The following is a 461,373-nucleotide window of genomic DNA, read 5'->3' on the forward strand; positions in this document are numbered from 1 at the left end:
CGGTCTTTCCACTGCCTGTTTTGGCTTTGGCAATGATGTCGCGTCCTGCTAATGTGTGCGGTAATGTTGCCTCTTGAACAGGCGTCATTGTGTTGTAACCTAGATGGGAAAGGTTGGCTAACATATCGGTATGGGTGATCATTTGATCAAAAGATTGGGGGTGTGTTGTTTTCATATCGCAAATATATCACATTTTTTGCTAAAAATCGTCCGTTGATTTGGTATAATCAAAACCTCAAAGAAATCTTATGAAAATAAATATCGAAAGAGTCCTATGCAACGTTACCCTAACTTTAAGAGTTCTATTGCGTCTCGCCTTTTTGGTGCCTTTGCGTCCAAAGAGTTCCCAAGTCCAATACAACGAACCATCAACAAAACCTACGCTTCTATGATGAAGGTTGATTTGATGGAATTTGAAGAAGCACACTTATACAAAAGCCTTAATGCGCTTTTTACCAGACGTTTTAAAATGCGTCGTCTTTTTAATATCAATGAAAAAACGCTTATTTCGCCGTGCGATAGCATTGTGAGTGCTTTTGGAAAGATCGAAAACAACCTTGCTTTACAGATTAAAGGCTTTAGCTACAATGTGCAGGGCTTGCTAGGCGACTACATCGCTAAACGTGAAAAAGAGCGTTTAGAGGGTGGCGAGTTTGTCAATTTTTACCTCTCTCCAAGCGATTACCATCGCTACCATGCGCCTATAGATATGCGCATCGCTAAAGCCGTACATATACCCGGTCATCTTTACCCCGTTAACTTCACTTGGTTAAAAAAAATTCAGGGACTTTTTGTCGAAAATGAACGTGTTGTGTTAGAATGCTATACCAAAGAGAACAAACTGTTTTATATGGTTTTTGTAGGCGCACTCAACGTCGGAAAAATGGCATTTACATTCGATAAAAACATCCAAACCAATGCAAAAGCCAGTATTCAACAGTGTTACATGTACGATGATCTTTTTGTTACAAAAGGAGACGAACTCGGACATTTTGAGATGGGTTCAACCATCGTTATGCTTTTTGAAAAAGAGTCCGTCAATCTCGAACTTGAAGGAATCTCTCGTGTCAAATTTGGACAACCTATAGGGGGAATACGCGATGGAGAGCACAAAGACAGCATCACTCAAACAAATGAGTCGGGGGATGACGCTTCTTTACATTGAAGATGACACCCAAGCGAGGGATGCTGCAACCAGCCTTTTTTCAGAATTGTTCAATGATGTTATCGTAGGGGTTGATGGGAAGGATGGTGCACGCTTGTATGCCGCCCATCACGCCAACATCGATCTGGTCATCACTGACATAACAATGCCACACATGAATGGCATAGAGCTGATCCATAGCATACGCCACATCAATCCCGATGTTGCCATTATTGTTTTATCTGCACATAACGAAGCAAACTATCTTGCACAGACCATTGAAGCGGGTGTCGATGGCTATTTGCTAAAGCCTCTTAGCATTGCACCTATGATCTCGACACTGGGTAAAGTCCTCGAAAAGATTCATCTAAAACGAGAAAATACCAAAAGTGCTCTTTTGCTCAAACAGTATGAAAATATTACCAACACCAGCTCTATTATCTCCAAAACTGACCCTAAGGGTGTTATCACTTTTGTCAACGACAAATTCTGCCAAATTTCAGGCTATAAAAGAGATGAGCTTATTGGTAAAGCTCACAACATTATCCGCCATCCCGATATGCCAAAAGCTGCTTTTAGAGATCTTTGGAGAACCATCAAAGATGAAAAAAAAACATGGCAAGGCATTGTCAAGAACCGCGCTAAAAACGGTGACACCTACTACGTTAAAACGACCGTTCAACCTATCTTAAATCCCAAAGGAGAAGTCGAAGAGTTCATCTCTTTACGCCATGACATCACGGCTATCATGAGCGATAAAAAACAGCTTTTTGACTTTTTGGAAGCCAACCGTCTTTCGGTACTTATCTTGGTGCAGATTGAAGACTATCCTATTTTAGAAAAATTTTACGATAAAGCCAGTGTCGAGAAAATCGAAGATGCTTTTGGTAAAAACATGCTCTATCTTATGCCTAATAGGTGGGGATTTCAGCGTGTTTACCATCTTGGAAACGGGCTTTATGCTTTTGCGATTGACAGGCGTAATTGCAAAGCGACAAAAGAGGAAATTTATGCCGTTTTAGAGCAGTTTTTAGCCAACGTCAAAGAATACATCGTCAAAATAGACTCTATAGAATATGATATTTCCGCCATTTGTAGCTTTACTTATGGCATATTTAGAATCTTTGAAGATGCCAAGATTGGTATCGAAAATGCTATTCAAAGCAAACAACCCATCGTTTATGCCGATGGACTCTCTGGCATTGAGTATGACAATGCACTCAAAAATATTGAGACCATTCACATGATCAAAACAGCGATTGATAACCGCAAAATCATCTCTTATTTTCAGCCTATCGTCAATAATACAACGCAAAAAATTGAAAAATACGAATCGCTCGTGCGTCTTGTGACGGAAGATGGACAGCTTTTAACGCCTTTTTATTTTCTTGAAACTGCCAAAAAAGGACGTTATTACTCTAAAATCACCCGAATCGTTTTAGAGAACTCTTTTGCAGCTCTTTATAAAATTCCTGAGGTTTCTATTTCCATCAATCTTTCGGTTCATGACATCGAACGTGACGAGATCACAAGCTATATCGAAGCCTTACTTACCCAACACAGTGATGAGGCGCATCGCATCATTTTTGAACTGTTGGAGAGTGAAGATATAAAAGATTTTTTTGTGATTAAGAAATTTATACAAACCGTTAAAGCCAAAGGTGTCAAAATTGCCATTGACGACTTTGGAACAGGATACTCAAACTTTGAGCGACTGCTCTCGTATGAACCTGACATTCTTAAGATCGATGGTAGCCTTATTAAAAATATTCACAACAATCAGGTAAATCAGCATATCGTAGAGACAATGATCCTTTTCGCTAAAAAACAACGCCTCACAACTGTCGCGGAATTTGTAGAGAATGAAGCAATCTATGAAATTGTACGTGATATGGGAATTGACTACTCGCAAGGATACCATTTCGGGAAACCCAAGTTGTTTTAGAACCCTCTTTTACATGTAAAGCACAAACTCCTCTTTTTCTTGAGGCTTTACATGTAAAACCTTTATTTAATTTTCTTCCAATACAAACTTTCTATAATGGTGCATAAAAATAAATAAAAGGAATGTGTTTGATAACAAAAATAGATATGAATTCCCCCGAATTTATAGCAGAATTTGAAAAAACGGAACTCTTTACCGACAAAGTATGTGCGCAATTTGGCTTTGCTTACACGCCATTAGAAGAAGTAAAAGAGTCCATTCAACAAGGTTTAACACGCAATAAGCTCATTTATGGCAAACGCTACTGCCCTTGTTTTATGGTTATAGGAAATACCCTTGAAGAGCAAGCGAAGGCTGACAACCGTTTGTGCCCTTGCACGCCAGCTCTTAGCGTAGAAATCCCCCAACATGGTAAATGTCACTGTACGATCTTTTGTACCCCCGAGCATGCGCATGAACTCGCCCAAGCCGAAAACATGGAAGAAGTCGCCCATACCCATTCAAGAGGTCTCAGCAAAGAAGAGTGCGAAGCCTTGATGAAAAAAGAGCAGGTTGATGGCAATGAGCTTGAAGCGTTACTCGAAGCGAGAGAGCAAGGCTGTGTGAAATTCAATCTTGTGGATACGAGAGAGTGGATGGAGTGGATGAGTGAGCGCATCAAGGGAACAGACTTTTTGATCCCAACAACGAGTTTTCACAACGCTCTCTCCCAACTCAATGGCAAAGAGAACACACCTGTCATCGTTTACTGTTACAGTGGAAGCCGAAGTGCGTATTGCCAACGTATCTTAAAACACATGGGCTATAAAACGGTGATAAATCTCGAATACGGCATTATGGCGTATGATGGGGAAACTGAAAGCGGAGAATAAAAAGAAAAGTCCTTTTACATGTAAGGCTTACATGTAAAAGGATTTAAAAGTTATACGTTAAATCTAAAGTGCATGACATCGCCATCTTGAACGATGTATTCTTTACCTTCTAGGCGCATTTTACCCGCCTCTTTTGAGCCAGCTTCACCTTTGTATGCGATAAAATCATTGTAGCCAATGACTTCTGCACGGATGAATCCTTTTTCAAAATCGTTATGGATAACCGCCGCAGCCTTAGGAGCTTTCCAGCCCTTTTCAATCGTCCAAGCGCGAACTTCTTTCACACCTGCGGTGAAGTAAGATGCAAGACCGAGTTTGTCAAACGCTAGGCGAATGATCTGTTTAAGACCTGATTCTTCGATGCCAAGCTCTTTTAAAAACTCTTCGGCTTCTTCCTCTTCAAGGGCGATCATCTCTTCTTCAACTTTGGCACATAAAACAACGACGTCCGCACCGACCTCTTTAGCGTGTGCTTTTACCGCTTTGACATGCTCGTTTTCTTCGAGTAAGCCTGCTTCATCGACATTGGCACCGTAAATGATGGTTTTGTTAGAGAGGAAACGTAGTTCTTTATCGAGTGCTTGGAAGTTTTCATCGTCTTTGCGAGCAAACGTACTGACAGGTTTGATGTCATCAAGATGTGCTCGAAGTTCTGTGGCAATCTCTGCCATCGCTTGCGCACCCTTTTCGAGTTTGGCTTGACGTTTGAGACGGTCTAGCTTTTTGTCGAGTTGTTGAACATCGGCAAAGATAAGCTCACTCTCGATGATCTCAATATCACGAAGGGGATTGATGCTGTTTTCAACATGCGTGATGTTCTCATCTTCAAAACAACGTACCATGTGTAAAATGACTTCGACTTCACGAATGTTTGATAAAAACTGATTGCCAAGTCCTTCGCCCGCACTTGCACCTTTAACCAAACCAGCGATGTCAACAAAATCCACCGTGGAGTGCTGAATGCGCTCAGGATTGACGATCTTTGCAAGCTCTTCAAGTCTTGGATCTGGAACAGGTACGACAGCTTTATTTGGCTCTATTGTACAAAAAGGATAGTTTGCAGATTCTGCATTTTGCGCTTTGGTAAGTGCATTAAAAGTGGTTGATTTTCCAACATTGGGGAGTCCTACGATACCGACACCTAAGCCCATATATTACCTCGTATTTAGTATATTTTAAGGATAGTATAGCGAGAAAGGGCTTAAGACTCCTCTAAAAGAGCGTGTCGCTTAATATCTCATTAATAATCTCATCGGCTGGACGATTTTTCTCGCGTGCTAATTTTTCGATTTTTTCCACCAAAGAGCTTTGCAAGTAAATCACTGCTCTACTCGTGTTTTCTTCGTCTTTTTTACATTCATCGTACTCGCGTTGCATCTTAATTTTTGTCTCTTCATCCATGGGTGCTCGAAGAGATTTGTACTCAACCAGTACGCCGTCTTTATAGACACCCGAAACTTCAGCATAGACCCAGTAGTAGCCTCCATCTTTGCGAAGATTTTTGACATACCCTTTCCACATTTCACCTCGTCCAAGCGTTTCCCAGAGTGTTTTAAAAACAGAGTGAGGCATATCGGGATGACGAACAATGTTATGAGGCTTTCCAATGAGCTCATCAATCGCATAACCAGAAATGCGAGCAAATGTTTCGTTGGCATACGTTATTTTTCCACTTAAATCCGTACGTGAGATAATGAGTTCATCACTTGGAACCGACGTTTCAACAAACATCTGATAGGTCGTTTGCATAAGATGCCTTTAGTGTATTTTTTTCTTCAAATCACCCTTATAGACAATGTCTTTTAGGGCAACATTTTCATCATTGAGTATGGGTGGAACACTGGGTGATTGCTCTAGCTTTTCTCTCTCCGCGTCTAGTTCATCTTCACTGTATGCCATCATCATATCGGCACAGATAACATGAGGGATTTTTTCAATCTTTTTCATTTTTGACATCTCTTCATCGAGATTTTCGCCCTCGATGGTCACAACAATTTTTCCTTTTTCAATATCGTGAAAATGGTAGTCGCAAAAATCATTCGCTTCGCATGTTGCAATAATTTCTTCAACATACTCAGGCTTTGTTTGTATCACAATACTTGAAATATTCATGGCAGTCTCCAAATCATAATAAATTGATCATCGCTTGCACTGACGAGTTCTTTGTCGCTGGCAAAAATGATGGTATTAAGCGTACTTTTTTGCCCTTTTAACGTATGGACTTTACGTTTAGAAATAAGATCAAACAACACAATATCGTTTTGTTCATTAAAGGCAAATGCACCTAAATTGAGGTTTGGGCTAAGGGCACCCGCATAAATGAGAAATGAGCCATCAAACCGCTCAAAGCCACCACTTCCAATATCGTAAACAATGCCTCGTCTGTCTTGCCCCGCACACAAAACTTTCTCTTTTTTAAAGTCAACTTTATAGACATTGTCCACATTACCGCCTTTAAGCACGGTGGATATCTTTCCATTGAGCGCATCAATAATAGTAATCTCACCTGACTCACAAGAGCTTGCAAACATTGTCTTATTTTCATTCAAGGCAAAATCACTAAAATGCGAAGGATTAGGCTGGATACGGTATATCTCTTTTTTATTTTTAATATCCCACAAAAAAAGCTCGTTGCTTAAAAGCGCTACTAAAATGCGGTTTTTATCGATAAATTTGGCTTTAGAAATGAAAAGGTTTGCGTGAGCATCAATAATCACTTTAGGCTTACCCTCTTCAACAAGATAAAGTTCCCTTGCACCACTGCTGGTTTGAACGACGGCAAGAAGCGTTTTATCTATCATGTCCACGGAAAAAACCTTAGGTGCTATCTCATCTGCTGTAAAGTCTTTGATTTTGGGAAATTCTATTTTAGAAAGTTTCGTTACGTCGCTTAGTTTATAGGTTTCAAGCGTTCCATTACTCGTCCCTGCAATGATTTTATCATTGACAAGTGCTATTTGCTGTACGGTACCGGATGCTTCTATGATGTGTTGTGGCGTTAATTCACCACTCCAAAGTAAGCTTGCACACACACTTAAAAAAAGAAGATATTTCATGCCTTCCCTTCCTCTTTGATCCGAATTGCATCGCTTGGACAAATGCCTATGCACATACCGCATCCAATGCACTGGTCTATCTCAATCGTAGGTTTCCAAAGTCCCAAAAAATGAATGGCTCTTGGTTCACACGTATCAAGGCAACTATTGCACAAACTTTGATGCCATGCCATACATGCCATTATATCAATCTCAGCTTTGACATGTAAGTTTTTTTCATCGTTACATGAAAGGCTTAAAACGTCGTTCGGACACGCTCTTGCACACGCCTCACAAAAGGTACATCCGCCTTTTGTAAAGTCTACGCAAGGTGTATGGGTGGTAGCATCCAAGAGGATGATATTTTCTTCACACGCTTCCATGCAAGGCGTATCTTTACATGTAACGCAATGATCCAAAAATTCATACCCCTCTTGATGGTAAGGAGGGCGCACACACAACTCATTTTGATTTTTTTGCGCCTTTTTTTTACCAAAAAGAGAGGCGAAAACCCCTCTTCTGCTACCATCTGTCATGGCTACTTCACACCTTCATTGAGCGTATCAATGAGGTTTGAACGATTTTTCTCACTCTCTTTACGATAGTCTGGTTTAAAATTATTTTGAACCAAAGGCTCGTTAGCCGATTGTGGCACATGGCATGCTGAACAGTTATAGCGAGCTTGACTCATCTCTGTAAGCACTTTTTGCGTTCTCATATCGAAAAAGTGAGACTTAGGAATTGGAGTCGCTTTCACTGCCTCAGCAACTTCAGGCAAGTGACAACCCGTACACGCATTGCTCTCTTTCGTCATATCTAGCATACCCTCAACATCATGAGGAATCAATGGAGGTGCATTTTCAAACGATCTTTGAATCACTTTTGATTCACCTGCGCTCACAGTAGAATACGACGTTGGTTCACCAACAACCGTTTTTTCGCTGTAAAGATCCACCTTTCTAAGCCCTAACTCTTCTTCATTGTATGATTGTGATACCGCACATCCAGTTGCCACAATAATACTTAACAAAGAACCCATTATTAACGTTTTTGTACTAATCATTCTTTTTCTCCTACATTTGTGTTAATGTAATTCCTCACACCAAAAGAGAGTGCATCACTCTCACACACCTCAACACATCGTCCGCAATTGGTACACTCTCCTGAATCTATGGCGCCACTGCTTTTAGAGATAATGCCAAGAACTTGTTTCTCAGGACAAATCTCTTTACACTTCATGCACAAAGTACACTTCGTGTGGTCGTGTTTAACACGTACCAGACTTAAACGCCCCACAAGAGAGTAAAACCCGCCCAAAGGGCAGATGTGTCCGCACCAGCCATTTTTTACGGCAAAAAGATCAAACAAATAAATGCAAAGTATAGGAGCAGCACTCATACCTATTCCAAATATGACGCCTCTGCTTAAAATCCCGATAGGACTGACCAGCTCAAATGCCGCAACACCTGTTATGAACGATAGTATAAGGCTAAGGGCTAAAACCCAGTACCTTACATTACGACTCATCCATACTTTTCTTTCGACTGCTTTATCCAAGAGGAGCACTCTTCGTGTCCAGTTTGCTGCGTCTGTTACCATATTGAGAGGACATACCCATGAACAAAATGCGCGACCACCGACAACCATGTAAAAAAGCAGGATCACAGCAGCACCCGTAAGAACATCTATCCCTGCAAGCGCTCCTGCCGCAAACATCTGCAACAAGGCAAATGGATCGGCTAAAGGAAGCTTTTTCATCACCAAAGAGGCACTTAGATTGCCGCTTAGAAGCATAAAGCCATACGCATTTGCTGCCACATACAACAAAAGTATGCCCAACTGAGTGAAACGTCGTGCCATCATAAAACGGTGGCTTCTTATCCATTCTCTCATTTGAACATCTCCTCATTCGTATTTAAGTAGTCCTGCGCAGACTTCTCACTACGTTTGGTATGTGTCGTAACATCGCCGCTCGCTTTTTCTAAGCGTTTCTCGTCCCCTTGCTCCCAGCCTTTAATGTAATGTGAGCCGATACTTCCTTTGGCAATTTCCAAAGGTAACACATGGATCGCCGCTTTTTCGGTGACACACGCTCTCTCGCACAAACCACATCCCGTACAGGTTAGGCTGTTTACTATCGGTGTTAAATAAGCATGTTTGCCTGTTCGCTCATTTCGTCTATACTCTAACTTAATCGCACTGTCCATAATAGGACACGCCCTGTAACACGCGTCACACTGAATCCCCCAAAACGCGATGCACGACTCAACGTCAACGACGGCAAGCCCCATGCGGGCTTTGGTGATGTCAAGTTCTTTGACACCCTCAGTGATCTTAGAAACGCTCTTTTCATCCAACGCTCCGCTAGGGCATACAGGCACACAGGGTATGTCTGTACACATATAACACGGAACCTCACGAGGCACAAAAAAAGGCGTTCCCATAGGTTTTGTGTCACCCGGTTTGGCAAGACTTAGCGTATGGTATGGACACGCAACAACGCACTGTCCACACTTAATACATAGGCGCATAAAGTCTTTTTCGGCAACTGCCCCAGGTGGGCGAAGAATCAATGGAGCCTTCTTTGCCTCTTCCAAATACCCTGTCCAAACCATGCCACCCAACGCTAAAAATCCACTACTTTGAGCGATCAAAGAGAGAAATTTACGACGTGGGCTGATTGCGATTTTATTTGTTTCGTGATTGCTCACTAACAATCCTTTTACATATTGCGTGCATTAAGCTTTATAAAGCTTAACCGCACATTTTTTATAGTCTGTCTGTTTAGAGATCGGACATGTTGCATCAAGGCACACTTTATTGATGAAAACTTTCTCATCAAACCAAGGAACATACACCAAACCACGAGGTGTTCTGTTTCTTCCTCTGGTTTCAACGCGAGCTTTACAAGAACCTCTACGACTCTCCAACCAGATAAGATCACCTTGTTTAAAGCCCTTAGCTTTGGCGTCTTCTGGGTGCATATAACAAAGTGCCTCAGGAACAGCACGGTAAAGCTCAGGTACACGCATGGTCATCGTACCACTATGCCAGTGCTCTAACACACGACCTGTACATAACCAGCTGTCATACTCAGCATCTGGCATCTCACATGGGTCCATATACGGTCTAAAGAAAATTTTCGCTTTGTTTTTAAGTGGAAATGTCTCTTCAGTGGTTGGTTTGAGTAAGTTACCTTTTTTGAGGGCTTTCGCAAAATCACCATAGAATGCAAACTCACCATTATTTGCTTTTGCAGCATAAGGATCATACTTAGCGTTAAATCTCCATTGTGTCTCTTTACCATCGACAACTGGCCATTTAAGTCCTCTTACTTTGTGGTAGGTGTCAAAGTCAGCCAAGTCATGTCCATGACCTGTACCAAATTGGCGATACTCTTCCCAGATTGCTTTTTGCAAGAAGAAGCCATACCCTTTCCACTCTTTACCATCACTGCCCATAACACCACGTTTGTCACCAAAGACTTCCGTGTTGTCAAAGCCATCCCCGATAGGATCTTTTGCTTTAAATGATTTGAAAAAGTCGTTTGCAAACAAAATGTCATAAAGCGTATCGGTCTCTTTGTAACCCATCGCTTTTGCCGCTTCGATAACGTTTGGTAATTTGCCACCTTTAATCGGTTGTTCACCCCAAACATCTGCAATCGTAAAGCGTTTTGAAAGCTCAACCCATTGCCAAGTATCACTCATCGCATCGCCTACTGGGAGGACTTGTTGTTTCCACTGTTGTGTACGACGCTCTGCGTTGCCGTATCCACCCCATTTCTCATAGATCATCGCAGAAGGTAAAATAAGATCAGAGACTTTGGCAGAAATTCCTGGATACGCGTCAGAACAGACGATGAAGTTGTCCAAGTTACGTGCCGCTTTAATCCAGTGCTCTGCATTTGCAGTGTCTTGGTATGGATTACAAACGTTAACCCATGCAAATTTAATTTTTCCACTCTCGATTTGTCTGTGGATATTCATAATATGTTGGTAACCCATAGGGTTAAGTGTACCAGCAGGCAACTTCCATACTTTTTCAGTTACTTCTCTATGCTTTGGAATCGAAACGTCCATATCTGCAGGCAAGCGGTGTGTAAATGTACCTACTTCACGCGCTGTTCCACAAGCACTCGGTTGTCCTGTCAAAGAGAAAGCGCCTTCCCCTGGTTTAGCTTGTTTGCCAAGAAGGAAGTGAACCATATAAGACTGTTCATTGACCCACGTGCCACGTTGATGTTGGTTCATACCCATTGTCCAGAAACTGACGACTTTACGCTCTTTTTCGATGTAAAGGTTTGCTAATGTTTGAAGTTTTGCTTTGAAGTCTTCGAGTTTTTCATCAGGATTGCCTTTAGCAATTTTCGCAACATAATCAAGCGTATAAGGCTCTAAACCTTTTTTGAAATCTTCAAAGCTAATTTCCCAGTGAACACCCGCTAAGTCAGCTTTATCCATGACCATAGTATCGCCGGCTTTAATGCCTAAATGCGCAAGACCTGGAGCCTCTTTTTCAGAGATAATTTTTTTGTCTTCTTTTCTATTGATTACAAGTTCTTTTTCAGAATAACCATTTTTCTTAGCATCAGCTTCATTTCGCAAACCATAACCGATGTTCGCAAAACCTGTTGCAAAAATAGTGTTTTTCTTAACAAAATCCCAATCAATCGCTTCTGGGTGATTGTAAACAATCTCACGAGCGATATAGTTCCAAATGGCAAGATCAGTACTTGGAGAGAAGATGATTTCGATATCCGCGAGATCAGAACAACGATGTGTATACGTTGAAAGGTTGATGACTTTAACTTTCTCTGCATGTGAAAGCTTGCGATCACTTACCCTTGACCATAAAATCGGATGCATCTCCGCCATATTTGCACCCCATGTCACGATAGTGTCAGTGAGTTCGATGTCATCGTAACAGCCTGCTGGCTCATCAATTCCAAACGTTTGCATAAAGCCAGCAACCGCTGAAGCCATACAGTGACGAGCATTTGGGTCGATGGCATTTGATCTAAAGCCCGCTTTCATAAGCTTGGCAGCGACATAGCCTTCGTGAATGGTGTATTGACCTGAACCAAACACACCGATGGCTTCTGGGCCACCTGCTTTCATCGCAGCTTTCATGTGTTTTTCCATCTCGTCAAACGCACGTTTCCATGAGACAGTTTTGAATTGACCATGTTTGTCAAATTCACCTTTGTCATTCATACGTAAAAGTGGTTCTTTGAGACGGTCAGCTCCATACATAATTTTGGCATTAAAATAGCCCTTGATACAGTTAAGTCCACGGTTTACCGGAGCTGCTGGATCACCTTTAACAGCGACAATTTTACCGTCTTTTGTTGCCACCATGATGCCACAACCGGTACCACAGAAACGACAAACGGATTTGTCCCAACGCCAACCGGCTTCTGCTTGTTCACCAGCAGCCTTTAGCTCGGCGGGTACGCTAATACCCACAGCAGCAGCAGCGCTCGCAGCGGCAGTTGTTTTTAGAAAGTCTCTTCTTGAAAGCGACATATTGATACCTCCTGATTTGAGTTACGGGGTCATTCTATCACTAAGCGGAAATCCAATCTATGACTTAAGTCAATACTTTAGTTTGCTAAATTTAATTTTTCCCATAAATTGGCTGTTGGAAGCAAAAACGCATTGTTAACTTTTTTGGTAGAGAATTCATCATTTTCGCACACTCTATCTTAAAGATTCTTTTAAAAAATTGGACAGTTTTTTACATGGAAGTATGTGTTGAACTTTTCTAGCCATCTTTGACTTCTTTCTGCAACAAAAGCATTACATGTAAAACGCTTTCAACAAGAGGAGAATTATTTTTATTCAGTTTGATTTGATCCAATTATTTCATCGGCGTTTCTAGGAAAAAGGTGGTAAGTGTAGCCTATTGCCTTTATTTGTCGTAGCCGAGGGAGTTTTAAATCTCTTTTCTTCAAAAAACAATAAAAAGAAAAGAAAAAAGTAATCTTTTGGAAAAATGTGAGCCTTAAGAAGATGAAAGAAGTAACAGTGGCATTACTGCCACTGTTTTAGAAAAGATCAAAGCGTATACAAATTAGAATTTGTAGTTCGCTCTAAATCTCATCTCATTAGAATTTACAGTAGCTGTATCTTCTTTTTTTGCATCTTCATACTCTAAAGAGAGTGTCAAACCTTTGAGTGAAGGAATGTCATAAGCAAGTTGTCCTTCCCAGTATTTAGTTTTCGTATCACTAGAGGCATTATTCAATATAGCGCCTACAGCGACAGATGAAGCATCTTGATTAATTTTTACATATTGACCTAAGACTTTAAGACCTGCAACACCCACTTTTGCAAAATCATAACCAACTTCAACTTTGTATGCATCTGTGTTAGCACCCGAAGTTACATCAGCACCTTTGATCAGTGGAGCGGTATACGTTGTTGGTCCATTTCCTGCACCTAAAAGAACAGATTGTCCACTTGATACGGTACTGTAGGCAAAAGATGCATTAAAGCCTGCTAGCTCTTTAAAACCAACACGTCCTTGGTACATATCACCTTCAACATGGAAACCATCAAATGTAGCATTTGATGTTCTAGAACCACGATATGTTGCATCAAAAAGTAGTTTCATATTGCTTAAAGGCACTACATAGTTACCCTCTGCGTAGAAAACGTTTGCATCACCACCATTTGTGAATTCAACATCATTAACAAATAAGTATTGACCTATTAATGTTAAGTTTGTAATAGACGTGTTAATCGCAGCGGCTGTGTACGCACCATCAAATCCAAAAACATTTGATGCACCGGTTCCATAAAATACAGCTTCTTTTTTAAAGCTAGGCGCCTTTGAATCCTCACCAGCTACACTTCCGTCATAATCGGATGTTTTACCTTGAAATTTGTCAGAGTAACCAGCAACCAATGTTGTGTTTGGGAGGTCTGTGTTGATAAGAACGGCCGCTTGGAATGCCTCTTTGAACATACTTGTTCCAGAGCTGTTAACCAGTGGGCTTGCAATAAATTGACGACCCACTTTTGCGGTCGTTTTACCAATCGTATATGTTATATAGGCTTCTGAAAGTACCGCACCTGAACCGTACATATCAGTTGCATAAAGATTTTTTGCATCTTTGTCAGCAAATGGAGCAGAGCTTGATTGGAATGTTGTACCAAGAGATAAACCATAGAATGAATCTGTTACATAACTAAGCATAACACCTGTTGAGAAAAGGTCAGCATTACCTTTTGTCAATGTACCGTCATTTTGATCACCTGTATCTCTATCAAAATACCAGGCTCTTAATTCACCCGTTACTTTTCCGTTCTTAAAGGCATCAGCAAGAGTATCACTTGCTGCGAATGAGCTAGATGCAAGTCCAGCAACGACCATGGCCACCAAGCTAAGTTTAGCTAATTTCATAAATCCTCCTTGTGAAAGTGTAAACTCCTTACATAATCTAAGGAAAGGCAATGAGCTAGGTTATGTAAAAAATCTGTCAAAATCTTACATAAAGTGTATAGCATGAAAATAGCATAAAAATTTTATTTTTTTTTAAAATTAAAATGAGAGAGTTAAATTTTCAATACTCAAAAATTTAATCTTTGAAGATAGAAAGCAAATAATAAATGATCTAAAAGAGGAAAGCTCCGCCTCAGACGAGGCGAAGTAGCCAAAAAAATTAAAAGAGTAAAAAGAAAATAAAAAGACTTAGAGCTTGGTTTTTCAATTAACCTTTTCTAACGCCCTTTTTTAAGCAAAAATTCTCGTCCGACTTTGACTTTTGGTGTGCCACCGTAAGCGATGATGTCAGCGGTAGCGCAGGTCTCACTCCATTTTTCGGGTAGAAAGGAACCTGTTCCAATGATGTCGATAGGCGCTTTTGCCCATGCCATACTTCGGCATTTTTGTGGCGTAAAGCCCGAAGAGGCGATAATGCGTACTTTGGTAAAGCCTGCATTATCGAGGTTTTCTCGCATACTCCATATCGCTGCCGCTGAAACGCCCGTACCAATAAGGTCGTGTAGTTCAGCTTCTGTACGGTAGTCACGCACAGCGTCAGGTGCATGACGGCCTAAAACATCATAACTTTTTTGAGTATCGAGTCCCTCTAAAAAACGTCCTCCGTGCGTATCAAGCCGTACCGCGATCTTTCCTGCATACGCCAAATCAGCAAAGGCGCTACATATCTCTAATGTATCAGTAATTTCCCGACCAAAATAATCCGCCAAGATGGGGATATTCTCATTAGGGAAGCATTCATGGAACATTTGAGCCGCTTTGAGTGTTGAGCCTGCGTATCCGATGAGCGCGTGCGGAACGGTGCCTAGTCCTTTTTCACGACCAAAAAAATGAGCTGTCGCATCGGTCGCATTACCGATGAATCCTACTGCTCCAAATTTGCGTTGTGCCACTTTTGAACCAACAGAGGCTCCATAAGCCATCATCTCTGCCATCTCTCCTCCTGCACAGTGACGCGCGTCCATCGCTAAAAAAGAGACGTGGGGAAGTATTTGGCACATTTCATAGGCGTTGTAAGCGGCGACGCATGCCGAGCCTAACTTCTGTAAAATGAGCGTTTCTAACTCCACCAAAAAAGCAAAAGATCCACCAAGATAAAACAGAGGCTCACCCGCACCCACCCATTCGCCCTCTTCGTGCATCATTTCGATGGTAACGTTCTTATGGCACTTTTTTGCTTCTGTTTCAACCCACTCAAGGGCTAAACGTGCTGCGCAAAGAACAGGGCGGCGTAAGAAAAAGGCGTAAGTGACTTCGGTATCGCCAAAATGCTCGATGATCGTTTTTGTATTGGAAAAATATTTATCCGTTTTTGCAGATACGCTAAGTTCATTACACCTTTGCATAAAACTTCCTTGTATTTTCATTGCCTCTTTATAGTCTCCTTTTGCTATACAATTGCTTAGAGTCAAAACGTGAGACTAATTTTTTTACATGTAAAGATAAAAAAAAATAACTACGTTAATTCATTTATCTATAAAGCTATTTTCATGCTACGATCTTATTGTAATATTTTCTGATAAAAATCCCAAAGTAAGGAAAAGTTATGGCAGTAAAAATTACTGATATCTGTATCGCGTGTGGAGCTTGTATTGATGAGTGTCCTGTGGAGGCTATTGTAGATGATAGCGATAACCCAACAGGTGCTGATATTTATTATGTTTACGCAGACAAATGCGTTGAGTGTGTAGGTCATCATTCTTCACCAGCATGTATGGAAGCCTGTCCAACAGAAGGCTGTATTGTTTTAGGTGCTTAATTCTTTAAGTTAATAAACGCTCATTCCAAAGGTGTTGGACTTAGTTTCAACACCTTTTCCTCTAATACTCCTTTAAAATATCGGACACTCTTTCCCATAGCAATACTGATTAAATTCCCTTTGGTCGCATTTGACGTCTATTTGTGCTAAAAGCTTTACATGTAAAAACGTTTCAGAGAGTGATGAAGCGATGTTAAGCGCTGTCCAGACCTCCCTGTGACAGCAACGAGCCGCTTCGTACTCTGCAATTTTACCCAGCACCGCATACATTACTTTTTGAGCAGCAGAGCGTGCTTCTTTTGCGACAGGTGAAGACTCTAACAAAATGGCAAAACCGATGCCAACACCGCTTGCAGCACCACACATCCCTAAGAAGCCACATGCACCACCCATCACACTAGTGCCCCTTGAAATGGCAGTTTTTAGTGCATTTTCGGGAAGTTTTCCGCCACTGTTTTTATACGCCGTTACGATGATGGCAGGAACCATCGCATGGTGTTCAGGCCCGTGTTTGGGGATACTTGGATGCTCACGGATATGCTCAAAGAGTTTAAGCATATCGCGCTCTTTCGAGGTAGCGCAGATGTGTTCAATCACCTCAAGTGCCTCTTTTGCATGACACGCATCGCAAACATAATGCCCCTCTTTACATGTAACGCTCTGAACGCTTACATTTCCGCAGTAGTAACACGTTGCTTCTTCGAGTGTTGCCTTATACACAAGCTCCGAGGAGCAGACCATGCAGTTATGGCGCTGCTTTGGAGGCGTTATTAACCCAAAGGAGAGTTTTGCCGTTGGTTTGGGACTGAGTAAAAGACTCGGTTTGCGCTCAGGCGGTGTCGCACAACAACAACTCTCCCCCTCTTGGTTGGAGACATGTCCTTTAGCGTCTAGTATAAATAGCTCGCTCTCCAAACGCCTTGCCAAAGCCTCATCAATGCGTGTTTTAATTCCTTTAAACAACACGATACCATTTTCCAAAGTAAGGCTCTCGCCCACACCTTTATAGATGACTTCAATCTGCTTTTGAACGTTTGGCTTGTGTGCCTCAAAAGTGAGCGAGTAAAAAGTATGCCCTTGCACTTCTCGGTAAAAAAAGCGTTTGAGAAGCTGTATGTGCTCAAAACCACTCTCACGAAGCAGTCCTAAAAGATGGGTTTGCGTCAATGCTCCACCGATGCACTCGCCACTGAGTTTCGCGTCATTGCGGATGAGCGCACTGGCTTCTTCATCACAGATGACATCGGAAACCACGAGCCTTCCGCCTTGTTTAAGCACCCGAAAGATCTCTGCAAAGAGTTTGCGCTTGTGGCTTGAGAGATTGAGCACGCAGTTGGAGGTAATGACATCAAAAGACGCATCGTCTTCTGGCAACGCTTCAAGGTAGCCTTTGGCAAACGTGAGGTTGTTATACCCCAAACGTTGCGCCACCTCTTCCGCACCACTTCGTGCGATTTTCAGCATGGAGTCGAGCATATCAACCCCGACAATACGCCCACTTTTTCCTACAAGTTTTGAGGCGATAAAACACTCAATGCCCCTGCCAGAACCCAAATCAAGCATTGATTCACCCTGCTTTAGTTTCGCATCTAAAATAGGACTTCCACAGCCATATCCACGAAAGCGCAAATGCGCAGGAATGTGCGAAAGATACTGCTCTTCGTAGCATGCAGGATTAAGAATGTTCTCCTTGTCCTCCAACGCCGCGTCATGGTAAAAGGCTTTAACAAGGCGTAACGACTCGCTCTCGCCTGTGGCAAGCAGACAGTTGGCATGGGTATGCACCACGCCCTCATTGGCACCACAACTCTGTAAAATGTCGCCCATTTCTAAGCACAAAGCGGGTTTTACATGTAAAGGCTCAAACCGCTTCGCCTCCTTCGTTATCAGCCACAACGCAAGTTTTTCCAAAAGTGGTTCATACGGGTCATCCCCCATCAAAGTTTTGGCATGGGCAAAGCTGTGGTCTAAGTCGCCACCACCCAGTAAAAAGCGAAGTGGTGAGGTAAGCGAGGTAATGGAATGTGACGCAATCGCTTTGGCAGTAGAACTTTCAAGCGCCCGAGCGATGCTCTCCCCCTCCATCAAAAGCGCACTCTCGCCCACCATCGCCGCACTCGGGTAAAAGTGTCCATCGTAGCCTAGCGCGATAGAACTGCGTCCTGAACTAGAGCCGTCATGCACTGTGCCTTTGGGGGCGAAGATTTGCGTTTTCAGCACTTCAAAGTTGTCGATGACTAAGCCTAATTGTTGCGCTTTTTCATAGGCATGTATCAGCACCTTAAAGAGTACATCTTGGTCTATCAAGCCCTCATTTTCACCACGTCCACGTGAGAAGTACCACAAGAAATGCAGATGCCCCGCTTTAAGCTCACTTGCCAATGCCACAATGGCTTCTAAACTCTGAACATTTAGAGGATGCAGACACACTGACAATGAGAACGAATAACCCACTTTTTGAAGCCAAACGATGTTTTGCTCTAACCTCTCAAAACTCCCATGCCCACGAATCGCGTCATGTTCTTTGGGCAGACCATCAAGGCTGATTTGAAAGTGCAGTCTAGACTTCGGGAATGTTTTACATGTAAAAACTTTTTCAAGCAATATGCCATTGGTCAAAATGACCACTTCGGTGTCGCTCAACGCTAAGATAAACTCCACCAAAGAAAGCAGTTCAGGGTGCACCAATGGCTCGCCACCAGAGATGATAAAAAGCCGACAGCCAAGGGCATACGCTTCTTTTACATGTAAAGCTATGGTCTCAAAATTCAACGTCTCTTTCTCGCTGGGCGAAGATCTAAAAAGGCAGTGCGTACAAGAGAGATTGCAACGGTTAGTCAAATGAATCCAAAACTCTTGGAGTGCTATTTTAGACATTGTTTTTGGCGAGTAAATCAAAGGATTTGGCGAAGAGATGCGACTTTGTAACTGCTGATACGCCAATGTATTTTCACCACTTTGCAACAACGCATCGGCACTCGCATTGGGCACAAACCAGTCCGCACTGTGACGATGCACATAAATGGGACATCCCTCAAAAACCATTCTTAACCAACTATTTTTCATACGTCTCTAACCTCTTTTTAACACGTTGTTTTAAAACCATTGAAACCACGACAAGCACGACCAATAAACCTACTGAAATGTAAAACTCACTACTTCCAAAACTCAGCGATTGCGCACCGATGTTGGCGTACACCAAAACACCCGGGCTCATGCCCAAAAGCGTTGCAAAGAAAAAATCACGATACCGAATCGTTGAAAATCCAGCGCTGTAGCTGATGATGTTAAAAGGAACTAACGGCACAAGTCGCAAAAGTAAGATCATCACAAATCCATGTTTTTGAACGCTTTTTTGAAAGTTAATCAATTTTTCATGCGCCAATTTTTCACGCATTTTATTGCCATAAAGCCGTGCGAGGTAAAACGACAATGTCCCGCCACAGAGTGCGCCTAAAACGATGTAAACACTCCCCAACGCAAAGCCAAAAATAAGTCCACCTGCGAGAGCTAAAATACCATCGGGAAAGAAGATGAGAGGTGCAAGTGTGAAAAGGAGAATGAAGATAAGCGGTGCGTACATACCAAAGCCCAGCACAAAGGTTCTGATCACCTCGACTTGCGCATAAGAGATCACGCCATTTTTATAAAAGACGAACATCAAAATGCCAAAGGCTAAAAAAAGAGTGACCTTTTTTATGTGTTATCCTTTAGAGCGCTGATTTTCTGACGTGAACTAAAACGGTTATACCACTTTTTCAACACGCTCTGCTCTTCTTGTTTCATTAAAAAGTGAGGGTTAAAGATGAGATCGAGCAGATGCACCCCGTTTTTGCCACCTCGGCTCATCGACTCCGCGCAACTTTGGCAGTAACTTACGATGCTTTCGCACTCGGTTTGCTTGGCACGCGTACGCATTTGCTCTTTGGCTAAAGCAGCATGAGTGAGTTCTAGCATGCCGCCACTGCCACAGCAAAGTGTTTGTTCGCGGTTTTGTTTAAACTCTTGATATGGCAAACCAATCTGCGCTAAAAGCGTACGGACACCCTCATGAATCTCTTTTTCATACCGTGTGGGGCACGGGTCGTGAAGTGCCATTTTAGGACTATGTATATGGCGCTCTTTTGCCTCTTCTGGAAGTCCAATTTGCGCTAAAAGCGAATAAAGTGAAATGATTTTGATATGCGGCGAGTATGTTTTAAGGCTCATAAAACAGTTCTCACATGCGGTTACAACGGTGGTTGCACCCATATATGCAAGATCACGTTCAAGCTGTGAGTGGTACATTTGAAATTGTGCCATATCGCCCATCATGCGAGTGGGTGTGCCACAGCACTGCTGAATGATACCCATACCTGAGCATTTGGACTGCAAGTAAGAAAACACTGTGTGAACAAGGCTGGGAGAGTACGAACTAAGCGCGCATCCCGGCATAAAGGCTGTATGGGTGTACTCTCCTGTTGTAAACTTTTTTGTAGTAGAAAAAAGTTTTGAAAAACTACTTTTTTGATGGAAGATCACCCCACCATAGCCATACTTTTTCAATACTTTTTTATCTTCCGCGTAACTCTTTTTAGACGCCGTAAAAATCGCTCCAAAGTCGATGTCACGAGGACACGAATGCGCACAAAGCCCACAATTTGCACACGCATAAGCCATCTCTGAACTTGGAAGCTCTGTGGTAAATTTTGTGAGCAATTTTTTGGGCGAAATCGTGAAACTATAGAGCATCGGACAGCCCTTCATACAGCTTCTACAGTCCACACACTCGCTTTCATACACCTTGATCTTAGCGTCCACGATACACCCGTTTGATAAGATAGACCAAAAGTGTGAGCGCAAAAAGTGTCATAAGTCCATAGACAATTGTAGCCGCTCCACCACTAAGCATTTCACCCACATAAGAGTACACAAGCGTTGCAGGCAATTGCCCTACCCCTGTAGCGATCAAGAAAGAGCGAAGCGTCATCGACGTTAGACCTGCCGCGTAACTGACCACATCAAACGAAATGAAAGGCAAAAGACGTGCAATTAAAATCGCGTACGTACCATGCTTTTCAAAAAAGGCATCCACACTCTCAAGCGCTATCTTACTCGTAAGCTTTTCGACCACATCGCGTCCTAAAAACTTAGCGATGTAAAAGCATAAAAGTGCGCCCACCATCGCACTTACCCATGAAAGAGCCGCACCCCAGAGCCAACCAAAAAGGGCAGCGTTGGCAAAGGTGATGAGAAAAGCAGGCAAAGGCGCTAAAATAGCTTGAAAAACCATGAGTAAAAAAGAGATAAGTGGGGCTAGCATACCAAAAGAGAGAATGTACTCTTTAATTTTCTCAATGTCCAAACTTTGAAACAACGCAATGAGCTCAAAAAAATAACTTCTACTTTGCGGGCAGACGAAAATAAGAGTAAGCGCGATACCACTGAGAAGCAGTATCACGATTTTAGAAGGTTTTAGCATTATTTGCTGACGGCTAGAACGTCTTTGACTTTATCGCGTGGCCAACCGTATTGTCCATCTTTGAGTGTCAAAAGTTGCTCTTTTTTAAGACCTTTGGAGAGATAAAAATCATAAGCACGATCCGCTCCTCCACCGCCTCTTGGGCAGACGATAATCACTTTTTGATTTGCTTTAATCTCTGGCAAAAGTGCTTCAAGTCTTGCTTTTTCATCCTCTGTTTTAACAGGGTACGCATAAGTAGCCAACGCTCCTTTTAAGTGCTCTTCGTTAAAATCAGGCTTCTCCTGAATGTCAACAATAACGATTTTAGAAGCATCTTCACGAATGAGCTTTGCTGTTTCATCTGCTGTAATGTAGTTGTACTTTGAATTTTCCTTCACCTTTCCACCACAACCAATGAGTAATAAAGCCGCCATCGGCAACGCCAAAAATAAAGAGAGTTTCATCTGTTCTCCTAAAAGGAATTTTTACATGTAAAGGAGTGGAAGTATCAAAAAGAGCAGTTTCATGTCACTTTTGATGTACGCTTAAACCTTAAGCCATTACATGAGTTATGCGACATAATAAGCTTTTATGACTTAGAAAAAGGTTAACGTTCATTGACTACTTTTGCTATAATAGCGCTTTTACAGGTAAGGATTTTGGGCATGAAAACGGAAAATGAGATTAGGCATTATATCGACAGGACAACTACTTTAAAAGCTTTTTTCAAAAGTTTGCCTTTACATGTAACCGAAATAGGTGATGGTAACTTAAATTTTATCTTTCGCATCAGCGATGAGAGTGGAAATTCGCTTATTCTCAAATATGCAGCTCCTTATCTACGGCTTTTAGGCGAAGATTTTCCGCTTCCACAGGAGCGTATATGTGTAGAGATGCACACGCTCTCTTACTTTAAAAACATTACACCTTCTCTTATCCCGAATATTTACCATTGCGATGAAGAGGCATTTTGCTTTGCGATGGAAGATCTTTCTGACTATAAACTCTTGCAAACCGCCCAGTTCGATCAGTTTATTTCACTCTCTATTTACACTAAATTGGGCTCTTTTTTAGCAAAACTCTACGCCAAAACACCTCCTAGACATGAGGAAAGTTACTACGAAAATGCCACGCTCAAACGCATCAGCGAAGAGTATATTTTCATCTTTCCTTACATCGAAAATCATCCTGCACTCATGCTGCCTGAATTTTTTACGCCGATGCCCAAGAGTGAGCTGTTTATGCAAAATATCCAAACCCTGCTCACACTCTTTCAAGATTCTAAAGAGTGTTTGATTCATGGCGATTTGCATACAGGCTCTATCATGGTAAAAAACGAAAGCCTTGCCATCATCGACGCTGAATTCTCCCTTGTCGCACCTTTGGGATTTGACGTGGGAGTCTTACTTGCGCACATTCTTTTTGGTGAAATTTACGCCTACTTTGAACGCAAACCTTTAAACTACTTTGCCATCATTCACGCATTATGGAAAGAATTTGAAAAAGAGATGGGTGGCGTGCCAGAGCATATTTTAAAACAAAGTGTCGGGTTTTGCGGAGCAGAACTTTCGCGTCGTTTGGTCGTCCCTGCCAAAGCCAAACCCCTTGAAGCAATCACCTCTTTAAAAGCCAAAACAAAAGCTTATGAACTCTGTGAAGCACTGAGTATTGCGTTGGTTGAAGACTTTTTACATGTAAAGAGTTTGGAAGATTTTATTGCTATCGTAGAGCGGCATTTATGCGTCAAAACGCACTGATTCTTTTTATGAAAGCACCCCGTTTTGGGCATGTGAAAACACGCCTTGCGAAGCATTTGGGTGATGAAAACGCTTGCACACTTTACCGCCTTATGTGTGAACAGCTACTCTCGCACATACCGCCACACGATGTCGATGTCGTTGTTGCATACAATGATGACCTATATACCCCTTTGCCTGCTTATTTGGAAGGTCAAGCTCTTTTTTATCAAAGCGGAAATGGCTTGGGTGAGCGCATGAAAAACGCGTTTGAAGCACTATTTGCACAAGGGTATAAAAGCGTTATTTTGGTAGGTTCAGACATCCCAGAAGTTGATGAAACTGTTTTAGAAGAAGCCTTTACGCTTCTTGCTAAAAGCGATGCACTCCTTAGCCCAACCGTTGATGGAGGCTATTATTGCATCGGTTTTCATCAGAACACTTTTTGCCAAGAGGCGTTTGAGGGCATCACTTACAGCACACATGATGTCTATGCCAACACGCTTTTAAAAATGCCTCATCTTCGTGTTGCCAAAGGCACGGTGCTGCAAGACATCGACACACTAGAGGATCTGCGTGCTTTTACATGTAAAGCGTTTACGACACCTCTTGCTCACTTTGCACAGAGCATTTTAAACACATTGCCTCGTATCAGCGTCATCATCCCCGTCTTTTATGAAGATGAAACTTTGCTTCACACCCTAGCGCATTTAAAAGCGATGGCACACGCACAAAACTACGAAATCATCGTGGTTGACACGTATGACAAAACAACCGTTGAGCGTTTAGCGCTAAAAGATGTTCATGTGGTTCTCTCGCCCAAAGGTAGAGCCTTGCAAATGAATGAAGGCGCACGCAAAGCACGAGGGGAAATGCTGCTTTTTTTACATGCTGACACGTTTGTACCGCACTACTGGGATAAGTGCATTGAAGAGGCTTTACATGTAAACCATGCGGGAGCTTTTTCTTTGGGAATTGATGATGCGCATATCGCTTTTTCTTTCCTTGAACGTATGGCAAACCTTCGCACCTCATTCACCCAAATTCCTTACGGCGACCAAGCGCATTTTTTTAAAACGTCTTTGTTTAAAGAGCTTGAAGGTTATGCCAAGATTCCTTTGATGGAAGATGTGGAGATGATGAACCGACTTAAAAAACGAGGCGAAAAGATCGCCCTTTTAGATGCCAAAGTTCTCACTTCTGCGCGTAGATGGCACAAAGAAGGTATTTTCTACACCACGTTACGCAACCGTGTTTTGAGCCTTTTATATGGGTTGGGAGTTTCAGCTGAGAAATTAAAAAAGTACTACCTTTAAAGAGATTTGTTTCGCCTCTCATTTTTATTTTGATACATTTGTATGTCTGCAATCGTGACTATTTTTTCAAACTCATTGCCCACGGTGAACATAGCTTCACCAAAAGAGAAACCTAAAGGCTCTTGTTGATCTTTCAATGAAATCATAAATGCTTTTTCTTGAAGATGCTGGAAAGTACTACGTACAAAATTGACACTCTCTTCTTCAATGACCACAACAAATTCATCACCACCAGCACGGCATAAAAATTTTTTCTCATCGCAAACAAACGTTAACTCTTTTGTCAATAAGTTAGCAAAAGCCTTTAAAGCGGCATCTCCATACTGATGCCCGTATGTGTCGTTAATATGCTTAAAATGGTCCAAATCAATAAAAAACAAAGAGCCATTTATTTGCAGTTGTCCAGATGACGTACAGACTTTTTTACGTAAGCCGTTGCGATTTAAAAAACCTGTAATATCATCAAAATAGGCTTTCTGCTCTAACTCTTTCATGTTATCTAAGAAAGCGGCAGTTTGAGCTTGAATAGACTTTAAGCCTGTTTTATCTTCATTTTCCATTGCACTCAATGCTTTATCAGAATACTCAAGCAGTATTGAAAAATTATCTTCATTCGCATGCGCTTTTTGATCCATCTCTTCGAGAAGTTTATTGAACTCCTCATCTATATCGCGCGCTGTTATTTTGAGATTCATCTCTGCCATTTTACGGTTAAAAATGGCAGTATAAACACGTGGAATAACAAAATTAAATTTAGCATGCAACTCTCCAAATGTCTGACGCGTCACCTCTTGAAGTGCTTTTTTAAGCTCAGTACCTGATTTATACATGTTTTTTATCCCTTAATCAAGTGCAAAATACGCAACAATCAGGCTGATGCTATGATAGAGTATACCGGATCTAAAAGTTTCCTCTCATTTCAGCCTGAGCGTTTCATAAAATCCTTATTTTCCACTAAAATAATATATTTTATTCACGCTAAATATACCCTAATTTAAGCTATAAAATCGTTACATAAAAACAATCATAAAATGACCAATATATGACCTTATCAATGTTAGAATATCAGCATGTTAAAAAAATGCAAACAGCCTTAAGTCTCCAAAAGGCAGTCATTTGAAGGATTTAGCGTGTCAGCAAAAGATGATGATTTTGAGCAATATCTAAACCTAAGTCCAACTGTTTTTTTTAAATGGCGCGCACAAGATGGCTGGCCAATCGAGTATGTTTCAAAAAATGTTTTAACCCTCTTAGGTTACAGCAAAGAAGAGTTTATGTCTCAAGCTATTTTGTATAGCGATCTGATCCATCCACTTGATCTTGCCAAAATTTCTAATGACTTAGCGCAATTCGTACGCGCCCAAAAATCCTTTAAACACTCACATTATCGTCTTATCAGCAAAAGTAAAAAGATTATCTGGGTAGAAGACTCTACGCAAATAGTCCGCGATGAAAACGGCGATATCTTGCACTATTTTGGTTATATCTGTGATATCACTTCGCTTAAAACATCCAATCAAAATTTAGAAATGTACAAGCACATCCTCAACGCCAATAACATTATCACCCTATCTGACAAGCAAGGAAATATCACCTATGCTAATGACCTTTTCCTCCAAAGCTCAGGCTACACACTCGAAGAGATCATAGGCAAACCACACAATATTTTACGCCATCCAGACACGTCCAGCGAAGTTTTTAAAACCATGTGGCATTGCATACAAAACAAGCAGTCATGGAAAGGCATTCTCAAAAACAAAAAAAAAGATGGAACTCCTTTTTACGCCGATGTTTTCATAGCACCCCTGCTTGATGAGCACCAAGAGATAGAGCAATACATCGGTGTTAGACACGATATTACGGAGCTTATCGAAACAAGCGAAGCACTGACCAAACAGTCACAAACAGACAACCTCACAGGACTTGGTAACCGTTTTAAACTTTTACAAAACATTCAAGAAGCACACCATCCCCTCCTTGCCCTTTTCGATATAGGACGCTTTAGCGAAATCAATGATTTTTACGGCTATGCACTTGGAGATGAACTTATTTGTGCGTTTGCTCGAAAACTACACGCCTTCACACGACCACAGTTTCAACTTTACCGTATCAACGCGGATGAGTTTGCCATTTTATACGACAGTGTTCAAAACGATGAATTTCTTACAACCATACAGACCATACACTCTATTCTTAACTCAGAGCCTTTACATGTAAAAAATAAAACTATCGTTATCTCCGTGACCACAAGTCTCTCTTTTGAATCAAAAAAGAGTTTGCTCACAACAGCTGACATCGCTAAAAACCATGCCAAGAACACAAAGATGCTCTTTTGCCTCTACAACAAAGAGATTGAACTGGCACGTGAATATGAACGAAATATTTACTGGGCATCCAAAATCAAGCAGGCATTGGATGAAGGCAAAGTGACCGCTTTTTTTCAACCCATTTTTAACAATAAAACCCAAAAAATTGAAAAATACGAAGCATTAGTGCGCATTGTTGATGGTGACAAGATTATCGCACCTGCACATTTTTTAGATATTGCCAAAAAGACACATCAGTACATCGATATTACCAAAAGAGTGATTGATGCCTCGTTTAAGCTTTTTGAGACCAACAATTTAGATTTTTCAATCAATCTCACCCATGAAGATATTCTGAGTGATGAACTGAAACACCATTTATGGCAAGGTATCCACACCTATAGCATGGAAGGAAGGCTTATCTTAGAAATCGTAGAATCAGAAGGACTTAAAGACTCCACTGCTATTAAGACCTTTTTATCCCATGCCAAAGCATCGGGATGTCGCTTGGCAATTGATGATTTTGGAACAGGTTATTCCAATTTTGAGTATCTTATCACACTAGGCGCCACCTATATCAAAATCGATGGCTCTATCATTCAAAAAATACATGCCAACAATGGTGCAATGGATGTTATTAAAGCCATTATCACCTTTGCTAAGGCTCGTGGTATGCAAACCGTTGCAGAATTCGTCTCTAGCAAAGAGATTTTTGACACGGTATGTGAGTTGGGAATTGATTATTCTCAAGGCTATTATATCGGTGAGCCTAAAGCTCACCTCCTTTATTAAGCATAAACTGGCTTTAAAAACTTACGCAAGCTTTGACACAGACTTGCCATCACGCCTTTATTTTTCTTTTTTAGCTCTTCTTTATACTCTGCTTCTGGAATAAACTTAACTTCATTGGTCGCAGGATCAACATAAAACCACATCCTCTCCCCAGTAAAGTTATCCGTTAAGATATCATCATCCCCGATGGTGTATTGTTCCCAAAACTCTTTTTTCACTTCTTTCTCCTCTTCATCTCAAATCGTTTTCATTTAATTTTTATGCGACATCAGGGTTGGCTTCAACAACCATACGTTCTAATGTCACAAAAAGCGTCTCACTGTTTCGTTCCATCATCTCAATATTAGACACAATGGCATTTTTATTCTGAACCATCATCTCCCACGTTTGAGTCATCTTAATCGTTTCTAAGATTTTGTCATGAATCATTTGGTGTGGCGCTTGCAACATTTTGAAGCTTGGTGTTCGAACAAAGTGTTCTTTTTCACTGCTGACATCGCCCTCATACCATCGACCAAACGCACACTGATGATGATCAGGAAAGACTTTTTGGTTTTCATTTTTATCCATAATTGCGGTATAGGCATTATGTTTTAAAATAATATGATCCACTTTAAAACGTGCACTCAAAAGTGAATCATTGATGAACCTAGAGACTTTTTCAGAATAAAGCGCATTGGTCGCAAAATCTTTTAGCGTCATCGTAAAATTGCTCATTTTTACTTGGGACTGTGTTGCAATCGTGCTAATGGTTTCTGAATTGTCACGAACTTCCATAGCACCTTGTTTAAGACTTTGAAGCGTCATAGAAATGTTTTGTGTTGCTTTGGAAGTTCGTTCTGCTAAATCACGTACCTCAGAAGCAACTACGGCAAAACCACGTCCATGCTCACCTGCGCGTGCCGCTTCAATAGCCGCATTAAGGGCTAAAAGGTTCGTTTGATCTGCAATATCATTGATAAGGCTAGCCACGCTATTAATATCATTAATACGCTCATGCAGTGAAACGATTGTCGCATTAGAATCCCCTAAGAGACGCATCAAATGATCTAAGCTAATAACCATCTGTGCGATACTTTCTTGGCTAGAGAGAGCATCTTTAGCTGTTTTGGTTGAAGCATTATTGATATTGTGAGCAAAATCACTGTTTTTAATAATATCGCTAAGGATCATCTCTAAAGACTCTGCAATTCCCCCACTAATGCGTTTGAATTCCATGTTCAGGTCATTGTGAAACTTCCCTTTGTACGACGCAGCAACATCATGAACGACCTGTGTCACCATCTGTGAAACGGTAACAAAATCACCTTTGTATCCCTCTTTAAAGGAGATACGGGAATTTTGACCAAGATTGGCACACTCCAAAGAGGCTCTCATATCACGAATCATCTGCTCCACTTGATCTAAAAGATCGTTAATATCCCATGCAACCCCTTGCAAAACATGATCTTCAGGAATATTGACAATGCGGTAAGAGAGGTTACCCTTACCTGCTTTCTCCAAAATATCGCGAATTTGACGAATCAGATCATCGTTAAAAATTTTCTGACATACAGACTCCTGAGGTAAAAAACATCCTCCTAAAAGCAACACGAAAATACTTAGCGCAACGGCGGTATAACCTAAATAAGCAAAAAAACCTGCGCACCCTACTATCAGAAGCACATATAAAAGTGTTTGTTTAGTGTTGTAAAGAGAGGACAAATTCATCGTATGTCATTCCTTGCTTATTTAATTGTTCGTCTAAAAATTTCTTAGAAGCTTCCAGCCCTTGGCTCTTTTCAATGCTTAAAAGTTCACGGTATAAAGAGGGGATTACCTCCATACTTTTGGCACTTGGCTTGCGTCTGACCGAGTGAAAATCACGAATCTGCCCTTGCGCATCCGTTGTGGCTGTCACATTGGCAAAAACCCAATAATAAGAACCATCTTTCGATAAATTTTTGACATAAGCAAAAATCTCTTCTTTCTTTAAGATGCGATTCCATAACATTTTAAAAACGATTTGTGGCATATCAGGATGTCTCAGAATGGAGTGAGGCGAACCTAAAAGTTCTTTGTCACTGTAGCCTGAGAGCTGAATAAAACTTTTATTTCCATAGGCAATCACCCCTTTGGTATCGGTTTTAGAGACAATAAAATCATCTTCAGATAAAAATTTTTCATTTTTGTTAGGAATGGGTTGTTCCATATATATTACTCCTATAAATTTCTAAACCTTATATATAAAGTTTATTCACGTTCTAAACTCAGAGAGTTTGAGGTTCAACGTTTCAGTCATACGACTTAGATGTTCAGCCGTACTAGCGATCTCTTCAACACTTCTAGCATTTTGAGATGAGATGCCATTGATCTTAGTAACATCATCTATCATAGACTCAATGTCCGTACCCGTTTTAAGATAATTTTGCGTTGTCTTATCGGAAATGTTTGTTGAAATTTCCATAACACGAGAAAGTTCGTTGATTTTTCCTTCAACATTGTTTGCTGTAACCGCCAATGTTTCGACTTTTTTCGAATTTTGCGTCATCTTTTCACTGCTATCGATGATAGCTTGGACAATAACATTGATCGTGGCATTGATCTCTTGAAGACTTTTTTGGGTACGTTCTGCAAGCTTTCTTACTTCATCAGCAACAACCGCAAAGCCTCGTCCATGTTCACCAGCCCTTGCTGCTTCAATAGCCGCATTAAGAGCAAGTAAATTGGTTTGGTCAGCAATATCTCCGATGACAACTAAAATATCCTTAACCTGCTCGGCATCGGTACTTAATTGTTGAATCTTCCCTGCAAGTTCAATTTCAGTTATAACGCTACTTTGAATATCTTGGGTTAACACTAAAAGAGCACTGTTTGCTTCACTTAAAAAAGTATTCGCTTTCAGTAACTCCTCTTTTCCCTCTTTTGCTTCGACGATTCCTGCAGCTAGTTCATCTTTCAAAACATTGGCTTTTGAAGTCGTACCGCTAACAATTTGCATTGAGGTTTCTACAGCTCGACCTACTTCTAAAGAGGTGGAAGAGAGTTCATGCGAAATAGAAGAGTTTTCATTAGAGAGATTTTTTGCCTCACTGATGAGAACACGTACTTTTTCAATAAAACGATTAATGCTCGTACTTGCAAGTGCAATCTCATCATTGCCAATCACTTCAAGTTGACGTGTAAGATCGCCCTCTCCGCTAGAGAGGTTATCAGCTCTTTGAATTAAATTACGAAGTGGCGTTGTCACTGTCTTGTTGACATAAAATAACGTAGCAAGAATACACACAAGAATAAATGCCAAGGAAACAAGCGTAAAATACTTAATTTGTTGTCCAATACTTTCATCCATCTCTTGCTTAATAAGCGCAATTTCTTCTTCAACATTATCAACATAAACCCCTGTTCCTAAAGCCCAATTATAAGGCTCAAAAGAAACTGCATACGTAAATTTGAGCAAAGGCTTTCCATCTTTAACTTTAGGGAAGTAGTATTTAATTAAACCACCTCCTTTTTTAGCAGCTGCAATAAGTTCTTTAACGATATAAAAGCCATTACTGTCTTGGATTTCTAACCGATTGACACCTACCATTGCTTTATTGACGGGGAACAAAACAGTAACCCCATTGGGGTCATAACCAAAGATATAACCACTCTTGTCATTGAAAAAACGTATTTCATTGAATTTTTCTAAAATGGCTTCCTTAATTTTTTCATCAGGAACTCCTCGCTCTTTTTCAGTTTTATAAATAGCATTTGCCATGTCTAAAACAACTTTCATAATCTCTTTGATGTCTTTTTCATACGCGGCATACTGACCTTGTCTATATTTTTCTATAAACAATGCCGTATTTTTTTTCGTATTGATATACGATAAACCTAAAAAACCAATACCTAAAAGCGTCATTGACACGATTAATGCAACAATAATCTTACTCGAAATCTTCATTCTATCTCCAACTTTTCAATATTCACACACAATTTTTGAACTCTTTTTTGTTTTACATGTAAGGTTTATTTAGGTTCTAAACTCAGAGAGTTTGAGGTTGAGCATCTCAGTCATTTTATTGAGATGCGCTGCTGCACTCGCTATCTCTTCAACACTTCGTGTATTTTGGCTTGAGATGTCATTGATTTGCGCTACGTCATCAATCATCTCAGTAATGTCATCTCCTGTTTGAAGATAATTTTCTACGGTTTTATCAGAAATACCCGTTGCAATATGCATCACATTTAAGAGCTCATTAATCTTTGCTTCAACATGGGTTGCAGTGGTTGAGAGCGCTTCAACTTTTTGAGAGTTAGCCGTCATCTGATCACTACTGTCCATAATGGCTTGAACAATGACATTGATCGTGGCATTGATCTCTTGTAAACTTTTTTGGGTACGTTCTGCAAGCTTTCTTACTTCATCAGCAACAACCGCAAATCCTCGTCCATGTTCTCCAGCGCGTGCTGCTTCAATGGCGGCATTAAGAGCAAGTAAATTGGTTTGATCGGCAATATCACCAATAACAACTAAAACCTCTTTAACCTGTTCCGCATCGGTACTTAATTGTTGAATTTTATGCGCCAGTTCGATCTCTGTTGCAGCACTGCTTTGAATCTCTTGTGATAGCACTAAAATAGCACTGTTTGCCTCACTTAAAAATGTATTGGCTTTGAGAAGTTCTTCTTTACCTTCTTTTGCTTCGATAATACCCTCATCCAACTCATCTTTTAAAAGAGTCGCTTTAGAAGTTGTTTTACCAACAATGTTCATAGAGGACTCTACGGCACGCCCCACTTGCAAAGAGGTAGAAGAGAGTTCATGGGAAATGGATGAGTTTTCATTGGAGAGGTTTTTCGCCTCACTGATGAGAACACGTACTTTTTCAATGAAACGGTTGATGCTACTGCTTGCAAGAGCTATTTCATCACTTCCAACGACTTCAAGCTTACGGGTTAGATCACCATCGCCACTAGAGAGGTTATCGGATCTTTGAATCAATTCATTGAGCGCACTCGTAATACTATAGCTAACACCAAAAGCAAGCAATAAACCCAACAGGGTCGCAGCTACAGAGAGTGCTATCATCATGGTACGCGTCTCATGATAATTTGATGAAGCATCATTCGCGGCATCATCAACAATTTTCGTAATCAAATCTACCATTGTTTGTATCGCATCAAGATAGTTTTTTTCTAACGGCGTAACATCCCGTTGCAAAATGACAAATGCTTCACTTTTCTTACCTGCAGCATCAAGCTCTAACACTTTGTTACGCATGTCAATATAAGCTTTTCGTGCAACAATAATCTGTCCAAATAACGCTTTGCCTTTTTCTGTATTAAGCTGTGCTTCAAAATTTTTATAAATCTCGCCCAGCCGTTTACTTCCTTCTTTCATCTCATCTTTAATCTGCTTATCTATTTGGGGATCATCATTGATCAATAAATTACGCACTAAAACTCTATTGCGATTGATCTCACTAAGAATTTGATTGACTAAAACAACTTTGGGAAAACGATCATGGGCGATGTCTTCTAAATCCTCATCTATCGTTGCAAGACTTCTAATTCCAACTATCGCAATCACTCCTAAAAAAACAAGCACGACTGCAAAACCTATGGCTAACTTGATTCCTATCTTCATATTCTTAAACACACAATTTCCTCAATATTTTCTAGAATCTTTTTGATCCTCAATATAAAAACTTAATAATATATTTTATCCGATAGGTGGAGAGGAAACGGTCTCTTTCGCAAGTGTTAGTATGTGACCAAAACATGACTTTCTATTTTCTTACAACCCTTAAACGAGAGTACTTGACTGCCCACAGCACTGTTACAGGGAGATTCATTACTCGAAAATTTTTAACATCCTTTTTATTCAAAAAATTCTAAAGACTCGTGATGTTTTGATTCTAAGGCATTGCCACTAAACGCTTCTTGTTTATCTTTAGCAACCTGAAGGGAGCGCATCAGCTTTGCAGAGAGTTTATCGATGTTTTCACCCAGCATCATCTCATCATGACTAAGGGCATGCAAATAGATATTGATACTCTGCTCAATAGTTCCTATCGCCTCGCTAACAGCACTGAGCTGTTGTTTCATGACGTCTTGATATTGAAAGGCTTGCAGTACTTTTTCATCAGGCTGTAAAGAATGCTGTTCCAAAAAATGGTGAAAAGAGATAGCAGAACGTTCTGATAGCTCCTTAACATCGCATTGAACTTCATCGATATGCTTTAAAATAGCAAGAATTGAAGAGAGTATGCTTTCGGTTTTACAAAATTCCATTATGTTCCTTTTAAGTGTTAAAAAAAGATAAGGTCATCATCGTTTGCAGTGCTAGCACTCTTCTGTGGAGGAATAATCATGCTTATAATCATCCCAGCATCATTAATAATCGAATCATTAAAGAATTTTGGATCTTCTGCCTCTTTGTCCCACACCTGTGCTATAAAAGCTTGCAATACGGAGCAAAATCCACTTAGTAAAGGTTCAAAATCACTGCTTTTCTCCGCAACAAGCGTGCATTTATCACTAATACTTTGTCCTAGTTCAATAATACTCATACCCGTATCACTAAAAAATTGATAGTGCATCAAGATATTGCCAAAGCGCGCTAGAGCATCCCCTAAAACAGAGATATAGTGTATATCTGCTACTTGACTTTCACCAAAAGCATTAAAGAGAAGCGTATCTATATCACTGAGTTGATCGTGCAACTCTTCTTTGTCATCAACCATTAAAAAACTAAAATAATCTTTATAAGCTGATTTATCCACTGTCGGCGTAAGGGCTGTAGCACTACAAGATGTCGGAGGTGTTGGGAAAAATTCAAAATCGTCCTCTATAACCTCAGGTGATGGAGCAATATGTTTACTTAAGATAGACGCTTTGGGGCACTCTGCACGACATGGCACATATAAAGCCGCCAGAATCTGTTCTTCCAAATCTTTGACGTAATGCACCAATAAAGAGCGATCGTGCACTTGTGCAAAGACCCGCAAGAAAAGTGGAAAAAATTCACTGACAGGCAAAGATTTATTGACAAAACCAACAACACCAAGATTCGTAAGCTTCATCACGATTTCAGGATCATTAAATTGACGTGCAGAGATAAGAATTCTCTGATCAATATCTTTTTTTAACATTTCACTTATAAGATGCAAAGCATCTCTGCCAAATCGATCTATGTTGATAACTACAAGGTCTATTGTTTCTTGGCTCTGTTTCGTTAACGCCTCTTCTATGGTAGGTGCAAACATTATTTTTTTGCAACGCGACACATACTCTTCACCTAAATAACAACGAACATCTTCTTCTTCATTGACAAACATAATCGTCAAAAAAGCTGTAAATTCATATAAAATATCAATGGACATTTTCACTCCTCTTGATGGTTTCTACAATTTCTTCTAAAGTCAGCACTTCCATCACAGCACCTAATTCAACTGCCACTTTCGGCATCCCATACACAATACAACTCTCTTTATTCTGTGCGTAGGTTTTAGCCCCTCGCTCTTTCATCTCTTTTAACCCTTTTGCGCCATCATCTCCCATGCCTGTGAGTATAAATCCCATGCCATTGACACCCGCTTCATTGGCACATGATCTAAAAAGAACATCAATGCTGGGCTTATGACGACTCACTTTTGGTCCATCTTTAATCTCAACAACGTATGTATTGGCTGAACGTTTGAGCGTCATGTGTTTGTTACCAGGAGCAATCAAAACGTGACCGTAACAGAGTTTATCGCCATCTTTTGCCTCTTTGACAAACATCGTACACATACGGTTTAATCGCTCCGACAAAGAACGGGTAAATCCTTCAGGCATGTGTTGGACGATTAAAATTGGCGGTGTTTTCTGCGTTAAAAAAGGGATAATCCTTTCCAGTGTTTGAACACCTCCGGTAGAAGAGCCAATGACAATCAGTGGATGCGTAAGGTTATGTGAAAGCTTGCTTTTAAGCGGCAAAATTGCATCGGCATCTATTTTTGGAGACAGCCCTTTATCACTTCGTGGCTTGGAAAAAATTGTTTTTTGTTTCATACTACTTTTAGATTCATACGCCGCTTTAATGGCATGAATCAAGGTATATTTTGACTCTTCTAAAAAAATCTTCAATCCCACTTCCGGCTTTGCAATCACTTCAACTGCCCCTAAAAAAAGTGCCTCAATGGCTTTGCTACTTCCTTTTTGCGCAACAGAAGAGCAGATAATAACAGGGGTAGGATGCTCCAACATGATTTTTCGTAAAAAGGTCAATCCATCCATGCGTGGCATCTCAATATCTAAGATAATAACATCGGGCCACCCAAAACGCTCAAATTTTGACTCAGCAATAATAGGATCAGAAGCAACACCATGCAGTGATATATCAGATTCTCCTTCGAGTAACGTCCCAATGGTTGTGCGAGCAATGGCAGAATCATCGACAATAAATACTTTTATAGCACGTTCTTGCATTTATGCTCCATTTCGATAAATTGTTGGTCTTACTTGGCGTATTTTCATACCAAGATGCGTGATAGACTCTGCATGACCGATAAAAAGATACCCATTAGGGTTCAGTGCTTTAAGCACATGGTTAACGATACGTTTGCGATTTTCTTGATCAAAATAAATGAGCATATTGCGTAAAAAAATCACATCAAATTTTCCCAATTCTGGATCTACTGGAACCATAAGATTAGCGCATGAAAAAGAGACTTTCTCTCTTAAATAATCACCTATTAAAAATTCCCCTTCATGTGATCCTACACCTTTTAAACAGTAACGCCTGAGATACTCAGAGGGAATTTGCTCGGCAAACCGCATAGCGTAAAGTCCTTTAGAAGCGTTTTCGATCACTTCAGTGTTAATGTCAGTGCCAGTGACTTCCCAATTAATGCCCGAAGGTGTTAAAATATCATCAAGCTCCATCGCGATGCTATAGCCCTCTGCCCCAATACTAGCAGCTGCACTCCAAACACGAAATGGTGCATGTTTAACATGAGAAAGAATATTGTTTCGCATAAAATCAAAATGATGCTGTTCTCTAAAAAAGCTGGTTTCATTGGTTGTTAGCATATTGATCATAATCTGAAGCTCATCAAAGGAGCTTAAACAGGCTTCATAGTAAGCGTCATAATCAGGCACATTAAGATGCCTTAACCTTTTAGAAAGCCTACCAACGACCAACTGCTTTTTGGAATCATTCAGATGAATACCCGAATGGACTTTCACTAATGTTGTAATATTATGAAACGCTTTAGAACTAATCATTCGATACTTTTAAACCCTTGCATACATTTGAATTTGATGCTGTAAATCTTCAACATCCAGTTTATGAATAACATGATCCACGCCATGCCTTTTTGCTTGTTCTATGATGGATGGATTCGCCATATTGGTATTCATAATAAACGGTATATCTCGAAGTCCTGCTTTGCTTTTGACCTCTCTTAGCAATGCCATGCCATCCATCACTGGCATCTCAATATCACTTAAAATCAAGGCAACATTTTCAAGTTCAAGGCTCAAAAGTCGCTCTAATAAATCTTTACCATTATCAAAGACTTCAAAATCTAGCTCCATCTGCGAAAGGGCTAAACTAACGGCATGCTGAACGATCTTACTATCATCAGCAAATAAAATTTTCTTCGTAAGATCTAATTTATTTAAGATATTAACTTTCCCCAGTTCTCGCTCGTGCGCTTCTGAGAATACTTCACTTAAAAGTGTATCGGAGTTAAAAATCACACACAGTTTCTTTTCACCAGCGATATAAAGCTCTGTTATCTGCGCCGTTTTTGGGTCACGAGATGAATTGTCGATGAGCTTATCGGCTTCAATGTTTTGAATCCCAATCACATTTTTAATGATGATGCCAACGCGTTGATGTCCAAAGTTACAGACAACGACAAGCTCATAAAAACATCCCTCTGCCTCGCCTTTGCCCAGCCATCTGTCAAAATGGATGATCGAGCACATCTCATCGCGAATCTTCGCGGTTCCAACAAGTGTGCTGGTAGCATCCGAATTTTTAGCGATATTAAGCTCTTTATTAACGATAAGTTCTTCCACTTTAGCCACATTGATCGCATAAAGCTCGTCATAGCCATTGCGAAAAATGACATACTGCGAAGTCACATCCGCATTGGATGTAACTAAACGGATAAGCTCATCACTACTATCAATCTGATTGGCTGAACTTTGTTTCTCTTTTACTTCAACTTCTTGCATTTAAGTTCCTTTATAATGTACGTTTTTGCGTAACACGGGAGAGTTCGCTCAAATCAAGAATGCCATTCATATCTAAAAGGGTGATAAACCGCTCTTCAATGCGTGCCATCATTTGCATAAAATCTTTACGAATTTTTGCACCAAATTCAGGGGCTTCCATCTTATGAGCAAGCGTGATTTCGTAGACTTGATCCACCATATCTACGATGAGTCCTATCTCGCACTCATCGCCGCCAATCATCGCTTCAATGGTAATAATGCAGCTCTTTTTACTAATATCACTCATCCCCAAACCAAGTCTTGCTGAAAGATCAAGTACGGGAATAACATTGCCACGAATGTTGGTCACACCTACGACAAAACGCTCCATCGTAGGTACATGGGTTATCTGCGTATATTCGATGATCTCTTTGACATAAGCAACATTGATAGCAAATCTCTCGTTTTTTAAAAAAAACGAGAGGAACTGATTGCCCTCAGGATTTTTATGGGTTATATCTGCCATCAGATCCTCATTACGCGAAATTTTTGAAATCTTTTTTGTTTACATGTAACGCTTTTGTCTCACTACTTTTCTTCACTTCACCCATTGGTTTTGTATTAGGTGCTAAGACTTTTTGATTGTTTTCTACGATAAAGAAAGACATCATACTTCTTAGTCCTTCAGCTTGTGCGGTCATCTCTTCAGAGGCACTTGCTAGCTCTTCACTGCCTGCGGCATTTTGTTGGGTTACGGAGTCTAATTGGTTCATGGAGCCATTGATCTGCTCTATCCCTGCATTTTGCTCTGAGCTTGCTGCTGCTATTTCTTGAACGAGTTCAGCGGTTTTTTTAATATTTGGGATGATCTCTTTAATGAGCTCTCCAGCACTTTCACTGACTTTAACACTATCACCTGTGATTTTACTAATCTCTTGGGCTGCGACTTGGCTTCGCTCTGCTAGTTTTCTAACTTCTACGGCTACAACGGCGAAACCTTTTCCATGTTCACCTGCACGTGCGGCTTCAATAGCAGCATTTAGGGCTAGAAGGTTGGTTTGGTAAGCAATATCTTCAATAATGCTAATTTTCCCTGCGATTTCTTTCATAGCGTCTACGGTTTGGTTAACCGCTTTACCACCCTCTTCTGCCATCTTGGCAGCATTACTTGCCATCTCATCGGTTCGTTTTGCATTTTCAGCATTAAGGTTAATACTTCCTGTCATCTCTTCGATAGCAGCAGCTGTCTCTTCGAGGTTACTCGCTTGTTCAGTGGCACCATTACTCAACGACTGAGCTGTTCCACTGACTTGTTCACTGGCACTTGTGATTTGAAGGGCTGCGTTTTGGACTTCGATAATAATATCTTGAAGTTTTTCACCCATTTCATTGGTTGAGCTTTTAACCAGTGCTAAATCACCGATCCAGATGTCTGAGGTGATACGTTTGGTCAAGTCACCGTTTGCCATCGCGGCATAAACAGCGCTCTCTTCCATAATCGCTTTATCAATCGCTTCTGCTACGCCATTGATAGACACTTTAAATGCGGCAAAGTCACCTGGTAAATCAGCGGTAATTCTTGCTTTAAAATCTCCATTAGACAATTTACCCATAACGGTTTGCACGTCAGATACTGTCGCTTGAAGTTTATCGCCCATATCGTTTGCTGAACTCTTAACAAGTGCTAAGTTTCCTATCCAGATGTCTGAGGTAATACGTTTTGAAAAATCTCCATTAGCCAATGCCATAAACACGGCACTCTCTTCTTTAATAGCTTTATCAATTGCTTCTGCTACGCCATTTACAGCACGTTTAAACACATCGTAGTCATTTTTATACTCTTTGGTGATACGAACGGAGAAGTCACCCTCATTGGATAGTTTGGCTAAGGTATTAACGCCATTATTTACCACAGCATCATAAATGGCTTCGAGCATATTATTGATACCATCAACGATTTTTCTAAAGTCACCTTGGTGTCTTGAAGCGTCAGCTCTGGTTGAAAGTTTGCCTTCACCTGCGGCAACGGCTAACATATTGGTATCGGCAACGAGGAGTTTAATAGTCTCGATCATTTGTGCCATCGCAGCTTTGACTTGTCCTGTCTCTTCAGTGCTATCGGCGACAACTCTGACACTCATATCTCCTTTGGAGATCGACTCTGCTGCGTTTAACACTTCACTAAGTGGCGTGGTGATGCTTCGTGTCACAAACAGGGCGAGTAGGACGCCAAAGATAAATGCAAAAACAGAAACAGCGATAACGATCATTTTTGTGGAAGCATAGTCTGTATCAGCTTGTTTACCTGCTTGATTAAGCGATTCTGTTTGGTGATCTATAATGGCATTAAGTGCATCAAAATACGCTTTACGCAAAGGTAACATCTCTCCACTCATCACTGCCCAAGCCTCTTCACTTTTATTGGCAGCTCCAAGCTCAATAACTTTATTGGTTACAGCCGCATACGGTGCTCTTGCATCCGTTGTAGCTTTAAAGAGTGCTTTACCTTTTTCGCTCTTCATCATCTTCTCTAATTTTGCGTATAACTCGCTAATTTTTTTTCTGCCTGCTTCTATTTCATCTTTGATCTGTCTGTTTTTCGCATCATCGGTGTTAATAACAAGATTTCCAAGCAAAATACGATCATTATTGACAAGATCTTGAATATCATTGGCAAGAACGACTTTCGGGAACATCTCATCCGTGATCTCGCCTATCGAATCATTCATATTACCTAACCTTGTAAGTCCCAAAATGGCAATGCCTGCAAGGAACACAAGAACAATTCCAAAACCAAAACCGAGTTTGGCACCTATTTTCATATTTTTAAACATTGGCTCTTCCTTAATGTATATTTTTTACTTTGTTTACGTTAATTAATTTATGCGCTTTTTGATTCATCTATTCCACCTTTAAGGGTGAGAATAAAATTAATCAACATTGGCACATCTAAAATGAGTGCCACCGTACCGCTACCTAAGATAGTTGCTCCACTAATACCTTTGAGTGCATGAAAGATTTTGCCTAAAGGCTTGATGACGGTTTGAAACTCTCCAAACAGCTCATCGACAATAAAGCCATAACGACGCCCCGCATAATGCACCACAACGATGTTCGCCCTCGCATCTTCATTTTTTTGCTCATCGAAAAAAGCGCCGATGTTGAGAAGTGGCAAAATGCTTCCTCGAAGGTTAATGTAGTTGTTGCCGTGCATCTCTGCTTTTTCTTTATCATTGATTTCGATGCACTCAACCACCATATCCAAAGGTACAACATAAAATGTCTCACCCACTTTGACCAAAAAGCCATCGATGATCGCTAAGGTTAAAGGAAGCCTGATGATCAGTGTTGTTCCCTCTCCTTTTTTACTTTTAATTTCGATGTCACCACGAAGTGCTTCGATGTTTCGCTTCACCACATCCATGCCTACTCCTCGTCCGGAGAGGTCAGTAACAGCAGGTGCGGTAGAGAAACCAGGGGCTAAGATAAGTTTATAAATCTCTTGTTGAGAGAGCACCACGCCTTCTTCAATCAGCCCTTTTTCCACCCCTTTTTTGTACAACATCTCTTCATCAAGCCCTTTACCATCATCGCTGATTTCGATGACAACGGTTCCAGCATCATGGTAAGCGTTAAGCGTTAAAGTTCCTTTATGAGATTTATCGCCTCTATCACTTGGAAGTTCGATACCATGGTCAATGGCATTGCGGACGATGTGAACGAGAGGATCGGTAATTTTTTCGACCACTGTTTTGTCCAGTTCTGTCTCCCCACCTTTAATGACAAGGTCAATCTCTTTGCCTAGCTTTTTAGAGAGATCCATTACGATGCGTTTAAACTTGTTAAAGGTTTCCCCAATTTGCACCATACGAATTTGCATCGCACCCTCTCTGATGTCCTCAAGCATTCGTGAAACGATAGAGACAGACTCAATCAGTTCAGAGTTTTTCATGTCGATGGATTGTTGCACCACATTGGCATTTGCGATGACCATTTCACCGATCAGATTGATGAGTTGGTCAATTTTTTCTGCATCCACACGAATACTATAAGCCGTTGGTTGTGCTTGCGTTGTCGTTTTTTTGACCTCTTCTTTTGGAGATTGTCTAGCGGTAACACTCTGTGTTGAAACAGCGGTAACCTGCTCATTTAAGACAATTTCGCAATCATCTTTAATAAAATCAAACACATCTAAAATCTCTTCTTTACTCATTGACGTTGTAAATTCAATCTCAAAAGAGAGATAGCATTGTGTCGGATTTAATGCTTCAATCACAGGAATGGAAGTGACATGAACCTTTGCATCAAAAGTAGCTGAGTTTTTACGAAGATACGCCAAAAAGCTGGCTGGTTCAAACCCTTGCTCCATAATGCTATGCCCTAGTTTCAACTGCATGGTCCATTCTTTTTCAACCAAAGGGGTAATAGGTGCAGAGGTGCTTACGTCTACGGCATGGTGCAAAGAAATAGGCATGATCTCATTTAAAGAGGCTCCCAATTTTTTAGTCATGTCGCACAGCTCTTGTGTTGGAGCTTCTTCGTTACATGTAAGCACTGCAAACTCGACAAGATGCTGTATATGGTCTTTACATTCTAAAAGTAGCTCGCTTAATTCATCACTCATAGCAATCGTTCCATTGCGGACTTGATCGAGCACATTTTCAGCGATATGGGTAAACTCTACAACAAAATCAATCTTGTACATACCTGCCGCACCCTTAATGGTGTGCGCTGCACGAAAGACTGCATTGATCGCTTCATCATCCATCCCATTTTCACGGATATACACCAAAGAGTTTTCCATAGCCTCAAGCAGTTCAATACTTTCAATATGAAACTCTTTAGCAATATCACTAAATTGCAATGTCGAATTCATTCGGCTCCTTTTCCTTGTGTATTCCAATCAAATCCAAACAGAAGCATGAAGTTGTGTACAGAATTGGTAATGCCATTGATTTCAAAAGATTTCTGTGATGATTCACAGCTTTTCTGAAGAGAGACCAATAGTTGAAATCCAGCCGAATCAATTTTGTCGAGTTGCGAAAGATCGACATACAACCTTTCAGCGGATGAGATTAATTTTTTCACTTTTTCACTAAACTCTTCAACTTGATAGATAGTCAGCTCTCCGGATGGATTTACATGTAAAGAACTTTCTTTGAGTGTTATCATTGCTTTTTCCCTAACCTAAAAGCTTTGAGACAGCACCCAAGAGTTTTGCTTTATCAAACGGTTTGACCATCCATGCTTTAACGCCTGCGGCTTTTCCTGCTTCGATCTCAGCTTGCCCCGTAACCGTTGTAAGCATAATGATCGGAACAAAACGGTACTGCGCGTTCTCTTTGATCTTGCGCGCGAAGGTTAGCCCATCCATAACAGGCATATTGACATCACAAATAATAAGATCAATAGGAGCTTGCATCGCTTTTTCTAAAGCCACTTGACCATTTTCAGCTTCAATGACCTCATAACCACTCTCTTTCAACACGGAACTGACTGTCATTCGCATAACAGTAGAATCATCAACTATCATCAAACGTTTCGACATTTCTTAAAACCTCATTAATATGTAATTTTTTGCTGGAGAATATTATCATCTCTTCAGCTCTGAAATGGTCTATTTTTAATGAATACAGTGTGACCTAAATGTGACTTTACTAATGTTAAAATGTTATAGTGATAGAATAGTTACAAGTTTATATTATGAGATAAATTTAAGGACACCCTAATGGTCAAAAACCTGTTAGTACTAAAAAACAAAACGGTTCTCTTTGCAGAAGATGATGCGATTATGAGAGAGCAAACAACTGAGATATTAAGTATGATTTTTAAAAAAGTCTATGTGGCAAAAGATGGTGAAGAGGCTTACGACTTGTACGAAGATGAAAAACCAGACCTTATCATCACCGATATTAAGATGCCTAAGAAAGATGGGTTAAAGCTGATTAAACAGATACGTCAGAAAGACTATACAACCCCTATTGTTTTACTGACAAGTTTTGCAGATTCCGATATGCTGATCAATGCGGCTAACCTCTCTATTGATGGGTATCTCATCAAGCCTATTGAATTTGACCAACTCATTCTTAGTGTTTGCAGTGCAATACAGCGCACCCAACAAGACCTTGGACTCATTAAACTCAAATCCGATCTTTTTTACAATGCAAGCACACAGGAAATATATTACAAAGGGGATGTCATCACGTTCGGTGCTAAAGAGCAAGAGTTACTTTTATTGCTTCTTCGCAATCGCCATAAAACCATTACAAAAGAAGAGATAGCAGCTGCATTATGGCCGCTTGATCCTATCTGTGATTCCGCTATCAAAAATCTTATTTTACGTATTCGTAAAAAATTAGGCGAAGACCTTATTGTTTCAGTCCGCGGAATTGGTTATCGACTCAACACCCGCATGATGTATTAAAGTTCTTGCAAAGCTCATTTTGCAAGAAAAAAAAGAACCAAAGGTGCGTGGGCGTTCTGCCGAGGAAAACCCAGTGTTAACGTAGTCTTTAGAGCTTTGCTTTAAAGACGTGTTTAGAGTTCTGCAAGAACTCTATTAAGAAACTCACTTATAAATCTTGAAGGATGAAACACACAATGTATTGGCGCATCATACTGTTTATCATGACATGTTTTTTACCACTGAGTGCTTTTGAATCCTTTCAAATTTTAGATGAACATCCTTCTATTTTGGTTTCAAAACCATTATCTTATACCACGGGGAACCTCTCCCCGTTAGAAGCGCACCATGCATTTGCGCAAAACCATTTTCAACCACTTCCTGCACAGGCAAAAAGTTTCGGCTTTTCCAATGAGCCTATTTGGTTAGGGATTGAAATACAAAATAGCTGTGTCCATAATCTTCTTATGGGGCTTCAAAATTTATCTCTAGCACATATTGAGTATTATATTTTTCAAAAAGACATATTGATACAACAAGGGAAAACAGGAGCAAGTGTACCTATAATTGAGCGTCCTATCAAAAGTTTGGACCTTCGTATTCCTTTGCTTGAGACAAGTGAACCCACACTTTATTTAATCAAAATAGAAACACATAGCCCATTATTTCTCCCTATTGTTATAGGTACGGATGGAGCGTTGCAACTTTTCATCTTACCAGAGATTATCACGATTGCTATTTTTACAGGCATTTTTTTAGCACTCTTTTTGTACAATAGTATTCTTTTTATTTCCACGAAAGAGAAAGATTATTTACTCTACTCGTTGTACATCTTTTTTCTCTTTGCCTTAATGCTTTCCACACGCGAATACTTTGCACCTTTTTTACAAACAAATCTTCATTTGCAAGACACTATTAAACTTTTAAGCCTTCAAGGAAGTACCCTCTTTATGGTGCTTTTTTCACTCTCATTTTTAAATATAAAAACACTTTATCCAAGTCTCTATAAACGTACTCTTCTCTTGAGTGCTCTTTATTTCATACTCTTTTTTACCATACCTTTTATTGAAGTTGAAACGGGACAAAATCTTAGGGTTATGACAATTATCTTTGTTGTCTTTACCTCTGTGTTTTTAGGTATTTTTTCACACCTGCGTGGCAATACGTTTGCTAAATACTATCTTATCGCATCAAGCGGCTTTTCAATAAGTGCCATTATCTCTATGGCTATGGCACAGGGATTTATTCCTTATACCTACATGACATACAATGCAACTATTTTTGGTGCTGTTTGGCAAATTATTCTTTTTTCCCTTGCACTTGGCTATAAAATAAAGCTTCTATACCGCGAACATACCAAAGCCATGACACACATTCAAACCCAAAACAAGATGCTTTTTTTACAATCTCGTTATACCTCGGTGGGAGAATTGATCCGAAATATTACCCACCAATGGAAAGAACCTTTAGGAGAAATAGGTTCTATTCAAACCAATCTTAAAAGTACTCTTGTTTTTCAAGGCAGTGTTAGCAATGAGAAACTCCTTAATGCCATTAATCTCAGTCACAAGATTATCGCGCATTTATCTGAAACCATTGATACGTTTTACCGTTTTTTTCGCGCAAAGACAACTGAAAATCAAGAATTTGACATTACCAAAGAGATAGATAATCTCCAAAGAATGGTTAAATACACATTTGATTGTGAACAAATTGAGCTTACATGTAAATACAGTGAACGTCCCATTCTTCTGTGTGGACATCCCAATGAATTTGCACATGCTATTTTGAACATTATTCTTAATGCCAAAGATATTCTTATACGACGCCACATTAAGAATCCTAGAGTCAGTATTGATGTATCAACCACGCCAACCAATATTATTATTCACATTGAAGATAATGGTGGAGGCATTTTACAAGAACCTATTAGTAAGATTTTTGATGCTGGGATAAGTTCCAATGAAGAGAATATCGGTATTGGTCTGTATATTGCTAAAACGATTGTAGAACAAAAAATACAAGGTCGTATTTCTGTCAAAAATAGCGATGTTGGGGCAATTTTCACCCTAGTGCTTCCACATGGTACATGCGAATCTACATACTCCAACCCTATGCCCTCTTTTATGAATATGGAAGAGTCTGCTATAGCGCGTATTTCGAGATTAGAAAAAGATATTGCGCGACGTATTGAAGTAGAAAAAAACCTTAAGCAGTGGGCACATATCTTTGAAAACGTTCATTGGGGAATTGCTATTTGTAATGTCACAACCAATACCTTTGACCTTATCAATCCAGAATTTGCACACATGCATGGTTTTAGTGTTGAAGAGTTATTAAATCAGCCTATTGAAACTATTTTTTCACCTAAACGCATAGCCCAAATACCTGAAGTTCTTAAAATTGTTCACGAAGAAGGACACTACGTATTTGAATCAGAACATCTTTGTAAAAATGGCTCAACGTTTCCTGTTGACATTGATATGATCGCTGTTCAATCAGAGCAAGGCGAAATCTTATACTACATTGTCAATGTTCGAGACATCACGCTTTATAAACAGATGCATGAGCAAATGCTCCTCAAAAAATTCGCACTTGATCACATTCAAGACGCTGTATTTATGATAGATGAAAACGCACATTTTTATTATGTCAACCAAGGTGCTTGTACGGCGCTAGGATACAGTGACGAAGAATTTGAGCAGATGAATGTAGGCGACATAGACCCTGATTGGCCACAAGAGAAGTGGAAAGAGCATTGGAACATGCTCAAAGACGCAGGTTCAATGACGATGGAGTTAAGGCATAAACGCAAAAACGGAACGATTTTCCCTGTTGAAGTAAGCGCTAACTATATTGCATTTGGTGGGAAAGCTTACAATATGGGAATTGCGCGAGATATTAGTGAACGCCTTCTTCTTGAAAAGCAAAAAGAAGACGAACGTATGCGCCTCTTTTTTGAAAAACAGCTGGTGGGTATGGCAATCACTTCGCCAGAAAAGGGGTGGTTACATACAAATGAAAAACTCCAGCAGATGCTTGGCTATACAAATGAAGAGCTAAAAAAGTTGACATGGGTAGAGTTAACGCATCCTGATGACCTCGCTTCTGACCTTGTGTACTTTAACAAACTACTCAAAGGCGAGATTGAAGATTATATACTTGAAAAACGGTTTATGAGTAAAGACGGCACCATCGTCTATACCACCCTTGCGGTAAGCTGTGTCCGTAACAATGATCACTCTGTCAACTATGTTCTAGCTCTCGTTGAAGACATTACTGAGCAAAAGCTTTCGCATGAAGCACTAGCTCAAAAAGAGCAAGAACTTCGCTTGTTAGCAGATTCATCCCCAGGTATGATGGGCAGTTTTTGTTTACGAAGCGATGGATCTATTTATATGCCTTACGTTTCACCCAATATTGTAGATCTTTTTGGATTACAACCTGAAGATGTGAACAAAGATGCGATGTCCCTTATGGCACTTACCCATCCAGATGATGCGCAAAGAATCAACGAGTCCATTGCAAAATCAGCCGAAGAAATGAGTGTATGGCATGAAGAGTACCGCATCATTCACCCACTCAAGGGTGAACGTTGGATGGAAAGTAACACCAAACCAGAGCGTAACGCCAATGGCGAAATAACGTGGTACGGTTATGTTCATGACATTACGGAGCGTAAACAGAGTGAACTGGCTTTAGATGAAGTACGTCAACGTCTTCAGTGTGTGCTTCAAGGTATTCCTGATCCCGTATGGATGAAAGATGCTAATGGTCATTTTCTCGCTTGTAATCACGGTGTTGAGCGTCTTTTCAATACAAAAGAAGAAGATATTATCGGCAAAGATGATTACGACTTTTTCGAGCCTGAACTTGCAGAATTTTACCGCAATAAAGATCGCTCTGCCGCTGAAGTTGATTATGGTCGTGTTAACGAAGAGCTATGGACGTTTCGTGATAATGGGGAGCAAGCACTCATGGAAACCCGCAAAGTTCCTGTCAAAAGCTCAGATGGCAAGCTGATCGGTGTCCTTGGGGTGGCACGTGACATTACTGAGCGCAAAAGAATTGAAGAGAAATTAAAACGAAGTGAAGCAAGTCTTAATAAAGCGCAGAATATTGCCAAAATAGGAAGCTGGGAGCTTGATATTGACAGTGATACACTCACATGGTCAGATGAAACCTATAGAATCTTTGAACTTAACCCAGAACAGACCACAGAACTACACAAAACATTTTATGAGATTGTCCATCCTGATGATAGAGAGATGGTCAGTAGTTTATACGTAGAGTCCGTAAAAACAAAACTCCCTTATGCTGTGGCACATAGAATTGTGATGCGTGATGGACGCATCAAGCATGTCTTGGAAACATGTGAAACACAGTACGACGAAGATGGAAATCCCAAATTATCGATAGGTACAGTACAAGACATTACAGAGCGCAATCAGATGGAAGTGTCGCTCAAAGAATCCAATGAACGCTATACACAAATTCTTGATAATAGCATTGATGTCATTTACCTAATCGAAGTAACCCCAGAGGGACATTTTATCTATGTGGACGTCAACACTGCCTTTGTTGAAGTTACAGGAATCCCACGTGAGGTGGTCATTGGTCTTCGCGTAGAGGAAATCGAAGACGAAACATTCCGTGCTATCCTCATCGATAAATTTACCACATGCCTCAATGCAGGAGAAACAACCAACTACGTCGCCGACTATCCGTTCCCTGCAGGCATCAGGACGTTTCATTCTGTCCTTGCTCCTATACGAGATGAAAATGGGAGAATTGTCCGTATCGTAGGTGCAGCTAGGGATATTACGGAACGTCAAAGAACAGAGGAGATGATCAAAGAACTTAATGCTACGCTTGAAGCAAAAGTTGAAAAGCGAACTCTGCAACTCCAACAAGCTTTAGAGTTTAGCAATGGGGTTATCAACGCTTTACCCGATTTACTATTTGAAATTGACTTAGGTGGCACATATCTCAATGTTTGGGCACGCGATGAAGAGCTTCTTGCCAGACATAAAAAGCTTTTATTAGGTCACAATGTTTACGATGTACTTTCTCCTGAAGCGGCTAATACGGTGATAGAAGCACTAAGCGAGGCAAATACTAAAGGAGTTTCTTTCGGTAAGACAATCAAAATAGAACTATCTCAAGGAGCAATGTATTTTGAAGAGTCCGTTTCCAAGAAAATGTCAAGTGGTACATTTCTTGTCCTCTCTCACGACATAACAGAACGAAAAAAAGCAGAGCTCGAACTGCAAGAGAGAGAAGAAAAGTTCTCAAAGCTTTTCAAACTAAGCCCAGCAGCTATTTCAATTACTTCGCTGGAGCGCAATATGTATTTAGATGTTAATGATAGCTTCCTCTATCATACCGGATACACATACGAAGAAGTTGTGGGTAAAAGCAGTGCGGAACTAGGTATATTTGTTAATCCCGAAGAGCGAGCAGAATTTTTCCGCAGAGTGATGGAAGATGGCTATGTCAAAGACTTTAATTATACGTTTAGAGCAAAAAATGGTACTATTGGATATGCCATGGCGTATGCTTCTCTTATAACATTTAAAGGAGAACGTTGCCTTATTGGACATAGCTACGATATGTCTGAGCGTAAAAAAATCGAGATACTTCAACATGAGAGACTTGTACTTGAAGAACGCCTCTCCAAAATAGCAACGGCCGCCCCTGGTGTTAATTATATCTTTGAAAAAACGGCTGAAGGCAACATGCATTTTACTTACGTTGCCTCTGGATTTACAGATTTATTTGGCATTTCATGTGATGATGCCCTCACTGATTTTGCTGCTGTCATGGAGCACATACACCCAAGCGATAGAGACATCATACGACAAAGTCTTGTCAAAACCGAACAAAATTTGAGTAAATGGCATGAAGAGTTCCGCGTCAATCACCCTGAAAAAGGAACTCTATGGATTGAAGGACAATCCAAACCTGAAGCCCAGATGGATGGTAGCATCCTTTGGTATGGCTTCTTTCATGATGCGACGGAACGTAAAGTTGCAGAAGGAGCACTGGCAAAAAGTGAAGAAGCATTTCGCGCCATTGTCGAAAACTCACCTGATGTCATTGCACGTTATGACTTGTCATACCGACGCATTTACGTCAATCCAATGATGCAACGTCTTTTAAATAGACCCATCGAAGAACTTCTTGGAGAAAGACCTAGTAAAAACACACCTCTGCCAAAAGCTATAGATTTTGAAAAGCTTTTAGCACGTGTTATTCAAGACAAGCAAGAAATAACCTTTGAAGCACCTTTCTCTACGCCTGATGGCGAGGAGCATTGGGGTAACATTCGCATTATTCCTGAAATGAATACACAAGGAGAAGTTATGAGTGTATTAATGCAAGGAAAAGACATTACGCAACAAACAGAAAAGGGCGCTATAACGCATGAATAGATTCAAGTATGTTCTTAACCATACAAAAGTTGGAATGGCTGTATGGAGTACCAAAGATAATCGCTTTAAGTTTATGAACACCGCTTTTGCACACATACATGGCTATGAGTCAGATGAACTTTTAGGCGCAGATGTCAGACACCTTTTTGCACCAGAAAGTATGCAACGCCTAATAGAATGTGAAAACAATCCCGCATGTTTTCATGCGGGAGATATGTTCTTTGAGGCCATTCACCTTAAAAAAACAGGGATAGAAGTTCCTCTTAACATACACATTACGATCGTAAAGGATGATAGCAATATTGTAAAACACTTCATTGCTCATATTATAGATATTAGCAATCACAAAAAAACAGATACAAAACTAGCAATCATGACCAATGTACAAGAGAGTGAACTCCTTCGTTCAATTGCACAAAATATACCTGGATTTGCTTTTATATACAAGCTCCATCCTGATGGCAAAGAGGAATTTGTGTACGCTAGCGATAAAATACTGGACACGTATGGCATAGATGCTCCAACCGTACTCTCCGATATTAGAACATTAAGAAACCTATTTTATTCTGACGATATGCCACACTTTAGAGCCGCCATCAATGAATCAGCCAAAACACTTCAGCCATTTCACGCTGAATTTAGAATCAATCATCCGCAAAAAGGCATAAGATGGTTGGAATCAAACTCTATACCAACAGCACAAACCGACGGCAGTATTCTATGGCATGGCATTACAATGGATATTACAAGCCGTAAAAATGCAGAACAAGCATTGAGTAAAACAGCAACCCATCTCTCATCCTTAGTCAATACCCTACCCGATCTTGTCTGGATGAAAAATACAGAAGGTACGTATCTTACATGTAACCATGCATTTGAGCGATTTTTTGGAGCATCCGAGTGTGAGATTGTTGGTAAAACTGATTATGATTTCATTGATTACAAACTAGCTGATTTTTTTAGGCAAAAAGACAAAGAAGCCATTGAAAAAGGTAACATTTGCACCAATGAAGAAGTCATCACTTATAAAGATACAGGTACTACAGGTATACTTGAAACACGAAAAGTCCCTATCTTCAACCCAGAAGGAGAGGTATACGGAGTACTCGGTATTGCCAAAGATATTACAGAACAGAAAAAAGCAAAATTAGAACTTCAACATCAAAGCAATTTACTAAACTCCATACTAAACAGCTCACCAAATGTCATTATATTTGCTTTGGATACAGAGTATAGGTATTTGACCTTCAATCAAAATCATAAAAAAACGATGAAAGCACTATGGAATGAAAATGTAAGTATTGGTATGAATATACTAGAAAGCATAACACGCCAAGATGATAGGCATAAAGCTAAAAAGCTTTTTGATAAAGCGCTTGCTGGAGAGTATTTTGTTGATGAAACCAGCTATGGTGAAGATCATTTTGTACGCAGTTACTGGCAAACCTTTTATTCTCCTATGTATAATCATAATGGCACAATTACAGGTCTAACTTGTTTTAATCTGGATATTACCGAACAAAAAAAGGCAAAAGAGAATCTTCTTCTTAAAGAGTTTGCTCTCGATAAAATCAATGAAGCCGTATATCTCATCGACAAAGACGCTATGTTTCACTATGTCAATGAGAGAGCCTGTCGTGATTTAGGCTATAGTAAAGAAGAGCTTCTGACAATGGGCGTTGTTCATATCGATCCCAATATATCAATAGAACTGTGGCATGAACTCTGGCAGGGTATAAAAGAATTTAGATCAATGACAAGCAAGCATAAACGAAAAGATGGGACGCTCTTTCCTATGGAAGTAAGTTCCAGCTATTTTGAATACAATGGCATACCCTATACTCTTGCGATTGTTCGTGACATCACTGAGCGCAAAGCACAAGAAGAAGCTATAGCACAAAGAGAGCGAGAATTTAGAACTCTCACCGAAAACTCTCCCGATACCATCGCTAGATTTGATCAGGAGTGTCGTCGCACTTACGTCAATCCTGCTTTTGAACGAGTCCTTGGTCTTTCATCGAAAGATGTCTTAGGGAAAAAACCATCTGAAACGACTCCTGTAGAAAATGCCTTTGCTTTTGAAAAACAGTTACAAGAAGTTTTACGAAGCGGAAAAGAGTTTACAACAGAAACACCTTATACTGATTGCACAGGTAAACACGGTACAGGACACATTCGTATGCTTCCAGAGTTTGGAAAAGATAATCAAATTGTTAGTGTTATATGTATAGGTAGGGATATAACAGAGCGCAAAAGAATGGAAGAAGAATTAGCAAAAAAAGAAGAAGCGTTCCGCACCATCACAGAGCATACCCCTGACACCGTTGTTCGTTTTAACCGCGAGTGCAAACGCACCTATGTCAACCCAAGTACCATTCGCATGACTGGGCTTTTGGAAGAAGAACTTTTAGGTGCAAAACCCTCGGATTTTTCGCCGCTTAAAGATAGCCTGTTGTTTGAAAAAACTTTGATAAAGGTCATTGAAACAGGAGAAGAAGCGACACTGGAGATGGAATTTGTAAGCCCTTTAGGGGAGAAAGGCTGGCGCCATTTGCATATCGTTCCCGAAATAGACATCAACGGTGAAATTAGCAGTGTTTTGGCAATTGGACGAGACATTAGCGAACATAAAAAAATAGAACTTCAATTAAGAGACAGCGAAATCATCTTTCAAGAAGCACAACGTATCGCTAAAATTGGCAGTTGGAAGCTTGATATTGCCACCCAAGCCATTACATGGTCTGAGGAAATGTACCGTATTTTTGAGATAGATCCACAAAGTACGAAGTCTCGTCGTAAACTCTTCATGGAGATTATTCATCCAGAAGATTTATCGTATGTAAAAGAGATCCATTATCAAGCACAAAAAAAATATATGCCGTATGAGACAACGCACCGAATTTTACTGAAAAATGGAACACTCAAATACATTCATGCCAAAGCCATTACCTACTACGATGACAATCAAAACGCCGTTTCGATTATGGGAACCGTGCAAGATGTGACAGAACAAAAGATGGTCGAGAAGCAAGTAGAGTTTTTAGCGCACCACGACGCACTCACCGAACTGCCCAATCGTATGCTAGCCCAAAGCAGATGCGAGCAGTCCATCGCGTATGCCAAACGCAATAGCTCTAAAGTCGCTCTTTTGTTTATAGATATTGATGGCTTTAAAACCATCAACGACTCTTTAGGTCACGCCTTTGGCGATATGATGCTCAAGATGGTTGCAAGCAGGCTTAAAAAGTACATTCGCCAAACCGATACCCTAAGCCGTCAAGGAGGCGATGAATTTTTAATGATGCTCACCGATGTGGAAGATGTAGATGATGTTTCTACTGTTGCGCAAAAGCTTTTAAGAGAGTTTGAAAAACCGTTTCAACTCGATACCCATAGCATCTCTTCTTCTATCTCGATAGGTATTGCGTTGTACCCTGATGATGGGAAACACTTTGATGCCCTCCTCCAACGTGCTGATACCGCAATGTATAAAGCCAAAGAAGCGGGACGCAATACTTACTGCTTTTTTACAGAAGCGATGAATAAGGAAATCTTTGAACATCTCCATATTCAAAACGATTTGAAACAAGCACTTGTTCAACAACAGTTTGTTTTGCATTATCAACCGCAAATTGATCTTGAAACCAATACCATCAGTGGAGTGGAAGCGCTTTTACGATGGAATCATCCCAAAAATGGGCTTGTTCCACCTATGAAATTTATCCCTATTGCTGAATCTTCTGGGCAAATTTTAGAGATTGGAGAGTGGGTCATATATGAAGCATGCCACCAAGCTTCTAAGTGGCATCAACAAGGCATAAACATCACCATGGCAGTCAATATCTCGGCGATACAATTTAAACGAGGAAATCTGGAGCAGGTCATTCAAAAAGCGCTTGAAAGTTCAGGTCTAAACCCGCAATATCTGGAATTAGAACTCACCGAATCCATTTTGATCCATGATACTGAAAATGTCCTTCATGCTATCAGAAGGCTTAAGATTTTAGGCATTAAACTTTCCATTGATGACTTTGGTACAGGGTATTCGAGTCTTTCATATCTCAAACGTTTTGCCGTCGATAAGCTTAAAATTGATCAATCTTTTGTAAAAGATATATCCAAAGACCAAGAGGACGCCATCATCGTCAAAACCATTATACAAATGGCAAAAAGCCTTAATCTCAAAACCATTGCAGAAGGCGTAGAAACGAAAGAAGTCTTGGAAATCATCAAAAGTCACGATTGCGATGAAGTACAAGGATTCTATTTTGCAAAGCCTATGTGCGCAGAAGATTTTATTCACTATTTTTCACAAAAAGAGTTTACTGCATGAGTCAATCATACAACAATACCCAAGAACTACTACCAACAAAGAATTCTGAAAAAAAGCACGAGTTTCACTCTTTAGCTGAAAATGTGCATGACCCCATTTATCGTTACGATAGCCATTGCCGACGCACCTATGTTAATCCAGCAGTCGAAAAACTTTGTGGAAAAGAAGCCTCAACGCTACTTGGCAAAACGCCTGTTGAATCTTTACTCGTAACGCCTGATGATAGCTTGATTGTCATGAAAAGCCTTCAATATGTCATTGAGACAGGTAAGGTTGATACGGTTGAAGTTACCTTTAAAAAAGATGATGGAAGTTACCGTTACTATCAACATTTACATGTACCAGAGTTTTCACATGATGGAACAGTAGGAAGTGTTTTAGCTATTGGTCGCGATATTTCAACGCACAAAAACCTACAACAAGAACTACTTTCTCGTGAGCAAATGTTTCGTACATTGGCAGAGAATTCTCCCAGTATCATTATACGTTACGATAGAGAATGCAAAAGGATGTATGTTAACCCTACCTACACTGAGCAATTAGGTATCCCCCTTGAGCAAGCTATCAATACAACACCCAGTTCTCAATGGAATTCTTATATTCACATGCACACAATCAGTGCAGAAGAGTACCAAAAAAGAATCTTGCATGTCATTCAGACAGGAATTCCTACACAGTTTATCGTCGAATGGGAGCGCCATTACGATCAACAATACTTCATACATGATGTACATATTGTCCCAGTAAAAGATGCTCATGGCAATATCACTGGAGCACTCGTACTAGGACACAATATTACCGCATTTAAACAGCAAGAAGCTATTTTATTGACCAAAGAGCTAGAGTTTCGCACCCTTGCTGAAAACTCACCTGACACCATAGTACGCTATGATCAAAATCTTAAACGCATCTATGTCAATGCTGCATGGGAGAAAGCTAACGCTCTTTCACGCAATGAGATTTTAGGGAAAAGTCCAAAAGATCAAGCAGGACGCATTACAGATAGTGTCGATGAATTTGAGGCAATGCTGCAACGTGTTTTAAACACAGGAAAAAGTGAAGAGTTTGTGTTAGAATGGAAAAATAAAGAAGGAAAAATATTTTTCTTTAGCTTTTACTCCGTTGCTGAATACGATGGATCATCAAGTAATATTATCTCTGTTTTAACTATTTCCCGAGACATTACATCGTATAAAGAGCTAGAATGTGCACTCTCTTCTAAAGAACAACTTTTCCGTGCACTTGCGGAAAATTCTCCCGATTCAATTATTCGCTACGATACATCGTGTCGTAAGATTTATGTCAATGCAATGGCAACTAAAACATTTGCTCGCTCCGCTACTGAACTGCTTGGAGAGACACCAACAGAAGCAGAGTTGCTTTTAAATTACAAAGAATTTGAATTAAAACTCAAAGAAGTGATTCAGACCAAACAAGAATCGATGATAGAAGTTTCAACAATCTCATCGGGCGAGCAGATTTGGGCTGAGGTGCGCCTTATTCCTGAATTTGATGACCATGGAGAACTTATAAGCGTTCTAGCCGTTGGAAGGCATATTACAAAACGCAAACAACTTGAGATGCACCTTAATGCGACTCTCTCTCAATTTGAGCAATTTGTTAACAACATAACCGAAATGGCATGGATTAAAGATAAAGAGAGCCATTATGTCATGGTTAATCAGGTTCTTGCCAATCGATTTGGCGTTATGGCTAAAGATATGATTGGAAAACATGATTCTGATTTTTTCGATGAAAAAACATCAGAAGAACATATTGAAGTCGATTCACAAGTCATGAAAGAAGGGATCACAATCAAAATTGAAGAGATGATTTCATCCAATCCAGATCATGAGATATGGATTGAGAGCATTAAAAATCCTTTTAGAAATAGTAATGGAGAAATCATTGGTACCATTGGAACAGCTCGCGATATAACGGAACGTAAACACGCTGAAAGACAAATGGCGTATATGGCACAACACGACACACTCACAGCGCTTCCAAATCGAGCCTTGGCAAAAGATAGAGCTGAACAAGCTATTGCTCATGCTAAACGCAATGAAAGTAAAGTTGCTTTTTTATTTATTGATCTTGACAAGTTTAAAGATATTAACGACTCGCTTGGGCATCTTGCAGGTGATACAATACTCAAACTAATCACATCACGATTAAACGCATGTATCCGTGAAACCGATACATTAAGCAGACAAGGCGGTGATGAGTTCTTGATTATTCTCCCAAATATTCAAAATTCAAGTGATGCCCTTCTCTCAATAGATAAAATTTTTCAAATGCTAGAAGAGCCTTTTACCCTTGGAAGCCATACCCTTTTTATGTCTGTTTCGATTGGTGTTTCACTCTACCCTGATGATGGCGTGACGTTTAACAGACTTTATCAAAGGGCAGATATTGCCATGTACCAAGCAAAAGCTCAGGGTCGCAACACATACACATTTCACTCTTCCACTATCAGTTCCACGATGATCGAACAGTTGAAACTACAAAATGATCTAAGAACCGCGGTTAAAAACAGCGAATTTATGCTTCACTATCAACCGCAAATTGATTTGAGGAATCAACACATTACAGGCGTTGAAGCGCTCATTCGCTGGATGCACCCAGAACGTGGTCTCATTTCTCCTCTGACGTTTATTCCTCTTGCAGAATCAAGTGGATTGATCGTAGAGATAGGTGAATGGGTGTTAATAGAAGCCTGCAAGCAAGCCGCACTTTGGCATCAAAAACAACTTTTTATCAACATTGCGGTTAACATCTCAGCCATTCAGTTCAAGCGGGGTAATCTTGAAGCCGTTGTTCAAAAAGCGCTTAAGATTTCAGGGTTAGATCCAAAATTCTTAGAACTTGAACTCACCGAATCTATCTTTATTCACAACACGCAAGAGACGCTTAAAACCATTCAGAATCTGAAAGAAATTGGTATCATGCTCTCGATTGATGATTTTGGGACAGGGTATTCAAGCCTAACGTACCTCAAACGATTTTCTGTCGATAAGCTTAAAATTGATCAATCATTCATTCGAAATCTTCTTCAAAATCAAGAAGATGCCGTTATTGTCAAAACGATTATTCAAATGGCAAAAAGCCTCAATCTTAAAACGATTGCGGAGGGTGTTGAAGATAAAACTGTTTTAAAAGCCATTAGTGATTATGGCTGCGATGAGGTTCAAGGATATTATTTCTCAAAACCTCTAGAAGCGCATTACATTGCTCCACGCATTGACAAAACGATGAAATGGGTAAGATAACCGCTTACCCCTCTTTTTGCTCTTTGGTTTGCTGACTGCTCTCGACCATTGCATTAAGACTTTTTTTCAATTTTTGCAACATTCTATTGACATGAATAAGATTTTCAGCCGACTGAATCGCAATGTCTTCGGTTGCATTGACATTTTTATCAAATGTTTTTTTATCATGCTCATCAATACCCATATCTTCAATCGCATCTTCAACTTCAAGGGCGAGTTGTTGCAGTTGAGAGACTGCATTTTCCGCTTTTTTAAGGGCATCCTCGGAATCTTTCATCGCAAAATTAACCTTTTGCACAAAAAGAGAAATATGCGATGTTGCCTCTTTCAGCTCATCTTCACTGTGATCCGAAAGCGTCACGGGTTTTGCAGAGAAACTGCTAAGGTCTCCATGTGCCAACTCTTTGGCTTTTTGTACAAAGCCTTCTAAATGCTCTATAATCTCTTTGGTCATCACAAAAGCATAGACAATAATAATAAGCCCTACAATAAGTGCGATATACTGAAATTTGAGGAACATATCATTCTTAGCTTCACTGTGATCCGTATAAAGCCAAACGGCTTCATCCATGGCATTAAGAAGCTGTACATTTTTCTCATAAACAAAGGCTAAATGCTTGTTAATTTCACTCTCCAACGCAATGATATGCTCTAAATAAAGAACATAATCTTCCCAATAATCATTGGTCTCTTTAACGATAGCATACACCTCAGGCGCATGTTTAACCGCAGGATCATCTAAAAAGCTCTTAATCGTTTTGTTATAAAGCGTCTTAGCATCAGCATAAATAAGCAAATCTTGTGCGTTTGCCGTACGCAAATAACGATTAACATAAAGCCCCATTCTCTGAGAAAGCATGCGCTGACGACCCGAGAGGTCAATGTGAATATTGCTGAGATTTGCACTGACCATGCGCTGGACAACCGTGTCTGAGAGCACCAATAATTTTTCAATACGCGGTGTCAAAACTTCCATATCAGGGCGCACCTCTTCGATGCCACTTTTGAGTGCTTCAACCTCTTCTTTAAAAGGGAGCCAAAGGCTCATCACTTCTTCAAGTTTTGTTTTAATTCTTTCATTTTGTGGCGCATAAATACCTTTGGAATCATTGCCATACAAAAGATCTTTCAGACTGTTTTCAAAAAGAGCCACAGCGGTGTTAAGCTCGCGAAAGTCATTGGTATGACGATGCACAATGAAAAAAGTCTCTTTGCTAATCTTCTGCGAAAGCATGCGCTCTTTTCCCGCAATATTGATAATATACGAGTCTTTTTTACTCATCTGATTCATCATAACGGTTAATGAAATAATGAAGATAATAACAAACGACAGCAATCCCCCAGCGAGACGCATTTTTGCACTAATTGCGGTTGGCTTCATTTTAAAATGTCCTAAAAATTATCATTTTTTTATTAGACTTCTTTCATAACCATTGAAAAAAGTCTATTCATAAATATCTTTAAGCTCTTGAATATTTAAGAGCACAACACTGTTTTTTTCAATTTCAATTGTACCATTTCTAGTCAGTTTATTTAAAATACGTGAAAGTGTTTCAGGCTGAATGTGAAGCATATAGGCAATTTCATGTTTTTTTAGGCGATTAAAAGTCTCTAGTTCATTGACCAACATGTGTGCTACTTTGGCAGTTCCATCAAAGACAACATCACGACTGATAATACACTGCATCTGCTGAATCATCTTAAACGACTCTTCCAATATTTTGGTCATCAAACGATGATTAGCGTAAATCATCTCACGAAACGGCTCACTTTGGATGGAAAGAACCGTGCTATCCTCTAAAAACTCAGCGTTTGCGTAGCAGCTAATGAAAAAGCTGTCAATCAATTTAGAAACATTAAAAATAAGGGAGTTGGAGTAAAGTTTGTAGAGAAAGATTTCATTATCGAAACGATCAACTTTATAAAACTTGACCGAGCCTTTAATGATGTAATAAATTGAATCTTTAGTGTCTTTTTCATAGAAAAGAACATCACCAGCTTTGTGGTGACGTATACTACAAAATGAAGCGATCTTTTCGATGTCTTCACTTTGCAGAGAATCGAACAGTGGTAATGATGAAACAAGTGCCAAAGGATCGTTGTTTGCCATCAAACCTCTTTATGATTTATTTGCTAAAAGTAGCGTTTTCGACAATGATTTTATAAGAATAGCCCGAACCAAAATCTTTGTCAACACGAACCACGCCAGAAGCCGTTACAACATCTCCCACTTTTGGTAATTCAGAAGAGGTAAAGACCACACGCCCTACTTCGCTTCCCTCACCCGTGCCATCTTGAATATGCACCCAATTACGCCCAAGAATATTAGGCGATGCTTTGACAACACGACCTCGAATGCTAATCGTTTTATCTTTTAAACTGGCACGTTTTTCCCATGCCTCTTTAACGCTCATCGTATCTTTTTGTTTATAAGGAGACTCTTTAACCTGCTCATTAATGAGTGCTAAATTACCTGCTTCTGGAGCTTTTGTTCGGTACTGAAGATTAGAGGCAAAAACGATCTCATCAAATGTTCTATTGAGTGATTTACTCTCAAAATTCTTTGCACGAAGCTCTTCTGTAAAACGAACTTCTGTCCCTTTTTCAATGTTAACCCCTTCAACAGCAACCCAATACTTTTTCTTTGTATCGTCAATCTGCATATACGTATAACCGCCCCCTTGAAGCGTATCAACAACAATACCTTCAAACACATCACCCGCATGAAGGTTTCCCATGAGGGCGAATGCAAGGGCTAATAATTTTATTTTATTCATTTTTTTTCCTTTAAAAGTCTGTTTTTATACGATATCAAAATGAGCAGTAGCACCACGCCACTGCACACATACACCCATGTAGGAATCGGCACAGGATCACCCGTCGCATACGAGTGCATGCCAGCAAGATAAAAGTTGACGCCAAAATACGTCATCAGTATGGATGCAAAGCCCAAAAGCGAGAGCACCGCAAACAGATAATGCGAATAAAACCGCGGCACAAGCCTTACATGTAAAATGATCGTGTAGATTAAAATGGAGATGTACGCCCATGTCTCTTTTGGATCCCATCCCCAGTAACGACCCCATGACTCGTTCGCCCAAACACCACCCAAGAAATTGCCGATAACCAGAAGTGTCAGTCCTAAAATCAGCGTGATTTCATTGATGGTGGTGAGGTGCTTGATGGTTACTAGTGTTTGGTTAGAACTTTTACATGTAAAGAGTATCAGCGTGAAAAATCCCAGCGCACACCCTAACGCTAAAAAGCCGTAACTTGCTGTAATGATGGAGACGTGTACACTCAGCCAAAACGATTTTAAAACAGGTACAAGGTTGGTGATCTCTGGGTCAATGTGCCCGAGGTGTGCCACAAACATAAAGATGCCTGCCATCATTACCGAACCAGAGAGTGCAAACAACGAACGGCGTAAAAAGAGCATGCAAAAAAGCAGACACGACCATGCGATATAGACAATGGACTCATACGTATCGCTCAAAGGTGCATGCCCGCTGACGTACCAACGCAGTGCCAACCCACATGTATGCAGTACAAAAAGCGATGCGACGATGAAAAAGAGTGCGCGATCTAGTTTACATGTAAACGTTTGAGGCGCAAAAACCCGTCCAAAAGCAACCACTAAAAGAATCAAACCCAAAAGCGTATACACTAAGGTTAAGCGCTCAAAGATCATCAGTTTATTAAACAAAATCTCGATGTTAATGTGTGTCGATGAAGGCATTATGTCCGAGCCATATTTGGTTTGAAAATCCGAAAAAATCTTTACATGTAAAAGAGCTTTGTCATAATTTCGCTCAAAAAGGGCTTCCATAAATGCGGTTGAACTCTCTTGCAATTTTTCGGCTTCTTCCCCTTGAAGCTGTGAGAACATCTGCTCGAAGGCTAACCACGTATGGTTGGCATCGTTTGGCAGTGGGAAGATTTTAAAAAGCACACCTTGATAGAGCATAAAAGCAATGCTAAGACGTTCATCAACTTTGATAAGATCGTTCTCAAACGTTCCTCGCTGACTCGGTTTCATCGCCAGTGCTTTTTGAAGTTCAACATCTAACTTGTAACGATGACCCTCAAAAAAATCTTCAAAAGAAGCTAGCTTTTGCTCTTTTGGAACACCTATAAATTCCCTGAGACGCGGTGTTTTTGTTTGAATCATTGGCAATTTTTTCCACACACTGGGGTGGGAGAGCATTCCAAGGGCGACTTGCATTGCATCCATGTCGTAGAGGCTATTTTTACCGCTGAGTTTATAAAGTACCTCTGTGGCAAGTGTATCAAACGGCTTCATCCGCCCCATACGCGATTGCACGACGAGTTTACCAAAAGCATCGCTAACCTCTTTGCTTTTAGCCTGATGCTCGCTCAAGTAAGTTTGTACATACTCACTCTGAGAAAAAAGCGGTGCATGCGAGAAAAGTAAAAGTGCCACCAGAAACGTACTGCTTTTCACCTCAGCGATGAGCTTTCTAAAACGTGATTTTGGATCGAACAGATTTAAAATAAGTCCTAAAAACAAGAGTGCATAGCCAATGTATGTCACTTCAACGCCAGGGTCTTTGGTGACAGAGAGAATCGTTCCTTTTTCATCAGGGTCATAAAATGTTTGGAAAAATTTGTACCCTTTGTAGGTGAGCGTGTGATTCATGTAAATATGCGCATCTACGCTTGTGTTGCCATCAAGCACGCGAACATCACTGTTGTACGCAGAGGGTGCACGACTACCGTAATAACGTTCTAACTCAAACTTACTCAAATGCAGGGCAAAGGGCAGTGTAATTTCACTGTTTTTATCGTTAGAAAATATAACATTGGAACTCATGCCTTCGCGGATTTTCATCACACCTTCAATACCAAAATAGCGTGTTAATCCAGACCCTATAAGAATGAGAATAAACGCGGCATGAAAGATAAATTTGCTTACATGTAAAATCATTTTAGAGCGGTAAAGCACAAGTGCAAGATTAAGCGCGCCTAGGGTTAAGAATGCTTCGTACCAAATGGCATTATAAACATAATGGCGCGCGAACTTTGTGCCAAAATCATTTTCAACAAAGGTTGCTACTGCGGCACCTACGGCTAAAATGAAGAGAAGTATGAGCGTCGTTTTGTAGGAGCCAAAAACTTTAAGCAACACGTTTGTCCTTGGAGAGGATATTGTGACACACTAAAAGTGCCTTTGGAAGTTTTAGTATATCACAAGGTGGGAGAGAGACAAGTCTCTCCCCTATTTGAAAACCTTACTTTTTATTTTTATCAAAGTAAGAAGATTTGCTATCGACTGCTGGATCAAGAGCTACAGAATTTGGAGCAAGTCTGCCTTTAGCAGCTGCCTCTTTTTTCCACTCTTTCTCTAGTGTCTCTTTAAATTTGAGTTTTTCAGCAATCAAAGCTGGCATATCGACTTTTGCGATTTTTTGAGCTTTTTCTTTTGTGTTAAACTCTGGAGCCATGAAGTCCATAACACCATGTTTAGCAAGAACACTGACAAGTTTAAGACGTGCTTGTTGTGCTTGCTCATTGGCTGAACCTAAGAGTCTTAAGACCTCTTCTGGAGCATGGAAGAACGCACCATGACCTGCAATTGCCATATCGCCTCTCCATTGTGCATGACGGATAAGTGTACGGATTTCTTTAAGTTCATCATCACTTGCACCTGCTTCCATCGCACGGCCTGTCTCGATGTGAGCTTTAGCAATATTATCAAATGCAATGTCCATCATAAAGTCTTTACGATCTACTTTTTGTTTGACAATGTCTTTAAGTTTTTGCTCGCTCTCTCTATGGCAGTTCATACAACTTTTATCCATGTTTTTAAGAGGATTTCCAATTTGGTGATCTGAATACTTCACAGAACCTTCTTGAGTGTAAGGCATGTGACAATCAGCACATGAAACACCTTTTTGTCCATGAATTCCCGTTCTCCAAAGCTCCCAGTCAGGATGTTGTGCTTTGATCATAGGTGTTTTAGAAATACCATGTACCCAGTCAGAGAAATTGATCTCATCATAATATTTCTCCATACCTTCTACGGTTAAACCATTTTTGTAAGGGAGTGTAACAACCATAGCTGTCTTATCAGCACCTTGTGCATCTTTCCAGTCTGTTTTTTTGAAGTAATACTCTACGTGACATTGGGCACATACAAGTGAGCGTTTCTCTTGGTGAGTAGACTCTTCAAATGTTTTAAGCCCTGCTGCTTGAAGACCACGGTTTAAGTGAGGAACACGAACGCTTAACTGCGCTGTTTTATCATCATGACATGTTGCACAACCAATAGAGTTAACCACCTGTGAGCCGTATTTTGCCCATTTGCCTGTAAAATACTCTAATTCACCATCTTCTTCAATCAAACGAGGAACATCAGGTGATTTACATGTCCAACATGCTGTTGGCAAAGGACCTGTTTTTGCGTCTGTTGGAGCACCCGTTCGAAGGGAATTAATATTATCTTGAACCGCATAGTAGTGACCACGTGGTGCATTATAATCTTTTGAGAATGGATAACCAGCCCATGCAACAGCAAGGTATGGTTTTTTATCGAGCATATCAATGAGCTCATCACTCTCTTTTGTTTTTTTCCAAGAATCAAACTGTCTTGGATAGTATTTTGCCCATTCTTCACTTTTCGCTTTACCTTCGATACCTGCTTCACTTGGAGCCTTAGCAAGTTCGACGCGTTGTTTCTCTTTTTCTGTTATATTGCCAGCCAATAGTGCCATTGCTCCGATAGCGACAAGTGAACCAGCAAGTAACAATTTGAACTTCATCATCATTTCTCCTTTTACTTAACTTCTTTGACACCTAAATTATTAGGTGTTGTTGTAAGACCTCTAACTTTACCATGCGGTACGCCCTTATGACATTCCCAGCAACGTCTACCCGTTGCCACACTTGGATCGTCATAATTATGATTTACATCGGCATTTTTAACCATTTGAGAGGTTAAACTCGCATGACAAGAAATACAATTCTCCTGTACTCTTTTCGCTCCATCGTCACTGATTTTAATGGCATTTTTGTACGTATTAAATGTAAACGCAACACTATGGTTGTAACCATCTCGCGCTTTTGCAATGTACTTATTAACCATATTATCACGTGGTAAGTGACAATCGATACAACCAGCCCTTTCAGCATGTGAACTGTGTTGCCATGTCGCATATTGCGTATTCATGACGTGACAGTTTATACAGGCCTTAGGATCATGGGAGAGATACGATAGCGCTTTAGATGCGTGTACTATATAAGCAAAAAAGCCTATAGCCACAACAAAAACACAAAGTGCCGCGTACTTTAGGAAATTACTATTTTTCACATTTCCTCCTTTGATGTTCTGTGTTGCTTTTCAACTAAAGCAACAACGCCTAACTCAAGCCAAAACTACAAGGAAAGTCTCCTCACCTTGTCAAAAGCCTACAAACCTCCTAATTATTAATTTTAATTTAATCTAATAATCTAATGAAAGCTATAGGGAATTGTATAAAGAAAGGCGAAAAAAAACCTTGACCTATGTCAAGCAGTCATGAAAAAAAGTTATAAAACCTCTTCTAGCTTTTGACGATCAATGACTTGAATATGGTGCTTATCATCGAGTTCGATAAACCCAGAAGATTTAAATTTTGAAAGGGTACGGGAGAGCGTTTCGGGAGTAAGGTTGAGAATGGAAGCTACTTGGGTATTTTTAAGCGTTTTAAAGAGCTCGCCATTTTCCAAAATAAACTTTGCAACTTTGGCATCTGCGGTTAAAATAACCTCTTTTTGAATGACATCAATAAGAATTTTGTGTTTTGCAATGAGAGACTTGATAATCTCAAAAGAGATTTCAGGATTTTTGAAAAAATCTTGCTCTAATGCTTTGTAGTCGATGCGAAGCACTTCGCTATCGCTCATAAATTCAGCTGTTGCAGGATAAGGAATATTCTCAAAATTGGCAAGTTCTGCAACCAATCCACCAGGATAGAACTGATGTAAAAAAATCTGTTGTCCTTTGTGGTTGGTTTTGTATACTTTAAGCGTTCCTTGGAGGAGTACATAAAGATAAATGGGTTCATCGCCTTCATAAAAAAGAATCTCTTTGGCTTTGTACTTTTTAATAACAGAAATTTTTTTGAGTTTTTCAAGTTGAGCATCATTAAGTTTTGAAAAACACGGAACATTTCTAATTCTATCCATAATACAGAGCCTTTACAATAAAAGTTAAGCTATCCTAACTTAAGCATGATTAGAACTTTCTTTAAATTATGAAATATTTTCTTTTTCATGTATAACATTTCTATCAAAATTGATTTAACTTCAAAGTTATATAACACTCAGAATACTTTTGACGGCCAAGATAGAAAGAAAGATTTTTAATATAAAAATTAATTTTTTACCATCTATTTTCTCTCTTACTTGTGTTCCAATATAAGAGCCTACAATGGATCCAATAATCATACTAATAACAATACTAAGATAGTCACGAAATACAAATCCAAAATAGATAAACACTATGATTTTTAATACATGTGTTAAGCACATGAGAATTGCTGATGTGGCAACGACTTTATTTTTGTCTTTAAACTCTTTAAGTAATTTTGTCATTGTAAGTTGCCCTGTTGTACCTACAATAACAGATACGCCAGTTTGAAAAAAACCAATGACATAATAACTTTCGTACTTCATTATTGCCTTATTAAAATTTTCAGACCATAATGACAATAAGATATATGCTCCTAAAAACAAAGGAATATAGGTAAGTGATACCACTTTTAAAAAAGCCATAAAGATACCAATACCAATCAGTGAGCCTATTAAAAACTTTGGTATGACTTGGAACTGTATATCTTTATGCCCAAAATAAGCTCTTGATATATTGCTTGTAATCTGGTTCAAACTATGTATAGGGATAAGAGCATTTGTAGGTAAGAAGATAGGGAGTATGGAAATAAGCAATAATCCACCTCCTATACCAACAACACTTGTTATAAGGGACGTACAGAAGCTAATAAATCCTAAAATAAATGCATCCATGACATCATCTTTCTAAAAAGTTTAAAACATGCAAGACACACACCCTGTCAATATCCTTATAGCCTCTACATCTTGAATTTAAGTGTTTATCTAAACTGCTGGAGCTTACTATTTAAAATTTCAGACAAACGAGAGAGATGATCTGCCGCTGCTGCGATTTCTTCAACACTTCTGGCATTTTGAGAGGTCAAAATATTAATGTTACTAACCATCTCAACAATCTTGTCAGTATCTTGTGAAATCTTACGTGAGTTTTGTGCACTGGTTGTCACCGCTGCAACACTCTCTTGCATGACTTGTGTTGTTCCTAAAATAGTTGTTTCTACGCCACTAGAAACATTGGAAAGTCTTTCAATATTTTTAGCATTTCTTCCCATTTGTTCTGAAGAGTCCACAATGGATTGAACAATGATATTAATCGTTGCATTAATCTCAGTGAGTGATGTCTGTGTACGTTCTGCTAGTTTTCTTACTTCATCTGCAACAACCGCAAACCCACGTCCATGTTCCCCCGCCCTTGCAGCTTCAATAGCCGCATTAAGTGCTAGTAAATTGGTTTGGTCAGCTATCTCAGAGATAACGATTAAGACTTGCTTAACTTGCTCTGCATCATGACTCATCTGTTCTAATTTTTGAGCAAGGGCAGATTCTGATTGGCTAGCTTGATCCATCTCACCACGTAGCGCTATCACTTCATGTTTAGCATTATCGAGTCTTGCACCTGCTGTGGCGATGTTTTGTTTCATGCTTTCAGAAAGAATGGCTGTCTCTTGAACAAATACCTTAATGGCTTCAATTTCATGGATCGTACTCTCAACAATAATGGAGCTTTGCTCGGCGTTTCTTCCTATTTGTATACTCGTAGTACTCAATTCATGTGAAACGGATGCATTTTCACTTGAAGAGTTTTTGGCATCAAGAATGGTGTATTCTAATGTATTCACTAAATCATTAAAACTATCCACAATCTCTTTAATCTCATTTTTTTTATTATAATTGATTCTAAATTTAAGCTCTTTGGTTCGTACAAAATTGGTGATGCTATCGTGTATAAGACTTACACCTTGCATGATATTGTTCTTAATAAGATAACTAAGAATAACCGTTAAAAGAATAACCAACGCTATAATAATCGTCATTTCAATGCTTGCAGTCTGTTTTGTACCTTGCGCAACAAGAGCATTGTCTTCCGAGAGTTTTTTATTGTATGTCATCTGTTCATCAATGGTGTCGGTTAAATTACGTGACATTTTCCGATTTTTAAGCATAAAATCTTTAGCTTCGACTTTTTTATCTTCTCGTGACATCTGCAAGACTTGATCTGCCATCGCGATGTAAATTGCGTAGAGCTGTTTCTCTTTCTCATAAATTTCTTTATCTTTGGCATCCATTGCAAACGTCTCATAATTTTTTAAATTATTTTCAAATTCTCCTCTATAAGTACGATATCTTTCATCTAGAATTTTGATTTCATTTTTATCATTGATATCTGTGCCAAGATGTTCCCACAATAAAAGTCTAATACGATAAAACCCTCTTTGCATATCGTCCAACAATAAAACACTCGGCAAGGTACTTTTTTGGCATGTTGTCGTGGTTGTATAGATTTGATCCATTTTAACAAGGCTAATGCCAAAAATAATAGATGTACCTAAAATAGCTGATATCAACATAACGAGGAGTTGTTTTGAAAGAGTCATGTAGATCCTTTACTGAAGTTTTTAACTCATAAAGGGAGTATCCCATGGGATACTCCCTTTTTTCTACCTTCAAAGAGACATGAGTTTTAGACTATAGAGAACACATTAAAATTTATAATTCGCTTTAAATCTAAGTTCATCCAAATCTGCTGTAAATTTGGTACTGTTTGAATAACGTGTTGTTTCAATTTCTTGTTTTTCATACTGAAGCTCTAAGCTCAACCCTTTTACAGCGGGAACAGCATAGGTTACACCCGCAGCATAAGAGGTATAATCTGCACTTGTTTGAGCATTTCCAACTCTGTCTTGATTGGCTAAGCCATATTGTAAAATGGTTGCAAGTCCTGTAACACCCACTTTAGAGAAATCATACGTAAAATCAACACGGTAAGAATCGGTATTTGCGCGTAATGATGGACTACTCGCTTTTACCAAAGTTGCGGTGTAACTTGATGTTCCATTACCGATACCTGAGATAACAGCGTCATTTTTACTTGTTGTTGCTGCAGTAAAGGCTAAACCAAAGCCTGCTAATTCGCTAATCGAAATACGTCCAGCAGTTTGTGTACCATCAAAATAGATAGCATTGACACCCGTTCCAGAGACTAAATCTGTTTTTGAACCACGGTAATTAAGATCAAATTTAAGTTTAAATCCATTCATAGGAAGCACATAATTTGCCTCTGTGTAGTACATATTGACATCTTGTGTGTTTGTTACAACAACGTCACCCGCCCACGCATATTGTGCTGTTAAGGTGAGGTTTGGGATCGATTTATTGATGATTGCAAGCGTATAAGCATCATCAAAGAGATAGGTTGTATTGGCATTAATACCTAAGAAAATAGCACGTTTTTCAAAATTTGGCGCATCACCAGCAGTTGAACCCATGCCATAGCTTGTTCTTCCTTGAAACTTGTCAATAAAACCTGCCATGACTGTTGTTGCAGGAATGTCCGTATTAACAATCGTTGCACCCTCAAATGACTCTTTTACGATACGTGAACCACTACCGTTAACAACTGGTGTTGAAATGTACTGGCGACCAATTTTAGCATTGGTTTTACCAATGGTGTAGCCTAAATAGGCTTCAGAAAGAACCGCTCCTGAACCCCACATATCATCTTGATATGCTGTTTTACCCTCAGCATCAACAAATGGTGCAGCACTCGCTACCATTGTTGTACCAAGATTGAAGCCATAAAATGTATCGGTTACATAATTTAAAATAGCTACGGTATTGAGAATATCTCCCGTTTTTGCAGTATCTTTTACAACACTTGTTGGAGCTGTTGAAGAGTTGAGCTTTTCTGTATCTTTATCAAAATACCATGCCCTAAGCTCACCACTCACTTTACCATTTTTAAATGCGTCAGCCAGATTGTCTGCTGCGAAAGAGCTCGATGCAAGACCTGCAACGACCATAGCCACCAAGCTAAATTTCACCAATTTCATATTCATCTCCTTAAAATTTTAAAAACCATTTTTCCACTCTATAAAAAAACAAAACGTTCTACAGTACTTGCTGCAGAACGTTTCAAAAAGCATTATCCTAGTTTACTCGCATCAATGACGTTATAATCAAGACCGAGTTTTTTAGCAGGTATACCTAACGCTAAACCTACAATTTGCGCTAAGTGAAGAACAGGGACACGCGCCTTTGATTTTGTCGTAGCTTGGGCATCATCTTGATAGATGTCTATTTGCATTTGACACAACGGGCATGGGGTGACAAGACAGTCTGCTTTTGATTCAGCTGCACTGTTGACAATGCCACTGGTCATTTTCATAACTGATTTTTCAGCTGGATAAACCGCATGGAAACCGCAACAATCCAGACGTTTTGTAAATGGCACAACCTGCGCACCTAAGGCTGCTATAACCGTTTCAAAGCTGGTTGGATTGACGGAGCTTTCAAAGCCAAGATCTTTCCCCGGTCTCACACTATGGCAACCGTAAAAAACAGCCACTTTAAGATTTGAAAGTGGTTTTTGCACTTTTGACTTGATAAGTTCTGCATTTTGAGCCAATACCCAAAGAAGGCTTGTCACTTCGCTGGTACCTTTATAGCTCATATTACCTTTTGCAAGAAACGTATTGATACGCTCTTTTTCGCCACTATCTAATTGCGCTTTGGCACGGCGCAACATCAGTAGACAGGTACTGCACGTTGTAAGCATTGGTAAATTCATTTTCTCTGCCAAAGCAAGATTTCTAGCATTGGCAACCAATGTGGCTAGCGGGTCAACATCTTGTGCTTGAGAAGCACCACAACAACTCCATCCATTGATCTCTTTAAGTTTAATGCCAAGGACTGGCGCAATCGCTTCAAGAGACATTTTAGCTTCAATAGCGGCTTGAGTAAGCACGCATCCAGGGAAAAAAGCAAATTCGTTTTGCATACGTTACTCCTTGTGTGCAGCGTGAGCCGCTTCAATCATTTTTACTAAATCTTTATGACCTTCAATTTCATGTCCGCCAAAAATCTCTAACGGATTCATTTTCCCAGCACTCATCAGCGTCACAGCTGTTCCAGCGCGAAGAACTGTGCTAACTCCTTCTGTTCTAAGCGCAAGGCGAATTTCATTGAGACGACCTGAATCTTCAACCAAGTCAGTGTAGAAAGATTTTGCATGTGCAGGACCAACACCTGAGTTCAAGCCTTTTTTCATAGCCAACGCACGTAAGCCTGCAATGTCATCGGCTGCACTAATATGTTTTGGACAGCGATTGGTACACTCATGGCAGTGGACACAGTTCCAAAGACCATTTGCAACGGAAGGTTTAACGTGAATCATTGGGTCTTTCGTACGCGAATCATTCGCTACTTTCCATGCGTGAGTATAAACAAACGGCTCCATATAATCACTGCGATCTGCTGAGAGTTTATTACACTCAGATGCACACACACCACATAAGATACAATCCCATTGCCCTACAATACGATCGTACTCTTCTTGATTTTGAACACAACCCTCTTTTTCTGAGAATTTATCCTTTGCAACCAAGCCTGGTTTTACTTTACGAAGATTTTCAATTGCAGGCTCCCAATCTACGGCAAGATCAGAGATAACAGTGTAATTTGAAAGCGGAGAGATACGAAACGTATCGGCATCTTTGTACTCTTCAAACAATTCAGTCATTTTGGTATCACATGCAAGATACGAGTGACCATTGACACGTACACCACAGGCACCACAAATCGCCATACGGCATGAAGCTGTAAAGTTGAGTGTAAGATCAAGATGTTGTTTAATAAAAAGCAAAGTCCCCAATAAGGTCAACGCTTCTATATCCTTTTTCTCTACCGTATAGGTTTGTTGATAATTTTTTTTGCCATCAAAGCGATCAATGATAAATTTCATTAGTATTTCCTCTCTTCAATTTTAAACTGACCGACAACAACATCTTTCCAGTCTAAATGCATTTTACCGCTCTCATCCATTGTGACCATGGAGTGTTTTAAGAAGTTCTCATCATCACGTTTTAAGTAATCTTCACGGAAATGAGAGCCACGAGATTCTTTACGTGCTGTAGCACCCATAAGCGCCGCACGTGATGCAAGGAGTAAGTTACCAAGTTCCACATACTCTGTATAAGCTGTGTTAAACACAGGGTTTGTATTGGGGATACGAATTGCATCGTAGCGTGCTTGAAATTCTGCATGTTTATCCGCAAGTGCGAGTAATTTGGACTCTGTTCTAAAAATACCCATGTTATACCAGTTAGCAGCACCAAGCTCTTCACGAAGAGCGTACATATCATTCACATTGCCTTTGCCTGAACCTGTAATTTCTTTAAAATGACTTGTCCATTTAAGGGTTAAATCATTCAGGCGTTTACCGGCACCAAAGTCCGCTTTTGCTGCATACTCTGCCGCATTAATACCTGCAATTTTTCCGGTAACCGTTGCATCACACAATGAATTACCACCAAGGCGGTTTGCACCGTGAATGGATACACAAGATGCTTCACCGGCTGCAAAAAGTCCAGGAGCAGGCGTTGCCATCGTATCAATACTTGTTACGTGAATACCCCCCATAGAGTAGTGAGCTGTTGGGCGAATCGCAATTGGTTTTTCAACCAAGTCCATATTTTCAAATAAAAGACCAATGTGGCGAATTTGAGGTAAATTTCTCATAATTTTTTCTTTACCCAAATGCGTTACATCAAGAAGAACATAGGCCTCCATATCATGACCAAAAGCACGACCTTCACGAATTTCGGTTTCAATCGAACGTGCAACAATATCACGAGGTGCCAGTTCCATTTTATTGGGGACGTAGCGTTTCATAAAACGTTCACCCAGGTTGTTGAGCAAAATACCACCCTCTCCACGCGCTGCTTCTGTAATAAGCGTACCACCATGGCAAACACCGGTTGGGTGAAACTGAAGCATCTCTGGGTCTTTGAAGATCAGACCTGCACGAAGGGCTGCTGCTGCACCATCACCTGTTGCAATATAAGGCGTTGATGTTCTGTTCCAAAATACGCGCGTGTAACCACCCGTTGCTAAAACGACGGATTTTGCACGAACAGGCGCAATGTCACCGGTACGAATGTTTCTAAGCACTACACCCTCACAATGACCATTTTCAATGCTAAGGTCGAGCATATGATGATCCATCAAAAACTTAACACCGTGTTTTAGGGCATCATCTAAACAGGTATGGGTGAGAATATGTCCAGTTTTATCCGAAGCAAAATTACAACGGATTTTTGATGCACCTCCCGCATAACGTTTATCAACATTACCTTTACTATCGCGCGAAAACGGCATACCAATGTAATCAAGCTCATGAATTGCCGCACCTGCGTAGTTAGCAAATTTAAGTGCTGTATCTTGATCTACTAAGAAGTCGCCACCTTTAACAGTATCTTTAGCATGGAGTTCAAAAGAGTCTCCTTCACTAAAATCAATGACACCATTAATGCCGCCTTCAGCCATCGTTGTCGCACTTCTTGTTGGCATCACTTTACTGACAACGACAACGCTTAGATTTGGGTTCTTTTTACGTGCAGCAACAGCAGCTCTAAGACCTGCGGCACCTGAACCAATAATCAAAACATCGCAACTTGGCATTCCTGAAGTATTAGGTGTTGAAGTAGAAGTTGCAGCAAAAGCTTTTTCAACACCCGTTGTACTCACTGCCAATGCACCCATCGTAATACAGGCTGATTGCAGAAATTCTCTGCGGGTAAACTGTTCAGTCATAAAATTTCCTCTCAATAGTTTTATAAATTTAAAATTATATTTTCTAAATACATTTTAAATTTAATGACAGCAAAATATTAATACACTTTCATCCATAAGTCAAAGTACATTTTATGTATATTCTCATAGGTTTTTTGTTATGACTAGAAATGTTATTAAACAACTTAATTTTAGGAGTGTTAGATGAGTTTTAAACAAATAGAATGTGTTGTCATGGTTGCCAAATTAAAAAGCTTTACAAAGGCTGCACAAAAGCTTAAAATTGCACAACCATCCTTAAGTCAAAGCATTAATATTTTAGAAAAGCAGATTGGTGTACCTCTTTTTGATCGAAGTACAACACCTATTAGTCTGACGCATGCAGGAGAGATTTATCTCTCAAAAGCCAATGCTATCATCGAGCTGTACAATGACCTCAATGTGCAAATGCGTGATGTTACAGGATTTGAAAATGGAAAACTACGACTTGGTTTTTCGCAAACGGGATACCACTTTATTCCTGATGCATTGTCAATGTTTTACAAAAAATTTCCTAATGCTGACATCAAAGTATCGCAAGTGTTTTCAACATTAAAATTAGAGAAGATGCTTTTAGATGGAGATGTCGATATCGCAACACTGATATTACCTCTTCACTCAGAGGGACTAAGTTATAAAGTCATTAAAGAGGAGCAAGCCTTGCTTGCTTTGCCAATAACTCATCCTCTTGCTCAAAAAGTAAAAAAGAGAACAAAAGGATACCCTTTTGTCTCTTTGCGAGATCTCCAAAATGAAAAATTCATCTTGCCAAAGGACAGTCAAAGAAGTAGACCGATATACGACCAAATTTTTAAAAAAGCAGGTTTTGAGCCTAATATTTTTTGCGAAACAGAAACTTTTGATATAGCTAATGCTATTGTGGCATCGGGTATCGGTGCTTGTTTTACTGTCCCACAATTCATAAAAGAAGATAAGCAAGATAAAATCATGCTCTTTAGCATTGATGAACCACTCTTAACACGTACCGTTGTTCTTGCCTATCGAAAAGATAAACGTTTATCAAGAATTGCGGATGAGTTTTTATCTATAGCAAAAAGTTTATAAATCTTTTTGCTAAGAGTTTGTGATTTTAAAATCAATAAATATACACTGCTGTATAAAAGCAATTTGATACTTCTTCCATATTTGATTATCAAGACTTTTGGCTTAATTAATACAGAGCATGGTAAAATACAAGCATTATAAGAGTTCTACATCAAAAAGGTTTTAAGAAAATGAGTGAGAGTAAAGATTTTTTACGCTTAAAAGTTGAAGAGGATTTAAAGTCTGGAAAGTATAAAGAAGTCATTACCAGATTTCCTCCTGAGCCTAATGGTTTTCCACACATTGGACACGCTAAGTCTATCTGTATCAATTTTGGCATTGCCCGTGATTATAAGGGGCATTGTAACCTCAGAATGGATGATACTAACCCTACAACAGAAGACATGCGCTATGTTGAAGCTCTGAAAGATGCCGTAACATGGCTTGGATTTGAATGGGCTGATAAAGTGTACTTTGCCTCTGATTATTTTCCAAAAATCTACGATTATGCCGTACAACTTATCAAAATGGGTAAAGCTTATGTTGATAGCCTGAACGAAGAAGAGATACGCGAATACCGTGGAACCGTTACAGAACCAGGACGAAGAAGCAAATTTGCAGAACGCAGCATTGAAGAGAACCTAGACCTTTTAGAGCGAATGAAAAAGGGCGAATTTAAAGATGGCGAACACGTTTTAAGAGCGAAAATTGATATGAGTGCGGCGAATATGAAAATGCGCGATCCGCTTTTATACCGAATCCGTCACGCGCATCACTTTAGAACAAAAGATGAGTGGTGTATTTACCCAATGTACGACTTTGCTCACTGCTTGTCTGATTATATCGAAGGCGTTACACATTCTATCTGCACTCTGGAATTTGAAAACAACCGTGATATTTATGACTGGGTGCTTGATGAACTTGAACTTAAACTCCCTCGCCCGTACCAACATGAATTTGCGCGTTTAGGTATGAACTATACCGTCATGAGCAAACGAAAACTGCTAGAACTTGTCAATGGCAACTATGTGAGTGGCTGGGATGACCCTCGCCTTCCGACGATTGCTGGCTATAAACGAAGAGGTTATACGCCTGAGTCTATTATCAACTTTTGCGACCAAATCGGCATAGCTAAGGCCAATTCTATGGTCGATGTGGCACAGCTTGAATTTTGCATACGAGATGACTTAAACCCAAAAGTACCACGCGTCATGTGCGTGTTGGAGCCTCTTAAAGTAACCATTGAAAATTACGAGGGCGAAGAGGAGATTGACGCGTCATACTATCCGCACGATGTCCCAAAAGAGGGTTCACGAAAACTGCCTTTCTCTCGTGAGATTTATATTGAGCGTGATGATTTTATGGAAAATCCTCCAGCAGATTACTATCGCCTCACGCCAAGTCAATCGGTACGACTTAAACATGCGTATATTCTTACATGTAAAGAGGTTGTGAAGGATGCCAATGGCACTATTATCGAAATTAAAGCTGAGTATCACCCTGATTCTAAAAGTGGCTCAGACACCAGTGGCATCAAGACCAAAAGTGCGATTCACTGGGTAAGCGCCAAACACGCCAAACAAGCTGAAGTCAGACTTTATGAGCGTCTTTATAAAATCGATGCACCAGAGGGATTGGAAGATCTTAACCCTGACTCTTTACATGTCATCAAAAATGCGTTTGTCGAGCCTGCCGTCATTAGCGAAAAACCTGACGTTCGGTTCCAGTTTGAAAGACAAGGCTATTTTTATGCTGATCCCATTGATTATACCGATGAAAAACCTGTTTTTAATAAAATTGTAGGACTCAAAGAATCGTGGAGTAAAAAAGCAGAAGCAACTGAGAATGCGCCTAAATCTGTGGCTCATAAAGTAGCGCACGTTGAAGGTGAAGTCGTCCCTATGAGCGAAGCTGAAAAAGCACTGTTTGAGAAATACACAAAGGTGCTTGGGCTTAACAGTGAAATTGCCAACACCTTAGCGCGCGATGAACAATTAGCCCATTTTTACGAAGAAACACTCTTACATGTCAATAGCCCTGTAAGTGTTGCAAATATCGTTGCAAATGAAGTTGCAAGAGAATTCAAACAAGAAATGGAATTGAAATTTAGCGCCAAAGAGATCGCTGAACTTGTTGCTATGATGGATGAAGGAACGATTTCCAATAAAATCGCAAAACAAGTTTTTGAAGAGATGGCAAAAACGGGTGAAAATCCAAAAACAATCGTTGAAGCCAAAGGTCTGACACAGATCAGTGATCCTGAAAAACTGAAACCTCTCATTGATGAAGTGATTGCAAAAAATCCTGAGAATGTGGCTAAGTTTAAAGCAGGCAATACCAATCTTTTTAGCTTCTTTGTGGGACAAGTTCTCAAAAACAGCGGTGGCAAAGCCAACCCAAGCGTGGTCAATGCCCTCGTAGCGGAGAAGTTGAAGTAATGTACCGATTTGCCCTTGCACCCATAAATGATATGCGTATAAGCGACCTTAGAATCGCGCTTTTAAATTATATCTGCGCCAAACAAGCGGGCGAACCGTTTATCGTGCGGATTGAAGATGGTGATAAAAAGCGCAACATTGAGGGTAAAGACCAAGAGATTTTAGAGATGTTGGAGCTTTTTGGCATAACGTATTCTCATCTTTATTATCAAAGTGACAATTTTAAGTACCATCTCCAATTTGCCTCCACACTGTTGGATAGAAAAAAAGCCTTTATCTGTTTTTGCCCTAAAGATACAGTCCCTTATGAGGGAAAATGTGAGCATCTAAGCTCTGAAGAGGTGTTAAACAACCCAAATCCTTTTGTCATTCGTATGAAAAAAGAAAATAACGACTCTGATAGCTTTGTCATCATGCGCACAGACAAATATCCTACCCCTATTTTCGCCTCAGCGTGCGATGATATGCTTCAAGGTGTAAGTACCATTATTTGCGAAGAGTCGCACCTAAATGACGCGCCTAAAGAGGAGTGGATTCGCAAAAGTATCGGCTATGAGCAACCCATCCACTATGTGTATGTTCCAACCTTTCAATGCCAAAAGAACGAGCGCAGTGTTCAAACACTTTTAGATGAGGGGTTTATGCCTGAAGCGATTATAAATTACCTTCTTGTGCCAAGCCAAATTCTCACATTTGAAGAGATCATGTCAACCTTTGATCTTCAAACGCTGAACACATCTGCTTCTTTTGAGATAGAAAAACTGCGTTTGATTAACCGTGAGCATATTCAAAAACTAGGCGACATGGAACTTTCCAAACGTTTAGGCTATGCCTGTGAAAACATCGGAAAATTGGCAAAAATCTATACCGAAGAAGCCCATACAACATACGAAATCAAACAAAAAATTGATGCTTTATTTGCAAAAAAAGAACCATTTTCAGAATTTGAAGCTGAGAGTAAAATACTTCAAGGGCTCATTTTAAAGGCACCTTACTTTGAAGCATTTGATGACTTTAAAGCCTATCTTTCTGAAAAAAGCCGTTTAGAAGGAGACCCCTTCTTCAAACCTCTTCGTTTCTGGCTCAGTGGCGCTGATCACGGACCAGAACTTGACCTCGTGTATCCTCTTATCAAAAACTATCTAAAGGAGATTGTTAGATGATCGTTTTAGCGACACTTATTGAAGCTTTTGCCACTATTTTACATACATTGATCAACATCTATATTTGGGTTGTCATTATTGCTGCACTTATTACGTTTGTGCGCCCTGATCCGTACAATCCTATTGTTCAAATCTTGTTTCGTCTGACCAACCCGGTATACGCATTTATTCGTAAACTTGTTCCAACCTTAATTGGTGGTATTGATCTTGCTCCGCTGATTGTGATTTTGACACTTCAATTTATAGACCTTTTTGCCGTTAAACTCTTGTTTGCACTCGCCAATGTTTTATAAATTGTTAATTGGACTTTTCCTCTGCCTTTGCGTCTGTGTTGATCTTTTTGCCGATGAACCCGTGAACTTCGATTTTTTCGGAGACAAACCACGAAGCCTTGCTAAAGATTTTTATATCTATGAGTACCTTCAAAGCGATGCCGTAACACCCAAAGAAGCCAAAGCGCTCTTTGGGATGGTGCATACGATGAATATCCGTTTTTTCCATCTTTTTGCCAAAAAAATGGACAACCTCGAATATAAAAAAATCTCCAAATGTGTTGATCTTGATGTGAGTTCTTTGATGAAAGAAGATGATGAGTGCTTTAACATTGGCATAAACATCTCAAAAGTCACTTCGCTCTCAAAAAGCCAACTCAAACTTATCAAACCTCGCTTGAAACACAATAAAGAGCTCGTTAACCTCATCACCATTATGGAGAGCGAGAACGTTTATGAAGCCGCACTTAACAGCGATGGCAATACGTTTTTGAGCCTCTACAATGGCAGTATAACATCGTACAAAGCGGCTATTTTCAATCAGCAACTTATTCCTCAAGCGCAGATTGATATGCTTTCTAATTACCCTAAATTTAACTCATTGATCTACAGTACTGTACTGAATGATAAACTCGATAATGTCCAAAAGTCGCTTTTACATGTAACGCCCTCTGTACATGTAAGCGCCAAGTCACTTTTTTACCTTGGACTTAATGCGCTCAAATATAAAGAAAAAGCACAAGCCATTCACTTTTTTGAGCTATCAAATGAACGTGCCAGCAAGCGTGAAGAGAAAGACCGTGCTCTTTTTTGGCAATACTTGATCACTCAAGATACGCACTATTTAGAGCGTATGATGGAAAGCAGTGACATCAATATGTACTCGCTTTATGCTTATGAAAAATTGAATTTGCCTTACAAAAATATCGTCTCTCCTGTTTTAGAGGGAACGCATCCAAGCTTTAATATCAGCGACCCTTTTGCATGGCCACGCATTATGAATAAAGTCTATAAAATGAGCGCTGAAGAGGTTGAGTCACTGGCACAAAGCTTCAAATACGCCAATACCTTGCCACATTACAGTTATTTGATGGAGCGTGTGACGCACTACGCCAAAAACTACTACCCTATTCCTTACCCTGAAGAGATCTCTAGTTATTCGGTGCATCGCCAAGCGTTAATGCTCTCCATTGCGCGCCAAGAGAGTCGTTTTATTCCTTCCGTTGTCTCCACTTCGTACGCTCTTGGAATGATGCAATTTATGCCTTTTGTGGCACGCGATATTGCTAAAAAAGAGAAATTGGAAGATTTTTCGATCTCAGCCATGTTTGATCCTCGCATAGCCTATCTTTTTGGCAATATTCATCTCAACTTTTTAGAAAAAAGCTTATACCATCCCCTTTTTGTAGCGTATGCTTACAATGGAGGAATGGGTTTTACAAAAAGACATTTACAAGGCGGAGCATTTTCACAAGGTGCTTATGAGCCTTTTTGGAGTATGGAAACGATGATCAATGAAGAGAGTCGCGAATACGGTAAAAAAGTACTCGCGAACTATGTTGTCTATCGCCACTTATTGGGTGATGATGTCTTAATTAGTAATCTTTTCGAAATTTTACTGCAACCCGCTCTGAGCGATCGTTTTCGAAACTAATCTCCATTTTAATCTCTTCAGTTTTGGGCGCTTGTACTAACACATAGTGGGTCCAAGCGTTCGCAGAAGAGACGAGTTTAAGAAGTGGAGCATCTTGATTGAGGGGTGTAACACTTACATTTTCATCCGTTCCATTGACTTGAAAGTTCGATAGTGTTACTTTATCAAAAGTACTATCGCCTGTTGCAGTGTACGTTCCAACAATAAATTTTTCACTCTCTTGTGTCACCAATTCATGATTGATCGGGTTTAGATAGGTCACAGTCACAAATGTTTTAGAAGTTTCCGAGTTTTTTATCTCTATCTTTTTAGAGTTTGCCATGCCATAATCCATCAACTTTTCATGTTGATCCTCGGTTAATTTTGAGGCACATCCATTCATCATCAAGACGACTAAAACCATCAAAGCATATCGCATCATTGCTCCCGTTATTCAGCTCTTATTCTTGTTATCTCATCAAAAGCTAAATCTTTTTTTGCTATAATTTTTTGTATTACTATGATAATAACATAAAAAGCAGGAAAAAATGAAATCCTTAGCTGTTGCATTTACAGGACCATCCGATAGCGGAAAAACAACGCTTATCCTTAAAGTAGCGACTTTACTCAAAAAAGAGTATGCGCTTGCCATCATCAAAAACGATCCAAGCGATAAAGCAGTATTTGATGTTGAAGGTAAAGATAGCTGGAAGTTTGCACAAACCGGTGCTGAAGTAGTTGTTACTTCGCCTACGCGTACAACGCTCTTTTCCAAACAGCACAAAAGCTTAGATGAGATCATCGCGATGCTAGGTGAGTTTGACTTTTTACTGGTTGAAGGGCTTAAAACGCTACCGCTCCCTCGTATAGCCATATTTCGCAACAAGCTTAATGTTGACTATTTTGACTGTTCTGATGCCATTGCCATCGATGAGAGCATCAATCTTTCAGAGTACACCATTCCATCGCATATTGCGATTTTAGATTTAAATAATCCCGAGCAAATCGTTGCTTGGATAGAAAAAAATGCCAAGAAAGTGAAATAACATGCACGAAATTTACGAAGCTATTAAGCGTTCTGCCATCCGCATTAAAGAGGCAATCGAATTTGATGACACAGGATACTCCGAAAACATCAACTCCACTGGCGATACACAGCTCAAGCTCGACATCAAAAGTGACCTTATCATTGAAGAGGAGTTTACCAAAGTAGCCTCTATCAAAGAGATCGTCAGCGAAGAGAAAGAAGATAAAACACCTTTACATGTAAACGGAATTTACGGCATTGGGTACGACCCACTGGATGGTTCAAGCTTGATTGATGTTAACCTAAGCGTTGGCTCCATATTTGGGATCTACGAAGGTGGATACGATGGTAAACATCTTAAAGCTGCTGTGTATGTTGTCTATGGACCACGTGTTGAACTCGTCATCGCAGAAGATGATGTCAAGATGTATCGCTTAAACAAAAGTGGTGAATTTGTCTTTATCAAAGAGATTAAGCTCAAAGAAAAAGGTAAACTCAACGCCCCTGGTTCAACCCAAATGTGCTGGGAGCCTAAGCATAAAGCGTTAATCGATGCTATTTTTGCCGATGGGTATCGCTTGCGTTACTCAGGTGGCATGGTACCAGACTTGCACCAAATCCTACTCAAAGGTGGTGGACTTTTCTCCTACCCAGCAACAAGTGATGTACCTAAAGGCAAGCTTCGCATGATTTTTGAGGTCTTCCCTTTTGCGTATGTGTATGAAAAAGCAGGTGGCGAAGCTATTGATGGAAAACGAAGAGTGCTCGATCTCGCTCCATCTCATCCACACGACACCACGCCATGTTTCTTTGGCTCGCATGCAGAGATAGAACGTGTTCGGAAGTGTTATGAGTAGTGAAGTAACTGATATTTACGAACAAGAGTTGCAAGAGAAAAAAGCAGTCTTGCAAGCATGTCAACAAAGTAAAAACGTTCTGACATGCAGTGACTGTGAAAAGATATTTGAGTGTGATACCCGCAAAACCTATGTCAAGGCCGTTTACGAAAGTATGGCAAAAGGACAAGGTGGCGGATTTGAGTTTTAACAATATACAATTAGGAAAAACGATGTCCCAAAAAGCCTACATTACCACCCCAATTTACTATGTTAACGATGTTCCACATATTGGGCATGCGTACACGACCATCATTGCTGACACCATGGCACGCTACTACCGCTTGAAAGGCTATGAGACTTTTTTCCTAACAGGAACCGATGAACACGGTCAAAAGATCGAAGAAGCTGCCAAAGCACGCAATAAAACACCTCAAGCATACGCCGATGAGATTAGTGGAAAATTCCGCGCTCTTTGGGACGAGTTTGAAATCAGCTACGATAAATTTATTCGAACCACCGATGCAGAGCATAAAACGGGTGTGCAAAAAGCGTTTCAAGTGATGTTTGACAAAGGTGACATTTATAAAGGTGAATACGAAGGTCATTACTGTGTGAGTTGTGAGACTTTCTTTACTGACACCCAACTGGTGGATGAAGACAAATGCCCAGATTGTGGCAAGCTTACACGCCTTGTTAAAGAAGAGAGTTACTTCTTCAAGCTCTCTAAGTACCAAGAAGACCTCATCAGATGGTACAACAACGATGAGAAATGTGTCCTTCCAAAAGGCAAAAAAAACGAAGTGATTAGCTTTGTAAAACAAGGCTTACGTGACCTTTCCATCACACGTACAAGTTTTGACTGGGGTGTTAAACTCCCCGCATCCATGAACGATGACAAGCACGTGATGTACGTATGGCTTGATGCGTTGTTAAACTACACCACCGCTCTTGGGTACGGCACTGATGAGAAAAATATGGACTTTTGGCCAGCAACCATTCACCTGGTAGGAAAAGACATTCTTCGCTTTCATGCCATCTACTGGCCAGCGTTTTTGATGAGTCTTGGATTAGCACTTCCAAAACACGTAGCCGCACACGGCTGGTGGACGAGAAATGGTGAGAAGATGAGTAAAAGTAAAGGCAATGTCGTCAACCCAAAAGAGGTTGCAGATGCTTATGGCTTAGAGAACTTTAGATACTTTATGCTTCGTGAAGTGCCATTTGGTCAAGACGGTGACTTTAGCCAAAAAGCGTTGATGGACCGCATCAACTCCGATCTTGGCAATGAACTGGGCAATCTTCTTAACCGCATCATCGGAATGAGCGGAAAATACAGCAATGGCGTTGTCAATTCCAAAGATGTAACGACATATCATGCAAGTGAGCTCACTGCAGTCGATGATATTTTGAAAAATGTTGAAAACAACCTTCTTGAACTTCAAACCAATCGCTACCTTGAAGAGCTTTGGAAAGCCCTAAGTATTGCCAATCAAGCGATTACCGTACATGAGCCATGGGTGAAAATCAAAGAAGGCAAAATAGAACAAGCTCTTGCACTTGTAGCACTTGTTTCAAATATTTTGGCACGCGTCAGTGTCCTTTTGCACCCTGTTATGCCAAAAACGACTACCATCATCGCAAAAGCAATGGGCTTTGAGATCAACACGGCCCATTACGATAAATTGATTGTTCGCAAAGATTTTTTAGATGAATTTACCATTGAAAAAGTTCCACCGCTTTTCCCACGTATTGAAGAAGAGTTGATGGCACAACCTGCACCTGTGGTTGTTGAACCAACACCTGCAAAAAAAGACAAAAAAGAGGCACATAAAGCAGAATCGATTATTACGATTGACCAATTTTTTGAAACCTCTTTAAAAGTGGGAACCATTTTGGAAGCTGGCATTTTAGAGGGAAGCGATAGACTTTTAAAACTCAAAGTCGATCTTGGAGAGAGTGAGCCTAGACAAATTGTTGCGGGTATTCGTGAGTATTACACACCTGAAGAGCTTATAAACACCCAAGTCTGCGTTGTGGCAAACCTCAAACCTGCAACGATCAAAGGGTTACTCAGTCAAGGAATGCTTTTAGCGGCGAAAGATAAAGAAGGTCTTTGCCTAGTTCGTCCTGAGAAACCACGCCAAATTGGCGCTTCTATTGGATGAAAATAGACAACTTTGTACGCATCATTGATGGGAAGCTCATCACAACGCCTCCCATTGATGCGTTTGCTTCGATTTGCCTTGATGCTTCTCGGATCTTGCATGGTGATCTTTTTATCGACACAACTGCATCACGCGAACTGATCCATCAAGCTCTTCTAAAAGGCGCTTACGCCATCGTTACAACTCTTTCTTTTGAAAATGAAGACGAAGAGTGTGCATGGATCGAGGTCTCTTCCATAGAGCAGACACTCATTAAACTCTTACGCTATACCATCACTCAAAAATCGCTCACTATTGTGCTGCTTTCCCCTGTGCAAGAAGCGCTTTTGGAGATGATTCAAACACCTCGTACCATTAAGCGACTGCGCGGTGATCTTCTGTTGATGACAAAAACGTTACTTAACGCAAAGGAAGAAGAGCATTTTAGTCTCAGCGATAGCATTCTTGGAAAGAAAATTGCACCTGCATCCAATCCTATTGACAACGCTTTACATGTAAAGCCTGCAATTGTGTCCAAAGGACTTTTCCTCTCCTCTTTTTGGTATCAAGAACGCTACTTTTTTGATCAAAAAATTCCTTCGATTTTTGTGGAAGAACTGCTCTGTTTACTCCAGTTTTGCGATACTCATGCCATTGCTTATGCTTTAGAGTCTTTAAGTTTTTGTGAACATTTTTACCCGCAATTCATCACGCAAGCTCTGTGTAAAAAAGAGTTTGGAAACAGTTCTAAAGCGCTTATTTTTGAACCGCTTCCCTCGTTACTTCCTTCACTTCTGAGCTATATGCAAACACAGGTTGAAAGCTCCTATATCATTCTTGCCCTTCCCAAAGGTTTTCACAAAAGCTTCTCTTTTGAAGGGGAAACACTCTTTTTTGAAACGGTGGAAGAACTCGCTATCTTAGCGCATAAATCGTTTGCTTATACCCTTATTTTAGGTGATAAAGAAGCTTATGAGCCACTGTTTATCAAAACATTTACCACGCAACCAAGCTTATTTTAAAAGGAGCTTCTCATGCTACTCATCGAAAATGAATTGAATGTCGCTTTACATGTAAAGATTTTAGAGCAAATTTGCGCGGAGCATACGCCCAAAGAAGTAGAACTTGTCATCGTTGATAGTCAAAGCATGCACGAACTCAATCTGGAGCACCGAGGTATGGATAAAACCACCGATGTCCTAAGCTTCCCCATCGATGATTTTCCTCACGCTCCTCTGGGTGCTATCGTTATCAACCACGAATTAGCAGAGCAAAAAGCCAAAGAACTTGGGCATAGTGTTGAAGAAGAGATAACGCTTTTGTTTATTCACGGTATGCTGCATCTCTTAGGATTTGACCACGAAGTCGATAATGGCGAAATGCGCGCTCAAGAAGAGGCATGGATCAAGCAGTACAATCTACCTGCAAGCTTGATCGTAAGAACAGAGGAGTAACCTATGGTGACCATCGGCATTGTCATCTTTCCTGATGTTGAAGAACTTGATTTTGTCGCACCCTTTGAAGTACTAAGCTACATAAACAAAGTGCAAGCCAATAGCACCAAAGTGCTTTTAATTGCTCCCAGTTTAGAGCCTGTACACGCTTTTAATGGCTTGCGAATTTTGCCTGATGTCACGCTTGAGAGTTGCCCTACTTTAGATATTTTACTTTTTCCAGGGGGCAAAGGTCGAATGACATGGATGAAAGAAGCTTCCATGCAAAACTTTATCCAAAAACACTCCAAAGAAGTGACTTACCTAACCTCTGTCTGCACAGGTGCATTTTTTCTTGCAGAAGCAGGAGTGCTCAAAGGAAAAGAAGCTACCACCTATCACACCGCTTTTGATGAGCTCGCCGCGTATGGCATCAATGTCGTCTCTTCTAAAGTCGTTCAAGGCGGAAAGATTATTACCGCAGGAGGCGTGAGTTCGGGGTTGGAGCTTGGTTTTTACCTTTTACGTGAGCTTTTTGGGCTCAAATGTGCGCAAGAAGTCGCAGAAAAAATCGAATATAAAATCGATGTGAGCACACTTTAGTCTTTACATGTAAAGGCTATTTGATGTATCCCATCTGATACAGTTTGTCATAAATTTTAGAGGCAATTGGACCACCTTCTGATCCACCGTGTCCACCGTGTTCAACAAGGACAGTGACAACATACTGCGGATTTTCATAAGGTCCATAAGTCGTAAGCCATGCGTGAGAGCGTTGATAGTAGTCCATATCTTCTTCGCGCATACGTTTTTTATCGGTTTGCGAAAGCCCAACGACTTGAGCCGTTCCCGTTTTTGCGGCAACTTTAAAAGGTGCGGTGACTTTAAGGTGGTTTACAGCGGTACCACCTGGTACATTTGCCACTTCATACATTCCTTCTCTTGTCACTTTTAAAAAGCGTTTCTCACTCTCACTGACGATATTAGGATCAACAGGAAAATCAAGCGCAACATTATTGATTTTACTAACAAAATGCGGTGTTACACCATTGCCTGTCGCTAAAAATGCCGTGTATTTTGCAATTTGCACCGGTGTTACAAGAAAATACCCTTGACCAATGGAGGTAATGAGCGTTTCACCCTGTGACCAGCCTTTACCAAAGCGTGCTTTTTTCCACTCACGACTTGGAACCGTTCCCGTAAATTCGCGAGGTAAGTCAATGCCTGTTTTAGCTGCAAAGCCAATTTTGGAAAGAAAAGGTGCGATAAGATCAATACCTGTTTTTAGGCTTGCTTTATAAAAATAGTCATCACAGCTCTCTTTAATAGCACGAACATAGGAGATCATGCCATGTCCCTCTTTTTTCCAGTCACGAAAGACCCTACCACCAAGCTCCATCGTGCCAGTGGATTCAAAAGACATTGAAGGGGTGATAATGCCTGAGTTCATCATCGCCATGCCCACGCCCATCTTTACGATTGAACCTGGGGGATAAAGACCGTTTACAAGTTTGTTGGTAAACGGGTGATTAAGATCATTGGCTAAGACAACCCATTCATCTTGAGTAATGCCACTGACAAATTTATTAAGATCGTATTCGGGAAAGCTCGCTGATGCTAAGATTTCACCCGTTTTAGCATTCATAACCACGACAGCACCGCTATCGTTGCCAAAAAGTTCGGCAATGTAACGCTGCAATTCAAGATCAAGGCTTAAAATCAAATCATTACTTTTTGGAAGTGTTTTACTGACCTGCTCTATCTCTTGATTAAAAGCTGTTACTTTGGTTTTTTTTTCACCCTTAATCCCACGCAACACACCATCGTAATATTTCTCTATACCTGTTTTACCTGAGAAACCAACCAACTTTGCTGTGCCCGTATCATCTTCGGCAATATCTTGGGTATTGGACTTACCAACATAGCCAATCACATGCGATCCTAGCGAGCCATAAGGATAATGACGTTTTGAAGTAATCTCAATTTTCAAATTTTCATGTTGTGAAATCATGGCAAAATGGGGAATGAGCTTATCATAAGGAATAAACGCAATAACATCAACATAATCATGGTTATAAGGAGAATCCGCTTTGAGATACTCTTTGGTCATCTCTTTGATACTAAAATCAGGTAGTTGTGAGGCTAAAAATGCGATTTCTTGATCTAAAATGGCGCGATTGGCTTTATAACTTAAACGCGGTTTGATCCTAATCGAAAAACCAAGTCGATTCACTGAGAGGGGATTGAGATTTCGGTCTAAAATAACACCACGAAGAGGTGCTAATTCATCCACTTTCACAGCATTTTGTTTGGCAATCTCTTCATAATAAGCATTGGATTTGATACTAATATAATACACTCTGACCAACAGAGCGATCCACACCGAAATGAAGATACCAAGGACGATCTTAATTCTCACCGCGAAATCCTAAAAAGCATAAACGAGAGAATTGAATCTATCGCAATATAATAAAAATAGTAGTTTGAAAAATAAGGAAAAGGCGCATTGTCCAAGTACGCAAAAAAAGCATTGAGCAAGAAATGCCCAAGATACGCAATGACTACATAAGCAGCTAAAATACAGTTATTACATGTAATAACGTTTTGAATCTTATAGATTGCGAATTTATAAACAAACGCAAATAAAATCACATACGAAAAAAGATAAAATCCCTTGGTTAGATCGTACAAGCATATATACAAAAAACTTAACAAAAGAGGTATGGAATTGTCTTCATGTTGATGAAAATTGATAATCAGATAGCAAAAAACAACCCCCACAAAAGAAGGTATAAGGGGATAAAGTGAAGACATTACTAGCCCCAAAAGGAGCAATCCACTCATCCAAAAAAATTTTAAATAGTTTTGATGAGCGCTATTTCGTCGCATATTGGAAAATGTTTGCATTTAATACAATCTGCCCATATTTTATGAGCAGGTAGTGCTTCTTTTGAGATTTCAGTAAAACCAACGGACTCGAAAAATGCTTTTTGATAGGTCAAAGTAAAGACTTTTTTGACACCTAAACTTTCCCCTTCAATGAGAAGGTTTTGAACAATTCCTTTACCAACACCCTTACCTCTAAAGCCTTCTTTAACCACAAGACTTCGTATCTCTGCCAAATCGTCAGCATGAAAATGAAGTGCCCCAAAGCCAATAATATGATCATTTTCTTTTGCTAAAATGTAAGAGCGAATATTCGTTGCCATTTCATCGGAGCTTCGAAAAAGAATAATACCTTTTTCGACTTCGGGCTTGACAACTTCTTGCATTTGAACAATATCACTCAGTTTTGCTTTGGTATAGTTAATCATGATTCTGCTCCAAAAAGTGTTGTAAAAATCGCATTCAGTGCTTTATCTACCCCTTTTTTACTACTGCTTGAAACTAGAATAGCATCAGGATAGTTTTTCTTAATGAGGCTAATATCGGCTTGTTTCAATTTATCGAGTTTTGTAAAAATACGCAAAATGGTCTGATCAGGTCTTACGATACTTTCCAAATAGGTATGTACCGCTTGATCAATTTCCAAAAAAGGGTGACGTGAATCGATAAGGTGTACAAAAACGCGAATGGAAACGCGTTTTTGAATATAGTTTGTAAGATTTTTTTGCCACTCATCTTTCAGGCTATGAGAGACTTTTGCATAGCCAAACCCCGGAAGATCGACCAGTTGTGCATGAAAAATTTTGTCATCTTTCTCTAAAATAATTTGAAAAAAGTTGATAAGGCGCGTTTTACCTGGTGTTGAAGAGCTTTTTGCAAGCCCTTTTTTATTGGTGAGTGCATTAATAATGGAGCTTTTGCCGACGTTACTACGACCAATAAAAGCAACTTCACTCATTCCCTCTGGTGTTGTCTCCTCCATTTTGGAAGCAGACTTCACAAAGAAGGCATTTTTTACTTTAATCACTGTTTTTTATCCTCAACTTTGAAGATAAATTTAACGGGTGTATTGCCTTTTCCATCGACGTTATAATGCCCGCTGACTTGATCGACACGGATAAAATCACCGTAAACTTTTTTATCTGTTTCAATCTCGTGTAAAAAGGCCTTTTTCTCTAACGTATAGAGACTTTTATTTGGCTCATACGTCATCTTCTCAGCTTCGCCATAATACTTTTTTTGATTCATCGTTAAATTGCCCTTGGCATCACCGGTTGCAATGTAACGAATGGGTTGTTTTTTATCGTCAAACTCGATAACGACTTTTTGCGCTGTAAGTTTATCGCCTTCTTTTATGACGACAACATGCCCTTCAAAGGTACTTACTTTCTTCTGTTCATCAGCAAAAAATTTATCCGCAGTGACTTCCACTTCTGCCGCTACAAGCATACTTGAAGCGCATAAACATAGTGCTATCCATTTTTTCATCTATTTTTTTCCTACTTGTTGTATAAACGAGTGTATATTAGTGGCGCTTATTGTGCCCTCTTTCATCTGATAAACAAATGAAAGCCCATGACTACGGCTCTGCTTCTGCGTAAAGATAAAAGGTTTTTCACTACTTAGTGTTTCAGTGATAGTGTTGTAAAAAATATCTTCACCATCGAGTGCTACACCATCATCTCTATAATAATGCGAGTTGGTTTGAAAATGCATCACTTTATCTTGAAGCGTTCCCTCATCCGATGTCAAAACGCCGCGCAATCCCTCTTTGGTTTTATGCCCTGCATTGATCACATAAAGCTTATCAAAGTCTTGATAGCGAGCCACTCGTTCTGAATGAACAATGCTCTCAATAATGCCCTCTTTGATCTGATAATTTTGAGCATTAAAAAGCTCAATTTCAGGGATCAAATTACCATTTTGATCGACAATATTAATGGTATAAGGCTCTTTGATAATTAAAAAAAGCATCATTCCAAAAAAAAGAAGTGTTGCGTATGAAAGTAATCTTACAGCCAAAGGTTTACAAATGCCTCACTCAAGTTTTCTTTTTCGATAACTATGTCGATCATCTCTCTAACGGCTGCTTTGCCACCCTCTTTTTGTAAGACCACATCTACTGATTGTCTCACCAAAGGCAATGCGTCTGCTGGAGCAAAGGAGAGTCCAACTGCCTTTAACAAAGAGAGATCATTAAGATCATCTCCAATGGCAGCAACTTGCTCAAAAGAGAGCCCTTCTTTCGCTAATATTTCTTCCAAAACAGCTTTTTTATTTTTAACGTCTTGATACAAATAAGTAATACCAAGCTCTTTAGCACGTTTATCCACCACGCGAGAACTTCGTCCTGTGATAATTGCTGTTTTACGACCTAATTTCATCCATGAAACAATGCCAAAACCATCTTTGACATGAAATGTTTTAAACTCTTCCGCATCGCCATTGCCATACATAATGCCACCGTCTGTTAGGCAACCATCGACATCAAAAACCAATAATTCAATCATTACAACACGCCCTTTGTACTGGGAATTCCAACACGCTCATTCTTTACTAAACTTCGGCGAAGGGCTACGGCAAACGCTTTAAATGCTGCTTCTAAAAGGTGATGTCTGTTTTTTCCACGACGAGCTACAATGTGCGCACTAATGCCTGCATTACTCATCACAGCTCTAAAAAACTCTTCGGCTAGTTCAACATCAAACTCACCTACTTTTCCTTCCATCTCAACATCATAAACCAAATAAGCCCGATTACTAAGATCAAGAGCACATTCAACGGCAGCCTCATCCATCACAACAACCGCATTGCCATAACGCTCTACGCTCTCAATAGGGTATATGGAAGCACGCAAGGCTTGACCTAACACAATGCCGACATCTTCAACGCTGTGGTGAAAATCGATATGCGTATCACCTTTACATGTAAGCTTCAAATCCATCAATGAATGTTTAGCAAACGCTTCAAGCATGTGATCAAAAAAGCCTATACCTGTCTGTATGTTTGCTATTCCTGTACCATTAATCTCTAATTCAACACTGATTTGTGTCTCTTTGGTTACGCGTTGTAGTGTTTGCATTCTATTCCCTTACGATAAATGAGCCTTTGAAAGACCCTTTTGCAATAAAATCTGAGGCTTCAGCTTCACTGCCAAATCCTTTGAGCCATACACGGTATATCGGCTGATTTTCAAAAGTACCCTCTTTGACGACCGCATTGTAGCGATTATTGACATTCATATTGCTTTGAGCGAAACGTGCCGCGCCATCTTTATTTCTAAAGGCACCAATTTGGATAAAGTAATCCGTCTCAACAACACTCTCTTTAGGCGCACCCGCAGGAGCAACCACACCAGCGAAACCTAAAACTTCAAGACTAACAGGACCTGTGCCATTGGCAACAAGATCAATGCGTGTAGCCGCAGTATAGGAGAGATCAATAATACGTGTTCCCACAAAAGGACCACGGTCATTAACCCGAACGACAATGCTTTTATTGTTTTTGAGGTTGGTTACTTTAAGCATGGTATTCATAGGAAGTGTTTTATGCGCAGCCGTCATGTCATACATATTGTAAACTTCACCATTTGAAGTTTTTTTACCATGAAAATCTTTACCATACCAGCTTGAAACACCACTAAAAGAGTCACCAACACTTACCATCGTAGGCGTATAGGTTTTACCGTCAATGGTATAAGGACGCATCGTTGCTTTATGCATTGCAGGAGAATCATTAATGGCACTTCCATCAGGAGGAGGCATTGTTGCACTTCCTCGTGAGCGGTAAGCGTAAGAATCGTTTTTAGAAGCGCATCCATGAAATATCAAAAGCGTTACAACAAGAAAGCCCAATCCACTAATTTTTTGGAATAACAATACTCTCTCCCACTTTCACAAGTGCATTTTTCTTTTTATTCGCTTTGAGCAATTGTGCAACAGGAATATCGTATTTTTTGGACACGGTTTCGATTGTATCACCAGCTTTAATCACGTACATTTTTTCAACATTAGAAGAAGTTGCTACCGTCGTTGGCACAGAAACACCAAACGGAACAACAATCTCTGTTTTTGGTTTGAGGTTGGCACTCTTTAGATTATTAAGCTCCATCAAAGATTGATAACTCATGCCATATTTTTTGGCAATACTTTGCAAAGTATCACCCTTTTGAGTGCTGTACACTGCATACTTTTGCGGTTGTTTTGTTTGATCAAAATTTTGAGTAAAAGCAACTTGACGATCTTGCGGGATATAAAGATAACTTTTTTCACCCAATGGAGAGGTAAAAGCATGTTTGAGATGCGGGTTATACGCGCGAAGTTCATGTAAGGAAATGCCAATGCTCTCAGCAACATCTTTCAAATGCGTGCTACTTTGAACAGAGACTTTCACAAATGTCGCATTGTTGGCTCGATTAAGAAGATATTCCGAACCATTGTTAAGCATAATATCTGTACTACCCGAAATAAAGCTCATCATTAAAATTTTGCGAATATAAAGTCTGCTTTCCTTGGGAAGGTACTTTTGGCTCTCATCTAAGAGAACATTTATATCATCAGTTCCTGCTTTGGCTATCGCTTTGGTGACCGTACCTTCACCGCAATTGTAAGCGAGCGCTGCTAGATACCATTTACCAAAAAGATCGTGCAAATGTTGTAAATAAACAATTGCCGCTTCGGTTGATTTGATAGGATCACGTCTCTCATCAACATAAGCATTTTCAACTAATCCATAACGGCGTGCTGTTTCGGGAATAAACTGCCAAATACCTGAAGCCTTTGCAGAAGAAGAAGAAAAAGGATCAAAACTGGACTCTGTCATCGCAAGGTATAAAAACTCGGGAGGAACGCCTGCTTCTTTCATCTTTTTTTGCAAAATGGGAACAAAACGATCACCACTTTCCAACTCACGTAAAAAATGTTTTGTCTTATAAATTTCGACATCTTCATTCATGGAGATGAAAATAGAATCTTTCAAAAAGGTATTTGGAAGATCGAAATTTTTAAGGGCGGTAAGTTGTTTTTCGTAGTTGTTGTCGGTATTTAAAAAAGCATGGAGACTCTGAAACAGAAAAAAAAGGGTTAAAATAACCTTATACATGCCTCTCCTTTATCTCTTATATTTACTTAGATTGTATCTAACTTTATCTTTTCTAAAGCTTTAAAGAGTGTAAAAGCATTTTTTGAGGTTAAATTGTGAAGTTCGGTGACACTCATATTTAAAAGCTCTGCCATCTTATTTGCAACCAAAAGTGTATAAGCAGGCTCATTACGTTCTCCGCGATGAGGCATAGGCGTAAGATAGGGAGCATCGGTTTCAAGAAGGAGTTTCTCAGGAGGAATAAGCGGTAAAATCTCTACCAAGTTCTTGGCATTTTTAAACGTTAATACGCCACCAATGCCAAAATAAAAACCACTATTTGCCAAATTTAAAAGATGCTTTGAAGCATTATAACAGTGTAAAACACCGCCAACTTCATCTGCTTTTCCTTCCAGTAAAAGGCGTTTGCTGTCTTCATTCGCATCACGAATATGGACAATTAAAGGCTTTTTGAACTCTTTTGCAAGAGAAATTTGTTTGATAAAAATTTCGTGTTGTACCTGTTTCTCTGCATGTTTTTCTTCTGCATCTTCGGGCAATCTAAAATAATCTAATCCGCACTCGCCCACAGCAATACATTTTTCATCTTGCAAAAAAGATCGTAGCTTTTTTTCGTCATACTGCTCATGGTGATACGGATGAATACCCGCAGCAAAAAAGATATGTTCATAGCGATGAGAAAGCTCTTGGGCATAGCACAGATCATCACTATCTGCCCCTGGAATGATGATACCACGCACTCCTTGTTCATAAGCTCTGGTTATAACAGCATCAACATCTTCACGAAAACTAACATCATCCAAATGACAATGGGTATCAATGACCATTTAAGCTACCTCAACCCTATTTCTACCATTTTTCTTCGCAATGTAGAGTGCTTTATCGGCTTGATTGATCATCTCTTCCACGCTCTCCAAATCGCCAAAAGTCACTCCAATAGAAACACTCACGCTCAAATCTTTTTTCTCTTTTGTATGAATATGCAGTCCCGCAACAGCACTTTTCAGCTTTATAAAAAACTCCAAAGCTTTTTTTTGATCAATATTTTTAAGAACCACACAAAATTCATCACCACCCAAACGTGCAAGGAAATGCTCATGTGTCAAATGTTTTTGAAGTGTTTTGGCTAATTCGACGATAACGGTATCACCAACACGGTGCCCTAACGTATCATTGATCTGTTTAAATTTATCGACATCAATTAAGCCTATGGCAAATGACTCATTTTTCTTTTTCGCTTCTTTAAAATACTCTTGCATGGCATCAAAGAAATAACGTCTGTTTGCTAGTCCACTGAGAAAATCATTTTGCGCCATATCTTCAATTTTAGCGATGTACTCTAACGCATCCAGTGAGTTATTAATGCGACATGCTATCTCTTCTCTCGTAAACGGTTTGTTGATAAAATCATTGGCACCAATTTTGAGAAACTTCGCTGAGATAAGATCAGCATTGGTTCCTGTCATCGCAATGATGGAAATTTCATTTTTGCTGTAACGCTTACGCACCTCTTTGGTCAGCTCAACACCATCAATAACGGGCATTTGATAGTCCGTCAAAATAAGTTTAATATCGGGGTTGTCTTCTAAAAAAGCAAGCGCTTCTTCGCCATGCGCTGCTACAAGCACTTTAAACATTTGATGTTGCAAAAGAGATTTGATTTGTGCTCGTGTAGCCATGGAGTCATCAACAACCATGACTTTAATATCACGATTTTTATGAAGTCTTTCAATCAGTGTAAAGATATAATTGACATCATCAATATTGCCTTTATAGACATAATCAATCACATCTTTTTTCAAAATTTTTTCACGAATCTCTTGATCTATCGAACCTGTTAAGATGATAGAGGGGATTTTATGCTTTAAAATCATATCAACAACCTCGCCATCAGGCGCATCAGGAAGGTTAAGGTCGAGGAGTGCTACAAAGTAATTACTGCTTTTTTCAACAAGATTTTGAGCTTCTTCAAAACTGTATGCATGATCCACATCAAAATCAAGGTTTGCTTCCATCTTTTTAACGATTAATTTTGAAAGTGCTTTATTGTCTTCTACGATTAAAATCTTTTCTCGTGCCATCCATTATCCTAAACATTACATGTAAGTTAGTTTTAATTGTAACATAAAATTTTGGGGAGTTTTCTAAAGGAGCGGCGGTGGAGGATCAAACCACCGCCATAAAAGAGACTAAAAGTATTAGATTTAAGGGATCATCCATGTCAAGATATAGGCTTGTGCCATAGTCATTAAGCCGATGATAGTCACAAGAATAAGACTGTGTTTAACCGTAAATCTAAAGAGATCAGACTCTTTACCAACAATACTTGCTGATGCACATGCAATAGAGATAGATTGTGGAGAAATCATCTTACCACAGACACCACCGGTTGTGTTAGCCGCAACCATAAGGTTTTGGTTAAGACCAAGTTGTTGCGCTGTATTTTGTTGCAAGCCGCAGAAAAGTGCGTTGGATGAAGTATCTGAACCGGTTAAGAATACACCCAACCATCCAAGAACTGGTGAGAAGAATGGGAATAAGAATCCTGTATTTGCAAGAACAAGAGCCATAGTTGTTGACATGCCTGAATAGTTCATAACAAACGCAAAACCTAAAACCATACCAATCGATAAAATTGCCCATTTAAGCTCAAAGAGTGTTTCACCCATTGTCTTAATAGCTGTTGGGACATTTACTTTTAAAATAAACATCGAAATGATCGCAGCAAAGAAAATAGCTGTTCCTGTTGCTGAGAGTGGATTAAAGGTATAAACGACTTTAAACGCTGTTGGTTGAGCAACAATTGGAGCCATTTTGAAAATCGTATTGCTAATAGTTGTAAATTCAAAATTGAAAATAGTTCCTGCCATCGCAGCACCTTTAGCAAAATACGCTTTAAAGGCATCTGTTGTCCAAATGGTTACCATGATTGAAAGAATGATAAATGGTGACCATGCTTTTACAACTTCTCCACTTGTGTGTGCTTTTTGTGTCTCTTTTTCAAGTTCAGCCGATACATGACCTTTTAAGACATTTTTTGGTCTCCAGAATTTTAGGAAAACAGTTAAAGAGACGATGGAAATAATCGCAGAAGTTACGTCTGGTAACTCTGGTCCAATAAAGTTAGAGGTAAAGTATTGAGAGACAGCAAAACTACCGCCTGCAACGAGTGCTGCTGGCCAGACCTCTTTGACACCTCTGAAACCGTCCATCATCGCAACAATCCAAAGAGGAATAATGATAGAGAGGAATGGAAGCTGACGACCTGCAATCGCACCAACGATCATAGGATCAATTCCTGTCACTTTACCCGCAACTAAGATAGGAATACCCAATGCGCCAAACGCTACTGGCGCGGTATTAGCGATCAAACAAAGACCTGCAGCATAAATAGGTTGGAACCCAAGACCAACAAGAATAGCTGCTGTAATAGCAACAGGAGCCCCAAAGCCCGCAGCACCCTCTAAAAACGCACCAAAAGAGAAACCGATTAAGATAACCTGAATACGTTGGTCATCTGTAATGGTTAAAATAGAGTTTCTAATAATACCAAACTGCCCGCTCTTAACCGTTAGCTTGTAAAGGAAAACCGATGCTACGATAATCCAAGCGATTGGCCAAAGACCGTATAAAAAGCCATACCCAGCCGAAGCAAAAGCCATGTTAGCTGGCATACCAAATGCCACAACAGCTACGATCATAGAAAGTGCCAATGTAATCGTTGCCGCGAAATGACCTTTCATTCTAAATACGGCAAGTGCCATAAAGAAAAAGACGATAGGAATAAGCGCAACGAGCGCAGATAATCCTAGACTACCACCGATGGGGGCGTATACTTGTTGCCAAGTCTGCATACAGAACTCCTCTTGTAATAATGTAAATTCTACACTCAGAGTAAAGTAAAGGTATGATATTCGTATGATTTTTATAACAAGTAGAAATTGATAGCGAAAAAAATGTTACAAATTTGCACTTTCTAAAAGTGATTTTGCAAAAGTAATGGCTTCATCACTCACATTTTCACCACTGATCATACGCGCTAATTCGACAATGCGTTCTTCTTCTTTAAGAGGCTGAACACGACTTACATGTAAAGCATCCTTGATCACTAAAAAATGCTGATTCGCAACAGATGAGAGTTGCGGTTGGTGGGAAATCGCGAAGATTTGATACTTCGTTGAAAGTGTTTTTAAGACATTGGCAACACTCATGGACTCTTTTCCACTCAGATTGGCATCAATCTCATCTAAGATCAAAACGCCACCACGGGAAAGTAAAAACTCATTGTGTGTCGCTAAAAAGGCAAGGCGTACACGGTTGTATTCACCAGAACTTATCTTTTTGAGATCCACTTTACCTAGGTTTACATGTAAAGTATCAAACCCCAATTCAGTTAAGACACCCTCTTCCAAACGTAATTGTAAAGAAGGCATATAAAGCTGTGAAAGGTAGTCGTTAAGGCGTGCTTCTAAGAGCGGTAGATACTTTTTGCGTATTTCACTGATTTTGAGACTTTGAGTGTTTACTTCATTCTCAGATTTTGCGACCGCTTTTTGCAACTGGCTCTTTTCAAAAGCGATGTTTTCATAACGTGCAAGCTCTTCTTGGCGTTTTCGTTTATGCTCCAATGCCTCTTCAATGGAGCCATAACGCTTCTTGAGTTGAGCGATCTTTTCAATACGATCTAACAAGGATTCAACATCGATCTCTTCAAGCGCTTCAAGTGTTTCATTCTGTTTCTCAAAAACCAAACGAAGCTCATTCATGCAGGCATCAAAAAAGCTACTTTCCGTTTCAATAAGGTTTAAAACTTCGTGCACGCTGGACTCAAGCTCAAAAATGGCTCCCGCTTTTTGCATCGCAGCTTCAATCTTCTCTTTTTTAGAGAGCGATTTTTTAAAAGCAACCAGTTCTTCATCTTCGCCAATTTTAGGAGCAACTTCATCAATTTTGGCGATTTCAAAACGCGCAAACTCTTTGAGGTCTTCCACTTTTTTCTCTTCTGCCTCAATGTTTTCAAGTTCATCTTTAAGCTTTTTGTACGCTACAAAAAGGGCTTCAAACGCACTTACTGCCTCTTGATGAGCGGGCTCTTTACTGGCACATACACCATCCATGAGTCCTAGCAATCGACTGTTCTCAAATTCGCTATTATCTTTGACCGAGAGGTAGTTCACAAACGTACGCGAAAGCTCCACCATTCCTTTTTTCGAAACGGCTTGTGCGTTGATAAAATAACGGGCATTTTTAGCTTTGAGAAATTTAAAAATATTAGGTTCTTCCTCTTCAAAACCAAAAGCATCCAATCCAAGATTTGAAGCAAGCGTTGCTTCGATCACGTCGGCATGCACATCACCATAACCAAATAACGAAAGAAGTCCCTGCATCAGCACCGATTTACCAGCACCACTTGGTCCACTAAAAACAACAAGTCCTTTTGAAAACTCTATGTCACACTCCGCAAAAGAAAGATGATTTTTAATCAGCAATCGCTCGATCACACGTGCCCCCAATGCAATTTCTTTTTCAATATTTCAAAATAGTCTCGATCCAAACTATGAATAAGCTCTGCACCCTGCTTGGCGATGCGCACACTCACACGATCCACCTCATTCATGGTATAGGTGTCTTGTCCATCCACTACGATAACCGTATCGCCATCGCTCTCAAACGACACTTCAAAATCAACCGGTAAAACCAGCGGTCGTTGACTTAAAGAGTGCGGACAAATCGGTGTTAAAATCAATGCTTCTGTCAGCGGATAAACAACAGGACCTCCAGCTGAGAGATTGTACGCTGTTGAGCCTGTCGGTGTAGAGACTATAAGCCCATCACCGTAATAAGAGTTAAAAAGCGCTCCATCAACAAACGCTTTGATGTTACTCATGTGCGAGATTTTTGAACGCGATAAAACAATGTCGTTAAATGCAACCACTTTTTCAATTTTCCCGTTTACATGTAAAGAGACTTCAAGCATCATACGTGTGTCAATGCGATAGTTTCCCACAAATAGTTCTTCAATAAAATGGCTAATCTCATCGGTTTGAATATCGGTTAAGAAACCTAGTTGTCCGGCATGAATTCCAAGAACGGGTTTACGATAGTGCAAACTTTTACGACACAATGAAATAAGTGTGCCATCGCCTCCAAGGGAAATGAGAAAATCACTCTGTATGCACATTTGCTCAAAACTGACACCCGCGCCGCATCCTAAAAGCTGGGCACTTTTTTCTTCAATGAGCAATGTAACGCCATGTCGGCTCAGTGCTGCTTCAATCTCATGCACGTAGCCACAAAGGGTTCCATCATTGGGTTTGCTTACAAGCCCTACGGTTCTAATAGTGGTTAATTTTTTTGTATGATTGGTTATTTTCATGGTAACTCATTCTATCGTGTCTTTTATTAATCAGTGATTATGCTATAATTCAACGATATTATAGACTTCTTCAAGGGTCAAATACAGGGAGAAACATCATGAAACATCTACTTTTTGTAGCAATGGCACTGCTACTCTTTAGCGGTTGTGCTTACAAAAATGAAGCACTCACACTCGAATCTTATAAAGCGGAATACGCAGGTCCTCTTTCAAAAGATAAAAAGACGATTTACCTTAGAACCGTCAAAGATTTACGTGCGAACAAAAGCATTATCGGTTATATCGATCAAAAAAGTCCTACTACGATTAATTTCTACAGTAACGAAAACTTTGCAGAAAAATACAGTGAAGGTTTAGGCTATGCACTTAATTTAGCTGGATTTAACATCGATGCAACAGCGCAAGAGGCAAGTCTGGTAGTTGAAGTGTATATCAAAGATATTGAACTCATTTATAATGACAAGAATTTTGATACAAATCTCAAAGGTGAGATTGAAATCGAAGTTATTGTTCGTAAAGGAGATGAAGTTATTACCCAAAACTTCCGCCAAAAAGGAGGCAAATGGATTGCGCCTTCACACAGTTCTAAAGATTTAGAGCCTTTCTTATACACACTTTTTGCTGATAGTATTGATCAAATCGTTACTCGTTTAACTCGCTTTTAAAACCCGTAAAGAGGAGATTTTTTCTCCTCTTACCAGTTGCTCACAACAACCCTATTTCTTCCATACTTTTTAGCCAAATAAAGCGCTTGGTCTGTCTCTTCTAACAGTGCCTCTTTATCCGTAATCACATGGCTTAGTGAACAAAGACCAATACTGACCGTTACTTGCACCACTTCTTGCGTTGTACAAATAGTTGCAACCGTCGTTTTTTCAACAATGGATCGCAATCGTTCTGCTAAAAGTTCAGCTTCTTGTTTGCTTGTATTCGGGGTAATGATCGCAATCTCTTCTCCGCCATAACGCGCCACAATATCACTGTCTCGCACCACTTCCAAGATCAGTTTCGCAAGATTTGTTAGAACATCGTCTCCTACAGTATGCCCATACGTGTCATTAATTTTTTTAAAATAATCCACATCTAAAAGCATGAGCGTTAAAGGAAGTTTGTATCGTTTTGAAAGGGCAACTTCTTCACAGATGCGTTGATCAAAATAGCGTCTGTTACGAAGACTTGTCAGCGCATCGGTGATGCTTTCGTGCTGTAAAATGGCAATATCTTTAACATCGTTGGCCGTCTGAAGGGCGAGTTGTCCAACCAAATACGCAAAGACACCACCTAAAAGTAATGTGATAGAAGCTACGATTGAAAGAATACTTTGTTCATCTCGCAATACCCAAAAATTATACGCAAAAATAAAATAACCTGCAATGAAAAATAAAATAAGGATACTAAGTGCTTTCCATCGTTTTTTTAGACTCCCATCTGGAAGTTCAAGAATCAGCCTACTAATTGGCGTTAGAGAGCGAACGAGGAAGAGAGCACCAATGACCAATAACACCAATTCAAAGACAATCATAAAAGGATACATGTAACCTCAAAATAATACAAAAATTTTAAAATACAGATGAAAGATTGTACCACAAAAACTGAGAATCTCTTCTAAAATAAACTAAAGAAAAGCTACATTAGGATATACTGATAACTTTTAAAAAACGACATTAAAGGGTGAGCGCAAATACCCTTCATTTAGGAATAAACATTGAGAAGTCATTATTGTACGGATTTAGATGTCGCCAACATTGGCGAAATTGTAGAAGTGTGTGGTTGGGCAAATAGCCATAGAGATCATGGTGGTGTTATTTTTATTGACCTTCGTGACAAATCAGGACTTGTGCAGCTCGTCTGTGATCCAGCTGATAGCATAGAAGCTCATGAGATCGCAGCTCATGTTAGAGATGAATTTGTTCTCAAAGCCAAAGGAAGAGTTAGAGCAAGAGGTGAAGGATTAGAAAATCCACGCCTTAAAACAGGTAAAATTGAAATTGTCGTCGATGAATTGATCGTTGAAAACGCCAGTGAAACTGTTCCATTTGTGATCGGCGACAACAACGTCGGTGAAGATGTACGCCTCAAATACCGATACTTAGACCTCCGCAATCCAAAAGCCTACGAAATTTTCAAACTCAGAAGTAAAGCAACCGTTGCTGTTCGTAACTCACTTGACGCACAAGGCTTTTTGGAAGTTGAAACACCTATATTAACCAAATCGACACCAGAGGGTGCGCGTGATTATCTCGTCCCTAGTCGCGTTCACAATGGTGAATTTTATGCCCTTCCACAATCACCTCAGCTTTTCAAACAACTTTTAATGTGTGCTGGATTTGATCGTTATTTCCAAGTGGCAAAATGTTTCCGTGATGAAGACTTACGTGCGGATCGTCAACCTGAATTTACACAAATTGATATTGAGATGAGCTTCTGCGACCAAGAAGATGTGATGAAAGTCACTGAAAACCTTTTAAAAGACGTTTTTAAAGCGTGTGGCCATGAGATCACTATTCCTTTCAACCGTATGCGCTATAAAGACGCGATGGAAACATACGGTTCAGACAAACCTGACCTTCGCTATGATCTTTCTATGATTGACGTTATGGACATCTTTGCTAACTGTAAAAATGAAATCTTTAGTAACATTGCCAAAGACACCAAGAAAAATCGTATTAAAGCGCTTAAAGTGCCTAATGGCGATAACATCTTCTCAAAACGTCAAATGCAAGGCTTTGAAGAGTATGTCCGTAAATTTGGGGCATCGGGGCTTGGTTACTTCCAAATGAAAGAAGATGGCCTGAAAGGACCACTCACCAAGTTTTTTGAAGAAGCAGATTTGCAAGCGATTGTCGATGCAGCAGATTTACATGTAGGCGATGCGATCTTCTTTGGTGCGGGTGAGAAAAAACTCGTCCTTGATTATATGGGTCGTTTCCGTATTTTCCTAGCTGAAGCAATGAACATTATTCCAAAAGATAAATTTGAATTTGTTTGGGTTGTTGATTTTGAAATGTTTGAAGTTGAAAATGGTAAAGTCAAAGCGCTTCACCATCCATTCACTATGCCAAAAGACATTGACAACACACCAATTGATGAGATGGAATCTATTGCCTATGACATTGTTCTAAACGGAACAGAACTGGGTGGTGGTAGTATTAGGATTCACAAAAAAGAGATTCAACAAAAAGTCTTTAACCTTCTAGGCATTAGCGATGAAGAGGCACATGAGAAGTTTGAATTTTTACTGGATGCTCTCAAATTTGGTGCTCCGCCACACGGTGGTTTAGCCATTGGATTAGATCGTATGATGATGCTCATTACTAAAAGTGAAAGCATTCGTGATGTTATTGCCTTCCCTAAAACCCAAAAAGCACAATGTCTCCTTACACGCGCTCCAAGCGAAGTTGAAGGTGATCAATTGCGCGATCTTGGTATTAGACTTAGAGAAAAAACCAAATAAAAGGAATGTTGTTGATGAAGAAACTATTTTTGATTATTGGCGCCCCAGGCAGTGGTAAAACAACGGATGCGAGCTTAATCGCAGAAAAAAATAGCGATGTGATCGCACACTACTCAACCGGTGAGCTTTTGCGTGATGAAGTGGCAAGCGGCAGTGAACTGGGTAAAACGATTGATTCGTTTGTCAGTGCTGGCAATCTCGTCCCTCTTGACATTGTTATCAATACCATCGTAAGTGCTATTAAAAACAGCCCTAAAAATGTTGTTCTTATAGATGGCTTTCCACGCTCAGATGAGCAGATGAAAGCACTCGATGCAATTTTGGCAAAAGAAACAAGCGTTAAACTGGTTTCTGTCATTGAAGTTGAAGTCAGTGAGCAAGTTGCATGTGACCGCGTTTTAGGACGAGCACGTGGAGCAGACGATAACGTTCAAGTCTTTAAAAACCGTATGAAAGTTTACACTGAGCCATTAGCGGGTATTCAAGCATTTTACGGTGCTAAGAACCTTCTTCATAAAATCAATGGTGAGCGCACCATCGAAGAGATCGTAAGCGAGATGGAAAACTTCGTTAAAAGCAATATCTAATGCATCACTTCTACTCTGTCATCATTGGGACTGAGCTTCTCAATGGTCGCAGAGTAGACAAACACTTCGCCTTTATCAATCAGGAACTACGTGATCGCGGACTTTTACATGTAGGAAGTTTTGTGATTCAAGATTCCCCTGCCCTCATCCAAAACTGTTTCACTATGATTTTACAAGACCCAAAGAGCGTGATGTTTTGTTTTGGAGGCATTGGCGCAACACCTGATGATCTTACGCGTGCCATTGCCAGTGAAGTCTTTACAGGAGAGCCTTTATCTTTACATGTAAAGGCAAAAGAGCTCATTGTAAAACAGTTTGGAGACGAAGCGTACCCGCACCGCATTAACATGGCAATGCTTCCACCCTCATCTCATCTTTTGCACAATGTCGTCAATCAAGTGCCTGGCTTTTCACTTTTTAATCGTTTCTTTTTTACACCTGGATTTCCATCCATGTCATGGCCAATGGTCAAAGAAGCTCTCGATAAGCACTTTCCAACACAGCCCAAACTTTTTAGTAGCTCTTTTATCGTGGAAGCAACTGAAAATGACTTAATAGAGATTATGGAAGCTTTACCGAAAGAGCTAAATTTCTCTTCATTACCTCGTTTTGAAGAGCAAAAGCGAATTGTTGAAATTTATCTTGCGCACACTGACCAAGCTTTTGTCGAGCACTGGTCAGATTTCTTTAAAGAGGGTGTTATGAAAAAAGGGAAAGTGATTAGGGGTTGTTAACGTAATAACGATCAATTCCATCACTAATGCCATCAACAAGCTGTTTTTGGTATTGAGGATTGAACATATTGTCACACTCTTCTGGATTACTGATATAACCTAATTCAATTAAAACAGAAGGCATTGTCGCTCCCACTAAGACCCAAAAAGGCGCTTCTCTAACCCCGCCATCTTCGACACTGTATTTCTTTTTGACTGCTTTTAACATACTTGATTGTATATCAATTGCAATTTTATTGGAAAGGACTATTTTTTCACGATTGAAAACATTGAGAAATGTCTCTTTTGAGTAAAAGTCCATCTCTTCCATCGTCGATTGGTTTTCCAATGCAGCTACGTTTTTAGAACGCTCCGATCGATCTGGAGAGAGGAAAAAGGTCTCTAGCCCTTTCATTGAGAGTTTTTTAGCATCATTGGGAGCAGCATTTGCATGCAAGGAAACAAACAGATCAGCGTTTTTATCATTGGCAACTTTAGTACGATCTCGAAGATCAATAAATTCATCACTTTGGCGTGTATAAAAGACTTTATAACCACGTGATTTTAACTCTTTACCTAACTGCAATGCCATTTCAAGAACAAGATTTTTTTCAAGGCGTTGCTTATACCCTGTTGCACCCGCATCTTTTCCGCCATGTCCCGCATCAATGACTATCGTCTTATCGCGTTTCATCCCCTTTTTAGAGGCAGTTTGTTGGACAGGAGGATTGTTGTTGGCAACAACCTGAGCTGAACTGCTAGACATAGATACGGACTCGACCGTAGCAGGTGGTGGCGTGGTATTTTTCTTAGCCACAGGAGCCACATCATGCGCTGGTTGTGGAATCGGTCTTTGTGTGAGCATCGGTTGCTTATTTAACGAAAGAATTACCCGATTTTCAAAAACACTCACATACGTTTCAAACGCACTAGGCGCATCTAAAATAATGCGGATTGAATCATTATTGTATTGACTAATGCGTAAACTTTGTAATTTTTTAGGTGTTGCAATGCTAAGAGGTGCATTCATGATAATAGCTGGAATATCAATAATTTTTTTATAACTATCAGCACTTTTAAGAACAAAGACTTTGATTGTATTCTCAGCTACCTTAGAGCCAAATTCAAGCACGATCTCTTCATCATTGGTCGTAACGTGCTGAAGAACATTTTTGCCATTATAATTTTTAGGCAGAGATGTTGTTGTTTGTGTATTACTTGAAGCAGGTGTAACAACTTTTGTCTCTTTAGCTGTCACTGGTGCTGCAGATGGCGTTGTCGTAGGTGCAAACGATGATGAACTACTGCGGCTCGCATCAAAACTCTCTTCCGCAGCAGGAGGTGGAACAAGAGGTTTTGAAGGAGCTGCTTTTTTTGTCTCTTTGCTCATTGTAGCAAGTTCAGATTCATACTTAGAAGCATCAAATTTGAGTACTTTAGCTGTTTTTATCAGTCGCTCTAAAGTCTCTTTTTTGAGATTTTCATCACTACCAATAATAGCCTGAATATAGATCGCTTTGAGTCCATGAAAGACACGCAACATCTCATCATTACTCGCACCCTTCATTTGGGCATCATACTGCTCAAGCTGTTGCATGTAATTTGGAGCGCCAAAAAGCGCTATACACGTCAACAGCAAAACAAAAAATGCTCTAATTTGCTTCCCCATGTACCAACTTTGCAATGAGTTCTTTTACACTAATAATTTCATTGAGTTTATAGCCATTAGCCCCTGTAAAAAAGAGTCCTGTTTCCACTTTACCCATATAAGCATCACTGAGACGATCTGCAATACAATAACCTACTGCTTTTGCCTCTTGTCCTCTATGGCATGGACTGACACAGTTGCTGATACAGCGAATGGCGGGCCCTTCTCTTTTTTCAACCATCTGAATAAGATTGGTTCTAACTCCTCGTGCTGGATAACCTACAGGAGATTTGAAAAGTTGAATATCCTCTTTTTTGGCTTTTAGGAGAACTTCTTTAAAGTTTTGATCAGCGTCACATTCATGTGTACCAATAAAACGTGTCCCTATTTGAACACCATCGGCACCTAATGCCATCATTTTTAAAATATCAGCATGATCCCAAACGCCCCCTGCGGCAATAAGAGGGAAATCACCCCATAGTTTGATCTCTTCTTTGATCGGTCCAATAAGATTTTCAAGCTGATACTCTTCCATCGCACATTGCTCATACGTAAAGCCTTGATGTCCACCACTCAGAGGGCCTTCAACGACAATAGCATCAGGAAGTCGGTTGTAACGTTGTGTCCAACGTTTACAGATGATTTTCAGAGCTTTGGCTGAAGAGACGATAGGAACAAGTGCTACATCGGGATAGTCCGCTGTAAATTCTGGCATATTGGTCGGAAGTCCCGCACCTGTAATGATAATATCAACCCCTGCTTCGCAAGAATCTTTGATAACTCTTTCGTAATCATTAATGGCGTAGAGAATATTCATCGCCAATGGTTTTGATCCGCAAATCTTACGCGCATTTTCGACAATAGCATTCAACCCTTCTTTGGAATAGAAGTTTTCTGCTTCGAAAGGACGTGCATTGATATTTTTTTTACTAAAATGTGTATGATCATAATAGCCTGTTCCAACAGAACTAATGACACCCAATCCGCCTTCTAAACTCACCGTTCCAGCAAGTTTATCCCAGCTGATCCCAAGTCCCATACCGCCTTGAACAATAGGATATTCAATCGTGTATTTGCCAATCTTAAGAGAGTTAAGTGACATTATTGCACCTTTAATCGAGCAAATTTGCGCTTACCAACTTGGAGAATATACTCTCCGCATTCCAGTTGAAGCTGTTCATCATCGACTTTTTCTTGATCAAGCTTTACGGCACCTTGTTTGATGTCACGTCTTGCTTGTGAGGTCGAAATCTCTAAGCCACAATCCACCAAAGCTTTAGCAATCCAGATAGGAGACTCGTTACATGTAAAGGTTTCAATATCCGTTGGGATCTCATTTTGGGAATGGACACGGTCAAATTCAGCCTTCGCTTCAATGGCCTCTTCTTTGCTATGATAACGCTCAACCATCTCTGCTGCAATCATCTCTTTAGCATGTTTTGGATGTATCTTTCCTGCTGCAACATCATTTTTAAGCACTTCAATTTCTTCAAGACTTTTTGTACTTAAAAGTTCATAATAACGCCACATCAACTCATCTGAAATACTCAGTATCTTACCAAACATATCTGAAGGCGTATCGGTTACTCCAATATAATTGCCTAAAGATTTACTCATTTTATTAACGCCATCAAGTCCCTCAAGAAGAGGCATCATGATGACAGCTTGCTCTTTACCGATATTATAGGCACGTTGTAAATGTCGCCCCATCAAAAGATTAAATTTCTGATCCGTTCCACCCATTTCAATGTCACTTTTCATCGCAACACTATCATAACCCTGAAGAAGCGGGTATAAAAATTCACTGATAGAGATAGGCGTTTGCGATTTATAACGTTTTTCAAAATCTTCACGCTCAAGCATACGTGCCACGTTAAATGTTGTGGTAAGCTCTACAAGACCCGCCGCACCGAGTGCTTCTATCCACTCAGAGTTGAACATAACCACTGTTTTCTCTGGGTCTAAAATTTTAAAAACTTGCTCTTTATAACTTTGAGCGTTCGCTAAAACAACTTCACGTGTCAATTTTTTGCGTGTCTCATTTTTGCCTGTTGGATCGCCGATCATTCCTGTAAAATCACCGATTAAGAACTGAACGATCGCACCAAATTTTTGAAGCATTGCCATCTTTTGAAGAAGCACCGTATGTCCTAAATGAAGATCTGGTGCAGTAGGATCAAAACCCGCTTTGACTAAAAAAGTTTCGCCTTTTTCAAAATAATTTTTTAATAATGTAACAATACGCTCTTCATCAATTATCTCACTAATTCCTCTTTTAATCTCTTTGAGCGCATTTTGAATCCGCATATCCATATCTGTTATTTCCTTCTTCGATTATTTATAAGCATCATTGACCGAAACCAATTCGATCACGCGGTATTTTCCTTTAAGATTTTCACGTACCGCACTGATGTTTTTATCAGGCAATTCCAAGATCATCTCAAAATAGTCAGCATGTCCCTCATCTTCGGACTTTCCAAGCTCTATAGTCACCAGATTGATCTGCATTTTAGCCAAATAAGCTAAAAAGGCGGCTAAAGAGCCCTTTTTGTTCTCAAGGCTAACAATGAGTTTGTAACGATCTGGCGCTTCTTTTGTCCACTTGACAAAGACCATAGGTTCATTCTCTTCCATCAACGTAGCAGCTCGCTCGCAAAGCTTATGATGAACAAACACATCATTGCCCTTTTTAAAACCTACAATATCATCGCCCCTTTTAGGATGACAACAGTAGTCAAAATAGACATTTGAAATGTGGTGATTGGAGTAGATGACGATATTTTCAAATTTTTGTTTTTTAATATGATAACGATCTTTTTTAAGCAATGGAAAAAGCAACGTATCTTGCATAGCATAAAGCTTTAACGTATTAGCAGCTTCTTGAAGATAAATAGAATCCGTTGCCAATTTAAAAATTCTTTTACTCGCATGTTCTTGCTCAACCCACGCGTCTATTTTATTTTCAGCAACACCAAACACATGTGACAAAATTTTAATTGCAACTTTATGGTTGATCTCTTTTATCTTTTGGCGGCAATTGGATTGAATGGTGCTTTTTGCTTTTCCAGTTTTAACGCTATTGATCCAACTACAACGGTATTTTGGCTCTTTTGAAGTGACAATTTTAACGATATCACCGTTTTTCAACTCACTTAAAAGCGGTACTTTTTGCTTGTTCACATACGCCTCATCCGCATACGTTCCAACCTCAGTATGCACTTCATAAGCAAAATCTAAAACCGTTGCACCACGAGGCAATGTAAAAATATCGCCCTTTGGAGAAAATACTGCGATATCTTCGCTGTAAAGATTATCTTTAGCGATGGCATAAAAGTCTTCGATATTTTCAATCTCTTCATTTTGGTTATTAAGCTCATTGAGCCAATCAAGTTTAGGATTGAGCCCACCTGATTTATATTTCCAATGCGCGGCAACACCATACTCTGCCGTTTTGTTCATATCATAGGTTCTAATCTGTGACTCAACGATCGATTTATCGTCAAAGACGGTTGTATGAATGGTTTGGTAACCATTCTCTTTGGGAATGGCAATGTAATCTTTAAAACGTGAAATCAGAGGCTTAAAATGCTGGTGAACAATACCAAGAGCACGGTAACAATCAATAGGCGTTCTAACAATGATACGAATCGCTAAAAGATCAAGCACCTCTTCAATAGTAACGCCTTTACGTTGCATTTTAAGATAAATAGAATAGTAGTGCTTTACCCGTTTTTGAATCGTGAAATCACTCTCAATAAAACCTTCTTTGAGCATGTGATTTTTAATTTTGGAGATAAAATGGTTGAGGCGCAGTTGAAGCTGTTGACCATGTTCTGTAATATACCCATCGATTTTATTATACTCATTAGGCATCACATAGTAAAAACTAAAATCTTCTAAAAGATTTTTAATGGAAGAGATACCCAAACGATGGGCAATGGGGGCATAAACAACCAATGTCTCTTCCGCAATGCGTCGCTGTTTGATAGGATCAAGTGCGGCAAGAGTAAGCATATTATGCAAACGATCACACAACTTGACGACTAAAACACGTACATCACGAATAGAAGCAATAAGCATCTTACGAAAGGTAAGAGCGGAAGCGACTAATTTATCATTGGAAGAGGAAGGAATCAGTTCAACATCACGTATCTCTACAATCTTCGTCAAACCGTCGACCAAATGCCCTACTTCTTCACCAAACATAACTTTGATTTCTTCGGTGGAACACGAAGTATCTTCGACAACATCGTGTAATAATCCAGCGACGATCATCGATTCATCACCACCCAAGTATGCGACAAAAACGCACACCAAGATAGGATGAATGACATACTCTTCACCGCTTTTACGATACTGCCCTTGATGTTTGGCAATCGTAAAGGCAACAGCTTTTTCTATATTTGGTGTTGGCTTGATGTATTTGTATAAGAGTTCAACCGCTTTATCAGAGCGCTTACACTCTTTAACAATTTCGACTAACTCTTCCAAGTTTCAAACTACTTATAAATCAGTAATTGATTCTAATTTTACTTTGCCTTCTGCAATTTCAAGAAGTGCAATGTCTGTAAACTTTTGTTTGTTTTTATCCGCTTTTACCAATGGTTCTGCACCATTTGATAATTGATCTGCTCTTTTTGAAACAAGCATAACCAATTTATAACGATCTTGTCCAACAAGTGCGAGTGCTTTAGCTGTAATTTCTTCTGTTCTTTGCATTTTATTTTTCCTTATTTATTTCTAACGATAGAGCAACTCTCTAAGTTACCCTCAATAATTTTAAGTAAATTCCCTTTTTCAAACATATTGCATACAACGATGGGGAGATTGTTATCTTTAGCAAGGGCAATTGAAGTATCATCCATTACTTTAATATTGTCATCCATAGCTCTATCATACGTCAATTCTCTCAACTTTTGTGCGTCTAAGAATTTATTAGGATCTTTATCGTACACACCATCGACTTTGGTCGCTTTGATAATCATATCTGCGCCAATTTCAATCGCACGAAGCGTTGCAGCTGTATCAGTTGTAAAGAAAGGATTGCCAGTGCCTGCTGCAAAAATAACAATACGTCCTTTCTCAAAGTGACGTTGCGCTCGTCTTACAATAAACGTCTCACAAATGGCTTCCATCTTGATAGCACTTTGTACGCGCACTTCCATTCCCGTGTGTTCCAATGCTTCTTGCATGGCAATACTGTTAATCACGGTTGCCATCATTCCCATATAATCGCCACTGGTACGTTTGATAATACCGTCTTTTGCGGCACTTACTCCTCGAATGATATTGCCACCACCGATAACAATACCCACTTCAATGTCATGAATAACCAATGATTTAATCTCATCAGCAATAAATTTTAAGATAGATGTATCGATTCCAAAACCATTATTGCCTGAGAGTGCCTCACCAGAGAACTTAACTAAAACCCTTTTTCTCTTCTCCATATTGTATAAACCTTTCTTTCTAGGCATAGAAAACTTCTTTATTCTACACTAAAAGACCTAAAAAGTTACTTTGCAATCAGCTCTAAGGGGTCAATATGGAAATTCTTCTGCGTTACTTCAAAGGTTAGATCATTATCAACACGACCAATGACGTATCCTTTTTTGATTTTTTGACCGACTTGGATTGTCGGTGCAATCTTAGAGAGATGGGCATAAATGGTGTGGATTTCGTCGCCATTTTCGATAATCACCACTTTTTCCATAGACGCTGTATCTTTGGCAAAAATGACCTTGCCATTCAAAACACTTTTCACCGTAGCATCAGGGGATGAAGATGCTAAAACAACCGATTCATTGAAAATTTTAATTTTATAAATCGGATCAACATAATCACCAAATTTACGTTTAACACTATACCCATCCAGTGGAGCGATCGTTCTCTCTCCTACGTATTTTTTAACATTGCTGTTTTGATAGGAAGAGCCAATTTGTCTGATGCTATTATCGCCTGCCCCAACAGTGGTAGGACCTTTGTCTCTTTTGGCAGCATTTTTTTCCGCTAAGAGTTTACTCTCCTCTTGCACTTTAATAATTTTGAGTTGTTCAAGGGTTGTACGAATTTCATCGCGTTCTTTTTGAATGTCATCTAATTGCTTTTTATAGCCCTCTTTTTTTGTATTAAGCGCTAGAATAGAGCTTTCTCGCTTCTTTTCTAAGGCGATCAATTCATCTTTTTTGCTTTTAGCACTTTGAATTTCGCCATGAATATTTTTAATCTCTTGACTTTGAGAGTAGATTTGGTCATTGATTTGTTTGTAATCAGTCGCTAATTTTCCAAACTCTTTACGCATAATAGTATCCATTTTCTGGAGCACTTCATCGACCAATATACCATCTTCATTGTCCAAATAATCGCTATCGGAAACTAAATAAAAGGAGAAATCTTCCGCAATAATTTTAATGATTTTCTGTTCTAAATCTTTCTTTTGAGAAGAGAGCTGTTGCGTATCTTTGGTTAATTTATCAAGGTACTCATTTTTACGCGATACCGTTTCTTGAGATTCATTGATGTTTTTACTTAAATCTTCAATCTTATCTTTGATTTTTTCAATATCTTTCTCTTCATTAACAATTTCATTGGCTATATCTTGAAGTTTGCCATGAATCTGTTTTTCGGTTTGAAGTTTTTCTTGTAACGTCTTTGATTTTTCATCAATTTTTTGTGTTGTATTGTTAGGTGCGGCAACCACCATAAGTGGCATAAGCACTGCCACACTTAATAGCCATAGTCTCATACACGTCCAATCTTACGAGAAACAATCGTAACAGCAATCAACGCAAATAAAATAGAAGAGCCTATGAGCATGCCTCCTTCGATAAGAAGATTAAACTCAGGGAGCATAATATCCAGCTCTGCGGCAAACTCTTTAACAATAGTTATTTTTGGCGCTATGGTATAAATGGCGCATACGGCAATGGAGCTTATGAGTGAATCAACCAATGTCATGCGATATAGCATTGCACTTTTCATAAAAAATGAGGCACCAAAAAGTGTCATAATAGACATTCTTCTATTGTGCTCATACGTCCAAATACGAATCTGTTTGAAAATTAAAAGTACGGCTACAAATGCCACAAAGAAGGCAAAAATATAGACCATCGCTTGCAACAGTAAAAACATTTTAAACATCTTTTCATGCGTTTTAGCAAATGTTTCTATCCGTGTTATGGAACTTATGCCTAAAAGTTTCTGTTTAATCGCTTCCACTCTTTTTTTATTCGGAATAGATTCGAGCTTTAAAGAGTAGAATTTAGGGAGTGCTACTTGTAAAAGAGCTAAGTTTTTAGAAGACATATCGTTTTTTAGACGATCCAAAATCTTTTTACTGCTAATCTCAGACAAACTCTCAATCTCTGGAATCTGTTTTTTCAATTCTTCTTCTTTAAGTTCGGCCGAAGAGACAACGACAATGGCATAATCATTCACAATTTTAGTCGCATAATCATTGACAATACTCTTAATAACATTGGTAAACTGAAATGAAAAGAGTAGAACAAAGACCGAAATCATAATTGAAAAATGGCTACTAATTGACCTCATGCAAAACGCCACCTTCTAAAAAATAGTGTTTATAATCAATGCCTAATGTTGAGGGAATATTATGGGTTACGACTAAAACGGTTGTGCCCAAGTGTTCTTTTGCCCCTTTGAGTAGATTCCAAATAACTTCACTGGAATAACTATCAAGATTACCTGTAGGCTCATCTGCTAAAATTAAGACGGGATTATGAGCAAGAGCTCTTGCCATCGCTACACGTTGTTGTTCACCACCGCTGAGTTCATAAGGGTATTTATTGATTTTATGCAACAATTTGACATGTTTCAAAAGTTTGTGTGCTTGCTTAATACAGACACTTTTTGAAAATCCACCAATAATGAGAGGCAACATAACATTTTGTTCGACCGTCCACTCATCAATAAGTTTATAATCTTGAAATACCACGCCCAAATAGCGTCTTAGAAGATTGAGCTTGGAACTGCTAATATTTTTAAAATCTACACCGCACACATTAAGGTCCCCACGGTTTGGGAAAAGCTCGCCGTAGAGAGATTTGATAATCGTTGATTTTCCACTACCACTTTTACCCGTGATAAAAACAAATTCTTGCGATTTAATGAGCATACTTGCATCGGTGATGATCGGCTCATCTCTGCCATAGCTAATATTTAAGCCATTGGCTTTAATCACATATTCCATGAAACCACTCTTTAATTAATGTATGCGCCGCACTGTTGTTTTTCGTCGCTAAAATTGTCGCAGGAAGGTAAGAAACCTTGCCCTCTTGAATCTGTATATAACACTTTTCATTACGCTCATTGGCGCCAAAAGAGAGGCGAATGAGTCCGCTTTTATCGTCAATTTCAAACAGCTCTTCAAAATGCACAAAAAAGCCATCGCCTCGTAAAAGGTCATCTTTAAAGGCATCTCTAATTTTTGCAAAATCGACCTGTTCATCAAAACGTAATGTTCCTAGTTTTGGAATAGGCAAAGAAGCTATTTCATTGGTGAGCGTAACATCGTAAATGTCTTTTTCCATTTTGCGCCAACGATCTTCATACTTACTTGTAATCTCCAAATCAGCGTTTTTCTTTACCTGCACATTGGCATGAGAAAGCTGCATCATTTGAGAAAATGCGAACTCAAAGTAAAGGGGGCTGTCCGTTCTAAGCTCTAACGTACCCTTTACATGTAAAACCCGAAGAGCCTCTTCAATAAAAGCAGCCGAGAAGACACGGCGGTGCGGTTTTTTATCCCAAGGTACGGGGAAATGAACAAAGATTCGCCCAACAACGTTAGAGGGTAAAAACTCCATAAAAAGACGCGCATCATAATCAACAACAAGAATATTTTCGATATTTTGAAGCTCACACTGTTTCAAGACTTGCTCAATGGATGGCTTATGAATCTCAAGTCCAATAAACTGAATATGAGGATGTTTTTTAGCTTGATGCAAAAGATGTCTTCCACTGCCAAAGCCAATCTCTACCCAAATTTCACGATTCACGTCAAACTGATTTGCAAAAAATTCAATCTCTTTGAGATAAGGTGAATGCTTTACATGTAAAAATTTTTTAGGTTCAATATTGGAAAAAATCTCTTTGGCTTCGCTCGCATCTCTAAAGTCCATTAAGACTTTTTGTAAGAAAGAGGCTTGCGTTGGACGTGTGACTTTGTCGCCTTTGACAAGGAGTCCTCCATCTTCTTTTTGGTGAATGCGAATTAAAAGTTGCTCCCCTTGCATAGAAGCCATCACCAGCTTGTTGCCTCGCTTTGAGCGGGCTTCATAGCTAAATGTAGTCTCTTTATACGTGCAAGGGTAGCTTAAAGGTTTTAGCGTTTGCGTATGAAAATTTGGCATAAATGGCTTTTAATCCTTAGGAATCACGATAACTACGCTATCAGAAGGTTTTGAAGCAATACCGTATTTGTCAATTGCAATAATATTGTATTTGTATTCTACGCCGCGAACAACGTCTTGGTCACTGAAATTGCTCTCAAAGATGCCTGTAAAATTTTGTTTTTTAGTTTTACCGGAGACTTCAAATTCTTTAGTAATGCTGTACTTAATGGCATTATCATCCCCACCCCATGAAATAACAACAGAACTACCATCGTATTTGGCAGAACGTACAGAAGGGGCGTTAAGTGCTGGCAATGTCATACCTGCAATTGAGCCATCTTGTTTTGATTCAAGACCATCAACATCAACAGCAACCACACGGTAATAGTACGTTTTGCCATTATCACTGACAAGGTCTTCAAATTCAGTATTTTGCGTTTTGCCATAATAGCTATAAAACATACTTGATGTTGGAGAACGGTAAATTTTATAATAAGAAAAATCACTTGTCGTTGAAGCATTCCACGTTAAAATAATTTTTTTAGGTAGATCAGACGTTGCTTTTACACCTGAAATTCCCTTAGGTAGTGGCTTTGAAGATGCTTCAACCGTATCGCTTGGTTTGGAGAGAACACCATCAACAGTTTTGACTTTCACACGGTAACGATAAACAGCATTATCTCTAATGTCTTTATCAATGTACTCTGCATTTAATCTACCTTTGACTTTACCAACTTCTTCCCATGCACTTGATTTATATTCATTACGCTCAACAATATAATACTCTACGCTCTCCAGAGAATGTGGTCGCCAAATGATTTTGATACGAGCTGGAAGCCCTGAAACGGCGTTAATAAATGAAACAGAATCAATGGCACCTGTTGTTGGTGTATTGGCAACAAGCGCTGTTGTTGTCACACTTGCCATAGAACTTAGAGCAGATTCATGTTTCTCAGCTGAGTATGTACTCATCTGATAACTATACGTTGAATTGGGTCTTAATTTTGTATCAACATAGTGTGATACATACCTGTCTTTAATGGTGGCAATTTTTTTCATGCTATTGCCCTCCATACGATATAAGTAGTACCCTTCTATTTGCGCACTGTAAATAGGCGTCCACTCAAAACCAACTTCCGTGGCACCTGGGAGTGTACGAATTCCCTCTATATGAGGCAAAGATGTATCGACGACGGGTTCTTTAGGCGTTTCAACTGTCTTTGTGCATCCACCGATTACAAGACTCAAAGCCATTAACGATGTTATCAAAAGTAATTTTTTCATGTACCTCTTCCTTACTGAAATGGTGTATTAAACAAACATCAAAATCATCCCATGTTGGGGCAGTTATTTGCAATAATTGTCCTGTTTTAGGATGCTTTAAATACAAGATATAAGCATGTAACATAACTCTTGGTATTGTACCATTTTGGCTCTTAAAGCCGTATAAACTATCGCCCAAGATATGGCGAGAGAGGGAAGCTAGATGCACTCTAATCTGATGTGTTCGCCCCGTAAAAAGTTTTGCCGCAATCAACTCTTTTTTGCCATCACGTGATGTTAAGAGCTTTGCAAAAGCACTTTTTGCCATTCTTCCATCTCTCATAACATCCATTTTTAAACGGTTGTTAGCACTTCGACCAATCGGCAATTCCACAACGATATTGTCTTTGAGTGGCAAATCAATAATGGCAAGATAATACCTTCCCATACTTTTATCTTCCAATTGCGAAGAGAGGCTTAAGTGTGCCTCATTATTTTTAGCAATAACCAGTGCCCCACTCGTCTCTTTATCGATACGATGCACGATACCATGACGCTCTTCTCCGCTAATGGTTGAGAGATTGATACCTTTAAATTTCAGCCAATCCACCAGTGTTGCTTCTTTGACACTGGGTGCGCCATGAACCGTTAAAAAAGGAGGTTTATTAATCACCAAAAGATCGTCATCTTCGTATAATATTGGCACGTCAAAATTGATTTCATAACTACTAGGACTTTCATCCGCTTGTACAAATTCATAACTGACGACATTGCCTTCATTCAGCTTGAAACTACATTTATGGATGCGCTTTCCATCCACAAACACACCTACGTTTTTAATGAGTTTTTCGACTTGATTGCGCGGCAATTCTAGAGCTTCACTCATAGCGGCATCCAGCCTTTTTGACTCTTTACATGTAAACTCCATCCAGCCTACTTTCCTCTATTTTTTGATATACTTGCGAAAACTTTCCAAAGGGATATAGTGTTTCAAATTGATAGGCGCATCTTAACACATTTTGATTTTTTAATTCCTATGCTTGTACTGCCTATCATTGTTCTTTCTTATTTTCTGATCTCTGAAGCAAATGTCATGCTTGCCAATAAACAGATTGTCTATTATACCGTTGGCGTTATCACATTTCTTTTCTTTTTCATTATACCCATTAAAAAAATAGAGTGGGTCATCCCTTTTTTTTATTGGGTGACGATTATTTTGCTGGTGAGTGTCGATTTCTTTGGTATCGCAAAACTAGGTGCTAGGCGTTGGCTTGAAATCCCATTTGTACATTTCACGATTCAGCCCTCAGAGATTTTTAAACCTGCTTTTATTTTGATGCTTGCCTATCTCATCAAGCACAATCCTCCCGAAGAGAATGGTTATGGATGGAAATCTTTTTTTAAACTAAGCTTCTACATTGTATTGCCATTTATTTTAGTCGCTAAAGAGCCCGATCTTGGAACTGCTATGATTTTAGTTCTCTTAGGCTATGGCACACTTTTTGTCATCGGTGTTCACAAAAAAATATGGATTACGTTAGCAATCCTTGTGGGAATTTGCAGCCCTATTATGTACAATAATTTGCATGACTATCAAAAACAGCGTATTACGGATTTTATCTCTGAAAAACCAAGTTATCATGTTAAGCAGTCTATTATTGCTATTGGATCTGGCGGGCTTACGGGAAAAGAGCGTAGTGAAGCAACGCAAACACATTACAAATTTTTACCCATTGCTACGAGTGATTTTATCTTTGCTTATACCGTTGAACGCCTTGGCTTTTGGGGTGCATTAGGACTCATTGTCTGTTATGCCCTTTTGGTCATGCATCTGTTAAGCCTCAACTTTATCCTCAAAGAGGACTACTTTGCAAGAGTCATCACTAGCGGTATCTCTTTGCTTATTTTCTTTTATATGAGCATTAACATTGCCATGACGATTGGTCTTGCTCCTGTGGTAGGTGTCCCTTTGCCTTTTTATAGCTATGGAGGCAGTAGTTTTATCACTTTTTTTGCACTTTTTGGAATTTTAGAGAACTTGTTAGCCTTTCGATTTGATCCAACCTATCGTTCCATCAAATATTCGCTCTAAGCCCCTATGTAGCGTTATTTTTCGTTACTTTTTATCTTCTTTTAACAATTAAAAAGATACAATTTCACTCTTTAAAATGGGTCCTTAGCTCAGTTGGTTAGAGCACCCCGCTCATAACGGGGTGGTCGAGTGTTCGAGCCACTCAGGACCCACCACTTGCTTCTTGGTCTTGATTACTTTTAATTTGATACAAAAAGGTAAACGTTATGAAAAAAGCACTTCTTTTTTTAGCAATCGCTTCACAGATATCTCTCTTTGCAGGTTTTTTAGATGATCTTATTGGTAAAGATAAAACTTATCTGGAAGCCAATGGTTTTAAATGTACAGAGTTTTCCTGTGTTACGAAGGATCAAAACTACTTTAATATTAAGCTCCTAGACAATGCCATTGAATATGTTGAAGTTTACAGTACAGATAAAGATGAAGTTTACCGCGTAGCACTTTATCTCTACCAAAACGACAAACTTAAAAATAAAGAGATGGATGAGGCATTTTACAAAGCCCTTACAAAACTGAATGAAAAATCAAAACTGACTTATGAGCTCTCTAAAGTCAGTGACAAATTTGGCAATGAAGCGCTTATTACTATAACTGATACCAAAAAAGCCTCTGCCTATGTTAATTCACTTCGCGATACCTACTTTGAAAGTATGAAACAATACAGCGAAACTGGCAGCCGTAAATAACAAATTCTTATTAGGCACTATCCTCCTATGAGATAGTGCCTTAACGTTCTCTCTTTTTTACCTCTTATTTTACCCATTATTCCATCTCTCACTTTAAAACAAATTACGCTTTACTGCATACCTTCATGCATACAAAAAAGAAGAAACATAAGGTGTCATCTGATAAGAGAAATGGAGGGTGTTATCGTTGTCGTCATAAACGAAGGGTATTGATTACCTTAGGATGAAGTATAAACCTCATCCTAAGGTGAAAAGAGCTGGTTCTTTAGATCTCAATACGGCGAGAAACGCCAATCAGTTTTTCTTGAGGGAAATTATAGAAACTAACAAAGCTTGGAGACATGTCTTTAACAAGAGCATAGAGTTTCCATGAGAAATGCTTAGAAACGATCTCTTCATCTCCATAAAAAATTGTTCGCTCATTAATGCCTTGCTTTTTAAGAATCTCTTCCATATTGAAGACTTCCATATAGCCAACATGAATCACAAGAAGATCAAGTCCCTCAGCTAAAGATTTGAATTCTGTATTGATGCCTAAAGGCTCACTGGTAGGCTTTACTTTGACAATGACGTTTTTCTCATAAATAATGCCATTTTGAAACATAGTTTTAGGGATGTATGCTGGAATATTTTCTGCCTTACGAGCAAAGAAAAGAGCAGTACCTTCAATGTGGGACTCTTGTGCATAATGCGTTGTATAGGCTTTTAAGAAGTTTTCTTTATCGACTGAATGAAACGATGAATAAAGACGCTCTTGTCCTTGTGTATAAAGAACGATAAAACCAAGTGGAACTGCTGCAATTAAAAGCGACCAATAACCACCATGAGGAATTTTCAAGAGACACGATGCAAAGAAGATAAAACTAACGATTCCAGAAAATGAAGCAAACCCCATTTTAATCCACTCTTTGCGGTAAAAAAAGATCATCGTCATCAAAGCACCTGTAATGCTCATCGCTCCGGCAACGGCTAAACCATAAGCTGCCGCTAGCTTTGCAGACTCTTTAAAGACAAAAAGCATAATGATGACACACACAAATAAGAACCAGTTAATTGATCCTACGTAGATTTGTGAACGCAATTCATGGGAAGTGTACTCAACGCGAAAATGAGGGAAAATACGTGTTGTCATCGCTTGATAGAGCACTGAGAAAATACCACTAATCATCGCCTGAGAAGCGATAACCGTTGCTATAATTGTTAATATAAGAAAAGGAATATAAAAAATTGGGGCAAACTCTTGCATCATTTCAAACAGAGGGCTACCGACAGATTCAGGATGTGTCAATAAAAAAGTACCTTGCCCGTAATAGCTTAAAATCAATGCAACAAAAGCAAAAATCCATCCTTTAAGAATAGGCAAGCGTCCTAAATGTCCCATATCAGCATACAACGCCTCGCCACCCGTAGTTGCAAGAATAATGTCTGCTAGGATAATAAAGGTTATAGCAGGATGATCCAGTGCAAAATTAATGGCATACATAGGATTAATAGCTTTTAAAATGGAAACATCTTGACTGACATACCAAAGACCTACTCCGCCTAAACACAAAAACCAAATCACCATAATAGGACCAAAGGCGGCAGCGACTTTTTCAACACCTCGTTTTTGTACCACAAAAAGAGAAAACGCAATCAAGGCAGCAAAAACTAAAAGTGCTGTTTGGGGAAGTTCTGCATAAGAGGGTATTAAAAGTATACCTTCCACCGCGCTCAGAATACTAATGGCAGGAGTTATAACACCATCTCCAATCATTAATGAAAGACCTAAAAAGCCTAAAATAGAGACCATAGAAACCATTTTTGCACTTTTAAGATGTGGCGTAAGCATCTGAATCAGTACAACGGTACCACCCTCTCCTTTTTCGCTCAAACTTGTTGCCAGCCACGCATATTGAATGGTAACAAGAATCGTTAATGCCCAAAATACAAACGATAAAATGCCATAAATGCTAGCAACGGTAGGAGGAATAATAAGAAAAATAACGGCTAGGGTATAAATAGGGCTTGTTCCAATGTCACCATAAACAACACCCAGTGCTTTGACGACCATCATCTCATTTTTCATACGTTCTTTTAACGTCATATACAAGTATCCTTTTCTGTGTGAAAAAACATTTTTTACACTCACGTAAAAAAAGTGCAAGAGACTATTCTATTGCTAACAATATTAAATTTTCCTAAATGTCATAAAAGCAGAAAATAAAATCAAGAAGCATGGAAGATTTTTGGAAGAGATTTGATCTCTTAAAAAATCTTCCATGTAAAGATATTAACTTTGTGATTTTGACAGAGCTTTCACCGCTTTTTGAATCGCATTTAAAAGCCTGTCAATCTCTTTTTTCGTGTGCGTATAATGAATCGTGATACGAAGCCAGCCTGGCTTTTCATCAAATTTTTGTCCATCTTCAAGGTGAAGAAGATCATGACCATACGGTCCTGCACAGCTGCACCCTGCTCTGGTTTGAATACCAAAATGATCAGAGAGGTATTGCGAAATGGTATAGGGATTGATCCCTTCAAAATTGAGAGAAAAGATAGGAAGTTTATCTTGTGAATATTTACAATAGAGTTTAACGCCTTTAATGGCACGTATACGTGAGCCAAAATAGAACTTCAACTCCTCTTCAAGAGCATGAATTTTTTCTAGCCCTATTTCATTACGTAGTTTATAGGCAAGTGAAGCTTTAATAAATTGCAAAATGGCAGGTGTTCCCGCATCTTCAATCAGTTCAATGTCACTTAAAAAATTGTGCGAAGTACGTGAGACATATCCTACCGTTCCACCACCCGCAAACGTTGGCGTTTTTTCAGTACACAACGCTTTTTTCATAACCAAAATACCACATGATCCAACCCCGCCAAGAAGCTTATGCGGTGAGAGGAAAAGAGCATCGTAGTAATTACAATCAATGTTAATATAAGGTGAAGCCGCGGCGGCATCAAGGCATAAAATGCCATTATAACGTTTAATAATCTTATAGATACTCTTATAATCGCTCACAATACCCGTAACATTGGAAGCTACCGAAAAAGAGGCAATAATCTCACGCTCTTTATACGCTTCTAATTTAGTCTCTAAAAAGCTGATGTCAATTTTTTCTTCACTGTCTAAAGGGATGCGCACAACTTCGCATAGTCCTTCACGAAAACTGAGTTCATTGGAATGATGCTCATAAGGTCCTACAAAAACGACAGGAAGATTTTCTGGCTTATGCGCGTAGCGTTTAAGCGTGCGAGGAGGAATGTAAAGACCCATTAACTCTTGAAATTTTTTAATCGCACCTGTAGCACCCGTGCCACAAGGAAAAATGTAAAAGCTCTCATCAATTTCAAGTGCTGCGCGTAAGTCATTTCTCGCTTGTGCATAATAACGACTCGTTGTAACCGCACTAGAGGCTACCTCCGAGTGGGTATTGGCATAGGTTTTGAGTATCTGCTGCATCTGTTTTTCAATGGGCTTGTAAGCTTGCCCTGATGCAGTGTAGTCAAAATAGAGAATATTTTTATCTTTAATGATATTTTTACGAATCGCTTGCACTACTGTATCCAAAAATTTTTAGGTATTATACCCTTTATAAACTCCTTATGCGATGATTGGAATCAAAAATGATTGACGAAACCTTGCTTAACAGCCTAAGTGCCAAAGAAAAAGAGCTCTTTAAACAAGGTCTAAAAGACCTTATTAACCAAACGTATGTCATCGAAGATGAGTACAAAAAGCTGGGTGAATCGTATACCTCATTGCAAGATTTCATTCGTCAAATCATCGAAGTACAGCCTAACGCTTTGTGGGTTTTTGATGAAGATGGTGCCATCTTTTTACAAAACAGTGAAGCTAAAAAAATCGGCATGATCTTAGAAGGACTCTGCCTTGAAGAGGAGAGTGAGGTCGAATTTGAAGGCAAATCTTATCTCATTAAAAGCGTCACTAAAGGCGATAAAAAAATTATCACCGCCACGGACATTACTGAGGGAAAACGTCAAGAACGCCTTGTTTCCATGGGACAAGTTGCCGCACACCTCTCCCATGAAATTCGAAATCCCATAGGCTCCGTGTCCTTACTTGCCTCAACCCTTTTAAAGAAAGTTGACCCCAGTGTCAAACCTCTTGTGACGGAGATTAAAAAATCCATTTGGAGGGTGGAACGCATCATTAAAGCAACCCTTCTTTTTACGAAAAATGTCCAGATCAACCCAAGCTATTTTTACCTTGATCGCCTCATTAAAGAGTGTGAGCAAGCCATTTCGCACTACTCCTACACTAAAGAGGTGGCATTTCATTTTGATCTGCCTCATGTGGAGATCAAAGCGGATTTTGAGCTTTTAAATTTAGTGCTTCAAAACTTTATTTTTAACGCGATTGATGCCATTGAAGAGTGTGATAAAGAGAGTGGTAATGTCACGATTTCATTTGTGGAAGATAGCGATTGTGTTATTTTACATGTAAAGGATGATGGCAAAGCGATTGAGAATAAAAACATTCTGTTTGAGCCCTTTAAAACAACCAAAACCAAAGGGAATGGTTTAGGACTTGCCCTTTCATTGCAGATCATTCAAGCACACAATGGCAAGATCAACCTGCTTGAAGATCCAAAAGGCTTTGAAATCAAAATCGCAAAATAGAAGGCTTTGACAAGAAGCCTAAGCCTTACATGTAAAGACTAAACAACCTTTACAAAATCCCATTCTGCGATTTTTTCATCAATGCTATCATCGACACTAAAGCCAGTTTCGATGACAACATCTTGTAGTTTGGAGGTAATAATAAGGTGCAAAGGTCTGCGACCTGAACTCTCTCGCACGATCTGATACAACCGTTCAATTTGAGTGGTATCATCGCCAAGATCCAAAAGAAGCACCTTCGGATCAAGAGGAATTTCAATAACTTTGGTCTCAATTTTCTCTTTTTTAGCCTCGGCGAGTTCCATGATTTTCATTACACGAATCTTCGCATTCTGCCCATCATTGGTCACTTCAACTTTAAAACAGAGTGGTTTTTCAATATCCATACGAGAGAGTGCTTCAAGCTGTTTTTCAAAAACGGTAAGCTCCATAGAACCATGAAAATCCATTAAAGAGATGATGCCAAACTTGTTGCCTTTTTTGCTGATCTTCTCCGTAATACTCTCCACTTTGCCAATAAAAAGCGCTTTACTGCCATCTTCAATCTGATCGCGCTCACTGGAGAGCGTGTAGTTCATCTCATCAATTTCCGCTCTAAAAGCATCTAATGGATGCCCTGAGATGTAAAAGCCAATCGTCTCTTTTTCAAGCTCAAGCATGCGTTTGTTATCAAATTCAGGAATATTTTCAATGTTCACTTGAACCGTCGTCATCTCAACCATATCGCCAAAGAGTGAATACTCCGCCATTTTCTTAGCACGACTACACTCGGCACTTGCCTCAATAATGCTATCAATATTTTCAAGCAAAGCACGTCTTGTATAGCCAAAATCATCAAAACTACCTGATTTTATAAACGATTCAAGGACTTTTTTATTGACTTTGGAACTGTCAATACGCGAAATGAAATCACTCATATCGGCAAACAGACCTTCCGCTCGAGCTTCTAAGATTTTGCTGATTGCAGCATTGCCCACACCTTTGATCGCGCCCATACCAAAGAGAATCGCTTCTTCTCCTGAGTCATCCGTAATAGCGCTAAATTCGATTAAACTGCGCTGAATAGAAGGTGGTAAAAGTTTAAGACCAAGACGCTTGACCTCATCAATGTACTTAACAATTTTATCGGTGTTATCTTGCTCTGAAGTAAGAAGTGCAGCCATAAACTCTTGTGGATAGTAACATTTAAGATACGCTGTCTGGAACGTCACCATCGCGTAAGCAGCAGAGTGCGATTTGTTAAAACCATATCCTGCAAACTTTTCAATCAAGTCAAACAATTCGATCGCATGCGATCTATCCAACCCTTTATTGACCGCACCTTGCGCAAACTCTTCGGCTTTTTGTTTCATATAGTCGATTTTTTTCTTACCCATCGCACGACGAATAAGATCCGCTTCGCCAAGGCTAAAACCGCCAATGGACTGAACGATCTGCATAACTTGTTCTTGGTAAACAATAACCCCATAGGTTGGCTCTAAGATCGGTCGAAGAGGCTCGGTAAATTCATCAAAGAAGTAGCTGATCTCTTTTCTGCCGTTTTTACGGTCGATAAAGTCATCCAACATTCCCGATTCCATAGGACCTGGACGGTACAAGGCCAAAACCGCAATAAGATCTTCAAAGGTTGTCGGTTTAAGACGTTCATTCAACGATTGCATACCGCTGGATTCTATCTGGAAAAGCCCTACAGTAGCACCACTTTGAATCAGTTCATACACCTTAGGATCGTTCATATCAAGTGTGTTAAAGTTGATCTCTTTGTTGTAGCGAGATTTGATGAGTTTGAGCGCATTATCAATAACGGTGAGGGTCTTTAGACCCAAAAAGTCGAACTTGATTAAGTCGACATCTTCGAGGTAGTTCAGTGAATACTGCGTGACGAGATGATCTTCACCAGAGGGTTGATAAAGCGGTGTTTTATGCCACAACTCTTCATCGCTAATAACCACACCCGCGGCGTGCATACCTGAGTTTCTATTGAGTCCCTCAAGTGCTAACGCAAACTTCCACACGCGTTGCATCTTAGGACTGCTTTCAATGAGTTCACGAAGTTTTGGCTCTTTTTGAAAAGCGCCACCTTTATACCCCTCTTCGCCTTCTACTCCAATGCCATTAAGCGTAATGCCGAGTTCATCTGGAATAAGTTTTGCCATCGCATCGGCTTCGGCGTAAGGAATGGCAAGAACACGCGCCACGTCACGAATAACGCCCTTTGCCAAAAGCTTACCAAAGGTGATGACTTGCGCCACGTTGTAACGACCGTATTTCTCAACCACATAGTCGATAATCTCGCCACGTCTGCTTTGACAAAAGTCAATATCAATATCGGGCATACTAATACGTTCAGGATTCAAAAACCTCTCAAAGAGAAGGTTGTAAGGCATCGGGTCGATGTCGGTGATGAAAAGCGAATAGGCAACCAAGCTACCTGCCGCAGAACCCCGTCCAGGTCCTACTGGTACACCTCTGTCTTTGGCTTCACGGATGAAGTCCCAAACGATGAGCATGTAGCCAGGGAATTTCATATCGCAGATGATTTTAATCTCTCGCTCAAGTCTTGCTTTGTACTGCTCATGTTTGCTTTCATCAACGTATAAAAGACGTTTTTCAAGTCCTTTGCGACTTTGATAAGCAAAAAAGTCATCATCACTCTCAAAACTAAGCCCCTCTTTGGCGGCATACTCTTTCATAAACTTAAATTTTGGAGGTGTTGGATCGCCTAATTTGATCTCTAAATTACACTTTTCCACAATCTCTTGTGTGTTGGAAATGGCTTCTGGAATGTCGGCAAAAAGGTCGCTCATCGCGGTTGGAGATTTGACGTAAAATTCATGCACAGAGTGGCGCAAACGGTTAGGATCGTCAAACTCTTTGTTCATCGCAATACACATAAACGCTTCGTGCGCTTCGGCATTATCTTGTTCTAGGTAGTGGGTGTCATTGGTCGCAATGATTTTAATGTTCGTCTCTTTGGCAAGTCGCAAAATATCATCATCAATAAAGTGCTGATCAGGAATTCCATGACGCATAATCTCTAAGTAAAAATCTTCGCCAAAAATTTCCTTGTATTCAAGGGCGATCTCTTTGGCTCGCTCGTACCCACGCGCACCAAATTGAACGTTGCGTTTGTTGTTAAGATTGAGATGCCAGTTCACTTCGCCTTGCAGACACGCCCCTGAACAAATAAGACCTTCAGAATGCTCACGCAAAAGCTGTTTGTTAATACGAGGATAGTAGTAAAACCCTTGAATGTAGCTCATCGATGAGAGATACATCAAGTTTTTATAGCCTATCTCATTTTTGGCGTATAAGCAGAGGTGAAAACGCTGTTTGGTCGTCTTATCGCCGATGTCATCTTGGTTATGAATGTACGCTTCCATGCCAATGATGGGCTTGATGCCCTCTTTGCGCATCGTTTTGTAAAAATCAATCGCGCCAAACATATTGCCATGATCCGTTATGGCAACGGAAGTAACGCCTTGGGATTTGAGTTTTTTAGCTAGTTTGCCTATTTTATTGGCACCATCAAGCAGTGAGTATTCTGTGTGTAAATGTAAATGGGTGTAGGTTGTGTCGCTCATCATATCTCAATTAAATTATTTTGAGTGATTGTACCGCATACCCACTTAAAAAGCCTTACACCTCTCTTTACATGTAAGACTTTTAGACAACGCAAACAGGGATTTAAGCCAATAGCGAAGTTGCCTTGGCAATTTGCATTTCAAGCTTAAAAAGTTCTGCTTGGTATGAAGCTAACAGAGCCTCTTTTACTTGAAGATTTTTCATACTCAGTTCATCATTTTTAGCGGCTTTCTGTTCCGCCGCAATCTCTTTTTCAAGCTCGGCAATCTTTTTTTCTAATGCTTTAACTTGCGCATCGATAATGCTGCCGCTTGAGGAGGTGTCACTTGTTTCAGAAGATGCGCTCGTATTTACATTCTCTTTGCGACTACGGGCAGTATTTTGACCTGTTAGAAATGGATTAGTGTATGATGGGTTAATGGTGTTCATGTCCATCTCCTTTCTCTGTTTACACTACAGTTATATCGGAAAATTCGTGAAAAAATAGAGAAGAGAAAGGCTTACATGTAAAGAAGTTTATCTTTACATGTAAGGTCAAATTTTAGCCAAGTTTACTCATGATATTTAAGATGTCACCTGTTTTTTCTTGAATCTCTTCAACATCAGCGGTTAAGGTGTTCATCTCTTTGGCATTGGTGCTCATCTTTGCAGAGCTATCAACAATACCACCCACGATAACGCCAATGGTCGCTTGAATTTGGCTCAGAGAGTGGTTGGTTTTATCGGCGAGTTCTCGAATGTTATCGGCAACGACGGCAAAACCTCGCCCATGTTCACCCGCACGCGCGGCTTCGATAGCGGCATTAAGCGCTAAAAGATTGGTCTGATCGGCAATGTCACCAATCATATTTAAGATGTCATTAGCCTCTTTTGCATTTTGCGTAAGCGTACTTAGTGTTTCAGCAAGATGCTGTTGAATCGAGCCCATCTCTTGCATAGAAGCTGTGGTTTTTTTAACGATACGGTTAAGATCACTCAGTGGCTCATTTTTGATGGTTGCAACAGAGCTTGCGAGTTGTTGCGAACTTTCATTGATCTTCGCACTCTGTTCTGCATTTTCTTCAATCATTTTAGCTAATGCACTGCCAAGAGCATTGACACCCTCAACCAACTCTTTAAGCTCACCATTAGTGGAGATCATAATCGGATGACTAAAATCGCCATTTTGAAAATTTTTAAGCGATAAAAGCGTTGCTCGCATCACTTCATTCACTTTTTCAATCATCGCATCTATCTCATACGAGAGGCGATTGGTTAAGAAGTTGGATGAAACATACGATGTTTGATTGTTCATATAACCATTGGACATTTTAGAACAGATAATCAGCACTTCGCCGACAACGCGAATATCATCGAGTCGCAGTTTTTCAAAATCTTTAAATGTCTTATTGATAACATTGACAGTTGTGCCTATTTCATCATTTTCATGGTCACTTAATTGATAATCTATGAGATTCTTTTTATTGGTCACATAAAGTCCAAAATCTTCCACATATTGCTTCAAATTCGCCATACGTCGACCTATAAGTTTTTGACTTAAAAAGCGTGAAATGAAAGAGAACACCACAACAACCACCAATAAAATAACGCTATTGCGAATGACCAAGGAGACTAAGGCTTCATCAATTTTTTGTTTTTCTTTGGCAACAAGAACATCAATATCATCGGCATAAACACCTGTTCCAATAATCCATCCCCACGGTTTAAAACCCTCGACAAAAGAGATTTTGGCTTGCGGTGTGTTAAAGCCTGGCTTTTCCCATAGATAATTCACAACACCTTTACCATTTTTTGAGACCACATCGACAAATTCATTAAATAAAAATTTACCCGCAGGGTCTTTAGACTTGCTCAAATCTGCACCATCAAGAGCGGGTTTAATGGGGTGCATTATCATTTTAGGAGCAAAATCGTTAATCCAGAAGTAACCATCTTCACCAAAACGTAACTTTTTGATTGCTGTTTTTGCTTTTTCTTGATAGGCTTTTACTACCGCAGGATCGCTCTTGTCAGGATCATTTTGCAACGCTTCATAAAAAGAGTTCACAATTTGATAGGCAATCTTAACTTTATCCGTAAGTGCCTCAACTTTTTCATGGGTCATAACAGAACGAATGCCTTCTAATCTTCCTTGTGCCTCATTATTCATCAAAATAATCACAACCAAAGTTGACACAACCGCCGTTAGCACTAAAGAGACAATCAGGAGCATCGTAACTTTAAACTGAATCGTTAGCTCTTTCATTATCTTCCCTCACTTGCGCGCATTTGTCCATATAACTTTGTATATTTTTCAACCTCATCACGACTTGCCATTTTACGAACCGATAGATAATGATCTTTCCCAAAAGGGAAAATGGTCGCATAAACCCAATAATATTTTCCATTCTTAGTCCGATTCTTGACAAATCCTTGCCAAACATCTCCTTTTTTGATCGTCTCCCACATCTCTTTAAATGCCACTTTAGGCATATCGGGATGCCGAATCATATTATGAGGTTTGCCAATCAGCTCATCTAGGCTGTATCCTGAGAATTTAACAAAGGTTTCATCAGCATAGACAATGATTCCCTTACTATCTGTCTCCGAAACCAGTAAAGAGGTTTCATCCAGTAAAATCTCATCACCTGCAATTTGCATGCGTATATCCTTAAAGTCGTCTTTACGTCGATTATAAGTTTTGTTAGATTTGAACTTTATTAAAGCTTTAGGTCAAATATGATTATTTACATACCATTAACCCCAATATGTTACAATCTCAATAATTATAATTTACAAGGAATGCTGATGTTTTTACTCAACAAGAAGATTTTTCTCTTAGTCACATGTCTTGCTCTTGGCACGCAAAGCTATGCAGAAGAGGCAAAGAAACAACCAACGGCTGCTGCGACAAGCGCACCAGTTCCAGCTGTTGATGTCTATAAAATCAGTGCGGCGAAGGAAGAGGCTCTCAATTTTCAGTACCCAGGTAAGACGATTAGTTCTCAAAGTGTCACGATTAAAGCTCGTGCTAATGGTATTTTGATGAAAAAATTCTTTAATGAAGGCGATTTTGTCAAAGAGGGCGATGTACTTTATAAAATCGAACCCGATAGCTACGAAGCTGCATTCAACCTTGCCAAAGCCAATGCCAATGCGTTGGATGTTCAAATGCAAAAAGCAGGGAAAGATTGGGAGCGAATTAAAGCGCTTTTTGAATCAGGTGCTTCAAGTGAACAAGAAAAAGATGCCGCATACTGGGCGTATGAGGGGGCAAAGGCAAGTTTTGCGAGCGCAAAAGCTGCTTTACAAAGCGCAACGATTAATCTCGATCGCACAACCATTAAAGCAACCATGAGTGGTATGACAGGGATCAAACAAGTTGATGTGGGAGCACTCGTTACAGATGGCACTGCCCTTGTTGACATTACACAAGTCACTCCTTTACATGTAGAGTTTTCGATTCCTGATATTGACGTGATGAAGCAAAAATACAACATCAAAAATGGTAAATGGTCAAACCCAACTGAGGGTAAGCTCAAAGCTTCATTGCAAATTGGCGATGCAAAGTTTAAAGAGATCGGCGTAGTAGACTTTTTAGATAGCTCTCTCAATGCCAAAACAGGCTCACTCAAAGCGAGAGCTACCTTTAAAAATGAAGGTAAGGAGCTTCTTCCAAACCAATTTGTTAAAGTCAACCTTGTTGGGCTTACACGCAATAACGTCATTAAAGTTCCGCAAAAAGCCGTTCTTCAAAATCCTCTAGGCACCGTTGTCTTTGTTGTGGAAGATGGCAAAGCAGTGGTTAAACCTGTCAAAGTAGGCGAAGCAAGTGAAAATGACTATGTCATCGAAAATGGTCTTAAAGAGGGTGACCAAGTGGTCGTTAACAACTTCTTTAGAATTAAAGCTGGTGCTCCTGTCAAAGTTGATAAAGTGACCAACGAAGAGGCAAAATAATGTTTTCAAAGTTTTTTATCAACCGCCCTATCTTTGCAACCGTTGTTTCGATTGTCATTATTTTGGCGGGTATTATTGCAATCAAGTCTTTGCCGGTACAAGAGTACCCAAGCATTGCTCCTCCGCAAATCATTGTCTCGGCAACGTACCCAGGAGCAGATGCCCAGACTTTAGCCACTACCGTTGCGGCTCCCCTTGAAGAAGAGATTAACGGTGTGAGCAATATGCTTTACATGACCACCACAGCCGCACCCAGTGGAAACGTGAGCATCAATGTCTATTTTCAAATTGGAACCGATGTTGCCCAAGCCAAAGTGGATGTCAACAACCGTGTGCAAATCGCCACAAACAGACTTCCTGATGCGGTTAGAAAACAAGGTGTTTCCACCAGAGAGCGATCTCCTGATATTTTAAAAGTTATAGCACTCACCTCTAAAGGCAATGTCCATGACACAACCTTTATCTCCAACTACGCCCTTGTTAATATCGTCGATGATATAAAGCGCATCCCTGGTGTTGGCGATGTTATGATTTTTGGTAACAAAAACTATGCCATTCGCGTTTGGATCAAACCTGATAAATTAGCTTCTTATGAGCTTACAACTGCCGAAGTCATCAATGCGATTAAAAGCCAAAATGAGCAGTATGCCGCAGGTCAAATTGGTCAAGAGCCTATGGAAAAAGAGCCAACTTTCACCTACACGGTTAAAACCAATGGCAGACTTAAAAATGCAAGTGAATTTGACAATATTATCATCAAAGCCAATAGCGATGGCTCCTCTTTGAAGCTTAAAGATGTTGCAAGAGTCGAGCTTGGCGTTGAATCTTACATTTTCAATGGTGTTTTTAACGGTAAGCCAATGATCCCAATGGGTATTTATCTAGGCTCTGGGGCTAACGCTTTGGAAGTAGCCGCCCTTGTGGAAAAAAAGCTTGATGAAATTTCCGCTAATTTTCCAAGTGACTTAGAGATCAATACCGCGTATGATCCAACACAGTTCGTCAAAGAATCGATCCATGAAGTGGTCTTTACACTCCTCCTTTCTATTGCGCTTGTTGTAGGTATCATCTACCTCTTTTTGGGCAATCTTAGAGCGACGTTTATCCCTGTTCTTGCCATTCCTGTCTCTATCGTTGGAACGTTTGCAGGTTTCTATGCCGCAGGCTTTTCGATCAACCTTTTAACACTCTTTGGTCTTACCTTAGCCATTGGTCTGGTTGTTGATGATGCCATTGTTGTTATCGAAAACGTTGAACGGATTTTAAGAGAGGAAGATTTAAGCGTTAAAGATGCGACCATTAAAGCCATGAAAGAGATCACCAATCCTGTTATCGCCATCGTGATGGTTTTATGTGCTGTGTTCATTCCTGCGGCATTTTTGGGTGGTTTTAGCGGTATGATGTATAAACAATTTGCGATGACTGTTATCATCTCTGTTACGATCTCTGGTATTGTAGCATTGACCTTAACCCCAGCCCTTTGCGCTTTGCTTTTACGTAAGCATGAAAGTGAGCCATTTTGGTTTATTCAAAAATTCAACCAATTTTTCGATTTTAGTACAAGGCTCTTCTCAGAAGGTGTGCGTAAGACTATTCGTTTAGGATTTATCAGTGTTGCTGTTTTTGGCGTTATGATCTTTGCGATTCTTATGATTACGTCACGTATTCCAACCGGACTGGTACCCAATGAAGACAAAGGAACCATCCTTGTTATCAACAACCTTATGCCAGGAGCTTCACTGAACCGCACGCAAAAGGTAAGTCAAGAGCTAAGCGATTACGCGTTGAGTAATCCACTTGTCGAAAAAGTAGCCGCATTTTCGGGACTTGACTTTATTACAGGTGCTTATAAAACGGATTCTGGCATTAGCTTTATTCGTCTCAAACCTTGGGATGAGCGCCCTCTTCCGAATCAAACATCACAAGCCATTGCAGGTCAAATGATGGGTGGGCTTTCTCAAAATAAAGAGGCGATGCTTATTGCCGTCACCCCTCCTCCTATCATGGGTATGAGTACCACCGGTGGATTTGAGATGTACATTCAAGATAGAACGGGTTCTGATATTCAAATGCTTGATACTTACGTAAAAACGATTGTTGAAAAAGCAAGTGCGCGTAAAGAACTCGTGGCAATGCGCTCTACACTCAATACCAATGTACCGCAGTTTTTAATCAACGTAGATAACGAAAAAGCAAAATCACTGGGCGTTGATGTAGCCGATGTCTTTACAACCATTCAAGCCACCTTTGGCAATACCTATACCAATGACTTTAACCTCTTTGGTAGAACGTACCACGTTAACGTTCAATCAGACAGTACCTTTAGAGAGGGCACTGAAAACTACAGTGACGTTTTTGTCAAATCAAGCGAAGGACGCCTTGTGCCTATTAGCTCACTCGCTTCTATTAAACGTATTGTAGGTCCTGCTGTTGTTCAAAAATTCAATATGTTCCAAGCGGCTCAGATTTCAGGGCAACCCTCCGCTGGGTACAGCTCAGGTGAAGCATTACGTGTGATTGAAGAGGTAGCTAAAGAGGTCTTACCAACGGGTTATACAATCGCGTGGGCAGGAACATCGTACCAAGAAAAGCAAATGGAAAAAAGTGGAAATACCGCCTTTATTTATGCGATTATTTTCGTTTTCTTGATTTTGGCCGCTCTTTATGAGAGTTGGACGATTCCATTTGCGATCGTACTCGCCGTTCCATTTGCGCTTTTTGGTGCAGCTTTGGCGGTTTATTTTAGAGATTTACAAAACGACATCTACTTCCAAGTAGGTCTCGTAACACTCGTTGGGCTCTCTTCAAAAAATGCGATTTTGATGGTCGAATTTGCGATGCAAAAACTGCGTGAAGGGCATAGCCTTATTGATGCAACCATTGAAGGGGCAAAGATTCGTTTCCGTCCTATCGTTATGACCTCCTTTGCATTTATCGCGGGAACACTACCTCTTGCAATTAGTACGGGAGCAGGTGCCAATAGCCGTCATATCATTGGAACAACGGTTGTGGGTGGTATGATTACACTCACCGCCATCGGTACTTTCTTTGTACCGCTCTTTTTCTACCTTATTATGAAAACCAAAGAGAAATTGACTAAAAAAGGAGTCGTTCATGACTCGTAGCCTTACCCTTTTATCCTTTGTGACGATCCTCTTTTTGGGTGGATGTTCGCTCAAGCCCGATCTCAATGTTCCAATAGTAGAGACACCTCAAAGTAGCCAAGAGGCTTTACATGTAAACAAAGAGTGGTGGAAAGCATTTAACGATGCAAAGCTTAATGCGCTCGTTGATGAAGCACTCCTTAGCAGTGACGACCTTAAACTTTCTGCGCTTAAAGTGCTCAAAGCGCGTCAAACGTATGGTTTGAGTGTGGATAATGAGTTTCCAACACTCAGTGCCAATGCTGGAGGCACACGTCAAAAAACAAGTAATGAAGCCTTTTCAACTAAAAATAAAAGTGCTACATACTCTGATTATTCTTTAGGATTAGGGCTTGCTTACGAGATTGATTTTTGGGGAAGACTCTCAAGTCAAAGCGAATCAAACTGGTCACTCTATCTGTCCACCCAAGCATCGCGTGAGACACTGCGCAACAGCTTGATTCACGATGTGATCAGTGCCTATTTCAACCTAGCTTCCTTGCAAGCACGTATGGCAGTTTTGGAAAAAACCGCACAGGCGTATAAAGAGAGCTATGAATTTAGAGCTAAACAGCAAAAAGTCGGAACCATTAGCGATGTTTTAGCCAACCAAGCGCTCGCGCAGTACAACAACATCCAAGCCTCTAAAAATAGTTTGATGGAGAGCTATAAACTCCAACAAAGCGCTCTGGCTATTTTGTTAGGAAAAAGCCCGCAAGCACTTTTTGAAACTCAAAATGCAGAAGCAAGCTTACCAAGCACGCTCAATATTCCACAGGGAATCCCCTCTTCTATCATGGAAAATCGTCCTGACATCAAAGAGGCACTGGAAAATCTTAAAAGCAAAAATGCCCTTATTGGTGTTGAAAAAGCGGCTTATTTTCCAACTTTTAGTTTGACAGGAAGTTATGGTCAGCAAAGCGATGATCTTGGTAACATTCTTAAATCAACAGCAAATAGATGGAGTTTTGGACCAAGCCTCAGTGTGCCTATTTTTGATTTTGGGCGTATCAAGCAACGTGTTTCTATCTCGGAGACCGACTTGCAATCTTCACTGGTAAGTTACGAACAAAGTGTTAAAAAAGCCTACAAAGAAGTTCATGATGCTCTGGCAAAAGAGAACTTAGCCAAAAGCCGTCTTGCTTTCCAAGAAGAGGAGCTTAAAGCCTACCAAAAAGTGTTAGACCTCTCCGAAAAACGCTTTAACCAAGGCGTTGCCAATCAGCTCGAAGTCTTAGATGCCCAAAAAGGGGTACTTAGTAGCACGCTCAATGTGATTGCCACCAAACAAGTTCTCTTAACCGATCAAGCAGAACTTTTTAAAGCATTGGGTGGCGGATGGAATGAGAAAAAGCTTTTAACTGAAAAATAATAAGGAGTGAAGATGAGCCTACTTCTAAGCCCGTACGAACAAGGAAAAATTCACCTTAAAAACAAGGTGGTTATGCCTCCCATGTGCATGTATAAAGCCAAAGAGGATGGGGAAGTGACTCCTTTTCACCTCACCCATTATACGGCACGCGCGATTGGCGGAGTAGGTCTCATTATTGTCGAAGCAACAGCAGTTGAACCTCGTGGACGCATCAGCGACAATGACATTGGTCTTTGGGACGATGCGCACATCGAGGGTCATCAAAAGCTCGTAACATTGGCTCATTCTTATGGCACGAAAATGGCGGTGCAACTTGCCCATGCGGGGCGAAAAAGCATTTGCAAAGAGACAACACCCGTCGCTCCTAGTCCGCTTTTATTTAGTGAAACAGGAGGTTATAAACGCCCGCATGAACTGAGCCTTGAAGAGATAGCGGAGATTAAAACGCACTTTGTTGAAGCGGCAGGTCGTGCGCACCAAGCAGGATACGATATGCTTGAATTGCATGCGGCGCATGGTTATCTGCTCTGTGAATTTTTATCGCCACTAACCAATCAGCGATGTGACCGCTATGGTGGAAGTTTGGAAAACCGATGTGCCCTTGTTGTTGAAATTGCAGAAGCGATTGTCCATGCGACTCCTTTACCCCTCATTGTACGTATCAGTGCGGATGAATGGATGAGTGAGGGCTGGAATGTAACCGATTCTATTAAACTCTCCAAAGCACTTCAAAACGTAGGTGTTACCATAATCCACGTCTCAGCAGGTGGAAACCATGAAAAACAGACGCATATACCGTCTATTGTTCCTCTTTACCAAGCAGGTTATGCCAAAACTATTCGTGAAAATGTTGGCATCCCAACGATTGCTGTGGGACTTATTACAACAGCTAAAGAAGGCGAGAAACTTTTAAAAGAAGGATTTTGTGACCTTGTAGCGTATGGAAGAGAGCTTCTTCGAAATCCAAACTTTATCTACTATGCCGCCAAAGAACAAGGCTTAAAAGAGCTTATTGAAGTCTCATACAGTAGGGCTTTTTGAGTTTACATGTAAAGCTAAAAATGTAACATCTTTTGAAAAACTTTGGAGTATAATAAAAGCATCTTAGGCGTTTAAAGACGCTTTAAAAGGAGCTAACATGTCATCCAAACTAGTTGTTGTTGCCGATTTGCAACATTTTAAACTCTTTCGTATTAAAGCAGACCCTATGGGCAGAGAGTCGCTTGAATGTCTTTTAAGTAGTGATAGCCTTGATATTCACCTCAAACCAAGTGAAAAACTCTCCGATCGTTTAGGGCATTGTGAAACAGCATGGGGACGCCAAGGCTCAGGTGAAAATCATAACATGGCCGAAGAAGAAGAGCAAAAGCGTATTCGCGAACTGGTATTGCAAATTTCTGAAGCTCTTTTAAAATATGACCATGATGAATGGTACTTCGCAGCACCTAAGTCTATTAATCAGCCGATTGTTGGGCATTTGAATTCTGCAATTAAGACAAGTATGACGCAAAATCTAACGTTAGATTTGACCAAAACCCCAACAGATGCCATACTAGGGCATTTTGCCCAATAATCTTGTATACGCATGAATCACAATAGCAGAGGCTTCTTTGTTATTGTGATTATTAAAGATGGCTTTTTATAAAAGGAGTCACTATGTCAGCGCTCGCATGGCTTTCTCAAAAGCTAGATGATGGCAGAATTGCGTGTGAAGCATGTCATCACCATTGTAAACTTCACGAAAATGAGTATGGGCTCTGCGGTGTACGCAAAGTCGAAAATGGAGAACTTCGTCTACTTGTTTATGGCATTGCCTCAGCCATCAACATTGATCCCATTGAAAAAAAACCGATGTTTCATTTTTTGCCAGGATCAAGCATCTTTTCGTTTGGAACGGTTGGGTGTAATTTTTCCTGTAAGTTTTGTCAAAATTTTGATATTTCTCAGTACCCCCAAGAGCATCATCATGAAATTATAGGAAGTAACCTTGCCCCCAAAGATGCGGTCTATTTAGCGCAAGAACACTACTGTGGAAGCATCGCTTACACCTACAACGAACCCACCGTCTTTTTGGAGTACTCTTACGATACGGCAAAATTAGCCCATAAAGTAGGACTGAAAAATGTCTATGTTACCAATGGATATGAAACGCACAAAGCCATTGATACACTTGCCCCTTATGTAGAGGGTATGAATATCGACATCAAAGGCTATAGCCAGTCTTTTTACAAAGAGATTTGCGGGGCATCCGTAAAACCCGTGCTTGATACCATTGCCTATGCGCATAAAAAAGGAATATGGATAGAGACAACAACGCTTCTTATCCCTGGACACAACGATTCAGATAAAGAAATTCGTGCCATTGCCAAATTTCAAGCCGATCTTGATCCGTCGATGCCATGGCATATCAGCGCGTTTTATCCTATGTATAAAATGCAAGATGTCCTTCCAACACCGCCTTCAACACTTAAACGTGCTTATGAGATCGGTAAAGATGTAGGACTCAAATATGTCTATGTTGGAAATATGGATGATGAGAGCCGAGAATCGACCTATTGTCCAAAATGCAAAAAACTCGTGATAGAGAGGCATGGACACATCGGTCAATATATCACAAATCATCTGAATGATGAGGGCATCTGCCCCCATTGTCATTATAAGCTAGAAGGCATTTGGCACTAAGCTTTAAGCTTTTGAAACCAAGAGAGAGCGTCAAGCTGTTCCCATGGATATTCATCATAACCGACCTGCCCACGTGCTGCGACATCGGCGTACAAAAAGGTCTCTTTAGAGGGTTTATCAAGACCAAAATGGTTGGTTATCCATGCGGGGGTGAGTGGGAATTGTGCTTGAATTTTCTCTGAAAGAAGCTCATCGCTTAACGTAGTCGTTGCCGTTGCAAGTGTATCTATCGTAACACTAATGGGTTTGGCTCTGCCTATCACATAGGCAATTTCAACCAGTGCCTTATGCGCCAAACCTGCGGCAACAATGTGTTTAGCAATCCAGCGCGCAACGTACAGTCCTGAGCGATCGACTTTCGTGTAATCTTTCGAACTTTGAGATCCCCCTCCAATAGGAGCGTAGCCGCCATACGTATCGCATACTACTTTACGCCCACTCAGTCCAGAATCTGCGATAAAACTGTGCATCACAAATCGCCCCGTATGGTCGATAAAAAACTCTATGCTCTCAGGATGAAATAAAGGATCATCTTTAAGTGTTTCGCCAATCACGCGCTTGATGGTTTTACGCACCTCATCAATACTAAGATGACTAACATGAGGGATGGCAGCAACAATCGTCACGATCTTTTGAACTTTTCCCAGCATAAAATTCTCTTTACTTCCATAATCAAGCGTCACCTGCGTTTTAATATCAACCCCGAACTGTTCAGGATGGGCTTTGGCATAAGCATACAAGGCATCACGAATCTTTCTTGAGTAAACAATGGCTGCGGGCATAAGCTCTTTGGTCTCATTAGTGGCATAGCCAAACATCATGCCTTGATCCCCTGCACCCAATTCGCCACCTTTTTGGTCTACCCCAATACTAATGTCTGCTGATTGTTGCGAGACAATCACTTTAATCTCAGCCTCTTTAGGATCAATGGTTTCTCCATGAGAAAACCCTTTTTCAGGATAACCAATCAAACGAAGAGCATCCAAAGCGGCGTCTTGGTAAAATTTTTCTCCAACCAAAGCAGTCGTTTTGACCTCACCACCAATGATGATATGCTTTCCACTGAGAAAAACTTCTGTTGCAACTCTGGCATTGGAGTCTTGCTGAAGCAGTCTGTCAACAATGGTATCAGCGATAATGTCAGCGCATTTGTCAGGATGTCCTGCGGAAACAGATTCAGATGTAAAAAGATACATGATTGCCCCTCTTTGAACATTTTTTTGTTATTAGACTTTTTTCATAACCCATTGAAAAAAGAGTATTATTCATCATAGCAAAAATGCGTTAAAAAGGAGAAAAAATGCCTGAAAATCAACATTTAATTGACCATTTAATCACCACAGGCGCCTTGCATACAACCGCACTCATCCAAGCTTTCAAGCAGTGTGACCGAAGACTTTTTGTTCCTGATAAATTAGCGGAATTTGCTTATGCCGACCATGCTCTTCCCATCGGTGAAGGTCAAACGATCTCCCAACCCTACACCGTTGCTATCATGTTAGAACTTTTGCAGCCGCAAAAAGGAGAACACATCTTAGATATTGGCTCAGGCTCAGGCTGGACAACCGCTCTTTTAGCAACCATTGTAGGCAAAAAAGGATTTGTCGAAGGAGTTGAGCGCGTCCCCTTTCTCATCGACTACAGTCGCCAAAAATTACAAAAAGCCCATATTACCAACTGTTCTATTGAGCTTGCAGATGATTCATCTCTTGGAAAACCAGGCTGCTTATACGACCGTATTTTGGTCTCTGCAAGTGCTTCTAAAATGCCAACTGAGCTCTTGAGCCAACTTAGCCATGGAGGCATCTTAGTCATTCCTATTGAAAACAGCATCTGGCGCATTACAAAACAAGAAGATGGAACGATCGATACGTATGAACTTCCAGGCTTTGCATTTGTTCCGCTTATTGAACCCTCTTCATAAAAAATACCTTACACCAGAAGTAAAACCTTGTGTGACAAATTGCTTCTATTTTGCAAGAAGCTTTATGAGAGTATAATAGCGATCCAATTGATAGGATTATTTCAAAAAAATAAGGCTTAAGCATTTATGAGAAAAGAGCTTAAATACGAATTGCGTTATGGTAGAATTCACCCACTTACCAAACTGCCCGATCGTCAACGTTTTATGAACACGCTTGCGAATTCTACTGCCAACAAACTTGCCCTTTTAAATGTCAACGGATTTTGGAACTTCAACCACTCTTTTGGCTATACCGTAGGTGATCAAATTCTCAAAATCATCTCTCAAAGACTTATCCGACGCTTTGCACACGCCGTTGTTTTTCATTTAGGAGGCGATGATTTTGCCATTTTGGCAGGCAAAGAGGTAGCCCATGAACACTTTTTGCAAAACATAGAATCATGCCTTTGGTACTTTGGCTATTCTCCCATCGAAATTGCCAATGAAAAAATCTATACGCCGCTTCGTATCGGTGTTGCCATAGGCTATGATGACCTCTTTCTCAATGCCGAATTTGCCATTAAACAAGCCAAACGTATCGGAAAAGATCTCATGATTTACGATGCGCAAACTCCTTCTTTGTGCAATCCTCAGTCCAATGCTAAAGCCGATCTCACATGGGAAAACATCATTCGTGAAGCTTTGAAAAAAGATCGTTTTGAAGTTTTTGCGCAAAGTATTGAAGGTGGTAAAATCCAAAAATTTGAGTGCTTAGTCCGCCTTCGTCATGAGGGTCGTATGATCTCACCGTATCTTTTTTTAAACCATGCCAAGCGCGCTAACTTGTATGGAGCGATCACTAAAGTTGTCATTCAAAAATCGTTTGCTTTTTTTGCTGACAAAAACGCTGAGTTTTCCATCAACCTCTCACTCAGTGACATCCTAGATCAAAGCAGGGTCGATTTTTTGCTTGAAAAAATGTATGAGTATAATGTCAATGAACGCCTTACTATCGAAGTTACAGAGGGAGAAGGCATCGAAAATCACCCAGAAGTGCTCTCTTTTTTAAGCTTGCTAAAAAGTCAAGGGGTCAAAATCGCCATTGACGATTTTGGAACAGGATACTCCAACTTCGAGTACCTCGTCAAACTCCAAGCAGACTTTATCAAAATAGACGGAAGCCTCATTAAAAACATCCACAAAAATGCTATCCATCGAGCCGTTGTCGAAGCCATTGTGACATTTGCACAAAAAGTAGGAATGCAAACCGTGGCAGAATTTGTGGCAAATGAAGAAATTTATCTTACATGTAAAGCATTAGAGATCGACTATTTTCAAGGCTATTTATGGAGCGAACCAACGCCTTTTGAGAGCTTAGTGCTTCACTAAAATATTTACATGTAAAGAAATTGGAGAATAATTTAAAGTAGCCTCGTATCACCTTTATCTTTAAAGAAAAGGGTCAAAAAGCTTTGATTGAGCCTTCGTACGTAAGAGCCCTTTTAGTTTTACATATAAAGCATTTATAAGGAGTTTTCCATGCTTCAAAAAATCTTTTTAGTCCTTTTTTCACTTACACTGTTTCAAAGTTTGCAGGCAGGAATTTTGCGTGATCGCTTGGGGTTGGGAGACGAAGAAGAGGAAAAAGAGGCAACGTTTTCTAAAGAGGTGCAACTTATTGCTAATGTCAGTTATGGAAACAACGCTAAAGAACGTTTTGATGTCTACACCCCTTTACATGTAAACGCTCAAAGCCTCACATCTGTCATCTTTATGGTACATGGAGGTGCGTGGAGAACAGGCGATAAAAAGATGCAAAATGTGGTTGAAAATAAAGTCAACTACTGGGTCGCTAAAGGCTACATTGTCATTTCAACCAACTACAAACTCCTCCCAGATGCTTCCGTGAGTGAACAACTCAACGATGTTGCCAAAGCATTGGGTGTCGCGCAAGCCAAAAGCGCATCGTGGGGTGGCGATAAGGCTAAATTTATCGTGATGGGACACTCTGCGGGTGCTCATCTTATTGCACTTCTTGCTTCTTCGCAAACCTTGTATGCCTCAAACGCTATCACCCCTCCTATGGCTGCGGTTTTACTGGATAGTGCGGTTATGGATACACCAATGCTCATGAGTGCTAAACACATGCGTCTGTATGACCAAGCCTTTGGAAACGATCCTGCTTATTGGCAAAGCCTTTCACCGTACCACCAACTCACAACAAAGCGTATGCCACTTCTTGCTGTTTGTTCAACCAAGCGTGATGACTCATGCCCCCAAGCAGAAAAATTTTTAAACAAAGCCTCAACATTTGGAACAAAAACAGTGCTCCTTAAAGAGAATATGACCCACAAAGAGATCAACCAACTTTTAGGCAAAGATCCTGCCTACACAAAAGCGGTGGATGATTTCTTAACCCAATAGAGGCAAAGCAACTTTTTACATGTAAAGCGTGGAACACAACGTGCATACGCGTGCCAAAAAGGCTGTTTAAATGGAAGAAGTACGCGATCGTTATGTGAGTTTTCACAACATCGACTGCTATGAAAATGCAACACACGTTTTAGATGCTATGTATGAACTTTTTGTTCTGCACCCTGAAGCTAAAGATAGTTTATGGATTCGTTTTGAAACGCTTATTCCAAATGACTACAAAGCTGTTTTTGCAAAACACGACTCGAAGGACATTTTGTACCACATCTGCTCGCATGTTTTTTACCTTTCTGCGCTGTTTGAAGAGTACGAGTTTGAAAAAGGCATTGAATTGATGGAAAAAGCTGAAATGGAGTGTTGTTAAAAATCCCTTAAAAAACCTCTCACACTTGTTATAATGCGCACATATTTTTGCAGGAGCGAAAAATGGAGTATTATAGTTGGATTTTAACGTTTCACGTTATGGCGTTTATGTCATGGATGGCGATGCTTTTTTACCTACCGCGTCTTTTTGTTTATCATGTGGAACACGCTCACAAAAGTGAATTTGTCGAAGTCGTTAAAATACAAGAATACAAAGTCTACAAATACATCGGACTTCCTGCATTTTGGGGAACGCTTTTAAGCGGCTCAGCCATGCTCATTATCAACCCTATTTTATTTGAAACAGGCGAATGGCTCTATGCAAAATTAGTCGTGGTTGCCTTAATGACAGTCTATTCGTTTTCACTCGAATATTATAGAGTACAACTCGAAAATGATGAATGCACTCATAGTGGTAAATTCTTCCGTGCTTACAATGAAGTACCAACCCTACTTTCGATTTTAATCGTAGCCTATGTCGTAGTTAAGACCTTTTCACTGCTTTTCACAACCATTACCATCGCATTTTTTGCGTTTGTTATCTATATGATTTTTCAACAGCCTGAACATAAAGGGTAATTTTCCCTTTATTTACATGTAAAAAAGTAGGACTCTTAGCTTTGTGGTTGCGATGAAGATATAGCCATTTCATCTTCATTAACCCTGAGAGTTGTCTTATTTTTAATTTGATACATTTTAGTATCTGCCTCAAGCATCAACGCATCAATCGAACTCCCTTTCTGTCCCATGGCAATACCGATAGACACCCCTAATGTTTTGACATTGCCTTGCAGTATCAAGGGTTCTTTTAGAGCTTCAATGCACTTTGACGCAACCAAATGAGCTGCATTTGTCGCATGCGATAGATCCCAATCAAGATCACTGAGCAAAATCACAAACTCGTCTCCGCCAACCCTTGCTAAGGTATCGCTTGCGCGTATCAGTGTTGAAAAACGCTTCGCAACAACAATGAGTGCTTCATCACCTGCACTATGCCCAAGCGTGTCATTAATAGACTTAAATCCATCCAAGTCCATAAAAAGCAGTGCCAGTCGTGTGTTGTTGCGGGCACATCTTGCCAAAGCTTGATCCAATCGATCGACCATCAAAAAACGATTGGGAAGATTGGTCAGATAGTCATAGTGCGCTATCTCTTTAAGTTCTTTTTGAGTAGCAAGCAACATCGCCATCAGTCGGTTGAATGCCGCTGTTAAATGCCCCACTTCATCCATACGTTTAATCGGTAATGGTTTAAGCCCAGTCTTTCCCAAAGACATTTTATCCGCCAATGAAGCAGACGTTCGCAATGGTTTAAAAAGCAGAAATAAAAAAGTGAATAACAAGGCAGGGATGATCATTAAACTAATAACATGTGCCTTGATAAGAATTTTTTTAATATTATCTTCCATCACAAAAGCTTCTTTAGTGAGGATACGAGAAACAACGAACCAATCGGTATTGGGAACAGATGCCATGGCAGATAGCTCTTCTAGTCCATTCGCATTGACTGTAATTCCACTGCCTCTAAATCCCGCTAACGCTTTGTCGTGTAAAAGATTTACGCCCCTTTTGGGTGTGGGCTTTAGGATAAGTTCTTTTTTGGTGGCTGCAACAAAGATTTGTTTCTTTGCATCAATGAGTAAAAAATCACCCGTATCACCAATATGCCCATTAATGACCGCATCAAGAAAATCCGAGCTGTACAACTGTGTCACCCCTACGAGTATGGCATAGACAGACCCAGAATCGTCTTTGATAGGTACTGCAATAGGAAGAATAGGCTCTTGTAATATCTTGCCCAAAGTGGGTTCACCCATGACATATTCTTGTGTAAAAGCGCTTTTAAAAAAATCATCCTTGGCATACGCGTTTTCGCCTTCAACGATTTCAGCACCATTCCCCGCAATCACGGTACCATTTCTGTTCAATACCAACAATGCCCCCGAAAAAACTGGATTGAGTTCATGTCGTTCCGTAAGCCATTTTTTGAGTTTATTGGGATCTTCTAACAACTTTAAAGGCAAGGAAGAGGAAAGTTGAATCAAAAATTTTTTCCGAACGTCCAAATCATGACTAATGTCTTTAGCGACCTCATTGGCAAGTGCTTCTTGATGAACAGAAACTATTTTGAAAAGATTTGTATGAATGGTGTCGGCAGAAAGATAATAACGCATCGTGCCGCCTACAATCACAATGGCAAACGCAAATACAATAACGCGCGTCACAATACTATTTTGGATTGTTTCAAAACTAACTTTGGAAAGTTTAGATAGAAAACTATTGTGTTTTAATGGAAACAAAATACCTCTTTTTTGCATCATCTGCAAGCGTTAACTTTAATACTCACTAAAATATCATTTGAATAGATATTGTACTTTTTTGAGCCTTAATGTGTAAAGAAGTTTACAGATTTTGTCCCACTAAAAAACCTGATGCCCAAGCAAAATGAAGGTTAAAGCCGCCACAATCGCCATCAATATCTAAAACTTCCCCACAAAAATAGAGATTTTTTACTTTTGATGACATCATACTTTTAGCATCCAATTCTCTAACATCCACACCACCCGCGCACACTTCAGCACTTTCAAACCCTTTGGTCGCTTTTACATGTAAAGGTAGCGACTTTAAAGCAAAGACAAGTTTTTTCATCTCTTTAGCACCTAGAGTTGATGCCTCTTTGATAGGGGTTAATTTTGTATTTTCGACGATGAAATGTGCTAACTTTTTGGGGATGATCCCCTCAAGCCACAAAGAGAGAGATTTACCCTTCGCACAAGTGAGTCGTTTTTGAAGGAGTGAGGAGAGTGCTTCACGCGAAAGATTGGGCAAAAGATCAACGACAACGTGTACAGATTCACCCTCAACAAAGGCTTTGGAAGCGGTACGGCTGATGTCTAAAATGGCACTACCAGAGAGTCCGTATGCCGTAAACAGCAGATCGCCTTGCACGCTTTGGCGTTTTTGGTTGGCGATGTAAAGCTCCACACCCGCATCCACCTTCACGCCACTGACCTCTTTAAGGTGCGGCTCATCGCAGATAAACTGCACTAAAGAAGGATACGGTTCAATGACGCAATGCCCCAAAGCTTTCGCAAACGCATAACCGCTGCCAGAACTTCCAAGGGTGGGCATAGCAACACTTCCTGAGGCAATTACGCACGCATCAAAAGTCTGTTTTGCATCTTTTACATGTAAAACAAATTCGGTGCTATTTTTCTCGATTTTGAGTACTTCACTCTCCAGTAAAAAACTCACACCCAAACTTCGTGCTTCGTGTAAAAGCATATCGACAACACTGGAAGCTTGGTGGCTCATCGGGTAAAGTCTACCCTCTTCGCCCTCGCGCATTTCCAGCCCTAAAGAGCGAAAATACGCTTTACATGTAAAGGTATCAAACCGTCTGAGTGCCTCTTTGGCAAAGCTAGGCGCTTCGCCATGATAACGCGATATGTTGATCTTTTCATTGGAGATATTGCATCTGCCATTGCCTGTGGCGAGAATCTTTCGACCCACTTTACTGTTTTTTTCAAAAACACTCACCACATGCCCTTTACGAGAAGCTTCGATGGCACATACAAGCCCTGAGGCTCCCGCTCCGATAATGGCAATACGACTCATAAAAGCTTCATGCCTTCATCGTTTAGTTCAAGTTTTTTCGCATCAATGAGTTTGGTAAGTGCTCGCTTATACGCTTTGCGACTGAGCCCAAAACGCTGCATAATAAGCTCAGGTGTACTTTTGTAATTCATCTCACAAACCCCACCCGTCAAGCTTAAAATCTCTACGATTTTTGAAGCCGCCACTTCATCGCTCTTATCGCCGATGGGTTGTAAAATGATGTCGAGTTTGCCATCTTTGCGAAGGGTTTTGATGTACCCTACTTTTTCATCGCCCACTTCGATATTTTCAAAAATTTCATTGTGAAAAATCATGCCATCGTACAAGTTATTGACGATCACTTTAAAGCCAAGAGGCGTTTTCTCTCGCACCAAAAGTTTGACTTCTTGATTGACTTTGAGCTTTGTTAGGTCTTTGCTTAAAAGATCATTGTACTTTTGACTGCCAATAATGCGCCCCGTCTCATCGTCCAAACAGACACGCACGATGACTTTCATCCCCACATAAAAAGGGAATTTTTGAAGTGCTTTAGGGACAAGAAGGTCTTTAGGTAAACCCCAGTCTAAAAATGCTCCAAAGGGCGTTACATCAACCACTTCAAAACAACCAAATTCATCCAGCATCGCCTTCGGAAAAACCGTGGATGCTACGATGCGGTCTTCCGAATCAAAATAGACAAAAACATCGATTTCATCGCCCTCTTTCATCGCATAAGTGACGTATTGATTGGGCATGAGAACTTCGTCTTGATCTTCGCAGATCAGGTAAACACCATTATCGGTATAACGGTTGATTTTGAGACGATTTTTCTCGCCTACAAGGAGGTATTGATTCATTATTACTTCTTTATTTTATTTTACATTTATCGTGCATATCACTGAGTTCCATATTGAGAGCATGCGTCGAAATCATTACTTCCCACAAAGAGATACAAAGAGAGATACACATCGCGATGAGGCTTAGTCCAAATATTTGCTTACCGATGCCTAATACGCCTAAAAAAAGCTCAAACATAGAGAGGGTACAAAGCAAGATGGAGAGCACTCCAAAAAATTGCATCCATTTGGTGAGTTCGAGTCGGTGTTTGAGGTTATTGATCTGCTTGTACTCCTCACAGTTGTCACGCTCCGTTGATTGACGATGCAACATCCGAATCAGTTGTGCCACTGCCAAGAAACGGTTAGTATACGCAAGTAACAGTAATGAAACCGCTGGGAACAAAAGGGCTGGGGTTGAAATTTCAATCTCCATGATAATCCTTTAAGAATAGTCTCTTTATTGTACCAAACAACCCCTTTCTTTATGCTTCCTTTGTGTATAATTGAATCTATTTTTTAAAGGTGGTACTGGTTTTAATGCTTGAAAATATTGCGCAAATGCTCTGCTCAAAAGAGAGATTACTCACTGAAATCTATTTCGACCTTCAGCTCTTTTTTGAAGCAAAATATGGCAAAAATACGATTGTGTTTATGGAAATAGGCTCTTTTTTTGAAACCTACGAAGTGAACAATGAAACGCATCAAATCGGTAAAGCTAAAGAAGTTTCAGAGCTACTGAATATCCAACTCACCCGTAAAAACAAATCCATTTTAGAAAATTCACTCCAAAATCCTTTGCTTGCAGGCATTCCCTCTGTTTCGTTAGATCGCTATCTAGCACGTCTGGTTCAGAGTAAAAAATACACCATCGTTTTAGTGCGCCAAAAAGGTGAGCCACCGCATGTGAAGCGCTACATCTCAAACATTATAAGCCCTGGCACAAACTTTGACTACCTCATTGAATCGAGCGAAAACTACCTTGTTTCTTTGCTTGTGGACTGCAACCACCAGATCTATTCTGTTGGGTACAGTGCGATTGATGTAACGACAGGTAAAACCATTATCAACGAAGTGCATGGCACCAGAGAAGATAAAACGTATGCACTTGATGAGATTTTCAACCTTTTACAAACCTATAAAACCAGTGAAATCGTTCTGACGTTTAATACCGAAAGCATCGATAAAGAGTGGGTGCAAAACTACCTTGAGATTACACCAAGCGTCGCGCATAGCATCAACAAAGAGCGTCTTAAAGTGGCGTATCAAAATGAACTTTTTGGACGCATTTACGCGATTCGATCCCTGCTCTCGCCCATCGAATACCTTGACATCGAACGCTACCCTTACGCAAGTGAATCACTCGCCATTCTTTGCGATTTTATCATCGAGCATGATGCCAACATCATCGAAAAGATGAGCCGCCCTATTTTACTCGGCAACAGTCGCTATCTTTACATCGGCAACAATGCCCTTGAACAGCTTGACATCATCTCTAAAAATCCTTCCGAGATGACACTGTTAAATCTCATCGATCAAACGTCAACCGCGATTGGAAAGCGCCTTTTAAAAGAGCGGTTGCTCAATCCTATCTGCGATCTCAAAACACTCAATGAACGTTTTGATCTCAGCACCCAACTGATCAAAGACTATAAAAAATTTGAAATTGCTTTAAAACAAGTCTATGATTTGGAGCGTATTTTAAGGCGTATTGCCCTTAAAAAATTGCACCCTTTAGAGCTTGATTACCTCAGCACTTCGCTTGAAGCCATTTTAGGCATCTTGAGAGAGGCAGAACTTAAAAAAGTTCCAACGCCCAAAGATCTTTTCGATGAAAGCGAAGCTCTTTTAGAGATGCTTAAAAGTACATTTGTGCTGGATGTCTGCGCCAAGTTTCGCAAAGATCAGATCAGCGAAAATCTTTTTGTTAAAGGTATTTACCCGCAAATTGATAAGATCGAACAGAGTAAAGAAGAGCGTTTTAGTGCGCTTGAGCATATCTCACACCACATTGAAGCACTTTTTGAAGAGAGCAATCGCACGACGCTGAGCATCGAGTGGTTGGAGAGTGAGGGGCATTACATATCCATCAGCAAAAACCGTTTTGCGCTGATTGAAGAGAAGCTTATGCAGAGCTTCATCACCATCGGAGAGAAGCACTACTTCTTCAAAGACTTTACCTTTAGGCATCTTAAAAACAGCGTGAAGATTTCAGCATCCTTGATTGAAGAAATTTCCCAAGAGATCACACTCAGCAACCTGCAAATGATCGCTTTGGTGAAACAGCGTTACGATGAGATGCTAGAGAAAATCGAAACGCATTACGCCCTCACGTTAGAGCATCTTATCTCCTTTGTTGGCACACTGGATGTTGCCCTTAGCAATGCCAAATGTGCTGTCCTTTACAACTACACGCGCCCTGAACTTTTACCGATGCAAGAAGAAAAGCGTTTTATCGAAGCGATTGGACTTCGCCATCCACTCATTGAATCACGCGAAGAAAATGGCATCTATATTCCTAACGATATTTTCCTAGGTCATTGCTCACCAGAAATTACCCACGATCATGTCACGCTCGAAGCGTGCAGTGCCAATGAAGTGCAAGGCATTTTGCTTTACGGCATCAACTCAAGTGGTAAATCTTCGTTGATGAAAAGCCTTGGCATTGCGGTCATCATGGCACAAGCGGGCTTTTTTGTACCATGTGCTTCCATGCGTTTTAACCTGTTTGATAAAATCTTCACACGCATCATCAGCCATGATAATCTCTACAAAGGGCTTTCGACCTTCACGGTCGAGATGTTGGAGCTCAAAAATATCTTCAACCGCACCACAGAGTTTTCACTCGTACTGGGTGATGAGATCAGTCATGGAACAGAGACCGAATCCGCTCTTGCCATTGTGGCAAGTGCCATTACGAAGATGCACTCCTTAGGCTCTTTCTTTGTCTTTGCAACGCACTTACATCAACTCAGCCACTTGCCTCTCATTAGCGAACTTAAAAAGGTGATTTATCTGCATCTAGGGGTCAGTTACGATGAAGAAAATGACAAACTGCTTTACAATAGAAAATTAGAGCTTGGCAGTGGCAGTTCGCTGTATGGTTTAGAGTTTGCCAAGTCTTTACACATGGACAAAGAGTTTATTAAAACGGCTTATGACATTAGAAGAAGTCTTGCAGGGGAACTCGGTGAAGTAGAGCTTTTAAAGCAGAAAAAACGAAGCAAATACAACAAAAACCTCTACCTCTCTAAATGCGCGCTCTGCGATGAATACGTCGATGAAGTGCATCACATCAAAGCACAAGAGAGTGCCGATGCCAACGGTAACATCGACCACTTCCATCAAAACCACCGTTACAATTTGATTCCATTGTGTGCGAAACACCATAAAATGGTGCATGAGGGTAAGATTACGATTAATGGTTTTGTGATGAGTAGCGAAGGCTTAAAACTTCACTATGAAGAGAAGTAAGAAGTGGCTTTCACTTCTTACATGTAAAAGATTTACGCGGTTTTGAATTGTGCGAGTGTAGCACTAAGACTTTCGGATAAACGTGCCAAATGTTCTGCTGCTGCAGCGATCTCTTCGACACTTCTAGCGTTTGAACATGAAAGAGTGTCTATCTCTTCGATTTTATGAATAACAGCGGTATTAATGCGATTGACATTATCGGCGGCTTTAAGGACCACTTCATCCGTTGCACTCACACTTTCATCGAGCAAGTTCACCGCATCAGTTGTTTGAGTACTCACTTTGGTTGAAAACTCTGAGAGTTCGGTAATGCGTTTTGCATTTTCATTCATCTCACCACTAATATCACCAATACTTTGAACAATGACATTAATGGTGGCATTGGTTTCAATCAAACTCTTTTGAGTACGTTCAGCCAATTTGCGTACCTCATCGGCAACAACAGCAAAACCACGTCCATGCTCACCTGCACGTGCGGCTTCTATGGCGGCATTGAGCGCTAAAAGGTTCGTTTGGTCGGCAATGTCACTAATGACATCCAAAACGTTCTTAACTTGATCGGCATCACTTGAGAGGTGATTGAGTCTATCATTGATCCCAGCTTCTGCTTGTGCTGTATTGGCAAGTTGAGAGATGGTTTCATTGAGCAGATCTTGTGCCATCAAAAGACTTTTTTGTGCCGTATGAATCGTCTCTTTAACATGTTTGACATGATCGCTTGTATGTTCGATTTCAGAAGCGACCAAAGAGGATTCATGCGTGGTTTGCTGTACCACACGAGACTCTTCTTCTGCGCGTTTACCTATCTCTAAACTCGTACTAGAGAGCTCTTCTGCCACAGAAGCATTTTCAAGTGCATTGCCTTTCGCTTCGCCAATCGCGCGTGAAATTTCTTCTAAAAGAGCATTAACCGTACGCATCGTTTCGCTGATCTCATCGTGATTGCTGGTACGAAGTAGCGTGTGTAAGTCTTTGTTTTGACGTACTCTTTCACACTCTTCTTTTGAACTAGAAACCGATGATCTAATCGAATTGGTTATCAAAAAGAAGATCCCCAATACAGCCACACTCACCACGCCTAGCGTAATTTCAGAGGTTAATTTATTGCCATCAAGTCTATTGAAATTCGTTTTTTTAACGCTAGCGGCAAGGCTTTTCATCTCTTCAGCAACACGATCAAAAAGTTCACCACTTTTTTGAGAAACATCACTCAATATTTTGTCCTCATCGGGATGTTCTGCTTTAAAAGAAGGCTCAGAAACCGCTTTACCATATTTGATCCAAAGTTCTATTCTGGGTTCATTCAGCAAAAACATCGTTTCAATATTTTTACGAAGTTCTGCTATTTTGTCTTGATTGACTTTAGAGAGAAAAATTCCCGCTAAAATATCCATCTGTTTAAGGGCTTGTTGATAGTGTTCCTTGTAGGCATCGACATTTTTTTGCTGATAATAAATCTGAACATTACGTTGTTCCAAGCGCATCGTTAGGACATGTGATTCTAACTCTTGAATCGCTAAGAAACGAACAGCAATACCTTTTCCATTATCACTGAGTGTCATCACCTGATACCCCAAAGCAATAAAACCTAATGCTAGTAAACCCAAAAGCAAACTCAATTTTCCTTTAATGGTTGCCAATATCATCTATTTTTCCTAAACTAAATTTTTAACACTCTCATCTTAAACAAGCAACAAATCTTTTGCTAAATTCTCTTTAACCTCACGTGAACAGAGTTGTTCTACAAGACTGAGTGCAAAGAGAATTGCCGTACTTGGTCCTTGTGATGTCGTGATGTTTTCATCTATGACCACTTTTTCATTTGCTTTGTAGCCAGATTGAGCAATTTTTTGCTGAAATGAGGGATAACAGGTATAACTGTTTTTGAGTACTCCCGCACATTTGAGGGCATAAGGAGCGGCGCAAATAGCAGCAATCGCTTTGCCCTTGGCATCAAAATCTTTAAGCAATGTTTGAACAGTCGTATCAGCGGCTAAGTTGGTAGCACCAGGAACTCCACCAGGAAGAGCTATCATATCAAAGACATTGCCATCTAGCTCTTTGATAAGAGCATCTGCAACCACAACAATATTGTGCGCTCCTTTGACATGTAAAGACTCTAAAGCTACTGTAACAACTTCAACATGAGCTCGCCTTAAAATATCCACAATGGTGAGTGCTTCGATCTCTTCAAATCCCTCCGCCAAAGGGACAATGACTTTTTTACTCATGAAAACTCCTTGCAAAATATTGTTGCATGACAAATGTATCGTAAATTATTATAGCACTAAAGAGGGAAAGAAGAGGAGGAAACATAGCGCATAGAGTTGCGCTATGTTTTTACATGTAAGACTATTTTACTTTTTCGAGATATTCGCCACGTACGGTGTCAACTTTAATGACATCACCTTCAACAACGTGGAAAGGGACTTGAACGACTGCACCGCTTTCAAGCGTTGCTGGTTTTTTGCCACCTTGTGTATCACCTTTAAAGTTAGGTGGTGTCTCAACGATTTTGAGTTGAACAAACTGAGGTGCTTCAACACTGATAGGTTTACCATTGTGGTAAAGCATATCAACATTCATACCATCAATAATCCAATCTGCCGCCTCGCCCACTTGGTCGTGTGTTAATGCGATTTGCTCATAAGTTGCACTGTCCATAAATTGTAAGAATTCACCATCATCATATAAAAACTGCATGATTTTATCTTCGAGTTGAGGCGTTTCACATTTATCACCCGCATGGAACGTTTTTTCGATCACTTTACCATCAACAAAAGATTTGATTTTACAGCGAACAAATGCCGCACCCTTACCAGGTTTAACGTGTTGGTATTCTACGATTTTATAAGGGGTACCATTAATTTCGATCTTTAACCCTTTTTTTAAGTCGCCCATTCCTATAGAGGCCATAAATTCTCCTAAATTTTAGTTTTCGTCATTATAGCGAAAAAAACCACGACAACAAAATAGCCTATTTTTATACAATATATTGTATATTTCAATCAATTAAAAGCATAATAAAATCAATAAAAAAGATATAATATCTGTTATAAAGTTTAAATTATAAATTAATTAGTATGTTTTATACAATTTAATTTATGTTTAATACATTTTTAAGTACAATCATACGATGAAAACAAGCGACATCATCAATCTTTTGCACAATGCCATTGAAGCTGAAAATATGGGAAAGAAAATTTCTCAAAAGAAGATGGCAGAAACTTTTGGAATATCCATGCGCACCTATCAAGAGTGGAGACTTGGAAGTAGCGCGCCTATGGGAATTCCAGTGGTTTTTAATATGCTTGGTATGTTAAAAGATGAAGATATTGTGCGTTTGGTACGTAAGATAAATGACGGGCAAAAAGGAACGGTATGACAAACTTATCCGTAAGTGAGAAATTGGCGTTAGAAGAAGTATTTGAGTGTTTAAAAGATGAGAATTGCCGTAAGATTAGTGTGATAAACAAACGTCTTTTTGTCTATCGCATGATGCGTTTACTGGTATCGACGCGTCGAAAACTTTTACATGTAAAAAGATAAGTTGCCCTATCCTTTACATGTAAGAAATGCTTTTAGATCGCTTTGGTGTTGTCCATCAAAACAGGGACAACAATCAAAGAAACGATCACCGCAGCAATCGTTCCAAAGATTAACGCAACACCAAGCCCCCCAAAAATAGGATCAGTCGCAAGAAGTGTACTGGCTAAGATAATCGCTGCTGCCGTCAATACAATAGGCTTCGCCCGCGTCGCACTCGCACGTGCAATCGCCTCTTTTTTCGAAACGCCTTGTTTGATCAAAGTCTGTGCAAAATCAATCAATAAAAGTGCATTTCGTGAGCTAATACCCATCAGTGAAATAAAACCAATCAATGACGTAGCTGTGAGAAAGAACGTTGTTGATGTAAACAGATCCATAATCCAATGCCCTACAATAACGCCAATGATGGAGAGGAAACTACCAAGAAGCACAATGCCAGAAAGGGCAAAGCTTTTGTAATAAACGACCATCAATAAAAAGATCAAAATAAGAGCTGCGATAAAAGCTCCGCCAAGATCACGAAATGTATCCATCGTGACTTTCATCTCACCATCCCAAGCCAGTTCAAACACCTCGCCGCTCTTTTTATCTTTGAGTGTAAGATCAAACAGGTGGCTGTTACTGACATCGAATTCACCACTCAGTGCCTCTTTGATGCGACTGCGTGCGTCTAAAAGGGGATAGACCTGAGAGACAAGGTCTGCCTCGGCGACAATGCTCACCATCTTCTGCAAATTCTTAGACATAATTGTCGGCGAAGAGGTCACTTTCTCCACACGCACCACTTCGGAGAGCGGTACCATCATTCCTTGTGCATTTTGAAGCTGTAACGAAGAGAGTTTAGCGCGAAGCTCCTCTTTAGAAGCGTGCGCAAGTGACTTTGAAGGAGAGCTCAAAACCACATAAAGAGGAATTTGAGAAGGCGAGCTCTCGCTATTTTTATGCGCAACGTGCATGCCCTCAAAGCTTAAATACAACAACTCATTGATCTTCGCAATACTGAGCGCGGAACGCGTTACTCTCTCTTTATCGAGCACAAGGGCGTATTTTTCATAAAGCTCATCTGCCATAATGTCCACATCAACCAAATCTTTCGTTTGCACAAGAATCTGTTTGATCTTCTCAGAAAGTACGCCAAGTTCAGCCGCATTGTTGCCATAAAGCTCCACGACCAAAGCTGCCATCGTTGGAGGTCCTGCTGGTTGTTCAACCATCTTGATCGAAGTCTGAGGAATCAATGTCTCACAGCTTTTTTGAATGAGCGGACGTAAGCGATGTACTATCGCAAAAGAGCGTTCAGGTCTTTCATGAATGCCACTTAGATTGACCACGATCTCACTCACATGCTCTCCACTTTTAAAGCCAGAACCTTTAACAAGCCCTGCATAATCAAGAGGCGAGCCCATACCATTAAACACTTCAATATTTTGAATCTCTTTCTCTTTTTGCAATATGTTAACCACACACGCATTGATGGTATTGGTCTCTTGATACGAGCTTCCGTTGGGTAAATCAACATAGACAGAGAAAGTATTTGTACTTTTACCCGGTAACATTTTGGCTAAAACGATTTTGGTCGGAAACATCATGACTGCCGCTAGAAATGCCAAAAGTGTAAAAAGCAATACCCGCCTTTTTTTACGATCTTCCACCAAGATAGAGTGAATAAACTGCTCAAATTTTTGCATGACTCTCTCCTTTGGTGTGGGTTGGCTTTTTTAATAATCTACGTGCTAAGAATGGGGTAAAAATATACGCTATCAACAGTGATGCCATCATCGCCACAGGAACATTCAGAGGTATAGGCTTCATAAACTCACCCATCATCTGCCCCACAAACGCCATAGGAACCATCGTTAAAATAATCGCAATGGTCGCAAGATTGGTTGGAGCGCCTATCTCATCGGTTGCTTCAATAAGCAACTCATCCATCTCTTTTTCTTCGGCGTCTTTCGCATGCAAATGGCGATGGATATTTTCAATCACAACAATCACGTCATCGACTAAAAGTCCAAGACTGAGTAAAAAGGCAAAAAGTGTAATGCGGTTGATCGTCTGATCGCTGATATAGGCTATAAAAATGGTAATGGCTAAAATAGCAGGAACGGTCAATGTCACAATCAACCCCTCTCGCCATCCTAAAATAAAAATAAGAAGCAACGCAATAATCACAATGGAAATCAAAAGGTGAAACACCAGTTCATTGACCGCTTCATTGGCACGTTCGCCGTAGTTTCGTGTCACGATATAGCCTATTCCCTCGCTCTCCCAAGCAGCTTTTGATGCTTCAAGACGTTTTAGTACATCACCTGCGATCACAACCGCATTGGAGCCTTTCAGCTTTGAAACACTGAGTGTCACTTGATCTTGCAATGGGGTAAACTGATCCCCTTGTTTATAGCTGATCTGCGCACTTTTTTTGTTTTGAATGTCATCGCCCAAATGAACAGCGGCAATATCTTTAAGATAAACCATTGAGCCGCCATAGTTTGCAACAATAAGATTTTGAATATCTTCCACGCGTTCCAACGCATTTTTAACACCAAAAATAACAAGCTTACCCTCTTGAGTACGGTTTTTGACCTCAGGCGATGAGGCGGTGAGTGATTTTAAGGCACCAACGATCTGCTCTAAAGAGAGATGATAACCTGTGAGCCTTGAGAGATCTATCTCGATGTTAAACTGCTCCTTATGCTCACCCTTAATCTCTGTTTTTGCTACATTATGGACATTGCCAAGGGAATTACGAAATGTCTCTACGCGCTTGTAAAGTGTCACATTATCAACATTTTGCGCTGTTTTAGCATAAAAGGCAACGGAGAGAATCGGTATATCGATGTCAATGTCAAACGGACGAACCAATGGCGTTGATGCACCCTCAGGTAATTGATCCATATTCTGCATGACTTTATCGTAAAGCTTCAAATTCGATGCTTCGCGATTTTCACCGATGTAATACATGACGTTAACAATGCCTACATTATCGCTCGCCACGCCATAAATATGCTCAACACCTTTGATCTCTTTGATGCGTCTCTCAAGAGGGCGAACGATCATCTGCTCGATCTCAGCCGCACTCGCTCCTGGCATAGAGACAATGACAACACCACCACTAATAGAGATTTGAGGGTCTTCTTCACGAGGCATCATAGAGAGGGCAACCACACCTAGCATAATCAGTGTCGCCCCTAAAATCATCGTAAGAGGGTTACGTAAAAAAAGGCGTGCTAAATAGCCCGCTAAATATTTTTCTTTGTATTTCTTCATGTTAGTTACTCACCTACAACCACCACAGCATACATACCAGGGTAGGCTTTAACATCTTTACATGTAAAAGAGATTTTCAGCTTAAAGGTATGCGCCATAGGGTTAGAACTAGGAATAATCGCATCAATTTTCCCTTCGCTAATACAGCCAATGGAAGGCACTTCCACACGCGCACGATCTCCCACTTTGACACTTCCTAAATAACTCTCCGCAATCTCCGTGCTAATTTTAAGTGTACTTAAATCAGCCAGTACCAAAGCAGGAACACCCGAAAGTGCCATTTCGCCCGCTTTAATATGTTTTTCAATCACAACGCTCTCATTAGGAGCTTTAACTTTGAGGTACTGGTACTGATTTTGAACCTCTTGACGTTTTTGCTTGGCGGATGCTACCTGCTTTTGCGCAATTTCAACCATTGCTTTAAGATTGTTTGTAGAAAGCTCCAAGTTTTCAACCTCATATTTTGAGACCATGTCTTTTGCCAATAAACGCTGATAACGCTCTAAATTAAGCTTGGCATTGACGTATTGGTTCTCATTCATGGACAAGGAGAGTTCTGCTTGAGAAATAGCAAGATCACTCTGTGCGAGTGCCGTATCAATCTCTTTTGAGTCAATCGTGTAAAGCAAATCGCCTTTTTTCACAACATCGCCCTCATTCACATAAACAGCTTGAATATAACCCATATAGCGGCTTGCAATGCTTTTTTGATTGTCTGAAATGACACTACCACTCAAATTGAGACTTGCCGCACTAAGCGTTGCGCCTACTAGAGAGCATGCGATAGCAAGTTTTACATGTAAACGTTTCACTTAACTTCCTTACTGGCTAATTTTTGGAGTTCAAAGATCTTTTCATTGCGCGCATTTTGCACCTCTTTGAGCTTGAGGACTTTGGTGAGTTCTTCAGATTGTTTCATCATAACATCATTAATGGAGACAATTTTTTCAGCATATCTTCCTGCATAATTCTCATAAATAAGATGGGCTAATTCCACCTCTTTTTTAAGGCTTGCAATCTCGTATTCATGGCTTTTGATCTGTGTTTGAATCTGCTTCACATTCAAAGCGACACTGTTTTTTGCAAGGATAAGTTGCTGAGACGCTTTGAGGTTTTCGACACGCGCTTTTTCTAGGTTGTTTTTATCTGTTCCACCATTAAAAATATTCCATTTGACTTGAAGCCCAACGGTATACGCATCGTTTTTAGAAAAGTCATTCATGAGCTTTTCATCACTACTACCATAGTTAGCAAAAGCTCCCACTTGAGGCAAAAAAGTACTCTGTTGCAATGCAATGTTCATCTTGGAGATTTCAACACCCTGCTCTGCTTTTTTGATGTCAAGGTTTTGAGCCAAAATGCGCTCATCTTCATCCAACGCCAACTCCGCCTCTTCGTAATTACCTGCAATAGAAGCAATAGGCTCATCCACTAAAAATGAGATGTAGTAATACAACAGTGACTTATTTGCTTCCGCTTGGTTAATGAGACGCTCAACATCGGCTTGTTTACTTTGAATTTCTAAAAGATCCACTTTTTTGACGTAGCCTTCTTGCATCATCGCTTCGGTTGTTTTTTCAAGTTTGGTTGTATTGGTGGCAATGATATGCAAATTGTAAAGATAATTGTTTAAGAGTGAAATAGCAAAAAAACTTTTTTTCAGCTCATAAATTTTGGTAGCGGTGAGTTGTTCACGCTCTAAAGTGCTCATAGCTTGAAGCGCTTGAGTGATTTTACCATAGTGTTCTAATTTGCCACCGGTATAAATAGGAAGCGTGTATTCGATCTTTGTTTGAAAATGGTTACGATCTTTTGGGTTGTTGAGATCCTCTGGAGCTAACATGTAATTAGAGCCGTTGAACTGCTTGAAGCCAAAATCAGCAAAAGTCGCTTGGCGTGATTGTAGTTTGTATCCAAAAATATTCAATGCATCGTTGCTACGCAGTGCTGCTTGAGAAAGGTCTACACTTCCATAGTTTTGCCCGAGAGCTGCTTGATGCTCTAATGCTCTTATCTGCTCATCAAACTTTGCAATCACAATCTCTTTGTTATTTGCTTTCACTTTTGCGATGGCACTTTCTAAACTGAGCCCTTCTTGTGCAAAGCAGATACTAAAGGTTATCAAGGCCAAAAAAAAGATTTTCATCCCAAAACCCCTATCTTATTTTATAAATTGTACCAATATTATCAAATTTATAATATTTATTTATTTATCGAAAATAATTAAGCATGGCGTTTTAGCTAAAGATAATAAAATTTTACTTTTATAATGTTAGTCAAAGTCTTTAATTTGGGGAGAGTGCCTAGAGTAAGTCAATTTAATTTAAACAATATAAGAGAAAAAGAGGGTGCACCCAAAGATTAGGTGTACCCTCTTTCTAGAAGTTGGTATTATAAAACAGCGTACTCTACCCAAACACATGTTTCAAGTTGATTGAGTTCTGAAATGATTTTTTTGTCGATGTCTGTATCGACCAAGATCACAGCCATCGCAAACTGATGCGCTCCACGACCCAATCTAAAGTCAGCAATATTAATGCCCTCTTTCGCCAAGATAGAAGCAATATGTGCAATAACCCCTGGTACGTCATGGTTTTTAAAGATAATCATTTTGCCTTTTGGTTTAAAGTCAAATTTAAAACCATTAATGCCGACAATGCGTTGTTCATCTTCACCAAAAACAGTTCCACTAATGCTGACAACATCTTTTTCAGTTGTTAAAATTAATGTTACTTTGTTTTTGTAACCGCTCGTACTATTGGCTACTTCAAATTTACTCTCAATGCCTTTTTCTTTTGCCACAAATTCAGCATTGACATAATTAATTTTATTCTCATTGGCTTCTTTGAGCGAACCTACAATACCAAAAGTTAAAAGTGATTTTGCGTAAGAGCCAATTTCACCTTCGAGTTCAAGTTTGATAGATTTAATAGCTGAACGATTAAGCTGCGCTGCCAAAAAGCCCATTTTTTGAACAAGTTCTAAGTATGGTTCAACAAAAGATGGAATATCTTCCGCTTTAATAGGGAGATTAAGTGCATTAGGGTAGCTAATGCCACGTGCTGCGCTAATCGCATTTTCAGCTGCTTGAATTGCAATTTTTTCTTGAGACTCTAACGTATTTGCGCCAAGGTGAGGTGTCACACAGATATGCTCAAGGTCGAGTAAAGGATGACTTGTTGCTGGCTCTTTTGAGAAAACATCAATACCTGCAAAAGCAATTTTACCGCTTTTGATACCTTCATATAGCGCATCTTCATTGTAAAGACCACCACGCGCACAGTTTATAAGTCTAACGCCATCTTTCATTTTTGCGATCTCATCGTGTGAGATCATGTTGACGGTTTCTTTATTTTTTGGTGTATGGATCGTAATAAAATCACATGCCAAGATATCATCAAAATTTTCAGTGTATGTCATACCAAGATCGGTTACTTTTGAAGCTGAGATGTATGGGTCATAAGCAATAACTTCCATGCCAAATGCTTTGGCACGAATGGCGACACGGCTGCCGATATTACCAAAACCGATAACACCTAGACGTTTTTCACAAAGCTCGACACCATACCATTTTTCACGATTCCAAACACGCTCAATTTTAAGATGGTTATTGGCATTCACAAAACTTCTCGCGCATCCTAAAAGATGTGCCATTGTGAGCTCTACTGCTGCAATGGTATTGGCAGTTGGTACGTTCATCGCGATGATACCGCGTCTACTACAACCATCTTGGTCTACGTTATCCACACCCACACCGGCTCTTACAATCGCTTTTAAGTTTGTAGCTGCATTGAGGAACTTTTCATCAACATCGGTTGAACTACGTGTAATAGCAACATCACAATCGCCCATAATTTTTAAGAGTTCATCTTTTGACACATGAACAGCATCAACAACTTCAATGTCTTTCTCAGCACGTAAGATTTCAAAACCTTTTTCATGGATTGCATCGCATACAATGATTTTTTTCTGTTTCATAACCAAACCTCGACAATTTTTGATTTTATATCGTATTTTTCAAGCTCTAAAACAACTTTGTCCAGTTGTTTTTCGCTTTTTTCTTCTATATAAATGAGCGGGATTTTATCTTCCTTAACCACCATATAGGGTAGGTGCAAAGAGGTAAGTGTTTGAATGATGCAAAAAAGAGAGTAGCGATCCGCTCGATCAATCACCAAGCGGAAAGACTTTAATTTGCCACCACTACCACTTTTTTGTCCATACGCATCAATTTGCATAAAGAGCTCATTCACAGGAAATACAAACTCCCTAGCGTCTTGATGCGCCATCTCTTTGATCCAAACTTTTTCTTGTGTTTCTTGTTTGATTTCTTGTTTTTTAGGAGATTCGTACTTGGCGACCTCTACATTCACTTCCACTTCTTGATGTAAGAGTTTCGTGAGAAAAAATCCTACACCTACAAAGAGAAGTAAAAAAATTGCGCCAAGTACTTTTTTTTGCATCGATTATTTCAATTGATCTTTTAAGATGTCTCCGAGCGTCATTTTCTCTTCTTTATTGATCTCTTTTAACGCTTCTCTCTCTTTAAGTTTTGAAAGACGTCTAACAGAAAGACGAATGCGATTTTTTTTGTCATCAATAAAAGTAATAGCCGCTTCGATTTCATCACCAATTTTAAGATCAGCCTCATTCACTTGACCTAAGTCTTCTTTACGAATGAGTGCATCTACATTGTCTTCAAGCTCAACAAAGATACCAAATTCTTTGATGTCTCTGATTTTACCATGAACAATATCACCATTCTCATGTGATTTTGCATATTTTTGGATTGGGCTATCTTCAAGCTCTTTTTTACTTAAAGAGACTTTTTCGCTCTCTACATCAATTTTAACGATTTTAACTTCTACAACATCGCCAACAGCAAAAAGTTCTTTACATTTATTGTTACGATCCCAAGAAGCATCTTCATTGTGTAAAAGACCTTCAATACCACCAATTTTCACAAATGCACCAAAGTTTGTAATGGTCGTGATTTCACCTTTAACAACATCACCTACTTTGAATTTTTTCATGAAATCATCAAATGGTTTTGGAAGAACATTTTTAAGAGACACCCGTAGACGTCTCTCTTTTGCATCAATTTCAATCACTTCAACATCAACCACTTGACCCTCTTCGATGTAATCGCGTGGGTGTTTTATGTTTTTATCCCAAGAAATTTCAGAGATGTGAAGGAAACCTTCGATGTCATTACCAAGATCAACAAACGCACCATAAGGCTCAATATTGCTGATGGTAACTTGGATAGAATCGCCTGTCTCTAATTCATCTTTGATCTCATCCCAAGGATCAGGCATAGCCGCTTTAACTGAAAGTGAAAGATGACGTTTGTCTTTATCATATTTGATTGCTTTAACGGGAATCACTTCACCCTCTTGGTAAAGTGTACCTGGATTTACTGGGCCCTTGTAGCTGATTTCACTGTAGTGAACCAATCCATCAATGCCACCCACGTCAACAAACATACCATAGGTTGTAATTTTTTTGATGGTTCCCTCAACCACTTCGTCACGGTCAATCAACTCTTGAACGATCTCTTTGCGTTTTTTACGCTCATCGTCTAAGAATTTTTTGCGAGAAACAATGATCGATTCTGTATCAGTGTCAATTTTAATGATTTTAACTTTGAGTGATTTACCCATAAGTCCGTTCATGTCTTTAACAGCAGCTTGTGAACGTGGAAGGAAGAATTCAATACCCTCTTTGTTCTCAGCAATAAATCCACCTTTGTTCTTGCCAGTGATTTTAACATCAAGAACAACATCGTCTTCTTCTTTAAACTCAGCGATAAATGATTTAATACGATCCTTACGAAGGGCCTTTTTGTGCGAAACAGCTGGTCTTTCGTTTCTGAATCCTGTAATCACTACAGGGATGACATCTCCCACTTTGCATGTTATGTTGCCATTTTCATCTGTAACCTCAGATGCGTTCAATCGTCCCTCAGACTTCTTGCCCACATCAACTAAGATAACATCTTCTTTGATCGCTACAACAACACCATTGATGAGTGCATCTCTCTCAGAATCTTTGAAAGACTCTTCCAACATAGCCGCAAAATCCATCTCCTCATGCTCGTCTACGGCGTCAGTATGAACAGTTTTGTTCGCCTCATTTACCATTTTTATACCCTTTTTGATTGATTTTTGACACATTTAGCTACATGTAAACATGTAAAAGTTGTTTATTATACTTTAATTTCGCTGATTTTTCCAACTATTTTTTCGATAATCCAATCAGGCGTTGAAGCGCCCGCAGTCACGCCACAAAGCGTTTTCCCCGTAAACCAGCTCGGATCTAAATCTTTCTCACTCTCAACCAAAAAGCTATCCGCACAATACTCTTTGCAAATGCTGTGTAATTGCTTTGTATTGGAAGAATTTTTACCGCCAATAACGATTACGACATCGGCTTCTTTCGCAAGCTCACGCGCTGCATCTTGGTTTTCAAAAGTCGCATTACAAATCGTATTAAAAACACGTACCTCTTTGTAGCGTGTCTCTAAATAATTGGTAATTTGCAAAAATTCATTGATTTTACGTGTCGTTTGTGAAACCACTGCAATTTTATTGCCTTTAAACTTTACTTTTTCAAGTTCACCTACACTTTGAACCACGTGTGCGCCGTGAATGGCATAACTCTCAACCCCTTTGACTTCAGGATGATCAGCATCACCAAAGATGACGATTTCATACCCTTCCATACTCATTTTCTCACAAATTTCTTGGGGTTTTGTTACATAAGGGCAGGTCGCATTGATGACTTGAACATCACTTTTCATCAAAGTTTCCAAATCTTTTTTAGGAATGCCATGGGTTCTAATAATGGCTTTATCAACACCTTTAGCTTCAGAGATGTCATGCAGCGTTTTGACGTTAAAATTCTCACTCAAACGATTAATCTCTTCGTTGTTATGAATGAGCGGTCCAATGGTTGAGGCATTTTTTGTATTTTCAGCAATTTTGATAGCCCGTTTTACACCAAAACAGAAGCCATAACTCGTTGCTAGTTTAATAGTCATAATTGCACATTTCCTATTTGAGAAAGCAGCTCAATAAAATTGGGAAAAGAGGTGTTAATGCAGTCAATATCTTCAATACTCATCGCTGTTCGTGTACCTGCTATCGCAAAACTCATCGCAATTCTATGGTCGCCAAAACTGTTAATTGTAGCGCGGTTAAGCTCTCCGCCCGTTACTTCGTAACCATCGTCAAACTCTTCCACTTCAATACCACATAAACGAAGATTTTTCACAACGCTTGAAATACGATCACTCTCTTTGACACGCAGTTCCTGTGCGTTTTTAACAAGGCTTTTACCTTTTGCGCAGGCAAATGCAATGGAAAGAGCTGGCAATTCATCAATGAGCCATGAAATGTTTTCACTCACTTCAACACCATGTAACGCTTTACCGGTGATGACAATATCACCGACACTTTCGTATAAGCTCTCTTTCTCAATAAACAAAACCTCAGCCCCCATGCGTTCAAGCACCTTATAGGCTTCAATGCGCGTAGGATTGAGAAGCATATTGTGCAGTGTGACTTTACTTCCTTCGTTAATCGCAGCAGCAACGGCAAAGAAAAAGCCACTTGAAGGGTCACTTGGCACGGTTATATGAAGGGGACTCAGCGGTTTTGTCTGAGGATGAATCGTTACATGTAAACCTTCCGATACCACGTTAGCACCCATACCTCGAAGCATGCGTTCACTATGGTCACGGCTTAGTTCTGGCTCGCTAAAGGTAGAAATGCCATCAGCTTGAAGCGCCGCTAGAATCAGCGCGCTTTTCACCTGTGCTGAGGCGATTTTACTCTCGTAATGAAAAGCTTTAAGTCTCTCACCTCGAATGCCAAGCGGTGCATAATTACCACTGTTTCTGCCATCAATTTGAGCGCCAATCTCACGGAGTGGGTCTGCGACACGGCGCATCGGGCGAGAGCACAAGTACTTGTCGCCATACAACACAAAAAAGCCTTTACATGAAGACAAAAAGCCCATTAAAAGGCGAATAGCCGTCCCCGAATTTCCACAATCAAGAATAAGCGGAGGCTCCACAATGCTAAGAGGTGGCGTAATGGTGAGTGTTCCATCTTCTGCTTTGGAAACATGCGCACCCAATGACTGCACGATACTCAAAGTACAGAGTGTATCTTCGGCGGGTAGATAGTTTTTAACGATGGAGGGGTGATCGCTCAGGAGTGAAAAAATCGCACAGCGATGCGAAATTGACTTATCGCTGGCGATTTTATCGGTTGTAAACTCAAAAGAGGCTTTGGGGTTTACATGTAAGGTTTTCATCGGATGGTAATTCCAAATTTTTCTTGAATTTTAGCAAGCAATGCTTCGACCATAGAGGCAATCTCCTCTTCTTCAAACGTTTTTTCCATAGACTGGAATTGAAGTTTCAGTGTGAGGCTCACTTTATCACCAAGGCTTTCATGCACATAGCGATCAATCACTGCAAATTTGACCAAAGCCTTTGGGGCAATGGAAGCAATGAAACTCTCTAACTCAGAATACTGCATCTTCGCATCAACCAAAAGACTCAAATCTCGTGAAGAAGATGGCAATTTAGAGTACTCTTTTGCAATTTTTCTTCCATACGAAAGAGCATCAAAATCAAGCTCGCAGATGTATGTACGTGCCAAATCAAGCTCTTTTTCCACTTGAACATTCACACGTGCCATATACCCTGCTTCCACACCATCAATCATTACAATGGCTGCCTCATAAGGGCTGCAAAGTCCATTGACTTCTTTAAGTGGAAGGAGTGTGAAATTGCCTAAAATACTCTGAATTTTACTCGCAAACGCAAAAAAGTCAATCTCTGTTGGCTTGCCATGATTTGCAATCTCAGGAATACCATTTTCGCCACTAAAGACAAACGCCATTTTTTTACTTTCGTTTCTCTCTGAGTCAAAAACACTGCCAACTTCAAAGAGGGCAACACGTTTTTTGCCAAACTTGAGGTTATTGGAAACGGCACTTAGGATATTTGGCAAAAGTGAACTACGAAGTGTATTAAGCTCACTTGTAATAGGATTTGCCACTTCGAGTGCTTCATTTAAGAGAGGAAGATTAAATTTCTTCGCATTTTCTGCATCATCAAACACAAAATGCAATGTCTCAAAAAAGCCAGATGCCACAGCACGATGACGATACATCTGTCGCTTTTTAAAATTCAAGTAAGATTGATTTATTTTCAGTTGTTCCGCAAACATAAAAGGTTTAGAGGTGATATTGTCAATGCCAACAATACGAACGATCTCTTCACAAATATCTTGCACATTGAGAACATCGGATCTAAATTGAGGAATCTTGACATTAATGACATCTTGTTCAAATGCAAAATTGACCCCAAATCCTAGATGTTTTAAAATCTTGATAATTTTATTTTTAGGAATTTCTTCACCGATCATTTCTGTTAATTCACTTTGATGAATATTGATGATTTTCGGCTCAAAATCTTGTGTAATTTGTTGAGAATCCGCATAAGGCATCACTTTTGAACGCTTGCCCAGCATTTTGAAAAAGTAACTTAGACCAAAAACAAGTTGCGGCTCACTGCCTCTGGATGAACGGTAAAGATGCTTATCTCCACCCAATTTTTTATTGGCACTGCGTGATGCAATAATCTCAGGGTGTGTATAATTTGCTTCAACAATGATGCGATCATCCAAGGCTGTCGCTTTGCATTCACTCATCTGCGCAATGCCTGTAATAGCTACTTTTTGACCATTTAAGCCATAGATTGCATCCAAACCATTTTCATCTTTGGCAATTGTAATTTTTGCCTTATCATCTTTGGAGCCAAAACAAGTTTGACTGTATGCACGAAGAAGAACTCCTGTCACATAGGTCGAATAATCCACTAATTTGCCAAGCAAACAGCTATTTTCAACCTCGGCAAAGCCTAAACGCAGTTGAATAAGGAGGGGGACTTCAATCTCTTTATTGTCAAATACTTTGTACATGTAAGAACCAGAGAGTGCTTCACTACCATGCAAATGCAGTACACGACCAACACCTGGTTGATTTTCCTCTTCCTCTTTTTGTCCCAGTGTTTTGACTTCCAAATCAAAATAAACACTTAAATCTCGTGCTACACCATAGACACTTTGGCAATCTCCACGATTAGGAGTCAATCCAATTTCAATCACATCATCATTGATAAGAGGGTACTCACATAAAGGCTTACCAAGTTCTAGTTTTCCAATGCTATCGTCTAAAATCATAATGCCATCGTTGATCTTAGGAAGACCAAGCTCAGTAGAAGAGCAGATCATACCGCATGATTCAACATCGCGTAGTTTTGCTTTTTTAATTTTTAGACCACCGGGAAGTTCTGCACCGATGAGAGCAACGGCAACCATTTGTCCTGCTGCGACATTTTTAGCACCACAGACAATCTGCTGAATACTCTCTCCAACATCAACTTGACAGAGATTGAGTTTATCAGCGTTAGGGTGCTTCTCACAAGAGACAACTTTACCAACCACAACATGCGCGGGAATTCGGATTTTTGTAAGCCCATCGACTTCAAGACCAATGGCATTAAGCGCTATAGAAATTTTATCGGTATCAATCGCACTTACATCGATCCATTCATTTAACCACTGTTTTGTTACTATCATCTAAATTGCTCCAATAATCTCAAATCACCCTCAAACAAAGACCTTAAATCTGGAATTTGATGCAGTAGCATTGCAAAGCGTTCAACACCGAGTCCAAACGCGTAACCACTCACATCTTTATACCCTACGGCCTTAAAGACATTCGGATCAACCACACCACAACCAAGGACTTCTAACCAACCTGTATGCGAACAGACACGACAGCCTTCACCTTTGCAGAAAATACAGCTAATATCAGCTTCTGCACTTGGCTCCGTAAAAGGGAAAAAGCTCGGACGGAAACGCACTTTAACATCACCAAACATGTATTTCAAAAAGTCTTCAAGAATAAATTTTAGATTGGCAAAAGAGACTTTCCCAGCTTTATCGACCACAAGACCTTCAACTTGGTGAAACATAGGTGTATGTGTTATATCAAAATCACGTCTAAATACAGCACCTGGGCAAATCATACGAATCGGTGCTTTTTGCTTCAACATCGTTCTAATTTGTACAGGAGACGTATGCGTACGAAGAAGCATCGAATCTTTAAAATAAAAAGTATCTTGCATATCGCGAGCGGGATGATACTTTGGAAGATTAAGCGCTTCAAAGTTATGAAAGTCATCTTCAACCAGTGGACCTTCTTCAATGGAGAAGTTCATACTTACAAAATATTCAATAATTTTATCCATCGTATCCATAACAGGATGAAGCGCACCTGCGGCACTTTCTTGGTTAAACAGTGTCACATCAACACTGCTTTTTCGCATTTGCGCTTCAATCATGATGGCATCAAGTGCGCTCTTTTTTTGATTGAGCAGGTCTAAAAAATTCTCTTTGTTTATATTTAGATTTTGAGCAAACTCTTTTTTAGCATCACCATCGAGCTTTTTGAGCTCTTCAAATTGCGCTGCAAAATATCCTTTTTTACCAAAAAGAGAGACTCGCATCTTTTCTAATTCTACAAGCGATGTACACGAAGCTATCGCATTTTCTATATCTTTCAAAGGGTTGCCTTTCATGTAAGAGCACCACAACGGCTCTTAAGTCTATTCAGAAGCTCATTTTAGTGAAACTTTAATTATAAAAGGTTAAAATCGTCCTAAAAAAGAGGAGAAGGCGATGACTATCTTTAGTAAAATTGTAAGTGGCGAAATTCCTTGTAATAAAGTACTTGAAAATGAGGAGTTTTTAGCGTTCCATGACATTAACCCAAAAGCGCCTATTCATATCTTGATTATTCCCAAAAAAGAGTATAAAAACTTTCAAGAAGTTGATCCAAAAGTTATGGTAGGTTTGACTAAATTCACCCATCAAGTAGCGAAACTTTTAGGATTGGATGTAAGCGGATATCGTTTGATTACCAATAATGGAAGTGATGGCGGACAAGAGGTGATGCATCTGCATTTTCACCTTTTAGGTGGGGCAAAACTAACATGGAGTCATCTCAGCGACAGTGACTCTCACAAATTTCTTTAAACACAATTGAAGAGGTAAAAACCTCTTCAACCTACTTTTATTGACGCGATTTTATCCATGTTTCAAAAATTTCAATCTGTTTACATGTAGAAGAGACTGCCGTTCCACCTTGTGACGTACGGGCATTCATAGAGTGAACAAGACTTAAATATTCGCTGACGTCTTCACCAATGCGTGCATCGACTTTTTGAAGCTCAGACACACTCATCACACTGAGATCAATCCCTAAACTCTCTGCATGTGCCACAGCACGTCCTGTTATGAAATGTGCTTCACGGAAAGGGATATTGCATTTTTGAACCAAATAATCGGCTAAATCGGTGGCACTTAAATGCCCAACTTCACACGCTTGTTTCATACGACCTACATTAATGGTCATTGTACGTACTGCTTCTTTAAGAATATTGAGTGACATGTAAACCGTTTCAACACTGTCAAACACACCCTCTTTATCTTCTTGCATATCTTTGTTGTACGCTAAAGGAAGCCCTTTTAGTACGGTTAGGAGCGAGATAAGATTGCCATTCACACGTCCTGTTTTACCGCGTAAAAGCTCAGGAACATCGGGATTTTTCTTCTGTGGCATAATGGAGCTGCCCGTAGAGTACTCATCACTGAGCGTGATAAATTTAAACTCATAGCTTGACCACAAAATGAGCTCTTCCGCAAAACGTGAAACGTGCATCATAATGGTTGAAATATTAAAAAGAATTTCTAACGCAAAGTCACGATCACTCACCGTATCAAGACAATTCACACTCACGCTATCAAAACCCAAAAGTTTTGCCACATACTCTCTATCAATATTATGCGGTGTTCCTGCAAGTGCGGCACAACCAAGTGGTAAGACATTGTTGCGTTGGTATGAGCTCTCTAAGCGTTCAATATCACGCTTGAACATCGAAACATACGCTAAAAGGTGAAACGCCAGATTGATCGGTTGAGCATGTTGAAGATGTGTCATACCGGGGAGCAACGTGTTGGTATGCTCTTTTGAAATGCTCATCAATACTTCAATCACCTCTTCTAAAACATGCACAATCACTAACGTCTGCTTTTGCACGTATTGTCTAAAGTCAACCGCAACTTGGTCATTGCGACTGCGCGCTGTATGAAGACGTTTTCCCGCTTCTCCAATGAGATCAATAAGTCTCGTCTCCACAGACATGTGAATATCTTCATGGGCAATATCAAAAACAAAGGTACCAGCTTCAATTTCTTGTTTGATTTGCAACAATCCTGTCGCGATTTGATCCGCTTCATCTTGTGTTAAAATACCCTGCTTTGCAAGCATCGTTGCATGCGCAATTGAGCCTTTAATATCCTCTTCGTACAATTTTTTATCGAAAGGTAATGAAGCGTTAAATTCGTCAAGCAGTGCGGCTCCGCTTGCGGCAAATCTGCCAGACCATAGTTTTGACATTGAAAAATCTCCTTGGATAATAAACTTCTTACAATGGTGCAAGAAAATTTTGCTGCCTCAAAAGAGGCTAGCTTTAGCGCCATAGTGGCTAACGCAGTCTTCTAAACTTTGATTAGAAGGCGTTGTTACATAGGCAAAGGAGTTAAAAAACTCCTTTACATGTAAAGTTTAAATTAGTGTTTTGGACCTGCACTTGAGAAATCAGAATCAGCTGTAATATACTTTTTGAAGTTTTCAATAAACATATCAGCAAGCTCGTTTCTGGTTGCATCGTACTGAGTTTTATTTTCCCATGTATTTTTAGGGTTTAGAATGTCAGTTGGTACACCTGCAAGTGCTTTTGGTACTTGAATGTTAAAGACAGGAATACTCTCAAATTCACACTCGTTAATACTACCATCTAAGATCGCGTTGATACATGCACGGGTTGCTTTAATGCTCATACGTTTACCAACACCATAGCTTCCGCCTGTCCAGCCTGTATTGACCAAATAAACATCAACATTATGTTTAGCGATTTTTTCACCTAAAAGTTTTGCATAAACTGTTGGATGTAATGGCAAGAATGCTTCACCAAAACATGCACTGAAAGTCGCTACTGGCTCTGTAATTCCACGCTCAGTTCCTGCAACTTTAGCCGTATAACCACTTAGAAAGTAGTACATTGCTTGCTCATTTGTCAATTTTGCAACAGGAGGTAAAACACCAAATGCGTCTGCGCTAAGGAAAATAATTTTTTTAGGATGTCCTGCTTGTAGGCTTGCTTCGTGATTATCAATATGATAGATTGGGTAAGAAACGCGTGTATTTTCTGTCTTTGAAGCATCAGAATAATCAACTTCATGGTTGTCGTTAATGACAACATTCTCTAACAGTGCATCTTGACGAATAGCCCCAAAAATTTCAGGTTCACTGCTTGGATCAAGGTTGATACATTTTGCGTAACAACCGCCTTCGAAGTTAAACACACCTTCATCATCCCAACCATGCTCATCATCACCAATGAGTTTGCGTTTAGGATCTGTTGAAAGAGTCGTTTTACCTGTACCAGAAAGACCAAAGAAAAGAGCCGTATCTCCTTTTTCTCCCACATTGGCAGAGCAGTGCATGGAGAGTTTTCCCTCTAATGGTAACCAGTAGTTCATCATTGAGAAGATACCTTTTTTAATCTCACCACCATACCATGTACCACCAATAATAGCGATATTCTCTTCTACGTTGAAGACAACAAATACATCTGAATTTAATCCATGTTTTTTATAGTCATCATTCACCATTTTGCATGCGTTATAAAGGACGAAGTCTGGCTTAAAATGGGCTAATTCTTCTTCGTTTGGACGAATAAACATATTTTTAACAAAATGCGCTTGCCAAGCAATCTCCGTCACCACGCGAATGCTTTTTCGACTTGCCAAACTACCACCACTGAAAGCATCTTGAATGTAAATATCTTTACCTGAAAGTTGTTTTTTAACTTTTTCAAAAAGCTCATTAAAGATCTCTTCACTCACCTTATGGTTCATTTTTCCCCATGAGATATATTTATTAGAAGGTTCTTGATCTACAAAATATTTATCTTTTGGGCTGCGTCCAGTAAAAATTCCTGTATCAACACTAAATGTACCATTACTTGTAACACGACCTTCATTATTGGCAATCTCGTGTTTCAACAATTCATCGTAACTTAGATTATAGTGAACCTTCCCAACATTGGCTAACCCTAACTTTTCTATTTCATTAATCTTCGACATAGTGTTTATATCCTCAAAAACATTTTATTTAAAATATCGATAACAGAATATCTTCCACACATATCGTGCTTATGATATCTGCTCGCTTGGGTCTCAAAGCATAAGCTTTGAGACCTCCTCTCTTCTTCCGAAATTTCAATCACTTCCAATACTTCAATGCCCAAAGTTGAAGCATCAGACGTGCAGTGATGAACTTCTTTAAGAATTTCTCAACTATTATAAAGTAACGAGTAATTGATTATTAACGATAATATCGCCAACATTAACTCTTACACTACTAACCACACCATCAGCAGGAGCAGCTACTTCAATTTCCATTTTCATCGCTTCAATGACAACAACAGGCTGTCCTTTAGCCACTTTATCACCTACATTGACAAGTACTTTAAAGATAGAACCAGGAACCCCTGCTCTGATCTCCCCAGCGTTGTTTGGAATAAGTGCGGCATTGCTGTTATCTTCTGCACAACCTTCTTCGATTTCAACAAAGTATTCTTGTCCATTAATAACAAAAGCATCTTGTTTATCCGAAGATTTAACATTGTATTTTTGACCATTAACAATTACGGTATAGTCTTCTGAAGCATTACAAAGTACTTTTTCTTTATCGGCTTTACCAATTTTACGAACATTGACTTTGGATTCACCTTTTAAGAAAGCAATACCTTTTTCTTTACATGAAGCGGCAATAAAAAGATTTTCTTCTGTTGTTTTAAGCCCCTCTTTTTCTAAAATTTGCTTAACATTTGAAAGAGATTTACTCGCATCTGCATCCGCAAGATCAAGAGCATTTTTAGTCGTAGGATCAAGCTTGAGTTGTTCACTCGCAAGTGCAACAATTTTTGAATCAGGTGTCACTGGAGTTTTACCAAAGTAACCTAAAACCATTTTGCCATACCCTTCAGCAATTTTTGTCCATGGTCCAAACATAACGTTGTTAAATGCTTGTTGGAAATAAAACTGTGAAACAGGTGTAACACTCGTGCCATATCCACCTTTTTCAACCACTTCGCGCATCGCCTTAATGATTTCAGGGAATTTATGGAGAATGTTATTATCGCGAAGCATTTGAGTATTGGCAGTCAAAGCACCACCAGGCATCGGAGAGAAAGGGATCAGTGGAGAAACTTGCACCGCTTCTGGTGGCATAAAATAGTCTTTTAAACAGTCTTGTAAAACATCTTCATACGTGAGAATTTTTTCAAGCTCTAGGCCGCCAAGATCATAGTCTTTGCCTTTAACAGCATGAAGCATCGTGAGGATATCTGGCTGAGAAGTACCACCACTCACTGGAGAAGCTGCTAGATCAATACCATCAACACCTGCTTCAAGCGCTGCGAGATAACAAGCAACACTGACACCAGCTGTTTCATGAGTATGCAATCTTACATGCATGCCTTCAGGAAGAAGTTTTTTAGCCATTTTAATGGTTTCATATACTTTTTGCGGACTTGATGTTCCACTTGCATCTTTAAAACAGACACTGTGATAGGGGATACCTGAATTTAAAATATCTCTGAGTGTTTTTTCATAAAAGGCTACATCATGCGCTCCAACACATCCCGGAGGCAAATCCATCATTGTAACAACAATCTCATGTTTAAGTCCATGATGAACAATACGTTCACCACTGTACTTGAGGTTTTCAATATCATTGAGCGCATCAAAGTTACGAATGGTTGTTGTACCATGTTTTCTAAACATTTTAGCATGAAGGTCAATGAGTTCGCGATTGCCGGTATCGAGCATAACTGTGTTCACACCACGAGCAAGTGTTTGAAGATTAGCATCGGGTCCTGCAATGGAGCGAAATCTGTCCATCATTTCAAAGGCATCTTCATTAAGGTAGAAGTAAAGACTTTGGAAACGTGCTCCACCGCCAAATTCAAAATGGTTAATACCCGCATCTCTTGCTGCAGCTACTGCAGGAAGAAAGTCATCCATAAGTACACGTCCACCAAAAACTGACTGGAACCCATCTCTAAACGTCGTATCCATCACATCGATGTATTTTTTCGCCATCTTCGTTTTGCCCTTTTACTGTTTTGTTTTTTGTTTTAAGACTTGATAGAAGCAGCACCCGCTGCGACAACTGCAAAGTTACCGTTTTGCAATAATCCTAAAGTAGAATTATTGATATGAATACTCCCTAGGTATTTCATAATGATTTTAGCCTGAACGTTGAATAGAACGATCATTAAGGCACAAACCACAAAGAATGTAGATAGGCTAAGAACTAAAAATCTTAAACTCTCTACAAACAGATTAACTTCCATAGATGTAACCCTTTTTGTTTAAATTTAACTAAAAACCATAGTCAAAATTTTGGTATTTTATCATTTTATTTATTAAATCAAACCAATAGAGTAGTGTCAAGTAAGGGATATAAAACAAGGTAAATCCATCAAAATAATAGAGATGAATTTACCACTTTTACATGTAAAGAAGAAGACTAAGAGATGACGCGTTCGACCAGATAGAAAATAGAGCGATAATCCAAACCACTCTCTTCACTTAGTCCTATTTCACACGTTTTACTGGTTGAAAATGCCAATTTTGTATCTTCTGGGATGGAAGCTTTTAGATGGCGAAGTGCCGATTTGTTAAGCTCTGGAAACGTAAAACCACGATCTCCTGCAAACCCACAACAACCAACCTCAGCAGGAATAGTTACTTTGGTACTACACATACGTGCAATTTTTTCAAATTTTTCAGCAAGCCCTGTTTTGCGCGTACTACATGTTGTATGAATGACAATAGGCTCATCAATTGGGGTAAACGTTACACGCCCAACCAAATACTCTAAGATAAACTCTACGGTATCGTGAACCTTTAACTCATCGCCAAAATTTTGTGCCATGGTTTTACTGCAAGGACTCATATCACATAAAATAGGGTATTTGCCTTGAGCACTAGCATTGATCAATGCTTTTTTCAACTCATCAGACTTTTGTTTTCCCTCTTGCTGATACCCTTTACTGGAAAATGGCATACCGCAACAGAGTCCACTGATAGCATTGGGGATAATCACATCGTATCCCGCTTTTTCCAAAATGCCAATAATGACACGATCAAGCGATTTTTCATCCGGTTTTTCATTTGGATTTGCCATTGTGCGATTGATACAAGAAGAAAAATAGACTACTTTATCAGCTTTGCCTGTACGTTTGATACTTGGATTGAAGCTATGACCTGATGGCAAACTTGCTGACCAAAGAGGCAGTTTATTAGCCGTAAGTGATCTTAGCCCCTCACTCATTCCTCTCATAATGCTATTAGGAATAAGTGCATTCACACCCTTAACCGCACTTAGTGCAACACTTCCCGTCCTTAAAATACCACCGTAATGATCTGCCATAAATCCAGCAATGGAGTGACCTAAAGAGCCAATTTGATGCGTTCTTAATTTCTTAGTAAGTGCTCCTGTATCAATGCCCACAGGACAGGTCAAAGAACAAAGTGAACATGTTGCACACGTTTCAATACCATCATACTGATACAACGCACGAAATGCCTCAAGTGCTTCTTCTTCACCTTCATTTTTTAGGGTTGTCATATAGCGGTTAGAAACAATACGCTGACGTGGCGTCAGTGTCAGAAAATTGGATGGGCACGTTGGTTCACAAAAGCCACATTCAATACACTTGTCGATATATTCATCCGTTGCTGGCATCGACTTGAAGTTTTTAAGATGTGCTTTAGGGTCGGCATTGATAATAACACCTGGGTTGATAAGCCCTTTCGGATCAAAAATGGCTTTGATCTCTTTCATCAAGATGTAGGCGTCACTTCCCCACTCTAACTCTACAAATGGCGCCATATTACGTCCCGTTCCATGCTCCGCTTTAAGGCTTCCTTGATACTTTGTCGCGACTTGTTCCGCAACCTCTTGCATAAACGCTTCATAACGTTTGACTTCTGCTTCATCATCAAAAGATTGGGTAAAGACAAAGTGAAGATTGCCATCAAGCGCATGCCCGAAAATAATCGCTTCGTTATAGCCATATTTTTTAAACAACTCTTGAAGCTCTAAGGTTGCATCAGCAAGTGATTCGATTGGGTACGCCACATCTTCGATAATAACGGTTGTTCCACTCTCACGTACTGCTCCAACTGCTGGGAAAAGCCCCTTTCGAATTTTCCAGTACTTCGTATACTCATAGACATCTTTCGTAAAGTGCAATGGCATCTCAGGCTCAATGTGAGCAAGTTTTTCCAAGATAATTGCAATATTTTCATCCAATTTTGCATCATTTTCGGCACGGCTTTCTACAAGTACTGCCGTAGCTGTTGGGCTAAGTGTTTTAAGAAAACTTGGCATGCCTTCTTTATTTTCCACGCTGGCGAGCCCTGCTCTATCCATCATTTCAGCCGCTGCAACATTTTCTTTGCATTGTGTTTTAAGCACAATGACCGCATCACAAGCGTCTTTAATATTTTTAAAAATCATCAAAGCACTGGCTTTGTCTTTGTACTCAGGAACGGTTTTAAAGGTAATCTCTTTAATAAACCCTAGTGTTCCTTCGCTACCGATCATAAGATGCGCAATAATATCAATTGGGTCTTCATAATCCACGAGCGCATTAAGGCTATAGCCACAGGTGTTTTTGATTTTAAATTTGCGTACAATTTTCTCATGCAACTCAGGATTGGCTTTAATCTCAGAAGAAAGTACGCTAATGCGCTCTACCAAAGCGTGATGGTATTGTTTAAAAGCCTTAATACTCTCAGACGATGCGGTATCAAGTTCACTTCCATCATGAAAAATAATCTTCATAGACTCTAAAGTTTTATAGGAGTTATCAGTTGTTCCACAACACATACCACTGGCATTATTCGCCGCAATACCACCAATCATTGCAGCCCCAATGCTAGCAGGATCAGGCCCTATTTTCTTACCATAAGGAAGCAAATACGCGTTAGCATCTGCCCCAATGACGGAAGGCTGAAGTGTAATGGAGCTCACCTCTTTATTAACCTTAATCCCTTTCCAATCACGTGATGTCACAAGCAAAATAGAATCGGTAATGGCTTGACCTGAAAGGCTTGTGCCCGCTGCTCTAAAAACAACCGGTAAAGAAAGTGAAGAGGTAATTTTAAGAATTTGACTTACTTCATCGGCATTATTAACCCAGACAACTACTTTAGGGATAAGCCTATAAAATGAAGCATCAGTACCATACGCGATTGTATGAAGGGGGTCTGTAAAGATTCTCTTCTCAGGAATAAACGTAACGATTTCATTGTAGAAATCAAGGTAATTTCCGCTTAATGGCATCAACACATCCTTATGATTTTTATTCAGTGTAGCAATTTGGTATAAAAAACACATGATATTTGTCAAAAATCTTTACATGTAAAACCTCAAAAGAAGAAAGGTGACACACCTTACATGTAAAGTTTAACATAGCATTAATAGCGCAAAATATACCCTACATCAACAACCGTTTCAATACATTCAAAAGGAATTTTTTTTCTCAGTCTTCGCATTAAGGAGCGAATCGAATCAAGACTTGCAAAATTTCCTTCCCATACCATCGCTTGAATTTTATCAAACGAAACGACTTTACCTTTTTCGCTGATCAAAACATTGAGCAAAAGTTTTTCTTTACGTGAAAGATGCTCCTCATCGTCATTAATACGCAACAAGCTTGTTTGAAAATCAAATTGACAACCATGTCCTAAATCGATAATGTCATGACGAATATTACAAAGCTTTTCAATTTTTATCTCTAATTCATCAATGAAAAAAGGCTTTTTTAGAAAATCATTACAGCCATAACTGTATGCGTCTTTGATAACTTCGAGCTCCACGCTGGAACTGATGATAATAACAGGCGTTTCATGGTAAAAATCACGCACATTTTTAAGAATTTCAATGCCATCGAGACTGGGAACATTGATATCTAAAATATAACAGCCATAGCCATTATCCATCGCGTCATACGCCTCTTTGCCATCTGTAAAAGAATCAATTATATAGCCTTTCGCTTCCAGACGTTTTGTAATGGTTGCATTCAGACGGGCATTATCTTCTAAAAGTAAAATTTTCATTCTCCACCTTTCATTGCATTGGGAACTAGAATGGTAAATTCTACCGTACTATTTCCATAATTTTGTACACGAATATTTCCACCCATTTTATCTTCAATAATCATTTTTGCCATGTATAACCCAAGGCCAGTTCCATTTTTACTTGTCGTAAAATAAGGATCAAAAATAAAGCCAATAATTTTCTCTGAAATAAGTCCTCCATCATCGCTAATCACAATTTTCGTATGGATAATTTCACGATCCACTTCAATCATGATTTTTGAACCTTTACGGGTCTTGACAATCTTATTTTTAGCATTGTTGATAACGTTAAGCAAAACCTGCTTAAATTCATTTTCATAGCCATAAACAGGGAACGTCCCTTCTTCTTTGAGGTAGCTTACGGATAGATCAATATGCGCATAAAAAATTTGCCTACCGATAATCTCAAGGACTTCGGTAAGTGCCTTTTTAGCACAAAAGAGCGTTTTTTTAGTCGATGGTTTTAGGAAATTACGAAAATCTTTGAGTGTTTGAGACATATACTGTATCTGAATGATTGAATCACGTACAAACTCTTTCATTTTTACGCGATCCATTTCACCGCTATTGAAACAAAACTCCATATCTTGCATAATTGCGGAAAGTTCCACCAGAGGTTCATTCCATTGATGGGCTACACCTGCGATCATCTCGCCCATTTCTGTTAATTTAGATTGCTGAATTAAAAATTGTTGATGTTGCATTCGCTCTGTCATATCATCCATCACGCACACAATACCACCGACACTTCCATCAATATTCGTATAAACCGCTTTACTTAAGGTAAAAAGCCGCGCTCTTTTTTTAGGAAGATGCAGCATTAATTCAAGAGTATCTGATCCTTTTTTTTCAAGTAATTCAATATCGCTCTTACGTCTCTCCTGCGCCCACTCTTTTGGGAAGAAATCAAAAATAGTTTTTCCAATCATTTCATCTTTTGTACGATCGTAAAGTTTAGCAAATGCCATATTGCTTCCCATATACTCACCTGCTACATTGGTATAATAAATAGGATTGGGAATGGTATCGAGTAAAACTTTGATAAACTCCAACTGGTTTTTCAGTGCCAATTCACTCTGTTTTCGAATACGAACATTTTGCATTAAAAACAATACAATCATAATAATAGCACTAAAGATAGCAACAAAAAGCCAAATATATTGTTTATATTCATCATAGAAAGAGAAAGGCTTATTGATTACTTCATAATTTCGCACAACGTTAGAAGGATCAATATGGTGTAACTCTAACTCTTTATAATCAAAAAGATAGCGATTAGGACTTTTTTCAACAATGGGGATGTGACTAGGGTTTTTCCCTGCTAAAACCTGCTCAACAATTTTCGAAGCAGCTTCAGCTTGAGAAATAGCACTTGTTAAGAATCCTCCAACAATGCCATAATCCAGATAAAAATCCCATAGTCCATAAATAGGAATATTGGTAATTTTGCGAATTTCTTGCAAGTTTTCTTTATAAGTAAAAAAACGTCCTGTTTTATCTTTAAAGAGTAAAACCCACAAAATAACACTATTTTTACCTAGTTGCTTTGTTTTTTGGGAAATTTCTTCCATATCCATACTATCAACATGTTCAAGTTCAATACGATCTTTATATTTTGGAGTAACGGCATCGATCTCTTTGCGAATAGCATCTCCTGTAATAGATTGCTCGTTAATAATTAGTATCTTATCTAGCATGGGATGCAACGCAAGGATTAAATCAATATTTTTTTCAATATCAACATCTTCAACAACCCCGCTAATATGTTTAATGCCTTTAATTAAAGAGGTTTCAAAATTATTAATGCCTAAAAAAACAATGGGAGTATTGGCAAAGAGCTCTTCATAATGTTCTTGAACAAACGCTAATGCGCTATTGTCAGCAACCATAACAACATCAAAAGAATAGTGTTTAAAGCGCTCTTTGTAGTAGTGGTAAAACTCTTCTAAATATTCTGGAGTATCAACACGCTTAGTATCCATATAGACCGTTGATAAAAAAACATTCTCTTTATCCGCAAAATTTTTCTCTATCACCTTGGAAATTTCGTCACTCCATTTGTATCCTTTATGGTATGAATGAATCAACAGGATATCTTTTGTATTTTGGGCTAGCAGTATCCCAAAACTCAAAAAAAGAAGTAAGAGAATCTTTTTCATGCGTGAAAAGAATGAAATTAGATTATAAAAAAGTTTTCAGGATGTTTAATAATAGCGCCATGTTCTGCTATAGCCTCATCCGCCATATTGTAGCGCTCATTGAAGATAGGGTGGTGAAACTGCACTTCATCGTTAATAATTTCAAAAACCATAGTCTCATACACAATTTTCTTTGAATCGCCCTCAAAAAATGAGTGCCTCACATGCATACTAATTGTTGAAATTAAAAACTCTCTGCCATCTAGCTTGATAACATTTTTTAGCTCTAACTCTCTCATCAATAACCTTTCGAGATTTAAAAAGTAAGAGCGATGGTAACATAATTCAACATTGAATTTACTAAAAAAAGAAGTTTAAAAAAAAGAAGAGAAAAAAGAATGGTGCGGACGGGGGGATTTGAACCCCCACACACGTAGTGCGCTACCACCTCAAGGTAGTGTGTCTACCGTTCCACCACGTCCGCATAAAAGAAGGATGAGACCTTCTTAAAAGGTCTCATTTGTTTGTTCGTTAATTAACCAAGAAATGGGTTTTTGTAAAGAAGGATCAAAGAAATAACAAGTGCATAAATAACTTGTGCTTCGATCATCGCAAGTGCAATAAACATTGTTGTTACAAGTTTACCACCAAGACCAGGATTTCTTGCTGTTCCAGAAATTGCTGAAGATGCAGTGTTACCCATACCGATTGCGCCACCAAGTGCAGCAAGACCAAGTACGATACCTACAGCAAGTGCTGAGTAAGCTTTAACTGTTTCACCCTCACCTGCAAACGCTAATGTTGCAAATGCTACCATTAAAAAAAGAATCTTTTTCAAAGATTGCTCCTATTTGTTTTTCAAAGTCTGTTCGGATAAACCCCTACTTGCCACTTTGTGAGCGAGATTATATCCATCTAATTGTTAAAAACCCTTTAAAGTTAGCGCTCTAGCCCTAACTCAATCTTATTCCCTGTTTGCTTCAAGATTTTTACACGTACTTTTTGCTCAAGTGCTAGATAATCACTGACTTTATCCACACGATGATCGGCAATTTTTGACACATGTAAAAGACCATCAATACCACCAGGAAGTTCAATAAACGCACCAAAATCAACAATACGTTTTACGACACCATCCACTACTTCATCTTGAACAAATGTAGGAACTGGTTTCTCTTCTCTTGGCGCACCATGTCTGTCACCTCTATCACGTCCATGTCCGCCACCTCGTCCACCAAATGAAGGTTTATTGGTAATCTGAATAATATGCTCTTTAGCCGCTTCAACTTTTTCTTTGTTCTCACCAGCGATTTTTACTTCACCTTTTTCACGATCAAGATCAATAGAAACTTCAAATTTTTCAATAATTTCTCTGATTGTTTTACCCGCTTGTCCAATAATATCTACAATTTTTGACGGATCAACACTGAAAAGTTCAAGTTTTGGCAAAATAGCATTGTTGATGACAATCTCCTTGCTAGCAGCTTCCATCAACCCTAAGATATGTGCTCTTCCCTCTTTCGCTTGGTACAATGCTTCTTTAAGTACGTCGCGTGAAATACCGCCTAATTTAATATCCATTTGAAGTGCTGTGATGCCTTCTCGTGTACCGGCTACTTTAAAGTCCATATCGCCATCGTGATCTTCGAGCCCCATAATATCGCTAAGAACGGCATGTTTATCACCTTCAAAAACTAATCCCATAGCAATACCCGCAACGAGTTTTTCAAGATTAATTCCTGCAGCTTTAAGGGCAAGTGCACCACCACAAATAGTAGCCATCGAAGAAGAACCATTGGACTCTAAAATTTCAGAGACCAAACGAATCGTTTGGAGGCGGTTCATATCAACAACTGGCTCTAATGCACGACGCGCAAGGTTGCCATGTCCTAACTCTCTACGTCCTGGCGCACGAAGCGGTGAAGCCTCGCCGACAGAGAAGCCCGGGAAGTTATAATTCACCATAAAGGTATCATTGATTGTATTCTTTTCTGTTAAAAGATCATACATTTGTGCGTCTTTATCATTACCCAGTGTCACTACCGCTAATGCCTGTGTTTGCCCACGCGTAAAGAGACATGAACCGTGCGCAAGTGGTAAGATATTGGTTTCAATACTAATAGGCCTAATCTCATTAAGCTTTCTACCATCAGCACGAACACGTTTTTCAATAATCATTTCTCTTACGATTTTCTTTTTATACGCATTCACAACGCTATTAACAAGCTCTTTGCTCCATGCTTCAAGAATAGCAACTTCATCTTTTAAAATTTTATCAACAATTTTGCCAAGCTCACTCGCACGTTCACTTTTTGCCATTTGATTAATTGCATTATAAACTTCTTCTTTATAAAACTCATCTACGTAAGCGAAAATTGAATCATTGGCTAAATCTTGTTTATAGTCAAGAATTGCATCGTCTTTTTTCAACGGTTTAAATGTACTTTCATAAGCGGTTGTCGCTTCAGTAATAGCACTTTGCGCTTTATCAATCGCCGTAACAATAGCATCTTCATCAAACTCATTGACTGATTGCTTTGCAATAACGCTCTCAGCTAATGTTGGATCTAACATCGGATCAATTGCCATTACGGGAAGAGTCATTGTCTCCATTGAAGCAATAGAGCGCATTTCAATCATCAAAAGCTCTTCTTTGGTACCAGCAACATAAAGATCTAAAGTACTTTTTTTAAGAGCTGAATTGGAAGGGTTGACAACGTATTCGCCATCAATATAACCAATACGCACACCTGCAACAGCTTTATTCACTGGAATATCAGAGAGATAAAGAGCTGCACTTGCGGCATTAAGCGCTGCAACTTGGAGATCAACTTCAGAATCACAACTGAGTACAAAAACAGTGATTTGTGTTGGGTAGGCATACCCTTTTGGGAAAAGTGGTCTAAGGCTTCTATCAATAATACGTGATGTAAGTGTTTCAAAATCACCTGGTTTTGTCTCTCGTTTAAAATACCCCCCAGGGATTTTTCCAACGGCATACGTTTTTTCAATATACTGTACCGTTAAAGGTACAAAGTTTTCTGCAACCTGTGAATCATCTCTTGCAACTGTTGCCAAAATGACAGTATTTTTAATTTTTAAAAGTGCAGCCCCTGCTGCTTGTTTAGCAACCTTGTCTAAATCATAAATCTCTTCTTGATTGTTAACGGTAATCTTATATTCCACTGTTTTCTCCTTCAATTATTAACTAAATATCTTTATAACTTTTGTTCTGTCTCTTTAGAAAAATCATATCCAACACTACCCACTGGATAAAGATTAAACATGAACATAATTCCAGATCTATTGACTGAATCTATACTTGTGCTGGTTAATTTTGGTGTTATTTTATCTCTGTATTGGATAGAATAATCCCAACATTTCAAACTCTTTTTAAACCCTATATTCCATGATCTAAACTGATCGTCTTGGACATCATAATCAACGCTTGTAAAAATATTATAATGTGTAAAATATTTACTATCGGCATACAAAGTCACAAAGCTATAATCCTTGTTAGATGAAATATCTTGACTTACTTTATAAATTGTGTTTTCTCTATACGTTTTATCTTGGTAGGTATATCGTAATGAAGGTGAATAAATATCATCTGCATAATTAATAGAAACTTGATTACGTGATACCTTACTAAATTCATGTGAATAATGAAGGTTATGACCTAAATAAATTTTATCTGTCATATGGTATTTGAGATCATTTTCTAAATCACCATATTTATAATCATAGTCACTGTAATAAATCTGCTTCACTTTATGACTAATTTTTTTATCACCATCTTCGTTATAAAAAAACTCTTTTAGTGTTAAAGATGTACTTTTTGTAAGCGTGTTAAGTGCAATAAAATCTGCTATATAACCATTTTCATCCTCTTTGCTTGGAAGAATCTGATCAATGCCTAGATACATTGTATGGTAAAAATTATCATACGGTTTTGAAAGTTCTGTATAAAGTGCAATTTTATGGTAATTTCTCCAATATTTTCCTTCACTTTCTTGCGTATCATCATTACCATAAGCAATATGTGATGCATAAATATTTTCTGAAACACTTACATGTAAATAATCTTCCAAAAGCGAAAAATATAATGTAAAAGGGGCATTTAATTCATTTTGGAATGCAGTAATACCCTCTTTGCGTTCATAATTTTTTGCTTGGTAATCAACAGAATAAAGTAAATTATCCAATAAAAGAGAGTTAGTAAAATGATGATAATGCAGCGTTGGCAACTCTTGCAAAGTTGTATCATTTGAAGTTTTAGAAGTATCAATATAATACTTTGCATACAATCCAACATAATCTTGATCGTGCTTAACATAATAATTTAAACGTGAAGTCGCTAACTTGTCATAACTAAAAGTATCATTCCTCATTGTATTATAGTAATCTATATCATTGAGGTAATTAATATCAAACCATAATCCATCTTCTAAATTATTATATTTTGTACTGAGTAATGCACTTCGATCATAAGTCATTTTGAGACCATAGTGACTATCATTTTTCAAATTTTCTGATTCAGCATAGCTTTTATGCTCGCTAAAATAACCTGTTGTAATTGAACCATGTGAATAAGGAGAATCTACAAAACGGTACGTCCCATGCAAGCCTTCGCCTCGATCGGTACGAATTTGAGGACGCAATTCTAAATCCCAATCCACATCAGGAGCAAAATAGATTGGTTGTAAATAATGAAAACCCTCTTTCCCACCAAATCCTAATTCTGGCTTTAGAAGTCCCGTTCTACGTGATGTATCCGTTGTAAATGAAAAATAAGGAAGGTAAAAAACAGGAACATCGCTAGCATAAAAAACAGGGTTATAAAGATGTAACCATTTATTTTCTTTATCAAATTCACCTGATGTAAATGCAATTTTCCAGTCAGGATCTTGTGTATTACAGCTAGAGACGATTGATTTTTGAGTGATATAGGTATCAGGATTTAAAATGGCATTTTCGCATTTAATCCACACATTAGAGCTCTCATCAAAAAAGAAGAGTGGGTCTGAAACGCCTTTATCGGTATTTAGATTGATCTTTGTATGTCCACTCCTGCTTGCATAGCTTACCCCTTCAAGCATCGTAATATTACCAAAAAGCTCTAAATCACCATTGGCTTGATCATAGTAAGCCTCATCGGCCGTAATAAGATACTTAGGGCTGTAAAGAACCACGTTGCCAACAGCATGCACTAGCGTTCCATCTTTGCTGACGGTATTGGCTAAGACCTCAACATCCTCAGGTGCTTTTTGTGCTGTAGCTGCCCATAAGCTTCCCAAAGAAAGCACCAGTAGGAAAAAAATTCTAATTCGCATTGACAACCAATGTATTGGCAACTCTATCATGCCATGTCTCTCTTTTTGGATTTAAAAATGCCCATATAAAACCTAGGTAAAATAAAGACTCACTTATGATTCTAAAAGCTGAACGGCTTAATGCTAAAAGAAGAGATGGATTTTCCAAATCAGCGGTTGAAATCACCCTGATCTTCACTGCAATTCTTCCCAATGTTGCACCATACATCCAGACAAAGAATGTTTGATACATCACTTTTAGCAAAACCACATACATAAAAAGACTATTAATGGTTCCTATTAACTCTTCAGTACTTACATTTTCAGGAATTTGATCAAGATAAATAAGTGCAAACAATACAGAAATCAAAAGCTCATCGATCAAATAGGCAAGCCCTCGTTTTTGTAAGGGTGCTAATGTAATATTTTCACTCTCAAACTTTTCAATCAACTCTTCGTTTGTCATGCTTGAAGTGCCTGATATGCAATATCATTCCTAAACTGTTTTCCTGCAAAGTGAACTTGCCCACACAGTAAATAGGCAAAATCTCTTGCTTCTTTAATACTGTCGCCTACACCTACGCACAAAAGTACGCGCCCGCCTGTAGCATACAATTTGTCATCCACAAGACTTACACCTGCATAGGATATATGGGTGTTTTCTAAACCTTCATGTACATTTTTATCAATAATAATTTCTGCAGGTTTTGAATCACCATACGGATAATTTTCACTTGCCATAACCACTGCAATGGCATATTTATTAAAAAATTCAATATTCAAGTTTTTAAGATTACCCGTAGCAGCTTTATAAAAAAGCTCACTTGCCGGTGTTTTTAAAAGTGGCATTAAAATTTCGCACTCTGGATCACCAAAACGAACGTTATACTCTAAAACGATTGGCTCATTTTTGACAATCATCAAACCAATAAACAAAACGCCCTCAAACGGAGCATTCTCTTTTTGCATACCTGCCAAAGTAGGCTTAACAACTCTCTCTTCTACTTTTTTATACAATTCTTCATCAATCAGTGGTGTTGGAGCATAAGCACCCATACCGCCTGTATTTGGTCCAATATCCTCATCTTTTAAACGTTTGTGGTCTTGTGCCGCTGGAAGAATTTTATAATCCACTCCATCACATACAACAAATAAAGAAAGCTCATACCCATCCAAGAACTCTTCAACAACAACACCAAGTCCCGCTTCACCGAAACTTTTACCACTGAGCATATCAGCAACTGCCTCTTTAGCTTCATCTTTGCTTTGCGCGATGATAACACCTTTGCCTGCACATAACCCATCCGCTTTGACAACAATAGGAAGTTCTAATGTTTCGATAAAATCATTCGCTTTTTGTGCATCGCTGGTTTCGATAAATTTTGCAGTAGGGATGTTGTAACGTAAGAGGAAATTTTTCATAAAAATTTTTGAGCCCTCTAAACGAGCTGCTGCTTTGGAAGCGCCAAAAATGACCAGACCTTTTGCTTTGAAAATATCAACAATACCTGCAACAAGTGCTGTTTCAGGACCTACAACCGTTAAATCAATACCATTTTCTTTGGCAAAATCAGCTAATGCTTCATAATCCTTACAGGTAACATTTTGTCCAAGTTGTGGGGTTGCACCATTTCCGGGTGCGAAAAAAAGTTCGGATACATTAGGATCACGTTTAAGTGCCAAACCTATAGAATACTCTCTACCACCACTTCCAACAACCATTACTTTCATTGACTAACTCTCCAAAAAAAATCTTGTTTCGTTTACATGTAAAACCCAAGTGAGCGTTCCGAGATTGAAGCGGCCCTAATAAGCCAACTTCTGGGAGTCGACCTTTTCTTTAGGCTGCAATCTCTCGCTTTGAAACAAAGCTCAAACGAGACCACAGGCACACCAAAAATGTACGCATTCCCTTATACTAATTGTTGGACCCTCATGAAAACGGTTGTCGCTTCACCCAGGCGAGGCAAACTACTAAACTTCTTCAATTATAAATGAATTTAGCTTCTAAAGAGCTTTTGCCAAGCTAACGCACGCCTCAATACTTTGTATTTTAGAGACCGAAATCTTTACATGTAAAGGCAAAGCGGCAGCTGTTTTTTCACCGATGGCAATGGCACGATAGCTCTTATCCCATGCAAAATTTTCTAAAAAACAGTGCACCGTCGAAGGCGAAGTAAAAATGAGTTTTGAATCTTTGGGAGGTGCTTCGCACGTAGAATAATGCTTGCATTTTGTCTCATAAACAATACGTTGTTCTATGTCAATATGATGGGTCCGTAAGATTTCAAACAAGGAAGAAACGACCTCTTTAGCACGAGGGAAAAAGACTTTTTTGTTTTGAAGCAAAGGAATCAAGGCTTGAGCAAAAACATCACCATAAGAATCTTTACATGTAAAGACCACATTGCCACCGCCACGCTCTATGAATGAGGCTGTTCCTTCGCCAATGGCATAAGCTTCTTTATCTTTCCATGCAGTTCCACTTTGTTCAAGTGCTTTCACGCTGTTTTTAGAGGTAAAAATGATCGCGTCAAACCCTTCCAAATCAAGTTTAAAAGGATCAAACACAATCTCAAAAAGTGGTAGATGTACTACCCCCTCATACGCTTTATCGCTGAAGAGGTAGATCATTATTTGTTATTCCCATTCAATCGTTGCAGGTGGTTTAGAAGAGATGTCATACACCACGCGGTTAATGCCATTGACCTCATTGATAATACGTCTAGAGATATTCTCCAAAATCGTATGAGGAATGTGTGCAAAGGTTGCCGTCATACCATCCGTTGCATCAACGATTCTCACGCATATTGTATTATCATACGTTCGATTATCACCCATAACGCCAACACTTTTGACATTTAAAAGCACCGTAAAAGCTTGCCATGTTTTTTCATAATAACCCGTTGAGCGAAGTTCCTCTAACATAATGACATCAGCTGCTCGTAACAGTTTTAAATCCTCTTTCGTGACTTCACCCATGATGCGAATAGCAAGACCAGGTCCTGGGAAAGGATGGCGAGAAAGCATATCTTTTGGAAGCCCTAATTCTGCTCCTAAAATTCTTACCTCATCTTTAAAGATTTCACGCAATGGCTCAATCAGCTCAAAGGTCATCCAATCTGGCAGCCCGCCAACGTTATGATGTGATTTGATGGTTTTAGAAGGACCTTTAACCGAAACAGATTCGATGACATCGGTGTAAAGCGTGCCTTGCGCCAAAAACTGAATGCCATTGTGCTTTTTCGCCTCTTCATCAAACACTTCGATGAAAGTCTCTCCAATGATTTTACGTTTTTTCTCAGGATCGCTGACACCCGCAAGTCTGCTTAAAAATTTCTCGCTGGCATCCACCGTAATAAGTGGTACATTGCGACTTCTAAACATCGCTTCGACTTGTTCACGCTCATTGGCACGAAGAAGTCCATTGTCAACAAAAACAGAAACCAGTTGATCGCCAATAGCTTCGGCTAAAAGAGTGGCTACAACTGAGCTATCAACACCGCCACTCACGCCACAAAGTACTTTTTTTGAGCCCACTTTTTCGCGAATTTTAGCAATTTGCTCTTTTGCAAACGAGCCCATGTTCCATGTACTTTCACAACCACAAATATGTTTTGCAAAGTTTTTTAAAAGCTTACTTCCTTGCTCAGAGTGAAATACTTCTGGGTGAAATTGAAACGCGTACATATTGCGTTTTTCATCGGCAATTGCCGCATAAGGAGAGTTTTCACTGTACCCAATTTTTTCAAATCCAGTAGGTAACGCTTCAACCCTATCACCATGGCTCATCCAAACAATTTGTCCACAGGTTGTATCTTTGAAAATTTTATGATCACTCTCAAATTTAAGCTCAGCCTTACCATACTCTTGGTGTGTTGCAGGAATAACACTACCACCAAAATGCTGTGTTAAAAGCTGCATACCATAACAGATACCAAGAAGAGGCAATCCTAATGCATAAACAGCAGGATCAGGATGATACGAATCTTTAGCATAAACAGACGCTGGACCACCACTTAAAATAATACCCTTAGGGTTACGTTTTTTAATATCTTCAATCTTCTCATTGTAAGGGACGATCTCACAGTAAACACCGCTCTCACGGAGCTTACGTGCAATCAACTGAGTGTATTGTGAACCAAAATCTAAGACTAAGATAGGGACTTCTTTCATTTATTTCCTTCTGTTTAATGTGAACCAAACTCATTTATATTCTATCAAAATACATAACACGCTTTCAAAGCAAAGCTTCGAAAACTACGTTAACACTGGGTTCTCTTCGGCAGAGTGCCCACGCACCATTGGTGCTTTTTCTAATATAAACCCAAAATTTCAAATTGTACATACCAAATCACTAACGATAAGATATAACCGACTAAGACCGTCCATGCGTATTTCATGTGAGAACCAAAGGTGTAAATACCTCTAAGTTTTCCCATAACACCTACACCTGCAGCGGAACCAAAACTAATCAAGCTACCACCAATACCTGCTGTCATGGTTACAAGTAACCACTGATCCACACCCATGTTTGGGTTAGCCTTTAAGACCGCGCTCATCACTGGAACATTGTCGATAAAAGCCGATAAAAAGCCCACACCGATGTTAACCACTGTAGCACCAGCACGCTCATAAAGTTTAACGGCTAAATCCAAATAACCTAAAAAGTGTAGCCCTCCAACAGCTGCAAGTATACCAAAGAAAAAGAGCAATGTGTCGTGTTCTATTTTTCCAATGGCGCTAAACGTTTGCAACGCTTCGCCATGTTTTCGTTTGAGCTGATAGCTGTAGAGTTTTAAAAGCGAAAAGCCAAACATCATGCCCCACATGGGAGGAATGTTAAAGAGTTGTTGGCACACAACCGCAGAAAAAATGGTAAATGCCCCAAGATAGATGACAATTTTGCCGCCTTTTAGAATGCGAACACGTTCTTCCGTATGCACATCAAAACGAGGTTTACCCTCTGGTACTGAAAAGGAGAGTAACCAACCTGTGGCTAACCAGCCCAAAAATGCCGCAGGAAAGAGTCCAAAAAAATCAAAAAATTCTGCCTTACCTGCAATCCAAGGCATGAGTGTTGTAATGTCTCCAAAGGGACTCCACGCACCACCGGCATTAGCACCCACAACGATGTTAATGGCACCTGGCACTAAAAAAGCGGGATTCTTCTTTTCAATTGTAATCAAAACAGTTGATAAAATGAGTGCGGTGGTTAAATTATCAGCTACAGGACTTATGAAAAAAGCTAAAGTGCCTGTGAGCCAAAAAAGTTTTTTAAAGGAATAGCCCTTTGAAACAAGTCTATACTTCAAGGCATCAAAAACGTGTCGCTCGATCATCACTTCGATGTAAGTCATCGCCACCAAAAGGAAAAAAAAGATTTGCGCAATCTCTAAAATGAGCATCTCGACTTCGTGATTTAGTGGCTTAGAATCAATTCCATTGATGGCATTGTACAAACCGATTAAAATAAATATAAAGGTACCAACAAAGAGAGCTGGTTTGGCTTTATTGATATGAAATTTTTCTTCCGCGGCAATAATATAATAGCCTACAATAAACATGACCAAAGAGACAATGCCAACCCATGTCGTCGTGAGATCTTGACCGCTTGATGCCCAAATCGTATTGACGAGGGCGAACAAAGCTACGAGGATTCGCATGTGTCGTTCCCTTGTTGTAGGTAGTGCGCGCCTAAAGATTCCTTGCGTTTAAGCGCACTGGAGATAATCTCTAGTGATACAAGAAGCCTGAGTCTTAAAAGTTTTCCTATGGACAACTTTAGCATCTGAGTAACACGCTGTTTTGCTTTTTCTAGATTTTTCGTTTCGCGTAGTATTCCTGCATAAAACCACATCAAATGGCGTAGTTCATTTTTCAGTGTTTTATCATTTTCTTTCTCAAGTACCTCTTCAGTTTCACTAAATGTATGATGCATTTTTGGCGTGTTCATCGTCGCTATAATCTCTTGTGCCACGCGAGTGGAAAAGACCAACCCTTCAAGCAATGAGTTACTTGCAAGTCTATTGGCTCCATGAACACCTGTGTGAGCACACTCGCCCACCGCATAAAGATCTTTTACATGTAAGACTTTTCCGTGTAAATCTGTTTTGATACCACCCATTGAGTAGTGAAATGCTGGTGAGATAGGAATTCTTTGCTGTGGCACGTTATAACCAATCGTGGTCATGTTAAAATAGATGCTTGGAAAGCGTTGTTTAAAATGCTCAGGCTCAAATGCACTGAGATCTAAATAAACCTCTTTGCCCGTTTTTTGTTTGTATTTAAAAATAGCGCGACTTACCACATCACGAGGAGCAAGTTCTCCTCTTGGATCATAATCAAACACGAAGCGTTTGCCATCTTCATCCACGACCATTGCGCCCTCGCCTCTAAGCGACTCGCTTAAAAGCTGTTTGCGAACGCTGTTTCCAAGCACAAAAGCGGTAGGGTGAAACTGCATCATCTCCATATCCGCAAGCGCAATGCCGTGACTAAGGCAAATGCCCTGCATATCAGCACTGATGGTTCTTGCATTGGTATGGTATTCATAAAGTGACCCGACACCACCACTGGCAATAATGACTTTTTTAGCGTAAAGATTAAAAATTTTATCGGCATGAAAAACACGCGCGCCATAACAGACACCCTCATCAATCAAGAGATCAGTGACTTGCGTATTATAAAGAATGGGGAACGGAAGCTTTTGCATTAAAAAAAGGTGAATATAACGCCCCGTTGCATCTCCTCCAGCATGTAAAATACGGTTAGTGCTATGAGCAGCTTCTTTGGTATAAAGCAGATTTCCTGCTTCATCTTTATCGAAATTAAATCCCATATCAATTAAGTGTTTGATTGCACTTGGCCCTTCTGAGCAGAGAATTTTGACCGCTTCTTCATTGCAATGCCCTGCACCTGCACTCAGTGTATCGCTTACATGTAAAGGTATATCGGCATCGTCTCTAGCAACAGCGACACCGCCTTGCGCGTAAAACGTGTTGCACTCCCACGCGTAATCTTTAGAGACAATGAGTACACTGAGTGACTTTGGAAGTGCTAAAGCGGCACTCAAGCCTGCAATACCAGTGCCAATAATCAGAACATCGTAAGACGTTTTCATTTGATCGTTGTGTGTATGTTTTTAGGATATTTTGTTTCGTTATTCTCTTTATAAATTGGAGGGCCTTTAAAACCACATCCAAAAAGAGCAAAGCCTAAACATGCTATAATCAACGCATGAAAGATTCCAAAAGTATAATTTCTCATCTCGTACAACAACCTTCTATGAAGAAATATGAGCAGGTGCGTTGCTATGACAGATTGCTCAGTTTGTTACCCAAAAGCTTCACAAGCATGATACGCTTTGTGTACACCAAAAACGAAACGCTCTTTTTTGTACTCAATCATCCTTGCGCCAAAATGGAGTTTAATTATAAACGTAATTTAATAAAGAGTCTATTAAAAGAACTTCTTGCCCATTTCCCAGAATGTTCATGTTTACATGTAAAAGAAGTTCAAGCCTTTGTCACCAATCAAAAAAGTGAAGAAGAAGCTTTGATTGTCTCTGCCAATTCAGAAATTTTTTACCCAGAACAAGCTAGCGGAGCCTTTGAAACACTGTGCGAAGATGAAAAACTACGTTCCCTTTTTGAAGCGATTAAAGAGACCATTGCCAAAAACCGATCATGCTAGCCCAAAAACTTAAAAACGCGCCGCACAATGCGGGCATTTATCAATACTTTAATGCGCAGGGAATGCTTTTGTATGTCGGCAAAGCCAAAAGCATTAAAAATCGTGTCAAGAGTTATTTTCGCTTTTCTGGTGAACTAAGTGCCGCTCCCAATCTTTCACCTCGCATTGCAAAAATGATCAGTGAAGTTGACAATGTCGAGTATATTGTCGTGCAAAGTGAACATGACGCACTCATTTTAGAAAACTCTCTGATTAAACAGCTCAAGCCCAAATATAATATTCTTCTAAGAGATGATAAAACCTACCCTTACATTGCCATCAATCTTTCTGAACCTTTCCCTCGTTTTGAGATCACACGTAAAATTGTCAATGACAAGCATATCAAATATTTTGGCCCGCTCTCAGGTTCTGCCAAAGCGCTTTTAGAAGCACTCTATTTGGCTTTTCCTTTAGTTCAAAAAAGAGGATGTTTAAAAGGTAAAAAAGCGTGCCTTTTTCACCAAATCCATCGTTGTTTAGCGCCATGTGAACAAAAAGTTGACATGGTGACTTATGCCAAAATCGTGCAAGAAGCATTGGAGTCTTTAAACGATCAAAAAAAGCTCGTGAATCTTTTACATGTAAAGATGGAAGAGGCATCCATGAAGCTCAATTTTGAAGAGGCAGCCAAACTTCGTGACATTATAAACTCTATCAAAGACGCTTTACATGTAACTCATGTGGAGCTTTCAAAACTCGAAGATTACGATGTTTTTGCGGTTGAGATCATGGAAAAGGTGGCGGTGGTGATGCGTCTTTTTATCCGTGAAGGCAAAATCGTTTCAACCTCTCATACGCTGATGCACAACGCCTACGGTTTTGAAAAAGATGAGCTTTATCAACGTTCTCTTTTTGAGTTTTACAACCCTATGAATCAAACGTTTGCCAAGCAAATCCTCATTGCTGAATCCTTTAGTGAACAAGAAGATATGGCTCAATTTTTAAGTGAAAAATTTGGACAAAAAATCACCATTAGCGCACCGCAAAGAGGTGAAAAACTGCATCTAATATCCATTGCTCATGAAAATGCTAAAACACTTTTACTGCAAAATATTACGAAAAACCCAACAACATTACCAGAGCAAATTCAAAAACTTTTTGATCTGATTTCACTTCCTAAACGCATTGAAATCTTTGATAATTCCCATCTTGGAGGTAAATCTCCCGTGGGTGGTATGGTGGTATGGGATGATGGATTTGATAAGTCAAGTTACCGCCGTTATGAACTCCACCATGAAGATGAATACGCACAAATGAAAGAGATGTTAGAGCGCCGTATTAATGATTTTTCCAAAGAATCGCCCCCTGATCTTTGGGTACTTGATGGTGGTGAAACGATTCTTAAACTTGCCAAAAGTTTGCTCGCTCAAAAAGGTTTGTATGTCGATTTACTTGCCATTGCCAAAGAAAAGCGAGATGCCAAAGCGCACCGTGCAAAAGGGAGTGCGCACGACCTTCTCTACAACCAAAACCAATCGTTTCATCTGCCACCAAGTGATAAGCGTTTGCAGTTTATTCAAAGACTTCGCGATGAAGCACACCGCTTTGCCATCACCTATCACCAGAAGAAAAAACGAGGTCGTGATATGAGTTTAGAACTTCTAAAAATCGAAGGAATAGGTACCGCAACTATCAAAAAACTGCTACTTTATTTTGGGACATTTGAAGCTATTTACAACGCAGAGCAGGAAGAACTAGAGGTAACCATTGGTAAAAAGGTCGGTGCCAATCTATTTCATTGCTTAAGAAAGTAGGTTAGTTTTAAGTATAAGTGAGTTAAAATTGACTTTTTAACGTTCACGAAAGGATCGTCATTTGATACTTTACGATAAAAGTGGTCTGTTTCTAGGAATGGGAAACCAAGAGTTGTACCTTTTAGGGTATGAGGATATGGAAGAGTTTCGTAATTATCATAACGATTTTGCTGATCTCTTTGTGAACAAACCTGGCTTTATCTTCAAGTTTAAGAACTTCTCGTGGATTGATTACGCGCAGCATAGTGGCACGCCCAATAAGCGCGTTTTGATTCGTACCAAAAATGGCAAAGAGATCGAAACGTCACTTACTATCAGTGAAATATACCTTCAAAAAGAGATCAACGGTTCAACACAATTTTTTAGCGTTGAACTCAGTAACACTCCTTTCAAACATGACCTACCTATTTCTCTCAATAAGTCTCAAACGTTTGAACCAGGAGCCGATGAGCCTTCATCTTCACTCATACAAGAAGAGTCTTTTATCGAAGATGCACCAACTTCTTTAGGCACAAGCATCAGCTTCGATGCACCACTGATTCCATCTACTTCTACGGTAGAAGAAGATTATACCACACCACTTTTTGCTACGACTACCGAAACAGCGAGCATTATGCCTCAGCAAGAGAGTGAAATTACCTTTACACCCGTAACTTCCGTACCACAAGCAGAAGAAACATTTGATTTTAAACTCAAGTTTGACGATACGATTTTGGAAGAGCCAAAAACACAAGAAAAATCTGAAGAAAGTGAACCACTCGAGTATCATTCGATTGACCAAATTCAAATCAACGATCTTGATTTTGTTCCACCTCTTGAGAGCTACCCTGAAGATAAACAAGAAGACCTTTTAGAAGATCCTACACTCCATGTTGAAGAATTAAGAGTACCAACGCCAGCTATTGCTGAGGAAGAAACATTTGACCTCTCTGAATGTGCTGACGAACTAGGACTTGATATTAGTACCTTAGCTCAAATTTTGGAAGAGTATGTCAATTCTTTGGATACAACAATGCCTCTACTATCCCAAGCCATCAATGCCAATAATCGAACCAGTGCTAAAGAAGAGATAGCCAAACTTAAAAGTGTTGCACTTCATTTGCAAATTATTTCACTCTATCATCACTTCGAACATTTAGAAACCAGTTTAGAGTTTGACACAAAAGAAGAGATCCTCCAAACATTAACAAATCTTCAAGAAGCAATTGCACGCTTTAAGGAGAGTGTTTTATGAAAAGATTATTGCTATGTTTACTTCTTCTCGCATCATCTGTCTTCGCAGATTATTTTAGAGATGCAATGATCGCCTATAAAAGCAATAACCTTGCACAAGCAAAAGAGCTTTTCGAACTCTCTATTAAAAAAGAAAATTCAATTCAAGGGTATTTTTATCTTGGAAAGATTTACCTTTATGGCGAAGGAGTCGATGCCAATCCCTCTCTTGCTATTCCCTACTTAGAACAAGCGGTGATGAAAGGCAATGTCAAGGCAAAATGTTACCTAGCCGAAGCCTATCTCAAAAATCGCGTCAAACATGATGAAGCTATTTCGCTTCTGAATCAAGGGGCGAAAGAAAGCGTTACATGTAAAGAGATCGCTTCTGCCTACAACATACTATTAAACAGTTAATAAAGGACGCCGACCATGAAATTAACGACCCAGCATACGCTAAGGCTTATCAGTCAATATCCTCTGATTATCCTTTTTATCTTTTCGAGTTACTTTCTCTTTCTGTCATATACCCAATTTGATACAACGTTAACACTTAAAAACAAGATTGAAAGTACCAAAGTTTTGAGCGCACTGTCCATCGAACTTGCCAAAGAGAGGGGTCTTAGCGCTTCGTATATTTCCAGTCAAGGAAGTATCGCAAAAGAAGCCCTTCAAGAACAACGTGTTGCAGTTACAAAAGCTATCACAGAATTTCATAATTTTTATCAAACACATGAAGTAACTCCAAATATTAAAAATACCATTCTCTATATTAATAAAATTGGCGACATGAGACAAGCGGTAGATAATTTCACCGTTGATTTCAATAAAATGTTCTTTGATTACTATAGCCAAATTAACACATTTCTTTTAAAAGAACTCGAAACCATCGGAACAATTAATTCCAACTCAAATATTTCCAACCTCACCTATTCATTGGTTTCAGCCTATAAAAATATTGAATATCTAGGACAAGAAAGAGGTTTCGTTTCTAAAATTCTGAGCCAGTATGTTCCTTTCAGCCCTAAAGATCTTGAAATTTGGATCAATATTTTTGGTGTTTCCAACATTTTTGATCATACAACCATCAATGACAAATCAACACGTACCCAAATCGAAAATCTCTATAAACTACCTGATAATATCAAGCTTGAGGAAGAAATCACCCAAGTTAAAGCTGAACTTATTACCGCAGCGCAAAGTGGTGAATACTTAATCGACCCAACATTATGGTTTGGACTTTTAACGAAAAAAATTGATATTCTTGATAAATCCGCTCAAATTATTAAAATCTCTCTTAATGCTGAAGAGAAAAGCTATGATAACCAAAATATTGGCCAGCTCATTGGTGCTGCTATCACATGGGTTCTTTCTATTATTTTGATGTTCTTAGGTTTCGGACTTTCAGGTCAATTTAGGAAAAACGTTCAAGGGCTTGAAAATATCTTCACACGTGTCGAAGAGCTCGCTGAAACCAAAGAGAAGGTTGACTTTAACACGGCAGAGGGTATGAACGTCGCTTATGGCATTATTGATAGAGCGATTGAAAACATTGCTAAAGAGAAGAAAAATGCGGAAGAAGCAAGTGCTGCAAAAAGTATCTTCCTCGCCAACATGTCACATGAAATCAGAACACCGCTTAACGGTATTATTGGCTTTACAGAGCTCTTAAAGAACTCTGATTTAGATGAAGAAAAACGCGAATTTGTTGATGTTATTGAAAAAAGTTCTGAAAATCTTTTGGCGATTATTAACAATATTCTTGATCTTTCTAAAGTCGAAAGTAATAAAATCGAGATTGATGAAATTCTTTTCTCACCTATTGATGAATTTGAAAATGCCGTTGAAGTGTATGGACCTAAGGCTGCTGAGAAAAATATTCAACTCTCTTTATATATTGATCCAAGTCTGCACAACTACCTCAAAGGTGATGCTGTTAAAATCAAAGAGGTTTTGATTAACCTTATGAGTAACGCGGTTAAATTTACCCCAAATAACGGTCAAATTACTGTTGAAATTAAACGTATGGACAATGCACCGCTTGATAAAGCACGCGTACTCTTTAGTGTACAAGATTCTGGTATTGGTATTCATCAAGATAAAATTGAGGGTATTTTTGATGCCTTTAACCAAGCCGATTCAACCATCACACGTAAATTTGGAGGTACAGGACTTGGTCTTACAATCTCATCTAAATACATCTCACTTATGGGTGGACGCTTAGATGTTGAGAGTGAAGAAGGCAAAGGTAGTCGCTTCTTCTTTGTGCTTGACCTTGTTGAATCTACAGCCAGTGGTACCGACTATAAAGATCATTTTAGTGACTTCAACTGTGCCATCTACTCTCCACTCAATAGTACAAAAGCACATACAGAATTTATGTATGACTACTTTACCTATTTTGGCGCACATGCAAAATATTATACTGATTTCCCTGCTCTTAAAAACCTTATCTTTAAAGCGGGTAGTAATATCATTGTAGCTGATTACAATAACCTCACCAAAGAAGAACTTGAGGAGTATAAAAAGATTAAATTGCCTATTATCTTAATCTTTAAATCCTCACAACAATCTAAATACAACGAATACAATACAAAATATATTACACCTATGTATGAGCCTATTAACGTCTCTAAATTGGTCAAAGCATTAGAATCCAAACGTGAGTTTTTACCTACTAAAGATGACCGTGTTGAACCACAACCACTGCAAAAAGCAACTTTTGGCAAAAAATTTAAAGCCAATGTTCTTGTTGCAGAAGATAATGAGATTAATCAAAAATTGATCCGTAGAACCCTTGAAGACTTAGGACTTAATATTACTATCGTTCCTAACGGTTTACAAGCCTTAGAGCGAAGACGTAGTGAAAATTTTGATATGATCTTCATGGATATTGCAATGCCTGTGATGGACGGTATTGAATCAACCCACAAAATTTTAGAATATGAAGAGAAAAATCATCTTCCACACATCCCGATTGTTGCCATTACGGCTAATGCACTTAAAGGTGATCGTGAGCGTTTTATGAAAGAAGGGTTGGATGAATACATCACCAAACCAATTAAAAAAGACAGCATCATCAGTATTCTTAATCTTTTTATCCAAGATAAAATTGACTATACTGCGCAAGAAGAGGAAACTGCTGAAGTCAAACTCGTTACGATGCCTATACTCAACACAGAAGATGAAGTAGCACCTACTTTAAGCATTGAAGAAGAGGCTCCAAGCGAAGAAGCAAGTCAAGACATATCCATTCCTTCGCAAGAAGACGAGTTACCTACACCTTTGATAACAGAACCATCTATCGCCATGAAAGATATTCTTGTTTTGAAAAAAAGTCCTATTGAAACTAAAATTTTTACGAGTGTTTTAAGTAAAATGTGTGAACAAGTCGATGCGGCTGTTTCGTTTAATGATTTTAAACAAAAAATCGAATCCGAGCATTACAGGATTGTACTTTTTGATAAAGAAATGCTCTTAGAGGACGCTCAAACATTTTTAACATGGATGGTATCTGTCGCAGAGCACCAACAAGCAGGTAAAATCAATACGATTATGTTTGTTGATCCAAAAGATAAGAACCAAGATTCTACTGTTGCCTTTGATGCTATTTTACCAAACCAAATTAGCAAAAAAGACCTTGAGATATTGATCCACAAGTTTATTTAAAAGGCTGAGTATATGGAAAAGCAATTAAAAATTCTAGCCGTTGACGATGATTTTATCAATCTTAAACTCATTAGTTCCATGTTACGTAAGAACACACAAGTTGGTATTATTATTGAAGCAACCAATGGGCTAGATGCCATTAATCTCTTAAAAACACAAGGCGATATTGATCTTGTTCTTTTAGACATTAAAATGCCTGTCATGGATGGTATTGAATTTCTAACGAATATTCAGTCGATGATTGAATTTAAGAAGCTTCCCGTTATCGTTTTAACGACAGATGAGACACGAAAGCACGAAGCATTTGATCATGGCGCTTTTGATTTTTTAGTTAAACCTATTAGAGAGCATGATTTAAGTAGTAAAATAGCGAAAGTTGCTGATCTTTTTTGATCAGCAACTTCGTTGAATAACTTCATTGATTTTGTGATACAGCGACGTAATTTCTTCTTTTTTCTCGATAAAACTATTTTTATTAGCAATCAAATAAGCAGATGAATCCAAAATTGTTTCAACCACTTTGAGCCCATTTTGCTTCATGGTACTTCCTGTCTCGACAATATCGACAATTACGTCAGAAAGCCCCACAAGCGGTGCTAATTCAATAGAGCCATAAAGCTTAATAATATCAACCGCCATTGCTTTTTTAGAAAAATACTTCTGCGCAATGTTAGTCATTTTAGTCGCCACTTTAAGCTCAGGCGCACTGTAATCAATCTCTTTGCCCTCTTGAATACCTACACACACTTTGCACTTTCCAATGCCAAGATCAAGCAAACGAAGCAAATCTTCATCTTTTTCTTCTAAAACATCCAAACCTACAACCCCAATATCAGCTGATTGGTGTAAAACATAAGCAGGGACATCTTGGTTTCTAACCAATAAAAATCGAAAACCGTCTGCTTCTAAGATCAATTTTCGATCATCAAAACGAAAGGCTGTTCCAAAAATTTTTTCAAAAATTTCTAACGTTTCTTCTGCAATTCTACCCTTTGGCAATGCCACTGTTAACATACTTTTCCCTTTTCTATTTATAGGTTTTAAATCTACGCTCGGCGGCCACTATTGTACTGAAGCTTGCCTCTAATTTTCATATCGTTACTGTTCTAAATGTGCTTCTCTAATGGCTTTGAGCATTCCTCTAAAAATAAGCGTACGATCAAAAATCGCATTACTAAAAAATTTAGAAAAAAACTTCCCATCACCGCCTGTAAAAAAGATTCTTTTATCTTTACATGTAACTTCCAAAAGCATAACAATTGACTTAATGATGCCGTATGAAATAGCATCGTTTGTTTTTTGAGGTAAGGCATCCAAGGCTATGCTCGGATTAACTTGTAAATTCAAGCGTGGAGAAATCGAAGCATAACACTTCTCATAAGCAACCAAACCTGGCAGAATAAATCCTCCTAGATGCATCCCTCCTGACATAATGTCAACCGTAATGGCACTCCCTGCGTCAACAATCATTCCATCTTCGATGGTACAGCATGCGGCAATACGATCAATCCCCATACCTTGATAAATCGTGTCAAACTCAAAATATGGCTCCAAGTCAATAAAATTATGTTTGCTTTGAAGGGAGCTTTTAAGAGCATCATTGACGCAAATATAATAGACTTTCTCTTTTGTTGAAAACTCTTTAAACTGCTTATGTGAAAGACTCCACACTTTTCCATCTTGATAAAAATCAGCATTTGAATTACCAATATCACATAAGATCATCGTAAACCTTCCAGCCATTTTCATGAAGAAGAAAAGCAGCTTTTGAGCATAATGGAGCTTGCAATAACAAATGTTTATGCTTATAACAATGCTTTACATGTAATTCTAATGTAGTGGTAAATCCAAGAATTTCTTGAACATGTTTAAGCAAAAATCTACTTTTTTGCTCGGGACGAAAGATAAGATGGTAAAAAGAGTTTCGATCGACACCACTAAAAATAGCGAGTTTTTTACGCGTATGAAGAACCATTTTGGGATCCATCACCTCCAGAGATGTAAAAACGATCTGCTTGCGACAAATGCGCTCTAACATCTCCTTCATGATGGCAACACAACCTATTCCTATTTTTTTCGATTAAGCTTGAAGAAGTGATTTTTATAATACAGTGTATCACCGGTTGTAAATACATGGCTTTCAATCTCATCTGGAAGTTTATATACATTGGTTGTAATCAGATCCAAATCTGTTGCAATGACATAACCACCCTTCTCAATCATATAAATGAAATCTCCATGAATCGTTCCTGAAAAAGTTGCGAAAGGAAATTTACGCTCTTTAAGTGTTTTAAGATCGGCATCTGTAAGTAAAACACGTCCATCTTTGGTAAAGACAAAGATACGATTTTCAAGTACAATCACATCTTTGACTTCCGTCTCTAAGAAGTTGATTGTTTTTGGGCTAATAGAAACAACTTTACTTTTTGTCGCAGCAACCAAACGATCGCCTAAGACTTGAAGGTAAATAATATTGCCAAAGAATTTCTCATTACTAACAACAACGTCACGAATCGGTTTTTTTGTTTGCTCATCAACAATGACCAATTTACCATCGAGTGTTGGGAAAACGATCAAGTCACCTAAAAAATAAGGTGCAGCGATACGTGAATCTAAGACATACACATCATCTTGTTTGAGATGCATCATCTCTTTACCATCGTTAATGTCCATAAGAACAAGTTCATTTGATCCAAGAACCAATGCTAAGAGATTATTTTTAAGTGAAGCAGAAGCAACAGCACGTCCACATTCTTTACTAAAGAGCACTTTTTTATTTGCATCAACGATTTGTAAAGCACCACATTTTGAAGCTGCAACATATCTACCATTGTCTTCTGAAAGGTAGACAAAACCATCAGGTAAAACAACATTTGAAAGCCCTTTTTTGGTGATAATTTGTCCATTAGACAATGTTGCACCATCTCTGACTGCATCTACAATAGATCCTGGTAGTGAACCATCGTAACTTACTTTGCCAGAGAGTGACTCTGGTTCAAAATATTGTCGTTTTGTGCCACAACCACTGACAACCAATAATAAAGCCAAAAGTGAAAAAACAATTTTTGCGTATCTCATTATTTTAAACCTTGATAGTGTTCTAGATTTTTTGCAATCTGTTTAAGTGGAGAATTTGCCTCTATCTGAGCAAATTTCAACCTCGCCGCTTCTATTTTCTTTTCTTTAAGCAAATCATACCCTTCTTGCAAAAGTACCATACCAGAGAGTAACTCTCCTTTTGGTGTTGCATTGGCATCAAGTTGCGAGAGTTGATACGTAGCCAAATCTGCTAAGATAGGATTATCTTTAGAAAGTGATACACTTTTAAGTGCTTCAATATCACCTTTAACCAAAGCCGTTTCAAAAATAAACATCGCATACAGTTTTGGATTTTTTGCTTTGAGAGTTTCAAGTGCAGACGCATTATTGGCATCTTTAAGAAGTGCTTGATATGCGTCATTGGAAACTTTTAAACGCTGCTGTGCCATGATGTCATTGATTGCATACCCTCCAGCACCCAAAGCTAAGAGCACCAATGCTGAGATAATATATTTTTTATTGCGATTGAAGAAACGCTCACCTTTGATCATTCCCTCAAGGAATTGTTCTTCCGTGCCAATCTCTTCTTTGACCGCTTGAATATTCTCTTTAAGTCCCAAACACTATCCTTAATAAGCGATTTTTGAAAAACATAACAAAGTTTATCACAAGAAATATAAAAAGCCACTAATGCCATTTCAGTATCCACCAAAAGAGAATTTGCTATAATCGTATTTTTAAAAAGATTTAAGGATTTTAAACCGATGAAAATTGACAATGAACTACTCCAAAAACTGGAGAGACTCTCCTCTTTAAAAATCAGTGATGAAAAAAGAGAAGGTGTTATTAATCAACTGAGTGAAATTGTCTCTTTTGTTGAAAACCTTAATGAGCTTAATCTCGAGGGTGAAGAAGCGACCTTTACGACACTTAGTGGAGGAACACCATTGCGTGAAGATATCCCAAGTGTCAATAACGAAATTATAAAAACAATTTTAAATCATGCGCCACAAAGTGAAAGTGGCTTTTTTGTTGTTCCAAAAATCATCGAATAATTCTTCATTAAAGGGAAGCAAGTCATGAGTTCACTCAATATTAAAGCATTATTAAAAAATGTGGTTGCATACAAAGCGTCCGATCTACACCTTGTAGGTCGTAGTGAACCACAAATTAGAATTGATGGTAAACTTGTTCCTCTCGATATGGAAAAACTGACAGGCAATGTTATTGAAGAGCTCTGTTATACACTTATTACCGATAAACAAAAAAAGAAACTCGAAGAAGATAAAGAACTTGACTTTGCGATTATGTTCCCAGACATTGGTCGTTTTCGTGCCAACTATTACTATACAATCAATGGAGAACTTGCCGCTGCATTTAGAATTATTCCTATTGAAATTCCCTCTTTAGATGACCTGAATACCCCTATTGTTTTTAAAGATGTCATTAAACGTGAAAAAGGGCTTATTCTCGTTACTGGACCAACGGGAAGTGGTAAATCAACAACACTTGCGGCATTATTAAATGAAATTAATCTTTTTGAGCATCGCCATATCATTACCATTGAAGATCCAGTAGAATTTATTCATACCAATAAAAAGTGCCTCTTTTCGCACCGAAATGTGGGCGAAGACACCAAAAGTTTTGCAAGAGCACTTAAATTTTCACTCCGTCAAGATCCTGACATTATTCTCGTAGGTGAGATGAGAGATCAAGAAACAATCAGCACAGCTATTACTGCAGCGGAAACGGGGCACTTAGTCCTTGGAACATTGCATACCAACTCTGCAGTTCAAACGATTAACAGAATTGTCGATAGCTTTGAAGGTGCTGAGCAAGTACAAGTTCGCAATATGCTAGCAAGCTCACTGCATGCTGTTATCTCGCAAAGTCTTCTTCCAAAAGTTGGTGGCGGAAGGATTGCAGTGCATGAAATTATGATTAATAATTCAGCTATTGCAAACTTGATTCGCGAAAATAAAATTCATCAAATCTACTCTCAAATGCAACTCAATCAGCAAAAAACAGGCATGGTAACGCAAACTCAAGCAATGATGAAATGCCTACGAGCAAATCTCATTGGCAAAGAAGATGCGATACGCTACTCCACGCAACCACAAGAACTTCTCAATAATATGGGAATATAATAGGCACGTTTTACTAAGATTACAGCTTATTCAAGCTATACTAAAGCATAAAAAACTCTAAAACAATGGGTAAAAAGGCACCTATTCATGAACAATGGTAATCAGATTTCAGAAATGATCTTTCAATTTGCAGAAGAAACATTTGCAAAACTTAAAAGCTTAAACATTCCACCTTATCCAAAATATTATCATGATACCTTTGTCGAAACACTACAAAAAAGTGGTAATCCTGAGATAATAGAACTATCCCAAAAGCACAGTTATCTTTTTTCCAATGCTGGACAAGAAGAGATGGTGAGTGAGACGTGCTTTGGACTGATGAAAAAAGGGTTAGAAGAGTTTGTTAAAACAAACGATAACCTCAAATTTATTTCGGATGAAACATCGATAAATATCGATAATATTAAAAAAGACTATGAAAGTGTTGATACACACCAAGTGCTGCAAGCCTTTGATAATTTTCAAGGCAAAATATTGCATGAACTACAAGCGGCAGATGAGACAATTGCGAAACTCAAACTCGAAGTTGAACGCTTAGAGCGCGAATCCAATATCGACCCTTTAACCAAAGCACATAACCGAAGAGTTCTTGTTAAAGACTTAGAGGAAGTACTGAACTTTGGTCAAGACAAAGACATGGATATGCACCTTGTGATGTTTGATGCCGATGATTTTAAACAGATCAACGACTCTTTTGGACATATTGCAGGAGATAAAACACTGATTTTTCTATCTAAATTGATTCAAAACTCCCTTCGCCGTGGTACACGCATTTATCGATACGGTGGTGAAGAATTTGTGGTTATTCTCAACCGAACTTCTTTTGATGAAGCTACTAAAATTGTTGATCGCATCATCAAAGAGACGAGTGATAGTAAACTACTCTATAAAAACCATGACATCCATTTGACACTCAGTGCGGGTATTTGTTCGCATAAACAGAATATGAGTGCCGATGAGCTTTTAGACAAAGCAGATAAGGCTTTATATGAAGCCAAAAGAAGTGGTAAAAACTGTTTCAGGAGCACCTATTAATGGCAAGTTTTTCGATGTTTGATATTATTTCACTCGCATTAGTACTTATTCTAGGTATTAAGGGCATTATTAACGGTTTTGTTAAAGAGGTCTTTGGACTTTTAGGCATTATTGGTGGTATTTACTTTGCTTCTCGCTATGCACATGTTGCTGGCAAAATGATCAATGATAATTTTTTTGCTTTCAGCAACCAAGCATCGCTGTATCTTTTTGGTTTTATTGCCGTTTTGATTATTTTTTGGATTACATGTATCTTCTTAGGCTATCTTATCGCTCAGGCTTTAAGCCTTAGCGGTTTGAGCATCTTCGATAAGCTTGCTGGCTTTGTTGTTGGTAGCATGAAAATATTTTTAGTTTTCTCAGTACTTGCTGTAACATTGAGCAATATTGAATTTATCAAATCACGCATAGAGCCTTATGTGGCAAAAAGTATGATGTTTCCACTCTTTTTAGAAATGGGCAATTATATTGTAAAGCTCGATACAAACACGATGTTTGAGAGTCTACAGCCTAAAGAGAAAACCAACCCTTAAAAGAGGTCATGATGAGTACATTTGAAAATCTTGAATATAACTCTTTGCTCTCAAGCTTTAAAGAGTTATTGAAAAATAATAGTCTAAAATTTACAAAACAGCGTGAAGTGGTTTTAAAAACTCTTTATGAAAAAAATGAACACTTTACGCCTGAAGATCTCTATATTTTTCTTAAAAGTACCTACCCTGAACTCAATATTGGCATTGCTACGGTGTACCGCACACTTAACCTTCTTGAAGAGTCTAACATGGTCACTTCGATCTCGTTTGGTGTTGCAGGTAAAAAATTTGAACTTGCCAACAAACCACACCACGATCACATGATCTGCAAAAGTTGTGGACTCATCATCGAATTTCAAAATGATAAAATCGAACAACTACAACTTGAAATTGCGAAAGCAAACCATTTCATCATTACCAGCCATTTAATGCAACTACGTGGTCTTTGCAAAGAGTGTGCTCAAAAAAGCAAACATTAGGAAAAGAGGACGAGATTTTGATATTTCAAGACCAATACCAACAACAACGTATCGAAAAGGGAAAAGCGCTCCATGCGCTTGGTCGCAACCCTTATAGGCACAATATTATCAAAGATACTAGCACGAAAGAATTTCTTGAGTGTTATGAATATGTCATTGAGAGTGAACTCAAACGTGATGAACATAAAAACAACACGGTTGTAGGTCGTATCAAATTTTTGCGTCACATGGGCAAAGCTGCTTTTGCAAAAATCGAAGATGAGCAAGGATTATTACAAATTTATTTTAGTCGTGAATCTATCGGTGAAGAGTGGTTTGAAGAAGCCAAAAGACTGGTTGAAGTGGGTGATATTATTAGCGTAACAGGCTTTCCTTTCGTTACTAAAACAGGTGAACTTTCTTTACATGTAAAAGCCTTAGAGGTTGCCACAAAGTCTATTGTTCCATTGCCTGAAAAGTTCCATGGTCTTCAAGATAAAGAGCTTCGTTACCGCAAACGCTACCTCGATATGATTATGAATAGCGATGTGCGCAGAACGTTTAAAATCAGAAGTAAAATCGTGAGCGAAATTCGTCACTTCTTTGAAGAGAGAGACTTTTTAGAGGTCGAAACACCGATGATGCACCCCATTGCTGGAGGCGCAAATGCTAAACCATTTGTAACACACCACAATGCACTTGGTATTGATCGTTATCTCCGTATTGCACCTGAACTTTACCTCAAACGCCTTGTTGTCGGCGGTTTTGAAGCTGTTTTTGAAATCAACCGTAACTTTAGAAATGAAGGTATGGATCAAACCCATAACCCTGAATTTACGATGATCGAATTTTACTGGGCATACCATAATTACCATGATTTGATGCATTTAACCGAAGAGATGTTCGATGTATTGCTTAAAAAACTCAAACTTCCACGTAAACTTCCTTATGGTGAAATGGAGATTGATTTTTCAAAACCATTCCGCAAAATTGCCTTTAGAGCAGCCCTCAGTGAAATTGGTGGCGTTCCTGATGAGATTTTAGATAATCGTGCTCAAATTATCAAGTATATTACCGACAAAGGCTTGAACGTTGAAGCAAACCTTAGTCTTGGTAAACTCTATGAAGAACTGTTTGATCTTTTTGTCGAAGAGAAACTTATCAATCCTACCTTTATTATTGATTACCCTATTGAAATTAGTCCACTCGCTCGTAGAAGTGAAGAAAATCCAAACATTGCAGAGCGCTTTGAGCTCTTCATTGCGGGGCGAGAGATCGCCAATGGATTTAATGAACTCAATGATCCTCTGGATCAATACGAACGATTTGCAAAACAGTTGCAAGCTAAAAATGCAGGTGATGATGAAGCCCATGAGATGGATGAAGATTACGTCTACGCTCTAGGCTATGGCTTGCCACCAACAGCGGGACAAGGACTAGGAATTGATCGTTTGACGATGCTTTTAACCAATGAGCAATCGATCAAAGATGTTATTCTTTTCCCAGCGATGAAACCGCTGAATGACAATGATGAACAAACACAAAAAGATGAGGAATAAAAATGAGTATTTTAAAAACTGTTGACCCTGTTGTTTATGACTTAACCGTAAAAGAGTTGCACCGCCAATGTGACCATTTGGAAATGATTGCCAGTGAAAATTTTACCTACCCCGCTGTTATGGAAGCAATGGGAAGTGTCTTTACAAACAAATACGCTGAGGGTTATCCAGGTAAACGCTACTACGGTGGTTGTGAATTTGCGGACGCTGTTGAGCAACTTGCGATTGACAGAGTCTGTAAACTTTTCGGATGTACCTATGCCAATGTTCAACCAAACTCCGGTAGCCAAGCCAATCAAGGTGTTTACCAAGCCCTTCTTAATCCTTATGACAAAATTTTAGGTATGGATTTAAGCCACGGTGGTCACTTAACGCACGGTGCCAAAGTGAGTAGTTCAGGTAAAACCTATTCAAGTTTCTTCTATGGTGTTGAGCTTGATGGTCGCATTAATTATGACAAAGTAAGAGAAATTGCCAATATCGTTAAACCTAAAATGATCGTGTGTGGCGCAAGTGCATACCCAAGAGAGATTGATTTTGCAAAATTTAGAGAGATCGCAGACGAAGTGGGCGCTTACCTTTTTGCTGACATCGCACATATTGCTGGTTTAGTCGCAGGTGGTGAGCATCCAAGTCCATTCCCTCACTGTCATGTGGTTAGTTCGACAACACACAAAACGCTTCGCGGCGCACGTGGCGGTATTATCCTTACCAATGACGAAGAGATCGCTAAAAAAGTCAATAGCGCGATCTTCCCAGGAATTCAAGGTGGTCCATTAGTACACGTCATTGCAGCCAAAGCGGTTGGTTTTGCAGAAAACTTGAAACCTGAGTGGACAACGTATGCAAAACAAGTACGTGCCAATGCTAAAGTTTTGGCAGATGTTCTCATCAAACGTGGCTATGACATCGTGAGTGGTGGCACAGACAACCATCTTGTTCTTGTCTCTTTCTTGAACAAAGAATTTAGCGGTAAAGAGGCTGACCTTGCTCTTGGTCGCGCAGGTATTACGGTCAATAAAAACACCGTTCCTGGCGAAACACGAAGCCCTTTTGTCACCAGTGGTGTTCGCATTGGCTCACCCGCACTTACAGCGCGTGGTATGAAAGAGAAAGAGTTTGAAATTATTGCGAATAAAATCGCTGATGTGTTAGACAATATCAACGATGAAGCTTTACATGTAAAGATCAAAGATGAGATGAAAGCGCTAGCAAGCAACTTCATCATCTATGACAGACCAACCTACTAAGGGAAACTATGTACAATATTGATGTCTCTCTCATTAAAATGATTACCGATCACTATTGGATTAAACGTGACAACATTGTCCAAAAGATCGATTTTGGCGGGAGAGTCTTTTTTGATAAGTATGAGCGTATTGATCAGCCATTGAGCAACAGTATCATCAAAGATCATCTTGATGGCAAAATTACCGTTGCTCACTCTTTGATTAACCGTTTTGATAAGGTCGAAAATATTGTTTTTGACTATAATGGAAGAAATACCGAGCGATTTTGGCATAGGGCACAACTTTTGCTTAGAGAAGAGGGATTCATCAATTTTACTGCGTATAAAAGTAAAACGGAGGGTCATCTACATCTGTATGTTCATAAAGGTCATACTACCTTGCAAGAGGGGTATCAGATCGCTAAAATGCTCTCGGCAAAGCTTTCTCAAAAGCTTCCGCGCGAGTGGAGGATGTTCCCAACACAGGAGCTTCCAAAAGAGTTTAACATTTTGGCACTGCCTTATGACTTGTACCAAAAAGAGCGAGGCGCTTCTTGGTCGAAGCATATGTAGTATAACATCATTCTAAGGAGAACCGATGGAAAATAGAAATGAGCTCAGTGATATTGTCTTAGAAAAAGGAGACAGTAAAACCGTTAAAATGAAACGAATCCTTATTTTAGTTGCTTTTTTAATTCTTGTATTTCTTGTTGCACTCGCAAGTATGAAATTAGCAAACAAAGATCAAGGCAAAGATGCATCTAAACTGATTTTACCGCCAGAACCAACACAAGAGACACAAGTTCCTAAAGATGACCAACTCTTTAAGCAAGTACCAATTATTGAAGAGAACCCTAAAAAAGAGAGTTTTGAAGATATGATCAAAACCCTTAAAGAAAAAGAAGCTCAAAAGCAAGAAGAAGCAAAAGGCACTGATGCAAAAACAAAAGAGACAACAGTCCCAGTTACTGCTCCAGTCAAAGAAGCAACACCAACGAAAACAGTCAAAGAAGAACCTAAAAAAGAGGCTGCGAAACCTCAGCCAATGCTTCGTAGTACCGAAGTTACATCTAGTACACCGACTGCTCCTTCTAGCGGAAATGCCGATGCGGGGATTTATGTTCAAGTAGGCGCTGTTGCAACTGCACCTGATGCAAAACAACTCAACGACATCAAATCCAAAGGGTTTGAATACAAACTTTATACCACCGTTGTCAATGGCAATAAAGTGACAAAAATTCTTATTGGACCATACGCTAAATCAAGTGATGCAGAAAGTGCTCTTGTTCTTATTCGCTCTAGTGTCAACAAAAACGCATTTATTTACAGGGTGAAGTAAGGTGCTAAACTCTCGTAAAATTCTTTTCGATCAGCTCACTCCGATTACGATTTTTGCAAAGTTGCAAAGTTATTTTTCGGGTGAGCTCTGCTTTTTATTTGAAAGTGCCATCAATAACAACGATGGCAACTTTAGTTTTCTCTTTATTGGCGCACGTGAACGCATTATCCACCAACACGATAAAAGTACGCACATCGATGAAAATGGAATCTCCCACGATCTTGGAAACAACCCTTTTACCTATCTAAAAAAACGCTATGCAGAGATTGATAAAACACGCTACCAAAACCAAGCCAAAGAGCTAGGTGTTGGCTTTGTCGATGGGTTTATCGGCTACATCGGATATGATGCCGTCAAAATTTTTGAGCCACGTTTAAGATCTCACATGGATCCGCTCGAAGATGAGATAAACATCCCTGACATTGATCTTATGCGACCAAAACTGGTCTGTACTTTTTCACACAAGACCAATACGCTCGTACTCACAACGTTTGTTCCAGAGATTGCGGCACAAATGGATAAGATCGAGGGGGCACTTAAAGAGCCTCATGTTTATATTCCTATTCAAACAGCGCATGTCGATAAATCTAAAGGAAATTTTGCTTTTTCAAAAGAACATTTTTTTGAGATGGTAAACAAATCCAAAGAGATGATTCGCAGTGGTGATGTCTTTCAGATTTTGATGTCAAACCGTTTCACCCAATACACAAAAATTGATCGCCTCAGTTTTTATCGTATTTTGCGCCAGAAAAATCCATCGCCTTATATGTTTTACCTCTCTTATCCAAAGTTTGCCATCATTGGCAGCTCTCCTGAGGTCATGATAGGGCTTAAAGATGGACACATTTTACTTCGTCCAATTGCTGGAACACGCAAACGTGGCTCTACCTATGAGAAAGACCAAGCCTACGAAAAAGAGATGCTCAGTGATGAGAAAGAACGAGCAGAGCATTTAATGCTCATCGATCTTGGACGCAACGACCTTGGACGCGTCGCCAAAGTGGGAAGTGTGAAAGTGAAAGAGATGATGCGTGTGGAGCGTTACTCACACGTCATGCACATGGTGAGTGACATTGAAGCAACACTCGATGCAAAACATGACATGTTCGACCTTTTTGCGGCTACCTTTACTGCTGGAACGATGACAGGAACACCCAAAATTCGCGCGATGGAACTTATTAGCGATTTTGAAGGCATTAAACGAAGTTTCTACAGTGGTGCGGCAGGTTATTTTGGATTTGATGGCAATATGGACAGCTGTATTATGATTCGTACCGCGTACTTGGATGACGAAAAGATTATTTTCCAAGCAGGTGCTGGCATTGTTGCCGATAGCCAACCCGAGCTTGAATACTTGGAAGTAACCAATAAACTAGGAGCCATGACTAGCTCTTTAGATGATCTTAAAGAGTAGCTTTTAATATGTTACTCTTTAGTATTTTTGGCTACCCCGTTGCACACTCCATCTCTCCTCGTCTACACAATACCGTCTTACAAGCACTTAAACTTGATGGTTGTTATATTCGAAAAGCCATCACAGAGCCTGAAAAACTTCTTTCTACTTTTCATGCAATGGGGCTTTCTGGCGCTAATGTAACAGTGCCTCATAAAGAAACAGCCTTTGCTCAATGCGATGAAGTACGGGGCATTGCTAAAGAGATTGGTGCAGTGAATACCTTGGTGAAAGAAGGGTCTCGTGTCATTGGATACAACACGGATGCCGAAGGGTTTTTTGAAGCGATTAAAAGTTTTGGATACATTCGAAATGCCCTTATTTTAGGCGCAGGAGGAACAGCTAAAGCAATTGCTGTGATTTTAAAAGAACGCGACATTGAAGTCACAATTTTGAACCGTTCCGCTTCCAGACTTGCCTTTTTTGAGGCAAAAGGCTTTACATGTAAAACATGGGAAACCTTCACTCCTATGCCTTATGACCTCATCATCAATACCACGTCTGCTGGTTTAAAAGATGAAGAGTATCCGTGCGATAAAGAGCTTTTAAAAAGCATTTTTAAAGAATCAAAGTATGCTTTTGATGTTATTTATAACAAACCAACGCCATTTTTAGATCTGGCACGAAGCTGTCATCTTACCTGTAAAGATGGTAAAGAGATGCTTTTGTACCAAGGTGTACTTGCTTTCAATCTTTTTTTCTCACAACATTACGACTTTAAAACCATCGAATCTTTGATGCGTCCCGCTTTTGAACTCTAAATCTTTCTAAAGGAGAGCTCGTGCAGCTCGAAAAAACACTGGGTAACCCTTATGCGCATGATTATCAACTCCTCATTAAAAATATTCTAAACGCTCCCATCTATTTTGATCCGAACCAAGAGATCGTTTACCGTGGCGAAAAACGTTTCACCTATGCTACTTTTAAAAAACGTGTTCACAGACTTGCCAATATGCTAACCTCTTTAGGGGTTAAAGCTGGCGATACGGTCGCTGTCATGGATTATGATTCGCATCGCTATTTAGAGTGCTATTTCGCCATTCCCATGTTAGGAGCGGTGCTTCATACCATCAACATTCGCCTCTCGCCTGAACAGATTCTCTACACCATTGACCATGCAGAAGATGATGTTATCTTAGCGCATACCGATTTGTTACCTGTCCTTGAGCAGATCAAAGGAAGGCTTGATGTGGAGAGTTTTATCGTTTTATCGGATGATGAAAAAATACCTCCAACCTCTTTACATGTAAAAGGGGAATACGAAGCGCTTCTTTCACAACAGAGTGATTTTTTCGACTTCCCAGACTTTAATGAAAACACGCGTGCAACGACTTTTTACACCACAGGAACAACCGGTCTTCCTAAAGGCGTTTACTTTACCCATCGCCAACTGGTTCTTCACACATTAGGCGTACTCGCAACACTTGGCAGTGCCCCAAGGCAAGGCAATTTTCAACAAAATGACGTTTATATGCCCATCACGCCAATGTTTCATGTCCATGCGTGGGGACTCCCTTATGTTGCAACGATGCTAGGTGTCAAGCAAGTTTACCCAGGGCGATATATGCCAGACCTCTTATTAGAACTTATCGACAAAGAAAAGGTCACCTTCTCGCACTGTGTTCCAACCATCATGCACATGCTCTTTAATTCCCCCAAAATAAATGAAGTCAATCTCAAAGGATGGAAAGTTATTATCGGAGGAGCGGCACTTCCAAAAGCGATGTGTAAAGAGGCTCTTAAAAGAGGGATTGATATGTTCACAGGGTATGGCATGAGTGAGACCTGCCCAATTTTGAGCCTTGCACAGCTTACACCTGATATGCTTGAGCTAGATTGCGATGCACAAAGCGACATCCGCATTAAGACAGGTCGTCCTATGGGGCTTGTTGAAATGCAAATCGTAGACGAGCAAATGACACCTCTTCCAAGAGATGGCATCAGCACAGGTGAGATTGTTGTACGTTCTCCATGGCTAACACAAGGCTATTTCAAAGACCAAAAAAATTCTGAGATACTTTGGCATGGAGGGTATCTGCATACGGGAGATATGGCAAATGTCGATGAAAAAGGCTATATCAAGATCACCGATCGCGTCAAAGACATCATCAAAGTGGGTGGTGAATGGGTTTCATCTTTGGAGCTCGAAGATATTATTAACCAACATCCGCATGTCAAAGAAGTTGCCGTCATTGGCGTGGAAGATGATAAATGGGGTGAGAGACCACTCGCCCTTGTTGTTCTTGATGCCAATAGCACCGTCAGCGATAAAGAGATACTTCTCCATGCCAAAGAGTTCATCAAAAAAGGCATTATGGCACGTGAAGGTATGCTACTCAAAGTAAAATTTGTTGAAAGTATTGATAAAACCAGTGTTGGGAAGGTTGATAAGAAAGAGCTACGTAAAAAATATAGTCTCTAAAAGAAAGAAAGATATTTACATGTAAATATCTTTCTTGAAAATTCGCAAACCGTATAAAAGGGACTATGACTCTTTTTTTCCTATCCTTTTTGATTTTAGGAAACACCCTCTTATTTGCTATCGCCATCTTTGATCAAAAAATGTTGTTCTTTGTAAGACAACATTGCGAATTTTATGTTACACTAATACAATTATAGGTGTGACATTTCAAAGCAGAGAGCTCAAATGAATTTATTTTCAACACTATTTCATACTTTATTTTCATCAGATAGCACATATAATGCACTGTATAGATTTTTTGATGAAAGTAACTCAATCATGTTACTGATTGATCCAGAAAGTGGTGAAATCATCAATGCAAATCATGCGGCATCACACTATTATGGTTATGCACTCGATCAACTAGTAGGTATGTCTATCTCTTCGTTTAACATACTTCCACATGAGGAAGTCAAACAAGAACGCCAACGTGCCCTTACGGAAGAACGCAACTATTTTAATTTCAAACACCGCATTGCCAATGGTGAAATCAGAGATGTTGAAGTTTATTCAACTCCTATCAATCTTGATGATAGAAAAGTTCTTTTTTCCATTATTCATGATATAACAGAGCGTAAAAAAGCAGAAGCACACCTGCAAGAAGTCAATGAAAATCTTGCTAAACAAGAATTAATCTTTAAACAGATCATGGATACATCCAGCGTTGCCATCTTTTTAGTCAACTTACAAGGATTCATTACCCATGCCAATCAACGCATGGCAGAGATGTTCTTGTACCCTCTTGACGAGCTTATCGGCAAAGAGTATGTTGAACTCATCCATAGTTCTGAAAAAGAGATTGCTCGCCAAAAAATGCTTGCACTTTTAAGCAGTAAAATTCCCTCAGTAGATCTCGAACGCATCTACTGTCGTTTCGATGGAAGCAATTTTTGGGGTCGCCTTACAGGAAAACGTTTTTATGATACGAAGGGCATAGAGATAGGCCTTGTTGGTGTCATCGCCGATATTGACGAAAGTAAATATATTCAGCAATGTGAGCAGCATCATAAACAAATTCTCCAAATGATTGCACTCAAATCACCGCTTTACACCATTTTACATGTCATGATAGGAGATATTGAATCTATTCATCATCAACGCGTTGGCTGTAGCATTGTACTTTTTGATGAAACAAATCATAAACTCATCCTTGGAGCGACCTCAAATGAGCTACAACTTTTAAGCACAACGCTTATTGAAGCATCATCTAACAATGCACTTTTTTTACAAAATTTACTTCACCTTCCCAGTAAGCCAACACTCTTTAGTACACTAGCTGAAAACAGATGGTGGAGTGAAAATATCGAATGTCCTCCCTCTCATGATAACGAAAATTGTTGGGTAAATCCGATTGTCTCTGCATTTGGTAAGCCATTAGGCCTCTTAATTATTTGCTCATTAAAGCACCAAGCGTTGACGCCACGAGAGATTAAATTGGTCGAAGATGAAGTACAATTTGTTGCGCTTGCCATTGAAAAAAGTCAAAGTGATGCTAAAGTACAACTGGCTGCTAATGTTTTTACGCACGCTAAAGAGGGAATTATTATCACCGATCCGCATGGAACAATTATTGAAGCCAATGAGGCATTTATCCGTACCACAGGGTTTAACCTTGAAGAGATCATCGGACACAATCCACGCATCTTAAAATCAGGGCGACAAGAGACATCATTTTATACCCACATGTGGCAAAGTATTCTCACACAAGGAAATTGGCAAGGAGAGATTTGGAATCGCCGCAAAGACGGTAGTATCTATGCAGAAATGGTGAACATTAGTGCGATTAAAGATAGTGAAGGAGAGATTCAACATTTTGTCGCACTTTTTACAGACATCACAACCATTAAAGAGCATGAAAAAAAACTAGAACACATGGCACACCACGATGCGCTTACCTCTCTTCCAAACCGTGTATTGCTATGGGATAGGATTCATCAAGCGATTGCAGAAGCACAACGTTATAACACCTATCTTGCCTTACTTTACATTGATCTTGATGGCTTTAAAGAGATTAATGACACGTATGGTCACAGTATTGGCGATGAGCTTTTGATTACCATTTCTCAGCGTATTAGCGCATTGTTACGCAAAAATGAAACGATTGCACGCCTAGGTGGGGATGAATTTGTTGCACTGCTAACCGATTTAAAGAAACCCGAAGAGTGCATTTCAATTCTTGAGCGAATTTTAGAAGCCATGAGAGAAGTTATTGTGATTCATGGCATTGATTTGTATGTTTCAGCGAGCATTGGCGTGAGTTTTTATCCTAAAGACACTATCGATGCAGAAAAGCTTGTCTTACATGCAGACAAAGCTATGTATCGTGCCAAGCAATCAGGAAAAAATCGTTATCAGTTCTTTAACATGCAAGAAGATTTATCTTAGATTTTTGTACGTGATTCGAGTGCTTTGGACAAAGAGAGCATATCGACATTTTCAAGATGAACCCCTGTTGGAACTCCTTGCGCAATCTTCGTAAAATGTAGCGTATGATTTTTGAGCTTATCTTCAATAAATAAAATCAAAGCATCATTGGCTAAAGAAGGCGTCAATGCAAAGATCATCTCGCGAGTGCCATCTTTGACCATCTCTTCAAGCTTACTCAGCGTCTCTTCTTCCAAATTCCCTAGGACAAAATAACGCCCATCAAAGAGCTTATGCTCTTCAAGAACAAAAATATCTTTAGCACTCTCAACGATGCAGAGCTTTTGCACATCACGCCTTTCATCAAGGCAAATATCGCAAATTTCATGCTCACTCAAAGCCCCACAACGCTCGCACTTACGAATACTCTTAATCGCACTCTCAATAGCATTGGAGAGTTTCATCGCAGAAAATGTGTCATTTAAAACAAGATGATATGCAAACCTTACAGCGGACTTTCGTCCAACCGTAGGAAGTTTTTCAAACGCATCGACCAACTTGTTAAACTTCTCCAATCCTCGCATCATGCTACGCTTCCTCTTGAAAAATCAATGCTAAACTGATGGAACCCTGCTTCATAGCTGTAACTGACCTCCAAGCCATGTTGAGTAACAATATTTTGAACAATGTAAAGACCAAGACCAAGTCCACTACCACAAGCTTTTGAGCCTGAAACGAACGGTCTAAAATACTCATCAATTGCCATTTTAAGAGCTTCTCCCTCATTGGCAATAATCAATTTCTGCTCACTATTTTTCACAAAAACACGGTGATTGAGGCTATGCTTCATCGCATTGTCCATCAAGTTTTTAATCGCCAACGCCATAAGATCAAAATCAACAGTGACTTTAAAATCAAAATCGCCTTCAACCTTCACTTGCTCTTCTCGTTTTTTATCATCAAGCATCAACAGATCAATGGCTTGATCGATGACATGCAAAAGCGAATATTCTTTCATATTGAGTTCATAGCGTTGTGATGTCAGCTGCTCTATTTTGGAAAACTCGGCAATTAACAGATCAAGCCTTCCAAAAACACCGACTAAACGTTTTTTAGCCGTATCATCTTCTAACATTTCCGCCACAATCCGCCCTTTACCAATAGGCGTTTTAAGCTCGTGCATAATCGTACGTAGAAACAACTGCCTTGAATGAATCAGGTCGCGTATCTTTTTAACCGCACGATCAAATTCATTGGCAACTTCACCAATTTCGTCATTGTGCTCACTCGCACACTCTATACTTAAATCACCACTGGCAAATTTGCGTATTTGTGCGCTAAGTGACTTGAGAGGTGCAATACTTTTATAAATAGAAACATACATGTAAAGCAAAATCAAAAGGGCTATCACAAAAACAACCCACAAACTCTCATTAAAGTTTTTGTAGTCCTGACTCTCTAAAAGAACGCTTGACTCGAAGTTATCGATAAAAAGATAATAACGATCATTGTAAATGATGGAGGAAAAACGACTGATAGGAGAGAGCTTTTGAAAAATAATAACACCACGCTCCAAAACCGAATCACGCAGATATTTACTCGAAACCTTTTTGAGCCCAAAGTTGTTAAAATACTCTTCGATATCTCCTGGTTGAACGTTATTGCGGTACATGACAAGAAGATAATTCACCGATTGAAGCTGACGTTGCTTCATGTTTTCAAGATTTTTATCGCTTTGATGCTCCAAAAGCAGTGCAAAAAACATCGCCAGTAAAAAAAGCGAAAGAAAAAAAACCGCGCTAATTTTGTTAAGAATTGAGTTTTTAATCATCCGACAAGCTTATATCCGATCCCTCGAACAGAGTGGATGTATTCGGGATTTTTAGAATCATCATTGATCTTAGCACGTAACCTTCCAACAATGACATCTAAACTTTTAGAGCCTTTATCTTTGAGCGATTTGCAGTTATAGACCAATTGCTCTCTGGAAATTGAAAAGCCATTTTGACGAATCATATACGAAAGTATCTCATACTCAGCAGGTGTCAGACTTAACACTTCACCCTTAAAAGAGATCTCATGGCGCTTCTCATCGACAGCAAAAACACTCACACCATGTTGCTCTTCGGGTGCCGAACTTTTTTTATAACGGCGAATCAAGCTCTGAATACGTGCGTACATCTCTTTAGGATCATACGGCTTTGGCAAATAGTCATCTGCTCCAATTTGAAGCCCAATGACTTTATCGCTAATATCGCTGCGCGCCGAAGAGATGATAATTGGAATGTCATATTTTGCGACAACCTCTTTGCACACTTCAAGCCCATCCATACCGGGCAATGTAAGGTCTAAAATCAAAAGATCATACTTTTTAACACCCGCACTAAGCCCCAAATAAGGGTCTTCATAATTGGTAATTTTGATATTGTATTTGGCGAGGTATTCACTTAATATTTCGGCAAACTCGGCATCATCTTCTATCATTAAGACATTAATCATTCCATGACCTTTGCTGCTTTTAGTTATTGCAAAATTTAGTTTTACAAGAACTCTATTATACTAAATTTGAGAGGGTTTTAAAAAAAGAAGACCTCCGAAGAGGTCTTAAGGGGTAAATTTTGAACTTTTTATTTACTTGCAGGGGTAGTAGCAGGTGTTACAGGAGCTGGTTTTTGTGGTTTTTGAGCCATCAGTGTTTTAAGTTCAGCACGTTGCTCTTTCGTTAAAAGGTTGAACACTTTTTCCATGTGATCCGCTTGAAGCGTTACCATTTTTTCATGCATTTCATTGTGCATTTTAATAAATGCTTTTTTATCAAAGCTTTCACCGCTCATCAAATCTTGCATTTTTGTCATCATCTTTGGATCACGAAGCTTGGTCATTTCTAACTTCATTTCACTTTGCAAAACAGCTAATTTATGGCGTTGATCATCAGTAAGATTGAGTTGCTGAAGCATACCCATACCACCTTTACCGCCATGCATCATCATACTACCTTGTCCCATACCTTGCATCATTCCCATATCAGATTGCATGCCTTGACAGTTACCACCACCATAAGCGAAAGCTCCTGTCGTTCCTAGGGCAACTAGAGTTGCTAGCGTTAAGATTGTCTTTTTCATTGTGTACTCCTTAAAAGTTTTATGATGAAATCTTACAAGAGCGCTATTAACAAGCTTTTAACGGTTTGTTAACAGACCTTAACAACCAAAATTTAAACTACTTTTTGATAAAATCTTGATCTTCAAAATCTTACATGTAAAGAGAACAATAGTGGATCTAGAATATTATGAAGTATTAGAAATTACCAGAAATGCAGACGCTACAGAGATTAAAAAAGCGTATCGAAAATTGGCACTTCAGTACCATCCCGATCGCAATCAAGGCGACAAAGAAGCTGAAGAAAAATTCAAAGCCATCAATGAAGCTTATCAAGTTTTAAGTGATGAACAAAAACGCTCTACTTACGATCGTTATGGTAAATCTGGACTTGACTCTCAGGGCTTTAGCCACTTCTCCGATATGCGCTACGAAGACATCATGGGTGATCTTGGCTCCATTTTTGAGTCAGTTTTTGGTGGAGGATTTAGCAGTGGTGGTTTTGGCGGAGGCGGATCAAAACAAAATCGCAAATACAACTTGGATCTTGAAGCTGAAGTCACTTTAGCATTTAATGAAGCTATTTTTGGAACCAAAAAAGAGGTGAGCTTTTCCTACAAAAAACCTTGTGACACTTGCGATGGCACTGGAAGCAAGGACAAATCAAAAGCGACATGTAAAGAGTGTAAAGGCAAAGGTCAAGTCTTTTACCGACAAGGCTTTATGACCTTTTCGCAAACGTGTCCTGAGTGTAATGGCAAAGGCAGTGTCGTAACGAACCCTTGCCCAAGTTGTAATGCCAAAGGCTTTTCACAAGTGGACGATAAAGTCACTATCGACATTCCAGAAGGCATCGACAACAACAATCGCATCCGTGTTGCAGGTCGTGGTAACATCGATGAACGAGGTACTAGAGGTGATCTTTACATCTTGGTACATGTCAAAGAAGATGAGCATTTTGTACGCCATAACGATGATATTTACATTGAAGTACCTGTATTTTTTACGCAAGTAGCACTCGGTGAAACCATCAAAATCCCAACGATTCGTGGTGAAACAGAGCTTGAGCTACCTTTAGGGGCAAAAGACAAACAACAGTTTATCTTCAAAAAAGAGGGTGTTAAGAACGTTCATACTCATCAATTGGGTGGTATGATCGCTCAGATTTCAATCCGCTACCCTAAAAAACTCACCAAAGAGCAAAAAGAATTGCTTACAAAACTGCAAGAAGAATTTGGTGTTGAAACCAAACACAAAGACGAGAAATACGAAGGCGTCTTTGATAAAATCAAAAGCTGGTTTAACTAAACCATGTCATCTTTCATAGAGTATCAAGGCGAAACGCTTTGCTACTCTATCATTACCAATCGCCGTCTTAAAAATATCTACATTCAAATTCACCCAACAAAAGGTGTCATCGTCAAAGCACCCTCCTCTTCTAAGGAGTACATTCACGCTTTGGTTGAGCAAAAAGCAGCTTGGATTTTTACGAAAGTAAAAGCTGCAAAAGAGCGCACAACGCTGCCTTCGCTCTTTGAAGACGAGGGGAAAGTACTCTATTTGGGTGAGCCAATACTTTTACATGTAAACCAAACACCTGAAGAATTTTATAGAGCAAAGACAATCCCTTTAGTAACACGATTGGTTGAAGAGTGGAGTTTTTTGATGGGTGTTAAACCCACGAAAATTAGCTTTCGTAAAGCCAAAAAGCGTTGGGGAAGTTGTAGCCATACCAATGAACTCAGTTTCAACCTCAGCCTTGCACAACTGCCTTTAGAGTGTATCATCTACATCGTTATCCATGAGCTTTCGCACATTGAGCATAAACATCATCAAAAAGCATTTTGGCATTGTGTCAATGAATTTATGCCTGAGTATAAAACATGTGAGAAAATTCTTAAAAACTATTCGCCAACACTTTCTTGAAAAAAATCTGCTATATCACACTCTAAAATATAGGCTATCTTGAAAAGATGCTCAAGGTTAAAGTGTTGCCTTTTGTGATAAATTTCAGCTTGGGAGATAAGACCAACCGATTTATACCCTAAAGCTTGAGAAAGAGCTAACTGTGAATAACCTTTGCGTTCACGTAGTTTTTTAACATTTTTTCCAACTGTGTAATGAAATTTTTCTATAAAAGAATGATCTATCGTAGTCTCTACTGTTTTCAAAGCTATCCTTCATCATACGAATTTACTTTAACCAATCCAAGCTAGCACTTTGCCTACTTTACCGTTTAGATTAAATTCTAATGTAAATTTTATCGTGTTCGTGTCACAGAACGCGTCACAGAATTCATTTTTTTTCATAATTTTCATGATTTTTGCATATATTTTTTAATTTACATCATCCCATAGTAATAACTATTTGAATTAAATTCACCAATCTGCTTTAATTGCATGTTTATATATTTAAAAGGAGTTTTTCTTATGAAAAAAAGTTTGATCGTAGCATCATTGCTGTGTGTAAGTTTAACGAGTGCCATTGCTGCAGAAGCTAACAATAGCTGGTTTGTAGGTGGTGAGTTTGGTGGAATGAATATGAAATACAAAACAGCTGGCAGCTACAATGGTGATGCGTGGGATTATTCTGATAGCATTAATTCAACCTATGAAGCAATTAAAATAGGTAAGTATTTTGATTATGGAAGAATTTATGGTGCCGTAATGCGTCAAAATCAAAAAGACTATTTTTCTTCATGGAGCCTTGGACTTGGTTATGACTACCTCTTTAAGAACAGCTCTTCATTCAGCCCTTTTATTGGTGTTAATGCCCTCTATACTAAAGGTAAAGATCATTACAGTAGTGCAATTGATAACGATTTGGATAGCCCAAAAGGATTTAGTTATGGTGCCGAAGCGGGTGTGATTTATGCGGTTACAAGCCATGTTGATCTTGAAATTGGAGCACGCTATATGGATAGTAGCAATGTTGACGACTCAGCAGTCAATGGAGCTAATCATGGTACATTTGATGGTAAAACAACACTTCAATATTATTTTGGTGTAAACTATAAATTCTAAAAATTATTCAATCTTGTCTTTAACAACCACTGTTAAAGACAAGACTCTCTCCTAAAAAAACAAAATTCTAAATCCTATTGCTACTAAAACAACGCCACCAAAAATTTCTGCTTTGCTCTCTAACCATGTTCCAGTCAATTTTCCAACATAAACACCGATAAAACTGATGATAAATGTTGTCAAGCCGATGATACCACAGGCGAGCAAAGGATTAAGCGGTAAAAGCATCAAACTAAAGCCTGCCGCCATGGCATCAATGCTTGTAGCAATAGCAAGGGTAAGCATGATCTTATTGGTAATCTTCGCTATTTCCTCTTCAACGCCCTCATTGACCCCTTCATAAATCATCTTCGCCCCAATAAGAAGCAGAAGTCCAAAAGCAATATACGATGCATAACTGCTCACAAATCCAAGCACGCCTTTTCCACCCAAATAACCAATAAGTGGCATTATGGCTTGAAACACGCCAAAGAAAAGCCCTGCTTTAAGCGCAAGCGATCTATACTCACTGTTCTGCTTAGCGCCAAGACCAATGGAAACCGCAAAAGCATCCATGCTCAACGCAAATGCCAATAGCAATACTTCTATCATTTTAATTCGCCCCAATTATTGCCTATGGCAATGGAAACTTTTAAAGGTACTTTGAGTGTGTATATCTCTTCCATCACTTTTTGTGCCTGTATCGCAAAGCTTTCTGCCCTCTCCTCTTTCACTTCAAAAATAAGCTCATCGTGAATTTGAAGCAACAATTTTGCTTCATCATCCACAAGCGTCGTCATAATTTTATTCATCGCAAGTTTGATAAGATCGGCGGCACTGCCTTGAAAAACGGTATTGACCGCTTCACGAAGGTAGCCAGCGTATTGCATAGCATTGGCATGTTCAAAGTCAAAAAAGCGCTTTCGCCCCAGCAACGTCTGAACATAACCCTCTTTTTTAGCACTCTCCGCTACTGATGTGAGGTAGTTTTTAATGGTAGGAAACGTCGCAAAATAGCTCTCAATATAACTCTTTGCCTCTTTGGTTGTGATCCCAATTGTTTCTGACAAACGTTTGGGTCCCATACCATAAAGAAGACCAAAGTTAATGCTTTTAGCCACACCGCGTTTGGCTGCCGCTTCCTCTTCACCAAAAAGCTTCAGCGCTGTTTCTTTATGGATATCTTTGCCAGCTTGAAATGCATGCACCATTGCTTCATCACCACTAAAATGCGCCAAAAGCCTGAGCTCGATTTGTGAGTAGTCGATGCCGATGAGTTTATAGCCCTCTTTTGCCACAAAACCACCGCGTACTTCGCGTCCCAACTCTGTTTTTACAGGGATATTTTGAAGATTTGGGTCTTTGGAACTGAGCCTTCCTGTGGAAGTTCCCGTTTGCATAAACGACGTATGAACGCGTCCCAATGGAGACTCTTTTGAGAGTTTAAGCAATGGCTCAATGTAGGTTGAACGAAGCTTATACAGCTCTCTGTACTCCAAAATTTTGGCGATGCTTGGGTGCTTATCTAAAAGCTCATTGAGGACATTTTCATCCGTGCTGTACCCTGTTTTCGTTTTTTTAACCGTAGGAAGACCTAATTGTTCAAAAAGCACATTGCCTAGTTGTTGCGTTGAGTTTAGATTAAAGGTTGCATCACACAGCGTAAATATCTCTGCTTTCAGCGCTTCAATAGCTAGATCGGTGCGTTTTAAAAGCTTTTCAAAATAAGCACCATCAATTTGTATGCCCTCTTTTTCCATCTTCATGAGTGTCTTAATGAAAGGAAACTCCACCTCTTTGGCAAGATCGAGCAAGTGAGGGTCTAACATCTCATGCAGTTTATGGTAGAGTCTGAGCGTCATCCATGCATCTTCGCTCGCATATTCACACGCTTTTTCCAATGGCACATTACTAAAGTTTTCGCCTTTTTGCACCACGTCTTTAAACTTGACCATTGCGTGATTAAAAAAGCGTAAAGCAAGGGTATCAAGCCCCACGCTCGTTTCAGGATTGAGAAGCCATGCAAGAAGCATTGTATCGGCATAAATGTTGACATCTTTTAGACCAAAATTGTTTTCAATCACAGCAAGGTCAAATTTGAGGTTTTGCCCCACAATTTTATGTTTAAAAAGCTCTTCCAACGCGTGCTTTGCATCCGTAAGACTGATCTGATCACCAACGCCCAAATAGTGATGCGCTATAGGTACATAGTACGCTTCCTCTGCGTTTATGGCAAAGGAGAAACCTACGATCTTGGCATTATACGCATCCAAAGCGTTAGTTTCGGTATCAAACGCAACAATGGCGTCCTCTTCAATGCCTTCAATGATGTTAAAAAGCATCTTGGTATCATCGAGCAATATCGCTTTAAACCTATTGCTTGGCGTCTCTTTTGGCTTTACATGTAAAGACTCATTTTTCACACGAGAGAGTATATGGCGTAGCTCGTACTTCTCCAATTCATCGACGATGTTGATAAGAGGATTGTTGCAAGGAAAATGAAATGACTCAAATTTATCGGCGATGATCAGTGAATCGTCCAAACGCACCAACTGCTTGCTCAAAAAAGCTTTTTCTCTGCCTTCTTCTAGCATGCTTTGCACACGTGGGTTTGAGACACGCTCTAAGTTTGCATAGACATTTTCAACACTGCCAAAATCATCCAAAAGCTTTTTAGCACCCTTTGGACCAATGCCTTTAACACCTGGGATATTATCGGCAACATCTCCAACCAAGGAAAGATACTCATTAATTTTATTGGGATATACGCCAAATTTTTCAAAACACTTTTCGGTATCTATCTCTATTTTTTTCATCGGATCATAAATGACCACTCTACCATCATCAATGAGCTGGTAAAGATCTTTATCGTGCGTCACAATGCGTACTTTTATATCATGGCTTTTAGCAAAAGCAACCGCAGATGCGATGACATCATCCGCTTCAAACCCCTCTTCGCTGTAAAATTTAAAGCCCATTTTCTCAATCCATGAAACGGCCACAGGTAATTGGCGTTTAAGATCTTCGGGAGCTTCAGGACGGTTGGCTTTATAATTTGGATCAATCGTATGGCGAAAGTTTTTACCTTTACTATCCAGTGCAAACATCAAATAGTCTGTGTCATGTTCATTTTTAATCGCATAGATAAAATTGGCAAATCCTGTCAAAAGCCCTGTGGGAAACCCTTGGGAATTGCGAAGTTGCGGAAGTGCATAGTAATTTCTAAAAAAAAAGCCAAAAGTATCAATGATAGTAAGTGTTTTCACAAAAGCGCCTTTACATGTAAGGGTTAGTAGTATTCTTTGAGTTTGTTAATAACTTCGATAAAAGAGCTCTTATCCAGTTTTTCTTTCTCTATAAGATTGAGAGCAAGATTGACGCTACGCTCACTTAATGGAGCATTGAGAGGAATGGCTGTTTTGACTATTTTAAGCGCTAATGCGTAAGGACGAATTATTTCTGGAATAGTACCAACAGCATCTGAATATTCAATCGCTTGTACCATTTTATCTTCAAATTTCCAATGTTTAAAAATAAGTGCTGTCACTTCACTGCTACTCATACGTACAAACATTCGTTCAACGTCAGCAATGTTACTACTATTGGCGATCTCAGAAGAAAATTGATAGGTTTCGTTATTTTTCACGACCTCATCGGCAATCAAGATTTTACCGGTCTCTTGTAAAAGTGCGGCTAAGAAAAGCATGTCAACTTTGCTAGCATCAACTTTACTGTACCATTGCAACATAAGCGCACTTTGAAGGCTTGATATTGCGGCAAACTCTTCAGGGCTCACCCCATAAGGCGCCATATCAACTTGCAGTAATTTTTTAATCGACATATCGGTTACCAAAGAACGCGTTGTTGACATACCAAAAAGACCTACAGCTTGTGCGACACTTTTTATCTCGCGTCTAAATCCATACAATGGAGAATTGGCAACTTTTAAAAGGTTAGCAACCATCATAGGGTCTTCTTCAATCACACGAGCAAGGTCATTGACACTTGCATTGGGGTCTTGACAAAGTTGCGTCATTTGATGAAAACTTTTAGGAAGGGGAGGAAGTGCTTTGATGCGCTCAGCTATTTCTTCTAGCATGTCATCTCTCTTTATAAATTTGTTAAGATTATAGCGCGGTTTAGTTAAAAAGCTAATGAGGACTAGCCTCATTAGCTAAAAGAAACGATTAACCAGGTATTGCATCTTCAACACTCTCTGGATAATTTAACGCGTGTTTGAATTTTTTCATATCAATCTGTTTGTCCCAAACGCCGACAAAAACAGTAGCCACCGCATTTCCGCAAAGGTTACCAACGGCTCTCATCTCACTCATAAACTTATCAACACCTAAAAGAACTGCCACTGTTGCAACAGGAATGGCTCCACCCATAGCGGACAATGTTCCCGCAAGAATGATAATTCCAGAACCCGTAACACCCACAGCACCTTTTGATGTCACCATCAAAATAAGAATAATGCTCATCTGCTCACTAAGGCTTAATGGAACATTGAACGCTTGAGAAAGGAAGATGATGGAAAGTGCCAAATAGATATTGGTACAACCCAGATTAAAAGAGTAACCTGTTGGAATAACCAAACCTGTTGTTCCTCTGCTCACACCAGCAGACTCAAGACGACGCATAAGTGGCGCCAGCGCTGCTTCACTTGAAGAGGTTGCGAACACAATCAACACCTCTTTAGAAATAAAACGCATGAACTTGAAAACGTTGATTTTGTAGAACCATAAAATAATACCGAGTACACCAAATGTGAAAACAAGAACAGAAACAAGCATCACACCTAGTAAATTCGCCATACCGATGAGGGAAGAGACACCAAACTTACCAATTAAAAATGCCATAGCACTAAAGCTCGCAATAGGACTCAACCACATAATCAAGGTTAAAATTTTAAAGAAAAAGTTTTGAGCTTTCTCCAATGGCTTTAAGATCGTTGGTTTATATTTTCCACCAAATGCAGAAATTAAAATCGCCAGTACAAGAGCCATTGTTAAAACTTGAAGCGTATTCCCTTGAATAAACGGTGAAATTGGATCGTGTGGAATAGCGCCTTTAAGAATATTCCATGCTGAACCTACCTCTTGAGGTGTTTGCGTAAAGCTCTCTATACTAGAAGCATCCAAGGATTCAATGGAGAGATTCATTCCATGACCTGGGTTTAAAATATTGCCAAACAAAACACCAATAGCAAGGGCAAAGGTACTTACAACTTCAAAGTAGATAAATGCCTTTATACCAATAGAACCAACCTCTTTGAGGCTTTCAAGTCCAACGATACCCGAAATAATCGTTAAGAAGATAATCGGTCCAACAAGCCATTTCAATGCTTGAATAAACCAATCAATACCTGGTTTTGATTTGATGGCATTGGTTGGATCAACCATACCAAATGCTACACCTGCAATAATTGCACAAATAACCCAAAATGCTAAACTTTTGACAGTGTAATGCTTCCAATCTTTTTTGACTGTCTTTTTCTTGTGCCCACTTTTCAACGAAGCCCCTTTAATACTTTAAAACCATTTCAAGCCCTAATAAATGCCTATTTTTATGAAAAACTTAAGATGTGTTTGCAAAGTGTGTTTTATGATATATGTATTTATTATGACATACGCAAGGGGATTTTAATGAGATTTTTTAAATAAAAAAGGGATAGAAGTGTTAGAAAAAAAGAAGCCAATGAGGTAATTGTAACACCTCATTGGCTGATATAAGATTTGATTAACCTGGAATTGCATCCGCAACAGTTTCTGGATGATCAAGTGCGTATTTGAATTTTTCCATATCGATTTGCTTGTCCCATGCACCAACAACAACAGCTGCAACCGCGTTACCACAAAGGTTACCAACTGCTCTCATCTCGCTCATAAATTTATCGACACCAAGAAGGACAGAAACAGTAGCAACAGGGATTGCGCCACCCATTGCAGACAATGTTCCTGCAAGAACGATAAAGCCTGAACCTGTAACACCAACCGCACCTTTTGACGTAATCATCAAAATAAGAATGATGCTTAACTCTTCGCCAAGTGTCAATGGAATATTGAACGCTTGAGAAAGGAAGATGATGGAAAGTGAAAGATAGATGTTCGTACAATCAAGGTTAAATGAATACCCCGTTGGAATAACAAGACCTGTTGTACCTCTGCTGACACCTGCTGCTTCTAGACGACGCATCAATGGAGCCAATGCTGATTCGCTTGAAGAAGTTGCAAATACAATTAAAACCTCTTTGTAGATAAAACGCATAAATTTGAAGATATTGATCTTAAAGAGTGCCATGATGATACCAAGGACACCAAAGACAAATGCAAGAACAGAGATAAGCATAACGCCAAGTAAGCTTGCCATGTTGATCAATGAAGCAACACCAAATTTTCCAATCAAAAACGCCATAGCACTAAAGGATGCAATTGGGCTTAACCACATTAAGATCGTTAAGATTTTAAAGAAAAAGTTTTGTGCAATTTCAAGTGGTTTAAGAATAGCCGCTTTATGTTTTCCACCAAATGCAGAAATTAAAATCGCTAAAACCAATGCCATTGTTAATACTTGAAGTGTTTGACCATTGATAAATGGTGAAATTGGATCACTAGGAATGGCACCTTTTAAAATAGACCAGATAGAGCCAACATCACCTGTATTGGTTGTAAATTTAGCAACACTTTTAGCATCCAATGACTCAACAGAGAGGTTCATACCCTTTCCAGCACCCAAAAGATTACCAAAAAGTACACCAATTGCCAAAGCAAATGTACTGACAATCTCAAAGTAGATAAATGCTTTAAGTCCGATAGAGCCAACTTCTTTCAAGCTCTCAAGTCCAACGATACCTGAGATAATCGTTAAGAAGATAATCGGTCCTACAAGCCATTTCAATATTTGAATAAACCAATCAATGCCTGGTTTTGCTTGTATTGCTAACTTGGGATCAACCATACCCAATGCAATACCTGCAATAATGCCTACAATAACCCAAAAAGCTAAACTTTTAATCGTATAGCTCATCCAGTTTTTTTTCTTGACAACATTCGCTGTTTGTTCCACGAAACATCCTTTTCGTTTTTTAGATGAATCGATTATAGTTAAAAATTATGTCTATATTATGTAGGTTTACATGTAAAAGGTATTGCACCATTTATTCATGTAAAAAGCGTTACAAAATGAAACAAAAGCTACTTCTTCTTTTCTGACTCTAACTCTAAGGCTAAAAATTTACCTGTGTAACTTCCATTTTTCTCTGCTTTTTCTGCAACCTCTAAAGGCGTTCCAACTGCGATAATACGCCCTCCGTAGCTACCACCATCGGGTCCCATGTCGATCATATAGTCTGCATTTTTGATGACATCCATGTTATGTTCAATGACCAAAACACTGTTACCCATATCTGTGAGATGGTGTAACACTTTTACCAGTCTGTCCACATCGGCGAAATGTAACCCTGTCGTTGGTTCATCCAAAACATAGAGGGTATTGCCTGTATCTTTTTTGCTCAGTTCTTTTGCAAGCTTAATACGCTGTGCCTCGCCGCCACTTAACGTCACCGCATTTTGACCTAGCGTTATATACCCCAAACCAACATCAACAAGCGTTTGTACTTTTTGATGAATTTTAGGAATAGCTTTGAAAAATTCAAAAGCCTCATCAACACTCATATTTAAAACATCAGAGATGGACTTTCCTTTGTATTTGATCTCTAAAGTTTGCGCGTTATAGCGATGCCCTTTACAACTGTCGCATTTGACCATGATGTCAGGCAAAAAGTGCATTTCTATCTTAATCTCACCATCGCCCTGACACTTCTCACAACGACCACCTTTGACGTTAAAGGAGAAACGACCAACGCTGTAACCCCTTATTTGCGCCTCTTTGGTTTTAGCAAATAAAGCTCTTATCTCATCCATTACACCTGTGTATGTCGCAGGATTTGAACGGGGTGTTCTTCCTATCGGGCTTTGATCAAGGTAAATTACTTTATCAAGCTGGTCAAGTCCTATGCACTCTACACCTGCTACTTTGTTGACCTTTTTCGCACGGTTAAGGTACTCTTTTGCCACAGGAAGAAGGGTTTGAAGAATGAGTGAACTCTTACCACTGCCACTCACACCCGTAATCGCGACAAGATTTCCCAGAGGGATTTTCACATCAAGGTTTTGAATATTGTTAATCGAAACATTGTTTAGTTCTATCCATCGGTCTTGTTTTCTATTTTCACGATAATCAATCACTTTACTACCATTAAGGTACTGAGCCGTCAACGTATTGCTTTTTAAAAGCTCTTCATTCGTACCTTTAAAAACAATCTCTCCACCGAACTTTCCAGCACCTGGTCCTATGTCGACAATAAAATCTGCTGTTTTGATGGTCTCTTTGTCGTGTTCAACAACAATAACCGAATTGCCTTTTTTCTGTAAGTTGCGCAACGTTCGGATGAGTTTGAGGGTATCCCTCTCATGCAAACCGATGCTTGGCTCATCTAAAACATACATAACCCCCGTGAGCCCACTGCCAATTTGCGAAGCAATACGAATACGTTGTGCCTCGCCACCACTAATGGTTCTCGCATCGCGTCCTAAACTAATATAGCCAAGTCCCACATCAAAAAGGAAGAAAAGACGTTCTTTGATCTCTTTTAAAATAGGCTCCGAGATCATTTTGTGTTGTGATTTCATCGAAGCAAAATTCTTTTCATCTTGGAAAAAGGCAAGACACTGATCGATGGGAAGTTCTAAAATATCGGCGATATTTTTCTTCGCCAAACGAACCGCCAAACTCTCTTTTTTCAGACGATACCCACCACACGTGTCGCACGTCTTTTCGCTCATATAATCACCCAGCTCTTTTTCATCTTTGAGCATATCATAGGCAATTTTAATGACACCATCCCATTTGCGGGTGAGTTTATGTTTTTTCCAAAAGAAAGTCGCCTCTTCAACGCCACCATGCAAAATGGATTTTTGTTGATACTCTTCAAGTTCCTCATACGGAATGCGTGTATTAATACCCGCGGCTTCGCAGTAGGCTGTTAAAAACTTCGCATAAAAGCTTTTGTTAAAGCCATAAAAGATTTTAATAGCGCCCTCATCAATACTTACATGCTCATTGATGATTTTTTTAAGATCAAGTGTATAGCGAATGCCCAAACCATCACACGTTGGACATGCACCTTTGGGTGAGTTAAATGAAAAGGAGAGCGGCTCTAACGGCTCAAAGCTGATCTTACAGTCAAAGCAGGCTAAATGCTCGCTGTAATGAATGTGAGAAGTAGGAAGCCCTACTTCTTCGGCATTGGAGATGTCAAGCTCCACTTCGCCATAGCTCTCTAAAAGTGCTTTTTCGATGTCGGTTGCTATACGCTCTTTATTCTCTTCACGAACCACCACACGGTCAATAATAACTTTAATGGTATGTTTTTTGGTTTTTGAAAGCTCTATTTCCTCATCTAAACGTACCATAACACCATCGACTAAAGCACGGACATAGCCTTTATGTCGCAATGATTCGATCATGTCGGCAAAACTACCTTTTTTCTCACGTACCAGAGGGGCGAGGATGGAAAGTTTGGTTTCAGGAGGCAGTTTTAAAACCTGCTCAATAATGTCAGCCACCGACATCTGTGAAATCTCTTTACCGCACAGATGACAATGCTGTTTTCCTACACGTGCGTAAAGCAGACGCAAATAGTCATAAATCTCAGTAATCGTTCCCACCGTAGAGCGTGGGTTTTTACTCGTTGTTTTTTGATCAATCGCAATGGCAGGTGTTAGCCCTTCGATTTTTTCAACATCGGGCTTACCGACACGATCCAAAAACTGTCTTGCATACGAAGAGAGAGACTCGATGTAACGGCGTTGTCCTTCAGCATACAATGTATCAAACGCTAGTGTACTTTTACCACTTCCACTAAGGCCTGTAAAGACAACAAGCTTGTTTTTTGGAATTTCTAAATTAATATTTTTAAGATTATTCTCTTTAGCACCGTAAATTTTGATCATAGGATATTTAACTCACTTAAAATTTTATTGACTGTTAATACAAACATAACGACATACAAGATCAAAAGGGCTCGTTTTTGCACCTTTTTCTCAACACGATGGGCTAACTTAACCCCAAAATAGACACCAATTAAAGAGCCTATACCCACAGCCACACCTGCATTGTAATCAACTAAACCATTGGCAGAAAGGCTGATAAAACCAGAAATTGAGCCAAAAATGATAAAAAAGAGCGTGGTTCCAACCGCTTTTTTAATATCCCAGTTCATAAAACCAACCAGTACAGGTGTCAAAAAGATAGCGCCACCGGTTCCTGTACTAATCGCAATCGCACCGATGACCACACCCACAACAAAAAGTAAAAGTTTTGACTCATTGGGTGTACTTTTAGGCTCTATAGGCGCTGTAAAAAATTTATAAATAGACATCGAAAGAATAGCGGCAAAAAGAATTAAAAGTGCCATTTGAGGTAATGCTTTGACGATAAACCCACTAAGTGCCGCGCCAAAAAGTGCGCCAAACCCTAGGAAAATTCCACTGTTTAGTTGAAGAACGCCGGCCTTATAGTTCACATACGAGCCAAACATCGAGCTAAAAATCATCTGCATCACAGAAATTCCGATTGCCATTTTAATGTCATAACCAAAATAGATCAAAGCAGGTACAAGAATCGTTCCTCCACCGATGCCAAAGAAACCAGAAGAAAATCCTACTAAGATACCGAAAAATGCAAGACCCACTAACATATATGCCAACTTTAATTATTAAGATGATTGATTGTACTCGAAGCCCTCTTAATAAACCATTTAAAGAGTGAGTTAGCAAGGGAAGTCGTCTTTACATGTAAAAGGTTTTACATGTAAAGACGGGGGTATTATTTACGAGAGAGTTTGTACCCAATGGCAAGGAGCACGAGCCATGCTGGAATGAGATAAACAGAGATGTTAATGCCATCAATAAAAAGCATAACGATCAAAATCATTGCAAAGAATAGAATACAGATAATGTTACCCACAGGAAACCAAAACGCTTTAAATTTAGGCTCTATCCCCTCTTTGATTTTGGCATAGCGAAATTTGAGGTGTGCAAACGTAATCATAAACCAGTTAACCATCAGTGCTGAAACAACCAATGCCATCAAAAATTGAAACGCACCTTCTGGCATAAAATAATTGAGCGCAACACATGTACCCGTGATAAGTGCTGAGAAAAGCACCGCATTGACAGGAACACCTTTGCTGTTTAGGCTCATCATTATTTTAGGTGCATTGCCTTGTACTGCCAAACCAAACAACATACGTGAATTGGAGTAAACACCACTGTTATAAACCGAAAGTGCCGCTGTTAAAACGATGGCATTAAGCACATGCGCAATAAAGTTTTGATTTAAACTACTAAAAACCATAACAAATGGCGTTACCTCTTTGGTCATCTGCATCCACGGCATTAAGGAAAGAAGAACTGCCAATGCGCCGATGTAAAAAATGAGGATTCGGTAGATGACTTGATTGGTCGCACGTGGAATCGTATGACTTGGATCATCCGTCTCAGCCGCCGCAATACCAATAAGCTCAAGTCCACCAAAAGAGAACATGATGAACACCATCGCCATCAAAAAGCCTTTGATACCATGTGGAAAAAATCCACCCTCTAACGCCCAAAGGTTGCTAAAATGGGCATTTTCACCGCCATTTCCGCTGATGAGCAAATAACTACCAAACGTAATCATCGCAATGATCGCCGCTACTTTGATGATGGAGAACCAAAACTCAAACTCACCATAAATGCGAACATTGACTAAATTGACAAGATTGACCAAGACAAAGAAAAATGCCGCTGATGCCCATGTTGGGATATTTGGAAGCCAAAAATGCACAAATGTGCCAATGGCGGTGAGTTCTGCCATACCCACTAAAACATAGAGTATCCAGTAGTTCCAGCCTGATGCAAAACCCGCAAATGGATGCCAGTATTTGTTTGCAAAATGGCTAAATGAACCAGCAACTGGTTCTTCTACGACCATTTCTCCTAGTTGACGCATAATCATAAATGCAATAAATCCACCAAGCGCATACCCTAAAAGTACCGCTGGACCTGTCATTTGAACAGTTGTAGAAACGCCTAAAAAAAGACCTGTTCCAATAGCCCCGCCCAATGCTATAAGCTGGACGTGTCTATTTTTCAAGCCTCGTGAAAGCCCTTTTGTGTGCATAAAATTCCTTTTACTCTAAAAAATGAACGCGTTATTGTACTCTTTTTAAAAATAATTATCATAAAGATTTGTATGAAAAAAGTTTACATGTAAAGAATTTTCCCTTTTCAAAACGAGCTTATCTACTGAGGTTTTTCTTTAATACGCAATTTAATTATTTTAATCTATAATGTTCTTAAATCGCATATCTAATAAGAGGAATAGCATGAAAAACGCTGTTATTGAGGCAACTGAAAATTTCTGCTCAACGATTTTATGTGAACTTCCACAACTTGTTGAAAATTTTGGCAAAGAATTTTACGGCTCGGCGATTTCACTGATTGAAAATGAGTGTGAACACACATGGTATCTGCTTTTTGAAAAAAGTGCCCTTAATGAAATTGCTAAAAATCTCCTCTTTGAAGACAACCTTTGTGAAGACGATTTGGATGATCTTTTAAAAGAAATTTCCAATCAAATCATCGGTTCTGCCAAAGTGATCTTAGAAGCGAAAAATCCTCACATCGACTACCACCTCAACGTCCCTGAATTCATGGGCAATGTATCGGCTCCTTTTCCTATTTCATTTCAAGAAACCTTCCCTTACCAAGTCAAAAACAGTACCTTTATCATCGGCAGATAATCTTTACATGTGAACAAAGCTACTTTTTTACTACACTCTTTTTTCTTTAAGTCTCTTTTTGGATTGGCTTTGTATAATCTCTTTTCATCATTTACCATTGTCTGTGGGGGTGCCGAACGTATGGCTGAGATAATACCCCAAGAAGTCATTAATGTGGCTTCACGAACCTGATCTGGGTAATGCCAGCGTAGGAAATAAGGAGATAAACGCATGAGTAAAGTACTCGACAATCTTGAAAAAATAGATTCATCTTACATTCAAAACTTCCCAAGCTCTAAGAAAATTTACATACAAGGATCACGCTCTGACATTCAAGTCCCGATGCGTGAAATTACACTCAGCCCAACCTCTTTGAGAGATGGCACTTTTGAGGAAAATCCACCGCTTCATGTGTACGACACTTCGGGCGTTTACACCGACCCTACTGTCAAGATCGACCTCCACAAAGGCTTAGAGCCACTACGCGCAAAATGGATCGAAGAGCGCAATGATACCGAGCAATTAGAAGATTTTAGCTCTATCTATTTTCACAAACGCCACGACGACCAAGAGTTAAACGCCCTTCGCTTCCCAAACCTTAAAAAACCACGCCGTGCTATGAGTGGCAAAAACATCACGCAAATGCACTATGCCAAAAAAGGCATCATCACCCCTGAGATGGAGTATGTTGCCATTCGTGAAAACTGTAACCTTGAAGAGGCGCGTAAAAACAAACTTTTAGGCGCACAACACAAAGGCGAGCATTTTGGTGCCAACTTACCAGAGGTTTACACCCCTGAATTTGTCCGCCAAGAGATCGCCGCAGGTCGCGCGGTACTACCTCTCAATGTCAACCATCCTGAAGCCGAGCCGATGATAATAGGTCGTAATTTCATGGTCAAGATCAACGCCAACATCGGTAACTCTGCTACCACTTCATCCATTGAAGAAGAGGTAGAGAAAATGCTTTGGTCAACACGATGGGGTGGTGATACAGTCATGGACTTGTCCACAGGCAAAAACATTCATGAAACCAGAGAGTGGATACTCCGCAACTCTGCTGTGCCTATCGGTACCGTGCCGATTTACCAAGCCCTAGAAAAGGTCAATGGCATCGCTGAGGACCTTACGTGGGAAGTATTTCGTGACACACTCATCGAGCAAGCGGAACAAGGCGTGGACTACTTTACCATTCACGCAGGTGTACGCCTTGCTTACGTGCCGATGACCGCAAAACGGCTGACTGGCATCGTCTCTCGTGGTGGAAGCATCATGGCAAAATGGTGTCTGCACCATCACAAAGAGAACTTCCTCTACACCCATTTTGAAGAGATCTGCGACATCATGAAAGCTTACGATGTTGCCTTTTCACTCGGAGACGGCTTGCGCCCTGGTTCACTCTACGATGCCAATGACGAAGCGCAATTTGCCGAACTTGAAACCTTAGGAGAACTTACTAAAATCGCATGGAAACACGACGTCCAAGTGATGATCGAAGGACCAGGTCACGTGCCGATGCAAAAGATCAAAGAGAACATGACCAAAGAGCTTGAGGACTGTTTTGAAGCGCCCTTCTACACCCTTGGACCGCTCGTTACCGACGTTGCTCCGGGGTACGATCACATCACCTCAGCTATCGGCGCGGCACAAATCGGTTGGTACGGCACAGCAATGCTCTGCTACGTCACCCCAAAAGAGCACTTAGGACTACCAAACCGTGAAGACGTCAAAGAAGGCATCATCGCCTACAAAATCGCCGCCCATGCCGCAGACCTAGCAAAGGGCTTTCCGGGTGCGCAAATCCGTGACAACGCCATGAGCAAAGCCCGTTTTGAATTTAGATGGTATGACCAGTTCAACATAGGCTTTGACCCTGACCGCGCCCGTGAATACCACGACAAAACCTTGCCAGTAGAGAGTGCCAAAGTCGCCCATTTTTGTTCCATGTGTGGACCAAAATTTTGCTCTATGAAAATCTCGCAAGATGTAAGAGATTATGCTGCTAAAATCGGTGCTGAAGATGTAAGTGTGGCATTAGAAAAAGGCATGGAAGAACAAGCAGAACACTTTAAAGAGAGTGGCGGACAGATTTATCAATAAAACTTTTTAGCCCTCTAAATAGAGGGCTAACTTCTTACATGTAAGTTTAAAAGTTTAGTCCTCCCCCCTAATTTCTGCTAAAATTATTTTGATGCAATTTATAATTTACTAATATTCTTTGACGAAGACAAAGGAATTATCTGTGATAAAAAACATTCTACTGACTCTTAAAAAAGTACTAATTACCTTTTTAGCAATCACAGGATTTTTAGCTATCTTAGGTGGAATATTCGTGTGGTGGATGACAATTGGAGTCTTTTCACATCAATCTTTTGATACCAAAAAATGGAATATTCCACTTACCCAAGAACTAGATTCCACCTGTTATCGAGGTGGTATGGCAAAAGATATTAGAGATAACCTTTTAAAACAAGGTGAAAGTAAACAATTTGTAGAAAATCTACTAGGGAAACCTGATCATATTCGAGAAAATGAATACAGCTACGTTCTTGGAATGTGCAGCGGTTTTGGATTTGACTATGATAACTTGCATATTTATTTTAACAAACAAGATAAAATTATTTATTCAAAAATTCGGCAACATTAAGACTTGTCAAAAGGAAAAATGACAACTAAACTTTTAACTTTCCCCTTTTACATGTAAAGCTTTTCACTTCACCCCATGATGCGGATTATCGCCTGTTCGCTCTACCAATTCGTCCATATTTTCCCCACCGATAAAATACGCTTTGCCAAACCCAAATGTCGCTTCGCCGTAATTCACTTTGAACTCGTAGAGATTAAAGTCCGTCATTTTTTTAAGGGTTGCAACCATCTTAACATCAAACTTTTTGGCAAAGAGTTCTAAGACCGTTTCAAAACGCTCGCATCCTCGTTCAATTTTTTGGCTATTGCATTGCAAACTGACGCGTTTTCGTGCAAAAAGATTGTCTGTTTTACTCTCATCTTCAACAAAAAAGAGTGAAGCTCTAGGATCTTTTTGAATGTTTTTAGCGTGTGTTGCAATGTCTGAGATATAAACGTAAAAACGGTTTGCATCGTAAATGTAAGGCGCGTAAGAACTAAAAGGATGGCTGTTTTTATCGAGTGTGCCGATGATGGCGGTTTGAATGGTTGCTATAAAATCTTTCATGGAGTCTCTTTTTTGTTTTAGTCTACCATGAAGGCATTAAAAATCTACTCCAAAATCGTAATTAACGCTTCAAACTAAGCTTGCCTCTTTCGAGGCAAACCTTGTTATAACCAAGAGGGTTTTGACGCAGCAGGCAGTCCATCGGTTTCTGTAAAACCTTCAAGTGTGTTGGCTTTGGCTTGAACACAGATAAAACGAAGAGAGCTTGTATCGCCCGCTTTAATACAGCGCTCCCCTTTGGGGTCTATGCGAAAGGCATCGCCCTCTTTGATTTCAAACTCATCGCCATCAATAAATAAAAAGCCTTTTCCACTGAGCACCACATAAATCTCTTCATTGTTTTTATGCGCATGTACAAAAGGAACACTCACACCTGCTGGAAGTTCATTGACCGAAACTTCTGCACCTGTGAGCGCTAATGTATCGTGCAGTACAACACGACCAAGAGATTGAATATTTCCACATGAGATAACTTTATAATTTTGTCCTAACTTTTCCATACTTTATTCCTTTTTTGAATTGTTTATTTTTATGTAACGGTCATTTCAAACGATAGTAATACTGTTGCAAACCTCCTCAATGCAGTGAATATAATTAATTAGATATCTAACTATATACACAAATGTTTATTCTTTCTTTTCAAAATTAACAATGGCTTTTTCAAGCAATATTTCTAACAGTAATGCCTCTTCGTCTCGAAGCCCTGCATAAGCCAAAGCGTTTAGGTCTTGGGAAATAGCTTCAAACATAGGCTGAAGTTCAAACCCTTTTTTAGTAAGTGAAACTTTTGTAAACCTCGCATCAACGTCTGATTTGATGCGTTGCACATAGCCACTCTTTTCAAGTTTTTCAACCAGAACAGTCACCGTTGGCTTTGTTCTATGAATTTTCTTTGCGATTTCACCCATCTCATAGGCGTTACCATCAAATAACAAACTCAAGATATCTCCATGACTAGGTGCGATATCAGAAAGTTCATATTTTTTAAGTTCAGCAATGATAAATTTATTGGCTTTCTCAGCAAGTCTGCTTGAAAGCGATATGAGTCTTTGATTTTTCATAAGTAGCATTATAATTAGATATCTAACTAATGTCAAGTGTCGATTTCGGTAAATTGCTACAAAGATATGCTTATTTTGCGTTACAATACCTTTTCAAAATCTTTACATGTAAAGCTACAACATGAACATAGCTCTTTCCATCCTTGCCATTTATGTTTTCATTTTACTTGGCTACATCGCCAAAAAAATCTTCAAAGACGAGTTAGGTGAGCGTGGTATGGTCATTCTCTCCGTCTATTTTCTGCACCCCATCTTCTCGTTTTGGGGACTCTCCACAAAACCAATGAGTTTAGAGCTGTTGCAAGTGCCGCTTTACTATGTGCTTTTTTCACTTCTGACCATCGCGGTCAGTTTTGTTTTTGCACGAGTATTTTTTGAAGATGTCAAAGAGCGTTCCATTATGACGATCGCAGCGGCGATTAACAACACGGGAAATTTAGGCATACCGCTTGGCATTGCCATCTTTGGAGAAGCGTCCATCATCTACACCAGCATGATGAGTGTCGCCAATACGCTCATGACCTACACGCTAGGCGTTTTCTTCTACTCTGCAGGCACCTCGAGCATGAAGCAGGCGTTTTTGAACATTTTCAAACTGCCCGTTATATGGGCGGCAATGTTTGCACTTGGGCTTAATTTTGCAGGCATTGTGATTCATCCTACGTTATTTAAGTCATTGGAAATGGGTGCATACTGCACCGTTGTGCTTCAACTCATGATCTTTGGCATGTACCTTTACAACATGAAACTAGGCGAGCTTAACTACAAACTGCTTTTACATGTAAACCTCATCAAGTTTGTCATTATGCCCATCATTACGGCATGGCTGCTCTTTTTTGTGCTTCCGCTAGAGCCGTTTGTTGCCTCAGTCATTTTCTTAGAGCTTATTGTTCCACTCGCCGTTACCAACGTGAACATTGCCGCACTTTATGACTGCAAGCCCATAGATGTCGCCAGTCTTATTCTCTTTACCTCGCTTCTTTTTATACCTTTTTTGCTGATCGTAAGTTACGCCTTGAACTATTTTGGCATCGCACATTTTGGCTAAATTTTTTGGTAGAGATGGGTGATTTTCACAAAGTCGTAAAAATCGCTAAGAAGTAAATAACGCATACCGATGTCAGAAAAACGTTTCAGAACTACCGTATCACCTGCATTGTAAAGGTTTGCAACGTCTAAAAACTCGTGTGGATAGCGCTTTTTTTCAAACGGATACTCTAAAAAGCAGTGCATGAAATTTTCAAAAAGATTGTTGATGATGAGCTCTTTGGCAGGACTTGGATGGTGCAGATAGTCTTTGACTTTTTCAAACTCCCGACAGATGTACTCTAGGCATTGTTGCATGTATCACTACTTAAACAGGCGTTAATGTGTTCGGGCGTTGGCATCTTTACATGTAAGAGTTCATTGAGTTTGGCGATGTCGAAACCACAGAGCTTCACTTCACCGATTTGCAAGAGTGGGCGACGAATTAAAATGGGCGTTTCTAACATTTTTTCGATCAGTGCGTCTTTCGTATACGCTTCTACAACAAAGCCCTCTTTTAGTTGTGGGGCAAACGAGTTGAGCATCTCTTTAGGCGTTAACCCTTCAAAAAAAGCTTCTAATGTGGCTTTCGTCCATTTGGTATCCAAAAGACTTCTGACATCAAGGCAAATGCCATGTTCACGCAAAAGTGCTTTTTGGCGGGCATTTCCACTGCAACCCGTTTTTTCGTAGAAAATGACCTCTTTTTTGGGTTGAAAAACCATCGCTTCTCTCCTTGCTTTTGAATGCTCTATGCAAAAGATATGCCAAACATCATAGCAGATTAAGAAGCGATTGGTTTCACATCAATCTTTCCACTGCACTTTCAAAGGTGCTCGACGAAACACAGGACTCTGCCCATAATGCGTCGCAAGGTAACTTAGGATGATAGGCTCATCTGCGCCCAAGTCCCAAAGGCCTTGATTTTTCTGCATATAACGAATCGCATCTTTCCAGTACTTTTCATTGCCTTTGTTTTGCGTTACCAAAGTTGCACTGTGGCAAGCTATGGTACAGTTTGCTTTGACAGATTCAAACCCATTGGCGATGACTAAGCCAGTCTCTTTGTCGGTGGCGAGTGCTTTTGCTGTCTTTTTCTCACTCTTGTTCTCTTTAGGCGTCTCAACTTTTGCAGGAACAACAGTAGCTTCCTCTTTGGGAGCGCACCCTAACACAAAAAGTCCAACCGCTAAAAGCAAACTCGTTGTTAATTTTCCCATACGAGTACTCCTTTAGACGATCTTAACAGCGATGCGGTGCGTTGCATTGTTGAGATAGCCCTTAGGATTCCAACCAGGGATGACCATTGGCTGGGAAACACCTTTTTTATCGACTGCGCGTGTCCACAGTTCATAGTAACCTTTGGAAGGAAATTTGAGATTGGCACTAAAGCGTTGCCATGCAAATTTATTTTTAGGTTTTTTGAGGTTTGTTTTGATCCACGTTGCCCCAAAGTCAATGGAAACAAGAACCTCTTTGACATCTCCGATGCCACTCCACGCATTACCACGAATTTCGACTTTATCACCAAAATTAAACTTCGTGCCCGACGATGGATACGTAATCAACGACTTAATCGGCATCTCTTCAATGACACACATATTGCTCTCAGGTACGTCACTCGCAGGCTCCACTGGCGTGCAAGGCGTACGGTAGTCATCAACCATTTTCGCACCATCATGCACTTTGTTGCGTACCACGATGCGGTTAAGCCACTTGCCGCTGACCGATGCGGGGTAACCTGGAACGATCAAACGCAAAGGGTAGCCATTTTGAACGGGCAATGGCTCGCCGTTCATCTCCCAGACGATTAAAGCATCTTCTTCTAGCGCCTTTTTAATCGGAGCACCACGAGAAATGGAAACTTTTGACGTATCACCACTCAGATGTGGATCTGCCCCATAATAACCAATGTAAACAGCATCATTTTTAAGCCCTACATAGTTCAAAACATCTTTAAGGCGCACGCCCGTCCACGATGGACAGCCAACACCTCCAAGTGTCCATTGATTGCCTTTTGCAGGTGGATTAAACTCAGCCCTTCCATTACCACCGCATTCTATTACCAAGTTACTGGTGTAGTGTTTGAACTTGCTTTTAAGCTCTGCTATCGTAAAGGTAACCGTACGCTTCGTTGACTCGCTTTCCCTCGCAGGAGAAGTAGCCGTTGCTTCCGAGCCAATGGTAAGCGTCCATGTGGATGCATCAAGACTCGCTGGAACCAATCCATTGTTACGAATGAACATAAGATCATTCGGCGTTACTTCGCTATCCAAAAGGTGCGGTGGTGTTTCAGCCACAACAGGCTTGTCACCCAAAACGACCAACTCCAAACTTTTGCCAGGGATGCCCAGTTCCGCCATAGAAGGTGCAGCCATTGCTACGGGGATCAATCCTCTTGAAAGATTTTGTGCAAAAGGAATTTCACTTCCTACTGCGGTTACGAGTGCAAGAATGCCACTCTTCTTAAAAAAACCTCTTCGATCTAGGGATGCGTTTTGACTCATGTACGTTCTCCTTGTTGTCAGCATATTGGGGATACCTGAGCATTATAGTTATGTATAAACAAAATAAATAACTCTTTTTTAAGTCAACTCGATAATTTAAGATAATTTTTTGTTATCACAAAAAAGACACTCTTTGCACTAAAAATTACCTTAATAAACAATTTAAACAAAATAAACTATAATAAGGCGTATATACCAAGGTTTGGAAGAGTTTTTGCTTTCATGGATTAACTCATCTTTAAAGGAATGACATTGGACGCAGCCGATCAAGAGTATGTCGCACGAAAACTTCTCTCAGGATTTGAAAATCTTTTAGATATTAGCGTTGATTTTGTGGCAGAACTTGGAACGACCAATATTACGATACAAAAGCTCTTAAAGCTTGAAAAAGGCTCTGTTATCGACCTTGAAAAACCAGCGGGTGAGAGTGTTGAGCTTTACATCAATAATAAAATTTTTGGTAAAGGAGAAGTCATGGTCTATGAAAAAAACCTTGCTATCCGTATCAACGAAATCTTAGACTCTAAAACCGTTATCCAATACTTTAAGAAAGAGAATCTATGAGAATTTTCTTTGCGCTTTTAGCATTATGGTCATGGGCAAGTGCTTCCAATTTACTAACCTATAACGTTTATGAGCGAAGCGACCGTGTCGATGTGATGCTCTCGTTTGATGCTCCGCATGAAGGTGGTATTTCTCAAAAAAATGACGCCACATCTATCACCCTAACGATTAACGATCTTGGCTATGATAAGATGATTGAGAAGAGCATTAACTCAAACATTATTCAAGAACTTAGCATTGTTCCAGAAAAAAACAATACCCTTAAAGTCGTTCTTAAAAGCGATAAAAAAATAAGCGTCGTTGCTTCTAAAACCGTTGATGGCTTTGGACTTCGCATAAGAAGTAGCATCATGCAAGCTCCAACGCAAAGCTCCGAAGCAGCTACAGCGTCATCACTCCCAACAGCATCAACCTCATCGGCTGATTTCATCGATACACGTTATATTATTGTGATTGTCGTTTTATTGGCTCTTATTATTTTGATGTTCTGGATCAAAAAGCGATTAGGAATCCAAACACTTAGACCAGCATCCGCAAAAGGCGGAAATGGTAAGTCTTGGCTTTTTAACCCAAAAACAGGTTCTCAACAAGAGGTCAATGTCCTTCATAAAAAACAGATTGACAATCAAAATAGTGTTGTTCTTTTTGAATACGGCACCATCAAATACCTCGTTATGACAGGAAATTCTAACGTACTTCTTGAGAAGTTTCAAAATGGCGAAGTCAAAGATAATAACGATTTTGAAAAGGTCTTCGAAGAAAATCGCAGACGTCTGGATGATTACTTGAAACTCCAAGATACAAAGCTTAGTACCTATAAAAACAAAGCATCCGCTGACTACACTCCCTTTGATGAGACACGTTAAGACCTTATGACCATTGCTATCTCCATCTTGTCCATTTACGCCTTTATTTTTCTTGGCTTTATGGCAAAAAGGATGCTCAAAGAGGAGATGAATGAGAAGGGGATGATTCTTCTTTCCATCTACTTCTTTCAACCCATGCTCTCTTTTTGGGGTTTATCGAGCAGACCAATTAATTTTTCACTCCTTCAAGCACCTTTTTGGTATTTAGCTATCTCCTTAATTTGTGTGCTTATAAGCTCACTCATTGCATTTATGTTCTTTAAAGAGGACATCAAAGAAAAGTCTATTATCACTATTTGTGTCATCATTGGTAATACAGGAAATCTTGGGATTCCTCTTGGCATTGCCCTTTTTGGAGACGCTTCTATTTTGTACATGAGCCTTATCAATATTACCAATGTTTTCATCGTCTATACGCTCGGTGTCTTTTTCTACTCCAGAGGTAACTTTAGTATCAAACAATCTCTCTTTAACATTGTGAAGCTGCCTGTGATCTGGTTTGCAACACTAGCCCTCTTGATGAATATCTTTGAGATAAAAATCCATCCTGCAATGCAAAAGCCTTTGGAAATGGGCGCATACTGCACAATGGTCATTCAACTCGTCGTCTTTGGCATGTATCTTTACAACATCAAACTTCGCAGTATCAACTACAAACTGCTTTTACATGTAAGCATTATCAAGTTTTTTATTACGCCGCTTATTGCTGGTTTTATCCTTTATGGATTGCTGGATTTAGAGCCAATGGTAGCAACACTTATTTTTATTGAACTCATTGTTCCCCTTGCTGTTACCAATGTTAATTTAGCCGCTTTGTATGAGTGTAAACCACTTGATGTTACCGTCTTAGTCTTTTTTACATCGCTTATTTTCATCCCTTTCTTTATTCTTATCAGCAATCTTTTGCACTACCTTAACATCGTGAGTCTACCATGAATATAAACGATAAAGACGCGAGAGTCAAATACATTAGAGCACTTGAGCGCTTTTTAGGAAGTTGTGTGAGTGCGCTCAAAAATGAAAATTTTGATTTTGCACTCTTTGTAAAGCGTGCCGAAAAAGGGCTTAAAACCTTACAGAAAGTGGAAGTTGTTCGGCTTGATTCAACCTACACCAATTTGCTTCAAAACTATGTTAATTTGGTCTCTAACAGCATTGCAAATACAGAAGATGTTGATCTCGAAGAGGTACACAAACGTCTTTTAAAAGAGGCTAATTTACTGGAGAAAGAGAAATATCGGGGAAGCTATAAAAAAGATAAGCACAAAGCACAAGGCTTTAATGACGGTTATTGAGCAAAAAAAGTAGCTATCGTTTCACGCATTAGCGCATCATCTTCAATGCGGTTAATTTTATCTCTAAACTCAGATGCCTCGCGAAATCCTTTTGAGTACGTGTGTAAATGCTTACGAAAAATTGAGTGTCCTTTCTCGCCATAAAAATCGACCATAGCATCGAAATGCTCTAGCACAATCTCCAAGATTTTTGTTTTTTCAACATGAACTAACTCATTTTTAATCTGATAAAAAATCCATGGATTTCCCACTGCACCTCGCCCTATCATCAAGCTTTTACACCCTGTCACCTCTTTTACATGTAAAGCTTTTTCATAGCTTGTGATGTCACCGTTGGCAATAACGGGAATGCTAACAGCCGCACGCGCTCTTGCAATCGCATGGTAATCAACTTCAGCTTTGTAAGCCCCTGCACGAGTCCTGCCGTGCATACTCATAAAATCAACGCCTGCGCTTTCACACGCTTTAGCAATCTCTTCAGGAATTTTGGTACTAAACCCAAGACGCACTTTAGCGCTGGTATAGCGTTTATTTGAATAGGTTTTTATTGTCTCAATGATCTTCTGCATGTGCGGCAAGTTTAATAAAAGTGACGAGCCTGCCTCTTGCGAAATGATTTTTGGCACAGGGCAGCCACAGTTCAGATCGATCCCATCAATCCCTTCAATGTCATTCAGAGCTAAAACAGCCTCTTTAATTGACACCAAATCAGATCCTGCAATTTGAACAATGTAGGGTGTTTCTCGCGGAGATTTGGTAAGCATCTTGAAGGTTTTCTCAGAGCCATAACGCAGAGCATTTGCACTAATCATTTCTGAAAAGGTAACATCTGCGCCAAACTTTTTAACAACGGAACGAAAAGGGAGGTCTGTAAAGCCAGCAAGAGGAGCGAGGGCTAGGATGCCTCGCTCAAAGTCTATCTCATGATTCATAGGCGCAAAAATTTGTCGATGTCAATACTTTTTCCATGATCTCGTAAGAACATAATGGTTTTAAATTTCACAAAGTCTTCAGGATCAGAATTGAGTAAAAGCTCACGGATTTTATCAATCATCTGAAGATCATAGAGTACATACAAGTAAGCATCAGCAGCAACTGCACCTTTGCTGTTATAAAGTTTTTCAAATAAAGCAATCAAAGCATCCGGTGAGAGTTTAATCTTAATCTCACGAGCAAGCTCTAAATAGTCAGCACGATCCGCGTTAAACTGTTCAAGAATATCTTCAATTGATTTTATATCCATATCAAAACTATCATCAGCATCCAAATAACGCTCCATCATACGACGGAAAGTACGCTTATCTTGAGGGAAGTCATAACGTTTAATTTCGTTAAAACTTGCAAAATCAAGCAATGCATCATAAGCTTTAAGACAAAGCTCGCTGTTGAGATCTTTACAGTTTTTCAACACTTCTACTGCCGAGCGAGGCTCTATTTTAAGGCGATTGATACTGTTTTGAATCACAAGAGGATTCGTTTTAGCAAGTCTATATTTTTTTAAGTCTTCATAATTGCCATTGGTAACACTCACTGCAACCGCACACGCTTTAGCAACATCTTCTTCAAGAAATGTTGTTGGAAGAGCCGCATCAAAACGCATACATTGCAATACTTTGCCCGCGAATTTAAAGCCATCTGTTTTATAAGAAGTTGTAACTTCTTCGCCTAAAATACGATTTCTTGCAGCCTCTTGAAAAAGTTCAATATCTTTTTTCAAAGCTCTTTTATACAAAAAATCTTTGAAATTATAAAAAACCAGATGACCAATAGAAGCAATAACCAAAAATAAAATGGGAAGAACAATCCAAAACGCTACAGGTAGAGTCATTGAGAAACCAAACAGCTCAAGTGTAGTGCTCTCACCATTAAAACTATAGACATAAAGTCCAATAGCTAACATATAAATTAGTGTTACAAGAAAATAGCGTTTGATTCCCATGATGTGTCTTCCTACTTACTTATTTTTTGCTGATTTTTCGATAATCTCACGGCACACAATGCAGTATCTAGCATGAGGCTTCACTTTGAGTCTTTGAAAACCAATTTCCTCTTCACACATTTCACAAATACCATAACTGCCATTTCTGATTTTATTGATCGCAAACTCTATCTCATTGAGTTCTTTCATCTGTTGCGCACTAATAGCTTGCTCAATCATACGATCTGTACTTATAGAAGCATGATCTGCTTCATCACCTACATCGGTATCTTTAAGATCTTCGATTTCTCGCATCGAGTCTTCAATGTTTTTTTTGATTTGGACTCTTCTCTCTTTAAGAATGTCCTCGAAATGCTTTAATTCGTGTTCTCTCATCCTTTGTTTCCTTTACAAAAAATTGACCTGAAATCGTCCTGCATTATAATCAACTATTTATGATAGGGATGGTTGTTTTTTATACACAATCCCCTATAAATCTGCTCAAATAAAACCACTTTCGCGATCTTATGGGCGTATGTTAATCTACTTAAACTTATAATCTTTTGAGTTTGACCTAAAAAGGCCTCTTCAAACCCAAAAGCACCACCAATGAAAAAATTGACATTCACATCTTGGTCAAAAAGTGCGCTAAATTGCTCACTACTCAGTTCTACTCCCTCCACGTCCAACGCTACATTATACCCTTTTAAATGAGGTTCGTATGCTTTCGTGTAGGAAGCACGAGCTTCTTTCTCACCTATCATCTGTGCTGAGGCAATCTGCTTATTAAAGATCTTGATCTCTTCGACTTTTGCGAAGCGAGAGATCATTTTAGTGTATTCGCCAGCGATTGCATCCAATGCTTTATCGCTGCTTTTTTCGATCGTAAAGACCTTTACATTCATGCTTTGAGTCTTAACTCAAATGAATCTTTTTGACAATTTTCACCCAAAAGCTTCAACAAATCTGCCACCACCTTTTTCATATCGGTACGTGTAACGATCATATCGATTAAACCATGGTCTAACAAGAATTCCGCTTTTTGAAATCCTTCTGGAAGATCTGCTCCGATGGTCTGTTTAATAACCCTCTGCCCCGCAAATCCTACCAGTGCCCCTGGTTCTGCCATAATTATATCGCCCAAAAAGGCAAATGATGCACTAACACCTCCCATCGTTGGATCGGTGAGAATGGAGATGTAAGGCAATTTAGCTTCAGAAAGTTTTGCAAGTGCCGCGGATGTTTTAGACATTTGAAGCAACGAGAATGTGCTCTCTTGCATACGCGCACCACCGCTGGCACTCACGATAATTAAGCCCTCTTTATTTGCCATAGCACGATTAATGGCACGAACAATCTTTTCGCCCTCAACAGAACCTAGACTTCCACCCATAAAAGCAAAGTCAAAAACAACAATTTGCGCACGGATGCCATCAATACTGCATGAGCCACATAATACAGAAGAATTCTTACCTGTTTTTTCTTGTGCCTCTTCAATACGTTTTTTATACGATTTTTTATCCACAAATTTTAAAGGATCTATCGGTATTAAATTAGCATCAAATTCAACAAAACTGCCTTCATCACAGAGTTGATCGATGCGCTGTTTTGCGGAAATTCGCATATGGAAACCACATTTGGGACAGACATTAAAACGTTGTTCAATCTCTTTGTAGTACATTAAAGATTGGCATGCGCTACACTTAACCCAATGGCTTGGAGCTTCATTTGGAGTAGATTGAGTTTTTCGAATCTTAGAGAAAATTTCTGCAAATCGCATAGGTTTTTATCCTCTTTTAAAGCTAATTGCTTATAAATAAACTTTTTATTTTATCAAAAATTTCCTTATCTTTGCTTACGAGGAAGATATCACTCTCATAAAAGGTATGAAGATCTGCACACATGAAGAGTCCCGCTTCGACATCATAAGTGCGCATAACACCTTCATACAAAACAAACGAAACATCGTGTGCATAGGCTAAAGAGAGTGCAAAAGCACCAGGAGAGCGGTACTTAATATGAGCACTTTGAAGCTTGTCGTGCGCGTGTACTGAACAGTAAGAACGCTCAAAAATTCCCACTTTTGAAAAGGTGTTACATGTAACCAAATTAAATGAATTTTTTCCTATTTTTCCTTGGCGCAAACCGTTTTCATCTTTGATAAAAACATCGCCATTGGCTAAGTTTGTAATCATCGCTTTTGTGCATTGATTGTTTTCAAAATAAGCAATGGAGGTACCAAAGAAAGGAAGATGCGAAAGCAGATTATCACTGCCATCAATGGGGTCAAGGACAATGCGAGCAGAGGTATTGGGGCTTTGTATCACCCCACTCTCCTCAGAGACGATCTCGCCAAAAGGCAAAAGGTGTTTAATGAAAATCTGTTCAGCCTCAAGATCAATTCCAGAGCTACGATCTCCCCCCGCTCCAATGTCGAAGGATTGGTGAGCAGACTCATCCAACCCTTTTACATGTAAAAGCTCAGATACCTCAAGATTCGCTCTGAGTGCGGCTTCAATAAAGCTCACGAAAGGCTTATCCAAGCAATTTTTTAATGATGCTAAGTGCGGCTTCTTTACCCTCTTTAGCAGCAGTTACAACAAGGTCAGAGCCTCGCTTACAGTCTCCACCCGCATACACACCTGATTTTGTTGTTTGGTATTCATGATTGACAATAATGCCGCCCGATTTATTAACCTCAATGCCATTTTCTGCAAGGAATGTAGGTACAGATGGTGTAAAACCAAGTGCAAAGATGATGACATCGGCATCCACTCTAAAGTCGCCACCTTTGACGATTTCAACGCACTGTCGGCAATTAGCATCTTTAGCACCCAAAATCGTTTTGTGCATATCAATCCCAATCGCTTGTCCGTCAGAGTTGACTAAAATCTCCTTAGGGGTCACGTTATAAACAAACTCTGCACCCTCTTCGATAGCATTTTTAAACTCTTTTTTGGAGCCAGGCATATTGTATTTATCACGTCGGTACAAGCATGTAACGCTTTTTGCACCTTCACGAATCGATGTTCTTAAACAATCCATTGCCGTATCACCACCACCGATGACCACAACATTTTTGCCTTTAACTTCGAATTTTTTGTCATAACTCTCATTGAAGAGTTTTTTCTGAATGGAGCGTAAAAAATCAATTGCCATAAAAACACCATTGGCATTTTCATTCGCAACATTGGCTTTACGTGGACTCTCCGCACCAATACTTAAAAAGAGTGCATCATGACTGTGTGCAATCTCATCAAAGCTGATGTCTTTACCTACATTAGTGTTTACATGTAAGTTCATACCTGCTTCTTGAAGCCATCTTACACGCCTTGCAACAACCTCTTTATCGAGTTTAAATCCAGGAATTCCGTATGTTAAAAGTCCACCCGCTTTATTTTGCCTTTCGTACATACTGACAGAAATGCCGGCTCTTAAAAGATAGGTTGCACAAGCAAGCCCCGCTGGACCTGCCCCGACGATAGCCACTTTTTTCTTAGTCGTAATGCCAGGGAATGCTGGTTTTAGACCTTTTTTAAAGCCCTCTTCAGAGATGAATGTCTCAATGGCACCAATGGTAATCGCACCATGACCATCATTGAGTGTACAATCACCCTCACAGAGACGATCCTGAGGACAAATACGTCCTGTGATCTCTGGATACGGGTTTGTCTCATTCGAGAGATTAAACGCAAGATCACGCTTCATCGCACTTGTGGCTTTTAGCCAAAAAGGAATGTAGTTGTGCAAAGGACATTTGCTATGGCAAAAAGGATCACCACATTGGATACAACGATCGGCTTGAGAAGAAGCATCCTCTTTGCTAAAAATTTCATAAATCTCTTTAAAATCTTTGACTCTATCACCGGTTGAGCGTTTGCGTGGCTCAATTCTCTCTTCATTGACAAAATTTTGCATCTTAGTCTCCTTGCTCCGGATTGAGTGGCACCTTCGTCATATCTTTAGGTCGCACCATCCAAAAATCTCTTACCGCGTGGCGGAAATTCTCTAAAATTTGTGTTGCTTTAAAGCTTGCTGTCTCATTAATATGGGTTCGTAAAAGTCGTTTCAAGAAGTGGCGTGCTTCGTCCATATCATCCGTATCTACGCGTTCTGCAATGACAAGCTCTTGATTGAGTTTATCAATAAAATCGCGTGTCTCATCATAAACAAATGCCACACCACCTGTCATACCCGCGCCAAAGTTAACGCCTGTATTTCCAAGGATCGCAACAACACCGCCAGTCATATACTCACATGCGTGATCTCCCGTTCCCTCAACCACCGATGTAGCACCTGAGTTTCTAACACAGAAGCGCTCACCTACAATGCCTGCAATGTAAAGCTTCCCACCTGTTGCACCGTACAGACATGTATTTCCTGCACACGCGTAACCTCTACCTTGGTATTTTGGCGCAATAACGATTTTTCCGCCATTCATGCCTTTACCAACGTAGTCATTCGCCGTACCTTTGAGGTTGATGCTAATACCATTGGCTAAGAACGCACCCAAAGATTGACCTGCAACACCATTGAGTCTAAAGACGATGCTGTCATCTTTAAGCCCTTTGTTACCATAGAACTTCGCGATCTCACCACTGATGAGCGTACCAAAGCTACGATTGGTGTTACAAATGCTTTTATGCAAGACCATTTTCTCGTCAGGATTTTCAATGACTTTATAGATGTCTTTTAAAATCTCTTTTTCAAATTCATTTTTATCAAAAGGATCATTAGACTTACCGTTATGTGTATTTGGTCCTTCTAGTCTCATAAGGACAGATGAAAAATCAAACTTTTTAGCAAATTCATCATCAATGACGCTTAGAAGATCACTACGTCCAATAATCTCTTCCATGTGAGTGTAACCAAGGTGTGCCAAAATCTCTCTCACATCTTCGGCTAAGAGTGTAAAGAAGTTGATAAGTTTATCAACCGTTCCTACAAAATGCTCTCTGAGTTTTTCATCTTGTGTCGCTACACCTACTGAACAGCGGTTTAAGTGACATACACGAAGCACTTTACATCCAATGATGGTTAAAGAGAGTGTTCCAAAGGCATAACTCTCAGCACCCAAAAGAGCTGCTTTAATGACATCAAGACCTGTTTTGAGACCACCGTCGGTTTGAAGATGAACGCTATCACGTAAATGGTTGGCTTTAAGAGCATTGTGTGCTTCACTTAAACCAATTTCCCAAGGATTTCCCGCAAACTTGATGGAAGTAAGAGGTGCAGCACCCGTACCACCATCACCTCCGGAAATGATGATTTTATCGGCATACGCTTTTGCCACACCTGCCGCAATCGTTCCAACACCCGCAGTCGAAACCAGTTTTACGGTAATAATTGCTTCAGGGTTGATTTGTTTCATATCGAAAATAAGCTGTGCCAAATCCTCAATCGAATAAATATCATGATGAGGGGGAGGTGAAATCAGTGTAACACCCGGAATGGTGTAACGTAAACTTGCAATAAGTGGCGTTACTTTATGCCCTGGTAATTGTCCACCTTCACCCGGTTTTGCACCTTGCGCTACTTTGATTTGAATCTCTGTTGCCGAGCGTAAATACTCAGGTGTCACACCAAAACGACCCGATGCAATCTGTTTGATTTTAGAATTTTTAATCGTTTTAAGACGCTCAGGCGCTTCACCGCCTTCACCCGAGTTACTCATACCACCAATTTTATTCATCGCTTCACCAAGCGCCTCATGCGCTTCTGGAGAGATAGAACCAAGACTCATCGCTGCGGTTGCAAAACGTTTAAAGATAGCCTCTTTTGACTCAACTTTTTCAAGCGCGATTGGTTCACGGTCAGATTTGAGTTCAAAGAAATCTCTGATCATTTTCAACCCACGACCATTGATCATTTTTGTAAACTCTTGGAAATCTTTTTTATCACCGCTCACGGTTGCTTTATGAATCGCATGAATCGCATGTGGATGATAATCATGGTGCTCTTGTCCATCAATGTATTTGTAAAAACCACCAATTTCTAATGGAAAAAGTTTTTTAGTGATATTAAGTTCATACGCTAGATGATGGTTTCGACCTAGACGCTCTTCAACATCTTCGTATGAAAGTCCAGGGATTAAAGAGATAGCACCATCAAAACACTCATGCACGATGTCTTTACCAAGTCCTAGTACATCAAAAAGCGCTGAATTGCGGTACGATGCAATGGTTGCAATACCCATTTTTGACATGACTTTTAAAAGTCCTTGTCCGATTGCATGGTTGACATTTTTGAGTTTTGTTTTGATCTCGTAAGCACCCATCTCGCTTTTTTTACATTCATCTAAAACGGTTGCATAAAGTAAGTATGGATAAATAGCACTGGCACCAAAGCCAACCATACAAGCACACGAATGTGTATCAATCGCTTCACCTGAAATAGCGACAATAGAAGTGAGTGAGCGAACACCTTCATCCAAAAGCACTTGGTTCACACGACCAATAACCATAATCATTGGCATTGGTTTAAGTTTATCGCTCATGCCACGATCATCAAGGAAAATAATGCGAATACCATCATTTTTAACTGCTTGAACAATGTCGTATGCCAAATCTTCAAGGCTTCCTTTGAGATTGTCTTCAAAAAGTGTTGAGAAATAGCGATTTTTATATTCATCTTTATAGCGTGGTTTACTAGGATCTCCAAAAGAGTCAAGAACTTCATACTTCTCTTGCATCATAATCGGAGAAATAGATTTAATGCGTACCGCATGACCTGGATTTTCTTCCAAGATATTGCGAATCTCGCCAAAGCTCGTATTTAAACTCATGACCACTTTTTCACGAATCGGATCAATCGGTGGGTTAGTGACTTGCGCGAATTTTTGCTTAAAATAGTCGCTGAAATTACGTTGTACTTTACTAAATGCCGCCATTGGCGTGTCATCGCCCATAGAGCCAACACCCTCTTTGCCATCTTTCATCATCGGCTCAATGACCATGTTTTTGACTTCTTGAGTGATGTTAAAATAGCGTTGCTCAAGTTCTAAATTTTCGCGTACATAATCCGTTGTTTTTGAAAAAGGAATGTCCACAAACTCTTGTAAATAGACCAGCCCTTTGTTCAACCATTCGGTATAGGTATTAGAGCTTTTGAGGTAATCGTTAATATCATCATTTTTCATGATCTTGCCAAATTTAAGGTCAAGTCCGATCATTTGACCACTTTGTAAACGACCTCGCTCAATGATGTTATCTTCTTCAATATCTAAAACACCATACTCAGATGAGATGATAATGCGATCATCTTTGGTAATGATATATTTAGCAGGACGTAAGCCATTTCTATCTAAAACACAGGCGATGTGGCGACCATCGGTTAAAGAGATAGCCGCTGGACCATCCCAAGGCTCAAAGTTGATGCTTGAAAATTCATAAAATGCTCTAAGTTCTGAATCCATGTGAGGTGCATTTTGCCATGGAGCTGGGATCAGTGAACGAACGGCTTTGAAAAAATCAAATCCATTAATGAGCATAAACTCAAACATATTATCTAAGCTTGCGCTATCACTCACATCATTGGTTGTCAATGGATAGAGTTTTTGCAGTTCTTCATCGGAGAAAATACCACTTTTGATACATTCACTTTTAACTTGGGTATAGAAACGATTTGCTGAAATAGAGTTAATCTCACCATTGTGTGCTAAGGTACGGAACGGCTGTGCCAATTTCCATTTTGGTAAAGTATTGGTTGAAAAGCGTTGGTGAAAGAGTGCAAATGTTGCTTTAAAATCATTGTCGCTAAGATCGGGGAAAAAGGTTTTGATATAGGTTGGCATGACCAAACCTTTATACGAAATCACTTTACTTGAAAACGAAGCGATATAAAAATCAGTCTCACGAGCAAGTCTTTTTTCAACGATTTTACGTGTTAAGTATAGAAGTGCTTCAAAACGCTTGGTTGCAACGAGGGATGAAGAAGTTACAAACGCTTGTACAATTTGAGGTAATGAATCAAGTGCTAATTTACCAAGTGCTTTTGTTTTTACAGGAACATCACGATACAAAAGAACTTTGAGGTCGTTTTGCTCACATGTCTCTTCAAAAATTCTTTTTTGTTCTTCTGTTGTTAAAAATATCATAGCAACAGCAAATTGCTTTGGAAGGTCTACGCCTAATTTGTGTGCCTCTTTTTTCATGAACTTATCTGGCATAGAGAAAAGGAGTCCACTGCCATCGCCACTCTTACCATCGGCGGCAATCGCACCTCTGTGCATCATTCTCTCTAATGCCGTGATGGCATCTTCGACATTTTCATGGGTTGGAATGTTTTTTATGTTTGCGATTAATCCAAAACCGCAATTGTCTTTAAATCCTGTAATAAGATCCATTTCACAAGCCTTTTGTGGAATTTTCATCAAAATTCTGACGAAATCTGACAAATTTTTAAGCTAAAAGCGAGGGATAATACACGAATAATGCTTATTTTTCAATTAAACACTATTTTTCGAGGTTTGTAGCGTTTTCATATCTTAATTTGTATTAATTGTCAATAAAATTTAAAATATAAATTAGTTTACTTAATTTTTAAATTTAAGAATAAACAAATACAGAGATGCTAAAATTCCCTATGCAAGGATACATCATCAATTTGAATCGTGTTAAAGACGAAGATTTAATTGTCACCATTTTAACGCAAAATAGTATTAAAACTGTTTATAGATTTTATGGCGCTCGTCATTCTACGATCCATTTAGGCTATAAAATCGACTTTGAAGCTATTCCATCACTCAAGTCAACCATTCCACAGCTCCGTTCTATTATGCACCTTGGAATGTCTTGGAATAATCATCGAGAGCGTATGCTTATATGGCAACCATTTATGAGACTCTTTTATACGCATCTCAAAGATGTAGGCACAGTAGATAGCTTCTACTTTGATCTTTTAGAGATGTGCTCATCTATCTGGCATAAACAAAACCCTAAACGCATTGCTATTGAGGCTTATATCAAACTTTTAGCTTATGAGGGAAGATTGCACGATGATTTTATCTGCTTTAATTGTGAAGAGGAAATTTTAGAAGATTTAACACTGATTCGTGCTTTTTTACCCGCACATAAAACCTGTGCATGGAATCAGACGTTTGAACTCTTACATGTAAAACAACTTTTTGAAGAGCAAAGTACCATAGCACTGGATGACGAACAGATCGATGTGCTATGGAAAATTTTATTGGAAGGGTTTTGAGCTTTACACGACTATTAGGCAAAGCCTAATAACTTACGCTGCGCTATGGCGCTGAAGCTTGCTTCTTACGAAGCAGAAATACCTGTTTCTATTTCAAGATTTACTCTAAAAAGCGTGCATCACTGAAGCTGGATGTTTGGATATTTTCAAATGCTTTTTTCAGTGAAATAAAAAGTTCAGGATTTTGTTTTTCCATATTGGCAAGCATCTCTTTAGTTTGAGCGCGCATTACAGGCATCTTCACATCAAAACGCATCGCAGGGCATGCTTCATCCCCAATTATAGGCATATTAGCATCCATCGCACAATCTCGTAATTGACGCTCACGCACATGAATAAGGGGGCGAATCACCTGTAAACCATTTTGAGCTCTGTAAATAGGAGGCATCGAACGAAGCGTTCCATTGTGTGAAAAATTCATAAAGAAACTCTCTACGGCATCATCAAGATGGTGTGCAAGCGCCAGTTTACTGTAACCATGCTCAAGCGCATAGGTGTAAAGAGCGCCACGTCTCATACGCGAAAAGAAACTGCAAAAAGAGGAGTTTTCACGGATTTTATCTTGCGCAAGATCAAAAATCTTCGTATCAACAATTTCATGGTCTATCTCATGTTCCAAACAATGTTTATGCAATGTTTGAAGATCTTCACCCATCCCATAAGCAATTGTAACGGCTTTAAATTCAAAATCGAAGGGAGCAACACGCTGCATGTGTTTTAAAACATGTGCAAGGCTGAGTGAGTCTTTACCACCACTAAGACCTAGCAAAATTTTATCACCCTCATTTATGAGGTTATAGCGTGCATTGGTACGCCCTGCAATGCGTAAAAGGCGTTTACTAATTTCGATCATGACTGAGCTCGTCCAACATCGCTATAATAAACTGAGCACTCTCTTTAGCAGAACTCACTAAGAACTCATCAAAACTAAATCCTGCGTCCATATCCGCAGCATCACTAATAGCGCGAAGCACACAAAAAGGAACGTTCAGCGCATCACAAACCACAGCAACTGAAGCACCTTCCATTTCTGTTGCATCCGCATTAAATGTCGTATGAATCCACTCTTTTTTTACACCATCGCAAATGAATTGATCACCCGTGGCAATAATGCCCTCAAGCAATTTAATGTTTTGAGCCGATGCAACTTTTTGAGCCAACGCAGTCAAAGCTTTGTCCGTTTCAACATAGACAGAACCTTCTGGCACATAGCCGTGAGGATGACCAAACGCCGTTATATCAAGATCATGTTGAGCCAGTTTTGTAGCTACCAGCAAATCACCCACTTTAAGTGAAGGATTGAGTGCTCCTGCGACACCTGAGAAAAGAAGTTTTTGCGCTCCAAATTTTTCAATCAAGGTTGACGCTGTAAGGCTTGCATTCACTTTACCAATTTTACTGTAAGCAATGACTAAATCCATTCCCTTATACGATGTTGTATAATAACGATTCTTTGCAAACTCTATCGTTTCATATTTCCCAAAAAATTCTAAAAGTGGGGTGATCTCTTCGACCATCGCACCCATAATGGCTATTTTCATCTTTTCCCTTTTACAAAAGTGCAAGCACTTCTTCTAAACTTTTCATATCACTGATGCTGTGTGTTGGCTTTTGAGAAATTCGTTTATTTAAACCTTTTAACACAGATCCTCCAAACTCAATAAAGCAGTCAACAGAAGATTCTACATGTAAAATAGATTGCTTGTATTTGACAGGTGAAACCAACTGCTCAGATAAGAGTTTTGTTGCCTCTGCTTTTGTTTGATAAGCACTTGCCGTTACATTGGAAATCACAGGCACAGCAAAGCTCTCTTTGAGCCATTTTTCTAAATACGCTTCAAGTTTTGGTTGAGCAGAACTTAAAAGCGGACAGTGGCTCGCAACTGACATCGGAAGTAAAACCGCTTTTTTAGCACCAGCTTCTTTAAAAAGTGGCTCAAGTGAAGCTAAATCATCTTTATTTCCTGCGATTACGATCTGACCATCACCATTGTAATTAGCAGCCCATACTTTTTTTCCAAGTTCGCGTTCTTTACATGTAATCTCTTCTACGCTTGCGTCATCCAAACCTAAAAGTGCCATCATGCCAGCGTTAATGCCCTCGCAGGCTTGTTTCATTAAGAGTCCACGTTGGTGTACTAATTCCACTGCATCCAGATAATCCATAGCACCTGCTGCACTCAGAGCAGAAAATTCACCTAACGAGTGACCAAGTACCGCTTTGGGTGCTATTTTATATTGTTCCGTAAACAGTCGGTGTGCTATTAAACTCACTAACAAAATCGCAGGCTGTGAAAACTCTGTTTGATCAAGGCGATCATTCTCTGCAAAGAGAAGCTCTGTAAAATCAAACCCTACTCGTTGGCTTGCTTTGTCGATCATCTCTTTAGCAATTTTAGAGTTATCATAAAAATCTTTTCCCATGCCAATTTTTTGGCTACCTTGTCCAGGAAATATAAAAATACTATTATTCATTGATTAACCTTTTATATTTTACATGTAAGCATTTTTCACTCTAAAGCCATGCAAACATCTAGTCTATTTTTAATCTATCTTTGTAATCGTTGATTTTTTTACGCAGGGTGTTTCGATTGAGTCCAAATTTTTCACTAATGGCAAGTTGTGAACCAAATTTTGCGTAACCACTTTTAATCATTGGAACATCAAAAAGATATAAAAGATCGCGATAGTCATTTCTTCCACCAATACGATGTGATAAAAAACGCTCCATCATCGCTAAAATTTCTTCTTCTCCAAAAGAGTTCATCAAATACGCATTATAAACTGATCGTCTTAGTGAATAGCAATTCTTACTCAAATCAGGAACAACATCTTCTAAAGATGAAGCCTCACCAAACTCTCCATCAAACATTCTACATGCTTCATAAGCAAATTTTTCCATGAGTGGGACAACATCTTCTTCTCGTTCGCGCAATGGAGGAATGACGATCTTAAGGCTGAAAAACTCATCCATGAGAACTTCACTAATGGGTAAACTTGATGTAGCAATAATACGTGTTTTATGAATATCTAAAGCAATTTTGAGTTTTTTATAATTGGTAATTTTATGAAAGTTTTTGACGATGAGACTACTGTTCGTCTCAATAAGCGCTAAAAGCTCATTGAAAGCACTCGCATCGACAATTGGAGCTGAAACAATGTGTTTAGCAAGCGTTTGCTTTCCCACACCACTTTCGCCTAAAATAAGCGCATTAATCGTTACGCTTTTAAGAAGATTGGCAGACTTAAGAGCCTCCATAGAGGCTCTTGACTTTGCTATATAATTAGTGTGATCCACAACATCCGCCACCATGTGAGTGACTTTCGCCGCCGCAGCATCCACCTTCACCATGGTCATGATCGTGATCATGTCCACCACAGCATTCGTGATCATCGTCATGTTCATGTGAACCACATCCACCTGAACCACAACCACAGCTATGTCCGCCACCAACGTAACCATTCAAGATTTCATCGGCAGTTGCATCACGTACTTCGACAATACTTACTGCAAATAAAAGATCTTGTCCAGCTAATGGATGGTTGAAATCGATTTCAACGGTCTCATCGTTAAAGTTTTTAACAATAACTTGAACTGTTTCACCGTGCTCACCTTGACCATAAAGTGTCATGCCAACTTGAAGCTCAAGTCCTGCAAATTGCTCTTTTGGTAAAGTTTGAACTGCGTTCTCATCGTAAATACCATACGCATCAGCCGCAGCTACTTTAATGTCAGCATTCTCACCAGCTTTAAGCTCTTTAATCTTCTCTTCTAATCCTGGAATAATTTGACCTTTCCCAACAATAAAAGAGAGTGGTGCTGCATTAATATTACTATCTAGAATTTCACCATTATCAACATTTCTAAGCTCATAATGGATTGAAACTACTTGATTATCACTAATACTCATATTTTCTCCCTTAATTTATAAACAAGAGATTTTAACATAAATATATTGTATATGCCCTTAGGCGAAAGTTTTAAGTCTATTTTTTGTGCAAAGAGGTGTATAAAAAAAGTTATTTTACTTTTTTTGCTTCTGGAGAATCAGGATAACTGTCTTTCAAAGCTTTATAAAAACCTTGTGCTTCTTTAGTTTTACCAAGTTTTTCAAAAGATGCACCTGTATGGTATAGAAGTGTTGGGGTATACGCTGCTTTATCAAAAAGTGCGATACTTGATTTATAGTGCTCAATCGCTGTACTGTAGGATTTTTGACTGTACGCTATCTCACCAAGATTAAAATTAATCTTAGCAGGTTTATAGTTACGATTTAACAACTCTGTATAAAGTGCTTGCGCATCAGCATATGACTTTTTATCAAAATGATCATCTGCTTCTTTAAGAAGAGTAGCGCTATCTTTGGTACTTAGCTCTTTAGCAGAAATTGTTTTTGCAGGCGCTGCTGAGGGAATCTCTTTTACAGCATCTTTTTTAGCTGGCTCAGATGCAGTAGCTATTGTTTTAGAAGTAGCTCCTTTGCCACCTCTTACTTCATTTGCTAACTGATCAAATTTATCTTTCGGAACATAGTTTTTATTGATTGAATCAATGAGTGATCCAAGTTCACCAACAACAACTTTGATTTTTTCTTGATTATCAGCTTGAATCTTGCGATTTTCTTCAACATACTCTCGAAGTTTTTTATTCTCCTCCTCGAGTTGTCGCATTTTATCATCTTGTTTTGCAATCTTACTCGCATAACTGTCCATTACTGAACGCATGCCTTCATATTGCTCAGAAACATTACTTAGTTCTGCTTTGTTAATAGAATTATTATCATTTGAAGCTGATTTTTGGTTATTTGGAAAATATTTTTTATCGCTTACAGTGACTGTGTTACTATAAGAAGTGGTACTACTGCCACTACTAACGTCACTTCCACCAAAAGCCGAGGGTTCACTCGATAGCGCTGCCATAGGCAGCAACGCTATCGAAAATAGAAGAATTTGTTTTTTCATTCAAACAAAGATTATGGAAGTACTTTAAATTCTGCTCTTCTGTTTTTAGACCAACAATCTTTATTGTGTTCGTTGCACGCAGGATTGCTCTCGCCATAACTTACTACAGTTACTCTATCAGCAACCATACCTTTAGCAACTAAACCATCTTTCACACTTTTTGCTCTTTTAAGACCAAGTGCATAGTTGTATTCATCTGTACCGAATTCGTCACAGTTACCTTCAACTTTGATTGAAAAGCTTTTAGCTTCTGCAGAGTTGAATAATGCAGCGTTTGCATCAATGTTAGCTTGTTGATCTTTTCTGATGTTGAATTTGTCAAAATCAAAATAGATTGTTTTAGAGTTAGCTTCTAGAGAAGCAATCAATTTTTGAAGTGCACTCATACCATCTGTTGCACCTTTTGTATCAGCCGTTCCTTTAGTCATATCGACTTCTGGACTTTTTTGGCTACAACCTGTTAAAACCAAAACCGCTACCGCTAAGCTTGTTAAAGCTAATTTACCCATTATTAGATCCTTTTTAAAAGTTCAAATTTAAAAACTTCGGAATTATACCACATTTTTTTTTAAAAGTCACCAGTCAATTGACTGAAGTTTGCCTGTTTTTAACGGAAAATGATACGTTTTGTTTGCATTTAGGCGAATTATGCCCAAAGCACTCTGATTTCCAAACTGTTTTATAAACATGATGGTATCAGGATCTTTTGCAAAACGTGGATAAAGATTTTCTCCTGTTGCAGTTAACTGTCTTAAATAATCTGTTTTTGTTGAAATCAAATAAAGATTAAATGTATTTCTTCCAAATTCACTATCACCCTCTCTACTTGAATAAACAATATAGTTGTCGTAAGTTGATATTGAGTTCTTGTTTTTGCCATGATAAACAAGTTTTTCAAAACTTTTATCGTAAATTCCTTGAGCAAATATGTCTGGACTTCCCAAACGATCAGAAACAAAAGCAATACGTTTGTCATCATCAATAAAATTGCCATTTACATCAATTCCAGAATAATCTGTAATCTTTGTAATTTTTCTAGTTTGTAGATCATAGAGATAAATATCGGGTTGATCTTTAGGTGCCATTGTAAGAAGTAATTTATTTCCATCTTTTGAAACATCCGAACAAACAACCATTCCAGGACTTGAAATAATGTTCTTTCTGCTACCATCTCTTAAATCATATTTATATACTGTTGGTTCAGCGCCACTATAAGAAGTGTAGAAAAATCCACTTTGTTCTGAATTCGCCCATTTAGGGAAAACATTCAGTCCACCCGTAACAATAACTTTCTGATAGCTAAGTGTGTAGTCAGAAATAACAATTTCACTTTTTTTAGCTTCTGTATATCGTGCGAATATAACAGATTGCTCCATCCATTTAATAGAAGGTGCACCGACTTGATCATTCGCATCGACAACAATTTTATGCGCTAAAAAAGGATTTCTTTTCTTATCAGTAATGCTATATGATTTTTCGAATGTAGTGACACCGGTTTTTGCATTAATCAATTTTACGTTCGCTGATGCAGCATTCAAATCTTGCCCTAAACTAAAACGCAAGATCATATCTACTTTTTTATCAGATAAAAAATTTTCTAGTGGACCGCCTTCATAACTACTTTGTAAATAATCATCAAGTACGTTAAAATGACTACTAACGCGTAAATCTCCAGCAATAAGTTTGAAAAAGCTTTTTCTAAACTCCAAATCAACATTTTTTGGACTTGCATCTTGTACTGCTATCTTTGGAAGTACATCTATTTTTTTTACGATTTCTACTGTTGCATCAGCAGCATATGCAAAAAAAGTTAAACATAAAAAAGCAACAATTTTTTTGAACATGTTTTACTCCTTGATATCTTTAAATTCGACTTGCATCTCAAAAAGCGGACCTTTTTCATACTTTGGAAATTCTACAGATTCCATAGCTTTAAGGAACTCTTTGAGTTTAGTGTTGAACTCGTTATTATAAGACAAAGAAACTATTTTGTAACTAAAGGTTCCTCGATCACTTACTTTGATGACAACCTTTGCAACATTGCCATTTTCAGTATCAATTGTTTTTTGCCAATTTTCCTCTAATATCTCTTGAACTTTACCAATAAACGGATCATACTCGCCGCCTTTTTTACTATCAATCGAATGTTTTTGCTCAGAGAAGTTCAGCGAATTTGCAATTTTAGATGCAGCATTCTCACTTTTTTCTTTAGTCTCTTCTTTGTTTGGCTTTATTCTTGTTGGCGCTGTCTGATCTTTTTTCTGCTCTTTTGCATCAGGAGGTAATTTTGAAGTATTAATATCTTCAAATAATCCTCGAAGCGATTGACTCTTTACAGCCTCTTTAGGCGAAGAAGCAACTTTTTTTTCTTCAGCAGGTGGTTTTTCAGCAGGCTTCTCAACAGGCTTTTGAACTTCTTCTTTTTTTCGCTCTTCTTTGAGTTTTTCAGAATCATTCTTTTTTCGCTCAACTAAAGCAACATTCATAGGATCTTTTTGGGAAGTATAATTTTTAATAGTATCTTTTTGATGACCTATTATATAGGCAAAAAAGACCAAGAGGACAACATATAAAAGGATGGACATAGTCCATCCTAAAGAGGCATATCTATTCACGCTCGACACAGGATCTATCCATTCGTTTCTAAAGATACATTAGTAAAACCAGCCTGTTTAATAGTTTTGAGTACAAACATTACATCTTTATATGAAAGACCCTCATCAGCTTTAATATAAACAATACTTTTAAGAGGATACTTACTTTTTTGCATCATAAAACTATCAGGGAATTCCGCAAGCGCAAAGCTATCAGTTTTAATATAGACTTTACGATCCTTAGTTACCCTTATCTCAAGTTCGGGAAGTTTACTCACCACAGCTGATTTACTGCCATCAGGTAATTTAATTACCTCTTCATAAACCAAAGCAGGTGTTGTTACCATCAAAATAGCAAGGAGTACTAACATAATATCTACTAAAGGCGTAATATTTAGATCAGGTACTTCATCCAATTGACTCATCATTTTAGCTATCTCTTCTTGGCTCATTTGCAGAGAGTAAAATATCTACTTCTCTTTGTACATAAACGATGACTTCGTATGCTTTTCTTCTAAGAAAAAGATTGGCACTGTATGCAGGAATTGCAACAAAAATACCTGTAGCTGTTGCAACAAGTGCCTCACTAATAGCTGGAGCAATAACGCCTAACGATGCACTTCCAGATTGTCCAAGACCACTGAATGTCTCCAAAATTGAGACAACAGTTCCAAATAAACCAATAAAAGGAGCTGTTGAAGCAATAATAGAGAGCATCCAAAGACCACTAGTTGCATTTTTTTCAGCAACATTCTTACATACATTTAACAGTTTTTCAGAAGCTCCTGCAGCACTTGAACATTTTCTCAAAATCGAATCATCTCGTACATTTTTAGCGCCCATTAACATTGATTCTAAAGAACTTTTCTCAATTGAGAGCCAATGTCCTAAATAGAGATATCTGCTAAAGAAAATACCAAAGGTAATAACAAAATAAAGCGACAACCAGATCAAGATCACCCACGTAAAAAAGCCACTTCTTGCAAAATAATTCAAGAACATTTCAAAAGACGACATAAGATTTAAAATTTCCTTGTTTTTGCGATAGACTCAATTTTTGCAGTTGCCATTGCAATAGCCACATCTGAATCGCTAATACTCTCAAGGAGTTGTTTAGCGGCTTCTAGCGATTTTGCAACTTCACTTTCACTGACCCCACCAATTGAAACTGCACCATCTGCTAAAACGGTCACAGAGTTTTCATCGACCTTGACATGTCCCCAATTAATTGCGACAACATCATGGTTCCCATCTTTGAGCTCAATATCAATCACACCCGCTTGTAAAAGCGTTACTAAAGAGGCATGGTTTGGTAAAACACCAAACTCACCCTCTTTGCCTGGAAGCGTAACACTTTTTACATCGTTGGCAAAAATCTGACCCGTAGGAGTCACAATTTCCAATTTTAATGTATTCATTTTTTAACCTTATCGCTTCTTAGCTTTTTAGTTTTGCAGCTTTCTCAATAACTTCTTCGATACTTCCTACCATATAAAAAGCAGCTTCTGGTAAATCATCGTATTTACCCTCTAAGATACCTTTAAAGCCAGCGATTGACTCTTCAAGCGTAACATATTTTCCAGGACTTCCTGTAAATACTTCAGCAACGAAGAATGGCTGAGACAAGAATCTCTCAATTTTACGAGCACGATCAACAGTAACTTTGTCTTCTTCACTAAGTTCGTCCATACCAAGGATTGCAATAATGTCTTGGAGGTCTTTATACTTTTGAAGCACTGCTTGTACGCCGCGAGATACATTATAGTGTTCGCTTCCCAAAATTTCAGGGTTAAGCATACGTGAACTTGAATCAAGAGGATCAACGGCAGGGTAAATACCTTTTTCTGCAATCGCACGGTTAAGTACGGTTGTTGCATCTAAGTGGGCAAAAACAGTAGCAGGCGCTGGATCGGTCAAGTCATCCGCTGGTACATAAACTGCTTGAACAGAAGTAATTGAACCTTTTTTAGTTGATGTAATTCTCTCTTGGAATTTACCCATTTCACTTGCAAGTGTTGGTTGATAACCAACCGCTGAAGGAATACGTCCAAGAAGTGCTGACATTTCTGCACCTGATTGTGAGAAACGGAAAATGTTATCAATAAACATCAATACGTCAAGTCCCATTTCATCACGGAAGTACTCAGCCATAGTAAGACCAGTAAGTGCAATACGGTTACGTGCTCCTGGTGGTTCACTCATTTGTCCATAGCACAGTGCAACTTTATCCAAAACGTTAGAATCTTTCATTTCGTGATAAAGGTCATTTCCTTCACGTGTTCTCTCACCAACACCAGCAAATACTGAATAACCACTGTGTTTAAATGCAACGTTGTGGATTAATTCCATAATAATAACGGTTTTACCAACACCAGCACCACCGAATAATCCTACTTTACCACCTTTTGCATAAGGAGCGAGAAGGTCAACAACCTTAATACCTGTTTCAAAAATTTCTGATTTAGTACTTTGTTCTTCAAATTTTGGTGGTTCTCTGTGAATTGACCATTGTGTTTTTCTTGAAACATCTGGACCTTGATCAATGACATCGCCAACAACGTTGAAAATTCTTCCTAGAACTTCTTCACCTACTGGAACTTGAATAGGATTTCCTAAAGCTTTAACTTCAATACCTCTTGTTAAACCTTCACTCATATCCATCGCAATTGTTCTTACACGGTTGTCGCCTAAATGTGCTGCTACTTCAAGAATTAACTTTTGTTTCTTGCCTTCTACTTCATAATTCACTTCAATCGCTTCATTGATTTTAGGAAGGTAGCCATTAAAATCGACGTCAACAACTGGACCCATAATCTGGCTAATTAATCCATTCATTGAATATTCTCCTTTTATTTTTTGCAAACAGTTTATTTCATATTATTTCATAGATTCTACACCACTGATAATCTCAATGAGTTCAGTAGTAATAGACTCTTGTCTAGCTTTATTATATGCCAATGTTAAAATGCCAACACGCTCTTTTGCGTTGTTAGTTGCATTTTCCATTGCTTGCATTCTCGCACTATGTTCAGCCGCTAATGAATCAATCAATGCGTAATACATATTGTATTCAAAATACTTTTGTAACAATGAATCTAAAATCTCTTCACCACTTTCATCAGGCTCTAATTCCATGAGTGAGCTTGTTTCTCGTGATTCAAGAGGAGATTGTACTGGAACAACATCCACAATTTTTAACTCTTGTGAAATCATATTTTTATAGCCGTTATGTATCAAGATAACTTTGTCAGTTTTACCTTCAACAAAATCATCGATTGCACCTTTGATAATTTCTTGTGCTTTTTCATAACTTGGGGATGAACTTACGCCTGCATAGGAGGTCAAAAGTTCAGTTCCTTGGAAATTGAAAAATGCCATGCCTTTTCTTCCAACGGCACGTAGTCTAACGGTTACTTTTTGTGCTGCGTAATCTGTTAAAAGTTTGCGAACTGCTTTAATCGTTTGAATATTAAAACCACCGCATAGACCTTTATCTGCTGTCACAAAAATAACATCTACTGTGCCTGGAGTCTCATTTTTATCAAAAAAACGACTCTCAACCGCACCATTTTTGTACTGGTTGATTTTATAAGCAATTTCAGTGAGTACTTCATTAATCTTAATAGCGTACACACGTGATTGCTTTGCAGCCATTTCGGCTCGTTTCAGTTTTGCAGTTGAAACGAGCTTCATAGCTCTTGTTGTTTTTTGAGTATTCTGAACACTCTTAATTTTTCTTTTTATCTCTTTAAGGTTTGCCATAGCTTATCCTTACTTGACTGCAAACGTCGCTTTAAACTCGCTCAATGCCTTATGTAATAGCTCTTCAAGCTCTTTATCAATCGCTTTTTTAGCTTTAAGTTGTTCAAAAATATCTGCATATTTTGCTTCAACATAAGAGTTAAGTTCCGTTTCAAAACGGCCTACTGATTTAACATCAATACTATCTAAGTACCCTTTAGCACCAGCAAAAATAATCAAAATCTGTTTTTCTACAGCAATTGGAGCATAAGGAGGTTGTTTCAAGAGTTCAACCATACGTTGACCACGCTCTAATTGTTTACGGCTTGATTCATCAAGATCACTTGCAAATTGTGCAAACGCTTGAAGCTCACGATATTGTGCAAGGTCAAGTCTCATTGTACCTGCAACTTGTTTTGTTGCTTTAATTTGAGCTGCACCACCAACACGAGAAACAGATAGACCAACGTTAATAGCTGGACGGATACCTGAGTTAAAGAGGTCAGATTCCAAAAAGATTTGACCATCTGTAATTGAAATAACGTTTGTTGGAATATAAGCTGATACGTCACCTGCTTGTGTTTCAATAATTGGAAGGGCAGTCAAAGAACCTGCACCTAATTCATCGTTAACTTTTGCAGCACGCTCAAGAAGTCTTGAGTGTAGATAGAAAACGTCGCCTGGGTACGCTTCACGACCTGGAGGACGGCGTAGAATCAATGACATTTCACGATAAGCAACCGCATGTTTTGAAAGATCATCATAAACGATTAATGCGTGTTTACCACTATCTCTGAAATACTCACCCATAGAAACACCCGCATATGGCGCTAAGAATTGCATTGCAGCAGAATCACTAGCACCTGCATTAACGATGATTGTGTATTCCATAGCGCCGTGTTCTTCAAGTTTTTTTACAACTTGGGCAACAGTAGATTGTTTTTGACCAATCGCAACATAAATACATGTAACGTTTTGACCTTTTTGATTGATGATAGTATCGATTGCAATCGTTGTTTTACCCGTTTGTCTATCACCAATAATAAGCTCTCTTTGTCCTCTACCAATTGGAACAAGTGCATCAATCGCTTTAATACCTGTTTGAAGTGGTTCATGAACAGATTTACGTGCCATAATACCATGTGCTTTTTCTTCAACGAAACGTGTCTCAGTTGCGTTGATTGGACCTTTTGCATCAATTGGATCACCCAATGAGTTAACAACACGTCCAACAAGTGCTTCACCAACAGGAACACGAAGAAGTTTTGCTAATCTTTTAACAGAAGAACCTTCTTTAATATCATTACAGCTACCAAGAACAACGATACCTACACTTGATTCCTCAAGGTTAAGTGCCATTCCTCTCTCACCATTTTCAAACTCGACCATTTCACCGGCCATAACGTTTTTCAAACCATAAACATTGGCAACACCGTCAGCTACAGAAATAACTTTCCCTGTCTCTTCGATATCAACATTGAGCTCAAAGTTTTCAATACGCTCTTTAATGATTGAACTGATTTCATCAGCTTTCATTTTTGCTCCCACAAATTACTCCTTAACTTTCTTTTTATCTATTGTTATTGTTAAATTGCTTTTAAAATATGCTCTGTCATCTGAGCTTTTAAGCGCTCAACTGAAAAGCTTACTTCAACACCCAAATCATCCAACTCTACTTTAATTCCAGGATAACTGTTTTCATTAGCGTTTAATTTAATCTTAGCATTAAATTTTTTACTGAAATTTTCTTCTAACATTGCAATTTGTGCTTGACTCATTTTAAAGTTTGTCGAGACACTGCCTTCATAGGTATTGTTTTTCAAAGAGAGCTGATATTTTAACTCTTTTGCAACAACGGGAATTAGTTTTAATCGATCATTACTGCTCAACAATTTAATGAAATTTTGAAATTTCACATTTTTGTTTTCGACTAAAGAAAGAACAAGTTCTTCTTTTGCTTTTGATGTTACATCTGGAGAGAGAATAATGTTATTAAATTTCTCTAACTTAAATGCATCAACCAATTGAATCAACAGACCATAAACTTCTGTTAATTCGCTATCTTTACATCCACTCATGAGAGCATTAACATATTTTTTTGCTATCGCTCCACTCATTATGCAACCTTCTTATTGACAATTTTGACAATTTCGTCATTATCAAGAGAGATTGAACCCTCTTTAAACATTTCATCTAAAATTTCACACACAATCGCTCTTTGCATTTTACGACGTTCAATGCTGACGCGATCTTCAAAAGCTTTTTCTAAGCCTTCAATTTCAGCTTCTGCCTCTTGAGCAACTTTATCGCCTAAAAGAAGTGCTTCTTTTTTTGCAGTTTCAACAAGAGCCCTTGCATTTGCTTTTGCTTCTTCAACTTTAGCAAGCGCAATCTCTTTTTTGCTATTAGACTCTTTTAATTTTACTTGAATAGAATCTAATTTTGTTGCAATCTCATTTTTGCGTCCAAGATACCACTGTTTTGCAGCATCTGCAACATAGTAGTACATAATCGCAGCAAAAATTAGAAAGTTAATGGTTCTAGGAATAATATCGCTTGCCCCATCACTCTCACCACCATTGGCTAAAAGTGCAATTGGAGCTAACAAGAGTAAAAAATAGTTCATTTTCATCCGCATACTCCTTAAATATGGCTCAGTTTAGCAGAAACGCTCTCTTTGAAAAGAGGCATTTGCGCCAACAGACCATTTTTAAACTCATTTTTTTCTGACTCTAAAGCCTTCAAAAATGCTACACCTTGAGCTTCAATATCACTCTTTTTTTGCTCAACTTTTTTTGCAGCTTTTTCTTTAGCCTCGTTCAGTGCAGCTTCTCTAATCTTAGCTGCTTCCATTTTGCCCTCAGACAAAATTGTCTCTACTTCTTTATAGTAGGCTACAACGTCACTGGCATTTTTCCCTGCATTTTCTAAATCACGATTAATAGAGTTGTTTCTATTGTCGATAAACTCCAAAAGGGGTTTATAAAGCGTTTTGTTAAGAAGTATTAACAAAACTAAAAATACAGTTCCAGTCACCAGTAACAGTGCTGGGATAATATCCAACATATTTCTTGCTCCTTTAGCTCGAGATCAGACTCAATTTTTAAGATTTTTTTAGCACAAACAAGATTGCTGTATCAAAATTTTGCGCGAATTGTAACACAGCAAAGGAAAATAGTTTATTAAATTAATAAAAACAACTAATGAGATTACTTCAATTGCTCCAAAAAAGTATAGATTGCTTCACCGTTTTTAAAATGGATTGTAATAGTATTGGCTTTTGGTGTAGCCTCAAAACCAAGCTCTTTGAGCCTGCTTTTAAGTGTTTGGAGTTCTTCAGGAATAGCAGAAATGGTCTTTACATGTTTATTTATTGTTTCATCAGCACTTTTCAATTTTTTAACCAATGCCTCAGTTTCACGCACACTGAGTTTTTGACCTAAAATTGTATTGACGATAGTCTCCTCATCTTTTGGCTCAAGTCCTACCAAAACTTTTGCATGACCTTGGGAAAGGACACCCTCTGAAAGGTACTTCTTCGTTTGATCACTTAGGCTTAAAAGACGAATAGTGTTGGTAATTTGCGTTCGGCTTTTATGAATAATTTCAGAAAGCCCGTCTTGAGTTATTTTATACTCTTCAATCAACTCTTTATACGCAATTGCAAGTTCAACGGGGTTGAGATCTTCTCTTTGGATATTTTCAATAAGAGCAAGTTCACGTAGATTTTTTGATTCAATGTCGGCAACAATCGCTTTAATCTTTGTGAAACCAGCCAATTTACTTGCACGTAAACGACGTTCACCCGCAAGGAGCATATAGCCTTCATCTTTGGCAACAACGATAATAGGTTGAATTAAACCATGTCGCTTGATTGACTCGCTTAACTCTTTAAGAGCCGTTTCATTAAATGAAACACGCGGTTGATAAGGGTTAGGCGTAATACGTTCAATATCTATTTCACGAACTAAATCTTTCGCCTGTTCAATGTCTTGTTTGTAAGCCTCTTCAACATCCTCAATAATAGCACTTAATCCTCGTCCTAAAACTTTCTTTGCGCTCATCACATCAGCTCACTAAAATTGAATTTGCAAGATTTTGGTACGCTTTAGAACCTGGAGATTCTACATCATACAAAATAATGGGTTTACCAAAACTTGGGGATTCTGCAAGCTTAATATTGCGAGGAATGACCACATACGAAGCGCTCTCTTTATCAACAAACAGTTTACTTTTAAAGTGCTCTTTAAGATCTGCAAAAACTTGTTTTGAAAGATTGTTTTGTGTGCTGTACATCGTTGGTAAAAAGCCTTTAATTTCCAGTGTTGGATTAATTGTTTTTTTAATCAATTTCACGGTATTAAGCAGCTGAGCCAAACCTTCCAATGCAAAAAATTCACACTGAATAGGAATAATAACGGAGTTTGCAGCGCTTAACGCATTGATTGTAATACTTCCAAGTGCTGGAGGCGAATCAATGATAATATAATCATATTGGTCTTTAATTTCTTCAATTTTTGTCTTTAAAATAAGCTCACGCCCTTTTGTGTTGTTGTCGTAAAACTCTTTTTCAACACCTACAAGACCAATATTGGATGGTGCTACATGTAACGTTGAAAGAGATGTCTCAAGTATGACTTGCGAGAGACGTTTTCTGCCGATAAGAACGTGATAGATGTTGTACTCATAGTCACTTCTGTGAAAACCAAGACCTGTTGTAGCATTGGCTTGAGGATCAATGTCGATCAATAACACGCGCTTTTCAGCAACTGCTAAGGAGGCAGCCAAATTGATAGCGGTCGTTGTTTTACCAACACCACCCTTTTGATTTGCTATCGCTATAATCTCACTCATCGTAAACTGTACACCTTTTTATTTTCTAGCTCTATAGAGCCATCATCACACAATATCGCGTCACGCAACGAGACCAATTTGCCATCCAAATGGAAAGAGAAGTTTCTGTTTTGATCAAATTCTATCTTATATTTACTAAAAACTTTCTTCCACGATATTTTTTCCTCAACCTTTGCAATTAAATCTTCGGCTAAAGCATTTGGTGTAACGATGATATCTAAAATTCCGAAATTTTCGGGTGCACTGCAAATATTAAGACCTATTGAGCCTACAATAACAGCACCGATTTTGGTGGTAATCATCCCTCCAATTTTTGTGTCATTACAGTAAAAATCATTGGGCCACTTCAACCATACGTGCGAGCCTTGCTCCTCTAAAATCTGCTTCGTCAAAGCCGAAAAATAGATCGATACAGAGGCTAATGGTAAATCGAGCGGTAACTGTTTCTCTTCTACACAAAACGAGAAAAAGAGATTTCCCGCTTCTCCGATCCAGCTATTTCCACGACTTCCAACGCCATTGCTCTGTAGTGAAGCTCCAACGGCACATGGTGCAAGAAGTGTACCTTCGCGAAGTGAGGCGATAAGATACTGATGTGTAGATTCTAAGGTATCAAACCAGTGGATCACCAATGTTAAGCCTTTTTCCTCGAATATAATCTAGTGCTTTCATCGCATTTTTAGAAACGGGTTGAAGCGTTTTAAGAAGAAGTGAGCCTTTTTTACATGTAATAATGACACCTTCAGAGCTTATCGCTTTAATCACACCAGCAATAGCTTCATCTTCATGACTAAATAATTCAAGATCAAGCAGTTTTAGCCCCGATTCGATAAAGAGGCCTGGCCAAGGAGAGAGTGCTTTATACTGGGTGAGGATGTGATTGGCATTTTGTTCAAATGAGATCAGTCCATCTTCTTTTTTGATCTTTTTACAATGTGTTGAATTGGCACTCATTTGGGTCAAAGGAGAAAGCGATGTAAAATTTTTAAGCGTCGTTACGGTTAGTTTTGCCGCCAACATGGCTAATAGATCAAAAAGGATGGACGCGTTATGTTCTGGCTCAATTTTCAAATATGAAAATCCTAGCATTGCTCCGGTATCTAATCCCTCTTCCATCAACATAGAAGTGACGCCTGCGTAGGTTTCATTCGCAAGGAGTGTTGATTGGATAGGACTAGCACCTCGGTATTTTGGAAGTAAAGAAGCGTGAAGGTTAATGCATGGGGCAATATCAAGGACTGCTTTAGGCAAAATCTGCCCGTACGCGGCTACTACAATAAAATCAGGTTGATAAGAGGCAATTTTTAGTTGCGCCTCTTCTGTACGCAGAGATTTCGGCTGAAAAATTTCTACATGTAAATCTTGTTCGAGTAGCCACGCTTTGATATGAGGAGGTGTCAGTACTTGTTTTCGACCAACGGGTTTATCCTCTTGCGTAACGACAAGCACGATCTCAATATCTGCATCTTTAAGCAATGCCTCCAAAATCGTCGTCGCATAAGAAGGTGTCCCCATAAAAATGACGCGCATCTTAATCCTTACATGTAAAGAGTGTTCCACCTTTATGAACGCCCTCTAGCATATAACTTTTAACATCACTTAAATCAAAACCACTCGCAATAAACATCGATTTTTTGCGTTCAAGTAAAAAGTCTGCCGCTTTGAGTTTGGTGACAATGCCGCCTGTGGCAAAAGCAAAATTGGCTGATTTTTCAACTTCCAATTCAGAAGGCTCAATCTCATGAACGATTTTACGCATTTTTGCATCTTCGTGTTTGTGTGGATCTTTGTCATAATAACCATCAATGTCGGAGAGTAAGATCAAAAGATCTGCACCAAAGTAATAAGCGACACGAGAAGAGAGTTGATCGTTATCACCAAATACAAGCTCTTCGGTTGCTGTTGCATCATTTTCGTTAATGATAGGAAGAATTCCATTTTCAAGCAATGTGTCTATCGTACATTTAGCATGGTAACAGCGTTTTCGTGAATCAAAATCATCTGCTGTTAAAAGAAGCTGGGCACCACTTTTACCAAATTTCTCTAGCTTCTTGTTATACATCGCCATGAGCTGTGGCTGACCTACTGCAGCAATCGCTTGGCGATTGTGCAACAATTTTTTATCCAATTTTAAAAGAGAATACCCCGCAGCAACAGCACCGGAAGAGACCAAAATCACCTCATGCTTTTGCATAAGTGCCACTAAAAATTCAACTAAATTAAGAATACGCTCTTTGCATAAACGGTTTTGCTCGCTAAGGACATGCGTGCCAACCTTAACAACTACTCTTTTCATCACGAACCTTTGTTATAACATCAGATAGGGCATATTTAATCGGATCAATATTGATCTTAGAAACAGACGAAATTGGCATGACAAAAAATGGCAATGCTCGCTCTCTTTCATGCACATCTTGGCAATACGTATGTAAATCTTCCCGTGCTTTATATTTGCTTGCCAAATCATTGGCTTCAAGCCCAAGCAAAGCTAAGAAAGCATCGACTTTTTCATTGGTCTCTTCGGGGCTTAGTGTGTCACAACGTGTGAGTGCAATCGCATAATCGCGAATGGCTAGTTTCTCCGAAAAGTTTTTTAGCTCTTGTTGCAATGTAAAATACTGCTCTTTAAGATCACGATAATTGGCAAGATCAACCATAAAAAGTAAAAATTTTGTACGCTCAATATGACGCAAGAACTCAATACCTAACCCCTTACCTTCGCTAGCACCCCCAATAATTCCAGGAATGTCAGCCATGACGTAAGAGCGATAATCATCCGTTACAACAACACCTAATTTGGGTGTGAGTGTTGTAAATTCATAATTGGCAATTTCAGGTTGCGCATTGGAAACAACTGAAATCAGTGTTGATTTTCCGACATTTGGAAAACCTACGAGTCCAACATCTGCAATGAGTTTAAGCTCTAACTTAATCTCTTTTGTAACACCACCACGTCCAGGTTGCGCAAATTCAGGGCGTTGATTGGTTGAACTTTTAAAGTGCGTATTACCAAGACCGCCCATTCCGCCTTCTAAAAAGAGTTTTTTATCTTCATCTTCTAAAAGATCTAAAAGCACTTCACCCGTTTCAGCATCAAGGACTTGGGTTCCAGGAGGAACAGTAACAATTAAATGCTCACCCATTTTGCCGTACATTTTTCGCCCCATACCTGGCTCACCATTTTTAGCTTTAAGGTGTTGATTGTTGCGAAAGTGAGAAAGAGTATGGGTGTTTCTATCAATTTGGAAATAGACATTGCCACCACGCCCACCATCTCCACCATCAGGACCACCTTGGATAACATGCTTTTCTCTACGGAAAGAGACACAACCCGGTCCGCCTTTGCCTGAGCTGAGTGTTAATGCTACATTGTCTATAAACATCGTAAAAACCTTTTAATATGTAGAATAATGCCTTTAATCATTACATGTAATCGTATAATCATTAGAGGTATTTTTTGTTTTTGAGGGAAAAAAAGAGGGTGGAGCGAACTCCACCTTTAAATTACAAACTTGCGGGGATAACAGAAACTTTGTTTCTTATTTTATCTTTACGTTGGAATTGTACAAAACCATCGATTAATGCGTAGATAGTGTGATCTACACCAATACCTACGTTACTTCCTAAATGTACTTTTGTTCCACGTTGACGAATAATAATATTACCTGCACGTACGAACTCGCCACCAAATTTTTTAACACCCAGTCTACGTCCAGCTGAGTCTCTATTATTCTGGGTACTTCCCTGACCTTTCTTGTGAGCCATTGGTTACTCCTAATCTTTTCTTATGTAACGTTTGTGGGTTAAGCTTTAATGCTTACAACTTTTACTCTAGTGTATTGTCTTCTAAAACCACGTTTGACTTTTGAGTCTTTACGTCTGCGTTTTTTGAAAGTAATAACTTTTTTGTCTTTGCCTTCAGTAACAACTTCTAGTTCTACTGTAGCACCATTGACGAATGGAGCACCCACTTTAAGTTCGCCATTATTCACAGCTAAAACTTCCGTCACTACTATTTTCTCTTTTGGCTGAGCGTCAAGTTTGTCGACATTTAAGTAGTCGCCTTCTTGAACTTTGTACTGCTTCCCGCCATTTTTGATAATTGCATACATGCGTATGTCCTTCTTGGGAGAGATTTTATTTTGAGGTTTGGATTTTACCTAAACCTTCTTTAAGGTAATATTAAAATAAAACCTCACTGCTATTTCGCGTTAAAGTACCATGTCAGTGTAGTACTCAATCTGCGCTTTTTTCAAAATACGAATAAAGTTTGTACTGCCTTCTACCCCTGCTGGATAACCTGCTGCTACGATATAGGTTTTTTCTTTGTCGATTAAACCTCTCTCAATTCCTTTTTGAAGGGTTTTACCAAGCATCATATTGAGATTACTTGCTTCAATATTCATAATCGGCTTCACACCCCAAGCAATCGTTAAAGAGCGTGCTGTTCGTTCATCATGTGTAACGGCATAAATATCTGCTTTAATGCGGTAACGTGCTAATTTACGTGCTGATTTTCCTGAACTGGTGAGTGAAATCATCGCTTCAACACCCAAACGATCTGCCAAACGCGCTGTAGAAGAAGAGATAATATCGGTCTCATCTAAGAATGGATAAACCTCAAATTTGCTGTACGGATAGATTGTCTCTGTCTCTTTGATGGTATTGGCCATAACTTCAACAACATGAATCGGGTTTTTACCAATCGCACTCTCTTCGGAAAGCATGACAGCATCGGTTCCATCAAGTACGGCATTGGCAACGTCACTGATTTCAGCTCTGGTTGCCATCTCTTTTTCAGCCATAGAAAGAAGCATTTGTGTTGCAGTAATAACTGGCTTGGACGCAGCATTGGCTTTGGCAATAATTCTTTTTTGAATACTTGGAACTTTATAGTATGGTACTTCAATACCAAGATCGCCCCTTGCAACCATGATGCCATCACTTACTTCTAAAATCTCATCAATTTTTTCTACCGCATCAAATTTTTCAATTTTAGCAAAGATGTGTGAACGTGACTTGTGTGCTTTAAGAATTTTTCTTACATGTAAAATATCTTTGGCACTTTGAACAAACGAAACTGCCACAAAATCAACGCCATGTTGTGCACCCCATAAAAGGTCTGCTTCATCTTTTGGCGTAATAACCTCGATGTTAATGACGGTATTTGGGAAATTGACCCCTTTATTGGAAGAAAGTTTACCGCTATTTTCAATCTCTGTTACAATTTTTTTGCCTATTTCAATGACTTTTGCTCTGATGTTGCCATCATAAAGGTAGATATATTCACCCTCTTTGAGCATATCTAAGATTTGAGGTTGATTGATGCACAGTTCATAAGCACCATCTTGAAGTTTTTTACCTTCAATTTGCTCTTTCGTAAAATAGAGCTTGTCACCAACTTCTAAATAAAAATCTTCCTCAAGTTTTCCAACACGAATTTTAGGGCCACAAATATCTTGTAAAACACCTACTTTTTTCTGTACATTTTTTTCTGCTTCTCTGATTTTTGCTAATGTGCTTGCATGATACTCATGGGTACCATGGCTAAAATTGAGACGAAATACGTTTACACCAGCGTTAATTAATCCTTCTAAAACCTCTACGCTATCGCTTGCTGGTCCAACTGTTGCTAGGATTTTTGTCTTTTTATCCATCTTTAGTTCCTTCTTTCAAAATGAGTTCTATTGTATCACTTTTTTGTTACAAAATTATATCATAAGCCTTACATGTAAAGGCTAAAGTGATGATGAAGTTTTGCCCAATGCTTCTTTTTCAATACCATCAAACAAAAGCTTATAAATCTGCTCTGCTCTACTTTCAATGTACTCAAAAGAGTGCGCTTGCTTGCACAATCGTATAAAATGTCCCATCACCGCTTCATTGATTTTTATTTGGGCTTTTAAAAGCGATCGAAGAAGATACGTGTAGCGTTCAGTGCCATAGTCAATTGCAAGATGATACTTTTGTATCACTCTTGTGGCATCTTCTTCCCAGATATGCATCGACATAGGAAGTTTTTCGCGTAATATTTTTTTGAGCTTTTGAGTGCCTTTTTTAAAAACATCAAATTTTATTGTGTAGCTTGAAAAAAAGATTAATTCTTCTAATTCTTTATGCGTTTCGACATAAATCTCATCTTTAATATAGTATTTGATGGCGTTATCAATATCTTCAAAGCGTGATTTCATCGACTTTTTGCAACCTCACAAGTTTCTTAATGTATATTATATCGGCAGATTAATTCAATAAAATTAAAAGCTTTCTATGCTATCATCTCTGACTCATAATCCTAATTAATATAAACGGTTGAAACAAGGCCATGACAAATACCATACAACACTCGATTTTAATCTTTAACTATAATGAAGCTGTCCTTGAAAGTCGTAATAGTGTTTTATACAACACGATTGTTGGACAACAAGCTTCTTTAAAAGAGAAAGGTATCAAAGGTATTCTTGTTTCTTTAAAAGATACTCCTTATGCGCCCTTAGTCAAAGAAGATCCCAATCTTGCAAATTTAGTAAAGCAACTTGAAAAATTAAGCCATACTATTGATCTTCCCGTCGCTATTGGTGACTATAAAAGAGATACTTTCACGTATCTTAAAAAACTCAGTTCCGATACATCCGTCAAACTTTTCCAAAATATTAACACCGCACTCCTCTTTTTCAATCCTAGTGCGCTGAAAAAAGAACTTGCGGTACTTATTTACGATGAAGACAAAGAAAATGCCGATAAAATTGCAAGTGAACTTGTGAAGCTTGGCTACTCTATCGTGCATGCACAAAATGCTGAAGACTTTAAACTCAAAGCTTCTGCTAAAAAATATGATATGACGATTACGCATACTGCGATTAATCAAGCCAAAAATAAACCATCGGCAACACAGAGTTTAGGTCTTTCCAAACAACTTATCATCAACCTCCCTGTCTTTATTGACACAGCGGTTAATTCACTGGTCACTATTACAGGACTTGAAGCCCAAAAGATAAAACACGAAATCAGACCCTTTAATGAAAAAATTCCATCACAAGTTATTATTGCTGCTATGAAGTTTAAAGGTGATATTAGTGGTGCTTTCTTCCTGATCTTTCCACGAGAACTTGCCCTCATTGCCCTCGAAGCAATGTTAGGAGAAAGCCTTGAAGCAGAAGACACCGCAGCCATTGTCGATGGTGTTGCAGAACTTTGCAATATTATCACAGGTTCAGCTAAAGTCATTTTCTCGAACAAAAAACTCAAAGTGCTTTTTGAACTCCCCAAAACCTACCTTTCTTTACAGGTAGCACTGAGTGATACACTAGGGTCTAACGGTGTCTGGATCGATATGCAGCTAGATGAAAAACCATTTTATATGTTCGTTACGAAATAATTACTTCTTTTGTAAAAAGTGCAATGCCTCCGCAAGAGGCTTGTCGCTCTCTTCGTTCTCTTGATGGACTTCAATATTTGGGCTAACGCCACTTGGCCACACACTTTTTCCTTTGGGTGTACTCCACCTTGCTGTTGCAAATTTTACGGCTGACGTATTGGTACTTAACGGAAAGAGTGTTGCAAAAGTATCTTTTCCAAACGTTGGTGTTCCAATGATCACCGCACGATTGTACTCTTGCAATACAGAAGCTACAATTTCAGAGCTTCCCGATGAGTCATTATTGACTAAAATAACCAAAGGAACGGTTTTTAAAAAAGGTAGTGCTTCTATTTTTTGAACATATTCAGACCCATCATAGTCTTGTGGCGTATTTTTATACTGCTTTTTTTCTTCTTTATGGCGACTTTTCACATTAATAATAAGCTTATCATTTTCTAAAAAAAGAGAAGTGATGGCTATACCACTCGTAAAAAAGCCTCCTGGATTATCACGAAGATCCAAAATAAAACCACTCACTTTGTGCTCTTGTGAATCATAGAGATACTGCGTGTCTTCCAGCATTTCCGCAAGTGCATTTTGAGCAAAAGAGCTAATCTTTATGTAGGCAATATCACCTTCAAACATTCGCGGTGTAATAAGATCAATCGTAACATTTTTTCGTGTTAGTTGTAATTCAATAGGTTTAGTGCTATTGGACTTCAAAACGCTCAGTTTTATTTTGCTATTAGGTGCTCCTCTTAGTTGAGCAACAACTTCTTCAACACTAAGATCACGGACGAGTATGCCATCCACTTGAACAATCTCATCTCCTTTTTGAAGATTCACTTTCTGTGCAGGAGAGTGTTCTACTACCGATTTAACAAAAATATGGTTATGTTTCTCCATCAGAAAAAGCCCAATACCCGCTACGGCTTTAGAACTTAAATAGAGTGTTTCATACTCTTCTTCGTTCAAATAGCGTCCATTTTGATCGACGCTATTCACCATTCCATCTAAACATCTGTTCATAAGTCGTTTTTCATCAACTGGATTGATTGACTCATCTTTGATTTTCTGTGCAACTTCTTGATATAAAGCAGAAGGATCATACGAAGGTGAGGCCGCATTAAGCATGCCTACAATAATGAAAATAACCCCCAACAAGCGTCTCAAAAACATCTCCTATCGTGTATCTATGTTGTATAGTACTATTTTCATACGATTTTTGCAAAAATAGTCACACTTGAAATAGCTTTTACTTTTCAGTCAGTAGCAACCTCATCGGTTGCATCAAAGAAGCTTCAAACCCAAACTGCTGATAAAAATGGTGTGCTTTAAAATTATCGGTATCGGTTAAAAGCGTAATGCGTTTACATGTAAGTTTTTCGGCATACAAAATAGCATGCTCAATAAGCGCATGTCCACCACCTTTTCCTCGCCAAAGAGGATCAACAACCATATCTTCTAAAAACGCTACTTTCCCACCCAATGCTGTGCTTATTGTCCATAAAAGAGTGACCATACCGATAATTTTTTGATCACTTTTTAGTACAAAAATAGTCCCTATACTTGCATCATTAAGAATCATTTGAAGCCCAGTTTGTTGTAGGGTACGGTTAGGAACAAACTCTGCTTCTTGTGAAAAAAGTATTGTTAGTAAATCTATTAAACGCTCAATATCAGAAAGTTTTGCCTCTTCAACAACAAACATAACACTCCTTTACATTTTTAGTATTGTAACATAGGAACCTTTTTTGCTTGTCATAATAAGATCGCTATAAGGAGTTTTTGATGACAATCAGTGATGCTCAAAATAAAATAAGTCAATCGTTGAACAGCACACTTACAACGCTTAAAAACGAAGGTACTTCCGCTCTCTCCTCTTTTGCAAAGGAACTTCAAAGCCAACTTGGCGTTAAGACAAATATAAATCAGCCAGAGGTTATAGCGCCTAGTGAATCAGATACGATGGTTGAAGAGTTTAAAAATACATTAGGCACGAAAGGGGCACTGACTTTTTTTCAAGATTACAACAATGAAAAAATTGAGAAGATGATTGAAGAGAAAAAAGCAGAATTAGAAGGTAAACTAGGACTTAGTGCCGATACTCAACCGCCATTAACGGGGAATGCAAGAACCGAAGCATTGGCAACGTTAGATCAAATGATGAGTGATTTTCGCAAGCAACTGATGGATAAACTCAATGCAGACACGAAGATAGATCAACAAAATTCAATGCTCACTACATTTTTACAAAAAATGGGTTAACGTTTTTGCAACATTAAAATGGTTTTATCAGGCTCGTCACCAAATAGTGTGACGGGTTTGGTAGAGCTGAGTTTAAACATTTTAAGCTTTTTGAAATATGAAAGCGGATGAAAGTATTGCGTTATTGACCCTTCTTCCTTACGGTAAAACTCACCCTCTTTTTCAAACAGAACAATCTTGGTTAAAAGCTCTTTGTTAAAGAACGTTGCATCAACAGACAAAAATTGATCATTTCTGTTTTGACACATCACACCATCTGCCACACCTTCAAAACCATAGAGAGTGTTGACATCAAAGATAAAATAGCCCTCTTTAGGTAAAACTCTTGCGACTGCTTCTAAAAAAGAGCCTATCTCTACGGGCGAGATATAGTTGAGTACATCAGCAATAGCAACAACACATTCAAATGAAGCTTCCTCAAACGCCTCTAACTCTTTGGTGCTTGCATTCACACCTAAAGCAAGAGCACGCTCAACCATAGAGCCACTTCTATCAATGCCACAGGCATCAAATTGCTCGTTTTGCAAGTGGCTTAAAAAGGTTCCATTACCGCATCCCACATCTAAAATACGCTTTACATGTAAAGATTTGAGTAAGTTCAAATAGATCTGATAGAGTTTTTCATACTGTGCATCAAAGCCTATTAAAGACTCGATTTTAGCGTAAAGGTCAAGAGGATTTATCATGTGTGTAGGCTTTATTTGGGGCTTTTTTCAAAGCCCCGTGAGATTTAGTCAACGAGTTCTTGTTTGAAGAGTTCTTCATTGAAGGTACGACCAAGGTATTCACAAACGATTCTAACGTCACGTCGTGCATTACCAAGACAGCTAGTAGCACCAGGACTTGGTGTCATGTTAAAGATGATACCCGTACCTGGATTGATACTCGCTTCTCCAAGCATCAATTTTTTCTCTGTTTTATTGATAACTTGAGGTCTTACACCACCAAAATTATGGGCGTATTCAAGTTCATCCAACTGAAGGGAAGGAACAATTTTACGTGCATCTTTAATGAAAAGCTCTTTACCAAATTTAGGAATTTCAAAGAGGAAATTTCTAAAGATGTAATTACGAATGTCACTGTCTTTCATCAAATCCCAAAAGACTTTTGCAACTTTACCATCAAATTGGAGTGTCTGCCAAAAATCAAGATACGTACCACCCGTGTAACGCTCCAATTTTGGAAGAACCAGCGCTGTTGGACCAAAACGTGTGCAGCCATCGGCTAAAATATCGGGGTCACCATGTAACGCTGCAAAAGGAAGTTTTGGATGTTGCACCATGTAAACTTTACCATTGAGCATTTTTTTCTTTGTCATGTAAAAGCTACCAGCAACGGGTAAACATGCAAAGTCAAGACCATAACCCATTTCATGTGCAAGATAAAGTGAATGCGCACCAGCATTTACAACCACAAAATCTGCTGTAAAGGTCTGATCTTTGGTCATAACGACATGCATATCACCAAGTTTTGTAATGTTGGTTACTTGAGAATTCAAAAAGACGTCAGCGACTTTGCCTTCGATTTTTTGTGCCTCTTCAACCAAACTCTCAGTCATAGCCCCAAAATCAACGGTACTAAACTCTCCGCCTTCAACACCGACACCAATGATGTTATCAGGACGCTCTTTACCATTTTCATCGTAAATAAGCTTTGGTTCGATTTTAGAGAGTTTTTCTTTATCAAACACTTCCAAATACGGATAGAGTTCTTTAAACTCTTCGTATCGTTTTTGCATATATTCAACTTCGGTATCACCCACACCGATAGCCATTTTCTGATGAGCAAATAAAAATTTGCCCTCATGCCCATGTTTAACGCAATATTTTGCGATCATGCTAGCAGTCTCTTTGACTTTTTTAGCTTTGTCTAGAGTATAGTTGGTCTCTATGTCACCACAGTGAATGGTTTGAGAATTTGACGTTCCAGCAGAATTTAATTTTGCTAAACGCTCATATTTTTCGACTAGCGCAATGCGCTTAACATCTGTATATTTTGCAAGCTCATAAAAAAGAGCTGCACCTGAGATTCCGCCACCGACTACCAAGACGTCATAGTGATTTTTTGTCATTCTAAATAACTTCCTACTCTAAGATTTTAGGGTGTGACATTCTATTATAAAAAGTCCTACAAAAACTTTAAATAAAGTTTATTTTGGACATTTAAAATAAAACTTTTACTTTACAGCGATTGCTTCGATTTCGACCAACGCATTTCTAGGCAAGGTTTTCACGCCAACGGTACTTCTAGCGGGTTTATGCTCCCCAAAGAAAGAACCATACACGCCATTAACTTTGGCAAAGTCGTCCATATTGGCTAAGAAAATAGTCGTTTTAACCACTTGTCCTAGACTACTTCCCGCTTCTTTAAGCACGGCTTGGAGATTTTCTAACACTTGCGTGGCTTGTGCTTCCACGTCGCCATCCAAAAAACTACCATCGGGCTTTAGTGCAATTTGCCCAGAGGTAAAAACCATATCATTCACAACAATCGCTTGTGAATAGGGACCAATCGCCGCAGGTGCATTGGTCGTCGAAACTATCTTCATACATCTTCCTTTTCAAAATTTTCAATCACATTTTTAAATACTTCTACTAAAGAGTCTACTTCGCTTAGTGGGCAACACTCATTGGGCGCATGAATCGTATCATTGACCACACCACACTCAACGGTTGCTATGCCAAAACTTCCAAAAAAACGTGCATCACTGGTTCCGCCAGCGGTGGAGAGTTTAGGTATTTTTCCCTTTACATGTAAGAGTGCGCTAGAGAGTACTTTGACAATACGTGAGTCTTTACATGTAACAAACGGTTGCGCACTTTCACTCAAACGGAGACTAAAATTCATTCCTTCAAGCACACTTTCAACATACATACGAATTTTTTCGACATCCGTTTTGGTGGAATTGCGGACATTGAACATCATTTTAAGATTACCTGGGGTGACATTGCTCACCTCCATGCCGCCGCGAATATCTGTAATAACCATCTGCGAAGGGGTAAAATCTTCATCACCGGCATCGAGTAAATGACCTGCTAGTTTGTGCAATACGGGAGCTACTTGATGCACAGGGTTGATCGCTTTTTCAGGATAAGCCGCATGACCTTGCTTCCCTGTGATTTCAATCACGCCGTTGATAGAGCCTCTACGACCAATCTTGATGGCATCGCCAAAGATGAGTTCAGAAGTAGGCTCTGCCACAATGGCGTAGTCTGGTAAAAAAGAGCGCTCTTTTAACGCTTTGAGTACTTCAATCGTACCATGCTTTGCATCACCCTCTTCATCGCTGGTAAGGAGTGCTGAGAGTGTGCCTTGAAAATGGTTGGTACTTTTAAGCGCTTGTAAAAGTGCGCACACACCGCTTTTCATATCTTGCGCACCTCTAGCATAGACGATGCCCTCTTTTACAAGAGGTTCAAACGGTTCACTCTGCCATCCATGCCCTGCAGGTACAACATCGATATGCCCCGCAAAACAGAGATGTGGCCCTTCACCAAAACGTTTATATAAAAAGAGATTTTTCGTGTTTTCAACATTGATTTCAATAGCCTCGAAATCATTCAAATACTCTTTAATAAACAAAAATGCGCCACCATCATCAGGCGTTACGGAGACAAAGCGTAAAAGTTTTAAAAAAAGTGCTTCAGTATTTAACATCATTCCTCTATTTTAGATGAGTATCGTTTAGAATTGATACTCTTTCTTGGTTTATTTTCTAACATCAAGCTTTATTAAAGTTTAATCAATGTGGCACCATACCCACCCATATTAAGAGGCGCATCACCGTAAGAAACCAAAGAAGGGTAAGTGCTTAAAAATGTTCGCACTGCATACGCCAATTTTCCCGTTCCAATGCCATGATAGACCAAAACCTCATCAAAACCGCTCATGAGGGCATCACTTAGAAACTTATCGAGTCTTTCCACAGCATCATCTGCTCTTAGTCCATGCAAATCTAAAATCATCGAGCCACTTGGCGTCTCTTTGGAGATGACAACACCAGGTTTATGCACTTTGGGTTGATTGCCGCTTCGTTTGAGTTTGGAGAGTGGAACGCGAAGAGTAATGCCATCGCACTCGATCATCGCTTCTTCTTTTTTAATACTCTTAATCACACCTTTTGAACTGCCATATTTGATCTTATCGCCTACAGCCAAAGGTTCTGATTTTTGCTCAGGTACAACGCGCTTGGTCTCTTGATGAAGCTGGTTAGCTTTGTTTAAAAGTCGATGAGACTCTTTAGTATCAGAGCTTTTAATCGCCTTTTTCGCTTCGCCAATCGCTTGATTGAACTCTTTGGACATCTTAGAATAGGCATGGTCAAACTCGTCCCTGACACGCTCTTTTTCATCCCTTAAAGACTCTTTGAGTTTTTCAACCTCTTTGAGCCTTGCATCTAATGCTTCAGAGGTTTGACGCATTTGAAGCTCTAAGTCAATATTTTTTTGAATGAGCTCATTGAGCTTTTCTTTGTCTTCACCGTATAAAATACGCGCCTCGGCAACCAAGGTCTGAGGAATGCCATAACGAAGGGCTGTCTCAAAAGCATAGCTTTTACCAATCGTCCCTTTTAAAAATCCATACGTGGGACGTTCGCTCTTTTCATCGTAAATCGCAGCTAAGAGTTCGACTTCGGGGTGCGTTGCAAGCAAAGATGCTAACCGTTTATGGTGCGTGGTAATGACGATTTTCATCTCTTTGTCGATAAGTTTTTCGATCATGACTTTAAAGAGATTGGCCGCTTCATCCGCGTCCGTTCCAAGCTCTATCTCATCGACACCGACAAGTGCCGTTTTCTTCCCAAAAAGCTTACTAAATTCGCTCATACGTCCCGCAAACGTTGAGATGTCGTTTTTGACATTTTGAGGATCATCAAGAATCGCAAAAACCTCTTTAAAGGAGCCAATGCTAGAGTGTTTGGCATCGATTCGCATCGGAAGAAGGTATTTACTCAAAATGGCGGCAGAGAGAATGGACTTTAGAAGCATCGTCTTACCACCCGCATTCACGCCCGTAATCATCAAAACCTGTTTACTAAAATCAATCGTAATGGGTTTTGGGTTGGCAAGGGCAGGATGCGCAAAGTTCTCTAACTTAATCGCATTGGTTTTAGAGGGAAGCACAAACTCCATATCTTTTTCTCTTGCGTACGCGACTCTGGCATAGTAGGCATCAAAGCGGTCAAACTCTTTGTTCACAAAAGCTAAAAATTTAAGCTGTTTAGCAAACGTGGAAGAGATCTGTTTAGCGTACTTGTAGACAAGCTCCTCTTTACGATCCAACAGTTCACTCTCACGGCTCACCAACTTCGCAAGTGCTTCAGGTACCACATAGAAAAAACCACTGCTACTGCGTCCAATAACATTGCCTTTTAACACATGGTTAAAGCCACCACGTACCAAAAGGGCTTCTTGATTGTTGATGTAGTGAATTTGCTTGTCCGCGAGATAAAGCGCTATTTTTTCGGTGGAAATGAGACGACGAAGCGTACTGTTCATCTCATCTTTTACCATTTTAAGGCTTTGAGCGATGTTAGCAAACTGTTCATCAACGCTGGGTTTTAGCTCACCTTTATCATCAAAATAACCGCAAATTTGCGTTATTTCAACGGGAATTAAAATGCGTTCCATCCATTCGCCAAGGCTTTGGTCATTCAGCATATTTTTAAGGTACTGCATATAGTTAATGATCTGCACAAACGCAAAAATCTCATTAAGACGAAGTGTACCCATCTTCGTTAAGTGCATCAGCGCCACATCCAAAGAGGGAACTTCAGGTAGAGGCTTGAGACGATCACGCATCAAAAGTTCATGGATAAGTTTATAATGTAAATTGGCATCACCCTCCATAAAAAGAGGTTTTTGACGCGCTAAAAAATGTTTGAATGAGGTCGCATAATCGGCCAAATCGAGTTTTGAAAAGAGTTTTTCCATGACTATTTCATTTTACATGTAAGAATGTCAATAACGACACCTTTATCGTTTTGATTTTTATCGTTGGGGATGAAACTGAGTGTCCCACTGACAAAGACAAAGGTAGCAGAACTAATCTCTTTGCCTTCACAATCGAGGGTTTTACCCTGTTTAAATGCGTTGATAAGTAAGCGGTTCTGCTCGCTATTTTGTGTGCTCTTCGCTTCGTATAACCATGCAAAGGCAATTAGAAGCGCTAGAGCTGCTAAAATGCCTACTTTAGCTTTTTTGGAGAGAGCATTTTTTTTTGCGTACATTACAAATACAATCAAAAAAGCCACTGCCAAAAGAAGTAAAAGTTGCATTACATCGCTCCTCGTAGTTGATAAGTTATGTCGCCTGCTCCAAAACTAATGATTAAACCTTCATCAAAAGTTTGCTGATTCGCTTCGCAAGGAAATATCTCAATACTATCATCTTTTCGGTAAACACGCGGTGGGAAAAGTGGGGAATAACGTGCAAACTCTTTTTCAAAGTCAATAAAGACCTCTTTCTCGCCAGCTCGCCAGACCGGTAAAATAATGAGCTGATCGACCCCCTCAAAACAGTTCACGAAACTCTCCAAATTATCAATGGTACGTGAGTATTTATGCGGCTGCCAAATCGCTGTAATTTTTTTAAGACCCATCAGTTCAGCATATTTTTTAGCTGATCCTAACGTCGCTTTGATCTCGGTTGGGTGGTGTCCATAATCATCAATGAGCGCAAAATTTTCATGCTTGGTTAAAAGATCAAAACGCTTTTTGATGCCTTTATAATTTTTGAGTTTTTCACGCGCTGTCTCGACGTCCATCTCATGAATGCTTGCTAAAATTGCCAATGAAGCATCTAGTGCCATGTGAGAGCCAATACCCCACACTTCAAAACGTCCTAAATCTTTAAGAACAAACGAAGTAAAAGGCTCACCATTTCGCATCACGGTATCAATTTCGCAGATGTCACGACTTGGATAGAGGCGAATCGCGTCTAAATCCGTTAAAGTGCTGAGGAACTCATCTTCAGCGTTGATAACACGAATCTTTGCACTCTCTAAAAAGTGGCGGTATGCCCCGTAAAAACGGTTAAAATCGTAGTTATAATACTCCATGTGTTCAGGTTCTGCGTTGGTGACAATCGCAATGTACGGATTGGAGTTTAAGAAACTCTCATCACTTTCATCCGCCTCAAAAATGACATTGTTGCCCTCTTTGTAGTACATGTTAGAGCCGTACTGCTTACTCTCCGCTCCAATGACCAAAGAGCCCTCAACCATGGAAGCGAGCATCGCACTGGTCGTACTTTTGCCATGCGCTCCACACACAGAGAAAACACGTCTGTTTTTAAGAATAAAAAGCAATGCCTCACGTCTAGGCATAATGCTCATGCCCTTTTCGCGTGCACGCACAAGCTCCACGTTATCCGGTTTGATGACTGCAGAATAAACCACTAGATCTTGGTCGGTAATGCAATCAGGATCGTGCGGAATGCGCACTTTAATGCCTAGCTCTTCCAATCCTGCGGTAATTTTCGTTGCTTTTATATCAGAGCCGGTTATCGCATAACCCTCTTGTTTTAAATATTTTGCTAATGCGGAAAGCCCAATGCCGCCAATGCCTACAAAATGAACTTTTTTCAATTCAACCCTTTACAAAAATCTTTTATTTACACACGCTTTACAAGCAAGCTTGAAAAGCTACGCTGCGCTATGCTCTAAAGCTTGCCTCTTTCGAGGCAGAAATAAAATCTTTTATCTCTTTTAAAATGTGTTCTGTTTTCACACTGTTTTCCACAAGCGCAATGCGCACATAGTTTTCACCAATTCCACTACGTCCTAAGAAACGACCTGGTAAAACTTTGATGTTTTTCTGCTCATAAAGCTTACATGTAAACTCTAAATCGTCCTCAACTTCCAACCAAACGTAAAACGTCGCATCCACTTCTGGCACACCTAAAATTTCATGTGCGAGGCGCAGATTTTTCGCGTATTGCGCGCGCGTAAGTTCCACATGTTCCATATCGCTCCACGCTACAGCCGAAGCAATCTGAAGCGGCAAGGGAATGCCAGCTCCCACGTAAGTACGGTACTTCGCATAACCACTGAGTATTTTCTCATCGCCTGCTATAAAGCCTGACCTAAGCCCTGGAGCGGAGCTGCGTTTGGAGATCGAGTTGATGACCAGCACATTTTTAAAGCTAGGATTGCCTACATGTAAAGAGGCTTCCAATAAAGAAGCTGGTTTGTCGCCCACATAAATCTCGCTGTAACACTCATCGTTTAAAAGCACAATGTCATATTTGAGTGCAAACTTCACCCATTCACCCAGTTCATCAAGGCTTAAAACAGAGGTGGTTGGATTGTTGGGGAAATTAAGAATGATCAAATCCGCCTCTTTTAAAGCGGGCATATTAATGTCAGGTTTAAACGCATTCTCTTTGGTAAGATTTAGATGCACAACACGAGCGCGACTCGCAATGGCTGCACCTTCATAAATCTGATAAAAAGGGTTGGTGTATGCCATAACCGGATTTGGCTTGCCATACAAAAGGTACTGAGGAAAGTTAAAAAGCACCTCTCTGGTTCCAAATGTGGAGAGAAGTTCACTGCTTTTTAATGTGACATCAAAACGGTTTTTGACAAAACTGCGTTGCGCCTCATTGACATAGGATTCGCCCGAAGATTTGGGGTATTTGTTGAGCAAATAACTGTTCTTTTTAAACGCCTCTTGAATAAAATCGGGCGTGTCAAACTGCGGTTCACCAATGGTCAATGACACCGCTGAATAAGCGCTATTTGGTGTAATATCTTTGAGTAACTCGGTCAATTTTTCAAACGGATACGGTTCAAAATGCAATGGTCTTCCTTTTACATGTAAAACAATTTTTTAGTGTGGCATTCCAAATTTTTGGGTGATCAACTCACCCTCTTCGTTGATGTACAGATAATAGAGCAAATCTTTTTTTACACTCAGCCCTGCTAAATAGCGCAATGCTAAGTTAGCTTGCAAAGAGGCAATGTGCATCACAATGGGGGCAGCAATGCCGGAAGGTGTTTTGTTGCTGATCACAAAGGCTTTAAAGCTACTCTTCTCAAAAAAACAGACTTGTCCGTTAAAGGCTTCAACCGAGCCATAAAGCCAAGGCGTATTGACCTCTTTGGCATACGCATCAATCAGTCCTCGTGTGGGTAAATTATCAGTCGCATCGATGATGAGATCGACGTTTATACCTTTACATGTAAACGCTTCTAAGCGTCCGATGTGCGCATAAACTTTCACAAAAGGACAACGACTTTCGATGCTCTCTTTAACCACGTCAGCCTTGAGTTTTCCCTCATCGCCCACTTTAAACGCAATCTGACGGTGAATGTTATGCACACTCACCTCATCAAAATCCACGAGGTGAATCTCACCGATGCCTGAGCTTCCCAGCGCATACGCCAAAGAACTTCCAAGACCTCCGCAGCCGATGATAACGATCTTTTTAGTTTGTAAACTTTGTTGTGTCTCTTCTCCCCACAGCTGCACTTGCCTGTGGAAATAGCGCATCATAATGCTTCCCTTTTACTGACCTGTTTTTTCCATCCCCAAAGCTTTCTTGCTTCCACAAGACTCTCTTTTTCAATGGTTGCGACAAGCATCTCTTCTTTATCACCTAAGGTAAGTTCTACTTCGCCAAAAGGGGAGATAAGACTACTTTGTCCGTAAAACTGCCACGTATCTTCTTCTTTATAACTTCCAACGCGGTTTGCTCGTAAAATATAGACATTGTTCAACATAGCTCGCATTTTCAAAAGCTCTTCCCAACGACGTGCAGAATCAAACGTTGAAGAGGTAGCGGTGAGGACAACATCCACATTTTTCTTCATCACTTCAGCCCACACCGCATCAAAGTGAAGCTCATAACCACTCACGATTCCAAAACGAACACCTCCGTGCAGAAAGATAGGAAGTGTGTACTTCGCAACCGCATTGGCAAAAAATTTCTCTTCGTTCCAGTGTTTATAATTGATCAAAAATTGCTGATCGAAAAAGTGAACCGATTTGGGTGAGAAATGCGCGTTGCATTTGTAACAAAAGTCACCCTTAACATTGACGATGGGTGCTATGACATGTAAATCATAATCGGCACACAATTTTTTCAAAACTTCGATTTTATGGTTGGATTGCTCTTTGATCATCGAGATTGGCATGCTCTCTAACTCTTTAAAAAAGCTGTTGAGTGCATACTCACTGAGCAATACCACCTCAACCTCTTTTTGTTTGCAGATACGAAAGTAATAATCGAGTTTTGCTTCGCTCATCGGTAAAGTGCTTAGTTGCAATGCCGCTATTTTCATGCCAATTCTTCCTTCTCTTGCAATTTTGTATAGGTGAGTTTTGCTTCTTCAAGCATTTTCGTTGCTTCTTTTAAAATCGCGATGCCCTCTTGGTACTTTTTCATCCCCTCTTCTAAGGAAAGTTCAGGGTTGGAGAGCGTATCTAAAATCACTTTGGCATTCTCAAGCTTTGCTTCAAAACTTTGCTTCTCTTCGTGCATGTTATACCTTTGCGTCCAGTGCTTTTTTAATGTAAAAATCAAACTTATCGTACTCTACCAAAAAAGCATCGTGTCCATAGTGACTGTCAATACAGACATAGTCTACCTTTTCACTTCTGCCCATATTTTCCATCGTCGTTTTGATAAACTCCATCTCTTCGTGCATAAAGAGACAATCCCCTTGAAAAGAGATAAGCGTTAACTTGGCTTTAATGTGTTTAAGCGAATCTTCGAGTGAGTCATAATTACGTGTCGCGTCAAAAATATTCATCGCTTTAATGATGTAAAGATAGCTTAAAGGATCAAAACGTTTGGCAAAACTGTAGCCGTTATACTCCATGTAGCGTTCCACTTGAAAGCGTCCAAAAAGTTCGTACAAACCATCCGTTTCAACGTAATTGCGCCCAAATTTTTTATTCATAGAGTGCGGACTTAAAAAGCTGATATGCCCAGCCATCCTGCCAATCGCAAAACTAAGCAGTCCCTCTTCTTCAAAATCTTCTAGCTCGTAATTACCGTTTTTAAAGCGAGGGTCTTTGACGATGCCCTCCATGGCAATCTTATTCCATGCAATCGCCCAAGCACCCGTTGCATACGTGGTTGCAAGTAGTATCACACGTTTAGCAAAGTTTGGGTATTCAATAGACATACAAAGCCCTTGCATGCCCCCAAGAGAGCCTCCAAGAATCGCATACGCCTCTTTGATGCCCAGCCTTGCAAAAAGGTTCATCTGCGCTCTGACCATATCACTGATGGTTAAAACAGGAAATTTCAGACGCAGTGGCTCTTTGGTTTTTGGATTGATACTCATAGGTCCGGTAGAGCCAAAACAGCTTCCAAGGATGTTGACACAAATCACGCAATATTTTGTTGTATCAACGATTTTACCATCTCCAATGAGTGGATCCCACCAACCCGCTTTCGTCTCGCCTTCATAGCGACCTGCAGCATGGTGACTTCCTGTGAGCGCATGAAATACAACGATGACATTGCTTTTGCTCTCATTCATTTCGCCATACGTCTCGTATTTGAGATCGTATGTCTCTAAGATACGACCGCTCTCTAAATAGAGCGGTTCGTCAAAATGTTCCACCAAGGTTTGTATTTTCACAACTGACCTTATTTGAAATTGGAGTTATCTAACCCCATTACTCATTAATTAACGCGATAATTTGGTGCTTCGTGTGTGATGATAACATCATGCACGTGGCTCTCTTTAAGACCTGCACTCGTGATTTCTACAAATTCTGCTTTTTCTTGATAATCAATAATATCACGTGCGCCCACATAGCCCATAGAAGACCTAAGTCCTCCCACCATTTGGAAGATGACATCACGGATAGAACCCGCATGTGGCACACGTCCTTCGATACCCTCTGGCACAAGTTTATCCGCAGCCGTTCCCTCTTGGAAATAACGATCGCTACTTCCTTTGGTCATCGCCCCGATACTTCCCATACCACGATAGGTTTTGTATTGACGTCCTTGGTACGTAATAAACTCACCCGGACTCTCATCGGTTCCTGCAAGCAAGCTTCCTACCATAACGCTTTGAGCACCTGCTGCTAAGGCTTTTGCAAAATCACCTGAATATTTAATACCACCATCAGCAATCACAGGAACGCCGTGTTTTTTACCCACTTCTGAACACTCTTCAATAGCAGATATTTGAGGCACACCAACACCTGAAACGATACGAGTGGTACAAATACTACCCGGTCCAATACCTACCTTAATACCATCCACGCCTGCTTGCACTAACGCTTCAGCCGCTTCTGATGTAGCGATATTCCCCGCAATGATGTCAACACTAAGCTCTTTTTTAATAAGTTTAACCGTATCAATAATACCTTTTGAATGTCCATGTGCAGAATCTAAAACCAAAACATCTACGCCTGCTTCTACCAAAGCACGAGCACGATCAAGTTGCCCAACACCAATCGCAGCACCTACACGAAGTCTCCCAAACTCATCTTTGTTAGCATGAGGATACTCTTGGCGTTTTTTAAGATCTTTGATCGTAATAAGACCTGCAAGTTTATTGTTTTCATCCACTATAGGAAGTTTTTCAACTTTATTGGTTCTAAAAATAGCCTCTGCATCATCAAGGGTTGTCCCTTTTTTGACGGTAATTAAAGGCATTTTTGTCATCAACTCTTCTACTTTTTTAGAGTAATCATTTTCAAATCGAAGATCACGGTTGGTTAAAATTCCAATCAATATATCCTTGTCATCAATAACAGGGACACCTGAAATACGGTACTCAGACATAATGTTTAATGCTTCACGAAGCGTCGCATTTGCTTTAATAGAAACAGGATCAATAATAATGCCGCTTTCACTTTTTTTCACACGTTTGATTTCTCTTACTTGAGATTCAATATCCATATTTTTATGAATGATACCAAGACCGCCAAGTCGTGCCATCATAATAGCCGCTCGGTGTTCTGTAACGGTATCCATCGCTGCAGAAACAAGAGGGATATTTAGGGTGATATTCTTTGTCAATTTTGTTTTAATATCGACTTCTTTAGGTAAAATTTCTGAATATTTTGGAACGAGTAATACGTCTTCAAATGTTAATGCTCTTTTTCTAATTTTCATGTGTGCTCTCCTATAATCCTAATTCACGCTCTAAGCTTAACGCTCCATCAAGGAGTGCTTGCTCACCATACGCTTGACCAATCAGTTGTCCTCCCACAGGAAGCCCTTTACTGTCCATTCCAAGAGGAACGGAAATACCCGGAAGCCCTGCAAGATTGAGTGAAATGGTATAAATGTCACTCAAATACATCTCTAAAGGATCTGCTTTAGAGCCAAACTCAAACGCACTGGTTGGAGTTACTGGCATAAAAATAAGATCAGCCTCTTTAAAAATGGCTTCATACTGTGCTTTAATAAAATGACGCGCACGCTGTGCTTTGATATAATACGCATCATAATAACCACTGCTTAAAACAAATGTTCCAAGCAAGATTCTTCGTTTAACTTCTTCACCAAAACCAAGGCTTCGGCTTTGAATAAACATCTCTTTGAGGTTTTCATTGCTTCCACGATTGCCATAACGAACGCCATCATAACGGCTCAAGTTCGCACTTGCTTCGGCGGTTGCGATGACATAATAAGTCGCGATGTCATATTTGTTGTTAATAAAATTGCGATAAATGATTTTATGACCCGCTTTTTCAAGCGCCTTAATACCATCCATCATACGTTCACGCACTTCTGGACTTGCCTCGTTAAGATAGTTTTCAATCACAGCAATGGTCATCTTACGATCTGCATTGAGCTTATCTGCTACACTTTGATGTGCCATATTTGCACTGGTAGAGTCTTTTGGCTCATGCCCTGCGATAATGTCATATAAAATAGCCGCATCTTCCACATTTTGTGTAATCGGTCCAATCTGATCGAGTGAGCTTGAGTACGCACCCAAACCGTAACGACTTACTTTTCCATACGTTGGTTTAAGACCAACACAACCACAAAAAGCTGCGGGTTGGCGAATACTTCCACCCGTATCACTTCCAAGTGCTGCGATGGCAATGCCGCCAGCAACAGCTGCAGCACTACCACCACTACTGCCACCAGGAACGCATTTTGGATTGTGTGGGTTGAGTGTTTTACCATAAAAAGATGATTCCGTTGAGCTTCCCATGGCAAACTCATCCATGTTGGTACGTCCAAAAGGAGAGAGCCCATGGCGCAGCATGTTATCAATCACGGTCGCATTGTAAGGAGCTACATAACCTTGAAGAATATTAGACCCGCTCGTTACTTCCCAGCCATTGACTTGAATATTGTCTTTAATTGCAATCGGAATGCCTGCGCCATACTCACTTATCGTTTTACATGTAAGCTGTTCAACATACGCGCCCAACTCTTTTTTCGCTTCAATCTCTTTTTTCAAATCAGTTCTAAATGCTTCAATCTCTTCTTTAGAAAGTTTCAACGCCTCTTTTAAAGTAATCAACGTCTCTCCTTTAACTTTTTTGTTTTGACATTAATTAAATAAACACATACCCCAATGACGGCAAAAATAACGCCAATGGTGGTAAAGATGAAACTAAGTTCCACCGGAGCGCTAAAATCAACCATTTAATGCCTCATTACATCTGTGGCAAAGTTCTTCTTCACTTTTAGCACGGTATTTCCAGCAACGTGGGCATTTGCATTTAGACGCTTTAAGGATTTTAAACTGATCCCCAGCCACCTCAAACACACCCATTTCGCCCTCTTCGTTGTGCTCTATCACTTTACTCACCGTAAACCAGTCTTCTGCGTCCACTTTCTCTAGTGCTGCGATTTTTGGTGAAGTCGTTTGAAGCGCTAACTCAAGCGTTGATTTGATGATTTTCTCTTTTTTCAATGCGTCAACGATTTCAAAGAATTTCTCTCTCGCTTCCATCATGTACGCTTCATCAAACGAAGTCGCAATAGCAGGTAGAGGCTGATAAACAAGATCAAAAACACTTTCACAATTTTGTTTTAAAATAGCAGGGGCATATTCCATCATCTCATCAATCGTATAGGTCAATGTTGGAGCCATAAGCACCATCAATTTCTCAGCAATGAGCGCCATTGCACTTTGTGCTGAAAGACGAATAGAGTCATTTTTAGCATTACAGTAGAGTCTGTCTTTAGAAATATCGAGGTAAATACCACTGAGTTCCACTGCGATAAAATGGTTCAAAAGCGCAAAACCTTTGGAAAATTCATACTCTCTAAAGTACCCTTCTGCTTCATCAAAAACCGCTTTGGCATGCGCTAAGATCCATTGATCCAAAACGCCCATTTGCGAAAATGGCATAATGGTTTCAAGATCATTCACGTTAGCCAATAAAAATCTAAAGGTATTACGAATTTTACGATACTGCTCGCTGATCTGTTTTAAGATGTTGTCGCTGATTTTAAGATCTGTTGTGTATTCACTCGTTCCAACCCAAAGGCGAAGAATTTCAACACCGTGACTTTTTGCAATATCCGTAGGGGCTACAACATTGCCCTTCGATTTGCTCATCTTCTCACCCTTCTCATCCACCGTAAAACCATGTGTAAGAATTTTTTGATATGGAGCAATGCCATTGTTGGCAGTACTGACTAAGAGTGAACTTTGGAACCAACCACGATGTTGATCACTCCCTTCTAGATACATCGTCGCAGGATAATGTCCTGCATCATAGTCTTTGGATTGAAGAACCGCTTTCCATGTACTACCACTGTCAAACCAAACATCCAAAATATCCATGACTTTTTCAAGGTTTTCTGGCTTATAACCGCTATTGTCAACTAAAAGGTCTTTGATCTCTAAATCCCACCAAGCGTCCGCACCTTTTTCTTCAAAGATGTTGGCGATATGCTCTACAATTTTAGCATCAAAGATTGGTTTACCCGTTGTTTTATCTCTAAAAAATGCGATAGGAACACCCCAGTCACGTTGTCTTGAGATACACCAATCTGGTCTATTTTCGATCATTGAACCTAGACGATTAATACCCGATTTTGGGTAAAAACGCACTTTTCCAAGCTCATCCATTGCCATTTTACGAAGGCTCTCACGTCCGCCAACCGCTTCGTCCATTGCCACAAACCACTGTTTTGTCGCGCGGTAAATAACCGGCTGATGGGTTCTCCAACAAAATGGATAGGAGTGGGTAAACTTAGAGCATTTCAAAAGTCTTGTACCCAAAAGCTCTAAAATACGCTCGTTGCATTTAAAAATATGCTCGCCTACGAAACTTTGCGCATCTGGAAGCAACCCTAAATGAACCACAGTCTCATCGTAACAGCCTCTCTCATCAACAGGCATCACCACTTCAAGACCGTAACGAAGTCCCACTTTGTAGTCATCATCACCGTGTCCTGGAGCTGTGTGAACACAACCACTACCACCGTCCATCGTTACGTGATCGCCAAGAATTAATTGTGATGGTCTGCCATTAAGAGGGTTGATTGCAAAACTATTTTCAAGCACACTGGCTTTAAACGTTTTAACGATCTCACCTGCAACGACGCCTTGTTCAATCAGTTTTACATGTAAAGGCTCTGCAACGATGTAACCATCACTGGTAAGCACATAGTTTTCATCGGGACTAAAAGAGATACCCACATTCGCAGGCAGTGTCCACGGCGTTGTGGTCCAGATAATGACAGAAGCGTCAGAGCTGATTTCAAGTTTTGCTTTGGCTTCAGGGCTCAGTGCAAATGCCACAAAAATTGAGTAGTCTTCTTTGTCTTCATACTCTACTTCTGCCTCTGCTAACGCACTTCTTGCTGCCCATGACCAATAAACCGGTTTGCTTCGTTCAACCAAAAGTCCTTTGTCAGCAACACCGCATAACGCACGGTAAATGTCCGCTTCAAATTTAAACTTCATGGTCATGTATGGATTGTCCCAATCACCAATAACACCTAAAGATTTAAACTCTTCGCGTTGAATATCAATAAACTTTCTCGCATGCTCACGACACAACTCTCTGATTTTACTTTTTGGGAGTGCGTCTTTTTTCTCTTTACCAAGATTTTTTTCAACTTGCTGCTCAATCGGCAAACCATGACAATCCCAACCTGGCACATAACGAACTTTCTCACCAAAAAAATAATGCGTTTTAACAATCACATCTTTGAGAATTTTGTTAAGTGCGTGCCCAATGTGAATATGCCCATTCGCGTAAGGAGGTCCATCGTGAAGAATAAATGATGTAGGAGCATTTTCTCTGTTTTTAATCATCTTTGCATAAGCGCTCTCCTCATTGGAAAACCACTTTGCATAACGAGCAGGCTCGTTTTGGGGTAAATTGCCTCTCATTGGAAAATCGGTTTGAGGAAGAAGCAAGGTCTCTTTATAGTCCATTAATTATCTCTCCTTGGAAGCTACGCAGCTGTGAAAAATTTTTACATGTAAGCGTCTCTTAAAATGAGGCAAGTTTATCTAAAAACGATTTAAGAAGCACTTACGGTATAATGCGAGGTACGTTATCATGCAAATTTTAGTCTGCCAACACCGTTGGCAAGCTTTAGCGCCCTAATGGCTAACGTAGTCAAAAGAGTTTTACTTTTTTGACATCATCAAAATAAAAAAGGTTGTTCTCATGAAAAGCTCTTTGATCGTAGTCGGTAAAGCTCTACGATACAATCTGCCATTTTTAAACTATATTCACGCAACAATTACGAAACATCTTGATCTTCCCGATCAAACCGTCTACATCGATAAAAACGATAAAGACCTCTTTTTTGTCTTAGAAGAGTCTATCACGCATGCCGATGAAATCGTCATCGTCACCTCCAATGACAGCTTCAACTTGGTTAATAAAGTTATCGCAACATTGGGTGAAGAGTCACTCGAACTAAAATCAGGTATGCTTATTCCCTCAAAAACCGTTCGCTTTGAAGAAAGTAGTTATCTTTTAGAACGCGAAGGCAAACTTATTAATGTCATCAAAGCCACTGAAAATAAAAAACTCCCTCCCGTTTTAATCGAAAATAAAAACAGTTCCGCTCTTTTTTCAATCATCAACATTGATGAAGATTCTTTAAAAATTTTACTTGAACCATTGGCGCAAAACTTTGAAATCCGCATTACCCCCACAAAAATCATTGATGGATGGATGATGATTGAAGCCATTTCTAACAAATATGGCAATTTGGAGAGTTTCTTTAAAGCAGCCAAATCCCTGCTTCCTCAAAAAGTTATTAACCATCCTGATGTCATTGAACATATCTCCGAATCGCTTCAAGCACATGGAAAAACACTCAGCATTGCTGAGAGCTGCACGGGAGGGCTTATCGCTTCTATGCTTACCAAACGCTCTGGTGTTTCAGCTGTTTTCAAAGGCGGACTTGTGACGTACTCTAATGAAATTAAAGAGTCATGGCTAGGTGTTAGCAGCGAAACGATTGAGCGTTTTGGTGCCGTCAGCGAGCTGTGCATACGTGAAATGTTAGAAGGAGTGCTCAACGCAAGCCTCTCCGATTTTGCTATTGCCACCAGTGGCGTGGCTGGACCAACGGGTGGAAGTATCGAAAAACCAGTCGGTACAGTTTATGTTGGAGCACGCAATAAAGAAGGCGATATTATGATCGAAAGACTTCTTTTAGAGGGTGATCGAGAGTATATTCAAACCCAAAGTGCTTACCATGCCTTAAAGTTACTTTTACATGTAGGCGAAAATATTTTTCTCAAAAGTGAAAAAATGTCTTGACAAATGAATTTTTTTTCTCTATAATTTCAGCCTCATTACGAGAAGAACGGTGAATGACTCGTTAGCTCAGTCGGTAGAGCATCTCCCTTTTAAGGAGGTGGTCGATGGTTCGAATCCATCACGGGTCACCATTCATTTTTTGTGCGACCCCATCGTCTAGTGGTCCAGGATCCCGCCCTTTCACGGCGGTTACAGGGGTTCAAATCCCCTTGGGGTCGCCAAATTATTCTTTTTTAGTGTCCCTAATGGTCGTTTAGCTCAGTTGGTAGAGCGCCACCCTTACAAGGTGGATGTCAGAGGTTCGAGTCCTCTAACGACCACCATTTATGCGCGGCGGTAGTTCAGTTGGTTAGAATATCGGCCTGTCACGCCGGGGGTCGCGGGTTCGAGCCCCGTCCGCCGCGCCACGATCTATTTTCCCTCAGCATTTTCTTATTTTGTTATGAAACTGCCTGAGCATGACTCGTTAGCTCAGTCGGTAGAGCATCTCCCTTTTAAGGAGGTGGTCGATGGTTCGAATCCATCACGGGTCACCATTGTCCTAAACAAACACACTTGTGCGACCCCATCGTCTAGTGGTTAGGACACCGCCCTCTCAAGGCGGGAACGGGGGTTCAAGTCCCCCTGGGGTCGCCATTTCTTCTTCCCAGATTTTAAATTCTATTGCCTCTTTGATTTATTCCCTCATTTTCATACATATCAATCTCTTGTTTATACGTAGGATTGGCTTTTTTAAGCTCTTCATCCATAAAAGCAATCAACTTAGCATCAGCATTGCGATGGCTCGCGATCAATAAAACAAAATTGAGATAGACTTTGGAAAGTTTTGGAGCCATTCCTTTTTCTTTAGTAGGGAAAGGGCACTCTTTGGCTGCTCGAAGAATGGCATTGGTAAGATCATTGCGTGTGGATGTACGTTTTGCAGCAATTTCTACTAAAGCCTCAATCGCTATTTTTTGAGCTTTAGCATCTTCTTCTTTAGAATGATGTGTTACTTCAACAACAGTCTTTTGCAAATTGGCAACAACAATAAAAAGAGAGATTAAAACAATAGCAATAACAGCAACAATCGTTATGATGAGATAATTCTCTTGCATTACAGAAGCCTCTTAACTTTTTGCCTATTATAGCACAACTTAAAAGAGGGATAAATATCCCTCTGCGTCTATTTATAAGGTTTTAGCAAAAGCTCGTTTAGGATAGGCAAGCGCTATCACAAGCGAGACAATCACAATTGTATAGTAGACAAAAGGCGGTACAGGAATTGGATCACCTGCGGCATAAGAGTGCATGCCAGAGAGATAAAAGTTAACGCCAAAATAAGTCATAATGATCGAAGCAAAAGCAACGGTTGAAGCAACAGCAAAGACAAACGGCGTATTCAGTTTTGGAATGAATCTCAAATGCACAACTGCGGCATAAAATAGAATCGAAACCAATGCCCATGTCTCTTTTGGATCCCATCCCCAATATCTTCCCCATGACTCATTTGCCCAAACACCACCTAAAAAATTTCCTATTGTAAGAAGGCTAAGTCCTAAAATCATTGCCATTTCATTAATGCGTGTTGCTTCAACGATATTACGGTCAATCTCTTGATTGCGTTTTGTTTGATTCTTACTTCTTACGCTAAATAAAATTAAAGTGAAAAAGCCCAATAACGCACACAACCCTAGGAAGCCATAACTTGCAGTAATGACCGAAACGTGAATATTAAGCCAATACGATTTTAAAACTGGCACTAAGTTCGTAATTTGTGGATCCATCCAGCTAAGATGGGCAACAAAAAGAGTCACACCAGTAAGGATTGATGTCAGTGCAAGAGAGACAACGGACTGGCGAGAAAAGAAAATACCCGCAAGGGCTATCGCCCACGCAATATAAATCATCGACTCATAACCATCACTCCAAGGCGCATGCGTTGAGATATACCACCTCAAACCAAGCCCACCTGTATGTGCTAGAAAGGCAACAAAATTAATCGCAAGAACAATTTTTGTGATATAACGAATATTGAGAGACGATTTGATCATCTTTGCAAAAATAAAGCAGAGTAAAACTAAACCACTCAATAAATAAACAGGTGTTAAGCGATCAAAGATTTTTGCATGATTAAAGAAAATTTCTGCTTTTATACGACTGCTACTTGGAATAATTTCTGAGCCGTACTGCTCTTGATATGATTGTAATTTATCAATTGCTTTATTAGCGCTTTCCCAATTACCTTTTTCCAAGCCTTCGCTAATGGCTTCAAAGTACCCTCCAAGCAAAGCGCGCACTTCATCTCCCTCTTGTTTAGAGAAATTCATGACAGCCTCTTGTGGTGCGAACCATCGTTTATTCAGATCATTTTGTTTCGGGATCATTTTAAAGACTTCGCCCGTATAGACCATATAACAAATATTGACGCGTTCATCTACTTTGAGAATGTCTTTATCAAACTGATTACGTTGGGCTGGTTTTTTACGGTTTGCTTCTTCTGTGTACTTGATTAATTTAAAGGCATGATCGCCTTCTTTCTCAAAAAAATCATTAAAGGCAGCATATTTTTGATTTTCAGGAATACCGATAATCTTCTTAAGCTCTGGATGAAATACTTTAATGACGGGCAATCCCTGCCATTCACCCGGTGAGCTCATCATACTAAGCGCTACTTGATTGGGTGTAAGCCCCTCGAAGCTAGAGCCTCCATATATTTTATTCAAAAGTTCTGTCGAAATTGTATCGATTGGTTTAATTCTACCATCAACACTTTGTACCAAAATTCTTCCGAATTTATCGGCGTGCTTCGTATCATATTGTTTTAAAAAGCCAACATATTCTTCCGTCGTATAGGCATGAAGCGTACTTACTTGACCTAATGTAAATACAGAGAAAAATGCTAGCAGTACTGATTTAACTTTCGTCATGTCTTTTTGTACCATCGCTGCAAGTTTTCGAAAACGGCTTTTTGGATTAATTAAATTAAACAAAAGTCCTATGCCTAAAAGAAGGTAACCAAAATAGGTTGGAAATTTCCCTGGATCATTATTAACAGACAAAATTGTTCCTTTTTCATCTTGATCATAAGAGCTTTGGAAAAAACGGAATCCTCGATAGTCAAGAACATGGTTCATATAAATACGAAATGGCACATGAATCCCTTTTTCTGCATCAACAACTTCAACTTCACTTGCATAAGACATCGGCGACATGGAACCTGCGTAACGATCCAATTGAAATTCATTGAGTTTGATAGCAAAAGGGAGTGTAAAGATTTGAGAGCCCCATTCAAAAATAAATGGCGTATCTGCAATAATTATTTTCGTCGGCTGACCTTCAGAGCCTTTGCCATGTCCAAACATGGCAATTTCTTTGGTTTCACCTTTAAATTTTGCCGTTACAATAATGGCCGAGGTAGCGTCTGCTTTTTTCATAGGATTTTTATCCTCAACCACTTTTTCAAGCCCTTTAAGACCAATATATCGTGGTGCAAAATTAACATTTCCAATGGTATAAAGCTGACCTGCTACAAAATCTTGCTTGTTATCCGTAGCATATTCCCCGCGCTTATTTTCAGCCATCTTGAACCATGCAATTTTTTCTTTAGAATAGAAATAAAATTTTCCATCTTCTAACGTAAATTGTACGACTGGTTTTTCACTTTGTGGAACTTTTGCATTAAAGCTAAAAATATATTCACTTGATTCGTAGGTATCACCCTCTTTTAAAACTACATTGAGGCTTTCACCATAACCACTTAGCATCATCGAAATCATTGGAACACCTTGTGGATCATCAACAACTTTTGCAGTCGCATTAGGTAGGTATTCTTTAAATTTCACTTCCGCTTTATCACCGCCGACATCAAAAGAGAATGAAAAGTTATTCCCGCCTAGTCTGGAAATAAGCTGAGAATGGCTATAACTGTAAGACTGAGTATCTTTCAATGCACTCACCTGAACAAATGCGTCACTGGAAAGCACTTTACTTTCTTTCATACCATTTCTTACATGTAAAGACCCTTCAAAGCCAAAATAGCGTGTTACGCCTGAGCCAATAAGAATAAAAATAAAACTGATATGAAAGAGAAAAGAAGGGAGTTTATCAAGAGTGTAGAGTTTATATCGCACAATATTAGAGATTAAAATGACGCCTAAAGCAATTTGAACTAATTCAAACCACCATGAAGTATAAATCAGTGCCCAACTCGTCTCAACACCGAAATCATTTTCAACAAATGTAGCGACACCACTAAAAAGTCCAAAAAGCACTAAAAGAATGATAGCCGCCTTCATTGAAAAAAGCTGCTTCAATACAAAATCCATAAAACTCCCTTGTCTGGAAAAATTAAGTTATGTTACCGTGTTAGAGTAAATAGTTTATAAATCATTAAAGAAGTATAAACCTCCTAATCAAGGAGGTTTACATGTAAAGAGGTTTTGGATTAACCGCCAAGATATTTTTTGCGGATGGTATCATCGCCGATCATCTCAGAAGCAATGCCACTCATAACAATTTTGCCATTTTCTAAAACATACGCTTTATCGGAAATTTTAAGAGCAGCAAACGCGTTTTGCTCCACTAAAAGAATGGTAATTCCTTCGTCACGTAAACGCATGATCGTCTCAAAAACCTCACCGACAATTTTGGGTGCTAGTCCAAGGCTTGGTTCATCAAGCATCAAAAGTTTAGGCTCTCCCATTAAAGCGCGAGAGATGGCTAACATTTGCTGTTCACCACCACTCATCGTACCTGCAAGCTGGTGACGCTTATCTTTGATACGAGGGAAAAGCGTATACATCGTCTCTTTGAGATGCTCATAATTTTCATCGTTATTAAAAGCACCCATACGAAGGTTTTCTTCAACTGTCAAGTTGATAAAAATCTTTCTTCCCTCAGGCACCAATGAAAGCCCGTGCTGTACAAGAGTGTGGGTTTTGTGATTGCGTGTATCATAACCTAAGAAGTTAATGTCACCTGTTTTTTTTACACTGTTCAGCAATGCCTTTAATGTAGAACTTTTACCTGCGCCATTAGAACCAATCAAAGAGATAATTTCTCCCTCTTTAACCTCAAAATCAATCCCTTTAACAGCCTCTATGAGTCCATAATAGACATGTAAATTTTTAACACTGATCATTATGAAAATCTCCTAAATACGCTGCTATAACTTCAGGGTCGCAAATCGCGTCACTTGGTTTACCCTCAAAAATTGTTTTACCATAATCAAGAACCAAGACTTTGTCACATAATTGATTAACAAACTTCATATCATGTTCAATTAAAAGAACGGTCAAATCAAAATCAACGCGCGCTTTTTTAATAATTTCTCCGAGCTCTTCTGTCTCTGATGGGTTCATACCAGCAGCAGGCTCATCCAAAAGCAATAGCTCAGGATTGGTGGCTAAAGCTCTTGCAATTTCAACTTTTCGTTGTTGACCGTAACTAAGATCTACCGCCTTATCATGTGCAAACGATGCCATTCCAAAGTAGTCTAAAATTTCCATCGAACGCGCTTTAATACGTCTTTCTTCTGAAATAAAACGAGGGAAACGTACAATGGACTCCAAAAAGCCATAACGTGCTTGAAAATCGAAACCGATCAAGACGTTTTCCAAAACACTCATGCTGGAAAAAAGTCTGATATTTTGAAATGTTCTAGCAATCCCTTTTCGCACAATATGATGGGGTTTAAGCCCATTAATGGCTTCGTTTCTAAATATAACAGAACCTGAAGTCGGTTCATAATTGCCTGTAATGATGTTGAACATCGTCGTTTTACCGGCGCCATTAGGACCAATCAGTCCAAAAATCTCTTTAGGAGCAACACTAAAGCTCGTCTCTTTAATGGCTGTTACACCGCCAAAATTTTTAGTGACATTGTCAATTTTTAAGATCATTTGCCACCCTTTTTACGAAACTTTAGTACATCTGTCAACTCTTTTTTGCCCATAATACCCTCACGTGCAAACAGCATGATGAAAATAAGAATAAGCGAGAATACCACCATGCGCATACCTGGCATACCATGTGTTTCATAGCCGAAAAGCTTCATTGGTTCGTCTAAAAAGCGCATCCATTCACTTCCACCCATAACAAGCACTGTACCAATAATTGCACCTGTTGTACTTCCAAGTCCACCCAAAACGATGATGATTAAAAGCTGGAATGTAAAGAAAAAGTCGAAAAGATCAGGTGAAATGCTGGTAAGAAGTGCTGCTAAAAGTCCCCCTCCCACACCTTCAAAAAAGGCACTGGTACAAAAAGCCAGTGTTTTAGCTTTAAACGTATTGACACCCATTGCAATGGCGGCATCTTCATCATCCCTAACTGCCTTCATTGCACGACCGAATTTAGAGTTGATGATATTTAAGACCACAATGACAGCGATCATCGCTATGCCACCCGTCCAGTAAAGATTTGAAAACTCTGGTATGTCATTAAGACCTAATGAGCCATTCGTTACTTCAGGATGGTTAATCGCCAAAATCTTAATAATAAATCCAAAGCCAAGCGTTACGATTGCAAGATAATCCCCTCTAACTCTAAAAACAGGAAAAGAGAGAATGGCTGCTAAAGTTGCTGCAAATGCGCCACCCAAAAGAAGAGCCACAACAAAATTCGCATGAAGCGTTAAGACAAAAGGATAAGGATCAACAATCGCGTATTGATACTGTTTAGCCTCAGGGCTTACCAGTAAAAGCGCTGCAGTATAGGCCCCGATTGCTACGAAGCCATTTGGCTCGAGTGAAAACTGACCTGTCACACCATTGATCAGATTGTAGCTAACCGCCAAAATGACGAAAATAGCGATGTTATTTAAAATTCTTACTGTATATTCATCAAAATGAGTATTAGCAAACCAGATAAACCACAATGTGATGACAATAAAAGTAAATTTGAGCCATTGCTCTTTTTTTATCATGAGACTATTCATCTTAAAACCTACTTTTTTCAAAATCAATACCCAAAATACCTGTGGGCTTAAACAAAAGGATTAAGATCAAAAAGATAAAGGCGAACGCATCTTTATAGCCACCCAACTCTGGGAAAAAAGCGATGACAACAACTTCAGTAAAACCTATAATCAAACCTCCAAGAACAGCACCACCAACACTACCAATGCCACCAACAACAGCTGCTGCAAAAGCTTTGAGTCCCACAAGTACACCCATCATTGGTTCAACGGAAGGGTAATTAACCGCCCAGAAAATACCGCCCACTGCTGCAAGCGCTGAGCCCATACCAAAGACCAAAGTAATGATACGATTCGCATCAATGCCCATGAGATTAACTGTACCAACATCAAAAGCAAGGGCACGAATTGCCATACCATACTTTGTTTTGTAAAGTACCCATAAAATAATTGCCAATAAAAATGCCGTAATAATTGGAACAATAATCGCAGAGACTGGCATCGTTAAGCTCATAAAATCGACTACATTTTCCAAATAAGCAGGAACGGGGAAAGCTCTTGGAACGCCACCAAAAAAGACGTTGAAAGCATTTTCAAGGAAAAAGCTTACACCAATAGCTGTAATTAAAAGTGAAATTTTGGGAGCACTACGCAATGGTCGATACGCGATTCGATCACTCGCCATACCTAAAAGTGCTGAGCCAACAATAGCTAGAAGAACTGCCGCCCCAAAAGGAAGGTCTAATACGGCAATACCAAAATACCCTAAAAATCCACCCACCATCATAATATCGCCATGCGCAAAATTGATGAGTCTTAATACTCCATACACCATCGTATAACCAATGGCGATAAGCGCATACATACTGCCAAGGCTAAAGCCGTTGACCATCTGTTGCATAAACATTGTTAAATCCAAATAGATTCTCCTAAAATATTTTAGAGCAATGCCCACTTTTGCGAGTGAAAATTGCTCTAAAATCTCTGCCTTTCATCTTTACATGTAAAGGCAGAGATGAGAAAATTATGGATTTACAGTTGCTTTATAAACAGCTTTACCATTTTGAACAACTTTAATAACCGCTGAACGTGTAGAGTTACCTGTTTTATCCATGTTGATAACACCAGATACACCTTCAAAATTAACAGTCGCTTTAATTTCTTTGTTGATACAAATACTATCTTCTGGATTTGCACAACGATTCATTGCATCTACCATTAAGTTATAAGCATCTGCGCCAAGTGCAACAAATGAATTAACTTCTTGTTTTCCAGTTTTTTGTGAATAGGCAGCAATGAAATCTTTTGAACGTTGTGTCGGAGGCGCACCATAATCAAAGAAGTCTGTAAACATATAACCCTCAACTGCATCGCCACCTAAATCAATAAAGGTTTGGTTAGCAACACCATCTCCTGAGAACATAGGCTTAACTAGTCCAATTTGTTTTGCTTGACGAGCAATCATAGAAACTTCTGGGTGATACATTGGCAAGAAAAGAAAATCTGGATTTGCAGCTTTAATTTGAGAAACAACCGCTTTAAAGTCTTTGTCACCTGAGCTTACTTTGATCTCTTTTACAATTTTACCACCAGCTTTTGTGAAAGCCTCAGTAAATGCTTTTGCAAGACCAAGAGAATAAACTTGTGCTTGATCAACTACGACAACAGCCGTTTTAAGTTTAAGGTCTTTAACGGCATAGTTTGCAACAACTGCGCCTTGGAAAGAGTCAGTAAAACAAACGCGGTTTGCAAACTCTTTTTGCTCTGTTAACTTGTCATTTGTTGCAACAGGAGAGATAACAGGAATCTGTTTTTTCTCAGCAATCGCCATAACTTGTGCTGTGTTTGTACTGGTTAATTCACCAAGAATTCCCACAACTTTGTCAGAACTGATAAGTCTTGTAGCAGCATTGGCTGACTCAACTTTGTCGCCTTTGGTATCAACTAGTACTAATTTAACGGTATCTCCGTTTTTTAGTTTTGGTTGCAACGAATTGGCAAACTCAATACCCTCATAGGCAGTTTGACCGTATGCCGCAAGCGGTCCACTCATTGACATTGTAACACCAACATTGATCTCTTTGGCAAAAGAAGATGAAGCCAAAAGCGCAACAGATGTAGCAAGAACAGCTAGTTTTCTCATGAATACTCCTTAGTGTAGTAATGTAAATATAGTACAAAAAAGTTACTTAATATTGAATGTAAAGTTTTGAAGGAGTTGTATAAAAAGTGTGCATTTGAAAAATGTTACAAAAAGAAATAGAGGAGTTCCACCCCAAAAAGGGGTGGAATAAAAAGGCAGAAATTAGAATTTATAAGAAGCTTTTACCCAAAGATCGCTACCATCAACATCTTTACCTTGTTTCTCATACTCTGCACCAAGTTTGAAGCCTTTTAAAGCGCCATCAAACTTGTATGAGCCATATACTGCTGAGTAAGAGTATTTTGCATCAAGATAGTTATCATCAGCAAGAACATAACGTACACCAACATTTGCAGCTGAAGTTACATCATAGTTTACATCAGCAAGGTATGCTTGTGTATCTCTTGTATAGCCTGGAGAAGAGATAACTGCATCAGTATAAAGAAGGTCAGCACCATTACCTAAACCAGATACAAGTTCACCTCTATGTAAGCCTTTAGCTGTTGAAGATCCATTCGCTACAGCTGTTGCAACATCATCATCACTTGTTTGTGAGTATGCGATTGTTCCATTAATGCCTTTATAGCTTAATCCTGCTTTAAGAGCATAACTTGTAATACTATCATCAGCATATGGTGAAACAACTAATGTATTTGCTAAATTTGTCAAAGTATTGTCAATTTTATTGTAATAGAATTGACCGCCTAAAGTATAACCAATTTCCCCTGCTTTACCTTCATAAAGAGCTTCTGCGTATGCTAATTGAGCGATATCATTAGCATAAGCATATGCAGCTGTTAAAGTAAGACCTGGGACTGATTTATTGATAGCTGCAAGAGTATATGCACCATCTTCAGCATTTACAGGTAATTCTCCGTATGAAAGTGAACCTGTTGCAAATTTCTTAGTGAATTCACCAATTTTACCATTGTTATCTGTTCTATCTTGACCTTTCTGAACATAACCAGCGATCAATGTAGTATTTGGAAGATCTGTGTTAATAACAGCAGCACCTTCAAATGAATCTTTCACTACACGTGAACCTGAACTTGCAACAAGTGGAGTATCTAAGAACATACGACCAACAAGTGCAGTTGTTTTACCGATTGTATATGAAATGTATGCTTCAGAAAGAACAGCGCCAGGTCCATACATTGTGCCAGCAAACATATCTTTTTCATTGTCACTTGCAAATGGCGATGAACTACCTTGGAATGTAAAGTTTGCACCTAAACCATAAAATGATGCTGTTTTATAGTTGAGCATAATACCTGTTGTGAAAATACTTTCACTATTTGTACCATTATCTTTATCGAAGTAATAAGCTTTAAGCTCACCACTTACTTTACCATTTTTAAACGCGTCAGCAAGTGTATCTGCTGCAAATGAGCTAGATGCGAGTCCAGCAACAACGATAGCCGCCAAGCTAAGTTTAGCTAATTTCATATTTTCTCCTTGAAAATGTTTGATTACCATTTGGTTACAAGCGGAAGTATACAAAAAAAAACACTAAAGTCAAATAAAACATGTGATGAAAAAGTAAGCTTTTTATAAAAAATTGAAGTTTTTGTGAGTTTTTAAGGAAAGAGAGCGGCAAAAACCGCCCTCATTAAGACTTAGTTAAGATACAAATTAGAATTTGTAGTTAGCTCTAAATCTCATATCGCTTGAATCTACTGTAGCAGCCGCTGTTGCACCAAATGCTGCAGTATCTTTTGTACAATCTTCATACTCTAAAGAAAGTGTCAAGCCTTTAACAGCTGGAATATCGTAAGAAATTTGTCCTTCCCAGTATTTATAGTCTATATTAGCACTTCTTGCATTGAATGTGTTAGTTCTAGCACCATCAGCACTAATGTCAATGTATTGACCCATTACTTTAAGTCCTGTTACGCCCACTTTTGAGAAATCATAAGAAAGCTCAACTTTATACGCATCTGTGTTTGAAGTTGATACTTTAGAAGCACCTGCGATCAATGGAGCAGTAAAGGCTACAGCACCACCAGCGCCATTACCCATACCAAGGATAACATCATCACTATTAGATGTTGTTGTATAACCTAGTTTAGCACCAAAACCTGCAAGGTCGATTAAAGATGCTTGAAGACCTACCATATTACCATCTAACTGAACTTCTTTATCTGTTTTTGATTTTTGGTATGCACCATCAAAGCCAAGTTTAAAGTTGCTTACAGGAAGAATATAACCCAATGCACCAACGTAAACATCAGCATCTCCAACAACTGTATCAGCAACATTATTTACTCTTGCATATTGACCTGTGATAGTTAAGTTTGGAACTGATTGGTTAATAGCTAAGACTGTGTAAGCACCATCAAAAGAAGCAACACCTACACCGTAGAATACTGCATTTTTTGAGAATTCAGGAATATCACTTTGAGCACCTGTGAGTGTTGCATCAATAGCTCTTGTGGTTCTACCTTGGAATTTACCAACATAACCTGCTGCTAATGTTGTTTGTGGCACATCTGTATTAATTACTAATCCACCTTCAAATGATTCTTTAATCATACGTGAACCAGAACCACTTACCAATGGAGTAGAAATAAATTGGCGACCAACTTTTGCTGTTGTTTTACCAATTGTATATGCTACATACGCTTCAGAAAGAACAGCGCCTGAACCGTACATATCAGCACCATACATTTGTTTTGCTGCATCGCTAGCAAATGGCGCATAGTTTGACTGGAATGTTGTACCAAGGCTTAAACCATAAAGGGAGTCAGTTACATAACCAAGAATTACTGCTGTAGAGAAAAGACTCTCTTGTCCTTGTTTACCAACGTTTGCTGCCGTATATCGAGCTGCAGTTGGAGCTACTCCAGTATCTCTGTCAAAGTACCATGCTCTTAATTCGCCGTTTACTTTTCCGTTTTTAAATGCGTCTGCAAGATTATCACTTGCTGCAAAAGAGCTAGATGCAAGACCTGCAACTACGATAGCCGCCAAGCTAAGTTTAGCTAATTTCATATTGTCTCCTTGAATTTTTTTGAAGGCGAGATAAGTCTATCACAAAAAACAGTAAATTACAATAAATCTTTTAAGAAAATGTCACTTTTACAAGGTTCTGTTATCAAACGGTTATTAAAAAAATCAGAAAAGTTTTATAAGTAAATTATATTTAACTTATTTCGTCGCTTGCACTTTTTTAATAAGATCTTCGCCGATAACGCTATAAAACTGTGGATAAATGGTTTCCATAGCTTTTTGCCATGCTGCTTTTTGCTCTGGGGTTAGTGTATGAATTTTAAACGTACTTGAGGTTTTTGCATACTCTTGGAGTTTTGCCAATGTCGCCTCTTCATCTTGTGCTGCTAGTTTTCGCTCATAAGCTGTTGCTTCTTTCATTGCTTGGAGAACCATAGGTTTGTACTCTGCAGGGAATTTTCGCCAGAAGCTTTCACTCATAATCACAAGATAACCAAGATAACCATGCGAAGAGAGCGTTAAGTCTGTTTGAACTTCATAAAACTTTTTGGTATAAAAGTTAGAGAGTGGGTTTTCTGTACCATCGACAATACTTTGCTGTAATGCAGAATAGACTTCTGAAAAGGGCAATATTTGAGGAATGGCTCCAATAGTCTTAAATTGTGCCTCAAGTACATGTGAACTCATAATTCTAAATTTTTGTGCTGTTGCATCGCTTGGCACTATAATTGCTTTTTTATTGGAAGAGAGCTGTTTAAAACCTGCATCCCAATAATCAAGTGCTACGAAACCTTTCGCTGTTACTATATCTTTGATGATCTGCCCTACTTCACCATCTAAGACCGCATGAAGGTGTTTGTCATCTCTAAATAAAAATGGTAAATCGAAAAGTTGCATCTGCGGAACAATATGGGTAAATTTTGAAAAACTAGGCATTGCGATGTGCGCATTTCCAAGTTTCAAAGCTTTCATCTCTTCGCCATCGCCATAAAGTTGTGAGTTTGGGAAAACAACGACTTCTACTTTACCATTTGTGAGCTCACCTATTCTTTTAGCAAAAAAGTCTGCACCCATTCCTTTGGGAGTGTTGGGGCTTACAACATGTGTGAGTTTAATCGTATATTCTGCGGCGACCAATGATGATACAAGAAGCGTTACTGCGCTCATCACTTTAAAAAACTTTGTCATATTTCATTCCCCTTATCAAAATTATTTTTATTTTTGATTATAGGCGAAAATCATCGATCTTTACATGTAAACTGCAAAAGCCTATTAAATATGTTTTAGAAAGCTTCTTTTCGTAACGCTTCAGTTTATCCTCTATTCCTATAATTTGTAACCTATTCCTTGGATGTTTTTCAAAGTCCCCTCAGGCAATTTCTTTCTCAAATTTTTGATCATCAGGCGAAGTGCATTAAGGCTCATATATTCACTTTCCCATAAATGTCTCTCTATCTCTTCATACGTAATAATCGAATCTTTTTCCAATAAAAGCTCAATAAGCTTTGCCTCCTTCTTCGTCAGTTCATACATCTGAGTATTGTGAAGAACCACTTTTTGCAAGCTATCGTAGTACCAATCGGGTGCTAGTTCTTGAAGATGCGCCTTTTCTTTTGACTGCAAGAACTTCTCCAGCGCATCGAAAAGCTTTGGCTCCGTAATGGGCTTGACAATATAACGAAGCAAGGAGAGTTCAATGGCTTCAAGCATAAAATCTACCTCGGTATACGCCGTAATAATGATAATATGTGCCTTTGCATCACTTTCACGTATTTTCTTCGCAAGGTCAATGCCGCTGAGATGAGGCATTTTAATATCGGTAATGATAAGATCAGGCTTGTGCTGTACAAAGAGTTTGTAGGCTTCTTCTCCATCATTTGCAAGATACACTTCTTTGAAGAGCAACGAGAGAAGTTCCGATACATTTTTTCGAACGCCTACCTCATCCTCTGCGTATAAAACCGTATAAGGAGCAAGCTTTTTTAGCATCTTTTCATCCATAAATAACCCTTTACATTTCTCAAAAGAAGCACTATGATTCTTTTTCATTATTATAGCAGTCAAGGTAGGAATTTTTTGTGAAAATTATCAAAGAGAGCAATATCTCCACTATCATTATTGTTAGTACTATTTTTATCATCAGTTCCCTGATGCTTTTTAACGGTTACTTTTTTATCACCAAACAGTATGAAATTTTACAAGCGCAAATCGAAGATAGCAAAAAAACGTTTGTTGAGAACAAACGCAATGTCCTTAGGCGTGAAGTCGATGCTATTATAGAGTTTATCGAGTTTAAAAAAAGTCGAACCAATCTAGCGGATTCTAAAGCAGTAGAAGCGCTCAAGCTTGAAGTGTATGACTGGATTCGCCATATCCGCTATGGGGGTGAAGAGCACAATTATATCTTTGTCTATCAGGTTGAGCATATCAGTGGCGGTGATAAATTTGCCAAAATGCTCATCAACCCCAATCGCCCTGATTTGGAAGGAGAATATATCTCCGATGCGTACACCGATGAAAATGGTAAAGCCTTTCGCAAAATTTTCTTACAAGACATCCACGAGAAAGGTTTTTCGTTTGTAGATTACATCTATAAAAAACCTGAAAGTAATATCATTCGTCCAAAAGTATCTTACTTTAAACTCTACAAAGAGTGGAATCTCATCATCGCAGCAGGTGCGTATACGGATGATATAGACAAAGAGATTAGCATTGCCAAAGCTGATTTTAAAAAGAAGATGAAGCTGGAAGTCACCTCTGCTGTCATTATCTTTTTACTTTTTGCGTTTGTTGCCAACACGTTTGCGGTTATCCTTGGCAAACGCATCGAGCGCTTTTTACAAACCTATCATAAACAAGTTCAACAAAAAACGCTGGAACTTGAAAATCTTAACCGTACACTGGAAAGCCGTGTGAGTGAAGAGATTCAAAAAAATAGAGAGCAAGAACAGCTTCTCATTCAAAAATCAAAGTTTATTGCGCTTGGAGAGATGATCAGCAATATTGCGCACCAGTGGCGACAACCACTCTCTCAACTTTCAGCACTTCTGATGACGCTCAAGCTTAAATACAACATGGATAAACTTGATAAAACAGGTATGGAAATCAAATGTATTGAAGCAGAAAACATCGTAGAATATATGTCTAATACAATCGATGACTTTCGTAACTTTTTTATGCCCAATAAAGATAAAAAGGCATTTAGTATTCAAGCAAGTATCGATGAAGTTTTACGCATCATAGGTATGTCCATCGCCAATCAAGAAATTGAGGTAGAAGTAAATATTCCGCATGACGAATACATTATTGGCTATAAAAGTGAATACGAACAGGTTGTTCTTAACCTTCTCTCGAACGCTAAAGATGCCATCATTGCTTCGGGTACAGAATGTGGAAAAATTACGATTAGCCTAGAGAGCGATGAAACGACAGTGCGGTTTATTATTCAAGACAATGGTGGGGGAATTAAAATAGAACCTACCGAAAAAATCTTTGAGCCTTATGTGAGTACAAAAGAGCAAAATGAAGGTACTGGCATTGGACTTTATATGGCAAAATTGATTATAGAAAAAAGTATGAGAGGAAAACTCGAAGCGAGAAATGAAAGTGGGGGAGCTATTTTTACGATAGAGTTAGAAAAAGGTTTCAAAGAGGCGCTTGGCGGATCGCCTCTTTGAGTCTCCATACATTCAGAAGAAAATATGAAATTCGCTAAGAGAAGTATAGGAACTCAAAGTAAACGATCGGTTAACAAAAGTAAACTTAATTTAATTTAATCGATTCTTCTTGTGGAACGCCTAATACTTGGTGAGCTTTATCGCGTTTTCCAGCACCGCCATCATCACTACTTTTACCTGCACTTTTTTTCTTCACTGGAGGTGGTGTTGTTGACGCATTTTTTCCACCTTTATAAAACCCTTCTTTAATCACAAACATTTCTGTTAAACGCATACCATCAAAAGAAGCATAAACAAGATCGCCTTCATTGGCAAGGATTGTTTTATGGTTGAAGTTTACATAAGACAATTTTCCATTGGTTGTTTCAATACCATCAATTTCATAGTTCCATGTTTGGGCAATAGGATCATGGTTGATGGTGCGAACGATACCTTTAACGTAATTTTTTCCGACAAGCTTAGAAAGCTTTGGATTGGTTTTTTCGTTATCATAGGTTTTCAATGTCGAAGCTGGAGGCGGCGATTTTGGGGCACAGCCTTGTGCAAACAAGAACAAAAGTGCTACACCAAGATACGTTAAAATTCTTTTCAAAACAAATCCTTATACATTTTTGTGAATTATAGCAAATTTTCCTATTTATTATGGTAAAATTCGTTTCTTGAATGGGGCTGACATGGCTTCGACAGGAGTAGTTTTAGCTTATGGCTGCATGTCGGAAGTGAGGGTCTTCCGTTACACAACCTTCAAACAATAACTGCTAACAACAGTAACTATCGTCCTGCTTACGCTCTAGCTGCGTAAGTTTAACAAATAATGGACTGCTCTCCCCTCTGATGCTATCTTAGGAGGTCTTGGAGAGTATCATAGCTTTGATAGATATACTGCATGAACGCCTTTACATGCAGCGAAGTTAAAGGCTCGTTTTGCGTAGTTTTCTGATTGTTGTACGAAGCAAAATTAAACACTATCAACAATATCTAAGCATGTAGACGTCATAGGTGGCTATTTTTGGACTGGGGTTCAATCCCCCACAGCTCCACCATTCAATTATATAAAACTCCCTCTCAAGGGAATTATGTTCCCCTCACTTTTATTTATCTGTTTGCGAGTGTTTTAGCGAGTGCACGTAAAATCCGCTCATACTGTTTATCCATAGGATGTTCCTTAGCTTCAGCGGTAGATAAAAAGTTTTGATTTTCAGCGTATTTTTTCTCCCAAATATCTATTTCTTTTTGTTTATTAGCAATCCTAATATCAATCTCTTCAAGTGTTTTAAGCAGTTTGTTCTTCTGCGTAAGGAGCGTGTCTTCTTTTTTAAAGATACGTACCATCAATGATTTTCGTTGAAAGATTTTTTCCTCTCCATCTTCGATAAACTTTACTTCAACCGTATCAGTCTCTTCAAGTTTTTGAAGTGTTTTATGGATTGAGGCAATCGCCTCTTCAACTTCTACCAACCTCTCTTTTTCAATCACACTTTGTTGCGTAAGCTGTTTTTGGTCAAGAATAAAGGCATCTAGTTTATTTTTAATCGTAATAAGTGAATTTTTTTTCTCATAAATGGCTTGTTTCGCATTTTTATGCTGAATCATCGTTGAACGTATCGTCGCAATATTCCATGCATTATTGCTCTCATCTAAAATTGGGTTTGCTTTATGGCGTTTTCCCAAAGAGTCAATGCTATCATGCACACTAAAAAAACTTAAAAATTCAATCGCTTTTCGATCTGTATTTGAGAAATGAAATAACAGATCTTCCGCGACATAAAGCATCAAATCATCAAAAACTTCACGTAAAAGATGAAGACTCAGTGCGCGAATACTTTGCACATCATCTAACTCTGTATAGCCTATGACAATAATCTCAATCATATTGACAAACATAGGTATAAAAAGCTTTTGAAATCTAATAGGACTGATTTTTCTAAAATTGAGCGTTTGTTCAACCACATGCGGCAGTAACTTGAAAATCTTCTCTTTGTGTAAATCATTTTTAAAATATCTTTGCTTGCACTCTTCTAAAATTTCAGGAGCAATGCCACAAGCTCTTCGTTCTGCTCCCGTACCTACAACAGGAACCGATAAATAACCTTTAGCATAAACAATTCCTTCTGCGATAAACACAAGATCTTGTGCGTTACAACCCAGTGTTAAAAAAAGCTTTTCTCGCAAAACATCTTTATAAGAGATATAGACATTTGGCAGTTTACAGCGATGCAAAGATGAAATGATCTTTTCAAATACTTCTTCTTCAAAATAATATAAAGATTCATATACGCCGTATTCCTCAAAATCAAGTTGTTCTAAAAAAGTATCAATCTCCTTTTCAACATCACTGTATTTTAAATATTCTTGTTCATCGTCATTTAATGCTTCTGCCATACTTTTCCAATTTTCATCATTTCATTTGTCTGAAAATATACATCTCAGATATAAATTATTTTAACATCTCAATGGTCACATTTCAATCACATCTATTGCGCTTAAACAATACTCTTTTGTACCAATGAACGCTTCATTCCATTATCTCAGCACATTATGGGTACAATAAAGAATATTCAAAAGGAATCCACTACAATATGAACATACTCTCAAAAAATGCACCCCTCGAAGCTTCTATTTTAAAAATGCAAGCGATTTTAAGCGACCTTGGTTGCGGCATGAAATTTGCCAGCGAAAAGCATCCCCTTAAAAACTGCTACTCTATCAACCTTTCTTCCATCGAGGCACCCAATCATATCTATTCTAACGGCAAAGGCACACTTTCTCAGTCCTCAAAAGCCAGCGCACTTGGCGAGTACATCGAACGACTTCAAACCAATAACTTTTTTATCGACTTTCACCTTCCCAACCGTGCTTACTACCCAGACCAAAAAGTGTTTGAATTTGGAGGAGAGTATCTGAGTCCATCTTTACATGTAATTTATAATCCGTCCAACGAAATGAGCGATGAAGACTTTGTCGACTTTAACAGCGATTACACAGACAAGATCGTAGCGCTTCCTTTTCAAAGCTTTTTTGCAAACGAGCAAGTGTATATTCCTCTCAACATTCTGAGCAATCTTTACGTAAGCAATGGGTTAGCCAGTGGAAACACGCCTGATGAAGCAAAAGTGCAGGCACTGAGTGAGATTTTTGAACGTCATGCGAAGATGGAGATCATCAAAAACGGTTATGCCCTTCCAAAGTACCCAGAAGACATCATCGCATCATTCCCTAACCTTCATGCAGATTTGTGCGAGCTTAGAGATGCGGGCTTTATCGTTGAAATTTTAGATGCCTCATTGGGTGGAAAGTTTCCCGTAACCGCCATCTCACTGATCAATCCGCGCAATGGCACGCTTTTTGTCTCGTTTGGTGCGCACCCCATCTTAGAAGTCAGCCTAGAGCGCACTATGAGTGAGCTGATGCAAGGACGAGGTGTTGAAAATCTTGACGCTTTTGAGATGCCAACCTTTGATATGAGCATCGTCGGCGATAGCTTCAACCTTGAAGCACACTTCATCGACTCTAACGGCAAAATGGGCTTTCCTTTTTTAAATGCAACCAAAAGTTTTGCGTATGCTCCGTGGAAGTATGAAGGCGTTGGAAGTGCGCAGGAGTATGCCTTTTTGTGCGACATCATCAAGGCAATGGGTAAAGAGATTTACCTACGTGAATACACCTACTTAAACTTTTACTCTTGCCATCTGATCGTACCAAGCATTTCGGAGGTTTACCCTATCGATGACATGGTTTACCAAAATCGAAACAGTGGTAAATTCATCCGACATCAGGTGCTCAATTTTAAAGAAGAAGACCATGACGTGTTGCTTGAGACCATCGAATCTTTGGAAGATTCTCTCAATATGGAAAAATACATCGGTGTGATTTTTGAGCAAAACTTTCAGATGATTGACCTTAAAGCGCAAGTGCATCTGCTTTTGGAAAATTACGAAGAAGCGCAAATGCTCCTCTCTTTTAGCCAAAACCCCATGAGTAAACTTCTTTGCGAAATTCTCTCTTTGAGGGAACAAGAACTTGTTTGGGCTGAGTATGAGAGTGCTCTTTGGGACATTTTCGGAAAAGAAAAAGTTGAACATGCAGTGAATATCTTAGACGGAAAAGCCTACTTCATTGACGTAAGCCTGCACCAACACTATGTCAATATGCTCGACATGTACGACAGACTTGAAGTCAAAAAAACAGCTATCGTCGCTTAAAAACCTTTACATGTAAAAAGTCAGGCTTGACCAGCCTGCTCTCTTAACTTGTCTTTTTTACTCTTGCGTTTTCCCTTGATAGGCGCGCTCCCTTTCTCTTTTTTGGGGGCCTCGCCTTCTAGTTCAAAGCCTTTGATCTGCTCTTTTTCAAGTTTGATATGACAACGTTTTTGAATGAGTGCAAAATGCGCTTTATCTTCGTGATCTATAAACGAAATCGCCAAACCCTCTTTACCCGCACGTCCCGTTCGTCCGATGCGGTGGATATAGTCTTCGGTTGCACGAGGAAGATCGTAATTAATAACACAGCTTACATCGTCGATGTCAAGCCCACGCGAAGCGATGTCGGTAGCAAACAAAACACGAATCTTGCGCTCTTTAAACGACTTCAACGTCCAAGAACGGTCTTCTTGAAGTAAATCCCCATGGAACGATTCGCTCAAAAAACCATGCTTGCGAAACTTCACAGCAATATTATCGGCGGCACGTTTATTTGCCATAAACACCAACACCAATTCCCATTTGTTTTCACGTAACAGATGACGCAAAAGTGGCGCTCTATTTTCTTTATTGACTTCGATGGCACGTTGCTTTATAAGCTCCACCGTCGGTGCTTCTGCATCGATGCTTACTTCCACCGCACTTTGAGTGATCTTTGAAGCAATGACTTGCATCTTTTCAGGGTACGTCGCAGAGAAAAGAAGATTTTGTCGTTTGGCTGGCAACGCCTCAAGTATAGAGCCTAACTCTTGCTCAAAACCAAGGTCAAGCATCTTGTCCGCTTCATCGAGGACAAAGAACTCGACACGAGAAAGGTCGATCTGCTTTTTGCTCATGATGTCTAGCAATCGCCCCGAAGTTGCCACCACGATGTCACACCCTTGCTGGATGTCGTAAAGTTGCTCGCCGATCTTCTCACCACCGATGACACTCACCACTTTAGGCTTTACATGTAAGAATTTTCCAAAGGCGACAAACGCTTCCGCCACTTGTACGGTAAGCTCTCTTGTTGGCGTTAAAACCAATGCCTTGATCTTTGCTTTTCCATCATTTTTGCTCGCACTCCAAAGCTCCAACATCGGCAGTACAAACGAAGCACTTTTACCACTTCCTGTTTGCGCTCTTGCCATCACATCTTTTCGCTCCAACACAAGAGGAATCACTTTTTCTTGAATCGGTGTTGGCGTAGAAAAGCTCTCTTGCGCAAGCGCTTGGAGGATTTGAGGGCAGAGTTTGAGGGTAGAAAATGGCATGGTTTGGCATCCTTTGAGTCTTTGTCGGCATTGTAGAATAGTTTCACTTTAGAGGAGGTTTGAGACATTTACATGTAAAGGCAGTTTAGGGTAAGTTTTTGGTGTTATAATGCGTCTGTAAAATGAACAAAGGATAGATGTTGGAACACTATAAATGGTTGCTTGCCTTTCACATTATAGCGTTGATGTCGTGGATGGCGATGTTGTTTTACTTGCCACGGCTTTTTGTCTACCATGTTGAGCATGCTGAAAAAAAAGAGTTTGTGGAAGTTGTGAAGATTCAAGAGTACAAAATCTATAAGTACATCGGACTTCCTGCCTTTTGGGCAACCCTTGCCAGTGGGCTTGGCATGATTTTTTTTGACCCACAACTGCTCTCAAGCGGTGGGTGGATTTATGCGAAGTTTACGGTACTTATTGCACTCACACTTTATTCGTTTTCATTAGAAAAATACCGTTTGGAACTTGCCAATGGCACGTGCACGAAAGATGGAAAATTTTTTAGAGCTTACAATGAAGTTCCTACCGCACTAGCCATTTTAATTGTCGGATACGTCATCACCAAAAGTTTTTCATGGGCATTTACGCTTATTACCTTGGGCATTTTTGCCATGATTATCGACGTGATTTTGGATGGAAAAAAGAAACCCTAATCTTTACATGTAAAGTGTTCGTTTACTCGATTGGCTTGGAGCGTTGCAGAACAATTTTAATGTAGAGCAGCGCTGAGAGCAAAAGAAAATACCCCACAATGCTGTACCCGATGACATCACGTCGGCTCATCTCTTTTTCGTAAATCGCTTTTTCTTCACTCGTTGCTTTGGTGAGTGTCTGTTCTGCAACAATGTTACTCTGAGCGTCATGCTGTTTTGGTAACCACTCAAGCCCAATGACGAGTACAAAAACGCACATCACGATTGCCGCAAAAATTTTAAGATTTGGCATGAGACTCCTTCCCAGACAAAAAAGGTAAAATGAAAAAAAGTGCCATCAACACTGTGGAGAAGAATAGCCCTATCCACAACGTAAGCGTCGAACTCGGTAATTTTCCTAAAATTGTAAGCCCTATCAAAGAGAGTACCAATGCCCAAAACCATACTAAAAAATAAGGACGCTGATGAGCGGGAATGCGACGAGGGTTTCTGTCTAAGAGTGGCATGAGTAAAAGCCCAACATTGACCACCACTAAGGATGCCATACCGATGTAGGAACCTTTGATCATTCCTATATCAAAGAAAAAGCTTTTAAGCAACTGCAACATCCATAAAAAGTACCACTCAGGGTAGATGTGTGCAGGTGTATCGCTTGGGTTGGCAGGGGTGAGATTGAGCGCATCAAACGCTATTTCATCCTGAAAAAAGACGCAATAAAAAAAGAGTGCCAAAAAGAGCGTGCATGCCAACAGTGGCTTTAAAACGGCATTGGAGAAAAACGGTTTTGGCTCTTTTGGGGTGATGTCGTGTTTGCTAAAACGCTCCTCTTTGCTTACATGTAAGCCTTTGCGACTCCATGAAAGCTTTGTGGTGGCGTACCACTTCACAAAATCCGTATGCACAAGTATCATCAGGACAATACTCAAAGGCATCACCACAATGTGCAAGGTGTAAAAGCGCAACAACGTGATGCCACTCACGCTAAAATCACCTCGAACCCACAGCACGATGTCTTCCCCAGCGCCTGGGATATACTCCAACAAACTGGTAATCACCTGCGCCGCCCAGTAACTCATCTGCCCCATCGGAAGCACATACCCCGTAAAACCGATGACCATACAGCAAAAGTAAAGCACCATGCCACTGTACCAATACTTCGTTTTACCATGTTTGTAAAACCCAAAATAGAGCATTCCTAAGAGGTGAATGTAGAGCAATAAAAAGAAAAATGTTGAGCCAAGTGCATGGATTTTTCGCCACAACCAACCGTAATTGACTTCTTGCATAATCGTCGTATGGACACTTTCAAAGGCTTTCTCCGCATCAGGAATATAGTGCATCGCAAGAAAAATGCCAGAGATGAGCATTAAAAGGCACAGAACAACCATGATAGCGCCCGTGTAAAGTAAAATATTGAAATTGTTTATTTTGAAATTCATGCTTTTGATGCCTCCATCAGTTGGAGGTACGCCTCGCCTACTTCTCCGACGATAATCATCTCATCATGCACTTTAAAAGGAGGAATGACTAAAGGCTTCGTAACAGGGCTGGCAAGTGCGTTGCCATTGTAGTCAAACTGCCCGTTATGACACGGACAAATAAAGCGTTTAAGGGAAGCATTGTACTTTGGGACACAGCCTAAATGGGTACAAATCCCAACCATCACCGTATAATAATAGTCGCCAATTTTAATGTCTCGTTTTTTATCGAGAGTCAACGTAGCGTCTTTTTTGAGGATAAAAAGTGGTTTTTTCTGCCACGAAAAATAAGCAATTTCATTGAGCGGTAACGCCGTGGTATCTATGTAAGTAGCCGCATCAAGAAGTGCTTTTTTGGGTGGTTCTAAGGACTGAAACATCGTACCGACCGTGTAATACACACCCGTCCCCGTAAGTGCCAAGAGCGAGTAATTCACCAGTCTTCGGTTTCTATCCATCCCCATTTTCCTTTATGCCATGCTTTACGCATAGCCATTTTACCAAAAAGTTCCCTCAATAAAATTTTACTGACTTTAGGAAGCGCGAAGAGACTTACATGTAAAGATAGATTGGGGTATTATTGTGCATCAATAAAGGAATAAAAATGAAATTTGAACTAGAAGAAGAGTACATAGAGTTATTTAAACTTCTCAAAATTACAGGCGTTGCAGATAGCGGAGCACAGGCTAAGATGCTCATCGAAGAGGGACACGTCAAACGAAATGGCGAAGTTGAGTTTAGAAAACGCGCTAAAATTATTTCAGGTGAGAAGATTGAAGTGGGTGATGATGTGATTGAGGTTGAAGCCTAAAATAAGACGTTAAAACGTAGCCCTCACTAACGCGAAGGCTACACTTCTATCAAACGATCTGGTAGTTCATTTTTATCGTGCTTTTCGATTGGAAAGTGTTGTGTCAAAATAGCTCCGACTTCGTTGATTGCCTGAAGGTAGCCCTCTTCAAACTTGTCGTTTTTGACGTTTTCAACAAAAGCATCAATCGTCTTTTGCCAGAGTGCATTATCAATTTTTGCGCTGATGGCACTATCGGCAACAATCTCAATGTATTTTTCATACAGACTCACAAAAATCATCACCGCTTGATAATTGCTTGTTTTTTGAAGCCCTAAAATTCGAAATGTCTCATAGGCTTTGAGTTTTGCTGCCTTAACAAAAACGCTTTTTGGCAAGAGATAAAAGAGCACTTTTGGCACATTGAAAAGCAAAAGTAAGAGCATAAAGCCAAGCAGTTGCGCCTCGAAAATAGTTTTTGCCTCCATGTCCGGTGCGAAAAAAAGCAATCCAAATGGGATGAAAAGCGAAATAAGGCTTGTAATCAGCAGGCTTATATAAAGATAATCACCGCTTTTTTGTGTCACAACCGCAACCAACTCACTTGAGGTTTTCTTCTCCATTTCAAAAATCGTTTTCTCAATTTTCTGTTGTGTTTCATTACCAATTTGATGCATTACCAACTCCCACTCGCTCCGCCGCCGCCAAAGCTTCCGCCGCCGCCACTAAATCCTCCAAAGCCCCCACTTGATGAGCTTCCACCACTACTGCTTCCCCACGAATTAGGCAATGTGCCACCACCAAAAGCGCCGCCAACATAGCTCAATAAAAAAACGGCACAAGTGATGAGAATACTAAACACGATCATCGAAAATATAAACCAACTTATGATACCTGCAATTGCACTGATAAACAACGAAGGGAACAACTTTCTTCGGCTCGATAAATTAAGTGAGAGCATGGCGTTGAAGACCATAAAGAAGAAAAATAAGATGGGAACAACAAACGAATGATGTGAGCTTTTTTGTGTTGTTTCATCGGCTTTATACTCGCCCTTAATCGCACTGATAATCGCGGTTATGCCGTTATTTGCGCCTTCAAAATAGTTTTTTGCTTTAAAGGCGGGCAAAATCGTATTTTGGATGATGCTGCTTGCGGTAGCATCAGGAAGGGAGCCCTCAAGTCCATACCCGACCTCGATGCGCACTTTTCGCTCATTAGGAGCAATGATGAGCAAGACGCCATTGTTGTGCTCTTTAGTTCCAATCCCCCACGCGCGCCCGAGCTGATACCCAAAATCTGCAATATCATACCCTTGCAATGATGTGAGCGTAACCACCACGATTTGGTTTGTTGTCGCACTCTCATGCGCAGATAGCGTACCCTCTAAGGATACTTTTTGTGACGCACTAAAAAGCCCCGCTTCATCAACGATGTGCGAATTATTGGGCGTGGGAAATGTGATGGCACCCCAAAGCGCCGACGCACAAAGTAGTCCTAAAATGAAGCTTTTAAAAAGTTTCATGGTAAAACCTTAAAAAGCGACTTTGGGTGCTGCACTCTCCGCTTGTGTCGCAGTAAAATTCTGTTTGACTTGTGCATCAGGGTAGAAAATAGAAGCTATCCATCTTCCCGGAATCGTTCTAAGTTCAAGATTGTAATTTTTCACCGCCTCGATGTAGTCGCGTCTAGCAACAGCAATTCTGTTTTCTGTTCCTTCTAATTGTGATTGCAGACTTAGAAAGTTTTGATTGGCTTTAAGATCGGGGTAGCGTTCTGAAACTGCCATGAGGCGAGTAAGGGCGCTACTAAGACCATCTTGTGCCGCTTGATACGCTTTAAACGCTTGAGGGTTACTCAAAACTTCAGGCGTAAGAGTAATCTGCCCTACTTTGGCTCTGGCTTCCGTTACTTGCGTAAACACCTCTTTTTCATGAGCTGCATACCCTTGAACCGTAGCAACAAGGTTAGGGATCAAGTCGCTTCTTCGTTTGTACTGGTTATCAACAGCAGACGCCGCAGCGATAACGGTTTCATCAAGTCTAGGAACGTTGTTGATTTTCGGAACGATGACCACCGCCGCAAGAACGGCTAACACACCCAGTGCTATCAAAAAGTTTTTCATACATCAGCCTTTTTTTGATTTTATATCCATTATATATGCTTTGTATTTAATCTTATCTTGATAGGGTATTTTTTGAGTGTATGTGTGGTACTGAGCTTTTGAGAGGGTTACATGTAAATTACTTTGTAAACAAGATACAATAACACTTAAAAATTTATTTTTCCTAATTGCCAAGGCTAGATAGTGATAAATTCTAACGACTTACCCGAAGAATTATGGCTTCATAATGAACAAGCTGTAAAATTATGTACAGAACTAGAAACAAAATATATTGAGCATCTTCATAAATGTAATGCATACGAGTTAGCCAAAACATCTGATGGTAAAAGTCATCCTATAGGCGGTTCAGGTGCAACTGAAGCAATAGAGCATTTTGCCTATAGGTTTGTAAATTCTAGTACCAGAGTTATTCATATTACACTAGACCCTGATAAGAAATTTTCAAATATACAAATAGATATTTTTTCAACTTTTTCAAAAGGTAATATTTCTATTTTAGATTTAGCTTGTGGAACAGGTGGGCACATCTTATCGTTACTGACTACTCTTGTTGAATTAAGATTAAAAAAACTTCTTCCAACTCTTCCATTAAATATCCATATTTTAGCTGCTGATATTTCTCCAAAAGCATTAGAAATTTATCAAAGTCTTCTACATGATCTTGAGCCATATTTGCTGAATGCTGGCATTCGTGTTATATATTCTACTTATGAATGGGACGCATGCTCTTCAATTCAAACTAGTTCACTAATGGATACTTTTTTCGAAATAACTAGCACTATTTCGTCTAATGAGTATTATGTGATAACGTCAGCTTTTAGTGGCTTTGCAGGCAATGAAACTAATTTCACAAGAATTGAAAGATCCCTACAACATATTACAGACAGGTTAGGAACAAAAAATAGTACATTTTTGTGGATAGAACCTGATGGTAAAGATGCAAAAAAATTTCTAGGCTTATTAAACAGAATTTTTGAGAATATAAAAGATTTTTTTGTACAAATATTTGAAGAAAGAGAATCTATTTCTCATACCTATTGCTGGTGGGAACCAATAAAAAAAGAAGTTATAAAAAAAGGTAATGTAAGTATTAAATTATATAAGAGAAATAATGAATAATTTTGAATTATTATTTACAAAAGCTTTGAATTCGGCAAGAAGAAGTTCACCCATTACATATGTTGCATTAAGAGCCCTTATGGACTCATGCCCCAAAGATAATCAAATAAAATTACTATCTTCAATTATGTCACGGCAACTTCAAACATCAAATAAATGGCATTATAGAAATTTTAAAGTTTTTAAAGAAAAAGAACCACAAGGAATAGAATACCGTGAATTAACAATAGGATCGCCTCTAACTTTATTGGCAGAAGCCATGCTGATAGACAAATTACAAGAAAACAAGATATACAATGACAATCCAAATGTTTATAGTTATAGATTGCCTTTCTATAAAAATTCGGGTCAAAATTTTGCCTTTTTTATGCATGGATACAAAAAAAGAAATGAAAAAATTGAATTAGCGCTAGCAGAAGGTAATTTTGCGTATATTTTTGATTTGAAGAAATTTTATCCAAGTGTAAATCAAAAACAATTATATGAAGTTTTTAATAACAAAATAGAAATATCACAGTGCGAGAAAAAAACAAAAAAACAACTAAATATATTTATAAATTCTTTGTTAGAAGCTACCAATCAAGGAGTAGCTGCAAATCCAGATTTTGGGCATCTTTGTGCAGATTTATATTTAGAAAATTTTGATTTTAATATGACACAACATTTTGGAACTTCTCATTATTTTAGGTATGTGGATGACCTTGTCATTATAAGTAGTCAAGAAACCCAATTAGATGAAATCAGAGCCAAAATAAAACAACTACTTCCTATTGGATTAGAATTAAATGAAAAAAAGACAGACTTAGTTAATTATGAGCAATGGAGTAAAATTTCTTTTGATGATATTGACAAAATTAATGATGAGTTTTCTGATTTTATGACTTCCCTTACTATCTATCTTGCATTAAACCCTAAAAAATTAGGTAACTTAAAACAAGAATTCAATGATAAAAATATTTTTCTTCCTTTTGATAAAATATTTGCTAATAGCCAATATAAAAGACAAGTAAAATTTTACAAAAGTTTACTTTTTGATAATTATGCATACCTATTGTATTTATTCGGTAAGTCGCATAATTTTTTAGAAATCGCTGAAACATTAAAAAATAAACTTTTTTACATTCTTGAAAAACTGCCTGACATAAAGATTTTGAATGGATTTGAGCGAAGATTATTAATTCAAAAGTACCGTTTTTGTATTAATAGGTTACTGATTTTTTCAGGGAAAGAATCAATAGAAAAAATCCTTTTTCTAATACCCGATGAAAAAGAATTTATAGAAATCAGAATTTTAATCATTGCTTTATTGAATAATGATGTGAGTGAGCTTGTGAAATTTAATGGTAATACGATTCTATCGTTTTGTGAACTATGGAAAAGTAATTTAAAAGAAAAACCTATAATTCAAATTTCAGAGGAAGCAACTCTTGAGAATTATTTTGATGCTATCCTTACTCTAGTTTTGCATGACATACTTCCAGTTGAAATTATCCCTATAGATAAATTCGATCATGAAAAACAAGCATTATTGCATTCATTGAAAATAGCCCAAAAACAAGGAAGAATTTTTAATAATTTGAATTATTACGATGAAATTACAACTATTTTAAATAGAATATCTCATGATGAGATAGGAACTTATCTTACTACAAGATACAACGATAATGAAGTAGTAGATTTAGAAACTTTGAAAATTGGGTCAGGTATATCTTCAGGTTTTTAAGACTGAGAAAGCCCCCTTTCGAGGCTTCCCCATCTTTACATGTAAACCTTACGCAGGTTTTTTAAGCAGTAATTTTTCCACGTCACTTGCCGCATCATCGGTCAAATGCAAGTTAAAGTTCTCTTGCAAGAAAGCGAAGATGTCATCGTTGACAAATTGTGGTGGTTTTGGTCCAAGATAGATGTTTTTGATGCCAAGGCTAAAGAGTCCTAGAAGAATAAGAACTGCTTTTTGCTCCATCCAGCTAAGAACGATAGAAACTGGCAAGTCATGTACGGTTACGCCAAGTGCGCCAGCAAGAGCTAGAGCGATGTGAACTGCACCGTTACTGTCATTGCATTGACCAAGGTCTAGGTAGCGAGGGATGCCTGTGTCTGCAACGGTACCAAAGTCGATGTCGTTAAATCTAAATTTACCGCAACTTGACGTTAAGATGACGCAGTCGTTTGGAAGACTCTCTGCCATTTTTCTATAGTATTCGCCACCTGAGCCTGGAGCGTCACAACCTGCGATAACGAAGAACTGGCTGATTTTGCCTGCTTGAACGGCTTCAAGAATTTGAGGTGCAAGACCAAGGATGGTTTTATAGTGGTGACCTGTTACGAGTGTCTCTTCACTGTCAAAGCCTGTTACATCAGGAAGTGCAAGTGTCTGAGCAATGACTTCACTGAAGTCGTTATTTTGGATTTTTTTGCCCTCTTTGATGCCTACGATGTCGTAGGTATAGAGTCTATCGACATAAGTTGATGTTGATTTTGGAGGAACGATACAGTTGGTGTTCACGATGATAGTTCCGCCCCACTCTTCAAAGAGTTTAGTTTGGTCAAACCATGATTTACCGATGTTGCCTTTAAGGTGAGCATATTTGCGAAGTTCTGGGTAACCGTGTGCGGGAAGCATTTCGGAGTGGGTGTAGATGTTGATGCCTTTACCCTCTGTTTGGCGTAAAAGCTCTAAAAGCATGTCAAGGTTGTGACCGCTGACCAAAATGCCTTTGCCCTCAGCCTTGTTTTGAGAAATGCTAACAGGTGTTGGAACGCCAAGGTGCGAAGTGTGTGCTTCGCTTAAGATGTCCATCATTCTCACACCAGCAGAACCGATTTTCATGAGTTGAGCGATGTGATCGTCAAAGTTGAAGTTAACGTTAGTGAGGGTGAAATAAAGTGTTTGAGCGATGACGTCATCGACTTCTTTGGTGTCTGCACCAAATTCATTGGCATGTGTTCTATACGCACTAAGACCTTTAAGACCGTAAATCATAATGTCTTGAAGTTTCGCCAAGTTGGCATCTTTGCCACACGTTCCTATATCTTGACCTTTAGAACCACAGCCATTAATGGCACTCATAGAGCATTGATCACATAACATATTTAAAGACATAATCTCTCCTAATTAAAATTTGACAGAATCTTAGCAAGAGGATAAATTTATGTCATTGATTGATCTCAATCAAGAGTTTTGAGGAAAGGCAGTTAGATGATACCACCAAAACGTCGTTCAGTTTGAAGGTACTCGGAGACGATGGTTTCAAGCTCGCCCACCGAAAAATCAGGCCAGAGCGTTTTACTAAAGAAAAGCTCTGCGTAAGCGGCTTGCCAAAGCAAAAAGTTAGAAAGGCGACAGTCACCGCCCGTGCGAATGAGGACATCCACAGCAGGAATGCCTGCGGTGTCAAGGTTGGACTCGAGGATTTCTTTGGTGATTTCACCTTTTACATGTAAAGATTTGTTGATGGCTCGAAGGATTTCATCGTGAGCGCCATAATTGATAGCAAGGATTTGTCGAAGCCCCGTACAGTGTGCTGTCATCTCTTTGGCGTAAGCGATCTCTTTTTGAAGTGAAGCGGAGAACTTACTCACATCTCCAATGACATCAAAACGAATGTTGTTTTCAAGAAGCGTTGAGATTTCACTGTGTAAATACTTGGAAAGAAGTTTCATCAAAACAGCCACTTCAGCTTTTGGGCGGTTCCAGTTTTCAGTGCTAAAGGCATAGAGAGTAAGGTACTTTATGCCCATTTTAGCGGCATACTTTGTAATTTCACGCACTTTTTTAGCGCCTTCTTTGTGTCCAAATGAGCGCTCTTTGCCTTGACGTTTTGCCCATCTGCCATTGCCATCCATAATAATCGCCAAATGCACTAAATCATTCATCGTTTCAACTTCTTTGTATCCAGTATTGTTGAGTGGCATTTTATCTTTTTTCTCTTTAGCCGACCTTGACAAATTCTCTCGCTTTGACTAAAATTACGCCATCACTACTTTTAGAATTCTCACAAAGTAGTCTCATAAAAATCGACTCAAGCAACTCTATCTTTGGGAATCTTTTCACCATCAAGAGACTCTAGCTTCATGAACGATCAAACTAACAACAAAGAAGGCACAATGAGCGGAAACACTCCTACCTCAAACAATCAACCCTGCGCGAATTCAGCCCAACCCAACGGCAATACTAACGGTAATGGACAAGCAAAACCAACTCACTATAACAAATCACGAACCCATGTCCCCGTCGATGGCTACAAAATAGAGGGTCTTAGAACCACTCCACTCGAAAAACTTTTAGAGATCGCAACAGAGCTTGGTATTGAAAATCCAAACGAATTAAAACGCCAAGATTTGATGTTTGAAATTTTAAAATCACAAGTCAACCAAGGCGGATTTATTCTTTTTACGGGCATCTTAGAGATTGCAGGTGAAGGTTATGGCTTTTTACGTGCAACAGACGCCAACTTCTCAGACAGTGCCAATGACGCTTATGTCAGCAGTACCCAAGTTAAGAAATTTGCACTTCGTACCGGTGATATCGTCACAGGACAAGTTAGACCTCCAAAAGATCAAGAGCGTTACTACGCCCTTCTTAAAATCGAAGCGATCAACTATCTACCTCTTGCAGAGAGCAAAAAACGCCCTCTTTTTGAAAACTTAACACCACTTTACCCAACCGAAAAAATCAAACTCGAATACGATCCAATGAAAATTACAGGACGTGTACTTGACCTCTTTACCCCTATCGGTAAAGGTCAACGTGGTCTTATCGTTGCACCTCCAAGAAGTGGTAAAACGGAACTTATGAAAGAACTCGCTCATGGTATCGCGCGCAACCATCCCGAATCAGAGCTTATCGTTCTCCTCGTCGATGAAAGACCAGAAGAGGTTACCGATATGCAACGCTGTGTTCAAGGTGAAGTGTATAGCTCAACCTTTGATATGCCAGCATCAAACCATGTTCGTGTCGCCAACCTTGTCATCGAAAAAGCAAAGCGTCGTGTTGAGATGGGCAAAGATGTCATCATTCTTTTAGATTCTATCACTCGTCTTGCTCGTGCTTACAATACGGTAACCCCATCAAGCGGTAAAGTACTCAGTGGTGGTGTGGATGCAAACGCTCTGCATAAACCAAAACGTTTCTTTGGTGCGGCGAGAAATATCGAAGATGGTGGTAGTTTGACCATCATTTCAACCGCATTGATCGAGACTGGAAGTCGAATGGACGAAGTTATCTTTGAAGAGTTTAAAGGCACTGGTAACAGCGAGATTGTACTCGATAGAAATATCTCTGATCGTCGTATCTACCCAGCGATTAACATCATGAAATCAGGAACACGTAAAGAAGAGCTTCTACTCTCCCCTGATAAACTCCAAAAAATTTGGGCACTTAGAAGTGCTATTAGCCAGATGGATGACATTGAAGCACTTAAATTCTTGTATGCTAAAATGCTTAAAACCAAGGACAATGAAGAACTCCTCTCTATCATGAATGACTAAAAACCTAAAGGTTGCGCTGTGTCACATCAAGTACTTGCTCTAAAATATCGTCCTTCCTCGTTTGACAAACTGATCGGCCAAGAGTCGATCACCCAAACACTTTCATTAGCACTTAACCAAGATAGGCTCTCACATGCCTATCTTTTCTCCGGACTTCGTGGTAGTGGTAAAACATCAACTGCGCGTATCTTTGCGAAAGCCCTCGTCTGCGACCAAGGTCCAAGCTCAACGCCATGCGAAGTGTGCGAACACTGCCTGAGTGCCAATGAAAACCGTCACATCGACATTATTGAGATGGATGCCGCGTCCAATCGTGGTATTGATGATATTCGTGAACTGATCGAGAGTACCAAATACAAACCATCAAGTGCTCGCTTTAAAATCTTTATCATCGATGAAGTCCACATGCTGACTACACAAGCGTTTAATGCGCTTTTGAAGACATTGGAAGAGCCTCCAAGCTATGTAAAATTCATCCTAGCAACGACAGACCCTTTAAAACTACCTGCAACGATTTTGTCACGTGCGCAACATTTCCGTTTTAAACAGATCAAACAAAGTGACGTGGTCAACCACCTCTGTCATATACTCAATCTTGAAAACATTGAGTACGAAAAAGAAGCCTTAGAGATGCTCTCGCGCGCAGGCAACGGATCACTTCGCGATACTTTGACATTGCTTGATCAAGCCATCATTTTTTCTAAAGGATACATTACACCTGAGAATGTGGCAACGATGCTTGGACTTCTTGACCCTAACCAACTTGAGACGATTTTTACGGCAATTTTGAGTGCCAATAAAAACGAGATGCTTCACCTTATCAAAGAGCTTGAGAGTTATGAGTGCGAAATCGTCATCGATGAGTTAATCGCGTATCTTAAAAATGCTTTTTTTGCGCAAGATCGCCGTTTTTCAACTCTTTTGTATGAGCGCTTTTTCAAAATTCTGAGTGAATCCAAAAGCCTGCTTTACATCAATGCCAACAACGGTTTCGTGCTCTCTTTGATCTTCTTTAAAATGATTGAAGCGACCAATATTAAAACCATTGAAGAGATGATAGACTCACTTGAAAATGAGAAATTTAGACTTCCTGCTCATGCTAAACCTGAAGTTGCAGAAAGTACAGAAACACCTGCTCCAGCGCTAGAAGAAGTTTTACATGTAAAAGATCAAGGCGTGACATCACAAATGCTTTTTACAAGACTGTGCGACAAACTACTTGATCGTAATGCCGAGCTAGGCGAATGTTTTAAAAATCACATTCGTTTTGTAAGCTTTGAAGATGAACAACTTACTCTCACCTCGAGTGCTGAGGGCGAAGCGAGTAAAACACTCAATACGTATTACAGCATCATCAAGCATTTTGTCCAAGAACTTTTCGGCTTAGAGACAAAAATCAAGATCAATAAAATCCAAGCGCTTCCGCCAGAACCTCAACCTGCTGAACCCGTACCCATGTTTGATCCTAACTATGAACTGCAAATGAATGAGGCAGAATTAAGCGCTAATGAGCAAAGCTCTTCGATGATCGAAAGTTTAGAATTTGAAGATGAACCGCAAAGTGAGAGCTGTGCAACGGGTGCTATGATGGCGGGGAAATGCGAAGTCGATGCAAAAGAGGTTTTAAACACCCCTTTTGTTCAAAGAGCAACTGAGCTTTTTGATCCTCAAAAAATTCAAATTCGCCAAAAGGTTTAATGACGATGGAAAAAATCCTTATCCTCAATACAGGTGGCACATTTAACAAACGCTACAATCCTCTTAAAGGTGAGCTTGAAGTTCCAAATGATGGTATTGCATTAGAGGCAATTTTACGTTATTGTAACAACACTTCGTATGAGCTTTTAAACATTATTCACAAAGACAGTCTTGATATGGACGAAAATGATCGAGAACTTATCGTAAAAACCATTCAAGACTCTTCGTGCCACAAAGTTTTGATTATTCATGGCACCGATACCATGGACGTTACCGCTACTTTTTTAGCTTTACATGTAAAAGACAAAATCATCACGCTAACAGGTGCCATGGTTCCTTTTAGCATCGACACCGTTGAGGCAACCAGCAATTTTATGCTGGCACTTGGTGATTTGATGTGTCGCGAAAAAAATGGAGTCAATCTTGCCATGCACGGCGCAATTGCAGGTCATGGAAGTATTTATAAAAACAGACAAAAAGGGATTTTCGAGCTTTGCTAAGAAGCTCGTAACTCCTCAGTCTTACGAAAGATATAGTGACTCATAACAATCACATAATAAGGATAAATAATAACCCCTAAAAAGGGAATGATGGTAAGCGCAAAACAGACCAATGAAATGCCTCTCATCTGCCCAGCATACATCCGCTTTAACGCCTTATACTCTTCACTTGAATTCACCATTGAAGAAACATCTAAAACCAAAAGCTTATGAAACAGGTAAAACACAGGCAGCAGTAAAGCAAAATTAAATACGGGTATAAAAACCAAAGGTGACAGTAGCAAAAACATTAGAGTCGTCCATAGGAGCGTTTTAAGGACTATCCATACATAGCTTATAAGTCCCATACCACGAAATGCAACCGTTGGATAATAGAGTGAACCAATCTCTTTAATGAAATAACCTGCAAAAAGCCCTACGATGACCGAATAAACCATCAAGAAAAGGTAGTAAACAACCATAGCAGAAGTAAAAAAGAAAAGAATCGCTACAACCGTTTTAGTGATAAAAATAAGTGAGACCATGCTCAAAAACCAACTCTGCTCTATGCTTCCTTCAAAACTCTGCAAACTCTGTGCGATCCAAGCAGAAAGTGCGCTTACACCTCCAAAGAGAAGCCAAATAGCCCCAATAAATACGATGATGGTTAAGATAAAAGAGAGCAAGGAGACAAGCAACACTCTTGGAGAAAAGGTATCTCCAAGAGCAAGAGCAAAGATGTTAGTTTTTGAAATTGTATTCATTTACTTTACTGAATCGTTTTACCATTGACACTAATTGCGCCTTTTTTCATAGCAATTTCATAGATGAAAAAATCGCCTTCAGGCTTACCAAGTGCAAAATCTTCCGCAGAAGTCAATCCCATAGCTTCAAGCGTTGCACGGTCATCTTTGTGAACTTTGACTTTTGATGTAATATCCAAAAGCCCAAGAAGTGCGAGAGGACTCTCTTTGTCTGTGTATTGATTTTGTACAATCTCAAGCGTTGTATCAACACTCACGTCTTTAAGATTCATCATGTCTGAATTCAGTCCTTTAAGAGCAATGCCAAGGTCGAGTTTTACACCATGATTGACAAGTGCGACAAAATCGTCGATTAAGACTTTATCATCCGGGGTCGTTGCTCCTAAAAGCAGTGTATTGTAATCCGCTTGAACTTTTTTCATTGTATCTGAGTTGATCCCTCTTAAAAAGAGTTTTGCAAAAAGTTTTTCAAGTGTAACATCTGCACTGCTATTATTGACAACGATGTTATCAAGCGTATAATCTGCTTTGATTTGAAGATCTTTTTTCACATCTTCAACGCTGCTATTAGCTTTAAGAGAACCTAGATCAAATTTGGTATTGGAGTACTCGTCATTGACTTCTAGTGTATACTTGCCAATTTTGATGTCGCCTTTATTGTTCAGATCGTCTTTATAGCTAAAGTTATAGACAAAATCTTTTAACTCACTTTTAAACACAAACATTTCACTATCAACACCGAAATTTTGCTTACCAACGCCTAGCACACCTTGTACCACCCCACCGTTTTCATTTAACGTTAGTAGTTGCTTTTCAGTGTCAATGTTCAGGGTTGAACCTTCGGTTTTAATCTGCTCTTTAATATCTTTAAAGCGTACATCTTTGAGTTTTTCATCACTTCCAAATGTCATATCAACCGCGAGTACACCACGTGCTAAAAGAGGTAAAATGGCATCACTTGCCGCTTTATCGTTAGCAAGCTCATCTTGAAGCGATTTAGGTAATTGATCAAGGCTTAAAGAGATTTTTACGTCACTTGGCAAAAGGTTAGAGTGCGTCATTTCACCTTTAAATTTTAAACCATCAAATCCTGCATTAATGCTTCCGTCTGTTTCATCTTTCAGACTTTGGACAAAAAGCTTATATTGTGCATTTTTATCGATAAGTTTTGCGAGTAAAAAGTCACGTGCTTTTTTGGCATCAGCTACTTCAAGACTAAAAGTTCTTTGACTTGTAAAGTAACCGCTTTTGCTTAAAATGTCTTGTTTCAAACCATTTTGGGCAAGTAAAACCTTGTTTGCCTCGATGGCACTATCGACTTTTTGCGAAATGACAAGAGGCGTTGCCGCGATGGCTGCCACAACTACGGCTGAAATAACCAGATATTTTGTTTTTGACATAAAAAGCCTTTATTATTTGTAACCTATGACGTAATAGGTATTTTTGTTAGGAACTTTTTCCAAAGTAATTTTATATTTTGCTGCCCATTTGGTAATCATCTCATTGACCTCATCAACCAATTCTGCACCTGCTGCTTCATTTTTGATTTTGAAGTAATCTTTGTTACTTGAGAGTGCCACAAATGAATGATGCGCTTTGAGTGCATCGTGCAAAGCGATGAGATGTTTTTCAACATGCTCAAAACCTACTGTGTTGTTGATGACGCGCTCAAGTTGCGCTTCCGCATTGGGAGTAACGCTGTAGCCTAGTTGTGTTAAGATCGCCTGTTTCTGCATTATTTTTCTCCTTTAATTTCGTTAACGTTTTTGTGCGATAAGCACATCTTCAATCATTTTTGAAATATCACCGTCTAAAATATTATTGACCTGAGAGTAAGCAATGTTGCTTCGATTGTCTTTGACTTGCTGGTACGGAGCTAAAACATAACTGCGTATCTGATGTCCCCAGCCGATCTCACTTTTTTCAACACCGTCTTTTTCCGCTTGCTGTTTTTCAAGTTCAAACTCATACAGACGCGATTTCAACATTTTCATCGCCGAAGCTCTGTTCTTATGTTGTGATCTGTCATTTTGACACTGCACGACAATGCCAGTTGGCATGTGTGTGATACGAATGGCACTATCGGTTTTATTGACATGCTGTCCGCCTGCTCCACCTGAACGATACGTATCGACTTTAAGGTCACGATCTTCTATAACAATGTCTATGTCATCATCAACCTCAGGTGAAACCATCACCGAACTAAAAGAGGTATGACGTTTGGCATTGGCATCAAAAGGGCTAATGCGAACAAGGCGATGAATGCCATTTTCGACTTTGAGATAGCCATACGCATTTTCACCACTGATGATAAAACTGACATCTTTAAGCCCAGCTTCTTCACCCTCTTGGTAGTCTAAGACTTCCACTTTAAAACCAGAGCGTTCAGCCCATCTAAGGTACATTCTGTACAAAATGCTTGCCCAGTCTTGACTCTCTGTTCCACCCGCACCTGGATGAATGGAAATAATAGCGTTTTTGTTATCATTCTCGCCACTGAGCATCATGGCGATCTCTAAGTTGCTGATGTGTTCTTCCAAATGTTCAGCATCTTTATAAAGCTCTTCAACGGTGGCTTCATCATTTTCACTGTTTGCCATTTCATACAAATCTACGGCATCCATAACAACATTTTTTGCTTTGGTGTAACGTGTAAGTAACGAGTTGAGTGCCGTTTTTTCTTTTTGCATCTCAGCCGCTTTTTTTGCATCATTCCAAAATTCGGGGTTTTGTTCGATCATTTCAATCTCTGCAAGCCTTGATGTCAGATCTTCTGGCTTGATAATCTGTGCGATGTTGTCCACTTTGGTGGTTAATTTTTTGAGAAGTTCGGTGTATTCGTAACTATCCAAATGGTTTCCTTTTGCTATAATACTCGCTTCAATTTAAGAGACCTCTGTTAAAAAACGTTTCTTAGAAGTCTAGTATTATATTTTACTCAAAAGTGCCTAAAATGAAAATAGTAAAAACTATTGAAGAATTATCCCAAGCAAGAAAAGAGCTTCAAGGATCCGTCGGCTTCGTGCCAACCATGGGAGCATTGCATAACGGACACCTCTCTTTAATGCAAAAATCAATCGCTGAAAATGAACATACCATTGTCTCTGTTTTTGTCAATCCTACTCAATTTTTAGAAGGGGAAGATTTTCATAAATATCCTCAGCGTACCCAAGCCGATATTAAAATATGCGAACTTGCGGGTGTGGCAATTTTATTTATGCCAAACCCTGATGTTATGTACGCTCCACTTGAACCTAGTATTCTAGCGCCTAGCTCCAAAGCTTACATTTTAGAAGGACTTGCGCGCCCAGGTCATTTTGATGGTGTTTTACGCGTGGTTTTAAAACTTTTCAATCTGACCAAACCAACAAGGGCTTATTTTGGCAAAAAAGATGCGCAACAACTTTATCTTTTGCAAAATATGGTCACCTCTTTCTTTTTGGATTTGGAAATAGTCCCTTGCGAAATTGTAAGGGAAGATGATGGACTAGCCCTCTCCAGTCGCAATGTTTACCTAAGTGCGCAAGAACGTAAAGATGCCCTACTTCTATGTGAATCACTCAAAGTTGCCACACATGCCATCATTGCAGGGGAACGCGATATAGCAACGATTAAAGCTGAAATGTTGCATACCTTGTTACCTTTACATGTAGAATACGTGGAGATTTTAAATCGTGATTTTGATACAATATCTACTATTGAAATAGGCAACTCTATCATTCTCGTCTGCGCCAAAGTTGGCACTACTCGCCTCATTGATAATTTATGGATTTAAAAAAGGAAATATTTGAAAAAATTACATCTCGTTTCACTAGGATGCAATAAAAACCTCGTTGACAGTGAAGTCATGTTAGGAAAACTTCAAGCGTACGAACTGTGCGATGATCCCTCTAAGGCTGACGTACTTATCGTCAATACCTGCGGCTTTATCGGACCTGCTAAACAAGAGAGTCTCAACACCATCTTCTCACTCCACGAAACACGCAAAAAAGGCTCTGTCCTTGTTATGGCAGGCTGTTTGACTGAACGCTATAAAGAAGATCTCACCCAAGAGCTTAAAGAGGTTGATCTTTTTACGGGTGTGGGTGATTATGACAAGATCGATGAGATCATCGCCCTTCGTCAAAACCGCTTTAGTCCCGCTACGTACTTACAAAACGAAGAGGAACGTGTGATTACAGGCTCCAATGCCCATGCATATATTAAACTCTCTGAAGGCTGCAATCAAACATGTAGCTTTTGTGCCATCCCTGGCTTTAAAGGTAAGCTTCACTCACGCACCCTTGAATCGCTTGTCAAAGAGGTAAAGGTACTCGTTTCAAAAGGCCTTTATGACTTTAGCTTTATCTCTCAAGACAGTAGCTCATTTTTGCGTGATGTGGGTGAAAAAGAGGGACTTATTAAACTCATTGATGCGGTTGAGCAAATTGAGGGCGTTAAGAGCGCGCGCATTTTGTACCTTTACCCAACGACAACGTCTAACGCTCTGATTGAGCGCATTATCGCCTCACCTCTGTTTCATAACTACTTTGACATGCCGATCCAACACATCAGCGACTCGATGCTCAAGCGCATGAAGCGAGGTGCTGGACGTGAGCGCATCATTGAACAGTTAGAGCTTATGCGAAAAGCACCCAATAGCTTTATTCGCACCAGTTTTATCGTAGGACATCCAGGAGAAAGTGAAGCAGAGTTTCAAGAGCTTCTGGACTTTACCAAATTGTTTGATTTTGACCGTGTTAACATCTTTGCTTATTCGGATGAAGAAGACACATCTGCTTACGAGATGGAAGAGAAAATCGACACTAAAACCATTAATAAACGCATTAAACAACTGGATAAGCTCGTCCAAGCCAAAACGAAAAAAAGCTTTGAAAAAGAGGTTGGTAAAGAGGTCATCATCTTAGTTGAAGGTGAAAGCAGTGAGCATGAGTATTTTATGGGAGCACGTGAGCTTCTATGGGCACCGAGCATTGATGGTGAGGTCTTGGTCAATGACTCCGATGTAGAGAATATTGAGGTCGGAAAATGTTACCGCGCAACCATCACCGAATGTGCTGGAGATCAACTCATTGCAACCATTACCACTGTTGCATGAAGCAACGCTAACTTCTTTACGTCGCACAAAAAACCTATTGGCATTCTCAGGCGGTGGTGACTCCACCGCCCTCTTCTTTTTACTGCTTGCCCATAACATTCCTTTTGATATTGCCCATGTTAACTACCAAACAAGAGAGCAAAGCAGTGTTGAAGAGGCGTATGCTAAAAGACTTGCAGAGATGTACCATAAACACCTTTTTAGCTTTACATGTAAACTTGAAAATGCCAATTTTGAGCATTATGCACGAGAAGAGCGTTACACTTTTTTTGAAGCTGTTATTCAAGAACATGGTTACGAGAATCTTCTTACGGCGCACCATTTGGGAGATCAACTGGAATGGTTTTTAATGCAACTCACCCGTGGAGCTGGACTTGTGGAAATGCTTGGGATGCAAGAAGTGGAAAGCAGAGAGCATTACACGCTTATGAGACCTCTTTTACATGTAAGCAAAAAAAAGCTTCAGGACTACCTAGAAGAACACAATATAACCTACTTCAACGATGCAAGTAATGACTCATTCAAACACTTACGCAACAAGTTCCGACATGATTACGCAACCCCACTCATCGATGCGTATGAAGAGGGAATTGCCAAAAGCTTTGCTTACTTAGAGGAAGATCGTAAGCGACTTTTACCCCATCAGCCTAAACGCCTTAAAGAGCTTTTTATACTACCAAAAGACGCTGATGACCTTATTAATATTCGGCAAATCGATAAAATACTCAAGCTTTTGGGTATCTTAGTTTCCAAAGCGCAAAGAGATGAGATTTTAAAAACAGAGTCTTGTGTTATCGGTGGAAAAATTGCAGTTTGTTTTGAAAAAGAGAGAATTTTTATAGCACCTTATCTTAAACACGATATGGAAAAGCACTTTAAAGAGGTATGTCGCAAAGCGCGCATTCCTTCCAAAATACGCCCCTACCTTTACACTTCTGGTATTGATCCTAATGTGTTGCGTTAAGATCATACACCTTAACTTTAAACGTTGAGCTAATACTTTCCTTTCCCGATTCTAAATAGATTGGAAAGTCAGCTTGAACAATGCTGCTGTAGCGATTAAGCCCTTCTAAAAAATTGTAGAAATTCGTTGGTGTTTTAAGTGTTGATGTCACGTTAAGTTCGTACTCTACAAACTCTTTTTTATACTCAGACTTTGTTACTTCCGTAAGAGAAACTTGGGTAAAAAATTTCCCAGCATAACGAATAAACTCTTCTTGCGTAAAGGGGTGCTTAAAAGCTCCAATGATGTGTACATTCTCTGCTTTGAGTTTTGAAAGCTCTGCTTCACGTTCCAAAAAGAGATTTTCAACTCTGGTTTTATGCACCAAAACACGTTTATGTTCTGCTTGCAAAATACGATGTTCTTTGACATTGGGGATAATAAGTAAAAAAACAAAAGCGAATGTGATGACGATGAAGACCATTAAAAAAATGAGCAACTTCATCATATCGATTTTTTCTAAGCTTCTATCAAGGCTATTCACGGAAACCATCCTCGCCAAGAATTTTATTGATGCTCACAAAATTATACCATCCCTCTTTTGTAAGGTAAAACGTCGTATTGCTCGTATGAAAAATGGATTTTAGAGGGGCTGCTAACAAGAAATTAAATGTATCTTGTGTCGGCGAAACACCATATAAAACGAGCGAATTTCGCTCCATCTGAACTTTTTTGAGCGTAATTTGATCGGGCACTAAATCAAAAAGATTTTTCATACTCTCTTTAAGAAGTGTATTGTTTGAGAAAATTTCTTCTGAGAGTGCTTTTTGACGTAAAATAAGACCAATGGCTTCATCATCTTCATCAATTTTTGTCTCAAGCATCTCGCGTTCTTTGGCCAAATCAACAATACCATGTTTAAATGAACTCATTTCAATCACAATATAGAAGTTAAAGATAATCATAAAGAGCGACATCAAACTAATGAAAATCAGCCACATCTTACTAAAGAGTGATATGAATGGTTTTGGGCGAGGTGCAATAAAACTTAGTTTCATTTAAAAACCTCAGCAATAGCGATGTCACACATGCGGTCGCCTACATCCACTTTATGTATCTCTACATCCATCATCAATTCATCTTCAAGTTGGTGAATCAGCTCTGAACTAATTTCATACCCGTCAAAAATAATAATCTCGTCGATAAATTCACTCTGATATAAAGGATTGTGATAGTACTCTTCAAGAGAAGATCGGAGGTATTTATAGACCAAAAGATCACGCCCATATAGCTCTAAATTCATATCTTCTTCTTTAATGTCTTCCATTCCTTTAAAATGAACAATGGCTTTATCTTCGATATCAGAAAATGAGTCAGTGGAACGCAAATCATCAATATCTTCTAACTCACCTAATTCCTCAAGCTCACTTAGCTCCTCGATTCCTTCACGTTCTTCCTCTTCTTTAACCATTTCAGGCATCGAATCGGATGAAACAATATCTTCTTCTGCTTGTTCATTTTCCCAATCATTGACATCATCGCTACGCGTAAAAGAGGTATCGCTCTGAGTTTTGAAAAAGGCACCAAAATGAAGGTGCTTCTCTTCAAAAATAGCCAAAATAAAAAAATCTTGGCAATTAAGAATATAACATGTAGGTTTGCTCTTGAGTTTTTGAGAAACGACAAAGTCACTTAAAAGAATAAATGGAGAATAGATCAGATCAAGACCTACCTCTGAGAAAAGATTCTTTGCCCATTTAATTTCAATGTAGGAAGCATACGCGGACCATTGATTGAACAAAGAGACATGATGAACATTTTGCATATCGACATGATGCTTACTAAAACTTGCATTCCCTGTACCGGAAATGGCTCCTTGTCCTAAAGAGCTTAGCAAAAAAGAGATATAGACAAAAGTGTACTCATCTTGCAATGATAAAAGGTAATTTTCAAGAGCTTTATCAAGTGCTTCAAGAGGTGATGAAAGCGGAAAAGTTTTTGTAAAAGTTTTTTGAATGGAGCCATCTTTTATAACTTTACAACGTAGCACACATTCTGTTTCATTTAACACAACAGCCACAAAAAGGTTCTGAAATTTTTTCTGAAGAACAGTTCTTATGCCCATATTTCTGACTCTTTGTTCACGTCATTACTCTTGTGTTAATTTGAATTTGTACTATATATTAGACTAATCTTGCTTAAGTTTTGTAAAATATCAAGCAAAAGTAATACCATTTGTCCCAAAGAAGCTAGACTGCATGCTCTAGAAGACGCTTTTGGATCAATGCTTTTGCCGCTTCGAGTGTTAAATCATCCACATAAAACGCATCGCCAAAATAAAACTCTAATGTACAAAAGGGTTTGGGAATACAAAATTGATCCCAACTCTTCATCTTCCAAAAAGACGTTGGATTACAGTTTATGGTAACAATAGGTACTTTTTTCATCTGTGCAAGTACGACAATACCATCGGCAACGCTATGCCTCGGTCCTCTAGGACCATCGGGCGTAATACCAATATCACGACCTTTTTGCAGTGATTTTAAAGCACTTCTTAAAACAGAAGCCCCACCTTTGGACGAGCTTCCACGAATCGTACCACCTCCAAAAAGTTGCATCAGCCGCGCGACGAGCTCTCCATCAAAATGATTACTCACGATGGTATCAATAGCTCTTCGCTTGGTATAATAGGTGTAAGCAGCAGCAGCCATTAATATTTCGCCATGCCAAAGAGCGTAAATACACGGTGTTGCAGAACTGTTATTTCCAACGTAAAATTTCTTTTTACATGTAAAGAATAAAAGTTTGATGAGAGCGTAAACAAGGGGTGGAACAATCCACACCAAAAGCTTACGTTTAAGCTCTTTAGAGAACAATTTCGCCATAAAGAGAGAGACGTTTAGGGTTAGTAATTTTAATGTTCACAGTCTGTCCTAGTAAACTTTCATCACCCTTGATCTGAACAAGCGCATTATTGTCACTTCTTCCTGCTAAAAAGCCACTGTTACGAAGTTCATCAATATAAACGGGATAAATTTTATTAAGGTGCGCTTCTGCAATCTCATCTAAAATTTCATCTTGAAGAAGTTGTAACCGCTCCAGTCTAGCGGACCCTATTTCGGAGTCAATTTGGTTGGTAAACTCAGCTGCTTTTGTTAGAGGTCTTGGCGAATATTTAAACGCAAAAATTTGCTCAAATTTCACTTGTCTCATTACATCAAGCGTATCTTCAAAATCTGCTTCACTTTCCCCTGGAAAAGCCACAATGATATCGGTACTGATTGAAACATCAGGAATCATTTCACGTAATTTCAACGCTCTGTTTAAAAACCACTCTTTGCTATAACCTCTTCGCATCTGCTCTAAAATATGCGTCGAACCACTTTGCAATGGCATGTGCATCGATTTGCACACTTTTGGATTATTAGCAAATGTTTCTAGAAATTTATCGTCCATGTGCAATGGATGAGGAGAGGTAAAACGAATACGCTCTACTTCTGGGATTTCGCTAATTTGATTAAGTAAATCTGAAAAATCCATATTATATTGAACATTTCCACTAAAGCGTTTGCCATAATTATTAACATTTTGCCCGAGTAAAAAGATCTCTTTAGCTCCATTTTGAGCTGCTTTTCGTGCTTCGTTGATAATGAGTTCAGCAGGAATAGAAATCTCATCACCTCTTGTTTGAGGAACGATGCAGTAGGTACATTTTTTATCACAACCAATCGAGATGTTGACGAATGCTTTATAAAGACTGTTACGGTACTCGCCAAAGGCATAGGTACTTTCGTCATAGTCAGTGTCGACACTTAAAAATTTTTCGGTATTGACGGCGGTAGAAATTTTGGAAACATTGCGCGCACCGATGACAAAACTGACATAAGGAGCACGTCTAAAAATCTCTTTACCCAAATGGCTTGCGGTGCATCCGCACACACCAATTTTGGCGCCCTCTTTTTTTTGAAGATTGTACTTGCCGATCTCTGAAAAAAGTTTACTGACAGGTTTTTCGCGCACACTACACGTATTGATCAAAATCAGATCCGCTTCTTGTACACTACTCGTTAAAACATAATTTTCTCTATCCCCAAGTTCTGCGATGATGTGCTCAGAGTCCCGCACATTCATCGCGCAACCGAGGGTCTCTATATAAAGCTTTTTTTCCTCTAAAATACCCAAAATCCAGCCTTAGAGAATATGTACTTCGTACATGTAATCGCTTTCGCCTAAACCGTAACGGATGTCTCTTAAATAGACGCTAAAACCTTGCGCTTCAAAGTGTTCCACTAAACTTACAAGGTCTTTGTGAGAGTTCTCTTTATCAAAATAAAAAATCTTTTGTCCCTCTTTTTCGATAATCTCAGTTACTTTCTCCAATGTAATTGTCTTTGGTTTTCCATTAATTTCATTTCTTGCTAATTTGATTTCCATCATAAACCTCTTTTCTATCGAGAAAATTATCGTATGTGTCCAATATGCACAAAGATATATCGCGAAGTATACTTTATTTTCGATAAATTCCTCATTAAAAGCAAACAAGTGTGTTGGCATAAAGAAAAATAAAAGAAGATTTTAGCTATAATCCTTATTCTTCACCGCAATCGTTTAAATTTCCATTTTTGATTTTTCATCATTGCGATTATCACACCATGATATAAAAATATGTATCTTTTTAAGGAAGCTTATGGAAAAAATTGTAGACATTATAGAATCTATTGCCCATGAAAAAGGGCTGGACATTAACGAAGTTAAAAATACCGTCACCTTGGCATTGGTCAAGACTGCAAAACGAATTTATGGCGCAGAATACGAATACGGCGCGGAAATTGATCCCGCGACAAAAACACTTAAACTTTATCAAAAAGTCATCGTTGTTGCCCCTGATGATGAAAGACTTTTAGATGGAAATGAAAATTTTATTGCCATTAAAGAAGCCAAAGAAGTTGATCCTGACATCGAAATTGGCGATGAACTCACCTATGAGTTGCCACTCGATAATTTAGGAAGAACAGCAGCCGCAACCCTTCAAAAAGAACTTGAATACCACATTCAACGCTTGCTTGAAAATAATATTTTTGAAAAATACCAAAAACTTGTGGGTAAAACTGTTTTTGGAACCGTAGTGCGTGTGGATAATGATGAAAACACCTATATTGAAATCGAAGAAATCAGAGCCGTACTACCACGCAAAAACCGTATTAAGGGTGAGAAATTTAAAGTCGGTAATGTTGTTAAAAGCGTTATTCGTAAAGTTTTAATTGATAAATCTCAAGGCATGTATGTTGAGCTTTCACGTACAAGCCCAAAATTCTTAGAATCATTATTGGAGCTTGAAGTTCCTGAGATTAAAGATGAACTTATCAAAATTATCGGTAGTGCTAGAATTCCAGGAGAGCGTGCGAAGATAGCACTTAGTTCATTACATCCTAACATTGACGCTGTTGGTGCTACGGTTGGAACAAAAGGTGTGAGAATTAATGCGGTCAGTAAAGAGTTACACAATGAAAATATCGACTGTATTGAATACTCAAATATCCCTGAGATTTTTATTGCACGTGCTCTTTCACCTGCCATTATTTCTAATGTTAAAATTCAAAATGGCAAAGCGATTGTTACACTTCCAAGTGATCAAAAGTCAAAAGCGATTGGTAAGAATGGTATTAACATCCGTTTGACGTCAATGCTGACTGGATTTGAGATTGAATTGGTTGAATCAGGCTCTTCCACAACTTCAAGTGAATCTGCCAATGATGAGCAACCAGAACGCGATCCAAATGCACTTAAAAACCTTTTCGGTGGACTATAATCATCTTTACATGTAAAGCGTAATGCTTTACATGTAAACCTTGTTTACCTCTTTACTCAGTCTTTTCTTTCACGTATTCAGCACCATGGTTGATCTTCTCTTTCGTCCATTCTGCACTGTCTTTAGCATCTTTTTTAATGCCACCCCATGTTGCACAGCCACTCATCAATACAACTGCTACTAAAGCTAAAATAATGTTTCTCATAATATTATCCTTTTCAAAGTGATTTATCCTCGTCGTTTAAAGTGAGGATTGAGTTTTGTCAATACCAAATCGGCAATCATATTGCCAATTAAAGTTAAAAATGAAGAAATAATGAGTATACCCATGATAACAGGATAATCCCTGCTTAATGCGCTTTGATAAAAAAGCAAGCCCATACCATTTATGGCAAAGATAGACTCTAAAATCACACTGCCACCAATAAGTCCTGGAAGCGAAAGTCCTAGTATTGTCACAATCGGAGGCGAGAGATTTGGCAAAATAAAACGCATCAAAAGAGCACGTCCTTCAACGCCTCTGCTTTTGGCGAAGAAGATATAGTCACTCTTTAAAATATTGATCGTCAGGCTTCGTACATACAAGATCAAACTTCCAAGCCCGCCAAAGACCATGACAAAGATGGGTAAGACTAAATGCCATGCCATATCCGCCAGATAGCCAATGCCATTTCCGCCAACGCCTTGCGAGTGCAATCCCGAAATAGGAAAAATTTTCCAGTAGACCGAGAAAAGGATGACCAACAGCAAAGAGAGATAAAACGAAGGCATCGCATAACTCATTAGGGCTAATTGCTTGATGCTTTTATCGTAAAAACTTGATTGTTTCATAGCTGATTTTATGCCCCAATAAAGAGCCAAGACAAAGACTAAAATCATACTGATGACATTCATAAACAGTGTGATAGGAAGGCGTTCTAAGATCTCATCTCGTACCGCTTTACCGCTGGCGAACGAAATACCAAAGTCGAGTTGAAGCATCGCTTTAAACCATGCAAAAAACTGTGCAGTGAGTGATTTATCGAGTCCATAAACACGTTTGAGTTGATCTAGTGCTTCGGGGGTAATGTTGGGATTAAGTTCACCGCTAGCAAAGAAAGAGTTGGGAGCAAGATGAATTGCCCCAAAAGAGATCAAAGAGATAATGCAGAGCATTAGTACTACATATCCAAGTTTTTGCAGTACTAATTTCATGCTTTTTCCTTATTTTTGCATATCCCACGCAAGTACAGTATGGCCTTCTGCGTCTGTTTCGTCCATACCCATACCCATGATACTATAACCTGCATCGACGTAGTGAATTTCGCCTGTTACCCCTGAAGAGAGGTCACTTAAAAGATACATACCGCTATTGCCTACTTCATCGGTGGTCACATTTTTGCGAAGTGGAGAGTTTATCTCATTCCAGTGAAGAATCATTCTAAAATCGCCAATACCACTTGCTGCAAGCGTTTTGATAGGACCTGCACTAATCGCATTCACACGAATTCCACGACTTCCAAGGTCTACTGCTAGGTAACGAACACTCGATTCTAGTGCTGCTTTTGCAACACCCATAACATTATAATGAGGAATGTATTTTGGTCCACCAAGATAGCTAAGTGTTAGTACAGACGCACCCTCATTGAGCACAGGTAAACAAGCGCGTGTTAAAGAGACCAATGAATACGCAGACGTGCCAAGAGCAATGTCAAACGCCTCTTTGGTTGTATCAATGAATTTACCACTAAGGGCTTCTTTAGGTGCATAAGCAACAGAGTGAACGACAAAATCGATCTTTCCAAAATCTTTTTCCAATGAAGCAGTCAGTGCCTCTAAGTGTGCAGGATTATTGATGTCAAGCTCATACACTTTATCACTGCCAAACTCTTCAGCGATAGGACGAACTCTTTTTTCCAACTGCTCATTCAAGTACGTAAATGCCAACTCTGCACCTTGTTCTTTACACGCTTTTGCAATTCCATACGCAATAGATTTATTATTAGCAATACCTACGATAAGACCTCTTTTACCTTTCATGACCATACCCAAACTCCTTATTTTTTTACAGTATCCGCAATGCGAATCATCTCGCAAAACGCTTTTTCATTCCAACTTGCCGTTCCTACTAAAACACCATCACATGCTTTTACATGTAAAATAGCGTCTATATTATCAACCTTTACACTACCACCGTATAACAAAGGTGCGCAAAGTTTTTCACGAAGCCTTGTTAAGACCTCTTCAATGTCTTCTAAACTAGCGCTCAAGCCTGTGCCAATCGCCCAAACAGGCTCGTATGCAATAACAAGCTTGTCATAATTAATATCAATCCCCTCAAACTGTTCCCACAAATAGCTCATGACAGCATCAATGCCTTGGACTCGAATTTCAGCAGGCTCACCAATGCAATAGATAATTTCTACTTCACGCGCTTTAGCAAAATCGTATTTACCCGCAATAAAACTTTGAGACTCTTTGAGAATATGACGTCTCTCACTATGTCCAATTAGCACCGTATCAATGCCAAATTCCTCAAGCTGTTCAAAGCCGATTTCACCCGTATAGGAACCACTCTGTACAGGATAAAAGTTTTGCGCACCTACTTTGAGGTTGCTTACCTCATCAAAACGATCAAGCGCTGTGAAAGGTGCGAAAATACGCACCTGCTGCTCACTTTTTGTGTTTGAAATAAAGGCTTGAATCTCTTTGATAAAAGCCTTAGCAGAGCCTCTCGTGTAGTTTGTTTTGAAGTTTGAAGCAATAATCATGCTTATGCAATCTCACTTTTTCCAAGGACTTTAACGCCAGGAAGCTCTTTACCTTCGATAAGCTCTAAGCTAGCCCCTCCACCTGTAGAGATGAACGTCATCTCATCAGCATCACCTGCACGCGCAACCACGTCAGCCGTATCTCCACCACCTACAACGGTTGTTGCATGCGCTTGTGCGATGTCATGTGACATTTTAAAACTACCTTTTGAGAATTTTTCAAGCTCAAATACACCCATTGGTCCATTCCAAAGAATCGTTTGAGCATCTGTTAATGCTTCTCTAAACAACCTCGATGTTGCAGGTCCAATATCAAGTCCCATCCATCCTTTAGGAATCTCTTGAACGGTAACAAATTTAATCGTTGCATCTTGAGAACATGTTTGTGCAGCAACAACATCGACAGGAAGATAGAGTTTAACACCCAGTCGTTTTGCCTCTTCCATAACACGGTTAGCTTCATCAATCAACTCATCTTCAACCAAAGAGTTACCAATGTCAAGACCTTGCGCTTTTAAGAAGGTAAATGCCATACCACCACCGATGACCAGTTTGTCAACGCGAGGAAGAAGATTGACCAGCGCTTGGAGTTTTCCACTCACTTTGCTACCACCCACAACGGCTACAAATGGGCGTGTAGGGCGACGAAGAAGGTTTTTAGAAAACTCAACCTCTTTTTGGAGTAAAAATCCAGCGGCTGAACTTTTTTCATTGAAATAGTGTGTAATCGCCTCAACCGAAGCGTGGGCTCTGTGGCAAACACCAAATGCGTCGTTAATATACACTTCCGCCATATCGGCTAACGCTTTTGCAAACTCTTCATCATTGGCTGTTTCACCCTTGCAGAAACGAAGGTTTTCTAAGAGTAAAATCTCTCCTTGTTGCAAAGCCGCCGCTTTTTCGTTGGCATCTTTTCCGATGACATCTGTGCTCAAAATAACCTCTTTATCTAAAAGACGTTTGAGTCTCATCTGTACGGGTGCAAGAGAGTACTTCTCATCAACTGCCCCTTTTGGACGACCCAAATGGCTTGCTAAAATAACAGCGCAACCATGATCTAAACAGTAACGAATGGTAGGAATGGCTGAACGCACACGTCTGTCATCTGTGATATTGGCAAACTCATCCAAAGGCACATTAAAATCACAACGAATAAAAACTTTTTTACCAGCAATATCCAAATCTCTAATAGAGCGAATCATTCTCTGTCCTTTTTATTTACTTACATGTAAAGCCATGTCAACCAAACGAGTTGAGTAACCCCACTCATTGTCATACCATGCCATTACTTTAATCATATCTCCACCAATCACTTGTGTGAGGTCTAATGCCACAATAGAACTCCAAGAGCTGGTTACGAAATCTTGTGAAACTCTTTGTTCAACATCAACCTCTAAAATCCCTTTTAAAGCCCCTGTTGCATTTTGAGCAAAAAGAGCATTGACCTCTTCTTTGGTTGTCGCTTTTTTAACAACAACATTAAGGTCAACCATAGAGACGTTAGGTGTTGGGACACGTATACTTTGTCCATGTAGACGTCCTTTAAGGTGTGGAAGAACTAAACCAATGGCTTTTGCAGCCCCTGTGGTGGTTGGGATCATATTGATCGCAGCAGCACGAGCACGGCGTAAATCTTTACTGTGTTTAACATCTAAAATATTTTGATCGTTTGTATAGGAGTGAACGGTTGTCATCAAACCTTTGTCAATGCCAAAGGCATCATCCAAAATTTTAGCGACAGGTCCTAAACAGTTTGTCGTACAACTAGCGTTGGAAACAATCGCCTCTCCAGCGTAGGTATGCTCATTCACACCGATAACAAAAGTTGGTGTATCGTCTTTTGCAGGAGCTGACATGACAACTCTTTTAATACCATTGTCAATAAAAACTTGTGTATCTTTTTGTGTTAAAAGAGCGCCTGTACATTCAAGGACAACATCAACACCATAGTCTGCAAAATTTAAAGCTTTGGGATCACGGGTTGAAAACATTTTAACTTTTGCTTTTCCCATTTGCATATAATCATTTTCTAATAACTCAACTGTTCCAGGGAAAATACCATGTACGCTATCGTATTTGAGTAATTGTTTTGTCATAGAACGATCTGCCGTATCGTTGACACAAACCAACTCAACATCATCTCGTGAATCAATAATTCTTGCAACGCATCTTCCAATGCGACCAAATCCATTTATAGCAATTTTGAGTGCCATAGGTATTCCTTTTGATATAATAGTCGTTTTAGTCCATTTGCTTTTTATAGAAAAGCGAATTATTTTAGCAAAAATGATGTATAAAAAAGTTTAAAGTCCACGGAGTCCTAAAGTTGAACATAGCTATCTTTGGAGGATCTTTTGATCCTCCACACACTGGGCATGAGCTCATTGTCAAAAAAGCCCTTGAAATTCTAGACATCGACAAGCTTTTAGTCGTAACTACTTACCTTAGCCCTTTTAAAGAGAGCTTTTGTGCTCCAGCACCTATGCGACAAGCATGGCTTGCAAAAATGTTTCAAAATATGGAAAAGGTCGAAATTTTTTCGTATGAATGTGATCAAAAAAGACAAGTTCCAACCATTGAAACTATTTTACATGTAAAGAGTCTCTATCCAGAGGCAAAACTCTTTTTGATTGTTGGAAGTGACAGTTTTTCAGCACTTCCTAAATGGAACCGTTATGATGAGCTTTGTAAACTTGTTGAATTTGTCGTCGCACCAAGAGGAGAGTTTACACCTCCAAAAGACTTGAAAATTTTACCAATTAATGTTAATATCAGTTCTTCAAAGCTTCGCTCATTTTTGGATAGAAGATTTATCCCAAAAGCCATAGAAAATGAAGTGATAGCGTTTTACACAAGGAATCCAATGGATAATAGAATTGAAAGAATCGTAACTGCTCTAAGCGACAAAAAAGCAGAAGATATACAAGTATTTGATATGACAGGCAAAGACTATTTTGTAAACACGGTTGTTATTGCAACCACAATGGGTGAGAGACACGGGCTTTCGCTTTTAGATCATCTTAAAACCGAACTTAAAGGTGCGGGTGAAAGCTTTTTACATGTAGATGCTGATGAGAACTGGACGGTCATTGACATGGGGGATATTCTTATTCACCTTATGACGCCTGCCTATCGTGTCAAATATAATTTAGAACTCTTCCTCAAAGAGAGAGAAGATGAGATGAAAAGAGTAAGAGGCGTAGAATAAATTTATCAATACGCCTTCCTAGTTTGACTAAGAAGGCGTGACTTTATTAAAGCTTCGCGTCTGGTTTAGGTGTTTTTTCACTGCTTTCTGGGAGCTGTGGATAAACAATCTCAGGCTTTCGACCCTTCAACGCTTTCAAGAATGTTTCAATTTTTGTACTATCCGCATCACTAATATTAATTCCTAGCTGCGTACTTCCCATCTCTTTAACCGCATCTTTAAGTGTCCAAATAGCACCGTTGTGGAAATATGGTGCCGTCTCAGTGATATTTCGGAGTGTTGGCGTTTTGACCATACCATTTTTATCACCTTTAAAATCACCTACTTGAGCAAATTTGTATTTACCCGCTACTTGGAATGGTTGCATTGTACCGCCTAAAGCAATACCATTATGGCAACTTGCACATCCTTTGTCTATAAATACTTCAAGTCCCTCTTTTTCTGCTTTTGAAAGCGCATTATCATTGCCGTTGATAAAATCATCAAATCGCGATGGCGTAACCAATGTTTTTTCAAAAATCGCAATTGTAGAAGTGATTTTCTCAAAACTGATTTTTACAGTATCGCCATATGCTCCTTTAAAGAGTTCCACATACTCAGGAATAGAGTTAATGCGCTCTTCAACCAATTTTGGAGGTGCTGCCATCTCTGGACCTGCTTGCACAGGACCTTGTGCTTGGTCTGCTAAATGTGGGCTTCTACCATCCCAAAATTGTGCTTTAAAAAAGGCGGAGTTATACACTGTTGGAGAGTTTAGATGATGAGGGTTTGCAGTCCAGCCATGACCAATAGCTGCGCTAATGCCATCTGTTCCACCTGTTGCTAGATTGTGACACGTATTACAACTAATAATTGAGCTTTTTGACATACGCGGATCAAAATAGAGTTTTTTGCCCAGTTCTACTTTAGCTTCTGTGATTGGATCCTTAGGATCATCAATTAATTTTAAAATTTCCAACTGACTTGCAGGAATCGCCTCAATACCATTTTGCTTGACCTTGTCAATCAAACCGTTTGCCCCAAATAACACGGTTGTACTTAATGCACAAAGACTTAATGCCTTAGAAATTTGCATTTCCACTCCTTTTTTAGATGTGAAGAAATTATATGGATATTTATCTTAAATAGTAATTAATCTTATTTGGAATTATTTATCATTATTTTTTATAAATAAATAGGATAGTTAATATCTTATTAAGTTCTGCTCCTATAAAATTTTATATTACATGTAAAGGTAGTATTTAATGGATCGCTTCAAAGATGTTTTAAAAGCAAGCAACCTCAAATCAACACACCAAAGGCTTGCTATTTTAGATTCAATCGACCATTTTGGGCATATTGACATCGATTCACTTTACGATGCCATTTTCAAAAAATACCCTACGATGTCCAAAGCAACACTTTACCGCAACATTAATGACCTTATCTCTTTCCACATTTTAGAAGAGGTAAAGCTTCCTCATCAAAAACAACAATACGAAATCAAAAAAGTTCCGCATATTCACCTTTTATGCTCAGCTTGCGGTAGCGTGGAAGATATGTTTGTAGAAACGAAACCACTTTTAGAGACTATCTCTTCTCAAAGTGGTTTTCATATTAGCAATAGCTTTATTGTCATTAATGGTATATGTAAAACATGTTCTGCACAAATTGTTACCACATTGTAATTTTATTAGTATTATAAGTTCTCACTTTTAATTATAAAAATATATTATTAAGCTCTTCTTTTCTATACTATTATGTGTCTATATAAAAAACATAAGGCTTACTAAATAAACAAATGAAGATTATTTTATTGATTGCATGTTGCGCCAGTCTGCTTTTATCTGACACACTCGATTCTTTACTTCAAGAATATAAAACAACTTCCGATAACTCATTGCAAACTGTCAATGAAAAAATTGGACATGTGGTTATTTATTCACAAAAAGAAATTCGATTGATGCAATACACCAAGCTCAACGATATTTTAAAAGAACTTCCTCTCTTTAACATTAATACAAACCAATTTGGACTTACAAACTACTCATTAACAGGCTCCAAAACAACTACGAGTGGTTTTTTTAGATTTTTCATTAATGACCATGAAATTAGCTCAGGCTACGATCAATCCACATCGTTATCATGGGGTGACTTGCCTCTTGATTTTGTCGATCACGTCGAAATCTATTACGGCGAGAGCTCTTTTTCGTTTGGCAATGAAACGGGTATCTATTTTGTGCGCATTTACACTAAATCCGCACTCAAAGAGAATAGCTCTGAAATCAATAGCTGGATTACATCCAAAGGCTCCAACTCTCAAAGTTTCACAAATTCTACTAGCTTTGAGAATGGCTGGTCCTACTTAATGTTTCTCAATCAAGAGAAAATCAAACAAACAACCATTTACAATAACCAAAAACTTAATAGTAATGGCACGAAGCACTATGGATACATAGATGTTAGCAATGAGACAACCAAAATCAATATGGGCTACACCGATGTTTCTAAAAATAATTACGCAGGTCTTGCCTTTGATGCTACTCCCGAGGGTGGGAAAAGTCTCTCCAAAGATTTTTTTATCAACTACACCCACTATTTTTTAGAAGACAAGTCACTTAAAGCCAACCTTTCAGTTGATGTCAATGATCGAAGTTATGATGAAACTGAAACCAATGCGCGAGGTATTGCCATTGTTCCATTAATCACTTTTCCCTTTGGTATTCCTAGTGGTCCTAAAAGTTATAGTGAAGATTTGCGCTTCATCAAAACGAATGCTTATCTTTCAAAATCAGTTGATATCGAAGATAATTCTTTTATCACAGCAATAAATGTTAAAAATAAAACCTATGATGTCCAAAACAGACAGAGCAATACCAATAGTGCTATAGGGCGCTTTAGCGCTTTTGATGAAGAGACTATCTCTTCATTACTTTTTCAAGACAGTTATAAACTTAGAAATGATCTTATTTTAGTGGCTAACACTAAACTTGATTATTATGACCGAAATGCGTATTTGAAGGACAGTTCAGAAACCTTACTACGCGTTGGTGCTATCTATACACCCACTGAAAATTGGGGATTTAAAAGTTTTTACACTCAAACCGCACTTACCCCTTCTTTCTATAACGTTGATTACGCTGATAAGAGCAAGCCAAAACTTAAATCGCAACAGTACCGCTTTTACACACTTGAAGGCGTTTATACAGAAGGAGATTCTAAGTTCGGCATCACGTATGATCATGTTAATATTGATGATTTCATCTATCTTACGCCAGTTGGGTTTATCAATATTGATCATACTATTACAACGAATGGCATTCTTTTTGACTACGAATACAGCTTTACGGATAGAGACAAAATCCATCTAAATTACTATACGTCAAGCCTCAGTGAGACCATCAATAACTCCACAAAAGGTGGCTATATTAAATACATGGGTGGGTATCAAAAGTTTGATTACTTTACCTCTGTTATTTATCGTAATGGCTATGACTACAAGGGCCTTAATATCCCTGATAGCTTTGATATGAGCCTTGGTGTGACGTATCATGCGACGAAAGATTTGAGTTACAGCATTAAAGCAAATAATATTCTAGATCGCTCTACACAGTCTCTTTACTTTACCAATTTAGGAACTAGTTTTTTTGCTTTAGACGATAATGATAGAAGCGTCACCTTTTCATTTAGGTGGGTATTCTGATGAAAAAAATACTCTTTCTCCTTACTTTCATCCTATCTTTTGCTGTGGCAGAACAATACACTTTTCTTGTTCAGCCTTATAACAAAGAGATTGAACTTGAAGCAAAAATTATCTCCGAGATCGCAACTTCTTCCGTGCATGAAAAAGTAACCCTTTTCATACCTCATATTTCTGATATGGAAGCTAAAATTTACTCTCAATACTTTACGCTAAGTCCAAAATGTGAAACAGCCAACTTTGTTTTTGTCAATAAAACTATTGACAATGAAACATTATGCGATAACACAAATAGACTCTTTTTTACAAATAACTATCGAAAACTTCTTGCTGATGATAAGTATTACGGAGCCCTTTTCTGGAATAAAAGTAGACCTAATATTGTCTTTATCAAAAAACGACTTGAAAAAAGAGCCATTGTTTTACCGAGAACATTTGATCAATTTGTAGAGAATTTTTAATGAGTAAAAAAAATTTTTTTAAAAATCCTTTTTATTTTATTATCCCTATTATTGCTATCACTTCGATTTTAGCATTTCTCTTAATTTCCACCATCAAGCTCGAAGAGAGTATCGAAAAAAAAATATTTGAAATTTCAACTTCAGATGTCTTTGCAATTATGCATAATAGTGCATCATCTATTCAAATGCTTTTGAAAGAGAGTAAAAATTACGAAGAGAATATCAAAAGCAATACTTTCTTACAACAGAAAATTGAAGAGAATTTAAAACTATTAATTACCCCAAATATAAAGTACGCCTACCTTTTATACAGAGATGATAGAGGTGTATTTCGATTTTTGGCAGATGCTTCCAGATATGATGAAAAAGCACTGGTTGACCAGAAATTTGATGTTGATAGCCCTGAGTGGCTGCAAATCTATACAAAAAAAGAAGCCTTGTTTATACGTCACACTATGTTACATCAACTCTCCATCAGTTATCTGATTCCCATTATGCATCAAGACGAAGTTAAGTTGGTTTTAGCGATTGACTTTTCCATACAAAAAATTGAAGAAATTAACAAAATCATCCATGTCATGCAAAATGGCATCTTGGCCGTGATGATTGTTGTTCTTATTATTTTGCTCTTCACCATTATTCAAGCTATACGTTTTCGCGCTGTCAAAAAAACAGCTTTTATCGATAAACTTACCAATGTCTATAACCGAAATTACCTTCAAAAACATGAAGATTTCATCAATCTCAATGACTATATTTTAGCAACGCTAGACATTGATTATTTTAAAAAGGTTAATGACACTTATGGACATGATGTCGGCGATAAAATCTTAAAGCAAGTTGCCAATGTTATTTTACTGACGATCAGGCATCAAGATGATATTGTGATCCGCTATGGAGGAGAAGAGTTTCTCATCTTGGCTAAAACTCGTAGAGATGACCACATTAGTGCGCTTAATGTCATTGAGAGAATTTTTCACACCATTCAAGAAAATAGATTTTACATTTCCGCTGAGGAATCTATCAAAATTACTGTCTCCATTGGCATTAACTTAGTGCCTTACAAATCAAGAACATTTTCTGAAGCCTTTAAGCTAGCAGATATCGCGCTTTACAATGCTAAGAACAAAGGCAGAGATACCATAGAGCTATATGACGAGAACGAAAATACTCAAAATGCATGTATGTCGCTCAACGAAATTAAAGAAGCCATTGAAGAGAAACGAATCCTCTGCTACTATCAGAGCATTGTTCATACTAAAACGCAAAAGATCTCGCATTATGAAGCCTTGCTTCGCATTGTGGACAAGCATGGTTCTATTATTTCACCAGACAAAATACTTCCTACCATCAAAGGTACTTTTATTTTACGAAATATCACAAAAGAAGTGTTAAAAATTTGTTATGAACAGTTGATAAATGAGCCAACTATTGCCATTAATCTCAACCTTAATCCTCATGACATTATCGATGAGTCTATTCTAACTATTTTAAAAAATTATGCACTTAATGAGAATATAGCTAACCGAATGGGGTTAGAAATTATTGAGAGTGAAGAGATAACCCATAGAGATGATGCTAAAAACAATCTTTTAATGCTCAAAAGCTTAGGCTACAAAATTTCTATCGATGACTTTGGCAGCGGGTACTCTAATTTTATCTATCTTACGGAGATTAAAACAGACTACATTAAAATTGATGGTGCCATCATTCAAAAGATATTAGATGATAAAATTTCATTTCTTCTTGTAAAAAATATTGTTGCTTTTGCAAAAGAAGCGCACATAAAAGTTATTGCAGAATATGTCAGTAATGAGATGGTTTATGAAAAGATCAAATCTTTGGGAATTGAGTACTCACAAGGATCACTTTTTTCTCTACCGATACCTTGGTCAGACAATCGAAAAATGCTCTAACATCTTTACATGTAAAGAATTTAAAACCAAGATGTTGTATCGATCTTTTTTTCAAGCTTATTTTCAAGTTCGTCGTCTAATTCATGTAAAAAATCAAACCCGCTTTTTTGCTCAACTTCATTAATTTGCACTACGTATTTTTCAAGTTGGTCATTCGCTTTTGCATTTTGAGGAACAATGAGTGCTAAAGTTTTGATCTCACCACCTTCATCAATACCGACATAAATTTTATAGAACGCATCAGGAATTTCTACAAAATAAGAGTTATTAAGTCGTTTTACTTTAGCATCAAACAGTGGTCCCGTATAAACCCAAAGCTCTTTAAATTTTGGTGCAAAAGATTCAAGTTCTAGCGTTTCAAGATGTTGCCATAGCTTTTGATTTAAAGAAGGTTTCTGAGGTGTTATATTTGTCATCAAAAAAGTCTCTTGTTGAGCCTCTTTGCCGTATTGAAGAGCAATCGCATGGTTAGGTGCCATGTGACCTCTATCATAGCCGCTATTGGTGTAATCGCTTGATGTAATCAAGCCTGCATTACGCCAGTCTGTACTAAAGTTATCAGGTCTTTTCAGATGCGGTGCATTGCTGCTTGGAGGTGTCAGTTTATAGACAACCCACAAAGGGTTACCTTTTAGATCAGAATAACCGACCATATAAGCACGATTGCGAAAAACCCTAGTAAATGTGTCAGAAGAGCTTTCTATTGCCCTTGGAACACCTTTAAACACCATTGTATCGCGTGCAATAAAATATTCATACGAGTAAGATAGCCCTCCTAAAAGAAGAGCTACCAAAAATAATTTGGGATTTTTAAATAGAAATGTTAGAAAAGAGACCATAAAGCGTGATTTATTCACAATCACACTTTACATTTTTTCTTTTGCATGAATGCCTATAAGTTTAAGTCCGACACGAAGTGAAAGTGCAACAACAGCAAAAAGTTTGAGGAATTTTTCCTCATCAGCACTTCCAACAACACGGTTTTCATTGTAAAATTTATGCAAGCTTGCAGCAAGATTTTTGAGGTATTCTGTCACTTTCTGTACTTGCCTAGAATGAAATGCATCTTCTAAAACTTCAGGCAATAAAAGCGCACTAAAGAGAAGATTTTGCGCTTCTTCGCTGAGATTTTCCAATTTAACATTTTGTACATCACTCAGTGTTTTTTCTGCTTTTGCAAAAATTTGATTAATTCTAGCATGCGCGTAATTAATGTAAAAAATTGGGTTGTTACTGTCTTCTTGTTTAAAGACATCAACATCAAATTCAAGATGTGTGTCTGATTTTTTACTGAGGAAAACAAAACGTAATGCATCGCTTCCCACTTCACTAACGACATCACTCATCAAAATAAAATTACCAGCCCGCTTGCTCATTTTATAAGGTTCACCACCTTTTAAAAGTGAAACCATTTGCGCCAAGATAACTTCAAGTTTTTGCTCATCATAGCCTAAGAAATTAATGGCTGCTTTAACACGAGAGATGTATCCGTGGTGATCGGCACCCCAGATATTGATGTATTTATCGTAGTTTCTTTGAAATTTATAATCATGATAGATGATGTCGCCTGCAAGGTACGTTGGTCTGCCATCTTCTCTTACAACAACACGGTCTTTTTCATCGCCAAGTTCAGTAGAACGAATCCAAACTTTGCCACCCTCTGTATACGTTTTATCATGTTTTTGAAGTTTAACAAAGCTCTCATCCCATTTGTCATAAAGCGATTTCTCACTTACAAATTGCGCAAACTCAATGCCAACGTCAGCAAGGTTAGACTTGATAAGCTCTAACATCTTATCTTTGCCCCAAACAGAGAGTACTTTGATGTTTTCCTCATTTTCAAAAATGGCACCACCGAGTTCTGCTTTTGCAACGTGGGCTAAATCAACAATATATTCGCCTCGGTAAAACTCCTCTGGCCAGTTTACATCTAAACCTAAAACTTGCTCACGTCCAGCAAGGTAAATCGAAAGTCCTAAAAGATCAACTTGATTTCCCGCATCATTGACATAGTATTCACTGGTAATTTTATAGCCTAAATGTGTACCAATGCGATACAGTGCATCGCCAATGACAGCACCTCTCGCATGCCCAATGTGCAAAGGTCCTGTTGGATTTGCACTCACATACTCAAGAAGTATAGACTCATTTTGCTCATCAGCTCCAAAAAGAGCTTCATTTTGAATTGCCCAAGTAGCATATTGATCCAAAAAGTTTTCACTGAGTTTAAAGTTGATATACCCTTTGATAGGTGTGACTTCTTGAAAAATCTCACCCGTTTCAAACTGCGTGACAATCTCTTCTGCAATGGCAATAGGGGATTTTTTCAACTCTTTTGCAAGAGAAAAAGCAATAGGGGTTGCATAATGACCAAAAGAGAGATTGGTAGGTTTTTCTAAAACAAACTCTCTTTGTAATTTTTCTTTAATAGCACGAATAACCGATTTTTTCAATACGTAACCTTATACAGACTTTTTTTCATCTGCGGGTGTTGATGGTGTAGCCGTAGGCGCAGCAGCTGATTCAGATTTTACTTCTACTTGATCTACTGTAGTTTTGACTTGCTCATCTTCTTTGATAGCTTTTTTAAAATCTTTGATACCTTGACCTACCCCTTTAGCAAGTTCTGGTATTTTTTTAGCACCAAACAATAAAACAACAACTGCTAAAATGACTAACCAATGCGATATACTAAATGAACCCATACTCTCTCCTTTGTCTTGATGACTCTATACTTAATGTTATGTTATTGTATCATTTTTTTATAAACAAAAAATGAAGCAGATTTTTTATTCGATATTTGCCCATGCGCTAATAAATTCACCTAAATCCATCAGTTCCATTTTTCTGCGCGAAGCATAGGCAATTGCCAATAAATCATGTAGTGCCGTTTTAAAGTCATCGTTTATTAACACGTAATCATACTCCCTAATACGTGTCATTTCAGAAACAGCATTGGCTAAACGTTTTTCAATAACCTCATGGCTATCGGTACCTCGATGAATCAATCTCTCTTTAAGGCTTTTTTGATCAGGTGTCGTTATAAAAACAGAAGTAATTAAATTACCAAATTTTTCACGTGCGATTTTATGCCCTTGCACATCAATGTCGCAAATGACAAGTTTTCCCTCGTGTAGCTCTTTTAAAATAGGTTTAAGTGATGTGCCATAATAGTTGTCATGCACCTTTGCCCATTCTAAGAAAAATCCAGCATCGATGTCTTTTTCAAACTCTTCTTTGGAGATAAAATGGTAATTAATGCCATCAATCTCACCTTCTCGCATAGGGCGTGTTGTACTTGAAATTGAGAAATAAGAATCGGCAATCTCTTTAAGCACTTCTTGCATCAAAGAGCTTTTGCCCGAACCGCTAGGGCCGGAAATGACTAAAAAGTTTCCTTTCACCATTACTCTTTTTCATCAAAAGTAATAGAAATATTAAGACGCATTCCTTTTAGTGCTTCACGTAAAATATCACTTTGTGCTAAACTTGAGATACTTCTGGCAATGCTGCTTTCAATTTCATCACGAATTACTTCAATTTCTTGACTTTTTTGAACAGGAGCGACCACTGGAGTTGGAGAAGCTATTTCATCAACTTCTTCGCCAAATGCTTGTTTAAGCATGTTTTCATTAAGGTCATCTAGGGAATCAACATCACCAAGTTCTTCTAAAGCGCCAATCGCAACGTCCACTTGTGGGATGAGAGCATCGTCATCAAGTGCCATCTCTTTTTCTTCTTCAATCTTCTCTTCAATGACTTCTGTAAAATCATCGATAATGTCTTCTTGATCTTCTTGTATTTGAGAAATAGGTTGCTCGTTATCTTCTTCTTCAGAAAGAGATGCGACTTCTTCAAAATCTAATGCAGAAGCATCGTCTAGTTCAAGGTTATTGAGCGAATCATCTTCCTCGGCACTCTCTTCTTTTTCAACATCATCAAAAAAGAACTGACCAGCTTCATCATCTTCTTTATCTAAGGCAAGTGAATCCAATGATAAGTCAGAAATTTCTTTCTCCTCTTCCTCATCTTCACTTTCATCTAAAAGCTGTTTCACTTCATCAATATCATCTTTGTCAAGAACCGATGGATTCGAAGACTCTTCAACCTCTTCTTCCTCATCAGTCTCAAGAGATGCTACGGAAGAAGTATCATTTTCTTCTTCAAAATCAAAGTCTTCAAATGAAGTTATAGAATCTTTTTCTAAAGGTTCCACATCGTCTAAATCTAATGAAAATTGATCGTCTAGTTTTAGCTCTTTTTCCTCATTGTTATCATCAATGTCCTCTAAAGAGAGACCTTGTTCGAGGCTCAAATCGTCATCCGTTTCTAAATCATCAAAAGTCAGTTTTTCACTTTTTTCATTGAAATCATCTTCATCTTCTAAAAGATTGATCGGCAGTACGTCATCTTCATCTTCAATTTCCAAAGTATCAATCTTATCAATATCAAAGGCACTAGCATCGTCAGTATCATCAGACTCCTGCAATACTTTGGATGCCTCCTCTGTTGCTTCAGCTTTGTGACTCATGACAACGTTTTTGATTTTATCAAGAAGAATTAAAAAATCTGTTGGTAAAAATGGCTTTTCAAGAGACACATTCACAGAATCAGGTTTTTTGGCACCACGTTGACAAATATAAACAATATAGTCACATCCAGTATGCTCGCTAAGACCAGCTAATGCAGTCTCATCATAGAGTTCATTGTCCACTAAAATAACATCATAAGTAGCTAGTGGAACCAAGCCATAATCTTCAAACTCATCTAACTCATACCCTGCTTTTTCGGCACTAAGTTTGATCAATCTTGAAACAGCGGGATTATTATTGAGTAGTAACAGGCGCATGCTCACTCCTGAATGAGAATTATTAGCTCTCATTGTAGTATAAAAAAATTTATGATTGCTTTAACGCACGAAAAGAATGGTTAAATGATTGAGTGCTTCAATGAACTCTTTCTTAAAGAGCAGCATAATTGAGCTCAATGTTGCAATAATAACAACTAAAGAAACTGCAATTTTAATAGGATAGCCTATGACCAAAAGGTTAAATTGAGGCATGGTTTTCATAAGCATGCCAAACACAGCATCTAAGAGGAGTGAAAAAGCAACAACAGGAAAGGAAAGAATAAAACCATACACAAACATCCCTGTCATAGCTTTGAGCAGATAGGTCAGCATATTGGTCTGGGGATAGAAACTACCAAGAGGCAAAAGATTGAGTGAATCGGCAATAAAAAGCAGCATTTGATGATGCCCATTAAAGGCTAACACAACCATTAATCCTATAAGGGAAAGAAGCTGTGACAATACGGGAATAGAAGTACTGGTTTGTGGGTCAATAACACTTGCCATTGTAAAGCCCATAACAAAGGAAATTTGCATTCCAGCCATTTGCAAAATAGAAATAGTAATGGTTAAAAAGAGCCCCGCTACAAAACCAATGAGTAATTCTCCAACAATAGCCAATGATAAATTAAGCAATGTAGGTGTTACATGTAAAGCGGGTAAGAGCGGAAATAAGAAAATGACCATGAAAAGAGTAATAGCCGATTTGATAGTGAGTGGAATACTCGCATGAGAGAAAAAAGGGAAAAATGCAAAAAGACCACTGATCCTTGCAAACAAAAGGAAAAAAAGAACCACTTGATGTTCACCAAAAAGCTGTACCAGTGATTCCATTTTATTCCTCTTTTAATCCATCCACATGAAGATGTCTCGTATAAGTACATTGTTTGGCTAATTGGTGATTATGAGTTACCAATAGTAATGCTGCATTTTCTTTTTCAATATATTCGAACAAAACATTCATCACTTCTTGAGCTGTTTTGTCATCGAGATTACCTGTTGGCTCATCCGCAAAAATTATTTTTGGCTTTTTCGCTAAGACGCGTGCTATTGAAACACGTTGCTGCTGACCGCCGGAGAGATCACCCACGCGGTAGTTCATAAAATCAGCTATGCCTAGACGCTCTAAAATGCCATTATCAATTTTTTTGTCACTGATAAATGAAGCAAGTTCAATATTTTCATTGGCAAAAAAGCCTTTAAATAAATAATGTGATTGAAAAATAATACCCACATCATAGCGTCTGAGTTTTAACCTTGCATCATCATTATCATTGTAAATATTATGATCACACAAAATCACTTCACCATAATTAGGTTGAAGTAACGTAGAGCAGATATGTAAAAGCGTTGATTTCCCACTACCACTTACGCCTAAAATTGCCATTGATTCTTTGGGGGCAAGACTAAAATTAACATTTTCAAAAAGAGGGTAATCAAAAGCATGGGAGATATTTTGTGCATGGAGTAAAGACATCAGTGTCCTTCAAAAGAAGGGGTGAAGAGTCTCCTCTTCACCACAAAAAATTTTATATTTATTTGAGTTGCTCTGCAACTTCGCTAGCGAAGTCACATGCTTTTTTCTCTAAGCCTTCACCAAGTTCGAAACGAACATAGCCAACAAGCTCAATTTTACCACCAAGCTCTTTCGCTTTTTCTTCAACAACTTGTGCAATGGTTTTTTTATCATCCATAACATAGAATTGACTTAAAAGTGTGTACTGTTGATCAAGCTGAGTGTTATCAGCGATAAAACGCTCAAGTTGTCCAGGAATGATTTTATCCCAGATTTGCTCAGGTTTACCTTGTGCTTTAAGTTCCGCTTGCATCTCAGCTTTAGCATTCTCTAAAACAGTATCCGTCAATTGTACGCGTGAAACAAAAAGAGGCATACGTTTAAGAGGTTTTTTAAGACGACTTAATTCTTCGTTCTCTTTTTCAATATCAGCTTTAATACCAATAGTCTCTTTTTCGACAAACTCAGGATCAAGTTCTGTATAGCTTAAGAAACTTGGTTTCATCGCTGCTGCATGCATACAAAGGTTACGGATGAATTCACCAGCACCTGCTGCTGTTTTTTCACTGTCACAATTTGCAGCGATAAGAACACCGACACGACCATTTGAGTGAACATAACCATTGACAACACCATTAGCACCCGCTTTAAGTGTCGCAAAACGTCTAACAACTAAGTTCTCACCAATAGTAGCAACTTTAGTTGCAAAGTACTCTTCAAATACAGTGCCATTAATAGTTGTTTTCATCAACTCTTCTGTACTTTGTACATTGGTTGCTTGAATATGTGCCGTTGTATCTTTCGTTAAGTTAATAAACCCTTCATTTTTTGCAACGAAGTCAGTTTCAGCATTAATTTCACTTACAGTTGCCATTTTGAGGCTTGCATCAACGTGAACATTGACCAACCCTTCACTTGCTAATCTGTCAGCTTTTTTAGCCGCTTTGCCAAGACCTTTTTCTCTTAAAAGATCTTTTGCTGCTTCAAAATCACCATCGGTATCGACTAGTGCTTTTTTGCAGTCCATCATACCAGCCCCAGTGGACTCACGTAGTTCTTTTACTAAAGCAGCAGTGATCTCAGCCATTATTCGCCTTCCTCTACTGCAAATTCTTCTTCGCTGACCACTTCATTGATCAACTCTTTTTTCTCATCTTCGCTAATTTCCGCTGCTTCGTCAGCTGCTGGAGCATCTTTTGAACGGATTTCATAACCCTCAGTCATCGCTTCACACATCTCTTTACAGAAAAGTTGAATTGAACGAATCGCATCATCGTTTCCTGGGATTGGAAGATCAACAACATCTGGATCACAGTTTGTATCAAGTGGAGCTACAACAGTGATTCCAAGTCTTCTTGCTTCTTGAACCGCAATTTTCTCTTTTACAGTATCAATAACAAAGATCATATCTGGTAAGTTTTTCATGTTTCTGATACCGCCAAGGTAATCAAGAAGTTTCTCTTTTTTTCTTCTAAGCATTAACGCTTCTTTTTTAGTAAGAAGGTCAATTTGTCCATCTTCTTCCATTTTCTCGATAATGTCAAGTTTACGGATTGATTGTCTGATTGTTTGGTAGTTTGTAAGCATTCCGCCTAACCATCTGTGGTTAACGTATGGCATACCGCATTTTTCTGCGTACTCTTTGATCGCTTGGCTTGCTTGTTTTTTTGTACCAACAAAAAGCATTGTTTTGCCCTCTGCTGCTGCATCTTTAACAACATTGTATGTATATCTGAAATAACGTAGAGTTTTTTGTAAATCTACGATATAGATATTTTTTCTCTCGCCGAAGATGAATTTTTTCATCTTTGGATTCCAACGTCTTGTTTGGTGTCCGAAGTGTACACCACACTCTAATAGGTCTTTCATGGTTACCATGAAGCTCTCCTTATGTTTTTTTTGGTTTAGCCTCCACACCCATCAACAGCGATTAACTGCAACCGTAAAGGATTGGTGTGTGTGAGATTTGGACGGTGATTATAGTTAAAATAAGATTAAATTTTGCTTGTTTTGATCTCAAAATACATTCTATTTAAATACTTTAATTTACTTTAAATCAAAAAAATCCTATAATTGCGCAAATTTAAAAAGAACGAGGTGATATTTTGCGTTTTATTTTAGCCTGTTTATTAAGCTTTTCGTTACTTTCTGCTTCAGAGTATCTTGGTGCAAATTCGCAGAGCAACGAAGATTTCGAGGCTGAATTTAACACACAAAACAACAACGATCTTTTTGATCCACTCAGTGGATATAACGAATTTATGACCAGTTTTAATGATAAATTTTACGAGTATATCCTTCGTCCAACAGCACAAGGTTACGCCTATGTGGTGCCTCAAATGGGACGTCATGGAATTTCAAACTTTTTTGAAAATCTTTTCTTTCCTATCCGTTTTGTTAACAACCTTTTACAGTTCAAATTTACCAATACTTTAGAAGAAACAGAACGTTTTATACTAAACTCAACAATGGGTATTTTAGGCTTCCGCGATGTTGCAGGCGAAGAACTTGGCATTAAAGCACACGATGAAGATTTAGGACAAACACTTGGATATTACGGCGTTGGCAATGGCTTCCATGTTGTCTTGCCATTTTTTGGACCATCCAATGTACGTGATATTGCAGGACTTGTGGGCGACGCATGGCTTAATCCTCTTAATTACATTGAAGCTCGTGACGCAAATTTACTTGATAGTACAGAAGAAGCAGTTGCTGCCACAGCATTCTATACAATCAATAGAACTTCTTTACATGTAAAAGAGTATGACAACTTTAAAAAAGATGCTATTGAACTTTACCCTTTCTTGCGCAATTTCTACGAATCAAGAAGAAATAAACTTATAAGCGAATAAATAACTATGAAACGAATCTTTGCCTTATTAATGCTATCACTTTTATGCTCGTACCCTGCTATGGCACTTGAAGAGCGTGACATTTCTTCTTTTATGCAAACAAATATTGATCTTGCAACCACTATTTTACGTGATAAAAAACTCCCAAAAGCAGAAAAATCCGAAAAGATTTTTGTCATTTTTGATTCAATTTTTGACTATAATTTAATGGCTCAACTTGCTATTGGTGGCAAGCAGTGGTCATCACTTTCGTCGGCAAAACAAACAGAATTCGCTAAACTTTTTGAGCAAAAACTTAAAACATCTTATATGGAGAAGCTAGATCTTTATACGGATGAGAAACTTGTCATTAAAAATCTAGAGAAAATTAAAGATACTCGTATTCATTTAACAACACATTTGATGAAAAATAGTGAAGTCTATGAGATCATTTATAAATTTTACAAAGATAAAAATGGTAGCTGGATGATTTATGATGTTGATATTTTAGGCGTGAGTATCATTCAAGCGTACCGTACGCAGTTCGCTGATATTTTGGCTAAAGAGCCCTTTGAGAAGTTACTTGAAAAGCTCAAGCAACCCGATGAGCCAGCACCAAAGAAACAGTAACATTTAAGAATATCACTGCTTCTTTATTTGGTTTTTTATGCGTTAATTTTATCTTTGATAATTTTTGCTTTTTGTGCAATCGTTGTAATTTTCTCAGTTGCACTTAGATTTTCATTGAGCAAGACCTCTACAAAAGCACTTCCTACAATAACGCCATCAACACCACGAGCACGCTCTTTTGCTGTCTTTTCATTCACACCAAAGCCCACAAATAAAGGTGTATTACTCTGTTCTTTAATCATTTGAATGGTCTTGGTAAGATCTTCACTTGCATGAGCACCCGTAATGCCAGCATACGCTACAAGATAAATAAATCCTTTAGCATCCTTGACAACCGTTGCTATGCGCTCTTTACTATCCGTTGGTGCAACAAAACTGATAAGTGAAAGGTTATATTGATCCATTAAAGGCACATACGGCATTGCTTCTTCATGCGGAAGATCTGGAATAATAAACCCTTTGACACCAAATTCGACTGCTTTTTGTGCAAAAGTTTCCACGCCTTTATGGTAGAAAGGATTGAAATAGCCCATCCAATACGTCTCAATTTTAGGGGCGACGATGGAAGATATTTCAAAAAGTGTCTCCATTTTAAAACCGTTTTGTAACGCGTGCAAGTTAGCAACTTCGATAATAGGACCATCCGCAACAGGATCGGAAAAAGGAATGCCCAACTCCAACTTATCGACACCCGCATCTTTTAAAGCTGATACTAAATCTAATGAAAAATTTTTATCGGGAAATCCCGCTGTTATATAGGCAACTAATTGCTTCACTCTTTCTCCAACGTATGAGGTACTTTAATAATTAAAGGATTTAAAACCGTAAAGAAAGCGGCATCATTTTCCACATCTTTTCGGTACTTTTCAAACTGATCACTGACAAGAAGTAACCAATCAATGAATTCTTCGCTTGCAGGACCTTGCAATGTACGTGCTTCTTCTACAATATCTTCACACAACACCGCTAGTTTAATAATTGGATCTAGTTTTAAAAATCCTGCGGCTGATTTCATATTGTGAAAAATGCGAAAAAGATCTCCAATATTGTCAGAATAGCGCTCTTTCTTACTAAGCCCAATAATCAGAGGCTCCATGTTTTCACACATAATGGCATAGTGAGAGATAAAATCTCCTACAATTTCGATGTCAAAATCAACTTCCAATTGTGCCAAAAGACCCATGTTTTTACCCTCCGAAGTTGCTCATTGTATCATGTTTTTTATAAAATTTTCTTGTCATAAAATAGGGTATAATTCCTCCATGAAAACAATTACATCCATTAAACAACAAAAAGGGCAAACACCCCTTACCGTCATTACCGCCTATGATGCACTTTTTGCTTCATTGTTTGATCAAAGAGTTGACATCATTCTCGTTGGCGATAGCCTCAACATGAGTTTCAACGCCAAGCCAGACACGCTCTCAGCCAGTATGGAAGTCATGCTCTACCACACAAAAGCTGTATGTGCTGGTGCTAAAGAGACTTTCATAGTGTGTGATATGCCTTTTGGAACTTATACTGATGAGAAGATGGCACTGCATAATGCTTCCTTAGTTTACAGCCAAACCAATGCGCATGCAGTTAAAATCGAAGGTGGTGTGAGTCGTGCTCACATTATCAAAGCATTGACACAAAATTCTATCGCGGTCATGGGACACATCGGTCTTATGCCCCAGTATGTGCGCTCAGAAGGTGGGTACAAAGTACGTGGACGCAGTGAAGAAGATATACTCGCATTGATCGAAGATGCCAAAGCCGTCGAAGAAGCGGGAGCGTTTAGCTTAGTGATCGAAGGCGTTGTTGAAGAAGCGGCACGTCGTATTTCTGAAGCGATCTCTATTCCAACGATTGGTATAGGTGCTGGAAAATACACTGACGGTCAAGTTTTGGTTTGGAGCGATATGTTAGGCTTTTTCCAAGCATTTCAACCTAAATTTGTCAAACGCTATTTAGAAGGTGCTACACTGATTCAAGATGCCGTTGATGCTTATGTTAAAGAAGTTAAAGAGCGCAGCTTTCCAGAAGCTCCGTACACCTACACAAAGTGAGTGAGATGGAACGCATCGTCGAAATCGAAAAAATCTCCTTTGAAAATGAGTATGAAAAAAGCTTACGTCCGACTTCATTTGAGAACTACATTGGACAAGAGAAGATCAAAAAGAACTTGCAAGTTTTTATTCAAGCGGCGCAAAAACGCTCTGAGTGTTTAGATCACATTCTCTTTTTTGGACCTCCTGGTCTTGGTAAGACAACATTGGCGCATATCATCTCCAACGAAATGCGTACCAATATGAAAATAACCGCCGCTCCGATGATCGAAAAAAGTGGCGATTTAGCCGCGATTTTAACGAATCTTCAAGAGGGAGACATCCTTTTTATTGATGAAATTCACCGTCTTTCACCTGCGATTGAAGAGATTCTCTACCCCGCTATGGAAGATTTTCGTCTTGACATTATCATCGGCTCTGGCCCTGCGGCACAAACGATCAAAATCGACTTACCTCGTTTTACACTCATTGGCGCTACGACACGTGCGGGTATGATTAGCTCGCCATTGCGTGATCGATTTGGTATGCACTTTCGCCTACAGTTTTACACCAAAGATGAACTCTCACTTATCATCACCAAAGCATCGCATAAACTGGAGAAAATCTGTCTTCAAGATGCGGCAAGCGAAATGGCAAGACGCTCACGTGGAACACCTAGAATTGCGCTTCGTCTTTTAAAACGTATTCGTGATTATGCCGATGTGGTGGATGAAGAGAGCATTAGCATTGAGCGAGCGCAGTATGGTTTGAATGAACTGGGTGTCAATGACCTTGGCTTTGATGAGCTTGACATCAAATACCTTGAACTTCTATTGCAAACCAAAGGCAGACCACTAGGTCTTAGCACCATTGCAGCTGCACTTAGTGAAGATGAGGGAACCATCGAAGATGTGATTGAGCCTTATTTGCTTGCCAACAGTTACATTGAGCGAACAGCGCGTGGAAGAGTTGCGACCGCCAAAACGTATGAGCTTTTCCGCCTCACACCCCCAGCGTTACAAAGCGCACTTTTTGAGGATAATGTATGAATGAACATCGCTTCTTTTTAACCGCTATTTTTTTAGCCGTTTTATTTTCTATTGTTAAGCTTTATCAGCCTTTTTTGATGATTATTACCATAGCTTCACTCTTAGCCATGGCAACCTATACGATCAATCTTCAATTGTATAAATTGACAAAAAGTAAACATTTATCTGCGCTTTTGTCAACAGTTTTTCTATCAGTCCTCCTGTTTGGACCTATTGTTTATACGATAACATCCATTGGTGGAATCGTCAATAATTTTGATTTTTCCATGATTGAAAAAGTGCAAACATATCTGCGAACACTTGATTATCACCTTCCTGCGCCACTGGCTTTTATGCAGTCAACTTTGGATGATTTTATCAGCAATCTAAACATTGCTCAAATTTCTAGCACCGCCCTCTCTTATCTTGGCTCCATTGGTAAGAACAGTGCTGGATTTTTAAAAGATATGCTTCTCATCGTTGTCTTTTTCTTCTTTGCACTTCTGAATGGTAAAGACCTTATTGACTATTTCAAGAGCGTTATGCCTATTGATGCGAAAGAGGTCAATTTTGTCTTTTCTGAAGTCACCAATGTGATGAGTGTCGTTTTTTACTCTATTTTATTTAGTGCAATCTTTCAAGGAGCACTCTTTGCGATTATTGGTATGTATTTTGGTTATGATGGATTATTATTAGGAATTTTTTATGGCTTTGCCTCGCTCATTCCTATCGTTGGTGGAGCACTTATGTGGATACCACTGTGTGCCATCGAAGTCGCACATGGCAATACCACAACAGCCATTATCATTGCAACCTATTCGATTGTCGTCATCTCCATTATTGCCGATACTTTTATCAAGCCACTTATCATCAAATACATCAATGACAAGATGGTCAAAACACCAACAGCTGTGAATGAACTCTTGATTTTCTTCGCTATTTTTGCGGGACTTACAACGTTTGGTTTTTGGGGAATGATACTTGGCCCTGCAATTACCACGCTCTTTATTTCTCTTTTAAAACTCTACAAACTGCTCAAAGAAAAACATTACATGTAAGAAAAGCGAAGTCCTTAAATGACTTCGCTTTGTAAGGCTTGTATCTGCTCTATGATTTTATGATGTCTTGCTTTTCGCTCTTCCAAAAAGGCTACCTTCTCTTCTTTAATAGCGGTAAATTGGCTAATCAAACGGTCATAATCTTTATTGAGAAACGTGTTTCGTGTGTTCATCATGTTTTCTAGCTCGTAGAGATGAAACGACGTTCTAAGACGCTCTTTGATCTCATCGAGTTTGGGAACATAAAGAGAAAACTTTGTTGGGTTTTCTTCATAGAGTTTGGCTGATTTTTCGATCTTGTTTTCCAAAAAGGCGACACATACTTCGGTGGCATTTTGGTAGTTGAAACTCACCGCACTGGAAAGATGGTTGAACTCAGAGCTGATCTTCGCGTACGAGTCTGCAATTTCATCGTTAAAGGGCTTTAAAATACTCTCATACGCCTTAGAGGCAAAACGGCGCATATTAGCAAATTCAATGTCAGAGTGAAGCTCTTCGCTTTTGCGAATTACCTCGTAGGGTGCTTGCCATTTTAAAATACCCTGCTCTAATGAACGGTAGACCAAACGGTTTTTATCATTGACTTCATTTTGAATGGAGAGAAGATTTCGTACGTATTGCTTAAACATTTTACCGATGAGATTCTCTTCATAAAAAAGACTTTTATAGATGAGATCAGAGTTAATTTTAGGCGCTTGGTACTCAAAAGGCAGATACGTTTGGTGCTTGCTAAAAAGCCCTGCTTTTTGCGCTTCGTAACGCGTCTGTTTTTCGGTTGTGATTTGATTGTAAATGGCATCGGCAATGGTTTCAATAATTTGCTCAATGCGCATAAAAGCGCTTTTAAGGTCGTGTGAGAATTTGCCTTTTAGCTCAGAAAAAAGGTTTTTTGCTTCGGCTTCAAAGCGTACAATTTCTTCCAAAAGTTCATCGTAAATGGCTAAGAAAAGCTGATGCTGCGTGATCAGTTTGGAAGAAATATCTTTAATCTCTTTGGTAATAGCAAACTCTTTGGATTGCGTTGATTTAGGCTGAATTTCGTTACGAATGAAATCTAAAACTTTGTCGATGTTTGACTCTTCCAAAAGTTTGAGATTGGCACCTAAGTCACTTTGCAAAATAGAATCCAGTGTGCTTTGGTATGCTTTAAAATCATGCTCAACACTAGCAAAATCGAGCTTCTCGCCACCGCTTTGAAGCTTTACATGTAAATCGTGCATAAACTCTTCAAGCTTCTCTTCCATCATCACTTTTTTGTCGTGACTGCGTGATTCTAAGGCTTGACGGGCTGAGATAGGAATGACATCACTAAAAAACTCTTTAAACGCTGTTTTGACATAGTTGGTTGTCTCTTCAACTTGAGTAGGTGTAAATTTATCTTTTTGATTTAAGACGCAAAGCGATTTGTTTTGGTACTTACCAAGGTACTCTTCCAAAACTTGAAGCTCACTCATTTTCCCTGCGTTGTCGATGAGTGTCAACCAGATAATACCATCGACCTCTTTAAGCACTTTTTCGGTGGTTTGCGTGTCGGTTGCGGCTTGTGAGTTAAGACCAGGCGTGTCGACAAAAACAACATCTTTAAGAATGTTCAGCGGTGCATAAAGCACAAGGTAGGCAATGTCTTCAACATGTTCTCGCTGATCTGTAAAATGGGCAATCGTGTTGATGTCATGGTACTCATCTCTACCATCTTTGTAACGCACACGAATTTTAAACTCTTCGCCATAGCGAATGTAATTAACTTTTGAAGTTACGGGTGTGATGCCCGTTGGTAAAATACTTTTGGCTAAAAGAGCGTTGAGAAATGTTGACTTTCCACTTGAGAACTGCCCTGTAATCGCTACTTTCATCGGCTCTTCTGAACGCATTTGAAGACGATCCAGTGCTTTTTTGAGTTGGATAGAGGGGAGTTGGTGTTCGGAGAGAAGCACATACTGTACTTTTTTAAGTGCTCCTAAAAGCGTTGCGTCAAACTGGGGTACCACTTTTAAAAAATGCTCTTTATACGAAGCGACAAAACTCTCTAGTAGACTCATTTTGGCTCCTTTGTTGCACTTAAATCATTCAAGACGATACTCATCACACGCTCTTTTTCTTTAATCTCTGCTATGCGCGCTTCACGGTTAAGTGTTGCATCTTTCATCTGGCGCATTGCACGCTCAATCAACTCTTCTTCGGCACTAAAACGCTCTTCAATACTACGAGCAGGTGCTTCACAAAGGCTTACGAATGAGCTTAAAAGCTCTTGGTTGACTCTTTGAAGTTTATCGGTTAGCATCTCTTTGATGCCAGAGAATTCTGTACTAAAAAGTGTATCAAGCAGCGATGAGAGTGCATTTAGGTCATTTTTACCATACTTTTTGATCGCATCGTTCACACCAGCAATGATCACTGTGCTGTTTTTAAAGATAAGCAGTGAGCCCAAATGCTCTTCACAAAAAGCTCTGGCATCAAAACCAGATGATTTCGCATCACTTTTAAACTCGCCATATTTTGCATCCATATAGTCAAGTGCGCTTTGCATCTTCTTTTGAAATTCGTAGCGATAGTCACGAATGAGATCCACCATCCCATCTTTGATTGCCGTTTCAATAATAGAGCCGATACGCTCCTCTTTGGGTGCTTTTTTATTTTTACTAAATTCATAGCTGACATCATCGGTAATGCGCCTTTTCACCACATTTTGAAGTGTATCGAGGCGATTGCTTGCAAATTTTTGAAGGGTACCAAAGTACTGTTGCATCTCGTCTTTATTTTGAGCGACACTGATTTTGATTTGCTCCAAAAAGCTTGCCATCACTTTTTTCTCTTCTTGATGTTTGGCATAAGCGTGTTCGATCTCTTCATGGGAGATATTTAAGTAGTGAAGCTCTTGCTCAAATGATGCCATAGATTCGCTCATGATCGATTCGATCTCTTTGCGATTGGCAGAGATAATAAGATTGGCTTTTTGACTGTTTGAGCCAAAGAGAACATCCTCAAGGTAGGCTTCCACAAGCGGCAAACCTGTGCGCTCCATGTCATAACCCAGAGCAAGTGCTTCCTCTCCTTGTCCTAATTTATGCATAAGAGCAAGCTTGCCAGCAATCGGGATAAAGACAATCTTAGCGATCACTTCATCCAGTTTTGCCTCTTTGTTTTGCTCTTTCAGCCGTGCTTCAATGCTACGCTTCGTGTAAGCAATAACCTCTGCAAGCTCTTTTTCTTTTATGGCATCAATGCGTGTAATGACAATGAGTAAACGTGCCACGTTGCGGTATAACAGCGCATCAATGATGAAGTCTACATCTTTTTGTGTCGCAGCTTGTGCTGCGTTCATAAGATGAATCATCAAATCGCATTCACTTAAATACTCTAATGTAATCTCTTCACGCTGGATAACAGGATCATCCAGACCTGGGGTATCGACGATTTGGACACCGTCTTGAACAAATTTAAGATCGGTGTAGAGTTCGACGCTTTTGACCAAATTGCATTTTTTATCAGAGTGCTTTGCCGAAGTATAGAGGGCTAAGTCTTTAACATCAATGGATTCGCTTTCACCTTTTGGCGTTATCAAAGTGTTAAATTTTTCACCAAAGTGCGCTCTGCTCTCTTTAACAAATGACTCTAAACTTTTAAGGCTTTTTGCACCCTCTTCGATCTTGCTCCACTCTTTGGCATTCCAAAAGTTCACTACAGCGTAAGGCTCTTTAGCGTATTTAATGAGTGTTAGGTTAGCTGTTTCTGGCACAACGGAAGTGCCTAAAACTTCTTGTCCTAAAAGTGCGTTAAGCATGGTTGATTTACCCGCATTCATAACACCGGTGATACCAATAGAAAAACGTTGATTTTCAAGGCGTTCAGGGATGACATGTAAACGCTCTTTGAGCCGTGGAAGTTCAACTGCCTGTTTGAGATTTTCAATGGCGGTAAAAAGAAGGTTGAGGGCTGTTTTATAGTAGTTTTCTTGGGTTGTTGCACTCTTTACATGTAAAGATGCCACTTCGATTTTTTTCTCTTCAATAAGACTTAAAATACTCCCTAAAGAGCGCACCGCGTCATAGGAAATAATCCCCTCTTTTTTTAAAAGCTCTAAGCGTTTAAGAATGGCATGGTTGATCTGCAAATTGCCAAGGAAAAGCAGATAGCCAAGCAGTTGGCTTTGAGCGTATTGTAGGGTTTCTTTGCTAAAGGTTGATTGTTGAAAAAGTGTTTGTAAAACAGTTTTAGGTTCTTCAAGGGCTGCCATATTGGCAAAATTCTGAGGGCTTGCGATAAGCACGATGGCACTACCATCACAAAAGTTATCAAAAGCGGTTGATACGTGTTGATCGAGGATAGTTTTATGTTTTTCGTCGAAAACAGCTTGCTGGTTTAACCTCTCACCCCAAATGAGTAAGAAAAAATCATTGATGACATGCATGAGATACTATCTTTAAAGTTTTTTTGATTATATCAAGATTTCTTATAATAGAAACAAAATTGCGAGACTAAATGTCAAGATTAAGGCGAGAAGTAAGGCAAGTACCTTACTCCTCTAAAAGCGAAGATTACGAGCGAAGTGCTACGAGTTTTCTTCTCATATAAGCGATTTTTGATTGAAGTGGTAAGTGTTTTGGACAGTTGTCTTCGCACGCAACGAGACTCATACATCCAAAAATTCCATCATCATCACCGACAAGCTCATAGAAGTCTTCATCGGTTCTGTTATCGTGTGGATCCATTGCAAAACGTGCAACACGGTTCAAACCAACAGCACCAATAAAGTTTGGTCTCATCAATTTTGTACCACATGCTGCAACACAAATACCACACTCGATACAACGATCAAGCTCAAATGTCTCATCAGCGAGTTTTGGCTCCATAGGTGCTTCAAGTTTAGAAATGTCAACAGTGTGATTTGTGTGAATCCAACTCTCAACACGTTTACTCATACCATTCATCCAGTTACCCGTATCAACAGAAAGATCTTTGATCAGTTTGAATGCTGGCATAGGCATTAATTGAATAACGCCGCTTGGGAAATTTTTTGTCAATGTTCTACAAGCAAGGGCTGGCTTACCATTAACCATCATACCGCAACTTCCACAGATACCTGCGCGGCATACAAAGTCAAAAGAAAGGTCAGCGTCCATTGTCTCGCGAATTTTTGTAAGCGCGATAAACAGTGTCATACCATCAGTTTCTTCAAGCTTGTACTCTGCAAAGTGCGCTTTTGAAAGCTTTGATTGTGGGTTATATTTCATAGCCCTTATGGTAATAGTTCTACTCATTTTGCATCTCCAAATCTCTCATTTTTAGCTTTATAATAGGGTTGAAGCTCAAATGGCATAAGCGCATCTTGGATCGCATGTCTGTCTTTGCCTGCCGCTTCCATTTCTTCACGAAGTTTATCAACTTCTTCTTGACGTTTAAGGCTTAATTCGTTTTCGATAATCATACCTTTTGCACCGTAACCACGGAACGCAGGTGGGATTTCCATTTTCATAATATCTAAATCTTCATAGCTAACCGTTGGAAGTGTAGCGCCCTCTTTCCATGAAGTAAGAGTACGTTTCAACCAGTTGGCATCATCACGTTTCAAGAAGTCTTCACGGTAATGTGCACCACGGCTTTCTGTTCGATCACGTGCGCCAAGGGCAACACAAAGAGCGAGTTTAAGCATCATTGGAACACGGTACGCTTCTTCAAGTTCTGGGTTAGCAGATGCTGTTTTAGATTTAACATTCACATCGTGAGATTTTTTGAGAAGTTCTTCAAGTTCATTAACCGCTTCAGCAAGACCTTTGCCATCACGGAAAATCGCAACTTTTTCCCACATAATATCTCTCATTCTGTTTTTGATTTCAAAAATGTTGTATTTACCTTTGTTGGTTAACAAGTGATTGATGAAATCAGATTGTTTTTTCAATGCTTTTTCAATTGTTGCTGTATTGACATTGACTTCGTTTGATAAACAATAGTCAGCAAAATAATCACCAACGATCATACCTGCAACAACAGTCTCACTTACAGAGTTACCACCAAGGCGGTTAAATCCGTGCATATCCCAACAAGCAGCTTCACCCGCAGAGAAGAGACCTGAAAGTGTTGGAGACTCACCGGTTGGTTTTGTTCTAATACCACCCATTGAGTAGTGTTGCATTGGAAGAACGGGTGCCCAACCTTTTGGACCTTCATCCGCAGGATCGATACCGTTAAAGATTTGACAAATTTCTTGTACATCTCTTAGGTTTCTCTCAATGTGTGCACGACCAAGGATAGAGATATCTAACCACAAGTGCTCGCCATAAGGAGATTTAACACCTTTACCTTTACGGATGTGTTCCATCATACGACGACTTACAACGTCACGACTTGCAAGTTCTTTTTTCTCTGGCTCGTAGTCTGGCATAAATCTATGACCATCAACGTCACGTAATAGACCACCATCACCACGACAGCCCTCAGTTAAAAGAATACCTGATGGAACGATTGGGGTTGGGTGGAATTGTACTGCTTCCATGTTACCAAGTGTCGCAACACCCGTTTCAAGAGCAATAGCAGCACCAATACCATCACAAATAACCGCATTGGTTGTTTGTTTGTAAAGTCTACCGTAACCTCCCGTTGCGATCAAAGTACCTTTAGCAACATAAGCCCAAAGCTCACCCGTTACAAGGTCTCTTACAATCGCACCGTAACAACGGTTGTTTTCATGAATAAGCGCAATCGCTTCTTTTCTATCTTCAATATTTACATTATGTTTCAACGCTTCGTTAGCAACACCAAAAAGCATGGTATGACCTGTAGCATCCGCTGTATAACAGGTTCTCCATTTTTTAGTACCACCAAAGTCACGAGAGTGGATATAACCATGAACTTCATCGTCTTCAACGATTGTTGTTCTCTCTGCATTGATGATAGCTTCTCTGCTACCTTTAGCAATTCTAGTCCAAGGCACGCCCCAACCAGCTAACTCACGGATAGCTTTAGGTGCAACGGTAACGAACATACGTGCAACTTCTTGGTCACAACCCCAGTCACTACCTTTTACAGTATCTGCAAAGTGAACATCTTCGTTGTCACCTCTACTCATTTTTGAGTTACCAAGACTTGCTTGCATACCACCTTGTGCCGCAGCAGAGTGTGATCTCTTTACTGGACAAAGACTTAAAACTGTTGTGCTAAGACCTTTAGATTGCGTTGCAATCGCCGCTCTAAGACCTGCTAAACCACCACCGATTACCAGTGCATCACAATATTTTACGTTCATTTTTACGCCCTAACCTTCACATCATATCTTGCTTCTACTTGTGCCGTTGGTTTATATACTTCACCAACATTATTTCTGTGCTCGTAACCGATTTTGACATAAGCAGCCAACGTTAAAAGACCAAGTGCTAAGAAGAATACAGTAACAGCCCATTTAACTTTTTTAAGATTTTTACGAGAATCTTTTGCGTGTTCACCTTCAAACCATCCCCATTTTACACAAAGACGATAAAGGCCGATACCACCGTGGAACTCAACAGCAAGAAGAAGAAGAAGATAAAATGGCCACATAAATTCGCTGTACATTCTATCTGCTGAACCATAAGGTCCAATTTTATCTGCTTGAACCGCCATAGTAAAGAGGTGTGCAGAACCAAGGAAAAACATTGCAAAACCGGTGAACGCTTGTGTAAACCACATTGTCGTATCATCATGTTTCATCATGCCCATGTGTGTTTTGTATGCTTGATATTGTCTGAATGTAATAGGCAATTTTCTCATACCGAGCATTGCGTGTACAATAAAGACTGCAAATACAAACAATACAATCGCAGAAACGATTACAGGCTGTGGTTCGCTAAGGAACATACTGCCTTCAAACATTTTTGTTATGGTGTACATAAAGTCTTTGCTGATCAAAATAGTTGATACAAAGAACATGTGTCCCCACATAAACAAACCTAAGAATAGCCCTGTTGCACTTTGAACATAGTCAAGTTTCGCAGGAACTCTACTCTTTTTTCCCTCAACGCTCGTACCTAAAAACCCTTCAAGTAGGTCACTCACATCTCATCCTTTTTGTGAAGTTTGATAAACGCTCATAAATGTGCAGAACAACACACTTATGAATGTCAATCTTTTACAAACACCCTTTTTAAGGATATTACAACAAGTTTTAACAAACGATAATTATGTTATTTTGTACATACTAGTTGGAATTATAATATACAAAAGGGGATTTAAAAGGGATTTTTTTATCCCTTTTTTCCTCGTTTGATTATTAGGCCATATAATAATAAAGAAGCGATTGCCATGAGAATTGAGAGGGCTTGCCCCTTGCTCATCCAGTCACCATACACAAAGCCGATTTGGAAATCTGGTTCTCTCCAAAACTCTGCAATAAATCGTCCTAAAGAGTAGAGAAAACCGTAAAGAGCAATGAGCTCACCATCGTATTTTTTAAACTTTCGGTAAAAATAGAGCACCACAAAAACCATCAAACCTTCTAAAAGTGCTTCATAAAGTTGGGAAGGGTGACGAAGGACACCATCAACATAAATACCCCATGCCACATCAGTTGGGCGACCAAAGAGTTCTTGGTTAAGAAAGTTACCAATACGTCCAAAAATGTAACCCACAGGTACACTGATAGCGACCACATCCAGTAGTCTCCAGACATTGATCTTATGTTTGAGGTAAAAAAGCCAAGTACCTATAAAAAAGCCAACAATGGCACCATGGTAGCTCATACCTCTAATACCTACAAACGTACCATCCATAAAGGGGTTGAACATCTGCCACGGGTTGGAGAGATAATAATCCACATGCGGATCGTAAAAGAGGATGTATCCCGTGCGAGCACCTAAAACAATGCCGATTTCAATCCAAATAAAATAACTCTCTAAAACTTGATTTGTAAAACCTAGGTTGTCTTTTTTGACAAACCATTTGGCAGCGTATAATGCACCTAAAAGTGCCATAATATACATAAGCCCATACCAATGCACGGCAATAGGTCCTAGCTTAAAAGCAACGGGGTCAAACTGACTGTAAATATTATTCCAAAAAAGCATCAAAATCCTTACATGTAAAACATGTAGACGATAGTAGCAAATTTGGCTTTAGAAGAGAATGAAGAAAATGTAAGGAGCATTAAAAGTGCTCCTTACATGTAAGTTTATTTGACGGCGATTTTTTTAACTTCGGCTTTTTCAATTTTGAGTTTTGGAAGCACAACTTCAAGTACGCCATTTTCACTGCTTGCCTCAATGTTCTCGACATCAACATTTTCAGGCAGAGCAAAACTTCGCTGAAACTTACCGTAACTGCTCTCCACTTTGTAGTAGTCTTTTTCTTGGCGTTCCTCTTTGAAACTTCTCTCACCTGAGATAACGATTTGATTGTCTTTGACATCGATGCTGATGTCCTCTTTTTTAACACCAGGAAGATCAACTTCAACATGATAAGCAAACTCGCCTTCACGGGTGCTCACGGTAGGTTTGAACGCAGAGATGCCACTCTCGTCGCTTTCAGCAGGATAGTAGTTAAACAACCGACTCTCCAACTCTTTTAGCTCTTTATAGGGATTAAATCGTGTTACTAACATGTTAAACTCCTTAAAAATTTATGGAAGAAGTTTAGTACATGTAAAGATGTTTGTCTGCCACTTAGGTGGCATAAAATGGCTATTCTTCGGGAAGATGTTCGAGTAGGTTTTGAGAATCTTTGATGAAAATTTCTTTGCGCTTAACATCAATAAGCCCTTGCTTTTTTAACGATTGCAAATTGCGGTTGAGCACTTTTCGTACCGTCCCAATGAGGCTCGCGAGCTCCTCATGCGAAAGGTTATTGATAAGTTTGAGTGTCTGTTTGTCGCCTTGCTTTTCGATGTTTTTAGCGATCAATTTCACTAAACGCGTTGTGGTATCGTAGAGGGAAAGATCACTCGCCAAGGTTTCGACATCACGGAGCTGTTTGGCAACATAGGGTAGAAAAAGTTTGTTAAAGGAGGCCTTGGTCTCGATCCACTCACGAAAAAGCTCAATGGGAAATACAAGAAGTTTGACATCATCCAACGCCATCGCCACATTTTCATGCACTTTGGCATCTAAAAGCGTGATGATGTCGTACATATCGCCTTTGGATAAAAGATAGAGTATCTGCTCTTTGCCATTTTCAAAGTTAATCTGCGAGATTTTCACACGCCCTTCTAAAATGACAAAAAAGTGCTCCAAGCACTCTTCTGGGCGCATAAGGATTTCACCTTTTTTGACATGCACCACACGCCCAAAACGCTCAATGTCCTCTTTGAGTTCTTGCTGAATTACCTCAAGCGCGTACATACTAACCCTTCACTTCGCCATCAACATACATCCACGCTTTGCCAAATCGCTTAAAGCGTGAATGCTCCTCATGTAAACCCTCTTTGCCCTCTTGGACAAATGAAGCACGAAAAGAGACTTTGCCTACTTTGTCGTTCACGCCACCTTGCCACGTCTCTAAAACGTCGAGTTTCGTCCACGCTAAACCTTTACATGTAAAAGCAATTTCTTCTTTTAAATGCTTTGCGCGATGGTTAGGATGCGTGGTTTCAAACAGATACTCCACCAGTCCAAACACAAACGCAGCGTAGCGTGAACGCATCAGTGCCTCACATGTGGGCGCATTGTGTTTTTTATGGTACAGCTCACAACACGCTTCGTAGGTTTTACTGCTACCACAAGGACAGAGATTTTCTTCTTTCATAATTGCTCTTTTGGATGATAATATTCTTGATTGATAAGTGCTAACACAGAGATAAACTCCTCTTCAATAGCGTAAACAACTGTGTAACCTTTATAAACTAAGTCCCGTATATTTTGATCATCATGATAAATGGATTTTCGATGTTTGTATGGCATTTCGAGCAATGCTTTGCAACTTTGAAGAATACCCTTTTGAAACGCTTGAGCTGCATTTGGACTATCTAGCGCTATAAAGTGAATCTTTTTTTCAAGAGAAAGAACAAACTCTTTTTCAAACCTAAGCTTCATTGTTTAAACGTTTTTCCAACTCGTCGAGTGAATAAAAAACCGCTTCATTGTTTTTGAGTTTTTGCACTTGAGAAGCTACAAACTTTTTATCTTCTTCAAATTTTAGTCGTTTGATTTCTTGTTGCACCAGTTGGTCTATTTCATCATTCCGCATTATCACAAAATCAAGCTTGTTATTTTTCAAAACACCAATTTTCGCAACCTCATGACTGGCTAACTTTGCAAGCACACTGCCAAAATTCTTCGCTATATCGGTACTGCTCATCAACTCATTAGGTTTGTAGGTTAGCATTTTATTCCTCGCTATTATACGGATAATCTTATGGGTAATTATAGTTGAATGTGAAATTTGTGTCAAGGAAGGTTTTGCAAGTAAAGAGTTTGTTGAAATTTTTGTTATAGTATTGTCAAATTCAGAACAAAGGAGTACTTTTGCAATCAGAAATAACACAAGAACAATGGACTGCATACATTTACGATCTTTATTTTGGTGCAGGTACACCACTTGAAAATTGTATCAATAGAGCTTATCGAGATTTTAACAGAACATTACACGACTTTGCAACTCAAGAGAATGGTAAGAGCATAACAGATGAAGCTAAAAAACATTTAATGCGAGAATTTGAAAAATTGAAAACTACACCAATTAAAAATCAAGTAGATTTTGATATATGGCATCAAGAACAATGTCTCACAATACAAGCTATATATACAAAAAACAATTATCAATCTTTTCACATTGGGCAAGCCCAAAAATGGATTAATATGACCTTTAAATATATTTTTTCTTATGGAGAATATGATATGCCCGGTTATAAAAATTTGTACCCATTTTGTCATGTACCATTAGACAATATTTTAATTCAATCTTTGAAAGATGAAGGTTATAGTGTTCCCTTCCAAACATGCTGGAGCAAAATTAGTGATTATAAAACATACTTGAATGTTCAAAAAGATTTTAGAAATAAATTTAAAGATTCACATCCATTAGATACCGAGTTTAAACTTTGGAATAATGCAAGGACAAAAAATAGTTAGTAGATTTACATGTAAAGCTTTTCAGCCTTACATGTAAACATTTGACTCAGCTCTCTCTCAACGCTTTAGCAATTAATTCAATAGGGTTTTTAAAGATAGCATCGACTTTTTGTCCGTGCATAGCATCGCCTAGTTGCATACGACAGGCGCTACACTCAGCACTCACATACTCAGCACCTGTTTCTTTGATCATGGCGGCTTTTGGAAGTCCTGCGGCTTTGGCGAAGCGGTAGTTTCCTGTTTGCATCGTCACACCACCAAAACCACAACAGCGATTTGGGTCGCTCATCTCTTTAATGACGTAGTTTTGAGAAATGAGGTTACGTGGCTCTTTCCAAACACCTTGCATTTTGCGTGCGTGACATGGGTCGTGGTAGGTTACCGCGTCGCTTTGTTTGGCTTTGGTTGCCAAAATCTCGGCTAAATTGGTCTTTTTTTCTAGGTATTCGGTTGCCATGAAAATGTGTGGAGCAATGGCTTTGGCACGTTCTTTCCATTCTGGTTGGTCGTGGAAAAAGTGTACGTAGTCTGCTTTGATCATAGCACTACACGTTGCTTCTGGGATGATGATGGCATCAAGTTCGTTTACAAAGCCTTCAATATACTCGATGTTAAATTTTGCCAGATAATCCACGCTGTCAAAATCACCCGTAAAGTACTGAGGCGCGCCGCAGCATTTTTGTTGTTTGATGAGATACGCATCAATTTCGAGCACTTTTAAAATTTCAAGCAAAGACTTGCCGATGTCGGTGTACATGTAATTGGCTAAACAACCAATGAAAATACCCACTTTGCCTTTGCCACCGTTATGAATGACATCGGGATATGAGTTCAAAAAGGTCTTTTTGGCTAGGCTTGGAAAGAGTCTGTCCATCTTAATGATAGGAAAATTTCGCATGTACATGGAGCTTTTTTTCTCCACGATCTTAAAACCACAGGTTTGAAACATGTAACCAAAACGGGCTAGAACGTCCATGATGTTGCGGTTGCGAAGTAAGAAGAAGGCAAGCTTTTTATACCACGCAAGACCAAATTTTTTGCGAATGTCATTGCGCGCTTGTTCAATGAGCATATCAACAGGCAAGTCATTCGGGCAGACACTGACACAGTTGGTACACAAAAAGCAACTCTCAAAAATATTTTTAGCGTTTTTATCGAGTTCAAGCTCTCCTCGTTGGTATGCACCAAGAAGGTCTAAAAAACCTCTAGGACTGGTAACTTCATCACGGTTAACTTCGTGAATTGTACAAACAGGTATACACTTACCGCACTTAACACACGCATCGCTCGTTACATTAAAATTAAACATCTGTTACACCGTTTTACTGAAGCGTCGTTTATCTTCAGGAATTTTTTGGAGGTACGCATCAAAAGGCATCACGATATTACGAATGAGCAGTGTGCCTGTGGTATTGACTAAAATCTTTTTACCCACTTTATCGATAACCACTAAACCTTCTTCGACAAATGGAGCAAGGGCTGATATGGCATCTGCAAAATACTCAAAGAAGTCAATGCCAAAGGCTTGTTCAATCCCCGCGATATTGAGTTTAAAGTTGCTCATCATTTCCATAATGACCGCTTTTCTAAGCACATCATCATCATTGAGCGTAAGCCCACGATGCACAGGCAACACACCCGCATCGATGGCTTTTTCGTACTCATCCATCTCTTTGAAGTTTTGCACATAGTGCTTCAAACCTTCGCCGATGCTCGTCAAACCAATACCGATTAAGTCCGCGCCACCTTTGGTCGTATAACCTTGGAAGTTACGGTGCAATTCACCTTTTTCTATTGCCAAGAAAAGCTCATCATCAGGTTTTGCAAAGTGATCCATTCCGATCATTTTATAACCGTTTGACTCTAAATAGTCAATCGTGTAGCGCATAATGGCAAGCTTAATACTCGGGTGTGGAAGCGTTGTCTCATCGATCTTGCGCATCGATTTTTTCATCCATGGCACGTGTGCGTAGTTGAAAACCGCCAAACGGCTTGGGTCAAGCGATACGGCAAGACGCAACGTCTCTTGAAAAGTCTCAAATGTTTGATACGGAAGCCCGTAAATCAAGTCCATGTTAATTGACTTAATCCCTGCCTCTTTCGCCATCTTCACTGCATTGCCCGTTACATCGTAAGGCTGAATGCGATGAATCGCTTTTTGCACCTCATCGTTAAAGTCTTGAACACCGTAACTAATGCGGTTAAAACCATTACATGTAAGAACATCTAACTGCTCTTTGGTTAAAAAACGAGGGTCGATTTCACAGCTGATTTCAGCATCTTTAGCAAAGTTTTTAAAATAGCGTTTAATGGAGCCAATAATGCGCTCTAACTGTGCTGTGTTAAAAAAAGTAGGTGTGCCGCCACCAAAGTGCATCTGAATCACTTCACGTGAGGTGTCAAGGTGTTTGGAAAGGAGCTCTAATTCGCGCTCAAGATAGTCAATGTAGCGCTCTTTTTTATCTTCTTTGCTGGTATAAACGACATTACACCCACAGAAGTAACAAGCACTTCGGCAAAAAGGAAGGTGAAAGTAGAGCGAGAGTTTACGGCTCTTATCTTGGGTTGCCAAGATGCTCTCATAGCTTTTGTGTGTAAACCCTTCATGAAACTCGGGAGCTGTTGGGTAACTCGTATACCTAGGCCCTGCTTTGGAGTACTTGGCAAATTTATCAAAATCAATCATACTTTTTCCTAGCGCTCTATCGCGCTGATAATACTCGCCCCTTCAGGCAAATAGAGATCTTTCAAGTCTAAAAAGAGGTTTGGGTGATCTTTTTTGATCTTTTTAACGAGTTTGTCAAAATCAACCTCGCTTTTTTTACTCTTATTAATCTCTTCCATAGCCACCGTCCAAACGTCTTGAAAATCAAGTGGCAATTGCTGCAAAATGCTTTTTTCCAATTTGAGGAAAAGGGCTTCTTGCTCCGCTTTTTTAAAGTGTTCTATCATTTTGCTAAGTGTGTCAATAGAAAGAAGGGCATGGAGTTTTTGCTTCTCGTCATACACCAACCATGGCTCTTTGAGATTATCCCATGAGCCACTTTTGAGACGTAAAAGCTTCGCGCTTTCGTCCTCACTGGGAACTATCTCTAAAACCGTTTGTTCTTTTTGTTTGCTAACGCTCAAACCTTTAGAAATCTTCTCTATCATCTTGAACTCTTTTTTTCTTTTAAATTCCATTAGCTGTTTCTGTGCCTATCAAGCCATACCATAACGGCTTTTTGGGCATGAAGTCTGTTTTCTGCCTCATCAAAAATCTCATCGGCATGCGCTTCAAAGACACTCTCGCTCACTTCATAGTCACGGTACGCTGGCAAGCAGTGTAAAAACATCGCATCCTTTTCTGCCAAACTCATCATCGCATCATCAACCATATACCCTTGAAATGCTGCCACACGCGCTGCTTTTTCCGCTTCTTGTCCCATTGAAACCCATGTGTCCGTTGTCACAACCGTAGCACCTTTGATCGCCTCTTTAGGATCGTTGCCGATTTTAATGACCGCACCGCTCTCTTTGGCAAAAGCAAGGGCTTCTGCTAAGATTTTAGCATCAACCTCATAACCTTTTGGCGTAGCAACGCGAAGTTCAAAACCCAGTTTAGAAGCAAGCATCAACCATGAATGGGTCATATTGTTGCCATCGCCAACGTATGCGACGATAGGGTTTTGGTCTTTTTTATACTCCACCATCGTGAGGTAATCTGCCATCAATTGCACAGGATGGTACGAATCACTCAAACCGCTAATGACAGGTACACGTGAATACGCCGCAAACTCTTCGAGCGTGCTTTGTGCAAATGTACGGATCATCACCATGTCAACCATGCGGCTAATAACACGAGCGGTATCTTTCATAGGCTCACCGCGTCCTAGTTGCAAGTCATTGGAAGAGAGGAACAAACCTACACCTCCAAGCTGATGAATACCCACTTCAAAACTGACACGTGTTCTGGTACTGCTTTTTTCAAAGATCATGCCTAAGGTTTGATCTTTGAGGTATGGCACATAATTTTTTGCTTTTGCCTCTTTTTTAATAACAAGTGCAAGATCAATCATCTCTAAAATTTCTTGCTTACTAAAATCTTTGAGTGTTAAAAAATGTCTCATCCTATCTCCTTCTTAATACTTCTGCTACTTCTTTCGCGTGGTAACTGATAATCATGTCAGCACCTGAGCGTTTAAACGCGATCATCGTCTCCATCATCACGCGCTCATAATCAATCACACCCGCTTTACCAGCGGCTTTGAGCATCGCGTACTCGCCACTCACGTTATAAACACACAAAGGCAACGATGTCGCATTGCGAACATCGCGAATGATGTCTAGGTAGGCAAGGGCTGGTTTAACCATCAAAATGTCCGCACCTTGCATCTCATCTTCCACAGATTCTGCTATCGCTTCTCTTCGGTTGGCTGGGTCCATCTGGTAGGTTTTTCGATCACCAAAACTAGGAGCAGATTCAGCCACATCACGAAATGGCCCATAATAGGCACTTGCAAATTTGGTCGAATAACTCATAATCGGAAGATTGATAAACCCTGCGCTATCAAGGGCTTCGCGTAATGCTTCAATCATGCCATCCATCATCCCTGAAGGAGCGATCATATCCGCACCCGAGCGAGCGTGAACAAGGGCTTGCTTGGCTAAAATTTCCAACGTCGCATCGTTATTGACACTCTCATGTTCCATGTCTAAAATACCACAATGTCCATGGTCAGTAAATTCGCAAAAGCAAAGATCGGTGACAACAAACATAGAAGGGTACGCTTTTTTAACCGCTTTGATGGTACTAGCAATAATGCCATGCTCACACAGCGCGTCACTTCCCACACTGTCTTTCACTTCAGGAATACCAAATAAAATAATAGAGTTAATGCCTAGCTTTTGTAAGTTTGCGCACTCTTTAAGTATTTCGTCAATGCTCATTTGGTAAACACCCGGCATCGAGCCAATCTCTTTTTTAATGCCTTCACCGCTTTTTGCAAACAATGGATAGATAAAATCGTCCATACTCAAAGTCGTTTCGCGAACTAAGGAACGAAGTGTCGCGTTCATCCTGAGCCTTCTAAATCTTTTAAACATTCTTTTGCCTTATCTTGGTTAAAATTAGACCTCGTTATAAAAAATAGTGATTTTAGCATAACTGGATATAAAACAAAATGAAAATAGAAATTTCCGAGGTTGCGAACCTCCCATCACGTTTTGGAACGTTTAAAATTCAATCTTTTAAAGAGGGTATTAAAGAGCATTTAGTCATTTTTAAAGAGCCTTTAGGAAACGCTCCAATCGTACGAATTCACAGCGAATGTTTAACAGGTGATACCATTGGCAGTCTTAAATGCGACTGTCGCGACCAACTTGAATATGCCTTGAAACTTATCGAAAAAGAAGGCGGTATGGTGATTTATCTACGTCAAGAAGGCAGGAACATTGGGCTTCTCAATAAAGTCAATGCCTATGCACTTCAAGACAAAGGGCTTGATACCATCGAAGCGAACCACCAGCTCGGCTTTAAGGCTGATGAGCGTACGTATGAAGTCGTTGAATTTATTTTGGCGCATTTTGGCATCGCTCAAATCAAACTGCTCACCAACAATCCACGCAAACTTGAGAGCCTTAAAAAAATTAATATTGTAGAACGTATCCCTGTTGTCATAGACTCAAACGTCTTTAATGAAGGCTATTTAAAGACAAAAAAAGAGCAGATGGGTCATCTGTATTAGGCGTCTAAAATGATACGAAGTGCAACAATCAATGATTCTGAAATGATTGCCGCACTTCTTACCCAATTAGGCTATCCCAACACGCAAAACTTCATTCAAGAACGCATAACCTCTCTTTTAGAACATCCCGATGCCATGCTTCTGGTGTATGAAAAAGAAGAAAAAATCCTTGCGCTTCTCTCTTTGCATGTCATCCCTCAAATCGCACTTTTAGGCTCATTTTTACGCATCAGTTATTTTGTGGTCGATGAACAAGCAAGGTCACACCACATTGGCACAGAACTCGAAGCGTATGCAACACACATTGCCCAAGAAAAAAAATGTGACCGCATTGAAGTGCATTGTCATGAAAGACGAAAAGATGCTCATCGTTTTTATGCAAAACACGGCTATATTGAGTCTCCAAAATATTTCATAAAACCTCTTCTGTAAAGCATTTTGACTCGCCATTTCTTTGTTGATTTCTTCTTTACATGTAAAGTTTTTTAGCTTAAAAAAAATGCTCTTGACTCTAAAGTCTATTTGATATAGAATTGGTATAAGCCTTAAGAATAGCTTAAATGTCTCTTAAGACTAAAACTTATTTGAAAGGACTTAGTATGGCAATTGTATTACCCAACCTTCCTTATGCTAAAGAGGCACTTGAGCCCTATATTGGCACTAAAACATTAGAAATCCATCATGGTAAACACCATCAAACGTATGTAACTAACCTCATTAAACTTATCGAGGGAACAGATTTGAGCGCGGAGTCACTTGAAAGCCTCATTCTAAAATCAGTCAACAACCCTGATCGCGTGGGTATCTTTAACAATGCCGCGCAAGTATGGAATCACACCTTTTACTGGAACTCTATGAAACCAAAAGGTGGCGGAGTACCCAATGGAGAAATTGCGACTAAAATCGATGCGGTCTTTGGAAGTTATGACGCCTTTATTCAAGCGTTTAAAAATGCAGGTCTTACACAATTTGGTAGTGGCTGGGCATGGCTCGTGCTTAAAAATGGCACTTTAGAGATCATAAAAACGGCTAATGCCGATACACCTATCGCACATGGAATCAAGCCAATACTCACTGTTGATGTCTGGGAACATGCCTATTATCTTGACTATCAAAACAGGCGTGCAGATTATCTGGATGTTTTCTTTAACCATCTGGTGAACTGGGATTTTGCAAACGCTAATTTAAAGTAATTTCCAACAACAAACTTAATTTAAAAGGAGTTCTACATGTTACGAAGAGATGTCCTTAAACTAGCGGCAATTGCTGCGCTTGCAACGACCTATGCTTCGGCTTATGACGAGAAATTGATTGTCAACAAAAAGAAGATGGAGATCAAAGATCCTGCGAACATGACAGAACTTGAACTCAAACACTCTCCTGAGATTAAGGTAGGTGCAGCTGATGCACAAGGGTTTTCACTGGTTGAAGTCAACATCGGACAAAAAGGGGTCATTCACCCAAGTATCGATAACCACTGGATTTATGAGATCGAGCTTTTAGCCGATGGCAAAAAAGTGGCTGATGTTTCGCTTGAGCCAACAACGTCAAGAGGTTTCCTTGCAGCACGTATCAATACCAAAGATGTTAAAACACTCTCTGCCATAGCACGCTGTAATCTTCACGGCGAATACACCGCCTCAATAAATTTATAAAACGTGAGAGCCCTCAAAGGCTCTCTTCTTTTAGACTTTAAACTGCTTGAGTGTCTTTTCTAATTCATTCGCTCCATTGGAGAGAGAGATGGAAACTTCGCCTACTTCATGACTTAACTTTTTATTGAGCGATGTCCCTTTTACAACACTTGTCATCAAATCGACTAGATTTTTAGTACGTGTTGCAATATAGGTTGTTTTGTTGCGTACGTCCGTTGACTTGATGTACGTACTAGAAAGTTTCTCTTTCGTTCCTTCTACATGTAAAATAAGCTCTTTGGCTAATTTTGATGACTCAAGCATCTCTTCGGTTGTTTGTTTGGTATCTTCGGCGATATCATTGACACTTTGGGTAATGACATTGACATTGGCACTGATTTCTAAAAGGCTCTTTTGTGTTCTCTCCGCTAACTTGCGCACCTCATCGGCAACAACAGCAAAACCACGTCCATGCTCACCCGCACGTGCCGCTTCTATGGCAGCGTTTAAGGCAAGAAGATTGGTTTGGTCTGCAATATCACCAATAATGCTTAGGATTTCGCGAATACTGCGTGCCTGCTCGCTCAGTGTATGCACTTTTTGCGCTAAATCATTTTGGCGTTCCGAACCATTTTCGATACTTTGTACTGACTGATTAAGGCTTTGAATAAACTCATCCAAGGTATTTGCCGTAATGTGCAAATCATCAGTCGTGGCATTTGAGGCTTTTTCAATCCCATCCAACTCCATTCCAACATCTGAAACCAAAAGATTCATATCAACAATATTTTTTTCTTGATGTTCAATACTTTCGCCTAAAGAGACAATGACGTGGTCAAGCTTTTGACTTTGGGCATTGGTCACATCTAATGTTTGAAGTGTATGATTTAATGTTGTGGCAAAAGAGGTCACCATGTTATTAATATCATCCGAAATTTGCGCCAACTCATCCGTCGTATTTTTAAGCGTGATGCGTTTTGTTAAGTCTTTCTCTTTTGCCATGGCGCTTATTTGATCATGGCTACTGTGTACGCTATCGATAATCCCTTTTTGGGTTAAGAAAAGAACGACAAGCAGAACAATTCCAAAAACGCCGCTAATAAAAATTGACACCATCATCTCTTTCGTGGCATTATGGTCAAGTTTTTGGATCAATTCACTACTGCTTTTAGAAATACCATCATCGATTGTTTTAAGGATTTCTATTTTCTGTGTTATGGTATTAAACCACACCTGCGCATCAACACCAAAATTGCCCTCATTCACTTTAGCCAACGCAATCGAACGAAATTTTTCAACCTCTTTAACCGAGTTATCGTTCATTTTTTGAGTAAAAAGTTGTTTAACATCATCTGTGGCAAACGCTAAAAAAGCTTCTGTATAGGCTAGTTGTGAAGACATAAGACCATTCCACTTCGCAAAGATACCTGGAGCAAAAGCGTTACTTGCAAAAGTACCACTCATCACCGCGCGCTCAATTCCTACAAGCTCTTTGAGTTTTAAAAAATGGGAATACGATGAAAGCACTTTGGCAAGGTCGGCGATTTCAGAAACTTTGGCGACACTGTCGGTTACATGTAAAATTTTTGTATTCATGTCGGTGTAAAAAGCCACACTCTCTTTTACGCTGATTTTGAGGCTATCTACTTGCGCTCGTATGGAAGGAATTTTACTGGCATCTTCTTGAAGGCTGACGAGCTCATTTTGTAGCTCCTCTGGAAACTTTGAAAGATCTATTTGCACCACATATTCTTTAAGTTTTGCCAGACTCTCATCCGTTAAATTTCGTTGCTTTGGTAAAACATCACCAAATTTCTTCCCCTCAGAACCTAGAAAACCTGCGCTCATACCTCTTTCTTTTTGTGTCTCATGAATAAAAAGACTTAGTTTGGTTGAAAGCGTATTGAGCGTTGCCGCCTCAGACAATTTCTTTTTTTGGTTGAATGATTCATTCATAACTTGAAAAATATTCAAAAAAAGATATGCCAACACAATGACCAAAACAAAAAGAAGTTTTCTCTTAATACTCATACGCTTTTTCCTCGCTTTAAGAATGTTAAATAATCGAATCGTGCATCTATATTTTTTTATTAATAGCCCATTAATGACTTATACGGTATTATATAAGAAGCTATAACGTTACACCTTGACCAAAGTCAAGATAAAAAGGTTACTTGATGATGAGCACTCCATATACTCTTCCAAAAGATTTTTGGAACACTTCCGAAATACTCATCGAACTTCTTTTAAAGTACAATCAAACACATAATATCACGGGCGCAAAAACCAAAGAAGCGGTAGTTAAAAATATTGAAGACAGTATCTATCCATTACAATTTTTACATGTAAACGAGATAAAAAGTGCTATTGATATTGGCACAGGGGCAGGATTTCCAGGATTATTTTTAGCACTTGCTCTGCCTCATGCGCATTTTACACTTTTTGAGCCTATCGCTAAAAAAAGTGCCTTTTTACACCTTGCAAAAACAACGCTAGATCTCAAAAATGTCGATATATCTACCAACAGAGTTGAGAAGGTCGTTCCTTTTAAAGTCGATCTCATCAGCTCTCGCGCTGTGACTAACACTAAAATGTTGATCAAGTTGTGTAAAAATTTTATTACTCCAGATACCACATTGCTTTTTTACAAAGGGGAATTGGTCGAAGAGGAGACGAGAGGGTTGCGAAATTGTCAGGTTCACCAACGTGATAAGCGCTACTATTTAGTTATGAAGGATGTTGATGTTGCTTAAAATTGCATTGTTTGCAGTTGTTGTTTTTTTAGTGTATATCTTTTTTTTCAAAAACAACCGCAAAGAAGAGATTCAAAAAAGTGCCTCTACAAAAGTATTAGAGGGGGAGACGATGGTCGAGTGCCAAGCGTGTTCAACCTTTATCAGCCATAATGAGGCCATTATCAAAGATGGTCATTTTTACTGCTCGAAAGAGTGTGCGAGGTTACCTTAATGTTACTTATCGGTCATTCATTAATCCCTAGTGAACCCTTTTATCGTGTTGTCTCTCTAGAAGAGATTGCTAAAACGCCTTCGCAAGCGATAGTCATGTTTGACTTTGAGCCTACGCTCGCTACCTATTGTGCCGCACAAAAAGTTCCTTTTGCCTTACATGTAAAACATATTAAAGAGCTTATTTTAGCCAATGCTCTGGGCGCTTCTTATTTTGTTGTGGACAAAGGATTGGCTCTGCATGCGCAGAAAATTGCCGATGACTATCTTTTTGATGGTAAAGTTTTACTCCTAAGCAGTGATGACAATGAGATCGAATTCGCAGCATCGCATTCGATTGATGGCATTCTTTTTGAAACAGGTATTCACTCTTTTTAGGTCGGTTCGATGCAAAAAAATCACTATTTTATCTTAGCCACGATTATTACCCTTCTTTACTGGGTTTTGGATGCGTACACCAATGTATCATTGTATGACTCTGCTTTTATGGATGAACTCCTTCTTAAAACACCGCATACACTTCCTTTTATAAAAGTTCTCACCGCTGGGCTTCTCTTTACACTCAGCCTTACACCTTTGGCGTTTAAACAACGAGTCCATAAACAAACAAAGGCCCCTTTAAATGAATTTGAAGAGCTTCAAAAAGTTGCCGATATTCTTTTTTCGTCTCTTTCAACAAAAATCAATGTAATCAAATCTCTAGAAATTCTTGAAGAAGCGTTACATCTTGAGTCAAGCCTTCTTTTCATTTATAACAAAGATTCACTGACACTTTACAATGAAAATGACTTTATCAAAGCGGCATTTCGCTCCAAAGAGATTTTACCTTTCCACACAAATGTCACTAGAAGCTCCGTTGAAGAGATAGCCGTTGCCTGCTTTATAGAAAAACGTGCCTTATCACAAGATAACATTAAAATGGAGAATAAACACTTCACGCTTTTTAGCTTTGCACTTCAAGAATCTCGCAGCGAAAAACCGCTGGGAAATTTAATGCTCGCAACTTCTCATCCACATTTTGTGGAGCAAAATAGTGCAATGATCCAAAAATTTAATCAAATGCTAACATTTGCACTCTCCGTAGCTGCAAAAAAAGAGCTCTTGCAAAACCTCCATGCTCAACATTCTAGCACTCCAACAAACCAACATTTTGATATTGTTCTCAATATCATGAATTATTTAAAACTTCAAGAGCATATTGAACATGAATTTAATCGACAAAAACGCTATCACACAGCATTAACGCTCGTACTTATTGATATTACGATGCTTAAAAATCTCACTAAAATTTTCCCCATAGAGGCTATCGTTACCTTTAAAAAAGACTTTATACAGTTGGTGAAGAAAAATACTCGTGAAGTCGATATTTTTGGTAAATGGACAAATGATCAATTTGCATTGCTTCTGCCTGATGTTGATTTTCGTGCAGGACAAAGAGTTGCACAAAAACTTCAAGCAATTTTAGAAGAGACAAAATTTGCGAGAGTAGGAAAAATCAGTTGTTGTTATGGCATCACCTCACTCTCACCTAAAGACACCGTTGGTAGTTTTAAAGCAAGAGCCGAGAATGCGCTTGTCGCAGCATCGGCAAAAGAAGGCAACGCCATTGAGATCAAACTTCAAACGACAGAGTTAAACCACAACGCGTTTTAATGCTGGATAGAGCTTGGTTATAATCTCATAACTAATCGTATGAAACTGTTGCGCTAAAGGATTGGCGTCATCAAACATGCAGACACTTTGAGCATCTCCACCTAGACAGAAACTATCCATGGACATCCGTCCTTTTGTAAAGCTACCATCTGCCATTACAACGGGATCAAAGCCATCAAAACGGAAAAAACCATCTCCATAGCCAATATCATAGGTTGAGATTAACTCATCCTCTTTTGCTTCATAAACACCGCCATAACCTACACGTTCACCTTTTTTAAGAATGCGAGTACTAAGTTTTTCTGCCCAAAGAGAGAGAACGGGTTTTAGATCAAATGTCGCGATTAAAGGATTGAGCGTTGTGTAGCCATACATCGAAATACCTGACCTCGCATAATCATCATCGCCTAAAGAATTTGTGCGAAGGAGCCCTGCTGAGTTGCAAGAATGAAATGAAATCTTAGGTAAGTTATAGTGCGTAGCCAATACTTTAATACGTTTTTTTGCACGCTCAAAATTAGCACGTTGCCAGAAAAATTCACTACTAAGCTCATCTGAACTTCTAAAATGGGTAAAAACACCTCTCAAACGTAGCTTTTTAGCATGAATCAATGCTAATGCCTCATCAATTTGCACTTCTTTTATGCCATTTCGGTGCATGCCTGTATCAAGGCTTAGATGAATAGAAGTCCCCTCAGGCAGCGCTTGAAGTGCTTCACACGAATGAGCAGCGAGTGAAATGGAAGGAGCAAGTATTTTTGAGGTAGGATGATCGACTAGAACCAAAACTTCTTCAAAAAGATCTGCAATAGACTCCGCTTCTTCAATGTTTTTAACAGCCGCTTTGCTCAAACCATACTCTGAAGCAAGAGAAGCCATAAGTCTTAGATCATGCCCGTAAGCATTGTCTTTCAAAACAGCCATGAGCTTTGTTTTGCCCCCAGCTTTAGCGCACAAAAGATCAAGATTGTGAAAAAAGTGCGCTTTGTTAATCGTAATAAATGCCATGATTCTACGCTTTATTGACCAAATTTCGAATTACAAAGCCTCGAACTTTTCGCGCTTGGTAATCAAGTTTATAAAAATGCTCGTAAACACTTTTTGCATCTAACATGGGATTTTCTGAAAAATCGAACGCAATCCCTTTACTATCTTTTGGAACAGTTGCATCAATGTAAGCCATAAATGCATCTCTTGCATCCAGAAGTTTTTCGAGTTCTTTTTCTATATCTATCTCATTTGGATTCATAGGTTATCCCTTATTTTTCAGCCAATATTTGCATCTTATCGCCAACCAATTCTAAATAAAGCTCTTTATCGCCTTTAGAGCTAAATGAAGGGCTTTTGTAAGTTTGAAGAAACGCCACTTTAAAGAGTTTGCGATCGTCAATGGTTGGGTAAGGCACAACACTCATATTTTCAAAGAGAATCATTTTGTTCTCTTTGCGTGAGAAAATCTGTTTTTTCATATTTGAAAATTGTAGTTTTCCCGATCCATCAGACTTTTTAAAATCATTCGAATAAAAATTCAAGTAAGCATTAATATCATTAACTTTCCAAGCACGTTGCCATTTATAAACTTCGCTTAAAATCATTGCAATCTGTTCACGTGTCATTTTAGGAACTTTTGACTCACCAATAATCACAACGGCACTTTGCGCATTAATTTCGGTATCAAGGGTTAAAATGGCACTGTTTTCCATAACCACACAACCCTTACTTAAATCATCCCTATCTTTACCGTCTATTGGCATACCGTGAATCCAAATGCCATCGCCACTTTTATTTCTCAAGACATCAAAAAGATTTGGATAAGAGAGCGAGAATGCAAGTGGTCCGTAAAATTGGTTGGTTGGCTTAAAGCGTTTAGTGATTTCATACACACCCACAGGCGTTTTAAGATCACCTCGTTTAACTTTATCACCATTTTTACCCATAATAACATCATCGTGTCCACGAACCAGTTTTAAGCCATCTTCTTCGATATGATAAACTTCACAATGTTTTTTCTCTTTTTCACAGACAATGAGCGACTCAACATCTTCATAATAGCCGTAACCAAGATCCATATTTTTAAGGTGTTTCAACCAAAAATCGCGAGATACCGCATCTTTTTCGCTTGGTGTTTTAGGTTTTACAAAAAGTCTTTGTCCCAATTTAACCGTAGGCTCTTTAATGACCTCTTTCTCTTTTTTAGCCTCTTTTACAGGTACTTCTTTAATCTCTTTAGACTCAAACTCTTTTTTAAGAAAATCCTCGACGGCGTTAATGCCTTTTGTTTTGTAAATTTTATAAATATCTTCAGCCGTTGCCGCATATAAGGCAAGAGCAAACAGAGATAAAAAGACAAGATAACGCATACATCCCCTCTTAAGTAGACTTCAACCACTCTATTGAGTCTTCAGTCTAATGCAATTTTTGGAGGCTATTTTATAAAAAAATCACTTAAGACCTCCTCTTTTTCTCAAACAAAAATTGATTTTCTTTTTTTACGTATCTTTTAAAATTCTTTGGCTATCATCAAGGTATTTAACTTCAACAAAAGATGCGCACATGTCCTTAGAACTCATTTTGGCTTCTTCTATCGTCGCTCTACTGGTCATCCTTCTACCCACACTTTTTTTACTCAGTAAAAAACTAGGACCTTCTAGTGTTGGGAATAAAGCAAAAAATAGCGTTTACGAAAGTGGTATTAGCTCTCCCATTGGAAGTAGCGAGAGTCGCTTTAGTGCTAAATTTTATCTGGTTGCTGTCTTATTTGTTCTCTTTGATGTCGAGATTGTTTTTATGTTTCCATGGGCAGTCAATGTACGAGAACTCAGTCTTTTGGGGCTATTTGAGATGTTTACATTTATTGGACTGCTTCTTTTTGGACTTATTTACATTTACCGTATCAAGGCACTCTCATGGCAGTAGGCGCAGAAGCAATTTTTGGCGAAAGCCTCATCACGACAACACTAGACAGTGCCATTTCGTGGGCAAGAGAGTCTTCCATGTGGCCTTACATCTTTGGAACAGCGTGTTGTGCGATAGAGTTTATGAGTGTCGCAAGTAGCAAATACGACATCTCTCGTTTTGGTGCTGAAGTCGTGCGTTTCTCTCCACGCCAAGCCGATCTTCTTATTATTGCAGGAACGATTAGCTACAAACAAGCACCGATTTTAAAAAAGATTTACGATCAGATGAATGAACCTAAATGGGTTATTAGTGCAGGAGCCTGTGCGTGCAGTGGCGGCTTTTATGACAACTACACCACGCTTCAAGGTGTTGATAGTATCATTCCTGTCGATGTCTATGTCGCAGGCTGTCCTCCTCGTCCCGAGGCTTTTTTAGATGCCCTTTTGGAGATTCAAAAAATTCAAGCAACACAGAGTCTTTTAGAAGACCGTGCGAAAAGAGTTTTCAAAGGAGTGTTGGATGCCTAAAGCATTTAAAAAACTTCTTGAAAAACACTACACGATAGACGCTTATGGTGCTTACATTCTCTCAAAAGAGCTTATTTTACAAGCGTTACAGATACTTCAAGAAGAAGACAATTATCCTTTTTTGGTCGACATAACCGCCATCGATTATTTACATGTAAAGAATCAGCCTGAGCGTTTTGCCATTGTTTATCTTCTGCGTGATGAGAATTTTAAGAACCTTATCACCCTTAAAACCTACATCGACAGTTCACTTGCAACTCAGAGCATCACGTCACTTTTTAAAAGTGCCAACTGGGCAGAGCGAGAAATTTGGGATCAGTATGGCATTCATTTTAAAAGCCACCCTAACCTCAAACGCATCCTTAACCACAAAGAGTTTAAGGGGCATCCATTGCGTAAAGATTATCCTATTACACAAGGTCAACTGTGTCATAAGAGCGATGATCTAATGGATGAAATGACACCTCGTCTTAAAACCAAAGGTTACACTTCACAAGAAGAGCTGATGTTTTTAAATTTAGGCCCTGCGCATCCCGCAAGCCATGGAACCATTCGCACCTTTGTAGCACTCGATGGTGAAAACATCACCTGTGCAGTAAGTGAGATCGGCTACTTGCATCGAGGCTTTGAGAAGTCATGCGAAAATCATACCTACAACCAAATTATTCCCTATACCGATAGGCTTAATTACTGCTCCGCGATTTTGAACAACATCGCTTATGCACACGCGGTTGAGGGTATTTTGGGCGTTGATTTGCCAGAGCGTGCCAAGTTTATTCGCGTTATCATTGGTGAGCTTTCACGCATCATCGACCATCTGGTCTGTTTGGCGGCTATTTTAGTCGATATGGGAGCGCTTACCAACTACTGGTATCTTTACAATCCCCGTGAAAAAGTGTACGACCTTCTCTCAAAACTGACAGGAGCGCGCCTTACCAACTCTTATATGCGCATTGGCGGTATGAGTCACGACTTGTACGATGGTTTTGAGCATGACTTAAATGCCTGCCTTAAAGAGATTGAACAAGGGGTGGGTGAAACACTTAAACTCATTGAACACAACCGTATTTTTCATGATCGCACTCAAAATGTAGGCATTATCACCAAAGAAGATGCGATCAATCGTGGTCTTACAGGTCCAAACCTTCGGGCGTGCGGTGTTCCTTACGACCTTCGCGTGAGTGCGCCTTATTATCACTATGAGACATTTGATTTTGACATTGCTTTAGGCAGTGTAGGAGATGTTTATGACCGAATGATGGTACGTTTTGAAGAGATCAAACAGAGTACTCGCATTATCCATCAAGCGATGCAAAGATTGCCAGAGGGTGCTATTTGCGTGCAAGATCATGCCATCTCTTTACCGCCTAAAAAAGAGGTTTACACCAACATTGAAGGGTTGATGAATCAATTTAAGCTCATTTATGAAGGCGTTAAAGTTCCACCAATGGAGTATTACCGAGCGATTGAAGGTGCTAATGGAGAGCTTGGCTTTTTCATCATCAGCGATGGCAGTGGAACACCTTATAAAGTCAAGGTCAGACCGCCATGTTTTTACGCGATGGCTGCGTATCCTCGCATCATTGAAGGGTCTATGATCGCAGATGCCGTTTTAACACTAGGAAGTCTTAATATCATCGCAGGAGAGTTGGATCGATGAGCACTTTTTCGTTCAATCACATCAATGAGGAAAAATTCACGGCTCTTTTAGAGCGTTATCCCGATAAAAGCTCATTAATGCTCCCCTCCTTATGGATGGTGCAGTATCAAGAGGGGTGGATAAGCTTAGATGCCATGCAATACCTTGCCAAAAAGTTGGAATGCTCCGCGATGGATGTTTATTCCGTTGCCTCTTTTTACACAATGTTTCTTCTCCAACCCATCGGAACGTACCATTTGCAACTGTGCAAAACCCTCTCATGTATGCTCGCGGGCTCTAAAACCATGCAAGAACATTTGCAAGAACGTCTTGGCATACGAGCAGGTGAAACGAGTAAAGATGGTAAATTTACCCTCTCTTTAGTCGAGTGTTTAGGCTCTTGCGGTACAAGTCCTTGTATGCGCCTTAATGATGACTACATCGAAAACTTGACAGTTGAAAAGCTCGATGCCCTTTTGGAGGAGCTTTCACATGATCGTTAAACTTGTCAGTAAAAATTTTGACATCCCCGAAGCCTACACACTTCCAATTGCTAGAGAACATGGCAGATACGCCTCTTTAGAGAAACTTTTTAAAATGAGCCCCGATGAAGTCACCACCGAAGTCGAAAAAAGCGGACTTCGTGGCAAAGGCGGAGGAGGTGCACATACGGGTGAGAAATGGCGACTGATCTCTCCCAAAAACACCAAACCCGTTTACTTGGTCATCAATGCCGATGAGGGTGAACCGGGAACGTTTAAAGACCGCCAGATTTTAGAGTTTGACCCACATCTTCTCATTGAGGGCATTATCTGCTCAAGTTACGCCATTGGCGCGCATCATGCATACATTTACATTCGTGGTGAGTACGTCTTTTGGATGAATCGTTTGCAAAATGCCATCGATGAAGCATACGCTGCTGGCATTTTGGGTGAGAGCATTCTAGGGCATAAGTATGCTTTACATGTAACGATTCACAAGGGGGCTGGTGCGTACATCTGTGGCGAGAAAACCGCTCTTTTAGAATCGCTAGAAGGCAAGCGCGGACATCCACGCCTTAAACCCAAAGGCAAAGAGCCTGAGTGGTTTTTTGGCAATCCAACGGTGGTGAACAATGTCGAAACCATCGCAAGTGTTCCCTACATCATCAACGAGGGCTATGGCGCGTACCAAATGTACGGCACGAAAGAATCCCCTGGCACGATGCTCTTTGGCATCAGCGGTCACGTAGAGCGTCCAGGTGTGTATGAACTCCCTTTTGGAACGTCCATGAAAGAGGTCATTTACGATCTGTGCGGTGGCATTAAAAATGGTAAAAAACTCAAAGCGGTCATCCCCGGTGGTTCATCGGTGCAAATCCTTCGAGCCGATGAGATCGAAGATATAACGCTTGATTACGAAAGCCTCAAAGCACATGGCTCATCCTTGGGAACAGGCGGCATGATCGTCATGGACGAAGATGTGAGCATCCCCGAAGTGATGAAAAGCCTCTTTGAGTTTTACCACCACGAATCCTGCGGGCAATGCACACCCTGTCGTGAAGGCACAGGCTGGGTCGATCGCATCTTAGCCAAAATCTTGGCAGGCAAAGGGACTAAAGAGGACTACCAAACCATCCTTGACGCATGTGATATGCTCAATGGTAAAACCATCTGCGTTTTTGCCCCCTCTGTTGCTTTTATAGCTCAGAGTTATTTGAAGAAATTTAAAGATGAGTTTGAAGTTCTCATTAAATAATTTTACATGTAAAGAATTTTGCATCCTTTTTATCTTTTTTACGTCTTTATTTATATACAAGAGATAAAAAGGAGTTTTTATGCTTTCTACCATCATTGCCATGAGCATTTTCTCATTTGTTATGTCCATTTCACCAGGACCTGTGAATCTTATCATTGTCTCTTCAGGTGCTAATTATGGCATCAAGAAAACAATGTCGTTTGTTTCAGGTGCAACAATTGGATTTACATTGTTACTTATGTTTGTTGGTTTTGGATTTATTAAGATTATTCAAGCCTATCCTATTTTGTTTAACTATCTTAGTTTTGCAGGCTCTGCATTTATTCTCTACATCGGCTACAAGATAGTTACTGCCCCTTCTTCAGAGATAGAAGTCAAAAACGATAATAATATTCCCAAATTTTATGAGGGTTTTTTACTGCAATGGCTTAATCCTAAAGCGTGGATTGCTGCAGCTTCTGGTATCTCAATGTTTTCTTCAACCAATAATCATCTTTTCGCTTTTATCATTATCTATTTTTTAATTTGCTATGCTTGCTTAAGCGTATGGGCGGTTTTAGGGAATGTCGCTACAATGCTTTTGAAATTTAACAACGGATTGAGTTTCTTTAATAAGGGAATGGGACTTGTACTCATTGCAACCGCTTGTTACTTAATATACTTACAATTCGCCGATATGAGAGGAATAATGTATGGATGATATGGCAACAATTTGGCAGGAATACCACAATCAACTTTTACGATTTATCAGCTCAAAAGTGAGCGATAAAGAGGTTGCAAAAGATATTTTACATGAAGTTTTTATCAAGATTCATACCAAAATTCATACGTTAGAAGACCCAATGAAACTTAAAAGTTGGGTTTATCAAATTACACGAAATACCATTGTGGACTATTACCGTAGCCGCCAAATGCATCTTGATGTTCCCGAATGGCTTGAAGATGAATCACCATTAAAAAACAATGCTCAGGTGAAAGAAGAGTTATCACTCTGCCTTGGACTTCTCATTGCAAAGCTTCCTGAAAAATACCGCCAAGCTATAGAGCTTTCAGAGATGGAAGGTAAAACACAACAAGAACTTGCTCACATTGAAAACATTTCGCTTTCAGGCGCAAAATCTCGTGTACAACGAGGGCGAAAAATGTTGCAAGAAATGCTTTTTCAGTGTTGTGAACTTGAGATTAGTCGTTACAATGAAGTGATTAGTTTTGAACTCAAAGATAAAAATTGCAAGCTTGAAAGGTAGCAATAGCCTTTACATGTAAAGGCTATTTAATAAACAACGACATATACGAAAGTCTTGCGGTATCGATTAAGAAATCAACTCCTGGGAAATAGGCGATAAAGGTATTGCCTATACCTCCCCAAATAACAGCAATCGCGATAATGCCAATCGTAATAGGTGTAATTCCTCTAAGGCTTGGCACATCATCCCATTCTGCATCACATGCAGGGTAAAAGTACATGAGCGCTATGAGTTTGAAGTAGTAATAGATCGAGATAAACGTCGCGATGATGCCACAGACTGCCAAGGAGGTGTAGCCCGCTTCAATTGCACCCGTGAAGATGTAAAATTTACCGACAAATCCAATGGTACTTGGAATGCCTGCTAAGGAGAGCATAAAGATACTGAGCATCGCCGCCATATACGGATGCACATGCGCAAAGCCTCTAAAGTCCTCGTAGGTAACCCGAATGTGTTCATCGGCGGCAATGTAAGAGATAAGCCCAAATGCACCCATGGAAGAGAGAAAATAAGCGATAAGATAGTAAATGATAGATGAAGAGGCACTTTCCCCAGCATAACCGATAGAGACAAAAGCGATGAGCAAATAGCCCGTATGTACGATGCTAGAAGCTGCCAACATTCGCTTTAGACTCTCTTGGATAACCGCTAAAAATGTTCCATAAAGAAGTGTCGCGATGATAACAACGATGAAAAGTGTGTCCCACATATCGCGGATGGGGTCAAGGTCAATGAGCATCAAGCGTAAAACAAATCCAAAAATCGCGACTTTAAACGTTGCCGCCATAAACGCTGTTACGGGCAAAGGCGAGCCATCATAAACGTCAATCGTCCAATTTTGAAAAGGAAATGCGGAGATTTTGAACAAAAAGGTGACTAAGACAAACATACCGCCAATGACAATGAGCGAAACATCTTTACCGATGAGCATATCAAGTGTTTTTCCAATATCGCCTAAGATAGTCGTGCCAAGCCCCGCGTAGATAAACGCTGTTCCTAAAAGGAAAAATGCGCCTGAAATAGAGCCAAGAACGAGGTATTGGTAACTCGCTTCCACGCGTTTGTCATGGATTTTTTGAAAACCTATCATCACATAAAGAGCAAGTGAAGCGATCTCGAGTGCTATAAAAGCGGTGAGGAGTTCATTGGCGTGAACCAAAAGCATCATGCCAAAAACGGAGAAAAGGAAAAGAGAAAAGAACTCTTTTTTAAAGTGACGTTTTGTTTGAAAATAGTGCGTTCCAATCAGTGAAGTTACCAATGCGCCACTTAAAATGAGTGCGTCAAAATAAACAGAGTAGCTATCGACAATCAGCATTTTAGAAAAAATCTCTTTCATCGGGAAAGAGGTAAAAAGTTCGCCAAAATGGTAAAAATTGGAACTCAAGGCAGAGAGCAAAATGAGAAACGTAAGAAGCGAAAAACGCTCCATCGAAAGTCGTTCAAGAGGAGAGAGAAGCATGAGAAAAACGGCTCCACTCCCAACAATGATGAGTGGCAAAAGATAGCCTAGTTGTATCCACTGCATCACTTCACTCCTACATGTAAAATATCAATCAAATAGTGTTGTAAACTCGGCTCAATTTTATACAAGAAAAAATCAGGGTAAACACCCATTGCGATGATAAGCACCGCCAAAGGAAGTAGCCCTAAAATCTCGTGCAAGCTTAGGTCTTGCATATTTGAGACATTGTTATCGCTTTTCACCAAAACCGCTTTTTGAAAGACCCAAAACATATAACTTGCCGCTACCAAAACCGTAAGTGCCGATAAAACGCCCAAGTAGGGGTTGTAATGAAAAATACCTAACACGATCAAAAGTTCTGCCACAAAGCCGTTCGTACCAGGAATGCCGACGGTGCAAAAAAGCATAATGGCAAAGAAAAGTGTAAACCAAGGTGCCCTCCCAGCAATGCCACCAAGTCCTGAAAGAGAGCGAATACCTAAATGTCTCTCCATCACACCCACCAACAAGAAAAGCCCGCCAGTCGCAATAGCGTGTGCAACGATCAAAAAGGCACTTCCCATCATACCTTGAACATTGAGCGCAAAAATACCCGCGGTAATCAGTCCCAAGTGCGAAGCTGAGGAGTAGGCAAACATCTTTTTGATATTGAGCTGACTAATGGCTGCTATGCCGAAATAAACCAAACCAAAAATGCCAAGTGCTACAAAATAGACTGAGAATTCTACGAACAGCTCTGGGAAAAGAGGAATCATAAAACGAACCAGTGCATAAACGCCCAATTTCGCCATAATGGAGGAGAGCAAGAAAACGCCACCCGTTGGTGAGTTTGAGTACGTTTGAAGTAACCATGAATGAAATGGGAAAAGAGGAATTTTGATAGCAAAGGCAAGCATAAAACCAAAAAAGAGAAGTACCTTTTGCTCACGTGCGATGGTTGTAATATTGACCAAATCCGAGAGCGCAAAACTCCACATACCAAATTCATAGTAGTGTGCAACCCCCAAATAGAGAATGCTTACAAACATAAAGAGTGAACCCATGATGGTATAGATCGTGATTTTAAGTGTTGAAAAGACGCGATTGCCCGAGCCAAAAAGACCGATAATCATAAAGACCGGCAACAACATCGCTTCCCAAAAGAAATAAAACAGAAAAAGATCCAGAGAGAAAAGTGTTCCGCTAATACCTGTTTGAATAAAAAGCATACTAATCCAGTAACTTTTTGAGCGTTCATTTTTCCATAACAGTAAGTAAGCACTAGGAATAAGTGTCGCAATAAGCATTAAAATAATCAGAGAGAAACCATCAATTCCTAAGCTATACGAGATGCCGTAACTTTTTATCCACGCATAGTTCTCTTGGAATTGAATCGCTCCTGTGAGTTCAAAATGGGTATAGACATAAAGCGCCAATGCAAAAATGGTGAGCGAAACCATAAAGGCAACATTGCGTGTTGCGCGAGAATTGAGCGGCAACAACATCGCAACAAAGGCTGTAAGCATCGGTAAAAATATAATGATTGAAAGAATTCCTATACTCATTGTTCTACCCTAATACCAAAATCAAATAACACGATGCCACGCTAATGCCAAGCATCATAATCAGTGCGTAAAAGCGCACATGTGCATTTTGGACGATGGCAACCACGTGTCCCAGTTTGATGAAACCATGGCTGAGTCCCATAATGAAACGATCTACAAGGTTCACATCTAAACTCACCGCGATAAATTCACTGAGTTTTTGAATGGAGCGCACAAACAAGAAGTCATAAACCTCATCCACATAAAATTTATGATAGATGATGCCTTTTGCCTCTTCATGTTTAGAAAGATCGTAGAAACGAAATTTTTTATACGCAATGCCAATGCCTAAAAGTGAAACCGCTACATTGAGTGCCAAGAGTTGTAACTCCGTTTCATGGCTTACATGTAAAACTCTCATACCCCACTCGCCTAGCCAAGTCCCAATGAGATGAGAGCCTCCAAGAAGCGAAGGCAAGCCTAAAAAGCCCGCAAAGAGTGAACCCAAAGCAAGTACGACCAAAGGTGCTTTCATAACCCACGAAACATCATGCGGGTGGTTTACATGTAAAGCATTTTTTGCTTCAAAAACAACAAAAAAGAGTCGGAACATATAGTAAGCGGTCAAAACAGCACTGCACAGCGCAACAGCCCAAATCAGATACTCACCGCTACTAAATGCGACCAATAAAATCTCATCTTTACTGAAAAAGCCCGCAAAGGGAGGAATACCACTAATCGCCAAAGTCGCCATAAGCATCGTAGCGTAAACAACCGGTGTGACACGACGCATTTTGCCCATCTTAAAGATGTTTTGCTCATGGTGTAAAGCGATGATGACCGCACCTGCCCCCATAAACAGAAGTGCTTTAAAAAAGGCGTGGGTAAAGACATGAAAAAGCGCACTGCTGTAAGCGCCTAATCCAACGGCAATAAACATGTAGCCTAGTTGTGACATCGTCGAATACGCCAATATCTTTTTAATATCACTCTGTTTGGTCGCAATCACCGCGGCAAAAAGCGCACTAAACGCGCCGATGTAAGCGATGAAAAGACCGATGTTGGGAATGAGCTCATACAAGAAAGCAAAGCGAGCGACCATGTAAACGCCCGCGGTGACCATCGTTGCGGCGTGAATGAGCGCTGAAACAGGCGTAGGACCTGCCATAGCGTCAGGCAACCAAACGTAAAGAGGTATTTGAGCCGATTTTCCCATCGCACCAATGAAGAGTGTCACGCCTACAATTTCAACCATCCAAAGTGGCATCGAAGCCATTTTTTGCGCAATATTTTCATAGCTAAAGCCCGCTTCGGCACAGTAAAAGAAAAGAATTGCCAGACCGATTAAAAAACCTAGATCGCCCACACGGTTGACGATGAAAGCTTTATTGCCCGCAACAACGTTTGAATTATCTTGAAAATAGAAGCTAATGAGCAGGTACGAACAAAGTCCTACCCCTTCCCAGCCAATAAACATAATCAGTGGTCCATCGGCAAGGACTAACAGAAGCATGGAACTTAGGAAAAGGTTGAAGTAGAAGAAAAACTTACCATAACCCTTATCCTCACTCATATACGCGGTGGCGTAAAGGTGAATGAGCCAACCTACAAAGGTAATAAAAAGCACCATAAACAAAGAGAGCTTATCGCCCAAAAAGCCCATATAGATTTTGTATTCGCCAACACCTAACCACAAATAGGGCTGAAAGTGAAGCGGGGCATCATTCGTCGCAACAGATATAAACGCGATTACACCCATAATAAAACTCATCAACGGTGAAAGAAGCGCGGGCAAGGTAAACCAGTGTTTGTGTAATGGTATTTGGGTGATAGAAATCATATACAAAAACCCAATCAATACAGACGAGAGCAGAGGTGAGAGCACGATGCCTGCAAGAAGAGCACTCATACCGCCTCCTTTTGCGACAAGGTTCTAAACAGATCCGAATCTAAGGATTTTTTACGACGATAAAGCACAACAATAAGCGATAAAAAGACGCCCGCTTCAGCGGCAGCAATGGCGATAACCATCATTGCCATCACTTGCGAGCCCATATCGTTATGGTAATTGCTAAGTGCAACAAAAATGAGGTTGATCGCATTGAGCATCAGTTCGATGGACATGTAAATCACAAAGATATTTTTACGACTTATCACACCTAAAAGACCGATGGAAAAGAGTATCATCGCAACAACGATGTAGGCAAATATGCTATGAGTTATCATCATGCGTCTTCCTTTCGACCAAAGACAACAGCACCAATAAGTGCCACCAGAAGCAAAATAGAGATGAGTTCAAACGGTAAGAGCCAGTGGGTGAAAAGCTCCATGCCCAAAGGTTTGATCTTGCCAAAATCACTCGAAACCTCTTTTACATGTAAAGGCATTTTGTAAAAAGCACGCAAGATCAAAAAGTTTATCGGCAACAGTACCAGTGAGCCTAAAAAGAGGCTAATGTTTTTATTGGGCTCTTTGGGAAGATTCGCCTCTTTGATGTTTAAAAACATGATGATAAAAATAAAAAGTGTGAGAATCGCTCCAGCGTAAATGATGATCTGCACCATAAATAAAAACGAAGCACTTAAAAGAGCGAACAAGCCAGCCATCGCGATAATCGTCAAAATAAGACTGAGCGCACTGTGAACAGGTTGGTGTAAGCTTACCATACCGACAGCGCCAAGAATGGCAAAAAAACTCAGCAATAAAAAGAGAATGTCCATCATCTTTTTTTCTCCTCATTGGCTAAGAGCTGCTCTTTAGTGAGTACAAAATCTTCGCGTTTTTTGCCAATAAAACTAAAAATCCCACTGTCCATGCGAATAGCATCGCAAGGACATGCCTCAACACAGCCACCGCAAAAGACGCACTCTAAAAGGTCGATGTTAAAAAGCTCTGGCATTTTTTCATCGACACCATCGTCTCGCTCTTTCGCTTCAATAAAAATACACTCTGCAGGACACGCCGTTGCACACATAAAACAGGCAACACAACGTACACTCCCATCCTCTCGTTTGGTCAAGCGATGCGCCCCTCGGTAACGTTCACTGATGTCATGGGGTTGCTCTTCAGGGTAGTTGATGGTTTTGATCTCTGGCTTATCGCCAAGATTGGTGATGAAGTGCGAAAGGGTTGTTTTCATACCTCCAAAAATGGCAGGCAAATAAAGCTTTTCTTTAAAGGTATTGCCATGACGGTGAACGATTTTTATGCCCATCTACAGCTCCTTTACCACAACAATGATAGCACTGAGCACGATGTTGGCAATTGCCAAAGGCATCAGCACTTTCCAGCCAAGAGATTGCAACTGATCGTAGCGAAAACGAGGCAATGTCCAGCGCACCCACACAAAGACAAAATTCATAAAAAGAAGTTTCAGAGCGAACGTTGCGATTTGAATGACAGCAGTCGCCACATTGGTTGAAGTCTCACTAAGACCTAAGAAAAGCAATGTTCCAAGCCCAACAATCACAAGTATATTAATGCCTATTAGCCCTTTTTGTAAAAAGGCGCTCTCATGGTTTCTTATATCGCCTGCTTTATGCCAACAATTGTGTTTTTTGATCCAGCGCATCGCATAGAAGCTTGCCACAGGAAGCGAGACAATGAGAAAACTCAAAAGATAAGGCATGTACGTTTGAAGTGTTTGTGTGTTCAGAAATGGGAGATGATAACCACCCAAAAAGAGTGTCACTATAAGCGCACTGGAGGCACTCATCGCAACATATTCACCCACAAAAAAGAGTCCAAAACGCATAGCACTGTATTCGGTATGAAAACCGCCTACGATTTCGCTCTCACCCTCGGCTAAGTCAAATGGCGTACGATTGGCTTCAGCAAATGCCGTAATGATAAAAATAAGTGCCGCGATGGGTTGCACAATAATACCCCACGCAGGAATAAACCCAAACAGTAATTGCCCTTGGTACGTCACAATGTCACCTAGGTGAATCGAGCCGTATGTAATCAGCACTGAAACCAAAGAAAGACCCATCGCCGCTTCGTAACTGATGACCTGAGCACCCGCACGCATGGCGCCTAAGAGGGAATATTTGTTGCGACTCGACCAACCTCCTAGCATAATGCCATACACACTTAGTCCTGCAAAAGCTAAAAACCAAAGCACGCCCAAGTCCATCGGCAGACCCTGCATGATGAACCGCTCGCCGTTAAGGACGAGATCATCCGCAAATGGCATGACCATAAAGCTCAAAAAGGCTGAGGCAAAAACGATGACGGGTGCAAGGGAAAAGAAAAAACCCTCTTGAATGGCTTTGGCTTTAAAGTCCTCTTTGAAAACCAGTTTGAGCATGTCGGCAAAAGACTGAATAAGCCCACCCAAACGAATGCCGTTGATATGACAGCGATTGGGTCCCAAGCGATCTTGAATCAACCCCGCCACACGACGCTCAATCCAGACTAAAATAGGCGCAGCCCCTAGTGAAAAGAGTAGCGCTAGGATAATATTGATGATAATGACGGTAATGCTAAGGGTACTCATAGCGTTATCTTTGGTGCGTTTTTCAAATCGTCAAAGGAGATGTTTGGCATCACTTCATAAAAGAAGAGTTCCGCCTCCCAAACCTCTTTACATGTAAAGATTGTATCGCCCAAAATTGCTGCAATAATCGCTAGTAGTGTCTTATGCCCACGGTTATCAATAATAGCACAAGCACTGTGTTGCACATAGCCATCCACATTGATAAAACTACCTGCTCTTTTGGTATGCGATGCGATGGGTAAAACCAGTTCAACCTCTTTACATGTAACGTCGCATGAGGAACAGAGCGTGACAATATTTTTATCGTATCCGACTTCTTTAACCGTGTTTGCATCACTGCGCCCAATCAAAACCACAAGCTCCGCTTTTGCCAATGCTTCATCTAATTTTGCTTTGGAATCATCAATCCCCAAAAGAGGAAGCGCTCTGCCATTGGAAGAGCGATCGTTGCATTTTAAAAAGTCATCGCCAAAATGGGTATCAAAACGCTCAGGTTCATACGCACTTAGCGTGATTTCGTAGAGCTTTGCGAGCTTTTGCACTCTGACCATCTCTTCAAGCGAAAGATTGGATGAGATCAAAAAGAGTGTTTTACCCAGATGACGTTTTAAAAGGCGTAGAAGTTTTCCCTCTGCGTATTCATATTCGCTGATTTTACCGCGAATAAGTGCCATAAACTCAGCGTTTTCATTCTCTTTGTGGTAACTTAGTCTTCCTTCATCGCAGATAAAATAGCCATTAACTTTATCATTCAAGCGCGGGCGATAGCGGTATATCATCTCGTCTTTATATTTTTCTTTATGGTGATCGACAAAGAGTGAACACCCTCTAGCGCAGTGGTTGCAAATCGCCTCTTTGGTATTTAAAAACCAAACCCGCTTTTGAAAGCGAAAATCTTTGCTTGTGAGTGCTCCCACAGGGCAGAGATCAACCACATTCATCGCATAAGGGTTGGAGAGTTTGGAGCCTGGAAAAGTAGTAATAACCGAGTGATCGGCACGGGAAAGAACACCCAACTCACTCGTTTTAGTGATGTTTTTCGTAAAACGTACGCAACGGGTGCAAAGCACACAGCGTTCTTGATCAAGTACCACATTTGCACCCAAATCAACATGCTTCTGCCCTCTCGTTTTAGGCGTACTTAAACGACTTTCATACAACCCAACATCCATGTAATAATTTTGCAAAGAACACTCGCCTGCTTGATCGCAGATAGGACAGTCAATGGGGTGGTTGATGAGTTCAAGTTCGAGTATAGAGCGTTTAACGCGGTCGATATTGGCACCTTTCGTGCGAATAATCATTCCCTCTTTAATAGGCGTATCACAGGCGATTTGAGGACGTTTTTGCCCTTCAATTTCAACCATACACATACGGCAGTTCCCATCTTTTCCAAGAGCAGGGTGGTAACAAAAATGAGGAATGTTGATGTTATGCGCTAAAAGCTCCTCAATCAACAAAGCACCCTCTTTAACCTCTAATACTGTGCCATCTACCGTAATATGCGCCATTAAATGCTATCCTCATTTGGACGTAGTATTCCAATTCTAGCGAGCATAAACTTTAAAGTAGCTGTCGCTTCGGGTTTACGCAAATTTTACTCAAGAGATGTTAAACTCTACGGAGTTTTTTTAAAGGATAGCCCAATGCCATCACCTCGTTTTTTTAAAATTCTTGTCGTTGAAATTTTAGCTGTTGGTTTGATCGCTGCTTATGTGCTAATTGATGCAAAAGATGTGTACCAATGGTGGGTAGGTGAGACCAATTTTGTCAGTGCTAAAGCTTCATGCGATTTGCATGAAAGCGCATGCCAAGCTCTACTCAGTGATGGATCGGAACTTAGCTTGGATATCGAGCCCAAAAGCATTCCTTTGATGAAACCTTTGCATTTTAAAGTCACTTCAGCCATCGATTTACCGACCATCGAGATTAAGCTTTTTGCAACCAACATGAACATGGGGCTCCATACGATTAAACTTACAAAAAGTGCTCAAGGTGTTTATGAAGGAGAAGGAATGCTTCCTACATGTATTGTCGGAAATATGATTTGGCAAGCCAATGTTATACTCAACCAAAGCAGCCATAGCCAAGGAGCTATTTTTTCATTCAAAACAGATAAATAAAATTTAAAAGTTACATTTGTTACTAAAGGTAATCTTTCGAAAAATGAATGATTATTCATCATTTAGTCGGTAATGCGTTATCACTTTTTTAGTTATACTTGTTTCTTTATTTCAATTGGATTTAGAGGAGTTACTGCCGTGTCTATTACCCAAAGAGGTGATGAACTTCACTTTGACGAAAATCTTTTTATAGTCTCAAAAACTGACCTACAAGGCAGAATTACCTATGCTAATGATCTTTTTATTCAGATCTCTGGCTATCAAGAAAAAGAGTTGATTGGCGCACCGCATAATATTTTGCGTCATCCTGATATGCCAAAAGCTATTTTCAAAATTCTATGGGAACGCGTCCAAGCGGGCAACGAAGTTTTTGCTTATGTGAAAAATCGCACTAAATCCAATCAATACTACTGGGTCCATGCTTATATTACCCCTATTATCGATACTAAAACCAAGCAACTTATTGGTTATCACTCTGTTAGACGCGCTCCAAGCGCTAAAGGAATTGAAGTGATTGCCCCTTTGTATAAAAAAATGCTTGATGCAGAAGCAAGAGGCGGCATTCAAGCTTCTCGTACTCTACTAGATAACACTCTATCTCAACTAAAGGTCAGTTATGATGCCTTCATCCTCTCTTATGAATAGATCTTCGCTCGCTAAAGTACAAGATGCCAACCTTATATCGCTTGTTATTTTTTTTATTGCATTTTGTTTAGAAGTTACTTTTAACGGTTTCCACTGGATTCAAATTATCAACCTGACCAACTTTGCGCTTGGCTGGTTTATGTTTGTTAATATTCGTAAAGTTCAAAAGACCATTCACGCATTAGCAGATATCGTACACGATAGTTCCAGAGGTCAACTGCATGGTAGAATCGTCAATGTCAATGACGGAGGCGAACTTAAAACTCTTTGCTCTAACATGAACTCACTTTTAGATAATTTTGAGCTCGTCACGAAAGAGATTAAATCCACTATTCAAGCCGCTTCACACGAAGATTTTACGCGTAAGATTTTGCAAAAAGGTATGCACGGTGAATTTAAAGAGCAGACCAATATGGTAAACCAATCGGTTCATGCGATGCAACAAACGCATGAATTTATCGCACGTAACACACTCAATGCAGAACTCGCTCAAATCAGCAGCGGCTCCAATGACTTTTCGACCGTTCAATCCAACCTAACCACCATTGTTGAGCGTCTTAAAGAGATCGCCCATGATGGTGAAATTTATGCAGAGGAGACCAAGGGAAGTTACCAAAACCTTCGTGATACGATTGCTAAAATCACCTCTTTGGTAGAATTTGTGAATCAAAATGAGCAAAGCATTGGTGTACTCGCACAGCGTACTCGTGACATCAGTAACGTGGTTGATATGATTAATGACATCGCTGATAAAACCAATTTACTTGCGCTTAATGCTGCTATTGAAGCGGCACGTGCGGGTGAACATGGACGTGGCTTTGCCGTTGTTGCCGATGAAGTTCGCAAACTGGCTGAGACAACCCAAAAAGCGACCGCTGAGATTGCTGTTTCCATTAAAATGCTCCAACAAGAGACCGCAGGCCTAGAAACCAATGCTGATGCCATGAAAAGTGATGCGGATGCGTCAACCAAAACACTTGATAAATTAAGCACAACTTTTAATAGCCTTATTGCCCACTCGAACACTACTTCAACCAACATCAATACCATTCAGCAAACCATCTTTATTACCTTAGCAAAGATGAACCATGCTATCTTTAAATCCAATGCGTACAGTGCCGTTTATGTCAATGACAAAGATGCGGCATTCCAAAACCATGAAACGTGTAGCCTTGGCGAGTGGTATCTCAAAGATGGTCAAAAAATCTTTGGCGATACGCAAAGCTTTAAAGCGCTTTACAAACCACATCAAAGCTTCCACACACATGTGCTTGAGGTGGCTAAACTGATTCGCAGTACCTCATCGAATCTTTTGGATGAAAAAGAGCAGATTATTAACTACTTTAAAGAGGTTGAGAGCGAGAGTAAAATACTCTTCGGTACTCTTGATGCCATGATTGCGGAAAAAAACGCACAAGCCTAAACAAACTTTACATGTAAGAATTTTTTCTTACATGTAACCTCTTTTTTGACAACACATTTTGCATACAATCAAGCATAAAGCATCAAATCGTTATCATAAAATCAAAAAGAGTTTATATGGATTCGTTGTCACTCACAACCCAGCCTATACCAACACTTCTACGTCAACTCTCGATTCCTTCCAGCCTCGGCATGCTTTTTAATACACTCTACAATATCGTCGATACTTACTATGCAGGGCTTATTTCTACTGAAGCGCTCGCCGCACTTTCTGCCTCCTCCTTTCTTTTCTTTTTTGTTATTGGACTTGCGTATGGCGGCACAAGTGCGCTTACGGCACTTATCGGTCATGCCTATGGAAAGCAACACTTTTTTTTAGCAGGATTGATTGCTAAAAAAGGAGTTGCTTTGATTATTGGCATAGGCATGATAATGGGGCTTTTAGGGTTTTGTTTTGCATCAGAGTTACTCACATTAATCGGTACAGAAGAGCGTTACCACGCATTAGCACTTAGCTTCATTGAAGTCATTTTATTAGGCTCTGCTCTTTTCTTTGCCAACTTTGCACTCAACAGTGTTCTTGTAGCAACAGGCGATACAAAAAGTTATCGCAATACACTTATCTTTGGCTTTTTTGCCAACATTGTGCTCAATCCACTCTTCATCTATGGATGGGGATTTATTCCTTCACTTGGAATTGCAGGCATTGCATTATCAACGGTTTTGGTACAAATGATGGGCGCAGCTTACCTTCTTTTCAAAAGCCTGCAAACAGGGCTGATTAACTTTACATGTAAAAAGCATTTTTACCCTGATAGACGCATTTACAAAGAATTGATACGTCAAGCCACACCCCCTGGACTTAACATGTTAATGATGTCATTTGGCTCATTGATTGCACTTCATTTTGTCACACTTTATGGGTATCAAGCTGTGGCTGGCTATGGCATTGGGTACCGTGTCGAGCAGTTGATGTTACTTCCAGCTCTTGGCATCAGCAGTGCGGTACTAAGCCTAGTATCCAATAACATGGGAGCAGGAAAAATGGAACGCGTGCGCCAAACGCTTTTGTACGCACTTGGGTATGGTTACACGATAAGCATTGTGGGAATGATGATTTTATGGCTTAGTGGTAAGTGGTTTGTGGCGCAATTTAACCCAACACTTGAAGTGATTCAGTACGGAACAACGTATATCTATGTGATGCTCTTTCTTTTTTGTGGCTATGTAACCCATTTTGCCTGCGTTGCAACACTCCAAGGCATCAAAAAGCCGACGATGATTTTCTATGTTGGTTTTTTCCGTCAAATCTTAGCGCCAAGCCTTGTTTATACACTCATTGTCACTTACTTTGAGCTCTCATTTGTGTGGATGTGGATTGGACTTGCATGTATTGTTTACAGCTCTGCCCTAGCCTTTTTATACTATACCTATACGAAACTCAATGATGCAGTTATTGCCTCAACGCCCAATGGCTAAAGCATAAAGAACCATCCCATCACTCTGAAGGAATTCTGCTACTTCTTCATCATAGTACGCGCCAATACCGCTACACCCAAAGCCCATGTATTCACTGATTAGGTAAAGTCTATGCCCTATAATGCCTGCTTTTTGTATCATTGCTTGGTAATTTTGTGCATCATGTCCCACTAAAAAAAAGGTTACCCCACTTTTCTCTCCCAACGCTTGTTCCAAACAGAGATAACCCGCTTTGCGTGCAAAATCACCGTTTTGTAGATATTTTCCCTCTTTCCAAATGCCTTGCCCCATCCCTTCAACGCGATTAATAATCGCATAAATTTCAACATCGACATCACAATCAGAAACAATAGGTTGGCTTATGTAGGCAATTGCTTCTAAAAACTCCTCTTCCAAAAGTGGCTTTTGGGTAAATTCACGAATCGAACGTCGCTTCCAGATGGCTTGTTTTAAACGCTCTTTATCCACATCAAACAACGCCATCTTCGTTTGAAACTTTGGGGTAAGTTCACATGTCATGGCGTAACTATCTTCAATGAACCTATTTTTTTCAAACCCACCTGTACCATCGACATAGGGTAATTGCATCAATAGTGCTTTACATGTAAAGGTTTTATCTTCCTCTCCTACAATGGCTGATGAGAGAAAAAACTCCTCTGAGCCAAAACCAAAAAGCTTATTGAGAGCTTTTTTTTCAATGGCATAAAGAATGCGATAAGGCGTATTATTGAGTGTGCATGAAGCTTCAAGCGTGCCTATCATGTGCCCCGTATCGTGTAAACAGTACCTAAAAGCACGATCACGGTATTTCCATGAAGAGCGGTAGTAAAGTGCTGAGAAAAGAAACACACAACCTATTACTCTCTTTACATGTAAAAAGGGCTCAACCCCTTCTTCTTCATCTAAAGGATGTAATAAAACAAGTGCTGATTCGTAAGGTGAAAGATGGTAAATGCCATCCTTAAAGCCTTTAACACCACGTATTTGCACATAGACTTCCGTAGGATAAAGCGCTCCTGCACTAGGATTTGTTCGTAAAGCATACGTCACGCCAGGGTAGCTTTTCTGAGCCGTGACACCACCAATAAGATAAAAAAAACGATGTTCTGGATTTTGTTTATCGAGTGTAATGCGCGTCAATGTTTCTGTGTAACGCTTATACTGTCGAGGTTGATGTTCCCAGTCAATGCTATGCAACTGAGTGCGAACAGAGCGATACGTGTGTACTGTTTGAGCATGGTAGGCTAACATAAAAGCTCCTTTATGCCAATAATATTTAAAAGGAGTTGTAAATTGCCTCAAAAAAGAAGCTTACATGTAAAGAAAAGGAGGAGTTAATAAAATGAGGTGGTGTCCCCAGCGCGATTCGAACGCACGGCCTTCAAATTAGGAATTTGATGCTCTATCCTGCTGAGCTATGGGGACAAAAGGTAAAAAATGGAGTAAAAAAAAAGCCGAATGCGTTTTCACACATTCGGCTTCTAAAAAATGGCGTATTAGCCGTTACGTTTTTTGATAATCTCTTCTGCAACGTTTCTAGGAACTTCATCATAATGATCGAATTCCATAGAGTAAGAAGCACGACCTTGTGTTTGAGAACGAAGGTCTGTAGAGTAACCGAACATTTCAGCCAATGGGCAGAATGCGTTAACAATTTTGTTACCACTTCTATCATCCATAGAGTTGATTTGTCCACGTCTTCTGTTAAGATCGCCGATAACATCACCCATAAAGTCTTCTGGAGTCTCAACTTCAACTTTCATAATTGGCTCAAGAATAACTGGTTTTGCTTTTCTACAACCCTCTTTGAAGCCCATTGAAGCAGCCAATTTAAATGCCATCTCAGATGAGTCAACATCATGGTAACTTCCATCATAAAGTGTAACTTTAACGTCTTCCACTTTATAACCAGCAAGAACACCTGCTTGAAGTGATTCTTTGATACCTTTATCAACAGCTGGAATAAATTCTTTTGGAATCGCTCCACCTTTGATATCGTTAATAAATTCATAACCAGCACCTGCATCTTGAGGTTCGATTTTGAGGTAAACGTGACCGTATTGACCGCGACCACCAGATTGTTTTGCGTATTTGTACTCTTGGTTAACAGATGCACGAATTGTCTCACGGTAAGCAACTTGTGGTTGACCAACTTCAGCACTTACTTTAAACTCACGTAACATACGATCAACAAGAATCTCTAAGTGAAGCTCACCCATACCAGAAATGATGGTTTGACCACTCTCTTCATCTGTCTCAACTCTAAAGCTTGGATCTTCTTGAGCAAGTTTTTGAAGTGCAATACCCATTTTCTCTTGATCCGCTTTTGTTTTAGGCTCAACGGCAACAGAGATAACAGGGTCTGGGAATACCATTCTCTCTAGAATTACAGGATCTTTTTCGCTAGCAAGTGTATCACCAGTAAGTGTGTCTTTAAGACCTACAACCGCACCAATCTCGCCAGAGTGAAGAACTTTGATCTCTTCTCTTTTGTTCGCATGCATTTTTAGTAAGCGACCAATTCTCTCTTTTTTATCTTTGGTTGTGTTGTAAGCATAACTTCCGCTTTCCAATGAACCACGGTAAACACGAACGAATGTTAACTGACCAACAAATGGGTCGGTCATAATTTTAAATGCAAGAGCGGCAAATTCACCTTCATCAGTTGAATCAACAACACACTCGCGTCCATCATCATACTCGCCTTTAATCGCATGTACTTCAGTAGGAGCTGGCATATAATCAATAACAGCATCTAACATCGGTTGAACACCTTTGTTTTTAAACGCTGTTCCACAAATCATAGGAATAAATGTCATTGCAAGACATCCCGCTTTAATACCTGCTTTAATCTCAGCTTTGGTGAGTTCTTCGCCACCAAGATATTTTTCCATCAACTCATCACTGGTCTCAGAAACGGCTTCAACCATTCTCTCACGGTACTCTTTCGCTTTATCAGCAAGATCAGCTGGAATTTCAACAACTTGGTAGTTTGAACCCATTGCTGCATCATCATCCCAAACAAGTGCTTTCATCTCAACGAGATCAACAACACCTTTGAAGTTTTCTTCTGCACCAATAGGAATTTGAATTGGCACTGGATTCGCTTTTAAACGATTTTTAATTTGCGCTTCAACATTATAAAAGTCTGCACCAACACGGTCCATTTTGTTAACAAATACCATTCTTGGAACTTGGTAACGATTGGCTTGTCTCCAAACTGTCTCAGATTGTGGTTGAACGCCACCAACTGCACAAAATACAGCTACAGCGCCATCAAGAACACGCATAGAACGCTCAACTTCAATGGTGAAGTCAACGTGGCCCGGAGTGTCGATAATGTTAATTTGGTGATCTTTCCATGTACATGTTGTCGCAGCAGAAGTAATGGTAATACCTCTCTCTTTCTCTTGCTCCATCCAGTCCATTGTTGCAGCACCATCATGTACCTCACCAATTTTGTGAGAGATACCGGTGTAAAAAAGGATTCTTTCTGTTGTTGTGGTTTTACCTGCATCAATGTGCGCAGCAATACCGATGTTTCTAACCATTCCAATAGGGGTATTTCTTGCCATTATAATTTCCTTGTTATATTAGGAGTGTAGTTCGTGAAGAGAGGGAATGTGCGTCATAGAGACGAACATTCCCATCACCATTTTACCAGCGATAGTGAGCAAACGCTTTGTTTGCTTCTGCCATTTTATAAGTATCTTCTTTTTTCTTAAAGGTAGCGCCTCTACTATTAGCCGCATCTAAAAGTTCATTGGCCAACCTCTCGATCATGGTTCTCTCACTTCTTTTGCGTGAGTAAGAAACCAACCATCTAAGAGCCAATGCTTGTTGACGAGTTGTTCTAACTTCGACTGGAACTTGATATGTTGCTCCACCGACACGTCTGCTTTTTACTTCCATAACAGGCTTAACGTTATCGATAGCTGCATTAAAAATTTCAATACCTTTTAGAGTTCCACTTCTTTTTTCAGCGAGTTCTAATGAACCGTAAAATACTTTAGTAGCAACACTCTTTTTTCCATCGAGCATCAACGCATTGATAAACTTTGTGATAATCTTGCTATTGTAGATTGGATCTGGTAATACTTCTCTTACAGGAGCTTTTCTTCTTCTCATTATATTTCCTTCAAATTTTTTGAAAATTTTACTCAAATGATGTCAAAACAAAGGACATCACCTGCTGTTAAATTTATTTAGCTTTTGGTCTTTTTGTACCGTATTTACTTCTAGACACCGTTCGTTTTGCAACACCTGAAGTATCAAGCGCACCACGTACGATATGGTACTTAACACCTGGTAAATCTTTTACCCTACCGCCACGTACCAATACAATGGAGTGTTCTTGTAGGTTGTGTCCCTCGCCACCGATGTAGCTAATGACTTCAAAACCGCTAGTCAATTTGACTTTGGCAACTTTTCTCAAAGCAGAGTTTGGTTTCTTAGGAGTTGTCGTATAAACTCTTGTACAAACGCCTCTTCTTTGAGGGCACTTATCAAGTGCAGGTGATTTTGATTTTTTAATCACCTTTTTTCTCTCATTTCTGACGAGTTGGTTAATGGTTGGCACATTATTTCCTTTATTTTGTAAAAAATAGGTGCTAATTTTATTTAAAAATAGCTTAAAAAAAGGTTAAGTTAAGGGAACCTTAACTTAACCTCTACTTGGGTTTAATTCGATATTAAATTGTTTGTTCTGATAAAGACCGGTTCCTACTGGAATCATACGTCCTAAGATAACATTTTCTTTAAGATCTTCAAGCATATCCATCTTACCAGCGATACTCGCTTCAGTAAGAACTTTTGTTGTCTCTTGGAATGAAGCTGCAGAGATAACACTATCACTACCAATCGCTGCACGCGTAACACCTAAAAGTGTTGGTTCAGCAATGGCTGGCTCTCCACCCATTTTCATAACCGCTTCATTTTCTTCTCTAAAACGTCTTCGGCTAATCAAATCTCCCATGATGAACTTCGTGTCACCACTATCGACAATTCTTACCTGACGAAGCATTTGAGAAACGATAACCTCAATGTGTTTATCGTTAATCGCAACACCTTGTCCACGGTAAACTTGTTGAATTTCACTGATAAGATAATAGTGAAGTGCTTTCTCACCCATAATACGTAAAATATCATGACTTGAAATAACACCATCTGTTAATCTCTCACCTGCATGCACAAATTCGCCCGATTGAACGTGGATTTGCGTATTTCTATCAACAAGATACTCAACACTTGTACCATCATTGGCTTCAATGATAATACGCTCTTTAGAACGTAGTGGCTTACCAAAACGAATCGTTCCATCAATCTCCGCAATAACGGTTGCATTTTTAGGACGACGTGCTTCAAAAAGTTCACTAATACGTGGAAGACCACCGGTAATATCTTTCGATTTTGCAATCGCTTTAGGTGTTCTACCGATCAAATCAGCTAAACCAACAGTAACGCCATTTTGAACGAAAATCGCTGTTTTTGGCTCCAATTGGTACTTAACAATCTCACCATTTTTATTCGCAATGATGATCGTTGGTTTCATGCCACTTGGTAAATATTCGTTAATCACAAGTCTACTTTGACCTGTCATGTCATCGAATTGCTCTGTTGCACTAATGCCTGGTTCAATATCTTCAAACGTAATCGTACCCGCATCTTCAGCAATAATTGGTGTTGAATACGGATCCCACTCAGCAATTGTAATTTGTTCACTTGTTGATGGATACGCAAGCAATGTTTTTGAATCAACCATGCTATTGTCATTGACATCAATAATCGAATCGCGAGGAATGTAGTGACGAATTGCTTCTCTATCATCTTCATCTGCGATAACGGCAAAAATACCTTTTTCTTTAACAGGATCGCCTTTTTTGATCTCATGGATACGATCCAAATAATCTCCGCGAAGCTTGTAGTATTTGACAACACCCTTTGCTTCAGCATGAATTTTTTGGATAATCGGCTCACCATTTTTTACTTTAAGCTCACTCGCATAAGGAATACGGCTTGGAACATTCCAGCCTTCTTTAATAACCTCTACGATGCTTTCATTGGCTTCAACCACATCACCACTGACGTAAGGGATGTAGAATTTACCTTCAATTTTACCGCTAACACCTGCAAGCTCATTTGGTTTAGCAAAGTCACTTTTACGAAGTGTATAACGGATATTCTCGCCTGCACTTGTAATCGTAATCGCTGTCTCTTCATGCGCTGTATCAATCTCAATCGTACCTTTAAACGGTGCTTTGATCTTTGGCTCAACAAGTAAGACAGCCGCATTTCTACGGTTAGCAACGATATTTTTGCCCTCTTTAGTCACATAGGTTTTTACATTGTAATAACGAATGAAACCCTCTTTTTGTGCAATAACTTGGCGATCTTGAGATTCCGTTGATGCCGTACCACCGATGTGGAATGTACGAAGTGTCAACTGTGTACCTGGCTCACCAATGGATTGAGCTGAAATAATACCAACCGCTTCACCAGGGCGAACCAATGTGCCCTCAGCCAAGTTCGTACCATAACATTTAGCACAAACACCTTTTTTAGCTTTACATGTAATCGGTGTACGAATAACAACCGACTTAATGCTTGCCTCTTTAAGGGCTTGTGCGCTCTTCTCATCAATCAATGTTCCCTCTGTGAAAAGAACTTCGTTGGTAATCGTATCAATAACATCTTCTGCAAGAACACGACCTGTTGCTCTCTCATACAATGACTCTACAAGCTCACCACTCTCGCTGATTTCGGTAATCTCAACACCTTCGTGTGTACCACAATCATCCATCGTAACTTTAACGTTTTGCGCAACGTCAATAAGTTTACGTGTCAAGTAACCCGCATTCGCTGTTTTAAGAGCGGTATCAGCTAAACCTTTACGAGCACCGTGCGTTGAAATAAAGTACTCAAGAACGTTTAGACCTTCACGGAAGTTTGAAATAATTGGTGTTTCAATAATACTTCCATCCGGTTTCGCCATAAGACCCCTCATACCAGCTAACTGTCTGATTTGAGCAGCAGAACCCCTAGCACCAGAGTCCGCCATCATATAAATAGAGTTAAATCCACCTTTATGACTCTCTGTAAGCTTCATCATCTCAGAAGCCACATCGTTGTTTGTATCCGTCCAAATATCAATAATTTTGTTATAACGCTCTTGCTCTGTTAATAAACCAGAACTGAACTGTTTTTGGATTTCACGTACTTTTTTCTTCGCTTCTTTGATCTTTTTCACTTTTGTTTCAGGAACACGAATATCATCAATAGAGACTGAAATTCCTGATTGTGTTGCATATTTAAAACCAAGATTTTTGAGGTTATCCAAGAATCCTGCAGTGATACCAATACCACCCTCTTTAAAGATATGATCAACCAAACCACCGATATTTTTCTTTTTCAACACTCTATTCCACTGTTCTTCAGGAACAAATTCTGGCAAGATTGATTTTAAGATCAAACGACCTGCTGTTGTAAAGAGTACTCTATCGTTAATTCGTGTCTTAATTTTTGCATGAATATCCAAGAATCCTGCATCAATGGCAATATGCACTTCATTGATATTGGCAAAAATCTTATTTGAACCTTTTGCATTTGGCTTCTCTAAGGTTAGATAGTAAAGACCCAAGACCATATCTTGTGTTGGAACCGTTACCGCTTTACCAGAAGCTGGAAGCAAGATGTTCATTGAACTAAGCATCAAAATCTTACACTCAGCAATTGCCTCTTGTGATAATGGAACGTGAACCGCCATTTGGTCACCGTCGAAGTCCGCGTTGAAGGCAGAACATACAAGAGGATGCAAACGAATCGCTTTTCCATCAATCAAAACAGGATGAAACGCTTGAATTGAGAGTTTATGAAGTGTAGGCGCACGGTTTAACATAACCGGATGACCTTTAACCACTTCTGCTAGACACTCCCAAACTTCATTCGTTTTCATGTCGATCATTTTCTTCGCTTGTTTAACCGTTGTCGCATAGCCTTTTTCTTCAAGACGCGCTAACAAATGTGGTTTGAAAAGCTCCAATGCCATCTGTTTTGGAAGACCACACTGATCCATTTTCAAGTTTGGTCCAACAACGATTACTGAACGACCTGAAAAGTCAACCCTTTTACCAAGTAGGTTCTGACGGAAACGGCCTTGTTTACCTTTGATGATCTCAGAAAGCGATTTTAAAGGACGCTTATTAGCTCCTTTTACCGCATTCGCACGACGTCCATTATCAAAAAGCGCATCGACAGCTTCTTGAAGCATTCTTTTTTCATTGCGAATAATAATCTCAGGAGCATCTAGTTCCATCAAACGTTTCAAACGAGCATTTCTGTTAATAACACGACGATACAAATCATTGACGTCACTTACCGCAAACTTTCCACCATCCAGTGCCACAAGTGGTCTAAGATCTGGCGGAAGAACTGGCAACATTGTAATCATCATCCACTCAGGGCGGTTGCCGCTGTTAAGGAATGCTTCAACAACTTTTAAACGTTTTACAATCGTTTTTTTCTTTGCTTCTGAACTCGTTTGGTTAATCTCTTCTTTAAGTTGTCCAAGAATTTCAACGAGATCAAGGCTCGCTAATAAATCGCGAATAACTTCACCACCCATTTTAGCCACAAAACCAGTATCCCCAAATTTTTGCTCTAATGCTTGGTATTGCTCTTCATTTAAAACATCATATATAGCTACTTTGTTTTTATTTTCAGCATCGTAAAAAGCTTCACCTGCATGCTCAACAATGTATGCTTCATAATAAAGTACGCGCTCAAGATCTTTCATCTTAACGCCAAGAAGTGTTCCCACACGACTTGGAAGTGAGTTAACATACCAAATATGCGCCACAGGAGTTACTAACTCAATGTGACCCATACGTGAACGTCTAACTTTTGTGCTGGTTACTTCAACACCACACTTCTCACACTTGATGCCTTTGTAACGCATCTTTTTGTATTTTCCGCACAGACATTCATAATCTCTGACGGGTCCAAAGATTTTCGCACAAAAAAGGCCATCGCGCTCAGGTTTGAGCGTACGATAGTTAATGGTCTCAGGCTTTTTGACCTCACCATAACTCCATGAGCGAATTTTCTCAGGACTAGCAAGTTTTAACTGAAATGCTTTAAAATCCCTTGGTCTGCTCTCTTCGTGAATCTCAATTGGTTCTAGTCGCTTCATCTTCTTCCACCTCGTCATAAATCTCAACATCTAAAGCCAAAGACTTCAACTCATTCGTTAAAACATAGAATGTTTCAGGAATACCAGTTTGAGGGACATTTTCACCTCTTGTGAGTGCTTTATAAGCTAAAATACGTCCTTCAACATCATCCGATTTAACGGTCAACATCTCTCTTAGAGTATGTGCAGCACCGTATGCTTCAAGTGCCCATACCTCCATCTCACCGAATCTTTGTCCACCAAAGAGTGCTTTACCACCAACTGGTTGTTGTGTAACCAATGAGTATGGTCCAGTACTTCTTGCGTGAACTTTTTCATCAACTAAGTGGTGAAGTTTTAACATATACATATAGCCCACGTTGACTTTTTCATGCATTTTTTGACCGGTCATACCATCGTACAAATCAGTCTTTCCATCGGTATCAATTTTTGCCATTTCAAAAAGTTTTTCAAACTCTTCAACGTTAACACCCTCAAAAATTGGTGTCGCAAATTTAACACCTCTGCTCCAGTCTCTCGCGTAAATCAATAATTGTTCATCATCCACTTTATCAATAAATTTCTTTGCATCCATCAGTTTTGCAACATCAGCAATGCTAATCATTTTTTCGCGAAGTGTTTTAATCCAATCACCTTGTTTCTCTTTGAAGATCTCTTCAATTTGATTACCCAAACGTTTACCAACAAGACCTAAGTGAACCTCGAGAATTTGTCCGATGTTCATACGACTTGGAACGCCCAGTGGATTTAAAACGATGTCGACAATCTCACCATTTTTGAGGTAAGGCATATCAACTTCACGAACGATATTAGAAACAATACCTTTGTTACCGTGACGTCCAGCCATTTTATCGCCGACTTTAAGTTTACGCTTTGTTGCCACATAAACTTTAACAAGCTTGACGACACCGCTTGGTAAAATATCGTCTTTTTCAATGATATTAAGCTTCTCATCGTGCTCTTCTTTGAGTTTTTTCTTCTCATTTTGGAAGTACACTTTAAGGTCTTTATACTCATCTTGGATCTCATTTGAGAATGCTTTTACAATTGAATTGATTGAGAAACGATTAACATTATGAAGGTCTTCAGCTTTGATAAAACCGCCTTTTTTATAGCTTGTTTTACTGATTTCTTGATCTTCATTCAATGGATTTCTAAGAAGCAACGCATTAATACGTAACATCTCTTCTCTATCTAACATCAAAAGTTTATCATGATGTTCACGGTCTAATATCTCTTTTTCTTGCTCATAAGCTTGAACAGCACGTGGATCTTTGTCATAACCTTTTTTCGTAAAGATTTTAACATCAACAACGATACCCTCTAACGAAGGTGTTGCATAAAGTGATTTATTGACAACATGTCCTGCTTTTTCACCAAAAATTGCGCGTAAAAGTCTCTCTTCCGGTGTTGGTTTAACTTCACCTTTTGGTGACACTTTACCCACTAAAATCATACCTGGAGAAACGTAAGTACCTACTTTTACAATACCGCTATCATCAAGGTGCGCTAGCTCTTCTTCTTTGACGTTTGGAATATCTTTAGTGATCTCTTCCACACCGTCTTTAAGTTCGCGTGCTTCAACCTCTTTTTCATAGATATGAACGCTGGTAAAAGCATCTTCACGAATCATACGCTCAGAGATAACAATCGCATCTTCGTAGTTATATCCATTCCAAGGCATAAAGGCAACCATTGCGTTTTTACCGATAGCAAGTTCACCTTGATCCATACTTGGACCATCAGCGATAACGCCACCCGCTTCAACCATATCACCTTTTCTTACAATGACTTTTTGAGTAAAGGTTGTATTTTGGTTGGTTCTAAGATTCTTTTGAAGTGCGTAATGGTCGATAAATGCACCACCTTCATCTTCGCCTAGAATGTAGACATTTTTATTATCAACTTTTTCAACAACACCTGCACGTTTTGCTTTAATTGCTTCCCATGAGTCACGAGCCGCAATTTTTTCAACACCTGTACCGACTAATGGCGCATCAGATTTAACGAGTGGCACGGCTTGACGCTGCATGTTTGAACCCATCAATGCACGGTTCGCATCATCATGTTCCAAGAATGGAATAAGTGAAGCTGCAACACCGGCAATCATCATCGAAGAAAGGTCGATCAAATCAACTTTTTCTTTTTCAATCAATACGGTTTCACCGTCAATTCTAACTTCAATCAAATCTTCAACAATTTCATTGTTTTCATTAATCTTAGTACTTGCAGGAGCAATAACTAAGCCCTCTTCTTGGGTTGCGGTAATATAAATGATTTCGTCTGTAATGGTTGCATTCTCAACTTTACGGTAAGGAGCTTCCACAAAACCTAGATCATTTACTTTTGCATACATTGAAAGAGTATTGATCAAACCGATGTTTTGACCCTCTGGCGTTTCAACCGGACAAATTCTTCCGTAGTGTGTTGGGTGAACGTCACGTACTTCAAAGCCAGCGCGTTCTTTTACCAAACCGCCCTCACCAAGAGCTGAAAGTCTTCTTTTATGCGTAATTTCACTGAGTGGATTTGTTTGATCCATAAATTGTGACAATTGTCCGCTTGAGAAAAATTCTGCAATCGCAGAAGTAATCATTTTAGAGTTAATCAAATCATGTGGCATCAACTCTTCAACACTACCGCTAAGAGCTGTAAATTTATCACGAATCGCTTTTTGCATTTTGATCAAACCAGCATGAAGTTCATTCGCTAGTAATTCACCAATAGCTCTAATTCTTCTATTACCCAAGTGATCACGATCATCGATATGACCTTGACCATTTTTAACTTTAATCAAGTATTTCGCTGTTTTGATAATATCTTCACTCGTCATAATCGTCACATACTCAGGCACTGAAAGTCCTAATTTGTGATTCATTTTCATACGGCCAACTTTCGTTAAATCGTATCTTTCTGAGTTAAAGAAAAGGTCTTTTACAAATGTTTTTGCAGCTTCTTTGGTAACAGGCTCACCCGGTCTCATAACTTTGTAGATACGAATAGCAGCTAAGTCATTCTCATCTTCAATACTCTCAGTTTGGCGGAGTAATTTAAGCGTTTCGGTGTCTGCAATAAATGAGTTAATGATCGCATCATCCACACCACTTGCAAGATCATTGGCAATTTCGATCACTTCGCATTTTTGCTCAATAATTTTTGCTAATTTGCCTTCGTCAAGCTGTGTAAGGGTATCGTAAAGTACTTCACCGCTCTCTTGATCAATAATCGGGGAAGAGAGGAAACGATTGACCAAAATTTCAACAGGATATTCGATAAATTTGATACCATCTTCAATAAATTTTTCTGCTTTTTTACGTGCGAGACGTTTGCCCGCAGCTAAAAGAAGGTTACCATGTTCATCTTTAAGGTCAAAGTCAACACGACCAAGGAAATTATCCGCTGAAAATTCAATTAAAAATTTGTTCTCACGAATCATAATGTTAAGCACAGGGTAAAAAAGTTTTAAAATATCTTGTTTGCTGTATCCAAGTGCTCTAAAAAGAATAGTGATAGGAACTTTTCTGCGTTTGTTAATTCTAACGAAAAGTGTGTCTTTTGCATCATACTCAAAGTATAACCAAGAACCACGATCAGGAATAATTTGAGCATTGTAAATCAGTTTATTAGCAACCGTTGGGCTCTCTTCCTCTTTGAAGATAACACCAGGGCTTCTGTGAAGCTGATTAACAACAACTCTCTCAACACCGTTGATGATAAACGAAGTCCGCTCTGTCATCAATGGAATCTCTCGGATAAAAATTGCTTGTTCTTTAATATCTTTTACACCCGTTTTTTCACCGGATTTTTCATCTTTATCCCAAAGGATAAGACGAATGTTCATTTTTAAGCTGACAGAATACGTAAGTCCACGCTCCATACATTCGCGGACGGTATATCTAGGTTTTCCAACTTCTGATCCAACATATTCTAAAGTAAGTCTATTTTGGGGATCATGAATAGGAAAAATAGATTTAAAAACCTTCTCTACGCCACTCTCTTCTTTGAGATTTTCAACATTTAAAAACTGTTCGTAACTCTTTTGTTGAAGTTGGAGTAGATTTGGTACATCAATTTTTTTTGGGACTTTGGAAAAATCAACTCGTAAGCGATTTCCAGATTTTAGGCTATTTAACATGAGTCTACCTCGTGTAGTTGTTTGAAAAGGGCAGTGGGTTCATCTATCGCTTGATAGATGTTATAACGACTAATAAATTTCCAGAAAAAAAGTTTTGAAAGAGAAGCCAAAGGCTTCTCTTAAAGTAATAAAATTACTTGATTTCAGCGACAGCGCCAGCTTCTTCAAGTTTCTTTTTGATCTCTTCAGCGAGTTGTTTAGATACACCCTCTTTAATTGTTGTAGGAGCGCCTTCAACTGCATCTTTAGCCTCTTTAAGACCAAGACCTGTGATTTCTCTAACAACTTTAATAGCGTTGATTTTTTTCTCGCCGCCATCTTTAAGGATAACATCAAACTCAGTTTTCTCTTCTGCAGCTTCAGCAGCAACAGCTGCGCCAGCGCCTGCAACCATAACTGGAGCAGCAGATACACCGAATTTCTCTTCGAAATCTTTTACTAATTCACTTAGTTCAAGTACACTAAGACCTGAAATATACTCTAATACGTCTTGTTTTGAAATTGCCATTTCAAATCTCCTGATTATTTTATAGTTATAATGATTTTACAAGAGTCTTGCTCTTGCACCTTACACGTAAGACTTGAGCCTTACAAATACACTCTATTCAGACTCTTGTTTTTTAGCACGTAGTGCATCAAGACCAATGGTAAAGTTTGTAATTGGTGCCATCCAAGTTGATAGAAGCATTCCAATAAGCTCATTACGTGATGGCATTTTAGAAAGTGCTTCAACTTTAGCGGCGTCAACAACAATACCACCAGCAAAACCAGATTTAATTACAAAATTTGGATTTGTTTTAGCGAATGTAGCGACAATTTTAGTGACTGCTAACTGATCTGCACCCCAAACAAAAATGTTGGTGTCCTTAAGTTCAAGTCCTTCAATACCAGCATTTTTCATAGCGATTGATGCTAAAGTATTTTTAATAACTTTAACACTAACAGCTTCTGGTCTTGAAGCATTTCTCAATGCTTCGATCGCTTTAACATTAAGACCTTTATAGTCACAAACAATTAAACCGTCGGAAGATTTGAACTCTTCAGCTAGAGAACTAATAAATTCAGCTTTCTCTTTTCTTGTCAATTTTTCTCCTTTCCAACTGGCGATTTCAAGTAGAGATGAGTTGCCTCAAATTAAGCTTTCGCCTCTACTCTCTCCAATCATAAGATTAAGTACGTAAAATAGTTTTAAGAGTCTTATCTAAGATCGATAAGCTCTTGGTTCTCGAGGTTAATTGATGGGCTCATTGTAAGTGACAATGCAGCACATTTAATATATTTACCTTTTGCAGCAGCAGGTTTATTTTTGTTAATTGCTTTGATAAATGCTTCAAAGTTCTCTCTGATTTGCTCAGATGTGAAGCTAATTTTACCAATACCTGCGTGGATGTTTCCTTGTTTGTCAACACGGAAGTTTACTTGTCCACCTTTATTGTTCTCAACAGCCTTAGCAACGTCCATTGTTACAGTACCTGTTTTTGGATTTGGCATGATACCTTTTGGTCCAAGAATACGACCAACTTTACCCACTAAACCCATCATATTTGGTGTTGCAATTAAAACGTCAAAATTGATTTTACCAGCTTGAATATCTTCGATCAAATCATCGCTACCAACAATATCAGCACCCGCCGCTCTTGCTTCATCTGCTTTTTCGTCTTTTGCAATAACAGCAACACGAACTGTTTTACCAGTACCTGCAGGAAGAACAACAGAGCCTCTTACCATTTGATCAGCATGTCTTGGATCAACATTAAGTTTAAGCGCTACTTCGATTGTTTCGTCAAATTTTGCAGAAGCTAGGTTTTTAATATTGCCTAAAGCTTCATCAACTGAATATTTTTTTTCTTTGTCAACTTTTTTTAGAAGTTCTTGAAATCTTTTATTTACTTTCTTTGCCATTCTTTATCTCCGCATAATTTTGCTTCCGCCTTTAAAACCCTGACGGTAAAGGGTAAGGATTAATCGACGACGTTAATACCGATACTTCTAGCTGAACCCGCAATAATTTTTGCAGCTGCTTCTTTATCTGTTGTATTAAGATCAGCGATTTTTTTCTCAACAATCTCAAGGATTTGAGCTTTGTTAAGTGTGCCTACTTTGTTTTTTAAAGGGTTGCTTGAACCACTTTTAAGGCCAACTGCTTTTTTGATAAGATCAGTAGCAGGTGGTTGTTTTGTAACAAATGTAAAACTTTTATCGGCATAAACAGTGATAACTACAGGAATTCTAAATCCTGCCATCTCTTTTGTTCTTTCGTTAAATGCTTTACAAAACTCCATAATGTTAACACCACGTTGACCTAGGGCTGGTCCTACTGGAGGTGATGGATTTGCTTTAGCAGCTTCAATTTGCAATTTAATTTCGCCAATGACTTTTTTTGCCATTTCTTTTCCTTTACGCTTAAACTATTTTTTCAACTTGAGAATAGAGAATCTCAACTGGGGTACTTCTACCAAAGATTGAAACATTGAGTGTGAGTTTGCCATGAACCATATCATACTCTTCAACTGAACCTGTAAAGTTTGCGAAAGGACCTTCTGTAATCCTAACACTCTCTCCATTTTCGAAGAAGATTTTTGGTTTTGGCGCACCTTTTTTCTCAGCTTTCTCCAAGATCAATGCAATGTCTTTTTCACTCAAAGGTGTAGGTTTTTTAGCCTCTCCGATGAATCTTCCGACTTTTGGCAAAGATTGAATAAGATGCCAGAGTGCGGTGTCTAAATCTAGTTTTGCAAACGCATAACCAGGATAGAGACTTCGCTCACTAATCTTTTTTTTACCATTCTTAACTTCAATTACATCTTCGGTTGGAACAACGATTTGCTCCAACTTCTCAGCGATACCATGATCGTTGACAAGAGTAATAATTCCTTTTTTGACTGCTTGCTCACTACCTGCATAGGTTTGAATTGCGTACCATCTATGTGCCATTCTTTCTCCTTAAATTAAAGAAGATAAAGAAAAAGACATAATAGCATCAATCAACGCTAAGAAGAGTGAAATTACGGTTACGACAACGAAAACAGAAATGAAAGCATTTCGAATCTGTTCTTTAGTCGGAAAAATAACTTTTGACAATTCAGCTTTAGAATGATGATAATAAGCTCTTAATTTTTCCATTGTATTACCTCGACTAGTGGCAGGGTAGGAGGGACTCGAACCCCCAACCTGCGGTTTTGGAGACCGACGCTCTACCGTTGGAGCTACTACCCTACATGATTAAGTTAAGTCTGTATTAGAGACTTAACTTTTTAATTTCACTTCTTTGTGAACAGTGTGTTTTTTCAGTCTTGGACAATACTTGCTAAGTTCAACTTTTTCAGTAACTGTCTTGCTGTTTTTGGTTGTAGTGTAATTAATGTCACCACATTCAGAACACTTTAGTCCGATTTTAACGGTCATAATATTTCCTTGACTAAATTACACGTAAGGGTTCCCCCTTACATGTTAAAATTACTTGATGATTGTAGAAACAACACCCGCACCAACAGTTCTACCACCCTCACGGATTGCAAAACGAGTACCTTCTTCAAGAGCGATAGGTGCGATAAGTGCTACTTTAATTTTTACGTTATCACCAGGCATAACCATCTCAGTACCTTCTGGTAATGTGATAGAACCTGTTACGTCTGTTGTACGAACATAGAATTGTGGTCTATAGTTGTTAAAGAATGGAGTATGTCTACCACCCTCTTCTTTTGAAAGAACATAGATTTCAGCTTCAAAGTCAGTGTGAGGAGTGATTGATTTTGGCTTACAAAGAACCATACCACGCTCAACTTCTTCTTTTTTGATACCACGTAGCAAGATACCACAGTTATCACCAGCTTCACCACGCTCCATCTCTTTACGGAACATTTCAACACCAGTTACAGTTGTAGTTTTTGTGTCTTTGATACCTACGATTTCAATAGTCTCACCAATTTTTACAGCGCCTCTTTCGATTTTACCTGTAACAACGGTACCACGACCTGAAATTGAGAATACGTCTTCGATTGGCATCAAGAAATCTTTTTCAGTTTCACGTTGTGGAACTGGAATATAAGCATCAACTGCTGCCATAAGATCAAGAATTTTTTGACCCCATGGTCCAACAGTACCAGCTTTTGCTTCTTCAAGTGCTTTAAGAGCTGAACCAGAAACGATTGGAGTATCGTCACCTGGGAAGTCATAAACAGAAAGAAGTTCGCGAATTTCCATTTCAACGAGTTCAAGAAGTTCTTCGTCATCAACCATATCAGCTTTGTTCATGAAAACAACGATATAAGGAACACCTACTTGACGTGAAAGAAGAATGTGCTCACGAGTTTGTGGCATAGGACCATCTGCTGCAGAAACAACAAGGATCGCGCCGTCCATTTGAGCAGCACCAGTAATCATGTTTTTAACGTAATCCGCGTGACCTGGACAGTCTACGTGAGCGTAGTGGCGATTTTCTGTTTCATATTCAATGTGAGAAGTTGCAATAGTAATACCGCGCTCTCTCTCTTCAGGAGCGTTATCAATACCATCGTAATCTTTAAATTCACAAAGACCTTTTGTCGCTAGAACTGCTGAGATTGCAGCTGTAAGCGTAGTTTTACCATGATCAACGTGACCGATGGTTCCAATGTTAACGTGTGGCTTGGTTCTAGAGAACTTTTCTTTTGCCATTTTTTCCTCCGTAATGAGTTTGTTTTTTTTAATACATTTCAATTTGTCAAAGTTATTTAAAACTTTTTGAGTGATGGAGCTCATAGAGGGACTTGAACCCTCGACCTCTTCCTTACCAAGGAAGTGCTCTACCCCTGAGCCATATGAGCCGACTACAAAAGGGTGAACCAAATTGTACCGAAACAATAATAATGATTTGATTTTATTAAGAAAGGAAGGTAAGACTACTGAACTTGTTCTGTAGTGCCCTAAAGCAGAAGAAATTCAACAGCTCCCAGTTTGCTTATAAAATCTTGGAGCGGGAGACGGGACTCGAACCCGCGACCCCCAGCTTGGAAGGCTAATGCTCTAGCCAACTGAGCTACTCCCGCAATGGTGGTGAGAGAAGGATTCGAACCTTCGAAGACATAGTCAGCAGATTTACAGTCTGCCCTCGTTGGCCACTTGAGTATCTCACCGTATTTTTACCATTTTCATTGCTGGTCAAACACTGTCTTTCACAAACAAAAATGGAGCTGGTGAACGGAATCGAACCGCCGACCTACTGCTTACAAGGCAGTTGCTCTACCAACTGAGCTACACCAGCACCCTTGATTGTGAGGTGAAATTATATCTCAAAAGATTTCCAAAGTCAATACTTTTTTAGATATTTTACTTAAATATTCGCTAAAATAGCCTCTTATGTTCGCAATCAAAGGGTTATCATGAAAATTTTATTCTCTCCAAGTGAAACCAAAAGCCCTAAACAGACCTCCGATTCTATCAATGAAAACAGCTTTATCTTTTCCTATTTATATGAAAAACGCTATCATGTATTAGCGCGCTATCAAACGCTTTTAGAGGAACATCATTTGGAGAAGTTGGAGCAACTTTTTGGGCTTAAAGATGAACAAAAGATACTTTTACAAGCCTCTAAAAATATTTTTACCACTTTTACATGTAAAGCCATTGAGCGTTATACAGGCATTGCGTACGATCATCTGCTTTTTGACACATTAGATAAGAACGCACAAATGTATCTTGAAACAAATGTTATGATCTTCTCCAACCTTTTTGGTCCTATTTTAGCGGGCGATATGATCCCAGAATATAAACTCCAGCAAGGTCAAAGTTTGGATGGTTTTAAGAGCGAGCTTTTCTATAAAGAACATTTTAGTAACGCTATAGACGAATGGATAGGAGAAGAGAGTGTTTTAGACTTGCGTGCTGGCTTTTATGAGAAATTCTACACCCTCAAACGACCTTACGTTACGATGAAATTTCTCAAAAATGGCAAGATTGTCAGTCACTTTGCAAAAGCCTATCGTGGGCAAGTTCTGCGTGAAGTTGCTTTTGTAAAACCTCGCGATGAAAAAGAGCTTGGAAACATCAGCTTTAGTGGGCTTCGCATCCGTGAAATCATAGAACAAAAACTCAAACGAGAATATGTCTTTGACATTATTGATTGATTTGAATTAAAAAGATACAATAACGTCAAATTTGCATATGAAGGAAACGTTATGGCTGTTTTACAATGGATCGTTATTGGCATACTGATTTACGCCATCTATTATCTTATCAATAAATATGAACGAAGAGTTGATGAACTGACCAGACTCATTGAGCTTAACCGTGAAGAGATTAACGCCAACAAAAAAGACATCGCCAAAAACCGTGAAAAAATCGAAAAAACAGCAGAGGGCGTTGCTAAAAACAAAGAAAAACTCGACCTTAATCAAAGCATTATAGAAAAACTCAAATAATTGAGTAACTCCTAGAGGATAAACTCGTTTGTCCTCTTAACACTTAGGGTATAAAAAGTTAAAAGTTTAGCCCTGACCCCTTTATTTATTTTTTTCCTTTTATATATTTGTTGTAAAGTTTTATGTTTAAATCAACTGCGTGTTTTGCTGAACCGTAGGATGCAATATATTTAAAGCCATCTCCATTGTAATAGAGATAACTCTGACTTTCACATATTTCCCAGCCCCATGGACTATAATATCTATTCCCCAATGCAAAATCAGGTGCGATATTGTAAAAAAATGGGGAATCTGATCTATTATAAGCAATAGTATTACCCGTTTGATTCTCTATGATTTTTGTCTCATCTGAGTAGAGGAACTTCCTTGAAAAAGGGTTCAGCCTAACTTCATTGAAAGTGACCGTGTAGTTCATCTGAGGCATAGCGTTTTTGTCATCATAGATGGTTTCTTGGAGTTCAAAGCTATTTAAAAGAGCACTTAATTTATTTCTCAAAACATCATTTTCTTTGTCCATGCTAAGATATTTGTCTCTCGTCTCTTTCCAGTTTGGAGGGTATGAGTCGGTAGCTTTTTTGAACTCTTGGCGTAGTTTCTGAAGTTCTTTGGAAAAGGTGGCGTACTCTTCTGCTAATTGATAATATTCTTGTGATACATCTTTGTATTGGTAAACATAAACTTTACCATCAGGTGCATTGAGAGCCATAACCTTTAGACGAATATCATTAAGATAGTTTTTAACCATCAACTCTCTATCTTTCTTGTCAAATCCTGGATAAACATTGTCTTCCCAGTAGATGCTTATTGGGTATTCCACTTTCTTATTGACATAAGTCGATGGTGTCGTAAGACAATAATAAGCCCCTAATGTATTGGTGATGATGATGTCATAGGTTGGCAATAGTATAAAAAAAGCCAACGCACCTCTTTTTATCCACTTGTTATCTGTTTTTTGTTTAACAAATTTATAGATACCTATCGCTACTAAAATATAAACAAGCAAAGCTGCGCCTAAAATCATTGGCATTGGATTTTTCCTCCATTTTTAATCTTTACATGTAAAGATATTTCTTGCTCTTTTCTCCACCGTTTCAACATACCACCTCCTTATGTTCTTTCGCTTTTCCTAGCTCATGCCATCCTAGTTTTTTCATCATCTTTTGCCCTTTTTGATGTTATTTATATCTTTACATGTAAAGCCGTTTTACCCCTGTTAGTTCACCACATTGTGTACAACAAGAAGGAACATTCTTTTGGACTAAGAGAGCTTGTATCTGTTTGGTTGGCAACACCTTTGAAACATCTATCATGTAACAACACGGTGCTTGTGTTCCAGCCACAAAGTAGTAACGCATTTTTTCTTTTTCCAAGTAAGAACACTGAAATGTTTTATAGGAGAAAGGCTCTGTTTTGTAATGTGTTTGATAACTTTTTTGATGAGTGAACATGGTCGATCTCTTTCATGTAACCTACTGTATTTAAAAGCATGAATGGTCGATGTCGTGCAAATATCTTTATAAGCATGGGGCAAAAGTTTACAGTTCTTTACATTCCATTTTGAGTAACGCCTATATCTAACTGTTTATGTAAGTTACATTCTAGACATTATAACCTTAAAATTAATAGCACACTATAGGCTCAAATTTCAGGGGCAAGGCGCCCCTGTCGTAGTTTTAGGCTTTAATGCCTCTGGCTCCTAGATTTCCGTAACGATGATAACTGTGCGAAATACTCTGTTCAGCGAAATAGTGCAACAACTCTACGCGTCCTTCCATTAAAGGTTTCGACCTTACAATACACTTCGCTTTTTTTGCCGCTTCTTGATAGACAAAAGCCGAAATCAGTGCTTCATGCGCATAGAAAATTTTATCCACACGATCAAAGGAGCGCGTGAAATTCATTTCATCTTCACGTACAAGCGTATCATGTGGTTCAAGAATGCTCTCTTTGTTTTCATAAAGGAATGAAACCACACTGTCTTCAACGCTCATATCAATGCTGACATGTAAAGCTATTTTAGCAATTTTAGCCGCTAAAATACGGCTCATGACATCAAAAAGCCCATCCTCTTTACTTACACGGATTGTAATTTTTGAAAGCGGGAGATACCTAAAGAGATTGTCTTCGCCTCTTACTTTCACAAAATCCTTCTCTTTACTAAATTCTTCTTCGTAATTTTCAAAATAACTTCCAAGAGCAAGGCTCAGTTTTTCAAAATCCTCTTTGAACCCAACATGCGCACCTTTACTGCAGCCATCACTCCAGCCCTCAATAAGATGGATAAATTTATGGCTTACCGAGTGGTTGATTTTAGGCACGGCTACCTCTTCAAAGTCCATAAACTGTGTGATGTAATTGTGAATACCCGCTTTTCTACCTGCGCCCACGGCTGATTTGCCTAACCCTCCAAAAGGTTGACGTAGTACTACAGCTCCCGTTGTGCCACGATTGATGTAAAGATTTCCCGCTTTGAGATGTTTTTTCCAATACGCCACTTCGCGCTCATCCAATGACTCAATGCCCGAAGTCAACCCGTATCCTGTGGCATTGACAATCTCGATGGCATGCTTCAAGTCTTTTGCACACATCACAGAGAGTACGGGGCCAAAAAGCTCGTTCATGTGGCAAAAACTGCCCTCTTTTACGCCCCATTTAATGCACGGTTTGAGCATGTATTCGTTTTCGTCTGCATACGAAGGTGCTAACGCCCAACTCTCGCCTACTTCAAGGTTTTCAAGTGCATGTTTTAGCGCTCCACTCACCGGATTGGCAAGGGTTCCTAAACGATTGGTAAAGTCCCACACCGAGCCTACATGTAAACTCTTAGCCGCATCAATCAGCCCTGCTTTAAAGTGTGGGTCATTGTAAACCTCTTCTTCTAAAATCAAAAGTGACGTTGCGGAACATTTTTGACCGCTATTGGAAAAAGCGGAGTGAATCACATTTTTAATCGCTTGATCGCGATCACTCATCGCGGTGACAATGGTGGCGTCTTTTCCACCCGTCTCCGCGCTTAGAAGAAGGTTGGGGCGACTTTCTAGCATTTTATACGCGGTCTCTTCACCGCCCGTTAAAATGACAAAATCCACTTTCTCGTTTTTGATGAGATGCTCACCCGCCAAACTTCCCGAGCAGGGTACAAATTGGAGTGTATTTTGACTGACTCCTGCTTCCCAGAAACATTGGCAAAGCTCATACGCGCAAAGCGCTGCTGCGCTGGCTGGCTTGATGATAACACAGTTTCCAGCCGCTAATGCCGCACTGATGCCACCCACGGGAATCGCAATCGGAAAGTTCCAAGGTGGTGTTACAACACCCACCCCTTTGCCTTTACATGTAAGATTTTTATAGCCCTCAAAATAGCGCGCACTGTGACCGTAAAACTCTAAAAAGTCGATGGCTTCACTCACCTCAACATCGGTTTCACTAAAGACTTTTCCTACTTCAGCCGCAGCGACACCGATCAGATCAGCTCTTTTAGCGCGTACTTTATTGGCGACCAAACAGAGGACTTTTTGGCGCTCACTCACACTTAGACTTCTCCAACCGTCTTTATCTTCTACGGCAACCGCGATGGCTTTTTCTAAATCCTCTTTGGTTGCGATGGCGTATTTGCCACATATCACGCCCTCTCCCAGTTGAGACTTGTCGATGACCTCTTTGACTTCACGCTCTAAAATCAACTCACCCCCCACCACCACAGGCGCAATGCCAAGCGCTTCACCCGCTTTTTTCTTCCATTTTGCACGAATACCTCTCGCCCACTCTTTATTCGGTGGCAAGATAAAGTCGGTGTCGGCTTCACCATGATAGTACCCCGTAAAGAAACTTCCACCTTCATAATTTTCCCACTTCTCCGTAAGCCTGTTTTGCTGACGTTTAGCACCTATAAAAATATGTTTGGCGTTTTCAAAAGAGGCCATAAATTTCTGCTTTTGTGTTTCCCATTCGGGTGTGCCCACTTTAAGACCAAAAGAGTAGCGAATAAAATTTTCAACCCCCGTATTTTCATCCAAACGTCTGACCAGATAAGCTATGGCGTTGGTAAACTGCTCTTTTTTCGCAATCGGTGCGTATAAAATAACTTCCCCGCTGATCTGTTTAATCGCAAGGCGTGCCGACTCACACATGCCTTCTAGCATCTCCATGCTAAAGTACTCGGTCGTGCCATACTCACGTGAGAGCTCATACCCATACGCCAATTCAAACAGATTGTGTGAAGCCATGCCGATGTTGACATACTTCGCATTTTCAGCCCTTAGAGCAAATTCGCCCATCACTTTGTAGTTGCTATCGGTGTCAATTTTTTGAGTAAAGGTGACCATTTCCCAGTGACGAAGCCCCGCTTCTGTCTCTTCCATCTCCATATTAGCACCCTTAACGAGGCGCATTTTGATCGGAACACCCCCATTTTCAACACGTTTTTTAGCCCACTCGACCAATTTTTGCTGCCATAAATGAGAATCAGGAAGGTAGGCTTGAAGCACAATCCCCGCACGGAAATCTTGAAACTCAGCAAGATCGAGTGTTTGGGTAAAGGCACTAAACGTAAGAGAAAGGTCACGGTACTCTTCCATATCAAGGTTGATAAATTTGTTCTCTTTTTCACCTTTGGCATTGGTGAAGCTGTACTTTTTTGCTTGTGCGTAGATGCGACTCAACCGCTTGACCAACTCCGAAACGGTCTCTTCATACGCTAGGGCGTTAATCTGCGAAAAGAGCGTTGAGATTTTGATAGAGATATAGTCAACATTAGGATTTTCAAGCACTTTAAGGTACTTTTCGATGCGCTCTTCTGCTTCTTCTTCGCCTAACACGACTTCGCCGATGAGATTGATATTAACACGTGTGCCCTCACTTTTACGTTTAGCCAAGTGAGCGTTAAATGGCTCATCTTCGCCTTTTAAGACCACTGTTTTGGTGTCTTCTCTGATGGTGCTGACAAACAGTGGAATGGAGATTTGAGGCAGGTAAATACCTGCGTTGAGAAATAAGAAGACTAAAAAGCGCTCCGAGGTTGTAAAAAATGATGCCATGTCGTATTTTGAGAAAAGATACTCGATCTGATTGGCAACACGCGTAGGATTTTTACTTCGAAAGCTCTGATCCATGAGTTCGATCAAAAAGACTTTATCTTTGGGGTGTGAAAGCATTTTATTCATTTTGATGTGGAATTTTTTATCAAAGTCACTCACCAACTCGCTGGCTCTATTTTGCCACGTTTCAGCCAAGGCTATCGCACGACTCATCACCTCATTTTGATTTTTCATTGTCTCTCCTTCTAGAGTTTTTTATATTAATTTAGTAGTACTAAAAGTAGTACTTTTTTTGTCATAGAAAAATTGGGCAAAAAAAACCGCCTGCCAAAACGGCAGACGGCTTTTACATGTAACCTTACTTTTTCTTACCCAAATACGCCTCTTGTATCATTTCTGAGTTCAATAACTCCTCACTGTTTCCACTGTGTGTTATTTTTCCAAGTTCTAAAACATAGCCGCGATTGGCAAGTTTGAGTGCCGCTTTGGCATTTTGCTCAACGAGCAATACGGTAACACCTGACTTACTGATTTCTTTAATCGCTTTAAAAATCACCTTGACCAAAACAGGCGCAAGCCCAAGGCTTGGTTCATCAAGGATGAGGAGTTTTGGCTTACTCATAATGGCTCTACCGATGGCTAACATCTGCTGTTCGCCACCACTAAGCGTTCCCGCAAGCTGTTTTTTGCGCTCATGCAGACGAGGTAATATTTGGTAAATCCATTCAAGCGTTTGCTCATCGTACTTTTTCAAACTGTACGCACCCATCATTAAGTTCTCTTCCACACTGAGTGTCCCAAAAACACGTCTTCCCTCAGGTGAATGGCTCATGCCAAGACTCACAATCTCATGCGCAGGTGTTTGCGTGATCTCTTTGCCATCAAAAAGAATGCTTCCAGAACTTGATTTCAAAAGTCCGCTGATGGTACGAAGCGTTGTGGTTTTCCCTGCGCCATTAGCACCTAATATCGTAACCACTTCACCCTTATTGACGTAAAGATCAATGCCTTTAATCGCTTCGATGGCTCCATAGTTTACATGTAAGCCTTTTACTTCGAGTAATTTCTCATTCATCTTCGTCATCCTCATCACTTCCAATGTACGCTTCTATAACGACAGGATCGTCTTGAACAAAGGATGGTACACCTTCGCTTATTTTTGCTCCAAAGTTAATGACCGTGATGTATTCGGTCAAACTCATGACCATCTCCATGTCATGTTCAATCATCATGATGGTCACACCCATCGCTTGAATTTTGCGAATGGTTTGGGTAAGCTCCAACGTCTCGTTTTCATTCAGACCCGCAGCAGGTTCATCCAAAATGAGAAGCTCAGGCTCTGCCGCAAGCGCTCTTGCCATCTCGATACGACGCTGAATGCCATAGGAGAGATCGCCCGCAGGGGTTGAGGCATACTCTGAAAGGTTGAAAAACGCCATCAATTCGCCTACTTTTTCCCAATTCTCTTTTTCATCTCTGTAATACGCAGGAGTAGGAATCACCCCGTTGTACCAACGCTGTTTAGACTTGATGTGACGACCTGACATAATGTTTTCTGCCACGCTCATCTCAGCAAACAGACGAATGGTTTGAAAAGTTCTCAAAATGCCAAGTTCCGCAATTTTATAAGGATTAATGCCCTTAATATCGTGACCTTTCCACAAAATTTGCCCAATTTCAGGGCGATAAATGCCTGTTATGCAGTTAAACAAAGTTGTTTTTCCCGCACCATTAGGTCCGATAATGCCATATATCTGCCCTTTTTTGACCTTCATAGAGAGATCGTTAATGGCAACGAGTCCTTGAAAATACTTACTCACATGGCTAATTTCTAAGATATACTCGCTCATTTGACCTCCTCCTTTTTAAGGAAGCTTGGAATGTTACCAAAGCGAACAGGCCAAATACCACGCGGTCTTAAAATCATCGTCAAAATCATCGCGATACCAAAGACCAAGTAACGCGCTGTCTCAAACTCTCTAAACATTTCAGGCAATACAAACATGACAAAAGTACCGATTAAAACACCCGGCAAGGAAGCAGAACCGCCTACCAAAACAATCGTAAAGAACATAATGGACTGTGTGACATTAAACGCTTCTGGACTGACCGCTGAGTACTGCACCGAAAACATACTACCCGCCGCCCCTGCAATACCTGCGCCCAAAATAAAAGCATAGAGTTTGTAGTAACGCACATTGATCCCCATACTTTGCGCGGCAATTTCATCTTTATGAATGTAAAACATCGCTCGCCCAAATTTACTACGATCTAAATTTCGCATGATAAACAGTGTTATGCCCAAAAGGATAAACGCCATATAATACATGTGCGTTTGAGAAGAAAAGTCAAAGCCAAGTACCCTTACAACATCAATGCCAAAGAGACCGTTTGGACCTCCGGTTAAGCCAAAAACATCGTTTTGCAACACTTGAATAAAGATGATGTTAAAGCCAATGGTTGCCACCAATAAGTAGTCTCCTCGAAGATGAATGATGGGGAATACCAAAATAAAAGCAACCAACATAGGAACCAGTACCGCAGGCGCCCATGTTGCTAAAATGGGAAGTCCAAAGTGAACATTCAAAATAGCGGTTGTGTAGGCTCCAAGTCCAAAAAACATCGCATGGCCCATGTGAAAAACACCCGCGCGCCCCAAGATGATGTCTTGAGAAAGTGCCACGACAGAGAAGACCAAAAAGGTTGTTCCTACCGCCAACCATGCAGAGTCCACAAAGAGTGGGAAGAAGCCCATGAAAATAAGTAGCGTCATCGCTATAAGACTGGTTTTATTCATCATACTTTCTCCGCCACAGTTTCGCCAAGGATGCCCGTTGGTCTAAAGACAAGAATCACAATGAGAAGCACAAATGTAAACGTTTCTGCCCATTGGGTTGAGATGTAGCCTGTAATCATGGCATTAAAAAGTCCCAAAAGAAGACCTCCAAGCATCGCACCAGGAATATTGCCAATGCCTCCCATAATTGCCGCAACAAAGGCATTGAGTCCATACATCCAGCCCATATCAAACGTAACACCTCGATAGTACGTTCCTATGAAAAGCCCCGCTACAGCTCCCAAAGTTGAGCCTATGATGAAGATAATCATAATAATGCGACCCACATTAATGCCCATCAGCTTTGCCGCGTCTTGATCAATCGCGACGGCTCGAATAGCCGTGCCAATTTTTGTTTGGTGAATAAAAAAGTAAAGCCCTACCATCAAAACCGATGAAAGCCCCAAAATCATCACTTGCGTAAAGGTAATGACAATGCCACCGATCTCCCAAATCGTTGAAGGGAAAAGGTCGGAAGGAAATATCTTCATATTGGGTCCCCAAATGAGCATAATGGAATTTTGAATCACCAATCCTGCGCCTAAAGCTGAAACCACGGCACTTAAACGTGGTGCTGTTCGTAAAGGTCTGTATGCGAGACGTTCAAGAAGCACACCCACAAAAGCAACGATAGCAGCCGTAAAAACAAAAACTGTGATGACCGCAATCAATGAAGTAACACTCTCTCCAAAAATTTGGGCATAAACACTGAGCCCTATAAAGGCTGAAAAAGCAACGAGGTCACCGTGCGCGAAGTTGATCAGTCGCATAACGCCATAAACCATTGTGTACCCAAGAGCTACAAGCGCATAGAGGCTTCCAATCGTAAGGCCATTGACCATTTGTTGTAAGAAAATATCCATAAGATAACCTTATCCTAATGTAATTGCATGCCAAAGAGAAACTTTCTCCTTGGCAATGCGAGTTATATCCGCAAAATACTTATTGATAGACGATCTTATAGCTCTTATCTGCTTGAACTTCATAAGTCATGTAGCCTCCGCCAATGCGCTCACCATCTTCTCTAAAGGTCACAGGGCCTGTAATGCCTGGGAAATCTTTGAGTTTGTGCAAGTTCTCAGCGATGACTTTAGTATCTTCTGATTTGGTTTGCTCCATTGTATGGAGAATCGCACGAAGACCATCAACATTCATAAGTGACCAGATAGAAGCTGGCATCATGTTGAATTTTGCTTTGTAGTCCACTAAAAAGGTTTTAGCGATGTCATACGGTAAAAGATCTGGCGTTGGAACGTTGATAAGGAGTGTTCCTTTGGCACTATCGCCTGCTAGTTTCATGTAATCAGGGTTGTCATTGGAGTCACCACCAACAAAGTCCGCTTTGATGCCAAGCTGAATTTGTTGCGCACGCAATAATCCACCATCTGTGTAGTAGCCACTAAAATAGATAACATCGGGATCCATTGATTTGATTTTTGTCAAAGTCGCTGTAAAGTTTTGAGAGCCTGATTTGATTTTGCCTTCATAAATGATGTTGGCATTTTTAGCTTTAAGCGCTTTGATTGTAGCATCGGCTAAGTCAGTTGAATAGCTTGAATAGTCTGAGAGAATAACGATTTTTTTGTACTGTTTTCCGTCCACAAAATATTTCGCTGTGTAGTCTGCTTCAGCACTGTTTGGGAATGAATTTCTGAAAAATGTCCAGTATTTGTGTGCGATCAAAGAGTCACTCGTACCATCGCTGGTTTGAAGCACGCCTGCTCTGTTATAGGTCGTTTGTGCCGCTTCGGTTGCACCTGAAGTGTAAGAACCAATGACCGCTTTAACGCCTTCATTGACCAGTTTTTTCGCACAAATCGCTGCTTGTTGTGCGGTACCTTGGTCATCGCACGTTACAACTTCGATTTTTTTGCCTAAAACGCCACCTTTGGCATTGTATTGATCAACGATAAGCTTAACGCCGTTGTCGATGCTTTGACCTTCATTGGCATACTGCCCCGTAATGGGTGCTTGAACACCAATTTTAATCACATCTGCTGCAATACTTGCACTGACAAGCACCGAACATACTGCTAAAGAAGCAGTCAACTTTGGAAACATTTTCTTCATTCTCACTCCTTTTAAAATTTTAAAATCTCATTTCAGCACTTTACATGTAAAGCAGTGAAATCAGACTTTATTTAGGCTCTATCACATAACATCCTGCCATCCACTCACCCACCTCCTCAACTTCGCGTATTGGCGTTGCGATCCATTTAGACTGAAGCATTGGGAAATGGCTCACCACCTCATCAAAACTGGCAATGATCTCAGGAACGCGTTTTGTTAGCTTTTTTCGTGCTTGGGGTGAAAGGTCTGAATAAAATGCAAACACACCATAATCAAGCGTTGAGTCTTCCTTGCTTTTTCGCTGAAGCATTTTGCACAAACGTTCTATCTCAAAACTATACTCAGCCTTTACATTGCACACACCATTTTTCAGTGTTATAATCACTCTTGAAATGGAGTCATTGTGGTTTTGATGCACAGACCTCTCATCTAACGTAATGCTAAAAACACCTTGAGAGAGCGCATTTTTTTCCATAAAAGCTTTAAAGGCTTTACGATTGGGCAGAGAACAACGCAAAATATCTGAAACCGTAGCATCGATGAAAACTTCAGGCGCATTTTCAATACAGCTCAAGGCTTGTGCGACATGAATGGAGAGAATTTTTTGAGGACCGTTAGAGAGTGAAAGTCTGTTGTTCGTCCAAAAAAGAAAGTTTTGTTCCGCTTTACTGATACCATCCAAAATGGCTTGCACAACAACGGTTTGCGCTGGAAAATTACTCATAATAGTTTTCCTCAACTTCTTGTATAATGCCACTTTCCATTAAGATGTCTTCAATGAGTCTGTTTTTTGAGATATTAAGTGAATTGGAGAGTTTACCAAGGGCGATGTCGAGCTTCGCATCAATCTTGATGGTCAGTTGCGCAATCTCACGTTTCTTGGTCTGATTTTTTTCAATCACACTTTGAATAATCTCTCTGCCAAATTTCTGTTTTGCCACGTCGCTCACCTTAGTAAATTTTAGGAATACTAAAAGTAGTACTTTTTGTTCAACAAGGAAATCTTAATACATTTTTGTGAAATTTACTCAAATTTCGATGATGAAATTTTAAACAAAGCGTATGATTTCTTGAATTCACCCATTCATAAGAGCCATTTTAAGGCAAATTTTAGTGTATTGAGTCCTGAAAACATTTTTTGACCAAGTTACCAAAGGTATCATTACAACTCACTTTGCTATAATTGAAAAAAATGTAAAGGATGCGCATGTCAAAAATCGTCTTGATTACCGGTGCTACTTCAGGCTTTGGAGAAGCAACCGCTGAAAAGTTCGCTAAAGCTGGCTATAAAGTCATCGTCACAGGTCGTCGCAAAGAACGATTGGAGGCACTTAAAGAGCGTTTGTCCACCTGCGATATACTGCCTCTTTGTTTTGATGTGACCCAAAAAGAAGAGGTATTTAATGCGATCTCGTCTTTGCCAAAAGAGTATAAAAACATTGATATTTTGGTCAATAACGCGGGTCTTGCTTTGGGCTTAGAACATGCCAATGAAGCCAGTTTGGATGATTGGGAGAAGATGATTGACACCAACATCAAAGGTTTGCTCTACGTTACCAAAGCGGTTCTTCCTATTATGGTCGAGCGCAAAACGGGTTACATCTTTAATATTGGCTCAACCGCTGGTAGCTGGCCTTATGAAGGTGGCAATGTGTACGGTGCGACCAAAGCGTTTGTCAAACAGTTCTCACTTAACCTTAGAACCGATCTTAAAGGCACACACGTTCGTGTGACCAACATAGAACCGGGCTTTTCACTCACCGAATTTTCCGATGTACGCTTTAAAGGCGATAAAGCAAAAGCGGACTCTGTGTATCAAAACACCACACCGCTTTCCAAAGAGGACATCGCTAACGCTATTTTCACACTTGCGGAACTTCCTTCCCATGTGAATGTCAACCGTATCGAGATCATGCCAACCGTTCAAAGTTATGCAGGTCTTAGTGTAGAGCGCAACAATTAAATCTTTTTACATGTAAGGATTTTTCCTTACATGTAAACCCATTTTTGAGGAATCAATGAATCAAAACGAACACAACAACAATCCCCTTCATGGTGTCACGCTAGAGAAACTCATCACAGAATTACAAGCGCATTATGGCTGGGAAAAACTGGATGAAATGATGCGGATGAACTGTTTTCATGTTAATCCTAGCATCAACTCATGCCTAAAGTTTTTCCGAAAGACCCCTTGGGCACGCGAAAAAATCGAAAAACTCTACATTAACTTTCGTAAAAATCATACAAAGTAATTCCATGAGCTACTCCAAAGCCTTTGGAATTACCACCCTAGGCATGCTTCTTATGAGCTTTGAATCGCCACTGATTAAAATGACGCATGTGCCTGCTCAGAACTTTACCTTTTACTTTGGTCTGTGCATGTTTTTAACGATGAACATTACCTTGTACTCAAAGCATCAAAACAGCATTGTGACTCTCTATAAAAACCATCTCACTTCTATTTTATGGAGCGGTCTTTGCATCGGTCTGAGCAATCTTTTGTTTATTCTTGCCATCAAACATACCAGTGTGGCTAGTGCGGTATTTATTTTAAGCACAGGTCCTTTGGTGAGTGCGATGATCGCATTTATCTTTTTCAAACAAAAAACACCACGCCGTACCTTTAGGGCAATCTTTTTTGTTTTCATAGGGCTTGCTATTATTTTGTTCAATGACCTAGAACTGGGTAATATGGAAGGAAATCTCTACGCCTTTGGCTGTGTGTTTGCTTTTGTGTCGATGCTCTCGGTTTTGGAGCGAGATAAAGAGGCTAACCGCCTTGCCTGTTTTGGAACGGGAGCACTCATCGCTTCACTTTTAGCAGCTCTTACAGCTCCGATTATTGTTCCCGATAGCTATTCACTTTGGATTATTGTCTTTATGGGAGCGTTGCTTACGCCGCTTTCACGGGCATTTATTGGCATGGGGACGAAAGTTTTACCTTCGGTGGAAGTGGCACTCTTGACGATTATTGAACCCGTCCTAGCACCCTTTTGGGTCTGGATTTTAATGGATGAAAAACCGCATATCAATACTCTTATAGGAGGAGCCATCATCGTTGTGACTTTGGTCGTTCACTCAATGATGGCGTATAAAGAGGCGAAATTTAATGATGCTCAGCCGCGTTAAGCTGTCCGTACAACGCATTAAGGTCACCTAAAACCCACGCGTCGACAATTTTTTCATTTTCAAATTTAAAAAAGCAGGCACCTGAGTAACGGATACGATTGCCCGTTGGCTCAAATCCAAAAAGTTTTCCAGAGTGTGTTGCTGTATACACCAGTCTTACAGCGGCTTTATCACCTTCAATAACAATGTCTTCAATGACATGGTAAAGGTTAGGAAAAGCACTAAAAAGCATCTTGGCATAGTCGCAAAAACCATTGATGCTATCGACTCTCATACCTAAAGAGCCTCTAAAATTCAGTGAAGGGTCTAAAAATTTGTGTGCTTGGTCAAGTTTTTTCTCATTCCAAAGCACCTCATAGTACTCTTCGATCAGTTGTCTTATCTGCTTTGCCATCTATTTTTTTTCCTTTTCTAGTCCCTGTTTTACAGGTGTCTTGTGTGCAGGTGCAGCACTTGCGCCACCTTCAAACCAACTCTCACTTGCATCGTACTCAAATTCAAAAACTTTATCCAAGCCTCTGGTTTCAAGCTCTTTGTCGATGTTCTGAGGACTGAGCCCTTTTTTCTTGCAAATCTCAAGAATCTCTTCGATGTCCTCTTCAGGGATTCCACTATAACGCATCTCTAAAACTGCTTCGTTGACCGTCATTCTCTCATTCTCATTATTTCTCTTAGGCGTTACCGCCTTCAAATCCGTTTGAAAACTCAAACACCGCCTAGACAATATTTAGCGAAATTATAATCATATTTTTTCAAAAAAGAGCTAAAATTCTTTTAAAAGGAGTTTGTATGTTACGAGTGATTTTATCTCTAGCGTTATGTTGGCTTCCACTCTTCGCCATTGAGCACATTGAGCACTACGAAGTATTTGTAAAACAGTACCAAGAAAACAATACTTTCTTTCTCGTCTCACGCCGCCTTAAACTGAGTGGTGTCACCTTTTACCTTACCACAAACACACAAACCCTGCAAACAAAAGTACTCTCGCTTGACGCTTCAAAGCTGATGCCTTTAGATGAAAACTTTGCAAAAACACCCTTTGCAAAACAACTGAGTGACGCTACATCTTTACATGTAAAAGGTGGTGCGACGCATGCGACAACGCAAAACGATAAAGCAATATACCTTACAATGGATCTTTGCCCTTCACAGAAAAAAGGGTATGAGAGTGAGTTTATAGAGCATCTTACAAAACAAAATGGCAAAACACCCATCGCAATCGCCATCAGTTCGGCGTGGAAAGAGCACCATGAAAAAGAGTTTGAAACACTTCTTCACAATCCACTCTTAGAGATCACTTGGGTGAACCACACGCATACCCATTTTTATGACCGTAACCTTCCTGATCGTGAAAATTTTATGTTACATGTAAACACCAATGTCAAAAGTGAAATCCTTGGTGTAGAGAAAAAACTGCTTGAAGTTGGCATTACGCCCTCCGTATTCTTTCGCTTTCCCGGACTTATTGCCGATGAAAAATTGATGCGAGAGCTTAGGGAAACCTACTTTTTAATTCCATTGGGGGCTAATGCGTGGGTTGCTAAAAATGAGCCTATCAAAACGGGAAGCTTCATCCTTATTCATGGCAATAAAAATGAACCTCAAGGCATAGAGATGCTGGAGAAAAAGCTTCCTGAAGTGCTCAAAACCTACCGATTTAAGCCTATTCAAGAAGCATTTGTCCAATAAGATTTTATTCGTAGTACTCGCTGTCTTTTTTATCGGTCACAAACATATGCCCCGGTGAGTGGGTGATCGCAAAAGGAAGTTTCATACTGGTAATGACGTTTTGAGGTGTGACACCACACGGCCAAAAAAGAGGAATTTCATCTGCTTTGATCTCCACCGCATCACCGTAATCAGGGTGCGCAACATCATTAATGCCGATCATTTCAGGGTAGCCAACTTGTATCGGCGAGCCATGCATACGCGGGTAATGGCTCGTAACCACACACGCATCGGCGACTTTTTCTTTTTTAATCGGGCGCATACTTACTACCATTTCACCCTCAAAACCTTCAACGCTCTTGAGTTTAATGTTGGTTCTATACATTGCCACATTCTTTTGTTGATCAACATGGCGAAGCGGCATACCATTTTCAATGAGTGCATTTTCAAATGAAAAACTGCAACCGATCAAGAAAAAAACCAAATCAGGTGTATAAAAAGGGGTGATGTCTGTCACGGTCTCGACCAAAACACCATCGCGCAAAATGTTGTATTTTGGAATCTCTTTTAAGATATCAGCGCCAGGAGCGAGCACTTTGGAGATATGTCCCTCGTGAATCACTTCAAGTACTGGAATAGCTTTGGAGTTTTCTTTGGCAAACGCTTCAAAACGTTTGGCGTACTCCCTTGGAAGGGCTACCATATTCATCTGGATGTAACCAGGACATTCGCCCGCGGTCGGTCTTGTAAATTCGCCTTTAGCAATCTTAGAGCGCAACTCTTTTGGACACATTTTAATCCCTTTTTTTGGTTAAATTGTATCAAATTTTAGATACAATTTTTCCAGTTAACTTTTTACATGTAAAGGCTTTCATGCATAATTTTCATACCATTGAAGAGATCGTTCTCCAACACTCAACCCGCAATATGGACAAAATTCAGGCACATTTTCCCAATGAACACACCAAACATGCTGTTAATGCTTTTTTAAAGCTCGAAAAAGGCGTTGTTTTCATCTATACTGGCTTTTACGTTGCTGGCTATGCCGAGACCGATGGACCTTTGGGCGCATACTTTTTAGCCAAAGCATTTTTAAAACTGGGTTATACGCCTGTCATTATCACCGATTCTTTTTGCGAAGACTATTTCCCCGATGTCAAAACACTCTACATTCCACTTTCCGGACTAAGTGATGAAGAGAGCACGATGATTTTAAATACCTATAAGCCTATTTGCCACCTCTCCATCGAACGATGCGGACAAAACCATGAAGGGCGTTACCTCAACGCTCGCGGTGTTGACATCAAAGAATTTACTGCTCCAGTGGATGAACTTTTTAAAAAAGGAAGCAAAACAGCCCCTAGCTTTGGCATAGGTGATGGCGGCAATGAAGTGGGCATGGGAAGCTTTGCAGAAATACTCAAAAATAAAGAGTTTTTTTACGACTACTGTGTCATTCCTTGCGACTACCCAATGATCGCTTCGGTTTCTAACTGGGGAGGTTATGGATTCATTGCAGAGCTTGAAAAATCTTTACATATAAATGTTCTACCAAGTTTTGAAGAGGTTGAAAAATACCTCGAATTCATTGTTTCCAAAGGCTCAGTCGATGGCATCAAACGAGAATCTGTTATGTCCGTCGATGGTAAAGAGTGGTCGTTGGAGCCTGAAATTCTCCAAGCACTTAAAGACTATGCAACAAAAGGATAACCTATGAAAGTGATTTGTCCCTCTTGCCTCGCAACCAATAATGTCCCAAAACAAGAAGTCTATAAAAAAGCAAACTGCGGTAAATGCAAAGCTTCCTTGCTTGACCCACACCCACTAGCGCTTACAAGCGATAACCTTGAGGCTGTCTTAGAGAGTACCGATGTTCCCGTCATCGTGGACTTTTGGGCGCCTTGGTGCGGACCGTGCAAAATGTTCGCCCCCATCTATGAACAAGCCGCACGCGCTTACCCGCTTCGTGTTTTATTTGCCAAAGTTGACACGGAAGCCGAGCAATTCCTCGCTTCGCGCTTTAAAATTCGCTCCATTCCAACGCTTATCGTCTTTAAAGACGGCAAAGAGATTGAGCGCGTTAGCGGAGCTATGAATCATGAAGGTTTGGATCGTTTTGTGGAGAGGTTTTTGTAAAACCTCTCTTAATCTTTCCAAAAAAGTTACTTACTTTAACTACTCCCAAAAAATAAAATCTTTCAAATTGCAATATTTTCAACCCCTCTTTTCCCACTTTGCTACCATATACTCATAAATCAACATTGAGGTGTGTGATGGTTCTTGGCAAGTGCCCGTATTGTGGCGGAGCGGTGATGTCGCAAAAGCTGACCATTCAAGGTCAAAAGGTCAATCTTTACCGTTGTGAGCATGCGAAAAAAGAGCGTGATATTAACGATGACTATGTTTTTAGTAGCGATGCAACGTGTCGGTTTCGGGTTTACTCCAACACTTTTTTACGCTGGAACAAGCGAAGCCTCAGCGAATACGAGATGAAGCAACTTCTAAAAGAGGGGCAAATTGCTGTGCGTTTGCATGGCAGGAAAGGAACGAGCGAGTATTTTAAATACATCATCCCCGATCTCGAATATGGCGTCTCAATACTTTGGGATATGGAAGTTGCCTAAAGCTTACATGTAAAAATATTTACATGACGATTTGAGGGGATGGCATGTCGATATAATAGCCCTGCGAGTAGTCAATACCCAGTTGTTTAACCGTAGAGAGAACGGTGCTAGAGTGTACAAACTCAGCAACAGTTTGAATGCCAAGTTTTTTAGAAAAATTCACAATAGTCTCAACGATAATTTGTGCATTTTTATCTTGGTCAATGTCTTTGATGAGGCTGCCATCAATTTTAAGAAAATCAGGATTGAGTTTGGTTATGTAGGAGAAGTTAGAAAACCCGCTTCCAAAATCATCGATGGCTACTTTTGCCCCATAACGTTTAATCTCATTGAAAAAGTGCATTACTTTATTAAAGTCATTGACTTTTTCGGACTCTA

Annotated in this window: 430 protein-coding genes, 14 tRNA genes, 1 other RNA gene and 2 pseudogenes (2 of these 447 running past the window's edge); 139 read left to right on the forward strand and 308 right to left on the reverse strand. The window is 39.4% G+C overall.

Features of this window, described 5'->3' with window-relative positions:
• Positions 1-175: the beginning of an ATP-dependent RNA helicase DbpA gene (gene dbpA, locus N0B29_RS00290; RefSeq protein ID WP_263831718.1), read on the reverse strand. It extends 1,217 nt beyond the left edge of the window; 175 of the gene's 1,392 nt are visible here — the first part of the coding sequence; the start codon lies at positions 173-175; its stop codon lies beyond the left edge, outside the window.
• Positions 176-274: 99 nt separating this feature from the next.
• Between dbpA and N0B29_RS00295 the strand changes: the two genes are divergently transcribed.
• The 3 genes from N0B29_RS00295 to N0B29_RS00305 all read left to right on the forward strand — a co-directional run bounded on the left by N0B29_RS00295 (position 275) and on the right by N0B29_RS00305 (position 3,961).
• Positions 275-1,165 carry a phosphatidylserine decarboxylase gene (locus N0B29_RS00295; protein WP_263831719.1) on the forward strand — a complete coding sequence of 297 codons (891 nt, stop codon included), beginning with the start codon at positions 275-277 and terminating at the stop codon, positions 1,163-1,165.
• Positions 1,101-3,089, forward strand: coding sequence for an EAL domain-containing protein (locus N0B29_RS00300; protein ID WP_263831720.1), 1,989 nt, complete (start codon positions 1,101-1,103; stop codon positions 3,087-3,089). Before N0B29_RS00295 ends, N0B29_RS00300 begins: the two co-directional genes overlap by 65 nt.
• Before the next feature lie 128 nt (positions 3,090-3,217).
• Positions 3,218-3,961 (forward strand): ferredoxin-thioredoxin reductase catalytic domain-containing protein, encoded by a 744-nt coding sequence (locus N0B29_RS00305; RefSeq protein WP_263831721.1) that lies wholly within the window; start codon positions 3,218-3,220, stop codon positions 3,959-3,961.
• 50 nt (positions 3,962-4,011) lie between these two features.
• Here N0B29_RS00305 and ychF read toward each other — a convergent pair whose 3' ends face one another.
• The 11 genes from ychF to N0B29_RS00360 all read right to left on the reverse strand — a co-directional run bounded on the left by ychF (position 4,012) and on the right by N0B29_RS00360 (position 15,851).
• Positions 4,012-5,112 carry a redox-regulated ATPase YchF gene (gene ychF / locus N0B29_RS00310; RefSeq protein WP_263831722.1) on the reverse strand — a complete coding sequence of 367 codons (1,101 nt, stop codon included), beginning with the start codon at positions 5,110-5,112 and terminating at the stop codon, positions 4,012-4,014.
• A gap of 61 nt (positions 5,113-5,173) precedes the next feature.
• Positions 5,174-5,710, reverse strand: coding sequence for a PAS domain-containing protein (locus tag N0B29_RS00315; RefSeq protein WP_318526680.1), 537 nt, complete (start codon positions 5,708-5,710; stop codon positions 5,174-5,176).
• Positions 5,711-5,719: 9 nt separating this feature from the next.
• A complete protein-coding gene (locus N0B29_RS00320; RefSeq protein ID WP_263831723.1) occupies positions 5,720-6,073 on the reverse strand; it encodes a chaperone NapD in 354 nt (117 codons plus the stop codon).
• Positions 6,070-7,017 (reverse strand): WD40 repeat domain-containing protein, encoded by a 948-nt coding sequence (locus tag N0B29_RS00325; protein WP_263831724.1) that lies wholly within the window; start codon positions 7,015-7,017, stop codon positions 6,070-6,072. Before N0B29_RS00325 ends, N0B29_RS00320 begins: the two co-directional genes overlap by 4 nt.
• The gene (locus N0B29_RS00330) at positions 7,014-7,532 is read right to left on the reverse strand and encodes a ferredoxin-type protein NapF (RefSeq protein ID WP_263831725.1); all 519 of its coding nucleotides are present in this window, start codon (positions 7,530-7,532) and stop codon (positions 7,014-7,016) included. Before N0B29_RS00330 ends, N0B29_RS00325 begins: the two co-directional genes overlap by 4 nt.
• Before the next feature lie 2 nt (positions 7,533-7,534).
• Positions 7,535-8,059 carry a nitrate reductase cytochrome c-type subunit gene (locus N0B29_RS00335; protein ID WP_263831726.1) on the reverse strand — a complete coding sequence of 175 codons (525 nt, stop codon included), beginning with the start codon at positions 8,057-8,059 and terminating at the stop codon, positions 7,535-7,537.
• Positions 8,056-8,889 (reverse strand): quinol dehydrogenase ferredoxin subunit NapH, encoded by an 834-nt coding sequence (gene napH, locus N0B29_RS00340; protein WP_263831727.1) that lies wholly within the window; start codon positions 8,887-8,889, stop codon positions 8,056-8,058. The genes N0B29_RS00335 and napH overlap by 4 nt, the downstream gene beginning before the upstream one ends.
• A complete protein-coding gene (gene napG, locus N0B29_RS00345; RefSeq protein ID WP_263831728.1) occupies positions 8,886-9,707 on the reverse strand; it encodes a ferredoxin-type protein NapG in 822 nt (273 codons plus the stop codon). Before napG ends, napH begins: the two co-directional genes overlap by 4 nt.
• Positions 9,708-9,734: 27 nt before the next feature.
• Positions 9,735-12,524, reverse strand: a complete 2,790-nt coding sequence (gene napA, locus N0B29_RS00350) for a nitrate reductase catalytic subunit NapA (protein ID WP_263831729.1) — start codon at positions 12,522-12,524, stop codon at positions 9,735-9,737.
• Positions 12,525-13,071: 547 nt separating this feature from the next.
• The gene (locus N0B29_RS00355; protein ID WP_263831730.1) at positions 13,072-14,406 is read right to left on the reverse strand and encodes a porin; all 1,335 of its coding nucleotides are present in this window, start codon (positions 14,404-14,406) and stop codon (positions 13,072-13,074) included.
• Between the two features lie 317 nt (positions 14,407-14,723).
• Positions 14,724-15,851, reverse strand: a complete 1,128-nt coding sequence (locus N0B29_RS00360) for a nicotinate phosphoribosyltransferase (RefSeq protein ID WP_263831731.1) — start codon at positions 15,849-15,851, stop codon at positions 14,724-14,726.
• A gap of 200 nt (positions 15,852-16,051) precedes the next feature.
• On the opposite strand from N0B29_RS00360, the gene N0B29_RS00365 reads away from it, so the two are divergent.
• The gene (locus N0B29_RS00365) at positions 16,052-16,264 is read left to right on the forward strand and encodes a 4Fe-4S dicluster domain-containing protein (RefSeq protein WP_041957064.1); all 213 of its coding nucleotides are present in this window, start codon (positions 16,052-16,054) and stop codon (positions 16,262-16,264) included.
• Positions 16,265-16,336: 72 nt separating this feature from the next.
• On the opposite strand, the gene N0B29_RS00370 is transcribed toward N0B29_RS00365, so the two are convergent.
• The 5 genes from N0B29_RS00370 to N0B29_RS00390 are packed head-to-tail and all read right to left on the reverse strand — an operon-like array spanning position 16,337 to position 22,171.
• Complete coding sequence (locus N0B29_RS00370; protein ID WP_263831732.1) at positions 16,337-19,330, reverse strand: DUF5714 domain-containing protein; 2,994 nt, start codon at positions 19,328-19,330, stop codon at positions 16,337-16,339.
• On the reverse strand, positions 19,320-19,925 hold the full coding sequence (locus N0B29_RS00375; protein ID WP_263831733.1) for a TVP38/TMEM64 family protein: 606 nt from the start codon (positions 19,923-19,925) through the stop codon (positions 19,320-19,322). The genes N0B29_RS00370 and N0B29_RS00375 overlap by 11 nt, the downstream gene beginning before the upstream one ends.
• 35 nt (positions 19,926-19,960) lie before the next feature.
• Positions 19,961-21,064: a (Fe-S)-binding protein gene (locus N0B29_RS00380; RefSeq protein ID WP_318526681.1), complete on the reverse strand. Its 1,104-nt coding sequence runs from the start codon at positions 21,062-21,064 to the stop codon at positions 19,961-19,963.
• A complete protein-coding gene (locus N0B29_RS00385; RefSeq protein ID WP_263831735.1) occupies positions 21,054-21,725 on the reverse strand; it encodes a TVP38/TMEM64 family protein in 672 nt (223 codons plus the stop codon). Before N0B29_RS00385 ends, N0B29_RS00380 begins: the two co-directional genes overlap by 11 nt.
• On the reverse strand, positions 21,725-22,171 hold the full coding sequence (locus N0B29_RS00390) for a rhodanese-like domain-containing protein (RefSeq protein WP_263831736.1): 447 nt from the start codon (positions 22,169-22,171) through the stop codon (positions 21,725-21,727). The genes N0B29_RS00385 and N0B29_RS00390 overlap by 1 nt, the downstream gene beginning before the upstream one ends.
• Positions 22,172-22,372: 201 nt before the next feature.
• Between N0B29_RS00390 and N0B29_RS00395 the strand changes: the two genes are divergently transcribed.
• Both N0B29_RS00395 and N0B29_RS00400 read left to right on the forward strand, forming a co-directional pair.
• The gene (locus tag N0B29_RS00395; RefSeq protein WP_263831737.1) at positions 22,373-23,464 is read left to right on the forward strand and encodes a phosphotransferase; all 1,092 of its coding nucleotides are present in this window, start codon (positions 22,373-22,375) and stop codon (positions 23,462-23,464) included.
• Positions 23,446-24,759, forward strand: coding sequence for a TIGR04283 family arsenosugar biosynthesis glycosyltransferase (locus tag N0B29_RS00400; RefSeq protein WP_263831738.1), 1,314 nt, complete (start codon positions 23,446-23,448; stop codon positions 24,757-24,759). Before N0B29_RS00395 ends, N0B29_RS00400 begins: the two co-directional genes overlap by 19 nt.
• Here N0B29_RS00400 and N0B29_RS00405 read toward each other — a convergent pair.
• Positions 24,756-25,589, reverse strand: a complete 834-nt coding sequence (locus N0B29_RS00405; protein ID WP_263831739.1) for a GGDEF domain-containing protein — start codon at positions 25,587-25,589, stop codon at positions 24,756-24,758. The genes N0B29_RS00400 and N0B29_RS00405 overlap by 4 nt on opposite strands.
• Positions 25,590-25,889: 300 nt before the next feature.
• Here N0B29_RS00405 and N0B29_RS00410 point away from each other — a divergent pair, with 300 nt between their 5' ends.
• The gene (locus N0B29_RS00410) at positions 25,890-27,857 is read left to right on the forward strand and encodes a sensor domain-containing protein (protein ID WP_263831740.1); all 1,968 of its coding nucleotides are present in this window, start codon (positions 25,890-25,892) and stop codon (positions 27,855-27,857) included.
• Here the strand turns inward: N0B29_RS00410 and N0B29_RS00415 are convergent.
• From N0B29_RS00415 to N0B29_RS00490, 15 genes are all read right to left on the reverse strand, one after another.
• On the reverse strand, positions 27,854-28,075 hold the full coding sequence (locus N0B29_RS00415) for a hypothetical protein (RefSeq protein WP_263831741.1): 222 nt from the start codon (positions 28,073-28,075) through the stop codon (positions 27,854-27,856). The genes N0B29_RS00410 and N0B29_RS00415 overlap by 4 nt on opposite strands.
• A gap of 40 nt (positions 28,076-28,115) precedes the next feature.
• On the reverse strand, positions 28,116-29,567 hold the full coding sequence (locus N0B29_RS12985) for a methyl-accepting chemotaxis protein (RefSeq protein WP_318526682.1): 1,452 nt from the start codon (positions 29,565-29,567) through the stop codon (positions 28,116-28,118).
• Positions 29,539-30,048 carry a PAS domain-containing protein gene (locus N0B29_RS00430; protein WP_263831742.1) on the reverse strand — a complete coding sequence of 170 codons (510 nt, stop codon included), beginning with the start codon at positions 30,046-30,048 and terminating at the stop codon, positions 29,539-29,541. Before N0B29_RS00430 ends, N0B29_RS12985 begins: the two co-directional genes overlap by 29 nt.
• Before the next feature lie 45 nt (positions 30,049-30,093).
• Positions 30,094-31,785, reverse strand: coding sequence for a methyl-accepting chemotaxis protein (locus N0B29_RS00435; protein WP_263831743.1), 1,692 nt, complete (start codon positions 31,783-31,785; stop codon positions 30,094-30,096).
• 69 nt (positions 31,786-31,854) lie between these two features.
• On the reverse strand, positions 31,855-33,483 hold the full coding sequence (locus tag N0B29_RS00440) for a methyl-accepting chemotaxis protein (protein WP_438874150.1): 1,629 nt from the start codon (positions 33,481-33,483) through the stop codon (positions 31,855-31,857).
• Between the two features lie 221 nt (positions 33,484-33,704).
• On the reverse strand, positions 33,705-34,118 hold the full coding sequence (locus tag N0B29_RS00445; protein ID WP_263831744.1) for a hypothetical protein: 414 nt from the start codon (positions 34,116-34,118) through the stop codon (positions 33,705-33,707).
• Positions 34,119-34,135: 17 nt separating this feature from the next.
• Positions 34,136-35,209 (reverse strand): response regulator, encoded by a 1,074-nt coding sequence (locus tag N0B29_RS00450; protein ID WP_263831745.1) that lies wholly within the window; start codon positions 35,207-35,209, stop codon positions 34,136-34,138.
• Complete coding sequence (locus N0B29_RS00455; protein ID WP_263831746.1) at positions 35,199-36,296, reverse strand: protein-glutamate methylesterase/protein-glutamine glutaminase; 1,098 nt, start codon at positions 36,294-36,296, stop codon at positions 35,199-35,201. The genes N0B29_RS00450 and N0B29_RS00455 overlap by 11 nt, the downstream gene beginning before the upstream one ends.
• Positions 36,297-37,094 (reverse strand): CheR family methyltransferase, encoded by a 798-nt coding sequence (locus N0B29_RS00460; RefSeq protein ID WP_263831747.1) that lies wholly within the window; start codon positions 37,092-37,094, stop codon positions 36,297-36,299.
• Between the two features lie 9 nt (positions 37,095-37,103).
• Entirely contained in the window at positions 37,104-38,054 is a 951-nt protein-coding gene (locus N0B29_RS00465) for a chemotaxis protein CheV (RefSeq protein ID WP_263831748.1), read from the reverse strand.
• Positions 38,055-38,064: 10 nt separating this feature from the next.
• Positions 38,065-38,559, reverse strand: coding sequence for a chemotaxis protein CheW (locus tag N0B29_RS00470; protein WP_263831749.1), 495 nt, complete (start codon positions 38,557-38,559; stop codon positions 38,065-38,067).
• Between the two features lie 10 nt (positions 38,560-38,569).
• The gene (locus N0B29_RS00475; RefSeq protein ID WP_318526683.1) at positions 38,570-40,867 is read right to left on the reverse strand and encodes a methyl-accepting chemotaxis protein; all 2,298 of its coding nucleotides are present in this window, start codon (positions 40,865-40,867) and stop codon (positions 38,570-38,572) included.
• Positions 40,868-40,914: 47 nt separating this feature from the next.
• The gene (locus N0B29_RS00480) at positions 40,915-42,909 is read right to left on the reverse strand and encodes a chemotaxis protein CheA (protein WP_263831750.1); all 1,995 of its coding nucleotides are present in this window, start codon (positions 42,907-42,909) and stop codon (positions 40,915-40,917) included.
• Positions 42,906-43,205: an STAS domain-containing protein gene (locus N0B29_RS00485; protein ID WP_263831751.1), complete on the reverse strand. Its 300-nt coding sequence runs from the start codon at positions 43,203-43,205 to the stop codon at positions 42,906-42,908. Before N0B29_RS00485 ends, N0B29_RS00480 begins: the two co-directional genes overlap by 4 nt.
• Before the next feature lie 10 nt (positions 43,206-43,215).
• Positions 43,216-43,581, reverse strand: a complete 366-nt coding sequence (locus N0B29_RS00490) for a response regulator (RefSeq protein ID WP_263831752.1) — start codon at positions 43,579-43,581, stop codon at positions 43,216-43,218.
• Positions 43,582-43,761: 180 nt separating this feature from the next.
• Between N0B29_RS00490 and N0B29_RS00495 the strand changes: the two genes are divergently transcribed.
• From N0B29_RS00495 to N0B29_RS00510, 4 genes are all read left to right on the forward strand, one after another.
• The gene (locus N0B29_RS00495; RefSeq protein WP_263831753.1) at positions 43,762-44,457 is read left to right on the forward strand and encodes a response regulator transcription factor; all 696 of its coding nucleotides are present in this window, start codon (positions 43,762-43,764) and stop codon (positions 44,455-44,457) included.
• 176 nt (positions 44,458-44,633) lie between these two features.
• Positions 44,634-50,870 (forward strand): PAS domain S-box protein, encoded by a 6,237-nt coding sequence (locus N0B29_RS00500; RefSeq protein WP_263831754.1) that lies wholly within the window; start codon positions 44,634-44,636, stop codon positions 50,868-50,870.
• Positions 50,863-55,203 (forward strand): PAS domain S-box protein, encoded by a 4,341-nt coding sequence (locus tag N0B29_RS00505; RefSeq protein WP_263831755.1) that lies wholly within the window; start codon positions 50,863-50,865, stop codon positions 55,201-55,203. Before N0B29_RS00500 ends, N0B29_RS00505 begins: the two co-directional genes overlap by 8 nt.
• Positions 55,200-58,472 carry a bifunctional diguanylate cyclase/phosphodiesterase gene (locus N0B29_RS00510; protein ID WP_263831756.1) on the forward strand — a complete coding sequence of 1,091 codons (3,273 nt, stop codon included), beginning with the start codon at positions 55,200-55,202 and terminating at the stop codon, positions 58,470-58,472. The genes N0B29_RS00505 and N0B29_RS00510 overlap by 4 nt, the downstream gene beginning before the upstream one ends.
• A 4-nt stretch (positions 58,473-58,476) precedes the next feature.
• Here the strand turns inward: N0B29_RS00510 and N0B29_RS00515 are convergent, their stop codons facing one another.
• The 13 genes from N0B29_RS00515 to sdhA all read right to left on the reverse strand — a co-directional run bounded on the left by N0B29_RS00515 (position 58,477) and on the right by sdhA (position 74,411).
• A complete protein-coding gene (locus N0B29_RS00515) occupies positions 58,477-59,853 on the reverse strand; it encodes a type IV pili methyl-accepting chemotaxis transducer N-terminal domain-containing protein (protein WP_263831757.1) in 1,377 nt (458 codons plus the stop codon).
• A gap of 63 nt (positions 59,854-59,916) precedes the next feature.
• Positions 59,917-60,582, reverse strand: coding sequence for a Crp/Fnr family transcriptional regulator (locus N0B29_RS00520; RefSeq protein ID WP_263831758.1), 666 nt, complete (start codon positions 60,580-60,582; stop codon positions 59,917-59,919).
• A 16-nt stretch (positions 60,583-60,598) separates the two neighbouring features.
• Positions 60,599-61,249 carry a hypothetical protein gene (locus tag N0B29_RS00525; protein ID WP_263831759.1) on the reverse strand — a complete coding sequence of 217 codons (651 nt, stop codon included), beginning with the start codon at positions 61,247-61,249 and terminating at the stop codon, positions 60,599-60,601.
• Complete coding sequence (ccsA, locus tag N0B29_RS00530; protein WP_263831760.1) at positions 61,246-63,621, reverse strand: cytochrome c biogenesis protein CcsA; 2,376 nt, start codon at positions 63,619-63,621, stop codon at positions 61,246-61,248. The genes N0B29_RS00525 and ccsA (N0B29_RS00530) overlap by 4 nt, the downstream gene beginning before the upstream one ends.
• 103 nt (positions 63,622-63,724) lie before the next feature.
• A complete protein-coding gene (gene nrfA, locus N0B29_RS00535; RefSeq protein ID WP_263831761.1) occupies positions 63,725-65,257 on the reverse strand; it encodes an ammonia-forming cytochrome c nitrite reductase in 1,533 nt (510 codons plus the stop codon).
• A gap of 11 nt (positions 65,258-65,268) precedes the next feature.
• Entirely contained in the window at positions 65,269-65,802 is a 534-nt protein-coding gene (nrfH, locus tag N0B29_RS00540; protein ID WP_263831762.1) for a cytochrome c nitrite reductase small subunit, read from the reverse strand.
• Between the two features lie 218 nt (positions 65,803-66,020).
• Complete coding sequence (locus tag N0B29_RS00545) at positions 66,021-66,659, reverse strand: Crp/Fnr family transcriptional regulator (protein WP_263831763.1); 639 nt, start codon at positions 66,657-66,659, stop codon at positions 66,021-66,023.
• A 126-nt stretch (positions 66,660-66,785) separates the two neighbouring features.
• Positions 66,786-67,496 carry a sulfite exporter TauE/SafE family protein gene (locus tag N0B29_RS00550; protein ID WP_263831764.1) on the reverse strand — a complete coding sequence of 237 codons (711 nt, stop codon included), beginning with the start codon at positions 67,494-67,496 and terminating at the stop codon, positions 66,786-66,788.
• An 86-nt stretch (positions 67,497-67,582) separates the two neighbouring features.
• On the reverse strand, positions 67,583-69,196 hold the full coding sequence (locus N0B29_RS00555; protein ID WP_263831765.1) for a methyl-accepting chemotaxis protein: 1,614 nt from the start codon (positions 69,194-69,196) through the stop codon (positions 67,583-67,585).
• A 105-nt stretch (positions 69,197-69,301) separates the two neighbouring features.
• Positions 69,302-70,651 carry an OprD family outer membrane porin gene (locus N0B29_RS00560; RefSeq protein WP_263831766.1) on the reverse strand — a complete coding sequence of 450 codons (1,350 nt, stop codon included), beginning with the start codon at positions 70,649-70,651 and terminating at the stop codon, positions 69,302-69,304.
• A gap of 92 nt (positions 70,652-70,743) precedes the next feature.
• Entirely contained in the window at positions 70,744-71,598 is an 855-nt protein-coding gene (gene sdhE, locus N0B29_RS00565; RefSeq protein ID WP_263831767.1) for an 8-methylmenaquinol:fumarate reductase membrane anchor subunit, read from the reverse strand.
• 3 nt (positions 71,599-71,601) lie between these two features.
• The gene (gene sdhB / locus N0B29_RS00570) at positions 71,602-72,561 is read right to left on the reverse strand and encodes an 8-methylmenaquinol:fumarate reductase iron-sulfur subunit (RefSeq protein ID WP_263831768.1); all 960 of its coding nucleotides are present in this window, start codon (positions 72,559-72,561) and stop codon (positions 71,602-71,604) included.
• Complete coding sequence (gene sdhA / locus N0B29_RS00575) at positions 72,561-74,411, reverse strand: 8-methylmenaquinol:fumarate reductase flavoprotein subunit (protein WP_263831769.1); 1,851 nt, start codon at positions 74,409-74,411, stop codon at positions 72,561-72,563. The genes sdhB and sdhA overlap by 1 nt, the downstream gene beginning before the upstream one ends.
• Before the next feature lie 183 nt (positions 74,412-74,594).
• Between sdhA and N0B29_RS00580 the strand changes: the two genes are divergently transcribed.
• The 5 genes from N0B29_RS00580 to N0B29_RS00600 all read left to right on the forward strand — a co-directional run bounded on the left by N0B29_RS00580 (position 74,595) and on the right by N0B29_RS00600 (position 81,000).
• A complete protein-coding gene (locus N0B29_RS00580; protein ID WP_263831770.1) occupies positions 74,595-75,494 on the forward strand; it encodes a LysR family transcriptional regulator in 900 nt (299 codons plus the stop codon).
• A gap of 170 nt (positions 75,495-75,664) precedes the next feature.
• A complete protein-coding gene (locus N0B29_RS00585; RefSeq protein WP_263831771.1) occupies positions 75,665-77,911 on the forward strand; it encodes a glutamine--tRNA ligase/YqeY domain fusion protein in 2,247 nt (748 codons plus the stop codon).
• Entirely contained in the window at positions 77,911-79,074 is a 1,164-nt protein-coding gene (locus N0B29_RS00590; protein WP_263831772.1) for a glutamate--tRNA ligase family protein, read from the forward strand. The genes N0B29_RS00585 and N0B29_RS00590 overlap by 1 nt, the downstream gene beginning before the upstream one ends.
• Positions 79,071-79,367, forward strand: a complete 297-nt coding sequence (locus N0B29_RS00595) for a YggT family protein (protein WP_438874151.1) — start codon at positions 79,071-79,073, stop codon at positions 79,365-79,367. The genes N0B29_RS00590 and N0B29_RS00595 overlap by 4 nt, the downstream gene beginning before the upstream one ends.
• Entirely contained in the window at positions 79,357-81,000 is a 1,644-nt protein-coding gene (locus tag N0B29_RS00600; protein ID WP_263831773.1) for a lytic transglycosylase domain-containing protein, read from the forward strand. Before N0B29_RS00595 ends, N0B29_RS00600 begins: the two co-directional genes overlap by 11 nt.
• Here N0B29_RS00600 and N0B29_RS00605 read toward each other — a convergent pair.
• Positions 80,942-81,421 carry a hypothetical protein gene (locus tag N0B29_RS00605; RefSeq protein ID WP_263831774.1) on the reverse strand — a complete coding sequence of 160 codons (480 nt, stop codon included), beginning with the start codon at positions 81,419-81,421 and terminating at the stop codon, positions 80,942-80,944. The genes N0B29_RS00600 and N0B29_RS00605 overlap by 59 nt on opposite strands.
• Before the next feature lie 106 nt (positions 81,422-81,527).
• Between N0B29_RS00605 and mobB the strand changes: the two genes are divergently transcribed.
• The 7 genes from mobB to N0B29_RS00640 are packed head-to-tail and all read left to right on the forward strand — an operon-like array spanning position 81,528 to position 87,025.
• Entirely contained in the window at positions 81,528-82,025 is a 498-nt protein-coding gene (gene mobB, locus N0B29_RS00610) for a molybdopterin-guanine dinucleotide biosynthesis protein B (protein WP_263831775.1), read from the forward strand.
• Between the two features lies 1 nt (position 82,026).
• Positions 82,027-82,863: a class 1 fructose-bisphosphatase gene (locus N0B29_RS00615; protein WP_263831776.1), complete on the forward strand. Its 837-nt coding sequence runs from the start codon at positions 82,027-82,029 to the stop codon at positions 82,861-82,863.
• The gene (locus tag N0B29_RS00620; RefSeq protein ID WP_263831777.1) at positions 82,856-83,053 is read left to right on the forward strand and encodes a hypothetical protein; all 198 of its coding nucleotides are present in this window, start codon (positions 82,856-82,858) and stop codon (positions 83,051-83,053) included. The genes N0B29_RS00615 and N0B29_RS00620 overlap by 8 nt, the downstream gene beginning before the upstream one ends.
• Positions 83,054-83,075: 22 nt before the next feature.
• Positions 83,076-85,010, forward strand: coding sequence for a methionine--tRNA ligase (metG, locus tag N0B29_RS00625; RefSeq protein WP_263831778.1), 1,935 nt, complete (start codon positions 83,076-83,078; stop codon positions 85,008-85,010).
• Complete coding sequence (locus N0B29_RS00630; RefSeq protein WP_263831779.1) at positions 85,007-86,011, forward strand: hypothetical protein; 1,005 nt, start codon at positions 85,007-85,009, stop codon at positions 86,009-86,011. Before metG ends, N0B29_RS00630 begins: the two co-directional genes overlap by 4 nt.
• A 12-nt stretch (positions 86,012-86,023) precedes the next feature.
• Positions 86,024-86,443 (forward strand): rRNA maturation RNase YbeY, encoded by a 420-nt coding sequence (gene ybeY / locus N0B29_RS00635; protein WP_263831780.1) that lies wholly within the window; start codon positions 86,024-86,026, stop codon positions 86,441-86,443.
• A gap of 3 nt (positions 86,444-86,446) precedes the next feature.
• Positions 86,447-87,025, forward strand: coding sequence for a DJ-1/PfpI family protein (locus tag N0B29_RS00640; protein WP_263831781.1), 579 nt, complete (start codon positions 86,447-86,449; stop codon positions 87,023-87,025).
• Between the two features lie 16 nt (positions 87,026-87,041).
• On the opposite strand, the gene mrdA is transcribed toward N0B29_RS00640, so the two are convergent.
• The 14 genes from mrdA to N0B29_RS00710 all read right to left on the reverse strand — a co-directional run bounded on the left by mrdA (position 87,042) and on the right by N0B29_RS00710 (position 100,784).
• Positions 87,042-88,841 carry a penicillin-binding protein 2 gene (gene mrdA / locus N0B29_RS00645; protein ID WP_263831782.1) on the reverse strand — a complete coding sequence of 600 codons (1,800 nt, stop codon included), beginning with the start codon at positions 88,839-88,841 and terminating at the stop codon, positions 87,042-87,044.
• 436 nt (positions 88,842-89,277) lie between these two features.
• Positions 89,278-89,736 carry an N-acetyltransferase gene (locus tag N0B29_RS00650; RefSeq protein WP_263831783.1) on the reverse strand — a complete coding sequence of 153 codons (459 nt, stop codon included), beginning with the start codon at positions 89,734-89,736 and terminating at the stop codon, positions 89,278-89,280.
• Positions 89,733-90,335 (reverse strand): ribosome biogenesis GTP-binding protein YihA/YsxC, encoded by a 603-nt coding sequence (gene yihA / locus N0B29_RS00655; protein WP_263831784.1) that lies wholly within the window; start codon positions 90,333-90,335, stop codon positions 89,733-89,735. The genes N0B29_RS00650 and yihA overlap by 4 nt, the downstream gene beginning before the upstream one ends.
• Complete coding sequence (gene lptA / locus N0B29_RS00660; RefSeq protein ID WP_263831785.1) at positions 90,332-90,796, reverse strand: lipopolysaccharide transport periplasmic protein LptA; 465 nt, start codon at positions 90,794-90,796, stop codon at positions 90,332-90,334. Before lptA ends, yihA begins: the two co-directional genes overlap by 4 nt.
• Positions 90,797-91,330 (reverse strand): LptA/OstA family protein, encoded by a 534-nt coding sequence (locus N0B29_RS00665; protein WP_263831786.1) that lies wholly within the window; start codon positions 91,328-91,330, stop codon positions 90,797-90,799.
• Positions 91,321-91,818: a KdsC family phosphatase gene (locus tag N0B29_RS00670; protein WP_263831787.1), complete on the reverse strand. Its 498-nt coding sequence runs from the start codon at positions 91,816-91,818 to the stop codon at positions 91,321-91,323. The genes N0B29_RS00665 and N0B29_RS00670 overlap by 10 nt, the downstream gene beginning before the upstream one ends.
• Positions 91,818-92,390, reverse strand: a complete 573-nt coding sequence (hisB, locus tag N0B29_RS00675) for an imidazoleglycerol-phosphate dehydratase HisB (protein WP_263831788.1) — start codon at positions 92,388-92,390, stop codon at positions 91,818-91,820. Before hisB ends, N0B29_RS00670 begins: the two co-directional genes overlap by 1 nt.
• A gap of 1 nt (position 92,391) precedes the next feature.
• A complete protein-coding gene (locus N0B29_RS00680; protein ID WP_263831789.1) occupies positions 92,392-93,186 on the reverse strand; it encodes a septal ring lytic transglycosylase RlpA family protein in 795 nt (264 codons plus the stop codon).
• Positions 93,167-94,408 carry a lytic transglycosylase domain-containing protein gene (locus tag N0B29_RS00685; RefSeq protein WP_263831790.1) on the reverse strand — a complete coding sequence of 414 codons (1,242 nt, stop codon included), beginning with the start codon at positions 94,406-94,408 and terminating at the stop codon, positions 93,167-93,169. Before N0B29_RS00685 ends, N0B29_RS00680 begins: the two co-directional genes overlap by 20 nt.
• Before the next feature lie 26 nt (positions 94,409-94,434).
• Positions 94,435-95,235 carry a TatD family hydrolase gene (locus N0B29_RS00690; protein ID WP_263831791.1) on the reverse strand — a complete coding sequence of 267 codons (801 nt, stop codon included), beginning with the start codon at positions 95,233-95,235 and terminating at the stop codon, positions 94,435-94,437.
• A complete protein-coding gene (locus tag N0B29_RS00695; RefSeq protein ID WP_263831792.1) occupies positions 95,236-96,489 on the reverse strand; it encodes a GGDEF domain-containing response regulator in 1,254 nt (417 codons plus the stop codon).
• 123 nt (positions 96,490-96,612) lie between these two features.
• A complete protein-coding gene (locus N0B29_RS00700) occupies positions 96,613-98,262 on the reverse strand; it encodes a lactate permease LctP family transporter (protein ID WP_263831793.1) in 1,650 nt (549 codons plus the stop codon).
• 105 nt (positions 98,263-98,367) lie between these two features.
• Entirely contained in the window at positions 98,368-99,909 is a 1,542-nt protein-coding gene (locus N0B29_RS00705; protein WP_263831794.1) for an AAA family ATPase, read from the reverse strand.
• Positions 99,906-100,784, reverse strand: a complete 879-nt coding sequence (locus N0B29_RS00710; RefSeq protein WP_263831795.1) for an NAD(+) kinase — start codon at positions 100,782-100,784, stop codon at positions 99,906-99,908. Before N0B29_RS00710 ends, N0B29_RS00705 begins: the two co-directional genes overlap by 4 nt.
• A gap of 98 nt (positions 100,785-100,882) precedes the next feature.
• On the opposite strand from N0B29_RS00710, the gene N0B29_RS00715 reads away from it, so the two are divergent.
• Positions 100,883-101,449: a YajG family lipoprotein gene (locus N0B29_RS00715; protein WP_263831796.1), complete on the forward strand. Its 567-nt coding sequence runs from the start codon at positions 100,883-100,885 to the stop codon at positions 101,447-101,449.
• A 29-nt stretch (positions 101,450-101,478) separates the two neighbouring features.
• On the opposite strand, the gene N0B29_RS00720 is transcribed toward N0B29_RS00715, so the two are convergent.
• Positions 101,479-102,306, reverse strand: coding sequence for a GGDEF domain-containing protein (locus N0B29_RS00720; protein WP_263831797.1), 828 nt, complete (start codon positions 102,304-102,306; stop codon positions 101,479-101,481).
• A 183-nt stretch (positions 102,307-102,489) separates the two neighbouring features.
• Between N0B29_RS00720 and aspS the strand changes: the two genes are divergently transcribed.
• Genes aspS through N0B29_RS00735 form a run of 3 tightly spaced genes read left to right on the forward strand, consistent with a single transcriptional unit; the run spans position 102,490 to position 105,559 of the window.
• Positions 102,490-104,238: an aspartate--tRNA ligase gene (gene aspS / locus N0B29_RS00725; protein ID WP_263831798.1), complete on the forward strand. Its 1,749-nt coding sequence runs from the start codon at positions 102,490-102,492 to the stop codon at positions 104,236-104,238.
• Positions 104,239-104,252: 14 nt separating this feature from the next.
• Positions 104,253-104,825 carry an adenylate kinase gene (locus tag N0B29_RS00730; protein WP_263831799.1) on the forward strand — a complete coding sequence of 191 codons (573 nt, stop codon included), beginning with the start codon at positions 104,253-104,255 and terminating at the stop codon, positions 104,823-104,825.
• Positions 104,825-105,559, forward strand: coding sequence for a competence/damage-inducible protein A (locus N0B29_RS00735; protein ID WP_263831800.1), 735 nt, complete (start codon positions 104,825-104,827; stop codon positions 105,557-105,559). The genes N0B29_RS00730 and N0B29_RS00735 overlap by 1 nt, the downstream gene beginning before the upstream one ends.
• Here N0B29_RS00735 and N0B29_RS00740 read toward each other — a convergent pair.
• The 12 genes from N0B29_RS00740 to N0B29_RS00795 all read right to left on the reverse strand — a co-directional run bounded on the left by N0B29_RS00740 (position 105,546) and on the right by N0B29_RS00795 (position 118,730).
• On the reverse strand, positions 105,546-107,222 hold the full coding sequence (locus N0B29_RS00740) for an N-acetylmuramoyl-L-alanine amidase family protein (RefSeq protein WP_263831801.1): 1,677 nt from the start codon (positions 107,220-107,222) through the stop codon (positions 105,546-105,548). The genes N0B29_RS00735 and N0B29_RS00740 overlap by 14 nt on opposite strands.
• Positions 107,191-108,288 carry a nitronate monooxygenase gene (locus tag N0B29_RS00745; protein ID WP_263831802.1) on the reverse strand — a complete coding sequence of 366 codons (1,098 nt, stop codon included), beginning with the start codon at positions 108,286-108,288 and terminating at the stop codon, positions 107,191-107,193. The genes N0B29_RS00740 and N0B29_RS00745 overlap by 32 nt, the downstream gene beginning before the upstream one ends.
• Positions 108,288-109,493: a tyrosine--tRNA ligase gene (gene tyrS, locus N0B29_RS00750; RefSeq protein WP_263832475.1), complete on the reverse strand. Its 1,206-nt coding sequence runs from the start codon at positions 109,491-109,493 to the stop codon at positions 108,288-108,290. Before tyrS ends, N0B29_RS00745 begins: the two co-directional genes overlap by 1 nt.
• Positions 109,494-109,520: 27 nt before the next feature.
• Entirely contained in the window at positions 109,521-111,677 is a 2,157-nt protein-coding gene (locus N0B29_RS00755; protein ID WP_263831803.1) for a RelA/SpoT family protein, read from the reverse strand.
• Positions 111,678-111,689: 12 nt separating this feature from the next.
• Entirely contained in the window at positions 111,690-111,905 is a 216-nt protein-coding gene (locus N0B29_RS00760) for a DNA-directed RNA polymerase subunit omega (RefSeq protein ID WP_263831804.1), read from the reverse strand.
• 11 nt (positions 111,906-111,916) lie between these two features.
• Positions 111,917-112,636: a UMP kinase gene (pyrH, locus tag N0B29_RS00765; protein ID WP_263831805.1), complete on the reverse strand. Its 720-nt coding sequence runs from the start codon at positions 112,634-112,636 to the stop codon at positions 111,917-111,919.
• A gap of 65 nt (positions 112,637-112,701) precedes the next feature.
• On the reverse strand, positions 112,702-113,931 hold the full coding sequence (locus N0B29_RS00770; protein WP_263831806.1) for a murein hydrolase activator EnvC family protein: 1,230 nt from the start codon (positions 113,929-113,931) through the stop codon (positions 112,702-112,704).
• The gene (locus N0B29_RS00775; RefSeq protein ID WP_263831807.1) at positions 113,928-114,737 is read right to left on the reverse strand and encodes an FtsX-like permease family protein; all 810 of its coding nucleotides are present in this window, start codon (positions 114,735-114,737) and stop codon (positions 113,928-113,930) included. Before N0B29_RS00775 ends, N0B29_RS00770 begins: the two co-directional genes overlap by 4 nt.
• Positions 114,724-115,395 (reverse strand): cell division ATP-binding protein FtsE, encoded by a 672-nt coding sequence (locus N0B29_RS00780; RefSeq protein WP_263831808.1) that lies wholly within the window; start codon positions 115,393-115,395, stop codon positions 114,724-114,726. The genes N0B29_RS00775 and N0B29_RS00780 overlap by 14 nt, the downstream gene beginning before the upstream one ends.
• Positions 115,379-116,557, reverse strand: a complete 1,179-nt coding sequence (gene trmB / locus N0B29_RS00785; RefSeq protein WP_263831809.1) for a tRNA (guanosine(46)-N7)-methyltransferase TrmB — start codon at positions 116,555-116,557, stop codon at positions 115,379-115,381. Before trmB ends, N0B29_RS00780 begins: the two co-directional genes overlap by 17 nt.
• 9 nt (positions 116,558-116,566) lie before the next feature.
• Complete coding sequence (locus N0B29_RS00790; protein WP_263831810.1) at positions 116,567-117,823, reverse strand: fibronectin type III domain-containing protein; 1,257 nt, start codon at positions 117,821-117,823, stop codon at positions 116,567-116,569.
• Positions 117,750-118,730, reverse strand: a complete 981-nt coding sequence (locus tag N0B29_RS00795; protein WP_263831811.1) for an RluA family pseudouridine synthase — start codon at positions 118,728-118,730, stop codon at positions 117,750-117,752. Before N0B29_RS00795 ends, N0B29_RS00790 begins: the two co-directional genes overlap by 74 nt.
• A gap of 57 nt (positions 118,731-118,787) precedes the next feature.
• Here N0B29_RS00795 and N0B29_RS00800 point away from each other — a divergent pair, with 57 nt between their 5' ends.
• The 3 genes from N0B29_RS00800 (at position 118,788) to N0B29_RS00810 (ending at position 120,580) form a co-directional block, all read left to right on the forward strand.
• Complete coding sequence (locus N0B29_RS00800; RefSeq protein WP_263831812.1) at positions 118,788-119,894, forward strand: FtsW/RodA/SpoVE family cell cycle protein; 1,107 nt, start codon at positions 118,788-118,790, stop codon at positions 119,892-119,894.
• 78 nt (positions 119,895-119,972) lie between these two features.
• A tRNA-Ile gene (locus N0B29_RS00805) sits at positions 119,973-120,049 on the forward strand.
• Positions 120,050-120,100: 51 nt separating this feature from the next.
• Positions 120,101-120,580, forward strand: a complete 480-nt coding sequence (locus tag N0B29_RS00810; protein WP_263831813.1) for a hypothetical protein — start codon at positions 120,101-120,103, stop codon at positions 120,578-120,580.
• Between the two features lie 265 nt (positions 120,581-120,845).
• Here N0B29_RS00810 and N0B29_RS00815 read toward each other — a convergent pair whose 3' ends face one another.
• The gene (locus N0B29_RS00815; RefSeq protein ID WP_263831814.1) at positions 120,846-122,666 is read right to left on the reverse strand and encodes a KUP/HAK/KT family potassium transporter; all 1,821 of its coding nucleotides are present in this window, start codon (positions 122,664-122,666) and stop codon (positions 120,846-120,848) included.
• A 186-nt stretch (positions 122,667-122,852) separates the two neighbouring features.
• Positions 122,853-124,121, reverse strand: a complete 1,269-nt coding sequence (locus N0B29_RS00820; protein ID WP_263831815.1) for an aminotransferase class V-fold PLP-dependent enzyme — start codon at positions 124,119-124,121, stop codon at positions 122,853-122,855.
• 68 nt (positions 124,122-124,189) lie between these two features.
• Here N0B29_RS00820 and N0B29_RS00825 point away from each other — a divergent pair, with 68 nt between their 5' ends.
• Positions 124,190-125,206, forward strand: coding sequence for a sensor histidine kinase (locus tag N0B29_RS00825; RefSeq protein ID WP_318526684.1), 1,017 nt, complete (start codon positions 124,190-124,192; stop codon positions 125,204-125,206).
• Positions 125,207-125,244: 38 nt separating this feature from the next.
• Here the strand turns inward: N0B29_RS00825 and dnaE are convergent, their stop codons facing one another.
• The 4 genes from dnaE to N0B29_RS00845 form a co-directional block, all read right to left on the reverse strand.
• Positions 125,245-128,790 (reverse strand): DNA polymerase III subunit alpha, encoded by a 3,546-nt coding sequence (dnaE, locus tag N0B29_RS00830; protein ID WP_263831816.1) that lies wholly within the window; start codon positions 128,788-128,790, stop codon positions 125,245-125,247.
• Between the two features lie 103 nt (positions 128,791-128,893).
• On the reverse strand, positions 128,894-129,220 hold the full coding sequence (locus N0B29_RS00835; RefSeq protein WP_263831817.1) for a hypothetical protein: 327 nt from the start codon (positions 129,218-129,220) through the stop codon (positions 128,894-128,896).
• Positions 129,221-129,332: 112 nt separating this feature from the next.
• Positions 129,333-131,036 carry a cache domain-containing protein gene (locus N0B29_RS00840; RefSeq protein ID WP_263831818.1) on the reverse strand — a complete coding sequence of 568 codons (1,704 nt, stop codon included), beginning with the start codon at positions 131,034-131,036 and terminating at the stop codon, positions 129,333-129,335.
• Entirely contained in the window at positions 131,036-131,431 is a 396-nt protein-coding gene (locus N0B29_RS00845) for a PAS domain-containing protein (RefSeq protein WP_263831819.1), read from the reverse strand. Before N0B29_RS00845 ends, N0B29_RS00840 begins: the two co-directional genes overlap by 1 nt.
• A gap of 147 nt (positions 131,432-131,578) precedes the next feature.
• Here N0B29_RS00845 and N0B29_RS00850 point away from each other — a divergent pair, with 147 nt between their 5' ends.
• The 6 genes from N0B29_RS00850 (at position 131,579) to amrS (ending at position 139,927) form a co-directional block, all read left to right on the forward strand.
• Positions 131,579-132,730 (forward strand): efflux RND transporter periplasmic adaptor subunit, encoded by a 1,152-nt coding sequence (locus tag N0B29_RS00850; protein WP_263831820.1) that lies wholly within the window; start codon positions 131,579-131,581, stop codon positions 132,728-132,730.
• Complete coding sequence (locus tag N0B29_RS00855) at positions 132,730-135,855, forward strand: efflux RND transporter permease subunit (protein ID WP_263831821.1); 3,126 nt, start codon at positions 132,730-132,732, stop codon at positions 135,853-135,855. Before N0B29_RS00850 ends, N0B29_RS00855 begins: the two co-directional genes overlap by 1 nt.
• Positions 135,845-137,245: an efflux transporter outer membrane subunit gene (locus N0B29_RS00860; RefSeq protein ID WP_263831822.1), complete on the forward strand. Its 1,401-nt coding sequence runs from the start codon at positions 135,845-135,847 to the stop codon at positions 137,243-137,245. Before N0B29_RS00855 ends, N0B29_RS00860 begins: the two co-directional genes overlap by 11 nt.
• Positions 137,246-137,257: 12 nt before the next feature.
• Positions 137,258-138,286, forward strand: a complete 1,029-nt coding sequence (locus N0B29_RS00865) for an NADH:flavin oxidoreductase/NADH oxidase (protein ID WP_263831823.1) — start codon at positions 137,258-137,260, stop codon at positions 138,284-138,286.
• Positions 138,287-138,383: 97 nt separating this feature from the next.
• On the forward strand, positions 138,384-138,818 hold the full coding sequence (locus N0B29_RS00870; RefSeq protein WP_263831824.1) for a host attachment protein: 435 nt from the start codon (positions 138,384-138,386) through the stop codon (positions 138,816-138,818).
• Between the two features lie 83 nt (positions 138,819-138,901).
• Positions 138,902-139,927, forward strand: a complete 1,026-nt coding sequence (amrS, locus tag N0B29_RS00875; protein ID WP_263831825.1) for an AmmeMemoRadiSam system radical SAM enzyme — start codon at positions 138,902-138,904, stop codon at positions 139,925-139,927.
• Here amrS and metK read toward each other — a convergent pair.
• The gene (metK, locus tag N0B29_RS00880) at positions 139,924-141,123 is read right to left on the reverse strand and encodes a methionine adenosyltransferase (protein WP_263831826.1); all 1,200 of its coding nucleotides are present in this window, start codon (positions 141,121-141,123) and stop codon (positions 139,924-139,926) included. The genes amrS and metK overlap by 4 nt on opposite strands.
• A 104-nt stretch (positions 141,124-141,227) precedes the next feature.
• On the opposite strand from metK, the gene N0B29_RS00885 reads away from it, so the two are divergent.
• The 5 genes from N0B29_RS00885 (at position 141,228) to hemJ (N0B29_RS00905) (ending at position 145,205) form a co-directional block, all read left to right on the forward strand.
• Positions 141,228-141,851 carry a protein-L-isoaspartate(D-aspartate) O-methyltransferase gene (locus tag N0B29_RS00885; protein WP_263831827.1) on the forward strand — a complete coding sequence of 208 codons (624 nt, stop codon included), beginning with the start codon at positions 141,228-141,230 and terminating at the stop codon, positions 141,849-141,851.
• A gap of 126 nt (positions 141,852-141,977) precedes the next feature.
• Positions 141,978-143,219: an EAL domain-containing protein gene (locus N0B29_RS00890; RefSeq protein ID WP_263831828.1), complete on the forward strand. Its 1,242-nt coding sequence runs from the start codon at positions 141,978-141,980 to the stop codon at positions 143,217-143,219.
• Between the two features lie 150 nt (positions 143,220-143,369).
• A complete protein-coding gene (locus N0B29_RS00895) occupies positions 143,370-144,254 on the forward strand; it encodes an alpha/beta hydrolase (protein WP_263831829.1) in 885 nt (294 codons plus the stop codon).
• Between the two features lie 70 nt (positions 144,255-144,324).
• Positions 144,325-144,627: a N(2)-fixation sustaining protein CowN gene (gene cowN, locus N0B29_RS00900; protein WP_263831830.1), complete on the forward strand. Its 303-nt coding sequence runs from the start codon at positions 144,325-144,327 to the stop codon at positions 144,625-144,627.
• A 62-nt stretch (positions 144,628-144,689) separates the two neighbouring features.
• Positions 144,690-145,205 carry a protoporphyrinogen oxidase HemJ gene (gene hemJ, locus N0B29_RS00905; protein ID WP_263831831.1) on the forward strand — a complete coding sequence of 172 codons (516 nt, stop codon included), beginning with the start codon at positions 144,690-144,692 and terminating at the stop codon, positions 145,203-145,205.
• A gap of 35 nt (positions 145,206-145,240) precedes the next feature.
• Here the strand turns inward: hemJ (N0B29_RS00905) and N0B29_RS00910 are convergent, their stop codons facing one another.
• From N0B29_RS00910 to N0B29_RS00925, 4 genes are all read right to left on the reverse strand, one after another.
• Positions 145,241-146,947 carry a diguanylate cyclase domain-containing protein gene (locus N0B29_RS00910; RefSeq protein ID WP_263831832.1) on the reverse strand — a complete coding sequence of 569 codons (1,707 nt, stop codon included), beginning with the start codon at positions 146,945-146,947 and terminating at the stop codon, positions 145,241-145,243.
• 82 nt (positions 146,948-147,029) lie between these two features.
• Complete coding sequence (locus N0B29_RS00915) at positions 147,030-148,244, reverse strand: BaiN/RdsA family NAD(P)/FAD-dependent oxidoreductase (RefSeq protein WP_263831833.1); 1,215 nt, start codon at positions 148,242-148,244, stop codon at positions 147,030-147,032.
• Positions 148,241-149,080, reverse strand: a complete 840-nt coding sequence (locus N0B29_RS00920; protein ID WP_263831834.1) for a CvfB family protein — start codon at positions 149,078-149,080, stop codon at positions 148,241-148,243. Before N0B29_RS00920 ends, N0B29_RS00915 begins: the two co-directional genes overlap by 4 nt.
• 10 nt (positions 149,081-149,090) lie before the next feature.
• Positions 149,091-149,495: a DUF2721 domain-containing protein gene (locus N0B29_RS00925; RefSeq protein ID WP_263831835.1), complete on the reverse strand. Its 405-nt coding sequence runs from the start codon at positions 149,493-149,495 to the stop codon at positions 149,091-149,093.
• Positions 149,496-149,599: 104 nt separating this feature from the next.
• On the opposite strand from N0B29_RS00925, the gene N0B29_RS00930 reads away from it, so the two are divergent.
• The gene (locus N0B29_RS00930) at positions 149,600-152,533 is read left to right on the forward strand and encodes a MutS-related protein (RefSeq protein ID WP_263831836.1); all 2,934 of its coding nucleotides are present in this window, start codon (positions 149,600-149,602) and stop codon (positions 152,531-152,533) included.
• Between the two features lie 32 nt (positions 152,534-152,565).
• Here N0B29_RS00930 and N0B29_RS12990 read toward each other — a convergent pair whose 3' ends face one another.
• From N0B29_RS12990 to efp, 3 genes are all read right to left on the reverse strand, one after another.
• Entirely contained in the window at positions 152,566-154,179 is a 1,614-nt protein-coding gene (locus tag N0B29_RS12990) for a methyl-accepting chemotaxis protein (protein WP_318526685.1), read from the reverse strand.
• 36 nt (positions 154,180-154,215) lie between these two features.
• The gene (locus N0B29_RS00940; protein WP_263831837.1) at positions 154,216-154,764 is read right to left on the reverse strand and encodes a DJ-1 family glyoxalase III; all 549 of its coding nucleotides are present in this window, start codon (positions 154,762-154,764) and stop codon (positions 154,216-154,218) included.
• A gap of 121 nt (positions 154,765-154,885) precedes the next feature.
• Entirely contained in the window at positions 154,886-155,449 is a 564-nt protein-coding gene (efp, locus tag N0B29_RS00945) for an elongation factor P (protein ID WP_263831838.1), read from the reverse strand.
• A gap of 220 nt (positions 155,450-155,669) precedes the next feature.
• On the opposite strand from efp, the gene N0B29_RS00950 reads away from it, so the two are divergent.
• Positions 155,670-155,918 carry a DNA-binding protein gene (locus N0B29_RS00950; protein ID WP_037958366.1) on the forward strand — a complete coding sequence of 83 codons (249 nt, stop codon included), beginning with the start codon at positions 155,670-155,672 and terminating at the stop codon, positions 155,916-155,918.
• Positions 155,915-156,082 carry a hypothetical protein gene (locus N0B29_RS00955; RefSeq protein WP_263831839.1) on the forward strand — a complete coding sequence of 56 codons (168 nt, stop codon included), beginning with the start codon at positions 155,915-155,917 and terminating at the stop codon, positions 156,080-156,082. The genes N0B29_RS00950 and N0B29_RS00955 overlap by 4 nt, the downstream gene beginning before the upstream one ends.
• A gap of 32 nt (positions 156,083-156,114) precedes the next feature.
• Here the strand turns inward: N0B29_RS00955 and N0B29_RS00960 are convergent, their stop codons facing one another.
• The 11 genes from N0B29_RS00960 to pheS all read right to left on the reverse strand — a co-directional run bounded on the left by N0B29_RS00960 (position 156,115) and on the right by pheS (position 170,996).
• Positions 156,115-157,770 (reverse strand): efflux RND transporter permease subunit, encoded by a 1,656-nt coding sequence (locus tag N0B29_RS00960; protein ID WP_263831840.1) that lies wholly within the window; start codon positions 157,768-157,770, stop codon positions 156,115-156,117.
• A complete protein-coding gene (locus N0B29_RS00965; RefSeq protein ID WP_263831841.1) occupies positions 157,757-159,349 on the reverse strand; it encodes an efflux RND transporter permease subunit in 1,593 nt (530 codons plus the stop codon). Before N0B29_RS00965 ends, N0B29_RS00960 begins: the two co-directional genes overlap by 14 nt.
• A 5-nt stretch (positions 159,350-159,354) precedes the next feature.
• Complete coding sequence (locus tag N0B29_RS00970; RefSeq protein WP_263831842.1) at positions 159,355-160,161, reverse strand: efflux RND transporter periplasmic adaptor subunit; 807 nt, start codon at positions 160,159-160,161, stop codon at positions 159,355-159,357.
• The gene (locus N0B29_RS00975) at positions 160,158-161,495 is read right to left on the reverse strand and encodes a TolC family protein (RefSeq protein WP_263831843.1); all 1,338 of its coding nucleotides are present in this window, start codon (positions 161,493-161,495) and stop codon (positions 160,158-160,160) included. The genes N0B29_RS00970 and N0B29_RS00975 overlap by 4 nt, the downstream gene beginning before the upstream one ends.
• Before the next feature lie 245 nt (positions 161,496-161,740).
• The gene (serA, locus tag N0B29_RS00980) at positions 161,741-163,327 is read right to left on the reverse strand and encodes a phosphoglycerate dehydrogenase (RefSeq protein ID WP_263831844.1); all 1,587 of its coding nucleotides are present in this window, start codon (positions 163,325-163,327) and stop codon (positions 161,741-161,743) included.
• Positions 163,324-163,812, reverse strand: a complete 489-nt coding sequence (locus N0B29_RS00985; RefSeq protein WP_263831845.1) for a hypothetical protein — start codon at positions 163,810-163,812, stop codon at positions 163,324-163,326. The genes serA and N0B29_RS00985 overlap by 4 nt, the downstream gene beginning before the upstream one ends.
• 3 nt (positions 163,813-163,815) lie before the next feature.
• A complete protein-coding gene (locus N0B29_RS00990; RefSeq protein WP_263831846.1) occupies positions 163,816-165,492 on the reverse strand; it encodes a 30S ribosomal protein S1 in 1,677 nt (558 codons plus the stop codon).
• 65 nt (positions 165,493-165,557) lie between these two features.
• Positions 165,558-166,391, reverse strand: a complete 834-nt coding sequence (locus tag N0B29_RS00995) for a 4-hydroxy-3-methylbut-2-enyl diphosphate reductase (protein ID WP_263831847.1) — start codon at positions 166,389-166,391, stop codon at positions 165,558-165,560.
• Positions 166,388-167,671, reverse strand: coding sequence for a 3-phosphoshikimate 1-carboxyvinyltransferase (aroA, locus tag N0B29_RS01000; protein WP_263831848.1), 1,284 nt, complete (start codon positions 167,669-167,671; stop codon positions 166,388-166,390). Before aroA ends, N0B29_RS00995 begins: the two co-directional genes overlap by 4 nt.
• Positions 167,668-170,007, reverse strand: coding sequence for a phenylalanine--tRNA ligase subunit beta (pheT, locus tag N0B29_RS01005; RefSeq protein WP_263831849.1), 2,340 nt, complete (start codon positions 170,005-170,007; stop codon positions 167,668-167,670). Before pheT ends, aroA begins: the two co-directional genes overlap by 4 nt.
• A complete protein-coding gene (pheS, locus tag N0B29_RS01010) occupies positions 170,004-170,996 on the reverse strand; it encodes a phenylalanine--tRNA ligase subunit alpha (RefSeq protein ID WP_263831850.1) in 993 nt (330 codons plus the stop codon). Before pheS ends, pheT begins: the two co-directional genes overlap by 4 nt.
• 115 nt (positions 170,997-171,111) lie before the next feature.
• Here pheS and N0B29_RS01015 point away from each other — a divergent pair, with 115 nt between their 5' ends.
• Positions 171,112-171,468, forward strand: a complete 357-nt coding sequence (locus N0B29_RS01015; RefSeq protein WP_263831851.1) for a histidine triad nucleotide-binding protein — start codon at positions 171,112-171,114, stop codon at positions 171,466-171,468.
• A 37-nt stretch (positions 171,469-171,505) separates the two neighbouring features.
• Here the strand turns inward: N0B29_RS01015 and argH are convergent, their stop codons facing one another.
• The 17 genes from argH to nadB form a co-directional block, all read right to left on the reverse strand.
• Positions 171,506-172,891, reverse strand: a complete 1,386-nt coding sequence (argH, locus tag N0B29_RS01020) for an argininosuccinate lyase (RefSeq protein WP_263831852.1) — start codon at positions 172,889-172,891, stop codon at positions 171,506-171,508.
• Between the two features lie 173 nt (positions 172,892-173,064).
• A complete protein-coding gene (gene pckA, locus N0B29_RS01025; protein WP_263832478.1) occupies positions 173,065-174,633 on the reverse strand; it encodes a phosphoenolpyruvate carboxykinase (ATP) in 1,569 nt (522 codons plus the stop codon).
• A gap of 225 nt (positions 174,634-174,858) precedes the next feature.
• Positions 174,859-176,664: a biotin/lipoyl-containing protein gene (locus N0B29_RS01030; protein ID WP_263831853.1), complete on the reverse strand. Its 1,806-nt coding sequence runs from the start codon at positions 176,662-176,664 to the stop codon at positions 174,859-174,861.
• Between the two features lie 430 nt (positions 176,665-177,094).
• A complete protein-coding gene (locus N0B29_RS01035; protein WP_263831854.1) occupies positions 177,095-179,920 on the reverse strand; it encodes an FAD-binding and (Fe-S)-binding domain-containing protein in 2,826 nt (941 codons plus the stop codon).
• Positions 179,921-180,054: 134 nt separating this feature from the next.
• Positions 180,055-180,696 (reverse strand): response regulator transcription factor, encoded by a 642-nt coding sequence (locus tag N0B29_RS01040; protein ID WP_263831855.1) that lies wholly within the window; start codon positions 180,694-180,696, stop codon positions 180,055-180,057.
• Entirely contained in the window at positions 180,693-182,804 is a 2,112-nt protein-coding gene (locus N0B29_RS01045) for a sensor histidine kinase (RefSeq protein ID WP_263831856.1), read from the reverse strand. The genes N0B29_RS01040 and N0B29_RS01045 overlap by 4 nt, the downstream gene beginning before the upstream one ends.
• An 89-nt stretch (positions 182,805-182,893) precedes the next feature.
• The gene (locus N0B29_RS01050; protein ID WP_041956880.1) at positions 182,894-183,154 is read right to left on the reverse strand and encodes a hypothetical protein; all 261 of its coding nucleotides are present in this window, start codon (positions 183,152-183,154) and stop codon (positions 182,894-182,896) included.
• Positions 183,155-183,254: 100 nt separating this feature from the next.
• Positions 183,255-183,339: transfer RNA gene (locus N0B29_RS01055), tRNA-Leu, on the reverse strand.
• A 51-nt stretch (positions 183,340-183,390) separates the two neighbouring features.
• On the reverse strand, positions 183,391-183,693 hold the full coding sequence (locus tag N0B29_RS01060; RefSeq protein WP_041956852.1) for a F0F1 ATP synthase subunit C: 303 nt from the start codon (positions 183,691-183,693) through the stop codon (positions 183,391-183,393).
• Between the two features lie 101 nt (positions 183,694-183,794).
• Positions 183,795-186,041, reverse strand: a complete 2,247-nt coding sequence (locus tag N0B29_RS01065; RefSeq protein ID WP_263831857.1) for a polyribonucleotide nucleotidyltransferase — start codon at positions 186,039-186,041, stop codon at positions 183,795-183,797.
• Positions 186,042-186,073: 32 nt separating this feature from the next.
• On the reverse strand, positions 186,074-188,188 hold the full coding sequence (locus N0B29_RS01070) for an LPS-assembly protein LptD (RefSeq protein ID WP_263831858.1): 2,115 nt from the start codon (positions 188,186-188,188) through the stop codon (positions 186,074-186,076).
• The gene (locus N0B29_RS01075) at positions 188,178-188,633 is read right to left on the reverse strand and encodes an RDD family protein (protein WP_263831859.1); all 456 of its coding nucleotides are present in this window, start codon (positions 188,631-188,633) and stop codon (positions 188,178-188,180) included. Before N0B29_RS01075 ends, N0B29_RS01070 begins: the two co-directional genes overlap by 11 nt.
• Entirely contained in the window at positions 188,630-189,898 is a 1,269-nt protein-coding gene (purD, locus tag N0B29_RS01080; protein ID WP_263831860.1) for a phosphoribosylamine--glycine ligase, read from the reverse strand. The genes N0B29_RS01075 and purD overlap by 4 nt, the downstream gene beginning before the upstream one ends.
• 276 nt (positions 189,899-190,174) lie before the next feature.
• Positions 190,175-190,801, reverse strand: coding sequence for a uroporphyrinogen-III synthase (locus N0B29_RS01085; RefSeq protein ID WP_263831861.1), 627 nt, complete (start codon positions 190,799-190,801; stop codon positions 190,175-190,177).
• Between the two features lie 6 nt (positions 190,802-190,807).
• Positions 190,808-192,343, reverse strand: coding sequence for a glutamine-hydrolyzing GMP synthase (gene guaA / locus N0B29_RS01090; protein ID WP_263831862.1), 1,536 nt, complete (start codon positions 192,341-192,343; stop codon positions 190,808-190,810).
• A 140-nt stretch (positions 192,344-192,483) separates the two neighbouring features.
• Positions 192,484-193,833 carry a sodium:proton antiporter NhaD gene (gene nhaD, locus N0B29_RS01095; RefSeq protein WP_263831863.1) on the reverse strand — a complete coding sequence of 450 codons (1,350 nt, stop codon included), beginning with the start codon at positions 193,831-193,833 and terminating at the stop codon, positions 192,484-192,486.
• Positions 193,818-195,290: an L-aspartate oxidase gene (gene nadB / locus N0B29_RS01100; RefSeq protein ID WP_263831864.1), complete on the reverse strand. Its 1,473-nt coding sequence runs from the start codon at positions 195,288-195,290 to the stop codon at positions 193,818-193,820. Before nadB ends, nhaD begins: the two co-directional genes overlap by 16 nt.
• 233 nt (positions 195,291-195,523) lie before the next feature.
• On the opposite strand from nadB, the gene N0B29_RS01105 reads away from it, so the two are divergent.
• The 6 genes from N0B29_RS01105 (at position 195,524) to N0B29_RS01130 (ending at position 202,929) form a co-directional block, all read left to right on the forward strand.
• Complete coding sequence (locus tag N0B29_RS01105) at positions 195,524-195,862, forward strand: hypothetical protein (protein WP_263831865.1); 339 nt, start codon at positions 195,524-195,526, stop codon at positions 195,860-195,862.
• Positions 195,856-197,655: an excinuclease ABC subunit UvrC gene (gene uvrC / locus N0B29_RS01110; RefSeq protein WP_438874152.1), complete on the forward strand. Its 1,800-nt coding sequence runs from the start codon at positions 195,856-195,858 to the stop codon at positions 197,653-197,655. The genes N0B29_RS01105 and uvrC overlap by 7 nt, the downstream gene beginning before the upstream one ends.
• Positions 197,656-197,716: 61 nt before the next feature.
• Positions 197,717-198,889 (forward strand): Hpt domain-containing protein, encoded by a 1,173-nt coding sequence (locus N0B29_RS01115; protein ID WP_263831866.1) that lies wholly within the window; start codon positions 197,717-197,719, stop codon positions 198,887-198,889.
• A complete protein-coding gene (locus N0B29_RS01120; RefSeq protein WP_263831867.1) occupies positions 198,886-199,284 on the forward strand; it encodes an SEL1-like repeat protein in 399 nt (132 codons plus the stop codon). Before N0B29_RS01115 ends, N0B29_RS01120 begins: the two co-directional genes overlap by 4 nt.
• A 15-nt stretch (positions 199,285-199,299) precedes the next feature.
• Positions 199,300-202,536, forward strand: coding sequence for an ATP-binding protein (locus N0B29_RS01125; protein ID WP_263831868.1), 3,237 nt, complete (start codon positions 199,300-199,302; stop codon positions 202,534-202,536).
• Between the two features lie 12 nt (positions 202,537-202,548).
• Positions 202,549-202,929 carry a response regulator gene (locus N0B29_RS01130; RefSeq protein ID WP_263831869.1) on the forward strand — a complete coding sequence of 127 codons (381 nt, stop codon included), beginning with the start codon at positions 202,549-202,551 and terminating at the stop codon, positions 202,927-202,929.
• Here the strand turns inward: N0B29_RS01130 and hisG are convergent, their stop codons facing one another.
• The 5 genes from hisG to N0B29_RS01155 form a co-directional block, all read right to left on the reverse strand.
• Complete coding sequence (gene hisG, locus N0B29_RS01135) at positions 202,930-203,550, reverse strand: ATP phosphoribosyltransferase (protein WP_263831870.1); 621 nt, start codon at positions 203,548-203,550, stop codon at positions 202,930-202,932.
• Positions 203,551-203,634: 84 nt separating this feature from the next.
• Positions 203,635-204,261, reverse strand: coding sequence for a type III pantothenate kinase (locus N0B29_RS01140; protein ID WP_263831871.1), 627 nt, complete (start codon positions 204,259-204,261; stop codon positions 203,635-203,637).
• The gene (locus tag N0B29_RS01145; RefSeq protein ID WP_263831872.1) at positions 204,248-204,574 is read right to left on the reverse strand and encodes a hypothetical protein; all 327 of its coding nucleotides are present in this window, start codon (positions 204,572-204,574) and stop codon (positions 204,248-204,250) included. Before N0B29_RS01145 ends, N0B29_RS01140 begins: the two co-directional genes overlap by 14 nt.
• 29 nt (positions 204,575-204,603) lie before the next feature.
• Positions 204,604-205,614, reverse strand: a complete 1,011-nt coding sequence (locus N0B29_RS01150) for an outer membrane protein assembly factor BamB family protein (protein WP_263831873.1) — start codon at positions 205,612-205,614, stop codon at positions 204,604-204,606.
• Complete coding sequence (locus N0B29_RS01155) at positions 205,614-206,195, reverse strand: hypothetical protein (RefSeq protein WP_263831874.1); 582 nt, start codon at positions 206,193-206,195, stop codon at positions 205,614-205,616. The genes N0B29_RS01150 and N0B29_RS01155 overlap by 1 nt, the downstream gene beginning before the upstream one ends.
• Before the next feature lie 144 nt (positions 206,196-206,339).
• On the opposite strand from N0B29_RS01155, the gene gatC reads away from it, so the two are divergent.
• From gatC to N0B29_RS01220, 13 genes are all read left to right on the forward strand, one after another.
• Positions 206,340-206,630, forward strand: coding sequence for an Asp-tRNA(Asn)/Glu-tRNA(Gln) amidotransferase subunit GatC (gene gatC / locus N0B29_RS01160; protein ID WP_263831875.1), 291 nt, complete (start codon positions 206,340-206,342; stop codon positions 206,628-206,630).
• A gap of 24 nt (positions 206,631-206,654) precedes the next feature.
• On the forward strand, positions 206,655-207,722 hold the full coding sequence (locus N0B29_RS01165) for a type IV pilus twitching motility protein PilT (protein ID WP_263831876.1): 1,068 nt from the start codon (positions 206,655-206,657) through the stop codon (positions 207,720-207,722).
• Positions 207,723-207,809: 87 nt separating this feature from the next.
• Complete coding sequence (locus N0B29_RS01170) at positions 207,810-208,757, forward strand: GGDEF domain-containing protein (RefSeq protein WP_263831877.1); 948 nt, start codon at positions 207,810-207,812, stop codon at positions 208,755-208,757.
• Entirely contained in the window at positions 208,757-209,290 is a 534-nt protein-coding gene (locus tag N0B29_RS01175; RefSeq protein WP_263831878.1) for a CvpA family protein, read from the forward strand. Before N0B29_RS01170 ends, N0B29_RS01175 begins: the two co-directional genes overlap by 1 nt.
• An 11-nt stretch (positions 209,291-209,301) precedes the next feature.
• The gene (locus N0B29_RS01180) at positions 209,302-209,769 is read left to right on the forward strand and encodes a Fur family transcriptional regulator (RefSeq protein ID WP_263831879.1); all 468 of its coding nucleotides are present in this window, start codon (positions 209,302-209,304) and stop codon (positions 209,767-209,769) included.
• A 20-nt stretch (positions 209,770-209,789) separates the two neighbouring features.
• Positions 209,790-211,307 carry a lysine--tRNA ligase gene (gene lysS / locus N0B29_RS01185; protein ID WP_263832480.1) on the forward strand — a complete coding sequence of 506 codons (1,518 nt, stop codon included), beginning with the start codon at positions 209,790-209,792 and terminating at the stop codon, positions 211,305-211,307.
• A 2-nt stretch (positions 211,308-211,309) separates the two neighbouring features.
• Positions 211,310-212,557, forward strand: a complete 1,248-nt coding sequence (locus tag N0B29_RS01190) for a serine hydroxymethyltransferase (protein WP_263831880.1) — start codon at positions 211,310-211,312, stop codon at positions 212,555-212,557.
• A gap of 8 nt (positions 212,558-212,565) precedes the next feature.
• Positions 212,566-213,108, forward strand: coding sequence for a DUF1882 domain-containing protein (locus tag N0B29_RS01195; RefSeq protein WP_041956804.1), 543 nt, complete (start codon positions 212,566-212,568; stop codon positions 213,106-213,108).
• Between the two features lie 25 nt (positions 213,109-213,133).
• On the forward strand, positions 213,134-213,874 hold the full coding sequence (locus tag N0B29_RS01200; protein WP_263831881.1) for an SPOR domain-containing protein: 741 nt from the start codon (positions 213,134-213,136) through the stop codon (positions 213,872-213,874).
• Between the two features lies 1 nt (position 213,875).
• The gene (locus tag N0B29_RS01205; RefSeq protein ID WP_263831882.1) at positions 213,876-215,288 is read left to right on the forward strand and encodes an anthranilate synthase component I family protein; all 1,413 of its coding nucleotides are present in this window, start codon (positions 213,876-213,878) and stop codon (positions 215,286-215,288) included.
• 8 nt (positions 215,289-215,296) lie between these two features.
• Positions 215,297-216,088, forward strand: a complete 792-nt coding sequence (locus tag N0B29_RS01210) for a shikimate dehydrogenase (RefSeq protein WP_263831883.1) — start codon at positions 215,297-215,299, stop codon at positions 216,086-216,088.
• A 20-nt stretch (positions 216,089-216,108) separates the two neighbouring features.
• On the forward strand, positions 216,109-217,749 hold the full coding sequence (locus N0B29_RS01215) for a fatty acid--CoA ligase (RefSeq protein ID WP_263831884.1): 1,641 nt from the start codon (positions 216,109-216,111) through the stop codon (positions 217,747-217,749).
• A gap of 225 nt (positions 217,750-217,974) precedes the next feature.
• A complete protein-coding gene (locus N0B29_RS01220; RefSeq protein WP_263831885.1) occupies positions 217,975-220,173 on the forward strand; it encodes a sensor domain-containing protein in 2,199 nt (732 codons plus the stop codon).
• On the opposite strand, the gene recR is transcribed toward N0B29_RS01220, so the two are convergent.
• The 4 genes from recR to N0B29_RS01240 all read right to left on the reverse strand — a co-directional run bounded on the left by recR (position 220,170) and on the right by N0B29_RS01240 (position 223,274).
• Positions 220,170-220,739: a recombination mediator RecR gene (gene recR / locus N0B29_RS01225; protein WP_263831886.1), complete on the reverse strand. Its 570-nt coding sequence runs from the start codon at positions 220,737-220,739 to the stop codon at positions 220,170-220,172. The genes N0B29_RS01220 and recR overlap by 4 nt on opposite strands.
• Positions 220,736-221,983, reverse strand: a complete 1,248-nt coding sequence (locus N0B29_RS01230; RefSeq protein WP_263831887.1) for an ArsS family sensor histidine kinase — start codon at positions 221,981-221,983, stop codon at positions 220,736-220,738. Before N0B29_RS01230 ends, recR begins: the two co-directional genes overlap by 4 nt.
• Positions 221,980-222,651, reverse strand: coding sequence for a response regulator transcription factor (locus N0B29_RS01235; RefSeq protein ID WP_263831888.1), 672 nt, complete (start codon positions 222,649-222,651; stop codon positions 221,980-221,982). Before N0B29_RS01235 ends, N0B29_RS01230 begins: the two co-directional genes overlap by 4 nt.
• Before the next feature lie 128 nt (positions 222,652-222,779).
• Positions 222,780-223,274 carry a Spy/CpxP family protein refolding chaperone gene (locus tag N0B29_RS01240; protein WP_263831889.1) on the reverse strand — a complete coding sequence of 165 codons (495 nt, stop codon included), beginning with the start codon at positions 223,272-223,274 and terminating at the stop codon, positions 222,780-222,782.
• Positions 223,275-223,425: 151 nt separating this feature from the next.
• On the opposite strand from N0B29_RS01240, the gene dnaJ reads away from it, so the two are divergent.
• Both dnaJ and N0B29_RS01250 read left to right on the forward strand, forming a co-directional pair.
• Positions 223,426-224,559, forward strand: a complete 1,134-nt coding sequence (gene dnaJ, locus N0B29_RS01245; protein ID WP_263831890.1) for a molecular chaperone DnaJ — start codon at positions 223,426-223,428, stop codon at positions 224,557-224,559.
• A gap of 3 nt (positions 224,560-224,562) precedes the next feature.
• On the forward strand, positions 224,563-225,177 hold the full coding sequence (locus tag N0B29_RS01250; protein WP_263831891.1) for a M48 family metallopeptidase: 615 nt from the start codon (positions 224,563-224,565) through the stop codon (positions 225,175-225,177).
• On the opposite strand, the gene N0B29_RS01255 is transcribed toward N0B29_RS01250, so the two are convergent.
• Positions 225,156-225,422 carry a helix-turn-helix domain-containing protein gene (locus N0B29_RS01255; RefSeq protein ID WP_263831892.1) on the reverse strand — a complete coding sequence of 89 codons (267 nt, stop codon included), beginning with the start codon at positions 225,420-225,422 and terminating at the stop codon, positions 225,156-225,158. The two genes, N0B29_RS01250 and N0B29_RS01255, sit on opposite strands and share 22 nt — an antisense overlap.
• Positions 225,423-225,680: 258 nt before the next feature.
• Here N0B29_RS01255 and N0B29_RS01260 point away from each other — a divergent pair, with 258 nt between their 5' ends.
• Positions 225,681-226,274 carry an outer membrane protein gene (locus N0B29_RS01260; RefSeq protein WP_263831893.1) on the forward strand — a complete coding sequence of 198 codons (594 nt, stop codon included), beginning with the start codon at positions 225,681-225,683 and terminating at the stop codon, positions 226,272-226,274.
• A 51-nt stretch (positions 226,275-226,325) separates the two neighbouring features.
• Here the strand turns inward: N0B29_RS01260 and N0B29_RS01265 are convergent, their stop codons facing one another.
• From N0B29_RS01265 to N0B29_RS01300, 8 genes are all read right to left on the reverse strand, one after another.
• Positions 226,326-226,865: a manganese efflux pump MntP gene (locus tag N0B29_RS01265; protein ID WP_263831894.1), complete on the reverse strand. Its 540-nt coding sequence runs from the start codon at positions 226,863-226,865 to the stop codon at positions 226,326-226,328.
• Positions 226,862-229,519, reverse strand: coding sequence for a DNA polymerase I (polA, locus tag N0B29_RS01270; RefSeq protein ID WP_263831895.1), 2,658 nt, complete (start codon positions 229,517-229,519; stop codon positions 226,862-226,864). Before polA ends, N0B29_RS01265 begins: the two co-directional genes overlap by 4 nt.
• A gap of 23 nt (positions 229,520-229,542) precedes the next feature.
• Positions 229,543-230,352 carry an HDOD domain-containing protein gene (locus N0B29_RS01275; RefSeq protein WP_263831896.1) on the reverse strand — a complete coding sequence of 270 codons (810 nt, stop codon included), beginning with the start codon at positions 230,350-230,352 and terminating at the stop codon, positions 229,543-229,545.
• A gap of 88 nt (positions 230,353-230,440) precedes the next feature.
• Complete coding sequence (locus N0B29_RS01280) at positions 230,441-231,769, reverse strand: cation:dicarboxylate symporter family transporter (protein WP_263831897.1); 1,329 nt, start codon at positions 231,767-231,769, stop codon at positions 230,441-230,443.
• Between the two features lie 226 nt (positions 231,770-231,995).
• Positions 231,996-233,282: a cation:dicarboxylate symporter family transporter gene (locus tag N0B29_RS01285; RefSeq protein ID WP_263832481.1), complete on the reverse strand. Its 1,287-nt coding sequence runs from the start codon at positions 233,280-233,282 to the stop codon at positions 231,996-231,998.
• 167 nt (positions 233,283-233,449) lie between these two features.
• The gene (uvrA, locus tag N0B29_RS01290) at positions 233,450-236,269 is read right to left on the reverse strand and encodes an excinuclease ABC subunit UvrA (RefSeq protein WP_263831898.1); all 2,820 of its coding nucleotides are present in this window, start codon (positions 236,267-236,269) and stop codon (positions 233,450-233,452) included.
• Positions 236,266-237,015 (reverse strand): sulfite exporter TauE/SafE family protein, encoded by a 750-nt coding sequence (locus N0B29_RS01295; protein WP_263831899.1) that lies wholly within the window; start codon positions 237,013-237,015, stop codon positions 236,266-236,268. The genes uvrA and N0B29_RS01295 overlap by 4 nt, the downstream gene beginning before the upstream one ends.
• Positions 237,016-237,143: 128 nt before the next feature.
• Positions 237,144-238,481, reverse strand: coding sequence for an amino acid permease (locus N0B29_RS01300; protein WP_263831900.1), 1,338 nt, complete (start codon positions 238,479-238,481; stop codon positions 237,144-237,146).
• Positions 238,482-238,686: 205 nt separating this feature from the next.
• On the opposite strand from N0B29_RS01300, the gene N0B29_RS01305 reads away from it, so the two are divergent.
• From N0B29_RS01305 to N0B29_RS01315, 3 genes are all read left to right on the forward strand, one after another.
• Complete coding sequence (locus N0B29_RS01305) at positions 238,687-239,103, forward strand: chemotaxis protein CheX (protein ID WP_263831901.1); 417 nt, start codon at positions 238,687-238,689, stop codon at positions 239,101-239,103.
• Between the two features lie 210 nt (positions 239,104-239,313).
• Positions 239,314-241,182, forward strand: a complete 1,869-nt coding sequence (thiC, locus tag N0B29_RS01310; protein ID WP_263831902.1) for a phosphomethylpyrimidine synthase ThiC — start codon at positions 239,314-239,316, stop codon at positions 241,180-241,182.
• A 142-nt stretch (positions 241,183-241,324) separates the two neighbouring features.
• Entirely contained in the window at positions 241,325-241,729 is a 405-nt protein-coding gene (locus N0B29_RS01315) for an outer membrane protein assembly factor BamE (RefSeq protein ID WP_263831903.1), read from the forward strand.
• Between the two features lie 63 nt (positions 241,730-241,792).
• On the opposite strand, the gene N0B29_RS01320 is transcribed toward N0B29_RS01315, so the two are convergent.
• The 3 genes from N0B29_RS01320 to N0B29_RS01330 form a co-directional block, all read right to left on the reverse strand.
• Positions 241,793-242,275: a HugZ family pyridoxamine 5'-phosphate oxidase gene (locus tag N0B29_RS01320; protein WP_263831904.1), complete on the reverse strand. Its 483-nt coding sequence runs from the start codon at positions 242,273-242,275 to the stop codon at positions 241,793-241,795.
• Between the two features lie 104 nt (positions 242,276-242,379).
• Entirely contained in the window at positions 242,380-242,775 is a 396-nt protein-coding gene (locus N0B29_RS01325) for a cupin domain-containing protein (protein ID WP_263831905.1), read from the reverse strand.
• Positions 242,776-242,901: 126 nt separating this feature from the next.
• A complete protein-coding gene (locus tag N0B29_RS01330; protein WP_263831906.1) occupies positions 242,902-243,336 on the reverse strand; it encodes a MarR family winged helix-turn-helix transcriptional regulator in 435 nt (144 codons plus the stop codon).
• Between the two features lie 121 nt (positions 243,337-243,457).
• On the opposite strand from N0B29_RS01330, the gene N0B29_RS01335 reads away from it, so the two are divergent.
• The gene (locus tag N0B29_RS01335) at positions 243,458-244,384 is read left to right on the forward strand and encodes an AEC family transporter (RefSeq protein WP_263831907.1); all 927 of its coding nucleotides are present in this window, start codon (positions 243,458-243,460) and stop codon (positions 244,382-244,384) included.
• Here N0B29_RS01335 and N0B29_RS01340 read toward each other — a convergent pair.
• From N0B29_RS01340 to N0B29_RS01355, 4 genes are all read right to left on the reverse strand, one after another.
• A complete protein-coding gene (locus N0B29_RS01340) occupies positions 244,381-244,680 on the reverse strand; it encodes a hypothetical protein (RefSeq protein ID WP_263831908.1) in 300 nt (99 codons plus the stop codon). The genes N0B29_RS01335 and N0B29_RS01340 overlap by 4 nt on opposite strands.
• On the reverse strand, positions 244,665-245,087 hold the full coding sequence (locus N0B29_RS01345; RefSeq protein WP_263831909.1) for an ArsC/Spx/MgsR family protein: 423 nt from the start codon (positions 245,085-245,087) through the stop codon (positions 244,665-244,667). The genes N0B29_RS01340 and N0B29_RS01345 overlap by 16 nt, the downstream gene beginning before the upstream one ends.
• Positions 245,088-245,168: 81 nt before the next feature.
• On the reverse strand, positions 245,169-245,582 hold the full coding sequence (locus N0B29_RS01350; RefSeq protein ID WP_263831910.1) for a hypothetical protein: 414 nt from the start codon (positions 245,580-245,582) through the stop codon (positions 245,169-245,171).
• Between the two features lie 12 nt (positions 245,583-245,594).
• Positions 245,595-246,869: a sulfite oxidase gene (locus tag N0B29_RS01355; RefSeq protein ID WP_263831911.1), complete on the reverse strand. Its 1,275-nt coding sequence runs from the start codon at positions 246,867-246,869 to the stop codon at positions 245,595-245,597.
• A gap of 246 nt (positions 246,870-247,115) precedes the next feature.
• Between N0B29_RS01355 and fliN the strand changes: the two genes are divergently transcribed.
• Genes fliN through N0B29_RS01375 form a run of 4 tightly spaced genes read left to right on the forward strand, consistent with a single transcriptional unit; the run spans position 247,116 to position 249,594 of the window.
• A complete protein-coding gene (fliN, locus tag N0B29_RS01360; protein ID WP_438874153.1) occupies positions 247,116-247,433 on the forward strand; it encodes a flagellar motor switch protein FliN in 318 nt (105 codons plus the stop codon).
• Complete coding sequence (locus tag N0B29_RS01365) at positions 247,430-248,299, forward strand: hypothetical protein (protein ID WP_263831913.1); 870 nt, start codon at positions 247,430-247,432, stop codon at positions 248,297-248,299. Before fliN ends, N0B29_RS01365 begins: the two co-directional genes overlap by 4 nt.
• A gap of 6 nt (positions 248,300-248,305) precedes the next feature.
• Positions 248,306-249,235 carry an AEC family transporter gene (locus N0B29_RS01370; protein ID WP_263831914.1) on the forward strand — a complete coding sequence of 310 codons (930 nt, stop codon included), beginning with the start codon at positions 248,306-248,308 and terminating at the stop codon, positions 249,233-249,235.
• Positions 249,232-249,594 (forward strand): hypothetical protein, encoded by a 363-nt coding sequence (locus tag N0B29_RS01375; RefSeq protein WP_263831915.1) that lies wholly within the window; start codon positions 249,232-249,234, stop codon positions 249,592-249,594. The genes N0B29_RS01370 and N0B29_RS01375 overlap by 4 nt, the downstream gene beginning before the upstream one ends.
• On the opposite strand, the gene N0B29_RS01380 is transcribed toward N0B29_RS01375, so the two are convergent.
• From N0B29_RS01380 to gltB, 8 genes are read right to left on the reverse strand one after another with little or no spacing between them, the layout of a single operon-like run.
• Positions 249,588-250,526, reverse strand: a complete 939-nt coding sequence (locus N0B29_RS01380; protein ID WP_263831916.1) for a tRNA dihydrouridine synthase — start codon at positions 250,524-250,526, stop codon at positions 249,588-249,590. The genes N0B29_RS01375 and N0B29_RS01380 overlap by 7 nt on opposite strands.
• Positions 250,523-251,533 carry a fatty-acid--CoA ligase gene (locus N0B29_RS01385; RefSeq protein WP_263831917.1) on the reverse strand — a complete coding sequence of 337 codons (1,011 nt, stop codon included), beginning with the start codon at positions 251,531-251,533 and terminating at the stop codon, positions 250,523-250,525. The genes N0B29_RS01380 and N0B29_RS01385 overlap by 4 nt, the downstream gene beginning before the upstream one ends.
• Before the next feature lie 15 nt (positions 251,534-251,548).
• Entirely contained in the window at positions 251,549-251,908 is a 360-nt protein-coding gene (dksA, locus tag N0B29_RS01390; protein ID WP_263831918.1) for an RNA polymerase-binding protein DksA, read from the reverse strand.
• A 53-nt stretch (positions 251,909-251,961) separates the two neighbouring features.
• Positions 251,962-252,417 carry a 23S rRNA (pseudouridine(1915)-N(3))-methyltransferase RlmH gene (locus N0B29_RS01395; RefSeq protein WP_263831919.1) on the reverse strand — a complete coding sequence of 152 codons (456 nt, stop codon included), beginning with the start codon at positions 252,415-252,417 and terminating at the stop codon, positions 251,962-251,964.
• Complete coding sequence (gene accD / locus N0B29_RS01400; protein ID WP_263831920.1) at positions 252,414-253,292, reverse strand: acetyl-CoA carboxylase, carboxyltransferase subunit beta; 879 nt, start codon at positions 253,290-253,292, stop codon at positions 252,414-252,416. Before accD ends, N0B29_RS01395 begins: the two co-directional genes overlap by 4 nt.
• Before the next feature lie 22 nt (positions 253,293-253,314).
• Complete coding sequence (locus N0B29_RS01405) at positions 253,315-254,040, reverse strand: inositol monophosphatase family protein (RefSeq protein ID WP_263831921.1); 726 nt, start codon at positions 254,038-254,040, stop codon at positions 253,315-253,317.
• 7 nt (positions 254,041-254,047) lie between these two features.
• A complete protein-coding gene (locus N0B29_RS01410) occupies positions 254,048-255,430 on the reverse strand; it encodes a glutamate synthase subunit beta (protein WP_263831922.1) in 1,383 nt (460 codons plus the stop codon).
• Position 255,431: 1 nt separating this feature from the next.
• Complete coding sequence (gene gltB, locus N0B29_RS01415; RefSeq protein ID WP_263831923.1) at positions 255,432-259,856, reverse strand: glutamate synthase large subunit; 4,425 nt, start codon at positions 259,854-259,856, stop codon at positions 255,432-255,434.
• A 239-nt stretch (positions 259,857-260,095) separates the two neighbouring features.
• Here gltB and recO point away from each other — a divergent pair, with 239 nt between their 5' ends.
• On the forward strand, positions 260,096-260,713 hold the full coding sequence (gene recO / locus N0B29_RS01420) for a recombination protein RecO (RefSeq protein ID WP_263832482.1): 618 nt from the start codon (positions 260,096-260,098) through the stop codon (positions 260,711-260,713).
• A gap of 100 nt (positions 260,714-260,813) precedes the next feature.
• Here recO and N0B29_RS01425 read toward each other — a convergent pair whose 3' ends face one another.
• The 28 genes from N0B29_RS01425 to N0B29_RS01560 form a co-directional block, all read right to left on the reverse strand.
• Entirely contained in the window at positions 260,814-261,566 is a 753-nt protein-coding gene (locus N0B29_RS01425; RefSeq protein WP_263831924.1) for a PP-loop family protein, read from the reverse strand.
• On the reverse strand, positions 261,553-262,254 hold the full coding sequence (locus N0B29_RS01430; RefSeq protein ID WP_263831925.1) for a 5'-methylthioadenosine/adenosylhomocysteine nucleosidase: 702 nt from the start codon (positions 262,252-262,254) through the stop codon (positions 261,553-261,555). Before N0B29_RS01430 ends, N0B29_RS01425 begins: the two co-directional genes overlap by 14 nt.
• 10 nt (positions 262,255-262,264) lie before the next feature.
• Complete coding sequence (gene fabD, locus N0B29_RS01435; RefSeq protein WP_263831926.1) at positions 262,265-263,188, reverse strand: ACP S-malonyltransferase; 924 nt, start codon at positions 263,186-263,188, stop codon at positions 262,265-262,267.
• A 58-nt stretch (positions 263,189-263,246) separates the two neighbouring features.
• A complete protein-coding gene (locus tag N0B29_RS01440; protein WP_263832483.1) occupies positions 263,247-264,113 on the reverse strand; it encodes a sigma 54-interacting transcriptional regulator in 867 nt (288 codons plus the stop codon).
• Positions 263,998-264,624 carry an FKBP-type peptidyl-prolyl cis-trans isomerase gene (locus N0B29_RS01445; protein WP_263831927.1) on the reverse strand — a complete coding sequence of 209 codons (627 nt, stop codon included), beginning with the start codon at positions 264,622-264,624 and terminating at the stop codon, positions 263,998-264,000. The genes N0B29_RS01440 and N0B29_RS01445 overlap by 116 nt, the downstream gene beginning before the upstream one ends.
• Positions 264,625-264,733: 109 nt before the next feature.
• Positions 264,734-265,633, reverse strand: a complete 900-nt coding sequence (locus N0B29_RS01450; protein WP_263831928.1) for a tetratricopeptide repeat protein — start codon at positions 265,631-265,633, stop codon at positions 264,734-264,736.
• Between the two features lie 53 nt (positions 265,634-265,686).
• Positions 265,687-266,184: an OmpA family protein gene (locus N0B29_RS01455; RefSeq protein WP_263831929.1), complete on the reverse strand. Its 498-nt coding sequence runs from the start codon at positions 266,182-266,184 to the stop codon at positions 265,687-265,689.
• A 66-nt stretch (positions 266,185-266,250) separates the two neighbouring features.
• Positions 266,251-267,519 (reverse strand): Tol-Pal system protein TolB, encoded by a 1,269-nt coding sequence (tolB, locus tag N0B29_RS01460; RefSeq protein WP_263831930.1) that lies wholly within the window; start codon positions 267,517-267,519, stop codon positions 266,251-266,253.
• A gap of 3 nt (positions 267,520-267,522) precedes the next feature.
• Complete coding sequence (locus N0B29_RS01465; RefSeq protein WP_263831931.1) at positions 267,523-268,260, reverse strand: TonB C-terminal domain-containing protein; 738 nt, start codon at positions 268,258-268,260, stop codon at positions 267,523-267,525.
• 44 nt (positions 268,261-268,304) lie between these two features.
• Entirely contained in the window at positions 268,305-268,697 is a 393-nt protein-coding gene (locus tag N0B29_RS01470; RefSeq protein WP_263831932.1) for an ExbD/TolR family protein, read from the reverse strand.
• A gap of 1 nt (position 268,698) precedes the next feature.
• A complete protein-coding gene (locus tag N0B29_RS01475) occupies positions 268,699-269,286 on the reverse strand; it encodes a MotA/TolQ/ExbB proton channel family protein (protein ID WP_263831933.1) in 588 nt (195 codons plus the stop codon).
• A 5-nt stretch (positions 269,287-269,291) separates the two neighbouring features.
• Entirely contained in the window at positions 269,292-269,687 is a 396-nt protein-coding gene (gene atpC, locus N0B29_RS01480) for an ATP synthase F1 subunit epsilon (RefSeq protein ID WP_263831934.1), read from the reverse strand.
• Positions 269,688-269,706: 19 nt separating this feature from the next.
• On the reverse strand, positions 269,707-271,104 hold the full coding sequence (gene atpD / locus N0B29_RS01485; protein ID WP_263831935.1) for a F0F1 ATP synthase subunit beta: 1,398 nt from the start codon (positions 271,102-271,104) through the stop codon (positions 269,707-269,709).
• Between the two features lie 42 nt (positions 271,105-271,146).
• On the reverse strand, positions 271,147-272,031 hold the full coding sequence (gene atpG, locus N0B29_RS01490; RefSeq protein WP_263831936.1) for an ATP synthase F1 subunit gamma: 885 nt from the start codon (positions 272,029-272,031) through the stop codon (positions 271,147-271,149).
• 9 nt (positions 272,032-272,040) lie between these two features.
• Entirely contained in the window at positions 272,041-273,546 is a 1,506-nt protein-coding gene (gene atpA / locus N0B29_RS01495; protein WP_263832484.1) for a F0F1 ATP synthase subunit alpha, read from the reverse strand.
• Positions 273,547-273,596: 50 nt separating this feature from the next.
• Complete coding sequence (locus N0B29_RS01500; RefSeq protein WP_263831937.1) at positions 273,597-274,127, reverse strand: F0F1 ATP synthase subunit delta; 531 nt, start codon at positions 274,125-274,127, stop codon at positions 273,597-273,599.
• The gene (locus N0B29_RS01505; protein ID WP_263831938.1) at positions 274,127-274,642 is read right to left on the reverse strand and encodes a F0F1 ATP synthase subunit B; all 516 of its coding nucleotides are present in this window, start codon (positions 274,640-274,642) and stop codon (positions 274,127-274,129) included. Before N0B29_RS01505 ends, N0B29_RS01500 begins: the two co-directional genes overlap by 1 nt.
• An 11-nt stretch (positions 274,643-274,653) precedes the next feature.
• Positions 274,654-275,076 carry a FoF1 ATP synthase subunit B' gene (locus N0B29_RS01510; RefSeq protein ID WP_263831939.1) on the reverse strand — a complete coding sequence of 141 codons (423 nt, stop codon included), beginning with the start codon at positions 275,074-275,076 and terminating at the stop codon, positions 274,654-274,656.
• Positions 275,077-275,219: 143 nt separating this feature from the next.
• Entirely contained in the window at positions 275,220-276,074 is an 855-nt protein-coding gene (locus tag N0B29_RS01515; RefSeq protein ID WP_263831940.1) for a ParB/RepB/Spo0J family partition protein, read from the reverse strand.
• A 4-nt stretch (positions 276,075-276,078) separates the two neighbouring features.
• A complete protein-coding gene (locus tag N0B29_RS01520) occupies positions 276,079-276,864 on the reverse strand; it encodes a ParA family protein (protein ID WP_025343857.1) in 786 nt (261 codons plus the stop codon).
• Positions 276,861-277,496 carry a biotin--[acetyl-CoA-carboxylase] ligase gene (locus N0B29_RS01525; protein WP_263831941.1) on the reverse strand — a complete coding sequence of 212 codons (636 nt, stop codon included), beginning with the start codon at positions 277,494-277,496 and terminating at the stop codon, positions 276,861-276,863. Before N0B29_RS01525 ends, N0B29_RS01520 begins: the two co-directional genes overlap by 4 nt.
• Positions 277,477-278,394: a methionyl-tRNA formyltransferase gene (gene fmt / locus N0B29_RS01530; protein WP_263831942.1), complete on the reverse strand. Its 918-nt coding sequence runs from the start codon at positions 278,392-278,394 to the stop codon at positions 277,477-277,479. Before fmt ends, N0B29_RS01525 begins: the two co-directional genes overlap by 20 nt.
• A 1-nt stretch (position 278,395) precedes the next feature.
• The gene (gene proB, locus N0B29_RS01535; RefSeq protein ID WP_263831943.1) at positions 278,396-279,160 is read right to left on the reverse strand and encodes a glutamate 5-kinase; all 765 of its coding nucleotides are present in this window, start codon (positions 279,158-279,160) and stop codon (positions 278,396-278,398) included.
• Complete coding sequence (gene obgE, locus N0B29_RS01540) at positions 279,141-280,247, reverse strand: GTPase ObgE (RefSeq protein WP_263831944.1); 1,107 nt, start codon at positions 280,245-280,247, stop codon at positions 279,141-279,143. Before obgE ends, proB begins: the two co-directional genes overlap by 20 nt.
• Positions 280,248-280,368: 121 nt before the next feature.
• On the reverse strand, positions 280,369-280,629 hold the full coding sequence (gene rpmA, locus N0B29_RS01545) for a 50S ribosomal protein L27 (RefSeq protein WP_263831945.1): 261 nt from the start codon (positions 280,627-280,629) through the stop codon (positions 280,369-280,371).
• Positions 280,630-280,667: 38 nt separating this feature from the next.
• The gene (rplU, locus tag N0B29_RS01550) at positions 280,668-280,976 is read right to left on the reverse strand and encodes a 50S ribosomal protein L21 (RefSeq protein ID WP_014768747.1); all 309 of its coding nucleotides are present in this window, start codon (positions 280,974-280,976) and stop codon (positions 280,668-280,670) included.
• A 99-nt stretch (positions 280,977-281,075) separates the two neighbouring features.
• On the reverse strand, positions 281,076-282,521 hold the full coding sequence (gene pyk, locus N0B29_RS01555) for a pyruvate kinase (protein WP_263831946.1): 1,446 nt from the start codon (positions 282,519-282,521) through the stop codon (positions 281,076-281,078).
• 81 nt (positions 282,522-282,602) lie between these two features.
• The gene (locus N0B29_RS01560; RefSeq protein WP_263831947.1) at positions 282,603-283,055 is read right to left on the reverse strand and encodes a hypothetical protein; all 453 of its coding nucleotides are present in this window, start codon (positions 283,053-283,055) and stop codon (positions 282,603-282,605) included.
• A gap of 131 nt (positions 283,056-283,186) precedes the next feature.
• Between N0B29_RS01560 and N0B29_RS01565 the strand changes: the two genes are divergently transcribed.
• On the forward strand, positions 283,187-284,239 hold the full coding sequence (locus N0B29_RS01565) for a chemotaxis protein CheX (protein WP_263831948.1): 1,053 nt from the start codon (positions 283,187-283,189) through the stop codon (positions 284,237-284,239).
• Here N0B29_RS01565 and N0B29_RS01570 read toward each other — a convergent pair whose 3' ends face one another.
• Positions 284,240-285,394 carry a S41 family peptidase gene (locus tag N0B29_RS01570; protein WP_263831949.1) on the reverse strand — a complete coding sequence of 385 codons (1,155 nt, stop codon included), beginning with the start codon at positions 285,392-285,394 and terminating at the stop codon, positions 284,240-284,242.
• A gap of 82 nt (positions 285,395-285,476) precedes the next feature.
• The gene (locus N0B29_RS01575; RefSeq protein WP_263831950.1) at positions 285,477-285,932 is read right to left on the reverse strand and encodes a GNAT family N-acetyltransferase; all 456 of its coding nucleotides are present in this window, start codon (positions 285,930-285,932) and stop codon (positions 285,477-285,479) included.
• A gap of 80 nt (positions 285,933-286,012) precedes the next feature.
• Between N0B29_RS01575 and N0B29_RS01580 the strand changes: the two genes are divergently transcribed.
• A complete protein-coding gene (locus tag N0B29_RS01580; RefSeq protein WP_263831951.1) occupies positions 286,013-286,489 on the forward strand; it encodes a hypothetical protein in 477 nt (158 codons plus the stop codon).
• On the opposite strand, the gene N0B29_RS01585 is transcribed toward N0B29_RS01580, so the two are convergent.
• From N0B29_RS01585 to ileS, 16 genes are all read right to left on the reverse strand, one after another.
• Positions 286,486-287,175 (reverse strand): class I SAM-dependent DNA methyltransferase, encoded by a 690-nt coding sequence (locus tag N0B29_RS01585; RefSeq protein ID WP_263831952.1) that lies wholly within the window; start codon positions 287,173-287,175, stop codon positions 286,486-286,488. The two genes, N0B29_RS01580 and N0B29_RS01585, sit on opposite strands and share 4 nt — an antisense overlap.
• 44 nt (positions 287,176-287,219) lie before the next feature.
• Entirely contained in the window at positions 287,220-288,560 is a 1,341-nt protein-coding gene (locus tag N0B29_RS01590) for an FAD-dependent oxidoreductase (protein WP_263831953.1), read from the reverse strand.
• Between the two features lie 105 nt (positions 288,561-288,665).
• A complete protein-coding gene (locus N0B29_RS01595) occupies positions 288,666-289,037 on the reverse strand; it encodes a RidA family protein (protein ID WP_263831954.1) in 372 nt (123 codons plus the stop codon).
• Positions 289,034-290,146 (reverse strand): succinyl-diaminopimelate desuccinylase, encoded by a 1,113-nt coding sequence (gene dapE, locus N0B29_RS01600; RefSeq protein ID WP_263831955.1) that lies wholly within the window; start codon positions 290,144-290,146, stop codon positions 289,034-289,036. The genes N0B29_RS01595 and dapE overlap by 4 nt, the downstream gene beginning before the upstream one ends.
• A 74-nt stretch (positions 290,147-290,220) precedes the next feature.
• Positions 290,221-292,422: an endonuclease MutS2 gene (locus tag N0B29_RS01605; protein ID WP_263831956.1), complete on the reverse strand. Its 2,202-nt coding sequence runs from the start codon at positions 292,420-292,422 to the stop codon at positions 290,221-290,223.
• Positions 292,423-292,424: 2 nt separating this feature from the next.
• A complete protein-coding gene (locus N0B29_RS01610; RefSeq protein ID WP_263831957.1) occupies positions 292,425-292,766 on the reverse strand; it encodes a hypothetical protein in 342 nt (113 codons plus the stop codon).
• Positions 292,766-294,076: a UDP-N-acetylmuramate--L-alanine ligase gene (murC, locus tag N0B29_RS01615; RefSeq protein ID WP_263831958.1), complete on the reverse strand. Its 1,311-nt coding sequence runs from the start codon at positions 294,074-294,076 to the stop codon at positions 292,766-292,768. The genes N0B29_RS01610 and murC overlap by 1 nt, the downstream gene beginning before the upstream one ends.
• A 67-nt stretch (positions 294,077-294,143) precedes the next feature.
• On the reverse strand, positions 294,144-295,292 hold the full coding sequence (locus tag N0B29_RS01620) for a succinyldiaminopimelate transaminase (protein ID WP_263831959.1): 1,149 nt from the start codon (positions 295,290-295,292) through the stop codon (positions 294,144-294,146).
• 30 nt (positions 295,293-295,322) lie between these two features.
• Entirely contained in the window at positions 295,323-295,988 is a 666-nt protein-coding gene (locus N0B29_RS01625; protein WP_263831960.1) for a HesA/MoeB/ThiF family protein, read from the reverse strand.
• Complete coding sequence (locus N0B29_RS01630) at positions 295,985-296,776, reverse strand: carbon-nitrogen hydrolase family protein (RefSeq protein WP_263831961.1); 792 nt, start codon at positions 296,774-296,776, stop codon at positions 295,985-295,987. Before N0B29_RS01630 ends, N0B29_RS01625 begins: the two co-directional genes overlap by 4 nt.
• Complete coding sequence (gene xseB / locus N0B29_RS01635; protein WP_041956658.1) at positions 296,773-296,976, reverse strand: exodeoxyribonuclease VII small subunit; 204 nt, start codon at positions 296,974-296,976, stop codon at positions 296,773-296,775. Before xseB ends, N0B29_RS01630 begins: the two co-directional genes overlap by 4 nt.
• Position 296,977: 1 nt before the next feature.
• Positions 296,978-298,087: a homoserine O-acetyltransferase MetX gene (metX, locus tag N0B29_RS01640; protein WP_263831962.1), complete on the reverse strand. Its 1,110-nt coding sequence runs from the start codon at positions 298,085-298,087 to the stop codon at positions 296,978-296,980.
• A 44-nt stretch (positions 298,088-298,131) separates the two neighbouring features.
• The gene (gene guaB, locus N0B29_RS01645) at positions 298,132-299,580 is read right to left on the reverse strand and encodes an IMP dehydrogenase (protein ID WP_263831963.1); all 1,449 of its coding nucleotides are present in this window, start codon (positions 299,578-299,580) and stop codon (positions 298,132-298,134) included.
• A gap of 10 nt (positions 299,581-299,590) precedes the next feature.
• Positions 299,591-300,949 carry an Asp-tRNA(Asn)/Glu-tRNA(Gln) amidotransferase subunit GatA gene (gatA, locus tag N0B29_RS01650; RefSeq protein WP_263831964.1) on the reverse strand — a complete coding sequence of 453 codons (1,359 nt, stop codon included), beginning with the start codon at positions 300,947-300,949 and terminating at the stop codon, positions 299,591-299,593.
• Positions 300,946-301,074 carry a hypothetical protein gene (locus N0B29_RS01655; RefSeq protein WP_263831965.1) on the reverse strand — a complete coding sequence of 43 codons (129 nt, stop codon included), beginning with the start codon at positions 301,072-301,074 and terminating at the stop codon, positions 300,946-300,948. The genes gatA and N0B29_RS01655 overlap by 4 nt, the downstream gene beginning before the upstream one ends.
• Complete coding sequence (gene ileS, locus N0B29_RS01660) at positions 301,067-303,829, reverse strand: isoleucine--tRNA ligase (RefSeq protein WP_263831966.1); 2,763 nt, start codon at positions 303,827-303,829, stop codon at positions 301,067-301,069. Before ileS ends, N0B29_RS01655 begins: the two co-directional genes overlap by 8 nt.
• Before the next feature lie 238 nt (positions 303,830-304,067).
• Here ileS and N0B29_RS01665 point away from each other — a divergent pair, with 238 nt between their 5' ends.
• From N0B29_RS01665 to N0B29_RS01695, 7 genes are all read left to right on the forward strand, one after another.
• On the forward strand, positions 304,068-305,177 hold the full coding sequence (locus N0B29_RS01665) for a CinA family protein (protein ID WP_263831967.1): 1,110 nt from the start codon (positions 304,068-304,070) through the stop codon (positions 305,175-305,177).
• 55 nt (positions 305,178-305,232) lie between these two features.
• Positions 305,233-305,308: transfer RNA gene (locus N0B29_RS01670), tRNA-Lys, on the forward strand.
• Between the two features lie 14 nt (positions 305,309-305,322).
• Positions 305,323-305,398: transfer RNA gene (locus N0B29_RS01675), tRNA-Glu, on the forward strand.
• Positions 305,399-305,424: 26 nt separating this feature from the next.
• A tRNA-Val gene (locus tag N0B29_RS01680) sits at positions 305,425-305,500 on the forward strand.
• A 7-nt stretch (positions 305,501-305,507) separates the two neighbouring features.
• A tRNA-Asp gene (locus N0B29_RS01685) sits at positions 305,508-305,584 on the forward strand.
• A gap of 53 nt (positions 305,585-305,637) precedes the next feature.
• Positions 305,638-305,713: transfer RNA gene (locus tag N0B29_RS01690), tRNA-Lys, on the forward strand.
• Positions 305,714-305,738: 25 nt separating this feature from the next.
• A tRNA-Glu gene (locus N0B29_RS01695) sits at positions 305,739-305,813 on the forward strand.
• 17 nt (positions 305,814-305,830) lie between these two features.
• Here the strand turns inward: N0B29_RS01695 and N0B29_RS01700 are convergent.
• From N0B29_RS01700 to N0B29_RS01750, 11 genes are all read right to left on the reverse strand, one after another.
• Positions 305,831-306,274 (reverse strand): hypothetical protein, encoded by a 444-nt coding sequence (locus N0B29_RS01700; RefSeq protein WP_263831968.1) that lies wholly within the window; start codon positions 306,272-306,274, stop codon positions 305,831-305,833.
• 72 nt (positions 306,275-306,346) lie between these two features.
• Positions 306,347-309,484, reverse strand: coding sequence for a cytochrome c biogenesis protein CcsA (gene ccsA, locus N0B29_RS01705; RefSeq protein ID WP_263831969.1), 3,138 nt, complete (start codon positions 309,482-309,484; stop codon positions 306,347-306,349).
• A 119-nt stretch (positions 309,485-309,603) separates the two neighbouring features.
• Positions 309,604-310,299 (reverse strand): ABC transporter ATP-binding protein, encoded by a 696-nt coding sequence (locus tag N0B29_RS01710; RefSeq protein ID WP_263831970.1) that lies wholly within the window; start codon positions 310,297-310,299, stop codon positions 309,604-309,606.
• Complete coding sequence (locus tag N0B29_RS01715) at positions 310,286-311,059, reverse strand: ABC transporter ATP-binding protein (protein WP_263831971.1); 774 nt, start codon at positions 311,057-311,059, stop codon at positions 310,286-310,288. Before N0B29_RS01715 ends, N0B29_RS01710 begins: the two co-directional genes overlap by 14 nt.
• A complete protein-coding gene (locus N0B29_RS01720; RefSeq protein WP_438874156.1) occupies positions 311,056-312,084 on the reverse strand; it encodes a branched-chain amino acid ABC transporter permease in 1,029 nt (342 codons plus the stop codon). The genes N0B29_RS01715 and N0B29_RS01720 overlap by 4 nt, the downstream gene beginning before the upstream one ends.
• Positions 312,085-312,097: 13 nt before the next feature.
• Positions 312,098-312,994, reverse strand: a complete 897-nt coding sequence (locus N0B29_RS01725; RefSeq protein WP_263831973.1) for a branched-chain amino acid ABC transporter permease — start codon at positions 312,992-312,994, stop codon at positions 312,098-312,100.
• A gap of 105 nt (positions 312,995-313,099) precedes the next feature.
• Positions 313,100-314,218 carry an ABC transporter substrate-binding protein gene (locus tag N0B29_RS01730; protein WP_263831974.1) on the reverse strand — a complete coding sequence of 373 codons (1,119 nt, stop codon included), beginning with the start codon at positions 314,216-314,218 and terminating at the stop codon, positions 313,100-313,102.
• 162 nt (positions 314,219-314,380) lie between these two features.
• Positions 314,381-315,664, reverse strand: a complete 1,284-nt coding sequence (locus tag N0B29_RS01735; protein WP_263831975.1) for an OprD family outer membrane porin — start codon at positions 315,662-315,664, stop codon at positions 314,381-314,383.
• Between the two features lie 186 nt (positions 315,665-315,850).
• A complete protein-coding gene (locus N0B29_RS01740) occupies positions 315,851-317,209 on the reverse strand; it encodes an OprD family outer membrane porin (RefSeq protein ID WP_263831976.1) in 1,359 nt (452 codons plus the stop codon).
• Positions 317,210-317,365: 156 nt separating this feature from the next.
• On the reverse strand, positions 317,366-318,355 hold the full coding sequence (locus N0B29_RS01745; protein ID WP_263831977.1) for a DctP family TRAP transporter solute-binding subunit: 990 nt from the start codon (positions 318,353-318,355) through the stop codon (positions 317,366-317,368).
• 138 nt (positions 318,356-318,493) lie between these two features.
• Positions 318,494-319,168, reverse strand: coding sequence for a response regulator transcription factor (locus tag N0B29_RS01750; RefSeq protein ID WP_263831978.1), 675 nt, complete (start codon positions 319,166-319,168; stop codon positions 318,494-318,496).
• 77 nt (positions 319,169-319,245) lie between these two features.
• Here N0B29_RS01750 and N0B29_RS01755 point away from each other — a divergent pair, with 77 nt between their 5' ends.
• Positions 319,246-320,844 carry a sensor histidine kinase gene (locus tag N0B29_RS01755; protein WP_263831979.1) on the forward strand — a complete coding sequence of 533 codons (1,599 nt, stop codon included), beginning with the start codon at positions 319,246-319,248 and terminating at the stop codon, positions 320,842-320,844.
• Between the two features lie 85 nt (positions 320,845-320,929).
• Here N0B29_RS01755 and N0B29_RS01760 read toward each other — a convergent pair whose 3' ends face one another.
• Positions 320,930-321,436, reverse strand: coding sequence for a hypothetical protein (locus N0B29_RS01760; RefSeq protein WP_263831980.1), 507 nt, complete (start codon positions 321,434-321,436; stop codon positions 320,930-320,932).
• 73 nt (positions 321,437-321,509) lie between these two features.
• Between N0B29_RS01760 and ssrA the strand changes: the two genes are divergently transcribed.
• Positions 321,510-321,887, forward strand: a transfer-messenger RNA (tmRNA) gene (gene ssrA, locus N0B29_RS01765).
• Positions 321,888-321,939: 52 nt separating this feature from the next.
• Here the strand turns inward: ssrA and N0B29_RS01770 are convergent.
• A complete protein-coding gene (locus tag N0B29_RS01770; protein WP_263831981.1) occupies positions 321,940-323,226 on the reverse strand; it encodes a hypothetical protein in 1,287 nt (428 codons plus the stop codon).
• 197 nt (positions 323,227-323,423) lie between these two features.
• On the opposite strand from N0B29_RS01770, the gene N0B29_RS01775 reads away from it, so the two are divergent.
• A complete protein-coding gene (locus N0B29_RS01775; protein ID WP_263831982.1) occupies positions 323,424-325,046 on the forward strand; it encodes a YcaO-like family protein in 1,623 nt (540 codons plus the stop codon).
• 20 nt (positions 325,047-325,066) lie between these two features.
• Here the strand turns inward: N0B29_RS01775 and N0B29_RS01780 are convergent, their stop codons facing one another.
• Positions 325,067-326,299, reverse strand: a complete 1,233-nt coding sequence (locus N0B29_RS01780; protein ID WP_263831983.1) for a DEAD/DEAH box helicase — start codon at positions 326,297-326,299, stop codon at positions 325,067-325,069.
• A gap of 140 nt (positions 326,300-326,439) precedes the next feature.
• Here N0B29_RS01780 and hemJ (N0B29_RS01785) point away from each other — a divergent pair, with 140 nt between their 5' ends.
• A complete protein-coding gene (gene hemJ / locus N0B29_RS01785) occupies positions 326,440-326,952 on the forward strand; it encodes a protoporphyrinogen oxidase HemJ (protein ID WP_263831984.1) in 513 nt (170 codons plus the stop codon).
• A 22-nt stretch (positions 326,953-326,974) separates the two neighbouring features.
• On the opposite strand, the gene N0B29_RS01790 is transcribed toward hemJ (N0B29_RS01785), so the two are convergent.
• From N0B29_RS01790 to N0B29_RS01800, 3 genes are read right to left on the reverse strand one after another with little or no spacing between them, the layout of a single operon-like run.
• Complete coding sequence (locus N0B29_RS01790) at positions 326,975-327,244, reverse strand: hypothetical protein (RefSeq protein WP_263831985.1); 270 nt, start codon at positions 327,242-327,244, stop codon at positions 326,975-326,977.
• Positions 327,231-328,391: a cytochrome b gene (locus N0B29_RS01795; RefSeq protein ID WP_263831986.1), complete on the reverse strand. Its 1,161-nt coding sequence runs from the start codon at positions 328,389-328,391 to the stop codon at positions 327,231-327,233. The genes N0B29_RS01790 and N0B29_RS01795 overlap by 14 nt, the downstream gene beginning before the upstream one ends.
• Positions 328,388-328,888: a QcrA and Rieske domain-containing protein gene (locus N0B29_RS01800; RefSeq protein WP_263831987.1), complete on the reverse strand. Its 501-nt coding sequence runs from the start codon at positions 328,886-328,888 to the stop codon at positions 328,388-328,390. The genes N0B29_RS01795 and N0B29_RS01800 overlap by 4 nt, the downstream gene beginning before the upstream one ends.
• A gap of 146 nt (positions 328,889-329,034) precedes the next feature.
• On the opposite strand from N0B29_RS01800, the gene N0B29_RS01805 reads away from it, so the two are divergent.
• Positions 329,035-329,241 (forward strand): RNA-binding S4 domain-containing protein, encoded by a 207-nt coding sequence (locus N0B29_RS01805; protein WP_263831988.1) that lies wholly within the window; start codon positions 329,035-329,037, stop codon positions 329,239-329,241.
• A 38-nt stretch (positions 329,242-329,279) separates the two neighbouring features.
• Here N0B29_RS01805 and N0B29_RS01810 read toward each other — a convergent pair whose 3' ends face one another.
• Genes N0B29_RS01810 through N0B29_RS01820 form a run of 3 tightly spaced genes read right to left on the reverse strand, consistent with a single transcriptional unit; the run spans position 329,280 to position 331,345 of the window.
• Positions 329,280-329,897, reverse strand: a complete 618-nt coding sequence (locus N0B29_RS01810) for a TPM domain-containing protein (protein ID WP_263831989.1) — start codon at positions 329,895-329,897, stop codon at positions 329,280-329,282.
• Positions 329,897-330,745 carry a TPM domain-containing protein gene (locus N0B29_RS01815; protein WP_263831990.1) on the reverse strand — a complete coding sequence of 283 codons (849 nt, stop codon included), beginning with the start codon at positions 330,743-330,745 and terminating at the stop codon, positions 329,897-329,899. The genes N0B29_RS01810 and N0B29_RS01815 overlap by 1 nt, the downstream gene beginning before the upstream one ends.
• A gap of 9 nt (positions 330,746-330,754) precedes the next feature.
• Entirely contained in the window at positions 330,755-331,345 is a 591-nt protein-coding gene (locus N0B29_RS01820) for a LemA family protein (protein WP_263831991.1), read from the reverse strand.
• 183 nt (positions 331,346-331,528) lie between these two features.
• On the opposite strand from N0B29_RS01820, the gene N0B29_RS01825 reads away from it, so the two are divergent.
• Positions 331,529-332,464 (forward strand): class I SAM-dependent methyltransferase, encoded by a 936-nt coding sequence (locus tag N0B29_RS01825; RefSeq protein WP_263831992.1) that lies wholly within the window; start codon positions 331,529-331,531, stop codon positions 332,462-332,464.
• On the forward strand, positions 332,457-334,187 hold the full coding sequence (locus tag N0B29_RS01830; protein WP_263831993.1) for an RNA-directed DNA polymerase: 1,731 nt from the start codon (positions 332,457-332,459) through the stop codon (positions 334,185-334,187). The genes N0B29_RS01825 and N0B29_RS01830 overlap by 8 nt, the downstream gene beginning before the upstream one ends.
• Before the next feature lie 48 nt (positions 334,188-334,235).
• Here N0B29_RS01830 and hcp read toward each other — a convergent pair whose 3' ends face one another.
• Both hcp and N0B29_RS01840 read right to left on the reverse strand, forming a co-directional pair.
• Positions 334,236-335,567 (reverse strand): hydroxylamine reductase, encoded by a 1,332-nt coding sequence (hcp, locus tag N0B29_RS01835; protein WP_263831994.1) that lies wholly within the window; start codon positions 335,565-335,567, stop codon positions 334,236-334,238.
• Positions 335,568-335,659: 92 nt separating this feature from the next.
• A complete protein-coding gene (locus N0B29_RS01840; RefSeq protein WP_263832485.1) occupies positions 335,660-336,340 on the reverse strand; it encodes a di-trans,poly-cis-decaprenylcistransferase in 681 nt (226 codons plus the stop codon).
• Positions 336,341-336,538: 198 nt separating this feature from the next.
• Here N0B29_RS01840 and rho point away from each other — a divergent pair, with 198 nt between their 5' ends.
• The 3 genes from rho to N0B29_RS01855 are packed head-to-tail and all read left to right on the forward strand — an operon-like array spanning position 336,539 to position 340,152.
• A complete protein-coding gene (gene rho, locus N0B29_RS01845; protein WP_263831995.1) occupies positions 336,539-337,954 on the forward strand; it encodes a transcription termination factor Rho in 1,416 nt (471 codons plus the stop codon).
• Positions 337,955-337,972: 18 nt separating this feature from the next.
• Positions 337,973-339,652, forward strand: a complete 1,680-nt coding sequence (locus tag N0B29_RS01850; protein WP_263831996.1) for a DNA polymerase III subunit gamma/tau — start codon at positions 337,973-337,975, stop codon at positions 339,650-339,652.
• A gap of 5 nt (positions 339,653-339,657) precedes the next feature.
• The gene (locus tag N0B29_RS01855) at positions 339,658-340,152 is read left to right on the forward strand and encodes an asparaginase domain-containing protein (protein WP_263831997.1); all 495 of its coding nucleotides are present in this window, start codon (positions 339,658-339,660) and stop codon (positions 340,150-340,152) included.
• On the opposite strand, the gene N0B29_RS01860 is transcribed toward N0B29_RS01855, so the two are convergent.
• From N0B29_RS01860 to prfB, 4 genes are read right to left on the reverse strand one after another with little or no spacing between them, the layout of a single operon-like run.
• Positions 340,149-340,895, reverse strand: coding sequence for an EI24 domain-containing protein (locus tag N0B29_RS01860; RefSeq protein WP_263831998.1), 747 nt, complete (start codon positions 340,893-340,895; stop codon positions 340,149-340,151). The two genes, N0B29_RS01855 and N0B29_RS01860, sit on opposite strands and share 4 nt — an antisense overlap.
• Before the next feature lie 5 nt (positions 340,896-340,900).
• Positions 340,901-342,295, reverse strand: a complete 1,395-nt coding sequence (locus N0B29_RS01865; RefSeq protein ID WP_263831999.1) for a YdgA family protein — start codon at positions 342,293-342,295, stop codon at positions 340,901-340,903.
• A 12-nt stretch (positions 342,296-342,307) separates the two neighbouring features.
• Positions 342,308-342,631: a hypothetical protein gene (locus tag N0B29_RS01870; RefSeq protein WP_263832000.1), complete on the reverse strand. Its 324-nt coding sequence runs from the start codon at positions 342,629-342,631 to the stop codon at positions 342,308-342,310.
• A 21-nt stretch (positions 342,632-342,652) separates the two neighbouring features.
• Positions 342,653-343,747 (reverse strand): peptide chain release factor 2, encoded by a 1,095-nt coding sequence (gene prfB / locus N0B29_RS01875; RefSeq protein WP_263832001.1) that lies wholly within the window; start codon positions 343,745-343,747, stop codon positions 342,653-342,655.
• Positions 343,748-343,848: 101 nt separating this feature from the next.
• Between prfB and panC the strand changes: the two genes are divergently transcribed.
• From panC to tilS, 3 genes are read left to right on the forward strand one after another with little or no spacing between them, the layout of a single operon-like run.
• On the forward strand, positions 343,849-344,670 hold the full coding sequence (panC, locus tag N0B29_RS01880; protein ID WP_263832002.1) for a pantoate--beta-alanine ligase: 822 nt from the start codon (positions 343,849-343,851) through the stop codon (positions 344,668-344,670).
• 12 nt (positions 344,671-344,682) lie between these two features.
• Positions 344,683-345,993 carry a 30S ribosomal protein S12 methylthiotransferase RimO gene (gene rimO / locus N0B29_RS01885; RefSeq protein ID WP_263832003.1) on the forward strand — a complete coding sequence of 437 codons (1,311 nt, stop codon included), beginning with the start codon at positions 344,683-344,685 and terminating at the stop codon, positions 345,991-345,993.
• Positions 345,968-346,957 carry a tRNA lysidine(34) synthetase TilS gene (gene tilS / locus N0B29_RS01890; RefSeq protein WP_263832004.1) on the forward strand — a complete coding sequence of 330 codons (990 nt, stop codon included), beginning with the start codon at positions 345,968-345,970 and terminating at the stop codon, positions 346,955-346,957. The genes rimO and tilS overlap by 26 nt, the downstream gene beginning before the upstream one ends.
• Here the strand turns inward: tilS and N0B29_RS01895 are convergent.
• The 6 genes from N0B29_RS01895 to N0B29_RS01920 all read right to left on the reverse strand — a co-directional run bounded on the left by N0B29_RS01895 (position 346,941) and on the right by N0B29_RS01920 (position 351,370).
• Positions 346,941-347,480, reverse strand: coding sequence for a hypothetical protein (locus tag N0B29_RS01895; RefSeq protein WP_263832005.1), 540 nt, complete (start codon positions 347,478-347,480; stop codon positions 346,941-346,943). The two genes, tilS and N0B29_RS01895, sit on opposite strands and share 17 nt — an antisense overlap.
• Complete coding sequence (locus N0B29_RS01900) at positions 347,473-347,994, reverse strand: PilN family protein (RefSeq protein WP_263832006.1); 522 nt, start codon at positions 347,992-347,994, stop codon at positions 347,473-347,475. The genes N0B29_RS01895 and N0B29_RS01900 overlap by 8 nt, the downstream gene beginning before the upstream one ends.
• The gene (locus N0B29_RS01905) at positions 347,991-349,061 is read right to left on the reverse strand and encodes a DUF8341 domain-containing protein (protein WP_263832007.1); all 1,071 of its coding nucleotides are present in this window, start codon (positions 349,059-349,061) and stop codon (positions 347,991-347,993) included. Before N0B29_RS01905 ends, N0B29_RS01900 begins: the two co-directional genes overlap by 4 nt.
• A 124-nt stretch (positions 349,062-349,185) precedes the next feature.
• Positions 349,186-349,821 carry a lysophospholipid acyltransferase family protein gene (locus N0B29_RS01910; protein WP_263832008.1) on the reverse strand — a complete coding sequence of 212 codons (636 nt, stop codon included), beginning with the start codon at positions 349,819-349,821 and terminating at the stop codon, positions 349,186-349,188.
• Complete coding sequence (gene miaB / locus N0B29_RS01915) at positions 349,802-351,112, reverse strand: tRNA (N6-isopentenyl adenosine(37)-C2)-methylthiotransferase MiaB (protein WP_263832486.1); 1,311 nt, start codon at positions 351,110-351,112, stop codon at positions 349,802-349,804. Before miaB ends, N0B29_RS01910 begins: the two co-directional genes overlap by 20 nt.
• Positions 351,113-351,127: 15 nt before the next feature.
• Positions 351,128-351,370 (reverse strand): HP0268 family nuclease, encoded by a 243-nt coding sequence (locus tag N0B29_RS01920; RefSeq protein WP_087437777.1) that lies wholly within the window; start codon positions 351,368-351,370, stop codon positions 351,128-351,130.
• Positions 351,371-351,623: 253 nt separating this feature from the next.
• Between N0B29_RS01920 and nusA the strand changes: the two genes are divergently transcribed.
• Positions 351,624-352,745 (forward strand): transcription termination factor NusA, encoded by a 1,122-nt coding sequence (gene nusA / locus N0B29_RS01925; RefSeq protein WP_263832009.1) that lies wholly within the window; start codon positions 351,624-351,626, stop codon positions 352,743-352,745.
• Positions 352,746-352,797: 52 nt separating this feature from the next.
• On the opposite strand, the gene N0B29_RS01930 is transcribed toward nusA, so the two are convergent.
• The 6 genes from N0B29_RS01930 to gap are packed head-to-tail and all read right to left on the reverse strand — an operon-like array spanning position 352,798 to position 357,708.
• Positions 352,798-352,950, reverse strand: a complete 153-nt coding sequence (locus N0B29_RS01930; protein ID WP_263832010.1) for a hypothetical protein — start codon at positions 352,948-352,950, stop codon at positions 352,798-352,800.
• Positions 352,951-352,973: 23 nt separating this feature from the next.
• Entirely contained in the window at positions 352,974-353,939 is a 966-nt protein-coding gene (locus tag N0B29_RS01935; protein WP_263832011.1) for an ABC transporter permease, read from the reverse strand.
• A gap of 9 nt (positions 353,940-353,948) precedes the next feature.
• Entirely contained in the window at positions 353,949-354,770 is an 822-nt protein-coding gene (gene fabI / locus N0B29_RS01940; RefSeq protein ID WP_263832012.1) for an enoyl-ACP reductase FabI, read from the reverse strand.
• 11 nt (positions 354,771-354,781) lie between these two features.
• Positions 354,782-355,495, reverse strand: coding sequence for a triose-phosphate isomerase (locus tag N0B29_RS01945; RefSeq protein WP_263832013.1), 714 nt, complete (start codon positions 355,493-355,495; stop codon positions 354,782-354,784).
• Between the two features lie 2 nt (positions 355,496-355,497).
• Positions 355,498-356,697: a phosphoglycerate kinase gene (locus N0B29_RS01950; RefSeq protein WP_263832014.1), complete on the reverse strand. Its 1,200-nt coding sequence runs from the start codon at positions 356,695-356,697 to the stop codon at positions 355,498-355,500.
• Between the two features lie 12 nt (positions 356,698-356,709).
• Positions 356,710-357,708 carry a type I glyceraldehyde-3-phosphate dehydrogenase gene (gene gap, locus N0B29_RS01955; RefSeq protein WP_263832015.1) on the reverse strand — a complete coding sequence of 333 codons (999 nt, stop codon included), beginning with the start codon at positions 357,706-357,708 and terminating at the stop codon, positions 356,710-356,712.
• A gap of 113 nt (positions 357,709-357,821) precedes the next feature.
• Between gap and nadD the strand changes: the two genes are divergently transcribed.
• On the forward strand, positions 357,822-358,703 hold the full coding sequence (nadD, locus tag N0B29_RS01960; protein WP_263832016.1) for a nicotinate (nicotinamide) nucleotide adenylyltransferase: 882 nt from the start codon (positions 357,822-357,824) through the stop codon (positions 358,701-358,703).
• 46 nt (positions 358,704-358,749) lie between these two features.
• On the opposite strand, the gene N0B29_RS01965 is transcribed toward nadD, so the two are convergent.
• Entirely contained in the window at positions 358,750-359,778 is a 1,029-nt protein-coding gene (locus tag N0B29_RS01965) for a cytochrome-c peroxidase (RefSeq protein WP_263832017.1), read from the reverse strand.
• A 169-nt stretch (positions 359,779-359,947) separates the two neighbouring features.
• On the opposite strand from N0B29_RS01965, the gene N0B29_RS01970 reads away from it, so the two are divergent.
• The 4 genes from N0B29_RS01970 to N0B29_RS01985 all read left to right on the forward strand — a co-directional run bounded on the left by N0B29_RS01970 (position 359,948) and on the right by N0B29_RS01985 (position 364,759).
• On the forward strand, positions 359,948-360,370 hold the full coding sequence (locus N0B29_RS01970) for a Fur family transcriptional regulator (protein ID WP_263832018.1): 423 nt from the start codon (positions 359,948-359,950) through the stop codon (positions 360,368-360,370).
• A gap of 113 nt (positions 360,371-360,483) precedes the next feature.
• A complete protein-coding gene (locus N0B29_RS01975) occupies positions 360,484-362,385 on the forward strand; it encodes a TonB-dependent receptor plug domain-containing protein (protein WP_263832019.1) in 1,902 nt (633 codons plus the stop codon).
• Positions 362,385-362,843 carry a hypothetical protein gene (locus N0B29_RS01980; protein ID WP_263832020.1) on the forward strand — a complete coding sequence of 153 codons (459 nt, stop codon included), beginning with the start codon at positions 362,385-362,387 and terminating at the stop codon, positions 362,841-362,843. Before N0B29_RS01975 ends, N0B29_RS01980 begins: the two co-directional genes overlap by 1 nt.
• Entirely contained in the window at positions 362,843-364,759 is a 1,917-nt protein-coding gene (locus N0B29_RS01985; RefSeq protein ID WP_263832021.1) for an EAL domain-containing protein, read from the forward strand. The genes N0B29_RS01980 and N0B29_RS01985 overlap by 1 nt, the downstream gene beginning before the upstream one ends.
• Before the next feature lie 20 nt (positions 364,760-364,779).
• On the opposite strand, the gene N0B29_RS01990 is transcribed toward N0B29_RS01985, so the two are convergent.
• The 9 genes from N0B29_RS01990 to rpsB all read right to left on the reverse strand — a co-directional run bounded on the left by N0B29_RS01990 (position 364,780) and on the right by rpsB (position 373,002).
• Complete coding sequence (locus N0B29_RS01990) at positions 364,780-365,616, reverse strand: DNA/RNA non-specific endonuclease (RefSeq protein ID WP_263832022.1); 837 nt, start codon at positions 365,614-365,616, stop codon at positions 364,780-364,782.
• 9 nt (positions 365,617-365,625) lie between these two features.
• Entirely contained in the window at positions 365,626-367,212 is a 1,587-nt protein-coding gene (gene argS / locus N0B29_RS01995; protein ID WP_263832023.1) for an arginine--tRNA ligase, read from the reverse strand.
• Between the two features lie 9 nt (positions 367,213-367,221).
• The gene (gene tatA / locus N0B29_RS02000; RefSeq protein ID WP_263832024.1) at positions 367,222-367,464 is read right to left on the reverse strand and encodes a twin-arginine translocase TatA/TatE family subunit; all 243 of its coding nucleotides are present in this window, start codon (positions 367,462-367,464) and stop codon (positions 367,222-367,224) included.
• A gap of 84 nt (positions 367,465-367,548) precedes the next feature.
• Positions 367,549-368,163, reverse strand: coding sequence for a guanylate kinase (gene gmk / locus N0B29_RS02005; protein ID WP_263832025.1), 615 nt, complete (start codon positions 368,161-368,163; stop codon positions 367,549-367,551).
• Positions 368,164-368,165: 2 nt separating this feature from the next.
• Complete coding sequence (locus N0B29_RS02010; RefSeq protein WP_263832026.1) at positions 368,166-369,608, reverse strand: hypothetical protein; 1,443 nt, start codon at positions 369,606-369,608, stop codon at positions 368,166-368,168.
• Between the two features lie 60 nt (positions 369,609-369,668).
• Positions 369,669-370,442, reverse strand: a complete 774-nt coding sequence (gene fliR, locus N0B29_RS02015) for a flagellar biosynthetic protein FliR (protein ID WP_263832027.1) — start codon at positions 370,440-370,442, stop codon at positions 369,669-369,671.
• 1 nt (position 370,443) lies between these two features.
• A complete protein-coding gene (locus N0B29_RS02020) occupies positions 370,444-371,085 on the reverse strand; it encodes an ABC transporter ATP-binding protein (protein WP_263832028.1) in 642 nt (213 codons plus the stop codon).
• A 58-nt stretch (positions 371,086-371,143) separates the two neighbouring features.
• Complete coding sequence (gene tsf, locus N0B29_RS02025; RefSeq protein WP_263832029.1) at positions 371,144-372,211, reverse strand: translation elongation factor Ts; 1,068 nt, start codon at positions 372,209-372,211, stop codon at positions 371,144-371,146.
• Positions 372,211-373,002, reverse strand: coding sequence for a 30S ribosomal protein S2 (rpsB, locus tag N0B29_RS02030; protein ID WP_263832030.1), 792 nt, complete (start codon positions 373,000-373,002; stop codon positions 372,211-372,213). Before rpsB ends, tsf begins: the two co-directional genes overlap by 1 nt.
• A 227-nt stretch (positions 373,003-373,229) precedes the next feature.
• On the opposite strand from rpsB, the gene N0B29_RS02035 reads away from it, so the two are divergent.
• Both N0B29_RS02035 and N0B29_RS02040 read left to right on the forward strand, forming a co-directional pair.
• Entirely contained in the window at positions 373,230-373,976 is a 747-nt protein-coding gene (locus N0B29_RS02035) for an MlaA family lipoprotein (RefSeq protein ID WP_263832031.1), read from the forward strand.
• Positions 373,977-373,982: 6 nt separating this feature from the next.
• Positions 373,983-374,585 (forward strand): Tgt2/MlaC family protein, encoded by a 603-nt coding sequence (locus tag N0B29_RS02040; protein WP_263832032.1) that lies wholly within the window; start codon positions 373,983-373,985, stop codon positions 374,583-374,585.
• A gap of 35 nt (positions 374,586-374,620) precedes the next feature.
• Here the strand turns inward: N0B29_RS02040 and trpA are convergent, their stop codons facing one another.
• Both trpA and N0B29_RS02050 read right to left on the reverse strand, forming a co-directional pair.
• Positions 374,621-375,361, reverse strand: coding sequence for a tryptophan synthase subunit alpha (trpA, locus tag N0B29_RS02045; RefSeq protein WP_263832033.1), 741 nt, complete (start codon positions 375,359-375,361; stop codon positions 374,621-374,623).
• Complete coding sequence (locus tag N0B29_RS02050; protein ID WP_263832034.1) at positions 375,358-375,768, reverse strand: Hpt domain-containing protein; 411 nt, start codon at positions 375,766-375,768, stop codon at positions 375,358-375,360. Before N0B29_RS02050 ends, trpA begins: the two co-directional genes overlap by 4 nt.
• A gap of 79 nt (positions 375,769-375,847) precedes the next feature.
• On the opposite strand from N0B29_RS02050, the gene panB reads away from it, so the two are divergent.
• Genes panB through N0B29_RS02065 form a run of 3 tightly spaced genes read left to right on the forward strand, consistent with a single transcriptional unit; the run spans position 375,848 to position 378,701 of the window.
• Positions 375,848-376,636, forward strand: coding sequence for a 3-methyl-2-oxobutanoate hydroxymethyltransferase (gene panB / locus N0B29_RS02055; RefSeq protein ID WP_263832035.1), 789 nt, complete (start codon positions 375,848-375,850; stop codon positions 376,634-376,636).
• Between the two features lie 5 nt (positions 376,637-376,641).
• A complete protein-coding gene (ruvB, locus tag N0B29_RS02060; RefSeq protein WP_263832036.1) occupies positions 376,642-377,664 on the forward strand; it encodes a Holliday junction branch migration DNA helicase RuvB in 1,023 nt (340 codons plus the stop codon).
• Positions 377,661-378,701, forward strand: coding sequence for an AI-2E family transporter (locus N0B29_RS02065; RefSeq protein WP_263832037.1), 1,041 nt, complete (start codon positions 377,661-377,663; stop codon positions 378,699-378,701). The genes ruvB and N0B29_RS02065 overlap by 4 nt, the downstream gene beginning before the upstream one ends.
• A gap of 14 nt (positions 378,702-378,715) precedes the next feature.
• On the opposite strand, the gene N0B29_RS02070 is transcribed toward N0B29_RS02065, so the two are convergent.
• The 11 genes from N0B29_RS02070 to N0B29_RS02120 all read right to left on the reverse strand — a co-directional run bounded on the left by N0B29_RS02070 (position 378,716) and on the right by N0B29_RS02120 (position 389,984).
• Positions 378,716-380,740: a dynamin family protein gene (locus N0B29_RS02070; RefSeq protein ID WP_263832038.1), complete on the reverse strand. Its 2,025-nt coding sequence runs from the start codon at positions 380,738-380,740 to the stop codon at positions 378,716-378,718.
• On the reverse strand, positions 380,737-383,109 hold the full coding sequence (locus N0B29_RS02075) for a dynamin family protein (RefSeq protein ID WP_263832039.1): 2,373 nt from the start codon (positions 383,107-383,109) through the stop codon (positions 380,737-380,739). The genes N0B29_RS02070 and N0B29_RS02075 overlap by 4 nt, the downstream gene beginning before the upstream one ends.
• Before the next feature lie 127 nt (positions 383,110-383,236).
• Positions 383,237-383,959 carry a fumarate reductase iron-sulfur subunit gene (locus N0B29_RS02080; RefSeq protein WP_263832040.1) on the reverse strand — a complete coding sequence of 241 codons (723 nt, stop codon included), beginning with the start codon at positions 383,957-383,959 and terminating at the stop codon, positions 383,237-383,239.
• Entirely contained in the window at positions 383,956-385,941 is a 1,986-nt protein-coding gene (locus N0B29_RS02085) for a fumarate reductase flavoprotein subunit (RefSeq protein ID WP_263832041.1), read from the reverse strand. Before N0B29_RS02085 ends, N0B29_RS02080 begins: the two co-directional genes overlap by 4 nt.
• A gap of 2 nt (positions 385,942-385,943) precedes the next feature.
• On the reverse strand, positions 385,944-386,726 hold the full coding sequence (locus tag N0B29_RS02090; protein WP_263832042.1) for a fumarate reductase cytochrome b subunit: 783 nt from the start codon (positions 386,724-386,726) through the stop codon (positions 385,944-385,946).
• A 188-nt stretch (positions 386,727-386,914) separates the two neighbouring features.
• Positions 386,915-387,733, reverse strand: a complete 819-nt coding sequence (gene lgt, locus N0B29_RS02095) for a prolipoprotein diacylglyceryl transferase (protein ID WP_263832043.1) — start codon at positions 387,731-387,733, stop codon at positions 386,915-386,917.
• Positions 387,734-387,837: 104 nt separating this feature from the next.
• Positions 387,838-388,266: an Hsp20/alpha crystallin family protein gene (locus tag N0B29_RS02100; protein WP_263832044.1), complete on the reverse strand. Its 429-nt coding sequence runs from the start codon at positions 388,264-388,266 to the stop codon at positions 387,838-387,840.
• Positions 388,267-388,345: 79 nt separating this feature from the next.
• Positions 388,346-389,002 carry a Crp/Fnr family transcriptional regulator gene (locus tag N0B29_RS02105; RefSeq protein WP_263832045.1) on the reverse strand — a complete coding sequence of 219 codons (657 nt, stop codon included), beginning with the start codon at positions 389,000-389,002 and terminating at the stop codon, positions 388,346-388,348.
• 1 nt (position 389,003) lies between these two features.
• The gene (locus tag N0B29_RS02110; RefSeq protein WP_263832046.1) at positions 389,004-389,405 is read right to left on the reverse strand and encodes a YchJ family protein; all 402 of its coding nucleotides are present in this window, start codon (positions 389,403-389,405) and stop codon (positions 389,004-389,006) included.
• On the reverse strand, positions 389,402-389,692 hold the full coding sequence (locus tag N0B29_RS02115) for a type II toxin-antitoxin system RelE/ParE family toxin (RefSeq protein WP_263832047.1): 291 nt from the start codon (positions 389,690-389,692) through the stop codon (positions 389,402-389,404). The genes N0B29_RS02110 and N0B29_RS02115 overlap by 4 nt, the downstream gene beginning before the upstream one ends.
• Positions 389,682-389,984, reverse strand: coding sequence for a hypothetical protein (locus tag N0B29_RS02120; RefSeq protein WP_263832048.1), 303 nt, complete (start codon positions 389,982-389,984; stop codon positions 389,682-389,684). Before N0B29_RS02120 ends, N0B29_RS02115 begins: the two co-directional genes overlap by 11 nt.
• A gap of 140 nt (positions 389,985-390,124) precedes the next feature.
• Here N0B29_RS02120 and N0B29_RS02125 point away from each other — a divergent pair, with 140 nt between their 5' ends.
• A complete protein-coding gene (locus N0B29_RS02125; protein ID WP_263832049.1) occupies positions 390,125-390,730 on the forward strand; it encodes a hypothetical protein in 606 nt (201 codons plus the stop codon).
• A gap of 46 nt (positions 390,731-390,776) precedes the next feature.
• On the opposite strand, the gene N0B29_RS02130 is transcribed toward N0B29_RS02125, so the two are convergent.
• Genes N0B29_RS02130 through hemB form a run of 5 tightly spaced genes read right to left on the reverse strand, consistent with a single transcriptional unit; the run spans position 390,777 to position 395,815 of the window.
• Complete coding sequence (locus N0B29_RS02130) at positions 390,777-392,039, reverse strand: (Fe-S)-binding protein (RefSeq protein ID WP_263832050.1); 1,263 nt, start codon at positions 392,037-392,039, stop codon at positions 390,777-390,779.
• 3 nt (positions 392,040-392,042) lie between these two features.
• Positions 392,043-393,416 (reverse strand): oxygen-independent coproporphyrinogen III oxidase, encoded by a 1,374-nt coding sequence (gene hemN, locus N0B29_RS02135; RefSeq protein ID WP_263832051.1) that lies wholly within the window; start codon positions 393,414-393,416, stop codon positions 392,043-392,045.
• Positions 393,417-393,424: 8 nt separating this feature from the next.
• The gene (locus N0B29_RS02140) at positions 393,425-393,883 is read right to left on the reverse strand and encodes a DUF2603 domain-containing protein (RefSeq protein ID WP_263832052.1); all 459 of its coding nucleotides are present in this window, start codon (positions 393,881-393,883) and stop codon (positions 393,425-393,427) included.
• Between the two features lie 29 nt (positions 393,884-393,912).
• Entirely contained in the window at positions 393,913-394,839 is a 927-nt protein-coding gene (gene argF / locus N0B29_RS02145; protein WP_263832053.1) for an ornithine carbamoyltransferase, read from the reverse strand.
• 1 nt (position 394,840) lies between these two features.
• Positions 394,841-395,815, reverse strand: coding sequence for a porphobilinogen synthase (gene hemB / locus N0B29_RS02150; RefSeq protein ID WP_263832054.1), 975 nt, complete (start codon positions 395,813-395,815; stop codon positions 394,841-394,843).
• A gap of 77 nt (positions 395,816-395,892) precedes the next feature.
• Here hemB and ribA point away from each other — a divergent pair, with 77 nt between their 5' ends.
• The 4 genes from ribA to N0B29_RS02170 all read left to right on the forward strand — a co-directional run bounded on the left by ribA (position 395,893) and on the right by N0B29_RS02170 (position 398,111).
• The gene (ribA, locus tag N0B29_RS02155; protein WP_263832055.1) at positions 395,893-396,456 is read left to right on the forward strand and encodes a GTP cyclohydrolase II; all 564 of its coding nucleotides are present in this window, start codon (positions 395,893-395,895) and stop codon (positions 396,454-396,456) included.
• Positions 396,457-396,465: 9 nt separating this feature from the next.
• Positions 396,466-396,888 (forward strand): GNAT family N-acetyltransferase, encoded by a 423-nt coding sequence (locus N0B29_RS02160; RefSeq protein ID WP_263832056.1) that lies wholly within the window; start codon positions 396,466-396,468, stop codon positions 396,886-396,888.
• 167 nt (positions 396,889-397,055) lie between these two features.
• Entirely contained in the window at positions 397,056-397,649 is a 594-nt protein-coding gene (locus N0B29_RS02165) for a superoxide dismutase (protein ID WP_263832057.1), read from the forward strand.
• A 36-nt stretch (positions 397,650-397,685) separates the two neighbouring features.
• Entirely contained in the window at positions 397,686-398,111 is a 426-nt protein-coding gene (locus N0B29_RS02170; RefSeq protein WP_263832058.1) for a desulfoferrodoxin family protein, read from the forward strand.
• A 30-nt stretch (positions 398,112-398,141) separates the two neighbouring features.
• Here N0B29_RS02170 and N0B29_RS02175 read toward each other — a convergent pair.
• Positions 398,142-399,953: pseudogene (locus N0B29_RS02175) on the reverse strand (methyl-accepting chemotaxis protein); the annotation flags it as partial.
• A gap of 314 nt (positions 399,954-400,267) precedes the next feature.
• Between N0B29_RS02175 and rsmG the strand changes: the two are divergent.
• The 4 genes from rsmG to N0B29_RS02195 are packed head-to-tail and all read left to right on the forward strand — an operon-like array spanning position 400,268 to position 402,709.
• Positions 400,268-400,843, forward strand: a complete 576-nt coding sequence (rsmG, locus tag N0B29_RS02180; RefSeq protein ID WP_263832059.1) for a 16S rRNA (guanine(527)-N(7))-methyltransferase RsmG — start codon at positions 400,268-400,270, stop codon at positions 400,841-400,843.
• Entirely contained in the window at positions 400,833-401,057 is a 225-nt protein-coding gene (locus N0B29_RS02185) for a PP0621 family protein (protein ID WP_263832060.1), read from the forward strand. The genes rsmG and N0B29_RS02185 overlap by 11 nt, the downstream gene beginning before the upstream one ends.
• The gene (locus N0B29_RS02190) at positions 401,057-401,434 is read left to right on the forward strand and encodes a hypothetical protein (protein WP_263832061.1); all 378 of its coding nucleotides are present in this window, start codon (positions 401,057-401,059) and stop codon (positions 401,432-401,434) included. The genes N0B29_RS02185 and N0B29_RS02190 overlap by 1 nt, the downstream gene beginning before the upstream one ends.
• 9 nt (positions 401,435-401,443) lie before the next feature.
• Entirely contained in the window at positions 401,444-402,709 is a 1,266-nt protein-coding gene (locus N0B29_RS02195; protein ID WP_263832062.1) for a GGDEF domain-containing protein, read from the forward strand.
• Here N0B29_RS02195 and N0B29_RS02200 read toward each other — a convergent pair.
• From N0B29_RS02200 to N0B29_RS02210, 3 genes are read right to left on the reverse strand one after another with little or no spacing between them, the layout of a single operon-like run.
• Positions 402,689-403,717 (reverse strand): alanine racemase, encoded by a 1,029-nt coding sequence (locus N0B29_RS02200; protein WP_263832063.1) that lies wholly within the window; start codon positions 403,715-403,717, stop codon positions 402,689-402,691. The genes N0B29_RS02195 and N0B29_RS02200 overlap by 21 nt on opposite strands.
• A gap of 4 nt (positions 403,718-403,721) precedes the next feature.
• Positions 403,722-403,958: a hypothetical protein gene (locus tag N0B29_RS02205; RefSeq protein ID WP_263832064.1), complete on the reverse strand. Its 237-nt coding sequence runs from the start codon at positions 403,956-403,958 to the stop codon at positions 403,722-403,724.
• A 10-nt stretch (positions 403,959-403,968) separates the two neighbouring features.
• The gene (locus N0B29_RS02210) at positions 403,969-405,069 is read right to left on the reverse strand and encodes a L,D-transpeptidase family protein (protein ID WP_263832065.1); all 1,101 of its coding nucleotides are present in this window, start codon (positions 405,067-405,069) and stop codon (positions 403,969-403,971) included.
• A gap of 193 nt (positions 405,070-405,262) precedes the next feature.
• On the opposite strand from N0B29_RS02210, the gene N0B29_RS02215 reads away from it, so the two are divergent.
• The 7 genes from N0B29_RS02215 to sigZ all read left to right on the forward strand — a co-directional run bounded on the left by N0B29_RS02215 (position 405,263) and on the right by sigZ (position 410,757).
• The gene (locus N0B29_RS02215; protein ID WP_263832066.1) at positions 405,263-405,625 is read left to right on the forward strand and encodes an NADH-quinone oxidoreductase subunit A; all 363 of its coding nucleotides are present in this window, start codon (positions 405,263-405,265) and stop codon (positions 405,623-405,625) included.
• Positions 405,616-406,134, forward strand: coding sequence for an NADH-quinone oxidoreductase subunit B (locus N0B29_RS02220; RefSeq protein WP_263832067.1), 519 nt, complete (start codon positions 405,616-405,618; stop codon positions 406,132-406,134). The genes N0B29_RS02215 and N0B29_RS02220 overlap by 10 nt, the downstream gene beginning before the upstream one ends.
• Positions 406,127-407,794, forward strand: coding sequence for an NADH dehydrogenase (quinone) subunit D (nuoD, locus tag N0B29_RS02225; RefSeq protein ID WP_438874154.1), 1,668 nt, complete (start codon positions 406,127-406,129; stop codon positions 407,792-407,794). Before N0B29_RS02220 ends, nuoD begins: the two co-directional genes overlap by 8 nt.
• Positions 407,791-408,276 (forward strand): NADH-quinone oxidoreductase subunit NuoE family protein, encoded by a 486-nt coding sequence (locus N0B29_RS02230; protein WP_263832068.1) that lies wholly within the window; start codon positions 407,791-407,793, stop codon positions 408,274-408,276. Before nuoD ends, N0B29_RS02230 begins: the two co-directional genes overlap by 4 nt.
• Positions 408,266-409,510 (forward strand): NADH-quinone oxidoreductase subunit NuoF, encoded by a 1,245-nt coding sequence (gene nuoF / locus N0B29_RS02235; RefSeq protein WP_263832069.1) that lies wholly within the window; start codon positions 408,266-408,268, stop codon positions 409,508-409,510. Before N0B29_RS02230 ends, nuoF begins: the two co-directional genes overlap by 11 nt.
• Positions 409,511-409,589: 79 nt before the next feature.
• A complete protein-coding gene (locus N0B29_RS02240) occupies positions 409,590-410,210 on the forward strand; it encodes a LysE family translocator (RefSeq protein ID WP_263832070.1) in 621 nt (206 codons plus the stop codon).
• Positions 410,203-410,757 carry an RNA polymerase sigma factor SigZ gene (gene sigZ, locus N0B29_RS02245; protein ID WP_263832071.1) on the forward strand — a complete coding sequence of 185 codons (555 nt, stop codon included), beginning with the start codon at positions 410,203-410,205 and terminating at the stop codon, positions 410,755-410,757. The genes N0B29_RS02240 and sigZ overlap by 8 nt, the downstream gene beginning before the upstream one ends.
• 22 nt (positions 410,758-410,779) lie before the next feature.
• On the opposite strand, the gene N0B29_RS02250 is transcribed toward sigZ, so the two are convergent.
• From N0B29_RS02250 to N0B29_RS02285, 8 genes are read right to left on the reverse strand one after another with little or no spacing between them, the layout of a single operon-like run.
• Positions 410,780-412,285 carry an NADH-quinone oxidoreductase subunit N gene (locus N0B29_RS02250; protein ID WP_263832489.1) on the reverse strand — a complete coding sequence of 502 codons (1,506 nt, stop codon included), beginning with the start codon at positions 412,283-412,285 and terminating at the stop codon, positions 410,780-410,782.
• Positions 412,285-413,766 carry a complex I subunit 4 family protein gene (locus tag N0B29_RS02255; protein ID WP_263832072.1) on the reverse strand — a complete coding sequence of 494 codons (1,482 nt, stop codon included), beginning with the start codon at positions 413,764-413,766 and terminating at the stop codon, positions 412,285-412,287. The genes N0B29_RS02250 and N0B29_RS02255 overlap by 1 nt, the downstream gene beginning before the upstream one ends.
• A gap of 4 nt (positions 413,767-413,770) precedes the next feature.
• Positions 413,771-415,654: an NADH-quinone oxidoreductase subunit L gene (nuoL, locus tag N0B29_RS02260; protein WP_263832073.1), complete on the reverse strand. Its 1,884-nt coding sequence runs from the start codon at positions 415,652-415,654 to the stop codon at positions 413,771-413,773.
• Positions 415,651-415,971 (reverse strand): NADH-quinone oxidoreductase subunit NuoK, encoded by a 321-nt coding sequence (nuoK, locus tag N0B29_RS02265; protein WP_263832490.1) that lies wholly within the window; start codon positions 415,969-415,971, stop codon positions 415,651-415,653. The genes nuoL and nuoK overlap by 4 nt, the downstream gene beginning before the upstream one ends.
• Positions 415,971-416,468, reverse strand: coding sequence for an NADH-quinone oxidoreductase subunit J family protein (locus N0B29_RS02270; protein WP_263832074.1), 498 nt, complete (start codon positions 416,466-416,468; stop codon positions 415,971-415,973). Before N0B29_RS02270 ends, nuoK begins: the two co-directional genes overlap by 1 nt.
• On the reverse strand, positions 416,465-416,959 hold the full coding sequence (locus tag N0B29_RS02275; RefSeq protein WP_263832075.1) for a NuoI/complex I 23 kDa subunit family protein: 495 nt from the start codon (positions 416,957-416,959) through the stop codon (positions 416,465-416,467). The genes N0B29_RS02270 and N0B29_RS02275 overlap by 4 nt, the downstream gene beginning before the upstream one ends.
• Entirely contained in the window at positions 416,960-418,243 is a 1,284-nt protein-coding gene (locus tag N0B29_RS02280; RefSeq protein WP_263832076.1) for a complex I subunit 1/NuoH family protein, read from the reverse strand.
• Complete coding sequence (locus N0B29_RS02285; protein ID WP_263832077.1) at positions 418,240-419,754, reverse strand: NADH-quinone oxidoreductase subunit G; 1,515 nt, start codon at positions 419,752-419,754, stop codon at positions 418,240-418,242. Before N0B29_RS02285 ends, N0B29_RS02280 begins: the two co-directional genes overlap by 4 nt.
• Before the next feature lie 135 nt (positions 419,755-419,889).
• Between N0B29_RS02285 and N0B29_RS02290 the strand changes: the two genes are divergently transcribed.
• From N0B29_RS02290 to N0B29_RS02305, 4 genes are all read left to right on the forward strand, one after another.
• Positions 419,890-420,366, forward strand: a complete 477-nt coding sequence (locus N0B29_RS02290; protein WP_263832078.1) for a hypothetical protein — start codon at positions 419,890-419,892, stop codon at positions 420,364-420,366.
• 138 nt (positions 420,367-420,504) lie between these two features.
• Positions 420,505-421,011: a PAS domain-containing protein gene (locus N0B29_RS02295; RefSeq protein ID WP_263832079.1), complete on the forward strand. Its 507-nt coding sequence runs from the start codon at positions 420,505-420,507 to the stop codon at positions 421,009-421,011.
• Positions 420,983-422,434: a methyl-accepting chemotaxis protein gene (locus N0B29_RS02300; RefSeq protein ID WP_263832080.1), complete on the forward strand. Its 1,452-nt coding sequence runs from the start codon at positions 420,983-420,985 to the stop codon at positions 422,432-422,434. Before N0B29_RS02295 ends, N0B29_RS02300 begins: the two co-directional genes overlap by 29 nt.
• Before the next feature lie 116 nt (positions 422,435-422,550).
• Positions 422,551-423,912, forward strand: coding sequence for an MATE family efflux transporter (locus N0B29_RS02305; RefSeq protein WP_263832081.1), 1,362 nt, complete (start codon positions 422,551-422,553; stop codon positions 423,910-423,912).
• Here the strand turns inward: N0B29_RS02305 and N0B29_RS02310 are convergent.
• The 20 genes from N0B29_RS02310 to N0B29_RS02405 form a co-directional block, all read right to left on the reverse strand.
• Positions 423,895-425,163, reverse strand: a complete 1,269-nt coding sequence (locus N0B29_RS02310) for a SagB family peptide dehydrogenase (protein WP_263832082.1) — start codon at positions 425,161-425,163, stop codon at positions 423,895-423,897. The genes N0B29_RS02305 and N0B29_RS02310 overlap by 18 nt on opposite strands.
• Positions 425,164-425,260: 97 nt before the next feature.
• A tRNA-Arg gene (locus N0B29_RS02315) sits at positions 425,261-425,337 on the reverse strand.
• Positions 425,338-425,408: 71 nt separating this feature from the next.
• Entirely contained in the window at positions 425,409-427,487 is a 2,079-nt protein-coding gene (gene fusA / locus N0B29_RS02320) for an elongation factor G (RefSeq protein WP_263832083.1), read from the reverse strand.
• An 82-nt stretch (positions 427,488-427,569) separates the two neighbouring features.
• Entirely contained in the window at positions 427,570-428,040 is a 471-nt protein-coding gene (gene rpsG, locus N0B29_RS02325; RefSeq protein ID WP_041956458.1) for a 30S ribosomal protein S7, read from the reverse strand.
• Between the two features lie 73 nt (positions 428,041-428,113).
• The gene (rpsL, locus tag N0B29_RS02330; RefSeq protein WP_012856158.1) at positions 428,114-428,491 is read right to left on the reverse strand and encodes a 30S ribosomal protein S12; all 378 of its coding nucleotides are present in this window, start codon (positions 428,489-428,491) and stop codon (positions 428,114-428,116) included.
• A gap of 84 nt (positions 428,492-428,575) precedes the next feature.
• On the reverse strand, positions 428,576-433,099 hold the full coding sequence (rpoC, locus tag N0B29_RS02335) for a DNA-directed RNA polymerase subunit beta' (RefSeq protein WP_263832084.1): 4,524 nt from the start codon (positions 433,097-433,099) through the stop codon (positions 428,576-428,578).
• Complete coding sequence (gene rpoB / locus N0B29_RS02340) at positions 433,077-437,234, reverse strand: DNA-directed RNA polymerase subunit beta (protein WP_263832085.1); 4,158 nt, start codon at positions 437,232-437,234, stop codon at positions 433,077-433,079. The genes rpoC and rpoB overlap by 23 nt, the downstream gene beginning before the upstream one ends.
• 133 nt (positions 437,235-437,367) lie before the next feature.
• Positions 437,368-437,742 carry a 50S ribosomal protein L7/L12 gene (gene rplL / locus N0B29_RS02345; RefSeq protein ID WP_263832086.1) on the reverse strand — a complete coding sequence of 125 codons (375 nt, stop codon included), beginning with the start codon at positions 437,740-437,742 and terminating at the stop codon, positions 437,368-437,370.
• 93 nt (positions 437,743-437,835) lie between these two features.
• Positions 437,836-438,318, reverse strand: a complete 483-nt coding sequence (rplJ, locus tag N0B29_RS02350) for a 50S ribosomal protein L10 (RefSeq protein WP_263832087.1) — start codon at positions 438,316-438,318, stop codon at positions 437,836-437,838.
• 113 nt (positions 438,319-438,431) lie between these two features.
• Entirely contained in the window at positions 438,432-439,136 is a 705-nt protein-coding gene (gene rplA / locus N0B29_RS02355; protein WP_263832088.1) for a 50S ribosomal protein L1, read from the reverse strand.
• A gap of 59 nt (positions 439,137-439,195) precedes the next feature.
• Positions 439,196-439,621, reverse strand: a complete 426-nt coding sequence (rplK, locus tag N0B29_RS02360; protein ID WP_263832089.1) for a 50S ribosomal protein L11 — start codon at positions 439,619-439,621, stop codon at positions 439,196-439,198.
• A 16-nt stretch (positions 439,622-439,637) separates the two neighbouring features.
• On the reverse strand, positions 439,638-440,168 hold the full coding sequence (gene nusG / locus N0B29_RS02365; RefSeq protein WP_037957041.1) for a transcription termination/antitermination protein NusG: 531 nt from the start codon (positions 440,166-440,168) through the stop codon (positions 439,638-439,640).
• A gap of 9 nt (positions 440,169-440,177) precedes the next feature.
• Positions 440,178-440,357 carry a preprotein translocase subunit SecE gene (secE, locus tag N0B29_RS02370; RefSeq protein ID WP_087437688.1) on the reverse strand — a complete coding sequence of 60 codons (180 nt, stop codon included), beginning with the start codon at positions 440,355-440,357 and terminating at the stop codon, positions 440,178-440,180.
• A gap of 17 nt (positions 440,358-440,374) precedes the next feature.
• Positions 440,375-440,450 (reverse strand) — tRNA-Trp (locus N0B29_RS02375).
• A 30-nt stretch (positions 440,451-440,480) separates the two neighbouring features.
• Positions 440,481-440,639, reverse strand: a complete 159-nt coding sequence (gene rpmG, locus N0B29_RS02380; protein WP_012856149.1) for a 50S ribosomal protein L33 — start codon at positions 440,637-440,639, stop codon at positions 440,481-440,483.
• A 51-nt stretch (positions 440,640-440,690) separates the two neighbouring features.
• Positions 440,691-441,890 carry an elongation factor Tu gene (gene tuf, locus N0B29_RS02385; RefSeq protein WP_263832090.1) on the reverse strand — a complete coding sequence of 400 codons (1,200 nt, stop codon included), beginning with the start codon at positions 441,888-441,890 and terminating at the stop codon, positions 440,691-440,693.
• A gap of 74 nt (positions 441,891-441,964) precedes the next feature.
• A tRNA-Thr gene (locus N0B29_RS02390) sits at positions 441,965-442,039 on the reverse strand.
• 145 nt (positions 442,040-442,184) lie between these two features.
• Positions 442,185-442,261, reverse strand: a tRNA-Gly gene (locus N0B29_RS02395).
• A 2-nt stretch (positions 442,262-442,263) separates the two neighbouring features.
• Positions 442,264-442,348: transfer RNA gene (locus N0B29_RS02400), tRNA-Tyr, on the reverse strand.
• Positions 442,349-442,400: 52 nt separating this feature from the next.
• Positions 442,401-442,476: transfer RNA gene (locus N0B29_RS02405), tRNA-Thr, on the reverse strand.
• Between the two features lie 118 nt (positions 442,477-442,594).
• Between N0B29_RS02405 and N0B29_RS02410 the strand changes: the two genes are divergently transcribed.
• Entirely contained in the window at positions 442,595-443,338 is a 744-nt protein-coding gene (locus tag N0B29_RS02410; protein ID WP_263832091.1) for a YaaA family protein, read from the forward strand.
• 51 nt (positions 443,339-443,389) lie between these two features.
• Positions 443,390-443,632, forward strand: coding sequence for a hypothetical protein (locus N0B29_RS02415; protein ID WP_263832092.1), 243 nt, complete (start codon positions 443,390-443,392; stop codon positions 443,630-443,632).
• An 85-nt stretch (positions 443,633-443,717) separates the two neighbouring features.
• Here N0B29_RS02415 and N0B29_RS02420 read toward each other — a convergent pair whose 3' ends face one another.
• The 11 genes and pseudogenes from N0B29_RS02420 to N0B29_RS02465 form a co-directional block, all read right to left on the reverse strand.
• Positions 443,718-444,659, reverse strand: coding sequence for a hypothetical protein (locus tag N0B29_RS02420; RefSeq protein WP_263832093.1), 942 nt, complete (start codon positions 444,657-444,659; stop codon positions 443,718-443,720).
• 160 nt (positions 444,660-444,819) lie between these two features.
• Positions 444,820-445,080, reverse strand: a complete 261-nt coding sequence (locus tag N0B29_RS02425; protein ID WP_263832094.1) for a hypothetical protein — start codon at positions 445,078-445,080, stop codon at positions 444,820-444,822.
• A 225-nt stretch (positions 445,081-445,305) separates the two neighbouring features.
• Positions 445,306-448,902, reverse strand: coding sequence for a bifunctional proline dehydrogenase/L-glutamate gamma-semialdehyde dehydrogenase (locus tag N0B29_RS02430; RefSeq protein WP_263832095.1), 3,597 nt, complete (start codon positions 448,900-448,902; stop codon positions 445,306-445,308).
• 124 nt (positions 448,903-449,026) lie between these two features.
• Positions 449,027-449,743 carry an ABC transporter ATP-binding protein gene (locus N0B29_RS02435; RefSeq protein WP_263832096.1) on the reverse strand — a complete coding sequence of 239 codons (717 nt, stop codon included), beginning with the start codon at positions 449,741-449,743 and terminating at the stop codon, positions 449,027-449,029.
• Entirely contained in the window at positions 449,736-449,915 is a 180-nt protein-coding gene (locus N0B29_RS13045; RefSeq protein ID WP_438874157.1) for an ABC transporter ATP-binding protein C-terminal domain-containing protein, read from the reverse strand. The genes N0B29_RS02435 and N0B29_RS13045 overlap by 8 nt, the downstream gene beginning before the upstream one ends.
• A 72-nt stretch (positions 449,916-449,987) precedes the next feature.
• A pseudogene (locus N0B29_RS13050) lies at positions 449,988-450,473 on the reverse strand (ABC transporter ATP-binding protein); the annotation flags it as partial.
• A 41-nt stretch (positions 450,474-450,514) separates the two neighbouring features.
• Positions 450,515-451,468 (reverse strand): branched-chain amino acid ABC transporter permease, encoded by a 954-nt coding sequence (locus N0B29_RS02445; protein WP_263832098.1) that lies wholly within the window; start codon positions 451,466-451,468, stop codon positions 450,515-450,517.
• The gene (locus N0B29_RS02450) at positions 451,465-452,367 is read right to left on the reverse strand and encodes a branched-chain amino acid ABC transporter permease (RefSeq protein WP_263832099.1); all 903 of its coding nucleotides are present in this window, start codon (positions 452,365-452,367) and stop codon (positions 451,465-451,467) included. The genes N0B29_RS02445 and N0B29_RS02450 overlap by 4 nt, the downstream gene beginning before the upstream one ends.
• Before the next feature lie 79 nt (positions 452,368-452,446).
• Entirely contained in the window at positions 452,447-453,574 is a 1,128-nt protein-coding gene (locus tag N0B29_RS02455) for a branched-chain amino acid ABC transporter substrate-binding protein (protein ID WP_263832100.1), read from the reverse strand.
• Positions 453,575-453,641: 67 nt separating this feature from the next.
• A complete protein-coding gene (locus tag N0B29_RS02460) occupies positions 453,642-454,298 on the reverse strand; it encodes a hypothetical protein (protein ID WP_263832101.1) in 657 nt (218 codons plus the stop codon).
• Entirely contained in the window at positions 454,291-454,515 is a 225-nt protein-coding gene (locus N0B29_RS02465; RefSeq protein WP_263832102.1) for a hypothetical protein, read from the reverse strand. Before N0B29_RS02465 ends, N0B29_RS02460 begins: the two co-directional genes overlap by 8 nt.
• Positions 454,516-454,781: 266 nt before the next feature.
• Here N0B29_RS02465 and N0B29_RS02470 point away from each other — a divergent pair, with 266 nt between their 5' ends.
• The 3 genes from N0B29_RS02470 to N0B29_RS02480 are packed head-to-tail and all read left to right on the forward strand — an operon-like array spanning position 454,782 to position 456,703.
• A complete protein-coding gene (locus N0B29_RS02470) occupies positions 454,782-455,537 on the forward strand; it encodes an SDR family oxidoreductase (protein ID WP_263832103.1) in 756 nt (251 codons plus the stop codon).
• 55 nt (positions 455,538-455,592) lie between these two features.
• A complete protein-coding gene (locus N0B29_RS02475; protein WP_263832104.1) occupies positions 455,593-455,826 on the forward strand; it encodes a VF530 family protein in 234 nt (77 codons plus the stop codon).
• 4 nt (positions 455,827-455,830) lie between these two features.
• Positions 455,831-456,703, forward strand: coding sequence for a DMT family transporter (locus tag N0B29_RS02480; protein WP_263832105.1), 873 nt, complete (start codon positions 455,831-455,833; stop codon positions 456,701-456,703).
• Here N0B29_RS02480 and N0B29_RS02485 read toward each other — a convergent pair.
• On the reverse strand, positions 456,681-457,097 hold the full coding sequence (locus tag N0B29_RS02485; protein ID WP_263832106.1) for an ester cyclase: 417 nt from the start codon (positions 457,095-457,097) through the stop codon (positions 456,681-456,683). The genes N0B29_RS02480 and N0B29_RS02485 overlap by 23 nt on opposite strands.
• Positions 457,098-457,412 (reverse strand): hypothetical protein, encoded by a 315-nt coding sequence (locus N0B29_RS02490; RefSeq protein WP_263832107.1) that lies wholly within the window; start codon positions 457,410-457,412, stop codon positions 457,098-457,100.
• 80 nt (positions 457,413-457,492) lie between these two features.
• Between N0B29_RS02490 and N0B29_RS02495 the strand changes: the two genes are divergently transcribed.
• Positions 457,493-458,392 carry a polysaccharide deacetylase family protein gene (locus tag N0B29_RS02495; RefSeq protein WP_263832108.1) on the forward strand — a complete coding sequence of 300 codons (900 nt, stop codon included), beginning with the start codon at positions 457,493-457,495 and terminating at the stop codon, positions 458,390-458,392.
• Between the two features lie 4 nt (positions 458,393-458,396).
• Here the strand turns inward: N0B29_RS02495 and N0B29_RS02500 are convergent, their stop codons facing one another.
• The gene (locus N0B29_RS02500) at positions 458,397-459,164 is read right to left on the reverse strand and encodes a putative hydro-lyase (RefSeq protein ID WP_263832109.1); all 768 of its coding nucleotides are present in this window, start codon (positions 459,162-459,164) and stop codon (positions 458,397-458,399) included.
• Between the two features lie 80 nt (positions 459,165-459,244).
• Between N0B29_RS02500 and N0B29_RS02505 the strand changes: the two genes are divergently transcribed.
• From N0B29_RS02505 to N0B29_RS02515, 3 genes are all read left to right on the forward strand, one after another.
• Positions 459,245-460,081 carry a DUF4392 domain-containing protein gene (locus N0B29_RS02505; protein WP_263832110.1) on the forward strand — a complete coding sequence of 279 codons (837 nt, stop codon included), beginning with the start codon at positions 459,245-459,247 and terminating at the stop codon, positions 460,079-460,081.
• A 3-nt stretch (positions 460,082-460,084) separates the two neighbouring features.
• A complete protein-coding gene (gene trxC / locus N0B29_RS02510) occupies positions 460,085-460,507 on the forward strand; it encodes a thioredoxin TrxC (RefSeq protein WP_263832111.1) in 423 nt (140 codons plus the stop codon).
• A gap of 137 nt (positions 460,508-460,644) precedes the next feature.
• Positions 460,645-460,995 (forward strand): hypothetical protein, encoded by a 351-nt coding sequence (locus N0B29_RS02515; protein WP_263832112.1) that lies wholly within the window; start codon positions 460,645-460,647, stop codon positions 460,993-460,995.
• A 19-nt stretch (positions 460,996-461,014) separates the two neighbouring features.
• Here the strand turns inward: N0B29_RS02515 and N0B29_RS02520 are convergent, their stop codons facing one another.
• A protein-coding gene (locus N0B29_RS02520; RefSeq protein ID WP_263832113.1) for an EAL domain-containing protein crosses the window boundary here: on the reverse strand, positions 461,015-461,373 show its 3' end. Its footprint extends 946 nt past the window's final position; the window shows 359 of its 1,305 coding nt (coding positions 947-1,305); its start codon lies beyond the right edge, outside the window; the stop codon is at positions 461,015-461,017.

It is taken from the genome of Sulfurospirillum oryzae, assembly GCF_025770725.1.
Classification (GTDB): Bacteria; Campylobacterota; Campylobacteria; order Campylobacterales; family Sulfurospirillaceae; genus Sulfurospirillum; species Sulfurospirillum oryzae.

Excerpts from the sequence above, each read along its gene's own strand:
- N0B29_RS02255 (WP_263832072.1), bottom strand. The coding sequence starts at position 413,766 with ATGAGTATAGGAATTCTTTCAATCATTATATTTTTACCGATGCTTACA.
- N0B29_RS02080 (WP_263832040.1), bottom strand. The coding sequence starts at position 383,959 with ATGAGTAGAACTATTACCATAAGGGCTATGAAATATAACCCACAATCA.
- rpoC (WP_263832084.1), bottom strand. The coding sequence starts at position 433,099 with ATGAAGCGACTAGAACCAATTGAGATTCACGAAGAGAGCAGACCAAGG.
- N0B29_RS01950 (WP_263832014.1), bottom strand. The coding sequence starts at position 356,697 with ATGATTCGCTCTATTAGAGATTTGGATATTGCTGGTAAAAAAGTTTTT.
- fusA (WP_263832083.1), bottom strand. The coding sequence starts at position 427,487 with ATGGCAAGAAATACCCCTATTGGAATGGTTAGAAACATCGGTATTGCT.
- N0B29_RS00435 (WP_263831743.1), bottom strand. The coding sequence starts at position 31,785 with ATGAAGATTTCGAGTAAGATTATTGTTGCATTAATCGTGTCAATGACG.
- N0B29_RS01465 (WP_263831931.1), bottom strand. The coding sequence starts at position 268,260 with ATGTCCATCCTTTTATATGTTGTCCTCTTGGTCTTTTTTGCCTATATA.
- N0B29_RS01750 (WP_263831978.1), bottom strand. The coding sequence starts at position 319,168 with ATGGATGAAAAGATGCTAAAAAAGCTTGCTCCTTATACGGTTTTATAC.
- panB (WP_263832035.1), top strand. The coding sequence starts at position 375,848 with ATGAAAACAATTACATCCATTAAACAACAAAAAGGGCAAACACCCCTT.
- N0B29_RS02085 (WP_263832041.1), bottom strand. The coding sequence starts at position 385,941 with ATGAACGTAAAATATTGTGATGCACTGGTAATCGGTGGTGGTTTAGCA.
- N0B29_RS01945 (WP_263832013.1), bottom strand. The coding sequence starts at position 355,495 with ATGATTATTGCTTCAAACTTCAAAACAAACTACACGAGAGGCTCTGCT.
- N0B29_RS01235 (WP_263831888.1), bottom strand. The coding sequence starts at position 222,651 with ATGATTAATGTCTTAATGATAGAAGATGATGCCGAGTTTGCCGAAATA.
- N0B29_RS02220 (WP_263832067.1), top strand. The coding sequence starts at position 405,616 with ATGGCAGTAGGCGCAGAAGCAATTTTTGGCGAAAGCCTCATCACGACA.
- ruvB (WP_263832036.1), top strand. The coding sequence starts at position 376,642 with ATGGAACGCATCGTCGAAATCGAAAAAATCTCCTTTGAAAATGAGTAT.
- N0B29_RS02505 (WP_263832110.1), top strand. The coding sequence starts at position 459,245 with ATGCATAATTTTCATACCATTGAAGAGATCGTTCTCCAACACTCAACC.
- N0B29_RS01500 (WP_263831937.1), bottom strand. The coding sequence starts at position 274,127 with ATGAGTGGAGCGATAGCAAAAAAATATGTTAATGCTCTCATGAGTGGA.
- N0B29_RS01865 (WP_263831999.1), bottom strand. The coding sequence starts at position 342,295 with ATGTCAAAAACAAAATATCTGGTTATTTCAGCCGTAGTTGTGGCAGCC.
- N0B29_RS00620 (WP_263831777.1), top strand. The coding sequence starts at position 82,856 with ATGAGTAGTGAAGTAACTGATATTTACGAACAAGAGTTGCAAGAGAAA.
- N0B29_RS00975 (WP_263831843.1), bottom strand. The coding sequence starts at position 161,495 with ATGAAAATCTTTTTTTTGGCCTTGATAACCTTTAGTATCTGCTTTGCA.
- pyk (WP_263831946.1), bottom strand. The coding sequence starts at position 282,521 with ATGGATAAAAAGACAAAAATCCTAGCAACAGTTGGACCAGCAAGCGAT.
- N0B29_RS02425 (WP_263832094.1), bottom strand. The coding sequence starts at position 445,080 with ATGTTCACTCATCAAAAAAGTTATCAAACACATTACAAAACAGAGCCT.
- N0B29_RS02455 (WP_263832100.1), bottom strand. The coding sequence starts at position 453,574 with ATGAAGAAAATGTTTCCAAAGTTGACTGCTTCTTTAGCAGTATGTTCG.
- N0B29_RS01230 (WP_263831887.1), bottom strand. The coding sequence starts at position 221,983 with ATGATTAAAAACTCAATTCTTAACAAAATTAGCGCGGTTTTTTTTCTT.
- N0B29_RS01815 (WP_263831990.1), bottom strand. The coding sequence starts at position 330,745 with ATGAAACTTTTTAAAAGCTTCATTTTAGGACTACTTTGTGCGTCGGCG.
- N0B29_RS00895 (WP_263831829.1), top strand. The coding sequence starts at position 143,370 with ATGCTTCAAAAAATCTTTTTAGTCCTTTTTTCACTTACACTGTTTCAA.
- N0B29_RS02120 (WP_263832048.1), bottom strand. The coding sequence starts at position 389,984 with ATGCTAACCTACAAACCTAATGAGTTGATGAGCAGTACCGATATAGCG.
- N0B29_RS01340 (WP_263831908.1), bottom strand. The coding sequence starts at position 244,680 with ATGCAACAATGCCTAGAGTACATCTGTCGGGAGTTTGAAAAAGTCAAA.
- serA (WP_263831844.1), bottom strand. The coding sequence starts at position 163,327 with ATGAAACAGAAAAAAATCATTGTATGCGATGCAATCCATGAAAAAGGT.
- nhaD (WP_263831863.1), bottom strand. The coding sequence starts at position 193,833 with ATGCGAATCCTCGTAGCTTTGTTCGCCCTCGTCAATACGATTTGGGCA.
- N0B29_RS02110 (WP_263832046.1), bottom strand. The coding sequence starts at position 389,405 with ATGAAAGAAGAAAATCTCTGTCCTTGTGGTAGCAGTAAAACCTACGAA.
- tuf (WP_263832090.1), bottom strand. The coding sequence starts at position 441,890 with ATGGCAAAAGAAAAGTTCTCTAGAACCAAGCCACACGTTAACATTGGA.
- N0B29_RS01830 (WP_263831993.1), top strand. The coding sequence starts at position 332,457 with ATGAATAATTTTGAATTATTATTTACAAAAGCTTTGAATTCGGCAAGA.
- N0B29_RS00855 (WP_263831821.1), top strand. The coding sequence starts at position 132,730 with ATGTTTTCAAAGTTTTTTATCAACCGCCCTATCTTTGCAACCGTTGTT.
- tolB (WP_263831930.1), bottom strand. The coding sequence starts at position 267,519 with ATGTTCAAAAAAATTGTTGCTTTTTTATGTTTAACTTTTTTTGCATAT.
- N0B29_RS01030 (WP_263831853.1), bottom strand. The coding sequence starts at position 176,664 with ATGGCGAAAAAATACATCGATGTGATGGATACGACGTTTAGAGATGGG.
- N0B29_RS01965 (WP_263832017.1), bottom strand. The coding sequence starts at position 359,778 with ATGCAAATTTCTAAGGCATTAAGTCTTTGTGCATTAAGTACAACCGTG.
- rsmG (WP_263832059.1), top strand. The coding sequence starts at position 400,268 with ATGATGAGCACTCCATATACTCTTCCAAAAGATTTTTGGAACACTTCC.
- N0B29_RS00455 (WP_263831746.1), bottom strand. The coding sequence starts at position 36,296 with ATGCAAGAACGTGCTATAAAAGTATTTATTGTCGATGATTCTGCCATT.
- accD (WP_263831920.1), bottom strand. The coding sequence starts at position 253,292 with ATGCGATTTGCAGAAATTTTCTCTAAGATTCGAAAAACTCAATCTACT.
- N0B29_RS00605 (WP_263831774.1), bottom strand. The coding sequence starts at position 81,421 with ATGATGCGATATGCTTTGATGGTTTTAGTCGTCTTGATGATGAATGGA.
- recO (WP_263832482.1), top strand. The coding sequence starts at position 260,096 with ATGCAAGGATACATCATCAATTTGAATCGTGTTAAAGACGAAGATTTA.
- N0B29_RS00550 (WP_263831764.1), bottom strand. The coding sequence starts at position 67,496 with ATGGATGCATTTATTTTAGGATTTATTAGCTTCTGTACGTCCCTTATA.
- N0B29_RS01125 (WP_263831868.1), top strand. The coding sequence starts at position 199,300 with ATGAAATTAACGACCCAGCATACGCTAAGGCTTATCAGTCAATATCCT.
- rplL (WP_263832086.1), bottom strand. The coding sequence starts at position 437,742 with ATGGCAATTTCAAAACAAGACGTATTAGAGTATATTTCAGGTCTTAGT.
- N0B29_RS01165 (WP_263831876.1), top strand. The coding sequence starts at position 206,655 with ATGAGTTCACTCAATATTAAAGCATTATTAAAAAATGTGGTTGCATAC.
- nuoD (WP_438874154.1), top strand. The coding sequence starts at position 406,127 with ATGCCTAAAGCATTTAAAAAACTTCTTGAAAAACACTACACGATAGAC.
- N0B29_RS01935 (WP_263832011.1), bottom strand. The coding sequence starts at position 353,939 with ATGAAATTAGTACTGCAAAAACTTGGATATGTAGTACTAATGCTCTGC.
- N0B29_RS00840 (WP_263831818.1), bottom strand. The coding sequence starts at position 131,036 with ATGAAAGAGCTAACGATTCAGTTTAAAGTTACGATGCTCCTGATTGTC.
- N0B29_RS01430 (WP_263831925.1), bottom strand. The coding sequence starts at position 262,254 with ATGAAAATAGCCATTATGGGTGCGATGGTCGAAGAGATCACCCCACTT.
- N0B29_RS01325 (WP_263831905.1), bottom strand. The coding sequence starts at position 242,775 with ATGGAAAAGTTAGGACAAAATTATAAAGTTATCTCATGTGGAAATATT.
- N0B29_RS02500 (WP_263832109.1), bottom strand. The coding sequence starts at position 459,164 with ATGTGTCCAAAAGAGTTGCGCTCTAAGATTGCTAAAGGCGAATTTACA.
- N0B29_RS01035 (WP_263831854.1), bottom strand. The coding sequence starts at position 179,920 with ATGCCATTAAGCGGAAATTACCTTGATTTCTACAATGAAATCGTTACG.
- N0B29_RS00890 (WP_263831828.1), top strand. The coding sequence starts at position 141,978 with ATGAGAAAAGAGCTTAAATACGAATTGCGTTATGGTAGAATTCACCCA.
- N0B29_RS00925 (WP_263831835.1), bottom strand. The coding sequence starts at position 149,495 with ATGGAGATTGAAATTTCAACCCCAGCCCTTTTGTTCCCAGCGGTTTCA.
- N0B29_RS00870 (WP_263831824.1), top strand. The coding sequence starts at position 138,384 with ATGTCATCCAAACTAGTTGTTGTTGCCGATTTGCAACATTTTAAACTC.
- hisG (WP_263831870.1), bottom strand. The coding sequence starts at position 203,550 with ATGTTAACAGTGGCATTGCCAAAGGGTAGAATTGCAGAAGAAACGTTA.
- nuoL (WP_263832073.1), bottom strand. The coding sequence starts at position 415,654 with ATGAGTGCTCTTCTTGCAGGCATCGTGCTCTCACCTCTGCTCTCGTCT.
- N0B29_RS02190 (WP_263832061.1), top strand. The coding sequence starts at position 401,057 with ATGTTACTTATCGGTCATTCATTAATCCCTAGTGAACCCTTTTATCGT.
- N0B29_RS02280 (WP_263832076.1), bottom strand. The coding sequence starts at position 418,243 with ATGAGTACCCTTAGCATTACCGTCATTATCATCAATATTATCCTAGCG.
- mobB (WP_263831775.1), top strand. The coding sequence starts at position 81,528 with ATGAAATCCTTAGCTGTTGCATTTACAGGACCATCCGATAGCGGAAAA.
- N0B29_RS00555 (WP_263831765.1), bottom strand. The coding sequence starts at position 69,196 with ATGACTCTTTCAAAACAACTCCTCGTTATGTTGATATCAGCTATTTTA.
- N0B29_RS01120 (WP_263831867.1), top strand. The coding sequence starts at position 198,886 with ATGAAAAGATTATTGCTATGTTTACTTCTTCTCGCATCATCTGTCTTC.
- N0B29_RS01560 (WP_263831947.1), bottom strand. The coding sequence starts at position 283,055 with ATGAAATCACGCTTTGAAGATATTGATAACGCCATCAAATACTATATT.
- N0B29_RS02240 (WP_263832070.1), top strand. The coding sequence starts at position 409,590 with ATGCTTTCTACCATCATTGCCATGAGCATTTTCTCATTTGTTATGTCC.
- N0B29_RS00545 (WP_263831763.1), bottom strand. The coding sequence starts at position 66,659 with ATGGATAGAATTAGAAATGTTCCGTGTTTTTCAAAACTTAATGATGCT.
- uvrA (WP_263831898.1), bottom strand. The coding sequence starts at position 236,269 with ATGATCAAAATTTACGGTGCTAAAGAGAATAATCTTAAAAATATTAAT.
- N0B29_RS00845 (WP_263831819.1), bottom strand. The coding sequence starts at position 131,431 with ATGCAAATTGCAGGTGATGAGATTTTACTGGATGAAACCTCTTTACTG.
- N0B29_RS01840 (WP_263832485.1), bottom strand. The coding sequence starts at position 336,340 with ATGAATGATTTAGTGCATTTGGCGATTATTATGGATGGCAATGGCAGA.
- N0B29_RS00330 (WP_263831725.1), bottom strand. The coding sequence starts at position 7,532 with ATGACAGATGGTAGCAGAAGAGGGGTTTTCGCCTCTCTTTTTGGTAAA.
- dapE (WP_263831955.1), bottom strand. The coding sequence starts at position 290,146 with ATGTTAAATACTGAAGCACTTTTTTTAAAACTTTTACGCTTTGTCTCC.
- N0B29_RS00825 (WP_318526684.1), top strand. The coding sequence starts at position 124,190 with ATGATTGACGAAACCTTGCTTAACAGCCTAAGTGCCAAAGAAAAAGAG.
- N0B29_RS00965 (WP_263831841.1), bottom strand. The coding sequence starts at position 159,349 with ATGAAGAAATACAAAGAAAAATATTTAGCGGGCTATTTAGCACGCCTT.
- N0B29_RS00475 (WP_318526683.1), bottom strand. The coding sequence starts at position 40,867 with ATGTTTAAAAATATGAAAATAGGTGCCAAACTCGGTTTTGGTTTTGGA.
- pheT (WP_263831849.1), bottom strand. The coding sequence starts at position 170,007 with ATGATAGTAACAAAACAGTGGTTAAATGAATGGATCGATGTAAGTGCG.
- N0B29_RS00405 (WP_263831739.1), bottom strand. The coding sequence starts at position 25,589 with ATGTATAAATCAGGTACTGAGCTTAAAAAAGCACTTCAAGAGGTGACG.
- N0B29_RS02515 (WP_263832112.1), top strand. The coding sequence starts at position 460,645 with ATGGTTCTTGGCAAGTGCCCGTATTGTGGCGGAGCGGTGATGTCGCAA.
- N0B29_RS00395 (WP_263831737.1), top strand. The coding sequence starts at position 22,373 with ATGAAAACGGAAAATGAGATTAGGCATTATATCGACAGGACAACTACT.
- N0B29_RS00615 (WP_263831776.1), top strand. The coding sequence starts at position 82,027 with ATGCACGAAATTTACGAAGCTATTAAGCGTTCTGCCATCCGCATTAAA.
- ribA (WP_263832055.1), top strand. The coding sequence starts at position 395,893 with ATGAAAATAGAAATTTCCGAGGTTGCGAACCTCCCATCACGTTTTGGA.
- N0B29_RS02130 (WP_263832050.1), bottom strand. The coding sequence starts at position 392,039 with ATGTTTAATTTTAATGTAACGAGCGATGCGTGTGTTAAGTGCGGTAAG.
- N0B29_RS02470 (WP_263832103.1), top strand. The coding sequence starts at position 454,782 with ATGTCAAAAATCGTCTTGATTACCGGTGCTACTTCAGGCTTTGGAGAA.
- rpsB (WP_263832030.1), bottom strand. The coding sequence starts at position 373,002 with ATGGTAACCATGAAAGACCTATTAGAGTGTGGTGTACACTTCGGACAC.
- N0B29_RS01665 (WP_263831967.1), top strand. The coding sequence starts at position 304,068 with ATGAAAAGCTCTTTGATCGTAGTCGGTAAAGCTCTACGATACAATCTG.
- rho (WP_263831995.1), top strand. The coding sequence starts at position 336,539 with ATGAACGATCAAACTAACAACAAAGAAGGCACAATGAGCGGAAACACT.
- N0B29_RS00860 (WP_263831822.1), top strand. The coding sequence starts at position 135,845 with ATGACTCGTAGCCTTACCCTTTTATCCTTTGTGACGATCCTCTTTTTG.
- atpA (WP_263832484.1), bottom strand. The coding sequence starts at position 273,546 with ATGAAAGCTGATGAAATCAGTTCAATCATTAAAGAGCGTATTGAAAAC.
- N0B29_RS01740 (WP_263831976.1), bottom strand. The coding sequence starts at position 317,209 with ATGAAATTAGCTAAACTTAGCTTGGCGGCTATCGTAGTTGCAGGTCTT.
- N0B29_RS00335 (WP_263831726.1), bottom strand. The coding sequence starts at position 8,059 with ATGATTAGTACAAAAACGTTAATAATGGGTTCTTTGTTAAGTATTATT.
- N0B29_RS02495 (WP_263832108.1), top strand. The coding sequence starts at position 457,493 with ATGTTACGAGTGATTTTATCTCTAGCGTTATGTTGGCTTCCACTCTTC.
- N0B29_RS00315 (WP_318526680.1), bottom strand. The coding sequence starts at position 5,710 with ATGCAAACGACCTATCAGATGTTTGTTGAAACGTCGGTTCCAAGTGAT.
- N0B29_RS01140 (WP_263831871.1), bottom strand. The coding sequence starts at position 204,261 with ATGATCTTATGTGATATTGGTAATTCAAATGCTGATTTTTATCAAGAT.
- atpD (WP_263831935.1), bottom strand. The coding sequence starts at position 271,104 with ATGAATGGATTAATTAGCCAGATTATGGGTCCAGTTGTTGACGTCGAT.
- N0B29_RS01870 (WP_263832000.1), bottom strand. The coding sequence starts at position 342,631 with ATGCAGAAACAGGCGATCTTAACACAACTAGGCTACAGCGTTACTCCC.
- N0B29_RS00515 (WP_263831757.1), bottom strand. The coding sequence starts at position 59,853 with ATGAAGCCAACCGCAATTAGTGCAAAAATGCGTCTCGCTGGGGGATTG.
- N0B29_RS13045 (WP_438874157.1), bottom strand. The coding sequence starts at position 449,915 with ATGGGTGTGACCATCATGATGATTGAACATGACATGGAGATGGTCATG.
- N0B29_RS02075 (WP_263832039.1), bottom strand. The coding sequence starts at position 383,109 with ATGCATGTCATCAATGATTTTTTCTTACTCATTTGGGGTGAGAGGTTA.
- N0B29_RS01150 (WP_263831873.1), bottom strand. The coding sequence starts at position 205,614 with ATGAGATACGCAAAAATTGTTTTTTCACTTTTGGCTTTATTATTGGTT.
- N0B29_RS00450 (WP_263831745.1), bottom strand. The coding sequence starts at position 35,209 with ATGTCCATTGATATTTTATATGAATTTACAGCTTTTTTGACGATTATG.
- N0B29_RS01475 (WP_263831933.1), bottom strand. The coding sequence starts at position 269,286 with ATGTCGTCTTTTGAAATGTTCTTGAATTATTTTGCAAGAAGTGGCTTT.
- N0B29_RS01170 (WP_263831877.1), top strand. The coding sequence starts at position 207,810 with ATGAACAATGGTAATCAGATTTCAGAAATGATCTTTCAATTTGCAGAA.
- N0B29_RS00985 (WP_263831845.1), bottom strand. The coding sequence starts at position 163,812 with ATGCAAAAAAAAGTACTTGGCGCAATTTTTTTACTTCTCTTTGTAGGT.
- N0B29_RS01380 (WP_263831916.1), bottom strand. The coding sequence starts at position 250,526 with ATGAATCATGAGATAGACTTTGAGCGAGGCATCCTAGCCCTCGCTCCT.
- secE (WP_087437688.1), bottom strand. The coding sequence starts at position 440,357 with ATGGAAAAATTAAGAGCTTATTATCATCATTCTAAAGCTGAATTGTCA.
- uvrC (WP_438874152.1), top strand. The coding sequence starts at position 195,856 with ATGCTAGCCCAAAAACTTAAAAACGCGCCGCACAATGCGGGCATTTAT.
- N0B29_RS01220 (WP_263831885.1), top strand. The coding sequence starts at position 217,975 with ATGAATTTATTTTCAACACTATTTCATACTTTATTTTCATCAGATAGC.
- hcp (WP_263831994.1), bottom strand. The coding sequence starts at position 335,567 with ATGTCTTTAAATATGTTATGTGATCAATGCTCTATGAGTGCCATTAAT.
- N0B29_RS02205 (WP_263832064.1), bottom strand. The coding sequence starts at position 403,958 with ATGAATCCAAATGAGATAGATATAGAAAAAGAACTCGAAAAACTTCTG.
- purD (WP_263831860.1), bottom strand. The coding sequence starts at position 189,898 with ATGAAAGTAATGGTTGTTGGAAGTGGTGGTAGAGAGTATTCTATAGGT.
- N0B29_RS02050 (WP_263832034.1), bottom strand. The coding sequence starts at position 375,768 with ATGGGTCTTTTGGCACAATTGGAAGTTGATTTTGACATCGAAATTGTA.
- N0B29_RS02430 (WP_263832095.1), bottom strand. The coding sequence starts at position 448,902 with ATGAAAAATCAAAATGAGGTGATGAGTCGTGCGATAGCCTTGGCTGAA.
- N0B29_RS01855 (WP_263831997.1), top strand. The coding sequence starts at position 339,658 with ATGGAAAAAATCCTTATCCTCAATACAGGTGGCACATTTAACAAACGC.
- metG (WP_263831778.1), top strand. The coding sequence starts at position 83,076 with ATGTCCCAAAAAGCCTACATTACCACCCCAATTTACTATGTTAACGAT.
- fliN (WP_438874153.1), top strand. The coding sequence starts at position 247,116 with ATGACATTGGACGCAGCCGATCAAGAGTATGTCGCACGAAAACTTCTC.
- N0B29_RS01275 (WP_263831896.1), bottom strand. The coding sequence starts at position 230,352 with ATGCTAGAAGAAATAGCTGAGCGCATCAAAGCACTTCCTCCCCTTCCT.
- N0B29_RS01905 (WP_263832007.1), bottom strand. The coding sequence starts at position 349,061 with ATGGGCATAAGAACTGTTCTTCAGAAAAAATTTCAGAACCTTTTTGTG.
- pyrH (WP_263831805.1), bottom strand. The coding sequence starts at position 112,636 with ATGGAGAAGAGAAAAAGGGTTTTAGTTAAGTTCTCTGGTGAGGCACTC.
- fliR (WP_263832027.1), bottom strand. The coding sequence starts at position 370,442 with ATGGAATCACTGGTACAGCTTTTTGGTGAACATCAAGTGGTTCTTTTT.
- N0B29_RS00585 (WP_263831771.1), top strand. The coding sequence starts at position 75,665 with ATGAGTGAGAGTAAAGATTTTTTACGCTTAAAAGTTGAAGAGGATTTA.
- N0B29_RS02410 (WP_263832091.1), top strand. The coding sequence starts at position 442,595 with ATGAAAATTTTATTCTCTCCAAGTGAAACCAAAAGCCCTAAACAGACC.
- N0B29_RS00795 (WP_263831811.1), bottom strand. The coding sequence starts at position 118,730 with ATGGAGTTTACATGTAAAGAGTCAAAAAGGCTGGATGCCGCTATGAGT.
- N0B29_RS01575 (WP_263831950.1), bottom strand. The coding sequence starts at position 285,932 with ATGTTTGTTGTTGAAGAGGCAAAACTTTCTGATATTGAGCGTTTAATA.
- N0B29_RS00590 (WP_263831772.1), top strand. The coding sequence starts at position 77,911 with ATGTACCGATTTGCCCTTGCACCCATAAATGATATGCGTATAAGCGAC.
- N0B29_RS01075 (WP_263831859.1), bottom strand. The coding sequence starts at position 188,633 with ATGACAAACGAAGAGTTGATTGAAAAGTTTGAGAGTGAAAATATTACA.
- N0B29_RS00810 (WP_263831813.1), top strand. The coding sequence starts at position 120,101 with ATGAAAAAAGCACTTCTTTTTTTAGCAATCGCTTCACAGATATCTCTC.
- N0B29_RS01210 (WP_263831883.1), top strand. The coding sequence starts at position 215,297 with ATGTTACTCTTTAGTATTTTTGGCTACCCCGTTGCACACTCCATCTCT.
- N0B29_RS01920 (WP_087437777.1), bottom strand. The coding sequence starts at position 351,370 with ATGGAAATCAAATTAGCAAGAAATGAAATTAATGGAAAACCAAAGACA.
- N0B29_RS02100 (WP_263832044.1), bottom strand. The coding sequence starts at position 388,266 with ATGTTAGTAACACGATTTAATCCCTATAAAGAGCTAAAAGAGTTGGAG.
- N0B29_RS00480 (WP_263831750.1), bottom strand. The coding sequence starts at position 42,909 with ATGAATTCGACATTGCAATTTAGTGATATTGCTAAAGAGTTTCATATT.
- N0B29_RS01625 (WP_263831960.1), bottom strand. The coding sequence starts at position 295,988 with ATGATGCGCTATTTCCACAGGCAAGTGCAGCTGTGGGGAGAAGAGACA.
- N0B29_RS01590 (WP_263831953.1), bottom strand. The coding sequence starts at position 288,560 with ATGACAAAAAATCACTATGACGTCTTGGTAGTCGGTGGCGGAATCTCA.
- N0B29_RS12985 (WP_318526682.1), bottom strand. The coding sequence starts at position 29,567 with ATGAATTTGTCCTCTCTTTACAACACTAAACAAACACTTTTATATGTG.
- rpmG (WP_012856149.1), bottom strand. The coding sequence starts at position 440,639 with ATGACCGTTAAAATCGGACTAAAGTGTTCTGAATGTGGTGACATTAAT.
- metK (WP_263831826.1), bottom strand. The coding sequence starts at position 141,123 with ATGTATCTTTTTACATCTGAATCTGTTTCCGCAGGACATCCTGACAAA.
- N0B29_RS01610 (WP_263831957.1), bottom strand. The coding sequence starts at position 292,766 with ATGCAACTTTTACTTCTTTTGGCAGTGGCTTTTTTGATTGTATTTGTA.
- argF (WP_263832053.1), bottom strand. The coding sequence starts at position 394,839 with ATGAGACATTTTTTAACACTCAAAGATTTTAGTAAGCAAGAAATTTTA.
- N0B29_RS00505 (WP_263831755.1), top strand. The coding sequence starts at position 50,863 with ATGAATAGATTCAAGTATGTTCTTAACCATACAAAAGTTGGAATGGCT.
- N0B29_RS00720 (WP_263831797.1), bottom strand. The coding sequence starts at position 102,306 with ATGATTGTCTTTGAATTGGTGTTATTGGTCATTGGTGCTCTCTTCCTC.
- N0B29_RS01595 (WP_263831954.1), bottom strand. The coding sequence starts at position 289,037 with ATGAAGATAGTTTCGACGACCAATGCACCTGCGGCGATTGGTCCCTAT.
- N0B29_RS00595 (WP_438874151.1), top strand. The coding sequence starts at position 79,071 with ATGATCGTTTTAGCGACACTTATTGAAGCTTTTGCCACTATTTTACAT.
- N0B29_RS01265 (WP_263831894.1), bottom strand. The coding sequence starts at position 226,865 with ATGATAGAAGTATTGCTATTGGCATTTGCGTTGAGCATGGATGCTTTT.
- N0B29_RS00630 (WP_263831779.1), top strand. The coding sequence starts at position 85,007 with ATGAAAATAGACAACTTTGTACGCATCATTGATGGGAAGCTCATCACA.
- N0B29_RS00355 (WP_263831730.1), bottom strand. The coding sequence starts at position 14,406 with ATGAAATTAGCTAAACTTAGCTTGGTGGCCATGGTCGTTGCTGGACTT.
- dnaE (WP_263831816.1), bottom strand. The coding sequence starts at position 128,790 with ATGAGCGACACAACCTACACCCATTTACATTTACACACAGAATACTCA.
- aroA (WP_263831848.1), bottom strand. The coding sequence starts at position 167,671 with ATGAAAACCTTACATGTAAACCCCAAAGCCTCTTTTGAGTTTACAACC.
- tsf (WP_263832029.1), bottom strand. The coding sequence starts at position 372,211 with ATGGCTGAGATCACTGCTGCTTTAGTAAAAGAACTACGTGAGTCCACT.
- N0B29_RS01300 (WP_263831900.1), bottom strand. The coding sequence starts at position 238,481 with ATGCACACAAAAGGGCTTTCACGAGGCTTGAAAAATAGACACGTCCAG.
- N0B29_RS02445 (WP_263832098.1), bottom strand. The coding sequence starts at position 451,468 with ATGATGAATAAAACCAGTCTTATAGCGATGACGCTACTTATTTTCATG.
- efp (WP_263831838.1), bottom strand. The coding sequence starts at position 155,449 with ATGGCCTCTATAGGAATGGGCGACTTAAAAAAAGGGTTAAAGATCGAA.
- N0B29_RS01470 (WP_263831932.1), bottom strand. The coding sequence starts at position 268,697 with ATGATGAGTCAATTGGATGAAGTACCTGATCTAAATATTACGCCTTTA.
- N0B29_RS00715 (WP_263831796.1), top strand. The coding sequence starts at position 100,883 with ATGAAACATCTACTTTTTGTAGCAATGGCACTGCTACTCTTTAGCGGT.
- N0B29_RS01040 (WP_263831855.1), bottom strand. The coding sequence starts at position 180,696 with ATGAAAATTTTACTTTTAGAAGATAATGCCCGTCTGAATGCAACCATT.
- N0B29_RS01630 (WP_263831961.1), bottom strand. The coding sequence starts at position 296,776 with ATGAAAATAGCGGCATTGCAACTAAGCACTTTACCGATGAGCGAAGCA.
- N0B29_RS00390 (WP_263831736.1), bottom strand. The coding sequence starts at position 22,171 with ATGAAACTCTCTTTATTTTTGGCGTTGCCGATGGCGGCTTTATTACTC.
- N0B29_RS01790 (WP_263831985.1), bottom strand. The coding sequence starts at position 327,244 with ATGCCAAATCTTAAAATTTTTGCGGCAATCGTGATGTGCGTTTTTGTA.
- N0B29_RS00780 (WP_263831808.1), bottom strand. The coding sequence starts at position 115,395 with ATGGAATATGTGATTAAAGCCAATGGCTTAAATATTAGCTATGGCAGA.
- N0B29_RS00430 (WP_263831742.1), bottom strand. The coding sequence starts at position 30,048 with ATGGAACAACCCATTCCTAACAAAAATGAAAAATTTTTATCTGAAGAT.
- N0B29_RS00640 (WP_263831781.1), top strand. The coding sequence starts at position 86,447 with ATGGTGACCATCGGCATTGTCATCTTTCCTGATGTTGAAGAACTTGAT.
- N0B29_RS00370 (WP_263831732.1), bottom strand. The coding sequence starts at position 19,330 with ATGAAAAATAGTTGGTTAAGAATGGTTTTTGAGGGATGTCCCATTTAT.
- N0B29_RS00770 (WP_263831806.1), bottom strand. The coding sequence starts at position 113,931 with ATGAGACTATGGCTATTAAGTGTGGCAGTGCTTATGCCACTTATGGTG.
- N0B29_RS02275 (WP_263832075.1), bottom strand. The coding sequence starts at position 416,959 with ATGGGCATAAAAATCGTTCACCGTCATGGCAATACCTTTAAAGAAAAG.
- sigZ (WP_263832071.1), top strand. The coding sequence starts at position 410,203 with ATGGATGATATGGCAACAATTTGGCAGGAATACCACAATCAACTTTTA.
- N0B29_RS01770 (WP_263831981.1), bottom strand. The coding sequence starts at position 323,226 with ATGGCAGAAGCATTAAATGACGATGAACAAGAATATTTAAAATACAGT.
- nrfA (WP_263831761.1), bottom strand. The coding sequence starts at position 65,257 with ATGATGAAGTTCAAATTGTTACTTGCTGGTTCACTTGTCGCTATCGGA.
- rpmA (WP_263831945.1), bottom strand. The coding sequence starts at position 280,629 with ATGGCTCACAAGAAAGGTCAGGGAAGTACCCAGAATAATAGAGACTCA.
- N0B29_RS01395 (WP_263831919.1), bottom strand. The coding sequence starts at position 252,417 with ATGAATGTAAAGGTCTTTACGATCGAAAAAAGCAGCGATAAAGCATTG.
- N0B29_RS00465 (WP_263831748.1), bottom strand. The coding sequence starts at position 38,054 with ATGCAAGAAGTTGAAGTAAAAGAGAAACAAAGTTCAGCCAATCAGATT.
- N0B29_RS01780 (WP_263831983.1), bottom strand. The coding sequence starts at position 326,299 with ATGCCATTTTCTACCCTCAAACTCTGCCCTCAAATCCTCCAAGCGCTT.
- N0B29_RS01715 (WP_263831971.1), bottom strand. The coding sequence starts at position 311,059 with ATGATCTTAAAAATTGACAATGTCACTAAAAATTTTGGCGGTGTAACA.
- N0B29_RS01515 (WP_263831940.1), bottom strand. The coding sequence starts at position 276,074 with ATGAGCGCAAAGAAAGTTTTAGGACGAGGATTAAGTGCTATTATTGAG.
- hemB (WP_263832054.1), bottom strand. The coding sequence starts at position 395,815 with ATGTTTAAAAGATTTAGAAGGCTCAGGATGAACGCGACACTTCGTTCC.
- N0B29_RS01085 (WP_263831861.1), bottom strand. The coding sequence starts at position 190,801 with ATGATCTACCTCTTCAGCGATAAAGCGTATGAGGGGGTAGTACATCTA.
- N0B29_RS02475 (WP_263832104.1), top strand. The coding sequence starts at position 455,593 with ATGAATCAAAACGAACACAACAACAATCCCCTTCATGGTGTCACGCTA.
- nusA (WP_263832009.1), top strand. The coding sequence starts at position 351,624 with ATGGAAAAAATTGTAGACATTATAGAATCTATTGCCCATGAAAAAGGG.
- N0B29_RS01195 (WP_041956804.1), top strand. The coding sequence starts at position 212,566 with ATGTACAATATTGATGTCTCTCTCATTAAAATGATTACCGATCACTAT.
- argH (WP_263831852.1), bottom strand. The coding sequence starts at position 172,891 with ATGTCAAAACTATGGTCTGGCAGATTTGCCGCAAGCGGAGCCGCACTG.
- N0B29_RS01900 (WP_263832006.1), bottom strand. The coding sequence starts at position 347,994 with ATGAAACTAAGTTTTATTGCACCTCGCCCAAAACCATTCATATCACTC.
- N0B29_RS00775 (WP_263831807.1), bottom strand. The coding sequence starts at position 114,737 with ATGAGGTCAATTAGTAGCCATTTTTCAATTATGATTTCGGTCTTTGTT.
- N0B29_RS01580 (WP_263831951.1), top strand. The coding sequence starts at position 286,013 with ATGACAATCAGTGATGCTCAAAATAAAATAAGTCAATCGTTGAACAGC.
- N0B29_RS00520 (WP_263831758.1), bottom strand. The coding sequence starts at position 60,582 with ATGGCAAACAACGATCCTTTGGCACTTGTTTCATCATTACCACTGTTC.
- N0B29_RS02115 (WP_263832047.1), bottom strand. The coding sequence starts at position 389,692 with ATGAAGCTTAGGTTTGAAAAAGAGTTTGTTCTTTCTCTTGAAAAAAAG.
- lgt (WP_263832043.1), bottom strand. The coding sequence starts at position 387,733 with ATGCTTTTTTGGAATAATATTTACAGTCAGTTTGACCCCGTTGCTTTT.
- N0B29_RS00930 (WP_263831836.1), top strand. The coding sequence starts at position 149,600 with ATGCTTGAAAATATTGCGCAAATGCTCTGCTCAAAAGAGAGATTACTC.
- N0B29_RS00885 (WP_263831827.1), top strand. The coding sequence starts at position 141,228 with ATGCCTGAAAATCAACATTTAATTGACCATTTAATCACCACAGGCGCC.
- N0B29_RS01735 (WP_263831975.1), bottom strand. The coding sequence starts at position 315,664 with ATGAAATTAGCTAAACTTAGCTTGGCGGCTATCGTTGTTGCTGGACTC.
- N0B29_RS01795 (WP_263831986.1), bottom strand. The coding sequence starts at position 328,391 with ATGAATTTCAAAATAAACAATTTCAATATTTTACTTTACACGGGCGCT.
- N0B29_RS01145 (WP_263831872.1), bottom strand. The coding sequence starts at position 204,574 with ATGTTAGAGCGCATTTGTCGCAAGCAGATCGTTTTTACATCTCTGGAG.
- N0B29_RS02065 (WP_263832037.1), top strand. The coding sequence starts at position 377,661 with ATGAATGAACATCGCTTCTTTTTAACCGCTATTTTTTTAGCCGTTTTA.
- N0B29_RS01730 (WP_263831974.1), bottom strand. The coding sequence starts at position 314,218 with ATGAGAAAACTAGCTGTTCTTGCTACATCTGTTGCGCTTTTGGCTTCA.
- N0B29_RS01775 (WP_263831982.1), top strand. The coding sequence starts at position 323,424 with ATGAACATACTCTCAAAAAATGCACCCCTCGAAGCTTCTATTTTAAAA.
- N0B29_RS00835 (WP_263831817.1), bottom strand. The coding sequence starts at position 129,220 with ATGAACACCATTAACCCATCATACACTAATCCATTTCTAACAGGTCAA.
- N0B29_RS01710 (WP_263831970.1), bottom strand. The coding sequence starts at position 310,299 with ATGATCAGTGTTAAAAATTTACATGTCTATTATGGACTCATAGAGGCT.
- N0B29_RS02290 (WP_263832078.1), top strand. The coding sequence starts at position 419,890 with ATGCCATCACCTCGTTTTTTTAAAATTCTTGTCGTTGAAATTTTAGCT.
- N0B29_RS02480 (WP_263832105.1), top strand. The coding sequence starts at position 455,831 with ATGAGCTACTCCAAAGCCTTTGGAATTACCACCCTAGGCATGCTTCTT.
- ychF (WP_263831722.1), bottom strand. The coding sequence starts at position 5,112 with ATGGGCTTAGGTGTCGGTATCGTAGGACTCCCCAATGTTGGAAAATCA.
- N0B29_RS01240 (WP_263831889.1), bottom strand. The coding sequence starts at position 223,274 with ATGAAAAAGACAATCTTAACGCTAGCAACTCTAGTTGCCCTAGGAACG.
- N0B29_RS00995 (WP_263831847.1), bottom strand. The coding sequence starts at position 166,391 with ATGACTATTAAACTAGCAACGAGTTATGGCTTCTGTTTTGGTGTAAAA.
- N0B29_RS02285 (WP_263832077.1), bottom strand. The coding sequence starts at position 419,754 with ATGGCGCATATTACGGTAGATGGCACAGTATTAGAGGTTAAAGAGGGT.
- N0B29_RS01425 (WP_263831924.1), bottom strand. The coding sequence starts at position 261,566 with ATGATCGAAATTAGTAAACGCCTTTTACGCATTGCAGGGCGTACCAAT.
- N0B29_RS01130 (WP_263831869.1), top strand. The coding sequence starts at position 202,549 with ATGGAAAAGCAATTAAAAATTCTAGCCGTTGACGATGATTTTATCAAT.
- N0B29_RS01445 (WP_263831927.1), bottom strand. The coding sequence starts at position 264,624 with ATGAGTATTAGTGATAATCAAGTAGTTTCAATCCATTATGAGCTTAGA.
- N0B29_RS01330 (WP_263831906.1), bottom strand. The coding sequence starts at position 243,336 with ATGAAAAATCAAAGACTCATATCGCTTTCAAGCAGACTTGCTGAGAAA.
- N0B29_RS00500 (WP_263831754.1), top strand. The coding sequence starts at position 44,634 with ATGTATTGGCGCATCATACTGTTTATCATGACATGTTTTTTACCACTG.
- gap (WP_263832015.1), bottom strand. The coding sequence starts at position 357,708 with ATGGCACTCAAAATTGCTATAAATGGATTTGGTCGCATTGGAAGATGC.
- atpC (WP_263831934.1), bottom strand. The coding sequence starts at position 269,687 with ATGAATACATTAAAATTGGAAATTGTGACTCCTACGGGTCAGATTTTT.
- N0B29_RS01810 (WP_263831989.1), bottom strand. The coding sequence starts at position 329,897 with ATGCATCAAATTGGTAATGAAACACAACAGAAAATTGAGAAAACGATT.
- N0B29_RS00385 (WP_263831735.1), bottom strand. The coding sequence starts at position 21,725 with ATGCTAAAACCTTCTAAAATCGTGATACTGCTTCTCAGTGGTATCGCG.
- N0B29_RS00580 (WP_263831770.1), top strand. The coding sequence starts at position 74,595 with ATGAGTTTTAAACAAATAGAATGTGTTGTCATGGTTGCCAAATTAAAA.
- N0B29_RS01985 (WP_263832021.1), top strand. The coding sequence starts at position 362,843 with ATGAGTAAAAAAAATTTTTTTAAAAATCCTTTTTATTTTATTATCCCT.
- N0B29_RS02140 (WP_263832052.1), bottom strand. The coding sequence starts at position 393,883 with ATGATAGAGAAGATTTCTAAAGGTTTGAGCGTTAGCAAACAAAAAGAA.
- rplK (WP_263832089.1), bottom strand. The coding sequence starts at position 439,621 with ATGGCAAAAAAAGTCATTGGCGAAATTAAATTGCAAATTGAAGCTGCT.
- hemJ (WP_263831831.1), top strand. The coding sequence starts at position 144,690 with ATGGAGTATTATAGTTGGATTTTAACGTTTCACGTTATGGCGTTTATG.
- N0B29_RS00470 (WP_263831749.1), bottom strand. The coding sequence starts at position 38,559 with ATGGCAGATATAACCCATAAAAATCCTGAGGGCAATCAGTTCCTCTCG.
- hisB (WP_263831788.1), bottom strand. The coding sequence starts at position 92,390 with ATGCAAACACTACAACGCGTAACCAAAGAGACACAAATCAGTGTTGAA.
- N0B29_RS00600 (WP_263831773.1), top strand. The coding sequence starts at position 79,357 with ATGTTTTATAAATTGTTAATTGGACTTTTCCTCTGCCTTTGCGTCTGT.
- N0B29_RS00815 (WP_263831814.1), bottom strand. The coding sequence starts at position 122,666 with ATGACGTTAAAAGAACGTATGAAAAATGAGATGATGGTCGTCAAAGCA.
- N0B29_RS00325 (WP_263831724.1), bottom strand. The coding sequence starts at position 7,017 with ATGAAATATCTTCTTTTTTTAAGTGTGTGTGCAAGCTTACTTTGGAGT.
- trmB (WP_263831809.1), bottom strand. The coding sequence starts at position 116,557 with ATGCCAAATTTTCATACGCAAACGCTAAAACCTTTAAGCTACCCTTGC.
- N0B29_RS01565 (WP_263831948.1), top strand. The coding sequence starts at position 283,187 with ATGACAAATACCATACAACACTCGATTTTAATCTTTAACTATAATGAA.
- N0B29_RS02020 (WP_263832028.1), bottom strand. The coding sequence starts at position 371,085 with ATGTCTTTACTCCATGCACAAAATATCTCCCATGCTTTTGATTACCCT.
- guaA (WP_263831862.1), bottom strand. The coding sequence starts at position 192,343 with ATGAAAGAAGTCCCTATCTTAGTCTTAGATTTTGGTTCACAATACACT.
- N0B29_RS00560 (WP_263831766.1), bottom strand. The coding sequence starts at position 70,651 with ATGAAATTGGTGAAATTTAGCTTGGTGGCTATGGTCGTTGCAGGTCTT.
- N0B29_RS01375 (WP_263831915.1), top strand. The coding sequence starts at position 249,232 with ATGAATATAAACGATAAAGACGCGAGAGTCAAATACATTAGAGCACTT.
- N0B29_RS01700 (WP_263831968.1), bottom strand. The coding sequence starts at position 306,274 with ATGCAAGAGAATTATCTCATCATAACGATTGTTGCTGTTATTGCTATT.
- N0B29_RS00495 (WP_263831753.1), top strand. The coding sequence starts at position 43,762 with ATGGTCAAAAACCTGTTAGTACTAAAAAACAAAACGGTTCTCTTTGCA.
- N0B29_RS02200 (WP_263832063.1), bottom strand. The coding sequence starts at position 403,717 with ATGGCATTTATTACGATTAACAAAGCGCACTTTTTTCACAATCTTGAT.
- N0B29_RS01520 (WP_025343857.1), bottom strand. The coding sequence starts at position 276,864 with ATGAGTGAGATTATAGCGATAGCAAATCAAAAGGGTGGTGTTGGTAAA.
- N0B29_RS00865 (WP_263831823.1), top strand. The coding sequence starts at position 137,258 with ATGAGCCTACTTCTAAGCCCGTACGAACAAGGAAAAATTCACCTTAAA.
- N0B29_RS01820 (WP_263831991.1), bottom strand. The coding sequence starts at position 331,345 with ATGAAAAACTTTTTGATAGCACTGGGTGTGTTAGCCGTTCTTGCGGCG.
- N0B29_RS02165 (WP_263832057.1), top strand. The coding sequence starts at position 397,056 with ATGGCAATTGTATTACCCAACCTTCCTTATGCTAAAGAGGCACTTGAG.
- N0B29_RS00960 (WP_263831840.1), bottom strand. The coding sequence starts at position 157,770 with ATGCAAAAATTTGAGCAGTTTATTCACTCTATCTTGGTGGAAGATCGT.
- N0B29_RS01050 (WP_041956880.1), bottom strand. The coding sequence starts at position 183,154 with ATGAGAGAGTTAGAGCTAAAAAATGTTATCAAGCTAGATGGCAGAGAG.
- N0B29_RS01505 (WP_263831938.1), bottom strand. The coding sequence starts at position 274,642 with ATGAAAATGAACTATTTTTTACTCTTGTTAGCTCCAATTGCACTTTTA.
- N0B29_RS02485 (WP_263832106.1), bottom strand. The coding sequence starts at position 457,097 with ATGGCAAAGCAGATAAGACAACTGATCGAAGAGTACTATGAGGTGCTT.
- fmt (WP_263831942.1), bottom strand. The coding sequence starts at position 278,394 with ATGCGCGTCATTTTTATGGGGACACCTTCTTATGCGACGACGATTTTG.
- N0B29_RS00700 (WP_263831793.1), bottom strand. The coding sequence starts at position 98,262 with ATGCAGACTTGGCAACAAGTATACGCCCCCATCGGTGGTAGTCTAGGA.
- N0B29_RS00745 (WP_263831802.1), bottom strand. The coding sequence starts at position 108,288 with ATGTCACTTAACTCTCTTAAGATTGGCAAATACACGATTGAATATCCT.
- gatC (WP_263831875.1), top strand. The coding sequence starts at position 206,340 with ATGAAAATTGACAATGAACTACTCCAAAAACTGGAGAGACTCTCCTCT.
- N0B29_RS01190 (WP_263831880.1), top strand. The coding sequence starts at position 211,310 with ATGAGTATTTTAAAAACTGTTGACCCTGTTGTTTATGACTTAACCGTA.
- fabD (WP_263831926.1), bottom strand. The coding sequence starts at position 263,188 with ATGAATAATAGTATTTTTATATTTCCTGGACAAGGTAGCCAAAAAATT.
- nadB (WP_263831864.1), bottom strand. The coding sequence starts at position 195,290 with ATGAAAACGTCTTACGATGTTCTGATTATTGGCACTGGTATTGCAGGC.
- N0B29_RS01655 (WP_263831965.1), bottom strand. The coding sequence starts at position 301,074 with ATGGTTGATTTTAGCGCTCCGGTGGAACTTAGTTTCATCTTTACCACC.
- N0B29_RS00510 (WP_263831756.1), top strand. The coding sequence starts at position 55,200 with ATGAGTCAATCATACAACAATACCCAAGAACTACTACCAACAAAGAAT.
- napA (WP_263831729.1), bottom strand. The coding sequence starts at position 12,524 with ATGTCGCTTTCAAGAAGAGACTTTCTAAAAACAACTGCCGCTGCGAGC.
- N0B29_RS01800 (WP_263831987.1), bottom strand. The coding sequence starts at position 328,888 with ATGGATAGAAACCGAAGACTGGTGAATTACTCGCTCTTGGCACTTACG.
- N0B29_RS01440 (WP_263832483.1), bottom strand. The coding sequence starts at position 264,113 with ATGACGATGATCACGAATGCTGTGGTGGACATGATCACGATCATGACC.
- N0B29_RS00915 (WP_263831833.1), bottom strand. The coding sequence starts at position 148,244 with ATGAGTCGTATTGCCATTATCGGAGCGGGAGCCTCAGGGCTTGTATGT.
- N0B29_RS01605 (WP_263831956.1), bottom strand. The coding sequence starts at position 292,422 with ATGGAAAAACTCTTTTCAAAACTCGATTTGGCCGATTATGCGACCTCA.
- xseB (WP_041956658.1), bottom strand. The coding sequence starts at position 296,976 with ATGCACGAAGAGAAGCAAAGTTTTGAAGCAAAGCTTGAGAATGCCAAA.
- N0B29_RS01345 (WP_263831909.1), bottom strand. The coding sequence starts at position 245,087 with ATGGTTTTTCAACCCAAAAAAGAGGTCATTTTCTACGAAAAAACGGGT.
- N0B29_RS01370 (WP_263831914.1), top strand. The coding sequence starts at position 248,306 with ATGACCATTGCTATCTCCATCTTGTCCATTTACGCCTTTATTTTTCTT.
- N0B29_RS01930 (WP_263832010.1), bottom strand. The coding sequence starts at position 352,950 with ATGAGAAACATTATTTTAGCTTTAGTAGCAGTTGTATTGATGAGTGGC.
- N0B29_RS01585 (WP_263831952.1), bottom strand. The coding sequence starts at position 287,175 with ATGATAAATCCTCTTGACCTTTACGCTAAAATCGAGTCTTTAATAGGC.
- N0B29_RS00735 (WP_263831800.1), top strand. The coding sequence starts at position 104,825 with ATGCATCACTTCTACTCTGTCATCATTGGGACTGAGCTTCTCAATGGT.
- hemN (WP_263832051.1), bottom strand. The coding sequence starts at position 393,416 with ATGATTGATTTTGATAAATTTGCCAAGTACTCCAAAGCAGGGCCTAGG.
- N0B29_RS02210 (WP_263832065.1), bottom strand. The coding sequence starts at position 405,069 with ATGCGTTATCTTGTCTTTTTATCTCTGTTTGCTCTTGCCTTATATGCG.
- nusG (WP_037957041.1), bottom strand. The coding sequence starts at position 440,168 with ATGGCACATAGATGGTACGCAATTCAAACCTATGCAGGTAGTGAGCAA.
- N0B29_RS00295 (WP_263831719.1), top strand. The coding sequence starts at position 275 with ATGCAACGTTACCCTAACTTTAAGAGTTCTATTGCGTCTCGCCTTTTT.
- N0B29_RS00790 (WP_263831810.1), bottom strand. The coding sequence starts at position 117,823 with ATGAAAAAATTACTTTTGATAACATCGTTAATGGCTTTGAGTCTTGTA.
- N0B29_RS02040 (WP_263832032.1), top strand. The coding sequence starts at position 373,983 with ATGAAACGAATCTTTGCCTTATTAATGCTATCACTTTTATGCTCGTAC.
- N0B29_RS01350 (WP_263831910.1), bottom strand. The coding sequence starts at position 245,582 with ATGGGAAAATTAACAACGAGTTTGCTTTTAGCGGTTGGACTTTTTGTG.
- N0B29_RS00950 (WP_037958366.1), top strand. The coding sequence starts at position 155,670 with ATGAAAACAAGCGACATCATCAATCTTTTGCACAATGCCATTGAAGCT.
- rplA (WP_263832088.1), bottom strand. The coding sequence starts at position 439,136 with ATGGCAAAGAAAGTAAATAAAAGATTTCAAGAACTTCTAAAAAAAGTT.
- N0B29_RS02070 (WP_263832038.1), bottom strand. The coding sequence starts at position 380,740 with ATGAGTCTACTAGAGAGTTTTGTCGCTTCGTATAAAGAGCATTTTTTA.
- N0B29_RS01305 (WP_263831901.1), top strand. The coding sequence starts at position 238,687 with ATGAAAAACGCTGTTATTGAGGCAACTGAAAATTTCTGCTCAACGATT.
- ccsA (WP_263831969.1), bottom strand. The coding sequence starts at position 309,484 with ATGGATTTTGTATTGAAGCAGCTTTTTTCAATGAAGGCGGCTATCATT.
- N0B29_RS02270 (WP_263832074.1), bottom strand. The coding sequence starts at position 416,468 with ATGATGGACATTCTCTTTTTATTGCTGAGTTTTTTTGCCATTCTTGGC.
- rpoB (WP_263832085.1), bottom strand. The coding sequence starts at position 437,234 with ATGTTAAATAGCCTAAAATCTGGAAATCGCTTACGAGTTGATTTTTCC.
- N0B29_RS00670 (WP_263831787.1), bottom strand. The coding sequence starts at position 91,818 with ATGATTGAATTATTGGTTTTTGATGTCGATGGTTGCCTAACAGACGGT.
- N0B29_RS02450 (WP_263832099.1), bottom strand. The coding sequence starts at position 452,367 with ATGGATATTTTCTTACAACAAATGGTCAATGGCCTTACGATTGGAAGC.
- N0B29_RS01720 (WP_438874156.1), bottom strand. The coding sequence starts at position 312,084 with ATGATAAAAAAAGAGCAATGGCTCAAATTTACTTTTATTGTCATCACA.
- N0B29_RS00730 (WP_263831799.1), top strand. The coding sequence starts at position 104,253 with ATGAAGAAACTATTTTTGATTATTGGCGCCCCAGGCAGTGGTAAAACA.
- N0B29_RS01975 (WP_263832019.1), top strand. The coding sequence starts at position 360,484 with ATGAAGATTATTTTATTGATTGCATGTTGCGCCAGTCTGCTTTTATCT.
- dksA (WP_263831918.1), bottom strand. The coding sequence starts at position 251,908 with ATGAGAGAACACGAATTAAAGCATTTCGAGGACATTCTTAAAGAGAGA.
- rplU (WP_014768747.1), bottom strand. The coding sequence starts at position 280,976 with ATGTATGCAATTATCAAAAATGGCGGGAAGCAGTACAAAGTTCAAGAA.
- N0B29_RS00460 (WP_263831747.1), bottom strand. The coding sequence starts at position 37,094 with ATGATTAGTTCTAAAGCGTTTCATAATATTACAACATTAGTGAAAGTC.
- sdhB (WP_263831768.1), bottom strand. The coding sequence starts at position 72,561 with ATGAAATTTATCATTGATCGCTTTGATGGCAAAAAAAATTATCAACAA.
- N0B29_RS01910 (WP_263832008.1), bottom strand. The coding sequence starts at position 349,821 with ATGGCGAAATTGTTCTCTAAAGAGCTTAAACGTAAGCTTTTGGTGTGG.
- N0B29_RS00525 (WP_263831759.1), bottom strand. The coding sequence starts at position 61,249 with ATGAATAAAATAAAATTATTAGCCCTTGCATTCGCCCTCATGGGAAAC.
- N0B29_RS01860 (WP_263831998.1), bottom strand. The coding sequence starts at position 340,895 with ATGAATACAATTTCAAAAACTAACATCTTTGCTCTTGCTCTTGGAGAT.
- N0B29_RS02435 (WP_263832096.1), bottom strand. The coding sequence starts at position 449,743 with ATGAATGAGAAATTACTCGAAGTAAAAGGCTTACATGTAAACTATGGA.
- N0B29_RS01015 (WP_263831851.1), top strand. The coding sequence starts at position 171,112 with ATGACTATCTTTAGTAAAATTGTAAGTGGCGAAATTCCTTGTAATAAA.
- N0B29_RS01260 (WP_263831893.1), top strand. The coding sequence starts at position 225,681 with ATGAAAAAAAGTTTGATCGTAGCATCATTGCTGTGTGTAAGTTTAACG.
- N0B29_RS00695 (WP_263831792.1), bottom strand. The coding sequence starts at position 96,489 with ATGGCACGAGAAAAGATTTTAATCGTAGAAGACAATAAAGCACTTTCA.
- lptA (WP_263831785.1), bottom strand. The coding sequence starts at position 90,796 with ATGAAAAAATGGATAGCACTATGTTTATGCGCTTCAAGTATGCTTGTA.
- cowN (WP_263831830.1), top strand. The coding sequence starts at position 144,325 with ATGGAAGAAGTACGCGATCGTTATGTGAGTTTTCACAACATCGACTGC.
- N0B29_RS00940 (WP_263831837.1), bottom strand. The coding sequence starts at position 154,764 with ATGAGTAAAAAAGTCATTGTCCCTTTGGCGGAGGGATTTGAAGAGATC.
- N0B29_RS02415 (WP_263832092.1), top strand. The coding sequence starts at position 443,390 with ATGGCTGTTTTACAATGGATCGTTATTGGCATACTGATTTACGCCATC.
- N0B29_RS00400 (WP_263831738.1), top strand. The coding sequence starts at position 23,446 with ATGCGTCAAAACGCACTGATTCTTTTTATGAAAGCACCCCGTTTTGGG.
- N0B29_RS02160 (WP_263832056.1), top strand. The coding sequence starts at position 396,466 with ATGATACGAAGTGCAACAATCAATGATTCTGAAATGATTGCCGCACTT.
- N0B29_RS00650 (WP_263831783.1), bottom strand. The coding sequence starts at position 89,736 with ATGATTAACTATACCAAAGCAAAACTGAGTGATATTGTTCAAATGCAA.
- N0B29_RS01365 (WP_263831913.1), top strand. The coding sequence starts at position 247,430 with ATGAGAATTTTCTTTGCGCTTTTAGCATTATGGTCATGGGCAAGTGCT.
- tatA (WP_263832024.1), bottom strand. The coding sequence starts at position 367,464 with ATGGGTTCATTTAGTATATCGCATTGGTTAGTCATTTTAGCAGTTGTT.
- N0B29_RS00920 (WP_263831834.1), bottom strand. The coding sequence starts at position 149,080 with ATGAATCAATACCTCCTTGTAGGCGAGAAAAATCGTCTCAAAATCAAC.
- N0B29_RS02195 (WP_263832062.1), top strand. The coding sequence starts at position 401,444 with ATGCAAAAAAATCACTATTTTATCTTAGCCACGATTATTACCCTTCTT.
- N0B29_RS01455 (WP_263831929.1), bottom strand. The coding sequence starts at position 266,184 with ATGGGTAAATTAGCTTTAACAAGCTTAGCGGTAGCGGTTTTGGTTTTA.
- N0B29_RS01070 (WP_263831858.1), bottom strand. The coding sequence starts at position 188,188 with ATGCGAATTAGAATTTTTTTCCTACTGGTGCTTTCTTTGGGAAGCTTA.
- N0B29_RS02230 (WP_263832068.1), top strand. The coding sequence starts at position 407,791 with ATGAGCACTTTTTCGTTCAATCACATCAATGAGGAAAAATTCACGGCT.
- N0B29_RS00445 (WP_263831744.1), bottom strand. The coding sequence starts at position 34,118 with ATGGAATTTTGTAAAACCGAAAGCATACTCTCTTCAATTCTTGCTATT.
- recR (WP_263831886.1), bottom strand. The coding sequence starts at position 220,739 with ATGATGCGAGGATTGGAGAAGTTTAACAAGTTGGTCGATGCGTTTGAA.
- N0B29_RS01180 (WP_263831879.1), top strand. The coding sequence starts at position 209,302 with ATGAGTACATTTGAAAATCTTGAATATAACTCTTTGCTCTCAAGCTTT.
- N0B29_RS00850 (WP_263831820.1), top strand. The coding sequence starts at position 131,579 with ATGTTTTTACTCAACAAGAAGATTTTTCTCTTAGTCACATGTCTTGCT.
- ileS (WP_263831966.1), bottom strand. The coding sequence starts at position 303,829 with ATGGACTATAAAGAGACCTTGCTTCTTCCTCAAACCGATTTTCCAATG.
- N0B29_RS02305 (WP_263832081.1), top strand. The coding sequence starts at position 422,551 with ATGGATTCGTTGTCACTCACAACCCAGCCTATACCAACACTTCTACGT.
- N0B29_RS00320 (WP_263831723.1), bottom strand. The coding sequence starts at position 6,073 with ATGAATATTTCAAGTATTGTGATACAAACAAAGCCTGAGTATGTTGAA.
- N0B29_RS01510 (WP_263831939.1), bottom strand. The coding sequence starts at position 275,076 with ATGTTGGATATTATCCCAGCACTGTTACTGGTGACTGGAACTGTATTT.
- N0B29_RS01335 (WP_263831907.1), top strand. The coding sequence starts at position 243,458 with ATGAACATAGCTCTTTCCATCCTTGCCATTTATGTTTTCATTTTACTT.
- N0B29_RS01200 (WP_263831881.1), top strand. The coding sequence starts at position 213,134 with ATGGAAAATAGAAATGAGCTCAGTGATATTGTCTTAGAAAAAGGAGAC.
- N0B29_RS02010 (WP_263832026.1), bottom strand. The coding sequence starts at position 369,608 with ATGCGCCTGTTACTACTCAATAATAATCCCGCTGTTTCAAGATTGATC.
- N0B29_RS01250 (WP_263831891.1), top strand. The coding sequence starts at position 224,563 with ATGTCATCTTTCATAGAGTATCAAGGCGAAACGCTTTGCTACTCTATC.
- nuoF (WP_263832069.1), top strand. The coding sequence starts at position 408,266 with ATGATCGTTAAACTTGTCAGTAAAAATTTTGACATCCCCGAAGCCTAC.
- nuoK (WP_263832490.1), bottom strand. The coding sequence starts at position 415,971 with ATGATAACTCATAGCATATTTGCCTACATCGTTGTTGCGATGATACTC.
- N0B29_RS00685 (WP_263831790.1), bottom strand. The coding sequence starts at position 94,408 with ATGTATAAGGTTATTTTAACCCTTTTTTTTCTGTTTCAGAGTCTCCAT.
- N0B29_RS02460 (WP_263832101.1), bottom strand. The coding sequence starts at position 454,298 with ATGAGTAATTTTCCAGCGCAAACCGTTGTTGTGCAAGCCATTTTGGAT.
- amrS (WP_263831825.1), top strand. The coding sequence starts at position 138,902 with ATGTCAGCGCTCGCATGGCTTTCTCAAAAGCTAGATGATGGCAGAATT.
- thiC (WP_263831902.1), top strand. The coding sequence starts at position 239,314 with ATGAGTAAAGTACTCGACAATCTTGAAAAAATAGATTCATCTTACATT.
- N0B29_RS02215 (WP_263832066.1), top strand. The coding sequence starts at position 405,263 with ATGTCCTTAGAACTCATTTTGGCTTCTTCTATCGTCGCTCTACTGGTC.
- N0B29_RS01320 (WP_263831904.1), bottom strand. The coding sequence starts at position 242,275 with ATGAAAGATTTTATAGCAACCATTCAAACCGCCATCATCGGCACACTC.
- N0B29_RS01385 (WP_263831917.1), bottom strand. The coding sequence starts at position 251,533 with ATGGGAATCAAACGCTATTTTCTTGTAACACTAATTTATATGTTAGCT.
- guaB (WP_263831963.1), bottom strand. The coding sequence starts at position 299,580 with ATGAAAATTAGAAAAAGAGCATTAACATTTGAAGACGTATTACTCGTT.
- N0B29_RS02170 (WP_263832058.1), top strand. The coding sequence starts at position 397,686 with ATGTTACGAAGAGATGTCCTTAAACTAGCGGCAATTGCTGCGCTTGCA.
- ybeY (WP_263831780.1), top strand. The coding sequence starts at position 86,024 with ATGCTACTCATCGAAAATGAATTGAATGTCGCTTTACATGTAAAGATT.
- N0B29_RS02300 (WP_263832080.1), top strand. The coding sequence starts at position 420,983 with ATGATGCCTTCATCCTCTCTTATGAATAGATCTTCGCTCGCTAAAGTA.
- N0B29_RS00910 (WP_263831832.1), bottom strand. The coding sequence starts at position 146,947 with ATGATGCAAAAAAGAGGTATTTTGTTTCCATTAAAACACAATAGTTTT.
- N0B29_RS00360 (WP_263831731.1), bottom strand. The coding sequence starts at position 15,851 with ATGCAAAGGTGTAATGAACTTAGCGTATCTGCAAAAACGGATAAATAT.
- N0B29_RS01295 (WP_263831899.1), bottom strand. The coding sequence starts at position 237,015 with ATGTTAGTGGGTCTTGCATTTTTCGGTATCTTAGTAGGATTTTCTTCT.
- N0B29_RS01285 (WP_263832481.1), bottom strand. The coding sequence starts at position 233,282 with ATGAGCTATACGATTAAAAGTTTAGCTTTTTGGGTTATTGTAGGCATT.
- N0B29_RS00690 (WP_263831791.1), bottom strand. The coding sequence starts at position 95,235 with ATGGTCATTGATACCCATTGTCATTTGGATGATGTTAGTTTTCGTGAA.
- N0B29_RS02185 (WP_263832060.1), top strand. The coding sequence starts at position 400,833 with ATGTTGCTTAAAATTGCATTGTTTGCAGTTGTTGTTTTTTTAGTGTAT.
- fabI (WP_263832012.1), bottom strand. The coding sequence starts at position 354,770 with ATGGTCATGAAAGGTAAAAGAGGTCTTATCGTAGGTATTGCTAATAAT.
- N0B29_RS00760 (WP_263831804.1), bottom strand. The coding sequence starts at position 111,905 with ATGCAAAGAACAGAAGAAATTACAGCTAAAGCACTCGCACTTGTTGGA.
- panC (WP_263832002.1), top strand. The coding sequence starts at position 343,849 with ATGAAAATAGTAAAAACTATTGAAGAATTATCCCAAGCAAGAAAAGAG.
- sdhE (WP_263831767.1), bottom strand. The coding sequence starts at position 71,598 with ATGCAAAACGAATTTGCTTTTTTCCCTGGATGCGTGCTTACTCAAGCC.
- N0B29_RS01970 (WP_263832018.1), top strand. The coding sequence starts at position 359,948 with ATGGATCGCTTCAAAGATGTTTTAAAAGCAAGCAACCTCAAATCAACA.
- N0B29_RS01105 (WP_263831865.1), top strand. The coding sequence starts at position 195,524 with ATGATACGCTTTGTGTACACCAAAAACGAAACGCTCTTTTTTGTACTC.
- N0B29_RS00375 (WP_263831733.1), bottom strand. The coding sequence starts at position 19,925 with ATGTTCGTCTTTTATAAAAATGGCGTGATCTCTTATGCGCAAGTCGAG.
- N0B29_RS01980 (WP_263832020.1), top strand. The coding sequence starts at position 362,385 with ATGAAAAAAATACTCTTTCTCCTTACTTTCATCCTATCTTTTGCTGTG.
- N0B29_RS00990 (WP_263831846.1), bottom strand. The coding sequence starts at position 165,492 with ATGGTAAATGAGGCGAACAAAACTGTTCATACTGACGCCGTAGACGAG.
- N0B29_RS01805 (WP_263831988.1), top strand. The coding sequence starts at position 329,035 with ATGAAATTTGAACTAGAAGAAGAGTACATAGAGTTATTTAAACTTCTC.
- N0B29_RS01450 (WP_263831928.1), bottom strand. The coding sequence starts at position 265,633 with ATGGCAGCGCTATCGAGTGAACCCTCGGCTTTTGGTGGAAGTGACGTT.
- N0B29_RS00485 (WP_263831751.1), bottom strand. The coding sequence starts at position 43,205 with ATGATAACACTCAAAGAAAGTTCTTTACATGTAAATCCATCCGGAGAG.
- N0B29_RS02420 (WP_263832093.1), bottom strand. The coding sequence starts at position 444,659 with ATGCCAATGATTTTAGGCGCAGCTTTGCTTGTTTATATTTTAGTAGCG.
- atpG (WP_263831936.1), bottom strand. The coding sequence starts at position 272,031 with ATGGCAAACCTTAAAGAGATAAAAAGAAAAATTAAGAGTGTTCAGAAT.
- N0B29_RS01355 (WP_263831911.1), bottom strand. The coding sequence starts at position 246,869 with ATGAGTCAAAACGCATCCCTAGATCGAAGAGGTTTTTTTAAGAAGAGT.
- N0B29_RS00490 (WP_263831752.1), bottom strand. The coding sequence starts at position 43,581 with ATGTCGAAACGTTTGATGATAGTTGATGATTCTACTGTTATGCGAATG.
- N0B29_RS02310 (WP_263832082.1), bottom strand. The coding sequence starts at position 425,163 with ATGTTAGCCTACCATGCTCAAACAGTACACACGTATCGCTCTGTTCGC.
- proB (WP_263831943.1), bottom strand. The coding sequence starts at position 279,160 with ATGAAAAGAGTAGTTGTTAAGGTTGGCACGCATGTCCTTAGCGAGCAA.
- N0B29_RS01175 (WP_263831878.1), top strand. The coding sequence starts at position 208,757 with ATGGCAAGTTTTTCGATGTTTGATATTATTTCACTCGCATTAGTACTT.
- trxC (WP_263832111.1), top strand. The coding sequence starts at position 460,085 with ATGAAAGTGATTTGTCCCTCTTGCCTCGCAACCAATAATGTCCCAAAA.
- N0B29_RS00300 (WP_263831720.1), top strand. The coding sequence starts at position 1,101 with ATGGAGAGCACAAAGACAGCATCACTCAAACAAATGAGTCGGGGGATG.
- N0B29_RS02105 (WP_263832045.1), bottom strand. The coding sequence starts at position 389,002 with ATGTACGCGCTTGAGGTAATTCAGCAAGAACTCAAAGAGGACATTGAG.
- N0B29_RS00365 (WP_041957064.1), top strand. The coding sequence starts at position 16,052 with ATGGCAGTAAAAATTACTGATATCTGTATCGCGTGTGGAGCTTGTATT.
- sdhA (WP_263831769.1), bottom strand. The coding sequence starts at position 74,411 with ATGACTGAACAGTTTACCCGCAGAGAATTTCTGCAATCAGCCTGTATT.
- obgE (WP_263831944.1), bottom strand. The coding sequence starts at position 280,247 with ATGTTTATAGACAATGTAGCATTAACACTCAGCTCAGGCAAAGGCGGA.
- N0B29_RS12990 (WP_318526685.1), bottom strand. The coding sequence starts at position 154,179 with ATGATATTGGCAACCATTAAAGGAAAATTGAGTTTGCTTTTGGGTTTA.
- N0B29_RS00710 (WP_263831795.1), bottom strand. The coding sequence starts at position 100,784 with ATGAAAATAACCAATCATACAAAAAAATTAACCACTATTAGAACCGTA.
- rpsG (WP_041956458.1), bottom strand. The coding sequence starts at position 428,040 with ATGAGAAGAAGAAAAGCTCCTGTAAGAGAAGTATTACCAGATCCAATC.
- N0B29_RS02250 (WP_263832489.1), bottom strand. The coding sequence starts at position 412,285 with ATGCAGTGGATACAACTAGGCTATCTTTTGCCACTCATCATTGTTGGG.
- N0B29_RS01745 (WP_263831977.1), bottom strand. The coding sequence starts at position 318,355 with ATGACAAAGTTTTTTAAAGTGATGAGCGCAGTAACGCTTCTTGTATCA.
- tyrS (WP_263832475.1), bottom strand. The coding sequence starts at position 109,493 with ATGCGGATTCAAAATGCGCTCAAAGAGATTAAAAGAGGAATTAGTGAG.
- N0B29_RS00955 (WP_263831839.1), top strand. The coding sequence starts at position 155,915 with ATGACAAACTTATCCGTAAGTGAGAAATTGGCGTTAGAAGAAGTATTT.
- gltB (WP_263831923.1), bottom strand. The coding sequence starts at position 259,856 with ATGGATCTTATTACAGGATTTAAAGACAATTGCGGTTTTGGATTAATC.
- napH (WP_263831727.1), bottom strand. The coding sequence starts at position 8,889 with ATGAGAGAATGGATAAGAAGCCACCGTTTTATGATGGCACGACGTTTC.
- N0B29_RS01410 (WP_263831922.1), bottom strand. The coding sequence starts at position 255,430 with ATGCAAAATTTTGTCAATGAAGAGAGAATTGAGCCACGCAAACGCTCA.